The organism is Micromonospora xinjiangensis (assembly GCF_056150165.1).
Map to the genome: position 1 here is coordinate 509,503 of NZ_JAXCFO010000002.1, position 458,090 is coordinate 967,592.

A 458,090-nucleotide genomic window follows, 5' to 3' on the forward strand; every position below is an offset into this window, starting at 1 on the left:
GAGGCGAAGCGCTACATGGACGCCGGTGAGCTGGTGCCGGACGAGGTCACCATCAACATGGTGCGGGATCGGCTCGCCGAGCCGGACGCCAGCGAGGGCTTCCTCCTCGACGGCTTCCCGCGCACCACTCCGCAGGCCGCCGCCCTGGACAAGCTCCTCGCCGACCTGGGCACCGCGCTGGACGTGGTGCTGGAGCTGGTCGTCGACGACGACGAGGTGATCCGCCGGCTCTCCGGCCGGCGGACCTGCCGCGGCTGCGGCAAGATCTGGCACGTCGAGTTCGACGCGCCGAGCCGCGAGGGCATCTGCGACCGGTGCGGCGCCGAGCTGTTCCAGCGCGACGACGACAAGCCGGAGACCATCGCCACCCGGCTGCGGGAGTACGCCGAGAAGACCGCGCCGCTGGTCGACTACTACGGCGCCCAGGGCAAGCTCGTCGGCATCGACGCCACGGGCCCGGTGGAGGACGTCACGGTCCGCGCCATCGACGCCCTGCGGTCGTACGGCGGCTGACAACCCGCCGGCTTCCGGCGGATAGAGTGCGCCACAGCGGGGTACGCCCAGCGTGCCCCGCTGTGTGTGTCGGCAACGAAAGGTAACCGCTCCATGCGTCGTCCCCAGCTGGACATCCAGCTGAAGACCCCCGAGCAGATCGAGAAGATGCGTGCCGCCGGTCTGGTGGTCGCCGAGGCGCTGCGCCGGATGCGGGCCGCGGTGGCTCCGGGGGTCAGCACGGCGGACCTGGACGCCATCGCCGAGTCGACGATCCGTGAGGCGGGCGCCGTGCCCTCGTTCAAGGGCTACCACGGCTATCCGGCCTCGATCTGCTCGTCCGTCAACGAGCAGGTGGTGCACGCGATCCCGGCGCCCACGCAGGTGCTCCGCGACGGCGACCTGATCTCGATCGACTGCGGTGCGGTCCTCGACGGGTGGCACGGGGACGCGGCGATCACGGTCGGGGTCGGCGACGTCGACCCGGCGCTGCTGAAGATGGCGGCGGTGGCCGAGGACGCGATGTGGGCCGGGATCGCCGCGGCGGCCCGGGGGGCGGCCAGCGGTCGGGGCCGGCTCACCGACATCTCCCACGCGGTGGAGGACGCCGTCCGCCGTGGCGGCCGCTACGGCATCGTCGACGGCTACGGCGGGCACGGCATCGGCACGGAGATGCACCAGGACCCGCACGTGCTCAACCACGGCCGCCCGGGCAAGGGCCCCCGTCTGGTGCCGGGGATGGCCCTGGCGATCGAGCCGATGATCACCATGGGTTCGCCCCGCACGGTCGAGCTGGCCGACGGGTGGACGGTCGTGACCCGGGACGGGTCGATGGCCGCGCACGTCGAGCACTCGATGGCGCTCCTGCCCGACGGGGTGTGGGTGCTGACCGCGGAGGACGGCGGGCGGGCCCGCCTCGGCGACCTGGTGACGAGCCGCCAGCCCGCCGACACACCGGCCTCCTGAGCCCGGCCCGTTGCGCACCACCGGCACCGTCCGTCACGGCCCCGAGGCGGGCCCGGCCGCGTCGGGCCGGCGGCCTGCCAGCCGGGCGCCCGGGTGCCGATAGGCGCACGTGGAGCGCCCCGACTCAGGGGGCTCGTGGGCCTGGCGGGCCGCCGACGAGCGGCCGGCTTTCATCCGTACGCGGAATCCGCTGGTGGTCGGTTTGGCGGCGACGCGTGGGCGGGCGTACACTTTCAGATCGGCGCACAGCGTCCACTCCTGCATGCCCACCCGCGCTTCGGTGGGTGCGGGAGCCGCGGCTGGCGCGGGCCACCTGATCTCGATCAGTCGACCCGTGTAAGACGTTGTGGGCCGTCCGGAGCAACCGACGTCAGGACAGCGGAGGACATGCCGAAAAAAGACGGAGCCATCGAGATCGAAGGTCGGGTCATCGAGCCCCTGCCGAACGCCATGTTCCGCGTGGAGCTCGCGAACGGCCACAAGGTGCTGGCTCACATCAGCGGCAAGATGCGGCAGCACTACATCCGCATCCTGCCGGAGGACCGGGTCGTCGTCGAACTCTCGCCGTACGACCTGACCCGCGGGCGCATCGTCTACCGCTACAAGTAAGCCTGACGACGGCCGGGACGTCCCCGTGTCCGTCTTCGACGTCCGAGGTCGCGCCTTGCGCGTCACCGGGCCTGATGGGAAGTAAGGCAACCGTGAAGGTCAAGCCGAGCGTCAAGAGGATCTGCAACAAGTGCCGGGTGATCCGCCGGCACGGCCGGGTCATGGTCATTTGCAGCGACCCGCGCCACAAGCAGCGCCAGGGCTGAGCCTCTTCGCCGTCCGCGACAGCGGTCGGTGAGGACCGGTCCCGGGCCGCAGATCCGGACAACACACAAACCACACATGCTCGTCCCAGCCGCGAGCGGTACGCACCAGACGTACTCCCTCGTGGCCGACCCCCGGTCGGAGGCCGGGGCCCGCTCGGGCAGCGGCCGTCTCCCGGTCGTCGGCGCGGATCGCGCCGGAGGCAGGAGAGGGCCGGAGCGGGGTGGGGCGGGCCAGACCTCCGCCAACATCACGAGGAGCACGCCCGCACATGGCACGTCTAGTCGGCGTCGACCTCCCCCGCGAGAAGCGGATGGAGATCGCGCTCACCTACATCTTCGGCGTGGGTCGCACCCGCGCTCTGGAGACGCTCGCCGCCACCGGCATCTCGCCGGACAAGCGCGCCCGGGACCTCACGGACGAGGAGCTCGTGCAGCTCCGGGACCACATCGAGGCCAACTACAAGGTTGAAGGCGACCTGCGCCGCGAGGTCGCCGCGGACATCCGCCGCAAGGTCGAGATCGGCTGCTACGCCGGTATCCGGCACCGCCGGGGCCTGCCCGTGCGTGGCCAGCGGACGCGTACCAACGCCCGCACCCGCAAGGGCCCGAAGCGGACCGTCGCCGGCAAGAAGAAGCCCGGCAAGAAGTAGTTCCCCACGGAGGTCCGGTCCGTCGCCGCCGAGCAGAGGCGGGGACCTGACCCGGGTCCAGACCCGGGGGACCGGCACCCGATCGAGAACCGACACAGGAGCGCACAAGACTTATGCCACCGAAGGCTCGTGCCGGAGCCGCTGTCAAGAAGGTCCGGCGCAAGGAACGCAAGAACGTCGCCCACGGGCAGGCGCACATCAAGAGCACCTTCAACAACACCATCGTGTCCATCACGGACCCGACCGGTGCGGTCATCTCCTGGGCCTCCGCGGGCCAGGTGGGCTTCAAGGGCTCCCGCAAGTCGACCCCGTTCGCCGCGCAGCTCGCCGCCGAGGCGGCCGCGCGCCGGGCGATGGAGCACGGCATGCGCAAGGTCGACGTCTTCGTCAAGGGCCCCGGCTCCGGCCGGGAGACCGCCATCCGTTCGCTGCAGGCCGTGGGCCTGGAGGTCGGTCAGATCTCCGACGTCACGCCGCAGCCGCACAACGGGTGCCGTCCGCCGAAGCGTCGCCGGGTCTGAGAGGTAGAGAGAGATGGCTCGTTACACCGGTGCTGACTGCCGCCGTTGCCGGCGGGAGAAGATGAAGCTGTTCCTCAAGGGCAGCAAGTGCGATGGTCCGAAGTGCCCGTTCGAGTCCCGGCCGTTCCCGCCCGGGCAGCACGGCCGCGGCCGCACGAAGGAGACGGAGTACCTGCTCCAGCTCCGCGAGAAGCAGAAGGCCCGCCGCGTCTACGGCGTGCTGGAGAAGCAGTTCCGCGGCTACTACGAGGAGGCCGTGGCCAAGCAGGCCAAGACCGGTGAGGTCCTCCTGCAGATCCTCGAGTCGCGGCTGGACAACGTGGTCTACCGGGCCGGCTACGCCGGTTCCCGGGACATGGCCCGTCAGCTGGTCAAGCACGGTCACTTCACCGTGAACGGCAAGAAGGTCGACATCCCGTCGTACCGCGTCAAGGAGCACGACATCATCGAGGTCCGGGCCAAGAGCAAGCAGCTCACCCCGTTCCTGGTGGCGCAGGCTCAGGCCGGTTCGCGGTCGGTTCCGGCGTGGCTGGAGGCCATCCCGAGCCAGATGAAGATCCTCGTGCACTCGCTCCCGAGCCGCCAGGTGATCGACACCCAGGTCCAGGAGCAGCTGATCGTCGAGCTCTACTCCAAGTAAGGGCTCGTTGCGGTGGCCCGCCCGTTCCGGGCGGGCCACCGGAACAGTTTGTGTCGTGGGCGTCATATGGCGGGCGCCCCGGAAGAGAAGAGAAGACATTGCTCATCAGCCAGCGACCGACCCTCTCCGAAGAGTCGATCAACGAGACCCGGTCCCGGTTCACCATCGAGCCGCTGGAGCCGGGCTTCGGCTACACCCTCGGCAACTCCCTGCGGCGCACGCTGTTGTCGTCGATCCCGGGTGCGGCCGTGACCTCGATCAAGATCGACGGTGTGCTGCACGAGTTCACCACGATCCCCGGGGTCAAGGAGGACGTGGTCGAGCTCGTCATGAACATCAAGGAGCTCTGCGTCAGCTCCGAGCACGACGAGCCGGTCAGCATGTACCTGCGCAAGCAGGGCCCGGGCGACGTCACCGCCGGTGACATCCAGCCGCCGGCCGGCGTCTCGGTGCACAACCCGGACCTGAAGCTCGCGACCCTCAACGGCAAGGGCCGGCTCGACATGGAGCTGACCGTCGAGCGTGGCCGCGGCTACGTCACGGCGGCGCAGAACAAGCAGGCCGGCGCCGAGATCGGCCGGATCCCGGTCGACTCGATCTACTCGCCGGTGCTCAAGGTCACCTACCGCGTCGAGGCGACCCGTGTCGAGCAGCGGACCGACTTCGACCGGCTGATCATCGACGTCGAGACCAAGCCGTCGATGGGCCCGCGTACCGCGCTGGCCTCCGCCGGGTCGACGCTGGTGGAGCTCTTCGGCCTCGCCCGCGAGCTGGACGAGACCGCCGAGGGCATCGACATCGGCCCGTCGCCGCAGGACGCCCAGCTGGCGGCCGACCTGGCTCTGCCGATCGAGGAGCTGGACCTGACCGTCCGCTCCTACAACTGCCTCAAGCGCGAGGGCATCAACACCGTTGGTGAGCTCATCGGGCGTACCGAGGCCGACCTCCTCGACATCCGCAACTTCGGTCAGAAGTCGATCGACGAGGTCAAGATGAAGCTCGCCGGGATGGGTCTGGGGCTGAAGGACTCCGCCCCGAACTTCGACCCGGCGCACGTCGTGGACGCCTTCGGCGAGGCCGACTACGACACCGACGACTACCGCGAGACCGAGCAGCTCTAGACCGCGCTGCCGCCACTTCTGAGGAGCACCGAGAATGCCCACGCCCACCAAGGGTCCCCGCCTCGGCGGCAGCCCGGCGCACGAGCGGCTGATGCTGGCCAACCTGGCCACGTCGCTGTTCCAGCACGGCAAGATCCAGACCACCGAGACCAAGGCTCGGCGGCTGCGCCCGCTCGCGGAGCAGCTGATCACCAAGGCGAAGCGCGGTGACCTGGCCTCCCGGCGTCGGGTGCTCGCCGTCGTCAAGGACAAGGACGTGGTCTACGCCCTGTTCGACCAGATCGCGCCGCGGTACGCCAACCGCAACGGCGGCTACACCCGGATCGTGAAGACCGGTCCGCGCAAGGGCGACGCCGCGCCGATGGCGATCATCGAGCTGGTCGAGGAGCTGCAGGTCGCCGAGCCGAAGGCGAACAAGAAGACCGCCGCCCGCAAGGCCGCCCAGCAGGACAAGGTCGAGGCGCTCGCGCCCGAGGAGGAGACTCCGCGGACCGAGTCGGCCGACCAGGACTCCGAGCCGCCGGTCTCGGCGTCCGGCGACACCGCCGAGGCGCGCGAGGACAGCGACCTCGCGACCGAGGAGAACAACGAGAACAAGGCCTGATCACAGGCTTTGGTCGGGCCCGACACCCTGCGGGGTGTCGGGCCCGACCCGTAACGGGAGGTACGTGGTGGACGAGCGCATCCGGCTCCGGCTGGACGTGGCGTACGACGGGACGGACTTCTCCGGCTGGGCCGTCCAGCCGGACCGGCGTACGGTCGCCGGTGTTCTCGGTGAGGCGCTCGACCTCCTGCTCGGGGCGGGCACCGCGACGGGGCTGACGGTCGCCGGCCGCACCGACGCCGGCGTGCACGCCACCGGGCAGGTCTGCCACGTCGACCTCCCGGCACCGCTCTGGCGGGAGCGGCAGGCGACCCTGTTGCGCCGGCTCGCCCGGCTGCTCCCCGGCGACGTGCGGGTGCGTGCGATCACCGAGGTGCCGGCCGCGTTCGACGCGCGGTTCTCGGCGACCTTCCGGCGGTACGAGTACCGGGTGACCGACGCCCCGTACGGCGCCGAGCCGCTGCGCCGCCACATGACCCTGGCCTGGCAGCGGCCGCTCGACCTCGATGCGCTCAACGCCGCCGCGGCCGGGCTGGTGGGCGAGCACGACTTCGCGGCGTACTGCCGGCGCAAGGAGAACGCCACCACGCTGCGCGAGGTGACCCGGCTGGACTGGCGGCGCGAGCCGGACGGCCTGCTGGTCGCCACCGTGCAGGCGGACGCCTTCTGCCAGGCGATGGTCCGCAGCCTGGTGGGTGCCATGCTCGTGGTGGGCGACGGCCGGCGGCCGGCCGAGTGGCCGGCCGGTCTGCTCCGCCGCCGCGAGCGGTCGGGAGAGGTGACCGTCGCGCCGGCACACGGGCTGACCCTGGTCGCCGTCGGCTACCCGGAGGACCCGGCCGAGTACGCCCGCCGGGCGGACCTCACCCGCCGCCTGCGGGTGCCCGCCGAGGCCTGACAGCACTCCACACCCGGCCCGGACCGTCGCCGGCCGGAGCGGGCCGGGGTCGCTACGACTGCGGGTGCGCGACCAGATGGCCACGCACCCGCGTCCGCTGCGGCTCGCCGGGTCAGTCTCCCGGCAGCTCGCTCTCGCCGTCCTGGCTGCCGGTGGTGCCCGACGGACCGGGGGTGGGCTGGCCGGCGGTGCCGCCGTCGGCGCGCCGCTCCAGCACACCCCGGTTCAGGTGCAGCTCGATCATGTCGAAGAGGATCTCCCGTACCGCCGGGTCGCCGGACTTGATGGTCTCGCCGTCGGCGCGGACGACCACGGCGTACGCCAGGTAGTGGCCGCGGACCTGCCACCCCACCCGTGCCGGTGCGGTCGCGATCGCCTCGGTGTCCTCGCCGGCCGCCATGCCGCGGAACCGTCCCTGCCGCTCGTCGAGGACCTGGCGGATCCGGTCCCGGGCGCGCTCGGCGCTGGCCCGGTCGGTCAGGTTGAACAGGCCGGTGGTCACCAGGTGGTCGCCGTCGGGGGTGCGGAGCGTGCCCCGGACCACCTGGTTGCAGCCGAGCCGGACGAGCAGGTCGGCGACCTCGTCGGTCGCGGCGACCGCGCAGCTGCCGCTGGACTGCGTCTTGAGCACCTTGTAGGCCGGCTCGCCGTCCTCGACCACGACCTCCTTGCCGGCGAAGACCTCCTTCGCGGTCAGTGGCGCCTGGTCGGTGTCCCGGGAGTCGAGGTGCTCCTCCTCCTGCTGCGGGGCCTGGCTGGGGTCGGCGCCCGCCTGGTAGCTCGGGGTCGCCTGCGGTGTGGGGGTGCGGTCGGCGAGCAGGGCCGCCGCGCCGAGGCCGCAGAGCGCGAGCAGCACGAGCACCGCCGCGCCGCCGATCAGCACCTGCCAGAGCCGCCCACCGCCACCGCCCTCGGCGCGGGCGGCGGGCACCGCCGGCGGATCGGGAGGCTCGGGCGGTTCCACGGCGGGCCGCGCCGAGACGTGCACCTGGGCCGGGGGCGGTGGAGCCGGGACCTGCACGTGCGCCGGCGGCGGTGGGATCTCGGCCGGCGGCGGCGCGGCCGGCGCGGGTGTGTTCTCGATCGCGGGCAGTGCCGTCCGCGTCGTGCGGGGCAGCGACGGGGTGGGGAAGCGGGACGGGGAGGGCCCGGCCGGCGGTGGCGGACCGGCGCCGAGCATGGACAGGTCCGACCCCGGCTCCGGGTCATCCACGAAAGCGTCCTCATCGAACTCGTACCGATACACCATGTCGCCCAGAGTAGGAGTCATTGTCCCTTTAGGTGGGAATAACGGAAAATCGCGGCACGAGTGCCGCCGTGTCGTGCAGGTACCCCCGGCCGGCGCGACAGGGCCCTCGCCGGCCGGGGGCCGCGCCGGTGCGAGAATTGCCGCGTGACCGGGGACCACTACTTCACGGCCGAGCCCACGACCGCCGCCCGCGGCCGGGAGGTCGAATTCAGCGTCGCCGGCCGCGACTACACGCTCGCCTCGGCGAGCGGGGTGTTCTCCGCCGATCGGCTCGACCCGGGCACCGCCGTGCTGCTGCGCAAGGCCGAGCTGCCCACCGCCGGCACCACCGGCCCGCTGCTCGACCTCGGTTGCGGCTTCGGACCGATCAGCTGCGTGCTGGCCGACACCGCGCCGTCGGCCACCGTCTGGGCCGTCGACGTGAACGAGCGCGCCCGGGAACTCGCCACCGCCAACGCCGTGCGGATCGGTGCGGCGGACCGGATCCGGGTCGCGGCGCCCGACGACGTGCCGGCCGACATCCGCTTCGCGCAGCTCTGGTCCAACCCGCCCATCCGGATCGGCAAGGACGAGCTGCACGAGCTGCTGCGGCGCTGGCTGCCAAGGCTCGCCCCGGACGGCGTCGCCTGGCTGGTCGTCGCCCGTCACCTGGGCGGCGACTCGCTGCACCGCTGGCTCGTCGACGAGGGCTGGCGGGTCGAGCGGCACGCCAGCCAGAAGGGCTACCGGGTGCTGCGCGTCGGCCGGTAAATGGATGTACCGCCGGCCGGGAGGTGCGGCAGGATCCCGGCGTGGGTTACGTGGATGTGGCAGGCGTCGGGCACATCCTGCCCGACGGCCGGGAACTCTTCGCCGACGTGTCGTTCCGGGTCGGTGAGGGCGCCAAGGTCTCACTGGTCGGGCCGAACGGCGCGGGCAAGACCACCCTGCTCCGGATGGTCGCCGGCGACCTGCCGGTGAAGACCGGAAGCATCGCCCGCACCGGCGGCCTCGGCGTGATGCGGCAGTTCATCGGCATGATCGGGGACGAGTCGACCCTCGCCGACCTGGCGCTCTCGCTCGCCCCGCCCACGCTGCGCGCCGCCGGCCACCGGCTCGCCGAGACCGAGGCGGCGATGCGGGCGGCCGAGGTGCGCGGCAAGTACAGCACCGCGGCGGCCAAGGCGCAGCTGGCGTACGCGGACGCGCTCGCCGCCTGGGGGGAGGTGGGCGGGTACGACGCGGAGGTGCTCTTCGACACGGTCGCCACCATCGTGCTCGACGTGCCCTGGGAGACCGCCCGGGAGCGTCCGGTCCGGACCCTCTCCGGTGGGCAGCAGAAACGTTTCGCGCTCGAGCTGCTGCTCCGCGGCCCGGACGAGGTGCTGCTCCTCGACGAGCCGGACAACTTCCTCGACGTGCCCGGCAAGCGGTGGCTGGAGGGGCGGCTGCGGGAGTCGGCGAAGTCGGTGCTCTACGTCTCGCACGACCGCGAGCTGCTGGCCCGTACGGCCGACCGGGTCGTCGCCGTGGAGGGCGGCAGCGCCTGGGTGCACCCCGGTGGCTTCGCGAGCTGGCACGAGGCGCGGGTGGCCCGGCACGCGCGCCTCGACGAGCTGCGCCGACGCTGGGACGAGGAGCACCAGAAGCTGCGCGAGCTGGTGCTGATGTACAAGCAGAAGGCCGCGTACAACGACGGGATGGCGTCGCGCTACCAGGCGGCGCAGACCCGGCTGCGCAAGTTCGAGGAGGCCGGGCCGCCGCCCGTACCCCCGAAGGACCAGGACATCCGGATGCGACTGACCGGCGGGCGGACCGGCAAGCGCTCGGTGATCTGTGAACAGCTGGAGCTCGACGGCCTGACCTACCCCTTCGACCTGGAGGTCTGGTACGGCGACCGGGTCGCCGTGCTCGGCGCGAACGGCACCGGCAAGTCGCACTTCCTGCGACTGCTGGCCCGCGGCGGCACCGACCCGGACCCGGCGAACGGGCCGGTCGACGGCGGTCTGGCGCTGGCGCCGGTGGCGCACGACGGGGTCGCCCGGCTCGGTGCCCGGGTCCGGCCGGGGCACTTCTCGCAGACCCACGATCGACCGGAGCTGATGGAGAAGAGCCTCGTCGAGATCCTGTGGCGCGGTGACGAGCACCGGGCCGGGATGGACCGCCACGCGGCGATGGCGGCGCTGTCCCGCTACGAGCTGGCCGGTCAGGGCGACCAGCGGTTCGGCACCCTCTCCGGCGGCCAGCAGGCCCGGTTCCTGGTGCTGCTGCTGGAGCTCTCCGGGGCCACGCTGCTGCTGCTCGACGAGCCCACCGACAACCTCGACCTGGCCAGCGCCGAGGCGCTGGAGGCCGGCCTGAACGCGTTCGAGGGGACGGTGATCGCGGTGACCCACGACCGGTGGTTCACGCGCACCTTCGACCGGTTCGTGCTGTTCCGCGGCGACGGCGAGGTGGTGGAGACGCCCGAACCGGTGTGGGACGTGGCATGACCGTGGTGGAGCTGGCCGCGAGGCTGCCCGCCGTCCCGGGCGTGGTGGCCGTCGCGTTGGGCGGCAGCCGGGCCCGTGGTGAGCACCGGCCGGACTCCGACTGGGACCTGGGCCTGTACTACCGGGGTGAGCTGGACGTGCCGGCGCTGGAGAGGATCGCCGCGTCGATCGCCGACGGGCCGGTCGAGCTGACCGCGCCGGGGGGTGGGGGCCGTGGGTGGACGGCGGCGGCTGGCTGCGCGTCGGTGGCGTGGCCGTCGACTGGATCTACCGCGACCTGGACCGGGTCCGCCGGGTCTGGGCGGACTGCCGGGCCGGCCGGTACGAGGTGGGTGCGCAGGCCGGGCACCCCCTCGGTTTCTACTCCCACGCGTACGCCGGTGAGGGGCGCTGTGCCGGGTGCTCGCGGACCCGACCGGCGAGCTGACCGCGCTGAGGGAGGAGACCGCGGCGTACCCGCCCGCGCTGGCGCAGGCCCTGGTGCGGGCCGGTTGGGAGGCGCGGTTCCTGCTCACCGGCGCCGCGAAGGTCGTGCCGGCCGGCGACAGCGGCTACGTGGCCGGCTGCCTGTTCCGGATGGTCGGGGTGCTCGTGCAGGTGCTGCACGCCCGGGCAGGGCGGTGGCTGGTGAACGAGAAGGGCATGATCGCGTCGGCCGGGCGGCTGCCCGGCGCGCCGCCGGACTTCGCGTCCCGGGCGCAGGCGTTGCTCGCCGGCGTCGGGCGCTCCCCGGCGGACCTGGCCGCCACGCTGGCCGCCGCCGAGCGGCTCCGCGCCGAGGTGCTCGACTGAGCCGCGGATCACCCGTCGGGTACCGGGTACCCGGGCGGCGACCCGTGCCACGGACATAGGGTTGATCTCGTGACTGAGATGACCTACCGCCGGTTGGGCGACTCCGGGCTCGTGGTGTCCGTGGTCGGCATCGGCTGCAACAACTTCGGCCGCAAGCTCGACCTCGACGGCACCCGGGCGGTCGTCGACGCCGCGCTGGACGCCGGGATCAACTTCTTCGACACCGCGGACATCTACGGGGAGCCGCAGGGCAGCTCCGAGGAGCTGCTCGGGCAGGCCCTCAAGGGCCGCCGGGACGACGTGGTGGTGGCCACGAAGTTCGGCATGGACATGCACGGCCTGAACGGCCCCGACTTCGGCGCACGGGGGGCGCGGCGCTACATCGCGCGCGCCGTCGAGGCGTCGCTGCGGCGGCTCGGCACCGACCACATCGACCTGTACCAGATGCACGAGCCCGATCCGGGCACCCCGATCGACGAGACCCTCGCCGCCCTGGACGACCTGGTCCGCGCCGGCAAGGTCCGCTACCTGGGCAACTCCAACTTCGCCGGCTGGCAGATCGCCGACGCCGACTGGGTGGCCTCGTCCAACGGCCGGGCCCGGTTCATCAGCGCCCAGAACCACTACAACCTGGTGGAGCGGTCGGTGGAGGCCGAGGTGGTGCCGGCCTGCGAGCGCTTCGGCCTCGGGCTGCTGCCGTTCTTCCCGCTGGCCAACGGCCTGCTGACCGGCAAGTACAAGCGGAACGAGGCCCCGCCGGCGGGCAGCCGCCTGGCCGGCGGCGGCCGGTACGCCGCGCGGCTCGCCGCGGCGGACTGGGACACCATCGAGGCCATCGGCCGGTACGCGGACGAGCGCGGGCTGAGCATGCTCCAGGTGGCCATCGGCGGCCTGGCCGCCCAGCCGGCGGTGACCTCGGTGATCGCCGGTGCGACCACGCCGGAGCAGGTGCGCGCCAACGCCGAGGCTGGCGCCTGGCAGCCCAGCGACGAGGACCTGGACGCCCTGCGCGCGGTTCTCTGATCCGACGGGCGGCGTCCCCACCGCTCTCGCCCCGGTGAACCGTGGACCCGCACGGCACCGGGCCCGGGCCGCCTCCCGGCGGCCCGGGCCCGGTTGTCAGGTGCGCCCGCGCCGGACGGTCAGCCGGGTCGACGCCGGCTCGACAGCATCGCCACCGCCACCGCCGCGGCGGCCAGCAGCAGGCCGCCCAGGGCGGCCGGCCACCACCCCGCGCCGGGGCCGGCGGCACGGGGCTGCGGCGCGGTCACCGCGACCGGCGCGACGGCCGGTGGCGACTGGGCGCGGCGCGCCTGCACCGCAGCGGTGGCCTCGCCCCGGTGCGGTGCGGGGGCGCTGACGGTCACCTGCCAGCGGCCGGGGGAGAGGACCGGGCCGGTGGCGTAGAAGCCCTGGCCCTCGGGGGCTGGTTCCAGTTGCCGCGGGCCGATCCGCTGCCCGTCCGGGCCGGTGGCGGTGAGGACCAGCCGCACCAGCTTGTCGAGCCGGTGCCCGTCGGCGTACGTGGCCTGCACGGTTATGCCGTCCGCACCGTCGCCGGCCACGGTGAGCTTGAGCCTGTCGTCGTGCGCCGCGGCGGGGGCCGCGGCCAGGAGGGCCAGGACCACCCCGGTGAGCAGGGCGGCGAGCGCCTTCCAGATGCGGGTCACGGATGTCTCCTCACTGCGGATCGGGGCGGCCCCTCCCGACAGCGAGCGCCGGGAGGGGCCGCCGTCGGATCAGAGCCCGCGACCGGGTGCCAGCCGGGTGGGGTCGCCCCCGAGCCGACCGGCGCCGGTGACCGGATCACCGTCGTTGGCCCGTACGCCGGCCTTGCTCGCCGCGCCGCCGAGCCGGACGATCATGGCGTCGGCGTCCCGGACCAGGACGTCCCGGATCTCGGCCTCGGCCACCAGCGTGGCGTTGGCGGCGAGATCCCGGAAGGCGGTCAACTGCTTGATCGCCTTGTTGTCGTTGCCGGCCGCCTCCGCCTTGCGGGCGGCGTCGAGCTTGGCGGTCAGCTGCTTGTGCGCGTTGGCCGAGAGCCGCCCGGTCGCCTTGAACCGGTCCAGCAGGTTCTGCATGTCCCGGAACGAGGTGGTGACGAAGAAGCGGACCTCCGAGGTGGTCTCGTTGCCCGCCTTGTCGGTCGCGGTGACGGTCAGCTCGTGCAGGCCGAGCGGCAGTTCGTACATGGCCTGCAGGGTGCCGCTCACGTACGGCCGGCCGTCCAGCTCGCCGACCACGCTCGCGATGCCCGAGGTCGGGTCCACCGCCTGCCAGGACACCCGGACGTCCTGGCTGTCGCCGTAGAGCTGGCCGTCGGCGATCCCGGAGACCAGCAGCGTCGGCTTCGTGCCGTCGATGCGCAGCACCGCCGACTTGAGCGTCTCCGCGTTGCCCGCCTTGTCGGTGGCGCGGAACAGCAGCTCGTGCTCGCCGTCACCGGTCACCGCGACCGGCTCCGAGTACGGCGTCCACGCGCCACCGTCCAGCGACCACTCGACGGCCTTCACCCCGGAGCCGGCGTCGGTCGAGGCCAGCACGACCGGGACCGTCCCGTCGTGCCAGCCCTCGTCGTTGGCCGGGGCGAAGGTGGCCGTGGTGACCGGCGCCGTGGCGTCGATCCGCACGGTCACGGTCTTCGTCGACTCGACGTTGCCCGCCTTGTCGGTGGAGCGGAACCGCAGCTCGTGCTCGCCGTCCCCGCTGACCGCGACGGGCCCGGCGTACGCGGTCCAGGTGGCGGCCCCGTCCAGCTGGTACTCGGTGCCGGCCAGCCCGCTGCCGCCCGCCTCGTCGGTGGCGGCCAGCGTGACGGTCACCGGGCCGGTGTGCCAGCCCTCGGTCGGGGTGCCGGACACGGTCGCCGTGGTCACCGGCGCCGTCCCGTCGGCCACCGCCGTGGTGAGCCGGAAGTAGTCGAACGCGGCGGTCTTCGAGGCGGTCTGGTTGGCGCCGAGGGTGAACAGACCCACCTTCGGGGTGGCCCCGACCGCGCTGTTGGTCAGCGCCGTCAACGCCGTCCAGGTCGTCCCGTCCGCCGAGTACGACGCGGTGAACGTGTCACCGGTGCGGGCCAGCCGCAGGTACCACACCGACCCGGTGAGGTTCCCCGCCTCCGGTTGCGGGTTCTGCACGGCCCCGCCGATCTCGCTGCGGAACTCGATCCGCCGCGTCACCGGCTGCCCGGGCTGGTTGTCCACGATGTAGTCGAACTTCAGGTAGTTGTCGTCGTCGGCGTGCACGATGAGGCCGGCCTGCTGGTACTGCTCGTTCAGCTGGCTGCCGTCGACCTTCGTCTCCAGCGTCCAGTCGCCGGACGGCGCGGTCTGGAGGATGAAGTTCGCCGGCCCGGTGTTGCCGGAGCCGTAGATGTCGCCGTTCGGCACGTCGATCCGCAGCGCGCCGCCGGTCACCCGGTAGCCCGTCGCGTTCTCCCGCAGGATCGCGTCCCACCGGCACTTGTCCAGCGCGTCACCGCTGAACTCGTCCGACGGGTCGACCGGCCCGGCCGGCTCGTCCGGCGAGACCTGGAACCAGTCGAACGCCGCCTCCACCACCGGCGCGTCGGTGCCGCCGTTGAGTGCGAAGAGCCCGATGCGCGGGTTGCTGATGCCGGCGAGCGCGGCGGCCCGGCCGACCGGGGTGAAGGACTGCCCGTCGGCCGAGACGGCCGCCGTCAGGTTCGTCCCGTCGCTGGTGAGCCGCAGGTACAGGGTGTCGCCGGCCGGGGCGGCGATGCTGTCGGCGGCCTCGTTGCGGGGCGTGCCGGCGGTCTCCCGGATGAACTCCACCCGCCGGCTGCCCGAGTAGAGCAGGTCCAGCTTGGCGTAGTTCTCGTCGTCGCCGTACACCAGCAGGCCGGCCTGCTGGTAGTTGGCCGTCACGGGGAGGGTGACCCGGGTGGTCGCCTGCCACGCGCCGGCCGGCGCCGGCTGGAGCACCAGGTTGGTGGCGTCGTTACGGCCGCCGTAGAGGTCACCCACCGCGGTGGGCAGTCGCAGCGCGCCCCCGGAGACCGTGAGGAGCTGGTTCTCGCGGACGACGCTGGCCCAGCGCTCCCGGTCGAGGCTGGTGCCGCCGAAGTCGTCCGAGCGGGCCCCGAAGCAGGACGTGTTGGGCGCCTCGACCCGCACCGGCACGGTCGTGTACGACCGGGCGCCCCGGCTGTCGGTGACCGTCAGGGTGGCGGTGAAGGTGCCCGGGCCGGTGTAGGTGTGGCTGGCGTCCAGGGTGGTCGCCGAGCCCCCGTCACCGAAGTCCCAGGCGTACGCCAGCGGCGTGTCCCCCTCCGCGTCGGTGGCCGTGCCGTCGAAGGCGACGGTCAGCGGCGCGGTGCCGGTGGTCGGGGTGGCGGTGGCGGTGACCACCGGCGGCGCGTTCTCGGTGACGCCCCGACCGACGAAGTCCATCCAGTTGACGTTGAGCAGCGAGCCCGCGCCGCCACCCGGGTCCTTCGCGATGAAGTAGAGCGTGCCCGTGGCCGGGCCGGTGACCGGCGCGGTCACGTCCGTGTACGTCTGCCAGGCCCCGGTGCCGGGCACGGTGGCCTGGGCGACGAGCGGGCCGTCGACCGCGCCGGCCCGGACGTCGATCCGGCCGCCGGTGGTCGCCGACGCCGCCCGGAAGCGGATCGACGTGATGTTGGTGAGGTCCGCCGGGGAGAGCGACCACCAGTCGCCGTCCTCGATGAACCCGATGTTCTGGCCGCCGCCGGCGGTGTCACCGGTGGTCTCCCGCTGCACGCCCGGGTCCCCGCCGCCGGTGCTGCCCGGCGCGCGACCGGTGGCCGTGAAGTACTCGGCCTGCTTGCGCTTCGGCTGGAGCTGCTCGATGGCCCGGCCGGTGAGCGGCCCGGCGCCCGCGGCGCCGCCGAGGTCCGTGTACGTCGCCTCGAAGACGGCGAAGACGTTCGCCTCGGCGCCGTGCCCGGAGGCGAGCGACGTCTGGACCACCCCGGTGCAGCCGGTGTGCTGCTCCAGCGGGTGGGCGTGCTCGTCGTGACCGAGCAGCACCTGGAGCTGGACCCGGTCGCAGTCGATCTCACCGTCCTCGGGGTCGGTGACCTTCACCGTGTAGCGGACCTGGTCGCCCCAGTCGAAGAAGCCGCCGTCCGGCGGGAACTCGATCTTCACGGTCGGGGCGGTGTTGCCCACGGTGACCGGCACGTTCGCCACCGCCGTCCGCCCCTTCGGGTTGGTGACGGTGAGCTGCGCGGTGTACGTCCCGGCCTCGGCGTACGTGTGCGTCGGGTTCGCCTCGGTGGAGGTCTGCCCGTCGCCGAACGCCCACGCGTACGTGAGCGTTCCGCCGTCCGGGTCACGGGAACCGGCGCTGGAGAACGCCACGGTCAGCGGCGCCGGGCCGGAGGTCGGCTCGCCGCTCGCCACCGCGATCGGCGCCCGGTCGCCGGCGATGTAGTCGATCCGGTAGACACCGGAGTTGTCGTTGTTGCCGCCGAAGCCGCTGCCCCACTCGATGAGGTAGAGCGCGCCGTCCGGACCGAACTCGAAGTCCATCGGCCGGAGCATCGTCATCCCGGTGAGGATCTGGTTGATGTCGACCAGCGACTTGCCGTCGTCGGTCACCTGCATCGTGTACATCTTCGACTGGTTCCACTCGCCGAAGAGCGCCTTGCCGTCGTAGTAGGCCGGCCACTTCCGGTCGGAGTCCAGGTCGGCGTCGTACCGGTAGACCGGGCCGCCCATCGGCGCGCCACCGCCCCCGATCTCGGGGAAGCGCGGGTTGCCGCTGTAGTCGTAGTCGACGGTGGCCGGGATCGCCGGCGGCAGCTGGGTGAGGCCGGTGTTGTTGGGGGAGTCGTTCACCGGCGCCGCGCAGTTGAACTTCGCGCCGCTCGGGCCGGACGGGAACTGGTAGTCGTTGTAGGCGTAGTTCGCCCCGGTGCAGTACGGCCAGCCGTAGTTGCCGGGGGCGCCCACGATGTTCCACTCCACCGTGCCCTCGGGCCCCCGGTCCGGGTTGGCGGCGCTGGCGTCGGGGCCGTAGTCGGCGACGTAGAGCGTGTCCGTGGCCGGGTCGATGCCGATCCGGAACGGGTTGCGGAAGCCCATCGCGTAGATCTCCGGCCGGGTCTTCTCCGTGCCGGGCGGGAAGAGGTTGCCGCTCGGCACCGTGTAGGTCCCGTCGTCCTCCGGGTGGATCCGGATGACCTTGCCACGCAGGTCGTTGGTGTTGCCGGAGGTGCGCTGGGCGTCGAAGTCCGCGCGCCCCGGCCGCTCGTCGATCGGGGTGAACGCGTTCGACTCGAACGGGTTGGTGTTGTCCCCGGTGGCCAGGTAGAGGTTGCCGGCCGAGTCGAAGACCATGCTCCCGCCCGCGTGGCAGCACGTGTTGCGCTGCGTGTCGACCCGCAGGACCTGCTTCTCGCTGGCCGGGTCGATGGTGTCGCCGGTCACGGTGAACCGGGACAGCAGGTTGCGGGCGATGCCGTCGTTCGGGGCGTAGTAGAGGTAGACCCAGTTGTTCGTGGCGAAGTCCGGGTCGAGCCGGATGCCGATGAGGCCGTCCTCGTTGCCGGTGAAGACGTCCAGGTCGACGGCGGTGACCGTGTTGCCGGTGTCCGGCTTCACGATCTGCACCCGCCCGTCGCGCTCGACGTAGAAGACCCGCCCGTCGGGGGCGACGTCCAGCTCCATCGGGTTGCTCGTGTTGCTGTCGAGCGTGACCTTCTCGAAGCTGGCGGTCAGCGAGGCGCCGCAGTCCGCGCCCGCCACGCCGGCCGCGGTCCGGATGCCACCCAGCAGGTGGGTGAGGAACTCCGGCTCCGCGTACGACTCGCGGGTGTGGCCGCCGCCCGTGTACCAGGAACGGCCGCCGTCGAAGTCCTGGCACCAGGCGATCGGGTGATCGGCGCCCATCGCGCCCGCGCCCGGCGAGTAGCTGGTCTCGTCGAGGCTGGCCAGCACGTGCACGTCGGGACGCGGGTTGGTCTGGTAGTTGTACCACTCGTCGAACCGCGACCACCGCGCCGGCAGCTCGGCGGTCGACGGGTGGGCGTGGTCCTCGACCTTGACCGTCGCCTGCTGGTTGGCCGGGTGGCTGGCGAAGTACGCGCCGACCAGGTCGCCGTACCAGGACCAGCTGTACTCGGTGTCCGACGCGGCGTGGACGCCCACGTAGCCGCCGCCGGCCTGGATGTAGCGCTCGAACGCCGCCTGCTGGTCGCCGTCGAGCACGTCGCCGGTGGTGGAGAGCCAGATGACCGCCTGGTACCTCGCCAGGTTCGCGTCGGTGAAGGCCCCGCCGTCCTCGGTGGTGTCCACCGTGAACCCGTGCTGCGCGCCGAGCTGCTGGATGGCGGCGATGCCGGTGGGGATGGAGTCGTGGCGGAACCCGGCCGTCTTGGAGAAGACCAGGACCGAGAAGGGCTCGTCGGCGGCGGGCGCCGCCTGGGGCAGGGCCTGCGTCACCGGCGTGGGCGCGGTCGCGGTGGCCGGCGTGAGGGCCGTCGCCGCGGCGGCTCGTGCGGTGGCCGGTGCGGCGGCCGGGGCCGCCTGCGCGGCCGGTGCGCCGAGCAGGGCCGTGGCGGTGACGGCGAGGGAGAGCAGGGTCGCGGTGAGCGGTATTCGGGCACGACGAGTGCGGGACACTCCGCCTCCTATGTCGCGGTGGACAGGGGATCGCGGGGGTCGGCTCGCCGAAGACCGTCCCGGGTGGACTCGGCGCGGGCACCGGGCCAGGGTGTCCGCACCATGATTTATGTCGAATCGCTGAACAAATTAATCCGGGTTGATGCGTGTCCGGCAAGATGCCGGATGGTAACGGTTTCGCAACACGGGGCGACAATCCGAACAGGACCACATGAAGTGCCCGCCCGATCTCATCGGGTGAGGTTGTCGCCCGGCTCACCTTGGCAGGGCCACCGGGTCTGTCGTACGGTGACCGGGCACGTGACCCACGGGAGCCCGGTGCACCGGGCTGAGAGGGGGGCTGGTAGCCCCCGACCGTCGAACCTGATCCGGGTAATGCCGGCGCAGGGAGGAGTGTTGCCATGCCGTCCCTGGGGCGACTGCATCTCATCACCGACACCCGACCCGGGCGTGATCCGCTCACCGTCGTCCGGGCCGCTCTGACGGCGGCCCGCGAGGAGCTGGTCGTGCAGGTCCGGGTCGAGGACTCCGCCACCGACCGCGAGGCGTACGACCTGGCCCAGCGGGTGATCGCGCTCTGCGCCCCGTACGGGGCGACCTGCCTGGTCAACGACCGCCTGCACGTGGCGCTGGCGGTCGGTGCCGCCGGCGGGCACGTCGGCGCGGACGACCTGCCCGTCGCCGCCGCCCGCCGGGTGCTCGGCCCGATGGCCGTGCTCGGCGCCACCGCCCGCGAACCGGTCACCGGCGCCGACGCGGTCGCCGCCGGCGCCGGCTACCTGGGCGTCGGTCCCTGTCATCCCACGGCCACCAAGGAGGGCCTGCCACCGCCGATCGGCGCGGCGGGCGTCCGGGCCGTCGCCGAGGCGGTCCCCGTCCCCGTGATCGCCATCGGCGGCGTGACCGCGGCGAGCGTGCCGGCGTTGCGCGCGGCCGGGGCGTACGGGGTGGCCGTGGTCGGGGCCGTCTCCGGCGCCGCCGATCCGGCCCGCGCCACCACCGAGCTGATCGCGGCGCTGACGTGCTGAGCGCCCGGTCCACGTCGACCCCTGACGACGACGTGGCCCGGGCGGACGTGGCGGTGGTGGGTGCGGGGCCGATCGGCCTCGCCGTCGCCTGGCGCTGCGCCGCCCGTGGACTGCGGGTGACCGTGCACGACCCCGCCCCGGGCTCGGGGGCGTCGGCGGTCGCCGCCGGCATGCTCGCCCCGGTCGCCGAGGCGTACTTCGGCGAGCGGGAACTCACCGGGCTGCTGCTGGAGTCGGCCGCCCGCTGGCCGGCGTTCGCCGCCGACCTGGCCGAGGCGGCCGGCGTGCCCCTCGGCTACCGCACCGACGGCACCCTCCTGGTCGGGCTGACCGCCGACGACCTCGCCGAGGCGCGGCGGCTCTGGGCCTACCAGAGTGATCTCGGGCTGCCGGTGACCCCGCTGCGCGCCTCCGAGCTGCGCGACCGGGAGCCGGCGCTGGCCCCGCGGGTGCGCGGCGGCGCGCTGGCGGCCACCGATCACCAGGTCGACCCGCGGCTGCTGCTCCCCGCGCTGCGCACCGCCGCCGAGCGGGCCGGCGCGGTGCTCGTGCCCGCACCCGTCGCACGCCTGGCCGATGTGGACGCCACGGTCACGGTGGTGGCGGCCGGCTGCGGTGCGGCCGCCCTCACCGGGCTTCCGGTCCGACCCGTGAAGGGGCAGGTGCTCCGGCTGCGCGCGCCCGGCGGCGCCGCGCCGTGCTTCCGGCACGTGATCCGGGGGTACGCCGACGGCGAGCCGGTCTACCTGGTGCCCCGGGACGGCGGCGAGGTCGTGGTCGGCGCCACCGTCGAGGAGCGCCGCGACACCGACGTCTCCGCCGGGGCGGTGCTGCGGCTGCTCCGCGCCGCCGTGGACCTGGTGCCGGAGCTGGCCGAGTACGACCTCGTCGAGACGGCCGCCGGCCTGCGGCCCGGCACACCCGACAACGGCCCGATCATCGGCCCGCTGCCCGGCCGGCCCGACGTGCTGGTGGCCACCGGGCACCACCGGCACGGCATCGTGCTCACCCCGCTCACCGCCGATCTCGTCGCCGACCTGGTGACCGGAGGGCCGCCCGATCCGCTGCTCACCCCGTTCATGCCGGACCGGTTCACCGACCGGCCCGCCTCGCGGTCGGCCGGCCCGGTGTCGGCACGCTCCGCGCCGGTCGGCTCGGCCGGGCCGGCACCGGGCGGGCCGGCGGGTTCCGGGCCGACCGGTTCGGCGGAGTCCGTGTCAAGCGGGCCGTCCGGGCCGGTGCCGGGCGGGCCGGTGGGGACCGTGTCGGGCGGGTCGGCGCGGGCCGGCACCGCGGCCGGTGGCGGCGGTGGACGTGACGAGACGGAGGAGGGGAACCCGTGGAACTGACGGTGAACGGCGCCGGGCGGACGCTGCCCGGCGGTGCGACGGTGGCCGACCTGGTCCGCGAGGTCACCCCGCAGCAGCGCGGGGTGGCGGTCGCGGTCAACGGTGAGGTCGTGCCACGGACCGGGTGGCCGGCGACGGTGCTGCGCGACGGTGACCGGGTCGAGGTGCTCAGCGCCGCCCAGGGCGGGTGAGCGACATGGGCTTCCAGCTCGGCGGGGTCACCCTCGCCTCGCGGCTCATCCTCGGCACCGGCGGCGCGGCCAACCTGCGCGTGCTGGAGGAGGCCATCCGCGCGTCCGGCACCGAGCTGGTCACGCTGGCCCTGCGCCGGGTGGACACCGCGCCCGGTATGGGCGGCGGGCTGCTGGACCTGTTGGACCGGTGCGGCGTACGGCTGCTGCCCAACACGGCGGGCTGCTACACGGCCGTCGAGGCCGTCAAGGTCGCCCGGCTGGCCCGGGACGCGTTCGACACCGACTGGATCAAACTGGAGGTGATCGGCGACGAGCGAACCCTGCTCCCGGACGGCGTGGAGCTGCTGCGCGCCGCCGAGGAGCTGGCCGCCGACGGGTTCACCGTGCTGGCGTACACCAGTGACGACCCGGTGCTCGCCCGGCGCCTCGCGGACGTGGGCTGCGCCGCCGTCATGCCCGCGGGAGCGCCGATCGGGTCGGGGCTCGGCGTGACCAACCCGCACCACATCCGGCTCATCCGGCAGAGCGTCGACGTGTCGGTGATCCTGGACGCCGGCGTCGGCACCGCGTCCGACGCGGCCCTCGCCATGGAGCTGGGCTGCGACGCGGTGATGCTGGCCAGCGCGGTGACGAGGGCCGCCGATCCGGTGGCGATGGCCACCGCCATGCGGTACGCCGTCGAGGCCGGGCGGCTGGCCGCCGGCGCCGGTCGGATCCCCCGCCGGCACCACGCCCTCGCCTCCACACCGGACGAGGGCAGGCCGGAGCTGTGAACGCCTCATCGGATCTCGGTGCGGGAGGGCCGCTGGAAGGGCGCCTTCTCACCACGATCTCGACGGTGCCGTCCGGGATTGTCCTGCTCACCGATCGGTGGCAGGCCCGGGGGGCGGTGACGGAGGTGGTCGCGGCGGCGGTGGCCGGGGGCGTGCGCTGGGTCGTGCTGCGCGAGAAGGACCTGCCTCGGGCCGAGCGCGCCGCCCTCGCCGCCGACCTTCGCCCGATCCTCGCCGGAGCGGGCGGCAGGCTGATCGTCGCCGGCCCCGACCCGCTCGGCGGCGACGCCGTCCACCTCCCCGCCGCCGGCCCCTATCCGCCCCCGCGCCTGGGTCTGGTCGGCCGCTCCTGCCACGACGAGACGGAGCTGGGCCGGCTGTCCACCGAGGACTACGCCACCCTCTCGCCCGTCTACCCCACGCGGACCAAACCCGGCCACGGCCCGCCCCTGCACCCGGACGGGCTCGCCGCGCTGATCGCGCGGTGCCCCGTCCCGGCCCTGGCCCTCGGCGGGGTGGAGACCCCCGGGCAGGTGCGGCGGTGCGTGGGGGCCGGCGCCGTCGGGGTGGCCGTACTCGGCGCGATCATGCGCGCCGAAGACCCGGCGACGACAGCCCGCAGGTTGACCGCCGCCTTCGACGCGGCCCCGCGCCCGGCGGCACCGAGCCGGCACGACCGGACGGCGGGCCGCCCGCTGGGGTCACCGCCGACCGCGCCCACCGAGGGATCGCGGCCGAGCGTGCCCGCGGCGGAGTTTCGCCCGACCGTCCGGAGCGGGCCCGACCGGCCATGGCCCTCGCACGGGAGCATCGGAGGAGACACGTGACCCCACCGACCGTCCTCACCATCGCCGGGTCCGACTCCGGTGGGGGAGCGGGCATCCAGGCCGACCTCAAGGTCTTCGCGGCACTCGGGGCGTACGGCACGAGCGTCGTCACCGCGGTGACCGCGCAGAACACGCGGGGCGTCGACGCGGTCCTGCCGCTGCCGCCGGCCACCGTCACCGACCAGGTGGAGAGCGTGCTAGCCGATTTCGCCGTACGCGCGGTGAAGACCGGGATGCTCGGCTCACCGGCCGTCGCCGACGCGGTCGCCGCCGTGGCCCGGGACGGGCGGCTGCCGCACCTCGTCGTCGATCCGGTGCTGGTCGCCACCAGCGGGCACACACTCGGCGTCGTCGCCGCCGTCGAGCGGCTGCTGCCGTACGCCCGCGTGGCGACACCGAACTGCGCGGAGGCCGCGGCCATCACCGGACGCCAGGTGACCACGGTCGAGGAGATGGCCCGGGCCGCCGAGGCACTGGCCGCCGGTGGCCCGGCGCACGTGGTGGTCACCGGCGGCGACCTCGACGGCGGCGAGGCGGTCGACGTGCTGCACGGCGACGGGAGCACCACCGTGCTGCGCGCACCCCGGGTCGACACCCGGCACACCCACGGCACCGGCTGCTCGTTCTCGGCGGCGGTCGCCGTGCGGCTGGCGCTGGGCGACCCGGTGCCGGCCGCGGTCGCCGCCGCCAAGGAGTACGTGACCCGCGCGCTGACCGGCGCGCGGCGCTGGGAGTTGGGCGCGGGACGCGGCCCGCTGGACCACTTCGGCTGGTCCGCTTGATCACCAGGGAGGGTGTCATGCAGGCACGACGCAAGGTGTACGTGGAAGGGTCCCGGCCCGACGTCCGGGTGCCGTTCGCCGAGGTGACCCTCACCGGGGACAACCCACCGGTACGCCTCTACGACACGTCCGGGCCGGGCTCGGACCCGCGGGTCGGGCTTCCGCCGCTGCGCGGACCGTGGATCGCCGAGCGGGGCGACGTGGCCCCGGTACGCGGCGCCGGCACCCCGCTCGCCGGTCTCGACGGGCGACGCCCGACGCAGCTCGCGTACGCCCGGGCGGGCGTCGTGACGCCGGAGATGGAGTTCGTGGCGATCCGCGAGGGCGTGGCGCCCGAGTTCGTCCGCGACGAGATCGCCGCCGGCCGGGCGGTGCTGCCCCTCAACGTGAACCACCCGGAGTGCGAGCCGGCCATCATCGGCAAGGCGTTCCTGGTCAAGGTCAACGCCAACATCGGCACCTCGGCGGTCAGCTCCTCGGTCGAGGAGGAGGTGGAGAAGCTGACCTGGGCGACCCGGTGGGGCGCGGACACCGTCATGGACCTCTCCACCGGCAAGCGGATTCACGAGACCCGGGAGGCGATCGTCCGCAACTCGGCGGTGCCCATCGGCACCGTGCCTATCTACCAGGCGTTGGAGAAGGTCGGCGGCGACCCGGTGAAGCTCAGCTGGGAGGTGTTCCGGGACACCGTCGTCGAGCAGGCGGAGCAGGGCGTCGACTACATGACCGTGCACGCCGGCGTGCTGCTCCCGTACGTGCCCCTGGCCGTCGACCGGGTGACCGGGATCGTGTCGCGGGGCGGCTCGATCATGGCGGCCTGGTGCCTCGCGCACCACGAGGAGAACTTCCTCTACACGAACTTCGCGGAACTCTGCGAGATCCTCGCCCGCTACGACGTGACCTTCTCCCTCGGCGACGGGCTGCGTCCCGGCTCGATCGCGGACGCCAACGACGAGGCGCAGTTCGCCGAGCTGAGGACGCTCGGCGAGCTGACGAAGATCGCCTGGTCGTACGACGTGCAGGTCATGATCGAGGGCCCCGGGCACGTGCCGATGCACAAGATCAAGGAGAACGTCGACCTCCAGCAGGAGTGGTGCCACGAGGCGCCCTTCTACACGCTCGGGCCGCTGACCACCGACATCGCGCCCGCGTACGACCACATCACCTCGGCCATCGGCGCCGCGATGATCGGCATGTTCGGCACGGCGATGCTCTGCTACGTGACCCCGAAGGAGCACCTGGGGCTGCCGGACCGGGACGACGTGAAGGCCGGCGTGATCGCGTACAAGATCGCGGCACACGCCGCCGACCTGGCCAAGGGGCACCCGGGCGCGCAGGCCTGGGACGACGCGCTCTCGAAGGCCCGGTTCGAGTTTCGCTGGGAGGACCAGTTCAACCTGGCGCTGGACCCGGAGACCGCCCGGTCGTACCACGACGCGACGCTGCCCGCCGAGCCGGCGAAGACGGCACACTTCTGCTCGATGTGTGGGCCGAAATTCTGCTCCATGAAGATCACGCAGGATCTCAAGGAGTACGCCGCCCGCGGCATGCGGGACAAGTCGGAGGAGTTCCTCTCCTCGGGCGGCCGGGTGTACCTGCCGCTCGCCTGAGCGGCCCGCTCGCCGTTGGGGCAGGACGGCGCGGGTCGGACCGGCCTCGACACGGACGGCGCGGGTCGGAGCGGCCTCGAGACGGACGGCGCGCGTCGGACCGGCCTCGAGACGGACGGCGCGGGTCGGAGCGGCCTCGAGACGGACGGCGCCCGGGGAGGCTTCCTCACCCGGGCGTCGTCCTCTCGGTAACTCAGTCGCGGTGGTGGCGGCCGGTCGAGCGCAGGGAGCGGCGACCGCTCTCCTGTTCGGGCTCGTTGTCCGCCACCGGCCGGCCCAGCCCGGCCACCCAGTCGACGTACTCCTCGTCCTGCGCCGCCAGGGGCTCCGGCTCGGGGGTGCTTCCCGTGACGTCCCGCGAACGGTTCCGCCGGAACAGCCCGAGCCGGCCACGACTGCGGCCCGTGGGCTGATCCGTGCCGACCGTCTCGTCGGCGGGCGCCTCGGCCGGCTCGTCGGCCCCGGTCGCCTCCGGCGTCTCCGCCTCAGAGGTGTGGCGGGGACTGGTCGACTGCGGTCCGGCGCGCCGGGCGGTGGCCAGGGCCTCCCAGCTCGCCGCCCGCTGCAGGTCGGGCATCGGTGCCCGGTGCCGGGCGCGGGTCGCCGGCTCGGTCGACTCGTCCCCGGCGGGGGACGCCGCCTCGGCCGACGGGTCCCAGGCCGCCTGGTCGGGCGCGGGCCGGGCTGGCTGGCCGGCGGGCGCGGGCCGGGGCGGCACCGGCCAGGCCGGGGCGACCGGCCAGAACGACCGGGTCTGCGACGTGTCCTGCGCGGGGGCGTCCGGCGTCGCCGCGCCGGCCGGTGCCGTCGTGCCGGTCGCGTCGCCGCCGGCCGGAGCCGGGCCGGCGGCCGGTGGGGTCGGGGCCGCGCTCGGTCGGGTGGGCGCCACGCCGTCCTGGCCCCGCGAGCCCGGCGCCGCGGATTCGTCGCTCGTGCTCTCCGCCGTGACGCGCGGGGCCGTCTCCGCCGCGTCGGCGTCCGTGCCGACAGCGCCCCGGCTGGCGGCGTCCGTGTCGGGGACGCCCCTGCCGGCGACGGCCGTGCCGGCGTCGGTCGCGGTGCCGGCGTCCGCGCTGGTGTCGCTCGCGGTGCGGCCGTCCGGCGTGGCACCGACCCCCGTGTCCGGCGTGTCGCCCGTCGAGTCGGGGGCCGGCTTCGGCGCGGACCGGGGCTTGCGTACCCGACGGGGCTTCGGCGCGGGCGTCTCCGGTACGCCGGCCGCCTCCGGTGCCTCCGCTGTGGCGGGCTCCGGTGTCCGCGGCGTGGCCGCCGAGCGCGGCGCGGGTGGTGCCCCGGCCGTCGACGACGTCCCCGGGGTGGACGCCGTCGCGGCCGGGTTGGTGCCGCGGCGGCTCGACTTCGCGGTCTTCGCGGTGTCCGTCGCCGCGGGGCCGGGCGCGACGGCGTCGGCGGCTCCGCCGACGGAGGTGGTTGCGGCGTCCCGGGCGGGCGCGACGTCGGGCGCGGACGACCCGGTGGGCGCGGTCTCGGCACTCGCCGGGACCGGATCGGCCGGTGCCGCGGAGCCAGTGGACGAGGTGGCGGCCTCCGCGCCGGTGGGAACGACCGCCTCGGCGGGCGTGGTCGCGGCGGTGGCCGTCGCGCCAGTGGGGAATGAGCCGGTGGGCGTGGTCGCGTCGGTGGGCCCGGCCGTGGCAGCGGTTCCGGTGTGCCCCACGGGCCGGCCCACCGTCGACTCGACGGTCAGCGGCGGGGTGGGCTGGTGGTCGGTGCCGGGCCGGTGGGCGGGACCGGCGGCCGACCGGTGCGGCGCCGGGGCGCCGGCCTCCGGCCACTCCCAGTGCGCCGGGGCCGCCGGAGTGGCCGAGGTGGCGGTGCCGCTGGTCCGGGCGGAGCCGGTGGCGGGCACCGTCCCGGCGGCTCGGGCGGCGAGGCCCGCGCCGGCCGGTTCCGCCTGGTCGCCGCCGCCGTGGTCGTCGTCGCCGCGGTCACCGCCGGCGCGGTCGCCGGCGGGCGCCCCGGGGGAGGGCAGTGCCGGGCCCGCGGGCAGCGGGCGCAGGATGGCGCTCGGCTCGATGGCGTGGGCCCCGGCGCTGCGCGCGCCGGCCGGCCAGCGGAGCAGCGCGGCGGCCGCCGCACCCAGGCCGCCGGCGACGACGGCGATCAGCGCCCCGTAGTAGGGCGTGGTCTGGTAGCGGTCCACGGCGTCACCGGGACCGGCTGTCAGGTAGCCGAACGCGACCAGCACCGGACCGGCCAGCCCCGTCGCGCCGCTGACCAGGGGGACGCAGCCCTGCCGCCGCGCCAGCCCGGCGCTCACCGCGCCGGCGAGCAGCGCCACGATCGGCAGCAGGAACAGCGACAGTCGCTGGGCGGCGTCCGCGTCCAGCCAGGTCGGCTCCAGCACGCCGAGCCGGACGGTGCGCAGGGCGCCGTCCGCGCCGAGCGACGGGAGCGCGGAGACCAGCGCGAGCAGCCAGAGCGCGCCCGCCACCATCGCGAGGTTCCAGCCCAGTGGCGGATTGAGCAGTACGGCGATCGCCGCACCGGCGCCCACGACCGCACCGAGCACGGCGCAGATGCCGACCGCGAACACCGGGTCGACCGAGACCAGCTCGGCGGTGCGCGCGGGTTGCATGCACAGTGGCGCGACGGTGAAGGCGCCCAGCGCGGCCACCGCGCCGACGGCCAGTTGCCGGCCGGTGGTGTGCAGCGGCGAGTCGCGGCGGGCGAGGCGCTCGGTGAGCACCGCGCCGGCCACCGCGGCGTTGGCGGCGAACCAGCCGACCCAGACGAGCTGGGCCGGCCACTGGTTGACGGTCGCGCCGGTGAAGGCGCCGGTGAGCCGGACGATGCCGAAGCCGTACGCGATGCCCAGCTGACCGGCCCCGGCCAGCACGCTCACCCCGAGCGCCGTGAGCAGCAGTCTGCCCCAGGTCCGAAAGGCCATGTCCGGCACGTTACGCACCAGGTGCGCAGGATCGCCACCGGCACGCCGCGCGGCGCGGCGACGCCCGAGCGGTCGGTCTACTTGAGTTCGACCAGCCGGGCCAGGTACGTCGTGTTTCCGACGTTGGTCAGCATGTGCACCGCACCGGGATCCCGATAGACGACGCCGCCGGTCGGCTCGTCCGCGTCGATGCGGGTGCCGTCGATCGTCTGCACGACGTTCGTGGCGCCCTGTACCGCCACCACCAGGTACGGGTGGTCGTGCCGGTGCAACGGCTGCGACTCGCCCGGCTCCAGCCGGATGTGCCAGACCCGGACCCGGTCGTTCTCGTACACGATCTCCTGGCCCACCGGCCCGAGTTCGAGGTCTTCGGTGATGTCGGTCATCCGTCCGCTCCGTTCAGCTGCGGGAGCACGTCGCTCGCGATCAGCTCCAGGTGGTCGAGGTCGGAAAGCTCGATGAGGCGCAGGTGCACGCGGGTCGCGCCGATCTCGGCGAACCGGCCGATCCGGTCCACCAACTGGGCGGGGGAGCCGACCACCGGATCCTCCGGCGGCAGGGCGCTCGCCACGTGCAGGGGCGCGGCCCGTCGCTCCGCCTCGTCGTCGGTCCGCCCGATCGCGACGACGATCCCGGCGGAGAGCACCAGCGGCGCGCGCCCGGACTCCGCGCGGCCGAGGCGGTCGGAGGCCTCGCGTACCCGCTCGTACGCCTCGGCGGTCTCCTCGACGGACTTGAACGGCATGTTGAACTCGTCGCCGTAGCGGGCGGCCAGCTCCGGTGTGCGCTTGGGGCCGCGGCCGCCGACGATGACCGGAGGGCCGGGCACCTGCACCGGCTTGGGCAGCGCGGGAGCGTCCACCAGCCGGTAGTGGTCACCGTGGAAGCTGTACGAGCCGCCCAGCGGGGTCCGCCACAGCCCGGTGATCACCTCGAGCTGCTCGGCCAGCCGGTCGAACCGCTCGCCGACCGGAGGGAACGGGATGCCGTAGGCCCGGTGCTCCCGTTCGTACCATCCGGCGCCGATGCCCAGCTCGACCCGGCCGCCGCTCATCTGGTCCACCTGGGCGACCATCACCGCGAGCGGCCCGGGCAGCCGGAAGGTGGCCGAGGTGACCAGCGTGCCGAGGCGGATCCTGGTGGTCTCGCGGGCCAGCGCGGCCAGGGTCAGCCACGCGTCGGTCGGGCCGGGCAGCCCGGGGTCGGCGCCCATCGCCTGGTAGTGGTCGGCGCGGAGGAGACCCTCGAACCCGCAGGCCTCGACCGCGTGGGCGAAGCGCAGCTGGTCGTCGTAGGTGGCGCCGCGGTGGGGCTCGATGAAGACCGACACCCGCATGGTCATCGTCCTTCCGCGCCGGTGGCCACCGGCTCGTCCCGTTCCATGAGCAACTCGTGCAGGTCCGCGCTGACGCGGGCGACATCCGCCAGGTGGGCGTTGCGGCCCAGCGTGCGCGGCCGGGGGATGTCCACGTCGACGACCTTGCGAATCCGTCCGGGGCGGGGACTGAGCACCACGACCCGGTCGGCGAGCAGCACCGCCTCGTCGATGGAGTGGGTGACGAAGACGATGGTGGCGGCGTTCTCCATGTGCACCCGCTGGAGCTCGCCCGACAGCTCCTCGCGCGTCAGCGCGTCCAGCGCGGAGAACGGCTCGTCCATGAGCATCACCCGGGGGTCGCCGATCAGCGACCGGCACAGCGACACCCGCTGCTGCATGCCGCCGGAGAGTTCGTGCGGCAGCCGCTTCTCGAAGCCGGCGAGCCCGGCCATGTCGAGCAGCTGCCGGGCGCGGTCGCGGTACTTGGCGCGGCTCCAGCCGAAGATCTCGACCGGCAGCAGCACGTTGTCGAGCACCGTACGCCAGGGGAGCAGGGCGGGCTTCTGGAACAGCATCGCGATGTCGCGCCGGGGCTTGCTGACCGGTGCGCCGGCGACGGAGATCTCCCCGGAGGTCACGGGGAGCAGCCCGGCGATCAGTCGGAGCAGCGTCGACTTGCCGCAGCCGGAGCGGCCGAGGACGGCCACGAACTCGCCCTCGGCGACGTCGAGGTCGATCTCCCGCAACGCCTCGACGCGGCCGGAGCGGCCGTCGAACGTACGGGACACCCTGGACAACCGAATCACCGGCGGGCCTCCCCTGAGTGGGCAATCAGGAATCCGGCAAAGGCTAGCCGGTCCAGGTGTCCATTGAGGTGTCCGGGGTGGACGAAGTTTGTATCCGTTCCGCAACCCGACACGCCTGGCGGGGCAAAGGTGGGTTTCTCGTACGCTGTGGCCGCGAAGAGTCCCCTCACGACGGTGGTGCCGGTCTGCCCCCCTTTCGCCGGCCCCCCGCGACAACCCCCTCCGGTGGCCGCCGGCCTCCGGTCGGAAAGGACATGGTGCACTGATGAGAAGGCTGACCCGTACGGTCGCCGCGGCCGCGCTGGCCACCGCCCTCGCCCTCGTCGCCGGCTGCTCCGGTGACTCGGACTCGTCCGACGACGCCAAGGGCGGCAACGGCGGATCCCTGGAGAAGGTGACCTACCTCACCTCCTTCGGCAACTTCGGTCGTGACTCCTACGCCTGGGTGGCGAAGGAGAAGGGCTTCTTCAAGGAGGCCGGCTTCGACGTCGAGATCAAGCCCGGCCAGGGCACCGGCGCCGTGATCCAGACCATCGTCGCCGGTCAGGCCGACTTCGGTCCGATCGACCTGACCGGTGGACTGCTCCAGCTCGGCAACGGCCAGGCCAAGGACTTCATCGCCGTGGCCGCCATCCAGCAGCGCACCATGGCCGGCATCGCCACGCTCGAGGGCAAGGGCATCGCCACCCCCAAGGACCTGGAGGGCAAGCGGCTGGCCGACACGCCCGGCTCCGTCGTCCGCAACCTCTTCCCGACGTACGCCCGGATGGCGGGCGTGGACGCCAGCAAGGTGACCTGGGTCAACGGTGAGGCGCAGAACCTGATCGGCACCCTCGCCTCGGGCCAGGTGGACGGGATCGGCCAGTTCGTCGTCGGCCAGCCGACCATCGAGGCGGCGGCCAAGGGCAAGAAGGCCGTCATGCTGCCGTACAGCAACGTGATGCAGGACCTCTACGGCAACGTGCTCATCACCTCGGCGAAGATCGCCAAGGAGAAGCCGGACATGGTCAAGCGGTTCACGGCGGCCCTCATGAAGGGCCTGGAGTACAGCCTGACCAACCCGCAGGAGGCGGCGGAGCTGCTGAAGAAGAACGTCGACGCGACGAACGTCGCCTCGGCCGCCGCCGAGCTCCAGCTGATGGCCGGGTACGTCCGCTCCAGCAACTCCGGCACCACGCTGGGCACGCTGGACAGCGGCCGGGTGGCCAAGAGCATCGCCATCCTCCAGGGCGCGGGCACGCTGAAGAACAGCATCACGCCCGAGCAGATCATCGACTTCGACCTCACGCCGAAGGCCTGATCACCGCAGCGAACTGGGGTGCGTACCGCCGGGGCCCGGCGGTACGCACCCCGTCCGGTGTTCCGGCCCGTGCCGGACGACCCGAAGGAGGAGACCATGACCGAGGTCCGGTCGGCCGAGCCGGTGACCGAACTTACGACCCCGGAGAGTGGGCCGGCGACGAAGGCGCGACGGGGGATCGGCGTACGAGCCGCCGGGGCGGGCAACGCCCTGCTGCCCCCGGTCGGTCTGCTGATCGCCCTCGCGGCGTGGTGGCTGGTCGCCCGGCTGGAGCTGGTCCACCCGGCGGCGTTGCCGCCCCCGTGGGCGGTGGTGCGGGCGTTCGTCGACAAGCCCGCCCTGATGCTGGAGTACACCTGGGACACGACACTGGAGATCCTGATCGGGTTCGGGCTCTCGGTGGTGGCGGGCGTCCTGCTCGGGCTGGCGCTGGCGTCGTCCCGGGCGGTGGAGCGGATGTTCACCCCGCTGCTCGTGGCGGTGAACGCGGTGCCCAAGATCACCTTGGGGCCGCTGCTGGTGGTGGCGCTCGGCTGGGGCCAGAAGCCGATCCTCACCATGGTCTTCCTGTTGTGCTTCTTCCCGATCGTGCTCTCCACCGCGACCGGCCTGACCACCACGCCGGCGGACCTCGCCGAGCTGGTCCGCTCCTGGAACGCCTCCCGGTGGCAGGCGTTCCGCAAGGTCCGGTTCCCGGCCGCGCTGCCGCAGATCTTCGTCGGTCTCAAGGTCGGCATGCCGCTCGCCGCGATCGGTGCGGTGATCGGTGAGTTCCAGGCCGGCGAGGGCGGGCTCGGCTACGCCATCCAGCAGTACGCCGGCATCGGCGACTCGGACACGGCGTGGGCGGCGATCATGCTGGTGGCGCTGGTCAGCATCCTGCTCTACACCGCCCTCGTGGTGGTCGAGCGGATCGCCCTGCCCTGGGTGCGCGAGACCACCAGCAGCCGCTGAACCGGCGACGTTCGCCCACACGCACGTCGGGCCGGCCTCCCGTGTCGGGGAGGCCGGCCCGTGCGCGCCGGTGCGGTGCCGGGGCGGCCCGCCGCGGACGCGGCGGGCCGTCGTCGGTCAGCCGGCCAGGCGCCAGCGGCCGTTGCGGGCGACGAGGGTCGTGAGCGCCTGCGGCATCAGCCCGGAGTGGTTGTCCGGGGTCATCCGGATGGGACCGGAGAGGCCGTCCAGCTGGGAGGTCTCCAGCACGTCCCGGATGCCGTCGCGGTTGATCCGGTCGGCCGGGCCGCCGGCACGCTGCTGGGCCTCCGCGATGAGCTGCACCGCGTCGGCGGCGAAGGAGGAGGCGCCGTTGTACCCGCCGAACCGGGCCGTGTAGTCCTGGAACCACTGCCGGCGGGCGGCCTTGGCCGGCGTCGTGGCGATCACGTCGTCGATCGCCATGGTCTGGGTGAAGATGAGGGTCGCTCGCTCGGTGGCCCGGGCGGACTCGCCGAGGAACAGGTCACCGGCCGCACCCGCGTCGAGGTAGAGCGAGCCGGCGAAGCGGGCCTGCTGCGCCGCGGTGGCCGCCAGCATGGCCTGCTCCGGCGGCGTCCAGATGATCAGAGCCTGGGGCCGGCGCGCGGCGAGCGTCTGCACCTGCTGGCTGACGTCGGTGTCGGTGATCCGCGCCGTCGCCTCGCGCAGGAGCTTGATGTTCGCCTTGTCGAACTCGCCCTGGAGGGCCTTCGCCCCCTCGGCGCCGTAGTCGTCGTCGCTGCGCAGTAGCGCGACCTTGGTGACGCCCCGGCGGACCAGCTCGGAGACGAGGGCGGAGGCGCTGTCCGCGGCGTTCGGCGCGAGCTTGAACACGTACCGCCGGTCGGCCACCGGGTTGGCCACGGCGCCGGACGTGGCGAGGGCGATGGTGGGGATCTTCTTCTCGTTGATGGTCCGCACGGCGCCGACCGCGCACTCGTTGCAGCCACCCATGATGATCGCGCTGACCTGCGGGTCGTTGCTGAAGTCGCCGATGTTGCGCAGCGACTCGCTGGCGTCGGACCGGTTGTCCTTGACGCGCAGCTCGATCCGCCGGCCGTTGAGGGCGCCCGAGGAGTTCATCTGTTCGACCTTCAGTTCCAGCGCGCGCTGGTACGCCTTGCCGACGGGGGCGGCGGCGCCGGATAGTTCGAGGTCCGCGGCGATCACGATCGGGCTCGCCGTCGCCTCCTCCGCGCCGAACTGGCACCCGGTCAGTGTGCCGGCCAGCACGACGGATGCGAGAGCCGCGATTGTCGTGGAGCGGATGGGGCTCAAGTCGTCCTCCAGGTGCGGGCGCGGGGCGCGGCCCGGTCACCGCAGCTAATCCGTCCTCAGTGGAGAGACGGGAAGGGTTTGCCGTACGGTGTGCGAGAAGCCTGCAAAACCTTGCCAACGGCGGGCGCTGTGGTCAAGCGCGGAGGGCTTCGGCCGTTTCGGGACGGCCATCCCACATGTTGGGGTCACACGATGTTTGCAAACGGTCACGTTCCATACGCGTGTGACCACTCTGGAGTTACATGCCCTGTTCACGGGCTTGCGGAAATGAAGGTAGCAGTTGACCGGAACACGGGGTGCGCGCGGTCCGACCGTTTCCTGCCCGCACGCGGCTTCCCAAACAGGAGCGTCTCTGATGAAATCGCGGCCGTGCCGCGCGTGCCGCCGCCCATCGCGCCCGGCACGGTTCGGCGGTTCAGGCGTTGACGAAGCGACGGAGGCCATGTCGTGAGCACCGGACCGACGACCCTGCCCCAGAGCCGTGCGAATGCTCGGCCGGCCCGTCGTCGACTGCCCCGGCTGCGCGATGCCCGGATCAGGTCGAAGCTGGCGCTGATCCTGGTGGTGCCGGTCGCCGCGGTCATCGCACTGGCCACCGTCCGGCTCGTCTCGGTCGGGCAGGGCGCGCTCGAGGCCACCGAGGCCCGCGCGCTCACCCGGCTCGGCATCGAGGTCTCCGCGCTCAGCCAGGACCTGCACCTCGAACGGATGGCCGCGGCCGCCTACCTGGCCTCGCCGCAGGACAAGGCCGACGCGTACAACCTGCGGGTACGCCAGACGCAGCAGCGGATCGACGCGTACCGCGCGGAGCGCGAGCGCGTCGACGACGTGCCGACCGCGTTCCGGGACCGGCTGGCCGCCATCGACGGCCACCTGAACACGCTGGACAGCACCCGCCAGGAGGTCTCGGCCCGCCGGCAGATGGCCGTCGCCGAGGCGATGCTCCGCTACGGCGTGATCCTCGACGACCTGGTCTCCTACGGCGACAGCCTCGCCCAGTTGTCGGGCGGCGAGCGCCTCTCCGACAGCCGTCGCGCGGTGGCCGCGTTCGCCCGGGCCAAGGCGTCGGTGGCCGAGGAGCAGGCCGTCGCCTTCAGCGCGCTCAGCGCCGGCCAGCTCGACGAGGAGCAGTTCTCCTCCTTCGTGGCCACCCTGACCAGTCAGCAGGAGTCGCTGCTCGCCTTCTCGCTCGCCGCCGACCCGGCGCAGCGGGCCCTGGTGAACAGCACCGTCTCCGGTGACGCGGTCGGTCTCGCCGACCGCGTCGCGTCCGACATCACCCGGTCGGTCGGTCAGCGTCCGCTGGTCTCCGCGCAGGACGCGACCGCCGCCATCGGCGCGGTGAACGACCTGATGCGCTGGGCCGAGATCCAGTTGCAGAACTCGCTCCTCGCGCAGACCGACCAGGTCCGCTCGGACGTCATCCAGCAGGCGGTGCTCGAGTCGGCGCTGGTGCTGTTGACCCTGCTCATCGCGGTGACGCTCGCGGTCGTGCTGGCCCGGTCGCTCAACGACTCGCTGCGCCGGCTCCGCGAGGGCGCCCTCTCCGTGGCGAACCACGACCTGCCCGAGGCGGTGCAGCGCCTGCAGACCATGGGCAGCGTCGGCGAGGGCGGCGTGGACGAGATCGTCCGCCAGGTCCGCGACCCGATCAACCTGACCAACCGCGACGAGGTCGGGCAGGTGGCCTCCGCCTTCAACGTCGTGCACCGGGAGGCGGTGCGTGTCGCCGCCGAGCAGGCCGCGCTGCGGACCAGCGTCTCGGCGATGTTCCTCAACCTGGCCCGGCGCAGTCAGACGCTGGTCGACCGGATGATCGGCGAGCTGGACGCGATCGAGCGCGGCGAGGAGGACCCGAAGCGCCTGGCCCAGCTCTTCGAGCTGGACCACCTGGCCACCCGGATGCGCCGCAACGACGAGAACCTGCTGGTCCTGGCCGGTGCCGACTCGGCCGTGCCGCGCCGTGACGACGCCCTCCTGGTGGACGTGCTGCGCGCGGCCCAGTCCGAGGTCGAGCTCTACAACCGCATCGAGTTCGGCACCGTCGACACCGACATCTCCGTCGCCGCGCACGCCGTCAACGACGTCGTCCGGCTCGTGGCCGAGCTGCTCGACAACGCGACCCGGTTCTCGCCGCCGACCACGATCGTCGTCGCGGACGGGCGGCGCATCCGCGACTACGTCCTGATCCAGATCGAGGATCGCGGGCTCGGCCTGACCGACGAGCAGCTCGACTCGCTGAACCGCCGCCTCGCCGCGCCGCCGACGGTGGACGTCGCCGCGTTCCGGCTGATGGGTCTCGCGGTGGTGAGCCGGCTGGCGTCCCGCTACGGCATCCGGGTCGAGCTGCGCCGCAACGTCGAGGGCGGCACCGTCGCGCAGGTGACGCTGCCCGCCGCGACCGTCGTGCTGCCGAGTAGCCGGGGCCGGGAACAGGCGCTCACCCCACCGCGGCCGCGCCAGCCGATGGCGGTCGAGACGGCGCCGCACGCGCCGGTCGCCGTGGCCGAACCGCGCACCGGTCTCACCTCGGCGGCCACGCTCACCGACCAGTGGCGCACCAGCAGCCCCGCACCGGCGCCCTGGCCGTCCCCGCTGGACGCCCAGGAGACCGCGCCGACGGTGTCGGTCGGTGGCCTGGCCGCACCGTCGCCCGCCGCACCTCCGCTGCCGCCGGCCCAGCCCGCGTACGGGGGTGGGTTCGGCGGTGACAGCCCGACGGCGGCCCACCCGACCCTCACGCCGCTGCCCCGCCGCGCGCCGGGCGCCGGGGCCGCCGACCTGTCGACCGCGCCGGGGCACCCGCTCGGGGCGGCCACCGCGCCGACGCCCCCGCCCGCCCCGCCCGTGCTGCCGCCACCCGCCCCGCCCGTGATGCCGGCGGCCGTGCCGCCCGTGCCGGTCGCGGCCCGCCCCGAACCGGTGGCCGAGGCTCCCATCTTCCGCGAGATGGAGGCGGTCTGGTTCCGGTCCCACGGCGACGACGCCACCGCCATCTTCGCCCGGCCGCAGTTCGACGAGCCCCCGGCCGCGGCTCCGGCCGCCGCGCCGGCCGCCAAGCTGCCCACCCGCACGCCGGGCGTCAACGCCACCACCACCCCGGCGCAGCAGCCACCGCCGCCGTCGTACACCCCGCCGGCGGGCGCGCCGCGGGCGACACCCACCACCGCCGCGGCGCCCACCGCCGCGGCGACGCCCACCGACCCGCCGCCGGCCGACCCGGACGCGTGGCGGACGGCGGCCGACGAGGGCTGGTCCCGCGCCAGCCGGGCGGCCGAGCCGACCAACGGTGGGACGACCCGCTCCGGGCTGCCCAAGCGCGTACCGCAGGCGCAGCTCGTGCCGGGCGGCATCGAGCCGCGCGGCGGCCGGGAGCGCACTCGGCGCACCCCGGATGACGTACGTGGTCTGTTGTCGGCCTACCACCGCGGCGTGCAGCGCGGCCGGTCGGTCGGAACGGACGAGACCCGCACCTCGACCAAGGAGACCCGATGAACAGGCCAGCGGCCATGCAGGACATGGGTTGGCTGCTCACCAACTTCGCCGACAGCGTGGCGGGCATCGCCCACGTGGTGGCGGTGTCCGCCGACGGGCTGCTGCTCGCCTCCTCCCGGGACCTCCCCGCGGACCGGGCGGACCAGCTCGCCGCGATCACGTCCGGTGTGGTGAGCCTGACCGAGGGCGCGGCCCGGATGTTCAGCGCCGGCGGTGTTCTCCAGACCGTCATCGAGATGGACAGCGGCTACCTGTTCCTCATGTCGATCAGCGACGGCTCGTCGATGGCGGTGCTGGCCGCCCGTAGCTGCGACGTGGGCCAGGTCGGCTACGAGATGGCACTGCTGGTCGAGCGGGTCGGCGCCGCGCTGGTGCCGCTGCCACGGGACGCGGTGCGCTCCTGACGCGGGACGGTGTGCTCCCGGACGGGGGCGCACCGACCAGTACAGGGAAGGGACCGGGCCCGACGGGGGCACCGGAACGGAGAGGAGGTGATCGCGGATGGAACCCCGGCGGGACCCACGTGGTGCGCTCGTGCGACCGTACGCGGTCACCCGTGGCCGGACCGAGCCCCGTCAGGACATCGCCCTGGAGGCGGTCCTGATGGCCACGCCCACCCAGGTCGCCGAGTCCCGGTTCGCCGGCCACGACAAGCACCGCATCGCCACCGTCTGCGAGGGCCGGGCGCAGTCGCTGGCGGAGATCGCCGCGTACACCCGGATGCCGCTCGGCGTCGCCCGGGTGCTGGTCGCCGACATGGTGGCCGAGAGCCTGCTGACGCTACACACTGCTGCTCCCGCCGAGGGGTTCGAGGAGCGAATGGAACTGCTGGGAAGGGTGCTAAGTGGACTTCGCAGGCTATGACCCCGCGAGGGGGCAGCAGAGCCGCGGGATCGTATCCGCCAAGATCGTCGTCGCCGGTGGGTTCGGCGTGGGCAAGACCACGCTCGTCGGCGCGATCTCCGAGATCACGCCGCTGACCACCGAGGCGGTGATGACCGCGGCCGGCGTCGGGATCGACGATCCGTCCAAGGTGCCGGGCAAGGAGACCACCACGGTCGCCATGGACTTCGGCCGGATCACCATGGCCCAGGACCTCATCCTGTACCTGTTCGGCACCCCGGGCCAGACGCGCTTCTGGTTCATGTGGGACGAGATCATCAGGGGCGCGGTGGGTGCCGCGGTGCTGGTGGACACCCGCCGGATCACCGATGCCTTCGCGCCACTGGACTACTTCGAGAACCGGCAACTGCCGTACGTGGTCGCGCTGAACTGTTTCGACGGCGCGCCCCGGTACGAACTGGAGGAGATCCGCGAGGCGCTGGCGATCTCGCCACAGGTGCCGCTGATCATGACGGACGCCCGACGGCGTGATTCGGTGAAGCACGTGCTGGTCACCGTTGTCGAGCACGCCATGGCACGGCTGGAGGCCGAGCACGGCCGGGGCTTCGCGACACCGGTCGGTTGACGAGGACGCCAGCGGGTCCCGCGCGGGCCCGCCGGCGCAGGTGCCGGGCGGGCGCCCGGCCGGTTCAGTCGACCCGGAGGCGGTACCCGCGCTTCACGACGGTCTGCACCACGCGGGGGGCGCGCAGGCCGGCGCGGAGCCGGGCGACCGCCATCTCCACGGCGTGCTCGTCGGCGCCGCGGGGCAGCGTCCGCAGCAGCGCCGTCCGGGACAGCACCCGGCCGGGTTGCCGCGCGAGCGCCCGTAGCACGGCCATCGGGGCCGGCGCGAGCGGGCGCAGGTCACCGTCGATCAGCGCGGCGTGCCCGCGGAGGGTGAGCAGGTGCCCGGCCGCCTTGCAGGACACGGTGCGCCGGGGCAGCTCGTCCGCGATGGTCTCGACCAGCGCGTCCGGCCGGGCCCGGTCCGGCGTGTGGACGGGCACGCCCCGGCGCCGCAGGGGTTCCGCGGTCACCGCGCCCACGCAGGCGGCCAACACGTCGGCGCGGAACGCCCCCAGCACCACGTCGGCCCGGTCCCCGGCTGCCCGCAGCAGCGCCTCCACGGCCGGCGCGGCGGTGAAGGCCACCGCGTCGACGAGTCGCCCCGCGATCAGGTCGACGAGGCGGTGCAGCGGAGCCGGATCGGTCGGCGGTGCCCAGCGGTAGACGGGCACCTCGATCACCGTGGCGCCCGCCGCCTCGAGGGCCCGGGTGCACTCCGGCTGCCGCTCGCCGTGGAGCTGCACCGCGACCACCTGACCACCCACCCCGCGCCGGCGCAGGTGGTCGACGACCTCCTCCCAGCGTTCCGACGCCGGAGTCCACCGGTCGGGGAGGTCGGCTGCCCGGAGGGCGTCGCGCGCCCGGCCGCCGAGGGCCACCACGTACGCCTCGGCGAGCACCGAACGTAACGGCTCCGCGAGCCCCCATCCCTCGGCCGCCTCCAGCCAGCCGCGCATCCCGATGCCCGTGCTGGCCAGCAGGACGTCCGGCGGCCGGCTCAGGCAGGCGCGGGTCGCCTCCCGCAACTCGGTGTCGTCGGCCAGGGGCACGATCCGCAGCGCCGGCGCGAGCACGATCCGGGCCCCTCGGCGTTGCAGCAGCCCGGCGAGCTCGTCGCGCCGGCCGTCGACCGTCACGCCGATGGTGAAGCCGGCAAGCTCCTCACGCATCACCCCTCCTGTCGCAGCGGCACCTCGGAGTCCTCGTCCCGGCGGCGAAGCCGGGCGGACCGGGCCCGGCGGCCGGGAGGTCGACGCGGTCCCGGCCGGCGCCGCGTGCCCGGCTCCTCCCGGACCGACGGGGAGCCACGGCGCGGGCCGCCGCGCCGTGCGCGTGGTCGGCCGTGCACCGTGTGTCATGTCGGCCAAGCGTGCCGTCGGGCCGTTTCCGGTCCGGGTCCGGCCTGTTTCGGCCCTGTCAAGAGCGCCTCACACCGCTCCACGGTGGAGGACCACCTGGCGATGCTTAGAATGTGGGAGCACTGTCTTGGATAATGGGAGGAGCGCCGATGGCCGTCGCGGATGCCTTCAACGCCGTGGCCGGAAGCTACGACGCGTCGCGTCGCCGGTTGGTGCCCTGCTTCGACGCCTTCTACGGCACGGCGGTCGAGGTGGCCGCGCCGCCGCTGCGGGCCGCGCTGGCCGCCGGACGTACGCCGGAGGTGCTGGATCTCGGCGCCGGCACCGGGCTGCTCTCGCTGCTGCTGGCCGCGGCCGTCCCCGGGGTGCGGCTCACCCTGGTCGACGCCGCCCCGGCGATGCTGGCGGTCGCCACCGACCAGCTGCGCGCGCGTGGCGTGCCGCACCGGACGGTGCGCGCCGACCTGACCGGCCCGCTGCCCGCCGGCCGGTACGACGCGGTGGTCTCCGCCCTGGCCATCCACCATCTCGACGACGACGGCAAACGGTCGCTCTACGGTCGGTCGGCCGACGCGCTGCTGCCGGGCGGCGTGTTCGTCAACGCCGAGCAGGTGGCGGGCCCGACCCCCGCGCTGGACCGGCGCTACGACGAGGTGTGGACGGCCCGGATCACCGAACTCGGCTCGGACCCCGACGAGATCGCGGCGGCCCGGGAGCGGATGCGGCACGACCGGCCGGCGCCGGTCGCCGACCAGTGTCTCTGGCTCACCGAGGTCGGGCTCGCCGACGTGGACTGCTTCTTCAAGGAGTGGCGGTTCGCCGTGTTCGGTGGCCGACGCCCCTGACGGACTGCTCCGGATCGCGGCCCGGCCGTGGCTGTCCGGTTTGCCGGCGGGCGCGTCCGCGGATGACTGACGGTCACACCGCCGGGTAATCTCACCGGCATGACCGCCAAGGTGACACTGTCGTTCTCCGACGAGACGATCGAGGAGGCGCGCCGGTTCGCCAAGCGCGAGGGCCTGTCGCTCTCGGCCTGGATGGACCAGGCCGCCCGGGAGAAGGCCCTCCGGGAGGTCTTCGCCGCGCACGCCGCCGCCGTGGGTCGCGCCGGAATGGATCTCGAGTCGGCCGCCCTCGCCGACGCCCGCGAGGTGGGCATGGTCGACGACCTGCTCTTCGGCGGGCGTCCGCGTGCTGCGTAGAGGCGAGATCTGGCGCATCGAGGGTGCGCGTGAACGGCTGGGGCTGGTCATCAGCTCCGACGTCTACAACTCCACCGACGTGCCGATCGTGATCGTGGCCGAGGTGGTCGAGCAGGCGCTGCTGCGCGACTCGCCGCTCGCCGTGCAGATGGGCGGGTACGTGGTGATGCCCGACCGGCTCTCCTCTCCCATGAAGAAGTGGTTCACCGAGTGCGTGGACGTCGCCGACGCCGACACGATGCACCGGGTCGGCCGGGCGCTGCGGATCCTGCAGCAGCTCTGAGCCGGGCAGGGGTCCGGGCGCCGCCCGGAGGTGGGCCGGTGACGTGCCCCGCCGGTCCGGTGGCTCCGGTCGCCCCGGGTGTGACCTCGGCCACGGCCCGCGACGCGGGCGCGCCGGGTGGGACCCCGTTTTGACCAGCCGACGGGGCGCCGGGTATCGTTGCCTGCTGTTGTACGACATCCAGAGGCGTGCCATATCAGGTACGCTTGGTCGTTCGTGCGCGCCTGGTGACCTCGGCGCGCGACCCCAGACCGACGACGAGACAAGGTAGACCTGTGCGTACGTACAGCCCGAAGCCGGGTGAGATCGAGCGTCAGTGGCACGTCATCGACGCTTCTGATGTCGTGCTGGGCCGCCTGGCCACCCACGCCGCCACGTTGCTGCGTGGCAAGCACAAGCCGACCTTCGCGCCGCACGTCGACACGGGCGACTTCGTCGTCATCGTGAACGCGGGCAAGGTGGCGCTGACCGGCAACAAGCGTCAGCAGAAGATCGCTTACCGCCACTCCGGTTACCCGGGTGGTCTGAAGCAGGTCGGCTACGACGAGCTGCTGACCAAGCGTCCCGAGCGGGCCATCGAGCTGGCTGTCAAGGGGATGCTCCCGCACAACAAGCTCGGCCGTAAGCTCATCAAGAAGCTGAAGGTCTACGCCGGTGCCGAGCACCCGCACGGCGCCCAGTCGCCGGTGCCGTTCGAGATCAAGCAGATCGCGCAGTGAGCGCGGGCGAAGGAATCAGCATGACCGACATCACCGCCACCGAGGTCGCCCCCGAGGCCACCGAGGCGCCGGCGCCCGTCGCCCGCGCGCCTCGTGGTGACCGGCCGATCCAGACCGTGGGTCGCCGCAAGGAGGCCATCGTCCGGGTCCGCATCGTGCCGGGCAGCGGCAAGATCACCTGCAACGGCCGTGACCTCGAGGCTTACTTCCCGAGCAAGGTGCACCAGCAGCTGATCAAGGACCCGCTGGTGACCGCCGAGAAGGCCGAGACGTTCGACGTCATCGCCAACCTGCGTGGTGGCGGCATCACCGGTCAGGCCGGCGCGCTCCGGCTCGCCATCGCCCGGGCTCTGATCGTCAACGAGCCCGACGACCGCCCGGCCCTGAAGAAGGCCGGCTTCCTGACCCGGGACGCCCGGGTCAAGGAGAGCAAGAAGTACGGCCTCAAGAAGGCCCGCAAGGCTCCCCAGTACTCGAAGCGCTGATCTTCACCAGCGCGTTGTACGTCTGACGGACGGCCGGTCCGCCTCCCCTCGTCGGGAGGTGGGCCGGCCGTTCCGCTTTCTCCACTTATCGGCCGTGTCATCGGAGGTTGGCGGGTATGGGTCGGTTGTTCGGCACGGACGGCGTCCGCGGGCGGGCGAACGTGGATCTCACCCCGGAGCTCGCGCTCGCGGTGGCGGTCGCCGCGGCGCACACACTCGCGGAGACGGACCGGAGTCACCCGCCCGTCGCGGTGGTGGGCCGGGACACCCGGGCCAGCGGCGAGATGCTGGAGGCGGCTGTCGTGGCCGGGCTGACCAGCGCGGGCGCCACGGTGATCCGGGTCGGCGTGCTGCCCACCCCGGCGGTGGCGTTCCTGACCGCGGAGGCCAAGGCGGACCTGGGCGTCATGCTCTCCGCCTCGCACAACCCGATGCCGGACAACGGGATCAAGCTCTTCGCCGCCGGGGGGCACAAGCTTCCCGACGAGATCGAGATGAAGATCGAGGCGGCGGTCGAGGCGAACGCCACCACGGCGTGGGAGCGCCCCGTGGGTGCCGGCGTGGGGCGCGTGCACGACCTGCTCGACGGCGCGGACCACTACGTACAGCACCTGGTCGGGACGGTGCCGCACCGCCTCGACGGGATCAAGGTCGTCGTCGACTGCGCCAACGGCGCGGCGGCGGAGGTCGCCCCGGTGGCGTACCGGGAGGCCGGCGCCGAGGTGATCGCCATCCACGCCGAGCCGGACGGGCTCAACATCAACGACGACTGCGGCTCCAACCACATCGACGCGCTGCGTGCCGCCGTGGTGGAGCACGGCGCGCACCTGGGCATCGCCCACGACGGTGACGCCGACCGCTGCGTGGCGGTCACCGCCGACGGCGACGAGGTGGACGGCGACCAGGTCATGGCGATCCTCGCGCTGGCCATGCGCGAGGCGGGCACGCTCACCCAGGACACGCTCGTGGCGACCGTGATGAGCAACCTCGGCCTCCGGCTGGCGATGTCCGCCGAGGGCATCCGGCTGATCGAGACGAAGGTCGGGGACCGTTACGTGCTGGAGGAGCTGCGGGCGTCCGGCCTGGCGCTCGGTGGCGAGCAGAGCGGGCACATCGTGATGCCGGCCTACGCCACCACCGGCGACGGCGTGCTGACCGGCCTGCACCTGATGTCCCGCATGGCGGCCACCGGTCGCAGCCTCGCCGACCTGGCCGCAGTGGTGACCAAGCTGCCGCAGGTGCTGATCAACGTGCCCGTCGCGGACCGCACCGTCGGCGCCGCCGCGCCGGCCGTACGCGCCGAGGTGGAGCGGGCCGAGGCGGAGCTGGGCGGCACCGGGCGGGTGCTGCTGCGCCCCTCGGGCACCGAACCGCTGGTGCGGGTGATGGTCGAGGCCGCCACCGAGACGGCGGCCCGATCCGTTGCCGAGCGGATCGCCGACCAGGTCCGCACCGCGAGCCCGGTCGCATCCTGATCCGACCGGCGCCCGACGCGCGTCGGCTGCTCGTCACCCCTCGGCGAGCAGCCGCGCGGTCGGGAGCCGGCGCGGCCTGCGGCGGGCGTGGTCAGGCCGGGGCGAGCCGACGCAGGCGGGCGACCGCCTCGGTGAGCACCTCCGGGCGCTTGCAGAACGCGAAGCGGACCAGGCGCCGCCCGGCCTCGGCGTCGTCGTAGAACACCTGGGTCGGCACGGCGACCACCCCGCACCGCTGGGGCAGCGAGCGGCAGAACTCCACCCCGTCGCGACCGCCGAGGGCGGTGACGTCGGCGGTGACGAAGTAGGTGCCCTCCGGTGGGATCACCTCGAAGCCGGCGGTGGTCAGGCCGTCGACCAGCTGGTCCCGTCGGGCCTGCATCCCGGCTCGGAACCCGACGAAGTAGTCGTCCGGTAGGGCCAGCGCCACCGCCACCGCGGGTTGCAGCGGGGCGGCGTTGACGAACGTGAGGAACTGCTTCACCCGCAGCAGGGCGGAGACCAGCCGGGCGGGCCCGCTCGCCCAGCCGACCTTCCAGCCCGTGCAGGAGAACGTCTTGCCGCACGAGGAGATCCGCAGGGTGCGCTCCCGCATGCCGGGCAGGGTGGCCAGGGGCACGTGGGGCGCGGACGCGTCGGTGAAGACCAGGTGCTCGTACACCTCGTCGGTCACCGCGTACACGTCGTGCTCCTGGCACAGCTCGGCGACGAGCGCCAGTTCGGCCGGGGTGAAGACCTTGCCGGTGGGGTTGTGCGGCGAGTTCAGGAGCACCAGCCGGGTGCGGGGGCCGAACGCGGCGCGCAGCGCGGCCGGGTCGAAGGCGTACCGGCCGTCGCCCGCCGGGCGCAGCGTGACGGGCCGGCGGACCGCGCCGGCCAGGGCGATCGAGGCGGCGTACGAGTCGTAGTACGGCTCGAAGCACACCACCTCGTCGCCCGGCTCGCAGAGGGCGAGGATCGCGGCGGCGATCGCCTCGGTGGCGCCGGCGGTCACGACGACCTCGGCGTCCGGGTCGTAGTCGAGCCCCCAGAACCGGCGCTGGTGGCCGGCCACCGCCGCGCGCAGGGCGGGGACACCCGGACCCGGCGGGTACTGGTTCTGCCCCGAGCGCAGCGCCTCGGCCGCGGCCGCGAGCATCTCCGGCGGGCCGTCCGTGTCCGGAAAGCCCTGGCCCAGGTTGACCGCTGCGGTGCGGACGGCGAGCGCGGACATCTCGGCGAAGATGGTCGTGCCGAACGGCCGCATCCGGGCCACCAGCGGATCGACATCGGTGGTCGTCGTCACGTCCGCCAGCCTACGGCCCCGCGCCGAACCCTCAACCCACGGCGGTGCCGAAGCAGCTGGACCCGAAGTCCTCGTCCGCCTGGTGGTCGACCGTCCTCCCGCCCACCGTGATGCGGCAGCTGCTCTCCATCCGCCCGTCCGGGTGGTGGGCCAGCACCATGAGCCGGCCGCCGTCGCGCGCCGAGAAGCTGAGCCGCCAGGGCAGGCGCACCCGCGGCTCCTGGACGAAGTCGCCGTTCGCGTCGTAGTACTCCAGGTCGAAGCGCCCCTCGCCGGTCACCTCGTAGACGACGCGTACGTCGCCGGGTCCGTCGTTGGGGGTCAGTGCGGGCTCGTCGGCCCACGGCTCGGCCTCGTCCTCGTACCCCTCCTCCCCGCCCTGGTAGCCGCCCGGATAGGGCTGCTGGGCGATCGGGGCGTGCGGGCTCGGCCGGTCGGCGTGCCGCAGCAGGGCCGTGCCGCCGAGCACGCCGCAGAGCGCGAGCACGACGACGACGGTGACCGCGATGGCGGGGCCGGGTGACCGCCCGCCCGTGCGGGGCGGCACGGGCGCCGCGCCGTACGGCCAGGGGTGGCCGTACGGCGGCCGCGGACCGGAGGGGCCCGGGCCGTACCGGCTCCACGCGGTGGGCGGTGGGGCGCCGGCGGCCGGAACGGGCGGTGGGTCGTAGCCGGGAGCGCCGGACCACACGCCGGGGTCGGGAGGCGCCCAGGGGCGCGGGTCCGGCCCGGGCGTGGGGTTCGGTTCGGCGGAGGGTGACGCCTCGGACATCAGGGCTGCTCCGGGTACGGACGCGGCAGGGGCCGCGGGCAGAGGGGGTGCCGGCCGACGAGGTGATCGCCTGCCCGCCGGTTGCGGCCCTCAATGTACGGGTAGGCGGGGCCTGGTGAGCGTCCGTGTCGTGGCACGTCGGGGCGGGGTACCGCCCCGGCGGCACCCCGGTTCGGCCGTTCGCTCAAAGTCAGTGATCGTTTACGGTGCTTTCGCGCACGCGCGATGAGCGAAACTGGGTTAGGCTGCGGACCATGTGTGGAATCGTGGGTTACGCCGGCGCGCGGCCGGCGCTCGGCATCGTGCTGGACGGGCTGCGGCGGCTGGAGTACCGCGGCTACGACTCGGCGGGTGTCGCCGTCGTGTGCGACGGGGAACTGCTGACGGAGAAGAAGGCCGGCAAGCTGGCCAACCTGGAGAAGGTGCTCTCCGAACGCGCCGCCGAGGACCCGACGTCCTGCGCGGCGAGCCCCATCGGCATCGGTGACGGCACCACCGGCATCGGGCACACCCGCTGGGCCACCCACGGTGGCCCCACCGACCGCAACGCCCACCCGCACGTCTCGCCCGACGGCCGGGTAGCGGTGATCCACAACGGCATCATCGAGAACTTCGCGAAGCTCCGCACCGAGCTGGAGGCCGACGGCGTCCAGTTCACCAGCGACACCGACACCGAGTGCGCCGCCCACCTGCTCGCCGCCGCGCTGTCCGACCTGCGCGCCGCCGGCCACCCGGAGGGCCCGCAGCTGCTCGCCGCCGCCATGCGGGTGGTCTGCCAGCGGCTGGAGGGGGCGTTCACCCTGCTCGCCGTCGACGCCGCCGTGCCCGGCGCGGTGGTCGGCGCCCGGCGCAACTCGCCGCTCGTCGTGGGCCGGGGCCAGGGCGAGAACTACCTCGCCTCGGACGTCGCCGCGTTCATCGAGCACACCCGCGACGCGGTCGAGCTGGGCCAGGACCAGATCGTGCTGATCACCGGCGACACCATCGAGATCACCGACTTCGACGGCCAGCCCGCCCAGGGCAAGGACTTCCACATCGACTGGGACTCGTCCGCCGCCGAGAAGGGTGGTTACGACTGGTTCATGCTCAAGGAGATCGAGGAGCAGCCGCAGGCCGTCGCCGACACGCTGCTCGGCCGGCTCACCGAGTCGGGCGAGATCGCCCTGGACGAGGTGCGCCTCAGCGACCAGGACCTGCGCGACGTCGACAAGATCTTCATCGTGGCCTGCGGCACCGCCTACCACTCCGGACTCGTCGCCAAGTACGCCATCGAGCACTGGACCCGGATCCCCTGCGAGGTGGAGCTGGCCAGCGAGTTCCGCTACCGCGACCCGGTGCTCGACCGGTCCACGCTCATCGTGGTGATCTCCCAGTCCGGCGAGACGATGGACACCCTGATGGCGCTGCGCCACGCCAAGGAGCAGAAGGCCCGGGTGCTCGCCATCTGCAACACCAACGGCTCCACCATTCCGCGCGAGTCGGACGCGGTGCTCTACACCCACGGCGGTCCGGAGATCGCCGTCGCCTCCACCAAGGCGTTCCTCACCCAGCTGGTCGCCTGCTACCTGATCGGCCTGCACCTGGCCCAGGTGCGCGGTATCAAGTTCGCCGACGAGGTCGCCGCCGTGGTCGCCCAGCTCCAGGAGGTCCCGGCCAAGCTGCGCGAGCTGCTGGACCGGATCGAGCCGGTGCGCGAGCTGGCCCGGGACCTGAAGTCGGAGCCGACCGTCCTGTTCATCGGCCGGCACGTGGGCTACCCGGTGGCACTCGAGGGCGCGCTGAAGCTCAAGGAGCTGGCCTACATGCACGCCGAGGGCTTCGCCGCCGGCGAGCTGAAGCACGGGCCGATCGCGCTGATCGACAAGGGCACGCCGGTGGTCTGCGTGGTGCCGTCGCCGGCGGGCCGGGGCGTGCTGCACGACAAGGTGGTCTCCAACATCCAGGAGGTGCGGGCGCGGGGCGCCCGGACCATCGTGATCGCGGAGGAGGGCGACGAGGCGGTCGTCCGCTACGCCGACCACCTGATCTACGTGCCCCGTACGCCCACCCTGCTCTCCCCGCTGCTCACCACCGTGCCGCTCCAGGTCCTCGCGGCCGAGATCGCCGCCGCCCGCGGCCACGACGTCGACCAGCCGCGCAACCTCGCCAAGTCGGTCACCGTCGAGTAACCGGGAACGAACCTCCGGGTCCCGGTCGCCGCCCGCGGCCGGGACCCGCGTCGTCCGGAGCGTGCTCGGGACGTGCCGGCGCGTGCGGGGTGCACCACTCCGTCGGTCCGGCCGTGCGTCGCGCCCGCACCGTGCCGCCCGGAAGCGGTGCCCGCGCACGGGCGGTCAGCGGCCGAGCACGATGCGGGCCATGCCGTCCAGCGCCGGGTTCTCCGCGTTCCAGTAGCCGGCGTGCCCGTGCCGGCCACTGGGGAAGACGCGCCCGCCGAAGCCGGGGTCGGCCGGATCCCGACCGAACCAGAGCTCGCGCCCGCTCGACCCGGGCCACCCGACCGCCGCGGCCAGCGGCGCGGTGTTCTCCAGGACGCGCCGGGCCACCTCGTCCGGCGGCCGGGCCAGGCGGATCACGTCGTCGGGGGCGCTGCTCGCCCAGACCTCGCCGGAGGGCACCCGCAGCTCGGCGGCGTGCGCGACCCCGACCCCGGGGGACCCGACGAAGACCAGGGCGTCGGCGGCCAGGCCGTGGTCCCGCGCGGCCGTGCCCACCACGACCGATCCGTAGCTGTGCCCGAGCACCGTCTGCCGGGCCGGCGGCCCGTCGTCGTGGGTGACGCGCAGCCCCTCCTGGAAGCGGTGCAGCGCCGCGCCCGCGTCCCGGGCCGGGCCCTCCGTCACCGCCTCGTGCAGGAAGTCCGGGGCGTCGTAGTCGAGCCACAGCACCGCCGCGCCGCGCTCGCCGGGAGCCAGCTCCGCGCAGCGGCCCAGCACCCTCGCGGCCCGGCCCAACTCGCCCGGGGCGTCGTCGAGGCCGGCGGTCATGCCCGGCACGTACGTCACCACCCGGTCGGAGTGGTCCGGGTCGCCGAGCGCGACCACCACCCGCCCCTCACCGGCCGTGTCGAGCCCGAGCAGGTACGCCCGTGGCCCGGTCGCCGCGGCCAGCCGGTCGGTGAGGGCGTCGAGGCCGGCCACCCGGTCGTCGAGCCAGCGCAGCCGCGCCGCCTCGACCAGCCCCGGCGGAACCCGGGTCGGCAGATCCCGCCGCTGCGCCAGCAGCTCCGCGCGGCGGGCCGCGAGCAACAGCCGGTTCGCCTGGTCGCGGGCCGCCACCGGCACCCCGTCCAGGCGGCCGACCAGCGCCGGCTCGTGCGCCACCAGCCAGCGGCGCTGGGCCGGCGTCAGCCCGGCCCACCAGGCGCGCACCCGCGCCGGTTCGGCGCCCGGCCCCGGCCGGCCCGGTGGCGGCGCCTCCTGCCAGCCCGTCGCCGACGCCGCGGCGAGCTCGGTCAGGCGGGCCGTCGCCACCCGGTCGGCGGCGGCGGCGAGATCGAGCGCGTCCCGCAGCGCCGCCGTCACCCGGGCCGCGGCGGGGCCGTCCCGCTCGCTCGGCCGGACCCGGGCCGGATCGGCGCTCACCCGGCCCTCCCGATCGACCGACAGCCCGGACGAGTCGGCGAGCGCCACCGCCGCGGCCATTCGCCCCTTCGCCGCGGCGAGGCGGGCCGCGAACTCGGCGAGCGCCTGGTCCGCCTCGATCAGTGCGGGTGGCAGCGAGGCCAGATCGGCCGTCAGCCGGGCGAACCGGGCGCCCGCCGCCGTGGCCGCGGCACCCGACCACCCGGAGCCCAGCGCCGCGGCCCGCTCGTCCAGGGCGGCGGCCCGCCGCCCGACCAGGGCCGTCAACCCGCCCCAGGCCGCGCCGGCGGCCCGCCACGCGCCGGGGTCGGCCGCCCAGAGCCGGGCGTACGCGACGGAGGTCATCGGGGCAGGACCGACAGCCGCGCGGCGGCCCGCTCGTCGACCGTCCGGTACGCCTCCACCGCCGCGCGGACCGCCCCGCTCGTCTCGGCCACCCGGCCGCCCAGCCGGCCGAGCCAGCCGTGCACCGCCGACTCCAGCCCGGTCAACGCCGCCGCGGCCGACCAGTCGGGCGCGACCACCGTCAGCCCCGACTCACCGGCCAGGCCGTGCGCCAACCGGTAGGCGTCGTCGGCCAACGCCCGCGCCACCCCGCGCAGCGTCTCCGGCCGGACGGTGAACGGCTCCTCGGACATCTCACACCCCCGCGTGACATCGGCACCGACAGCGCGACGCTAGGCGGCCGGTCACCCGCCGCGGGCGCCCTGTGGACGGCGGGCGGTGGAGGTACCCGAGGGTTGTCCACAGGCGTTGCGCCGCGCGGAGCCGGCCCCTAATCTGGCGATCCGCCCGCCGGTAGGGTGGGCTGGTGATCGTCGCTGTCGGCATCGACGTCGTTCTCGTCGACCGGTTCACCCGGGCGCTCTCGCGGACGCCGCTGCTCGCCGAGCGGCTCTTCACCGACGCCGAGCGGTTCACCCGCTCCGGCAACCCGCGCTCGCCCGAGTCGCTCGCCGCGCGGTTCGCCGCGAAGGAGGCGGTGGCCAAGGCGCTCGGCGCGCCGGCCGGGCTGAGCTGGCACGACTGCGAGATCGTGCCGGACCCGGACGGCCGCCCCTGGTTGACCGTCTCCGGCACCGTGGCCGCGGCCGCGGTCGAGCGCGGCATCAACCGCTGGCATCTCTCGTTGTCGCACGACGGCGGGATCGCGTCGGCGATGGTGGTCGCGGAACGGTGAGATCGGTCGGGCCGCCGGCGGGCGTGCCCGGTAGCTGAGGACGGGAGCGGCGGCATGAGACCGGTGTGGCGGGTGGCGGACGTACGCGCGGCGGAGGCCGGCCTGATGGCGACGCTCCCGCCCGGGACGCTCATGCACCGCGCGGCCGCCGGGCTGGCCCGACGCTGCGCGCTGCTCCTCGCCGACCGGGGCGGGGTGTACGGCTCCCGGGTGCTGCTGCTGGTCGGGTCCGGCGACAACGGCGGTGACGCGCTCTACGCGGGTGCCCACCTGGCCCGTCGCGGCGCCGCGGTCTGCGCCCTGCTCCTCACTCCCGGCCGGGCGCACGCCCACGGGCTGGCCGCGCTGCGCGCCGCGGGCGGGCGGGTGGTCGACCGCCCACCGGCGGTGCTCGATCTGGTGCTCGACGGCATCGTCGGGATCGGGGGCAGCGGCGGCCTGCGGGAGACCGCCGAGCAGCTGGCCGGGAGCCTGGCCGGGCGCTGCGGGCGGGACGGCGTACGGGCCACCGTGGTGGCGGTGGACGTGCCCAGCGGTGTGGTGGTCGACACCGGCCATGTGCCGGTGACCGCGTCCGGACGCCCGAACGCCGTCCGGGCGGACGTGACGGTGACCTTCGGGGCGTTGAAGCCGGCCCTGGTGGTGGGCCCGGCCGCGCCGCTCGCCGGTGAGGTCGAGGTGGTCGACATCGGCCTGGAGCCGTGGCTGCGGGGCTCGCCGGCGCTGCGCGTGACCGAGTGGTCGGACGTCGTGCGGTGGTGGCCGACCCTCGGCCCGGCCTCGGAGAAGTACACCCGGGGAGTGGTGGGCGTGGCCACCGGCTCGGCCACGTATCCCGGCGCGGCGGTGCTCTCCGTCGGCGGCGCGCTGGCCGGGCCGACCGGGATGGTGCGCTACGCGGGCGGGGCCCGCGCCGAGGTGCTGCACCAGCACCCGTCGGTGATCGCCACGGGGCGGGTCTCCGACGCCGGCCGTGTACAGGCGTGGGTGTGCGGCTCGGGGATCGGCACCGGCGCCGAGGCCGCCGCCGAGCTGCGCGCGGTGCTCGCCGCTCCGGTGCCGGTGGTGCTCGACGCCGACGCGCTGACCCTGCTGGTCGACGGCTCCCTCGCCGACCAGCTGCGCAAGCGGGACGCGCCGATCGTGGTCACCCCGCACGACCGGGAGTTCGCCCGGCTCTGCGGCGAGGAGCCCGGCGCGGACCGGGTCGCCGCCACGCTGCGGCTCGCCGCCTGGATGAACGCCGTGGTGCTGCTCAAGGGGGACCGCACGATCATCGGCACACCCGACGGCCGGGCGTACGTCAACCCGACCGGCAGCCCCGTACTGGCCACCGGTGGCACCGGGGACGTGCTGGCCGGGCTGCTCGGCTCGCTGCTCGCCGGCGGCGTGCCGGCGGAGCGCGCCGCCGCAGCGGCGGCGTACGTGCACGGGCTCGCCGGCCGGGAGGCGGCCCGCGGCGGACCGGTGACCGCGCCGGACGTGGCGACCGCGCTCCGCCCGGTCGTCGCCCGGCTGGGCTGAACGTCCCGCGCACGGGCCGGACGCCCGATCCGGCTGCCAGCGGCCCCGCTGCCGGCGGCGTGGTCGCCGCGTCGGCCCGCGCCGTGATCACGGCGGAAAGTACGCTGGGCGCATGTGGCAGGCCGAGGTGCGCGTCGATCTTGATGCGATCCGTGAGAACGTGAGCCGGCTCCGCTCCGGCACCAGCGCCGAGGTGATGGCGGTGGTGAAGGGCGACGGGTACGGGCACGGCATGATCCCGGCCGCCCGCGCGGCGCTGGACGCCGGGGCGTCCTGGCTCGGTGTCTGCACCCTCGACGAGGCGCTCACGTTGCGCCGGGCCGGCATCACCGTGCCCGTGCTGGCCTGGCTGCTCGCGCCGGGGCTGCCACTGCACGAGGGGGTCGCCGCCGGCGTCGACCTGGCCGCCGCGAGCCTGTCGCAGCTCGACGAGATGATCGAGGCGGGCCGCCGGGCCGAGCGGCCGGCCCGGCTGCACCTGAAGATCGACACGGGGCTCTCCCGGGGCGGGGCGACCGTCGCGGACTGGCCGGCCCTGCTCGACGCGGCGGCCAAGGCACAGGCCGACGGGCTCGTCGAGGTCGTCGGGGTCTGGAGCCACTTCGTCTACGCCGACATGCCCGGCCACCCCACCACCGACCGGCAGCTGGCCATCTTCCACGAGGGGCTGTCGATGGCCGAGCAGGCCGGGTTGCGGCCGCGCTACCGGCACCTGGCGAACTCCGCGGCAACCCTCACCCGCCCCGACACCCACTTCGACCTGGTCCGGCCCGGGCTGGCCGTCTACGGCCTGTCCCCGGTGGCGGGGGAGACCTTCGGGCTGCGCCCGGCCATGACGGCCCGCGCCCGGGTGATGCTCACCAAGCGGGTGCCGGCTGGCACCGGCGTGTCGTACGGGCACACCTACACCACCCAGCGGGACACGAACCTGGCCGTGGTGCCGCTCGGCTACGCCGACGGGGTGCCCCGGCACGCCTCCAACAGCGGCCCGGTGCAGCTCGGCGGTGCGCGGCGGACCATCTCCGGCCGGGTCTGCATGGACCAGTTCGTGCTCGACTGCGGCGACGACCCGGTGGCCGCCGGCGACGTGGTGACGCTCTTCGGCAGCGGCGCGGACGGCGAGCCGACCGCCGACGACTGGGCCGAGGCGGTGGGCACCATCAACTACGAGATCGTCACCCGGTTCGGCAGCACCCGGGTGCCACGGGTCTACGACGGTGAAACGCCGTGAGCGCGAGGAGCGAGCCGGGGCCGCGAGCCCCGCGGTCGCGAACCGAGGAAGCGCCGTGAGCCCGTACCGCATCCCCCGGCCCCGGACGGCGGCCGGCCGGGTCGCCGGCGTCGTCGGCGCGGCGGTCGGTGTCGCGGCGGCCGGCCTGGCCGCCGGCGTCGCCACCGAGCGGGCCCTGGTCCGCCGGCTGAAGGCGAATCCGGCCGACCCGTACGCGCACGAGCCGTTCGGCCAGCAGCCCTACGACGAGGCGTTCGAGCTGGAGCTGCCCGACGGCACCGACATCCACGTCGAGGTCGTCGAGCCGAGACGGCCGACGCCGGGCAAGCCGACCGTGGTGCTGGTGCACGGCTTCTGCCTGGACATGGGGACCTTCCACTTCCAGCGCAAGATGCTCACCGAGCGGGGTGAGCACCGGGTGGTCGCGTACGACCAGCCCGGGCACGGTCGGTCCGGCCGGCTGGAGACCGGCGAGTACGACCTCACGGTGCTGGGCCGTACCCTGCGCCGGGTGATCGACCGGACGGCTCCGGAAGGGCCGCTGGTGCTGGTCGGCCACTCGATGGGCGGCATGACCATCATGGCCTTCGCCGAACTGTTCCCCGAGATGTTCGGGGACCGGGTGGTCGGCACCGTGCTGATGGCCACCTCGGGCGGCCTGCTCGCCGAGACCAAGCTGGTGGCGCCCGCGCTGCTCGGCCGGGTCGGCGGGCCGGTGCTGTCCATGATGAGCAACGCCACCCGCTACGGCGGCACGGTCATCGACAGGGCCCGCAAGTCGACGTCGAACGTGGCCTGGCTGCTCACCCGCAGGTACGGGTTCGGCGGCCGCAACCCGAGCCCCGCGCTCGTGTCGTACGTGGAGACGATGAACTCCCGCACCTCGGCGGAGACCGTCACGCGCTACCTGCGTACGCTGGCGACGCACTCCCGGTTTCCGGCGTTGGCCGCGCTGGCCGACACGCCGGTGCTGGTGGTGGTCGGCGACAAGGACATGATCACACCGGTGACCCACTCGGAGGAGATCGTCCGGCGGCTGCCGCACGCCGAGTTCATCAAGATCTCCGACAGTGGGCACGTGGTGATGCTGGAGCACGCGGACGAGGTCAACGCCGCACTGGCGAGGTTCCTGGAGGAGTGGTGAATCAGGTCGTGGTGAAGCTGCCCACCGTGGCGGACACGCAGGAGTTCGGCCGACGGCTGGCCGGTGTGCTGCGCGCCGGGGACCTGGTGCTGCTGACGGGCCCGCTCGGCGCCGGGAAGACCGCCCTGACCCAGGGCATCGGCGCCGGGCTCGGGGTGCTCGGCGACATCACCTCGCCGACCTTCGTGATCGCCCGGGTGCACCGGCCCGATCCGGCGCGCGACGGACGGGTGGCGTTGGTGCACGCCGACGCGTACCGGCTGGGCGACGCCGCCGACCCGCGCGCGGAGATCGACGACCTGGACCTGGACGCCTCGGTGGACGAGTCGGTGACCGTGGTCGAGTGGGGCGAGGGGATGGTCGAGCAGCTCGCCGACGCGCACCTGCGCGTCCGCATCGACCGCCGCGACGACGACACCCGGATCGTCGAGCTGGAGCCGGTCGGCGGCGACTGGGCCCAGCGCGTGAGCGGCCTCGCCTGACGGCCCCGCCGGACGTCGCAGCCCCCGGGGCCGGCGGCGCGGGCGACCCGGGGGTCTCCTCAGCGGACGCCGTCGGGCAGCACGCCGGGCGGCACGGCGGCGCGACCGGCGGGTGCCGTCGGGCTGTCGGTGGCGGCTGGTAGGAAGAGGGCCGACCGACGAAAGGTTGCCGATGGCTGACGTCCCCACCCTCGACCTGCTGGCGCTGCTGCCGGAGGAGTGGCGTGCCGTGCTCACCCCCCACCTCGACCCGGCCCGCACCGCGGCGCTGGCCGACTTCGTCGCCCGGGAGTACGCCACCCAGACCGTCTTCCCGCCGCTGGAGGATCTCTTCTCCGCCTACCGGCTCTGCTCCCCGCAGGCCTGTCGGGTGCTGATCCTCGGGCAGGACCCCTACCACCGGGCCGGGCAGGCGCACGGGCTCAGCTTCAGCGTTCGGGAGGGGGTGGCCGTCCCGCCGTCGCTGCGCAACGTCTTCAAGGAGCTCGGCGACGACCTCGGCGTGCCGAAGCCGCCCAACGGCAACCTCGCCGGGTGGGCCGCCCAGGGGGTGCTGCTGCTCAACTCCGTCCTGACCGTGCGGCAGGCCACCCCGGGCTCGCACGCCAACCAGGGCTGGGAGGAGTTCACCGACGCCACCATCCGGGCCCTCGACGCGCTGCCCGAGCGGGTGGTCTTCCTGCTCTGGGGCGGCTACGCCCGCAAGAAGGCGGCGCTGGTCCGCAACCCGCGGCACGTGGTGCTGGAGGCGGGCCACCCCAGCCCGATGAACCCGCGCGGCTTCCTCGGCAGCCGCCCGTTCAGCGCGGCCAACAAGGCCCTCGCCGACGCCGGCCGGCCGACCGTCGACTGGGAGCGGTCGGCCGGCTGACGGCGAGCGCGACCGCGAGGCGGCGGGGGAGCGCGACGCGAGACGGCGGAGGGCGTGACCGGGGCGGCGGAGGGCCGTGCCGGGCCGGGTGGCCACGGGGGCGGGGCGTCACCGGGCGTGACGGCAGGGGCGGCTAGGCTGGCATACCGTGCTCGTACTCGTGGTGGACAGCTCGACCCCTGCCGTGACCGCGGCGCTGGTGGAGGTCTCGGCGGCCGGCGTCGCGCTGCGGGCGCACCGGTGCACGGTCGATGCCCGGGCGCACGGTGAACTGCTCGCTCCCGAGGTGGACGCGGTCCTGGCCGAGGCCGGTGCCCGCGTGGGCGACCTGGGGGCGATCGTCGCCGGGCTCGGCCCGGGGCCGTTCACCGGGTTGCGGGTGGGTCTGGTCACCGCCGCCACGATGGGCCAGGTGCTGGGCATCCCGACGTACGGCGTCTGCTCGCTCGACGGCATCGGCCACCCGGCGGCCGCCGGCGAGCCGGTCCTCGCGGCGAGCGACGCGCGGCGCAAGGAGATCTACTGGGCGGTCTACGACGGCGCCGGTCAGCGCATCGCCGGCCCGGAGGTGGACGGCCCCGCCGTCGCCGCCGGGCGGGCCCGGGACCTCGCGGTCACCGTCGCGGTCGGCGACGGCGCGCACCGCTACGCCGACGTGCTGGGCCTGCCGGTCCGCGCCGAGCCGCGCTACCCGGACCCGGTCGCGCTGGCCCGCCTCGCCGGTGAGCGGATCCGCGCCGGCGCGCCCGGCGAGCGGCTCACCCCGCTCTACCTGCGTCGCCCCGACGCGGTCGCGGCGACCGCCCGCAAGCCGGTGCTCCCGTGAGCGTGCCGGGTGGGGCGGCTCCGCGAGGCCGAACCGAGGTGCTGCCGTGAGCGGTGTCCGGCTCGACCGGTTCCGCTGGTGGCACATCGACGAGGTGCTGCCGATCGAGGCGGACCTGTTCGGCGCGGAGCAGTGGTCGGCGGCCATGTTCTGGAACGAGCTGGCCAACGGGCACTACTACCGGATCGCCACCGACGACGACGGTGCCGTGCTCGGCTACGCCGGGCTCACCCTCGCCCCGCCCGACGAGGCCTGGGTGCAGAACGTCGCGGTGCGGCGGGACGCCCAGCGCCGGGGCATCGGCCGGCTCCTGCTGGAGGAGCTGCTCGCCGAGGCGGCCCGGCGCGGTGCCCGGCGGATCCTGCTGGAGGTGGCGGCCGACAACGCCCCCGCGCAGCGGCTCTACGCGACGTACGGTTTCGAGCCGATCGGCATCCGACGCGGCTACTACCAACCGAGCAACACCGACGCGCTGATCATGCAGCGGAACGAGGAATGACCCATGGCTGACGAACCGCTCATCCTCGGCATCGAGACCTCCTGCGACGAGACGGGGGTCGGGATCGTCCGCGGGCACACCCTGCTCGCCGACGCGCTCGCCTCCAGCGTCGAGGAGCACGCCCGCTTCGGCGGGGTCGTGCCCGAGGTGGCCAGCCGCGCCCACCTGGAGGCGATCGTGCCGACCATGGACCGGGCGCTGGCCGAGGCGGGGGTGACCATCGCCGACATCGACGCGATCGCCGTCACCTCCGGGCCGGGGCTGGCCGGCGCGCTGCTGGTCGGCGTCGCCGCCGCCAAGGGGTACGCGGTCGCTGCCGAGAAGCCGGTCTACGGGGTGAACCACCTCGCCGCGCACGTCGCGGTGGACACGCTGGAGCACGGGCCGCTGCCCGAGCCGGCGGTGGCGCTGCTGGTCTCCGGCGGGCACTCCTCGCTGCTGCTCGTCGACGACCTGGCCCGCGGCGTCACCCCGCTCGGCGCCACCATCGACGACGCCGCCGGTGAGGCGTTCGACAAGGTGGCCCGGCTGCTCGGTCTGCCCTTCCCCGGCGGCCCGCCGATCGACCGGGAGGCCCGGTCGGGCGACCCGGAGGCCATCGCCTTCCCGCGTGGGCTCACCGCCGCCAAGGACCTCGCCACCCACCGCTACGACTTCTCGTTCTCCGGCCTGAAGACCGCCGTCGCGCGCTGGGTCGAGGCCCGGCAGCGGGCCGGCGAGCCGGTACCGGTCGCCGACGTGGCCGCCTCCTTCCAGGACGCGGTCTGCGACGTGCTCACCGCCAAGGCGCTGGACGCCTGCCGCACGCACGGCATCGACACGCTGGTGATCGGCGGGGGAGTCGCCGCCAACTCCCGGCTGCGGGCGATGGCGGAGCAGCGGGCGGAGAAGCACGGCATCCGGGTCCGCGTGCCCCGGCCCCGGCTGTGCACCGACAACGGGGCGATGGTGGCGGCGCTCGGGTCCCACCTGGTCGCCTCCGGGGTGGCGCCCAGCCGCCTGGACCTGCCAGCCGACTCGGCCATGCCCCTGACCCTGGTGAGCGTTCCCGGGGACGCGGCGTGATCGTCCGGATGTGGGAGGTCCGTGCCGAGCCCTACGGCCTCGCCGACCTGGTCACCTGGGTCTGCGACACGGCCCTGCCGGAGTTCGACCACGATCCGCGCCACCTCTCCAGCGAGGTCTTCTCCTCCACCGACCACCGGGTGGTGGTCATCTCCAAGTGGCGCAGCGACCCCCGCCCGCTGCCCGACCCGCCACCGATGCTGGTCGCCCGTGCTCCCCACTCCTGGGACTTCACGCAGGTCGATCGCTGACCCGTCGGGCGGGGGAAGCCCTGCTCACCGCCCGGAAATTGGTTCGCGCGCACGGCCCCCGGCCACCTAGCGTCGAGGGTCGTGCGCTTCTCACCGGCCGGCGACACCGGCGTACCCGATGACCGGTCGGCGACCCGCTACCTGATCTGGCTGGCCGGCCGACACAAGATCCTCTTCACCGCGGGCATCCTGCTCGGCGTCGTCTGGATGCTCGCGCAGGCGCTGATGCCGGCCGCCGTCGGCCGGGCCGTGGACGGGCTCAGCCGCCGGGACGAGGGGGCGTTGCTCACCTGGGGTCTCGTGCTGTTCGGGCTGGGTGTGCTCCAGGCGGTCGCCGGCATCCTGCGACACCAGTGCGCCGTGCGCAACTGGCTCGCCGCCGCGTACCGGACCGTGCGGCTCACCGTGGCCGCCGCGAACCGGCTCGGCGCGGCCCTGCCCAAGCGGGTGGCCCGCGGCGAGGTGGTGAGTATCGGCACGTCCGACATCGACCAGATCGGCCACGCCGTCGACATCACCGCCCGGGGCACCGGCGCCGTGGTCGCGATCGTGACCGTGGCGGTGATCCTGCTCGACGCGTCGATGCCGCTCGGGCTCGTCGTGGTGCTCGGCGTACCGGTGCTGATGGCGGTGGTCGGGTTGCTGATCCGGCCGCTGCACCGGCAGCAGCACGCGTACCGGGACGCCGAGGGGGCGCTGACCACCCGGGCCGGCGACATCGTGTCGGGGCTGCGGGTGCTGCGCGGGGTCGGCGGGGAACCCGTGCTCTCCGCCCGCTACCGCGCCGAGTCCCAGGCCCTGCGCGGGCACGGCCTGCGGGTGGCGCGGGTCCAGTCGCTGCTGGAGGCGGCGCAGGTGCTGCTGCCCGGCGCGTTCCTGGTCCTCGTCACCTGGCTCGCCGCCCGGTTCGCGCTGACCGGTCGGATCAGCCCCGGCCAGCTCGTCGCCTTCTACGGCTACACGGCGTTCCTGGTCAGCCCACTGCGGCAACTCACCGAGGCGGTGGAGAAGCTGACCCGCGGCCACGTGGCGGCCCGGCGGGTCGTCCGGCTGCTGCGGCTCACTCCCGAACTGGCCGATCCGCCCCGGCCCACGCCCCTGCCGGAGGGGCCGGGCGAGCTGGTCGACCCCGAGTCCGGGGTACGGGTGCCGCCGGGGCGGCTCACCGTGCTCGCGGCCACCGCACCCGAGGACGCGGCGTCGATCGTCGACCGGCTCGGCCGGTACGTCGACTCGGACGCCACGCTGCACGACGTACCGCTGCGGGAGCTGACGGTCGCGACGGTGCGGGAGCGGATCCTGGTGGCCGACAACGACGCCCACCTGTTCACCGGCCTGCTCCGCGCCGAGCTGGACCCGCACGACCGGGCCGACCCGGCCGCGCTCGACGCCGCACTGCGGGCGGCGAGCGCCGCCGACATCGTCGAGGCGCTGCCGGACGGGCTGGACAGCCGGGTCGCGGAGCGGGGCCGGGAGTTCTCCGGTGGCCAGCAGCAGCGGCTCCGGCTGGCCCGGGCACTGGTCGCCGATCCGGAGACGCTGCTGCTGGTCGAGCCGACCAGCGCCGTCGACGCGCACACCGAGGCGCGGATCGCCGCCGGGCTCGCCGCCGCCCGGACCGGCCGGACCACCCTGGTCTGCAGCACGAGCCCACTGCTGCTCGGGCAGGCCGACCACGTCATCTTCGTGGAGGACGGCAAGGTGGTCGCCGAAGGGCGCCACGCCGACCTGTACGGCAGCGAGCCGCGCTACCGGGCCACGGTCAGCCGGGGGGAGAACTGATGGCCACGATGCTGCCCGTCGCCGACGCGGCGCAGGTCCGCCGCTACGCCCGGGCGCTCGTCCGCCGGCATCCACGTGCCCTCGCCGCGGCGCTCGGCCTGCACGCGCTGGCCGCCGCGGCCGGCCTGGTCGCGCCGCGCCTGCTCGGCGACCTCGTCGAGGGGATCTCCCGGGGCGCCTCCCGGGTGACGGTGGACCGGATCGCCCTGCTGATCGCCGGCTTCGTGGTGGTGCAGGCGGTGCTGGTCCGCTTCGCGCACCTGGCCTCGGCGCGCCTCGGCGAGGGGGTGCTGGCCGAGCTGCGTGAGGAGTTCGTCGACCGGGTGCTGGCCCTGCCGCTGGCCACCGTGGAGCGGGCGGGCACCGGCGACCTGCTCACCCGCACCTCACGGGACGTCTCCGCGCTGTCCCGGACGGTCCGCCTCGCGGTGCCCGAGACGCTCATCGCGATCGTCACCATCGGCTTCGTCATCGGCGCGTTGATCCTCGTCGGCCCGCTGCTCGCACTCCCCTGCCTGATCGCGGTCCCCGTGCTCGGGGCGGGCACCCGCTGGTACCTGCGCCGGGCGCCGGCGGCCTACCTGCGGGAGAACGCCGCCTACTCGGACATCACCGACGGGATCAGCGAGACGGTCGAGGGGTCGCGGACCACCGAGGCGCTGCGCCAGCAGGCGCGCCGCCGGGCCCGCACCGACGGCGACATCACCCGGTCGTACGCGGCCGAGCGGTACACGCTCTTCCTGCGGACCGTCTTCTTCCCGGTGGCCGAGATCGGCTACGTGGTGCCGGTGGTGGCGACCCTGCTCATCGGCGGCTGGTTCTACCTGAAGGGGTGGGTGAGCCTCGGGCAGGTCACCGCCGCCACGCTCTACGTGCAGCAGATCATCGATCCGGTGGACCGGCTCCTCTCGTGGCTGGACGAGCTGCAGGTCGGCGGGGCGTCGATGGCGCGACTGCTCGGGGTGGCCGAGCCGCGCACCGCCCCGGCACCGCCCGTGACCGCCGCGGGCGGGGCCGTGGCGGTCGCCGGTGCCGTCGCGGTCGCGGGTGCCGGGCCGGCGGGCGGCGCCGACGAGGACCGGCGGCTGGCGGCCCGGGACGTGCGGTACGCGTACCGGGAGGGGCGGGACGTGCTGCACGGGGTGACCCTGGTGCCCGAGCCGGGGGAGAAGCTCGCCGTGGTCGGCCCGTCCGGCGCCGGCAAGTCGACGCTCGGCCGGCTGCTCGCCGGGGTGCACGCGCCGCACGCGGGCTCGGTCACCGTGGCCGGCCGGCGGCTGGACGCGCTGCCGCTGGCCGAGCTGCGCTCCCATGTCGCGCTGGTCACCCAGGAGCACCACGTCTTCATCGGCACGCTGCGCGAGAACGTGGCGATGGTCCGGCCCACGGCGACCGCGGCAGACGTGCGGGCGGCACTCGCGGCGGTGGCCGCGCTGGACTGGGCGCAGGCGCTGCCGGAAGGGCTGGACACCCGCGTCGGCTCCGGCGGCCATCCACTGTCCCCGGCACAGGCGCAGCAGGTGGCGCTGGCCCGGCTGGTGCTGGCCGACCCGCACACACTGGTGCTGGACGAGGCCACCTCGCTGATCGACCCGCGCGCCGCACGGGAGCTGGAGCGGTCCCTCGCCGCCGTGCTGAAGGGACGGACGGTCATCGCCATCGCCCACCGGCTCTTCTCGGCCCACGACGCGGACCGGGTGGCGGTGGTCGAGGACGGCCGCATCACCGAGCTGGGCTCGCACGACGAACTGGTGGCCGCCGACGGCTCGTACGCCGCCCTCTGGCGCTCCTGGCACGGCCCCACCCCCTGACCGCGCCGCCCCCGCAGGCCGGGGGCGGCGCAGGGCGGGGGTCAGGTGCGGCGGAGCAGGCGGTAGGTGGCCAGGCCGCCGGTCGCGAGGGCGGCGAGGAAGACCAGCCACACCACCGTGCTGCTCACGCCGACCCCCGGGCCGGTGTTCGCGGACGCGGCGGCGAGCAGCCCGTCGCTGCCAGGGGCGGGCAGCGCCGCGGGCGGCAGCTCGGGCCAGCGGACGAGGTCGGTGCTCTCCAGCATCTGCATGTGGTGCAGCACGAACCGGTTGGCGTCGTCGCAGAGCTTGCGGACGGTGGCGTCCCGGGTGCTGGCGCGGACCGCGGCGATCACCGGGAAGATCTTGCCGTGCGCCACCCGCAGCCGGGTCACGAAGATCTGGTCGAACCGGGCGCCGGAGGCCTTCTGCATCTCCGCCAGCCAGCCCTTCTGCTCGTCCGTGGGCTCGGACGGGATGGTGGTGCGCAGCTTGTTGGCCGCGTCCACGACGAGCTGGTCGAGCTCCTGGTGCTCGCTGGCGATGCCGGCGCCGATCTCCCGCACCTTGGCGGACTGGCCCTTCTCCGCGGCCATCTGCCCCGCCGGCATCTCCCACAGGCCCGCCAACCGCACACCGTTGAGCAGCGTCATGTCGGCGGCGTTGAGCTGCTGCCCGCCGGCGGGTGCGGCGACGCCCGCGCCGGGCAGTACGCCGATCCCCGCCACGATCGCGACGAGCAGCACCGCCGCCCGGCGCAGGCGGTGACCCTGGCGGCTACGGGCGGATCTGAGCGGTGCCATGTCTGCGGTGCCTCCTCGGTGCCGGCCGGTCACGGTGATCCGGCGGCCGCCCCGTCGGCCGCCGGACGCCCACTGGTACGGACGGGCCGCCCGATCAGTTCAGCCGTATCGGCACCGCCCCCACCCAAATCCACACGGGACGGCGGGGCGGCCGGTCAGCCGACGTCGAGCGGGTCGGCCAGCAGCCGTTCGAAGGCCAGCTCGGCGGCGCCGATCAGGGCGGCGTCGTCGCCGAGCTTCGGCGTGCGCAGCCGGACGTGCTCCAGGCAGGCCGGCAGCGCGTTGGCGTTGAGCCGGCTGCGGATCTGGGCGGCGGCGGCGAGGTAGAGGTCGCGCATGGTCCCGCCGAAGATGACCATCTCCGGGTTGAAGATGTTGACCAGGTTCGCCACGCCGAAGCCGAGCCAGTCGCCGGCCTGGCGTACCGCCGCGGCGGCCCTCGCGTCGCCGCGGTCGGCGGCGTCGAAGACGGCCAGCAGCGCGTCCCGACCCCGCGCGTCGGAACGCCCCGCGTTGCGCAGCAGCCCGTGCTCGCCGATCTGGGTCTCCCAGCAGCCCCGCGCGCCGCACTCGCAGCGTTCGCCGTCGCGGACCACCTTCATGTGTCCGACCTCGCCGCTGTATCCACCGTGGCCGGTCACGCGCCGGCCACCGGCGATGATGCCGGCACCCACGCCGACGTCGCCGTACAGGTAGATGACGTTGTCGCAGCCCGCGGCGACGCCGCGCGCGTGCTCCGCGAAGGCGGCCACCTCGGCCACGTTGCCCACCGTGACGGGCGCGTCGATGCCCAGCTCGGCGCCGAGTGCCGCGCCGATCGGCTCGTCCACCCAGCCGGTGGTGGGCGCGAGCCGGACGAGACCGTCGTGGCGACGGACCATGCCGCACACGGCGACCCCGGTGCCGACGCAGACCGCGTCGGCGGGCACCGCCTGCTGCATCTCCTTGACCGCGCCGGCGAGCAGCGGCGCGGCGTCGGCGGCGACCAGACCACGTGGCCGGTCCAGCTCCCGGCGGTCGAGCACCACGCCGCCGAGACCGATGCGCGCGGCCCGCAGCCGGTCCACCTCGATGCTGTACGCGTACGCGTAGATGCGGGCCGACTCGGGCCGGACGACCAGGGACGGTCGTCCGGCCCGGCCGGTCTCCTTCGGCGTTCCCTCGCTGACGAGGCCGGCGCCGGCCAGTTCGGCGGTGAGCGCGCCGATGGTGCTGCGGTTGAGCCCGAGGGCGCTGGTCAGCTCCGCACGGGAGGTCGCCCCGTGGACGTGGACGTGACGCAGCAGGGCACCGAGGTTCTGTCGACGGATCTCGTCCTGGCTCGGTCCTGGGCGCATGGGGTCTCCGGTGGGCGGGGTCAGCGGGTGCCGGTCGCCGCCGAGCGGCGGCGGGAGACGGCGTCCACGGTCGCGGCCAGCAGCAGCACCACGCCGGTGAGCACGTACTTGACGCCCGAGCTGTATCCCATGAGGCCCATGCCGTTGTCGATCACGGCGATCACCGCGCCGCCCAGCACGGCGTCGAGCACCCGGCCCTTGCCGCCGAAGAGGCTCGTGCCGCCGATGACCGCCGCGCCCACGGCGTAGAGCAGGACGCTGCTGCCGCCGGTGTTCGGGTCGACGGAGTTGGCCCGGCTGGCCGCCACGATGCCGCCGACGGCCGCCATCGAGGAGCAGATGACGAAGACCGAGATGCGGATGCGGTCCACGTTGATGCCGGCCCGCCGGGCGGCCTCCCGGTTGCCGCCGACGGCGTAGACGTGCCGGCCGTAGCGGGTGCGCTGGAGGACGAAGGTCCAGAGGATCAGCAGCACCGCGACGACGGGCACCACGATCGGCACGCCCTTGAGCGAGCTGAACAGGAGGGGGTTGCGGCTGCGCTCCAGGTTGAGGATGAACACCGCCACGCCGAGGAGGAGCGCGAGCCCGCCGACCCGGGCGAACACCACGGCGAGGGGGTCGGTGACCAGCCCGCGGGCGGCGCGGCTGCGGTGCCGCAGCAGTTGGGCGGCGCCGTATCCGAGGACCGCCGCGGCGGCGAGCAGCCAGCCGAGCAGCGGGGGCAGGTTGCGGTTGGCGATGGCCAGCAGCACCTCGTCGCGGACGGCGATGTTGGTGCCCTCCTCCATGAGCATGAGCGCGATGCCCTGGAAGCCGAGGAACGCGGCGAGGGTGACCACGAAGGACGGAATGCCGATCTTGGCGACCAGGAATCCGAGCAGGGTCCCGATGACCACGCCGGTGACGATCGCGGCGAGCACCGCCACGTACCAGGGGTAGCCGAGCACCGTGACCACGTTGGCCAGCACGGCAGCGCAGACGCCGCTGGCGAAGCCCGCGGACAGGTCGATCTCGCCGAGCAGGAGGACGAAGACCAGCCCCATCGCGATCAGCGTGACGGCCGCGCCCTGCGTGAACAGATTGGCGAAGTTGCCGGCGGTGAGGAACGACGGCCGGGCGATCGAGAAGACCGTGCAGAGCACGATCAGCCCGAGGACGGCCGGCAGCGCGCCGATGTCGCCGCCGCGTACGCGGCTCCAGTAGTTGCGCGCGTGGCTGGCGACGGTCGGCGCGGGTGTGACGGCGGCGGGGCCCTCCGTCTGCACGGCTGTCGTGGTCATCGGTCGCCTCCTGTGGTCGAGTCGGCCGGCTGCGCGCCGTTGCCGGTGCCGTTCGTGCCCTGGCCCGCGTCGGCGGCGAGACCCAGGCTGCCGGAGCGGCCGGCGGTGATCAACTCGACGACCTGGGCGTGGGTGATGTCGGTGGTCTTCACCTGGGCGACCATCTGGCCTAGGTAGAGGGCGGCGATCCGGTCGGAGACGGCGAAGACGTCGTTCATGTTGTGTGAGATGAGCACCACGGCGAGGCCGTTGTCGGCGAGCCGGCGGACCAGTTCGAGGACCTGCGCGGTCTGCGCCACGCCGAGGGCGGCGGTCGGCTCGTCGAGGATGACGAGCCGGCTGTTCCAGAGCACGGCCTTGGCGATCGCCACCGTCTGGCGCTGGCCGCCGGAGAGGCTGGAGACGTGTTGCCGCAGCGACTTCACGGTGCGGACGGAGAGGCCGGCCAGCGTCTCCGCGGCCATCTGCTCCATGGTCGGCTCGTCGAGGACGAGACCGTTGAGCCGCTCCCGGCCGAGGAACATGTTCTGCACGATGTCGAGGTTGTCGCAGAGCGCGAGATCCTGGTAGACCACCTCGATGCCGAGGGCGGAGGCGTCCCGCGGGCTGTGGATGGTGACCGGGTTGCCGTCGAAGACGAACTCGCCGGCGTCGGTCGGGTAGATGCCGCTGATGCACTTGACCAGGGTCGACTTCCCGGCGCCGTTGTCGCCGACGAGCGCCGTCACCTCGCCGGCGTGGGCGGCGAAGGCGACGTCGCGCAGGACCTGGACGGGACCGAAGCTCTTGTCGATCCCACGTAGCTCCAGCAGGGGTGTTGCGGACACGGGGTGTCTCCTTCGGACGGAGGGCGGATCTCGGGCCGGACCGGCGAGCGCCGCCCGGCACGGGAGGGGGGATCCCGTGCCGGGCGGCGGGTCGCGCCCCGGCGGGTGCGACGTCAGGTCAGCTGATGCCGGCGTCGGCGCAGAGCGTGGCGAAGGCTCCCTCGCAGACCTCCTCCTTGGTGACGTAGCCGTCGGCGATGACGTCCTTGACGTTCTCCTTGTAGATCGCCTTCGGGGTCAGGAGCACGGACGGCACGTCCCGTCCGCCCTCGGGGTCCTTGACCGTCTGGCCGGTCTCCTTGCGCTCGCCCTTGGCGAGCCCGATCGCCAGGTCGGAGGCGGCCTTCGCCTCCTCCTTGACCGCCTTGTAGACGGTCATGCACTGGTCGCCCGCGAGGATGTTCTGCAGGCCCTCCGGGGTGGCGTCCTGGCCGGTGACCGGGACCTTCCCGTTGAGCTTGTTCTTCTTCAGGATCGAGATGGCCGCGTTGCCCAGGCCGTCGTTCGCGGCGAGCACGCCGTCGATCTTGCCGCCGGCCTTGGTGAGCTGCTGCTCGAAGATCGTGGCGGCCTGCGCGTTGTCCCAGGCCGGCACCGAGTCGTCCGCGACCTTGGTGTACTCCTTGGCGTCGAACTTCGGCTTGAGCACCGAGTCGTACCCGTTCTTGAAGAGCGTCGCGTTGTTGTCGGTCGGCGAGCCGTTCAGGTACGCGATCGCCGGGTTCTTGACGCCCTTGTCGGTCAGGCACTTGGCGAGGCCCTCGCCCTGGAGTTTGCCGACGGCCTCGTTGTCGAAGCTGACGTAGTACTCCGCCGAGCCGCCGAGGGTGAGCCGGTCGTAGTCGATGGTCGCCACGCCCTGGGACTTCGCCTTGTCGAGCACCGCCTTGCCGGTGCCCGAGTCGAGGTTGACGATCATCAGGACGGTGACGCCGTTGGTGATCATCTGGTCGGCGATGGTCTGGAACTGCGTCTTGTCGCCCTGGGCGTTCTGGATGTCGTACTGGACGCCGGCCGCCTTGAAGGCCTCTTCCAGGAACTTGCGGTCCGCGCCCTCCCAGCGGGCGGAGGACTTGCTGTCCGGCAGGATCACGCCGATCTTGGCGGTCTGGCCGGAGCCGGCCTCGCCGCTCCCGCCGGAGTCGTCGCCGCAGGCGGCCATGCTGCCCGTCGCCAGCAGGCCCACCGTGGCGAAGGTGAGGAGCCCCTTACGCATGTGCAGGGTCCTTTCGGGTGGGGGAAGGTGTTCTTTTGTTGTGCCCGGCAACGTATTCCGCTGTGAAGCGCGACACAAGAGCGCGTACGGACCGAGTTTGTTGGGGGCAGTAACAATTCAGCAACGCGGCCGTCACCCCGAGGCCACCGGCGCGAGAGCGCTCCCGAGGGCGGGCCCGGGCGAGCCCGGCCGGCCCGGCTCAGCGGGCGGCGAGGGGCGCGGTGCGGGCGTCGGTCAGCGCGACCAGGTCGGCGGGGGCGAGTTCGAGCTGGAGGCCGCGGCGCCCGGCCGAGACGTAGATGGTCGGAAGGTCCAGCGCGGAGGCGTCGAGCACGGTGGGCAGCCGCTTCCGCTGGCCGAGCGGGCTGATCCCGCCCCGCACGTAGCCGGTGGCGCGCTCGGCGGCCGCCCGCTCGGCGAGGGTGGCCCGCTTGCCCCCGACCGCCGCGGCGAGCGCCTTGAGGTCCAGCTCCCCGGTGACCGGCACCACCGCCACGGTGAGCGCCCCGTCGACCTCCGCGACCAACGTCTTGAAGACCCGCTCCGGCGGTACGCCGAGCGCCGCCGCGACCAGGGCGCCGTAGTTCGGTGCGTCCGGGCTCACGTCGTACGGGTGGGTGCGGTGGGTGACCTTCCGCTTCGCCAGCAGCGCCGTCGCCGGTGTGCCCTGTCCTGCCACGATCGACAACCTAACCGTGCGTCGGCTGGCACACCAGCACGGTCGGGGCCCCGGCGACGCGCGTGAGCACGAGGCTGGCGCTCGCCCCACCGGAGAGGCGCAGGTCCCGACGCAACTGCTCCGGAGTCAGCGCCGAGCCGCGCTTGAGAATCTCCACCCGGCCCACGCCCCGCTCCCGGAGCAGCGCGCGCAGCCGCTTCAGCGAGAACGGCAGTACGTCGGTCACCTCCAGGCAGCGGGTGTACGGGCTCGGAGCCGGGGTGTCCGCGTACAGGTAGGCGATGGCGGGGTCGGCCAGGGTGGCGTCGAGCGCGTCCGCCAGCTCGGCGACGAGGTGCGCGCGGACCACGGCCGGGTCGGGGTCGTGCAGGAACCCTCGTACCGGCCCGACGGCCGCCTCGGCCCCGCCGGAGCCGGTGAGCTGGTGGACGGTGGACGGCGGCCGCTCCCGTAGCACCGTGGCGCGGCGGGGGACCTCGGCGAGCCGGCCGCACCAGAGCGCCGCCTCGACCAGGTCCCCGTCGACGCTCACCCACTCGGCCTCCGCGCCGGCCGGGATCAGGCCGTGGTCGATGCCGGGTGCGACCTTCACCACCGTGCGCGGCAGCCGCTCGGCCAGCGCCGTCACGAAGCCCCAGGGAGGCGAGTAGGCGCTCGGGTCGAAGATCCGCCGGCCGGTGCCGGCCGTGCGCCGGGCCGGGTCGCAGAAGACCGCCTCCACCCGGTCGACGTCGAAGGCGGTCGCGTCGCCGCACTCCACCGTCAGCAGGTCGGCCACGCCGGCCGCCTCCGCGTTGGCGGCGGCCATCGCCGCGGTGAGCGGGTCGGCCTCCACCGCGTACACCCGGATGCCGGCGCGGGCCGCGGCGATGGCGTCCGCGCCCAGACCGCAACCCAGGTCGGCCAGGCTGCGGACGCCCGCGGCCCGCAGCCGCTCGGCGCGCCGCGCCGCGACCACGCCCCGGGTCGCCTGTTCCAGGCCGGTCCGGGTGAAGAACATCCCGGCCGCCGCGGGCCCGAACTTGGGCGCCGCCCGCCGCCGCAGCTCGGCCTGGGTCAGCGCCGCCGCCGCGAGCCCGGCCGGCACCCCCGCCGCGCGGAGGGCGGACGCCGCGGCCAGCGGCTCGCCGTCGGCCACCCGCTCGGCCGCCGCGAGCGCGGCAGCCCCCTCGGGGGTACGCAGGGCGGCGAGCTGGTCGAGATCCACCCGGACATTGTGGTGGCCGACCCCGACGCGCCACCCGGCGGGTTGGCACTCTCCTTGACGGAGTGCTAGCCGAGGAATAACCTGCGATTAGCACTCTCACCCTGAGGGTGCCAGCGTCCGGGTCTTCCGATCCGGGTGCTGAACGCCAGGCGGACCGGCACCCGCGACGACGGCCCCGCCCGGTGGCATGTGGCAGATTGACGCTGGTCGGCCCGGCCGACCAGCACAGAAACCAGTACCCCAGGAGGGTATGCCCGTGACTACCGCGACCAAGGTTGCGATCAAGCCGCTCGAGGACCGGATCCTGGTCCAGGCGAACGAGGCTGAGACCACCACGGCGTCGGGCATCGTGATCCCCGACACCGCCAAGGAGAAGCCGCAGGAGGGCACCGTCCTCGCTGTCGGCCCGGGCCGGATCGACGACAAGGGCAACCGGATCCCGGTTGACGTCAAGGTCGGCGACACCGTCATCTACTCGAAGTACGGCGGCACCGAGGTCAAGTACGCCGGCGAGGAGTACCTGGTGCTCTCCGCCCGCGACGTCCTCGCGGTCATCGAGAAGTAAGCAACCGATCAGTGTCGTTGCCCCGGTCCGGCTCGCCGGGCCGGGGCACCGCCGCTTGAAGGGACATTCATGGCGAAGATCCTGAGCTTCTCGGACGACGCGCGGCACCTGCTCGAGCACGGTGTCAACGCCCTCGCGGACGCGGTGAAGGTCACCCTCGGCCCGCGCGGGCGCAACGTCGTCCTGGACAAGAAGTTTGGTGCGCCGACGATCACCAACGATGGCGTGACCATCGCCAAGGAGATCGAGCTCACCAACCCCTACGAGAACCTCGGCGCGCAGCTGGTCAAGGAGGTGGCGACCAAGACCAACGACGTCGCCGGCGACGGGACCACGACCGCGACCGTGCTGGCCCAGGCGATGGTCCGTGAGGGCCTGCGCAACGTGGCCGCCGGGGCCAACCCGACCGGCCTCAAGCGGGGCATCGACGCGGCGGCCGCCAAGGTCTCCGAGGCGCTGCTCGGCCGGGCCGTCGAGGTCGCCGGCAAGGAGTCGATCGCGCACGTCGCGACGGTCTCCGCGCAGGACGCCAACATCGGCGAGATGATCGCCGAGGCGATGGAGAAGGTCGGCCGCGACGGTGTGATCACCGTCGAGGAGGGCTCCACCCTCGCCACCGAGGTGGACGTCACCGAGGGTCTCCAGTTCGACAAGGGCTTCATCTCGCCCAACTTCGTCACCGACGTGGAGGCGCAGGAGGCGGTCCTGGAGGACCCGTACATCCTGATCACCACGCAGAAGATCTCGGCCATCGAGGAGCTGCTGCCGCTGCTGGAGAAGGTCCTCCAGAACAGCAAGCCGCTGCTGATCATCGCCGAGGACGTCGAGGGCCAGGCGCTGTCGACCCTGGTGGTCAACTCGCTTCGCAAGACCCTGAAGGTCTGCGCCGTGAAGGCCCCGGGCTTCGGTGACCGCCGCAAGGCGATGCTCCAGGACATGGCGATCCTCACGGGCGCCGAGCTGATCGCTCCGGAGCTGGGCTACAAGCTCGACCAGGTCGGCCTGGAGGTGCTGGGCTCGGCCCGCCGGGTCGTGGTCGACAAGGACAACACCACGATCGTCGACGGCGGTGGGCAGTCCGCCGACGTCGCCGACCGGGTGGCCCAGATCCGCAAGGAGATCGAGGCCTCGGATTCCGAGTGGGACCGGGAGAAGCTCTCCGAGCGGCTGGCGAAGCTCTCCGGCGGTGTCGCCGTGATCAAGGTGGGTGCGGCGACCGAGGTCGAGATGAAGGAGCGCAAGCACCGCATCGAGGACGCCATCGCCGCGACGAAGGCCGCCGTCGAGGAGGGCACGGTGCCCGGTGGTGGCGCCGCGCTGGCGCAGATCCTGCCGGTGCTCGACGACGACCTCGGCTTCACCGGTGACGAGAAGGTGGGCGTCTCGATCGTGCGCAAGGCGCTCGTCGAGCCGCTGCGCTGGATCGCCCAGAACGCCGGCCACGACGGCTACGTGGTGGTGCAGAAGGTCGTCGGCGCCGACTGGGGCACCGGCCTGAACGCCGCCACCGGCGAGTACGTCGACCTGGCCAAGTCCGGCATCCTGGACCCGGTGAAGGTGACCCGCAACGCGGTCACCAACGCCGCGTCCATCGCCGGCCTGCTGCTCACCACGGAGAGCCTCGTGGTGGAGAAGCCGGCCGAGCCGGAGCCGGCCGCGGCCGGTGGCCACGGCCACTCGCACGGCCACGGTCACGGCCACCAGCACGGCCCGGGCTTCTGACCCGCGTCTTACGCCCGGTCGGGGCACACCGTCGTCCGGCGGTGTGCCCCGACGCGTCTGTCCGGTCCTTACGGACCCGTGACGTCACTACCGAGCGGCCCGGCCGATCGGAAACACTGGGCCGGTGAGCACCACCACGACACCCCGGTACGCCGCCCTGGCCGGGATCACCGCAGCCGCCGTGGCGATCGGCGCCGCCGAACTGGTGGCCGTGCTGACCGGCGCCCGCTCCGCGCCGCTGGTCGCGGTCGGGGGCGTGGTCGTCGACACCGTGCCGGAGCCGCTCAAGCAGTTCGCCATCGACCTCTTCGGGCGGTATGACAAGCTCGCCCTGCTGGTCGGCACCGCCGTGCTGCTCGCGGGCTTCGCGGCGCTGCTCGGCGTGCTCGCCGTACGCCGGCTGGCGGTCGGCCTCGCCGGGATCGCCTGCTTCGCCGCCATCGGCGTGGCCGCCGCCCTGACCCGCGCCGGCGCGGACGCCTTCGACGCGCTGCCCTCGCTGGTCGGCGCCGGGCTCGGTGCGCTGGTGCTCTGGGCGTTCATCGCCGGTCCACTGGAACTCGACCCCTGGCCCTGGACCCCGCCGGCCCCGCTCCCCGACGGACCGGTCGCCCCGCGCCGGGACGGTCCGGTCCCACCGCCACGGGACGGTTCGGCTGCCCCGGCCCCGGCCGGGTCGGTTTCCGGGTCCCCGGGCGGGTCGGTCCCCGGGACCTCCGGCGGATCGGTGCCCCGGAGTCCGGGCGGTTCCGCCCCTCCGACGCCGGGCGCCTCCGTTCCCTCGCCGCCCGAGGCGCTGCTGACCTCCGACTCCTGTCGAGCCGCCCCAGAAATGGGGCGCCCCATTTCTGGGGCAGCTCGACAGCGTCCGACGGACACCCATGCGGGTGGTGACGGCGGTGGTGGCCACGGTGGTCACCCCGTGGCGGGGTCACCGCCTCCGGCCACCACGGGACCCGCCCGGGGAGGAACCGGTTCCCAGTCGGGCCGGGGCCTCCCGGCCGGGTCGGGTGGCGTCGCTCCGGAGTCCCGCCGGCGCTTCCTGACCGGCGCCGGCGCGCTGGTCGGCGCGGCGGCGGTCGCCGGGCTCGGCGGGCACTGGCTGGCTGGTCGGCGGGGCGTGTCGGTGGCCCGCGAGGCCGTGGTGCTGCCCGCCCCGGTGTCGCCCGCCCCGGCGGTGCCGGCCGGGGCCGACCTGTCCGTGACGCGGCTCGCGCCCTACGTCACCCCCAACCGGGGGTTCTACCGGATCGACACCGCCCTCGTGGTGCCGCAGGTCGACCCGGGGACCTGGCGGTTGCGTATCCACGGCCGGGTCCGCAACCCGGTCACGCTCAGCTTCGCCGACCTGCTCGCCCGGCCGATGGTCGAGCGGTACGTGACCCTCGCCTGCGTCTCCAACGAGGTCGGCGGAGACCTGGTCGGTAACGCCCGGTGGCTCGGCGTACCCGTGCGGGACCTGCTGGACGAGATCGAACCCGAGGACGGCGCGGACCAGGTGGTCAGCCGCTCGGTCGACGGCTGGACCTGTGGCACCCCGACGGCCGCGCTGCGCGACGGGCGGGACGCGCTGCTGGCGGTGGGGATGAACGGGGAGCCGCTGCCGCTCGAGCACGGGTTCCCGGTCCGGATGGTGGTGCCGGGCCTCTACGGCTACGTGTCGGCCTGCAAGTGGGTGACCGAGCTGGAGCTGACCAGCTTCGCGGACTTCGACGCGTACTGGGTGCCGCGGGGCTGGTCGGCGCAGGGGCCGATCAAGACCCAGTCACGGATCGACACGCCCGGGCGCGGCCGGCTGACGGCCGGGCCGGTCATGGTGGCCGGGGTGGCCTGGGCGCAGCACCGCGGCATCCGCCGCGTCGAGGTACGCGTCGACGACGGCCCCTGGCAGGAGGCGGAACTCGCCCCGACGGTCTCGGTGGACACCTGGGTGCAGTGGTCGTGGCGGTGGCAGGCCACACCGGGGGAGCACCGGCTCCAGGTGCGGGCCACCGACGCCACCGGCGAGACGCAGACCGAGCGCCGGCAGGGCGTGGCCCCGGACGGCGCCACCGGCTGGCACACCGTGGCGGTGACCGTCCGCTGACGGGGGGACACGCGAAACCGCGCCCCTGCCTCGGGGCGCGGTTTCGCGGGATGACTGTGGTGGCGGAATCAGGCGACGTTGCGCTCGGCCGGCACGGTCGACTTGTGCGGGCGGCCCAGCCGGGCCTCGAGCCGCGCCACGTCGACGCGGGTCTGCCGGCGGTCGGCCAGGTCCTCCCAGCCCACGGCGAGCAGCCGCAGCCGCTCGGACTCGCTGAACCCACCCCAGACGCCGTACGGCTCGCGTACGGAGAGCGCGTGCGCGGCGCACTCGGCGCGAACCGGGCAGGTGCGGCAGACCGCCTTCGCCCCGGACTCCCGGCGCAGCCGCGAGGAGCCCCGCTCCCCGTCCGGGTGGAAGAACTGGGCGCTGTCCCGGCCCCTGCAGGCGCCGAGGCGCTGCCAGTCCCAGAGATCGACGATGGGTCCGGGCAGTCTACGTACGTTCGACATCAGCACCCCTCCTCCCGCGCGGCACCGCGAGATACTCATGGCCGGCCTCCGGGCGGCGGGCCGCACAGGCGCACCGATCCCGGCCTGGCACACCGGTACCCGCCCGCCTCACCACTCACACGTGTGTGATCCAAAACGCCCGACAAGTCGCGGCATATGCCCCATCTGTCGGAAAAGTTCGGAGGATTGCCGGGAACCTCCTCCCCGACGGACCCCGCCGTGGTCTGCTCGTTGGCGGAGAGGAGACCCCACAGTGCGTACCGTTCTTGTGTGCGTCCGGACACCGCTTGCGGCGCAACATCTCACCTCTGCGGCTGCCCGGCTCGGACTGTCCGCGGTCGTCCGTACCGCTGTCTCCGATCCCGAGGTGATGCTGCGGCTGGCGGAGCGACAGCCGGACGTCGTGCTCGCCGACACGGCGCTCACCCGCCCGGACAGCGCCGGCTTCGTCCGCCGCGTCCTGGCCCGCGCGCCGCAGGCGGCCGTGCTGCTGTTCGGCGCCGAGGAGTCCGAGGCGGCCGCCGCGACGATCAGCGCCGGCGCCCGCGGCCTGATCCAGGGCACCGACCACGACCTGACCAGCGCGGTGGCGAAGGCGCTGCTGCTGCTCTCCGCCCCGGGACGGGCGGCCCGCCACCGGGTCACCGACCCCGCGCGGGACACCGCGGCGGTCGGTGGGCCGGCTCGCTCCGCGGCCCCCGGGCGCAGCGCCGGCGACCCCGGGCCCGGCTGGTCGGCCGGCCCGGCGGAGGGCCCCGGTGGCGCCCCGACGGTGGTGCCGGTGCAGCGCGGCGACGACGGGCCGGAGGGCAACGGTGGCGAGTCGGAGGGCACGCCGCCCGACGGCCAGCGGCCGGCGCCGAACGTCCGGGCAGCCCGCGCCTCCATCGGGCTCACCGAGCGCGAGCTCCAGGTGCTGCTCGGCATGGCGGAGGGCAAGAGCAACGCCGAGATCGGCCGTGAGCTGTTCGTCTCGGAGGACACGGTCAAGACGCACGCCCGCCGGCTCTTCCGCAAGCTGGGCGCGCGGGACCGGGCGCACGCGGTGGCCGCGGGCTTCCGCGCCGGCCTGGTGGCCTGAGCCGCCATCCGGTGGGCGCTGACCTCCCGGCGGAGGACTCCGTGCGCGCACGGCCCCGGTGAGCGGCGCACGGTCAGGAAGCGATCCGCTGCCGCCTCAGGGGCGGCCGGGCTCCTCGCCCCGTGGCTCCTCGTCGGTGGCCTCGGTCAGCGTGTCGTGCACGCCGTCGGCGTAGCCGCGGGCGTACTCCCAGGTGACGTAGTGGTCCGGGTCGGGGTCGTAGGCCGGCTCGTGCACCCGGGGGCGGCCCGAGCTGAGCAGGTGCCGCAGGTTGCCCCGGAGGAGGTCCCAGTCGAAGTAGTGCGGCTCGCGGCAGTCCTCGCACTCGATGACCAGCCCGCGCACCCCGACCGGGGAGAGCAGGGCCTGGTAGATCTCCAGGTCGGCGAGATCCTCCAGCACGTCCTGCCGCTCGACGTCGGTCAACGGGTCCAGCGGCGCGTCGTCGCCCGGATCGTGCAGCCCGGCGGCCGGATCGGTCGGGTCGCCGTTGAACGGGTCGATGGGCTCGTCGTGCACCCCCTCACCGTAGACCCAACGCCGCGGCCATGCCCGCCCCGCACGTGCGCCGGCCGGCCCGGCGCGACGAGGGCCTGGTCAGCCGCATGGGTACGATGGGGTGATGCGCCGCGTGCGGCGTCCTTCCGGTGCCCGTCGCGCCACCTCGCTGAAGCCCGTTCGAGCAGCTCAGGGGAGCAATCGTGGAATTTTCGCCCAGCACCGATCTTCCGGCCGGCGCCGACCACGGCGAGCTGGGCGGCCACCTGCCGGAGCTGCCCGCCGGCTCGGCCCGGGTGGTGCCGCTCGGCCTCACCTTCGACGACGTGCTGCTCCAGCCCGGCGAGTCGGACGTGGTGCCCAGCCGAGTGAACACGGTCACCCGGATGACCCGCAACGTCACCCTCTCCGTGCCGCTGCTCTCCAGCGCCATGGACACCGTGACCGAGGCGCGGATGGCGATCGCGATGGCGCGCATGGGCGGCATCGGCGTGCTGCACCGCAACCTCTCCGTGGAGGACCAGGCGCTCCAGGTCGACCTGGTGAAGCGCTCCGAGTCCGGCATGATCACCAACCCGGTCACCGCGAGCCCGGACGACACGCTGCGCGACGTCGACGCGCTCTGCGGCCGCTACCGGATCTCCGGCGTCCCGGTGGTCGACGGCGACGGCGCGCTGGTGGGCATCGTGACCAACCGCGACATGCGCTTCGTCTCCGACCCGGACACCCCGGTCCGCGAGATCATGACGCGCACCCCGCTGATCACCGCCCAGGTCGGGGTCAGCAAGGACGAGGCGCTGACCCTGCTGCGGCGGCACAAGGTGGAGAAGCTCCCGATCGTGGACGACTCCGGCCGGCTGCGCGGGCTGATCACCGTGAAGGACTTCACCAAGAGCGAGCAGTACCCGAACGCCACCAAGGACGACGCGGGCCGGCTCCGGGTCGCCGCCGCCATCGGCGTGGGCGAGGACGCGTACAAGCGGGCCCGGACGCTTGTCGACGCGGGCGTGGACGTGCTGATCGTGGACACCGCCCACGGCCACCAGCGGGCCGTGCTGGACATGGTCCGCCGCCTGAAGAAGGACGTGACCGTCGACGTGGTCGGCGGCAACATCGCCACGTACGCGGGCGCGAAGGCCCTCGTCGAGGCGGGCGCGGACGGCGTCAAGGTCGGTGTCGGCCCCGGCGCGATCTGCACCACCCGGATCGTGGCCGGCGTGGGCGTCCCGCAGATCACCGCGATCATGGAGGCCGCCCGGGCCGCCCGTCCGGCCGGCGTTCCGGTGATCGGTGACGGCGGGATCCAGTACTCCGGGGACATCGCCAAGGCGCTGGTCGCCGGCGCGGACACGGTGATGCTCGGCAGCCTGCTGGCGGGCTGCGAGGAGAGCCCCGGCGAGCTGATCTTCGTGAACGGCAAGCAGTTCAAGGCGTACCGGGGGATGGGCTCCCTCGGCGCGATGCAGTCCCGCGGGCAGGCCAAGTCGTACTCCAAGGACCGCTACTTCCAGCAGGACGTGACCAGCGACGAGAAGCTGGTCCCGGAGGGCGTGGAGGGCCAGGTGCCCTACCGGGGGCCGCTCTCCCGCGTCGCTCACCAGCTGGTCGGCGGGCTGCGCCTGGCGATGGGCTACGCCGGTGCGGAGAGCATCCCCGAGCTGCACCAGCGCGGCCAGCTGATCCGGATCACCGCGGCCGGACTCAAGGAGAGCCACCCGCACGACATCCAGATGACCGTCGAGGCGCCCAACTACCACACCCGCTGATTCCCCCACCACCCCCGACAAACATCTGGAGTGAGCCATGCGTGACGTGGTCGAGATCGGGTTGGGCAAGACCGCGCAGCGCGGTTACCACCTGGACGACATCGCGATCGTGCCGAGCCGCCGCACCCGGGACGTCGACGACGTCTCCACCGCGTGGCAGCTCGACGCCTACCAGTTCGGCATCCCCTGCGTCGGGCACCCCTCCGACGCCACGATGAGCCCCGCCTCGGCGGTCCGCCTCGGCGAGCTCGGCGGTCTCGGCGTGCTCAACGTCGAAGGGCTCTGGACCCGCTACGAGAACCCGACCAAGGTGCTGGAGGAGCTGGCCGGGCTGGGCGAGGACGCCCGCGCCACGAAGCGCCTCCAGGAGGTCTACGCGGAGCCGATCCGTCCCGACCTCATCGCCGAGCGCGTCCGCGAGCTGCGGGCGGGGGGCGGCACGGTGGCGGTGCGGGTCTCCCCGCAGCACACCCTGGCGCTCGCGCCGGTGATCCTCGACGCGGGCGTCGACATCCTGGTCATCCAGGGCACGATCGTCTCCGCCGAGCACGTGTCGACCACCGACGAGCCGCTGAACCTCAAGGAGTTCATCGCCGACCTCGACCTGCCGGTGATCGTGGGCGGCTGCACCGACTACAAGACGGCGCTGCACCTCATGCGTACGGGGGCGGCCGGTGTGATCGTCGGGATCGGCGGCGACGACTGGTCGACCACCGAGTCGGTGCTCGGCATCCGGGTGCCGATGGCCACCGCCATCGCCGACGCGGCGGCGGCCCGGCGCGACTACCTGGACGAGACCGGCGGCCGGTACGTGCACCTGATCGCCGACGGCGACATGCAGACCTCCGGTGACATCGCGAAGGCCCTCGGCTGCGGCGCGGACGCGGTGATGCTCGGCGAGCCGCTGTCGCGCTGCGTCGAAGCCCCGGCCAGCGGCGCCTGGTGGCACTCGGCCGCCAGCCACCCGTCGCTGCCCCGCGGGGCGTTCGAGGTCGCCAGCGACCCGATCGGCTCCATGGAGCAGGTCCTCTTCGGCCCGGCCGACGAGCCGGACGGTCAGCTCAACCTCTTCGGCGGCCTGCGCCGGGCGATGGCCAAGTGCGGCTACCGGGATCTCAAGGAGTTCCAGAAGGTCGGCCTGGTCCTCGACCGCTGACCTGGGCGAACCTCCCCGTGTCGCACCGGCCGCGCCGTTAGGCTCGGCCGGTGCGACGTATCTCCCCCCGGACCGTGCTCGCCGCCGCGCTGGCGGTGGTGCTCGCGGCCGCCGGCTGCACCGGGTCCGCCGAGGACGGCGGGTTCCGGCCCGGCAGCGCGGACGCCGGTGACCCGTACGTCCCGGGGCGCGGCAACGGCGGCTACGACGTCGCCCACTACGCCCTCGACGTGCGCTACGACCCGTCGACTGACCGGCTGACCGGCCGGGCGGTGCTCACCGCCACCGCCACCCAGGGGCTCTCGCGGTTCAACCTGGACCTCGTCGGCCTCGACGTCGAGCGGGTGGACGTGGACGGCGCCACCGCCGAGCACGAGCGCGCGGGCGACGAGCTGGTGGTCACACCGCCCCGCGGGCTGGACCGCGGCACCCGGTTCACCGTGGAGGTGGCGTACGCCGGGGTGCCCACCGCCGCCGCCGACGGCGCGCTGGGCACCGGCGGCTTCCTGCACACCGCCGACGGCGCGATCGCCCTCGGGCAGCCCGAGTCGGCGGCCACCTGGTTCCCGGTCAACGACCACCCGTCGGACAAGGCCACGTACGACATCACCGTGACCGTTCCGGACGGGCTCGCGGCGTTGAGCAACGGGGTGCCCGGGCCGAAGCGCAGCGCCGACGGCTGGACCACCTGGCGGTGGAGCGAACGGGCGCCGATGGCCAGCTACCTCACGACGCTGGTGATCGGCGACTACCGCGTGAGCACCGGGACCCACGCCGGCCGCCCGCTGGTCACCGCGGTGCCGGCGGGCGAGCCCCCGGGTGGCCCGGCGGCCACCTCGCTGGCGCGCACCGGCGAGATCGCCGACTTCCTGGCCAGCCGGTTCGGGCCGTACCCGTTCGAGTCGTACGGCGGGATCGTGGTGGCCGACGAGCGTATCGGCTACGCGCTGGAGACCCAGTCCCGGCCGGTGTACGGGCCGGCCTTCTTCTCCCCGGGAGAGCCGAACCCCGGCGTGGTGGCCCACGAGCTGGCCCACCAGTGGTTCGGGGACAGCGTCTCGCTGAGCCGGTGGAGCGACATCTGGCTCAACGAGGGCTTCGCGACGTACGCCGAGTGGCTCTGGGCGGAGCACGACGGCGGCCGGAGCGTGCAGCGTGCGTTCGAGGCCCGGTACGCGACCACCGACTGGTCGCAGCCCTCGGTGGATCCCGGCCGCGAGGCGATGTTCGGCAACGCCGTCTACCAGCGTGGCGCGCTGGCCGTGCACGCGCTGCGCCGGACCGTGGGGGACGACGCCTTCTTCCGCGTCCTGCGAGAGTGGACGGCCGAGCGTCGGGACGGCAACGCCACCACGGCGGACCTGGTCGCCCTCGCCGAGCGGGTCTCGGGCCGACAGCTGCGGTCGCTTCTGGACGCCTGGCTGATCGGCGGCAGCGCGCCCGCCCTGCCGTGACGACCCTGTGATGATCGCTCGATAGGCTCTGCGGACGGACCGGACCGGGCGCCGGCCGCGTCCCGTGCGTGGCGGGGGAGTGGCCGGTTCGTCGACGACCGGCGCCAGGACGGGCGCGGGAGCCCGCCGGCACATCGGGAGGACGAGCGATGAGGCAGCCACGGCGGTCTCTGCGGACGGGTGTCGGCCTGCTGCTGGCCGGAGCGCTGCTGGCCGCGTGCGGCTCGACACCGGACGAGGCTGCGCCGTCGACGGCGAGCACCTCCGCTTCGCCCGCCGCGCGGCAGTTCAAGCCCGGCGCGGCCGGCGCGGGGGATCCGTACTTTCCCAGCTACGGCAACGGCGGCTACGACGTCGACCGGTACCGCGTCGCGGTGCGTTACGACCCGGAGAAGGACCGGCTCACCGGCACCGCCACCGTGCACGCCGCCGCGACCAGCGACCTGTCCGCGTTCAACCTGGATTTGGCCGGGCTGGCCGTGCGGTCGGTGACGGTCGACGGCGCTCCGGCGAAGCACTCCCGCAAGGACGACGAGCTGGTGGTCACCCCGGCCAAGGGGCTGATCGCCGGCAACGGCTTCGTCGCCGAGATCACGTACGAGGGCGAGCCGGAGCCGCTGGAAAACGAGGCGCTCGGCGAGGGCGGCTTCATCCACACGGAGGACGGGGCGATCGCGCTCGGCCAGCCGGAGTCGGCGAGCACCTGGTTCCCGGTCAACGACCACCCTTCGGACAAGGCGACCTACGACTTCGAGATCACTGTCCCCGACGGACTGACCGCGGTCAGCAACGGGGTGCCGGCCGGCAAGTCGAGCAGCGGCGGCTGGACCACGTGGAAGTGGGCCGAGCGCGCGCCGATGGCCAGCTACCTGAGCTTCGTGGTGATCGGCAAGCTCCGGGTGAGCACCGGGGAGCACAAGGGCCGGCCGGTCTACCACGCGATCGACACGGACGTGCCCGAGGGTGCGGCCGACGAGTCGATCAAGGACACGGTCGAGGTGGCCGACTACCTGGAGACCGTCTTCGGGCCGTACCCGTTCGAGGCGTACGGCGGGGTGGTGGTCTCCGACCCCCGGATCCGGTACGCGTTGGAGACGCAGTCCCGCCCGGTCTACTCCTCCGGGTTCTTCCGGCAGGGCGTGAACACCGAGGTGGTCGCGCACGAGCTCGCCCACCAGTGGTACGGCGACAGCGTGGCACTGACCCGGTGGCAGGACATCTGGCTCAACGAGGGGCTCGCCACGTACGCCGAGTGGCTCTGGACCGAGCACCGTGGCGGCCGGAAAGCCGCGGAGGCGTTCGCGTCGCGCTACACCGGCTCGTCCGCCCAGCTCTGGCGTACCCCGCCCGGCAAGCCGGGTGTCGAGAACCTGTTCAGCGAGTCGGTCTACCAGCGTGGGGGGATGACGGTGCACGCCCTGCGCGTGGCGGTCGGCGACGACCGGTTCTTCGAGATCGTGAAGACCTGGGCGGCGGAGAAGCGCAACGGCAACGGCACCACCAAGGAGTTCGTCGCGCTCGCCGAACGCGTCTCGGGCAAGAAGCTCGACAAGCTCTTCGACGCCTGGCTCTACGGCACCGAGCGCCCCGCGGAGCCGAAACCCCTGTAGTGCACCGCCCGCGCTCCGCGCGGGAGGTCAGGACTTCACACGCAGCCCGGGGTGCTCGGCGAGGTAGGCGTCGGCTCGGCCGGCGCGGAGCTCGGTCAGGAAGCGGCGGCCGACGGCGGTGAGCTGCTCACCCCGGTAGCCGCTGCCGGACCCGACCGACGCGCCGGGCAGGCCGACCAGCACGAGGCGGTCGGCCGGCAGGCCGCCGAGGGCGTACGCGAACTCGACCAACCGCCGCCCGCCCGCGTAGACCAGGGTGTCGCCGAGCGCGTCGACCACCTGTTGCAGCTGGTCCGGGTCGCGGGCCAGCCCCCGGTCGAGGATCTTGCCCACCAGGGCCCGGATCAGCTGCTGCTGGTGGCGCTGCCGGCTGTAGTCGCCACCCGGGATGTAGCGCTGCCGCGCGTAGTCCAACGCCTGCCAGCCGGTCAGGTGGCGGCGGCCCTTCTCGTACACCATCTGCGGGCCCGTGTAGCCGCCCGGTGCGGCCTCCCGGTGCCGGCCGTCGGGCTGCCGGTGCCGGGACACCACCCGCTGGTCGACGTAGAGGTCGACGCCGCCGAGGCTGTCGACCAGCCGGTCGAAACCGCTGAACGTGACCACGGCTCCGGCGTCGATGCGCAGCCCGGTGTAGCCGCTCACGGTGCTGCGCAGCAGCTCGTACCCCTGGGCGGTGTTCGGCTGCTTCGGGCGGCCCGGCACCCGGCTGCCGTAGCTCATGGCGTGGGTCAGCTTGGTCCGGCCACCGCGGTAGCCCGCCTTGGGGAAGGCCGGGATGTCGACGACCAGGTCGCGCGGGAGGGAGAAGAGGTACGCCCGCCGCAGCCCGCGCGGCACGTGCAGGACCAGCACCGCGTCCGCGTGCGGTTCCCAGCCCGGGACGCTGATCCGGGTGTCGACGCCGACCAGCAGCAGGTTGAGGGGGCCGGTGATGTCGGCGCCCGGCGGCGGCGGGGGAGGGCTGGGCGTGCCGGTCGGGGAGCCGGCGGTGGACGGGCTCGCCGTGCCCGCCGGGGCGGCGCCGCGCTCCGGGCCCCGCTCGCCGAGGAGCCGGACGGCCGCCACCCCGCCCGCCGTCAGCAGCAGGACCGCGGCGAGCAGCAGGACCAGCAGCAGCCGGCGGCGAGGCGCCGTGCCGGATCCGAGGCTCATGTGCCCACCCCTTCCACCCGTGGGGAACAACGGCCCGACGGGTGTCCCGGGATGCGGGTCGGGCACCGGTGCGGCCCGGTGCCGTGCATGATCGCGCGAAACTGACCCCTGGCGCGACAGCTACCGACCGGTAATGATGCGGGCATGCGGTACGACGTGCTCGTCATCGGGTCCGGGTTCGGCGGCTCCGTCACCGCGCTCCGGCTCGCCGAGAAGGGTTACCGCGTCGGCGTCCTGGAGGCCGGACGGCGCTTCGCGGACGACGAGTTCCCCCGGACGTCGTGGCAGGCCCGGCGCTTCCTCTGGGCGCCCCGACTGGGCTGCTACGGCATCCAGCGGATCACTCTCCTGCGGGCGGCCGACCGGCGGGCGGGCGGCGGGGTGCTGGTGCTCTCCGGGGCCGGGGTGGGTGGGGGCTCCCTGGTGTACGCGAACACCCTCTACGAACCGTTGCCCGCCTTCTACGACGATCCCCAGTGGCGCGACATCACCGACTGGCGCGACGAGCTGGCCCGCCACTACGACCAGGCGAAGCGGATGCTCGGCGTCACCACGTACCCGACGGACACCGCGGCGGACCGGGTGATGCGGGCGGTGGCCGAGCGGATGGGCGTCGGGCACACCTTCCACGCCACCCCGGTCGGGGTGCACATCGGCCGCCCCGGCGAGCGGGTCGCCGACCCGTACTTCGGCGGGGCGGGCCCCGAACGCACCGGCTGCACCCACTGCGGCTCGTGCATGACCGGCTGCCGGCACGGGGCCAAGAACACCCTGGTCAAGAACTACCTGTGGCTCGCCGAGCGGCTCGGCGCCCAGGTGCACCCGCTCACCACCGCGACGGCCGTACGCCCGCACCCCGACGGCGGGTACGAGGTGCACACCGTCCGCACCGGTGCCTGGCTGCGCCGGCGGCGTCGGGTGTTCCGGGCCGACCAGGTCGTCTTCGCCGCGGGGGCGCTCGGCACCCAGCGGCTGCTGCACGAGATGCGGGCCACCGGGGCGCTGCCGGCGCTCTCGCCCCGGCTCGGCGAGCTGACCCGCACCAACTCCGAGGCGATCCTCGGCGCGGCGGTGCCCCGCCGGCAGGCCCGGGCGGCCGGCCTCGACTTCACCGAGGGCGTGGCCATCACCAGCTCGTTCCACCCCGACCCGCAGACCCACATCGAGCCGGTCCGGTACGGGAAGGGCTCCAACGCGATGGGCCTGCTCCAGTCGCTGCTGGTGGAGGGCGGCCCGCACCGCGTCCGGCGCTGGTTCGGCACCCTGCTGCGCGCGCCCCGCACCGCGGCCCAGCTGATCTCCGTACGCGGCTGGTCCGAGCGGACGGTGATCGCCCTGGTGATGCAGTCGGCCGACAACTCGCTGACCACGCGATGGCACCGCGGGCGGTTCGGCCGGCGGCTGGCCAGCGGCCCGGGGCACGGCACGCCGAACCCGACCTGGATCCCCGCCGGCCATACCGCCACCCGGATGTTGGCCGAGGAGATCGGCGGTACGCCGGGCGGCGCGCTGACCGAGCCGTTCGACATCCCGATGACCGCGCACATCCTCGGCGGGGCGGTGATCGGCGCCACTGCGGCCGACGGGGTGATCGACCCGTACCACCGGGTCTTCGGCCACCCGGGGCTGCACGTGGTGGACGGGGCGGCGGTGTCGGCGAACCTCGGGGTGAACCCGTCGCTGACCATCACCGCCCAGGCGGAGCGGGCCATGTCCCTCTGGCCGAACAAGGGCGAGGAGGACCCCCGGCCGCCACTGGGCGCCCCCTACGTGCGTCTCGACCCGGTCCGACCCCGCAATCCCGCGGTCCCGCCGACCGCCCCCGCGGCCCTGCGCCCCTGACCGCCTCCGTGCCCCGGCCCCTGGCCGGCCGCTGCTCACCGGTGCGCGCCGGCGGCTCGGGCCCGGGCGCGATCGCGCGGTGGCGGGGCCGGACCGGCGGGGCGTGGCGGGCGCCCGGGTGACTGTGGGTAGGCTTTCTGCACATGAGCACGCCTCGCCCCGTCCTCGTCGTGGACTTCGGAGCCCAGTACGCCCAGCTCATCGCGCGCCGGGTACGCGAGGCGAGGGTCTACTCAGAGATCGTTCCGCACACCATGCCGGTCGCCGAGATGCTGGCGAAGGACCCGGCCGCGATCATCCTCTCCGGCGGCCCCGCCAGCGTCTACGCGCCGGGCGCCCCCCAGGTCGACGCCGGCATGTTCACCGCCGGGGTGCCGGTCTTCGGCATCTGCTACGGCTTCCAGGCGATGGCGCAGGCGCTCGGCGGCACGGTGGCGCACACCGGCAACCGCGAGTACGGCGGCACCCCGCTGCGCGCCCGCCCGGAGGCCGGCGTGCTGCTGCGGGACCTCCCGGCGGACCTGCCGGTCTGGATGAGCCACGGCGACTGCGTCACCGAGGCCCCGGAGGGCTTCACGGTCACCGCCGAGTCGGCCGGTGCTCCGGTCGCCGCCTTCGAGGACCGGGTCGGCCGGCGGGCGGGGGTGCAGTTCCACCCGGAGGTGGGGCACACGGCGCACGGGCAGGAGATGCTCACCCGCTTCCTCTACGACATCGCCGGCATCGAGCCCACCTGGACGCCGGAGAACATCATCGACGACCAGGTGGCCCGGATCCGCGAGCAGGTCGGCGACAAGGAGGTCATCTGCGCCCTGAGCGGGGGGGTGGACTCCGCGGTCGCCGCCGCGCTCGTGCACAAGGCCATCGGCGACCAGCTGACCTGCGTCTTCGTCGACCACGGCCTGCTGCGCGCCGGCGAGGCCGAGCAGGTGGAGAAGGACTACGTGGCGGCCACCGGCATCAAGCTCAAGGTGGTCGACGCCCGGGAGCGGTTCCTGGGCGCGCTCGCCGGGGTGACCGACCCCGAGCAGAAGCGCAAGATCATCGGCCGGGAGTTCATCCGGGTCTTCGAGGCCGCGGCCCGCGAGATCGCCGCGCACGGCGACGTCGAGTTCCTGGTGCAGGGCACCCTCTACCCGGACGTCGTGGAGTCGGGTGGCGGCACCGGCACGGCCAACATCAAGAGCCACCACAACGTCGGCGGGCTGCCGGAGGACCTGAGGTTCGCGCTCGTCGAGCCGCTGCGCACGCTCTTCAAGGACGAGGTCCGCGCGCTCGGCCTGGAGCTGGGGCTGCCCGAGGCGATGGTCTGGCGGCACCCGTTCCCCGGCCCGGGCCTGGCGATCCGGATCATCGGCGCGGTGGACGAGGAGCGGCTCGCCGTGCTCCGCAAGGCCGACCTCATCGCCCGGCAGGAGCTGAGCGCCGCCGGCCTGGACCGGGACGTGTGGCAGTTCCCGGTGGTGCTCCTGGCCGACGTGCGCAGCGTCGGTGTGCAGGGCGACGGGCGCAGCTACGGGCATCCCGTGGTGCTGCGCCCGGTCTCGAGCGAGGACGCGATGACCGCGGACTGGTCCCGGCTGCCCTACGACCTGATCGCGCGGATCTCCACCCGGATCACCAACGAGGTCGCCGAGGTCAACCGTGTGGTGCTGGACGTGACCAGCAAGCCGCCGGGCACCATCGAGTGGGAGTGAGCCCGGCTCACGCGGCGGGCGGTATCGGTCCGCTGGGCGCCGGGCCGCCCGGCGGCGCCGTCGGGTAGGGCGGCGTCGGGGCGTACCCGGGGGGCGTCCCCTGCGGGGCGGCGGTCGCGTGCGGCCAGGCGGGCGCGCCGGCCGGCTCCTCGGGCATCAGGAACCACATGATCGGGTACGCGATCAGCGCCAGCCCGCCGGTGAGCAGGCCGGTGACCGCGAAGATCACACGGACCAGGGTGGGGTCGACGTCGAAGTAGCGGCCGAGGCCGCTGGCGACACCGGCCACCATGCGGTCGGTGGTCGGTCGCCGGAGCTGCTTGTACGGGGCCTGGGGAGGAGTGGTGGGCGTCATGTGTCCACCTTCCGCGCCCGCGGTCCCGGCGACCTCGGTGAGCGCCCGGATCCCTACCCTGACCGCCCCCTGAGCCGCGAGCCAAGAGTCAGGAATCTGACTCTTTTCGATGCCGGTAACCGGGGCGGGGGAGAATTTTTCCCCGTGACCACCACGCTCACGCCGCTGCGCAGGATCGCGGCATACGCAGTTTGTGCTGATTCGGCTGATCGGGTGTTGCTGGTGCGCGCGTCGGAGCGCTCCGGCACTCCCGGCGCGTGGTCGCTGCCCGGTGGGGCGGTCGACCACGGCGAGGACCCGAACCACACAGTCGTGCGGGAGACCGCGGCCGAGACCGGGTTGTCGGTCGCCGTGACCGGTCTCCAGGACGTGTTGGCGGACATGCGTGCGCTGCCCGAGCGGGGGATCACGATCCACACCGACCGGCTCGTCTACCGGGCCTCGGTCCGCGGCGGGAAGCTCACCGACCGGGTCGACCGGCCGACCGACCTGGCCCGGTGGTTCACCCGCGAGGAGGCCGCCGAGCTGCCGCTGCGGTCGTTCACCGCGCGCGCTCTCGACCTGCCCGCGTCCTCGGCCGACGTGGTCCCCGACGAGCCGCCCGAGTTCCCCTCCTTCTACGCGGTGCCCGGCCCGGACGGCCTGCACCGGGCCCAGCGCTTCGCCGCGTACGCGGTCTGCACCGATCCGGACGGCCGGGTGCTGCTCACCCGGGTCGCCGACGGTTACCCCGGCGCCGGCTGCTGGCACCTGCCCGGCGGCGGCACCGACTACGGCGAGCAGCCCGGCGCCGCGCTGATCCGGGAGCTGGTCGAGGAGACCGGGCAGACCGGTCGTCTCGTCGAGTTGCTCGGCGTGGCCAGCCACCGGGACGCGGCCTCGCTCGGCCCCGAGGGCTACCCGATCGACTGGCACGGCGTACGCGCGTTCTACCGGGTGGTGGTCGACAAGCCGGCCCCGCCCCGGGTCGCCGACGTCGGCGGTTCCACCTCGGAGGCGCGCTGGTTCGCCCCCGCCGAGCTGGGCGCCCTTCCCACCGAACGCCTCACCGAGGTGACGGCCGAAGCGGTGCAGGCCGCCAGGCTGGCCTGACCCCTCCACCCCGACCTCGCCCGTCCGGGCGCCCCGCCCAGCGATCATGAAGTTATCGTCAGGAGACGCCGGAACGGCCGGCGACGACTCGTGATCGACGGGACCGGACGACACGGCGGGGGCGGGGGCCACGGGATGCGGCAGCTGCGGCGGGTGGGCGCGTACGGGATCTGCCGGCGGGACGGGCGGGTGCTGCTGACGCGTGGCTCGGCCTCGGGCCCCTTCCCCGGGGTCTGGCAGCTTCCCGGCGGTGGCGTGGCGCACGCCGAGCACCCGGCGCACGCGGTGGTCCGCGCGTTCGCCGAGGAGACGGCCCTGACCGTCGAGGTGACCGGGCTGACCGCCGTGCTGGCCGACGTGACGACCTTCCGTGCCCCGGACGTCTCGATGCACACCGACCGGGTGCTGTTCGACGTCGTGGCCCGGCCCGGCGAGCCGCGGGCGCAGCCCTCCGGTGGCAGCGACGAGGTGGCGTGGTTCACGCCCGACGAGGCGCGGGAGGTGCCGCTGATGCCGTTCACCGCCGAACTGCTCGGCCTTCCCGTCACGCCCCTGCCGCCGGGGCTGCCCCGGCCGCTGCCGGCGGACCAGGTCGCCCCCGCGGACCCCGACCGCCGGCTCCGCTTCGGGGCGTACGGGCTGGTCACCGACCCCGGCGGCCGGGTGCTGCTCACGATGATCGCCGACGGGTACCCGGGCGCGGGGCTGTGGCACCTGCCCGGGGGCGGTACGGACCACGGCGAGCAGCCGGTGACCGCGCTGCTGCGTGAACTGGTCGAGGAGTCCGGGCAGCTGGGCCGGGTGACGGAGCTCATCGGCTTGGACAACCTGCACAACCCCGCCGCGTTCGGCCCCGAGGGGCGTCCGCTGGACTGGCACGGGGTCCGGGTGGTCTACCGGGTGGTCGTCGAGGCCCCCACCGAGCCGCGGGTGACCGAGCTGGCCGGCGGTTCGACCGCCCGCGCGGCCTGGTTCACCCCGGAGCAGGTCACCGACCTGCGGCTGAGCGACATCGCCAGGAAGGCAACCGGACGGCAGGGTCGATAGCGCCCACCCATCGAGCCGTATCGGCGCGCCTCGGCTACAGTCGAGGGAGGGAATGATGGAAAACGGGCGATGAGGCCCGGGTTGCGAATCCGAGAGCCGTTCGGGCGGTATATGGAGATATAAAGCCCCCGGCAGCTATCGCCAAGCGCCGTTCCCTGTGCAATGGTGTACTCCGCACAAGGGCTGCCGGACCCGCAGGGGTCCGACACGAGACAGCCGGAGGCCCGCCCGCGAGGCGGTGAGCGATCCGGTGATGGAGGAAGCGTGCCGAGAGCCCCCTGGCGCCGGCGTCGTACGACTGACAGTCCGCGCCCCGCAGGGCGTCGCTGGGCCGGCCAGCTGCGCCGCAGCGGCGCGTTCGCCCGCCAGGTGCTCCTGGTCCGGGTGGGCCGCCGCGACGGCGACCTGACCGGCGGCGTCGACGCCGCGCTGGTCGAGCCCCGCTACACCGACCGGAGCCGCCGCCGCTACGGCCTCACCCGGTTCAGCCGGGCGGAGGCCGTCCGCCGGGCCGAGGTCGAGGCCGTCATGCCGGTCAGCCCGGCCCTGGCGCCGGTCGTCGAGGCCGACGACGCGGGCCGGTCGATCCCGCTGCTCCCCGGTGAGCGCACCGCCACCCGGCGGATGAAGTTCGCCCTGGTCAACGCCTGCACACTGAGCAGCCTGACGCTGGGTGTGCTGGCCATCTTCCTGGCCATGCAGGGCGAGGTGCGCGTGGCGGCCCTCTGCCTCATCGCCTGCGTCGCGTTCGACGGCCTCGACGGCGCGCTGGCCCGCAAGCTCGGCGTCGCCAGCCCGTTCGGCGCCCAGATGGACTCGCTGGCCGACATGTGCTCCTTCGGCCTCGCCGCGCCGGTGGTGGTCTACGCCTCGCTCGCCGGTTCCGTCCCGACGGCCGCCGCGGCCGTGGCGTGCGCGTTCGTCGCGGCCTGCGCCGCGATCCGGCTCGCCCGGTTCAACGTCTCGCCGAAGGACGGTCGCTTCTTCTGCGGGGTGCCCACCACCATGGCCGCCGCCGTGCTCGCGATGACCGTGGCGATCGGCGTCCCCGTGCCCGGGCCGGTGCTGCTGGCCGGCGTCGCGCTGCTCGCCTTCGCCATGGTGTCGAGCTTCCCGTACGCCAAGCTCGCCCGGCTCGTGAAGCTGCCGCCGTGGCTCTGGCTGGCCCCGGTGGTCGGCGCGCTGGTCGACGTCCGGCTCACCTTCGCCCTGATCGTGGTCGGTTACCTGGCCAGCGGCCCCGTGCTCTGGCTGCGCCAACGCCGGGCCGCCTGACTCCCCCGCGAAGAAGGGGTGCCGCGACGCTCGCGGCACCCCTTCTTCGTGTCGGCGCTCAGCGCCAGCGGGCGATCACCGTGGCGCCGCCGACCACCTTGTCGCCGGGACCGACCAGCGGTTCCGCCGCGTCGGCCGGCAGGTAGACGTCGGTGCGCGAGCCGAACCGGATCAGCCCGAACCGCTCACCCTTGGCCAGCAGCGTGCCGATCGGCGCCCGCTGCACGATCCGGCGGGCGATCAGGCCGGTCCGCTGCGCGACGACCACCGTGCCGTGGTCCGTGTCGAGCACCGTGTACGCGGCGACGTTGTGCTCGGCGTCCGGCTTCATGGCGTTGACGAAGCCGCCGTCGGCGACGAAGTAGTCCACCACCTTGCCGGCCACCGGAGCGCGGTTGACGTGCACGTCCAGCACCGACAGGAAGACGGCGACCCGGAGCCACTCACCCTCGCCGAACCGCTCGTCGTGCAGCCGTTGCACGGACAGCACCTGGCCGTCGGCGGCGGCCACCACGGCGGACGGGTCTTCGGGCACGTCCCGCTGCGGGTCCCGGAAGAACGCGGCGACCGGGGCGGCGGCGAGCGCGGGCAGCAGCCAGAGCCGCGACTTCGGTCGGGTCAGCCGGGCCAGTGCGGCCAGACCGAGGGTGATGCCGGCGGCGGCCACACCGTTGGAGTCGATGTGCATGGTCCGGGTCAGCGGCACGCTGGACGGCCGGTGCGCGGGGGCGAGCCGGGCCGCCACGGCGGGGTTGGCCGGCGTGAACCGGAGCCGGTACAGCCGCAGCGGAGGCGAGTTGCGCAGCACCAGGTCGGTGCCCACACCGTGCAGGGCGCCCTGCCGTTCGAGCTCGCCGGCCGCGCCGGCGGTGCGGCCCGGGGTGGCGACGGTCGCCACGCTGAGCACCCCGCCGTCGCCGAGGTACTTGGTGAGGGTCCCGATGGTCGTACGGGCCTCGTCGGCCGTGCCGACGAGCGGCTCGGCGCCGATCACGACCTCGGCGGGATCGGCCTCGGCGAGGGAGTCGACCACGCGCACCCGGTCGGCGACCCACCGCCCCTGGGCGGTCACGTGCTCGCGCAGCGCGGTGGCGGACCCGCCCTCGGCGGGCACCACGGTGAGCCGGTCACCGGGCAGCAACGACTCGATCGCCGCGGCCAGCACCGCGGACTGCGGGCCGGCGCCGACCAGCAACGCGGCCTTGGGATCGTTGAGCCGGGCGAGCTCGGTGACGAGGGTACGGGCGGCTCGCTCGCCGATGCGGACCGGACCGGGCCGGCCGGGGGTACGCACGGCGGGGGACTGGGTCATGTCGGACGGGCTCCTGACGGGGTAGACACGGCAAGCGCGACGGGCCGCCGCAGCGTGGCGGAACCGGCCCTCGGAGGCGGAAACTCCATCGGCCAGCATAGGCGTCCACGCGCGCCGTCCGCACCGGCGCGGGCGTCCACGCGCGCCGTCCGCACCGGCGCGGGCGGCCGGGTCGGCCGCCCGCGCCGCCCCCGTCGGTCAGCGCCGGGCTGTCCCCTCGTCGCCCGGTGTCGCCGGCCACGGATCGGCCCCACCGCCCGGGCCGCTGCCAGGCCGGTCCTCGACCGCCTCGCGCCCGGTGTCGGTGACCGCCTCGGTGGCGCGCTCGTCGGCTTCGCCGGGGTCCGTCGCGTACGGGTTGTCGGGACGGTCCGCCGTCGCGCTCTCCTCGACAGGCTCGTGTGCCTGCCACGCCGGGTGGATCCGGCCGGTCGGCTGGCCCGACTCGCCCCCGGCGGCGGTGGCACCGGAGGTGGGGCGGTCCGCCTCCCAGCCGGGAAGGACGCCCCCCGACGTGGGGTGGTCCCCCTCCCAGCCGGGGAGGATGCCCCCGGACGTGGGACGGTCCGCCTCCCAGCCCGGGTGCGTGCCGCCGGAGACGGGCCGGTCGACTCCCGTGGCTCCGCCCGCCGGTGCCCCCGGCCAGGGCGCCGTGGAGCCCTCCGGGGCTGCGGTCGTGCCGTCGGCGGGAGCCGGCCCGCCGGTCGCGGTCGCGTTCCGGTCGGGATGCCGGCCGGAGCGCAGGGCGCCGACCAGGCCGAGCACCCCGATGAGGACCAGCGCGACGGCGAGGAACCAGCCGACCGGCGGCAGGGCGAGCCCGATGATCTGGGCCGAGAGCCACCAGACGGCGAGCGCCAGGAAGAGCAGCCCGAAGGCGAACGAGACGAGGTCCGTACGGTGAGCCTTCACCGAGTCACCACCAGGTTTCCGGCGTTGATGTGGACGAAGAGGCGCAGGGTGCCGCCGCCGGCGCCGTCCGGACCGAGGTCGCTGATCTCCCGTGACCGCCCGGCCGGCCCGGGCTGGCGCTGGCCGAAGATGGTCGCGCTGCCCGCGTTGACGTCGGCCACCGTCGTCACGTCGACGTTCGGCGGTAGGACGACCGTGCCCTCGCCGAAGTTGACCGACACGGTGATCTCCGTGGTCTGCCCGGCGAAGTCGACCCCGCGCAGGTCCAGGACGGCGTCGCCGAAGCTGTTCTCGTAGCGGGTGGCCAGGTCCTGGTAGCTGGTCGGCGCCCAGGTCACCGCCCCGTCCACGCCCCGGAACCGGTCGTACGACTCGGCGACCGTCGCCACCGTCAGCGCGGCGGCAGTCACCAGGCCGAGCGCGATGAGCCAGCGGGCCCGGCCGAACCAGGTGCCGACGAGCAGCCCGACCCCGATGGTGGCCAGCGCCGCGGCGAAGTAGGCCGAGGCGCCCACGTCGAAGACGTTCAGCAGGTCGAGGATGGCGACCACGCCGAGGGCCAGGAAGATCAGCGAGAACGTCACCGCGCCGAGCGGCGAGCGCTCCTTCGGCCGCTTCGGGGGCTTGGCGCGCTTCGGCGGCTTCGGGGGCGGATATCCGCCCGCGGACTGCGACGCGTACGGGCCGTGCGGGGCGAACGGGGCCCGGTAGCCGGCCGGGGGGAGGGGCGCGGGCGGCGCGTACCCGGTGCCGGAGACGGCCGCCGGATGACCGGATCCGGCCGGCGTGGCCGGCCACTGCGGCATCGACGCCGCGGGCCAGGTGGGCAGTTCGGCGGTGCGCTCGGCGGGCGGCCCGGGGAGACCCGCGCCGCCAACCGGGGTGGTGCCGCCGGCCGGGAGCGGGGCGTCGGCGTGCGGGACGCCTCCGGCCTGCGGGGCGGTCACCGCCGGCCCGCTCGGCTGCCCGGTCGCGGGCGGCCACGGACCGAACCCGGGCGCCGGCGCGCCGGCCGTGGCGGTCAGGTCGACGGTGGGCGGGGCGGCGTACGGGTCCGGCGCCGGGTAGCTGACGGGTGGCACGGGGCCGGGCGGGGCGCCCGGCGCGGGAGCGGCGGTGGCGGCCCGGCCGGTCGCCCGGTGCTCCCGGTTCAACAGCAGTGCGCCACCGATCAGGATGGCCGCGCCGAGGAGGACCGCCCGGAAGGCGTCGGTGACGATGTAGCCGAAGCCGACCGCCGCCACGATGCTGAGCACGATCACGGTCACCGGCGACATGCTGGAGCGACCCCGCCCCAGCATCGACTCGATCGGCGACGCCGTGTCGCCCTCACCGGGGATGATCAGCCACGCGGCGACGTACACCAGGATCCCCACCCCGCCGAAGAACCCGAGGACCGCGAGCAGCACCCGCCACAGCACCGGATCGGTGTTGGTGGCGCGGCCGATGGCCGCGCAGACCCCGGCCAGGTAGCGCCCGTCGCGGGGTCGGACCAGCCCGTACCGCGAGGTGAAGCCGGCCGCGCCGGGCGGCGGCCCGCCCGCCGCGCCGGCCGGTCCGCCGGCCGGCGGCGTACCACCGCCGCCACCGCCGCCACCGCCGCCACCGCCGCCGCCGCCCGGGCCGTAGCCGGCGGCCCCCGCTCCGAACGCGGCGCCCGCCGTGCCGAAGCCGCCGGTGGCGTCCGCGCCGAAGCCGGCGGCGGGCGCCGCGGAGGGGCCCCCCGTCGGCGTGGTGCCGCCCGGCACGGAGCCGGGGGTGGCGGCCTCGGGACCCGGCCCGTAGCCGGCCGGACCCGAGCCGGGGTCGGTCGGGGGCCGGTGCGGTGCACCGGCCGCCGACGCCGGCCCGGCCCCCTCCGGCCCGGCGGTGCGCGGGTCGAGCGGCGGCGGGTCGAACGTGGCGGGCCCGGCCGGTCCGGCGGGCGCGGGCGGGCGCGGTGCTCCGTCCGGCGCCGCCTCGGGGCGTGGCGACTGGGCAGCTTCCTCGTTCATGCCTCGATCCTGCTGCGTCACCCGCCCGAGCGACCTCAGGAGCCGACCCTGACCCCACCCTGAGATCGTGGCGCCGGAATGTCGGGGGCGTCCCCGTGGTCGCCGCCGCCGGGACGTGTGACGATCGAACCCGTCCCGCCACGACGCGCCGGCCCGGCCCGGCGACCACCGCGACCAGGGAGTCTCCGATCACCACCGCCACCCCGCCACCCCGCCTCTACCGGGCCCCGGAACACCGGATGGCCGCCGGGGTGGCCGCCGGTATCGCCGACCACCTCGGCATCTCGGTGCTGCGGGTACGGGTCGCCTTCATGGTCCTGCTCGGGCTGAGCGGGCTCGGCCTCCTGCTCTACGCGGCGTTCTGGGCCGTGGTGCCGCTGCGCCCCGGTGACACCGGGACGCCGCCTCGGCGTGACCTGGCCCAGCTGCTGCCGTTCGTGGCGATCGGGCTCGGCGTCCTGCTCGTGCAGGTGATGGTCTTCGACTCGATCGGCGCGGCCGGCACCGCCGGCTGGCTCGTCGCGATCATCGCGGTGGGCGCCGGCGTGATCTGGCACCAGTCGGCCCCCGAGCGGCGGCGGCAGTGGGGTGAGGCCCTGCCGGTGCCGTGGCTCGGCGCGGTGGTCGAGGAGAGCGACCGCCGCGCGTTCGTGCTCCGGTTCATCGGCGGCGGGGTGCTGGTCGCGGTCGGGATCATCGGCGTCGCCGCGGTCTACTCGCCGGCCCAGAACTTCGACGCGGTGATCAACGGCGTCATCTTCGCGCTCGTCGGCCTCGCCGGGGTGGGCGTGGTCGCCGCGCCGGTGCTGTGGCGGACGTACAACCAGCTCCGGTCCGAGCGTGAGGGGCGCATCCGCGAGCAGGAGCGGGCGGAGCTGGCCGCCATGGTCCACGACCAGGTGCTGCACACCCTCGCCCTGATCCAACGCAACGCCAGCGACGTGAAGACCGTCCAGCGCCTGGCCCGCGGGCAGGAGCGCTCGCTGCGCAACTGGCTCTACAAGCCCACGGCATCGCCGGCGGAGCGGTTCGCGGCCGCGCTGGAGCAGGCCGCGGCCGAGGTCGAGGACACGTTCGCGATCACCGTCGAGACGGTGGTGGTGGGCGACCGGGAGACCGACGAGCGGGTTGGTGCGCTGGTCGCGGCCGCCCGGGAGGCGCTCGTGAACGCCGCCCGGCACGCGGGGGTGCAGACCGTCTCGCTCTATGCCGAGGTGGAGCCCGAACAGGTCAGCGTCTTCGTCCGTGACCGGGGCAAGGGATTCGACCCGGATACCGTGGAGGACCACCGGCACGGTGTCCGTGGTTCGATCATCGGGCGGATGAAGCGGCACGGCGGTCGGGCCGAGATCCGGTCCACGCCGGGGGAGGGGACCGAGATCCGGCTGATCCTGCCGATCCCCCGCGATTCGTCCACGGCGGAAAGGGACAGATGACGATGGCCGACCAGTCGATGGAGCCGACCGAGGCGGGTGCCCGGGCCGAGCGGCTGCGGGTGTTCCTCGTGGACGACCACGCCATGTTCCGCGCGGGCGTACGCGCCGAGCTCGGCGCGCACGTCGAGGTGGTGGGCGAGGCGAGCACGGTGACCGAGGCGGTCAGCCGGATCGCCGCGACGCTGCCGGACGTCGTCCTGCTCGACGTGCACATGCCGGACGGCGGTGGCCGTGCGGTGCTGGAGGCGATGCGGCGTACCCACCCGCAGGTCAGGTTCCTGGCGCTGAGCGTCTCGGACGCGGCGGAGGACGTGATCGGGCTGATCCGGGCCGGGGCCCGCGGCTACGTCACCAAGACCATCTCCCCGGACGAGCTGACCGCCGCGATCCGCCGGGTCGCCGACGGCGACGCCGTGTTCAGCCCTCGGCTGGCCGGGTTCGTGCTGGACGCCTTCGCGGCGCGGCCGGACGCGCCGGTGGCCGATCCGGAGCTGGACCAGCTCACCAACCGGGAGCGCGAGGTGCTCCGGCTGCTCGCCCGGGGGTACGCGTACAAGGAGATCGCGAAGGAGCTGTACATCTCGATCAAGACGGTCGAGACCCACGTCTCCAACGTGCTGCGCAAGCTCCAGATGTCCAACCGGTACGAGTTGTCGCGGTGGGCCGCCGACCGGCGGCTGGTGTAGCCCGGCCTACTCGGTGCGCAGCACCGTGAACGCCTCGGCCAGCCGGCCGGGCGGCAGGCCGGCGTTGTCGGCGACCGTGGTGAGCCGGTCCCGGATCCAGGGCTCCACGTCGAAGTGCCCCGTCTGGGAACGGTGCGCGCGCATCGCCGCGACCTTGCGGTCGAACCGCTCGGTGATGTCGACGGCGTGGTCCGGCGCGGGTCCGCCGAAGTACCAGACCTCCCGGACCACCCACGGCTCCAGTCCCTCGGCGAGGAGTGCGGGGTGGGCGAAGGGGTTGCGCGCGTCGGGGTAGATGGCGCAGGTGGTGGCCTCGCCGATGGCCAGGTGGTCGGGGTGGCTGGGCCCGGAGAGCTGTTCCCAGCGACGCAACGGCGAGCTGGTCAGCACGCGGTCGGGCCGGAACCGGCGGATCGCCGCGGTGATGTCGCGGCGCAGCGTCATGGTCGGCGCGAGCGCGCCGTCGGGATACCCGTCGAGGAAGTCGACCCGCGTGACGCCCAGCGCCGCGGCGGCGGCCCGTTGCTCCGCCTCCCGCAGCCGGGGTATCTCGGCCCGTTCGGTGTCGTCGAAGCCGCCGGACTCCCCCCGGGTGGCGATGAGGTAGGCGACTTCGATACCCTCATCCACCCAGCTGGCGATCGTGCCCGCACAGCCAAAATCGACATCGTCCGGATGGGCGAGAACGGCCAGCACGCGACGGACGTCGGCGAGCACCGGAGCCGAGGCGGGGAAGCTCACAGCGCCCGAGCGTACGCTTCGCCGCTTCCGTTGGTGGGACAAGGTCTTACCTGGTCACAGCGGTGTGAGCAGGTCATTTCATGATCTTTTCTCAAGTATCGGCAACGTGGCGGGCGCCTAACGTCTTGATAACGGCACCTTCACGGAAGCGTCCGGTGAGTGTCACAGTGGCAAGCACCTCGCCACCCGTGTGAGGCACTCCGTACGGCCTGACGACCACGCCCCGCCGCCCCTCGGCTGCGGTCCGTGGAAGCGACGCCTGCGCGGTGTCGATCCGGACCGGGCGGGGTGGCCCGGCGGATCGGCGCACCAGGGGGTGTTCCGACTTCCCAGTGGTGTTCGGCGGTCCGTGTCACCGGGTCGCCGTTGGCGTCACCCCCCAGACGTGCGTGATACCCACGACGGAACCAGGTTAGAAAGAGGAGGCCCCTCGGAATGAGAGTCTCGAAGCGGACGAGCAGCGCGGTCGCGCTGGGCGCGGCGGTCGCGCTCATCGCGTCCGGGTGCTCGGGCAGCGACGACGGCGGCGACGCCGGCAACAGCACGGACGGCGCCATCGTCATCGACGGCACCCAGCCGGAGGTTCCCCTGGTCCCGGCGAACACCACCGAGACCGGTGGTGGCGCGATCATCGACTACCTGTGGACCGGCCTCGTCGAGTACCCGAACAACGGTGGCGCCCCGCAGAACGCCGTCGCGGAGTCGATTGAGACCCAGGACTCCAAGGTCTACACGATCAAGATCAAGAAGGGCCTGAAGTTCCACGACGGCACCGAGGTGAAGGCCGCGAACTTCACCAAGGCCTGGAACTGGGCGGCCTACTCGCCGAACGGCGCGCAGAACTCGAGCTTCTTCGCCGACATCCAGGGCTTCGCCGACGTGCAGTCCGAGGACCCGGACGGTGAGGGCCCGCAGAAGGCGCCGGAGCCGAAGGCCAAGGAGATGTCCGGCCTGAAGGTCGTCGACGACTACACCTTCGAGGTCACCCTCGGCGCCCCGACCGCGGTGTTCCCCACCAAGCTCGGTTACAGCGCGTTCGTTCCGCTGCCGGACGTGTTCTTCACCCAGACGCCGGAGGAGTTCGGCAAGAAGCCGGTCGGCAACGGCCCGGTGAAGTTCGTGTCGTGGGAAGACGACGTCATGATCAAGCTGACGCGCTTCGACGACTACTCGCTGCGCGACAAGATGAAGATCAAGGACGTCGACGTCAAGCTCTACCAGGAGGACACGGCGGCCTACAACGACCTGCTCGCTGGCAACCTCGACTTCCAGCAGCAGGTTCCGGTCTCCGCGCTCGCCGGTGACAAGTGGAAGTCGGACCTGGGCGACAAGGCCATCCAGTCGACCACGCCGTCGACGGGCATCATCGCCTTCCCGATCTACGACCCGAAGTACAAGGACCCGAAGCTGCGCAAGGCCGTCTCGCTGGCGATCAACCGGCAGGAGATCACCGACAAGATCTTCTTCGGTAACCGCACCCCGGCCGACAGCTGGGCCAACCCGCTGACCCCGGGTGCCAAGGAAGGCAACTGCACCGCCTGCCAGTTCAACCCGGACGAGGCCAAGCGGCTGCTCGCCGAGGCCGGTGGCTTCCAGGGCGAGATGGTCTTCTACTACAACGCCGACGCCAGCCACAAGGAGTGGATGGAGGCCGTCGCGCAGAGCGTGAAGAACGTGCTGAACATCAACGCGCGGGCCGAGGGCATCCCGACCTTCGCGGTCTTCCGTCAGCAGATCAACGCTCACAAGATGACCGGCCCGTACCGTGCCGGTTGGCAGCAGGACTACCCGGACGTGGAGAACTGGGTCAACCCGCTCTACGTGACCGGTGGCTCCTCGAACGACGGTCTGTACAGCAACAAGCAGGTCGACGCGCTGGCCAAGGAGGCCAGCGGCGCGCCGAACCTGGACGCTGCGCACGCCAAGTTCGCCGAGGCCGTCGCCCTCATCGACCAGGACGTCCCGTCGATCCCGGTCTACTTCCAGGGCCAGCAGTCCGGCCACTCGGACAAGATCAAGAAGGTGGAGCTGACCAACGTCGGCGAGATCGACATCACCTCCGTCGAGCTCTGATCCGTACGGTCTGACCCAGGTCGGGCTCACCGCACCAGGTGAGCCCGACCTGGGGCCGTTCCGCGAGGGGTGCAAAATACCCCTCGACACGTCGTCACGCGTGTCGGTCGCCGACGCGCCCCCTGTCTGGAGGACCACCCCATGGGCCGTTATCTCTTGAGACGGCTGCTCCAACTCGTCCCGGTCTTCATCGGAACGACATTCCTGATCTACTGGCTCGTCTGGGCTGTGCCCGGCGACCCCTTCGCCGGCAAGTGCGGCGAGCGGCCGTGCCCGCCGGGATTCGTCGCGATGATGACCGAGAAGTTCCAGCTGGACCAGCCTCTCTACGTGCAGTACGCCACGTACATGAAGAACCTCTTCCAGGGGGACTTCGGCACGACGTTCGGCGGCCGTTCGATCAACGACATCATCGTCACGGCCTACCCGAACACCCTCAAGCTGGCCGTGGTGGCCCTGGCGATCGAGGCCATCATCGGCCTCACCGCCGGCGTGGTGACCGGCCTGCGGCGTAACGGCTTCCTGGACAACCTGGTCCTGATCTCCACGCTCTTCCTCATCGCGCTGCCGATCTTCGTCATCGGCTTCGTGCTGCAGTGGGTGCTCGGCGTGCAGTTTGCGATCATCAACCCCACCGTGTCCAGCGAAATGCGGCTCTCCGAGTTGATCGTTCCCGGCTTCGTGCTGGGCAGCATCTCGATGGCCTACATCGCTCGTGTGGCGCGCACCAGCATCTCCGAGAACCGCCGCTCCGACTACGTCCGCACGGCCATCGCCAAGGGCCTGCCGATGCGTCGGGTCGTCGGCGTGCACCTGCTGCGCAACTCCCTGATCCCGGTGGTCACCCTGCTCGGCACCGACCTCGGTGCCCTGATGGGCGGCGCCATCGTCACCGAGGGCATCTTCCAGATCAACGGCATCGGCCGCATCGTCTACCGGTCGATCGTCACCAAGGAGAGCGCCACCGTGGTCTCCATCGTGGTGATCCTGGTGCTCGTCTATCTCCTGATGAACCTGCTGGTGGACCTGCTCTACGCCGCCCTGGACCCGAGGATCCGCTATGAGTGAGCGCAGCGAACGAATCATCAACGCGGTGTGCCCGGTCACTCAGGCCGGCGCCGAGCGGAGCGAGGTGGCGGCATGAGTGACCCGAGCGCTGCGTCGATCGTCTCCCCACCGCCGTCGCACCAGCCCACCGAGATCGGTGGCCCGACGAACGCGGGCCTGCCCGACAGCGCGAAGCAGGACAAGCCCCGCGGCCTCCTCGGCGACGCCTGGCGCGACCTGCGGCGCAAGCCGCTCTTCTGGATCTCCGCGGCCTTCATCCTGCTCTTCGTGGTGATGGCGGCCTTCCCGTCGCTCTTCACCTCGGCCGACCCGACCGCCGGTGAGCTGAGCCGCAGCCTGGAGAAGCCGTCCGGCCACGCGTGGTTCGGCTACGACATCCAGGGCCGGGACGTCTTCGCCCGCACGATCTACGGGGCCAACGCCTCGATCGTCGTGGCGCTGCTCTCGGTGCTCGGCACGCTGCTGATCGGCGGCACCATGGGCATGATCGCCGGCTTCCGCGGCGGCTGGGTGGACGCCCTGCTCTCCCGGATCGCCGACGTCTTCTTCGGCCTGCCGTTCGTGCTCGGCGCGATCGTCATCCTGACCACCTTCAACGGGTCGGGCACCAGCAACAGCGAGTGGGAGGTCAAGTTCCTCGTCATCGCGTCGCTGGTCGTGCTGAGCTGGCCGGTCGTCATGCGACTCATGCGCTCCTCGGTGCTGGCCACCAAGGAGGCCGACTACATCGTGGCGGCCCGGGCGCTGGGAGCCGGCAACGGCCGGATCATCCTCAAGCACCTGCTGCCGAACTGCCTGGCCCCGATCCTGGTGTACGGCACGATCATGGTCGGCTCGTTCATCGGCGCCGAGGCGACGCTCTCCTTCCTGGGCGTCGGCCTGAAGTCGCCGGTGGTCTCGTGGGGCATCATCATCAACGAGGCGCAGGACCTGATCCGGGTGGCCCCGTACCTGCTCTTCTTCCCCGCCGCGTTCCTCGTCGCCGCCGTGCTGAGCTTCGTGATGCTCGGTGAGGCGGTCCGCGAGGCCCTCGACCCGAAACTCCGCTAGGGGAGATCCAGTTGTCCGACATTCTCGTGTCCGAGCAGTCCGCCGCGGGCGCCTCAGGGCGCCCCACCGGCCGGCTGCTCGAGGTCGACGACCTCCGCGTGGAGTTCCGCACCCGCGACGGCGTCGCCAAGGTCATCAACGGGGTCACGTACCACGTCGACGCGGGGGAGACCCTCGCCGTGCTCGGCGAGTCCGGCTCCGGCAAGAGCGTCACGGCGCAGACCATCATGGGCATCCTCGACAGCCCTCCCGGTCACGTCACCGGCGGGCAGGTGCGCTTCCACGGCAAGGACATGCTCAAGATGTCCTTCGAGGAGCGTCGCCGCATCCGCGGCGAGGGCATCGCGATGATCTTCCAGGACGCGCTCTCCGCGCTGAACCCGGTCTTCACCGTCGGGTTCCAGATCGCCGAGCAGTTCCGCGTCCGGCGCGGCATGAGCCGCTCCGACGCCAAGAAGCGCGCGATCGAGATGCTCGACCAGGTCAAGATCCCGAACGCCAAGGGCCGGTTCAGCAACTACCCGCACCAGTTCTCCGGCGGTATGCGGCAGCGGGCGATGATCGCCATGTCGCTGGCGCTCGACCCGGAGGTGCTGATCGCGGACGAGCCCACCACGGCGCTCGACGTGACCGTCCAGGCCCAGATCATGGACCTGCTGGCCGAGTTGCAGCGTGAGCGGCAGATGGGCATGATCCTGATCACCCACGACCTCGGCGTGGTCGCCGACGTCGCGGACCGGATCGCGGTCATGTACGCGGGCCGGATCGTCGAGGAAGCCAACGTGTACGACCTGTACGCCAAGCCGGCGCACCCGTACACCCTCGGCCTGCTCAACTCGATCCCGCGCCTGGACGAGAAGGGGCAGCAGCTCCGGACCATCAAGGGCCTCCCGCCGAACCTGATGAACATCCCGCCGGGCTGCCCGTTCAACCCGCGCTGCCCCATGGCGCAGCCGGTCTGCCGCGAGAAGGTGCCGCCGCTGCTGCAGATCGGTGCCGGCCGCGCCAGCGCCTGCCACTTCGCCGAGGAGCTGGTGAACCGTGACTGAGAACATCCTCGAGGTCCGTGACCTGGTCAAGCACTACCCGGTCACCCGTGGCGTGGTCTTCAAGAAGACCGTCGGTCACGTGAAGGCGGTGGACGGGGTCAGCTTCGACCTGCGTCAGGGCGAGACCCTCGGCGTGGTGGGCGAGTCCGGCTGCGGCAAGTCGACGCTCGCCCGGGTGCTCATGAACCTGGAGAAGCCGACCGGTGGCTCGGTCCACTACAAGGGGCAGGACATCTCCAAGCTCTCCGGTGGGGCGCTGCGGCGGCTCCGCCGGCAGATCCAGCTGGTGATGCAGGACCCGTACACCTCGCTGAACCCGCGGATGACGGTCGGCGACATCATCGGCGAGCCGTTCGAGATCCACCCTGACGCCGCGCCGAGGGGCAGCCGGCGCCGGAAGGTGCAGGAGCTGCTCGACCTCGTGGGCCTCAACCCGGAGCACATCAACCGGTACCCGCACCAGTTCTCCGGTGGTCAGCGGCAGCGCATCGGCATCGCCCGCGCGCTCGCGCTGCGTCCGGAGATCATCGTCTGCGACGAGCCGGTGTCGGCGCTGGACGTGTCGATCCAGGCGCAGGTCATGAACCTGCTGGAGCAGCTCCAGCAGGAGTTCGGCCTGGCGTACGTCTTCATCGCGCACGACCTGTCGGTGGTGCGGCACCTCAGCGACCGGGTCGCGGTGATGTACCTCGGCAAGATCGTCGAGATCGGCACCGAGGACGAGATCTACGAGCGGCCGACCCACCCGTACACGCAGGCGCTGCTCTCCGCCGTGCCGGTGCCCGACCCGACGGTCCGGGAGCACAAGGCGATCATCCGCCTGACCGGTGACGTCCCGTCGCCGGCCGACCCGCCGTCGGGCTGCCGGTTCCGTACCCGGTGCTGGAAGGCGCAGGACGTCTGCGCCCAGGAGGTGCCGCTGCTGCAGATCCGGAGGGGCTCGGACCACCCGAGCGCCTGCCACTTCGCCGAGAAGCGGGAGATCGTGGCCACCCACGAGGCGGCCTGACCCACCCCGTGAACCGCCTGCCGGCGTCGCGAGACGCCGGCAGGCGGTTCGCCGTTTCCGGTGACCCGCGGTGGCCGCCCCACCCGGGCCGGGCGGCCTCCGGGCCCTCGTCAGAGCGGGCCGCGGCCCGCGCGGAGCAGGAGCAGCGCGACCTGGGTGCCGTCCGCGCCGAGCGCCGCCCGGAAGCGCTCCAGGATCTCGCGCTCCCGGGAGAGCACGAGCCGGGTGCCGCCGGAGGCCATCCGCGTCGCGCCGACCTCCTGGGAGAGGCTCGCGCGCTCCAGCCAGAGGTCGATGATCGCCTGGTCGATCTGGTCGATGCGCTGACGGATCTCCCGGATGCGGGCCGCCGCCATCGGCTCCTGCGTGCCGGCGTCCAGCACCGGCGACCCGCCCGCCGGCCCGGTGGTGGCGTCCGCGCCCGTCGCGCCGCCCGCCGCGGGGGCTGCCCGGCCCGGGTCGTCGGCCGCCGCGGCGGCGTCGGGCACCGGCGCGGCACCCGTCCCGCCGTCCGCCGCGGGACGCTCCGCCGACGCGCCGTCGGGCTCCCCACCGCCGCGCCGCGCCGGGCCGCCGTTCTGCTGCACCACGTCTGTCATCATCGCCGTACCCCTCGGCCGTCGTGCCCCGGTGCCCGGAACCCGGGAACGAGAAAGCCCCGGGCTCCAGGAGCCCGGGGCTTCTCGCAGGTCTGTTGATCAGGCGCGACCCACGGCTGCCGGACTCCCGGTGCCGTAGTAAAAGTAGTAGCGCTGACCGAACACGCCGTCGAGTATGCCCACGCCGAGCCCCGGCGCGCAAGGAATCCCACCAACCGGGCCCGCCGGCCGGCGCCGGGCCGCGGTCGCCGTTGCCGGCGGCGTACGCGTCGCGGGCCGCCGTGCCCGCGGGCGTGCTGCGGTCGGGGAGTGTCCGGGGGGCGGCATAGACTCGCCGTGCGATGCATCCTCTCTTCGACATCCCCGCGTCCCCGCCCGCGCCCGAGCCCGCCCGCCCGAAGCGGCCCGGCCACGCGGGCAGCCGCCTCGACCCGCAGGAACTGCTCACCGGGCTCAACGGGCCGCAGCGTGACGCCGTCACCCACGCCGGCTCGCCCCTGCTGATCGTGGCGGGTGCCGGCTCCGGCAAGACCCGGGTGCTGACCCACCGGATCGCCTACCTGCTCGCCGCCCGGGACGTGCACCCCGGGGAGATCATCGCGATCACCTTCACCAACAAGGCGGCCGGTGAGATGAAGGAGCGGGTGGCCGCGCTGGTCGGGCCACGGGCACGCCTCATGTGGGTGTCGACGTTCCACTCCGCCTGCGTCCGGATCCTGCGCGCCGAGCACGAGCACGCCGGGCTGAAGTCGACCTTCTCCATCTACGACGCGGACGACTCGCGCCGGCTCATGCAGATGGTCGCCCGGGAGCTGGATCTCGACCCCAAGCGCTACCCGGCGCGGGGGCTCGCCGCCCAGGTCTCCAACCTGAAGAACGAGCTGGTCGACCCGGACGAGTTCGCCGCCCGCGCGAAGGGCCCCAACGAGCGGGCGCTCGCCGAGGCCTACGCGCTCTACCAGCGCCGGCTGCGCGAGGCACACGCGCTGGACTTCGACGATCTGATCATGACGACGGTGCATCTGCTCCAGTCGCACCCGCATGTCGCGGAGACCTACCGCCGGCGCTTCCGCCACGTGCTGGTCGACGAGTACCAGGACACCAACCACGCCCAGTACGTCCTCATCAAGGAGCTGGTCTCGGGCACCGAGGGGCTGGCGCCGGCCGAGCTCTGCGTGGTGGGCGACGCGGACCAGTCGATCTACGCGTTTCGGGGCGCGACGATCCGCAACATCCTGGAGTTCGAGCGGGACTTCACCGACGCCCGGACGATCCTGCTGGAGCAGAACTACCGCTCCACCCAGACGATCCTCAACGCGGCCAACGCCGTGATCGACCGCAACACCGCCCGCAAGCCGAAGCGGCTGTGGAGTGACGCGGGCCCCGGCGAGCAGATCGTGGGCTACGTGGCCGACACCGAGCACGCCGAGGCGGACTGGGTGGCCCGCGAGATCGACCAGCTGGTCGACGCCGGCGACACCCGGCCGGGCGACGTGGCGGTCTTCTACCGCACCAACGCCCAGTCCCGAGTGTTCGAGGAGGTCTTCATCCGGGTCGGCCTGCCCTACAAGGTCGTCGGCGGCGTGCGCTTCTACGAGCGCAAGGAGGTCCGCGACGCCCTGGCCTACCTGCGTGCCGTGGTCAACGACGACGACACGGTGAGCCTGCGGCGCATCCTCAACACGCCGCGCCGGGGGATCGGCGAGCGGGCGGAGGCGTGCGTGGAGGCGCTCTCCAGCCGGGAGCGGATCTCGTTCGGCGCGGCCCTGCGCCGCGCCCAGGAGGCGCCCGGCATCTCCACCCGCGCGGCGAACAGCATCGCCGATTTCGTGGCGCTGCTCGACGGTGCCCGGGAGGTCGCGGAGACCGGCACTCCCGAGGAGGTGCTGGAGGCTCTGCTCACCCGGTCGGGCTACCTGAGCGAGCTGGAGGAGAGCATCGATCCGCAGGACGCCGGCCGGGTCGACAACCTCCAGGAGCTCGTGAGCGTCGCCCGGGAGTACACCGAGCGGGTCGAGGCGACCGGGGCCGAGGGCGAGCGGGCCACCCTGGCCGGCTTCCTGGAACAGGTCGCCCTGGTCGCCGACGCCGACCAGGTGCCCACGGACGACCCGGACCACCAGGGCGTCGTCACGCTGATGACCCTGCACACCGCGAAGGGCCTGGAGTTCCCGGTGGTCTTCCTGACCGGCCTGGAGGACGGCGTCTTCCCGCACCTGCGGTCGCTCGGCGACACCCGCGAGCTGGAGGAGGAGCGGCGACTGGCGTACGTGGGGATCACCCGCGCCCGGCAGCGCCTCTACCTCTCCCGCGCGGTGACCCGCTCGGCGTGGGGGCAGCCGGCCTACAACCCGCCGTCGCGATTCCTCGAGGAGCTGCCGCCGGAGCTGGTGCGCTGGGAGCGCACCGAGGGGTCGTACACCTCGTGGGCCGGCGGTGGCGGCGGCGTGGGGGGCCGTGCGGACCGCGCGCCCGGCGGGCGTGGCGGCTTCACCGGTGGCACGCCGAAGGCGGCGCAGCTGGCGCGGCGGCTCGGCGTGGACGGCAGCCGGCTGACCACGGCCAGCGAGCTGCCGCAGGCGCCGAAGGTGGCCGCCGGTGACCGGGTCAACCACCAGCGCTACGGCCTGGGCCGCGTGATCGTGGTGGAGGGGCACGGCCCGGGGGCCCGGGCACAGATCGACTTCGGTGACCAGACCCTCTGGCTGGTGCTGCGGCACGCCCCGATCGACAAGCTCTGAGGCGTCGACGCCCGGCCCGGCACTGCCGGGCCCGGGCGTCGCGTCCCGGCGCGCTCCTCGCGCGGTCAGGTCGCGGTGACGGGCGCGGGGGAGCCCTCCCGGTGCCCGGCCTGCCGCTGGGCCGGCTGGCGCAGCAGGAGGTACGCGGCGATGGCCGCGGTGGCGAGGAGCCCGGCGCCGGCGGCGAAGGCGGACCGGTAGCCGCCGGTGAGCGCCTCGGCCTGGTGCTGGCCGCCCGCGAGCAGGTCGTCGGTGCGGGACGCCGCGAGTGTGGACAGCACGGCGACACCGACGGCCATGCCGATCTGCTGCGTGGTGTTGAACAGCCCTGAGGTGAGGCCGGCCTCGTCGGGCCGCGCGCCGGACATGGCGAGCGTGGTCAGCGCGGGCAGTGCCAGCCCGAACCCGGACGCGAGCAGCATGACCGGGAGCAGGTCGGTGAGATAGTTCGCGTGTACGGGGACGCGGGTGAGCAGTCCGAGCATGACGACGAGGAGCGCCAGCCCGGTCAACAGGACCCGGCGTTCGCCGTAGCGGGCGTTGAGCCGGGCGGAGACGCCCAGCGAGACCGCGCCGATGGCGACGGCCGCCGGGAGCATCGCGAGGCCGGTCCGGGTGGCGTCGTATCCGAGGACCTGCTGGAGGTAGAGCGCGACGAGGACCTGGAAGGCGAAGCACGCGGCGACCGTCAGGACCTGGACCACGTTGGCGCCGGACACGGCACGGGACCGGAGGATCCCCAACGGCATGAGCGGGTTGGTGGCGGTGGCCTGCCGGACGACGAACGCGACGAGCAGGGCGACGGCGAGCGCGCCGGTGCCGAGCGTGTGGAGCGACGCCCACCCGTGCTCCTCGACCTTCACCGCGGTGTAGATGGCGAGCACCAGCCCGGCGGTGGCCAGGAGAGCGCCGACGGCGTCGGCGCCCGCGGCGAGACCGAGTCCACGAGCGGAGGGCAGTGTCCGCCCGGCGAGCGCGAGCGTGGCGAGCCCGATCGGCAGGTTGATGAGGAAGATCCAGTGCCAGCCGAGGGCGTCGGTCAGCAGGCCGCCGAGCACCTGACCGATGGCGGCGCCGGCGGCGCCGGTGAAGCTGAAGACGGCGATCGCCCGGGAGCGTTCACCGGGGTCGGCGAAGAGCGTCACCAGGATGCCGAGGCTGACGGCGGTGGCCATGGCGCTTCCGACGCCCTGCGCGAACCTGGCGGCGATCAGCATCGCGGGAGAGGTCGCCGCGCCGGCCAGCACCGAGGCGGCGGTGAAGAGGGCGGTGCCGGCCAGGAACAGCCGCTTCCGGCCGAGCAGGTCGCCGAGCCGTCCGGCGAGCAGCAGCAGGCTGCCGAACGCGATCAGGTAGGCGTTGACGATCCAGCTGAGATCCACCGGCGAGAAGCCCAGGTCGTCCTGGATGGCGGGCATCGCCACGGTGACGATGCTGCCGTCGAGGATGGTCATGAGCGATCCGGTGGCGAGCACGCCGAGGGCGAGCCAGCGGGAACCGGGGGAGGAAGAGGTCGAGCGGGCGAGCATGGAGTGCCTCCTGTGCAGTGGCGACAGGAGGGACCATAGCGGATAGTTTTGTTAGAGACAATCTGCTTGGGATCTAGCTACTCTGTTGGCGTGCCCGGCGCACCGGGCGCGGGCTCTCCACCGGTGCCGCGAGATGTCCCTTCACCAGGCGGTTCATGGCGCGCAGGAACACCTCCCGCTCGTCCGCGGGCAGTGCCGCCAACGCCTCCCCGTGCACGCGGTCGACGATCTCCTGACTCCGGCGGGCCACCCGGGCGCCCTCCTCCGTCACCGCGACGATCCGGGCCCGCCGGTCGGTGCTGGAGGGGCGTCGTTCGGCGAGGCCGGCCTTCTCCAGGGCGTCCACCGTCACCACCATGGTGGTCTTGTCCATGTCGCCGATCTCGGCGAGCTGGATCTGGGTGCGCTCCTCCTCGAGGGCGTGGACGAGGACACAGTGCATGCGGGCGGTGAGCCCGATCTCGTCGAGCGCGGCCGCCATCCGGGTCCGCAGGACGTGACCGGTGTGGTCGAGCAGGAATGACAGGTCGGGCGTGGTGCGACGCGGCGCCAGTGCGGTCATGGTGACCAGCGTACCGACTTGATCCGTGACAGATTATCCGCAAAGGGCCAGCCATGCGCGGGGCGGACCGGCTTCAGCAGCCGACGCTGATGCCCCGGGCGCGCAGGAACGGTGCCGGGTCGATCTGGTTCCACATCTGGCCCTGGTGCACCTCGAAGTGCAGGTGCGGGCCGGTGGCGTCGCCGGTCGCGCCCTCGTAGCCGATGACCTGGCCGGTGGTGACCTTGTCCCCGACGCTGACGACGAGACGGCTCTGGTGGGCGTAGTGGGTCAGGTAGCCGTTGCCGTGGTCGATGAAGACGGAGTTGCCGTACCCGTCACCGGCGTCTCCCGCCTTGACGACCGTGCCGCCGAAGGCGGCGTGGATCGGCGTGCCGGCCGGCATGGCGAAGTCGATGCCCTGGTGCTGCGTGCCCCAACGGGGACCGAAGCAGGAGGTGATCGTCGCGCCCTTCATCGGGATGACCCAGCCCGGCTTCGGCTTGGGCTTCGCCGTCTTCTTCGGCTTCGGCTTGCTGGTGGCGGGCTTGGCCGTGGGGGACGGGCTGGCGCTGGTCGTGCTCGGCGAGGGGCTGGCCGTAGGGGTGCTCGTCGGGCTGGCCGGGGTGTTCGACTCGCGGGCCGAACGATCGGCACGCGCGGCGGCCTCGGCGCGCGCCCGGGCGTCGAGCGAGACGGGGGCCGGCCTCGGGTCGTCTCCGGTCGCGGCGATCGCGGCGCCGGCGACGCCGAGGCCCACCAGGGCGACCGCCCCGACCGCGAGGAGTCGGACGCGGCCGACGGGCCGGCGGTGCCGGGTGACCCCGGCGTCGACGCGCTGCTCGTTCTGGGTGGTGCTGTCTTCCTGCACGGGTGGACCTTCACGTCGAGGGGTGTCGGACCCGGACGATCCTGGCCAGCCCGCACCGCGTCCGGCCGAGGGGGCGCGACCCCGTCGCCGTCGCGATGTCGCTCGCTGCCGGGGTACGTCCCGGCCTGGGCGGTTTCGCCACCCAAACGATCATGGGCATCGATGGTGCCTGTCACACTCCGCGCTGTGGCGCAGGTCACTTCCGTGCACACGAAACCGCCCGGATCGGCTGATCCGGGCGGTCAACGGTCGATGCGCAGCGTCAGGACGCGGCTACGTCGTTGTAGTACGTCTCGACTTGTAGCTCGATGTCCACTCCGCGTTCCTGGAGCCACGGCTTCGGGTCGATCGGCTCGCCCTTGACATGCAGCTCGAGGTGCAGGTGGGAGCCGTAGGAGTGGCCGGTGTTGCCCACCAGCCCGAGCTGGTCGCCGGCCTTGACCTGCTGGCCCTCCTTCACGCTCAACACGGAGGAGTGGCCGTAGATCGCCTCGCTGCCGTCCGGGTGCTGCACGATGACGGCGTAGCCGTAGCCGCCGAACCAGCCGGCCTTGGTGACGGTGCCGTCGTGGATGGCCACGTAGGGGGTGCCCTCCGGGACGACCATGTCGACACCGGTGTGCAGCTTTCCCCAGCGCTCGCCGTACGACGACTTCAGGTCGTAGCCCTGCAGGGGGAGCATCCAGACGTCGCCCTCGGCCGCCTCCTTGCCCCGGGAGCTGTCACGGGATGCGCGATCGGCGGAGTCGGCGCGGGCGGCCGCGTCCTCGCTGGCGATGGAGGCCTGGCGGACCTCGTCGAGGGCCGCCGGGTTGACGGTCTTGGCGTCGGGCAGCGCGTTCGCGCCGAGCGCGACGATGCCGGCGCCGACGAAGGCGGTCGTGACGACTGCGGCGTAGCGGCTCCGCGGTGGGGTGGGTACGCGGCGGCGACCGCGATATCTATCGGGCTCAGACGACAGGCGCTGGCGCACGCACACCCTCCGTTGTCGGGGTTCCGAGGTGGCCGGCGGACGGTCGGTGACGCTGTCGTGAACGTCTGCTGGCCACGTCGTCACCCGTCCGTGGACCTGATGACAACCGTGGACACGTTAGCCAACAGCAACACGAGTCACAAGCCAGAGCGCCGAATTGGCGTGTCGATCTGTCCGTTTGCGTCCGTGATTGTCACGCCTCGCGCCGCCATTCGGTGCCCTGCTTACTGTCTGTTCGTCGCTGACCGTGACCGCTTCGGCGGACTCGTCCGGCTTGACGCGACGCCCCGCCGGCGCCTGACCGCGGAGGCGGTGCTCGACCGTCGGGTCTGTGACCAGGAGCGACGCGCGAAGGGGTCCGGGGCGCGCGCGTCGGCCCGGTGGCGGGTCGCCAGGGCGGCGAGACCGCCGCGCCCGTGTTCCCCGGGCCCGGCGGGTCTGCCGGCCCCGATTTCCCGGCCCCCTCCCGCCGGGTTACCGTTCGTTCAGGTGAATGGCCGCGGAGCCGGTGAAAGGTGTGCGCTGATGAGCTCTCGTATTCGGGTCGTCGTCGCCAAGCCAGGCCTGGACGGCCACGACCGAGGCGCGAAGGTGGTCGCCCGCGCGCTGCGGGACGCCGGCATGGAGGTCATCTACACCGGCCTGCACCAGACGCCGGAGCAGATCGTCGAGACGGCCATCCAGGAGGACGCGGACGCCGTTGGGCTGTCGGTGCTCTCCGGGGCGCACATGACCCTCTTCCGCCGGGTGCTCGAGCTGCTCGCCGAGCGCGACGCGCGGGACATCGTGGTCTTCGGCGGCGGCATCATCCCGGACGCCGACATCCCCGAGCTGGAGCGGCTGGGCGTCGCCAAGATCTTCACGCCGGGCGCCACCACCACCGCGATCGTGGACTGGGTGCGGCAGAACGTCGCGCAGCCGGTGAGCTGACCCGGTCGGCGTCTCGAAGCTCACCCGTTCCCGGGGCGGCCGGGCCCGACCGGCGGCAGACACGGGGGAGGGGCCGGACGCACCCCTCACACGTCCGGCCCCTCTATGCACGATGCCCCGCCGCCACCCCTCGACCGACAGGGCATCGGCCGTCTCCCGTCGTCGCGCATCAGCGCTCCGACACCTGACTCAACGACGCCCCGACGGAGGGGTTACGCACCGCCCCCAACATCCCCCGGACGGCTGACCCGGCATCGCGCGACGGCCGTGCGACGACCTCTACGTACCGGTGCCTGTGCATTACCGCACACCGCGCACCCGCTCGGTTGCCCCCGGTGGCGACCTCGCTAGGCTGCGGCCAATGGCCTGTTTCAACTGATGACAGGCGTCAAACTGTTTTCCAAACGCTGGTGGCGGCGCGACGGCGCGCCGCGGAGACGGGACGGGACGCGCAATCGTGGACCTGTACGAGTACCAGGGGCGGGACCTGTTCGAGCGGCACGGGTTGCCCGTGCTGGCCGGCGGCGTCGCCACTACCCCGGAGGAGGCCCGCGCGATCGCCGAACGCCTCGGCGGCCGGGTGGTCGTCAAGGCGCAGGTGAAGGTCGGCGGCCGGGGCAAGGCCGGCGGCGTCAAGCTGGCCGAGGGCGCGGAGGAGACGGTGGCCCGGGCCACCGACATCCTCGGCATGGACATCAAGGGGCACACCGTCCACAAGGTCATGATCACGGTGACCGCGGACGTGGCCGAGGAGTACTACTTCTCCTACCTGCTCGACCGGGCGAACCGCACCTTCCTCTGCATCGCCAGCGTGGCCGGTGGCATGGACATCGAGCAGGTCGCCGCCGAGACTCCGGAGAAGGTCGTCAAGGCCCCGATCGACGCGGTCAAGGGCGTGGACGAGGCGAAGGCGCGGGAGATCGTCACCGCCGCCAACTTCCCGGCCGAGGTCGCCGACCAGGTCGTCGAGGTCGCCGTCGGCCTGTGGAAGGCGTTCGTCGCCGAGGACGCCACCCTCGTCGAGGTGAACCCGCTGGCCAAGACCGGCGAGGGCAAGCTGCTGCTCCTCGACGCCAAGGTGAGCCTGGACGAGAACGCCGCGTTCCGCCACCCGGACCACGAGGCGCTGGTCGACCAGGCCGCCGTGGACCCGCTGGAGCAGGCCGCCAAGGAGAAGGACCTCAACTACGTCAAGCTCGACGGCGAGGTCGGCATCATCGGCAACGGCGCGGGTCTGGTCATGTCGACCCTCGACGTGGTCGCGTACGCCGGTGAGCGGCACGGCGGCGTCAAGCCGGCGAACTTCCTCGACATCGGCGGCGGCGCGAGCGCCGCGGTGATGGCGAACGGGCTGGAGATCGTCCTCTCCGACCCCTCGGTGAAGAGCGTCTTCGTCAACGTCTTCGGCGGCATCACCGCCTGTGACGCCGTCGCCAACGGCATCGTGCAGGCGCTCGCCCTGCTGGAGCAGCGCGGCGAGAAGGTCACCAAGCCGCTCGTCGTCCGGCTCGACGGCAACAACGCCGAGGCCGGCCGGGCGATCCTCGACGGCGCGAACAACCCGCTCATCGAGCGGGTCGACACCATGGATGGCGCGGCCGAGCGGGCCGCCGAGCTGGCCGCTGCGGGGGTCTGAACATGGCAATCTGGCTGACCAAGGACTCGAAGGTCATCGTTCAGGGGATGACCGGCTCCGAGGGTTCCAAGCACACCCGGCGGATGCTCGCCGCCGGCACCAACGTCGTCGGCGGCGTCAACCCGCGCAAGGCGGGCCAGACGGTCGACTTCGACGGCACCGAGCTGCCCGTCTTCGCCACCGTGGCGGACGCCATGAAGGAGACCGGGGCCGACGTCACGGTCATCTTCGTGCCGCCGCAGTTCACCAAGGCCGCGGCGATCGAGGCGATCGACGCCGGCATCGACCTGGCCGTGGTGATCACCGAGGGCGTGCCGGTGCACGACACCGCCGCGCTCTGGGCGTACAACGTGGCCAAGGGCGAGCGGACCCGGATCATCGGGCCCAACTGCCCCGGCATCGCCTCCCCGGGCGCCTCGAACGCCGGCATCATCCCGGCCGACATCACCGGCTCCGGCCGGATCGGCCTGGTCAGCAAGAGCGGCACCCTGACCTACCAGATGATGTACGAGCTGCGGGACATCGGCTTCTCGACCTGCGTCGGCATCGGCGGTGACCCGATCATCGGCACCACCCACATCGACGCCCTCGCCGCCTTCGAGGCCGACCCGGACACCGACGCGATCGTGATGATCGGTGAGATCGGTGGTGACGCCGAGGAGCGGGCCGCGGAGTTCATCAAGGCCAACGTGACCAAGCCGGTGGTCGGCTACATCGCCGGCTTCACCGCGCCGCCCGGCAAGACCATGGGCCACGCCGGCGCGATCATCTCCGGCTCGGCCGGCACCGCCGACGCGAAGAAGGCGGCGCTGGAGGCGGTCGGCGTCAAGGTCGGCAAGACGCCGACCGAGACCGCCCGCCTCATGCGGGAGATCATGTCCGCCGGTTGAGCGGATCGTTCCCGGTGAGGGGGTCGACCCGAGCGGTCGGCCCCCTCAGCCTTTCCCGCGTTCCCGCGACCGCCCGCACTGCCGTCGATGCCGGACGCTCCCGTCTCCGCCGCGTTTCTCCGCGCCGCTTCTGGATCACGGCGCTCCGCGACCCGGCGGTGGCGCCGTTTCACGCAACTCGCGGTCGCGCCGCGTCGGTATCGGACTGCCGTCGCGCACGCGACGTGCCAGAGTAGACCTTGATGTCCCCCGACACCCCTGATCACACCCGCCGTTCCGGCGCGGTCACCGCCGACGACCGGCCGGCCGACCGCGCCGTCACCGGCAGGCGGGTGCCGGCCCCGCGCACCGGCGAGCCGCGGCGGGCCCGGGCGCCGCTGGCGGTGGCCGCCGCGGTGGCCGCCGTCGGGGCCGCGCTCACGTCGTACCTGCCCGTCGCGGTCGTGCTCGGTCTGGCCCAGCTCAGCGAGGACGCCGGGTCGGTCACCGGTGCGCTGCGCGCCGGGCTGGCCGGCTGGCTGCTCGGTCACGGCGTGCCGCTGGGCACCGACGCGGGGCCGCTCGGGCTCGCCCCGCTGGCCCTCACCGCCCTCGTGGTCTGGCGGTTGAGCCGGGCCGGGGTGCACGTGAGCCGGGCGATGGGCGCCCGTGGCGGGCGGTCGCCGCGCCAGGCGCTCACCGCCGCGGCGGCGGTCGGCGTCGGCTACGCGCTGCTCGGCGTGCTCGCCGCGGTGCTGGTCGGTCTGGGCGGCTCGGGCACCTCACCGGTTCGCGCCGGGCTGACCTTCGTCCTGCTCGGCACACTCGCCGCCCTGGCCGGTGCCGCACGCGTCACGGCGGTGTCCGGACTGCTCGCCGAGCGGGCGCCGACCGTGCTCCGCGACGGGATCCGCACCGGCCTCGTCGCCGGCCTGCTCCTGCTCGCCGCCGGTGCCGGCGCGGCGGGCCTGGCCGTGGCGACCGGCGGTGGCGACGCCGCCGACATGATCGGCGCGTACCGGACGGGGGTCGCGGGCCAGGCCGGAATCATCCTGATCAGCCTCGCGTACGCGCCCAACGCCGCGATCTGGTCGACCAGTTACCTGCTCGGTCCCGGCTTCGCCGTCGGCACCGACACGGCCGTACGCACCAGCGAGGTCTCCGTCGGCGCGCTGCCGGCCGTACCGCTGCTCGCCGGGCTGCCCCGCGGCCCCATCGACGGGCTCGGCGCCGGGCTGCTCGCCGTGCCGGTGCTGGCCGGGATGACCGCCGGTTGGCTGCTCGCCCGCCGGCTGGTCCGCCTCGCCGCGGACGAGCGGGCGTCGCTCGCCTGGAAGCCGCTGCTCGCGCCGGCGGCGATCGCCGGGCCGGTGGCCGGCGTCCTGCTCGGTGCGGCCGCCGCCGCCTCCGGCGGACCGCTCGGCGGCGGCCGGCTCGCCGACATGGGCCCGGTCGCCTGGCAGGTGGCCGCGGTGACGACCGCCGTGGTCACGGCCGGAGCGCTGCTCGGCGCCGCCGCCGTCCGCGCGTTCACCCGCACCGCCGTCCGCTGACCGCCCGCCGCCGTCGACGGCCCCCGCCGGGCGGACGACCGGCCGCGCCGCCGTGCGCGGTGGCCACACCCGCCCGGCCGGAACACGCGGGAGGGGCGCCCCGCTCGCCGCGCGACGCCCCTCCCGCTCGACCGACGATCAGGGCTCGGTCGGCAGGTTCACCTGGAGGACGACGCTCAGGATGATGGACAGGATGCCCAGGCCGACGCCGACCGCGCCGCAGATCAGACCGGCCTTGGCCTGGCCGCCGTTGCTGGCCTGGCCCTGGTCGGCCTTCTGCTTGCCCAGGTAGCCGGTGATGATGCCGGCGATGCCCACCGGGATGCCCAGGTAGAAGCAGCACACCAGCGGGATCGACGCGATGCCGAGGATCATCGACACCAGGCCGAGGGTGTTGTTCTGGCCGCTGGCCTGCGGGTAGCCCGCGTTCGGGTACGTGGGGGCCGAGCCGTACGGCTGCTGCTGTCCGTACGGGTCCTGCGGCTGCCCGTACGGCTGCTGCTGCCCGTACTGGGGCTGCTGGCCGTAGGGCGGCTGCTGGCCCTGGGGCTGCCCGTAGGGCTGGCCGGACGTGGGCTGCTGACCGTACGGGGCGGCCGGCGGCGGGGCGTACGGGTCGTGGTGCGGCTGGGAGGTCGGGTCCTGGTTCGGCTGCTGGCCGTACGGGTCCTGACCGGGGTTACCGGGCTGCATGCGACGAGGCTCCTTGGCTGTGTCCGTCAGTACGTGTTGGTGTTGTTACTCATGATCGCGCCCGGGCGGCCCGGTCGCAGCACCGCAACACGACGTCGTCGTCGAGCGGCGGCCCGGGCCGGCCCGGTTTGCATGGGTGCTCCCTGTCGTCGATTCGGCGGATGCGGCCCCGCTCGGCGGCGGGACCGGGCACGCGGCGGCCCGAACGAGTCGAGCCGCAGCGTACCGGTCCGCTGCCAGTCCGCCGCCGGACGCGGCCGCGCCGCCCAGACGTCGGTCACTCCGACCTGCCCGATAGGGTTGCCGCGTGTCGTCCGAGCCCGTCTCCGCCGCCCGCCTCGTCGTCCTCGTCTCCGGGTCCGGGAGCAACCTCCAGGCGCTGTTGGACGCGGCCGACGATCCCGCCTACGGCGCCCGGGTGGTCGCGGGCGGCGCCGACCGCGACGGGATCGCCGGTCTGGACCGTGCCGCCGCGGCGGGGGTGCCGAGCTTCGTGGTGCCGCTGAAGGCGTACGACTCCCGTGAGGACTGGGACCGCGCCCTCACCGCGCAGGTCGCCGCGCACCGCCCCGACCTGGTCATCTCGGCCGGGTTCCTGAAGCTGGTCGGGCCGCACTTCCTCTCCGCCTTCGGCGACCGCTACCTCAACACGCACAACACCCTGCTGCCCGCGTTCCCCGGCATCCACGGCCCGCGCGACGCCCTCGCCTACGGCGTGAAGATCACCGGGGCCACCCTCTTCTTCGTCGACGCCGGCATGGACACCGGCCCGATCGTCGCCCAGGTCGCCGTGCCGGTGCTCGACGACGACGACGAGGACACGCTCACCGAACGCATCAAGTCGGCCGAGCGCCGCCAGCTCGTCGAGCAGGTCGGCCGCCTCGTCCGCAACGGCTGGACGATCACCGGAAGAAAGGTCACGATCCCGTGAGCTCCACTCAGGACGAGCGCCGCCCGATCAGGCGGGCCCTGGTCAGCGTGTACGACAAGACCGGTCTGGTCGAGCTGGCCCGGGCGCTGCACGAGGCCGGCGTCGAGATCGTGTCGACCGGCAGTACGGCGGCGACGATCGCCGGGGCCGGGGTGCCGGTCACCGCGGTGGAGACGCTCACCGGTTTCCCCGAGGTGCTCGACGGGCGCGTCAAGACGCTGCACCCGAAGGTGCACGCCGGCCTCCTGGCCGACCTGCGCAAGCAGTCCCACGCCGATCAGCTCGACGAGCTGGGCGTCGCGCCGTTCGACCTGCTGGTGAGCAACCTCTACCCGTTCCAGGCGACCGTCGCCTCCGGCGCGAGCCTCGACGAGTGCGTCGAGCAGATCGACATCGGCGGTCCGGCGATGGTCCGCGCCGCCGCCAAGAACCACGCCTCGGTGGCCGTGGTGACCGACCCGTCGGCGTACCCGGCCCTGCGCACGGCGCTCGACGCCGGGGGCTTCACGCTGGCCCAGCGCCGCGCCCTGGCCGCGCGGGCCTTCGCCGACATCGCCGAGTACGACGTGGCGGTGGCGAACTGGTGCGCGGTGCAGCTCGGCGGCGAGCCGGAGTGGCCCGCCTTCGCCGGGCTGGCGCTGCGGGCGGACCGGGCGCTGCGCTACGGCGAGAACCCGCACCAGGCGGCGGCGCTCTACACCGACCCGGACGCGCCGGTCGGGCTGGCCCAGGCCGAGCAGCTGCACGGCAAGGAGATGTCCTACAACAACTACGTCGACGCGGACGCCGCGTGGCGGGCCGCGAACGACTTCGCCGACCAGCCCGCGGTGGCGATCATCAAGCACGCCAACCCGTGCGGCATCGCGGTCGGGGCGGACGTCGCCGAGGCGCACCGCAAGGCGCACGCCTGTGACCCGGTCTCCGCGTACGGTGGGGTGATCGCGGTCAACCGGCCGGTCACGGTCGAGCTGGCCCGGCAGGTGGCCGACATCTTCACCGAGGTCGTGGTGGCGCCGGAGTTCGAGGCGGGCGCCGTCGAGGTGCTCCAGGGCAAGAAGAACATCCGCCTGCTGCGCGCCCCGGCCTGGAACCCGCCGCCCGCGGAGTGGCGGCAGGTCAGCGGCGGCGTGCTGGTGCAGATGGCGGACCGGATCGACGCGCCCGGCGACGACCCGGCCAGTTGGCGGCTCGCGGCCGGCGACCCGGCCGACGAGGAGACGCTGGCGGACCTCGCCTTCGCCTGGCGGGCCGTCCGCGCGGTCAAGAGCAACGCGATCCTGCTCGCCCGGGACGGCGCGACCGTCGGAGTCGGCATGGGTCAGGTGAACCGGGTCGACTCGGCCCAGCTCGCGGTGCGCCGGGCCGGCGCCGACCGGGCGCGCGGCTCGGTCTGCGCGTCGGACGCGTTCTTCCCGTTCGCCGACGGCCCGAAGATCCTCATCGAGGCCGGCGTCCGGGCCATCGTGCAGCCGGGTGGCTCGATCCGCGACGAGGAGGTCATCGCGGCCGCCAAGGAGGCCGGCGTGACCATGTATCTCACCGGCACCCGCCACTTCTTCCACTGACCCACCCACCCCGACCCCCGCACGGGCGACGAACGCCCACGGCCCCGGAAGCCCGCGCGGGGCGGCGGTAGCCCGGGCGCCCCGGGCGCCCGCGTGCCCCGCGGCGGGGGCGGGGTCGCGGGGTCAGGCTGCGGTGGGGCGGGTCTCCGCGAAGTGGCAGGCCGAGGGGTGCGGGTCGGCGGCGCGCGGGACGGTCGCCGGGTCCTCCTTGGCGCAGATCTCCTGCGCCTTCCAGCACCGCGTCCGGAACCGGCAGCCCGAGGGCGGGTCCGCGGGCGAGGGCACGTCGCCGGTCAGGCGGATGATGTTCCGCTCGTGACGTACCTCCGGGTCCGGCACGGGCACGGCGGAGAGCAGCGCCTGGGTGTACGGGTGGGTGGCCCGCTCGTAGATCTCGTCCTCGGTGCCGATCTCCACGATCCTGCCGAGGTACATGACGGCGACCCGGTCGGAGATGTGGCGGACCACGGACAGGTCGTGCGCGATGAAGATGTAGGAGAGCCCGAACTCGTCCTGGAGCTGCTCCAACAGGTTGATCACCTGTGCCTGGATGGAGACGTCCAGCGCCGACACCGGCTCGTCGCAGACGATGATCTCCGGACGCAGCGCGAGCGCGCGGGCGATGCCGATGCGCTGCCGCTGGCCGCCGGAGAACTGGTGCGGGTACCGGTTGATGTGCTCGGGGTTCAGGCCGACCACGTCCAGCAGCTCCTGCACCCGCCGGCGCTTGCTGCCCTTGGGGGCGGCGTCCGGGTGGATCTCGAACGGCTCGCCGATGATGTCGCCGACCGTCATCCGCGGGTTCAGCGAGGTGTACGGGTCCTGCATCACCATCTGCATGTTGCGCCGCAGCCGGCGCAGTTCGGAGCCGGAGGCCTTGAACAGGTCCCGCCCCTCCAGGGTCGCCGAGCCGGAGGTCGGGGTCTCCAGCCGCATGAGCAGCCGGGCCAGCGTCGACTTGCCGCAGCCGGACTCGCCCACCACCCCGAGGGTCTCGCCCCGGCGCAGCTCGAAGCTGACCCCGTCCACGGCCTTGACCGCGCCGACCTGCTTCTTGAACAGCACGCCCTGGGTGATCGGGAAGTGCTTGACGACGTTGTCGACGGAGAGGATGGTCTCGCCCCGGACCTTGGTGGGGCTAGCGGGCGCTGTCATCACGCACCTCCTGCGCGAAGTGGCATGCGCTGGTCCGGCCGTCGCCGAGGACCAGGTCGTGCGGCACCACGTCGACGCAGACCTGCTGCACGTACGGGCACCGGGGGTGGAACGGGCAGCCGGAGGGGATGCGCATCAGGTTCGGCGGCAACCCCTTGATCGTCGACAGCTCCTGGCCGCGGACGTCCAGGCGCGGGATCGACTCCAGCAGCCCCTTGGTGTACGGGTGTGCCGGCGCCCGGTAGAGCGAGCGCACGTCGGCGTGCTCGACGATGCGGCCGGCGTACATCACGGCGATCCGGTCCGCGACGCCGGCGACCACGCCCAGGTCGTGGGTGATCAGGATCATCGCCATGCCGAGGTCGCGGCGCAGGTCGGCGAGGAGGTCCATGATCTGGGCCTGGACGGTCACGTCCAGCGCCGTGGTCGGCTCGTCGGCGATCAGCACCTTCGGGTTGAGCGCCAGCGCCATGGCGATCATGACGCGCTGCCGCATGCCGCCCGAGAACTGGTGCGGGTAGTCGCCGACCCGCCGCGCGGCGGCCGGGATCTTCACGAGGTCCATCAGCTCGACGGCCCGGCGCCGGGCGTCCGCCCGGGACATGCCCTCGCGCTGGCGCAGCGTCTCGCCGATCTGCCAGCCGACCGGGAAGACCGGGTTCAGCGCGGAGAGCGCGTCCTGGAAGATCATTGCGATCTCCTTGCCGCGCACCTGCCGCCGCTGCTCCTCGGACTGCGCGAGCAGGTCGCGGCCCTGGTAGAGGATCTGACCGGAGCGGATGTGCGCGGGCGGGGTGTCCAGGATGCCCATGATCGCTTGAGCGGTCACCGACTTGCCGGACCCGGATTCGCCGAGCACGGCGAGCGTCTCTCCGGCGTCGAGGTGGTACGACACCCCGTTGATCACCTTGGCCACGCCCTCGTTGGTGCGGAACTCGACGTGCAGGTCCCGTACCTCGAGCAGGTGGCCGCCCTCGGGGGTCGCGGAGGCGGGGGTGGGTTGGACGGTGGAATCTGTCATCGGAGGCTCACCGCAGCTTCGGGTCGAAGGCGTCACGGATCGCGTCGCCGAGCATGATGAAGGCCAGCACGGTCAGCGCGAGGAAGGCCGACGGAACGATCAGCGGGGTCGAGGACTCCCGCATGTGGATCCGGCCGGTGTCGATGTCCTGGCCCCAGGAGATGGTCGGGGCCTTCAGGCCGATGCCCAGGAACGAGAGCGTCGCCTCGGCGGCGATGAACGAACCGAGCGCGATGGTCAGCACCACGATGGCCGGGGCCAGCGAGTTCGGCAGGATGTGGCGCAGCATGATCCGGCCGTGGCCGGCGCCGAGCATCCGGGCGGCGGCGACGTAGTCCTGCTCCTTGGCGGTGATCACCGAGGAGCGGACGACGCGGGCCGCCGTGGTCCAGCCGAGGATCGCCAGCACGAAGATGACCGCCGTGATCCGGGCGTTCGGGCTGTCGCTGCCGACCCGCTTGAGCAGGACGATCGCGGCCAGCAGCAGCGGGATGCCGAGCACGATGTCGATCACCCGGGACAGCACCGCGTCCACCCAGCGGCCGAAGTAGCCGGCGAGCATGCCGATGACCAGGGCGATCACGCCGGTGAACAGGGCGGACAGCGCCCCCACCAGCAAGGAGGCCCGGGAGCCGTAGACCGCGCGGGCGTACGTGTCGCAGCCCTGGAAGTCGTACCCGAAGATCGCCCCGCCGGACGGCCCGGCGTTCTGCCGGGAGAGCAGGCAGTCCTGGGGGTCGTTGGCGGTGAACAGGCCGGGGACGATCGCCATCAGGGTGACGGCCGCGACCAGGACCAGCGAGATCCAGAAGATCGGGTTGCGGCGCAGGTCGCGCCAGGCGTCCCCGGCGAGGCTGCGCGTCTTCTGCGCGCCCACCTGGTTCGGCGTGCCGGGCTCACCCGAGGGGCCACGTCGGGCGGCCTGGTTCTCGCTGGCCGCCACGGTTTCAAAGTCACTCATGCCGTCACCTCGCTCCGCTCGGTGCCGACACGAGCAACCAAGCACGCTGCGTTGATCATTCGTCCGCCGCGCTGGCGCGGCGCTCCCCGCACCGGGCCGCGACTGCGCTCACTCATAGCGGATCCTCGGGTCGAGTACGGCGTACAGGACGTCCACCAGGAGGTTCGAGACCAGGTAGACCACGACGAGCACGCTGACGAAGCCCACGACCAGGGGACCGTCCTCCGTGCGGATGCCCCGGAAGAGGTTGAAGCCCACGCCGGGGATGTTGAAGACGCCCTCCGTGATGATCGCGCCGCTCATCAGGTTGCCCAGCTCGACGCCGAGGAAGGTCACCACCGGGATGAGCGAGTTGCGCAGCACGTGGACGCTGACGATGCGCCGCTTGACCAGGCCCTTCGACCGTGCCGTGCGGACGTAGTCGGCGCGCAGGTTCTCCGCGACCGAGGTGCGGGTGAGCCGCAGCGCGGTGGCCAGCGACAGCGAGCCGAGCACGATGCCGGGCAGCAGGAGCGCGTAGAAGCTCGGCTCCGCTCCGGCGGTGGGCGGGAAGACCTGCCACTTGACGCCGAGGAAGTACTGGGCGAGCGGCGCCAGCACGATGGTCGGGATGCCGAGCACCAGCAGCGTCAGCACCAGCGTCGAGTTGTCGAAGATGCCGGCGCGCCGGATGCCGGCGATCACACCGGCGGTCACCCCGAAGATCACGGCGACCGCGAGCGCGATCAGCGCGAGCTTCACGGTGACGGGCCAGGCCTGCTGGAGGATGTCACCGATGTTCCGGCCGGTCAGGGACTGGCCGAGGTCGCCCTGGAGCAGGCTCCGGACGTAGTCGAAGTAGCGGTAGAAGAAGCCACCGACACCCGTCTGGTCGAGGTGGTACTTCTCCGTCAGGTATGCCCGCTGAGCGGCGGTCACCGGCCGCTCACCCGCGAGGGCCTGGATCGGGTCGCTCTGCCCGGCGAACATCAGCGCGTAGACGATCAGAGTGGTCCCGAAGAACGCCAGGACCATCTGCAGAAGGCGCCGCAGGATGAAGCGGAACATACTTTCCAGTCTCTCCGGAAAAATGCGAAGGGGTCGCAAGACGACGTCTCTGGTCGTACCGGAAATATCCGCGACCCGGTCCTCGGCCCCTGGTCAGGGCCGGCGCCGGATCCGGCCGCGACGGTGAGCGCCGGGGCCGGTTCGGGCGTGGGCAGGCCACCCGGGGACCGGCCCCGGGTGGCCCACGCCGCGGTCAGCTCAGCTGGCCGCTTCGATCTTGACCAGGTTGACGCGCTGGAACAGGTCCATCTCGACGTTCTTGACCTTGGACGAGTGCCCGAACACGTTCTCGCCGAAGCGGAGCGGGATCACCGGCATGTCCTTGGCCAGGATGTCCTCGGCCTGCTGGTACTTCTTGATCGCCTCTTCCTGGGTCGGAGCGGCAGCGCCCTCCTTGACCAGCTTGTCGAACTCCGGGTTGCTGTAGCCGTAGTAGTTCGACGAGCCGTTGGTGCTGTACAGCGGGCCCAGGTAGTCCTCCATGGACGGGTAGTCCATGACCCAGCCGAGCCGGAACAGACCCACCGGCTGCTTCTTCTCGACCTTGTTCAGCAGGTCGGAGAACTTCGGCTCGGCGACGCCGACGGCGTCCACACCCAGGTTGGTCTTGAGCTGGTTGATGGTCGCGTCGACCCAGTCCTTGTGACCACCGTCGCCGTTGTAGGAGATGGTGATCTTCGACGGGCCGCCGGCGGCCTGGTACAGCTTCTTGGCCTCGGTCGGGTTGAACTCGCCCGCGGCGCCCGTGGTGTTCTCCCGGTAGCCCGGCAGGACCGGCGAGACGAACGAGCGGGCCGGCTGCTGCGAGTTCTTGAAGATCGACTTGGTGATCTCGTCCCGGTCGATCGCCATCGAGATCGCCTTGCGCACGTCCGCGTTCGCGAAGTCCTTGTCGAACGTCGGGAACGCCAGGAACTGGAACGACGACATCGGGCTGGTCTGGTACCGGTCACCCAGGTCGGTCGGCGCGGTGCTGAGGTTCTCGGTCGGGATCGTCGGCAGCACGTCGAGGTTGTCCGCCAGCAGGTCGGCGTACGCCGCGTTGAGCTGCTGGTAGATCCGGAACTCGACGTCCTTGACCTTCGGCTTCTCGCCCGGGAAGGCGTCGTAGCGCTCCACCTCGATCTTGCTGTCGTGCTGCCAGGTGCCCTTCATCTTGAACGGACCCTGGCCGATCGGCGCCTGCTCGTAGTTCTCCTTGAGCACGCCCGGGGCGGAGAACGCGGCGTCCGGCAGCGGGTAGAACGCGTTGTAGCCGAGCATCGTCTTGAAGTCGATGTACGGGGACGACAGCGTCACCTGGAAGGACAGGTCGTCCAGCTTCTTGAGGCCGGACATGGTCTTGGCCTTCGGCGCGTCGCCCTGCAGGTCCTGGTAGCCCGCGATCTTCTCGAAGAAGTAGCTGGCACCCTGACCGTTGGGCGCGTAGGCGCCGTAGTTCCAGGCGTTGATGTAGTCGTCGGACGTGACCTTCTCGCCGTTGTGGAAGGTGAAGCCGTCCTTGAGCTTGATCGTCCAGACCTTGTTGTCGGTCGACGTCACCGACTCGGCCGCGACCTCGACCGGCTTGTTCTGGGCGTCGTAGTCCACGAGCGGGCTGAACAGGCCGGCGAGGACCTGCGAACCGGACGTCTCGGTGGTGTTGGTCGGAACCAGGTGCTGCGGCTCGCCGATCTGGATGCTGACCGCATCGGAGCCGCTGCCGCCGGACCCACCGTCGCCGCCGCTGCCGCAGGCCGCGAGGCCCAGCGTCACCGCGAGCGGGAGGGCGGTCCAGGCGGCGAGCCTACGAACTCGCATTGAGCCTCCTCATCTCCTCACACTGCGCAGTCAAGCCCGGCGCTGGGTAACGCTGCGCAACGATCGGCAACGGTAGGTCGGGAACCGACTTTCGGCAACGACTCGGTTTCAGCCCCGTAACGGAGTGGTCCGGCGGCCTTTGCCCCGGGGTCACCCGCCTGCTAGTGACCCAGGCGGTAAATTCGGCCCTGGCGAGGGATTTGGCTCGTGGACTGCCGTCCTTCTCGGTGCCCCGGTGGGTGCGGCGGTGCCTGCCTGTCCGAGTTGTCGTCGCCCTCCCGTGGCATCCCTTCCGCCGGTGACCAAAAGCACGGCGGCAACTCAGAGTGACCAAAGTCATGTCACACACCGTCACGTACGCGCGAGGCCGTGGGCTCCGGCAGGGAGCCGGGGCGTCACCGGGTCGTCGCGACCCGCGGGCCCCGCACGTGAGACGATCTGCACGTGACGGCGACGCTTCTGGACGGCAAGGCGACCGCGGCGGAGATCAAGGACGAGCTGCGGGCCCGGGTGAAGGCCCTGGCCGAACGGGGCATCACCCCGGGTCTCGGCACGGTGCTGGTGGGGTCCGACCCCGGCTCCCAGGCGTACGTCAACGGCAAGCACCGGGACTGCGCCGAGGTGGGCATCGCCTCGATCCGCCGGGAGCTGCCGGCCGACGCGACCCAGGACCAGGTCGAGCAGGTGCTCGCCGAGCTCAACGCCGACCCGGCGTGCCACGGCTACATCGTCCAGCTGCCGCTCCCGGCCCACCTCGACACCCAGCGCGTGCTGGAGCTGATCGACCCGGCGAAGGACGCCGACGGACTGCACCCGGTCAACCTCGGTCGGCTGGTGCTCGGCTACCCGGGCCCGTTGCCCTGCACACCGCGCGGCATCGTCGAGCTGCTCCGCCGCCACGACGTGGGGCTCAGCGGCGCGAAGGTCGCGGTCGTCGGCCGCGGGAACACGGTGGGCCGCCCGCTCGGCCTGCTGCTGACCCGGCGCAGTGAGAACGCCACCGTGACGCTCTGCCACACCGGCACCCTCGACCTGGCCTCGCACACGCGGGCCGCCGACATCGTCATCGTGGCCGCCGGTGTGCCGGGCCTGCTCACCGCCGACATGATCACCCCGGGCGCGGTGGTGGTCGACGTGGGCATCACGCGGGTCGTCGGGCCGGACGGCAAGGGCCGCTACACCGGCGACGTGCACCCCGAGGTGGTCGAGGTGGCCGGGGCGCTCGTGCCGATGCCGGGCGGCGTCGGGCCGATGACCCGGGCCATGCTGCTCACCAACGTGGTCGAGCGGGCCGAGCAGGGCTGAGCAACGGTAATCGAGGCGATCGGTGGCGGAAGGGCACCTTCCCCACCGGTCGCGCCATAACCGTCCGCCCCTGGCCGGTTCGGTGCCAGGATGGCTGATACGGTCCGGAAAACCGACTGGTATCAGGGAGTGGGACGACCATGGGTAAGAAGGTCACTGTCGTCGGGGCCGGCTTCTACGGCTCCACCACCGCACAGCGCCTGGCCGAGTACGACGTCTTCGACACCGTCGTGATCACCGACATCGTCGAGGGCAAGCCCGCCGGCATCGCACTGGACCTGAACCAGTCGCGGTCGATCGAGGGCTTCGAGACCAAGGTCGTGGGTGTGACCACCGGCCCGAACGGTGAGGGCTACGAGGCCATCGAGGGCTCGGACGTCGTCGTGATCACCGCCGGTCTGCCCCGCAAGCCGGGCATGAGCCGGATGGACCTGCTGGAGACGAACGCCAAGATCGTCCGTCAGGTGTCCGAGAACGTGGCCAAGTACGCCCCGAACGCCGTGGTCATCGTGGTCTCCAACCCGCTCGACGAGATGACGGCGCTGGCCCAGCTCGCCACCCAGTTCCCGCGCAACCGGGTGCTCGGCCAGGCCGGCATGCTCGACACCGCCCGGTTCACCAACTTCGTGGCCGAGGCGCTGAACGTCCCGGTCAAGTCGGTCCGGACGCTCACGCTCGGCTCGCACGGTGACACCATGGTGCCGGTGCCGTCGAAGAGCACCGTCAACGGCAAGCCGCTGCGCGACGTGATGCCCGCCGAGCAGATCGAGGACCTGGTCGTCCGCACCCGCAACGGTGGCGCCGAGGTGGTCGCGCTGCTGAAGACCGGCTCGGCCTACTACGCGCCCTCGGCCGCCGCCGCGCGGATGGCGAAGGCGGTCGCCGAGGACTCCGGCGAGGTCATGCCGGTCTGCGCCTGGGTCGACGGCCAGTACGGCATCTCCGGCGTCTACCTGGGCGTCGAGGCCGAGATCGGCGCCGAGGGCGTCAAGCGGGTCGTCGAGACCGACCTGGACGCCGACGAGCTGGCCAGCCTGAAGGAGGCCGCCGAGGCCGTCCGCGCCAAGCAGGGCGACGTCGCCAACATGTGACCCACGCACACCAGCCGGAGGGGGCACGCCGAATCGGCGTGCCCCCTTCGTCGTACCTGCCACCCCGCCCGGGGAGGGCGGGAGGGGTCAGAGGGGAGTGAAGGGGGTGCTCAGGTGGGGGGTGGCCAGGAGGGTTCGGCCCTGTTCGGCGAGCGCGCGGAGCAGGGTCACCCGGGAGGCACGCGCCGCCACCGGGTCCGCCTCGTGGGCGTACGCCAGCTCCGGGTCTACCAGCTGCACGGCGTGCACCAGCAGGTCGCCGGTGAGCAGCAGCCGCTCGTCCCCGCCGTCGAGCAGCACCGACTGGTGGCCGGGGGTGTGCCCGGGCGTCGGCAGCAGACGTACACCCGGGGTGACGACGACCTCGCCGTCGACCTCCCGGAGCTGGCCGGCGGCGCGCAACGGCCCCAGCAGCCGGGCCGGCAGGTCCGGGTGGAACAGCTCCAGCGCGCCCAGTTCGGCCCGCTGCACCAGGTACTCCGCGTTCGGGAAGAGCGGGCCGGCCCAGCCGACGTGATCGGTGTGCAGGTGGGTGAGCACGACCCGCCGGACGTCCGCCGGGTCGATGCCGGCGTCGGCCAGTTCCCGCGGCAGCCGGCCCGGCACGGGCGCCCAGCTCGCGGCGGGTGAGTCGGCCGGCCCGATGCCGGCGTCCACCAGGGTGACCGGTCCGTCGCCGGCCCGCAGCGCGAAGCACCGGAATCTCAGCCACCACCGGCCGTCCGTGGTCACGGACGCCGGGTCGCGCCGGTCCGCCTCCCGCCAGTGCTCGGCCGTCGCGGTGGGAAACGCCGCCGTCCGGGGCTCGAAGAACGGTCCCTCCCCGTCCGTGAGCGCGGTGACCGTGATAGACCCGAGGATGCGACTGGGCGGCATCCGGCGATGATGCCAGCGCCCGTCGTGGTCGGGCATCCCCATTTCCAACCGTCCGCGTACGGGCAGCTCAACGGTCCGACGGAGGCCGGGTGGGGAACGCCGGCCGGTTCCAGTACGCTCGTACTGCTTGAGCACGTGTCCCCCGAGAGGAGCGCCGGCCGATGGCGAAGATCAAGGTAAACAACCCGGTCGTGGAGCTCGACGGCGACGAGATGACCCGGATCATCTGGAAGCAGATCCGGGAGCAGCTGATCCTGCCCTACCTCGACGTCGACCTGCACTACTACGACCTGTCGATCCAGCACCGCGACGAGACCGACGACCAGGTCACCGTCGACGCGGCCAACGCCATCAAGGAGCACGGCGTCGGCGTCAAGTGCGCGACGATCACCCCGGACGAGGCCCGGGTCGAGGAGTTCGGCCTCAAGAAGATGTGGCGGTCGCCGAACGGCACCATCCGCAACATCCTCGGTGGCGTCGTCTTCCGCGAGCCGATCATCATGTCGAACGTGCCGCGGCTGGTGCCGGGCTGGACCAAGCCGATCATCATCGGCCGGCACGCCCACGGCGACCAGTACAAGGCCACCGACTTCGTCGTCCCCGGCCCGGGCACGGTGACCATCACCTACACCCCGGCCGACGGGTCCGCCCCGGTGGAGATGGAGGTCGCCAACTTCCCCGGCGGCGGCATCGCCATGGGCATGTACAACTTCGACGAGTCGATCCGGGACTTCGCCCGGGCGTCGTTCCGGTACGGCCTGGACCGCAACTACCCGGTCTACCTGTCGACCAAGAACACGATCCTCAAGGCCTACGACGGCCGGTTCAAGGACCTCTTCGCCGAGGTCTTCGAGAACGAGTTCAAGGCCGAGTTCGAGGCCGCCGGCATCACCTACGAGCACCGGCTCATCGACGACATGGTCGCCGCGGCGCTCAAGTGGGAGGGTGGCTTCGTCTGGGCCGCCAAGAACTACGACGGTGACGTGCAGTCCGACACCGTGGCCCAGGGCTTCGGCTCGCTCGGCCTGATGACCTCGGTCCTCATGACCCCGGACGGCCGTACGGTCGAGGCCGAGGCCGCGCACGGCACGGTCACCCGGCACTACCGGCAGTGGCAGAGGGGCGAGAAGACCTCGACCAACCCGATTGCGTCGATCTACGCCTGGACCCGGGGCCTCGCCCACCGGGGCAAGCTGGACGGCACCCCGGCGGTCACCGAGTTCGCCAACACCCTGGAGCGGGTCATCGTCGACACCGTCGAGGGCGGCCAGATGACCAAGGACCTGGCGCTGCTCATCGGCCGGGACGCGCCGTGGCTGACCACCGACGAGTTCATGAACGCGCTCGACGAGAACCTGGCGCGCAAGCTCGCCGCCTGATCCTCGCCAGCACACGACAGGGCCCGCCGGCACCCCGCCGGCGGGCCCTGTCGCGCCCGTGGGAGCGGTTTCCGTCACCTGTGTCGGCGCGCCTCGTTGACCAGGGTGGACGAGATGCCAGTCGCGTCCTGGAAGGTTGACCGCGGTAGCCCGCGCGGCCCGAGGCCGATCAGCCTTCCCGGCTGTCGTTCACAGCCAGCCGTCCCTTCCCTGCGGGGGGCCCTGTCCCGGGCCCCCCGCGCCCTGTTTCCAGGGCTTCGGCCGGTCAGGCGGCGCGCAGCAGCTCGGCGGCGCGTTCCGGGGCGATGTCGTTGATGAAGACGCCCATGCCGGACTCGGAGCCGGCCAGGTACTTCAGCTTGTCCTTCGCCCGCCGGATGCTGAACAGCTGCAGGTGCAGGTGGCTGAGTTCGCGATCGACGCGGACCGGTGCCTGGTGCCACGCCGCGATGTAGGGCATGGGCATGTCGAACAGCCCGTCGAAGCGGCGCAGCAGGTCCAGGTAGAGCGGCGCGAAGGCGTCCCGCTCCGCGTCGTCCAGGGCCGGGATGTCCGGCACCGGCCGGTTGGGCGCGACGTGCACCTCGAAGGGCCAACGGGCGGCCGCCGGGACGTACGCCGTCCAGTGCTCGTTGCTCAGGACGACCCGCTCGCCGGAGGCCCGCTCGGCGGCGAGCACATCGGCGTAGAGGTTGCCGCCGAGGGTGCGCTGGGCGTGCCGTCGGGCGGCGTCGAGCATCGACCGCGTGCGGGGCGTGATGAAGGGGTACGCGTAGATCTGGCCGTGCGGGTGGTGCAGGGTCACCCCGATCTCCACGCCCCGGTTCTCGAAGCAGAACACCTGCTCCACTCCGGGCAGCTCGCCGAGCGCCACCGTCCGGTCGGCGAGCGCGTCGATCACGGTGCGGACCCGGCCGGGGGAGAGGCTGGCGAACGACGCGTCGTGGTCGGAGGTGAAGCAGACGACCTCGCACCGGCCGACGCCGGGTCGCAGCGGCGTGAACGGCGTGATCTCCCCGGGCTCGTCGGCCACCCGGCCGCTCAACGACGGGAAGCGGTTCTCGAAGACCACCACGTCGTAGTCGGGCGCCGGGATCTCGGTGAGCCGGTCACCCACCGACGGGTCGAGGGGGCACTCGTTCGCCGGCGGGAGGAAGGTGCGGGTCTGCCGGTGCACGGCGACCGCCACCCACTCGTCGGTCAGTGGGTCGTAGCGCAGCTGGGACGCGGGCGGCAGGGACGGCAGCTCCCGACGGTCCGGCTGGTCGCGCACGGCGTCGTCCCGCTCGTCGAAGTAGATCAGTTCCCGGCCGTCGGCCAGCCGGATCGCGGTGCGCTTCATTCAGCACGCCCCTCCACTCGTCGGCGTGCCCGACGCCGTCACCATCACCAGTTCGCCCACGCGCTCGACGAGTACCCGCCGTGCCTCGTCCGGCAACCCGTCGTCGCTGATCAGTACGTGGGCCGCCGTCAGCTCGACGATCGAGGAGATCCCCACCGTGCCCCACTTCGTGTGGTCGGCGAGCACCACGAGGCGGTCCGCCGCCGCGACCAGCGCCCGGTCGGTCTCGGCCTCCATGAGGTTGGGTGTGGTGAACCCGGCCCGCTCGGTGATCCCGTGGACGCCGAGGAACAGCAGGTCCAGGTGCAGCGACCGGATCGCGCCGACGGCCAGCGGGCCGACCAGAGCGTCGGACGGCGTCCGCACCCCGCCGGTGAGCACCACCGTCTGGTCCGGCCGGCCCCCGGCGTGCAGGATCTCGGCCACCGGCAGCGAGTTGGTCACCACGGTCAGGCCGGGCACCTCCACCAGCCGGCGGGCCAGCTCGGCGGTGGTGGTGCCGGCGGAGAGGGCGATCGCCGCCCCGGGCCGGACCAGCTCCGCCGCCCGGGCGGCGATCGCGGCCTTCTCGCCCGGCTGGCGCACCGACTTCGCCCGGAACCCGGGTTCGTCGGTGGAGCCGGGGCCGGCGACGGTGGCGCCGCCGTGCACCTTGGCCAGCAGGCCGCGCTCGTGCAGCGACTCCAGGTCGCGCCGGATGGTCATGTCCGAGACGCCGAACTCGGCGGCCAGCTCGGTGACGCGGACCCCGCCCGTCGCGCGGACCCGCTCCAGGATGGCCGCCTGCCGCTGCTGTGCCAGCATCCCGCCGTACCTCCCGGCCCGATATCCGTACTCTCACGTGGTCAAACGTGTTCCAACAAGAATGAACATTAGCGCGTGTGCGGAGGCGGCGGAAGAATCGGGGGTGGGCGCGCCCGACCGGCCGGCCGCGCGCGGCGGGCCGACCGGTCGGCGCGGGATCTCAGAGGGTCGGGAGCTTGGGCTCGACCCAGCCGGTCTCGGTCAGATGGTGCAGGACGGCCTGGACGGCCTCCTCCACGGTGAGGTGGCTGGTGTCCACCACCAGGTCGGCGTCGGTGGGCTCCTCGTACGGGTCGTCGATGCCGGTCATCCCGGTGAGCAGGCCGGCGCGCGCCCGCGCGTACAGGCCCTTGCGGTCGCGCCGCTCGCAGACCTCCAGCGGGGTGGCGACGTGCACCAGCAGGAAGCCCGCCCCGGCGGCGAACGCCATCTGCCGGGCGGTGGCCCGCGCCGCCGCGTACGGGGCGATGGGGCAGCAGATCGCGACACCACGGTGGCGGGCGATCTCGGCGGCCACCCAGCCGATCCGGCGCACGTTCAGGTCCCGGTCGGCCTTGCTGAAGCCGAGCCCGGCGGAGAGCTCCCGGCGCACCACGTCCCCGTCGAGCAGGGTCACCGTCCGGTCGCCGCTCTCGCGCAGCGCGTCGGACAGCCCCCGGGCGATGGTCGACTTGCCCGACCCGGAGAGCCCGGTCAGGAAGACGACCAGGCCGCGGTGCCGGCGCGGCGGCCGGGCGCGGGCCAGCTCCTTGGCCACGGCGGGCGGGGTGTGCCACTCGGGCAGCGGGAAGCCCCGGTCCAGCAGGTCGTCGATCTCCTCCTGGGTCAGCGCGAGGCGCCGGTTGCGCGGCGGGATGTCCTCCCGCCACCGCCACTGCCCGTCTCGGTTGTCGTAGGCCAGCTCCCGCGGCACCAGCACCCGTAGCCCGGCACCGGAGAGCATCTCGCCGGTGGAGAGGAGGTGGGTGACGCCGTACGCGGCCGACACCCGGGCCCGCAGCAGTGCGTCGCTGATCTCGTCGGGCCGCCGGGACAGCGGCACGGCGACCAGGGTCGCGGGCGGCATCCGGTCCCGTGCGGCGAACACGGCGCGCACCAGCGACTCGGGCGGCAACTCACCGTTGCCGTCCTCACCGACGGGGATCAGGACCAGCAGGTGGGCGCCGAGGGTGCGCACGGCGTGCGCGATCTGGGCGAGCTGCGGCCGGTGCAGCGGTCGGTCGGCGATCACCCCGAGCACCCGGCCCGGTGGCAGCAGGGCACGGACCTCCTCGGGGTCGCGGCGCAGCCGCTGGAACGGCCCGTGGGTGCCGTCGCCCAGCCGGTGCACGGCGCCGCCGACGCCCGCCACCCCGTCGCGGACCGGCCACGCGTCGGCCACGTCCAGTGCGGCCATCGGGGCGCCCTCGCCGTCGGTGAGCACCAGCGTGCGGCGGGCCGGGTCGCGCGGGTCGAGCCCGTTGGCGAGTGCCACCGGCACCTGGAGGGTCACCGGGACCTGCCACGGGGCGCCGTCGGCGAGCCGGCCACGACGGCTGACCGAGACCAGGTCGGCCCGGGTCATGAAGCCGGTCAGCGGGGTGTAGGCCCCGGTCAGCAGCAACTCCAGGTCGGCCAGCTCCCCGGGGCGCGGCGTGTACGCCGGTGCGTCACGGAGTATCTCGTCGGGCAGTGTCCACCCGTTGTTCATCACACCCCCACTCGCTGGCCGGCACACAGTTTCGCAGTAGACCGGCGATCGGTCGAGGGCGCCACTCCACTACCGAGACCCGACGGGAGCGGTGATCGTCGAATTTCGGGTTGCCCGGCGCGACGCCGAGCGCGGCGGGGAAGCGCGGACCTTAGGGGACGGGTCCGGCGGAGTTCAGGGGCGCGCCCGGGGCGCGGCAGGTCCCGCGACACGCCCGGACTGCCTACGCTGGGCGCGTGACACTGATCGCGACCGAGTCGCTGACCAAGACGTACGGGGGTGGGGTCACGGCGCTGGCCGACCTCACCGTCGCGGTCGAGCCGGGGATCATCGGGTTGGTCGGCGCGAACGGCGCCGGCAAGTCGACCCTGATCAAGATCCTGCTCGGCCTGCTCGCACCCACCAGTGGCCGGGTCCGGGTGCTGGGCCTCGACCCGACCACCGACTCGGCCGCCGTCCGCGCCCGGGTCGGCTACATGCCCGAACACGATGCCCTTCCGCCCGACCTGAGCGCCGCCGAGCTGGTCACCCACCTCGGGCGGATCAGCGGGCTGCCGCGGACGGTCGCCCGGGAGCGGGCCTCCGAGGCGCTGCGGCACGTCGGGCTCTACGAGGAGCGCTACCGCCCGGTGGGCGGCTACTCCACCGGCATGAAGCAGCGCGTGAAGCTCGCCCAGGCGCTGGTGCACGACCCCGACCTGCTGCTGCTCGACGAGCCGACCAACGGCCTCGACCCGGCCGGCCGCGACGCGATGCTGGCCCTGGTGCACCGCATCGGCACCGAGTTCGGCATCTCGGTGCTGGTCTGCTCGCACCTGCTCGGCGAGGTGGAACGGATCTGCGACACCCTGGTCGCCATCGACGGCGGCCGGCTGCTGCGGGCCGACCACATCTCGGCCATGACGTCGGCCACCGACGTGCTCGCCGTCGAGGTGAGCGAGGGCACCGAGGAGCTGGCCGCCCGTCTCGCCGCGCTCCAGCTTCCCGTCCGGCGCGACGGGCGGCTGCTGCTCGTCGAGCTGGCCGACGACGCCACCTACGACCTGATCCTCGGCGCGGTCGCCGAGCTGGACCTGCCGCTGCACCGGTTGGACCAGCGCCGGCACCGGGTGGCCGAGCTGTTCGCCACGAGGGAGCCCAGCCATGTCTGAGCCGACCGGCGTCATCCACGACATCGGCTACCAGCGCTACACCGGCCCCCGGCTGGGGCGCCGGGCGGTGTTCGGGGCGCTCTACCTGCACGGCCTGCGGACCGCGTTCGGGTTCGGTCGCAGCGCCAAGGCCAAGATCTTCCCCTGGCTGGTGGTCGGCATCGTCACCATCGTTGCCGCCGGCGCCACGGCCGTCCGTAGCCAGATCGGCGAGGTCGTGCTGACCTACGCCCAGTTCGCCGACAACATGAGCTGGCTGGTCATCTTCTTCGTGGCGGTGGTCGCGCCCGAGCTGGTCTCCCGGGACCTGCGCAGCGGGGTGCTCCCGCTCTACTTCTCCCGCCCGCTGCCCCGCTCCGACTACCCGATGGCCAAGCTGCTGGCCATGATGACCGCGCTCTGGCTGCTGCTCGGCGGGCCACAGCTGGTGATGTTCCTGGGTGCCGCGTTCACCACCGACGAGGGGATGCGCGGGGTGTGGAACGAGGTGTTCGACCTGTTGCCGGGCCTGCTCTACGCCGGGCTCTGGGCGGTGGTGTTCGCCTCGGTCGGCCTGCTGGTCGCGTCCCTCACCGGCAAGCGGGCGTTCGCGGCCGGCGGGATCGTGGCGGTGTTCCTCATGACCACCCCGATCGTCGGCACGCTGTCGATCATGCCGTCCCGGACGCTGAACGAGCTGGCCGGGCTCGCCTCGCCGTCCACGCTGGTGCAGGGCGTCGGGGTGTGGTCCCTCGGCGACCTGCTGGTCACCGAGGGCGGCGCCGCCGCCCACTCGCTGATCGGCGGCTTCGGCCCGGTCTACGCGGTCGCCGCCGTGCTGCTGGTGGCCGCCTGCGTCGCCCTGCTGCTGCTGCGATACCGGAAGGTGGCCGCCCGATGACCACGACGAGCGTCGAGAACACCGCGGTGGCCGGCGCCGCCGCGACCAGCACCCTGGACCTGGCCGGCGTCTCCCGCTGGTACGGCAACGTGGTCGCGGTCAACGACGTGAGCATGAGCCTCGGCCCGGGTGTCACCGGGTTGCTCGGCCCGAACGGCGCGGGCAAGACCACCCTGCTGCACATGATGGCCGGCTTCCTCGCCCCGTCGCGCGGCACGGTGACCCTCGACGGCGCCCCGACCTGGCGCAACCCCGACGTCTACCGGCGACTCGGCCTGGTCAGCGAACGGGAGGCGGTGCACACCTTCCTGAGCGCGTACGAGTTCGTGCTGGCCAGCGCGAAGCTGCACCGGCTGCCCGACCCGCAGGAGGCGGCCCGCCGGGCCATCGCCCTCGTGGAGATGGAGAGCGCGCAGGACCGGCGGATCGGCACCTACTCCAAGGGCATGCGGCAGCGGGCCCGGGTGGCCGCGGCGCTGGTGCACGACCCGCAGGTGCTGCTGCTCGACGAGCCGTTCAACGGCATGGATCCGCGCCAGCGGCTGCACATGATGGAACTGCTGCACCGCCTCGGTGACGCGGGCCGGACGATCCTGTTCAGCTCGCACATCCTCGAGGAGGTCGAGCAGGTCTCCGGCACGGTCCAGGTGATGGTCGCCGGCCGGCTGGCCGCGTCCGGCGACTTCCGTACGATCCGCCGGCTGATGACCAACCGGCCGCACGTGTTCGCGGTGCGCTCCACCGACGACCGGGCGTTGGCCGTCGCACTGATGGCGGAGCCCTCGGTGACCGGTGTGGAGTTGGGTCGCGGCGGTCTGACGGTGCGGGCCGGCGACTACGGCGCCTTCACCCGGGCGCTGCCCCGGATCGCGCTGACGAAGGGCATCCGGGTCCGGCAGCTGGTGCCCGAGGACGAATCCCTGGAGAGTGTCTTCTCCTACCTGGTGGAGGCTTGAGGCTGAGATGTCTACCGTTTCCTGGATCACCGCGCGGGGACTCTTCGGCCGCCGCCGCTTCCTGATCCTCTTCCCGCTTCCCGTGGTGCTGGTGCTGCTCGCCGTGCTCTCCCGTGGCCTCGGTGTGGATCCCGGCGAGTGGGGGCCGCCGGTCCTGGTCGGGCTCGGGCTGGCCGTGGTGCTCCCGGTGGTCGCGCTGATCGTCGGCACCGGCGTGCTCGGCGCGGAGATCGACGACGGCACGGTGGTGCACATCCTCACCAAGCCGCTGCCGCGCTGGCAGATCGTGCTGCCGAAGCTCGCGGTGGCGACCGGGGTCACCGCGGTCACCGTCGCCGTGCCCATCTACGTCGCGGGCGTGCTGGCCCATTCGGTACGTCTCGGTCTGGGGCTCGCCGCCGCCGCGTGCGTCGGCGCGCTGGCGTACTCGGCGCTGTTCCTGGCGCTCAGCCTGCTCACCCGGCGACCGGTGCTGCTCGGGCTCGTCTACGTGCTGATCTGGGAGGGCCTGCTCGGCAACTTCGTGAGCGGCACCAAGGTGCTCTCCGTCCAGCAGTACGTCATCGCCCTCGCCGACCGGATCGCCCCGAGCGGGCTGTTGGAGGCCGACGTCTCGGTGCCGGTGGCGGCGGTGATGAGCGTCCTGATCAGCGTCGGCTTCACCGTGCTGGCGATCGACCGGCTGCGCTCGTTCAGCGTCGCCGGCGAGACGAGCTGACGCCCGTCCGACCAGAGGAGGCCCCCGCCGACCGGACGCGTCGGCGGGGGCCTCCTGCTGGCGGGGAACTCCCGCTGGCCGGAACGCTGGCGGGAACTCCTGCTGACCGGCCCTGCGAAGGTAGGGCTGGCCGGATGGACCGGGCCGGCGCGGTCGGCGAGGCTGGACACGTGAGTGCGGAAGTGGGACAGATCATGGCGGGACGGGCGTCGTACCCGGGTGCCGGGCGGCACTGGCTGGTCAGCCTGGCGGTGGCCGGGCTGGCCGCCGCGGCGGTCACCACGATCGCCCGCAGCAGCGGGCACTTCCACTGGTGGGCCGGGTTCGTGCTGATCCCCGGCGCGCTGATCGCGGCCAGCGGCGGCCCGCTGCTGGCCCGCGGCGGTGGCCGGGCGTTCGCCGGATACGTGGTCGCGTGCGCCGGCACCCTGGTCTTCACCACCGGCGCGCTGCTCATGTTCGGCGTGATGGGGCGCGGTTGGCCCGCCATGATCATGGTCCCGTGCCTGGCGGTCGCCGGCACCTACGTGTGGCGACCGGCGCACCCGCTGGCCCGGGGGCTGCACCGGGCGGTGGCGCTGCTCGGGCTGGCCGGCGTGCTGCTCGGCGCGACGTTCCAACTGATCGTCCTCGACGTGGTGGACTTCGGTGACGTCGGCTGGTGGGGTGCCTTCCTGATGCTGGCCGGGGTGATCGTGCTCGGCAACGCGGTCGAGCTGACCCGCCACCGGATGCCGTACCGGCTCCAGGCGATCACCCTGCTCGTGGGGCCGGCCGTGGTCGCCTTCCTGCTGGGCCTGCGCTTCCTGCGCGGCTGGTGACCGCCGGACCACCCCGGGCCCGCACCACAGGGATGTGCCGCCTCGCGCGATGTCGAGGCGGCACAGTCCCTGAGCGCGTCCGGAGCCCGTCTCCGGGCGTCGCACGCGGGCCGGTCCGTCAGAACGCGGACGCGATCACCAGTTCCGTGGTGCGGTCGGGGAGCATGTCCAGCTTGCCGATCCGGCCGGCGGCCCGCAGGTCGTCGGAGACGAGCGTGAGCTTCTCCAGCAGCGCCGCCGGGCCGAGCGCCTCGGCGAGCGGCACCTCCGCCCGCATCGAGAGCTTCCGCTCGGACTTGGCCCGTCGCACCTGGCTGAGCGCGTCACCGGCGATCCGGAGCAGCTCCGGGTCACCCTCGCCCTCGATCGCCCGGCCCACCTCGTGGGTGGTCGGCCACGGCGCACGGTGCACCGAGCCGTACCGCCACCAGGACCAGACCTCCTCGGTGACGAACGGCAGCACCGGGGCGAAGAGCCGCAACTGCACCGAGAGGGCGCTGGCCAGCGCGGCGCGGGCCGAGGCGGCCCCCGGCCCGGTGCCGTACGCGCGTTCCTTGACCAGCTCGATGTAGTCGTCGCAGAACCGCCAGAAGAACGCCTCCGTGGCCAGGAGCGCGGCGGTGTGGTCGTACGCCTCCAGTGCGGTCGTCGCGGCGGTGACCACGGCGGAGAGCTCCGCGAGCATGGCCCGGTCCAGCGGCTCGCCCGCGGCGGTGCGCAACGAGTCGGCGGCACCCAGCCCGAGGACGAACTTCGACGCGTTGAGCACCTTGGTGGCGAGCCGCCGGCCGACCTTGATCTGAGCCGGGTCGTAGGCCAGGTCCATGCCGGGCTTGCCGTTCGCCGCCCAGTACCGCACGGCGTCGGAGCCGTTCTGCTCCAGCAGCGCCATCGGGGTGACCACGTTCCCCTTGGACTTGGACATCTTCTTCCGGTCCGGGTCGAGGATCCAGCCGGACAGCTCCGCGTCCCGCCAGGGGAGCACGCCGTGCTCCAGGTGCGACCGGACGACCGTGGAGAAGAGCCAGGTGCGGATGATGTCGTGCCCCTGCGGGCGCAGGTCCATGGGGAAGACCAGGGCGAACAGCTCCGGGTCGGTCTCCCACCCGCCCACGATCTGCGGGGTCAGCGACGAGGTGGCCCAGGTGTCCAGCACGTCCGGGTCGCCCACGAAGCCGCCGGGCTGGCCGCGCTGGGACTCGTCGTAGCCCGGGGGCGCGTCGGTGGACGGGTCGATGGGCAGCGCGGACTCGTCCGGCGTGAGAGGGTGGGTCCAGTCCGGCTCGCCAGCGTCGTCGAGCCGGTACCACACCGGCACCGGCACGCCGAAGAAGCGCTGCCGGCTGACCAGCCAGTCACCGGTGAGCCCGCCCACCCAGTGCTCGTAGCGGTGCCGCATGTGCTCCGGCACCCAGCGCAGCTCCCGGCCACGGGCCAGCAGCTCCTCCCGCAGCCGCGGGTCGCGCCCGCCGTTGCGCAGATACCACTGCCGGGTGGAGACGATCTCCAGCGGCCGGTCGCCCCGCTCGTAGAACTTCACCGGGTGCGTGATCGGCCGCGGCTCGCCGACCAGGTCACCCGCGTCGGCGAGCATGCCGACGATCTCCCGGCGGGCGCCGTTGACGGTCTGCCCGGCCAGCGCCGCGTACGGCTCGGCCGGCACGCCGCTCGGGGCCTCGGGCAGCAGCCGGCCGTCCCGGCCGATCACCACCCGCGTCTCCAGCCGCAGCTCCCGCCACCAGGTCACGTCGTTGAGGTCGCCGAACGTGCAGACCATGACGATCCCCGTGCCCTTGCCGGGGTCGGCGAGCGGGTGCGCGTGCACCGGCACCTCCACCCCGAACAGCGGGCTGCGGACGGTGCCGCCCACGAGGTCGGCGTACCGCTCGTCGTCCGGGTGGCAGACCAGCGCCACGCAGGCCGGCAGCAGCTCCGGGCGGGTGGTGTCGATGAGCACCTGGCGCCGGCCCGGCCCGGTGAAGCGCAGCCGGTGGTAGGCGCCCGGGCGTTCCCGGTCCTCCAGCTCGGCCTGCGCCACGGCGGTGGCGAAGCCGACGTCCCAGAGCGTCGGCGCCTCCGCCTGGTACGCCTCGCCGCGGGCCAGGTTGCGCAGGAACGCCCGCTGGCTGGTGGCCCGGGCCACCCGGCCGATCGTCGTGTAGGTCAGCGACCAGTCCACCGACAGGCCGAGCCGCCGCCAGAGCGCCTCGAAGACCTGCTCGTCGGCGACGGTGAGCCGCTCGCAGAGCTCGATGAAGTTGCGGCGGGAGATCGGGGTCGGGTTCTTCCGGGCCTCGTCGCCGACGGGGGTGGCCGGTGGCCGCCAGGCCGCGTCGTAGGGCAGCTCCGGGTCACAGCGCACCCCGTAGACGTTCTGCACCCGCCGCTCGGTCGGGAGGCCGTTGTCGTCCCAGCCCATGGGGTAGAAGACCGTCCGCCCCCGCATGCGCTGGAACCGGGCGACGATGTCGGTGTGCGTGTACGAGAACACGTGCCCCATGTGCAGCTCGCCCGACACGGTCGGCGGCGGGGTGTCGATGGAGTAGACGTCCTCCCGGCGGCCGCCGCGGCCCGGCGCGCGCGTCGCCGCGCCAGGGGCGGGTACGGCCGGCCTCGGCCGGTCGAACGCGTACGTGCCCTCCTCCTGCCAGCGGCGCGCCCAGGTCTCCTCGATGCCGTCCAGGGTCGGACGCTCGGGGACGCCGGCGCGGGCCGTCCTCGCCGTATCGGTCATCCTGCGATGGTAGGCAGCCGCCAACGGCCGGACCACGGCATAACGCCGTGCCACGATGGAATTCGTGCCGACGCTTCCGCTCCACCCCGACGAGCTGCTCACCACCACCCGTACGGTCCGCCGGCGGCTGGACCTGACCCGGCCGGTGCCGATGGAGCTGGTCCGCGAGTGTCTGGAGATCGCGCTCCAGGCGCCCACCGGCTCGAACCGCCAGGGGTGGCACTTCGTGGTGGTGACCGACCCGATGCTGCGGGCCGAGATCGGCCTGCTCTACCAGCGGGCGGTGCACGCCTACCTGGCGTCGGAGGCGTCGGCCGCCAAGCTCTTCCCGGGCGACCCGGCCCGGGCGGCCGTGCAGCGCCGGGTGGGTGAGAGCGTGGCGTGGCTCGGGGACCGGATGGGTCAGGTGCCGGTGCTGCTGGTGCCCTGCCTTCGCCTCGACGGCGGCGGTGAGCTGGCCTCCGGCAACCAGGCCGGGCTGTGGGGGTCGCTGCTGCCGGCGGTGTGGAGCTACATGCTCGCCGCGCGGGCGCGCGGTCTCGGCACCGCCTGGACGAGCCTGCACCTGGTGTACGAGGCGGAGGTCGCCGAGCTGCTCGGCCTCCCCGAGGAGGTGCGCCAGGCGGCGCTGGTCCCCACCGCGTGGTACACGGGGGACGGCTTCCGGCCGGCGACGCGCCAGCCGCTCGACGAGGTGCTGCACGTCGACCGCTGGTGAGCCGACTCAGCGCAGGGACTCCCGCCACTGGCGGTGCAGCGCCGCGTACCGGCCACCGGCGCGCGCGAGCCGGTCGGGTGCGCCGTCCTCCACGATCCGCCCGCCGTCGAGCACCAGCACCCGGTCGGCGATCTCCACGGTGGAGAGGCGGTGGGCGATGACCAGCGCCGTGCGGTCCCGCAGGATGGTGCCGAGCGCCCGCTGCACGAGCCGCTCCGTCGGCACGTCCAGCGACGAGGTCGCCTCGTCGAGCACCAGCACCGTCGGGTCGGCGAGGAACGCCCGCGCGAACGCGACCAGCTGGCGCTGCCCCGCGGACAGCCGCCCGCCGCGCCGGTGCACCTGGGTGGCGTACCCGTCGGGGAGGGCCGCGATGAACTCGTGGGCGCCCACCGCCCGCGCGGCCGCCCGCACCGCGCCGTCGTCGGCGTCCGGGCGGCCGAACCGGATGTTCTCCTCGACGGTGCCGGTGAACAGGTGGTTCTCCTGCGTCACCAGCACCACCGCGCGGCGCAGGTCGGCGTCGGCCAGGTCGCGCAGGTCGACGCCGCCCAGGCTGACCGTTCCGGCGTCCGGGTCGTGGAACCGGGCCACGAGCTTCGCGATGGTCGACTTGCCGGCGCCGGTCGGCCCGATCAGCGCCACGGTCTGCCCGGCCGGCACGGCCAGCTCCAGGTCGGCGAGGATCGGCGTTCCCGGGCGGTAGCCGAAGGAGACCGCGCGGAACCGCAGCTCCCCGCGGCCCGGGCCGCCCGGCAGCGGCACGGCCCGGGCCGGCTCGGCCACCGCCGGCCGCTCGTCGAGCACGCCGGCGAGCTTCTCCAGCGCCGCGGTGGCCGACTGCAACGAGTTGTAGAACTGGCTCAGCTCCTGCATCGGTTCGAAGAACCGGCGCAGGTAGAGCAGGAACGCGGCGAGCACGCCGATCTGGGTCTGCCCGCCGAGCACCCGCCAACCGCCGTAGCAGAGCACGGCGGCCACCGTCACGTTGCCGATCACCTTGATGCCGGGCGAGTAGGTGGCGATCAGCCGGAACGCGTGCAGGCTGGCACGGCGGTAGTCGTCGCTGAGCGCCTCGAAGATGCGCTGGTTACGCGGCTCCCGCCGGTACGCCTGCACCGCCCGGATGCCGCGCATGGACTCCACGAAGTGGACGATCACGAGGGCCACCGCCTCGCGGGTGCGCCGGTACGCCCCCGCCGACGCCCGCGCGAACCAGCGGGAGAGCCAGAACAGGAACGGGAAGGCGAGCAGGGTCACCCCGGCCAGGGGCGGGTCCAGCCAGAGCAGGACGGCGGCCACCGAGACGATGGAGATCACGGCGAGCACGAGGTTGTCGATGCCGCCGTCGACGAGTTCGGCGATCGAGTCGACGTCGCTGGTGAGCCGGGAGACCACCCGGCCGGACGTGTACCGCTCGTGGAAGGCGACCGAGAGGCGCAGGAAGTGCGCGTACACCCGGCGGCGGAGGTCGAGCAGGACGGCCTGGCCGATCCGCGCGGAGAGCGTGAGGAAGCCGCGGCGGGCGACGTACTCGGCCAGCGCCGCCGCCCCGAACGCCCCGGCCACGGCGATCAGCGGGCCGGGGTCGCCCGCCCGCAGCGGTGCGATGCCCCGGTCGATGCCGAGCATGACCAGGTACGGGCCGGCCATCGCGGCACCGTTCTGGGCGAGCAGCAGCGCGACCACCCCGGCGAGCCGCCGGCGGTGGGGGCGCAGCAGGTCGCCCAGGAGCGCCCGGCTGCGGGCGCGCAGCCGGGCGACCGCCTCCGGCGTGGCCTCCTCGGCGTGACTGCGGTCCGCCTCCGGGTCGGTGGCCTGCCCCCGCCACCGGTCGAGCTCCGCCTCGCCGCCGCCGGCCGCGGGCCGTGGGCGGGGCACCCTGGCCGTCACGACCGCACCAGCCCCTGCCCGTCCGGCGCCGCGCCGGAGGCCGGCCCGGTCCCGGCGTCCGTCGCCGGCGCGGCCGGCGCCGCGGGCGGGCGCGGCGGTTCGGCGCTGAGCAGCTCCCGGTACGCCGGAACGGTGGCGAGCAGGTCGGAGTGGCGGCCGACGGCGACGATCCGCCCGTGTTCGAGCAGCGCCACCCGATCGGCGAGCGCGATGGTCGACGGCCGGTGCACGACGAGCAACGCGGTGATTTCCCGCAGCACCCGCTTCAGCGCCGCCTCCACCAGCGCCTCGGTCTGCACGTCGAGGGCGGAGAGCGGGTCGTCGAGGACGAGTAGCGCGGGCCGGCCGAGCACCGCGCGGGCCAGCGCGAGCCGCTGCCGCTGCCCGCCGGAGAGCGAGAGTCCTTGCTCTCCCACCCGCGTCCCGAGCCCCCACGGCAGGTCGTACGCGAAGTCGGCCTGCGCGAGCGCGAGTGCGGCCCGCACCTCGTCCTCGCCCGCGTCGGGGCGGCCCAGCGTGAGGTTCTCCCGCACGGACATGGAGAAGAGGGTGGGCTCCTCGAACGCCACGCCGACGAGCCGGCGCAGCGAGTCCAGCCGCAGCGCGCGCAGGTCGTGCCCGTCCAGGGTGATCCGGCCGCCGGTCACGTCGTGCAACCGGGGCACCAGCGAGAGCAGCGTGCTCTTGCCGCAGCCCGTCGCGCCGACCAACGCCAGCGTCTCACCCGGTTCGACGGTCAGGTCCACCTCCCGCAGCACCGGTTCCGCGGTGCCCGGGTAGGCGAACGACACCCGCTCGAACCGCAGCCGCCCCCGCACCGCCGGGCGGGACAGGGCGATCGCGCCCGGGGCGTCGACGATCCGCGGCGGAGTGTCCAGCACCTCCTGGACCCGGTCCGCGGCGGTCGCCGCCTCCTGCCCGTTCGCGATGATCCAGCCCAGTGACTGCACCGGCCAGGTCAGCATGAGCTGGAGGCTCACGAAGGCGACCAGCTCGCCGAGGGTGAGGACGCCCTGCGCGACGGCGGCCGCCCCGGCGACCAGCACCGCCGCCAGCGTCAGGTTCGGCACCAGGTCGAGCAGGGCGGAGGTGCGGGCCAGCAGGCGGCCCTTGCCCACGCCGGTGTCGTGCAGCGCGCTCGTGGCGCCGCCGAACCGGGCCACCAGTTGCGGCCCCCGCCCGTACGCCCGCATCGTGCGCAGCCCCTGCGCGGTCTCCTCGACCAGCGTCGCCACGTCGCCCTGCTGGTCCTGCATCCGGCGGGACGCGGCGTGGTAGCGCCGCGCGAACCGGCGCGTGATCAGGAACAGGGGCACGGCGCTCGCGGCCACCAGCAGCCCGAGCGCCGGGTGCAGCCGGATGAGCAGCACCACCACGACCGCGTAGGTCAACAGGTTGAGGACGAGGAACAGCAGGCCGAACGAGAGGAACCGGCGGATCACCGACAGGTCGCCCGTGATCCGGGAGAGCAGCTGGCCGGACTGCCACCGGTCGTGGAAGCTCGCCGGCAGCCGTTGCAGGTGGGCGTAGATGTCGGCGCGCAGCGCGGCCTCCATGCCCACCGCGGACGAGGACTGCACCCACCGGCGGAGGAAGATCAGCACCGCCTCGGCGAGCCCCAGCAGCAGCGCCACTCCGCCGAGCTGGAGCAGGCCGACCGGGTCGTGCCGGGCCACCGGCCCGTCCACGACCCGTTGCACGACCAGCGGTACGGCGATGCCCGCCCCGGTGGCGGCCAGCGAGGCGGGCAGCAGCCAGGCGAACTCGACGGCGTACGGGCGCAGGTAGCGGCGCAGCCGCCAGAGGTTGTGCAGCGGGTGGGGGCCCGCGGCGACCCGGACGGCCGGGTCGCCCTCGCTCTCCGCAGGCACTACCCGACGGTAGCGTCAACTGCCGCCCCCACCGCTGTCAGCTTGCCGTCAGCTGTCGCTCATGACCGAGAAGCCACTTCTTCACGTCGAGGCCCCAGCGGTAGCCGCCCAACGTCCCGTCCGTGCGCAGCACCCGGTGGCAGGGCACGAAGAGGGCGGCCGCGTTGCGGGCACAGGCCGCCGCGGCGGCGCGGACCGCGAGGGGGCGGCCGGCGAGCCCCGCGAACGCGGTGTAGGTGACCGGGTCACCGGGCTTCACCTCGCGCAGCACCTGCCAGGCGTGCGCCATGAACTCGCCGCCGGTGTGCTGGACGACGGGCACCGGGTCGATCGCCGTGAGGTCACCGTCGAGGTAGGACCGTACGGCCCCGGTCACCGGGCCCAGGTCGGCGCGCTGTCGCAGCGACCCGCGCAGCGTCGGGTGCACCAGCGGCAGGAGGACCTCCGGGTCGGCGGTGAAGCCGGCGGCGCGGACGTCCCCGTCCGGCCCGGTCAGGATGCTCAGCGGGCCGGCCGGGGTGGCCAGCACCGCACTGTCGATCGTGGTCATGCCGCTCTCCAGAGTCGGATCACCGCGTACGACCGCCAGGGGCGCCAGCGGTCGGCGTACGCGTCGAGGGTCTTCGGGTCGTCGGGCAGGCCGAGCGCGGCCGCGCCGCGCCGGACCGCCAGGTCGGTGGGGAGCAGGACGTCCGGGTCGCCGAGCGCGCGCATCGCGACGTACCCGGCGGTCCAGGCGCCGATGCCGGGCAGCGCGACGAGCCGCCGGACGGTCTCCTCGCGGTCGCCGCCCGGTTCGAGGTCGAGGTCGCCGGCGGCCACCGCCCGGGCCAGCGACCGGATCGTCTCCCGCCGCCCGGCGGGCATGCGGAACGCCGAGTCCGGCAGCCCGGCGACCTCATCGGCGGACGGGAACGCGCGCAACACACCCGGCGCCGACCCGCCGCCCGCCAGGTCGTGCGGCTGCCCGGCCGGGCCGTCGTCGGAGCCGGCGTCCCGATCCGCTGGGCTCGGCGGCGCGGGGGTCAGCAGGCGGGTCAGGGTCGTGCGCGCGGCGGAGACCGAGACCTGTTGGCCGACGATCGCGCGTACCGCCATCTCGAAACCGTCCACCGAGCGGGGCAGCCGGATGCCCGGTTCGGCCGCGACCGCGGCGGCGAACGCAGGGTCGGCGGCGAGCGTGCCGTCGACGGCCTCCGGGTCCGCGTCGAGGTCGAGCAGGCGGCGGCCACGGGCCACCGCGGGGGCCAGGTCACGCATGTCGGTCAGCCGCAGGACCGCGGACACGTGCCCGTCCGCCGGGGTCAGCGTGATCTCGCCGGTGCCGTGCGGCAACCGCACCCCCCGGCGGTACGTGCCGTCGCGGACCTCCTCCATCCCGGGCAGCGCGCGCAACGCGAGGAAGTCCAGCAGCGCGGTGGCGTGCAGCGGCGGACGGTACGCGAGCCGGAGCGCGATCGTTCCCGCCCCGCCGGCCTCCCGGCGCCGGCCGCGTGCCTGGCGCAGCTCGGTCGGCGGTACGCCGTACACCTCCCGGACCGTGTCGTTGAACTGGCGTACGCTGCCGAACCCGGCGGCGAACGCGATCTCCGCCATGCCGAGGCCGGTCGTCTCGATCAGGATCCGGGCGGTCTGCGCCCGCTGGGCCCGGGCCAGCGAGAGCGGTCCGGCGCCCACCTCCGCGCGCAGCATCCGGTGCAGGTGTCGTTCCGTGTAGCCGAGCCGGGCCGCCAGTCCGGGCACGCCCTCCCGGTCGACCACACCGTCCGCGATCAGCCGCATCGCGCGGCCGACCACGTCGGCGCGGACGTCCCACTGGGGCGAGCCCGGCGCGGCGTCCGGCCGGCAGCGGCGGCAGGCGCGCAGCCCGGCGCGCTGCGCCGCCGCGGCGGACGGGAAGAACCGCACGTTCTGCCGCTTCGGGGTGGTCGCCGGGCAGGACGGCCGGCAGTAGATCCGCGTCGACGTCACGCCCGTGTAGAACCACCCGTCGAACCGCTGGTCACGGCTGTCGACCGCCCGATAACACCGTTCGAAGTCCAACTCCACGCCACCGATGATGCCCGCACGTCAGGGGCATCGGCTGGCGGGATTCGGACGCGGCCGTGCGGGGGCCCGCCCGGGCCCCGCGCGCGGCCGGACGGGTTCCTACCGGCCCCGCCGTCCGCCGAGCAGCGCCGGGCGGAACACGCCCTCCGGGTCGTACCGCTGCCACAGCTCGGCGACCCGCCTGCCGGTCTCGCCCGGATAGATCCGGTCGAAGGCCGCCCGGTCCGGCCGGCTCTCGAAGTTGACGTAGGCACCGTCGGCCCGGGCCGCGACGTTGCGGAACGCGCTGTCCAGCGCCGCCCCGCCGTGGGGCGGGAAGACCGTGCCGACGGCCAGGGTGTCCTGGTGCCGGTGCGGGTACGCGGTGGCGGCCGGGTCGACGTCGTTGACCGCGCCGCCGACCGACCGCAGCTGGACCAGGGTCTGGTGCGGGCCGGTGACCGCCCGCATGATCGCCCGGGCGGCGCCGTCGTCCATCGTCAGCAGGCCGTTCGTGGTGGTGCTCTGCTGCTGCCCGACGTTCGGGTGCAGGTGCGCCACCGGCACGAGGGCCGGGTAGGGGACGAGGTCGATCCGGTGGTCGAGCAGCTTGCCGATGGCGAGCAGCGGCTCGACGAGCGGCCGGGCCCGGCGCAGGCTCTCGGCGGCGGCCACCGCGGTGATCTGCATGACGGCCGACCGCCCGTACGGGAAGAGCACGGCCGCCGTGCTCAGCTCCCGGGGAGCCCGGGCCAGGTACTCGCCCCACGCCCGCACCGTGGCACCGTCCGGGCTCGCCTGGACGGCGAGCTGCGCCAGCCCGACGTTGCGCACCTCCATGGCCTCGATCTCGAACGCCACCACGATGCCGACGCCGGCACCGGCGCCGCGCACCACCCAGAACAGCTCGGGCTCGTGCTCGGCGTCGGCGCGCACCAGGCTGCCGTCCGCCAGCACCACCTCGACGGCCCGGACGTGGTCGATGGTCAGGCCGTAGCGGCGGACCAGCCAGCCGATGCCGCCCCCGGTGGCCAGGCCGCCCGCGCCCACGTTGCCGTGGTCGCCGGAGCTGATGGCCAGCCCGTACGGGGCCAGTGTCTTCGCGACCACGGCCCAGCGGGCGCCCGCCTCGACCCGGACCAGCCGGGACCGCTCGTCGAGCACCTCCACCCGGTTCAGGGCGGAGAGGTCGATGACCAGGCCGCCGTCGTTGGACGAGGTGCCGGCGAGGCCGTGGCCGCCGCTGCGGACGGCGATCGGCAGCCCGCGTTCGCGGGCGTACCGGACCGCGTCGACCACCTGCCGGGTGGTCTCGGGCAGCAGGACGCCGGCCGGGGAGTGCCGGGTGGTGTACGTGGAGCGCAGCATCGCGTACCGGCGGTCGCCGGGCGTGACGAGCTTGCCGCGCAGGGACTCGGGAAGGGTCAGTTCGTCGGTCATCGTTGCTCCCTGATCTCGCGCACCTGCTCGCGGACGGCCGGGACGACCCGGTCGGTGAACGCCCGCAGCTGGGAGCGGGGCGAGGTGATCGGCCAGAAGATGAACGTGTCGAAGCCGAGGTCGACCGCCCAGTGGGTCAGCGTGTCGACCCAGAGCTGGACGTCGCCGACCAGCCCGGTTCCGCCACCGCGCGGGCCGATCGCGCCGATGACGTTGTAGATCCGGCGTACGTCCGCCGGGTCGCGTCCCGCCTTCCGGGCCGCGTCGTCGATGATCTGCTGCCGCTGCGGCACCTCGGCGGGCGGCACGTAGATGTTGAGCGGTGAGATCCAGCCGTCGGCGTACCGGCCGGCGACGCTCAGCATGCGTGGCCGCTGGCCGCCCAGCCAGAGCGGCACCGGCGCCGGTGGCACGGGCCCACCCTGGTAGCCCTCGACGGTGTGCTGCTCGCCGACGTACCGGACGGCGTCACCGGCCAGGGCGCGGCGCATGATCTGCAAGCCTTCCGCCGTGTACGTGATGGTCTCCGCGCCGCTGCGACGCGGGCCGCCCATGGCGGCCACGGCGTCCGCGCTCGGGCCGCCGCCGACACCGAGGACGACGCGACCGCCGGTGAGCACGCTGAGCGACGCTCCGGCCTTGGCGAGCATGGTCGGCGGACGCAGTTGCAGGTCGGCCACGTCGGTCAGGAACGAGATCCGTTCGGTCTCGGCCGAGAGGTGGCTGATCAGCGTCCAGGTGTCCAGATGACCGGGTTGGTAGACGTGGTCCTGGATGGCGAGGTAGTCCAGGCCGCTCTCGGCGGCGGCCCGGGCCAGATGTCGCGTCTCGACCAGTTTCTCGGCGGACGGATCGAGGCTCAGACCGAAGGTGATGGGGTGCTGGTAGTCAGTCATGGCTCCAAGGGTGGGCACCGCAGCCGGAGTGGGCAAACCCGAGGTTAGCTACTAACATTTGGTAAGTGATGAGAGCGCAGATTGCCGCATTGCGGCACTTTCAGGACATCGACGACACGGGCTGCCGGGTCTTCCAGGACTCGCTGGAGCTGGTCGGCCGGCGGTGGACGGGCGCGATCCTCCTGGCCGGCGTGCGGGGAGCGCGTCGCTTCGGTGAATACCGCGGCGCCGTGCCCGGCATCTCCGACCGGCTGCTGGCCCAGCGCCTGAAGGAGCTGGAGTCCGACGGGCTGGTCGAGCGGACGGTGATCCCGTCCTCGCCGGTCCAGATCCGCTACGCCCCGACGGCCGACGGCCGCGAGCTGATGTCGCTCCTCCAGCCGCTGATCGACTGGAGCCACCGCCGGCGGGGCGGGCCCGTTCCGGCGCCCGGCGACGAGAGGGCCGACAGGTGACCCGCCGGGGCGCGGCCGACGGCTGATCCGCACCGGAGACGGCCGCCGTCCCGTGGCCGGTGGGTGACGTCCGTGCCGGTCCGGGCGGTTGCCACCCGTGCGGCCCGAAAGTGTCGGTAGTGGAGGGTACGGTCCGGCCACCAACTCAAGAAGGGGTGCGGCGATGGCGAGCGTGGCGGGTCGGCAACCGACGCGGAGCGAGCACCCTCCGCTGGACCGGGCCGTCCTCCAGGGCTTCTACCGGCGGATGCGGGCCGTGGCTCCGGCCGCCGTCGGCGCCATCGACCGCGACCGCGCCGGTGATCCCGGCTGCCCCTTCGCCGACACCGCCTGCGGCCGCCTCGTCCGTTCCCTCGACGACGCGGGGCTGCGGGCGCTCGGCATGTGGGCGCACCACTGGTGCATGCGGTTCTACGACGACGACACCCGCCCCGGCCTGCGCCTGGTCCGGGAGATCGCCAGCCGGCCCGGGCTCGGCTGGACGGCCGACGAGGTGCGCTGGATGCTCCGCGAGTCACGCGCGGCCGGCGCGGCGGCGGAAGACCGGTTCACCCTTCCGCACGCCGCGGCCCGCGAGCTTCCCCCGGGCGAGCTGTCACCCGACGAGCTGCCCCCCGTCCCGCTGGTGCCCCGCCAACGCCGCGGCTGACCGCACGGCGCGCGGCCGGAGGCGCCCCGGTCCGGCGGTGCCCCGGTCGGGCAGGATGGGCGACGGCTGTCACCGACGGAAGGACGAGCATGCCCGCCAGCGAACCGACCATCCTCGCCACCAGCATGGGTTTCTTCAGCCGCCGCCGCGGGCCGTACGACCTGCGGCCCGGGCCGGTCTTCGAGCTCGGCGCGGAGCTGGCGCAGGCGGGCCCGCAGCCCCGGATCTGCTTCCTCGGGCAGGCCGGTGGTGACCAGCCCACCACGTTGACCGCCCTCTACGGCGCGTTCGCCGACACCCGGTTCCGGATGTCGCACCTGGCGCTCTTCCCCATGCCGAACGTCGACGACATCCGCGCCCACCTGCTCGCCCAGGACGTGATCTGGGTGGGGGGCGGCAGCGTGGCCAACCTGGTGGCGGTCTGGCGGGTGCACGGGCTCGGGGAGATCCTGCACGAGTGCTGGCAGGCGGGGGTGGTGTTGGGCGGCGTCTCGGCCGGCTCGATCTGCTGGCACACGGGCGGGGCCACCGACAGCTACGGGCCGCGGCTGCGCGCGTTCACCGACGGGCTCGGCTGGCTGCCGTACGGCAACGGCGTGCACTACGACAGCGAGGAGCAGCGCCGGCCGCTCATCCACCGGCTGGTCGGTGAGGGCACCCTGCCCGTCTCGCACTGCACCGACGACGGCGTCGGGCTGGTCTACCGGGGCGACCGGCTGGTCGAGGCGGTCGCGGACCGGGAGGGCGTCTCGGCGTACGAGGTCCGCCGCACCGAGGACGGCACCGTGCGGGAGACGGTGATCACGCCGCGCCGGTTGCCGGACTGATCCCCGCGACACCGCACCACGTTCCCGGCGGCGGACGCCACCGGCGTAAGCTGGCTCGTCGTGAGTCTCACCATCGGCATCGTCGGCCTGCCCAACGTCGGCAAGAGCACCCTGTTCAACGCGCTGACCAAGAACGACGTGCTCGCGGCGAACTACCCGTTCGCCACCATCGAGCCCAACGTCGGCGTTGTCGGGCTGCCCGACGAGCGGCTGCACAGGCTCGCCGAGATCTTCAGCTCGCAGAAGGTGCTGCCCGCGCCGGTGTCGTTCGTCGACATCGCCGGCCTGGTGCGGGGAGCCTCGAAGGGGCAGGGCCGCGGCAACGCGTTCCTCGCGAACATCCGGGACGCCTCGGCGATCTGCCAGGTGGTCCGCGCCTTCTCCGACCCCAACGTGGTGCACGTCGACGGCAAGGTCTCGCCGGCCGACGACATCGAGACGATCAACACCGAGCTGATCCTGGCCGACCTCCAGACCCTGGAGAAGGCCGTCCCGCGGCTGGAGAAGGAGGCCAAGCTCCGCAAGGACCGGGCGGCCGCCCTGACCGCCGCGAAGCAGGCCGTCGAGCTGCTCGACACCGGCGTGACGCTCTACGCGGGCGCCAAGGACGCCGGCATCGAGCTGGAGCACCTGCGTGAGCTGCACCTGCTCACCACCAAGCCGTTCCTCTACGTCTTCAACGTCGACGAGGCCGAGCTGAACAACGCCGAGTTCCTCGACGAGATGCGCGCCCTGGTCGCCCCCGCCGAGGCGATCTTCATGGACGCCAAGATCGAGTCGGAGCTGGTGGACCTGCCCGAGGAGGAGGCCCGCGAGCTGCTCGAGTCGATCGGGCAGAACGAGCCGGGTCTGGACCAGCTGGTCCGGGTGGGCTTCCGCACGCTCGGGCTCCAGACGTACCTCACGGCCGGCCCCAAGGAGGCGCGGGCCTGGACGATCCCGATCGGCGCGACCGCGCCGGAGGCCGCCGGGGTGATCCACTCCGACTTCCAGCGCGGCTTCATCAAGGCCGAGGTGGTCTCCTACGACGACCTGGTCGCGGCCGGCAGCATGTCCGCCGCCAAGGCGGCCGGCAAGGTCCGGATCGAGGGCAAGGAGTACGTCATGCAGGACGGCGACGTCGTGGAGTTCCGCTTCAACGTCTGAATCGCGCTCGTTCCCGCAGGTCAGGAGGTTGCGCCTTGGCCCTGGGGCACATCGGGGGCACAACCCCACGCCTCGTCGACGGCCCGGCGGGTGCGCTCCTCCGAGTCCGGCATCAGATGCCCGTACGTCGACAGAACCAGGGTCGCGTTCCGTGCCCCAGCCGTTCGGCGACCACGATGACCGACTCGCCCCGCATCAGCCGGACCGGCCCACGGTCAAGGCTTGGTTGGTACCTACCAAGGGCGAACACACTGCGCGACGCCATCCAGCGAGGCGAGTTCTCGCCCGGAGAGCGGCTGCCCCAGAGCGGGACTTGGCCGACGGGTTCAATGCCTCGCGTACGACGGTGCGTCTCGCGCTTTTCCGCTCTGAAATCGCAGGGACTTGTCGGGTCGGGTCGGGTCAGGGGCAGGGCACCTACGTGCGGAAGACCCGACCGCCTCGCGTTCTGGCCATGGATCAGGACCGACGCGCTCGCCGCGCCGAGAACCGTGCGGCGACGTTCAACGCCGAGGTGGCCCCGCAGGGCCGGATCGGGTGTCAAAACATCATTGACGTCGGAGCCACGTCGGCCACGGCGGAGGTCGCCCGGTGGCTGGCGCTGCCCGAAGGGGCACCAGTTCTAGTCCGGCGACGCATCATGGTCTGACCGCCAGCGCCTACCTGCGGCCGTGTTGGCGAGACGTCCGCTCATGTCGATGTCAGGACGGGGAGCTTGGCGAACAGGACGCGCCGGCGAGATCCTTGCGGTAGCCGAGGAAGGTCTCTGAAGAACCGTTGGGCGCGTCTGCCTGTCCCGTGTGGTCAAAGCCGCAGTGTTCCAGCACGCGACGCGAGGCCAGGTTTGCGGTGGACACGCGTGCCTTCACCGCCTTAACCCCTCGTGTGGCCGCGATGTCGAGTGCGGTGATCACGCCTTGAGTCGCGATGCCTCGACCTTGGGCATGCTCTGCGACCCGGAAACCGAGCTCAGTTAGCTCAGGTTGGTCGATGTCGCTGATGTTCACCCGCCCCAGGATCTCACCGTCCCCGTCGACGATGACGAAGAACAACGATGCACCTTCCCGGTTCTCGTCTACGCGAGCGGCGAGCCGGTCGTCGAAGTGCTCGAAGAAGTCGTCTCCACGGTCACCAACTCGTGCAGCGAAGAAGGCGCGGTTGGCCCGCTCGAACCGTTCCAAGGGCCGGGCGTGATCGGGTGTGAGGAGCTCGAGCCGTACGTTGGTGGTCACCCCGGGACCCAACCACAGCGTGGCGCTCTATTCACCTGGATTTCTGGGCCGAAGAGCCTTGAGCGCATGCACACATCTGCCGCGAGTCGCGCGGTTGCCGCCTCGCGAGCCTGTTCAGCGCCGTCCGAGGCCACGACGTCAAGCATCATCCGGCGCAGGGCAGCCGGCCGGCTGCCGGCGGAGTGGACGCTCTTATTTCCGTCAAGCGGTGGGGGTGAAGCGATCCTCCGTGGGCGAGTAGATGAGTAGGGGATGCTCCGGACCGTTCTCCGGCGTCAGGCGCACTGGCTTCCCGAGCTGGTGTCCAAGGCTGCGCATGAAGCGGCAGAGGACATCCAGCTGGTGCTGGCCCTGTAGCTCCGTGCGGTCGAAGTCGAACTCGACCTCGTCATCACTGAAGAAGTGCGTGTTGACCAGCATGTTGGGCGCTGGCCAGATGTGCATGGTGACAGTCGCCTCGGCGCGGCGGAGAGCGAAAATGTCGGCGGCCTGCTGCGGTAGTGGCCGGGACTGCCCTTCGACCGTGTAGTCGAACCGCCACCCCTGGGATCTCACGAGGTCGATCACCCGCTGCCAGTCGGTCTCGTTGGCGTCGACAACGTAGGCGTCCAGCAACGAGCCGTCGGGCTCGAACCAACCGGCGACATCATCCCAGGCCACATCGTGCACCCGGACATGATGGCCCTTGCTGGGGCTTCAGGCACGCTCAATCCGAGGGAGCAGGTGCGAGCAGTCGGTAGGCGTCTCGGGCGATGTAGCGCTTGAGGCATCGCATGATCTCGGTTTTGGTCTTGCCCTCTGCCGCGCGGCGGGTGACGTAGTCCTTGGTGGGCTGGTGGCAGCGCATGCGGACCAGGGTGATGCGCCAGAGGGCGCAGTTGGCTTCACGGTCGCCGCCGCGGTGCAGGCGGTGGCGGTCGGTTCGTCCCGAGATGGCCGGGATGGGGGCGACGCCGCAGAGCCGGGCGAAAGCCGCTTCGGAGTGCAGGCGATGAGGGTTGTCGCCGGCGGTGACGAGGAGTTGCCCAGCGGTGTCGACGCCGATACCAGGCAGCGCGATCAAATCCGGGGCGGCGGCGGTGACGAGGACGGCCAGGTGACTGTCGAGGTCGTCGATCTCGGCCTGCAGGGCGAGCCAGCGTCTGGCGAGGCTGCGCAGCGCCACTTTGGTGGCGGTCGCCGGGTCAGACACCGTGCCGGGCCTGAGAGCGGCGCAGACGCGGATGCGTTTCTTGCCGGCCAGTCCGCGCACCAGTTCTCACGGGTTCCGGGGCCGAGACGATGAGCGACTCGACTTGGCCACCGGCTTGAATTCGAGCCTTCATCGCTCCGCGGCGGGCGACGCGCAGAGCCCGGATCATCTCGACCTGTGCGTCGCGGGTCTTCGGGGTGCCGGTGGCGCGGCCGGACAGGACCGCCCGGGCGGCGGACTCGGCGTCGATGGTGTCGGTCTTGCCGATCCGGCGGCGGGTGGATCGGGTCCGGGCGGTCGACCTCAACCACCGTCAGGCCGTAGTCCGTCAGGAACCGCAGCAACCCGGCGCCGTAGCTGCCGCTACCTTCCAGACCAACCTTCGCTACCGTGCCGAGGGACTCGGCCCATGTGGCGAGCTGCGCGTAGCGGCGCATCGTCGCCGGAAAGCTCCTGGTGGCCAACACCCGACGTCGAAGGAGGCCGGCGGGGTGGCGGACCGACCGCCGTAGCTCCGCGCCGACGTCTCGATGCGGGGCATATCGGGCTTTCGCCCGGGTACCTGCCGGGCGTGACCTTCTCGATCGCCGCGCGGTGTCCGCGCACCGGCCAGCTCGGCGTGGGAGCCCTCACGGCCAGACCCGCGGTCGGCAAGCTCGTCGCACACGTGCACCCCGAGGGTGGTGCCGTGGCGACCCAGGCCACCCCCAACCCGTTCCTGGCCTACGACGGCCTGCCGCTGCTCGCCGAGGGCCGCTCACCGCGGGACGTCGTGACCGAGCTGCTGGCCCGCGACCCGGGCCGGGAGGTACGGCAGGTCGGCATGGTCGACCGTCAGGGCCGGTCGTACGCCTTCACCGGGTCCCAGGCCGTGGAGTGGGCGGGGCACGGCACCGGGCCGGGCTACGCGGTGCAGGGCAACCGTCTGGTGGGCCCGGAGACCCTCGCGGAGATCCTCCGGGTGTTCGAGGAGAGCCGGGACCTCGACCTGGCGGAGCGGCTCGTGCTGGCGATCGAGGCCGGCGAGGAGGCCGGCGGCGACCGGCAGGGCGCTCGCTCCGCGACCGTGACGGTCGTCTGCGATCAGCCGTACCCGCTCTGGGACGTGCGGGTCGACGACGCCGAGCATCCGGCGCGGGAACTGCGCCGGCTGCACGGCGTCTTCCGGGAGGAGGTGCTCCCGACCATCCACCGGCTGCCCACCCGCGACGACCCGATGGGCGAGGCCGCCCGGCGGGCGCTCGCGTAGCCCGCGGGCGGGACGCTGGACCGGCCACTGGCCGGACGTGAGGCGCAGGTCCGCGTTGATCAGTTGGTTGAGCCGTTCGCGCATGTGCCCGAGCAGCGACGGCTCCGGCAGAGGTTCCTCCAGCAGGAGGATCCATCGCAGGTGGGTTCCCCCGTCGCGTCGCCCGGCGGGTCGAAACGCACCGTGCCAGAATGCTGGCCGTGTCGGGGCGCGCGTTGAGCTTCGGAGCGGTGGCCCAGGCCTACGAACGGTACCGGCCGGGGTATCCCGCGGAGCTTCGTGACCTGGTGATGGCGTACGCGGGCCGGCCGGTGCGGACCGCCCTCGAGATCGGGGCGGGGACCGGCAAGGCCACCCGCCTGTTCGCCCGACCCGGGATCACGGTCACCGCCACCGACCCGGACGGGAGCATGCTGGCCGAGTTGCGATCGCACGTGCCGGCGGACGTCCGGACCGTGCGGGCCGCGCTCGAGGACCTGCGACCGGGCGAGCGCCACGACCTGGTGTACGCGGCGGCCGCGCTGCACTGGACGGAGCCGGAGGGGCGGTGGTCGCGCGTCGCCGCGCTGCTGGAGCCGGGTGGCGTGTTCGCCTCGTTCGGTGGCCCGATCCGGCTGGCCGACCCGGTGGTGCAGGAGGCGGTCCGCGCGGCGCGGGCGGCGTTCCTGGAGAGCGACGAGGTCCCGCCTCCGGACGGGACGCCTCCCGGACACGACACGCAGTGGCCGGGGACGGAGCTTCGACGCTCCGAGTGGTTCACCGACGTCCAGCAGCGCGTCATCGAGCGCCGGTTGACGATGAGCGCGCATGACTACGTCGGCCTCCTCTCGACCGTCTCGGCCTACCTCGAACTGCCGGCAGCCACCCGCGGGCAGGCCCTCGGCCGGGTCACCGCGGTCCTGCCCGCGACGGTCGAGGTGGTCGCCGACATCACCGTCCACCTGGCCCGCCGGCGCGGCGAGCAGTAGTCGTCCGCCGCGGTGCTGTCGACACCCCGCGTCGCGGGATATCGGGTTGCCGCTCGCGCCCGGCTACGGGAGCCTCACCGCGTGATCGACACACGGGTGCTCGGCGAGGACGACTGGAAGATGTGGCGGGAGCTGCGGCTCGCCGCGCTGTCGGAGGCCGGGTACGCCTTCGGCTCCCAACTGGCGGACTGGCAGGGTGACGGCGACCGCGAGGACCGCTGGCGGGCCCGACTGGCCGCCCCCGGCTCGCACAACGTGCTGGCCGTGCTCGACGGGCGAGCCGTGGGGATGGCCAGCGGCGTCCCGACCGGCGACGGCGGGGTCGTCGAGCTCATCTCGATGTACGTGGCGCCGGCGGGGCGTGGGCGGGGCGTGGGCGACCACCTCGTGCGCGCGGTCGAGCGGTGGGCGCGCCAGGCGGGGGCGCGGACGCTGCGCCTGACCGTGGTGGAGGGCAACGAGCACGCCCGGGAGCTCTACCGGCGGCACGGCTTCCGGGACACGGGTGAACTCGGTGGCCTCATGCCCGACGGCGTGCGCCGCGAGCACGTCATGGTGAAGAGCCTCGCCGGGTAGCGGTCGACCGCCCCGGACTCGCCGCGCGCGCCGCTCAGCGGTAGCCGGTCGCGTCCGCGGGTCTGCCCGGGTCCTGCACCTCGACCAGGTAGCGCCAGCAGTCCGGCTGCGAGCCGTCCACGTCGGTGAAGCCGTAATCGCGGGCGAGCTGCCCGCTGGACACCGACTGACCGCTCCAGCGCAGCACCTCCGGGTCGGCCGCCAGCGCCGCCACCGCCCGGCCGACGTACCGGGGGCTCTCGGAGATCACGAAGTGCGGCTCGCGGACGGTGGCGTCACGCCAGTTCTCCTCCCGCACGCCGAACAGGTCCAGCATGAGCTCCGACCGCAGCCAGCCCGGGGTCAACGTCACCGCCGCGCAGCCGTACGGCCGCAGCTCGTGCGCCTGCGCGAAACCCAGCCGGATCACCGCGCTCTTGGCCTGGTCGTAGAAGAACGAGACGCGGTAGTTGGCGTCGTTGTACTCCTTGGTGCCGTCGGTCATCTCCACCACGAGGCCGCCCGGCCGCTTGATCAGCAGCGGTAGCGCGTAGTGGCTCGTGATGACGTGGGTGTCGACGGCCAGGCGCAGCAGCCGCAGGCCGGCGTCGAGGTCGTGCTCCCACAGGGGCGTGTCCCACTGGGCCAGCAGCTCTCCGCCCCAGATGTCGTTGACCAGCACGTCGAGCCGGCCGTGGTCGCGTTCGATCCGTTCGACGAGCGCGCGCACCTGGTCGCGTTCCAGGTGGTCGACCTGGACGGCGATGCCCTCGCCGCCGGCCTCCGTCACCAGCGAGGCCGTCTCCTCGATGGTCTCGGGTCGTCCGTACTCGGAGCGGCTCTTCCGGGTGGTCCGGCCGGTCACGTACACCGTCGCCCCGGCCGCGCCCAGCTCGATCGCGATGCCGCGTCCGGCGCCCCGCGTGCCGCCGGCCACCAGGGCCACCTTCCCCTTCAGCGTGTCTTCCATGTGCCGGACGGTATCGGCGATACCCGACAACCACTGTCATCTTTTGTGCGGGTCCTCCGCGTGTCGGTGCGGGCGCTACTGTGCCGAGCGTGATCGAGGGCTTCGTGTACGCCAGCGACGAGCAGCCCGGCCCGATGGCGGGCGCGAGGGCGGGCGAGCGCGTCAGCATCCCGTCCTGGGGTCCGCCGTGGATCGTGGTCGACCACCGGATCGAGTCGGTCCTGGTGGCGCGCTGGCCGGGCCGGCTGTTCCGGGTACGGAGCGTCCCGCCCCGCGACGACGCGGAGCGGAACGCCCTGACCCGGGCCGCCGAGGGGCTGTCCGCCCGGGCCGGCTACACCCGGATGACTACCGTCGACGTCCTGGCCGAACTGCCGCCCGGGATCCTGTTCGGTGCGCACGGCACCGCCGTGGTCGAGGTCCTGGAGTGCGCCCGGCTGCTCACCGGACCCGTCGCGCACGGGCTGGCCGCCGCCCGCGACCCCGCCGCCGACGAGGCGTACAGCCGGGCGTGGCGGCGGTGGCTCGGCACCCAACCCGGGGGCGGGGCGTACCAGGACGACGATCACCGGAATGTGCTGGCGGTGCCCGGAGCCGGACCTGTCGCCTCGCCGGTCGGTCACGGCCTCACCCTCGTGTGGCGGTGCGTGACCGACAGCGCCCGGCGGTGGGCGGGCCCGGCGGCTTTCACCGTCGACGCGGAGGACGACGAGGCCGGGGAGGTGCTCCTCGACCCGTGGACGACGGCGGCCGCGGCTCTGCTGGACGCGGCCATCGCCCTCGGCGCACCCGACCTCGTCGGCTCCGCGGACGCGGCCCTGCTCACCCGGCCGTGGCGAGCCGTGACCGGGGCGTGAACGGCGCCGCTACCGCGTGGTTCAGGGGCTCGGGGCGCGGGCGATGACGAGGACCTCACCGTCACCCGCGCCGACCGGTTCGCGACGCCAGCCACCAAAGACGCCCTCGACGGCGAACCCGGCGGCCCGCAACGAGTCCCGCAGCTGACGTTCGGTCCGGAAGCGCAGGGTGGCCGAGCTGAGCAGTTCCTCGCCATCGGGGAAGACGTAGTGGTGCACGAAGCTGACCAGGTCGTCCACGACCTCCGTCACCTCGGTCCACGCGCCGATCTCCCGGCCGTCCGGCAGGAGGACCCGCCGTCGTGAGTCGACTGGGTTCCACCGCTCCCACCGCCGCGCCGTCGGGTCGCGGGAGTCGAACGCCAGCCGGCCCCCGGGCCGCAGCGCTCGGCGCAGGTCGGCGAGCGTCGCCGACCAGTCGGCGTCGGTGAGGAAGATCTGCGCCACGTGGCTCGTGAGCACCGCCACGTCGAACGCCGCCGTGGGGAGCGCCGCCGAGGTGCCCTCGACCCAGGTGACCCGGTCGGCGCCCGGCTTGCCCGCCGCGGCCGTGAGGGAGGCGCGGGCCGGATCGACGCCGGTGACGGGGTGGCCGGCCGCCGCGAGGGCAATGGTCAACCGACCGGTCCCGCAACCGAGGTCGAGCACCCGCGCGCCCGGCGTCTCGCCGGCCACCGCGAGGAAGAAGTCGTCGTCCCGGCCCCAGCGGCATTCGGCGTCGTAGACCGGCACCAGCCGGGGATCCTCGAACTCGCCGTGCCTCACCGGCTCGGACCCCGACCTGTCACTCCGCCGTCCTTTCCCGCCCCGGCGCGCGTCGGGACGGGCGCTCAGGAGATGTAGTGCAGGATCACATTGTGGACGTGGTGGCTCTTCTGCGCGCCCCGGAACTCCACCTCGTAGGTGTGCGTGCCGACGTGGATGGCGATCGCGCCGGTGGAGAAGAACGAGCCGCCCCACGACTTGTTGCTGACCACGCTCACGCTGGTGATCTTCGAGTACGGGATGCTGGTGATGGCGTACCGCTTCCCGACGAACGAGCGGTCCTGGATGATGACGCGCCGGTCGGTGAGGCCGATGAACCCGGTGCCGGTGCCGACGGCGTCGTAGACGGCGATGATCTGCTCACCGTCGAGCAGCCCGCTCTGGATCTGCTGGAACTGCTCCTTGCGGTCGTACGTCGCGTTCGCCATGCGCCCCACGGTAGGCAGCGCACGCCAACCGTTCCGGAGCGGCGGATCAGCGTACGACCGAGTCGGCCGCGGCCCGGACGAACTCGCGCACCCGCGCCGTGTCGTTGCTCTCCAGCCAGACCGGGCCGCGCCGGATGGGCGGGGCGTCGTGGATCGGCACGTACCTGACGTCGGGGCGCGGGTAGTAGCGGCGGGTGTGCTCGCCGACCGGCAGCACGCCGCGGCCCAGCGCCACCAGCGACAGCATCTCCGAGAACGTGTTGCCCGCCGGCCCCTTCGGCACGGGTCGGCCCGACGGGGTGTGGTCGGGGGTGCGGTCCCGCTTGAAGCCGGCCGAGGTCACCGCCGGGTACTGCACCACCGGGTGCTCGGCCAGCACCTCGATGCTCACCGACGGCTCGGCGGCCAGCGGGTGCCCGACCGGCACGGCGAGGGCGCGCTCCTCGGTGAGCAGCACCGGGCCGGTCGCCATGCCGTCGAAGGGGTACGCCGCGATGAGCACGTCGACCGAACCGTCGAGCAGGCTGGGCCGGGAGTCGAACAGCTGCACCTCGCGTACCTCGACCGCGCAGTCGGGGTGCCGCTCGCTGAACAGGGCCACGGCCTTGAGCAGCACGGGCGCCGTCCACTCGCCGAGGAACGCGACCCGCAGCGTCCCGGTGACACCGCGGCCGGCGTCGACGGCCCGGGCGACCGCCTCCTCGATGCCGGCCACCAGCGGTCGCAGGTCGTCGGCGAGCCGCTGCCCGATCGGGGTGAGCCGCACGACCCGGCTGGTCCGCGCGAACAGCGGCGCGCCGATCCGGCGTTCCAGCCGCTTGATCACATGGCTGACCCGGCCGGTGGTCACCCGCAGCCGCTCCGCGGTGCGGCCGAAGTGCAGCTCGTCGGCGAGGGTCAGGAACGTCTCGACCTCGTACCGCTCCAGCATCGCCATCCCATCGTTGATTCCGGGTCAACGATCGTAGTCCGATCGCGTCTTGGTGCCGGCCGCCGGGAAGCGGATCGTGGAGCCGTTCCCGAGAGGAAGGCACCACGATGAGCATCGACGGCTACCTGGCCGAACTGGACCCGCCGTTGCGGGAGATCGGCGAGCGGCTCCGGCCCGTCATCGACGCGGCGCTACCGGACGCCACCGGCACGATCTGGCACGGCCACCCGGTCTGGGGCCTGGGGGAGAAGCCGGGTCAGCGACCGGTCTGCCTGGTCAAGGCGTACGGCTCGTACGTCACCTTCGGTCTGTGGCGCGGGCAGGAGGTCGACGACCCGTCCGGGCGGCTGGCGCCGGGCGCCCGCCGGATGGCGTCGGTGAAGCTGCGTACGGCCGACGACGTCGACCCGGCCCTGTTCGCCGGTTGGCTGGGCCGGGCGCGCGAGCTGGAGGAGAGGTGAGCGGCATGCGGGTCATCGGGTTCGACCACCTCGTGCTGAACGTGGCCGACGTCGAGCGGTCACTCGACTTCTACTGCGGCCGCCTCGGGCTGGAGCCGGTGCGCGTCGAGCAGTGGCGCGCCGGCCGCGTCCCGTTCCCCTCGGTGCGGGTCAGCGCGGAGACCATCATCGACCTGGTCCACGGTGAGCGCGGGGAGTCGAACGTCGACCACTTCTGCCTGGTGGTGGCGCCGCTGGACTGGGTGGAGGTGATCGACGCCGGGGCGTTCACGGTGCTGGAGGGGCCGGTGGGGCGGTTCGGGGCACGGGGCTCGGCCACCTCGATCTACGTCCGTGACCCGGACGGCAACTCGGTGGAACTCCGCTGGTATCCGCAGGACGCGGGTCAGGACTCGGTGACGGCGCGGTAGGCGTCCTCGATGCGGGCCGCGAGCAGCACCTCGCCCTCGGTCAGCGGGGTGTTGCCGTGCCCGACCCGGATCTGCGTCTGGTCCGCCCGGCGGCTGATCTCGGGCCGCAGGTGCAGTGCGTCCGCGACCACCTTCACGCGCTCCGTCAGGGCGGCGTGCTGGCTGTCGTCGATGACGAGGGTGCGTCGGATCTGCTCGCCCTCCCGCGTCCACCCGGAGAGCAGGGTGAGCGCGTCGGAGAGGTAGTCCTGCTTCGCTCGGCCGTTGAACAGCGCGCGCATCACCGCACCTCCCAGGCGCCGTTGCCGGCTTGTGGCCAAATCGTCGCCGTCCCGTGTCTTGTCGGTGGCTTCTAGTCTTGTCGCCCTACGGTGCGTGTGTCCACGCCCACACTTCCGGGTCTTCCTGACCTAGCGGCCGGTTACGGTACCCAAACCGCCGATTGATCTGGCACGCTGGACGGCCGTGCAGACCGAACGGGCGAGTGGCGGCGGGCAGGCCGCGCGGCGGGAGCTGAAGGTGATCGTGGGTGCCGCGATCATTCGGGACGGGCGGGTGCTCGCCTGTGCGCGCTCGGCGCCGCCGGAGGTGGCCGGCATGTGGGAGTTCCCCGGCGGCAAGGTGGAGCCGGGGGAGTCCGAGACCGAGGCGCTCGTCCGCGAGTGCGCCGAGGAGCTGGCCGTCCGCGTGGAGATCGGCGACCGGGTCGGCCGCAACGTCAGGATGGCCCACGGCCGCTCGGTGCTCAAGGTGTACGCCGCGCGGCTGCTCGGCGACGCCCAGCCCCAGCCGCTGGAGCACTCGGCGCTGCGCTGGCTCTCCGCCGCCGAGCTGGACTCGGTGACGTGGCTGCCGGCCGACGCCCCCATCGTGGCGGCGCTGCGTCCCCTCCTCACGACCGGCTGACGCGCCGCCGGGGAAGCGGACACCCGGGGGGAAACGGGACGGGGGCCGGCGGCAAGTGCCGCGGCCCCCGTCGTCGTCATGGGCGTGCTCAGTGCTTGTCCTGCTCCGGGTGGGCGAAGTTGAGGTGCTCCGGAGGCAGCGGGAAGGTGACGTCGTCGCCGAACGGCGACGGCGCGGCCGCCCGGTCGAAGGTGAGCTCCGTGAGCGGCAGCTTGCCCCGCTCGTCCACCGCCGGCGCGGTCGGGTGGGGCACCTCGCGGTGCCAGTTGACCCCGCTCTGCGCCTGGGCCTCGGCCTGCGGGTCGTGCGAGCCACCCGCGTGCGAGTGCACCCCGCCCCGGCTGGTGCTCGGCGTCGCCGGGCCGGCCGCGCGGGCGCTGGTCACGCTGCTCTGGGGCGTCTCACCCCGACGGAAGATCTTGCTACCAAGCCACACAAGGGGATCGTACCTGCGGTCTACGACCCGCTCCTTCATGGGGATGATCCCGTTGTCAGTGATCTTGATGTGCTCGGGGCAGACCTCGGTGCAGCACTTGGTGATGTTGCAGTAGCCCAGGCCCATCTCCGCCTGCGCGTACTCCTTGCGGTCGCTGCGCGCGTCGAGCGGGTGCATGTCCAGCTCGGCGGCGCGGATGAAGAACCGCGGCCCGGAGAAGGCCGGCTTGTTCTCCTCGTGGTCACGAATCACGTGACAGACGTTCTGGCACAGGAAGCACTCGATGCACTTGCGGAACTCCTGCGAGCGCTCCACGTCGACCTGCTGCATCCGGTAGTCACCGGGTGCCACGTCCTCCGGCGGCGCGAAGGCGGGGGTCTCCCGGGCCTTCTCGTAATTGAACGAGACGTCGGTGACCAGGTCCCGGATGACCGGGAAGGTGCGCAGCGGGGTGACCGAGACGGTCTCCTCCGGCTCGAAGGTCGACATCCGCGTCATGCACGCCAGCCGCGGCTTGCCGTTGATCTCCATCGAGCACGAGCCGCACTTGCCCGCCTTGCAGTTCCAGCGGCAGGCCAGGTCGGGCGCGTCGGTGGCCTGGAGCCGGTGGATGACGTCGAGGACGACCTCGCCCTCGTTCACCTCGACCATGTAGTCCTGCAGGTCGCCGCCGCTATCGTCGCCCCGCCAGATGCGAAATTGACGCTTGCTTGCCATCAGTTGCCCGCCTCCTCAGCGAGGGCGTCGAACTCCGCGAGTTCCTCGTCCGTCAGGTACTTGGCCAGCTCGGCACGGTCGAACAGCGTGATCAGCTCCGGGCGCATCTTCGGCAGCGGCTTGCGCTCCAGCCGCACCGTGTCGCCCTCCAGCGAGCAGACCAGGTTGACCCGGCGCCACTGCGGATCCATCGCCGGGTGGTCCTCCCGGGTGTGCCCGCCCCGGGACTCGCGCCGCTCCAGCGCGGCCTTGGCGGTGCACTCCGAGACCAGGAGCATGTTGCGCAGGTCGAGGGCCAGGTGCCAGCCCGGGTTGTAGCGCCGCCCGCCGGCCGCGCTCACCTTGGCCACCCGCTCGCGCAGCTCGGCGAGGCGGACCAGGGCGTCCGCCAGCTCACCCTCGCGCCGGATGATGCCGACCAGGTCACCCATCACGGCCTGAAGGTCCTGCTGGAGGGTGTACGGGCTCTCGCCCGTGTCCCGCTGCAGCGGCGCGAGCGCGGTCTCCACCGCGGCCTCGACCGCCTGCACGGCCACCTGGGGACGCGAGGCCAGGCTGTCGGCGTACGAGGCGGCGTGCCCGCCCGCCCGCTTGCCGAAGACCAGCAGGTCCGACAGCGAGTTGCCGCCGAGCCGGTTCGAGCCGTGCATGCCGCCGGAGACCTCACCGGCGGCGAAGAGACCGCGTACGTGGCCGACGGCCGCACCGCTGTCGGGCTCGACCTCGACGCCGCCCATCACGTAGTGGCAGGTCGGGCCGACCTCCATCGGCTCCTTGGTGATGTCGACGTCGGCCAGCTCCTTGAACTGGTGGTACATCGAGGGCAGTCGACGCCGGATCTCGTCCGCGGGCAGCCGGCTGGCGATGTCGAGGAAGACGCCGCCGGCGGGGGTGCCCCGGCCCGCCTTGACCTCGCTGTTGATGGCCCGGGCCACCTCGTCGCGCGGCAGCAGCTCCGGCGGCCGGCGGTTGTTGTCCGGGTCGGTGTACCAGCGGTCCGCCTCCTCCTCGGTCTCCGCGTACTGCTTGCGGAAGACGTCGGGGACGTAGTCGAACATGAACCGCTTGCCCTCGGAGTTCCGGAGCACGCCACCGTCGCCGCGGACCGACTCGGTGACCAGGATGCCCTTGACCGACGGCGGCCAGACCATGCCGGTCGGGTGGAACTGGAGGAACTCCATGTTGATCAGGTTGGCGCCGGCCCGCAGCGCCAGCGCGTGACCGTCCCCCGTGTACTCCCACGAGTTCGAGGTGACCTTGTAGGAGCGGCCCACCCCGCCGGTGGCGAGCACCACGGCGGGCGTCTCGAAGAGGACGAACTCGCCGGACTCGCGGTAGTAGCCGAACGCCCCGGCGACCCGGTCGCCGTCGAGCAGCAGCTCGGTGATGGTGGTCTCGGCGAAGACCCGGATCCGCGCGTCGTACGAGCCGAACTCGCGCTTGTCCTCCTGCTGGAGCGAGACGATCTTCTGCTGGAGGGTGCGGATCAGCTCCAGGCCGGTCCGGTCGCCGACGTGCGCCAGGCGCGGGTACTCGTGACCGCCGAAGTTGCGCTGGGAGATCTTGCCGTCCTTGGTGCGGTCGAAGAGCGCACCGTACGTCTCCAGCTCCCAGATCCGCTGCGGGGACTCCTTGGCGTGCAGCTCGGCCATGCGGAAGTTGTTGAGGAACTTGCCGCCCCGCATGGTGTCGCGGAAGTGCACCTGCCAGTTGTCGCGCGAGTTCACGTTGCCCATCGCGGCGGCCGCGCCGCCCTCGGCCATGACCGTGTGCGCCTTGCCGAAGAGCGACTTCGAGATGATGGCGGTCTTCTTGCCGGCGAGCCGGGCCTCGATCGCCGCGCGCAGACCGGCGCCGCCGGCCCCGATCACGACGACGTCGTAGTGGTGTCGTTCGATGCGAGTGGTAGTGGTCATGTCCAGGCCCTCTAGTTGATGAACCGCAGGTCGGGGATCCATTCGGCCGCGACCGCCATGACGTAGAAGTCGGTCAGCGCCAGGGTGCCGAGCGTGATCCAGGCGAGCTGCATGTGCCGGACGTTGAGCCAGGACACGCCGGTCCAGGCCCGGTAGCGCAGCGGGTGCTTGGAGAAGTGCTTGAGCCGCCCGCCGATGATGTGCCGGCAGGAGTGGCAGGAGATCGTGTACGCCCAGAGCATGACCACGTTGCCGATCAGGATGAGGTTGCCCAGCCCGAACCCGAAGCCCTTCGGCGAGTGGAAGGCGAGGATCGCGTCCCAGGTGTTGATCAGCGAGATGATCGCGGCCGCGTAGAAGAAGTAGCGGTGCAGGTTCTGCCCGAGCAGCGGGAAGCGGGTCTCACCGCTGTAGGTCTTGTGCCCGTCCGGCACCGCGCAGGCCGGCGGCGAGAGCCAGAACGACCGGTAGTAGGCCTTGCGGTAGTAGTAGCAGGTGAGCCGGAACAGCAGCAGGAACGGCAGGGTGAACGCCGCCTCCGGGATGATCCACCAGTCGGGGAGGACCCGGCCGAAGTGCGCGGACCCCTCGACGCACCGGTCGGTGATGCAGGGGGAGTAGAACGGGGTGAGGTAGTGGAAGTCCTCGACCCAGTACCACTTGTGCATGTAGACCCGGACGGTCGCGTACACGACCCAGGCGCTGAGCCCGACGACGGTGATCAGTGGGGCGAACCACCAGCGGTCCGTGCGCAACGTCTTCGCCGCGATGGCGGCGCGCGCCCGCGCTCCCCGCGGCCTCGTTGCCGTTGATGTCATTCGAGTCGTCTCCTCGACGGGGCCCGCACCCGCGGGCGGAACTTCCTCCGGTCGGCACGCGGACCGGCGAAACCGCACCCGCTTGCCACGTCATGCGAACACCAACGACCACGCCGGCACCGGCGTGGCTAAGTGACACACGTTACGCCGATCTTCGCGAGCCGTCCGGTCAAGCCGGCGTCCCGTGTGTCCCGCCCGCCGGAAGGCTCCCGGCACGATGATCGATAGACCGATGTTATGAAGTTCACTGTCCCGACCTGACAGCGGGGTGCCCGAGCAGTGTCGACGGGTCGAGCGACCGTCGACCCGGGGCCCCGTCGGCGGGTCGCCCGGTCAGCCGGACGCGCCACCGGTGAAGTGCCAGGAGGCGAGCCGCAGCGGCGGGGCGGACCACCAGGGACCGTCCACCCGGTCCGGTTGGCGGACCGGGTGGTGGCCGAGGCCGAGCACCATGCCCGGCGCGAGCGCACGGGGGTAGGACTCGGTGAAGCGGAAGTCGCGGACGGGGCTCGCGATCGTGCCATCCTCGATCAGCCAGACCCCGTTGCGGGTCAGGCCGGTGACCACGAGGCTCTTCGGGTCGAGCACCCGGGTGTACCAGAGGTCGCTGACCAGCAGGCCGCGCTCCACCCGGGCGACCAGGGCCGCGGTGTCCGGGTCGGCGACGGCGCCGGCGTGAGCGTCGGCTGTCGGGGCCGGGCCGGGCCGCCCGGGAGCCCCGGCGGCGCCGAGTAGCCGCAGGTTGCGGGCCAGCGGACCGAAGCTCGCACCCCCGACCACACCGTGCCCCGTGGACTCCGTGCCCGCCTCGGCGGCCGTCCGCCGGTCATGCGCCACCGTGCGGGTGACGCCCGCCTCGACCATGGTCACGCTCCGGCGGGCGGTGCCCTCCACGTCGAACGGCAGGCCGGAGGCGCCCAGCGGGTCGTCGACGAGGGTGACCGCCGGGTCGAACTGCGCGACGCCCGGCTCGGCGAAGGACTGGCGCTCCACGTGACGCTTGCCGTTGAACCCGAACCAGGAGAGGTTCTGGAGCAGGTCCGCCACGGCGGCCGGCTCGAACACCACCTCGTAGTGCCCCGGCGGCAGCTCCACCGGGGCGGTGGCCGCGCGTGCCTTGGCGGCCGCCCGCGCGCCCAGCGCGGCACCGTCGACTTCGGCCAGCCGGTCGGCGCAGAGCCGGGCCACCCCGTCCGCGCCGCCCGCCCGGGCGATGCCGTCCATGGCCGCCTCGGCCGAGCGGCCGTACGCGGAGTGCCCCGCGCTGTTGGCGAACGCCGACGAGCGGTGCGCCGTACGGCAGTAGCCGGCCGCCTCCAGCCCCTCGGCCGCGGCCACGAACGCGCGTACCCGCTCGGCGCGCTCGTCCGGCTCGGCGTACGCGGTGGCCTCGTCGACCGGCACCGTTTCGGGAGTCGCGGTGGGCGGGGTGAGCCCGGGCCAGGCCGGGTCGGGTGGGCAGAGCCTGGCCGCGGCCAGCGTCCGCTCGACGAGCGCGCGCAGCCCGTCGGGCCCGGTCACGCTGCCGCTGCCCGCCGCGGTGCGTCCGTCGACGTGCACCCGCAACCGGACGCCGATGCTCGACTCGGCGACGTTCTGGTGGATGAAGGAGTTGGCGAACCGGGTCAACGCCAGGTCGGACCGGGTCACCACGGCCTCGGCCTGCGCCGCCGGCCCGCCGAGGCGACCGACCAGCTCGACGACCCGGCCGGCGACGTCCAGCTCGGAGGTCATGCGCGCACCCCCACCCGGACGCCGCGGAACCGGGCCGGCGCGGCCGGGTGACCGGTGTGCCCCACCTGACCCGGCTGCCCCTTGCCGCAGTTGGGTGTGCCCCAGGCGACGGTCTCCGACGAGAGCATGTCCATCGACCGCCAGAAGAGCGGCCCGATGCCGGTGTAGGTGGGGTTGCGCAGCATCCGCCCCCGGCGGCCCTTCTTCACCTCCCAGCCGATCTCGCAGCCGAACTGGAAGTTCAGCCGTTTGTCGTCGATGGACCAGGACCGGTTGACGTCCATGAGCACGCCGTCGTCGGTGGCCGCGATGATCTCCTCCAGGGTGTGCGGGCCGGGCTCCAGGCCGACGTTGGTCATCCGCACCATCGGCAGCCGGGCCCAGCCGTCGGCCCGTACGCTCCCGCCGTGGTCCAGGCCGGCCACGGCCGCCGAGTCACGGCCGGCGAGCACCCCCACCCACCGCCCGTCGCGGACGGCGTCGCGTTTCACCGCCGGGGAGCCCTCGTCGTCGAAGCCGAAGCTGCCGAGCGCGCCGGGGATCGTCGGATCGATGGTGATGGTCATCAGGTCGGAGCCGTAGCGCAGCGAGCCGAGCTGCGCGAGGTCGAGCCACGACGTGCCGGCGAACGCGGCCTCCCAGCCGAGGATCCGGTCCAGCTCGATGGCGTGCCCGACCGACTCGTGGATCTGGAGCGCGAGCTGCTCGCCGCCCAGGATCAGGTCGGTCTCGCCGGCGGGGCAGAGCGGCGCGGTGAGCAGCGCCCGCGACTCGTCGGCGGTGCGGGCCGCGTGGGCGGCCAGGTCCAGCGACTCGACCAGCTCCCAGCCGGTGGTGCCGTACTGACCGCGGTAGCTCGGGTAGGACCGGCGCTGGGTCTCGCCGTCGCCGATGGAGGTGGCGGAGATGCCGCCGCCGCACTCGCGGATGCGCTGGTCGATCCGGTGCCCCTCGCTGGAGACGAACCACTTGGCGGTGTCCCAGATCTGGTAGAGCCCCTCGGCGACGTCGGCGCCGTGCGCGGCCATGGTCGCGGTCGCGTCGACGAGCAGGTCACCCTTCGCGGAGAGCGGCACGGCGAGCGGGTCGACCCGGCACTCCGAGGCCCAGGTCGCGGTGACCGGCTCCGACGGCACCAGGTCGACGGGTGGGCCCGGGACGCGGGCGCTAGCGGCCGCGATCCGCGCCGCGCGCCGCCCGGCGTCGCGGGCCGCGGCGTCGGACAGGTCGGGTACGGCGTGGAAGCCCCAGCTCGACCCGACCAGCGCCCGGACGCCCAGGCCGAGGCTCTCGTCCTGGGTCAGCTCCTCGATCTCGCCGTTGCGCGCCGACATCGACTCGTAGCGCCGGTGCATCACCCGGGCGTCGGCGTAGCGGGCTCCGGCGTCGAGAGCGGCCTGGACGGCGGCGGTCGCCGCGTCGAACTCGCTCATGACGCGACCCCGCCGCGCTGCGTGCCGCCGCAAGGCGTCAGGCCGTCTGGTCGATCTGCTCGCCGGCGCTCGCTCATGGGACCGACCCTAGGCGAGCCGCCCGACATCCGTCAGGGCGGCGACTCCTCGGGACGGATCGTCGCTCGGCCGGGGTCGGTCAGGTGCCCGACCGGGCCGGGCTCCGGCACGCAGACCTCCCGGTGGCGCCGGCCCTGCCGCCGCCACGGGTGCCGGGTGCCGCCGTGGTGGATATCGAGTTGCGGACGTGAATCTCCTGCTGAGGGCTGGTCAACCCCGAAACGCACTCGTTACGCTCAGGCCGCTGACAGCCCGCGCCTTGTAGCTTATTTTCGCCTCCAGAACTTTGTTGTAAGTTCTCTTCGTCGCGCAGGGGGAGGCGGTCGTGGGCAGGTCGGAGTCAGTGCCGTCCGGGCAGACGGGCGACCGTCCCGGGGTGCCGCGGCAGCGCGCCGCCGAGGGGCCGTACGTGCGGGTGAACGACCTGCGGGTGCGCTTCGACACCGAGGACGGCGTGGTGCGCGCGGTCGACGGGGTGTCCTTCGCGGTGGAACGCGGCCGCACGCTCGGCATCGTCGGTGAGTCGGGCTCCGGCAAGAGCGTCACCTCACTGGCCATCCTCGGCCTGCACAACGCCAGGCGGACGACGATCAGCGGGGAGATCTTCGTCGGCGGCCGCCAGCTGGTCGGCCTGCCCGAGGAGGAGGTACGCCGGCTGCGCGGGCGCGACATGGCGATGATCTTCCAGGACCCGCTCTCCGCGCTGCATCCCTACTACACGGTCGGCCGGCAGATCGCCGAGGCGTACCGGGTGCACCATCCGGGGGCCGGCAAGCGGGAGGCCCGGCAGCGGGCCGTCGACATGCTCGGCCGGGTCGGCATCCCGCAGCCGGCGCGCCGCTTCGACCAGTACCCGCACGAGTTCTCCGGCGGCATGCGGCAGCGGGCGATGATCGCCATGGCGCTCGTCAACGACCCGGACCTGCTGATCGCCGACGAGCCGACGACCGCGCTCGACGTCACCGTGCAGGCGCAGATCCTGGACCTGCTCGCCGACCTCCAGGCCGAGTTCCACTCCGCGATCATCATGATCACCCACGACCTGGGCGTGGTGAGCCAGGTGGCCGACGACGTGCTCGTGATGTACGGCGGGCGGGCGGTCGAGCGCGGCAGCGTCGAGCAGGTGCTGCGCCGGCCGCAGCACCCGTACACCTGGGGCCTGCTCTCCAGCGTGCCGTCGCTGCACGGTGACGCGGACGCTGACCTCGTGCCGATCCGGGGCAACCCGCCGAGCCTGATCAACCTCCCCTCCGGCTGCGCGTTCCACCCGCGCTGCCGCTACGCCGACCGCAACGGCGACCGGTCGCGCACGGAGGTGCCCGAGCTGCGCCCGGCCGGCGAGGACGGCCACCTGGTCGCCTGCCACCTGGGCGCCGAGGACCGGACCCGGCTCTACCGGGAGGACATCGCACACGTGGGGGTCGCCCGGTGAGCGCGAACGACGCGGCGCAGGCGCGGCCGGCCGAGGCCGAGCCGCTGCTGCGGGTACGAGGGCTGACGAAGCACTTCCCGGTGCGTACCGGTTTCCGCAGCAGCAGCCTGGTGCGGGCGGTCGACGGGCTGGACTTCGACGTGCGCCCCGGCGAGACGCTCGGCCTGGTCGGCGAGTCGGGCTGCGGCAAGACCACGACCGGGCGGATGCTGGTCCGGCTGCTGGAGCCGACCTCGGGCACCATCGAGTTCGAGGGGCGGGACATCACCCACGCCGGCCGGCGTGAGCTGCGCCCGCTGCGCCAGGACCTCCAGATCATCTTCCAGGACCCGTACGCGTCGTTGAACCCGCGCCACACGGTCGGCCGGATCGTCGCGATGCCCCTGCAGGTCAACGGGATCGAGCCGCCGGGTGGCATCAGGGCCCGGGTGCAGGAGCTGCTGGAGATCGTCGGTCTCAACCCGGAGCACTACAACCGGTATCCGCACGAGTTCTCCGGCGGGCAGCGCCAGCGGATCGGCATCGCGCGGGCGCTGGCGCTGGAGCCGAAGCTGATCGTCGCCGACGAGCCGGTCTCGGCGCTGGACGTCTCGATCCAGGCCCAGGTCGTGAACCTGCTCCGCGACCTGCAACGCGACCTCGGGCTGGCCTTCGTCTTCATCGCCCACGACCTGGCCGTGGTGCGGCACTTCTGCCAGCGGGTCGCGGTGATGTACCTCGGCAAGATCGTGGAGATCGGCGACCGGGCGGACATCTACGAGCGGCCGCAGCACCCGTACACCCGGGCGCTGCTCTCGGCGATCCCGGACGTCACGAAGCTCGGCCCGGGCGGCCGGATCCGGCTCTCCGGCGACGTGCCGACCCCGCTCGACCCGCCGTCCGGTTGCCGGTTCCGCACCCGCTGCTGGAAGGCGCGGGAGATCTGCGCGACGGAGGAGCCGGCGCTGGTGCCGCGCGACGGCGGCACGCAGGCGACCGCCTGCCACTTCCCGGAGTCCGGGCCGGTGGCGACGGAGTCCGGGCCGGCGGTCGCGGAGACCGGCGCAACGGGCGGCGCGACCGCCGAGGAGGTGTCGAAGTGAGCCTGTCCCCGGTCGAGGGTGTGGCGCTGGCCGAGATCGAGTCCGGCGGCGACCCGGAGGAGTCGGCGCGCCGGGCCGTCGTCGGCCGTTCACCCGGCCAGCTCGCCTGGATCCGGCTGCGCCGCGACCGCACGGCGATGGTGAGCGGCGGCATGCTGGTCTTCTTCATGCTGCTGGCGCTCGCCGCCCCGCTCATCGAGATGGCGTACGGGATCAGCCCGAAGGAGCAGTTCCAGAGCCTGCTCGACGGCTTCGGCATGCCGCTGGGCTACGCCGGGGGCGTCAGCGGCGAGCACTGGTTCGGGCTGGAGCCCGGGCTCGGCCGGGACATCTTCATCCGGCTGATCTACGGCCTGCGTACGTCGCTGTTCATCGCGTTCGCCGCGGCGGTGGTCACCGCGACCATCGGCATCGTGCTCGGCACGCTCGCCGGTTACCTCGGCGGCTGGCTGGACGCGGTGATCAACTGGATCACGGACCTGACGCTCGCCATGCCGTTCCTGGTCATCGCGCTGGCGCTCACGCCCACGCTGGTGCTGCGCTTCTACGGCGAGCGGGAGGCGGTCGACCCGGCCTTCGGGGTGGCGGTGCTCATCGGCATCTTCGCGATCTTCGGCTGGACGGGCACGGCCCGACTGGTGCGCGGCCAGGTGATCGCCCTGCGGGAGCGGGAGTTCGTCGAGGCCGCGCGGGCCAGCGGGGCGGGGCTGGGGCACATGCTCTTCCGGCAGCTGCTGCCGAACATCTGGGCGCCGATCCTGGTGTCGTTCTCCCTGGCGGTGCCGCAGTTCATCACCAGCGAGGCCGCGCTCTCCTTCATCGGCGTCGGGCTCAGCGACGAGACCCCGAGCTTCGGCCGGATGATCTACCGCAGCCTGGACTACCTCCAGACCGACCCCGCGTACGTGTTCTTCCCGGGCATCACGATCTTCGGGCTCGTGTTCGCCTTCAACCTCTTCGGCGACGCGCTGCGTGACGCGCTCGACCCGAAGTCGTCCCGGTAGGGGTGTCCATGGCGCGATTCCTGATCAAGCGGCTGTTCTCCGCCACGCTGACCCTCTTCGCGGTGAGCGTGCTGACCTTCCTCATGTTCTTCGCCCTGCCCCGTGACCCGGTCACCGGCATGTGCCCGAAGAACTGCAACCCGGAGCGGCTGGAGCGGGTCCGCGAGGAGCTGGGCCTGAACGACCCGCTGGTCGTGCAGTACGCCGGCTACATGAAGGGCATCTTCACCGGCCGCGACCTGGGCAGCGCCCAGGGCGGGCGCTGCGACGCGCCCTGCCTGGGCTGGTCGTACGTCACCAACGAGGCGGTCTCGGACACCATCGCCCGGGTGCTGCCGGTGACGCTGAGCATCGTCATCCCGGCGGCCGTCCTCTGGCTGCTGCTCGGGGTCGGGCTCGGCATGGTCTCCGCGCTGCGCCGCGGCACGTGGCTGGACCGGCTCGCCATCGGCTTCTCGCTCACCGGCGCGTCGCTGCAGCTCTACTTCGTGGGCGCGGTGCTGCTGCTCGTCTTCGTCTACAACCTGCGGCTGCTGCCGGTGCCCAGCTACACGTCGATCTTCGACAATCCGTTGAAGTGGGCGAGCGGGCTCGTGCTGGCCTGGGTCTCGCTGGCCTTCCTCTTCTCCGCCATCTACGCCCGACTGTCGCGGGCGCAGATGCTGGAGACGCTGTCGGAGGACTTCGTTCGCACCGCACGGGCCAAGGGCCTGGCCAAACCCAAGGTGTACGGGCGGCACGCGCTGCGCGCGGCGATCACCCCCGTGGTGACGATCGCCGGCCTCGACGTCGGTGGGGCGCTCGGCGGCACGGTGATCACCGAGACGACCTTCGGCATCCAGGGCCTCGGCCGCACGGCCGTGGACGCCGTGCGCTCCGGCGACCTGCCCACCATCATGGCCACCGTGCTGATCGCCGCGGTCTTCGTGGTGCTGGCGAACATGCTGGTCGACCTGCTGTACGCGGCCATCGACCCCCGGGTGCGGCTGCGCTGAGCGGTCCGCGGCCCGACCTGCGTGACCAGCGGGCGGGCGGCGGTGAAATTTATCGACAACTGTTACACAACTCGTAGGTTTTCTTCTTTACGATCCTCGGGACGTCGGCGGTTCCACCTCCGGCGGACCGCACGGCAGATGGGTGGAGGAGGTAGGAGATGCGACCACGCGTGGCGGCCGCCGCAGGCGGCGCGATCGCACTGGTTGTGGCGTTGGGTGCCTGCTCGAAGAACACGGGCGAGGGCACCACCGTGGACACCAACCGTACGCAGACCGGGGTCATCGCGACCGACCCGAAGGACTCGCAGGGCCCGGCCCCGGAGGTGCCCGGGGCGCAGAAGGGCGGCACCTTCACCATCATCCGGGAGTCGCCGATCTCCCACCTGGACCCGCAGCGGACGTACTCGTTCGCCGGCCTGATGGCGAACCCGCTCTTCGCCCGCTACCTGACGACGTGGAAGGACGACGGCAAGGGCGGCCTCGTCCTCGTCGGCGACCTGGCCGAGACGCCGGGCACCAACGTCAACAACGACTGCAAGGTCTGGGAATTCAAGATCAAGGACGGGGTGAAGTTCGAGGACGGCCGGCCGATCACCGCCAAGGAGATCGCGTACGGCATCGCCCGCTCCTTCGACCCGGACCTCACGAGCGGCCCGACCTACATCCAGGAGTGGCTGGCCGACACCCCGCAGTTCGACACCAAGTGGGACTTCAAGAAGAACAAGGGGTCGCTGCCGCCCGGACTGACCACCCCGGACGACAAGACGCTGCGCTTCGAGTTCGCCAAGCCCCGCTGTGACCTGCCGTTCGCCGTCTCGCTGCCGACCACCGCGCCGCTGCCGCCCGACAAGGACACCGGCGTCAACCTCGACACCCGGCCCTTCTCCTCCGGGCCGTACAAGATCGCCGAGAACCAGGTCGGCGTGAAGCTGACCCTGGACCGCAACCCGAACTGGGACCCGAACACCGACCCGGTGCGCCACCAGTACCCGGACCAGTTCGTCTGGACCTTCGGCCCCACCGCGGACGCCGCCAACAACCGGGTGATCGCCGACAACGGCGCCGACCAGAGCGCGGTGGCGTTCAACTTCGTCCCGGCCTCGCTGGTGGCGAAGGTGGCCGGGGACGCGGCGCTGAAGTCGCGCAGCATCCTCTCGCCGACCCCGAGCGCCAACCAGCTCGTGATCAACAACCAGCGGGTCACCGACCTGAAGATCCGCCAGGCGCTCAACTACGCGATCGACCGGGAGGGCCTGATCAAGGCGCTCGGCGGGCAGACCGTCGCCGCGCCGCTGACCACGCTCATGCCGCCGTCGACCATCGGCTACCAGGCGTACGACGCGTACCCGGCCGGGGCGACCGGCAACATGGAGAAGGCCAAGGAGCTGCTCGGCGGCCAGACCCCGGAGCTGGTCCTGGGCGTCGCCGACAACACGACCGAGCAGCAGATCGGCACGCAGCTCAAGGCCAACCTGGAGCGGGCCGGCTTCAAGATCACGCTGCGGAACATCCCGGACGACGCGAAGCTCGACGAGATCAAGAAGAAGGACAACCCCTGGGACCTGTACATCGGTAACTGGGCGGCGGACTGGCCGAGCGGCGCGTCGATCCTGCCGGTGCTCTACGACGGGCGCACCATCAAGCCCGAGGGCAACAGCAACCAGTCCTACTTCAACGACTCGACGATCAACGCCGAGTTCGACCGGATCCTGGCCATGCCGCCGGCCGAGCAGGGCCCCGAGTGGGGCAAGCTCGACGAGCGGATCATGAAGGAGCACGCCCCCGTGGTGCCGCTCTTCGTCGACGTGGCCTACGTGGTGCACGGCTCGAAGGCCGGCGGAGTCTTCATCTCCAGCGTCTTCGGCTACCCGTCCTTCGTGAACGCGTACGTCACGAAGTAGTCACCGCCGCACGGACTGGCCCCCGGTCGACAGCGTCGTCGGCCGGGGGCCGCGGTGTCCGCGGCAGCACCCCTCACGCCGTATGGGCGCGGACGAAGTCCAGCTCCAGCCTGAGCAGCCGTTCGGCGGTGCCACCGGCGGCCATGTGCGTGGCGCCGGTCAGCGGCAGCACCGAGTGCGGCCGGCCGGACGAGAGCAGCGCCGCCGACAGACGCATGGTGTGCGCGGCCACCACGTTGTCGTCGGCCATCCCGTGCACCAGCAGCAACGGCCGGGCCTGCGCCGGGTCGGTGACCGGCTCGGCGGCCAGGTCGACCAGCGAGTGGTGCGCGTAGACGTCCACCCCGTCGTCCGGCATCCCCAGGTAGCGCTCGGTGTACGCGGTGTCGTAGAGGGCCCAGTCGGTGACCGGGGCCCCGGCGACGCCGCAGCGGAACAGCTCCGGGTGGCGCAGCACCGCGAGCCCGGCCAGCCAGCCGCCGAACGACCACCCGCGCACCGCCACCCGGCCCAGGTCGAGATCCGGGTGCTTGTCCGCCAGCGCGGTCAACGCGTCCATCTGGTCGAGCAGGATGACGTCGGCCACCCGACGGTGGATCGCCTTCTCGAACGAGGGCGCCACCCCGGGCGTACCGCGGTTGTCGACGACCACGACCGCGAACCCGGCATCGGCCCACCACTGCCGCTCCAGCCAGGCCGCCCGCGCGGCGACCACCTCCTGGTGGCCCGGGCCGCCGTAGACGTCCAGCAGCACGGGCAGGCGGCGGCCCGTCACGTAGCTGTTGGGGTAGAGCACCGCGCTGGGCAGCCGCCGGTCGGTCACCCGCTCCAGCAGCGGCAGCGGGGAGTACGGCGGGGCGGCGGCGTGCGAGGTGAGCGCCGCCACCTCCTCGTCGCCCCGCCACACCGTCCACTGCGTGCCCGCGTGGTCCAGCGAGGCCATCCCCACTACGAGCACGTCCCCGCCGACGGCGGCGGTGTGCCAGCCCGAGTCGGTGGTCAACCGGCGGGCGTCCACGCCGCCGCCGATCGTCGTCCGCACCCGGAACAGGTGCCGCTCGCTCGGCTCGCCGTCGCTCGCCTCCACCAGCAGGTCGCCCGCGCCGCCGTTCGCCGCGGGCAGTCGCCCGACCACCCGCCGCACGTAGAGCGAGGGCGGGGTCAGCAGCGTGCCGTCCGCGAAGAGGCAGCGGGCGTCGTACCCGTCGTGCGCCAACTCGCCCCCGACCAGCACCCGACCGTCGGGCAGGTGGGCCGGGGTGCCGTCGATCGGCTCCACCCAGCGCGGATCCGCCAGCTCGGCGTGCACCTGGGTCTCCCCGGTGCGCGGGTCCACGGCGAGCACCAGGCCGTGCTGCTGCGAGCGGCGCAGCACCGTGATCAGGGGACCGCCGTCGGCCCAGCTCACCGCGGTCAGGTACGGGTAGGTCTCCCGGTCCCAGTGCACGTCGACCCAGCCGCCGTCCAGGTCGAGCAGGTGCAGGCTGACCTCCGCGTTCGGCCCGCCCGCCCGGGGGTACGCGACGCTGGTCGGCGGGCTGGCCGGGTGGGCCGGGTCGTGCAGGTGCCAGCGCTCCAGCCGCGACTCGTCGACCCGCGTGGCCAGCACCGACCGCCCGTCCGGCGCCCACCAGTAGCCGCGGAACCGGCCGAACTCCTCGGCCGCGATGTGCTCGGCCAGCCCCCACGTCACCCCGGAGTCCTCGCCCGCGAGCAGGTTGTCCGTACCGTCCGCCTCGACCACCCGCAGCTCACCCCGGCGCACGCCCTCGGCGGCGTCGGTGACGTAGGCGAGGCGCTCGCCGGTCGGGTCGGGTCGCGGGTCGATGACCGGCCCGACCGAGGCCACCTCGACGACGTCGCCGTGCACCAGGTCGGCGCGGAAGAGCCGGCCGGCGAGCGGGAAGACGGCGATGCGGCCGGCGGCGTCCAGCGCGTACGAGCCGATGCCGGCGGCGCTGAGTCGCAGGCGCTCGCGCAGCGCGCGCTCGCCCGGGGAGAGCGCGGCCGGGTCGGCGTCCGCGCCGAGCAGCACCGCGGGGTCGGCGACGAGCCGCTCCTCGCCGGTGGCGACGTCCAGGAGCCACAGCGCGTCGGCCGGGTCCTCGGGACCGGACGAGCGCAGGAAGATCACCCGGGAGCCGTCGTCGGCCACGGAGACGGCACGCGGTGCGCCGTGGCTGAACCGGCGGGTACGGGCGGCCAGCTCCGGATAGTCCACGGCCAGATCGTAAGTCGGCCGCGGAGGTGATGTGGCCGACCTGGCTGGACGCGTCGAGGTCGCCCGGCCGGAACCGCCGGTTAGAGTGACGGGCGTGACGACGCTGCCCGACCGCCGCCTGCTGCTGGTCCACGCGCATCCGGACGACGAGTCCATCGGCACCGGCTCGACCATGGCGCACTACGCCGCCTCCGGCGCCCACGTGACGCTCGTGACGTGCACGCTGGGCGAGGAGGGCGAGATCCACGTGCCGGCCCTGGCGCAGCTCGCCGCCGACCAGGCCGACCAGCTCGGCGGCTACCGGATCGCCGAGCTGGACGCGGCCTGCGCCGCCCTCGGCGTCACCGACCACCGCTTCCTCGGCGGCGCCGGCTGCTACCGCGACTCCGGGATGATGGGGCTCGCCACGAACGACCACCCCCGGGCGTTCTGGCGGGCCGACCTGGACGAGGCCGCCGGCCACCTGCTGGAGGTCATCCGCGAGGTCCGCCCGCAGGTCATGATCACGTACGACGAGAACGGCTTCTACGGCCACCCCGACCACATCCAGGCGCACCGGGTGGCGATGCGGGCCCACGAGCTCGCCGACGCCGAGGGCATCGCCCCGGCCAAGGTCTACTGGACGGCCATGCCGCTCAGCGTCCTCAAGGCCGGCATGGACCAGTTCGTCGAGTCGTCCGACAACCCGTTCGCGGGCATCGACGACGTCTCCGAGCTGCCCTTCGGCACGCCCGACGAGCAGATCGCCGCCCGCGTCGACGGCACGGACCAGCACGCCGCGAAGCAGGCCGCGCTGCGCGCCCACGCCACCCAGATCCCGTCGACCTCCTGGCTCTACACGATCGCGGGCAGCTTCGGCGGCGAGTTCATGGGCATGGAGTACTACACCCTGGCGAAGGGGGAGAAGGGGCCGGGCAGCGGCCCGTACGGCTGGGAGGACGACCTCTTCGCCGGGATCGCCGACCTCGGCCCGGACCGGGTCCCGGCCGCGGCGGCCGGTCTGCGGTGACACTGCCCGCCGCGCCGATGACGGTCGCCCCGGACGACACCAGCCCGCCGCCGGCGGGCCCGCCGCCGCGCCTGGTCGACCTCGGGCTGCGGGTGGCCGGCGGCCTGGTGGCCGTCGTGGCCGGCGTGGTGACCGGGGTGCTGGAGCTGCTGCTGGCCACGCTCCGGGTGGCCGGGCAGCTGATCGGGGTGTCGGTGCTGGTGGCGATCGCCGCGAACGTCGCGCTGAGCTGGTTCGCCCACCGGACGGTCGGCCGGCGCTGGTCGGTGGCGTTGCCCGCCGTCCCGTGGTTCGCACTGATGGCGGTCGCCGCGATCCGCACCGACGAGGGCGACCTGCTCCTGGCCGGCGACAACTGGGTCGGCCTGCTCATGATCGTCGCCGGCGCCATGACCTTCGCCGTGATGGGTTTCCGGCAGATCCTCGCCGCTGCGCCGGCCCCGCGCGGGTGATGACGCCACACAGGTACGGGTGGTAGATATTCCTGCCAGGAACCGCCCCGAGGGTGGGCGGTGGGGCGGGAGGTCGTGCGATGAACAAGCGCTGGCGCGACATCGGTGTGCTCGCCGGGGCGCTCTTCGCGGTCAACGTGGTCGCCCGGTTGATCATCCACTTCGGCTTCGACGGTGACGACACCGCCGCCGACCGGGTGTCGCTGGGTATGTTCGCGCTGATCGGGCTGACCCTGGCCGTGGTCGCGTTCCTGTGGGGCCGGCGTCGCCCGCTGGGCGACTGGGTGGCCGACGTGGCGGGTGCGGTCCTGGTCGCCATGGTGCTGACCGTGCTGGTCGGCCCGCTGCTCGTCGGTGACAACCCGTTCGGCGGCGGTGCGGGCACCTTCTTCGCGCAGATCTGGCTCTACCTGGGCGCGACCGCCGCGGGCACGCTGATCGGCTACCTGGTGCTCACCGCGCTCGGCCTGGATCACCGTTCGCAGGGCCTCAAGCGGTACGCCGAGCTGAAGGCCGCGAAGCCGCGCAAGGTCGTCCGCCGCTGACCCCGTCGGGCGCGGGGGCGAGTCCGGCGCCCGCCGGTCCCGGATCCCGCGCCGGCGGCTCGGGCCGCGCTCAGTGCGGGGCGACGCGGGTCAGGTAGGTGTGGTGGGTGGTGAAGCCCAGCCGCTGGTAGAGGGCCACCGCGCCGGTGTTGCCCTGCTCCACCTGGAGGAAGGCGTGCGTGGCGCCCGATTCCGCGCCCCACTCGGCGAGCGCACCGATGAGCCGGCCGGCCAACCCCTGCCGGCGTGCCCGTGGCAGCACCTCGATGAGGCTCAACCCGAGCCAGCGCCGCTGCCCGGTCACCGTGCCCCGGCCGATCCCCACCAGCGCGCCGTCGACGTACGCGTGGGCGAAGCGGACCTCGTCCACGGCGGTGAGCACGTGCCGGGCGGCCGCCGGGAACCCGCCCTTGCGCTCGCCCGCGACCGCCAGCCATTCGGGCGTCGGCGCGGCCGCCACCTCGACCACCGCTCGCGGGCCGAGCCCCGGCACCGGGGCCGCCGCGGCCGAGGTCGGCGGAGGCGCCGGCTGGAACCCGCCGTCCGGGACGGGCCGAGCGATGCTGTCGACCGGCCGAGCGGCGCCGTCGACGGCCGGGGCCGCGGTGCCGAGGGGCGGCAGGGGGAGCGGGGCGGTCTGCACCAGCACCGGCGGTCGGGTGGTCCATCCCCGGGCGTCCAGCTCGGCGCCGACCGGCGAGGCGAGCGGCAGCGGCGTGTTGACCATCGGGGTCAGGCCGCGCGCGGCGTACCAGCGCTCGACGGCGTCGAGCGCCGCCGGGAGCGGCCGGTCCGGGTCGCCGACCGGAAGGGCCGAGTTGGCCCGGCCGGTCCATCCGTCGGCGGCCCGCAGCAGCCAGCCGCCCAGCCGCTCGTGGGTGGGCGCCGGCCACGCCTCGTCGGCGGCCAGCTCCAGCTCGACGACGGCCGCGGCGGTCGGGCGGCGTGCGGGTGGCACCCGCTTGGCGCGGTGCACCTCGTCCCGGGCGACCCGCAGCGGGCCCCGGGCGGTGGCCAGCGTGAGATGGGTCTCGCTCAGCTCGACCAGCTCGCCGAGCGCGTCCGAGAAGAGGGGCCGGCCTTCGCGAATACCCACAATCCGGCGGACCACGATCCGGTGTCCTACATCCTGCTGACCCAGCACGATCGACCCCCTCCCCGGCGAGATACTAGGCTCTTACCGTCGCGGGAGATCGCGGCGCGTCTTGCGGAGGAGAAGACCGGTGACCTACATCATCGCCGAGCCGTGCGTGGATGTGCTCGACAAGGCATGCATCGAGGAGTGCCCGGTCGACTGCATTTACGAGGGCAACCGGATGCTCTACATCCACCCCGACGAGTGCGTCGACTGTGGTGCCTGTGAGCCTGTCTGCCCCGTCGAGGCGATCTTCTACGAGGACGACGTCCCCGAGCAGTGGAAGGACTACACCGGCGCCAACTACGAGTTCTTCGAGGACCTCGGTTCGCCCGGTGGCGCCTCGAAGATCGGCAAGGTGGAGAAGGACGCGGCGTTCGTCGCCGCCCAGCCGCCGCGCGGTGAGGGCCACTGAACCGGCCCACGCCGGTCTCGGCACGGCTGCCCGAGTTCACCTGGGACACCCTGGACGCCGCGGCCGCCCTGGCCGCGGCGCACCCGGGTGGCCTGATCAACCTCTCGATGGGTACCCCGGTCGACCCGGTGCCCCAGGTGATCCGGCAGGCGCTGGCTGACGCGTCCGACGCCCCCGGCTACCCGCTGACCGCCGGCACCCCCGCGCTGCGGGCGGCGATCAGCGCCTGGGTCGCGCGGGCCTGCGGCGCTGGGGTGGACGGTCTCGGCGTGCTGCCGAGCATCGGCTCGAAGGAGCTGGTGGCCTGGCTGCCGACCCTGCTCGGGATCGGGCCGGACGACGTCGTGGTGGTGCCGTCGATCTGCTACCCCACCTACGAGGACGGCGCCCGACTGGCCGGCGCCACGGTGGTCCGTACCGACTCGTTGACCTCGGTCGGTCCGACCTCGCGGGTCCGGCTGGTCTGGGTCAACTCGCCCGGCAACCCCACGGGTCGGGTGCTGCCCGCGGCGCACCTGCGCAAGGTGGTCGACTGGGCTCGCGAGCGCGGCGCCGTCGTCGCCAGCGACGAGTGCTACCTGCCCCTGGGCTGGTCCGCCGAGCCGGTCTCGGTGCTCTCGCCCGAGGTGTGCGGCGGCTCGTACGACAACGTGCTGGCGCTGCACTCGCTCTCCAAGCGCTCCAACCTCGCGGGCTACCGGGCCGGGTTCGTGGCCGGGGACGCGGCGCTCGTGGCCGAGCTGCTGAAGGTGCGCAAGCACGCCGGCATGATCGTGCCGGCGCCGGTGCAGGCGGCCATGGTGGCGGCGCTCCAGGACGAGCGGCACGCCGAGGAGCAGCGGGAGCGCTACCGCGCCCGGCGCGAGACGCTGTACCGGGCGTTCACCGAGGCCGGCTTCACCGTCGAGCACTCGGAGGCGGGCCTCTACCTGTGGATGACCCGGGGCGAGGACTGCTGGCAGACCGTGGACTGGCTGGCCCGCCGCGGCATCCTGGTCGCCGCGGGCGTCTTCTACGGCCCGGCCGGCGGGCGGCACGTCCGGGTGGCGCTGACCGAGACCGACGAGCACGTGGCGGCGGTCGCCGGTCGGCTCGCCGAGGCCTGACGCGGCGCCGCCGTCCGGCGATGACCCGACCGAGCCGCCGAGGTGTGTGATGGTGGACAGCTTCGCTGGGCAGCCGCGGGTCGCCGTGGTCGGCACCGGTCTCGTGGGCGGCTCCATCCTGCTCCGCCTGCGCGAGGCGTACCGGGACGTCGCCGGGTGGGACCCGGACCCGGCCACCCGGGCGCAGGGCCGCGCGCGCGGGGTGCGCTTCCCCGACGAGCTGGCCGAGGCGGTCGGGGACCGGGACGTCGTGTTCCTCGCCGGGCCGCTGCGCAGCCTGCCGGACACCCTGCGGAGCGTGGCCGCCCACGTCGGCGAGCACTGCGTGATCACCGACGTGGGCAGCACGAAGCGGTCCGTCGCCGACTTCGCCGCCGCGCACGGGCTGACCGACCGGTTCGTCCCCGGGCACCCGATGGCGGGCGCCGAGCGGTCCGGGCTGACCGCCGCCGAGCCGGGGCTGTTCGCGGGGGCGGCCTGGGTCCTCTGTCCCACGCCCGCGGGCATCGGGCCGTTCCGGACGCTGGTGGGCCTCCTCGCCGAGGTCTTCTCGGCCCGCGTGGTGCCGATGTCGCCGGCGGTGCACGACTCGGTGGTCGCGCTCTCGTCCCACATCCCCCACCTGCTGGCGGGCAGCCTCGCCGGCGCGGTGGCCGGCTCCGACCTCCGGGACGCCGTGCTCGGCCTGGCCGCCGGGAGCTTCCGCGACGGCACCCGGGTCGCCGGCACGCCCGCGCAGCGGACCGCCGACATGCTCTTCGAGAACCGCGCGCAGGTCGCGCGTCAGCTGGAGCAGGTCCGCGGCGTCCTCGACGAGCTGGCCGACGCCCTGCGCCGGGACGACCTGGAGACGCTCGTCGCGCGCTACCGGTACGCGCAGGAACTGCGTCACGCGCTGCTCGACCGCCCGCTGGCGGAGGGCCGGCGGGAGTTCCCCACCGGCGGTGACCACGGCGCCGAGCTGGCGTACCTCCTGGAGCTGGGGTCCGCCGGCGGCTACCTGACCGGGTGCCGGGTCGAGGCCGACGTGGTGACGTACGCCGGCCGGCGGCCGCCCGGCCCCGGCGCGCTCTGAGCGCTCGGCCCGCCGGGTCGGCCCGGCGCGACTAGGGTGAGGGCATGGTGGACGGGCCCGTGGTGACGGTACGCGGCGAGGCGTACCGGGAGGTGGCTCCGGAGCTGGCCCGGTTCGTGGTCACCGTGACGGCTCGCGACCGCGACCGGGAGACCACCCTCACCCGGCTGGCCGAGCGCGCCGCCGCGGTGCGGGTGCTGCTCGACGGCGAGGAGCCGACCATCGACCGCCGGGAGACCGGTGACCTGCGGGTCTGGCCGGAGACGAGGCGTTCCACCGAGCGTGTCGTGGCCTGGCACGGCACCGTCGCCACCACCGTCACCGTCACCGACTTCACGACCCTCGGCGAGCTCATGCTCCGCCTCGCCGACCAGGACCAGGTCGAGGTGGCCGGGCCCTGGTGGTCGCTCCGCCCGGACAGCCCCGCCCACCGCGAGGTGCGCCACGCCGCGATCGCGGACGCGCTGGCCCGCGGCCGGGAGTACGCCGAGGCGCTGGGCGCCCGCGTCACCGCGCTCCTCGAGCTCGCTGACATCGGGGTGGAGCGGCCGATGATGGCCCGGATGGCGTACGCCGCCGGGCCGGAGGCGGGCGGCCGTCCGGAGCTGGACCTCGATCCGCAGCCGCAGCCGGTGCAGGCCGCCGTGCAGGCGCGGTTCGCCATGAGCGAGCCGGTCCTCGGCTGATGGCGCAGGCGCGGGTGCTCCCCGTCGCGGAGCTGGTGAAGCGGGCGCGGTCGCTGGCCGAGGCGGGCCCACGGCAGCTGCTCGGCATCGCCGGCGCGCCGGGAGCGGGCAAGTCCACCCTCGCCGAGCGGATAGTCGCCGAGGTCGGGCCGGCCGCCCGCCTGGTGCCGATGGACGGTTTCCACCTCGCCCAGTCCGAACTGGAGCGGCTCGGCCGCGCCGACCGCAAGGGTGCCGCCGACACCTTCGACGCCAACGGCTACGTCTCCCTGCTGCGCCGCCTGCACCGGCTCGAGCCGACCCCCGTCTACGCCCCCGCGTTCCGGCGCGACCTGGAGGAGCCGATCGCCGGTGCCATCGAGGTGCCGGCGGAGGTGCGTCTCGTGGTGACCGAGGGCAACTACCTGCTGATGCCGCTGACCCCGTGGGACGAGGTGCGGTCGCTGCTGCACGAGGCGTGGTTCCTCGACCTGGACGCGGAGCTGCGGTTGCGCCGGCTCACCGCCCGGCACGAGTCGTACGGGCGGTCGCCGGCGCAGGCGCGGGCGTGGGCGATGGGCAGCGACGAGCGCAACGCCGCGCTGGTGGTCGGGACCGCCGCCCGGGCGGACCTGGTGGTGCGGCTAGCCGAGGCTCCGCCGGGGTGACGGCACGCCACGTCGCAGCAGCCGGGCCACGTGGGCCCGCTCCTGCTGGAACTCGGGCGAGTCGGGGTAGGCGCTGTGGTTGCGGATCGGCGGGTCGGCCACCTCGCCGTCGGTGGGGTGCAGCCCCTCGGGGTCCTGGACGGCCAGGTCCCGTTCGCCGGCGTTGACCGGCCAGCCGAGCGGGTCGGTGTCGCGCCAGAAGTTGGTCCAGCCGGTCCAGCCGGGCGGGGTGGTCAGCGCCTCGCTCAGCGCGGGCAGCCGGTCCGGTCCGAAGTACGCCGGGAAGACCCGCCCGTAGAGGCGGGTGAGCTGGCAGCCGTAGGAGAAGAACCAGATCCGCCACCGCCAGCGGGCGGGCAGCTGGAGGATCACGGCGGCGCAGATCACCGTGCCCTGGCTGTGCCCGGAGAGGATGATGCCGTCCACCCGGCGCGGGTCGTGCTCGGGCAGGGCCAGCAGCCCGGCGATCCGGGTCTGCAGCTCGGGCACGGCGCGCTCGGCGTAGCTCGGTGGGGCGAGCGGGTGGGCGGCCCGGGGCCAGAAGGTGCCCACGTCCCAGATCACACCGACCGTGCGGCGCACGGTGTCGTTGCGGTAGACCAGGGCGCCGATCGTGGCGACCAGCAGCGGGAGCCATCCGAGCATTGAGTCGCCGGCGTCGGCGACGACCTTCACGACGGCCGCGGCATCGGTGGCCTCCACCGGGTGGGGCCGCGCGTGCGAGAGCGCGGCCGCGCAGCTCACGGTGGTCAGCACGGTGGCGACGACCGCGTAGCAACCGACCAGCCGGATGGCGTGCTCGCCGACCAACCGGTGCAGCGCACGGAAGGCGCTGACGTCGCGGCAGCGCCGCAGGTCGTGCAGGGAGAGGTGGTCCCCGGTCGAGACCAGCTCGGCGTACGCCTGGCGGCGCAGCCGCTGGAAGAGCAGGCCGGCCCGCGCCACGGTGACGGCGAGGGCGAGGAGCGCGACGGCGAAGGCGAGCCCGCTCCACATCACGGGTATCGGGGGGATGACTGTGGACCGCCCGCTCGGGGTCCCCCCGTTGTTGAGCCGGTCGGTCGTCCAGTAGAGCAGCCCGGCGCAGTTGGCGATGCAGAGCAGCCAGCCGAAACCCGCGATCACGGCCGGCCCCCGTCCACCCCAGGCGACGTCGCTGTGGGGCGGCAGCGGCTGGACGTCGACGGCCGCGGGGGTGCGGGGGAGCACCACCCCGACCGCGGCGAGCCCGACGGCCGGTACGGCGAGCATCCACACCTCCAGCCGCCCCGGCGCGTCCGGCACCAGCGGTAGCCAGCCGTCGACCCAGGACACGCCGATTACGAGCAGCAGCCCGGCGGCGGCGGGCGGCACCAGTGCCCGGCGGCCGGAGCGGGACACCGCCCCGATGGCGATCAGCAGCAGCAGTTGGCCCAGGCCCAGCCAGGCGACGATCCAGTCGTACCCCGGCAGGGACCGGTCGGTCAGACAGCCCGGGGTGCCGGGGTCGCGGGTGCAGCCGTCCGGGGGCCGCAGCTCGGCCAGCGGCGTGCCGCCCGGTCCCTCGGGGAGCAGCAGGAGCGTCACGGTGCCCGCCACGGTCAGGGCGGTGAGGACGGCGACCGTGGCACTCCACGGGCCGAGCGGGGTGGCGCCGGCCCGCCGGGTCAGGTACGGCCGGCCGAGTGCCACGACCGCGATCAGCAGTACGCTGCCGCCGGTCACGATGGTCGGCCAGGCGACGGCCGCGCGTGTCCCGTGGGGTGGGTCCATGGCCAGGACGGTGCCGAGCGGCACCCCGGCGGCGACGACGGCGCCGGTGCACAGGTGCAGCACGGCCGCGCGGCGCAGCTGCCCCTCCCCGCACCAGAACGTGCGGTCCTGGAGGGGGCTGGTCGGGTCCGGCGGCGGGGGGTCGGCGTCCGGGGGCGGCTGCTGCGGTGGCTGGTCCACCACGGGCGGGGTGTCCTCGACGGGTGCGCTGACCCCGCGTGATCTGCGCCGAGGACGGGGGAAGAGGGTGGTGCCGGGGCCGGTGGGCATCTCGGCCTCGTACTGGTAGGTGCGCCACGAGAGCAGGCCGAGGAGCGCGAGCAGCCCGATCGGGGCGAGCAGCCCGACGGCGAGCGCGCGGGCGCCCTCGCTCCACCAGCCGGCGCCGAGGAACTCCCAGGGCCCGGGGATCCGGCCCAGGCAGTCGTCGTCGACGCACTGCCATCCGACGAGGTCGACGCCGATCCCGGTCACCGTCAGGACGACCGTGCAGGTCAGGCTCAGGCAGAAGAGCCGGATCAGCCAGGCCGACAGGCCGGAGCGGCTGGCCCACCGCTCCTGGTCGGGGTCGGGGGGTATCCCGGGCCGGGCGTGCAGCGCGACGTTGGCGAGGGTGAACGGCAACAGCAGCGTCCACAGCGCGCGCTCCACGTCCCGCGCGGTCCGCCCGCCCGAGGTCAACTGCCCCCAGCTGTACGCCTCGACGACGAGCGGGTCGTCCGGCGTGGTGCCGGGGGTGCGGTAGAAGCCCGTCACGGCTCCACCGGCGACCCGCTCCGGCTGGGGCGACTCACCCTGCGGGCCGGGGCGCATGCCGAGGGTCTGGGCCGGGGGCGTGTTGGACACACCGTGCACGCGAAGTTCGAGGATCCGATCGCTCATCCCGCCTCCCGGTGAGGGCGTCACTACCCACAGTGCCGGGTGACGGGCTCGACCGCAATCGGTCGAAGGAGCCGTTCTTGCAGGTGGCAGCCTTGATCGTGCTATTCGACCGCGCGTACGGGGCGTGCCGGGTTGCCGAGAGCGACCACGTTCGGTGGCAGATCCCGGGTCACCACGGCGCCCGCGCCGACGACGGTGTTCGCGCCGACGTCGACACCGCCGAGCACGATGGCGCCGCCGCCGAGCCAGACGTTGTCGCCGATGGTGACCGGGCGGGCGGCCTCCCACTTCGCCCGGCGGGGCTCGGGCTCGACGGGATGGGTCGGGGTGAGCACCTGCACGTTCGGTCCGACCTGGACGTCGGCGCCGAGGGTGATCGGGGCGACGTCCAGGAACACCGCGTTGTAGTTGACGAAGCAGCGCGGGCCGAGCCGGATACGTGAGCCGTAGTCGCAGTGGAACGGTGGGCGGACCCAGCTCTCCTCGCCCACCTCGCCGAGCAGGTCGCGCAGGGCGGCGAGGCGGGCCTGCGGATCGTCGGCGGGGCTGGTGTTGAAGCGTTCCATCAGCCGGGCGGCCCGGGCCAGCTCGGCCACGATCTCCGGATCGTCGGCCTGGTAGAGCTCGCCCGCGAGCATGCGCTCCCTCATCGACGTCACCGCCCGATCATCCCGACCGGACGGACGGCCCGCGGGCAGATCAGTCAACTTTCCGACCCACGATTGCATACCGAGTATGTAATACTGACGCCCGTCAATGTCTTACCTCGGTTACGACGCTCCACCAGGGAGGATCGGTTGCACCGAACCAGGAAATTGACCGCATCTGTACTCGGGCTCGCCCTCGTGCTCGCGGCGCCGGGGATCGCCGTGGCGGCGCCACCGGCCGCTGCGGGCGCGGCGACCGGCGCAGGCCGTGCCGCCACGACCGCTCACCCGACCACCGTCACCCTGCTCACGGGGGACGAGGTCACCGTCACCGCGACCGGGGGCGCCAGCGTGCGGCCCGGCCCCGGGCGCGAGCACGTACGCTTCCTGACTCGGCGGGATCGAGGCCAGCTCTCGGTCGTGCCGCACGACGCGCTGCCGTTGATCCGCGCGGGTCGCGTCGACCCGCGCCTCTTCGACGTCACCGCCCTCGTCGCGGCCGGCTACGACGACGCACGGCGGGCCGACCTTCCGGTGCTCCTGCGCCGGACGGCGGGGGCCGACCGGCGGGCCTCGGCGCCGCCGGGCGTCACGGTCACCCGCGACCTGCCCGCGATCGGCGGAGTGGCCGGCACGGCGGCCAAGCAACGCGCCGGCGAGATCTGGGCGGCGGTCACCGGCCGGCCCGGCGCCCGGATCGACGCGGCGGGGGGCGTCGACCGGATCTGGCTCGACGGCCGGCGGCGGATCACCCTCGACCACAGCGTGCCGCAGATCGGTGCGCCCGCCGCCCACCAGGCCGGCTACACCGGCCAGGGAGTCCGCGTCGCGGTGCTCGACACCGGCGTGGACACCGCCCACCCGGATCTGGCCGGCCGGGTGGCCGAGGCGCGGAACTTCACCGAGGAGCCCGCTCCGGGCGACACGGTGGGGCACGGCACCCACGTCGCCTCGATCATCGCGGGCAGCGGCGCCGCCTCCGGAGGCCGTTACCGTGGCGTCGCGCCGGACGCCACCCTGCTCTCCGGCAAGGTCTGCGAGACCAGCTTCTGCACCGAGTCGGCGATCCTCGCCGGCATGCAGTGGGCCGCCGTCGACCAGTCCGCGGATGTGGTGAACATGAGCCTCACGGGCGGGGACACACCGGAGACCGACCCGCTGGAGGAGGCCATCACCCGGCTCACCGCCGAGACCGGGGCGCTCTTCGTGGTGTCCGCCGGCAACGACGGCGGCTTCGCCCCGGTCGGCTCGCCCGGCACCGCCGACGCCGCGCTCTCCGTGGGCGCGGTGGACCGTGAGGACGAGCTCGCGGACTTCTCCAGCCGGGGGCCCCGGGTGGGTGACGACGCCATCAAGCCGGACCTCACGGCGCCCGGCGTGGACATCGTCGCCGCCCGCGCCGCGGACGGCTCCATCGGTGACCCGGTCGGCGAGGGTTACGTCGCGCTCTCCGGCACCTCGATGGCCGCGCCGCACGTCACCGGTGCGGTGGCGCTCCTCGCCCAGCAGCACAGCGGCTGGACGGCCGGCCAGCTCAAGGCGACGCTGATGGCCTCGGCGAAGCCACACCCGCAGCGGACCGCGTACGAGCAGGGTGCCGGGCGGGTCGACGTGGCCCGGGCCATCGGGCAGACGGTCACCAGCGACCCGGCGAGCGTCTCGTTCGGACGGGCGCTCTGGCCGCACCACGACGACACCCCGATCAGCCGGCAGGTGACCTGGCGCAACGACGGCGAGTCGCCGCTCACCCTCGACCTCACGCTCGACGTCACGGGTCCGGACGGCGCACCCGCGCCGAGCGGGATGTTCACCCTGAGCGCCGGCCAGGCGACCGTGCCGGCCGGCGGTACGGCATCCGTCACGGTCACCGTCGACACCCGGGTCGGCGACACCGACGGGCACTACACCGGGCGGATCGTCGCCCGCGCCGGCGACACGGTCGCGGTCACCCCGGTGGCCGTGCACCGGGAGGTGGAGAGCTACACGCTGACCGTCCGGCACCTGGACGACACGGGTGCGGCGTCGGCCAGCCACAGCACCACGCTCGTCAGCCTGGCGGACACCAGCAGCCACAGCCTGTACGACCCGGACGGCACCGCCCAGCTCCGGGTGCCGAAGGGGCGCTACGCCCTGGTCAGCTACCTGTTCAGCGGCGGCGAGCAGGATTCCCGTGCCGCGCTGCTCGCCCGCCCCGAACTGGTGCTCGACCGGGACACGGAGCTCACCGTCGACGCCCGGCGGGGGAAGCCGGTGAGCACCACGGTGCCGGACCGGAAGGCCACCCCACAGTTGGTCGACATCGCGGCGAACGTCCTCGCCGTCGACGGCAGTTCGTACGGCTTCGGCCTCCTCGGGTTCGACTTCACCGGGCTCGCCAGCGGCCAGATCGGCCCGGACGGGGCGGCGGAGCGCTTCTTCGGCACGGTGAGCAGCCAGTGGGCGGACGGCGAGGCGGCCAGCAGCCCCTACCTCTACGCGCTCAGCGAGGGGTTCCCCGGCCGGATGCCGACCGGCTTCGACCGGCACTACCGCGCCCGCGACCTGGTCACCGTCACCCAGCGGTTCCGCGGCGGCTACCCGGGGCTCGACGCGGAGCGGGCGGTCTTCTCGGAGGTCGGGCCGGGTGTGGGCGGCTGGGCCGTGGTGCTGCCGACGGCGGTGCCGGGGCAGCGCGTCGAGCACTACAACACCCGAGGCGTGCGGTGGACCTCGGAGCTGACCTTCGGTGTGCGCGGCGAGGACGGCTGGCTCGAACCGCGGGCCGTGCTGTCCAGCGACCCCCGGTCCTACCGGGCCGGGCAGCACCTGCGGGAGGACTGGAACACGGCGCCGTACGGGCCGTCCTTCCCGGCGCCGCGCTGGCCGGGCCAGGGCGTCACCCGTCAGGGCGACGTGATCCAGGTCGACGTGCCGCTGCACAGCGACGCCAACGCTCACGCCGGCGGGTCGCTCCCGGACAGCGCCCGGACCGCCCTCTACCGCGACGGCAGGCTGGTGGGGGAGAGCGCCGACCCGGGCTTCGGCCAGTTCGAGGTGCCGGCGGGCGCCGCGGGCTACCGGCTGGAGACGGTGACGAGGCGGAGCTTCACCGACCTGAGCACCGAGGTCGGCGCGGCCTGGACGTTCCGCTCCCGGCACGTCCCCGGCGACGGGTTCGCCCCGCTGCCCGCCATGGCCGTCCGCTTCGCGCCACCGCTGGACGCCACCAACACCGCGCCGGCCGGGCGGAGCTTCGCCGTCCCGGTCATGGTCGAGCGGCAGCCGGGGGCACCCTCGGCCCGGGTCGCGGCGCTCACCGTCGAGATCTCCTACGACGCCGGGAAGACCTGGCAGCGGGCCCGGGTCACCAGGGCGCACGACGGCTGGACGGCGCTCGTCCGGCACCCCGCCGGCTCCGGCCACGCGTCGCTGCGGGCGACCGCGCGGGACACCGCCGGCAACACGGTGACCCAGCACATCATCCAGGCGTACCGGCTGCGCTGAGGTGACGCTCCTCCGGGTCCGCGGCCGGCGGACCCGGAGGAGCGGCCGCCTCAGTCGTTCGCGTGCAGCGCGGCGTTCAGCTCGATGCCCCGGCCGGAGCGCTGCTTCGCCTCAAGCGCGCCGGTGACCGAGTTGCGCCAGAAGAGCAGGCCGTTCACGCCGGAGAGCTCACGGGCCTTGACGACCCGGCCGTCCGGCAGCGTGATCTTCGACGCGGCCGTGATGTAGCAGCCGGCCTCGACCACGCAGTCGTCGCCGAGCGAGATGCCGACACCGGCGTTCGCGCCGATGAGGCTCCGCTCACCGATGCGGACCTTCTCGGTGCCGCCGCCCGACAGGGTGCCCATGATGGAGGCGCCGCCGCCGATGTCGGAGCCGTCACCGACCACGACGCCCTGCACGATCCGCCCCTCGACCATCGAGGTGCCGAGCGTGCCGGCGTTGAAGTTCACGAAGCCCTCGTGCATCACCGTCGTCCCGGAGGCCAGGTGCGCGCCGAGGCGGACCCGGTCGGCGTCGGCGAGGCGTACGCCGGAGGGGACCACGTAGTCGGTCATCCGGGGGAACTTGTCCACCCCGTACACCGAGAGGTGCCGCCCCGCGGCCCGCTCGATGACCCGCAGCTCGTCCACCCGCTCCGGCGGGCACGGCCCGGCCGAGGTCCAGGCCACGTTCGCCAGCTTGCCGAAGATGCCGTCGAGGTTGACCTCGTTGGGCCGCACCAGGCGGTGGGAGAGCAGGTGTAGCCGGAGGTACGCGTCCGGAGCGTCCTTGATCGGGTCGTCGAGCGAGCCGATCACGGTGACCACCTCGACCGTACGCAGACCGGGCAGCGCCCGCTCGCCGACCGCCGACGGCGGCAGGTCGAGCACGTCCGCCTTCTCCTCGCCGGGCACCAGCGGAAGCTCGCCGAGCCCCAGCTTCCCGGTCGGGTACCAGGTGTCGAGCACCTGGTCGTCGGCGGTGACCGTGGCCAGGCCGATACCCCAGGCGGATTGCGCGGACGTCACTGATTCACCTCTCGTTCGCCGGTCGCGGGGGGTGCAAGCTCGCTGGACGCCCGCACCGGCTCTGACGGTACCGTGCGATTCATGGAGAACCCGCTGACCCCCGAGGTCCTCGCCGATCCGGTGGCGTTGACCCGCGCCCTCGTCGACATCGAGTCCGTCTCCCTCAACGAGAAGGCGATCGCCGACTGCGTCGAGGAGGTGCTGCGGGGTGTGCCGCACCTGACCACCCACCGGTACGGCAACACGGTGATGGCGCGTACCGACCTGGGGCGGGCACAGCGGGTGGTGCTCGCCGGCCACCTCGACACGGTGCCGCTGAACAACAACTTCCCGTCGACGATGCGCGGCGACCTCATGTACGGCTGCGGCACCTCGGACATGAAGTCCGGTGTCGCGTTCGCACTGCACCTGGCGGTGACCCTGCCCGACCCGCGCTACGACGTCACGTACTTCTTCTACGAGGCGGAGGAGATCGAGTCGAAGTACAACGGGCTGCACCTGATCGGCGAGGCGCACCCGGAGTGGCTCCAGGCGGACTTCGCGGTGCTGCTGGAGCCGACGTACGGGATCGTCGAGGCCGGCTGCCAGGGCACGATGCGGGCGATCGTCACCACCCACGGCGAGCGCGCCCACGCGGCCCGGTCCTGGCACGGGGTGAACGCCATCCACGGGGCCGCCGAGGTGCTGCGCCGCCTCACCACGTACGAGGCGCGCCGGGTGACGATCGACGGCTGCGACTTCCGGGAGGGGCTGAACGCCGTCCGTATCGTCGGCGGGGTGGCCGGCAACGTGATCCCGGACCGCTGCGAGATCGAAATCAACTACCGGTACGCCCCGGACCGTGACCCGGCGGCGGCCGAGGCGCACCTGCGGGAGGTCTTCGCCGGCTTCGACCTGGTGGTGACCGACGCGGCGGCCGGCGCCCTGCCCGGGCTGGAGGCGCCCGCGGCGAGGGAGTTCGTGGCGGCGGTCGGCGCCGCGCCGATCGGCAAGCTGGGCTGGACGGACGTGGCCCGGTTCGCGGCGCTCGGCATCCCGGCGCTCAACTTCGGCCCCGGTGACCCGAACCTGGCCCACCACAAGGACGAGCACGTCGAGATCAGCAAGATCCGCGACGGGGCGGCCACCCTGCACCGTTGGCTGGCCCCCGCCTGAGCCCGTACGCGATCAGGAGGCTCGCGCGGCGCGAGCCTCCTGATCGGTCCCGGCCACGGCCGGGTGGCTCAGAGCGGGGCGGTGAGGGACGGGTCCGTGCTCTGCCGGCTCTCGGCGGCGTCGACGGTCGACTCGCCGCCGACCGGCTCCATCTGGCGGGCGCGGCGGCGCTCGGCCACCACGTCGCGGATCCGCCGCTGCATCTGACGACGGATCCGGATCATCTCGCTGTTGCTGATCACGCTGGCTCCTCCCCCGAAGGCGCGCGCCGGGGCATACCCGGTATGTGAATAGTAAGACGCGCGGGCGACAGAATTAGTTGCCCAAGATCTCGAACTAATTCGCCGCGTTCTCGCCCCGCGCACCGGGCCGGTGCTGCTCCACTACGGTTGCTTGCATGAGTCAGAGCAACGGGCGGGAGGCGGGCCGGCGGTCCGGGCAGGAGCGGCACCGGGGCGCGGTGACCCTGCGTCGCCAGGCGATCCCGAGCAGCACGGCCGACCAGCGGTTGCTCGACTCCCGGGGGCGTGACGACTGGAAGACCAAGGACGCCTGGCGGGCGCTGCGGATCCTCTCGGAGTTCGTCGAGGGGTTCGACACGCTCGCCGACCTGCCCCCGGCGGTCAGCGTCTTCGGCTCCGCCCGCAGCGTGCCGGACAGCGTCGAGTGCCGGATGGCCGAGGAGCTGGGCGGCGCCCTCGCCCGCGCCGGCTACGCCGTGATCACCGGAGGCGGTCCCGGCGTGATGGAGGCCGCCAACCGGGGCGCCAGCGAGGCCGGTGGCCTGTCCGTGGGGCTCGGCATCGAGCTCCCGTTCGAGCAGGGCATCAACGACTGGGTCGACCTCGCCATCGATTTCCGCTACTTCTTCGCCCGCAAGACCATGTTCGTCAAGTACGCGCAGGCGTTCGTGGTGCTTCCCGGCGGTTTCGGCACCATGGACGAGTTGTTCGAGGCGCTCACGCTGGTGCAGACCGGCAAGGTCACCCGGTTCCCGGTGGTGCTCATGGGCACGGACTACTGGCGCGGGCTGATCGACTGGCTGCGCGACACGATGGCCGCCGGCGGAAAGATCGGGCCGGTCGACCTGGACCTGATCTGCCTCACCGACGACGTCGGGGCGGCCGTCCGGCACATCGTCGAGGCCGAGGCGGCGCTCTCCGCCGAGCAGGAGGCGGTCCGCGAGGAGGCGCTCGCCCGGACGGCGTCGGACCAGCGGGAAGCCGCCGAGGCCGCCGACCAGCGGGACGCCGGCACCGGCGAGGAGGACTGACCGGTGGCGGCCATCTGCGTCTTCTGCGCCTCCTCCCGCACCCTCGATCAGCGCTGGCTCGACCTGGCGGCCGAGACCGGCGCGGAGATCGCCCGGCGCGGTCACACGCTCGTCAGCGGGGGCGGCTGCGTCGGGATGATGGGCGCGCTCGCCGACGGCGCCCGGGCGGCCGGCGGCCCGACGGTGGGGGTGATCCCCCAGGCGCTGGTCGACCTGGAGGTCGCCGACCTCAGCTCGGACGAGTTGCTGATCACCGACTCGATGGCCAGCCGAAAGACGCTGATGATCGACAAGTCGGACGCGTTCCTCACCCTGCCCGGCGGGCTCGGCACGTTGGACGAGCTCTTCGAGGTCTGGACGACCGCGACCCTCGCCCTGCACGCCAAGCCGATGGTGCTCGTGGACTCCGACGGCTTCTACCGGCCGCTGCTGGACTGGCTGACCGCGCTCACCGACCAGCACTTCCTCAAGCCGGCCGGCCTCGGCCTGCTCACCGTGGTCGACTCCGTACCGGCCGCCCTGGACGCCCTGGAGTCCCACCTGACCTGACCACCCGCCCCTGCCACCCCGTCTTGGCTCACGAAGGGGGTCGCCGTCGACGCCGGCGTGTCGCGCTGACAAGCCGATGACCGACGGAGTAGAGGCAGGTGGGGTGGGCCGGGGCTGGTGTCGTACGGGCGTGGTGGGATGAGCTGATGCACGCGTACCGGTTGGTGCGTCGGCCCGCAGGGCCGACCCAGGGGTCCGGGCGGCCCGTGGGGCCGACCCAGGGGTCCGGGCGGCCCGTGGGGCCGACCCAGGGGTCCGGGCGGCCCGTGGGGCCGACCCAGGGGCCCGGGTGGCCCGTGGGGCCGACCGGCGGGCGCGGCCGTCCGGTGGCCGACGGTTCTGCGCGGCCCGAGGAGTCGTCCGACGCGCCCGGGCGCGGCACGGAGCCCGCCCGCGAGGCGGATTTGCCCGCGGCGGCGGCCGGCGGGAGCGGCACCGACCACTGGCGGGTCGACCCCGTGCAGGCCGAGGTGATCGGGCACACCGACGGGCCGATGCTGGTCCTGGGCGGCCCGGGCACCGGCAAGACCAGCACCCTCGTCGAGGCGGTCGCCGCGCGGGTGGCCGAGGGGGTCGACCCGGAGCGGGTGCTGGTGCTCACCTTCAGCCGCCGGGGCGCCACCGCACTGCGCCACCGGATCGAGGCCCGGGTGGCCCGCGACGGGCACCGGGTGCTCCGTGAGCCGCTGGTCCGCACCTTCCCGGCGTACGCCTTCGGGCTGCTCCGCCGGGCCGCCGCCGAGCGGGGTGAGCCGTCGCCCCGGCTGCTCACCGGTCCGGAGCAGGATCTGATCATCCGTGAGCTGCTGGACGTGGTCGGCGAGGAGCCGGAGGACGACCCGGTCGGCTGGCCGGAGGACCTGCGGCCCGCGCTGCGCACCCGGGCCTTCGCCGCCCAGCTGCGAGACCTGTTGATGCGTGCCGCCGAGCGCGGGGTGGGCCCGGTCGAGCTGGCCCGCCTCGGCGAGAAGCTGGGCCGGGCCGACTGGCCGGCCGCCGCGCGCTTCCTCTGGGAGTACGTGGCGGTCCTGGCGCTGCGCGACGTGAGCAACCGGGGCTCGATCGCGTACGACCCGGCCGAGCTGGTCCGGGCCGCCACCGGGCTGCTGCGCGACGACGAGGACCTGCTCGCCGCCGAGCGGCGCCGGCTGGCCTACGTCTACGTCGACGAGCTGGCCGACACCGACCCGGCGCAGCTCGACCTGCTGTCGGTGGTGGCCGGTGGCGGCAAGTCCCTGATCGCCTTCGCCGACCCGGATTCCTCCACGTACGCCTTCCGCGGCGCCGACCCGGCCGGGGTGACCACCTTCCCGCACCGGTTCCGCACGGCCTCCGGCGCTCCGGCCGCGCAGGTCCTCCTCACCACCTCCTACCGGGCCGGTCCACGCCTGCTCGCCGCGACCGGACGGGTGGCCCGGCGGCTGCGCGGCCCCGCGGCGCATCGGCGGCTGCGGCCGTTGCCCGACGCGCCGCCCGGGGCCGTGGAGGTGCACACCTTCCGGTCGGCGACCAGCGAGGCGGCGTGGCTCGCGCACACGCTGCGCGCGGCGCACCTGCTCGACGGGGTGCCCTGGTCGCGGATGGCGGTGCTGCTCCGGTCGACCGCACTCCAACTGCCCACCCTGCAACGGGCGCTGCACGCGGCCGGGGTGCCGACCGTGGTGCACGGCGAGGACCTGCCGCTGCACCTGCAACCGGCGGTCGCGCCGCTGCTCCTGCTGCTGCGCTGCGCCCTGGAGCCGGAGCGGCTCGACGAGGAGGCGGCCGTGGCGCTGCTGCACTCGCCGCTCGGCGGCGCCGACCCGCTGGCCGAGCGGCGACTGCGGCAGGGGCTGCGGGCACTGGCCCTCGCGGCCGGTGACCGTCGTCCCTCCGGTGAGCTGCTCGTCGAGGCACTGCGCGACCCGGCCGAGCTGGCGGCCATCGACCGGCGCTGGGCGGAGCCCGCCCAGACGGTGGCCCGGTTGCTGGCCACCGCCCGCGAGGCGGCGGCCCGGCCCGCAGCGACGGCCGAAACCGTGCTGTGGGCCGTCTGGCAGGCCAGCGGCCTCGCCGAGCGCTGGGCCGGGGCGACCACCCGCGGCCGGGCGGTGGCCGGCGAGGGCGACGTGGCGCGGCGTCGCCGGGCCGGGGCCGCCGACCGCGACCTCGACGCGGTGATGGTGCTGTTCGACGCGGCGGCCCGGTTCACCGACCGGCTGCCCGGCGCCCGCACCGAGGTCTTCCTCGACCACGTGCTCGGGCAGGAGCTGCCGGCCGACACCCTCGCGCCGACCGCCGACCGCGGCGACGCCGTCCGGCTGTTGACGGCGCACGCCGCCAAGGGCCTGGAGTGGGACCTGGTCGCGGTGGCCGGGGTGCAGGAGGGCGTCTGGCCCGACCTGCGGCTGCGCGGCAGCCTGCTCGGCTCCGAACGGCTGGTCGACGTGCTCGCCGGCCGGGCCGTCGACGGCAGCGCGGTGGCCACCGTGGTCGGGCAGACCTCGGCCCTGCTCGACGAGGAACGCCGACTGTTCCACGTCGCCGTGACCCGGGCCCGGCACCGGCTGCTCGTCAGCGCCGTCGCCTCGTCGGCGGTGGGCGGCGACGACCACGAGGAGCAGCCGAGCCGGTTCCTGCACGAGCTCGGCCCCACCGACGCGGTCGGCGACGACCCGGCCCCACCCGGCCCGCGTCCCGCCCCACCCGACGGCCCGGACGGCGGTCCGGTCGACGGCGGTCCCGCCGACGGCGGACTCACCGACGGCGGACTCACCGACGGCGGTCCCGCCGACGGCAGCGCCCGTGACGGCGGGCCCGATGGTGGCCCCGACGGCGGCCGGCCCGACGGTGGTGCGGGCGGGCACGCCGGGGCCGGGCCGGCGCGTACCACCGTGCTGCCGCTCACCCGGCCGCCCCGGGCGCTCACCCTCCCGGCGCTCGTCGCGGAGCTGCGGACCGCGGTGGTCGACCCGGCCGTCCCGTACGCCCGCCGGCGCGCCGCGGCGGCCGAGCTGGCCCGGCTGGCCGCGGCGGGCGTCTCCGGCGCGCACCCGGACGAGTGGTGGGGCCTGCGCGGGCTCTCCGACGACCGACCGCTGGTCGACGAGGGGGAGCCCGTCCGGGTGACTCCCTCGGCCATGGAGAGCGCGCTGCGGTGCAGCCTGCGCTGGCTGCTGGAGCGGCACGGCGGAAGCGCGCCGGCCAGCACCGCCCAGGGGGTGGGCAACCTGGTGCACGCCGCCGCGATGCTCGCCGAGGACGCCAGCGCCGACCGGGGAGCGCTGCTCGACTACGTGGCCGCCCGGTTCGACGCGATCGAGCTGGCGGCCCGCTGGATGGCCGGCCCGGAACGGACGCGCGCCGAGGCGATGGTGGACAAGCTGCTGCGCTGGCTGGCGAGCAACCCGCGCCGACTGCTCGCCATCGAGCACGAGTTCGCCGTACGCCTGGACGACCCGCACCGCCCGGTGGAGCTGGTCGGTCGGGTGGACCGGTTGGAGGTCGACGCCGAGGGGCGGCTCGTGGTGGTCGACCTGAAGACCGGCAAGTCCACGGCGGTGACCGGCAGCGACCTGGCCGAGCATCCGCAGCTCGGCGCCTACCAGGCGGCCGTCGAGGCGGGAGCGTTCGCCGAGTTCGGCGAGGAGTCCGGCGGCGCCGCCCTGGTGCAGCTCGGCACCAGCGCCAAGGACGCGAAGGAGCAGGGCCAGGCGCCGCCCGGGGAGGGGCCGGAGGCCGGTTGGGCGACCGCCCTGGTGCGACGCACCGCCGATACGATGGCCGCCGCCACCTTCGCCGCGGTCGCCAACTCGAAGTGCCGGGTCTGTCCGGTGCGGACCAGCTGCCCGGTCTCCGGGCAGGGCCGCCAGGTCGTCGAGCCGCCGGCCGTCCGCCGCGAGGGCCGACCGGGAGGCGAGAAGTGAGCGCGGCGAACTGAGGTGACAGCGTGACCCAACCCGCCCTGTTCGGCGCCGCGGCGCCGGCGCCCCGGGTGGCCGACGCCGGGCCGCGGTACACCCCGTTCGAGCTGGCCCGGCTGCTCCGGCTCCCGGCGCCCACCCGGGAGCAGGCCGAGATCATCGCCGCGCCGGTGGAGCCGCTGCTGGTCGTCGCGGGCGCCGGCTCCGGCAAGACCGAGACGATGGCCGCCCGGGTGGTCTGGCTGGTGGCCAACTCGTACGTGCGCCCCGAGCAGGTGCTCGGGCTCACCTTCACCCGCAAGGCCGCCGGTGAGCTGGCGCACCGCGTACGCACCCGGCTCGACCAGCTCATCCGCCGGCTGGGCCGGCGGGAGCGGGACCCGCTCGACGACCCCCTCGCCGGTGAGCCGACGATCGCCACCTACCACTCGTACGCGGGGCGGATCGTCACCGAGCACGGCCTGCGGGCCGGCTACGAGCCGTCCACCCGGCTGCTCACCGAGGCGTCCCGTTGGCAGCTGGTCGACCTGCTGGTCCGCAACTACGACGGCGACATGTCCGCGGTGGACCGGATGCCGAGCACGGTCACCGACGCGGTGCTGGCGCTCGCCGGCGAGCTGGACGAGCACCTCGTCGACCCCGACGAGCTGGCCGCCTGGACGGGCCGGTTCTTCGCGGAGGTGCAGACGCACCCCGGCCGGGTCTACGCCGACGTGCGCAAGGCCCTCCAGCTCCAGCAGATCCGACTGAAGCTGCTGCCGCTGGTCCGCGCGTACGCCCGGCGCAAGGAGGACTTCGAGGCGATGGACTTCGCCGACCAGCTGGCCCGGGCCGCCCGCGTCGCCCGGGACCACCCAGGGGTCGGCGAGATCGAGCGGGACCGCTACCGGGTGGTGCTGCTCGACGAGTACCAGGACACGAGCCACGCCCAGGTGGTGCTGCTCACCGCGCTCTTCGGCGGCGGGCACCCGGTGACGGCGGTCGGTGACCCCTGCCAGTCGATCTACGGCTGGCGGGGCGCGTCGGCGGGCACGCTGGACCGTTTCCCCGGGGAGTTCGCCCGCCGCGACGGGACGCCGGCCCCCGCGCTCAGCCTCACCACCAGCTGGCGCAACCGCCCGGAGATCCTGGGGGTGGCGAACGCGCTGGCCACCCCGTTGCGGGCGGCGGGCGCCCGGGTGCCGGAGCTGCACGCCGCGCTCAGCGTGCGCGATCCGATCCCGCACCGGAGCCCGAGCGGTGCCGCGGGCGGCACCGTGCACTGTGCGCTGCTGGAGACGTACGCCGACGAGGCGGCGTGGATCGCGGAGAGCGTGCTGTCGGCGTGGCGTGGCGTGGCGCGGATGCCCGACGCGCTGCCCGAGCACATCCCGGTGGCGCAGCGACCGACGACGGCGGTGCTGGTCCGCGTCCGCAGTCAGATCCCGGCCATCGAGTCGGCGTTGCGCGAGCGGGGCCTGCCGGTCGAGGTGGTGGGCCTGGGCGGCCTGCTGGACACGCCGGAGGTGCGGGACGTGGTCTGCACCCTTCGCGTGCTGGCCGACCCGACCGACGGCGCGGCGCTGCTGCGGCTGCTCACCGGCGCGCGCTGGCGGATCGGGCCCCGCGACCTGGTGGCGCTGCACCGCCGCGCGAGGGCCATCGCGGCGGGTCGCCGCCAACTCGCGGGGGATGGCGGGCCGGAGATCGTTCCGGACCAGTTGGACGAGGCGACGCTCGTCGAGGCGCTGGCCGACCTGGGGCCGGCGCAGGCGTACTCGGCCGAGGGGTACGCCCGGCTGCGCGCGTACGGCCGCGAGCTGGCCCTGCTCCGCTACCGCCTGGACCAGTCGCTCCCCGACCTGATCGCGGACGTCGAGCGGACCATCGGCCTGGACGTGGAGGTGGCGGTGCGCGCCGGCCGGGACGGCGCGGGCGACGCGGGGCTGGCCCGCGGTCACCTGGACGCGCTCGGTGATGTCGCGGCCCGGTTCAGCGGGGAGACGCCGGGGGCCACGCTCTCGGCGTTCCTGGCCTACCTCGCGGCCGCGGAGGACGAGGAGCGCGGGCTCACCCCCGGCGAGGTCGAGGTGGTGGAGGGCGCGGTGCAGGTGCTCACCGCGCACGCCGCGAAGGGCCTGGAGTGGGACGTGGTGGCGGTCGCCGGCCTCAGCCGGGGTGTCTGGCCGGGCCCGGTCCGCAACTCCGACCACTGGCTCGGCGGGTTGGGTGTGCTGCCGTTCCCGCTGCGCGGTGACGCCGACGGTCTTCCTCGGCTGGACCTCACGGAGGTGACCGACCAGCGGGGGGTGGCCCGGGCCTTGACCGACTTCACCGACGAGTGGCGGGCGCACGACGAGCGGGAGGAGCGGCGGTTGGCGTACGTCGCCGTCACCCGCCCGCGCCGGCTGCTGCTCTGCTCCGGTTACTGGTGGGGCGAGGGGACGAAGCGGCCACGCGGGCCGTCGGTGTTCCTTCAGGAGGTGCAGGACGCCTGCCTGGACGGCGGGCCGGGGCACCTGGTCGACGCCTGGACTCCCGAACCGGCGCCCGACGCGGTCAACCCGACCACGGAGGTCGTGCTCCGGGCCGAGTGGCCGGCGGACCCGCTCGGCCCGCGCCGGCCGGCGCTGGCCGAGGCCGCCGCGCTGGTCCGCCGGTTCCTCACCGAGGGACCGGCCGCCTCCTCGGAGGTGCCGGAGGGCGCGGGGGACGAGCCGCGCGAGGGGCGGGACGGGCCGGATCCGCTGGCGGACGATCCGGAGGTGGCGCGGTGGCGGCGGGAGGCCGACCTGCTGCTGGCCGAGCGGGCCGAGCTGACCCGTGCGTCCGGGCTGGTCGAGGTGCCGCTGCCCGGCCAGCTGACGGTCACCCAGTTGGTGGCGTTGCGGCGCGACCCGGCCGCGTTGGCCCGTACGCTGCGCCGGCCGATGCCCAGCGAGCCCAACCCGTACGCCCGCCGGGGCACCGCGTTCCACACCTGGCTGGAGCAGCGGTTCGGCGCCGACCGGCTGCTCGACCTCGACGAGCTGCCCGGCGCGGCCGACGCGGACGCCGCACCGGACGAGGCCCTCGCCGAGTTGCAGGAGCGCTTCCTCGCCAGCGAGTGGGCCGACCGGGTGCCGATCGAGGTGGAGGTGCCGTTCGCCACGGTCATCGCCGGCGTGGTGGTGCGGGGCCGGATGGACGCCGTCTTCAGCCGCCCGGGCGGGCGGTTCGACGTGGTGGACTGGAAGACCGGGGCGCAGCCGACGGGCGCGGCGGCGGAGGCGGCCGCGGTGCAGCTCGCCGTCTACCGGCTGGCCTGGGCGGAGCTGGCCGGGGTGCCGGTCGAGCGGGTGGGCGCGGCGTTCCACTACGTGCGCGACGGCGCGACGGTGCGGCCGGCGGACCTGCTCGATGTGGCCGGCCTGACCGCGCTGATAACCGCCGTGCCGGTCGGCGCGTGACGACGCGCGCCGTACGGCGATCCGTGATACCTTCGTTTCGTTGCAGTTTTGGTTACCAGAGACTCTGTGTGCGCCTGGTGGATCGTTGCCCCAGGCGCACTTTGTTGTGTCCGGAGTTCTCCGGGCGGGGCGACCAGCAGCGACAGGTGCTCGACGCGTTCCGGCGTGGAGCACTCCTTTCGGCCCGCAGCAGGTGCGGTCCGACGTTCCGTCAAGGAGACGAACAATGGCAATTGGCACGGTCAAGTGGTTCAACGCTGACAAGGGCTTCGGCTTCATCACCCCGGACGACGGCGGCGCTGACGTCTTCGCCCACTTCTCGGCGATCCAGAGCTCCGGCTACCGGTCCCTGGACGAGAACCAGCGGGTCGAGTTCGAGGTGACCCAGGGCCAGAAGGGCCCGCAGGCGGCCAACATCCGCCCGCTCTGAGCAATCGGTAACACCGCACCATCCACGGCGCCCGCCGGGCTGCTGTGACGGTGGCCGGCTCGTCGCGTCACGCGGCGGGCCGGCCCCCGTACCCCATTCGGTTCGTGCTTGCGATCACGGGCGGCTCCGCCGCGCCGGTGACAGCGCCACCCGGCGCCCTCCTCGACACGTTCCGCCTCGTGGAGGGCTTCCTTTGACCACCGTCGTTCCGTCGTTCGCCGCCACCGGCCTCGCTTCCGCTCTGGTCGCGGCCCTGTCGGCACAGGGCATCACCGAGCCGTTCCCCATCCAGTCCGCCACGCTCGCCGACTCGCTCGCCGGGCGCGACGTGCTCGGTCGGGGTCGCACCGGTTCCGGCAAGACCCTCGCGTTCGCGCTTCCGTTGCTGCACCGCACCGCCGGTCAGCGGGCCCGCCCGGGCCGCCCGCTGGCGCTGGTGCTGGCGCCCACCCGTGAGCTGGCTCAGCAGATCACCACCGCACTCGCGCCGTACGCCCGGGCGGTGGGGCTGCGGGCCGCCGCCGTGGTGGGGGGCCTGTCGTTGCAGCGGCAGGCCGACGCGCTGCGCTCCGGGGTCGAGGTGCTCGTGGCGACGCCCGGCCGCCTGCACGACCTGATCAACCGCGGTGACGTCCGGCTCGACCAGGTGCGGACGACCGTACTCGACGAGGCCGACCAGATGGCAGACATGGGTTTCCTGCCGCAGGTCACGAAGCTGTTGGAGCAGGTCGCCCCGGGCGGGCAGCGGATGCTCTTCTCCGCCACGCTGGATGGCGGCGTGGATCGGCTGGTCCGTCGGTTCCTGAGCGACCCGGTGTCGCACTCGGTCGACCCGGGCACCGCCACCGTCACCGCGATGACCCATCACGTGCTGCACGTCGACCCGGCCGACAAGCCGGCCGCACTCGTCCGGATCGCCGCCCGCGAGGGGCGCACCATCCTGTTCCTCGGCACCAAGCACCGGGCCGACCGGATCGCCCGCCAGCTGCTGGCCCGGGGCATCCGTGCCGCCGCTCTGCACGGCGGCAAGTCGCAGCCCCAGCGCACCCGGATCCTGGAGCAGTTCCGCACCGGGCAGGTGACGGCGCTGGTCGCCACCGACGTCGCTGCCCGCGGCATCCACGTCGACGGGCTCGACCTGGTGGTGAACGTCGACCCACCCGCCGAGGCGAAGGACTACCTGCACCGCGGCGGCCGTACCGCCCGCGCCGGTCAGCCCGGCCGGGTGGTCACCCTGGTCCTGCCCGAGCAGCGCCGGGACGTCTCCCGCCTGATGGCCGCGGCCGGCATCCGTCCCCAGGCCGTCGAGGTACGCACCGACGACGCGGCACTGGTCCGGCTGACCGGTGCACGGGAGCCGTCCGGCGTGCCGGTGACGCTCGCGCCGGCGGCGGCGACGGGCCGACCAGGCTCCGGCCGTAACGGCGTCGCGGCGACCGGCCGGAGGCAGGGGGGCGGCCCGTCGCATCCGACCTCCGGCCGGCCCCGCCGCCCGCGCCGTCCGCGGCAGGCCTGACCCGTCCCTCCCTCGCGGCGGGCCGGTAGCCGCCCCCGTCCGGGGGCCGATGCCGCGGCGGGCCCCGCGCGAGGGGCGCGCGCTCGGCACCGTGCCGCGGTCGACCGGCGGCGCGGACCGGGCTGAGTCGGCAATCAGCAGCCGATGCGTCGGGTGGCCGACTGCGCCGCGCTGCCGGCGTGACGAAGCTCCTCCTCAGGGGGACGGCGCCGGGCGGGGGGCCCGGCGCGGGAGGAGTGACCATGGTGGGCGGTGCGGGCGCGAGCGCGCGCCGCGAGCTGCTCCTGGTGCTCGCGGTCGCGGGCGTCGGGCTCCTGCTCGCCACGATCGCGGCCTTCACGCCCTGGCACGCCACCGCCGGATCCGCTCCCGCCGGCCTGGTGGAGCTGCGCGTCCCGGACGATCCGGGTTCCGCCCAGGACGGCTCGCCGGCCGGCTGACCGGTCACGGGCCGCCGTACGGGATCCCATGAGGGGTGGGCCCGCACGGGGGGCGGCGCGCGGCGTGGTCGGGCCGGCGGGGCACCGGCCCGACCACGCTCGCGGTGGCCCGCGTCGAGCGCCGCCGGGGGCACCGCGCTGGTGGGCAAGTACGCGGAGGTCGCGGCCCGCATCGACGAGTACGCCGCGCTCGGCGTCGACGAGTTCGTGCTCACCGGGTGGCCGCACCGGGAGGAGGCCGAGCGGGTCGGCGCCGCGGTGCTGCCCCTGGTGGACCCCACCGTCGCGGTGGCTGCGCCCGGGTCGGCGGTGGCGGAGGTGCCGACGCGCTAGGGTCGATCCCGTGGCGGCGCGGAGATCGAGAATTCCAGCGACGAGATATCCGGTCGAGCGGTTCACCCTCGACAACGGCCTGCGGGTGGTCCTCACGCCCGACCGCAGCGCCCCGGTCATCGGGGTGGCGGTGGTCTACGACGTCGGCATCCGCTCCGAACCGGAGGGGCGCACGGGCTTCGCCCACCTCTTCGAGCACCTCATGTTCCAGGGCTCGGAGAACCTGGAGAAGCTGGCCCACTTCCGGCACGTGCAGGGCGCGGGTGGCACCTTCAACGGCTCGACCCACCTCGACTACACCGACTACTTCGAGACGTTGCCGGCCAACGCGCTGGAGCGCGCGCTCTTCCTGGAGGCCGACCGGATGCGCGGCCCTCGGCTGACCGAGGAGAACCTGCGTAACCAGGTGGACGTGGTCAAGGAGGAGATCCGGGTCAACGTGCTCAACCGGCCGTACGGCGGCTTCCCCTGGCTGACCCTGCCGCCGGTCATGTTCGACACGTTCCCCAACGCGCACGACGGCTACGGCTCCTTCGACGACCTGGAGTCGGCCACCGTCGCCGACGCGGCCGACTTCTTCCGGCGCTACTACGCGAGCGGCAACGCGGTGCTGGCGGTGAGTGGCGACATCGACGTGGCCGAGGCGACGGCTCTGATCGAGCGGCACTTCGGCGACGTGCCGGCCCGGCCCGCGCCCGAGCGCCCCGACTTCACCGAGCCCGACCTGGCCGCCGAGCGGCGCACCTCGTACACCGACAAGCTGGCCCCGCTGCCGGCCGTCGCCAGCGCCTGGCGGGTGCCCGACCCGATCACCGACTTCACCGGCTACCTGCCGTACGTCGTGCTGGCCGAGGTGCTCACCGACGGGGACGCCTCGCGCCTGGTGGAGCGGCTGGTGCAGCGCGACCGGTCGGTCACCAGCGTGGGCGGCTACCTGGGCTTCATGGGCGACCCGTTCGACGTCCGCGACCCCACGGCGCTGCTGCTCCAGGCCCACCTGCCGCCCGGAGGCGACGTGGACAAGGTGCTGCGCACCGTGGACGAGGAGCTCGACCGGCTGGCCACCGACGGGTTGGGCGAGGGCGAACTGGCCCGCACCCAGGCCCGCATGGCCACCCACCTGCTGCGCGACACCGACGCGGTCCTCGGTCGCGCGCTGCGGATGGCGGTGCTGGAACAGCAACGCGGCGAGCCGGGCCTGCTCAACGACCTGCCCCGGTTGGTGGGCGAGGTCACCGACGAGCAGGTGCGGGCCGCCGCCGCCACCCTGCGGCCCGAGCGCCGCGCCACCATCGAGGTCATCGCGGGAGGTGCCCGGTGAGCACGAGCAGTGAACCGCTGGCCCCGCAGGCGCGCACCCTGCCGCCGCTCGGCCCGACCCGCAAGCTCAAGCTGCCGAAGCAGGCCGAGCGCACGCTGGGCAACGGCCTCACCGTGATCGCCGTACGCCGGCCCGCCGTGCCCCTGGTCGAGCTGCGGCTGTGGGTGCCGTTCGGGCGTACGCACCTGGCCCGCGGGGCGCTGCTGTCGCAGACCATCCTCTCCGGCACGGAGACCCACACCGCCACCCAGATCGCGGCCGAGCTGCAGAAGGTGGGTGGCGGGCTCTCCGCCGGAGTCGACCCGGACCGGCTCATGGTGTCCGGCGCGAGCCTCGTCACCGGTCTGGGCCGGATGCTGGAGCTGCTCGCCGACGTGCTCACCGGAGCCACCTACCCGGGTGACTGGGTGGAGACCGAGCGGGACCGCCTCGTCGACCGGATCCAGGTCGCCCAGAGCCAGCCCGCCCACCTGGCCCGTACGGCGCTGCTCAAGCGGATCTACGGCAAGCACCCGTACGCGGTGCAGACACCGGAACCCGACCAGGTCCGGGCGGTCCGGCCGCCGGTGCTGCGCCGCCTGCACGCCGAGCGGGTGCATCCGGCCGGCGCGGTCCTGGTCCTGGTGGGCGACGTCCACCCCGACCGCGCGCTGGACGCCGCCGAGGAGGCGCTGAGCGGCTGGAAGGGCGACGGGCACGTGGCGGAGCTGCCGCCGGCGCCACCGCTGGAGCCGGGCCCGCTGCTGCTGGTCGACCGGCCGGGGTCGGTGCAGTCGTCGCTGCGCGTCGCCCTGCCGGCGGTGCCGCGCACCCACCCCGACCACGCGGCGCTGCAACTGGCCAACCTGGTCTTCGGCGGCTACTTCTCCTCCCGGTGGGTGGAGAACATCCGCGAGGACAAGGGCTACACCTACGGCCCGCACTCCTTGATCGAGCACTCGGTGGCCGGGTCGGTGCTGGTCGCCGCCGCCGAGGTGGCGACCGAGGTGACCGGGCCGGCGCTGCTGGAGACGACGTACGAGCTGGGCCGGCTGGCGTCGCTCCCGCCGAAGGAGGAGGAGCTGGAACAGGCCCGCCAGTACGCGCTCGGCACGCTCCAGCTCGGCATGTCCACCCAGGCCGGCCTGGCCGCGCTGGTGAGCGCGTACGCCGGCAACGGCCTGCGGCTGGACTTCCTGGCCGAGCACGCGGCCCGGCTCGCGAAGGCCACCGTTGCGGACGTCGCCGAGGCGGCCGCCCGCTACCTCGCCCCGGCGAAGGCGGTCACCGTGGTGCTCGGCGACGCCGAGCGGATCGCCCCGTCGCTGGCCGCCCTCACCTCCGTCGAGACGGCATGAGCGAGCGCGACGGGCGAGCCGGCGCCGACCGGTGGGAGGCGGGCGCATGAGCGGGGAGCTCGCCCCACCACTGGCCCGTTCCACCCTGGACCGGGCGGCGCACCGCCGCACCGATCCCGCCTGGCTGGCCGAGGCGTGGCTCCGGGGCCGGGTGTTGGTACTCGACTCGACGGCGGACGGGCGCACCCTGGTGCGTACCGACGCGAACCCCCCGAAGCTGGTCCTTCTCGGCGCGGGTGACCTGCCGGCGGGCAGCGAGGCGGGCGCCATGTTCCTCGGTGTCGACGAGGACGACGTGCCGGTCTTCGCGGTGGACATCCCCCTGCCGGCGCTGCCCGGCACGCGGGCGGTCGGCCTGCGGGACGTGGGCCACCTGCTCGGCGACCGGGACGCCGGGCTGTTCACCACCGCGCTGGCGCTGCTGAACTGGCACGTGCGGCACCTCTACTCGTCGGCCACGGGCGCGCCGACGGAGATGGACGAGGCGGGCTGGTCCCGGATCGACCGCAACGGTGACCGGGTCTGGCCGCGCACCGACCCGGCGATGATCGTGCTGGTGCACGACGGGGTGGACGGTCAGGACGGGCGGTGCCTGCTGGGCAACAACGCCGCCTGGCCAAGCAGCCCAGGGCAGCGGCGCTTCTCCTGCCTCGCCGGCTACGTCGAGCCGGGGGAGTCGGCCGAGGCCGCCGTGCTGCGCGAGGTGCGCGAGGAGGTCGGCGTCGGCGTCGAGAAGATCACGTACGTGGGCAGCCAGGCCTGGCCGTTCCCGGGTTCGCTGATGCTGGGCTTCCTCGCCACCGCCGATCCCGAGGACCCGGTGCGGATCGACCCCACCGAGATCGCGTACGCCCGCTGGTTCACCCGCGCCGAGATCGGCGCGGCGCTGGCCGGGCGTGCGGTGGACGTGGGCGGGGGCGCCCGGTTGATGCTGCCGCCGCCCGCGTCGATCGCGTTGTTCCTCATCCACCGCTGGCTCGACGGCTGGGTGGACGTTCCGCGCTGAGCGGTGGACGGGCCACGCCGGTGCGGCCACGGAAGGCACCCCGGACACGGTCCCGGCCCGTGACCGTCGTTGCCGCGGCGGTCACGGGCCGGGAACACGGCCGTCGTGGTCGGTGGGCGAGGAACACGGCGGGGGAGCCGGTCCGGCCACGACGGACATCTCAGGTGACGCCCGGTCGGCGTCGTCGTGCGATGTCCGGCTCGCTGAGTGGCAGTACCTTCACCCGTTGCCGGCCGGCGCGGACCGCTCCCACCGAGGCCAGGGCTCGCGCCAGCAGCAGCGCGGCGTCCCGGTCCTCGGCGTGGACGACCTGCCGGCGTGGCTCGGGGGCGGTCGTCTCGTCCCGCAGCCGGTGGCCGCCGGCCCAGGCCGCGGCGATGTCGCCGTCGGCGACGGCGCGGATGTCGGTGCGAACGATCAGGAACCGCATGGGCGTCTCCGGATGAACCGCGACTGTGAGCCGGTGTGGAAGTTCCACGGCACTCAGTCGTCATGTTACGCCCGGTGTTCGTCACAGCAAGTGAAACTCGCCTATCGTTCCGGAGCCTCGTCCGATCAGGGGATGCCTGGTCAGTGGCGGGTTGAGATCAATACGCGACGGGGCCGCCGGCATCACACCGGCGGCCCCGTTGTGTTCAGCGGATCAGTTCAGGTCGAACTGGCCCTTCTTCGCGCCCGCGATGAAGCCGAGCCAGCCGGCCCGGTTGAACAGCAGCACCGGACCGTCCGGGTCCTTGCTGTCCCGCAGAGCCACCGTCGCGGCCTCGCCCAGCGGGGCGACCTCGACGCAGTTCGAGGTCTGGCTGCGGGTGCTCTTGCGCCACGGGGCGTCCGCCAGGTTCAGGGCGGTGGACGGGTTGTTGCGGATCTCGTTCATGGTTCTGCTCCATTCGAACCGCTCCAGTGGGACGAGTGGTGCCGCACGTCCCGACGGAGGGTCCCCCGTGGATCACCGTTCCGTCAGCCGCCCCGGTTGCCGGCGGCGTTGGGTCGGCGCCGTTGCCGACCCGTACGCCACAGTGGACGGGGATGCCGTCCCGGTCAGCCGTCCCGTCGCCTCGATCAGCCAGGAGAGGGTGTCCGAGGCGGGAAGTGCCGCCGTGCATAGCCACTCGAACACCACTTTATAGCGATTTAGGGTTTTTGCCTCGGTCGACATGACGTCGGTGAAGCCACCTTCGATGGCCACCGTCTCCGGATCGAGCGGGTCGGCGAACCGGTAGAGGGAGAACGCTGTCGGCGGGAGGTACCAGTCGCCGACCCGCGTGTCGCGGGGGAGCACGTGCAGGGTGACGTTCGGCAGCAGGGCCAGCTCGCAGAGCTGGACCAGCTGCTCGTGGAGCACCTCGGGCGGGCCGGCGCGCTGGCCGAGCGCCGCCTCCTCGATCACCGCCGTGTAACGGGGCGCGTCGGGCTCCCGGGTGAGCAGCGTCTGGCGGGCCAGCCGCGCCTGCACCTCGGTCTCCGGCTCGTCGGTGGGCTCCGGGTCGCCCGCCCGTTCGGCGACCTGCCGGGCCGAGACGATGCGGACGTGGGCGTAGCCGGCCGTCTGCAACAGGCCGGGCACGAGCACGGGGTTGTACTCCGAGATCTCGACGCAGCCCGCCTCCAACTCGGCGAAGCTGCGCTGCTGCTGCGTCATCACCGGGAAGTTCTTCAGCCAGCCCCGCATGTCGCCGGCCTCCTGGGTGATGCCGAGCAGCTCCTTGCGCAGCGGCTCGTCGGCCCCGTAGAGGTCGAGCAGGGTCCGGACGTCCTCCGGGTCGGGCCGGCTGCGACCGTTCTCCAGGCGGGACAGTTTGGACGCGGATGCCCAGCCGATCCGCTCGATGACCTGGTCGCCGGTGAGGCCGGCGGTCTCGCGCAGTCGGCGCAGCTCAGTGCCCAACCTGCGGCGACGCAGGATCGGGCTGGGTGAGGCAGGAGGCAAGGGTGCCCTCTTTCCCATCGACCGCCGCGGACGCGACGGTAACTGTATGAAGTTCGCCCCCCACAGTCAGTATGGACGGCGCGACCGGCGTCGGAGGTTCCGGTAGGGGCGTGTCTCGCAGAAAAGAGGACCGTGGAACGTACGAGCGCGCGACGACGCCGCCGGACCGGCCAACACACCTCTCCAGACTGTGCCCGCCGCGGCGCGTCCCGTCCAGCCGGAGGTTCCATGCGCACCGTCCTGCGCCGCCCCGAGTTCCGTCTGCTCTTCTGCGGGCTGCTGGCCAGCATGAGCGCCGAGTCGATCCTGCTGCTGGCGCTCGCCATCTGGGTCAAGGACCTCACCGGGTCCGACGGGCTGGCCGGCGCCACCATCTTCGCGGTCATCGCGCCGATGACGCTGGCACCGCTGGTCGGGTGGTTCGTCGACCGCTACCCGCGCCGGCCGTTCTTCGTGGTGGCGAACCTGGTGACCGCCGTGCTGCTCGGCCCGCTCTTCCTGGTGCGGGACCGGTCCGACGTATGGGTCGTCTACGCGGTGGCCGCCCTCTACGGGCTCTCCTACCTCGCGCTCAGCGCGGCGTTGAGCGGGCTGATCCGGCAACTGGTGCCGGTCGAACTGCTGGCCGAGGCGAACGGTGTGCTCCAGACCGTACGCCAGGGGCTGCGGTTGGTCGGCCCGCTCGCCGGCGCCGGTCTCTACGCGGCGATCGGCGGCGCGGCGCTGGCCGGGATCGGCGTGCTCGGGTTCGTGACCGCGGCCGTCGTGGTGGCCATGCTGCCCACCACGGAGGCGCCGCCGGCCGGACCGCGGACGCGCTGGCCGGCCGGGATCGGCGCCGGCCTGCGGCACCTGGCCGGCGAGGCCGCGCTGCGCCGGGCACTGCTCGGCTACGGGCTCGGCTCGCTCGTGATGGGCTTCACCGAGTCACTGATCTTCGCGTACGTCGACCAGGGCCTCGGCCGGGACGCCGCGTTCGTCGGGGTGCTGGTCACCATCCAGGGAATCGGCGGGCTGGTCGGCGGGCTCTGCTCGCCGGGTGCCGTGCGACGCCTCGGCGAGGTGGGCACGCTCGCCGCGGGGCTGGGCTTCTTCGGGCCGGCCGCGCTGGCGCTGGCCTACCCCGACCTCCGGCTCGGCGTGGTCGCGGTGCTCCTGGCCGGCGTCTCGCTCCCGCTCACCATGGTCGGGTTGAACACGCTCATCCAGCGCCGCACGCCGCCGCGGCTGCTCGGCCGGGTCACGGCCGCCTCGGAGGCGGTGGTCAGCGGACCGCAGGCGGCATCGATCGGCGCCGGGGCGCTGCTGGTGGGCGCGCTCGACTACCGGCTGCTCTTCCTGTCGACCGGCGTGGTCACCCTGCTCGCCGGCGCCTACCTCTGGCGGGCGCGGCACCTGAGCCCCCCGGTGCCGGCCCGGCCCCGGCGGATCCCCTCCCCGCGCCGCCCGGCCGACTCCGTGGATCACGAGGTCGTCGGCGCGACACGCCGCCGGCGCGGCCGTTGAGGTCGAGGCCGACCCCGAGCGGGGCGGTCCGGGGACGGCGAAAGGGTGGCCGTCCGGCGGGACGGCCACCCTTTCGAGGCGTACGGGTCAGGCGGCGGCGATCGACGCGAGGTGCTGCTTGACCTGGACGACGGACGGGTTGGTGAGCGCGCTGCCGTCCTCGAAGCGCAGCGTCGGCACGGTCTGGTTACCGCCGTTGACGCTCATCACGAACTCCGCGGCCGCCGGGTCCTGCTCGATGTCGACCACCTCGTACTTGATGCCCTCCCGGTCCAGCTGTGACTTCAGCCGGTGGCAGTAGCCGCACCACGAGGTGGAATACATCGTCAGCATGGTCAGATCCTCCAACTGCTCCGCTCGGCGGCTTGCCGAATCAAGCCGAGGCTAGTCGCTGCAACATCCTGAACGGCTGCGAGAATTCCCTGCTGTGGTGGTTCACTCAGCGGCGGAACGGGTGCTCGCCGGGCTGGATCCCGAGCAGCGCGGGGCGGTGACCGCGCCGGCCGGGCCGGTCTGCATCCTCGCCGGCGCCGGCACCGGCAAGACCCGGGCCATCACCTCGCGGATCGCTCACCGCGCGCTGACCGGCGAGATCGCCGCCCGGCACGTGCTCGCGGTCACGTTCACGGCGCGGGCCGCCGCCGAGATGCGACACCGGCTCACCCAGCTCGGGGTGGCGGGGGTGCAGGCACGCACCTTCCACGCGGCGGCGCTGCGTCAGGTGCGCTACTTCGCGCCCCGGCTGCTCGACGGGCGCGCCATGCCCGAGCTGCTGGACAGCAAGGTCCGGCTCGTGACGCTCGCCGCCGCCCGGGTCGGTCTGCGCACCGACCGGGCCGCCGCCCGGGACCTGGCCGGCGAGATCGAGTGGGCGAAGTCGTCCCTGGTCGAGCCGGCCGAGTACGTGGTGGCGGCCGCCAAGGCGCTGCGCGACACCCCGCACGAGTCGGCGAAGGTGGCGGAGGTCTTCGCGGCGTACGAGAAGATCAAACGCGCCAACGGCGTGATCGACTTCGAGGACATGCTGCGCGCCGCGGTCTGGGGCATCGAGGAGCACGCCGACGTCGCCGAGCAGGTACGCGCGCAGTACCGGCACTTCGTGGTCGACGAGTACCAGGACGTCAACCCGCTCCAGCAGCGGCTGCTGGAGGCCTGGCTGGGTGGCCGGGACGACCTGACCGTCGTCGGCGACGCCAGCCAGACGATCTACTCCTTCACCGGGGCCACCTCGTCGTACCTCGTCGACTTCCCCCGGCACCACCGCAACGCCGTGGTGGTCCGACTGGTCCGGGACTACCGGTCCACCCCACAGGTCGTCGGGTTGGCCAACGCGGTGATCTCCCAGGCTCGCGGCGCCGAGGCCCGGCTGCGGCTGGAGCTGCGGGGGCAGCGCCCGCCCGGCCCCGAGCCGGAGTTGCGGATCTTCACGGACGAGCCGGCCGAGGCGAACGCCGTGGCCGCCCGGGCCCGGGCACTCATCGACGCCGGCACCCCGGCCCGGGAGATCGCCGTGCTGTTCCGCACCAACGCCCAGTCGGAGGCGTACGAGAAGGCGCTCACCGAGGCCGAGGTGCCGTACGTGGTGCAGGGCGCGGAGCGGTTCTTCGAACGGGCCGAGGTGCGGCAGGCGATGGTCGCCTTGCGGGCCGCCACCCGCTCGATCCCGGGGGAGACCCCGCTCACGGCGGCTGTCATCGAGGCGCTCGCCGCGGTCGGCTGGGCCCCGGACGCGCCGCCGGCCGGTGGCGCCGCCCGGGAACGCTGGGAGGCGCTCGCCGCCCTGGTCCAGCTCGCCGAGGAGTACGCCGCCACGCCCCCGGTGCTGCCCATCGGCGAGGCGGCGAGCGTGGAGCGCCCGGTCACCCTGGCCGCCTTCACCGACGAGCTGCACCACCGGGCCAGCCAGCAGCACGTGCCCACGCTCGACGGGGTGACCCTGGCCTCGCTGCACTCCGCGAAGGGGCTGGAGTGGGACGCGGTCTTCCTCGTCGGCCTCTCCGAGGGCACCCTTCCCACCACGTACGCGAAGACGCTCGACCAGATCGAGGAGGAGCGCCGGCTGCTCTACGTGGGGATCACCCGTGCCCGGGAGTGGCTGTGGCTGTCGTACGCCGTGGCCCGCTCGCCGGGTGGGCGGGCGCGACGCCCGTCGCGCTTCCTTCCGCAGCTCGACCGCTCCGGTGGCGGCGGTGAGCGGGCCCGCGGCACCGGCCCCGCGGCCCGGCCGGAGCGGCGCCGGACGCAGATCGTCTCCTGCCGGATCTGCGGCGCGACGCTGCTCGCCGGCCCGGACCGCAAGCTGGGTCGCTGCGCGACCTGCCCGTCCGACATCGACGAGGAGCTGCACGAGCGGTTGCGGGAGTGGCGGCGGCGGGTGGCCGCGGAGCAGCGGGTCCCGGCGTACGTGGTCTTCACCGACGCCACGCTGACGGCGCTGGCCGAGCGGCGGCCCGCCCGCCCCGAGGAGCTGATCGCCATCGCCGGGATCGGCCCCCGCAAACTGGGCCTCTACGGCGAATCGGTACTGGCGTTGGTGGGGGGCGCGTCGGTCGACGAAATCTGCCCCGAGAAAACTTTGGAAATCGAGCCGTAATTCGTTTGCCCTCCCCCCAGGGGGAGGCATAGCCTCAGGACACACCTCGCGAGCGGCGTCATTCGCGCTGCTCACGAGGGTCGAGACCGAGTCGGCACGAGGCACGTGAGGGAGGTGGCACCCGTGGAGATCTTCATCTATGAGCGTCCGGCGGCGATGCCAGCTGCCCACGCTCCGCTGTCGGCTGTCCGGGTGGCTCTGGCGGCCACGCGACCGTCGGTTCCGCAGGTGCACCAGGTCGAGGCTCAGGCCGAGCTGATCCTCGCCGCCGCGCCGAACGGGCTCCGGGGGACCAGTGGCTTCACGGGCATGGGTGTCGATGGCGCCAAGAAGCGCATGGACGTCCGCGGCGTTCCACCTCGAGGTAGACCGGTCTGATCACCAGACCGACCGGCTCACCTCGAGGCCGCGGAACCCGCATACCGGGATCCGCGGCCTCAGTTTTTTGTCCCGCCCACGTAGTCGGAAACGCGATCCACGAGATCGAAGTGAGAGAGAGGTGACCGGGCGATGAGTCTGGCGTTGGCCTCGCTCGACGTGAACGTCGAGATCGAGGCGAACCTGCCCTGCCGGAAGTTCGACCCTGACCTGTGGTTCTCTGACTCGCCCACCGAGCTGGAGCTGGCCAAGTCGCTCTGCGGGGACTGCCCGCTGCGCGTCGAGTGCCTCGCCGGCGCGGTCGAGCGGGCCGAGCCCTGGGGCGTCTGGGGTGGCGAGATCTTCGAGCGTGGCGCGGTCGTCCCGCGTAAGCGGCCCCGCGGCCGTCCGCGCAAGGAGGACGTCGCCCGCGACGCCGCGCTGCGGGTCGAGGCCGAGGCGCGACTGGCGGCCAGTGGGCTGTCCCAGGGGCGCAACGCGGTCCGGTTGGCGGCCTGACATGAACCCGATCCGTCCCAACTACTCCGGTGCCACGCCGGTGACGAGTGAGACCACGATGCTGCACGTACCCAACGGAGTCGAGATGCAACTACTTCACGAAGCGTTGTCCCGGGCCCGAATGCGCCGGCCTCAGGCCGGTCGCACCACCACGAGCACTGAGGCAACCCGATCCGCCCTGACCGTCGCGATGAAGGGCCGCCAGCAGGCGGCCCGCGACCTGGGTCTCTACTGACACGCACCGATCCGAGGGGCGGGTGGCCGGAGCACCGGCCGCCCGCCCCTCGGGCGTTACGACGAGTTCGCGGGGCGGGTGGCCGGGGAGGACGGCGGGCGGCTCAGGCGACCGGCGCGAAACCGGGCAGCCACCGCTCCAGGATGCTCCGGTACGGCGCCTTGGCCTCCAACTGGCAGAGCACCCCGATGGACCCGAGGGTGACCCGGTGGATGAGCAGGTACGACGGGGGAAGGTTGAGCTTGCGGCTCAGCTGGTAGGTGGGGGAACGAGGGCTGGCCAGCCGGGCGGCCTCGGACCGCAGCCAGGCCCGGGTGAACCGGAACCCGTCGGCGGCGATGGGCTCCAGCATCGGACGGAGGAACTCCAGCACCCCCTCGGCGTCGATCTCCTCGGTCGCCCCGATGAAGCCCTCCGCCCGCAGCCCCGCCACCACCTCGTCCGCGTCGTCCTGCAGGGCGAGCGCGGCGATGCGGCCGATGGGCTCCGGCGTGCCCTCCGGCATCCGGGCCACCGCCCCGAAATCGATCACCCCGAGCCGGCCGTCCGGCAGCAGCCGGAAGTTGCCCGGGTGCGGGTCGGCGTGCAGCAGCCCGGCCCGCATCGGCGCGGAGAGGTGCAGGGTGGCCATCAGCCGGCCGGCCTCGTTCCGCTGCTCCTCGGTGCCCTCCCGGATGATGTCGGCCAGCGGCGTCCCCTCGACCCACTCGGTGACCAGCACCCGGGGTGCGGAGGAGACGACGGCCGGGATGTAGATCTCCGGGTCGTCGGCGTACGCGGCCGCGAACGCGCGCTGGGATTCGGCCTCCAGCTCGTAGTCCAGCTCCTCGGTGATCCGCTCCCGCAGCTCCACGAGGAGGGGCTTCACGTCCAGCCCCGGCTGGATGGCCCGGAACATCCCGCCGAGCCGGGAGAGCTGCTTGAGGTCGGCGAGCAGGGCGTCCCCGGCGCCCGGGTACTGGATCTTGACGGCCACGTCCCGGTGCTGCGGCGCGCCCGACGGCCCGTAACCCGGGTCACGCCAGACCGCCCGGTGCACCTGGCCGATGCTCGCCGCGGCGGCGGGGGTGTCGTCGAACTCGACGAACCGGTCCCGCCAGTCGGGCCCGAGCTGTTCGGCCAGGACCTTGTGCACACTGGCGACCGGCAGCGGTGGCGCGGCCTCCTGGAGCTTGGTCAACGCCTGCCGGTAGGGGGCCGCGATCTCCTCGGGCAGCGCCGCCTCGAACACCGACAGCGCCTGGCCGAACTTCATCGCCCCGCCCTTGAGCTGGCCGAGGACGCTGAAGAGCTGCTCCGCCGTGCGCTGCTGGATCTCCGCGCTGATCACGTCGGAGGCGAGCCCGGTGACGCGCTTTCCCATGCCGAGGACGGTCCGCCCGGCGAAGCCGAGCGGCAGTGAGGCGAGCTTGGCGGTCCGGGACACGGCCCGGCGCGGGATGTCGGTCACCCGGTCATTGTTACCGACTGAGCGGGTCCGCGGCTGCTGAGCGCCTTCGGCACCCGCCGTTCGGTCCGGACGACGGGCGGGAGATCGGACACGGGGGGACAGGAGTCGACCCATCGTGACCTGAGCGCTGCGGGTCGTGCCCGCGGATCAGCGGCTCCGGCGGGTGCAGCGACAGGACGGATGCGGCGACCAGCCGCGGCGCCGGAACCGACCCGGCTCGCTCACCTCCACCGCCCCGCCGATCGTCTCCGGGGTGCCGCCGTCGAGTTGTGCCAGCACCTCCGCGGCGGCGAACCCGGCCGCCACGAGAAGGCTGGCGGTGGCGCCCGCCGGGGCGGGCTCCTCGCCGGCGAGCTGGGCGGCGAGGCGGGGCCAGGCCGGGTCGCGGTCGGCGCGGTGCAGGTCGACGCAGTTCAGGCAGGGCCCGGCCGGTGGGCGCACCATCGGCCCGATCACCGGCACGCCCTCCCGGACCGTGACCAGCAGGTGCGGCTGGCGGCGCTGCGCGTGCGCGGCGGCGAGCAGGGCCGCCGGGCGGTCGATGCCGAGCTGCACCACCAGGTCGGCTCGGCCGCGCCGGCCGGGCGGCGAGCCGGTGCCCGGGGCCGTGCGCGCGACGGCCGCCCGCACGGCGGGGGCGAGCGGGCGGCCGAGGTCGGCGGCGGGGATGCCGGTGCCGATGAGGTCGACCGGGCGCACCGGACCGACGAGATCCGCGGTGACCTGCCCGACGCCGGCCTGGGCGAGCGCCACGCAGACGGCCGCGCCGAGCCCACCGGCGCCGGTCACCAGCACCCGCGCGGCACGGCGGCGGCGCAGCACCTGGGCGGGTGTCGCGGGCAGGCGGGCGGCGGCGAGTGCGAGCGCGCGGGCCTCGGCGCCGAGCCGGGCCCGGGTCGGGCCGGCCAGGTCGCGGGGGAGCAGGGTGTGTCCGGGCACCAGCAACCCGGCGGTATGCAGGGCGTCGAGCAGGGTGCGGGCCTGTTCGGCGCCGATCTCGGCGGCGACCGGGTGGGCCAGCACGCCGCGTTCGCTGCGACTTCCGTCGAGCAGGTCCAGCAGGCGGGCCGTGCGGGGATCGGCGATCTCCATGAGCACGGCCCGCTCCGGGTCGACTCCGAGCTGGAGTGTGTGCCGGTCGCGCCAGAGCCGGGTCAGGCCGGGCAGCAGCGTGGGACGGGGCAGGGTGGCGCGACTCATGACAACGAATAGTGACCGCGTCCGTGCGCTACGTCGATCGTTGTCCACAGGTGTGGAGCGCCCTGTCCTGCGCTGTCCACAGGAAATCGCGGGTTATCCACAGCCCTCGAGCGGTGGTGTCGGGCAGCCGACACGCTCGCTCCGTGACGACGAGGGGGAGGGGGTGCCCTTGCGGGCCTCCCCTCCCCCGTCGACGCACTCGGGTCAGACCTTGGCCTTGCCCAGGATGCGGTTCACTGTTGTGCCGCACACCGGACACTTGCCCTTGGCCATGTTCATCCCGGTCTTCGAGACCTCGATGTGCCCCTCGAAGTCCCGCTTCTCCTTGCACTTCACGCAGTAACCGTTGTAGGTCTGGGCCTGGTCGGCCACGGTGCCCTCCTCGTCTCGTCCGCCGGTCGATGTCCGTCCCGGCGGGGTTCCCTGCGGCGGGCCACGGGGGGCGCCGGCGCCGGGTCTAACTCCTGCGGCCACCCGCGTGGCCGCTGGTCCGCGGACCCTACCCAGGGCTGGGCAGTTCCATGTCAGCTGTGCGGCGACACTGTGAGGAAGCCGACCACGAGAGTGTGCACGGCGAACAAGGTCGGATAAGTCAGTTTGGCGGGGACACGCCGACCGAACCGTCACAGATGCCCCCCGCGAGCACCCCGGGCGACGCCCCGGCCGGTTGATCACCTACGGTGGAGGAGTCGAGCCGCTGTCCCAGGTGGCGGCCGTTCGGGTCGCCACGAAGCGTGACGATGGCCATCGCGGGCGTGCCGGCAAGAAAATTTTCAGGACTCCTGGCGACCAATCACCATCTTCCGGGCGCGTGTCGCCGGGTTGACCCTTGCGTACCCCTGGTCACTAGGCAGTAGCTTTCCCTCGTGGCAGCAAACCGAGGCTGCGCGGGTCTGTGATGGCAGGGGCGCGTAAGCCGGTCGTCGAGGTACGGCGCAGCCAGCGCCGGCGGCGCACGGTGTCCGCGTACCGCGACGGTGAGCGGGTCGTCGTCCTGATCCCCGACCAGTTCTCCCGGGCCGAGGAGAGCGAATGGGTCGACCGCATGCTGGCCCGGCTGGCCGCCCGCGAGGGGCGGCTGGCCCGCTCCGACGGCGAGCTGCTCGCCCGCGCCAACCGGCTGCTGCACACCTACCTCGCCGACCACGGCAGCCAGGCCGTCCCGGCCAGCGTCCGCTGGGTCACCAACCAGAACGGCCGGTGGGGCTCCTGCACACCCGCGGACCGGACCATTCGGATCTCCCACCGGGTGCAGGAGATGCCGGACTGGGTGATCGACTACGTGCTGCTGCACGAGTTGGCCCACCTCATCGTGCCGAGCCACAACGCCGAGTTCTGGGCGCTGGTCGCCCGCTACCCGAAGTCCGAGCGGGCCCGCGGCTACCTGGAGGGCGTCGCCGCCGCCGCGGCGGTCCCGGCCCTCACGGAGTGACCGGCCCTCGCGCGGCCGCGGTGGGCGCCGCCGGGGTGTGGCGTTAGGGTCGGGGAATGGTACGGCGGGTGGTGGTGGCCCTGCTCGGGCCCGTGACGTGGGCGCCGCCGGGCGTCGACCCGGTGCGGTGGCGCACAGCGCTCGCCGAGGACACCGTCGACCTGCTCGCCATGCTGACCGAGGTGGACACCGCCGTGGCGGTCACCCCCGCCGACCGGGCGGTCGCCGAGGCGGTGACGTGGCCGGACATGGCCGTGTACGAGGTGGCGGAGCCGACGCCGAGCGCCGTGTTCGCGGCGCTGTCCGGGTACGACCAGGCGGCCGTGATCGCCGCCGACGCCCCCGACCTGCCCGGGCTGACCATCGGAAAGCTGCTGCGCCCGCTGACCGGCCGCCCGGTCGCGGTCGCGCCCGCCGAGGGCGGCCGTGGTCTGCTCGGGGTCGCCGCGCGGCTGCCCGTACCCTCGTGGCTGCCACCCGTGGACCTGGACGAGACGCTGCCGGCAGCCGTGCGCGCCGCCGCGCCCCGGCCGGGCGACCTCGCGGTGACACCGGCCTGGCGCCGGCAGCGCGGACCCGCCGACCTGGCCGCGCTCGATCCGGCCGTCGAGGGCTGGGAAGCCACTCGCGCCCTGCTCTCCGGCGCCGCCCGCGCCGGCTGACCGCCGGCCGCCCGTCCCAGCGGGCCGAGGGAGCCCGGTCGATCAAGAGCTTGGCGTCACCGGGCGGCCTCCGGACGACGCAAACCTCTCGATCACCCGGTGGTCTTCCGACGCGGCCGGCGCTGGGACGAGCGGACGCCACCGGCTGACGGGACGATCAGGAACGGCCGTCGTCCTCGTCGCCCTCCGGCCGCTGCTCCGGTTCGCCCGGCGACTGCTCGTGCGGGCCGCCCGGGGCGCTGAAGTCGAAGTTCTCCAGCTCGCCCATGATGTCGACGTCGGCCATCGCGAACGCCACCGGGTCGGCGAAATCGTCCTCGGAGGGGAGCAGGTCCGGGTGCCCCCAGAGCGCGTCCCGGCCCGAGATGCCACGGTGCTCGGTGAGCGCCGCCCAGAGCGCGGCGGCCTCGCGCAGCCGGCGCGGGCGCAGCTCCAGGCCCACCAGGGCGGCGAAGGTCTGCTCGGCGGGACCGCCCGCCGCGCGGCGGCGCCGGAACGCCTCGGCGAGCCGCACCACGTTGGGCAGCCGGCCGCCGGCCGAGCTGTCCACCACGTGGCACACCCACCCCTCGACCAGGGCCAGCGCCGTCTCGAGCCGGGCCAGCGACGCCTTCTGCGCCGGGCTGTCCTCCGGAGTGAAGATGCCCTCCAGCGCGATCGCCTGCATCGACTCCGGGTCGGTCGGGTCGACCCGGCCCATCGCCTCCTCGATCGCCTCCCGGTTGACGCGGATGCCCGCCGCGTAGGTCTCGACGGCGTTGAGCACGTGCCCGCGCAGCCACGGGACGTGCTGGAAGAGCCGCTGGTGGGCGGCCTCCCGCAGGGCCACGTAGAGGCGTACCTCGTCCTCGGGGAGCTCCAGGCCCTCGCCGTACGCCTTGATGTTGGCCGGGATGAGCGCGGCCGTGCCGGCCGGGCCGAGCGGCAGCCCGATGTCGCCGGCCGAGAGCACCTCGGCGGCGAGCGAGCCGAGCGCCTGGCCCAGCTGCCCGCCGAAGAGGGCGCCGCCGAGGGTGGCGACCATCGACTGCATCGGGCCGAGCTGCGCGCGGGCCTCCGGCGGCACCAGGTCGCCCATCGCGCCGACCATGCGGCTCGCCACCGGGTCGCAGAGCTTCCGCCACACGTCCAGCGTCTTGTAGATCCACTCGTTGCGGTTCCAGGCCACGGAGGTCTGGATGCCGGAGGGCAGGGCCGAGGCGGGCTCGAGCCAGAGGTCGGCCAGGCGCAGCGCCTCCTCCACGGCGTTGCGCTCGTACGGCGACACCGCCGGGTCACCCGCGGCGGCGAGCTGGCTGGCGGCCACCTGCCGGGCGAGGTCCCAGTTGACCGGCCCGCTGCCCGGCGCGGAGAGCAGGTGCTGCAACTGCGACATGAACTGCTGCATCTGCGCGGGGTCGTTGGGGTCTGGTGGTTGCCCACCCGGTAGCGCGAAACCGAACGGAATATCAGGCACGACGTCTACGGTACGCGCGCCGCACCCCTGGTCGGGTCGCTGGCGTTGCGCTGAGGGCGAAGTCCTGCGCGCACCGCAGGACCGACGGGGACCAATCGGTACGCTCTGCCGCATGAGACGTCGCGGCCTGACCGTCCTGCTGGGTGCCCTGTTCACCGCCCTGCTCAGCATCGGGGTGCTCGGCGCGCCGATCCCGTACGTGGTGCTCGGTCCAGGGCCGACCGTCAACACCCTCGGCACGGAGGACGGGAAGGAGGTCATCCAGGTCTCCGGCCGGGCGACCTCCACGTCGGCGGGGCAGTTACGGCTGACCACGGTCGGCGTCCAGCCCTCGGTGAAGCTCCGCTCGGCGATCGCCGGCTGGTTCTCCAGGGACGAGGCGGTCGTGCCGCGGGAGCTGGTCTACCCGCCGGGGGAGTCTCGGCAGCAGGTCGAGCAGCGCAACGCGGAGGACTTCCAGGCCTCGCAGACCAGCGCCGAGACCGCCGCGCTGCGCGAACTGGGCTTCCCGGTGCAGGTGGTGGTGAAGTCGGTGACCGGGGACGGGCCGTCCGCCGGGGTGCTGAGGGCCGGCGACGTGCTGACCTCCGTCGACGGCCAGCCCGTGCCGGTCGCCACCCGGCTCACCGAGCTGATCCGGGCCAAGCCGGCGGGCAGCGCGCTGACCATCGGCTACACCCGTGACGGCGCGCCGGCCACCGCCCAGGTCACCAGCCGGGACCAGAACGGCGCCCCGCGGATCGGCGTCGAGATCGAGCAGAAGCAGCCGCACCCGTTCAGCCTCAGCATCGACCTGGAGGACATCGGCGGCCCGAGCGCCGGGCTCATGTTCGCCCTGGGCATCGTGGACAAGCTGACCCCCGAGGACCTCACCGGCGGCATGGTGATCGCCGGCACCGGCACCATCGACGACGAGGGGAAGGTCGGCCCGATCGGCGGGATCGCCCAGAAGCTGGTCGGCGCGAAGCACGCCGGTGCGAAGGTCTTCCTGGTGCCCGCCGACAACTGCGCCGAGGCGGTCCGCAACCCACAGCCCGACCTGCCCCTGATCCGGGTGGGCTCGCTCGACGAGGCGCTCGACGCCCTGGCGACGCTGCGCTCCGGCGGTCAGCCGACCCGCTGCTGACCCGGGCCCGCACCTCCACTCTCCGCCACGCCCCGTGATGGCACCGTGACGCGGAGCGGTGCCGGATCCGGCCACCGGATCGTCCGTCCGCGCCGCGTGCGTGGTTTCCGGACGCGAACCGACGTCGCCCGATCGACGCGGCGCGACCACGGGGCGCCACGTTCAGGAACACCCCGTACTCTGGGTGCCTGGTCGGAGCCGATCAATCGAGCGTGCGGAGCCAACTGTGGTCATGCGAAGCAGCAGCCCCCTGCCGAGGATGAGTCGGCGCGGACGCGTCACGATCGCCGTGCTGGTCGGGGTGTTCGCGCTCTTCACCCTGCTCGGCTGGGGTGTGCAGGCCTGGACGGACTGGCTGTGGTTCGACGAGGTGGACTACACCGAGGTCTTCACCGGTGTGCTCGTCACCCGGCTGTTGCTCTTCCTGGTGATCGGCCTGGCGATGGCGGTGATCGTCGGCGGCAACCTCTGGCTCGGCTACCGGCTGCGTCCACGGCTGCGCCCGCACTCCATCGAGCAGGCCACCCTGGAGCGCTACCGGATGGCGCTCACCCCGCGCCTCGGCGTCTGGATCGCGGTCGTCTCGGTGGTCGTCGGCCTCTTCGCCGGCCTCTCGGCGCAGAGCCGCTGGAACCAGTGGCTGCTCTTCCGCAACGGGGGCGACTTCGGGATCAAGGACCCGGAGTTCGGGATCGACGTCGGCTTCTACGTCTTCCAGCTGCCGTTCTGGCGCTACCTGCTCGGCGTGGGCTTCACCGCGGTGGTGCTCTCCGTGGTCGGCGCGCTCGCCATGCACTACATCTTCGGCGGCGTGCGGCTGCAGGGCGTCGGCGACCGGATGACCAACGCGGCCCGGGCGCACCTGAGCACCCTGGTGGCGGTCTTCGTCGCACTCAAGGCCATCGCGTACGTGCTGGACCGCCGGGCGATGCTGCTGGAGTACAACGAGGGCGCGAAGCTCTTCGGCGCCGGCTACGCCGACGTCAACGCGTTGCTGCCGGCGAAGGAGATCCTCGCCTACATCTCCGTCGTCGTGGCGGTCGCGATCATCATCTTCTCCAACGCCTGGATGCGGAACCTGGTCTGGCCGGGCATCTCGCTCGCCCTCCTCGGCGTCTCCGCGGTGGCGATCGGCGGCATCTACCCGTGGGCGGTGCAGACCTTCGAGGTGAAGCCGAGCGCCAAGGAGAAGGAGGCGCCGTACATCGCGCGCAGCATCGAGGCGACCCGGGCGGCGTTCGACCTGGGGGACACGAAGACCACGGCGTACGCGGCGAACAACCTCACCCCACCGGCCAACCTGGCCACCGACACCTCGGTGGTGCCGAACGTCCGGCTGCTCGACCCGCAGCTGGTCAGCGAGACGTACACCCAGCTCCAGCAGGTGCGCGGCTTCTACGACTTCGGCCCGAAGCTGGACATCGACCGGTACGGGGTCAACGGCAAGATCTCCGACTACGTGGTCGGCGTCCGGGAGATCAACTACGGCGAGCTGACCGACCAGCAGAACACCTGGATCAACCGGCACACCGTCTACACCCACGGCTACGGCCTGGTGGCCGCACCGGCCAACCAGGTGTGCAGCGGGCAGCCCTTCTTCGTCTCCGGCTTCCTCGGCGACAAGGCCGGCGAGGGCTGCTCCTCGCAGACCGAGCAGATCCCCGCCGACCAGCCGCGGATCTACTACGGCGAGCGGATGGGCGACGACGACTACGCGATCGTCGGCCAGACCGACCCGAACAAGAAGGCCGAGTTCGACCGCCCGGTCGGCGAGGGCGGCGGCGACTTCTACACCTACACCGGCTCCGGTGGCGTCGAGATCGGCTCGTTCACCCGCCGCCTGCTCTACGCGATCAAGGAGCAGGAGTCGAACTTCCTGCTCTCCGGTGCGGTCAACGACAACTCGAAGCTGCTCTACGTGCGCAACCCGCGGGACCGGGTGGAGAAGGTCGCCCCGTTCCTGACCCTCGACGGCGACCCGTACCCGGCCGTGGTCGGTGGCCGGGTGCAGTGGATCGTCGACGGCTACACGACCGCGGCCACCTACCCGTACGCCGAGCGGATCAACCTGCGCGAGGAGACCACCGACGAGCTGACCGGCCGCGGCACGTTCCAGCTGGCCCGGGAGAACGTCAACTACATCCGCAACTCGGTCAAGGCGACGGTCGACGCGTACGACGGCACGGTCCGGCTCTACGAGTTCGACGAGAACGACCCGGTGCTCAAGGCCTGGAACAAGGCGTTCGGCGGCGACCTGGTGCTGCCGAAGGCGGAGATCCCCGCGGATCTGGCCGAGCACTTCCGCTACCCGGCCGACCTGTTCAAGGTGCAGCGGAACCTGCTCACCAAGTTCCACGTGACCAACCCCGGCGACTTCTACTCGGCCCAGGACTTCTGGCAGGTGCCGAACGTGCCGGACGCCCCGGACAGCGGGCAGACGCAGCCGCCGTACTACCTCTTCACCCAGTTCCCGGGGCAGGACGGCCCGCGGTTCCAGCTCACCTCGGCGGTCACCCCGAACGGGCGGCAGAACCTCGCCGCGCTGATCTCCGGGTCGTACGTCAACGGTGAGCCGCAGCTGGAGGTGCTGGAGCTGCCCGACCAGACCCGGATCTCCGGGCCGGTGCAGGTGCACCAGCAGATGACCAACAACGGCGACATCCGGCAGCAGCTCAACCTGCTCGCCGCGTCCGGTCAGGCCCAGGTGCAGTACGGCAACCTGCTCTCGCTGCCGTTCGGCAACGGCATGCTCTACGTCGAGCCGGTGTACGTGAAGAGCAACAGCCAGGACGCGTTCCCGCAGCTCCAGCGGGTCCTCGTCTCCTACGGTGACGGCAGCTCGTTCGTGGCGTTGGCCAACAACCTCTCCGACGGCATCAAGCAGCTCGTCGAGCAGGGCAAGCGGGCCGCGGAGAACGCGCCCCCGCCGCCCACCGACGACAACCCGCCGAACACCGGCAACAACCCACCGCCGCCCACCGGGGACAATCCGCCGCTCACCGGCGAGCTGGCCGACGCCGCGGAGCGGGTGCAGTCGGCCATCGCCGAGGTCCGCGCCGCCCAGACGTCCGGTGACTTCGAGCGGTACGGGCGGGCGCTCAAGGCGCTGGACGAGGCGATCACCGCCTTCCAGCAGGCCCAGGGGCGGGCGACCACCCCGACCTCCGGCGGCGGCAGTCCCAGCCCGACCCCGAGCGGCAGCCCGACGGCGTCCCCGAGCGGCAGCCCACCCGCGGGCACGGGCGGCTGACCGCCCGACGACGCGGAGCCCCCGGCACCGTGGACCGATCCGGTCCCGGCGCCGGGGGCTCTGTCGTCTCTCCGACCCGTCACCGACCGCAACCAACCACGCCGTCCGTCCGTCCTGTCTGAAAACGGGCGACGAGGTGCGAAGAGCGTGGTGATGACATGAGGGACGCGGGCAGTTTCGACGAGTTCTACCGGAGCACGTCGCGGCGGATGCTCCGGTACGGCTACGCGGTCGTCGGCGACTACACCGAGGCGCAGGACCTGGTGCAGGAGGCGTACGCCCGGGCCTGGCGGCAGTGGGGCCGCATGTCCGCGCACCCGGCACCCGAGGCGTGGCTGCGGTTGGTCGTCGCCCGGCTCGCCACGGACCGCTGGCGGCGGCTGACCGCCTGGCGCTCCGTGCTCACCCGCAGCGGTCCACCGGACGCGGTGCCGCCGCCCAGCGAGGACGGCGTCCTGCTGCTCGCCGCGCTGCGCCGACTGCCGGCGGCGCAGCGGCAGGCGCTCGCCCTGCGCTACCTCTTCGACCTGTCGGTGGAGGACGTCGCGGGGGAGATGGGGGTGCCGACGGGCACCGTGAAGTCCTGGTTGTCCCGGGGGCGCACGCGGCTGGCCGCGCTGCTGCCCGGCGTGACGGCCCCGGAGTTGGAGGCCAACGATGTCGCGTGATCTGTCCGATTTCTACCGCTCGCTCGCCCGCGACGCCGACGGTCGGCCGCTGGACGGGCCGGATGTGCTGCGCCAGCGGGCGGACCGCCGGGCCCGGGTACGCGTGGTCGGGGCGACGCTGGTGGTGGCCCTGCTGGTCGCGGGTACCGCGACCGGCACCCGGCTGGTGCTGGCGGCCGACAACGGCTCCCTCGCGCCGCCCGCCGGTACGCCCACCCCGACGGTGACCGGCTCCCCGTCGGCGCCACCGCCCACGTCGGTCAGCCCGTCGCCGGCCGCGGCGACGCCGTCCGGCACGCCGCCGGCAGCCCCCACGACGAGCGGTACGCGGCCACCGCGTACGCCCGAGTCCATCCCGGATCGGGCCTTCTTCGCCCCGCCGGCGGCGACGGTCGCGGCCCCGCCGTACTTCACCGAGGGGGAGATCCTGCCGGACCTCTGTGGCGCCGACCTCGCCGACCGGGTGGTGCAGCAGCGCACGCGTCTGCTCACCTACCACCTGACCGCGGACCGTCCGGAGGCCGCCGTGCCGTACGGCAGCTACCGGCACACCATCACCATCCATCGCCCCGGACGCGCCGACGACTGGATGGGCGAGCTGCGCCGGGCGGTGCGGAGCTGCCCGGAGCGGGAGACCGACCCGGGGCGCGTCGACCGGTACCGGCTGCTCCCCGGCGGTGACTACGGCGACGATTCGCTGCTCATCGAGGTCCGCTCGCCGGGCTGGGCCGAGGCGGAGCCGCCGGAGACGGCGACGGTCCGGCTGATCCGGGTGATCCGCATCGGCGACGTGGTCACGGTGCTCTGGGAGATGGGCTGGGAGGGCACGTCGAGCCAGCGGGGCCAGGTGGACGACTACAGCCGCCGAGCCGCCCAGGCGATCTCGAGGTGGCTGGGTTGAGTCGCGGGGGATCTTGGTGGGAAGCGGCCCCTCCAGGGGAACGTTCCCACCAAGATCTCTTCCGTCGTCGCGGCAACCGTTTTGCGGCGTACGGGAGTGGTGCGCTACGGTGGACGGACCGACGCGGGGTGGAGCAGCTCGGTAGCTCGCTGGGCTCATAACCCAGAGGTCGCAGGTTCAAATCCTGTCCCCGCTACGAGAGAACCATCAGGTCGAGCCCGCCCCCGTCTCCGGGGGCGGGCTCGACCGTTTCCACCGGGCCGATTCCAGGCGTGCCGAAGCCCCCGCCGCCTTCCGCTTGCGAGTGCCCGCCGCCCGCCGCTCTCCGCTTGGCGGCTGGGACGACCTCATCAGGCTCGGCGCGATGTGCCTGCTCCCTCCGCGGCCGGGACTGTAGGGCGGTCACTGATGTAATTCAATACTTGAAGAAGTTAAATATTTGCCTAGGCTTTCGGGCATGTTTCCTGTCCGGGACACGGGCTCCCCCACGGGAGCGCCGGCCGCGACCGCCGTGTTCACGGCGGTGCTGACCGGGGGGCCGACGAGCCGGGTCACGCTCGCGCGCCGGCTCGGGCTCTCCTCGGCCGCCGTCACCAAGGCCGCCCGTCCGCTCATCGACCTGGGCTACCTGCACGAACTGGCCGCGACCGAGCGGACCGGCCCGGGCGCCGGGCGCCCGGCCAGCCCGCTGGCGGTGCGGGCCGAGCGCGAGTTCTTCGTCGGTGTGAAGATCACCGGCGACGAGCTGATCGGCGTGGTGTGCGACCTGTGCGCACAGGTGCGGGCCAGCGCCCGCCGCCCACTCGCGGCCCCCGACGTCGAGACCGTGCTCACCGAGGTCGGTCTCCTCGTCGACGACCTGCTCGACACCGAGCCCGGCTACCGCCCCCGCACCCGTCGTCTCGGGCTCGCGCTCTCCGGCGACGTGGACCGCACCACCGGACTGGTCCGCTACTCGCCGTTCCTGCACTGGCGTGACGTGCCGCTGCGCGAACGGGTCGCCGGGCACACCGGGCTGACCGTGACGGTGGAGAACGACGTGAAGGCACTCACCGCCGCCGAGCACTGGTTCGGCGAGGGCGTGGGCGCGGACTCGTTCGCCCTCGTCACCGTGGGCACCGGCATCGGCTGCGGCCTGGTCGTCAACGGCCGCCTGGTGTCCGGGTCGTACGGCGTCGCGGGGGAGATCGGTCACATCGCCGTCGACGCCACCGGGCCCGAGTGCCACTGCGGTGGTCGTGGCTGCGTCGAGTCGATCGCCGGCACCGACGCGATCGTGGCGCGGTCCCGAGACCGCACGGGCCACCCGGATCTCACCTTCGAGGAGGCCGTGGCTCTCGCCCGCGGTGGCCACGACGGGGTACGCGACGTCTTCGCGCGCGCCGGCCACGCCATCGGCTGCGGCATCGCGGCCGTCGCCAACCTGGTCGGCCCGACCCGGATCGTCGTGTCCGGCGAAGGGCTGGCCGCGTACGACCTCTTCGACACGTCCATCAGGACGAGTTTCGCGCGCCAGGCCTTCGGCGCCGCCTCGCGGTGCCCCCTCAGCATCCGCCCGCTGCCCTTCGAGGAGTGGGCCCGCGGCGCAGCCGCCGTGAGCATCCAGTCCCTCGTCCTTCCCTGACCCGACCCGCCGGCCACCGACGGGTCGGTTCGACCGGCACCACCCCCGCCACCAGGAGGTTGATGATGAGAACCAGCAGACGCGCCGGGCGCCGCGGCGGCGTCCCGGTCGTGGCCGCGGCGCTGGCCCTGACGCTCGGGGCGGGCGCCGTCCCGGCCCAGGCGGCGCCCACACCGGCGACGCCCGGGGCGGCGAGCACGACGGCGACCCAGGTCTCCGGCGGCCTCGCTGCCCGCCCCTACATGGGCTGGACGAGTTGGAGCATGCAGTCCTCCCGGTACCCGGGTCTGAACCCGGACGGCGACTACAGCTACCTCACCGAGGCGAACGTCCTGAAGCAGGCGGACGCCCTCGCCAGCAAGCTGAAGCCGTACGGCTACGAGTACCTCAACATCGACGCCGGCTGGTGGCGCGACTTCACCTGGAAGCCGAGGTTCGACGAGTACGCCCGCCAGACCCCCGACCCGACCCGGTTCCCCCGCGGCATGAAGGCGGTCGCCGACGACCTGCACGCCAAGGGGCTGAAGGCCGGCATCTACCTGCCCGTCGGTCTGGAGAAGGAGGCGTACGCCGAGGGCGCCGCGCCGATCTGGAACGCTCCCGGCTGCACCACCGCCGACATCGTCTACCCGGACCTGCGCACCACCAACGGCTGGGACAGCGCCTACAAGCTGAACTTCGACGACCCGTGCGCCCAGCGGTACATCGACTCGCAGGCGCAGATGTTCGCCGACTGGGGATACGACTTCCTCAAGCTCGACGGCGTCGGGCCGGGCTCGTTCAAGTCCGGTGACAACTACAACAACGTGGCCGACGTGGCGGCCTGGCAGAAGGCCATCGCCGCGGCGGGCCGCCCGATCCACCTCGAACTGAGCTGGTCGCTGGACATCAACCACGCGGCCGACTGGAAGCGGTACTCGAACGGCTGGCGGATCGACACCGACGTCGAGTGCTACTGCAACACGCTGGTTACCTGGGAGAACTCGGTCGACGACCGGTTCGACGACGCGCCGGCCTGGAGCCGCAAGGCGGGCCCCGGCGGCTGGAACGACCTCGACTCCCTCAACGTGGGCAACGGGGAGATGGACGGCCTCACGAAGGCCGAGCGGCAGACGTACATGACGCTGTGGGCCATCTCGAAGTCGCCGCTGTACACCGGCGACGACCTCACCCGGCTGGACGCGTACGGGCTGTCGCTGCTCACCAACCGCGAGGTCATCGCGGTAGACCAGAACGACACCCCGCCGGCACGGCCGCTCACCCCCGCCGGTGACCAGCAGGTCTGGGGTGCGAGGAACGCGGACGGCAGCTGGACGGTCGCCCTGTTCAACCTCGCGGACGCGCCGGCCGCCGTCACCGCCCACTGGGCGTCCCTCGGGTTCGTCGGCAACGCCTCCGTCCGGGACCTGTGGAACCGGAAGAACCTCGGGACCCACAAGGGCCGGATCACCGCGACCCTGCCGGCGCACGGCTCCCGGCTGTTCACCGTCCGCCCCGGCGGCGCCCCGCTGGTGACGACCGCCTACGAGGCGGAGGCCCCGACGAACACCCTGAGCGGCAACGCCTCCGTGGCCGGATGCGACGCCTGCTCGGGCGGGCAGAAGATCGGCAACCTCTACCTCGGCGGCAAGGTCCAGATCAACGACGTCACCGTGAAGAAGGACGGGATCTACACCGTGCGGGTGGCGTACGTCAGCGGCGACGCGCGCTCGGTGACCGTGCGCGCCAACGGCGGCAACGGCACCAGCCTGAAGTTCCCCTCCACCGGTGACTGGGGCACGGTCGAGAGCGTCAGCGTGCAACTGGCGCTGAAGGCCGGCGCCAACACCGTCACCTTCGACAGCGCCGACTGGTACGCCCCGGACATCGACCGGATCGACGTACCGCAGACCCCCTGAGCAACGCGGGGCCCGGCCACCCGGCCGGGCCCCGCACTCCGTCGGGGCCTGTCCCCGGCACCGGCCGCCCGGGAGCGCTCGGCCGGGCGGCCGAGAATCCACCCGCCGCCCTCTCCTGGAGCACTGACATGGACAACCGGAACAGCCCCCGCGACATCCGCCCGAGCCGCCGCGGCCTGCTCGCGCTCGCCGCCGCCTCGGGCCTGGTCGCCGCCGCCGGCGGCCTGCCGGCCTTCGCCGCCTCGGCGGCACCCCGACGCCCCGACGAATCGCCCCTGCTCCCGCCGGACGAGGCCGCCAGGAACCAGCTCTGGTGGCGGGCGCCCGCCGCCGCCGGCTCCATGATCGAGCAGGGGCTGCCGGTCGGGAACGGGCGCCTCGGCGCGCTCGTGAGCAACGACCCCGCGAGCGAACTCCTGACGATCACCGACGCCACCCTGTGGACGGGCGGCCTCAACGACACGCTCCAGAGCGACGGCCAGTTCCCGTACGGTCGCGAGGACTTCGGCTCCCTCACCCTGCTGGCGGCGCTCACCGTCGACATCCCCGCCCACGACCTCGGCGTCGTCGACGACTACCGGCGTGTGCTCGACCTGGCCCAGGGGCTCGTCACCACCACGTACGACGTCGGCGGCGCGACCTACCGGCGGCAGATCTTCGCGAGCCGCCCCGACGACGTCATCGTCCTGCACTTCACCCTGGCCGGCCGCGGTGGCTACACGGGCACCGTCTCGTTGGCGGGCACCCACGGCGAGTCCACGACCGCCGACGGCGCCGGCCGGTACGCGTCGTTCGGCGGTACCTTCGCCAACGGGCTGGGGTACGGCGCCGCCGTCGCCGTTCGCAGCAGCGGTGGAAAGGTCACGGTCAGGGGCACGTCGATCGCCTTCACCGACTGCCGGGACCTCACGGTGATCGTGAGCGGCGGCACCGACTACGCGCCGGACGCCGCCACCGGGTTCCGGAACCCGGCCGTGGACCCGGAGCGCCTCGCCCGCACCAAGGTCCTGGCCGCGGCCCGCGAGTCCGTCCGCGACCTGCTGTTCACGCACGTCGCCGACGTCCGCCCGCTCTTCGGGCGGTTCGACCTCGACCTCGGCACGTCGGCGCCCTGGCAGCGCGAGCTGGACACCTGGGCGCGGCTGCAGGCCCGCTGGCGGGACGACGTCCCCGACCCGGAGCTGGAGGCGGCGTACGTCCAGTTCGGCCGCTACCTCACCATCGCCGGGTCGCGGGGCAGCCTGCCCATGGGCCTCCAGGGGCCGTGGCTGGACGGCAACGACCCGGACTGGATGGGCGACTACCACACCGACGTCAACATCCAGATGAACTACTGGCTGGCCGACCGGGCCGGCCTGTCGGACTGCTTCGACGCCCTCGCCGACTACTGCCTCGCGCAGCTGCCCGCCTGGACGGAGGTCACGCGGCGGCTCTTCAACAGCCCGAGCAACCGGTACCGGAACTCCTCGGGAGAGGTCGCCGGCTGGACGGTGGCCATCTCGACCAACCCGTACGGCGGGGGCGGCTGGTGGTGGCACCCGGCCGGCAACGCCTGGCTCTGCCAGAACCTCTTCGAGCACTACGAGTACGTCCAGGACCGGGCCTACCTCGCGAAGATCTACCCGCTGCTCAAGGGCGCCGTGGAGTTCTGGGAGGCGCGGCTGCTCACCACGACCGTCACCGACGCGTCCGGTGGTACCCGCGAGGTGCTGATCGCCGACAGCGACTGGTCGCCTGAGCACGGCCCGCTCGACGCCAAGGGCATCACGTACGCCCAGGAGCTGGTGTGGAACCTCTTCGAGAACTACGGCACCGCGGCGCGGGTGCTCGGCCGCGACGCCGGCCACGCCGAGACCGCCGACCGGCTCCGCCAGCGTCTGTACCTGCCGGAGGTCAGCCCCACGACGGGTTGGCTCCAGGAGTGGATGTCGCCGGACAACCTCGGTGAGACGACGCACCGGCACCTCTCCCCACTGGTCGGCCTCTTCCCCGGTGACCGGATCCGCCCGGACGGCTCCACGCCGGCGGCGATCGTGGCGGGCGCCACGGCCCTGCTCACCGCGCGCGGCATGAACAGCTTCGGCTGGGCCAACGCCTGGCGGAGTCTGTGCTGGGCCCGGTTGCGGGACGCGGAGAAGGCGTACCAGCTCGTGGTCACGAACCTGAAGCCGTCGACGAACGGCAGCAACGGCACCGCCCCGAACCTGTTCGACATCTACGAGACGAACCCGGGCCGTGGGATCTTCCAGATCGACGCCAACCTCGGCACGCCCGCCGCGGTCGTCGAGATGTTGGTCTACTCGCGGCCGGGCCACGTCGAGCTGCTGCCCGCGCTCCCCGCCGCCTGGGCCGCGTCCGGCGCGGTCACCGGCGTGGGCGTCCGCGGCGGTTTCGTCGTCGACCTTCGCTGGCGCAACGGCACGGTCACCGAGGCGACGCTGAAGAGCGTCGGCGGCCGCACCACGACCCTGGTGGTCGGCGGCAGGTCACGTGTCGTCACCCTCGAACCCGGCCGGTCCGTCACGCTGAGGGGCTTCTGATGCGGGCGGGCGGGGACCGGCGCGGCGTGTTCACGGTCGCCGTGGCGGTGGGCACCGCGGTCTGCCTGTCGCTGGCCACCGCCGCGGCGGCGCAGGCCGCGCCGACGACCCGGCTCGTGGGCTCGACGCGGGCCGGGGCGGTGGCCTCGGAGCCGAGCGGGCCGGTCGCCGCCGGCAGCCGGCACCCGGTGGTCACGTGGGGGGCGAGCGCCGACCGGCAGGGCGCCGGGCCCGCCGATCGCAGCTACCGGCTGGTGGTACGGACCAGCGTCGGCGGGACCAACCCGCGCATCCGCCTGTCCAACGCCTTCGGCGAGCACCCGGTCACCTTCGCCAGCGCCTACGCGGGGCTCCAGCGGCAGGGCGCGGAGCTGGTCCGGGGCAGCAACCGGCGGCTGACGTTCGGTGGGGACGGCTCGGTGACGGTGCCGGCGGGCGGAACGGTGTACAGCGATCCGCTGCCCGGCCGGCTGGCCCCCGAGGCCGACCTGGTCGTGAGCCTCTACGTCACGGGTGCCGAGGGGCCGACGACCGGCCACGGGATGGCCATGCAGACGTCGTACGCGGCCGCGGGCGACCACGCCGCGGAGGAGGCGGCGGCCAACTGGACCGACCGGATCAGCTCCTGGTACTGGCTGGACGCCGTGACGGTCGAGACGTCCACCGAGATCAGCGCGGTGGCGTTCCTGGGCGACTCCATCACCGACGGCTGGGCTTCCACCCAGGACGAGAACCGCCGCTGGCCCGACTACCTCTCCCGGCGGCTCCAGGCGGCACCCGGCAGCACGGCGAAGGGAGTGGCCAACGAGGGGATCTCGGGCAACAAGGTCCTCGCGGACGGCGCCGGGGAGGCGGCACTGCGCCGGTTGGACCGGGACGTGCTCTCGCACCCCGGCGTGGGCACCGTCTTCGTCTTCGAGGGCATCAACGACATCAAGGCACACACGGGGGTCACGGCCGGCGACCTGATCGCCGGCTACCGGGAGATCATCGAGCGCGTACACGCGGCGGGCCGGTGCGTCGTCGGCGCGACGGTGCTGCCGTTCAAGGGCTGGGGGGAGTACGACGAGGCCGGGGAGGCGGTCCGCCAGGCCGTCAACGACTGGATCCGGCACGGTGGCGGGTTCGACGCCGTGGTGGACTTCGACCGGATCACCCGCAGCCCGTACGACCCGCAACGCCTCTCGCCGTTCCTGGACGGCGGGGACCACCTGCACCCGAACGACAAGGGCATGCAGGCGATGGCCGACGCCGTCGACCTGGCCGCGCTGGAGTGCCACCGCTGAGCGGGGCGAGCCCGCCGCGGACGCCCCCGAGCCGCCCGGCTCGGGGGCGTCCGCGCAGGTCGGGCGGCCTTCGAGTCGACCTGCCGGTGGATCGCCGGGCCCCCGGAACACGGTCGGGAAGGATCGGGTAGAGTAGTGAGAGCCGACGCGGGGTGGAGCAGCTCGGTAGCTCGCTGGGCTCATAACCCAGAGGTCGCAGGTTCAAATCCTGTCCCCGCTACGAAACGAGAACCCGGTGTCCCCGCGAGGGGCGCCGGGTTCTTCCGTTCCGTCACCTGCGCGCCCGGCCGGGCGACTGGTGTGCGGGCGACCTCCTCCGCGCGACGACACACACTTCCTGCCGCCGTGCCCTGCCAGGGTTGCGGTTCTCGGCGAGGATGTCAGCATGTCTTCCTTCGGCAAGTGGTGGGGCCGGCTCGGCGCGGTCCTGAGCGCGGTCGCGCTCTCGGTGTTCGTACCGGTGGCGGCGTGGGCGTCGACCGGTAGCGGTGAGTTGGTCGTCGAGGCGGCGCGGCGCCGGTCCCGGGGTGGCTTCGGCTTCCTCGGCCTGCTCTGCTGCCTCGTGATCGTCGTGGTGATCGTCCTCCTGCTGCTGCGCCTCATGCGCAACCGCCGGGGCGGCCCGCCGCGCTGACGGCCCGCCGCCCACGCCGGGCCGGTCGCCTCCGCCCGCGTCCTGCCGCCGGTCCGGCCGGCGGCGGCCCGATGACCGGGCCCACCGTCCGTCGTGACCGGCCGGCCGCCAGCCCGACGACCCGCGGTGACCCGCCCGGTCAGCCCGCCAGGGCGGCGTCGGCCTGGGCCAGGAAGCGGCTCACCGCCGCCCGGGTGGTCGTACGGCCCGCGCGGACGCTCTCCGCGGCCGCGACGAGCAGGGAACGGACCTGGGCGTGCCCTCGCGGGGGCGGGGCGGGCGCGTCGCCCGCCGTCGCGCCCAGGAGGTCACCGAGGGCGGCGACCCGGCGCTGCGCGGGATCGGTGACGCTGCCCTCGATGGCACGGCGCACGGCCTGGTTCGGCGTGAGCCCCCGCTCGTGCCCGAGGGCGGCACCCGCCGCGACGTCGGTGGTCAAGAAGTTGATCACGTCGATCGCCGCCTCCGGGTCGCGGCTGCCCCGGAAGACGGCCCAGTACATCGACGCGCGCGGCCACTGGCTGGCGGCCGGGCCGGGGAACGGCGCCAGCCCCAGCTCGGCCCGGCTGAGGCGTTGCAGCTCGGGCAGCTGGTGCGACCAGGCGAACGACGCGGCGGTCAGCCCCGACACGACGAGCTGCCGGGCCGGTTCGGCGCTGCCGGCCAGCTCCACCAGCGCCGCGCTGGGTGTGGCCCGCCGGGCGCGCGCCCGCCGCCACAGCTCGAACCACCCGACCAGGTCGTCGGCGCCGAAGGCGAGCTGGTGACCCCGGTAGAACTCGCCACCCCGGCCACGCAGCCAGAGCCAGAGCGCCCGGTAGTCGCCGGACGGGTCCATGGTGCCGGCGACCCGGCCCCGGCTGGCCCGCGTCACCTGCTCCGCCCAGCCGATGTAGTCGTCCCAGGTCAGGCCGGCGCGGGGCTCGGGCACCCGCAGGTCGCGCAGCAGGTCGCGGTTGAACACCACGGCCGCGGCCGTCTGCCCGGCGGCCACCGCCATCGTGCGCCCCTCCACCTGGCCGTAACGCGCCAGGCCGACCGGGAGGCCGCGCAGGTCGAGCCGGTTGTCCGCCACGTGGTCGGTGAGGTCGAGGACGATCTCGCGCTGCGCGTACTCGGTGAGGACGCTGTCGTCCACCTGGATCAGGTCGGGCACGTTCCCGCCGGCGGCCTGCGTGGCCAGCCGCCCGTAGTAGCCGTCCAAGCCCTGCCAGGTCACCCGGAAGCTGACCCGCGGATTGCGCTCCGTGTAGAGGCGCAGCGCCCGCTCGGTCAGCACCGCGCGCTCCGGCTCCCCCCACCAGAACACCGACAGCTCCACCGGGCCCGTGCGGGCCGGGGCAGTGGCCGGTCCGGAGGTGCAGCCGGTCAGACCGCCCGCGGCGAGGACGGGTGCCCCCAGCAGCGCGGCGAGCACCCGGCGCCGGCCGGGGTCGACACCGGGGAACGGCGGTCGGGAAACGGGCACGGGGGACTCCCGGGACGCGGGGAAGGGGACGGCCGGCTCATTCACGCAGGGACCGCCCGAGAGTGTCAACGTCCGTCCGGCCACAGCCGGACCCCGCCACGGGCGTACGCGTCGATGCGCTCGGCCACCGTGGCCGTCGCCCGCCGGCCACGTGGTGTACTAGGCCGCGTGGAACTTCTGCACTCTGGCAAGGTCCGGGACGTCTACGCCGACGGCGACGACCTGATCCTGGTCGCCTCCGACCGGATCTCGATCTACGACGTGGTGCTGCCGACGCCGATCCCGGACAAGGGCAAGCTGCTCACGGCGCTCTCGCTCTGGTGGTTCGAGCAGCTGTCCGACCTGGTGCCGAACCACGTCATCTCGGCGACCGACGTGCCGGCCGAGTTCGCCGGCAGGGCGATCCGTTGCCGCCGGCTGGAGATGGTGCCGGTCGAGTGCGTCGCCCGCGGCTACCTCACCGGCGGAGGGCTGAAGGAGTACGAGCGCACCGGCTCGGTCTCCGGCGTACCACTGCCCCGGGGCCTGGTGGAGGCGTCGATCCTGCCCGAGCCGATCTTCACCCCGTCCACCAAGGCGCCGGTCGGCGAGCACGACGAGCCGATCACGTACGCCGACGTGGTGGCCAAGGTCGGTGAGTCGACCGCCGAGCGGCTGCGCCAGATCACGATCGACGTCTACCGGCGCGGTGCCGAGATCGCGGCGGAGCGGGGCATCCTCGTGGCCGACACGAAGCTGGAGCTGGGCTGGGCGCCCGACGGCACGCTCGTCCTCGGCGACGAGCTGCTGACCTCGGACTCCTCGCGGTTCTGGCCCGCCGAGTCGTACCAGCCGGGCCGGGTCCAGTTCTCCTACGACAAGCAGTACGTGCGCGACTGGGCCACGAGCAGCGGCTGGAACAAGCAGGCGCCCGCGCCGGACGTGCCGGCCGACGTGATCGAGGCGACCCGCGCCCGCTACGTCGACGTCTACGAGACCCTCACCGGCAACCGCTGGGACTGACCGCGCGCGAGGGCGGGCGGGGGTGTCGCCCCGCGCCCGCCCGTACGGTCACTGCCCGACCTTGACCCCCGGCTCGCCGGCCACGAACTGGATGACCTGGCGGGGCTCCTGACCCGGCCGGTTCGGCGCGCGGCGCTTGCCCATCGGCAGGATCACCCGGCGGTACGCGGACTCCAGCATCATGGCCGTGGCGGTGTACCACGCCACCAACGCCGCGACGATGAAGAAGTACGCGCCGAGGGTCCGCCAGCCGGACACGTCAGCGAGCTGGCCGATCGCCTGACAGGTGGCGCCCGCGGCGAGCGCGGCCAGGACGAGCGCGACGCTGATGTTCTCCGCGAACGCGGCCGCCGCCCCGGACCAGGTGATCGCGGCGAGCGCGAGGAACCAGTAGCCGAGCGCCACGAAGGGGGTCGGCGGGGTCAGCACCCCGACGGCGACGAGGAGGAAGAGCACCCCGTAGGCGAGCCAGAACGCCCCCCAGATCCCGTGCATGGCGGTGGCCAGCCCGTCGCGGGCCCGGAAGGCCCACATCCCGGCCAGGAACTGCGCGAGACCGCCGGTGAACGCGGCGAACGGGAACAGGAAGTTCGGTGCGGACGCGTCGCCCCACCATCCCGCCAGGTTCGACGCCACGACGAACGTGGCGGCCGCGAAGCCGAACAGGCCGAGAATCGACGGCGCGGCGACCGGTTGCAACGAGATCTGTGCGTGGTTTCGCCAGAATTCGAACTCGCCGTCATGGGACGGCGCCTGGGCCATACGTGACATCCGAGCCTCCTCCCCCCACCGCGGCCCGCGGGGCCGGCGAGCGGTCGGAGGCGTCTACCCGGTGCGCGAGGTCCCACACGCCCACCCGTTCCCGGCCACTCCGCCGGGCGCGGCGGCCGGGCCCGGTCAGCGGGCGGCCGCCGCGGTGCTTCGGCGGTCAGGGGAGTCGCTCAGTCCACCCAGTCGAGGGTCCGCCGCACGGCCTTGCGCCAGTTGCGCAGCTCGCGGTCGCGGTGCGCCGGGTCCATCCGGGGCGTCCACTCGGCGTCCGCGCGCCACTGGGCGCGCAGGGTCGCCAGGTCCGGCCAGAAGCCGACCGCCAGGCCGGCCGCGTAGGCGGCGCCGAGGCAGGTGGTCTCGGTGATCCGGGAGCGGACCACGGGGACGTCGAGCACGTCGGCCAGGAACTGCATGAGCAGCCCGTTGGCCGTCATGCCGCCGTCCACCCGCAGTCGGCGCAGGGCCACGTCGGAGTCGGCGTTCATCGCGTCGACGACCTCGCGGGTCTGCCAGGCCGACGCCTCCAGCACGGCGCGGGCCAGGTGCCCCTTCGTGATGTAGCCGGTGAGCCCCGCGATCACGCCGCGCGCGTCGCTGCGCCAGTGCGGGGCGAAGAGCCCGGAGAACGCCGGCACCACGTAGCAGCCGCCGTTGTCGTCGACCGTGCGGGCAAGCTCCTCCACCTCCGGCGCGGTCGAGATCAGACCGAGGTTGTCCCGCAGCCACTGGACGAGCGAGCCGGTGACCGCGATGGCACCCTCCAGGGCGTACGCGGCCGGCTGCCCCGCGATCCGGTAGGCGACCGTCGTGAGCAGGCCGTGCGACGACGCGACGGCGCTGGCCCCGGTGTGCAGCAGCAGGAAGCTGCCGGTGCCGTAGGTGCACTTCGCCTCGCCCGGCTGGAAGCAGGTCTGGCCGAAGAGGGCGGCCTGCTGGTCGCCGAGCGCGCTGGCCACCGGCACCCCGGCGAGGACGCCGGTGGCCGTGCCGAAGACCTCGGCGGAGCAGCGGATCTCCGGCAGCATCGCGGCGGGCACGCCCATCGCGTCGAGCAGCTCCGCGTCCCACTCCAGTGTCGACAGGTCCATCAGCATCGTGCGACTGGCGTTGGTCACGTCGGTGACGTGCCGGCCGGTGAGCTTCCAGATCAGCCAACTGTCCATCGTGCCGAACAGCACCTCGCCGGCCTCGGCGCGCGCCCGGAGCCCGTCGACGTTGTCGAGCAGCCAGCGCAGCTTCGGCCCGGCGAAGTAGGTCGCCAGCGGCAGGCCCGTACGCTGCCGGAACAGCTCCTCGCCGTGCGTCTTGTCGAGGTCGCGCAGCAGCTGCCCCGTCCGGGTGTCCTGCCAGACGATCGCGTTCGCCACCGGCCGACCGGTGGCCCGGTCCCAGACGACGGTGGTCTCCCGCTGGTTGGTGATGCCGACGGCGGCCAGGCCGGCCGCGTCCGTGCCCGCCCCGAGCAGCGCCTCCCGGACCACGTGCTCGACGTTGGCCCAGATCTCCTCGGCGTCGTGCTCGACCCAACCGGGGCGCGGGAAGATCTGCCGGTGCTCGCGCTGCGCCACGGAGACGATCTCCCCGGCCCGGTCGAAGACGATGCACCGTGAGGAGGTGGTGCCCTGATCGATGGCGGCGACGTACTCTCCGGTCACGGCAGCACCGTACCCGCAGCGGCGGCGTCCCGCCGACCTCCACGGCGCCGCCCGCCGGTCGCGGCCCGGCGCATCGATCGGCCGGCACCCGTCCGTACGATGTGCAGACGTGCGTGACATCGCCGTCTTCAGCGGAACCGCCCACCCCGACCTCGCCGCCGAGATCTGTGCCCACCTGGGCGTGCCGCTGCATCCCGTGCGGGTGTCCCGGTTCGCCAACGACTGCCTCGAGGTGCAGTTGCAGGCCAACTGCCGGGAGCGGGACGTCTTCCTGATCCAGCCCCTGGTGCCGCCCGTGCAGGAAAACCTCGTCGAGCTGCTGCTGATGATCGACGCGGCCCGGGGCGCCTCGGCCGGCCGGATAACCGTGGTGCTGCCGCACTACGCGTACGCCCGCTCGGACAAGAAGGACGCGCCGCGGATCTCGATCGGGGGCCGGCTCGTCGCCGACCTGCTGACGTCGGCCGGGGCGGACCGGGTGCTCGCGATGACGCTGCACTCGCCGCAGGTGCACGGCTTCTTCAGCGTCCCGGTCGACCACCTGCACGCGCTGCGCGAACTGGCCGGCCACTTCACGCGGTACGACTTGTCGAACACGGTGGTCGTCTCACCGGACCTGGGCAACGCCAAGCAGGCGGCGGCGTTCGCCCGGCGGCTCGGCACCCCGGTCGCCGCCGGCGCGAAGCAGCGGTTCAGCGACGACAAGGTCAGCATCAGCGCGGTGATCGGCGACGTGGCCGACCGGGACGTCATCGTGCTGGACGACGAGATCGCCAAGGGCAGCACGATGATCGAGCTGATGGAGCACCTGCGCGAGCTGAACGTGCGGTCGATCCGGCTGGCCTGCACGCACGGCCTCTTCTCCGGCGGCTCGCTGGCCCGGCTCGCCGAGCAGCCCGGCGTGCTGGAGATCGTCTGCACCAACACCGTGCCGATCGCCGCCGAGAAGCGGGTGCCGAAGCTCGAGGTGCTCTCGGTGGCGCCGGCGCTGGCCGAGGCGATGCGTCGCATCCACAACGGCGAGTCGGTGAGCGCCCTCTTCGGCTGAGCCGGGGTGGCGCGGCGGCCGTCAGTCGGGCTGAGGCGCGGGGGCCGGTGCGGGGATAGCGGTGGTGATCCGGACGAGCGTGCCGGTCTCGCCGCTCACCACGTCCATGCTGTCGCTGAGCTGCCGGGCGAGCCAGAGACCCCAGCCGCCGGCGGTGTCCGGCGCCGGACGGCTCCGGTCGTCCAGGCGGTGCGCGCTGATGCCGAGCCCCTGATCGGCGACCTCGCAGATCAGCTGCGCGTCGTGCCGCCACAGCCGCAGGGAGCCGGTCCCGCCGCCGTGGCGCACCGCGTTCGTGATCAGCTCGTTGACCGCGAGCACGAAGTCGTCGAGGCGCTGGGCGGCCAGGCCCGCGGCGTGTGCGCAGGAGGTGACCGAGTGACGCAGCTCGGTCACCCGGGCACGGTCGAAGGCCGTGGCGATGAGGAGGACAGGTTCGATGGGCACAACCGTACGTGGTGCGTCAGGGTTGGCGTTCGTCATGGCCCGTCCCGGCGGCGGTTCTCGAAGTCGTTCGCGGCATTTCCACCGTACGTCAGGGTTTGCCGGCGTGCATCCGCCGCCCCACCCGCCGCCGGGCCGCTGTGGCATGGTGGCGCCCATGCCGTCGTCGCCGGGTGGGTTCGAGGTGCCGCTCTGGCGCGCTGTCGCGGTCTTCCGGGTGGCCTCCCTGGCGTACGTCTGCGTGCTGGCGCTGCGCGACGCCGACCGGTACGCCCACCCCCTCGCCGCCGGCGGCCTGGTGGTCGTGATGGCGGTCTGGACCGGTCTGACCGCCTTCTGCTACGCCCACCCGGCCTGGCGCCGCTGGCCGTTGCTCCTGGCCGACCTGGGCGTCGTGTTGTCGATCATGTTCGCCACCCCGTGGGTGATCGGCCGGTCGGCGTTGCAGCACGGGGTGCCGACCCTCGTGGTGGCCTGGCTCGCCGGCCCGGTGCTGGCCTGGGCGGTCTCCGGTGGGCGACGCCGGGGCATCGTGGCCGCCCTGGTCATCGGCGGTGCCGACCTCGCCACCCGGGAGCGGATCAGCCAGTCCTCGATCACCGGAGTCATCCTGCTGCTGCTCGCCGGGGCGGTCGTCGGGCACGTCGCACGACTCGCGGTCACCGCCGAGGAGCGGTTGCAGCGGGCCGTGGAGCTGGAGTCGGCCACGCGCGAGCGGGAGCGGCTGGCGCGGGGGATCCACGACTCGGTGCTCCAGGTGCTCGCGCTCGTGCAGCGGCGCGGCGCGCACCTGCCGGGCGAGGCCGGCGAGCTGGCCCGCCTCGCGGGAGAGCAGGAGGCGGCGCTACGGGCGCTGATCGGGGGCGCCGCCCTGCCGCCCGGCCCCGACAACGACGCCCCGGTCGACCTGCGCGCGCTCCTCGGCGCGTACGCGGCCACGACCGTCTCGGTCTCCGCGCCAGCCACGCCGGTGCCCCTGCCGGCCCCGGTGGCCCGGGAGCTGGCGGCCGCGACGGGGGCGGCCCTGGACAACGTGGAGCGGCACGCCGGCGGGCGGGCCTGGGTGCTGATCGAGGACGAGGAGGCGACGGTGACCGTGTCGGTACGCGACGAGGGCCCCGGGATACCGGAGGGCCGGCTGGACGAGGCGGCGGCCCAGGGCCGGCTCGGGGTGGCGCAGTCCATCCGGGGCCGGATCGCCGAGCTGGGCGGGACGGTGCGGATCGTGTCCACGCCCGGGGCCGGCACGGAGGTCGAGCTGGTCGTGCCGAGGAGGGGCCGGTGACCGGGCCGGACCGGGCAGCGCACGCCGCCGCTCCGGCGGACGAGGGCACCGGTGACGCCGCGCCGGTCCGGGTGATGGTGGTGGACGACCACCCGATGTGGCGGGAGGGCGTGGCGCGCGACCTGACCGAGGCCGGGCACCTGGTGGTGGCCACCAGCGGCGAGGGTCGGCAGGCGATCCGGTTGGCCCCCGCCGCCCGGCCCGACGTGGTGGTGCTCGACCTGCAACTCCCGGACATCTCCGGGGTCGAGGTGATCCGTGGTCTGCGCGCGGCGCTGCCCCAGGTGCGGGTGCTGATGCTCTCGGCCAGCGGGGAGCAGCAGAGCGTGCTGGACGCGGTCAAGGCCGGCGCGACCGGCTACCTCGTGAAGTCGGCGGCGCCGGCCGAGTTCCTGGCCGCGGTGCGGCGCACGGCGGCGGGGGAGCCGGTCTTCACGCCCGGGCTGGCCGGCCTGGTCCTCGGCGAGTACCGGAGGCTCGCGGCCGCGCCGGCCGGGCCGGAGGGCGGATCGGCGGCCGGGGCGACGCCGCGGTTGACCGAGCGGGAGACCGAGGTGCTCCGCCTGGTGGCCAAGGGGATGTCCTACAAACAGATAGCCCAGCGCCTGGGGCTCTCCCACCGGACGGTGCAGAACCACGTGCAGAACACGCTCGGCAAGCTCCAGCTGCACAACCGGGTCGAGCTGACCCGGTACGCGATCGAGCAGGGCCTGGACGACTGATCCGGCGCCCGCGGGAGGCGGACGCCGGATCGGTCGGAACGTGGAGTGGCCGCGCGACGCGGTCGGCTGGGGTCGCGGGGTGCGTGGTCAGACCGAGTGCGGCGGCCGGGTCTCGTGGACGGCGAGCTCCTCGGCGGTCGCCCCGCCACCGGCCGAGCCCGCGTCGTACGCCACGTTGTCGGTCTCCTGGTCGGTGTGCGCCCCCTCGTCCGGTTCGACGATCCGGCCCACCTGCGCGTCGGCGACCGTGCCGAGCTGGCCGTGGTCGTAGAGCGAGACCGGCGAGTTCGGGTCCGAGGTCGGGCCCGCGTCGATCACGTCGGCGTCCAGCTGGGCCTGTGCCGCGGCCTCCTCGCTGTCCGCCTCCGCCGCGATGTCCGGGTCGACGGGGCCGGCCAGCGGGTCGTCGGCGGGGCGCTCGTACTGCTCGCGCTGGAGCTTGTAGTCCAGCGACTCGCCGTCGAGCTGCTCGTCGGCGGTGGTCCCGAAGCGGTCCACCGCGACCGGGGTCCGGTCGGCGGGGAGCTGGGCCGGGTCCGGCCCGTCCGCCTCGCGACCGGTCAGCACGTCGTCGTTCGCGGTCGAGTCGTCGTCGGCGGTCCCCGGCAGGCCGTTCGCCTCGGGGTCGGACACGGGGGTCGGGTACTCGTCGTCGCGCATGACGGATCTCTACCCACTCGATCCGTCGATCATGCAGTGGTGGTGCCCCGCGAAAGCCGCGGAAGCGCACGTACCGCCCACCCCAACCGCATGATCGGCCAGCCGGGCGGACTGGTCACCGCGGAGGGAGGACGCACCAGACGAGCTTGCCGTCGGGCAGGACGCTGGTGCCCCACCGCTCGGCGAGGGCGTCGACCAGCAGCAGGCCGCGGCCACCGACGGACGTCGGCGCCGCCGGCCCCACGAAGGCGGGTTGCCGGGTCGAGTGGTCACGTACGGCCAGGTGCAGCGTCTCGCCCTCGGGGGCGATCCGGACCGCCATCGGCGTACGGGCGTGGGCGACCACGTTGTTGACCATCTCGGTGACGGCGATGCTGCCCGCCTCGGCGAGCTCCGGCAGCCGCCACCGCGCACAGCCCTCGGTGACCAGCTCCCGCGCCCGCCGGGCGGCGCCGACCACCGGGGGAAGCTCGACGCTCAGGACCGCCGCCATCGGCGAGAGCGCCAGCTCGGCCATCGCCGCGTCCAGCGTGGGCAGCACCGGCACCCCGGCGAGGGTCGGGTCGGGCCGGCCGGACGCCGCGAGCGGGTCGCAGACCAGCAGGCCCGCCGCCGGCCAGTCGGCCACCTCCCGCTGCACCTCCGAGAAGACGGCGCGGGTGCCGGGCGCGCTGACCCGCAGGTCGGTCAGGTCGGCCACCACCGGTCCGGGACGGTCGCTGAGCCGGGTGAGCAGCGCGTCGCGGACGCCGGGAACGCCGTCGGGGTCGAGCGTCCCGGTGAGCCGGACCACGGCCGAGTCCTCCTCCACCGCCACGGTGCAGCGTCCCGTCGCGCCGGCCGCCACCACGTCGCGCCCCCCGGTCACGGCGCGGGTGCGTGGCGGCTCGCTCGTCGTCACGAGCGCTCCGCGCGGGCGCGACGTGTCCGGGCGGCGATCGTGCCGACGGCCGTGCCGGCGGCGGCGAGACCGAAGGCGGCCGTCATCCGCACCAGCTGCCGGCGTCGGCCCTGCCAGCCGCCGTCGCGCCGGCCGTCCGCGTCGGCGCGGAACACGTTCCCCGAACTCTCCGCGCGGGCCCCCGGGCCGAACTGGGTGCGCCGCGTGTACCAGCCGAGGGTGCGTTCGGCGAGCGCCGGAGCGAGCCGCCACTGGAGGCCGATCAGCCGCGCGGCGCCACCGGCGTACGCCTCGCGGCGCGGCCGGCGCAGCAGCCGGACGATGGTCGCCGCCACCATCTCGGGCGGGTAGACCGGGGGCGGCGGCAGCACCTCCCGGCCGCTGTGGTTGGCGGCGTGCCGGAAGAACGGGGTGTCGATGGTGGCCGGCAGCACCGTGCAGATCGAGATGTTGCCCCGACCGGTGACCCGCAGCTCCTGGCGGACGGTGTCGGCCAGGCCGCGGAGCCCGTGCTTCGTGGCGTTGTACGGCGACTGGTACGGCATCGCCACCTCCGCCAGCACCGAGGCGTTGTTGACCACCACACCGCCACCGGCGGCGGCGAGGTGGGGCAGGGCGGCCCGGATGCCGTGCACGGCGCCGAGCAGGTTCACCTCGAGCACCCGGCGGAACTCGGCCACCGGGATCTCGTCGAAGAGCCCGACGGCGCTCACCGCCGCGTTGTTGATCCACGCGTCGAGGTGGCCGAACTCGGCCGCCGCCCGGTCGGCCAGCCGGTCGACCGACGCCGCGTCGGTCACGTCGGTCGGTACGACCAGCGCCTGGCCGCCGAGTTCCCGGCAGCGCTGGGCTACCCGGGTGAGGGCCGACTCGCTGCGCGCTGCCAGCACGACCGCCGCGCCCCGCCGGGCGAGCGCGTACGCGGTGGCCGTGCCGATCCCGCTGGAAGCGCCGGTGATCACGACGGTGGCGTCGTCGAGGCTGCGGGTGAGAGGCATTTCTCGCCCGTACCCCCGGCCGGGGGCGGTCATGCCCTCCGAAGCTGTCGGATCACCACGGAACGTGATCACGCAGGGGTGGGGCGGGACGGCTGGTGATTGTCGTGGCGGAAGTGTCCGGGCGACTCGTCGGAGTCTTCCTGATCTGCCAGGTTTCAGCTTCTGACGCCTTGGTTAATGGGACCCTCTGACCGGGAGGACCACCGCTGAAGATCGCATGGAGGTGACCCATGCGCGTCGGCCTCGTCTGCGCGCACGCCGGCCCGTCCAGGACGACCGACGGTCCCGCCGTCGGCACCCACCAACACATCGCACGGGTCGCTGCCGAGCTGGCGAGGAGAGGCCACGACGTCCGGGTCTACGAACGCCGGGACGATCCCGGGTTGCCGGAGACGGTGGACGCCGACGGCTACCGCGTCGAGCGGGTCCCGGTCGGCCCCGCCGCGCCGCTGCCCACGGCCGAGCTGGTGCCGTACGTGGCGGAGTTCGGCGGCTGGCTGACCGACCGCTGGACCGGCGAGTGGCGTCCGGAGGTGGTGCACGGGCACTACTGGGTCGGTGGCCTGGCCGCGGCGCACGCGGTGCGGGAGACCGACATCCCGGTCGTGCAGACCTTCCACTCGCTCGGCATCGAGCAGCTGCGCCACCTGGGGCGGGCGTACGACGGGCCGGGGGAGCGGATCCCGCTGGAGCGGGCGCTGACCCGGGCCGTGGACGTCGCGGTGGCCCAGTGCAACGACGAGGTCGACGAGCTGACGCGGATGGGGCTGCAACGCAGCTCGGTGGCGATGGTGCCCACCGGGGTGGACGTCGAGCACTTCCACCCCGACGGCGAGGCGGCGCCCCGGGACCAGCGGGCCCGGATCCTCTCGGTGGGCGGGCTCGCCCCCGGCCACGGCCAGGACGACCTGATCCAGGCCATGCGGCTGGTCGGCGACGCGGAGCTGGTGATCGCCGGTGGGCCGCCCGCCGAGGAGCTGGACAACCACGCCGAGGCGCGCCGGCTGCGCGAGCTGGCCGACCTGAACGGCGTCGGCGAGCAGGTTCACCTCGTGGGGGCCGTACCCCACGACCAGATGGCCACCTGGTACCGGTCGGCGGACGTGGTCGCCTGCACCCCGCACTACTCCTCCGCCGGTCGGGTGTCGCTGGAGGCGATGGCCTGCGGTGTGCCGGTGGTCGGCTACGCGATGGGCGGGATCGCCGACGCGGTGGTGGACGAGGTGACCGGGCGGCTGGTGCCGCCGGGCGACGTGCGCGCCCTCGGGGTGACGCTGCGCCGGCTGCTGGCCGACAACGCCGGGCGGTTCGCGTACGGGCACGCGGCGGTGGACCGGGTGCGGTGCAGCTACACCTGGGAACGCACCGCCGGTGCCCTGGAGCGCCTGTACGAGCGGGTGGTGGGCCGGCGCAAGCCGGTCGAGGCCTGAGTCACCGGCCCGAGCACGCCCGGTCGGCCGGGTCGACCAGGTCGGCCGGCAGCCCTCGCGCCGGCTCAGTGCGGACGGGCGGCGCCGACCATGGCCCGGTCGTGGCCGCGGGGCACCGCGGCGTGCTGCTGCGGCTGGGCGTAGCGGGTCAGTCCGATCACCGCGGCCAGCGTGATCAGGAACCCGGCGGCGGCCAGCCACTCCCGGCCCGGCCAGATCTTGTCGTTGAGCAGCAGCAGGCCGACGATGGCCGCCGGCACGGCGCCGGCCGCGTCCATGGCCGCCACCGCGGCCGTGGTGGAGCCGCGCTGCATGGCCAGGCCGAGCAGCAGCTGCCCGACGATCGAGTGCGCGACCAGGAGGTAGAGCAGCGGGTTGCGGGCGAACGCCTCCGCCGACGGCGTCGACGCGAGCGGGCGGGCGGCGACCGCGGCGGCGGAGAACGCCAGCCCGGCCAGCGAACCGAGTGCCACCGAGCCGGGCGCGCCGTGCAGCCGGACCGCGAAGAAGCCGACCACGGCGATGACGACCAGCACCAGCAGCAGGCCGACGAGGCCGGCCGACCCGAGCTGCCGCGACGGCGCCGGCCGGGCGGCCAGCACGAGCGCGCTGATCCCGGCGAAGAGCATCGCGAGCAGCACCACCTCGGCGACCGGTAGTCGCCACTTGAGCACCAGCACGCCGAGGATCGCCGTCACCCCCAGGCCCGCCGCGACGCTCGACTGCACGAGGAAGAGCGGGAGGTCGCGTCGGGCCAGGAAGGCCAGCAGGAAACCACCGACCTGGCAGGCCACACCGACCAGGTAGGTGCGGTGCCCGGCGAGCCGCAGCAGCAGCCCGGGATCGAAGGTGTGGTGCACCGTCGTGCGCGCGGCGGCCACCGACTGGAGCAGGTTGGCGACGCCGTACGCGACGATCATGGCCGCGAGGAAGCACCAGCCGGAGGAGACCACCTGGCGAGGATAGAGGCTGCCGGAGGTCAGCGCGCGGCTGGCTGACCGAGCCGGGCGAGGATGTCGGCGTGCAGGGCGCCGTTGCTGGCCACGGCGCTGTGGTCGATGTCCGGGCCGCCCGCCGGGGCGGGGTTGCCGGCCAGGTCGGTGACGACGCCGCCCGCCTCGGTCACGATCGGCACCAGCGCCGCGACGTCCCAGAGCGACAGCTCCGGCTCCACCATCACGTCCAGTGCCCCCTCGGCGAGCAGCATGTAGCCGTAGAAGTCGCCGTACGCCCGGCTGCGCCAGCAGTCGCGCATCAGGTCGAGCATCGCGTCGAGCCGCCCGGCCGCCTCCCACCCGCTGAGGGAGGAGTAGCAGAAGCTGGCGTCGCCGAGCTTCCCCACCCCCGAGACCCGGATGGGCTCGCCCCGCTCCCGGTCGGGGCCGGCCCACGCGCCCGCACCGGCCGCGGCCCACCAGCGACGCCCCAGTGCCGGCGCGGAGACCAGCCCGAGCACCGGCCGGTCGCCCTCCAGCAGCGCGATCAGGGTGGCCCAGACCGGCACCCCCCGGACGAAGTTCTTGGTGCCGTCGATCGGGTCGACCACCCAGCGCCGTCCGCCCGGTCCGGTGGCCGGCTGCGCGCCGTACTCCTCGCCCAGCAGCCCGTCGGCGGGGCGGTGCTCCGCGAGCAGGGCCCGGATCCGCCGCTCGACCGCGGTGTCCGCGTCGGAGACCGGGGTCAGGTCGGGCTTCGACTCCACCCGCAGGTCCAGGGCCCGGAAGCGGGCCGTGGAGACGCTGTCGGCGGCGTCGGCGAGGGCGTGCGCGAGGGCGAGGTCGTCGGCGTACCCGGTCATGCAGGCAACCTAGCCGACGCGGCCCGGGTCAGCCGAGCGCGGGCGGCTCGCCGCGCTGCTCCGGCTCGCCCCGCGGGTCGCTCTCCCCGGCGCGGGAGGCCAGCAGCCGGCGGTACGACGCGAGCCGTCGCGGGTCGGCCTTGCCGGCGGCGACCCAGGCGTCCAGCCCGCAGTCCGGCTCGTCGGCGGTGTGCGGGCAGTTGACCGGGCAGTCGACGGTGCCCTCGACGAGGTCGGGGAAGCCGTGCAGCAGGCTGTCCGCGGAGACGTGCGCCAGCCCGAAGCTGCGTACGCCGGGGGTGTCGATGATCCAGCCGGCCGCCTCGTCGTCCCCGCCGGGCGCGGGCGGCAACCGCAGTGCCACGGCGCTGGTGGAGGTGTGCCGGCCACGGCCGATCGCGCTGACCGTGCCGACCGCCCGGGCGGCCTCCGGCACCAGCCGGTTGACAAGCGTCGACTTGCCGACCCCGGAGTGCCCCACGAGCACGGAGATCCGCCCGGCGAGCAGGGCCCGTAGCGCGTCCAGCTCCGACTCCGGCCGGATCAGCACGTACGGCAGCTCCAGCTCGGCGTAGTAGTCGAGCACCGCCTCCGGGCCGGCGAGGTCGGCCTTGGTGAGGCACAGCAACGGCTCGATGTCCGCGTCGTACGCGGCCACGAGGCAGCGGTCGATGAACCCGGTGCGCGGCGGGGGGTCGGCCAGCGCGCTGACGATCACCAGTTGGTCGGCGTTGGCGACCACCACCCGCTCCAGCCGCCCCTCGGCGGTCGTGGCGTCGTCCTCCGCCGTGCGGCGCAGCACCGACGAGCGTTCGGCGATCCGGACGATCCGGGCCAGGGCACCGGCGGCCCCGGAGGTGTCACCGACCAGGCCCACCCGGTCGCCCACCACGACCGACTTGCGGCCCAGCTCCCGGGCGCGCATGGCGGTGATCGTGGGGTCGTCCGGCGTGGCGTCGGGCAGGACGCAGGTGTAGCGACCCCGGTCGACGGCGACGACGAAGCCGTCCACCGCGTCGGCGTGCCGAGGGCGGGTGCGGGTACGCGGGCGCGAGGACCTGCCGGGTCTGACCCGGACGTCGTCCTCGTCGTACTCCCGCCGTCTGGTCGCCAGGACCGCCCCTCCGTCGCGTCAGCTCTTGCCGGTCACCATCGCTGACCATAGTGCCGGGAACTCGGGCATGGTCTTCGAGGTACAGGCGACATCGTCGAGGTCGACACCCGGCACGGCGAGCCCGGCCACCGCGGCGGCGTGGGCCATGCGGTGGTCCGCGTACGTGCGGAACGTGCCGCCGCGCAGCGGGCGGGGCCGGATCTCGAGCCCGTCCGCGGACTCGGTGAGGTCGGCGCCGAGCGCGGTGAACTCCCGGGCCAGCGCGGCGATCCGGTCGGTCTCGTGGCCGCGGATGTGGCCCACGCCGGTGAACCGGGACGGGGAGTCGGCCAGCATCGCGAGCGCGGTCAGCGCGGGGGTCAGCTCGCTGACGTCGGAGAGGTCGGCCTCCAGACCGTGCACCGCGCCGGTGCCCCGGACGGTGAGCCCGGCGGTGGAGAGCGTCACCTCGCCGCCCATCCGCTGCAGCAGCTCCCGCAACCGCTCCACCGGCTGGGCGCTGCTGCGCGGCCAGCCCTGGAGGGTCACCTCGCCGCCGGTGACCAGGGCCGCGGCGAAGAACGGCACGGCGCCGGACAGGTCCGGCTCGATCTCCCAGCCGCGCCCGGCGAGCGGGCCGGGCTCGACGGCCCAGACGTCGGGGACGGTGTCGTCGACGGCGGCGCCCGCGGCGCGCAGCATCTGCACGGTCATCCGCAGGTGCGGCGCGGACGGGACGGGCGGGCCGACGTGCCGGACGACCACGCCCCGCTGGAAGTGGGGCGCGGCGAGCAGCAGGCCCGAGACGAGCTGGCTGGAGGCGGAGGCGTCGATCACGACCTCACCGCCGGTGACCCGGCCGGTGCCGTGCACGGTCAGCGGCAGGCTGTCGGAGCCGGCGACGTCGATGCGGACGCCGAGCGAGCGCAGCGCGCCGATCAGCGGGCCGAGCGGTCGGGTGCGGGCCTGCGGGTCGCCGTCGAAGGTGATCCGCCCGTCGGCGAGCCCGGCCACGGGCGGGAGGAAGCGCATCACGGTGCCGGCGAGGCCGACGTCGACGTGCGCCGGGCCGACCAGCCGGTGCGGCCGGACCAGCCAGCGCTCGTCGTCGCTGATCGACACGTGCGCGCCCATGCCGCGCAGGGCTCCGGCCATGAGTTCGGTGTCCCGCGCGCGCAGCGGCCCGGCCAGCGTCGACGGCCCGCTGCCGAGCGCGCTGAGCACGAGCGCCCGGGCGGTCATCGACTTGGACCCGGGCAGGCGCAGTGTGGCCACGACCGGGTCGGAGGCGGTCGGTGCGGTCCACGGCTGCGGCGGCCGGGTCGCGGTCAGATTCCCCACGGTTACATTCTGCCGTGCCCGCCTGCCGGGCACGCCGGCCGCCCGGCTGTCGGGACAGCCGGTGGGGGCCGCGCGCGCTAGCGTGTGCGACATGTGCGGGAGGTACGCGACGACCCGGAGTGCGGGCGATCTGAGCGCCCTCTTCGAGTCGTCCGACGACACCGGGGGTGAGTTGGTCCCCGACCACAACGTGGCGCCCACCGACCGGGTCCCGCTGGTCCGGCTGAGCCCGGAGGGCCATCGCAGCCTCTGTGTGGGCCGTTGGGGCTTCCTGCCGCACTGGGCCCGCAGCGCCGCCGGGGCGGCGCGGATGATCAACGCCCGGGCGGAGACGGTCGCCACCAGCCGGGCGTACGCGGGAGCCTTCGCCCGGCGCCGGTGCCTGGTGCCGGCCGACGGGTGGTACGAGTGGGTGCGCTCGCCCGAGGGCCGGCAGGCCTACTACATGACCCCGAGGGACGGGTCGGTGCTCGCCTTCGCGGGCATCTGGTCGGCCTGGGGAAACGGCGACGAGGCGCGGCTCACGTTCAGCGTCCTCACGACGGCGGCCCTCGGCGAGCTGGCCGAGGTGCACGACCGGATGCCGGTGCTGCTGCCACCCGACCGCTGGGCGGCCTGGCTGGGCCGGGCGGATGACCCGGCCGAGCTGCTCGGCGCGCCGCCGTCGGCGTGGCTCGCCGCCCTGGAGGTCCGCCCGGTCGGCCCGGCCGTCGGCGACGTCCGCAACGACGGCCCGCACCTCACCGCGCGGGTGCCGCTCGCCCGGCCGGCCGGTGCGGACGAGTTGACCCTGTTTTGATCTTGACTGGGCGCATTGTCGTGTGACGATTTGCCAGTGTTCCGGGCGAAACGTCTCCTGACCGTTCAGCCATCTTCCCGGCTGCCCCTTGTGACCTCCTCGGAAAGTGCGGTAGAACACAGCGCCGGTGGTGGGTGTCGATCCGCACGGGGTGGACGACGCCCATCGGACTTGCCGGTCCCACGGGGGAGGTGGGTTGATGACCCGGGCGCGTATGCCCCGCCCGCACGAGGTGGCCGCCGCACGACGAGATCCTCGGTTGCTCCGCGCGTTGCGCGAGCGGCGTCAGGACGAGGCGTGGCGGACCAGAGGAACCTGCCAGACGGTCGATCCGGAGACGTTCTTTCCGGCGCCCAACGAGCCTGCCGACGCGGCGGTCGCGCTCTGTCGCAGCTGTGACGTGCAGGGGTCCTGCCTGGCCTGGGCGCTGGAGGTCGGTGACTGCCACGGTGTGTGGGGCGGCACCACCCCCCGCGAGCGCCGGGCCATGCTGGTCGCCTGGCGCAGCGAGGTCCAACCGGATCCCGACGCCGCCGAGGAGGCCGGCCCTCCGGTCCGCGACCGGCTGTTGACGCTCGTTCCACTCAGCTGACGTCCGACCTCGTCCCGCTCCACCGGGCCGGCCGGGCGGCCGATCACGGCGGTTCCGGGCGGGGAGAGGGTGACGTCCGCCGGCAGGCCCGAGAATGGGCCGGTGACGCAGCACGACGAGATCCCCACCCCGCGCGGTCCGGCCCGGGTCGACACCGACTCGCCGGCCGGCCCGGCTGCCGCCCTCCTGGTGCTCGGGCACGGCGCGGGCGGCGGGGTCGACGCGCCGGACCTGCTCGCACTCCGCGACGGGGCGGTGGCCGCCGGGCTCGTGGTGGCCCGGGTCACCCAGCCCTACCGCGTCGCGGGTCGGCGGGCGCCCGCGCCCGCCGGGCACCTGGACGAGGCGTGGACGGCGGTGCTCGCCGTGCTACGGGACCGGCACCCGGGTGTGCCGGTGCTCGTGGGTGGCCGTTCCAGCGGCGCGCGGGTGGCCTGCCGCACCGCCAACGCCCTCGGCGTGGCGGGGATCGTGGCCCTGGCCTTCCCGCTGCACCCACCCGGTCGGCCGGAGCGTTCCCGGGCCGCGGAGCTGGTCACCGGCCTGCCGACCCTCGTGGTCAACGGCGACCGGGACCCGTTCGGGGTGCCCGCGGCGGGCCCCGACGTGACCGTGGTGACGCGGCCGGGTGAGGGGCACGACCTGCGGAAGGACCCGGCTGGCACGGCCGAGGTGGTGCTGGCGTGGCTGCGCGGGCGGGGCTGGGCGCAGGGCTGACCACGCCCGCCGACGCGCTCCCGCGGCGCTCAGCGCCCGTTTCCGGGGGCGGCGGAGGGTCGTTGCATCGGTTGGTGCCGTCGCCCGGTTCGGGCGGCGGAACCATCCTCCCAGGCCCTTCCTGGTCCCAGCGCCGGTCATCGTCGACGCCGGGACCAGGAAAGGGGCGGGTGATGGCGCCGGAATGCGGTGCCCCTGGCGCGTGTTGTGCCCCCCGGGACGACTTTCTTCGCGAAGGGGGACCGGGTGCCGATCGAGACACGGAGCCGGGAGCGGGACGACCGGGACGCGCAGCAGCTGCGTCAGCTGCTCGCCGCGCCCGAGTGGCCCGCCGTGGCGGCCGGGGCGGCCGCGGTGAGCACGAGCACACCGGCCGGAAGTGAATCTGCGGGCAGGTCCGTACGCGTATCCTCGGCGGGAAAGCATCCGACGCGAGGGGATGTGCGGTTGACCACCGAAAAGACGGACGAGCGCAGGGCCCGCTTCGAGCGGGACGCGATGCCCTTCGTCGATCAGCTCTACGCTGCCGGGCTGCGGATGACGCGCAACCCGGCGGATGCGGAGGACCTGGTCCAGGAGACCTACCTGAAGGCGTACGCCGCCTTCCACCAGTTCGAGCAGGGCACCAACCTGAAGGCCTGGCTCTACCGGATCCTGACCAACACCTACATCAACTCGTACCGGCGGCGCCAGCGCCAGCCGGTGCAGGCGCCGACCGACGAGATCACCGACTGGCAGCTCGCCGAGGCGGAGTCGCACACCTCCAGCGGGCTGCGCTCGGCCGAGACCGAGGCGCTGGACCGGCTGCCGGACAGCGATGTCAAGGAGGCCCTCCAGCAGCTGCCGGAGGAGTTCCGCCTCGCGGTCTACCTGACGGATGTCGAGGGCTTCTCCTACAAGGAGGTCGCCGACATCATGGGTACGCCGATCGGCACGGTGATGTCGCGACTGCACCGTGGCCGGCGTAATCTGCGCAAGCTGCTGGAGCAGTACGCCAAGGAGCGGGGGTTCACCGCCACCGCCAAGGGCTCGACGGCTTCCGCCGGCCGGGAGGTGTGACGTGAGCTGTGGAGAGCCGCACGAGACGGACTGCCGTGAGGTGCTCGCGGAGGTCTACCTCTACCTGGACCTGGAGTGCGCCGAGGAGCGCCGGACGCTGATCCGGCACCACCTCGACGACTGCGGGCCGTGCCTGCGCGAGTACGGCATCGAGCAGGAGGTGAGGGCGCTCGTGGCGCGTTGCTGCGGCAACGAGACCGCCCCGGAGCAGCTGCGTGAGCGGCTCCGCGTCAAGCTCACCGAGCTGGTCGTCTTCGAGAGCAGCGAGTCACGCGAGCTGGCCGACTGAGTCGGCCGGTCTGAACATCACCGGTGGCCCGGGTCGATCGTCGACCCGGGCCACCGGCGTTCCGGCCACCCGGCCGGGGGAGTTGACTGGTCGTGGCGGGCCCGCCCGCCACGAGGTCAGGAGTTGGGGCGCTTGCCGTGGTTGGCAGCGCTCTTCTTGCGGGCCTTCTTCTTACGGGCCTTCTTCGCCATGGTGACCTCCTCGTGATTGCCGGATCCGGTCGACGACCTCGGCGCCGGTGCACCCACCGGCCGCCCGGCACCGGGTCCGACCCGCTGATGCTAGTGCGGCGGCCGGTGCGCACCCCGCCCGAGGGGGTTAACCGGGGCGGCCGCGTCCCCGCCCGCACCCGGTGGCCGGCCGGTGGGCCCGTGCCCCGCGCACCGGGCGCTCCTCGCCCACGCCTCGCGGCCGCATGATTGGATACGTCGGCAGGTAACCGCGAGAGGGAGGGCCGTGGAGATGGCCGAGGAGATCCGCGCCGAGATGGTGGCGAACGTCTGGAAGGTCGTCGCGTCGCAGGGCGACACGGTGTCCGAGGGGGACACCCTGGTGATTCTCGAGTCGATGAAGATGGAGATCCCGGTCGTCGCCGAGTCCGACGGGGTGGTGCAGCAGCTCGCGGTCAACGAGGGCGACGTGGTGCAGGACGGCGATCTGATCGCGGTCATCGGTTGACCGGGCTGCGCGTCCGACCCGCGACGCCGGCCGACTTCCCGGCGATCGCCCGGCTGACCGTGGCCGCGTACGAGGCGGACGGGCAGCTCAAGGGGGAACACGGCTACGGCACGGTGCTGGCCGACGTCGCGACCCGCGCGGAGAACGGCGCGGTGCTGGTCGCCGAGGACGAGGCCGGCACCGTGCTCGGCTCGGTCACGTTCGTGCTGCCCGGCACCCGGTACGCCGAGCTCTGCGCCGCCGGCGAGGCGGAGTTCCGCATGCTGGCCGTCGACCCGGCCGCACAGGGTCGGGGCGCCGGGGCGGCGCTCGCCCGGGCCTGCCTCGACCGCGCCGCCGAGCTGGGTTGCTCGGCGGTGGTCATCTGCGTACGCCGGGGGATGGCCGAGACCGCGCAGCGGCTCTACGAGCGGCTGGGCTTCGTCCGTACCCCGGAGAAGGACTGGTCGCCCGTGCCCGGGGTCGAGCTGCTGGCGCTGCGGCTGGAGCTGGCCCGCGGCTGACCCGGCCGGCGCGGCGGTTCAGCTCCGCCCGGTGTCGTCCGGCCCGCCGATCGGCGCCAGCAGCTCGTCGGCCACCTCGAGAGCGATCTTCCGGCGTTCCGCGTCGGTGATGTGCGGTGTCCGTACGGCGAACCAGCTGGTGTGCACGGCGAAGAGCGAGAGCGCGGCCCGCAGTTGCGCCTGCGGGGAGTCGTCGCCCCGGCAGAGGGCACTGGCCAGCTGCATCATCCGGCCACGCATCTGCTGGCCGGCTTCCAGGCTCTTGAGCACCGTCTGGTTCTGCTCGAAGAAGCGCATCACCGAGGGGTGGTCGCCGGCGAACATCGCGTCGGCGTACCGCGCGATCAGCTCGCGGCGCGTCTCGGGGCTGGCGGGCTGCGACTCCGCCCAGGTCACGAGCGCGTCGATCTGGTCCAGCCGGTCCACCACGAAGCTCGTGACGATCTCGTCCTTGCTCTTGAAGTGGTAGTAGAGCGCGGCCTTCGTGACGTTGAGCCGCTCGGCGATCTCGCGGAGCGAGGTCTTCTCGTACCCCTGCTCGGTGAAGAGCTCCAGCGCCACGGCCTTGATCCTCTCCCGCGTGCCGCCTGTGCTTCCCCTCACCCGTACCACCCAATTCGCTTGACCCGGTCCGCCAACAAGCTTACCGTCCGGCTAGTAAGAAGCTAGCCGGTCGGCAAGTAAGTAACGCCACGCGCTTCCGGGGGGAGCTTACCGATGAGTCAACAAAGCCAGGTCGCGGTGCGACCCAACGTACGGGTCGTCCTCTTCGGCCTGATGATCGCGATGATGCTCGCGATGCTCGACAACATGATCGTCAGCACCGCGCTACCGCGGATCGTCGACGAGTTCGGGGGTCTCGACCACTTCACCTGGGTGGTCACCGCGTACGTGCTCGGCACCACCGTCTCCACGCCCATCTGGGGCAAGCTCGGCGACCTCTACGGGCGCAAGTCGGTCTTCCTCACCTCGGTCGCCATCTTCCTGGTCGGCTCGGCGCTCTGCGGCATGTCCGGCTCGGGCTTCCTCGGCGGACCCGGCGACGGCATGGTCCAGTTGATCGCCTTCCGGGCCGTGCAGGGCCTGGGCGCCGGCGGCCTGATGGTCGGCGTGATGGCGATCATCGGGGACCTCGTCCCGCCCCGCGAGCGGGGTCGCTACCAGGGCATGATCGCCGGGATCATGGCGATCGCCATGGTGGCCGGTCCGCTGGTCGGCGGCTTCATCACCGACCACCTCTCCTGGCGCTGGGCGTTCTACGTGAACCTGCCGCTCGGCGGCGTCGCGCTGGCCCTGCTCATCACGACCATGCACCTGCCGAAGTACCGTACCGAGCACCGCATCGACTGGCTGGGCGCCGCGCTGCTCTCCGTCGGCATCACCGCCATCGTGCTGGTCACCACGTGGGGTGGCAACCAGTACGACTGGGGCTCCGGGCAGATCCTCGGCCTGGTCGCGCTCGCCGTGGTGACGCTGGTCGCCTTCGGCTTCGTCGAGCGGCGGGCGCCCGAGCCGATTCTGCCCCTGGGTCTCTTCGCGAACCGGAACTTCGCGCTGATCTCGGTGATCGGGTTCCTGCTCGGTTTCGCGATGTTCGGCGCCATGAACTTCCTGCCGCTCTACCAGCAGACGGTGCAGGGCGCCTCCGCCACGAACAGTGGCCTGCTGCTGCTCCCGCTCATGTTCGGCATGCTGGTGGTCTCGCTGGTCATCGGCCGGGCGATCACCCGTACCGGGCGCTACCGCGCGTACCCGATCATCGGCGGCGTGGTGATGACCGCCGGCATGGGCCTGCTCACCATGCTGGACGTGGGCACCAGCAAGGTGGAGTCCTCGCTGTTCATGGTCGTGCTCGGCGTCGGCATGGGCTTCCTCATGCAGACCTCGATGCTCATCGCCCAGAACAGCGTGGCCCAGAAGGACCTGGGGGCCGCGAGCGGCGCCGCCACGTTCTTCCGGTCCATCGGCGGCTCGTTCGGCATCTCGCTGTTCGGCGCCATCTTCGCCAACCGGCTCGCCGGGTCGGCCGCGGGGACGGCCTTCGGCGGCGGTGGCGGCGAGAGTGGCGGACGGATGGACCTCGAACAGCTGAGGGAGCTGCCCGCCCAGGCGCGTGAGCTGGTGCTCGCCGGCCTCGCCGACGCCATCTCGCACGTCTTCTGGTGGGCGGTGCTGTTCACCGTCGCCGTGCCGGTGCTCGCCTGGTTCATCAAGGAGGTCCCGCTGCGTACGGGCAACGAGACCCCGCCGGCGCGGACGACCCCGGAGGAGGACGCCGAGGCCGCCCTGGGCCGCGCCCCCGTGGCCTGACGCGCCGCGCGCGTCGACCGTGACGTCGTCGCCGCCCGCACTGGCGGGTCCGGCGCCGACGTCACGGTCGGGGCGGTCCGGGTCAGGGGCGGCGGGGGGCGATCAGCCGCCGCCAGAGGCGGGCCAGCGGGTTGCGTGCGCGGGGGACGCGGGCGCCCGTACCGAGCAGGGCGGTGGCGACCCGGCGCGTCTCCTCGTCCAGGCCGGGCGTGGTGAGCGCCAGGTGCGCCAGCGATCCGGCGATCGGCACCGGCCGCGTCCGCGCCACGGCCGCCACGTCGGCGAGCCGCTCGGCGACCACCCGGGCCACGTCGGGGCGTACCGCCGGGTCGATCCAGGCGGCGGTGACCAGCGCGAACATCGCCGCCTCGGTGATCCAGTCCTCCACGTCCCAGACCAGGTCGAGCAGGACCCGGCGCCGGATCGAGTCGTCCCAGGGTTCGTCGGTGCGGTGGTGCAGCAGCCCGAGGCAGGCCCAGACCTGCACGCAGCGCACCCAGAGGGTCGGGTCCTGCCCGGCCAGCACCCGACCGACGGCCGTGGCCGGCGGTTCGGGTGGGTGCACCAGCAGCCCGACCAGGTCCGCGAGGTCGAGGGTGGCGAGGCCCACCGCCGCGTCGTAGGCGGCCGGCGGGTGCGGCCAGGCGGGGTGCGCGAGCTGGCGGAGACGGTCGGCGGCCACCGGGGAGGGCGTGGGAACCGCGGGCACCGGGGTGGTGCCGTCGAAGCGCCAGAGTGGGCGGGTGACGGCCCGCCGGGGCTGGCGCGCGTCCGGCTCGGCCGTCCCGGTCACCTCGACCCGCATCCCGGGCACCGCGCCCGCCACCGTCCGCAGCGCGCTCGGCGGTGGCGGCGCCGGCAGGCGTACGGCGACGCCGAGGCCACCCCGGTCCTCGGCGACCGCTCCGCGCAGCGCGTCGACCACGGGCCCGGCGGCCGGGGTCACCTGCCCGAGCCACGGTCGCCCACGGCAGCACTCCGCCAGGTCGCCGTGCTCGTGCGTGTCGTCCGGATGGTCACGGGCGAAGTCGGCGAGCGCCACCAGGTGCGCCACGTCGCCGTCGCGCAGGTAGCGCAGCCGGTGGGCGGTGTGCACCGCGCAGTCGAACGTCGGATCCCGCCTGAGGGCGCGGTCGATCCAGTCCAGCGCCTCGTCGAGCCGGCCCGCGTCGGCCAGCGTGCCGGCGATGTCGGCGTAGACGGCCAGGTCGTCGGGGTCGCGCTCGACCGCCCGACCGAGCGCCGCGAGCGCCTCCCGCGTCTGGCCGGCGCTGCGGTACGCGTACCCGAGCCAGACCTCGCCGAGCTTCGTGGACTCGGCGCGTACGCCCCGGGCGGCCCACTGGATCGCGACCGTGACCTCACCGACCCGCCGGGCCAGCGCGGACGCCGCGCCGAGCAGCAGGGCGTGCTCGGGGTGCACGGTGATCGCGTTGCGGGCCAGCGTGAGGTACGCGGCCAGCGCCGGCCGGCCGGCCCTCGGCACCGGGTCGGGAACGGCCGCGCAGACCTGCATGAGGATCCGGGCGACGTGGTCGGGCGGGACCCGCCCGGCCAGCTCGGGTGCGGTCACCCAGGGCACTCCCGCCCAGTCGACCTGCGGCGCGTAGCCGGTCGCCGCGGCGAGCAGGTCCAGCCCGTCGCCGGGCTGGCCGGCGGCGGCGAGCAGGTGGGCGCGGGCGACCGCGGCGCCGACGAAGGTGTGGTGGTCGAGCGGGAAGAGGTGGACGCCGCCACCGCTGGCCGCGGCGAGCCGGGCCAGCGCCTCGTGCACCTCGGGCAGGGTCGGGGCCTGTGCCAACGCGCCGGCCAGGTGCGCCGCCGCGTGCTCCAGGTCGCCTTCCTCCAGCGCCAGCCGGGCCAGGGCGAGCTCCTCCGCGGCGGAGAGCGCGGGGTCGTCCTCGGGCACGTCGTCCTCTCGTCGTCCGGTGGCGGGTCGAGCCGGGCCAGCCTAGGTGATGTTGGGCCTACCTGTGGGCCTTCTGCGCACTCCTGCTCGTTCAATTGCTCTCGCCAGATCAAACGTGCAAGACTGAGCAGGAAACGCGCGGCAATCGCGCAGTGGGAGGAGTTTCCGTGACGCGTGCAGGGGCCGGGATGGCGGCCGACATCGACGAGCAGCCGGCCGGCTACGAGCGGCTGCTCTCCGCCGAGCACAGCGCGGCGATCGCCCGGGTGGCCGCGGTGATCGCCGAGCGCCGGCCGAGGCACGTGGTCTTCACCGCCCGGGGCACCTCCGACCACGCCGCGCTCTACGGGGCCTACCTCACCGAGATCCGGCTCGGCCTGCCCGCCGGGCTCGCCTCGCCCAGCGTCGTCACCCTCTACGGCGGCCAGCCGGACCTCTCCGACGCGCTGGTCGTCGGGGTGAGCCAGAGCGGCGGCTCGCCGGACCTCACCGAGGTGCTCCGGGTCGCCCGCGCCTCCGGCGCGCTCACCCTCGCCGTCACCAACGCACCCGACTCGCCGCTGGTCGAGGCCGCCGAGCTGAGCGTGGACATCGCGGCCGGGCACGAGCGGGCCGTGGCCGCCACCAAGACCTACACGGCCGAGCTGCTCACCCTGCTCCTGCTCGTCGAGGGGATCCGCGCGGGTGACGGCGCCCTGCCGGCGCAGGAGCGCGCGGCGCTCGCGGCGCTGCCGGAGCTGGCGGCGCGCACGCTCGCCGACCCCACCCCGGCGCAGCTCGCTCCGCGCTACCGGTTCGCCGCGCAGCTGGTCACCACCGGCCGCGGCTACGCGTACCCGACGGCCCGGGAGGCCGCGCTCAAGCTGATGGAGACGTCCTACCTGCCGGCCCTCGCCTTCTCCGGCGCCGACCTGTTGCACGGCCCGCTCGCCATGACCGACCCGGACGTGCCGGTGCTCGCCGTCGTCGGCTCCGGCCCCGGCGGGCGCTCGATGGGTGAGGTGCTGCCGCGGCTCGGCGAACGCCGCGCCGACGTGGTGGTGGTGGGGTCGGCCGACGTGCGGGGGGCGACGCGGATCGCCGTCCCCGAGGTCGACGAGCGCTACGCCCCGCTGCTGGACATCCTGCCGTTGCAGCGGCTCGCGCTCGCGCTCGCCCTGGCCCGCGGCGAGGATCCCGACGCCCCGCGCGGCCTCAAGAAGGTCACCGCGACGAGGTGAGCCGGCGCGTGGCACGCTGGTCTGCGTGTCCACGCTGCGCGACCTCGCCGAGGAGCACACCCAGCTCCGTCCGGCGGACATCGACCACCTGCACCGGATCGCCGGAGACTGGCAGCTGCTCTCCGACATGTCCTTCGCGGACCTGCTGCTCTGGGTGCCGGTCGACGCCGAGGGCACGTTCCTCTGCGTCGCCCAGGTCCGCCCGACGACCGCGCCCACCGCGTACCAGGACGACCAGGTGGGCCGGATCGTCGGCGGGCCGGAGGTGGCGCACCTCGAGGTCGCGTACCGGCAGGGCCGGATCTGGCGGGAGGGCGATCCCGTCTGGTACGGCGACGTGCCGGCGCGGCACGAGGCCATCCCGGTCCGGCTGCGCACCGCCGACGGCGAGGCCGGCGAGGTGGTGGCGGTGGTCGGCCGGGACACCAACCTCTCCACCGCACGGACGCCCAGCCAGCTGGAGCTGAACTACCTGACCACGGCCGACGACCTGGCCCAGATGATCGCGGACGGCACCTTCCCGCCGCCCCGGCACCCGGGGGAGACGACGTCGGCTCCCCGCGTCGGCGACGGTCTGGTCCGGCTCGACGCGAACGGCAAGGTGACGTACGCGAGCCCCAACGCGCAGTCCGCGTACCGGCGGCTCGGCTACGCCTCCCACCTCGTGGGGGAGGACCTGGCGGCCCTGCACCGGCGGCTCGCCAACGACCCGCTGGAGGGGACCGACGCGGCGAACGCGGTGCTGGCCGCGCTGCGCGGCGACGCGCCCCCACGTCGGGAGATCGACGCGCGCGGCGCCACGGTGCTGACCCGGGCGCTGCCGCTCATGCCGGCCGGCGTGCCGATCGGCGCGCTGGTGCTGGTCCGGGACATCACCGAGGTGCGCCGCCGGGACCGCGCCCTCATCACCAAGGACGCGACCATCCGGGAGATCCACCACCGGGTGAAGAACAACCTCCAGACGGTCGCCGCGCTGCTGCGGTTGCAGGCCCGTCGGGTCGCCATGCCGGAGGCCCGGGTCGCGCTGGAGGACTCGGTACGCCGGGTCGCGTCCATCGCACTCGTGCACGAGACGCTCTCGATGTCCAGCGACGAGGCGGTCGAGTTCGACACCATCGTCGACCGGGTGGCCAGCGCGGCCACGGAGGTGGCGGCGACCGAGGTGCGGGTCGGCATGCGCCGCACCGGCAGCTTCGGGGTGCTGCCCGCCGAGATCGCCACGTCGATGGTGATGGTCCTCAACGAGCTGCTGCTCAACGCCGTCGAGCACGGCTTCCCGCCGGCCGACGGGAACGACGAGGAGGAGGCGCAGGCCGCCGCGGGCGCGATCGTGCCGGTCGCGCCGGACGGCGCCGAGGCGGCGGAGGCGCCCGAGGTGGTGGTCTCGGCGCACCGGTTCCGCAAGCAGTTGCACGTCACGGTGACCGACAACGGCCGGGGCCTGCCCGCCGGCTTCGACGCCGACCGCGGCGGCAACCTCGGGTTGCAGATCGTGCGGGCGCTGGTCACCGGCGAGCTGCGCGGCAGCATCGAACTGCGCGACGCGGCCGGCGGTGGCACGGAGGCCGTGCTGGTGGTCCCGCTGGCCCGTAACACCGTCGACGGACGCTCGCCCGCCTGACCCGGGTCGCGTGCGCTTCCGTCGCGCCGCCGCGGCGGGGCTCACCGCGAGCGTGACGGGTCCCCGCGACACGGCCGGGAGACCGGCTCGTCAGCGGGTGAGCAGCGCGAGCGTGAGCCCCGGGCGCTGCCAGACCTGGGCGACGGTGAAGCCGTCCCGCAGCGCCGCGCCCTTGGCGCCGGACACCGTCGCCACCGGATCGGCGTGCCGACCGGCGACCACGAGCCAGACCCGTGGCGCCCCGGCCAGGCACTCGGCCGGCCGGGCGCACTCGGCCGCCCACAGGTCCCCGCGCCGGGCCGGGTCCTCCACGAGGAGCGCGTCCCGGGGGCGCCGGTCGCGCAGCTGGTAGTCGACGCCGAGGTCGAGGAAGAGCCAGCTGCGCCGAGGGGAGTAGACGATCGCGTCACCGGGCCGCTGCCCGCTGGCGACGATCTCGGCCACCCCCCGGTAGTCCACCTGCGCGCTGCGCGGCCACTCGTGCGTGCGGCGCAGCGCCGCCTGGTCAGGCAGGCCGAGCAACCCGGCCACGACCAGCACGACCAGCCCGCCGGGCAGCGGCACCGCCGCCAGCGCCGCGCCGGCCAGCAGACACCCGAACGGCACGACGAAGACCAGGTAGCGGGGCACCCACAGGGGCACGAGCAGGCCGGCGGCGAAGAGCAGCAGCACCGGCAGCAGCACGGCGCACCCGGGCAGCACCGCGCGCCGGCCGAGCCGGGCGGCGCCGAGCGCGGCGAGGCCCACCAGGAGCCCGCCTACCAGGCTGCTCTGCGCCACCCCGGTCGGCAGCGAGGTCAGATCGGTCGGCCGGACCAGGTCCACCCACTGCAACTGGCGTCCGCGCTGCTCGCGCCCGGCGATCACCAGCGGGGCCGCCAGCAGCACCGCGGGCAGGACGGCCGGCACCCACCGCCAGCGCCGACGGTTCCGTTCGTTCTCCCCGTCCCGGCTGATGCCGGCCGGCCCGGCGGCGAGCACGGCCACGGCGTGGGCGGCGAGCAGGGTGAGCGCGATCAGGTGGGTCAGCCCGAGCGCGGCGAGGGCCACCGCGTACGCGGCCCAGCGGCCCCAGCCCGGCCGGCGCAGCGCCTCGACCAGGAGCAGCGTGGCGAGCACGGCGAGCAGGGTGGCCAGCGCGTACGGGCGGGCCTCCTGGGCGTACCGGGACGTGCCGGGCAGGATCGCGAAGAGCAGGCCGGCGAGCAACCCGGCCCGGGCGCCGGCCAGCCGTCGGCCGAGCACCGCGGTCAGCGCCGCCGCCACCGTCATGGCGAGCACCGACGGCAGCCGCAGGGCGGCGACCGAGTCTCCGGCCAGCGCCACCCAGCCGTGCACGAGCAGGTAGTACGGACCGGTCGCCGCGTCGATGGTGCCCGCCAGCCGGAACAGGTCCGGCACCGAGCGGGTGGCCGCGCTCCAGGTGGCCAGCTCGTCCCGCCACAGCTGGGCGCTCGTCAGGCCGGTGGCGGTCACCGCGAGGGTCAGCAGCGCCGGCGCCAGCCAGACCGCCGCCTCCCGCAGGCGGTGCGGTGCCGAGGGCGGCGCCGTGGCGCTGCCGACCCGGGCTGCCTTATGCCGCCTGTCGGACTTTTCGCCCACGGGTCGAGCGTCGCACAACCGTCCCGCCCGCTGGGGCGAACACCGGACGGGCGCCGTCCCGCCGCCGCGCGGGCCCCACCCACCGCCGTCGACGCACGACGCCCGTGATGTGGGATCAGGCACGTGCTCATTGGCCGGCCCCCGCCCGGTGTGGCAGCATGACGGACATGACCGCCGCCGTCGTACGTCGCTTCGTGGCCCGTCGCCACGTCGACTACGGCCGCGTGCGCAGCGCCATCTGTCCGGCCCACTGACGACGCCCGACTTCTCGCACTCGGGCGCGCACCGCGCCGGCTCCCCGACATCGTCGTCTGCTCGCCCGTTCCTGACGGGCCGCCGCCGCGTACGCGCTCGACGAGGCCCAGCAGACAACGGAGGACGCCTCGATGGCGGTCAGCAGCATCTCCACCCGGCCCGAGGACCCGACGGCACGTCCGGCGCGCACCGCACGCCGCCCACGCGGTGAGGGGCAGTGGGCGCTCGGGCACCGTGAGCCGCTCAACGCCAACGAGCGGATCAAGAAGGACGACGACCCGCTGAACGTCCGCGCGCGGATCGAGAACATCTACGCCCACCGGGGCTTCGGGTCCATCGACCCGGCGGACCTGCGCGGCCGGTTCCGCTGGTGGGGCCTCTACACCCAGCGCAAGCCGGGCATCGACGGCGGGCGTACGGCCGTGCTCGAACCGCACGAGCTCGAGGACGAGTACTTCATGCTCCGGGTGCGGATCGACGGCGGGCAGCTCTTCCTGGCCCAGCTGCGGACGATCGCCACCATCTCGCAGGAGTTCGCGCGGGACACCGCCGACATCACCGACCGGCAGAACGTCCAGTTCCACTGGATCCGCATCGAGGACGTGCCGGAGATCTGGCGGCGGCTGGAGGCGGTCGGCCTGCAGACCACCGAGGCGTGCGGCGACTGCCCGCGGATCGTGCTCGGCAGCCCCGTGGCGGGCGTGGCCGAGGCCGAGGTGATCGACCCGACGCCGGCGCTCGACGAGATCGTCCGCCGGTACGTGGGCAACCCCGAGTTCTCCAACCTGCCGCGCAAGTTCAAGTCGTCGATCTCCTGGCTGGTCGACACCCCGTACGAGGCCAACGACATCGCCTTCCTCGGCGTCGAGCACCCCGACCAGGGCCCGGGCTTCGACCTCTGGGTCGGCGGGGGCCTCTCCACCAACCCGATGCTGGCCCAGCGGCTGGGCGTGTGGGTGCCGCTGGCCGAGGTGCCCGACGTCTGGGCCGGCGTGGTCGGCATCTTCCGCGACTACGGCTACCGCCGGCTGCGCAACCGGGCCCGGCTGAAGTTCCTGGTGGCCGACTGGGGCGTGGAGCGGTTCCGGGAGGTGCTGGAGAAGGAGTACCTCGGCCGGTCGCTGCTGGACGGTCCCGCCTCGGAGCTGCCCACCAAGCCCGTCGACCACATCGGCGTGCACCGCCAGCGGGACGGCCGCAACTACGTGGGCGCCGCCCCGGTCGTCGGTCGGGTCTCCGGCGGGCAGCTCGCGCGGCTCGCCGAGGTGGTCGCGGCGCACGGCAGCGACCGGGTGCGGCTGACCCCGTACCAGAAGCTGCTGGTGCTGGACGTGCCGCCGGAGCGGACGGAGTCCCTGGTGGACGCGCTGCGCGGCATCGGTCTGGACGCCCGGCCGTCGGCCTGGCGGCGCGGCACGATGGCCTGCACCGGCATCGAGTTCTGCAAGCTGGCGATCGTCGAGACCAAGGCCCGCGGCGAGGAGCTGGTGGCGCGGCTCGAACAGCGGCTGCGTGACTTCGACGCGGACATCTCCATCCACCTCAACGGCTGCCCGAACGCCTGCGCGCGCACCCAGGTCGCGGACATCGGTCTGAAGGGCCAGCTGGTCGTGGGCCCGGACGGCCGTCAGGTGGAGGGCTTCCAGGTGCACCTCGGTGGTGGTCTCGGCATGGCCGCCGGGCAGACCGCCGGCTTCGGCCGCAAGCTGCGCGGCCTGAAGACCACCGCCGAGGAGCTTCCGGCGTACGTGGAACGGCTGGCCCGCCGCTATCTGGCCGGCCGGCACGAGGGCGAGACGTTCGCCCGCTGGGTGATCAGAGTCGACGAGGAGGAACTGCGATGAGCAGCGAGAACCGAGCGGCACCTCTGTACTGCCCGTACTGCGGCGAGGAGGACCTGCGGCCCCACGAGGCGAGCCACGGCGCCTGGGAGTGCCACGCCTGCGCCCGGGTCTTCACCGTCCGGTTCACCGGCCTGCTGAGCCGGGCGGTGGCCCGGTGAACGCCGGCGCGCCGGCCGCGGCCGGGAGGGGGCGGCGATGAGTCTGTCGTCGGCGGCGAAGCTCGGCCTGGTGGGCGTCGGTGGTCCGGCGCCCGTGGACCCGGCCCGGCGCGACCCGGAGGAGCTGCGCGCGCTGGCCGAGGAGGCCGCCCGGGAGCTGGAGGGCGCGCCGGCCCTGGAGATCGCCCGGTGGGCCGCCGAGACGTTCGGCGAGCGGTTCTGCGTGACCAGCTCGATGGCGGACGCGGTGCTGGCGCACCTGGTGTCCCGGGCCGCGCCCGGTGTCGACGTGGTCTTCCTCGACACGGGCCTGCACTTCCCCGAGACGCTGCGCGTGCGCGACGAGGTGGCCCGGACGCTGCCGGTGAACGTCCGCTCGATCCGGCCCCGGCTCACTGTGGGCCAGCAGGACGGCCAGTACGGTCCCCGCCTGTTCAACAGGTCGCCCGACGACTGCTGCCAGCTGCGGAAGGTGGAGCCGTTGGAGCGGGCGCTCGCCGGGTACGACGCGTGGGCCGCAGGGCTGCGCCGGGACGAGTCGCCCACACGGGCGAACACGCCCGTGGTCGGCTTCGACGCCCGCCGCGGCAAGGTGAAGGTCAATCCGATCGCCGCCTGGACGCAGGCGGACGTGGACGGCTACATCGCGCGGTGGAACGTGCCGGTCAACGAGTTGTTCAAGCAGGGGTACGGGTCGATCGGCTGCTGGCCGTGCACCCGGCGGACCCGGGCGGGGGAGGATCCCCGCGCCGGCCGGTGGGCGATGTTCGAGAAGACCGAATGCGGACTGCACACCTGATCCGGCCGGTGGGGCCCGCCCTCGCGGGGGCGGCCCCGACCGATCCGGTCGTCCTGGTCGCGCACGGCAGTCGCGATCCGCGGGCTGCCGCGGCGACCCGGGCGCTGGTCCGGGCGGTGTCGGCCGCCCGGCCCGGCACCCCGGTCTCGGCGAGCTGGCTCGACCACACCGAGCCCGCTCCGGCCGACGCGCTGCGGGCGCTGGCGCTCGCCGGCCACCGGCGAGCGGTGCTGGTCCCGCTGCTGTTGACCGCCGCCTACCACCGCCGGGTGGACATCCCGGCGGCGGTGGCCGCGGCCCGGTCCGACGCGCCGGGGCTGGCCGTACGCGTGACCGACGTGCTCGGGCCGACGGGCGCCGACGTGGACGACGCGCTCCTGGCCGGCCTGCGGCGACGGCTGGCCGAGGCGGATCCGGGCCGCTTCGACGCGCTGGTGCTGGCGGCCGCGGGCACCCGGGACGCGCGGGCGCGTGGCTCGGTGGGGCGCGTCGCCGCCGCACTGGGGGCGACCCTGGGCGTGCCCGTCCGGGTGTCGTACGCCTCGGCGGCGGCGCCGACGGTGGACACGGCGGTCGCCCGGCTGCGCGCGGACGGGGCGCGGCGGGTGGCGGTGTCCGCGTACTTCCTGGCGCCCGGCCTCTTCCACGACGCGGTGACGGCCGCGGCGCGGGCGGCCGGAGCGGTGGCCGTCTCCGCACCGCTCGCCGACGCGCCGGAGCTGGCCGGCCTCGTGCTGCGCCGGGTCGACGCGTCGACGGGCCCGACCGTCACGCCCCGTGAGATCAGTGGGGCGCCGGTCGTCACACTGCGTGCCGTCGATCCCGCGTCCGTCGTCACACCGCGTGCGCTGCCGCCCGGCCCGGCCGGGCGGGTCGACGCCGTATCCGTCGCGCTTGTCGCGGCTGCCTCGACCCGGCGGTGAAAAGCAGAACGCCCCGCGGGAATCATCCCAGCGGGGCGTGCGGCTGTGTCGGTGATCAGGCGGAGTGAGCGCGCAGCACCCGGAGGCCGCCGCGACGCTTGAGAGCGCGCCGCTCCTCCTCGCTCATCCCGCCCCAGACGCCGGCGTCCTGACCCGACTCGAGCGCCCACTGCAGGCACTGGTCGGTCACGGAGCAGCGCCGGCAGACGGCCTTGGCCTGCTCGACCTGCAGGAGAGCCGGACCGGACGTCCCGATCGGGAAGAACAGCTCCGGGTCCTCGTCGCGGCAGACAGCATGGTGACGCCAGTCCATGGCGGCAACACTCCTCATTCTGGATGGGTGGCAGATCGTGCTTTGGTGCTTTTCCTATATGCGTCCGCAGCGCCGGTCGTGACGGTTCGCGTCCGACTATTCGGCAATGCGTGAGCAGGCTGTTGGCCCCGGGGACCTGCTGGAACAGCTCAACCTGCCGAGCTTATCCAAGCGGCGTCCCGGTAACTCAAGTTCGCTTGTGAATACTTTCACGAACTCACACAATGTCAAGGGTGACGCTCAGAAAAACTCCGCGCGGTGAGCAAGCCCACAACCCATTTGTCCGGATTCCAGAGCGCTCTGGTTACCCGGCGTACCACAGTCGAGGATCAATATAGTACGGGCGGCGTGACAATGTTGACATTTCCGGCACCTTCCCCTCGTGTCGCGGCCGTCCCGTCCGTGCGGTCCGGCGCTCAAGCTAGGGCGGTACCCGAGAGCTAGCAGATTACTCTCAGTGCGGCCGGGACGGATGTGAATCGGACTTTCTCCCGCTCACCCAGGTAGTCGCCGTCCAGCTGGAAGGCCTGCGGGCGATGGGACAGCAGCGTGAACTCCGCCACGTCGTGCAGTCGCAGCGCCTGCCGTCCGTCCCGGGGGTCGGGGCGGGCCGAGAAGAACTGGGTCACTGTGCGTGCCGTGCTGGGCACCCGGAGTTGTCGGAAGGCGAGCACGTCCAGGCCGAGGTCGAAGGACGCGTCCGGGTTCGGATTGATCTCCCGGTCGCCCAGGTACGTCCACGGCGCGGTGTTCTGGATGATCGCGCTGGCCAGCCCGCTCTCCACCGGTTCGCCGGGCCGCTCGAGACTCATCGCCGGATGCCGCCGGTCGGACGCGAGGAAGTACTGGCTCAACGTCGCCCGCAGGTAGAGCCCGGGGCTGGAGACCCGCCCCCGTCGGCGTGCCTGCTCGACGCGGTGGATCACGGCCGCGTCGAGCCCGAAGCCCGCGCAGAACGTGAAGTAGCGGTCGTCCGCCCGGCCCAACCCGATGGTCCGGTAGCGGCCCAGCCGCAGCCCTTCGAGGATCATGCTGGTCCCCTCCGCCCACTCGCGGGGCAGGCCCAGCGCACGGGCGAAGACGTTCGTCGACCCACCCGGGACGGTCGCCAGCGCGGGCAGCCGCTCGGCGGGCGGCAGCGCGTCGGGCACCGTCGGCGGGTGCGCGGTCATGAGGCCGTTGACCACCTCGTTGACCGTGCCGTCGCCACCGAGGGTGACGACGACGTCGACCCCCTCCTCGGCCGCCTCCCGCGCCAGCGCGGTCGCGTGTCCACGTCGGCGGGTGTAGCGCACGGTGAGGTCGACTTCGCTGCGCAGCGCACGGACCAGGACGTCCCGGCTGCGTTCGCTGGTGGTGGTGGCCTTCGGATTGACCACCAGGACGGCCCGCATGGGCGGCACTGTACCCCTCGGTAGCCCGGGTATCGTGGCGCCCGTGACCACCGACTCCGACCCGATTCCCGTCACGCTCCGCTGGGCGGTCCGGCTGCTTCGCGGCGAGGCGGTCGCCGTGGGCCTGATCGCCGTCTGGCTGATCTGGGCCGACCTGACCGCCGAGACCACCGTCGGCCTCACCTCGGCGCTGCTGGTGACGGCCTTCGCCGTCGGGGGAGCGGTCGGGCTGTGGGCGCTCGGCGGGGCGCTGGCCCGCTGCCGGGCCGGTGCGCGCGCCCCGGCGATCGTGTTGCAGCTCATGCTGCTGCCCGTCGGCTGGTACATGATCCAGGGCGGGATGGGCTGGCTGGGCGTACCGCTGATGGCGCTCGGTCTCGCGGTGAGCGCGCTGCTGGTGAGCCCGGCCACCAACCGGGCGCTCGGCTTCTCCTGACCTGCCGCCGACCCGCGGCTCAGTAGCCGGTGGACCGGCGGGTGAGCAGCCCGATGGTCGCCCGCCCGTCGCTGGCCGTGGCGGACGCCGAGGTGGTCAGCGCGGTGAGCACCTTCCACGCGAAGGAGGACTCCGCGGGCAGCTTCGCGCCGCGGACGGTGGGCACGGTCACCTCGACGGTCAGCGCGTCATCCGTCACGGAGAAGCGGCACTCCAGCTCGGCGTCGGAGGTCGCGATCGCCAGCAGCATCGCGCAGGCCTCGTCGACCGCGATCCGCAGATCCTCGATCTCGTCGAGGGCGAACTGCAGCCGGGCCGCGAGGCCCGCCGTGGCGGTGCGCAGGACGCCCAGATAGCCGCCGTCGGCGGGCACGGTGAGGTGCACGACATCGTCGCCGATGGCCGCCTGGCCGGTCAGTTGAGTCACGACTCATCCCCCCGGTCGGGGACTCTACCCGCTCAGGGGGTCGGGTGGGTGGGGGCGGGCACCTGGCGGGCGAGCCGGTGCAGCGCGTCGCCGCTGAGCCGGTACGGAACCCACTCGGGTATCTGCTCCGCACCGATCGCGGCGTAGAACCCGGCCGCCGGGTTCCAGTCGATCATCGACCACTCGAGCCGGCGGTAGCCGCGCTCGACGCAGATCGCGGCGAGGGTGGCGAGCAGCAGCCGGCCCGCGCCGGTGCCCCGGGCGGCCGGCCGGACGTAGAGGTCCTTCAGGTGGATGCCGTGCACGCCGGCCCAGGTGGAGAAGTTGAGGAACCAGAGCGCGAACCCGACCGGCTCGTCGCGGTCGTCCACGGCCACGTGGCCGTAGAGCGCCGGCGACGGGCCGAACAGGGCGGCCGCCAGCTGCTCCTCGGTGAGGTGGCACTGGTCGGGAGCGCGCTCGTACGTCGCGAGTTCGTGCACCATCGCGACGACGGCCGGCACGTCCTCGGGACGTGCCGGCCGGATCGTGGGTGCGGTGGCCCCGGGGGTCACGCCTTCTTGGTCTCCCAGAAGATCTTGGCGATCTCGTCGATCTTCTGGAGCAGCTGGTCGGCGGTCGCCGGGTCGAGGCTGCCCTTCACACCGCCGGAACCCGCGAGCTTCGTGGCCTCGTTGAACAGCTGGTGCAGCTGCGGGTACTTCTCGAAGTGGGTGGCCTTGAAGTAGTCCGTCCAGAGCACCCAGAGGTGGTGCTTGACCAGCTCGGCGCGCTGCTCCTTGATGATGATCGCGCGGGTGCGGAACTCCGGGTCGGTGTTCGCCTGGTACTTCTCGCAGATCATTTTCACGGACTCGGCCTCGATGCGGGCCTGCGCCGGGTCGTAGACGCCGCAGGGCAGGTCGCAGTGGGCGCTCGCCGAGACACGGGGCGTAAGGATGCGTGGAAGTCGCATCGGGATCCTCCATGGGAAGTTTGCGATGATCCAAGACGACATTACTCCTGGACCGGCTCCCCGACCGGGTGGAGGTGAAACCATGCCGCCGCGTCACCCGGCCGGGCCGCCCCGGCTGCGCTGGCCGTTGACGGCCGTCCTGGTGACCGGCCCGTCCATGGCGCCGACGCTGCGGCACGGCGACGCGATCCTGGTGCGCCGCGGTGGCCGCCGCGTCCGGCCCGGGGACGTGGTGGTCGCCGTCTTCCGCAGCCGCCCCGACCTGCTGGTGGTCAAGCGCGCCGTACGCGAACAGGACGGCGGCTGGTGGCTGCACGGCGACAACGACCTGATCACGGACGACTCCCGGGCCTACGGGGTGGCCGATGTGCACGGTCGGGTGCTTGCCCGCTACTGGCCCCGGCCCGGCCGGGTACGACCACATCGGTTATGACCCTGCTCACATCCGAGGGGCACCTGCGACACTATGCTCGGAAAGTGCCCGGGTGACCCCCCGCACCGCGTGCCACCGCTCGCCGCCCACCTCGCGCCCCGAGCCGGCCGCTTCGTCTGCTCGACAGAGTCCTGGAGTCACCAATGCCTTCGTCCACCGTGGACCCCGCTGATCCCGTCTTCCGGCTGCACCGGGGCGGCAAGATGGCCGTCGCCTCGACGGTGCCGCTCACCAGCCGGGAGGACCTCTCCCTCGCGTACACCCCCGGTGTGGCGCGGGTGTGCGAGGCGATCGCCGCCGACCCGGCCCTGGCCGCCGACTACACGTGGGCCTCGCACACCGTCGCGGTGGTCACCGACGGCTCGGCGGTGCTCGGGCTGGGCAACATCGGCCCTCGGGCGGCCCTGCCGGTGATGGAGGGCAAGGCGGTGCTGTTCAAGCAGTTCGCCGGCGTGGACGCGGTCCCGGTGTGCCTGGACACCCAGGACGTGGACGAGATCGTGGCGACGGTGCGCGCGCTGGCGCCCTCGTTCGGCGGGATCAACCTGGAGGACATCAGCGCGCCGAGGTGCTTCGAGGTGGAGCGGCGGCTCGACGAGGCGCTCGACATCCCCGTCTTCCACGACGACCAGCACGGCACGGCGATCGTGGTGCTCGCCGCGTTGCGCAACGCCGCGGCGCTGCTCACCCGCAAGCTCGGTGACCTGCGGGTGGCGGTCAGTGGCGCGGGTGCGGCCGGTGTCGCGGTCACCCGGATGCTGATCGCCGGCGGCGTGAACCCCGACCAGGTGGTGGTCTGCGACTCCAAGGGCATCATCGGCCGGCACCGCACCGACCTGACCGGCACGAAGGCCGAGCTGGCCGCGACGACAAACGCCGACGGCCGCGTGGGCGACATCGGTGAGGCGCTGCGCGGCGCGGACGTGCTGATCGGTGTCTCCGGTGGGCAGATCCCGGAGTCCGCGGTGGCCGGTATGGCGGCGGGCGGCATCGTCTTCGCGCTGGCCAACCCCACGCCGGAGGTGCATCCGGAGGTGGCCGCCCGGCACGTCGCCGTCGTCGCCACCGGGCGCAGCGACTACCCGAACCAGATCAACAACGTGCTCGCGTTCCCCGGTGTGTTCCGGGGCGCGCTGGACGCCCGGGCCACCCGGATCACCGACGGGATGAAGGTCGCCGCCGCCGACGCCATCGCCGGCGTGGTGGCCGAGACGCTCACCGCCGAGGCCGTCGTGCCGTCGCCGTTGGATCCGCGGGTGGCCCCCGCGGTGGCCGAGGCGGTGGCCGAGGCGGCCCGCCGCGACGGCGTCGCCCGCGTCTGAGCGCGACGGCGGCCGCCGCGTCCACCCGAGGTGGAAGGCCCCGTGCTGAGGCGTTTCGCACAGGCGGGGCCCTTCTTAACGGACGCTCAGCTTGTTACGGTGCCGACCATGCGTGCCGCCTTCGCCTCCCGCTTCGACGACGTCAACCCGCTCGCCGCGCTCACGGTGGGGGAGCGGCCGGAGCCGGCCCACCCCGCCGACGACTGGGTGACCGTGCAGGTGCGGGCCAGTTCGCTCAACCACCACGACCTCTGGTCGTTGCGCGGGGTCGGCCTCACCGAGGCGCAGCTGCCGATGATCCTCGGCTGTGACGCCGCCGGTCTGGACCCGGACGGGAACGAGGTTGTCGTCTACCCGGTCGTCCCCACCCCGGGCGACCCGCGGGGAATGTCGATCCTCTCCGAGCACTTCCCGGGCACTCTCGCCGAGCGGGTGGCCGTGCCGCGGGCGAACCTCGTGCCGCTGCCGGAGGGGCTGTCGCTCGCCGACGCGGCCTGCCTGCCGACCGCCTGGCTGACCGCCTGGCGGATGCTGACCACGAAGGGCCGGGTGGAGGAGGGCGACTCGGTGCTCGTGCAGGGCGCGGGCGGCGGGGTGGCCACGGCGGCCGTCGCGCTCGCCGTCGCCATGGGCAAGCGGGTCTACGCCACCAGCCGGGACGCCGGGAAGCGGGAGCGGATCGCCGCGCTGGGCGCGACGGCCGTGGAGCCCGGCGCGCGGCTGCCGGAGCGGGTGGACGTGGTGGTCGAGACGGTGGGCGCCGCCACCTTCGACCACTCGATGAAGTCGGCCGCGCCGGGTGCCCGGATCGTGGTCTCCGGGGCGACCGCGGGGCACGAGCCGAAGGTCAACCTGCGCCGGGTCTTCGCCATGCAGCTGGAGATCCTGGGCACCTCGATGGGCACCCCGGGCGAGCTGTACGAGCTGCTGACGTTCTGCGCCGAGCGGCAGGTCCGCCCGGTGGTCGACAGCGTCGTGCCGTTCAGCAAGGTCGAGGAGGCGTTCGCCCGCCTGCACGGTGGCGAGGTGTTCGGCAAGGTCGTCGTCGACCACACCGCCTGAGGCCCACGCGCCTGAGGCCCGCCGGCCGGCGTTCCCGCGCGTCGGCGGCGCCGCGGCCGGTGGCCCTCGCGGCGGTGGCCCTGCGCGGCCGGCGGTCCCGGGCGGCCGGCAGTCCGGCTGGCGGTGCGACGTACGCCTGGGCGAGCTACAGGCGGTTGTCCAGGGTGGCGAGGCCGTCGCGGGCCGCGTCGGTGGGGATGCGCGCCTTGGCGGCCGCGTCGCCGTAGAGCGACCAGCGGAGGAACTCCACAGTGGTGTCCGAGACCACCCGCAGCGCGGCGCCGTCGGAGAGCAGCGCCCGCCCGTGGTCGCCCTTGGTGAGGCTGAGCATCGCCTTCGGCCAGGGCACCGCGTCGTAGACCGCCTTGCCGGCCGCGTAGTCGATCACCTCGTCCAGCTCCCCGTGCACGAAGAGCTGGGGGGCGGTGGCGCCGGCGAACGCCGTACCCACGCCGAGCGACGAGCCGGCGAAGACCACCCCCGCGTCCAGCCGCTCGTCGCGCCCGCCCGTGAAGAGCCCGATGGTGGTCACCCCACCGGCGGAGTGCCCGGCCGCCGCCACCCGGTCGGTGGCGATCCGCCCGCGCAGCGGGTCACCCGCCCGGCCGTCGAGGGCGAGCACCTCGGTCAGCGCGTACGACACGTCGGCGGGCTGGTTGAGCACGTCGAGCACGTTCCCGTCGGTGCCCCGCGAGGTGTGCGGGAAGGTGGGCGCGGCGACCACGAAGCCGGCCGCCGCCCAGCGGCTGAGCAGGAGCTCGTAGTCGTCCGGCCGGCCGGTCAGGCCGTGGCTGAACATCACCACCGGGAACCGCCCCTCCGCCGCCGCGGCGGAGCGCTCCGGCTCGCCGCCCGCCGACCCGGCCGCCGGGTACCAGACGGTCACCGGCAACGGCCGGCCGTCGCGGTCGAGCTTCAGCTGTCGTACGCCGACCGCGAAGCTCCTCTCCGGTGCCCTGCCGGGGGGCACCAGCGGGGTAGGCGTGGCGGACGCCGAGGGCTCGGCCGGGCCGTTCCACCGCTGGGCGGTTGGGGCGTTCCCGGAGCAGCCGGCCAGGCCGGCCGCGACCAGGGCGGCGGTGAGCAGGGCGGCGAAACGGCGACGGGGCATGAATCCGATTGTGCCCGGCGCGCCCGGCCGCGAGGCCGGTAACCCGGGCCGTGATCGGGGCCGTCCCCGGTCAGGTGGGCAGGCGGGACTCGTAGCGGGTCAGGGTGGGGGAGCTCGCGTCGGCCGGGAGCCGGCGGCGGGCGCCCCGGTCGCCGTAGAGGGTCCAGCGGAGGAAGTCCGTGGTGGTGGCGAGGACCTGGGCGAAGCCCGGCCGGCCCGGAGTCAGGTACTCGCCGTGGCCCTGGCCGAGCACGCTGAGGAACGCGGCCGGCCCGGGGGCCCGCTGGTACCCGGCCCGACCCACCGACAGCGGCACCACCGGGTCGGCGGTGCCGTGCACGAAGAGCAGCGGAGCGGACGGGCCCGCGAGGCCCCCCGCGATCCCGCCACCGGCGATGATGATCCCGCTGCGGAGCCGCGTCGAGTGGCCCGAGGTGAACATCCCGGCGGTGGTGAACCCACCGGCCGAATGACCGGCCGCGGCGAACCGGGTCACCTCCAGGTGCCCGGCGAGCGGGTCGCCCCGGCGGGTGTCGAGCCGGACGAGGTGCCGGATCAGTCGCCAGCCGTCGGCCGGCTGGTGGCGTACGTCCGCCCGGGTGAAACGGGCCGCGCCGCGCCGCGTGTGCGGGAAGGCCGGCGCGGCCACCACGAACCCGGCGGCCGCCCACCGGCTGGTCAGCTCGGCGTGCAGCTCGGGCAGGCTGTGCAGGCCGTGGCTGTAGATCACCACCGGGAAGCGCCCCGAGGCCACCGCGCCGTCCTGTGCCGGGTACCAGACGGTGACGGGCAGGGGACGCGCCGAACCCGGGTCGAGGGTGAACGTGCGCACGCCGACGGCGTACGTCCCCTCGGGCGCCCGGCGCGTCGGCGCCGGCGCCCCGGTCACGGCGCCGGCCGGCGCGCACCCGGCGAGCAACGCCGCCACCAGCACGGCCGCCAGCCGCCTCGCCCCCACGACTCCACGGTAGGGGTCGGGCGACGGTGATCCGCCCACCTTCCGGCTCCTGCCGCCTCCACCCTGCGGTCGGAACCGCTCCACCGCGTGGTCCCGGGCTGTGGTGACGGCCCGTAGCGGGGCCGCCCGGTTGGACGGGCTTCGCTAGGGTCACCCGCATGCCTGAGAACTACACCGACCCGAGCGGCAACACCGAGGCGTTCCGCGCCTTCGCCCACAGCCCCGAGGGTGAGGCGCCGGCGGCGGCCGCCAACCGGCTGCCGGTGATCATCGCCCTGGCCGTGGCCGCCGTCGTGGTGCTGGCGCTGGTCGTCTGGCTCGCGGTCGACTGACAACCGGGCGCGTAGCGCCGCGAGCGGCGGCGGAGGTCGACGGTCAGTCGGTGGCGGCGAGCACCTGGCGGGCCGCGCGGGCGATCTCGCGCTCCTCGTCGGTGCCGACGACGCAGACCGCGACCTCGGCTCCGTCCGGCGAGATGATCCGGTCGCCGTCGCCACCGTTGCGCCCCGGGTCCACCGCGACGCCGAGCCGGCCGAGACCGGCCAGAGCCCTCTCCCGCACCGGGGCCGCGTGCTCGCCGACACCGGCCGTGAAGGTCACCGCGTCCACCCGGCCGAGCAGGGCGTAGTACGCCCCCACGTAGCCGGTGATCCGCCGGCAGTAGACGTCGAAGGCGAGCTCCGCCGCCCGGTCGCCGGCCGCCCGGCGGGCGAGCACCTCCCGCATGTCGTTGGCGCCGGTCAGCCCGAGCAGGCCGCTGCGGTGGTTGAGCAGGTCGTCGATGTCGTCCACGGAGAGCCCGCCCTCGCGGCGCAGGTGGAAGATGACCGTGGGGTCGAGGTCGCCGCTGCGGGTGCCCATGACCAGGCCCTCCAACGGCGACATGCCCATCGAGGTGGCCACGCTCCGCCCGCCGGCGACCGCGCAGGCGCTGGCCCCGTTCCCCAGGTGCAGCGTGATCGTGTTCAGCTCCTCGTAGGGGCGGCCGAGCAGTTCGGCGGTGCGCCGGGACACGTACGCGTGCGAGGTGCCGTGGAAGCCGTAGCGGCGGATTCCGTACCGGTCGGCGATGTCCCGGTCGATCGCGTACGTCGCGGCCGCCTCGGGGAGGGTGCGGTGGAACGCGGTGTCGAAGACCGCGACCTGGGGCACGTCCGGCAGCGCCTGCCGGGCCACCTCGATGCCGGCGAGGTTCGGCGGGTTGTGCAGCGGCGCGAGCGGGACCAGGTCGCGGATGGCGGCCAGCACCTGCTCGTCGATGAGCACCGGCTCGCCGAACCGTTTGCCGCCGTGCACGACCCGGTGGCCCACCGCGGTGAGCCCGGCCAGGTCCAGCCCCGCGAGGATCGCCTGGACGGCGCTCTCGTGGTCGGCCGGCCCGCCGCCCGGCTCGCCGACCCGCTCGACGGTGCCCTTGTCCCGCACCTCGTCGCCGTCGTAGAGCCGGTACTTCACCGACGAGGACCCGCAGTTGAGCACCAGGACGCGGCTCATTCGGCCTCCTCGGTCGGCGCGGCGGCCTGGATCGCGGTGATCGCCACCGTGTTGACGATGTCCGGCACGGTGGCGCCCCGGGACAGGTCGTTGACCGGACGGCGCAGGCCCTGCATGACCGGCCCGACCGCCACCGCGCCCGCGGAGCGCTGCACCGCCTTGTACGTGTTGTTGCCGGTGTTCAGGTCCGGGAAGATGAACACCGTCGCCCGGCCGGCCACCGGGCTGCCCGGCAGCTTCGTGGCGGCGACGGCCGGGTCGATCGCCGCGTCGTACTGGATCGGGCCCTCCACGAGCAGGTCCGGCCGGCGTTCACGGACCAGCGCGGTGGCGGCGGCCACCTTCTCCACGTCCGCGCCCGCGCCGGAGCTGCCCGTCGAGTACGACAGCATCGCCACGCGCGGCTCGATCCCGAACCGCGCCGCCGTGTCCGCCGACGAGATCGCGATGTCGGCGAGCTGGGGCGCGTCCGGATCGCGGTTCACGGCGCAGTCGCCGTACACCAGCACCCGGTCGGCGAGCAGCATGAAGAACACGCTGGAGGCGACCGAGACGCCCGGCACGGTCCGGATGATCTCGAAGGCGGGGCGGATCGTGGCGGCCGTCGTGTGGGTCGCCCCGGAGACCATGCCGTCGGCGTACCCGGCACGGACCATGAGCGTGCCGAAGTAGTTGGGCTGGGCGGCGATGTCGTGCGCCAACTCCGCGGTGACACCGCGGTGGGCGCGCAGCCGGGCGTACTCCTCGGCGAACTCGTCGCGCCACTCGCTGGTGACCGGGTCGACGACGTGCGCGTCCGCGATGTCCAGGCCCAGCTCCCGGGCGCGCCGGCCGATCTCGTCGGGACGGCCGAGCACGGTCAGCTCGGCGACGCCCCGGCGCAACAGGATCTCGGCCGCGCGCAGGATCCGCTCCTCGCCGCCCTCCGGCAGCACCAGGTGACGCCGTCGCGTGCGGGCGCGGTCGATCAGGTCGTTCTCGAACATCAGCGGGGTGACCCGCGCGGATCGGCTGACCCGCAGCCGGCGGGCCAGGTCCACGGTGTCGACGTTCGCCTCGAACGCGCCGAGCGCGGCCTCGACCTTGCGCGGGTTGTCGGCGCTGGGCCGCCCCTCGATCCGGCTGGACGCGGCGACGGTGTCGTAGCTGTCGGTGCGGACGGAGAGCACGGCGAGCCCGGTGTTGAGCTTCTCCACGAGCCGCATCGCCCGCGGGTCCGGCAGCTCGCCGAGGGTGAGCACCAGGCCGGCCAGCGGGACCTGCCCGGACACGTGCGCGGCACTCGCCGCGACCAGCAGGTCGGCCCGGTCGCCAGGTGTGATCACCAGCGCCCCGGGGGTCAGGTGGTCGAGCAGGGTGGGCACGTGCGCCGCGCCGACCACGAAGTCGAGCACGTCCCGACCCAACGCCGCGTCGTCACCGCTCAGCAGGGTGGCGTCCAGCGCCGTGGCGACCTCGGCCACCGTCGGCGCCGACACGCTCGGTACCTCCGGGATGGCGTACGCGGGGACGGGCAGCTCCGGCAACGTCATCGGCTCGGGCACCCGGTTGGCCACCACGGCGAGCACGGTGGCGCCCAGGTCCGCGAGGTCGTGGTACGCGCCGCGGGCGGCTGCCGCGATGGCGGCGGGTTCCTGCCCGAAGCCGTCGACCACGGGCACCACGACGCTGCTGAACTCGGTGGCCAGCCGGGCGTTGAACGCCAGCTCGCGCGGGCGGGCCGGATCCCCGGTGTCGTCGAAGTCGCTGCCCACGACCACCACGGCCGGGCAGTGCCGCTCGATGGCGCGGTACCGCTCGACGATGCGGGAGATCAGCTCCTCGCGGCGACCGTCGGCGACCAGGGCGGTGGCCTCGGGGTACGTCGCTCCGGCCAGGTCGGCCAGCGGCGCGTCGATGCGGTAGCGCTCGCTCAGCAGCGCCAGGATCGGGTCCGGGCCGTTGCCGGAGATCAGGGGCCGGAACACGCCGATGCGCCCGACCTGGCGGGAGAGCAACTCGGCGAGCCCGAGCGCGATGGTGGACTTCCCGCCGCCCGACCCCACGCTGGTGAGATACACGCTCCGCGCCACGCTCCCACCCTAGAAGATCGCGAAGCGCCCCGCCGCGTCCCGGGCCACACCTGAACCCCGCGCCCGCTCGCCGGAGGCCGGGGTGGGGCTACTCGTCGTCTTCGTCGTCCAGGCGGGCCAGGTAGGTCGCCAGGCGTTCCACCGGGGTCTCGAACTCCGGGTTCAGGTCGACGAAGTCGCGCAGCCGCTCGGCGAGCCACTCGATGCTGATCTGCTCGTCGCCCCGGCGCTCGACCAGTTCCTCGATGCCGCGGTCGGTGAAGTACATGCGTACGTCCTCTTCCTGGGCCCGGCGCACGCCGGGCGGGTCTGCCCGACGCAGCCGGGGCAGGGCCGTCCGACGACGGTCCTGCCCCGGCTGGCGACGGTGCGGTCAGGTCACGGGCGGGGGAGAGCCGCCTCGATCAGCGCGGTCTGCTCGACCTCGTGCATCTTGGCCGAGCCGACCGCCGGGGCGGCCGCCGCCGGGCGGGAGATCCGGCGCAGTCGCACGTCGGCGAGGTGCTCCAGCAGGTTGAGCGCCACGAACGACCACGCGCCCTGGTTGGCCGGCTCCTCCTGCACCCAGGCGAAGTCCTCCGCGTTCGGGTACTGCGCGAGCGCCGCCCGGACCTCCTCCACCGGCATCGGGTAGAGCTGCTCCAGCCGGATGATCGCGGTGTCGGTGATGCCGCGCTCCTGGCGGGCCTGGAACAGGTCGTAGTAGACCTTGCCCGAGCAGAGCAGCACCCGCTTCACCGCCTCCGGCGCCGGCGGGGCCGAGTCGGGCAGCACCGGCTGGAAGGTGCCGGTGGTGAAGTCCTCGACGCCCGAGATGCAGAGCCGGTGCCGCAGCAGCGACTTCGGCGTGAACACCACCAGCGGCTTGCGCTTCGGCGACAGGGCCTGGCGGCGCAGCAGGTGGAAGTAGTTCGCCGGGGTGGTCGGGATGGCCACCCGCATGTTGTCCTCGGCGCAGAGCTGGAGGAACCGCTCCGGGCGGCCGGAGGTGTGGTCCGGGCCCTGGCCCTCGTGGCCGTGCGGGAGCAGCAGGGTCACCGAGGAGCGCTGGCCCCACTTCACCTCGCCGGAGCTGATGAACTCGTCGATCACCGACTGGGCGCCGTTGACGAAGTCACCGAACTGGGCCTCCCAGCAGACCAGCGCGTTGACGTTCTCCACCGAGTAGCCGTACTCGAAGCCCATCGCCGCGTACTCGCTGAGCAGCGAGTCGTGCACGAAGAACCGGGACCGCTCGCCGTCGCCGGTCAGCGACTGCAGCGGGAGGTAGTCGTTGCCGGTCCGCGCGTCCACGATCGAGGCGTGCCGCTGGACGAAGGTGCCGCGGCGGGAGTCCTGCCCGGCCAGCCGGACGGTGACCCCGTCGTGCAGCAGCGAGCCGAACGCGATGATCTCGCCGAAGCCCCAGTCGATGTTGCCCTCGACGGACATCTTGGCCCGCCGGTCGAGCAGCTGCTGGATCCGCTTGTGCGGGGTGAAGCCCTCGGGCAGGTTGACGTGCGCGTCGCCGACGGCCCGCACGACCGAGGCGTCGATGGCGGTGTCCACCTGGGGCTCCGGCTCCTCCTCGCGGCGCGGCCGGCTGAGCTGTCGCGGCGTCGTGGCGGCGTCGCGGGTCGCCTTGAAGACCCGTTCGAGCTGCGACTGGTAGTCCCGCAGCAGCTCCTCCGCGTCCTCGACGGTGATGTCGCCGCGGCCGATCAGCTCCTCGGTGTAGAGCTTCCGCACCGAGCGCTTCGAGTCGATGATCTTGTACATCTGAGGGTTGGTCATCGACGGGTCGTCACCCTCGTTGTGGCCGCGCCGGCGGTAGCAGACCATGTCGATCACGACGTCCTTGTTGAACGCCTGCCGGTACTCGAAGGCCAGCCGGGCCACCCGGACCACGGCCTCCGGGTCGTCGCCGTTGACGTGGAAGATCGGCGCCTGGATCATCCGGGCCACGTCGGTGCTATAGAGGCTGGACCGGGAGTACTCCGGCGCGGTGGTGAAGCCGACCTGGTTGTTGACGACCACGTGCACCGTGCCGCCGGTGCGGTAGCCGCGCAGCTGGGACAGGTTGAGCGTCTCGGCCACCACGCCCTGGCCGGCGAAGGCCGCGTCACCGTGCACCGCGAGCGGGAGCACGGTGTAGCCCTCCAGCTTGAGGTCGATCCGGTCCTGCTTGGCCCGGACGATGCCCTCCAGCACCGGGTCGACGGCCTCCAGGTGCGACGGGTTAGCCACGACCGAGACCTTCACCGAGTTGGCGCCGTCCGGGGTGGTGAATTTGCCGTTCTGGCCGAGGTGGTACTTCACGTCGCCCGAGCCCTGCGTGGAGCGCGGGTCCAGGTGACCCTCGAACTCCGAGAAGATCTTCTCGTAGGGCTTGCCGACGATGTTGGCCAGCACGTTGAGCCGGCCGCGGTGGGCCATGCCGATGACGACCTCGTCGAGGCCACCCTCGGCGGCGGCCTCCAGCACCTCGCCGAGCAGCGGGATCAGCGACTCGCCGCCCTCCAGCGAGAACCGCTTCTGGCCGACGTACTTGGTCTGGAGGAAGGTCTCGAACGCCTCCGCGGCGTTGAGCCGGTTGAGCACGTGCTTCTGCTCGTCCGGGGTGGGCTTCTCGTACTTGCGCTCGATCCGCTCCTGGATCCAGCGCCGCTCCTCCGGGTCCTGGATGTGCATGTACTCGATGCCGACGCGGCGGCAGTACGAGTCGCGCAGCACGCCGAGGATCTCGCGCAGCTTCATCCGCTGCTTGCCGGCGAAGCCGTTGACCGGGAACTCGCGGTCGAGGTCCCACAGCGTCAGCCCGTGCTGGAGCACGTCCAGGTCCGGGTGCTTGCGGATCTTGAACTCGAGCGGGTCGGTGTCGGCCATCAGGTGACCGCGCACCCGGTAGGCGTGGATCAGCTCGTGCACCCGCGCGGTCTTGTTGATCTGCCCCTCGGAGTTGACCGCGACGTCGCGCATCCAGCGCACCGGCTCGTACGGGATGCGCAGCGAGGTGAAGACCTCGTCGTAGAAGCCGTGCTCGCCCAGGATCAGCTCGTGCATGACCTTGAGGAACTCGCCGGACTGCGCGCCCTGGATGACCCGGTGGTCGTACGTGCTGGTCAGCGTGATGACCTTGCTGACCGCCAGTTCGGCGAGGGTGGCCTCGGACATGCCCTGGTAGGGCGCCGGGTACTCCATCGCGCCGACACCGATGATCGCGCTCTGCCCCTGCATGAGCCGCGGCATCGAGTGGACGGTGCCGATGCCGCCCGGGTTGGTCAGGGAGATCGTGGTGCCGCCGTAGTCCTCCATCGTCAGCTCGTTGCGGCGGGCCCGCCGGACGACGTCCTCGTACGCCTGCCAGAACTGCCGGAAGTCCATCTGCTCGCACGCCTTGATGGAGGGGACCACCAGGGTGCGGGTGCCGTCGGGGCGGGCCAGGTCGATGGCGATGCCGAGGTTGACGTGCTCGGGGCGGACCAGCGCCGGCTTGCCGTCGACCTCGGCGTACGAGTTGTTCATCTCCGGGTGCTGGACCAGCGCCCGGACCATCGCGTAGCCGATGAGGTGGGTGAAGCTGACCTTGCCACCACGACCGCGGGCGAGGTGGTTGTTGATCACGATGCGGTTGTCGACGAGCAGTTTGGCCGGGACGGCGCGCACGCTGGTCGCGGTCGGGACGCTCAGCGAGGCGTCCATGTTCTGCACGATCTTCGCCGCGACGCCGCGCAGCGGGGTGGTCTGCGGGCCGGTGGCCTTGGGCGCGGTGGCGGCGGGCTTCGCCGCCGGCTTCGCGGGGGCGGCGGGCTTGGCGGCGGCCGGCTTCGCGGCGGCGGGGGCGGCGGCCTTGGCGGGCTCGGCCGGCGCCGGGGCCGGCTTGGCCTCGGCGGGCTTCGGGGCGGCGGGCTGGGCGACGGCCGCCACCGGCTCCTGCTGCTCGGCCGGCTCGGGCGTGGTGGCGGGCGCGGGCTTGGCGTCGGGCCGCGGGGTGGCGGCGCCCGGCCCCGGGCGGTAGTCGGCGAAGAAGTCGTGCCAGGCTGAGTCGACGCTCTTGGGGTCGGCGAGATACCGCTGGTACATCTCCTCGACGATCCACTCGTTCGGGCCGAAACCCGCCAGTGGGTTCTCCTGCGAAGTCTGCTGGGTCGACACGGCCGGTAATCGCCTCTTTCACGCAAATGTGGTGTGGCACGCGGTGCCCGCCGGGCCCATATCACGGGCGCGGACGGAACGCTCCAAGGCTACGCCGTACAGATCCCTCAGGCATTTCCGCCTCCGTCGGGTGGTCCGTTTCACAGAAGATGCCAGAAGTTCAGTAAGCGCTGCGTGTCCCATTGACTCCTGCTATGGACGACGGCCCCGGGCCGGTGGCGTCGAGCCACCAACCCGGGGCCGCTCCGAGAAGCCCGGACGCGCAGGTCAGGCGATGTCGCGCCGGCGGGTGATCAGGACGCCGGCGACGCCGCTGACGACCGCGTAACCCATCAGTACCAGGGCACCGACCCACCAGGCGGGCACGAATTCGGACTGACCCTCGGTGATCATGACCTGGGATGCCACCGCCGGCCAGATCACCTGCCACTTGAGCACCGCCTGGCTGTCGAGCAGGTTCGACAGCAGCAGGAAGAGCAGCCCGACCACCTGGGTGCCGACCAGGTAGAGCACCGCCGCGGTGATCACCGCGCCGAGCTGGTTGGTGATCAACGTGCCGATGCCCACCCCGAGGATCGTCCAGATCGCGTAGGCGAGCAGGTTGAACAGCAGCGCGCGCTGCACCGGCCACTCACCCAGCTGCGCGCCGTGGTCGTTGAGGGTCAGGAACACCCCGCCCGCGATGAGGTCGATCACGGTGGTGGCCAGCCAGAAGCCGAACCCGAGCAGGCTGGCGGCCACGAGCTTGCCGAGGATCACCGACGTCCGGCGCGGGGTGGCGAGGAACGTCGTGGTCGCGGTCTGGTGGAAGAACTCGTTGGTGACCATCAGGATGCCGATGAGCATCACGAACATCAGGCCGAGGTACTGGCCCGAGGTGTAGATGTTCGCCGCCTGCGCGGCCGGGGTCGCCTGCTCCGGGCTCACACCGAGGGTGTCGGCGTCGCCGCCGAGCACCGTGCTGGCGTACCAGGCGTTGAACGCGAAGGCCAGGACGATCGACACGAACGCGCCGATGGCCAGCCACCACCAGGTGCTGGTGGTGCGGATCTTGAGCAGCTCGGCTCGGACGAGGTTCATCGGATGCCCGCCTTTCCGGCCGTCAGCTCCAGGAAGACCCCTTCCAGGTCGGGCCGTTCCGTGGTGAGTTCGTGCAGCTCGACGCCGGCGGCCAGGGCCGTGCGGCCGACCGTGGGCGCGTCCACGCCGCTGACCAGCAGGGCGCCCTGTCCGTCGGCGTCGACCGTGGCGTTCTGGCCCTTGAGGGCGGTGGTGAGCGCCTCGCTCTGCGGGGTGCGGACGCGGACCCGTACGCCCTGCGTCATCGACCCGATCACCTGCTCGACCGGCCCCTGCCGCACCAGCTGGCCGGCCGCGATGATCACCACGTCGTCGGCCAGCAGCTGCATCTCCGACAGGAGGTGGCTGGAGACGAGCACGGTGCGCCCCTCGTGGGCCAGGCCCTTGAGGAAGCCGCGCATCCACCGGATCCCCTCCGGGTCGAGGCCGTTGGCCGGCTCGTCGAGGATCAGCACCCGTGGGTCGCCGAGCATGGCGGCGGCGATGCCGAGCCGCTGCTTCATGCCGAGCGAGTAGCCCTTGAACTTCCGCTTCGCCGCCGGGGTCAGGCCGACCAGGGCGAGCGCCTCGTCGGCGCGCTGCCTCGGCAGCCCCGCCGCCGCGCAGATCACCCGCAGGTGGTTGATGCCGGTGCGGCCCTTGTGCGCGCTGGAGGCCTCCAGCACCGCGCCCACGTGCCGCAGCGGCGCGGTCAGGTCCGCGTACCGGCGGCCACCGATCGTCGCCGTGCCGCTGGTCGGCGTGACCAGGTTCAGCAGCATGCGCAAGGTGGTGGTCTTCCCCGCGCCGTTCGGGCCGAGGAAGCCGGTCACCCGACCTGGCTCGACGGTGAAGGACAGATTGTTGACCGCCCTGACGTTGCGGTACTGCTTCGTCAGGCCGGACACCACGATCTGCCCGTCACTGGTGGGGCTTCGCTGCCCGTCAGACATCGCTCTCCTCCCGTGCGGGTGGCGTCGAGGTACGCCGTTGCACAGCGTGGCGGTCGGGCGCAACAAGGTCAATCAGGCTGCGTCCCTACCTTCGCCTCCGTCTCAGGCAGGAGCAGGGTCATCCTCAGGGACTACCGCGACGGCGGGCATCGATCAGGCGGTGGCGGCGGGCAGCGCGATCCAGGTCGCGCGGGCACTCGCCAGCAACGCGCCGTCCGCGCCGTAGAGACTGGTGTGCACCCGCGCCTTGCGCCCCTCGACGTCGACCGTCACGCCGGTCACCACGCACTCGTCGCCCGGTTGCGGCAGCGCCTCGACCAGGGCGGCGATCCGGCCCAGGACGTACGGCCGGCCCGGAGCGATCACCGACCAGCCGCCCGGGCAGTCCAGCGCCGCCCAGACGGTCGCCGCGGTGACCCGCTCCGGGGCGCGGAACGGGGCGGCGGTCCGGCCGTCCGGCAGCCGGCCCGGGAAGATCCGCAGCCCGTCGGCCCGCTCCGGGCCGCAGACGTAGCAGCGCGGGAAGGGGTGGTCGACCAGGCCGGGGTACGCGGCCGAGGCGGCGACCGCGGTGGCGTGGTCCACGGGCGGCACCACGGCGTCGAAGGAGGGCGTCGCGCGCACCTCGGCGACCACCAGCCCGGCCGGGTCCCGCACCTCGCCGCCGACGAGGGCCAGCGGCGTCTGGAGCGGTGGTGGCCGTCGCAGCGTCACCTCGACCGGCCCCGGACCGGCCTCGGCGGCGAAGAGCCCGGCGCTCCAGCCGCCGTTGCCGGAGCCGGGCGGCCCGTTGTAGCGGGACTCGATGAGCATGGCCGACCTCCGGGGCGGACGTGACCCGGCGGTCGCGCCGGGTTCCGCCCGGCAGCGTCGCACGGCGGGTGGACCCCGCGCACACGGGTGGCCGGCCGCCGTTCACCGGATCGACACTCCTCGCCACCCGGGCCGGCAACCCGGGGCACCTACACAGATGCCATGGCCGTTCTGCACGCCGCTGGTGCACCCCTGACGACCAGCGGTTACACCCTGCTGATCGCCGACGACCCGACCCAGGTCGCGGCCGCGCAACGCCTGCGCCACGAGGTGTTCGCCACCGAACTCGGCGCCACGCTCCTCCCCGGCTCGGCCGGGCTCGACGTGGATCCGTTCGACCCGTACTGCGACCACCTGATCGTCCGGCAGGAGAGCACCGGAGCGGTGGTCGGCACCTACCGGCTGCTGCCGCCCGGCCGGACCGACCGTCGCTACGCCGAGGAGGAGTTCGACCTCGCCGCGCTCGCCCCGCTCGGGCACGAGCTGGTCGAGGCGGGTCGGTCCTGTGTGCACCCGGACCACCGCACCGGCGCGGTGATCAACCTGATGTGGGCGGGCATCGCCCGCTACCTGCACCTGCGCGGCTCCCGCTGGCTCGGCGGCTGCGCGTCCGTCCCGGTGACCGACGGCGGTCGGGCGGTGGCGCAGGTCTGGGAGCAGGCCCGGGCCCGGCACCTGGCGCCGCCGCCGCTGCGGGTGAGCCCCAGACGTCCCTGGTTCGCCGAGGCGCCGGCCGTGCCGGCCGGGCCGGTCGACGGCCCGAATCTGGTGCCGCCGCTGCTGCGCGGCTATCTGCGGCTCGGTGCGTGGGTGTGCGGCGAGCCGTCGTACGACCCGGACTTCGGGGTCGCGGACTTCTACGTGCTCCTGTCCATGGACCGGATGAACCCGCGCTACCTGCGGCACTTCCTCGGCGGGGTGGCGGCGTGACCACCGCGACGTACGACCTGTGGCGCCCCACGTCGGGGTGCGACGACCGGTGCCTGCCCGCGCCGGGGGAGGTGCCGGACGTGCCGGTGGCCCGGCGCGCGGGGCGCCTGTTCGCCGCGGCCGGGATGCTGCTGCTCGGTGCCGGGCTGGCCGTGCTGCTGCCGCTGCTCCCGGCGCCCGACGGGCAGGCGGCGGTGCGGGCCTGGGCGCGGGGGACCGCGCGGGCGTTCGGGGTGCGGCTGGTGGTGCGCGGCCGGCTGCCCCGCCGGCGGGCCCTGCTCGTCGCCAACCACATGTCCTGGCTGGACATCCTGGTCGTGCTGGCGGTCGCACCGGCCCGGATGGTGGCGAAGCGGGAGGTCCGCGCCTGGCCGCTGGTCGGGCTGCTGGCGGCCGCGGCGGGCACGGTCTTCATGGACCGGTCGCGGCCGCGGCAGCTTCCGGCGACGGTGCGCCGGATCGCGGACGACCTGCGTGCCGGCCGGTCGGTCGCGATCTTTCCGGAGGGTACGACCTGGTGCGCGGGCGACGGCGCGATCGGCTGCCGCCCCGGCGGGGGTTTCCGGCCGGCCCTGTTCCAGGCGGCCGTGGACGCCGGTGCGCCCGTCGTGCCGGTGCGGATCAGCTACCGGTCCGGGGCGACCGGCGCGGGCACCACGACCGCCGCGTTCCTCGGCGAGGAGACCCTGCTGCGCTCGGTGCGCCGGGTGGTCGCCGCCCGGAACCTGGAGGTGGTGGTGACGGTCGCCGCGGCGCTGCACCCGAGCGGGGACGCGGACCGGCGACTGCTCGCCCGGGCCGCCGAGTCCGCCGTGCACCTCGTTCCCGCGGTGGCCGCCCCGGTGCGTCCGGCCGCCGCCGTGGCGCCGTCCCCGGTCCGGGAGCCGGAGAGCCCGGTCCGGACGGGTGCCCGGGGGCTCGACCTGGCGGCCTGAGTCGCGACAGTCTTGTGCAGTCGCGATGTATCGCGTTACTGTTCCCCCGTCGGGTGCGCCGCCGGCGTGCCGCGAGGGGAGGACGCGATGACCGGTTGGACGGTCGACAGCCCACAGCGGCTGAGCCTGGACGGGCCGGTCACCCGGCTGGACGTGCGCCTGTTCAGCGGCCGGCTCAACGTGGTCGCCACCGACGGCCCGGCGCGGGTCGACATCAGCCGGGTCGGCAGCCGGCCGCTCCTGGTCGAGCACCAGGACGGGCGGCTGAGCGTCCGGCAGGAGCGCAACTGGAGCTGGTTCTGGCCGTTCGGCTTCCGTCGGCGGGTCGATGTGTCGATCGCGGTCCCCGCCGACGTGTCGGCCACCCTGCGCCTGGTCGACGGTTCGCTGGTCGTCTCGGGGCTGCGCCGGCAGACGCGGGTCGACGTCACCTCCGGCCAGATCACGCTGATGGGGCTCCGGGGCAGCACCCAGGCGAAAATCGTCTCGGGGCCGGTCGAGGCGCTCGGGGTGGCCGGCGACCTCTCCATGGAGACCGTCTCCGGCGAGGTGATCCTGGCCGACAGCGCCGCCAGGCAGGTCCGGGCGCAGACCGTCTCCGGGGCTATCACCTGCGACCTCGACAACCCGCGCAGCAGCGAGATCCGGCTGCACGCCATCTCGGGCAGCATCACGGTCCGGGTGCGGGAGGACAGCGACCTCGCCGTCCGGCTGCACACGACCTCCGGCCGGATCACCTGCGGCTTTCCTCAACTGCGCAGGGAATCGACCGTCGGCGCGGTGTCCACCAGCGAGGGGGTGCTCGGCTCCGGCGACGGTAAGCTCTGGGCGTCCGCCACGTCCGGCAGCATCGCGCTGCTGGCTCGCCCGGTGGACGACGACGAGGAGGATGAGCTGCCGTGACGGCCGTTTTCAGTCACGGGCGGCTCCGGCTCTACCTGCTCAAGCTCCTCGACGACGGCCCGAAGCACGGCTACGAGCTGATCCGCCTGCTGGAGGACCGCTTCCTCGGCCTCTACGCGCCCAGCGCCGGCACCATCTACCCGCGTCTGCAACGACTGGAGACGGAGGGGTTGGTGAGCCACACCGCCGCCGGCGGCCGCAAGACGTACGAGATCACCGAGGCCGGCCGTGCCGAGCTGCGCCAGCGGGCCGACGAACTCGATGCCCTGGAGTCCGACATCGCGGCCTCGGTCGAGGACCTCTCCGCGCTGGCGGGAGAGATCCAGAGCGAGGTACGCGGCTCGGTGCGGGACCTCAAGCGGGAGCTGCGGGAGGCCGCGCGGCAGACCCGGCAGAGCCGGCGCCTGCGCTGGGAGCCCCCGTCGTTCGCGCCCGACCCGCAGTCCTTCCCACCACCGGCGCCGGAGCCCGCCCCCGGCCTGCTGGCCGAGTTCGACCAGCGGCTGGCCGCCTTCACCGCGGAGGTGGGCCGGCTGGTCCGGGCCCGCCGGTTCAGCGACTCCCAGCTGCGGACGGCGATCCGGCTGCTCGACGGGGCGCTGGACGGGCTGCGCCGGCTGCTCCGCTGAGACCGTCGGGGCAGCGCGCCGGGGGCCGTGCCCGTATCGTTCGCTGACCGTGGTCGCCACCGCGCACGGGGTGCGGATCCTCACAGGCTTTTTGCAGGAAGCGTCCAGCGCGGGCGCAGTGTGGGCGCGGATGATGGGGCTCATGCCCGCTACCCAGACCGAGGCGCGACTGCTTGTCGTCGAGGACGACCCCAACATCCTCGAACTGCTCTCCGCGAGCCTGCGCTTCGCGGGCTTCGACGTGGCCACCGCGACGAGCGGCAGCGCGGCGCTGACCGCCGCCAAGGACCACCGGCCCGATCTGGTCGTACTGGACGTGATGCTGCCCGACCTGGACGGCTTCGAGGTCATCCGGATGCTCCGCGAGGGGGGCACGCGCACCCCGGTCGTCTTCCTGACCGCCCGGGACGCCACCGACGACAAGATCCGTGGCCTTACCCTGGGCGGCGACGACTACGTGACCAAGCCGTTCAGCCTGGAGGAGCTGACCGCGCGCATCCGTGCGGTGCTGCGGCGGACGACCAGCGGCGAGCAGCCGCCGTCCCGGTTGACCTTCGCCGACCTGGAGCTGGACGAGGAGACCCACGAGGTCTACCGGGCCGGCCAGCGGGTGCAGCTCTCGCCGACCGAGTTCAAGCTGCTGCGCTACCTGATGCTGAACGCCAACCGGGTGCTCTCGAAGGCGCAGATCCTCGACCACGTCTGGAACTACGACTTCCGCGGTGACGACAACATCGTCGAGTCGTACATCTCCTACCTGCGCCGCAAGGTGGACAACACCCAGCCCCGACTCATCCACACGCTCCGCGGCGTCGGGTACGTGCTGCGCAAGCCGGCGGCGTGAACGCGGTCGAAGAGGTTAAGGGACGGCTGCGCAGCATCCCGCTGCGCGTCAAGCTCGTCACCGCCGTCCTCACCCTGGTCGCGCTCGCCCTCCTGGTGATCAGTTCGCTGACGACGTTCTTCCTCCGCAGCTACCTCGTGGGCCAGGTGGACGCCGAGATAAAGGGCTCCGTCCGCAACATCGAGAGTGCTTTGATCTTGGAGCAGCCGGCGAAGATCGGCATTCCCACCGACTACCTGGTGGTGGTGACGGACCGGGACACCGGGAGAGTCATCGGCGCCCGCTTCGACAGCCAGCGGTTCGACTCGGACGACCTGCCGCGCTGGCCCGCCGACGCCGCCGGGTTCGAGCGGTTGTCCGGTGACCCGTTCACCGTCCGGGCACAGGCCAGTCCCATCCGCTGGAGGATCCTTTACACCGAGCTGCCGAACGGGCAGTGGGCAGCCATCGGCCAGAATCTCACCGATGTCGACCAGGCGGTGCAGCGCCTGGTCTGGATCGACCTCCTGGTGGGCGGGGCGGTGCTGATCCTGCTGGCGTCGATCGGCGCGGCGATCGTGCGTACCAGCCTCAAACCGCTTATCGAGATCGAGCGGACCGCGGCGGCCATCGCCGGTGGTGACCTGAGCCGGCGCGTGCCCGACCCGGAGGAGGGGCAGGAGTGCGCCACCTCCGAGCTGGGCCGGCTCTCGCGGGCGCTCAACGCGATGCTCAGCCAGATCGAGGCCGCCTTCACCGCCCGCGCCGCCTCGGAGAGTGCCGCCCGCTACGCCGAGGCCGCCGCGCGGGACGCCGCCGTGTCCGCGCAGGCATCCGAGGCGCGTGCCCGGCGCTCGGAGGAGCGGATGCGGCAGTTCGTGGCGGACGCCTCGCACGAGCTGCGGACGCCGCTGACCACGATCCGCGGATTCGCCGAGCTGTACCGCCAGGGGGCGGCCCGGGATCCGGAGCAGACGGCCGGCCTGCTGCGCCGGATCGAGGACGAGGCGGCCCGCATGGGCCTGCTCGTGGAGGACCTGCTGCTGCTCGCGCGGCTCGACCGGGAACGGCCGATCTCCCTGGCTCCGGTGGAGCTACCGGTGCTCGCCGGCGACGCGGTGCAGGCCGCCCGGGCGGTCGCCCCGGACCGGCGCATCGAGTTGGAGATCGAGCCCGGCTCCGGCCCGCTGGTCGTCCTCGGTGACGACGCGCGGCTGCGGCAGGTGATCGGCAACCTCATGACCAACTCGCTCACCCACACGCCGCCCGACGCCTCGGTGACCCTGCGGCTGCGGACCGAGCCGGGGAACCTGGCGGTGGTGGAGGTGGCCGACACCGGCCCCGGGTTGACCCCGGAGCAGGCGGAGCGGGTCTTCGAGCGCTTCTACCGCGTCGACGCGGCCCGCACCCGCCGGGCCGGCGGCCACACGGGCACGGGCCTCGGGCTGGCCATCGTGGCGGCCCTGGTCGCCGCCCACCACGGCAGCGTCGAGGTGACCGAGACCCCGGGTGGCGGTGCCACCTTCCGGGTGCGGCTGCCGCTGGTGCCGCAGGGCGACGGGGACGGCGAGTGACTTTCAGCGAACTTCCAGGCCCGTTCCAGGCGGGTCGCAGAGGCGCGGGAGAAGGTGGTGACATGACCGAGTACGAGTCCGACCCGCAGCACCGGCCGGCCCCCGCCGACGCCGAGCCGTCGCACCCCACCGCCGAGCTGCCGCGCGTGGAGCGCGCGCAGTCCGACTCCCCGACCACCGACCGGGCCGCCGGCCCGGTCGACCGGGACACCGCCCCGACCGCCGGCCCCGCCACCCCGGAGCCCCGCGTCGGCGGCTCCACCGAGAACGACACCGCCCGGGACGCCGACGCGACCGTGCCGGTGGCGACGACCACCCCCGCGGACGCCGAGCCCACCGTCCCGGTGGCTCGGACGTCCGGCGCGGACGCCGACGTGACCGCCCCGGTGGCGACGACCGCCCACGCCGGCTACCAGCCGCCCGCGGCCGCCCCGAACCACCCCGGCCACCAGGTCCCCGGCCAGACCGGCCACCCGGCGCCCGGCCAGACCGGCTACCCGGCGCCCGGCCACCACACGGGCCAGCCGGGCTATCCGCAGCAGGCCGGCTACCAGGGCGGGCACTGGTACCCGAACGCGCACTCCGGCTGGGCCGGCGGGGGCCAGCCGGGCGCCGGAACGCAGCCGTACGGGCACCAGCCGCAGCACGCCGGTCAGCCGGTGCCGCCGTGGGCGCCGGCCGGCCACCCCGGCCCGCACCCGGGCGCTCCGCGCCCGAGCCGGGTCGCCAAGTTCGCCGGTGCCGGCGTGGCGGTGCTCGCGCTGATGCTCGGCTCCGGTGTCGCCGGTGGGGCGCTCGCGCTCGCGCTGGACGGCGACGGCGGCGGGGTCACCCGCACCTACTCGGCCGCGCCGGTCATCAACAGCGCCGACCTGCCGAAGATCGCCGCCTCCGTCCAGGACAGCGTGGTCTCCATCGCCACCGACAACGGCGAGGGCTCCGGCGTGATCCTCACCGCCGACGGCTTCGTCCTCACGAACAACCACGTGGTCGCCTCGGCGAGCGGGGACACCGTCCGGGTGATCTTCGCCGACGGCACGAACGCCGAGGCCAGGATCGTGGGCACCGACCCGAAGACCGACCTCGCCGTGGTGAAGGCCAACGGGGTTCGCGACCTGAAGGCCGCCACGTTCGGCGACAGCGACGCGATGCAGGTCGGCGACCAGGTGCTCGCCCTGGGCAGCCCGCTGGGCCTGCAGGGCTCGGTGACGGCCGGCATCCTGAGCGCCCGGGACCGCACGATCCAGGCCGGTGACGGCCAGCCGCAGGATCCGCGCCAGGCCGCCTCCTCCATCGCCGGGCTGCTCCAGACCGACGCGCCGATCAACCCGGGCAACTCGGGCGGCGCGCTGGTCAACACCCGGGGCGAGGTGATCGGCATCAACACCGCGATCGCCACGTCCGGCCAGAGCACCGGCAACATCGGCGTCGGCTTCGCCATCCCGAGCAACAAGGCCAAGGACGTCGCGAGCAAGCTCCAGCGCGGCGAGAAGGTCAGCCACCCGTCCCTCGGGGTCAGCGTGAACATGGCCGAGGGCGGCGGTGCCCTGGTCGCCGCCGTCACGCCCGGCAGCGCCGCCGAGAAGGCCGGCCTCCAGCGCGGCGACGTCATCACCCGGTTCGGCGACACGGTGATCAACGACTCGGACGACCTGGTCGGCGCGGTCCAGGCCGGCAAGGTGGGCGACCGGGTCGAGGTGCACTACAAGCGCAACGGCGCCGAGGCGACGGCGACGGTCACGCTCGCCGAGACGCAGTAACCGGCACACGAACCTGCCTCCTCCCTCCAGGCGGCGGGTGACGGAGCCAAGGGGGTTGGCTCCGTCACCCGCCGCCGCCCCTCTCGACGGCGGTTCACCCCACCCGGGTGAACCGCCGTCACCCGTCACGGGGGCAGTCTCGGCAGGACCGGCTAGGGAGGGACGCGCATGAGCACGGCAGCCGCCGCCCGCGAGGACCAGCGGATCCAGCAGGACGTCCTGGCCGAGCTGGCCTGGGACGCCGAGGTGCAGCCGAACGAGATCGGGGTGAGCGTCGAGCAGGGCGTGGTGACCCTGACCGGCTGGGTGGACAGCTCCGCCCGCCGCTGGGCCGCGACCCGCTGCGCCCAGCGCGTACGGGGGGTGCGGGCGGTCGCCGACGACATCGAGGTGCGCCTGCCGGGCAGCCCCGGGGTCACCGACTCCGACATCGCCATCGCCGCCAGCCGGGCGCTGGAGTGGGACAGCTTCGTGCCCGCCGAACGGATCGACGTCACCGTGGCCAACGGGTGGGTGATGCTCCGCGGCGCGGTGGAGTTCGGCTGGCAGCGGCGCAGCGCGGAGCGCGAGGTGCGCCGGCTGCGGGGCGTACGCGGCATCACCAACCTCGTCGAGGTCGTCCCGCCCGCTCCCACCGACACCGACCGGATGCTCCGGGACGTGCGGCGGGCGCTGGGTCGCGCGCTCGGCGCGGAGCGGGTCCAGGTGGCGGTGGACGGGGACACGCTGGTCCTCAGCGGCGTCGTGCGCTCCTGGTGGGAACGGGACCAGGCGGAGCGGGTGGCCTGGTCGGCGCCGGGGGTGCGGGCGGTGGACGCCCAACTCCTCGTCGGCGAGTGACCGACGAGGAAAACACCCCTGTTGTCCGGTTTATCCGAGCGGGCGGCGGGAAACCGGGGTCTACCACGCGCACCGGCACGGGCGGACGACGCACGCCGGGGACCAATGGGAGGACTCGTGGCCGTGACCCATCCGACCGCGGATCGGGCGGCCGACCGGCCGCTGCGGATCGCGATGGTGGTTCCGCCATGGCTCTCCGTGCCGCCGCCCGGTTACGGCGGTCTGGAGCAGGTGGTGACCGGCCTCGTGGACGCGCTCGTGCGGCACGGCCACACGGTGACCCTGTTCGGTGCCGGCGAGTGGCACGGCACGGCCGCGCAGAACTTCGTCTCCACCGGTGCGGACCTGCAGTTCCCGCGGCTCGGCGAGTCCCTGCCCGAGCTGGCGCACCTGGCCCGGGTGCGGCAGCTCATCGACGCCGCGGACTTCGACGTCATCCACGACCACACGACGATCGGCCCCCTGGTCGCCAACCGGCGGGCGGTGCCCACCGTAGCCACCGTGCACGGCAACCCGGTCGGTGAGTACGGGACCGTGCTCAGCGACACCGACCACGGCGTCGGGCTGGTCGCCATCTCGCACGCCCAGCGTCGCCTGAATCCCGGGCTGCCCTGGGTGGGCACCGTGCACAACGCCCTCGACCTGTGCGACATCCCGCACAAGACCGCGCCCGCTCCGGGCCCGGTGCTCTGGCTGGCCCGGTTCAGCCCGGACAAGGGCCCCGACGTCGCGATCCGCGCCTGCCGGGCGGCGGGCCTGCCGCTGCTGCTCGCCGGCAAGTGCAACGAGCCCGCCGAGCGTCGCCACTTCGACGAGGTGGTGACGCCGCTGCTGGGGGACGACGTCGAGGTGGTGCTCAACGCCGACCGGGAGGCCACCCTGCGGATGCTGCTCGACGCCCGCTGCCTGATCATGCCGATCCAGTGGGAGGAGCCGTTCGGGATGGTGATGGTCGAGGCGATGGCCACCGGCACGCCCGTGGTCGCGCTCGACCGGGGCGCGGTGCCGGAGCTGGTCAAGTCGGGCGTCACCGGCCTGGTCTGCACCGGGCCAGCGGAGCTGCCGGCCGCGCTGCGGGCCGTCGACCGACTCGACCCCGCCGACTGCGTGACCCACGTCGCGGAGAGCTTCTCCACCGACCGGATGGCCGAGGGCTACGAAGCGGTCTACCGGCGGGTCGCCGCCTCCGTCCGGGAACCGGCCTGGCTCACCCTGCGGTGATCCGGCTCAGGCGGAGGCCGTACCGAGCGCGGCGATCGCGGCGTCGAGCCGGTCCGCGTACGCCGGGCTGATCCCGCCCTCCCGGAGCCGGACCGCGACCTTCTCGCGGAGCCGGGCCACCGGCGGCGCGAGGTCGTCGTGGCCGCCGCCCGCCGACGCGCGCAGGTTGCGCAGCTCGTTGCGGAGGTCCAGGCCCACGTCGGAGCGGATCTCCCCGGCGCTCAACCCGTCACCGATCAGGCCCTCGACCCGGTGGGCCGCCTCCCCGAGCGGTGTCGGCGCGGCCGGCGACGGCACCACCGTGGACGGCTCCACTGTGGGCGCCGCCGCCGCGGTCGGCCGCGGATCGGAGACGCCGTCCGGGGCGGGGGACGCGGACGGCGCGGGCGACCCCGCCGGGGGAGGGGCGGACCGCTCCGGCAGCAGCAGCGGGGCGGCGAGCGCCACCGCGACCGCGAGCCCGGCCGGGAGCAGCGCCGCGCGCGGCGACCGCCGTCGGGATCCGCGGGCGGCCGGCCGATCCGCCTCCACCGGAGGCCGGGTGGCCTCCACGGTGGCCCCACCGGCCCCGGCGGGCGCGCCGGGCTCCGCGCGCCGGCCGGTCGGGGACGGCGCCGCGGTGAGCAACCGCTCCCGGAGGACGGCCGCCACCTGGTCGGCGGTGGGGCGGGCCGCCGGGTCGCGGACCAGGCAGTCCCGTACGGTCCGGGCCACCTCGACCGGCAGCCCCGGCACACCGGCCAGCGGCGGCGGCTCACCCGCCGCCAGCGCGCCGCTCAACTGCTCCCAGGTGTCCGCCGGGTAGGGCACCCGCCCGCTGAGTGCCGCGTACAGCAGCACCCCGAGGGAGTACACGTCGGTCGCCGGCTGGGCGGGCGTGCCGTCCAGCCGCTCCGGCGCGACGTACGCCGGGGTGCCGAAGGTGGTGCCGTCCTCGTCGTCGTCCGGAGCGCCGACCCGGGCGGCGATCCCGAAGTCGAGCACCTTGGCGCCCGCCGGGGTCATCATCACGTTGGCCGGGGTGATGTCGCGGTGCACGATGCCGAGGCGGTGGGCGGCGGCGAGGGCGTCCGCCACCTGGACGCCGATCTCGACGGCCTCGGCCCAGGGCAGGGGCCCGGCGGTCAGCCGCAGCTCCAACTCCTCGCCGGTGAGCAACTCCATGACCACGAACGAGGTGATCGTGCCGTCGGGGCAGACGGTCTCGCCGTAGTCGTGGACCGCCGTGACGTGGGGGTGCACGAGCTGCGCGGCGGCCCGGGCCTCCGCGTGCACCAGGTCGCGGAAGCGCGCGTCGGCGGCCAGCGACGGGGCGAGCACCTTGAGCGCGACCAACCGGTCCAGCACCTCGTCGTGGGTCCGCCAGATCACCGACATGCCGCCGGCGCCGAGCTGGTCGAGGAGCCGGTACCTGCGGACCAGCAACCGACCGGGCTGGAGCACTGCCGTCACGGTTCGCACCTGCCTCGGGGTGGGAGCGGTATCAGGGTGCGCGCCGGTGTTCGGGCTGTCAACGGGTGGTCACGGCGTCGACCATGATCGATGAATGGGCGCCGGCGGTCGGGAGGCGAGGCGCCGGGGTGCCGGGCCGGGCGGCCCCCCGGGGCGGCGGCGTGGCCGCGCCGTCGTGCCAGGATGAACGGTATGGCGGGGGGACCGGTGGCGTTCGTGCTCGGCGGCGGCGGCGTGCTCGGCGCGGTCGAGGTGGGCATGCTGCGCGCGTTGTTCCGTGCCGGCATCCGACCGGACATGGTGCTCGGCACGTCGATCGGCGCGGTCAACGGCGCGCTGGTCGCCGCGGACCCGACCGAGGCGGTCACCGACCGGCTGGTCCGGCTCTGGGCCTCCCCCGAGGCGAGCGAGGTGTACGGCGACTCCGTCGCCCGGCAGCTTCGCCGGTTCGCCGCCCGGACCCACCTGCACTCGCCCCGCCCGCTGCGCCGGCTGCTCGAATCCGAACTGGGGGCCGACACCACCTTCGCGGACCTCCGGGTGCCCTTCCGCTGCTGCGCGGCCCACATCGAGCGGGCCGCCGAGCACTGGTTCGACAACGGTCCCGTGGTGCCGGCGGTGCTCGCGTCGGCGTCCGTTCCCGGATTGCTGCCGCCCACGGAGATCGACGGCGCGCACTACGTGGACGGTGGCATCGTCAACTCGATCCCGATCGGCGAGGCGGTGACCGCCGGCGCCACCCGGATCTTCGTGCTCCAGGTGGGGCGGATCGAACGGGAACTCACCCCGCCCCGCCGGCCCTGGGAGATCGCCCAGGTCGCCTTCGAGATCGCCCGGCGGCACCGGTTCTTCCGGGAGATGGCCGCTCTCCCGGAGGGGGTGGAGGTGCACGTGCTGCCGACCGGCGGGCTGAACCCACGCGACGACACGCCGTGGGCGTACCGGGACATGGCGGCGGTGGGGCGGCGGATCAGCCGCGCCTACACGGCCTCCCGGCGGTACCTGGCCAACCTGGAGCGCTGATGCCGCTGCCCCCGCGGTGGGTACGCCGGGTGCTGCTGGCGCCCGCCGTGGTGCTGCTCGCCGTCGCCGTGGTCACCACGCTGCCGGTCTGGGCGCTGCTCGCGGCGGCCCTGTCGCCGCTGGTGCCCGGCCGGTTGCGCCCGCTGCGGCTGCTCTGGATCGGCTGCGTCTACCTGGTCTGGGACGCGGCGGCCCTGCTCGCGCTCTTCGGGCTCTGGATCGGCGCCGGCTTCGGCGCCCGCGTCCGCTCCCCCGGCTTCCAACGCGCCCACTACGTGCTCGCCGGCTGGTTCCTGAAGGTGCTCTTCTGGCAGGCCCGGTGGACGCTCCGACTGCGGATCGACGTGGTCGGGTCCGATCCCGACACCGCCCTGCCCGGCCGGCCCGAGCTGGTGCTCTGCCGGCACGCCGGGCCCGGTGACTCGTTCATCCTCATCCACGCACTGGTCAACTGGTTCAAGCGCGAGCCGCGCATCGTGCTCAAGGACACCCTCCAGTGGGACCCGGCCATCGACGTCCTGCTCAACCGGCTGCCGAACCGCTTCATCGCGCCCTCGCCCGACCACGACCGGGGTGAGGTGGTGCTCCGCCAGATCGGGCACCTGGCCACGGGACTGGACGACGACGACGCCTTTGTGATCTTTCCGGAGGGCGGCAACTTCACCCCCCGGCGGCGCATCCGGGCGATCGCCCGGCTCCGGGCACGCGGGCTGGAGCGGATGGCCCTGCGTGCCGAGCGGCTGCGGCACGTGCTCGCGCCGCAGCCCGGTGGGCTGCTCGCCGCGCTGGACGCGGCCCCCGAGGCGGGAGTCATCTTCGTGGCGCACACCGGGCTGGACCGCATGGTCACCGTCGCCGACGTCTGGCGCGAGCTGCCCATGGACAAGCGGATCGTGATGCGCTTCTGGTCGGTGCCGCCGGAGGAGGTGCCGGCCGGCCGGCAGGATCGCATCGACTGGCTCTTCGACTGGTGGGCCCGGATCGACGAGTGGATCGCGGCGAACCGGGACGGCGTGGCCGCGAGCCACCCCGACCGCGCCACGTAGGGTGCGGTCGTGGACCAGATCAGCGTGGTGACGACCGTGGTGGACGCGCGTTCGGTCGCGGACGTGCTCGCCGCGGCGGCGGTGGCGGGCCGACTCGCCGCCTGCGCACAGGTCGGCGGGCAGGTGGACAGCACGTACTGGTGGCGCTCCGGTGTGGAGACCAGCTCCGAGTGGTCGGTGCAGTTCAAGACCGCTCCGGACCGGGTCACCGCGTTGGTCGAGCAGATCCGCGCCAGCCACCCGTACGAGGTGCCGGAGATCCTGGTGACCCGGGTGGACAGTGGCGACCCGGCGTACGCGGCCTGGGTGTACGAGCACACCCGTCCCTGAGTACCCGCACTCTGGTGCGGGTGGCCCGGGGGAGCCGAGGATGACGCGGTGGACGACACCGCCTACCCGTGCCCCGCGTGCCGCGCGCCGGCCGACCTGACCACCGGCTGCTCCCACTGCCGGCGGCCACCCGACCCGGAGGCCGCCGAGGTGATCCGGCTCGACCGGCAGATCGTGCTGCTGGCCGGGGAGGTGGAGCGGGCCCGGGTCGCGTACGCCGAGGTCGCGCAGCGGCTCCAGCACACCCGCGGGCGACGGGCGGAGCTGGCCGCCCGGGTGCGGGCCCGCGTCGCGCCGGTCGCACCGGTGCCCGTCCGGTGGCAGCAGCCGCCCGTGCCGGGGCGTCCACCGGCCCCCGGCCGACCGGAGGCCTCCACCCGGACCGTGCAGGGGCTCCTCTTCGTCCTGGGTGGACTGCTCCTCGGCACGGCCGCCGTGGTCTTCACGGCGGTGGCGTGGGCGTCGGTCGGCGTCGCCGGTCGCGCGCTGATCCTGGCCGCGGTCACCGCGCTCGCCCTGACCGTGCCGATGCTCGTGGTGCGGCGGGGGTTGCGCGGCACCGCGGAGACCGTGGCGGCGGTGGGTCTGCTGCTCGTCGTGCTCGACGGGTACGCCGCCTGGTCGGTCGACCTGGCCGGGGTGTCCTCCTGGCCGGGGACCCGCTACGCCGCGCTGGTCGGGGGGGCCAGCGCGGCGCTGGCGTGCGCGTACGCCCGGCTCAGCCGGCTCAGCGGGCCGTGGTTCGCGGCGTTCGCGGCCGTCCAGCCGGTGCTGCCACTGCTCGCCGCGGAGGCCCGGCCGTCGGCGGCCGGCTGGTCGGTGGTGCTGGTCGGGGTGGCGCTGCTGAATCTGGGGGTGCTGGTCGCGCTGGCCCGGCTGGCCACCGGCGGGGGCGCCGTCGGCGTGGCGTCGGGAGCCGACGGGCGGGGGTCGGGCACGGGGCCGCGCCAGCCGTCCGGCCGCGACGTCGCACCACGGCCGGCCGCGACGCTGCTCGCGGGTCGGGTGGTGACCTGGACGGCGTTCGGCGGCGCGCTGCTGGGGGCCGCGGGGTACGCGCTGGTGCCGCTCGTGGCCGGGCGCGCGGCCGGCACGCCGCTGCTGGCCGGGGCGCCGCTGCTGCTGGTGGCGGCCACGCTGGCCGGCGCGGCGCTGCTCGCCGGCGTTCCGGCGCTGCGGCCGGCGGCCACCGGGCTCCTCGTGCCGGTGCTCGCCTCCGCTCTGCTGCGGCCGGTGGCGGAGCTGCGTCCGTCACTGCTCCTGCTCGCCACAGCGCTGGTCGTCGTCACGCTGGCCGGTGCCGTGACCGCGCTGCCGGCTCGCTGGCGGCGCGGGCCACACGTCGCGGCGCGGGTGGTGGCGCTCGGCGTGGCGGCCCTCACCGCCCTGCTCACCACCGTGCTCGCGCTCGACGCGGCGGCCGGGTCGCTGCCACCGTGGCAGGGTGCCGGGCCGGGGCCCGACCTGGACTGGGGCTGGCAGCTCCCGGTCGCCGTGGTGCTCGCCGTCGGCGCGGTCACGCTGCTGCTCGCGGGTGCCGTCCGCGCCTTCGCCGTCCCGGTCGGCCTGGCCCCGGCCGCCCTCGCGCTGCCGGCGAGCCGGCCGTTCGACTGGCCGGTGGTGGTCGCCGTGGACCTGGTGGGGGCGGTGCTGCTCGTGGCCCTGCTGCTCCGCCGCGCCCGTCCGGCCCCGGACCCGGTCGGTGCGCGGCCGGTCGTCACCTGCACCGCGGGCCTGGCGGCGGGCCTGCTCGGGCACGCGCTGGTGGTGGGTCTGGCCGCGCCGGCCGGTGCGCTCGCCGCTCTGGGGGCGGCCCTGGTCCTCGGCGTGGCGCTGGCCGGGCTCGGCCGCCGCGCACCGGTGGTGCCGCGCGAGGTGACCGGGAGCGCTCTCGCCATCGCGCTGCTCGCCCTGCCCGCGATCGGCGCCGTCGCGCTGCTCGCCGCCGACGTGCCCGCCCGGTGGCAGGCCCGCGCGGCGCTGGGCGCCGTCGGGCTCGTGCTCGTGGGTCTCCTCGCGGTCCGCCGCCACTGGCCCGCACTGCGCGGGTACGCCGCCACGGCCCTCGCCGTCGCGGCGACCGTGGCCGGGGTGGCACCCGTGCTGCCGTGGGTCGACGAGCCCGTGGCCCCGTACGCGGCCCTGGCCGCGCTGCTGGTCGCCGCGGGCCTGCGCCCGGTGCCGGCGGTCCCTTCCACCACATCCGAGCCGGTCCGGCCGGCCGCGCGGCGGGGCGACGAGGTGGCGCTCCGGCTCGCCGGGTTCACGTTGCTGACCGTGGCCGTGGCCGCCGCCGCGCCGGCGGTGCTGAGGGCGTTGCTGCGCCCGTACGGCCGGGCGGTGCCGGTCTGGTCCGGTGCGCCGGACGTGGCACCGGTGCCGTCGGCGCTGCCGTCCGGCGTCGCCCTGGCCGTCCTCGCCGTCGCGGTCCTGGTGGCCGGCCGCGCGGCCGGGGCTCCCCGCTCGACGGTGCTGCTCACCGCCCTACCCTTCGCCGCCGCCGTGCCGCCGGTGCTGCTGGTGGCGGCCGGCGCGCCCTGGCCGGCCGGCCCGGCGGTCACCCTGCTCACCGGCGTGGCGGCGCTGTCGGCGGCCGCGCTGCTCGCGCCGCGACCGCTGCTCGCCCGGGTCGCCGCCCCGGTCGGGCTGGTGCTGGCCGGGGCCGGGACGGCCACGCTCACCGCGACGCGGGGCGGCACCCTGGCCGGCCTCGGCGTGCTGCTGGTCGCCGCGGTGGTCGTCGGCACCGCCGGGCGCCGCGTCGAGGCGCGCGTCCTGGGCTGCCTCTCGGCGGTGGCGGCCGGCACCGCCCTCGCGGTGACGGCACCACTCGCCGGTGGGCTGCCGCTGCGCGACGCGGCGTTCGCGGTGCTGGCGGTGGCGGCCCTGACGCTCGCCGTCGCGGCACTCACCCCGACCGCCGCACCGTCGCACGCGTCCCCCGTGCCGGCCGGGCCGGCGCTGCCCGCCACGCCCGCCGTGCCGCCCGCCGTGCCGCCCGCCGAGCGGCCCGCCGCTCCGGCCGGGCTCGCCGTGGCCGGCGGGCTGGTGCGGCAGGTGCTGGACGGCGCCGCCCAGGCGGTGGCGCTGCTCGCGCTGCTGCTCACCCTCGACGAACTCCGCCCGGCCGCGGCGGTCTGCGCCCTCTGGGGTGCCGCCGTCGGCCTGCGCCTGCTTCGACGCGACGAGCCGGTCGGCCGGCGGTGGGTGTTCGCGGGCATCGCCGGTGGCAGCGAGCTGCTGGGCGCCTGGCTGCTGCTCGCCTCCGGTGGGGTCGTGCTGCTGGAGGCGTACACCGTGCCGGCGGCGGTGCTCGCGCTCGCGGCCGGTCTCGTGGCGCTGCGGAGCCGTCCGGGGCTGACGAGCTGGCTCGCGCTGGGCCCGGGGCTGGGCGCGGCGCTGGCGCCCAGCCTGGTCTCCGTGCTGGTGGCCGGGGAACCGCAGCCGTGGCGGCGGTTGCTGCTCGGTGCCGCCGCACTCGCCGTGGTGCTCGCCGGTGCGGTCCGTCGCTGGCAGGCTCCGGTGGTGCTCGGCGGTGCGGCCCTCACGCTGCTCGCCCTGCACGAGCTGGCGCGCGGCTGGGACCTGCTGCCCCGGTGGATCTTCCTGGCGGTGGGTGGGCTCGCGCTGATCGGGCTGGCGGCCACCTACGAGCGCCGGCGCCGGGACCTGCACCGGCTCCGTGCGGCGGTGGGGCGGATGAGCTGAGGTAGGGCGGTCCCTACCTCGGATCCGGGGGTTGTCAGGGTTACTCAGCGCAACCAATCTCGCGAGACTTGACAGCGGGGGTCGAGCCGTACGGCCGGCCGTACGTCGAGGACGGGAGCGCAGCATGGTGCTGGCAGCGGTGGCGGATCCGCCGGTACGGCGGGGGAGTGACTACGCACAGTTGTCCCGGCGAATCAGTCAGGCCGGCCTGCTGAAGCGACGCCCCGGCTGGTACGCCGCCCGGGTGGTGCTCACCCTGGCCGCCTTCGCGGCCGGCTGGGTGGCGGTCCTCGCGGTCGGCGACTCGTGGTGGCAGTTGCTGCTCGCGGTCGGCCTCGCGGTGGCCACGACGCAGGTGGCGTTCCTCGGCCACGACGCGGGGCACCGGCAGATGTTCCGCCGGCGTGGCCCGAGCGAGCTGGTGGGCCTGCTGGCGGGCAACCTCGCGGTGGGGCTCAGCTACGGCTGGTGGGTCGACAAGCACAACCGGCACCACGCCAACCCCAACCACGAGGACGAGGACCCGGACGTCGGCGCCGGAGCGCTGGTGTGGACGTACGAGCAGGCGCTCGACACGCGCGGGTTCGGGCGCTGGTTGGCCCGCCGGCAGGCCTGGCTGTTCTTCCCCATGCTGCTCCTGGAGGGCCTGAACCTCCACGTGGCCAGCATCCGCGCGATCGTCGGCCGCGAGTCGGACGGCCGGTTCAGCACGCCGATGCGCCACCGCGGTGTCGAGGTGCTGCTGCTGGGCCTGCACACCGCCGGCTACCTGGGCGTGCTCCTGCTCGCCATGTCACCGGGGAAGGCGCTGCTGTTCGCGGCCGTCCACCAGGGGCTGTTCGGGCTCTACATGGGGTGCTCGTTCGCCCCCAACCACAAGGGCATGCCGATGCCGACGGCGGAGGACGAGCTGGACTACCTGCGCAAGCAGGTGCTCACCTCGCGCAACGTGCGGGGCGGCTGGTTCGTGGACCAGGCGCTCGGGGGCCTGAACTACCAGATCGAGCACCACCTCTTCCCCAACATGCCGAGGGCGAACCTGCGCCGGGCACAGCCGATCGTGCGGGCGTACTGCGCCGAGCACGGCATCCCGTACGCGGAGACGGGGCTCGTCGACTCGTACCGTCAGGCGCTCGCCCACCTGCACGAGGTCGGGCGTCCGCTCCGGGGCTGAGCCGGGCGGGCCGGCGGGAGCGGGGGGCGGCGCACACGCGCCGCCCCCCGCTGCGCGTCCACCGCGTGAGCGCACCGTCGGCCGCGCGCCGGGCGCGGGCAGCCGTCGCTACCGCTCCCCGCCCCGGTAGGGTCGGCCCATGGCAGACGTGCTCACCGCGGAGGCGGTGGAACAGGAGCTGAGCGGGCTGGCCGGGTGGTCGGGGGACCCGTCCGGGATCAGCCGCACCGTGGAGCTGGCCAGCTTCCCGGCCGCCATCGCGGTGGTGGACCGGGTCGCCGTGATCGCCGAGGAGCTGGACCACCATCCCGACATCGACATCCGGTGGCGGACGCTGACGTTCCGGTGCGTCACCCACTCGGCCGGCGGTGTCACCCACCGCGACGTCACGTTGGCCCGTCGGATCGACGAGATCGTGGGGAGCGCCCGATGAGATTCGAGATCAGCAAGGTGCTGGACGCCATCGAGGGGCGGGTCTGCACCGACCCCTCACTGGCCCGGGCCGTCCTCGACCTGGCCGAGGTGATCCGGTACCAGGACATCGACGGCGGCCGTCCCGCGAGCCTGCTCCGGCTCGGTATGGTGATCGACGCGCTCTCCCGGCAGCTGGAGGAGGACAGCGTCCAGGTCTACGCCGTGGTGCACCGCGCGCTGCTCTCCGACGCCGACCTGACCTCCAACGAGCGCATGGTGGTGCGTCGGTGGGCCGACGACGGCCTCGTCGAGGTGCTCGACAAGCCCGGGGACCGGGTGCTGGAGGTGGCCGACCTGCTCGGCCTCCCGGTGGTCAGCCGCGCCCGGTTCGACGGGCTGCGGGGGCGCTTCCCGTGGGTCACGGACGAGCCCGGTCGGGTGCTGGCCCCCGTGCCCGGCGCGGGGGGTCCCGTCCTCCGGGCCCAGGTCGGCGGCGGCGACAAGCCGGCGAGCGGCCCGCGCTCGCCGGCCGGCGTGAAGCTGTTGGCCCGCCAGTGGCGGTGCCCGGAGCCGGGGTGCGCGCTCTTCGGCGGCGGCGGTGGCGGAGGGGCCTTCGCCGACCTGGCCCGGGTGCAGAGCAGCCCCGCCGGGCAGGCGCCGCCCACGCTGCGCGGCGGCGTACCCACCTGCCCCCGGCACGGCACCCGGCTCGGCGACGCCGGGCCGCGGCCGCGTACGGAGGTGCTCGCGGTGCGGATCGGTGGCCTGGTGCGGCGTCGGTTCGTGCTCAGCGAGGAGCAGCCGGTGCTCGTCGGCCGGGCGCCCGAGGGCGACGGCGGGATCGTGCTCGGGCAGTGGCTCAACGACGAGGCGCGCCGCTGGATCAGCCGCAACCACCTGCGGCTCGAACTGCGCGTCGGCGAGGTGATCGTGACCGACGTCAGCACCAACGGCTCGGGCATCCGTCCGGGCGGCTCGATGACCGAGACGGAACGAATCCCGCTCGCGCCCCGGCAGTCCCGGGTGCTGGCCGAGAACGACATGGTCGAGCTCTACCCGGGTGTGCAGGTGGGCCGCGCCGAGGAGCTGCCGACCGGCGCGGCGTACACCCCCACCTCGGTGATGGCCGAGGCCCCCACCATGGCGATGCGCCTGCCGCGCGCCTGACGCCCACCCCGCCCGGCGCCCGGCCGGGCGGGCCGGCCGGGCGCGGGTGGGTCAGGCGGACAGGACGGCGGCCAGCTGGGCCACCGCGTGGTCGATCTCCTCCTCGGTGACCACCAGCGGCGGCGCGAGGCGGATCGTCGAGCCGTGGGTGTCCTTGGCGAGGATCCCGCGCTCGGCGAGCCGCTCGCACGCCTCGCGGCCGGTCATCAGCGCCGGGTCGATGTCCAGTCCGGCCCAGAGGCCCTGGCCCCGGACGGCGATCAGGCCCTTCCCGACCAGCCCCTGGAGCCCGGCGTGCAGCCGCTCGCCCAGCTCCGCGGAGCGCCGCTGGAACTCGCCGGTGGCCAGCAGCCGGACCACCTCGACGGCCACCGCGCAGGCGAGCGGGTTGCCACCGAAGGTGGAGCCGTGCTGGCCCGGCTTGAGCACGCCGAGCACGTCGGCGTTCGCGGCCACGGCCGAGACGGGCACGATGCCGCCGCCCAGCGCCTTGCCGAGCAGGTACATGTCGGGCGTGACGCCCTCGTGGTCGCAGGCGAAGGTCGCCCCGGTGCGACCGAGGCCGGACTGGATCTCGTCGGCGATGAAGAGCACGCCGCGTTCGGTGCAGACCCGTCGGACGCCCGGCAGGTAGCCCTCGGGCGGCACCACCACGCCCTGCTCGCCCTGGATCGGTTCGAGCAGCACGGCGACGGTGTTCTCGTCGATCGCGGCGGTCAGCGCGTCCAGGTCGCCGTAGGGGACGACCGTGAAGCCCGGGGTGTACGGCCCGAAGTCGGCGCGGGCGTCCTCGTCCGTGGAGAAGCTGACGATGGTGGTCGTACGCCCGTGGAAGTTGCCCTCGGCGACCACGATGTTGGCCTGACCGGCCGGCACGCCCTTGACCTGGTAGCCCCACTTGCGGGCCACCTTGATCCCGGTCTCCACCGCCTCGGCGCCCGTGTTCATGGGCAGCACCATGTCCTTGCCGCACAGCTCGGCCAGCTCCCGGCAGAAGGCGGCGAACTGGTCGTGGATGAACGCGCGGCTGGTGAGGGTGAGCCGGTCGAGCTGCGCGTGGGCCGCCTCGACGAGCCGGGGGTGGCGGTGACCGAAGTTGAGCGCCGAGTAGCCGGCCAGGAAGTCGAGGTAGCGGCGGCCGTCCACGTCGGTCAGCCAGGCCCCCTCGGCGGAGGTGATCACCACCGGCAGCGGGTGGTAGTTGTGCGCGGTCCAGCGTTCCGCGTCCCGGACGGCGCCCGGCGTCCGCAGCATGTCGTCGATCACTTGCTCGCCTTTCCCTGTCGGAGTCGCAACGTGCAGCACTTCGGTCCGCCGCCGGCCTTACGCAGCTCGGACAGGTCGACACCGATGGTCTCGTAGCCCCGGTCGCGCAGCTTTGCGGCCAGGTCGGTGGCCTGCGCCGGCAGCACCACGTGCCGGCCGTCGCTCACCGCGTTGAGGCCGAGCACCTCGGCGTCGGCCATCGTGGCGTGCACCGCGTCGGGGAAGAGGCGCCGCAGCACGGCCTGGCTGCCGGGCGAGAACGCCTCCGGCAGGTAGGCGACCGTCCGCTCGTCGAGCACGGTCAGCGCGGTGTCCAGGTGGTAGAAGCGCGGGTCGACCAGCTGCATGGTGATCACCGGGTAACCGAAGACCTCCTGCAACTGGGCGTGGGAGGCGTGCGCGGTGCGGAACCCGGTGCCGGCGAGCAGCAGGTCGCCGACCAGCAGGATGTCGCCCTCACCCTCGTTGACGTGCTTGGGGTCGTACATCTCGAAGCCGGCGGCCTCGAACCAGGCCCGGTAGGCCGGGGCCTCGTCGGCGCGCTGCGGGTCGCGGAACTGCACCGCCATCGCCTTGCCGTCGATCACCGTGCCGCCGTTGGCGGCGAAGACCATGTCGGGCAGGCCGGGCACCGGAGCGATCTCCTCGACGGTGTGGCCCAGGTCGCGGTAGACCTGCCGCAGCTGCTCCCACTGCCGGATCGCCAGGTCGGCGTCGACGGGCGCGGTCGGGTCCATCCACGGGTTGATCGCGTAGTCCACGGCGAAGTACGTCGGCCGGCACATCAGAAAGCGCTGGCGGGTGGCGTCCATCGTCATTGTCCTGCTCCCAGGGGTCGGGCGCGCCCGGCCACCGTCGGCCCACGGGCTGGCGCCGTTGTTCAACGGTATTCGGCCTTGCCCGGAAGGATCCACCGCAGGAAGTTGCACGGGGCGACGGATCGTTGCGTGTAGAAGCTAGGGAGCGGCGAATCATTGTGCCGCAGCGGGAATGGGGCGGAAACACTTCAGGGGCGGCGAACCGCCGCCCCTGAACCTGTGTCGCCCGGCCGGTGAACCACCGGAACTGATCGGGCTGGCCGGTGCACCACCGGCGCTGTCACCGGCGCACCGCCGGCGAGCCGGACAGTGCCCGTCAGAACCGGTCCACAAACTGTGAATCAAGCCACTCCCGGAACCGCGGCACCCAGTCGCCGTCGGTGGTCGGCCAGTCGAACAGGCCGGTCATCGCCAGCACGCCGATGACCACGGCGGAGAGGCCGAGACCGATGCCCAGCAGGGCGTCGGTCTTGCCGGCGATGTGCCGACGCCGCGTCGCCACCAGGCCCAGCACGGAGAGCACCGCGCCGACCGCGCCGAGGCCGATGCCGTAGCCGGCCAGCGTGCCGGTCAGCACGAACAGCGCACCGCCGACGCCGAGCACCAGGCCGAGGGTGGCGAGCAGGCTGGCGCGCGGCTTCGGCCCGGGGACGAGCCGCCGCTCCGGCTCGATCCGCTCCGCGTCCGGGTCGAGTGGGCGGTTCCGCTCGGGGCGCACGACCCGGTCGCGCTCCGGCTCGGCGGCGCGTGCGACCGGACGGTCCGGGGTGGAGCCGGTGGTGGCCGGCCCCGGCCGGGTGTCGGTGACCGCGGCGGGCCGGGTGCCGGCGTCGACCGGCCGGGCCGTGGCGGCGCGGGCGGCGGCGCCCCGCTCCGCGGCCCGGTCGCGGGTGTCGACCGTCGTGTCGTCCGATCTCACGCCGCTGACGGCGTCGCGGCCGTCGACGCGGCCGTCGAGGTTCTCGTCGCGCGCCGGCTGGCGCGACAGCGAAGGAATCCTGACCACAACTCACCTCCTGGGTAGGGCGGGTGGCCGTGGCACGCGCGGCACCCGCGTCACCAGCAAGTACCCGAATGACCGTTTTCCGACACCGGCAACGGGTGAGCGACCCCGGCTACGCTTGCTGGTCGTGCCAGAGGGACACACCATCCACCGCCTGGCGGCCCGCCACGCCGCGCTCTTCGCCGGCGACAAGGTGCACGCCACCAGCCCGCAGGGCCGCTTCGCCGAGGGCGCCGCCCTCCTCGGCGGCACCGTCCTCGAGGCCACCGAGGCGTACGGCAAGCACCTGCTGCACCACCACGCCGGCGAGCTGACCCTGCACGTCCACCTCGGGCTCTACGGCAAGGTCACCGACGGCGACGGCGAGCCGCCCGAGCCGGTGGGCCAGATCCGCCTGCGCCTCACCAGCGACCGGCACTGGCTCGACCTGCGCGGCCCGACTGCCTGCGAGGTGCTCACCCCGCCCGAGGTGGCGGCGCTGCGCGCCCGGCTCGGCCCCGACCCGCTGCGCGCCGACGCCGAGCCGGACCGGGCGTACGCGCGGATCTCCCGCAGCTCCACGCCCCTGGCCGCGCTCCTGCTCGACCAGTCGGTGGTGGCCGGCACCGGGCTGATCTTCGTGACGGAGGCGCTGTTCCGGGCCGGGCTGCCGCCGACCCTGCCCGGCCGCGCGCTGGACCGTGCCGGTTGGGACCGGATCTGGGCGGACCTGGTCGACCTCATGACCGTCGCCGTCGGCCGGGGGCGCATCGACACCGTCCGCGACGAGCACCTGCCGGAGGCGATGGGTCGCGCGCCGCGGGTCGACCGGCACGGCGGCGAGGTGTACGTCTACCGCCGCCCCGGCGCGCCCTGCCACGTGTGCGGCACGGCGGTCAGCCGCGGCGAGCTGGCCGGCCGCAACCTCTACTGGTGCGCGACCTGCCAGGCCGGCTGACACCGGTCGGCACGCCCTCCGGGCATGCGTCGGGGGACCTCGGCCGGCGTCCGGCGTGCTCGGGGACCTCGGCCGGCGCCCGGCGGCGTGCTCGGGGGCGTCAGCCGGCGCCCGGCGGTGTGCTCGGCGGGCGTCAGCCGACGGCTCGGAGGACGCCGCGCTGGTGCCGGAGCCGCTCGACGGCCTGCGCGGTCGCCTCGTCGGCGGGCAGGAAGACCACGATCTCCTGCGCGTCGGTGCTGGGCAGCTCCAGCCGCTCCCGGTGCCAGCGCAGCTCGCGCGCGCTCGGGTGGTGCAGCCGGAGCGGGACCTGCGGTGGGGGCAGGTGACGGTGCAGCCGCCGGGTGAACTCCTGCCCGGCGACGGGCGCCAGCTCGGCCTTGAACCACTCGGACACCTCCGCGGAGGGCCCGAGCCACAGGTCGAAGGCCTGTTCGTCGGCGACCTGGTGCCAGTCGGGGAAGGTCGCCCGGGCGCGCGGGTCGGTGAACACGTAGCGCGTCAGGTTCGGCGCCGGGGAGTCGAGCAGCCCCGTCCCGCGCATCACCAGCTCGAACGCCGTCGTGTGCGCGAGCACGTCGCCCAGGCGGTTGGTGACCATCGCGACACCGGGCTCGAGCAGCCGGAGCATCTCCCGCACGGTGGGCCGGACGTGGCGGTTGGGCGGTGACGGGGGACGGTGCCCCGGACACTCGCCACCGGTGATCTTGGCGAGGTAGCGGATGTGGTCGCGCTCGGTCGCGTCCAGGCTCAGGGCGTCCGCGAGCGCCTTCACCACGGACAGCGACGGGTTGCGGTCCCGCCCCTGCTCGATGCGGGTGAGGTACTCCACACTGATGCCGGCCCGCGCGGCCAGGTCCGAGCGCCGCAGCCCGGGGGAGCGGCGCCGGTCGCGCTCCGGCAGCCCGAAGGACTCCGGCTGGATGCTGTCGCGCTTGGCGCGGACGAAGTCGCCCAACGGCGTACCCATGCGTGGAAGTCTAGGCAGCTCGGCCGGGCGTAGCGTGGCCCCACGAGGGCCAGCCTGAGCCCGGTCTGGCTGCCGTCGCCCCGACGGCGGACGGTGGAGCGCATGAGCGAGAAGCACACCTTGGTCATCGTGGTCGGAAGCGTCCGCGAGGGGCGGTTCGGGCCGGTCGTCGCCTCCTGGGTCGCCGAGCAGGCGCGTGAACACGGCGGGTTCGACGTCGAGGTCGTCGACCTCGCCGACGTCGAGATCCCCCTGTCGCTGCCGGCGGCCCCGCCGAAGTTCGCCGGTGACGCGTACCCGCGCCCGGCTTCGATGGCGTCCCTCACGTCGCGCCTCGCGGAGGCAGACGCGTTCATCCTGGTCACGCCGGAGTACAACCACAGCTACCCCGCCTCGCTGAAGGCGGCGATCGACTGGCACTTCACCCAGTGGACGGCCAAGCCCGTGGCCTTCGTGAGCTACGGGGGAGCGGGCGGCGGCCGGCACGCCGTCCTCCACCTGGAGAACGTCCTCACCGAACTGCACGCCGTCACGATCCGCGACAGCCTGGCCTTCCCGAACTACTTCGCCACGTGGCGGGACGGCCGACCGCTGGACCCGGAGGCGCCCGGGTACGCCAAGACCCTCCTGGACCAGCTCACCTGGTGGGCCGCCGCGCTGAGCGCCACGCGCACCGCGGCTCCCTATCCGGCCTGAGCGGGTTCCCTCGGCACGCCCACCCGGCACGGGCGGGAAACGTGCCCGGCCCGGGCGGGATGCCTGCCCGGGCCGGTCAGCGCCCGTCGAGCAGCCAGCGGACCACCTCGACGTGGTTCGCCAGGACCTGCCCGTCCGCGACGCCCCACGCCAACGTCTGCGCGATCGTCCAGCCCCGCACCCGCTCCCGGTCGAGGCCCAGCTCGGCGCTGAGGCGGTCCAGCCGGTGGCGGGCCGCCTCCGGGGAGTGCCCCAGCTCCGCACCGCGCACCATCGCCACCACGCCGAACTCCCGCTCACCCGCCAGCGGCTTCGGGTCGATGACGAGCCAGGGCTCCCGGGCCGCCCGTAGCACGTTCCCGGCGTGCAGGTCCTGGTTGACCAGCACCTGCTCGCCCTGGCTGGGCACCAGGTCGGCGAGCAGCCCGAGCGCGGCGTCCAGCAGCCGCCGCTCGTACGGCCGGTTCGCCCGCTCCCACGTGACCGGCATCCGCTCGACCCAGCCGGCCGCCTCCTCGGCGAGGGAGGTGAACGGCGGGCCGGCCGGCACGAGGAGCCGAGGGAGCAGCGCCACGACCGCGTCCAGGGCGGCATCGGCCGGCACGCCGTGCAGCGGCGTTCCCGGCTCGCAGCGCTCGACCAGCAGCGCGCGCCGCTGCGGGTCGTGCCCGAGCAGCCGGACCGCCCCCGCGCCCGCCCACCGCGCCAGGGCCGTGGCCTCGTGGGCGCTCTCGGCGTCCGGGTACTGGAGCTTGAGCACCGCGCGGGTGCCGTCGGGCAGCTCGGCGGGCATCGCCAGCGAGGCGAAGGCGTACGGGAAGGGCGGGCCGACCCGCAGCGACCAGCGCGCGACGCAGGCGGCGAGCCGGTCCGGCAGCTCGGCCAACCAGTCCCTGCCGGCGGAGGTCCGCCGTACCCAGCCCAGCCCCTCCGGGACGCGCAACTCGTCGGTCACCGGTCCATCCTCGACCCTGCCGGGCCGAGCCGTACCACCGGTTCGGCCCGGTGGAGCGTCCGGCCGGCGGCCGGGGTCAGCGCAGCCGGCGGATGTCGCCGTACGCGCGGTAGAAGCCGCCCCGCCCGGACTCCCGGACCTCGGTGACCAGGTAGCGGGCGCCCGGCTCGCGGATGCCCTTGGGGAACTGCACCGACCAGTCCGGCCGGTAGCCGGCCGAGAGCACGTGCACCCGCAGCCTCCCGTGCTCCTCCACGCACTGCACCACCACACCGCCGGCCACGTCGCTGGTCACCTCGACCGTGGACCAGGCTGCCGGCTCGGGCAGCCGGGACGGCGCCTTCACGTCGACGACCTCCGGAACCGTGCCGGCCTCGGCCGCCCGGATCGCCGGCTCGCTCGCGTCGATGCAGGCGAGGTAGCCACCCGTGGTCACCACGTACAGCCGCTCCTCGTGGTACTGCATCGAGTAGGCCGAGCCGCAGCCGGTGCCGAGCTTCCAGAGCCGGTTGCCGGCCGCGTCGAAGCAGTAGACGGAGGACTGGCTGTCGCCGGCGAAGACGTACCGGCCGCCCTCGGCGGTCGCGCAGGAGAAGACCGGGGCGTCGCAGTGGTACGTCCGCTCGCCGCGCCCGTCCTTCGCCAGCCGCACCACCTCCCGGCTGGCCGTGCCGGCGAAGACCGCGGACCGCTCCTGCCAGCCGAAGAGGACCGAGCCGGTGGGGGTGTGCCAGAGCTCCCGACCGGTGCGCCAGTCGTAGCCGGTGACCCCCCGCGAGTGGCCGTGGTAGAGCCCGTCGGCGTCGCAGCGCACCATCCACGCCGCCCGGCCGCGACCGCGGCGGCGCCAGAGGAACTCGTCCTCGTGGTCGATCGCGGCGATCCCGCCGTCGGCGTCGGAGACGCCGAGCACGCCGTCGTGGATGTCGAGCCAGTAGATGTCGATGTCGGGGGCGATGGCGTACGCCACCCGGGGCACCTTGCCGGAGAGGTCGTAGACGTTGCCGTCGTCGCAGCCGGCGTAGACCCACGCGTCGTCGGCCACGATGCACTTCACCCCGTCGGGGAGGCGGACCTGCCCCAGCACGCGGGCGTCGTGGCCGAGGGTGGTGATCACCCCGCGCTCGTTGCCCACCATGCAGCTCTGACCGTCGACGAAGATGCCGAACGCGGGCGCGCCCGAGTCGTAGCGCCACAGGACGGGGGCGGTGCGCGCGGTCGAACGGGTGCTGACGATCTGCCGGCGGGAGACCGCCCGCTTCTGCCGGACGCCGGGCACCGCCGGGGCGTATCCCTTGCGTATCTTCTCGCCGATCTTCTTCGCGGCCGCGGCCCGGGCGCGGGCGTTGTCGGGATAGGTGCTGGTCTTGACCTGCCCCTGGTCGCCGATGCGGCCGTAGCGGACCGTCATGGCGGTGTCGTCGACCACCACCTCGTAGAACTTGTGGGCGCTACCGTCCACTTCGGACAGTTCGAGGTAGGTCGTCTCCTGAGCCATGGGGGATGCCTCCGGTGGGGGGTGGGCGAGCGGCGGATCGCCGGCGCGACAACGCGAGCAAACTAACCGCCGCCTCCGACAGAATCCCCGGGCGCGTCACCGCCGGCCGGCGGTCACCGGCTGCCGTGGTCCAGGGCGTCGACGGCCTTGCGGGCGGCGATCAGCACCGGGTCCCAGACCGGCGCGTACGGCGGGGCGTAGCCGAGGTCGAGCGCCGTCATCTCGTCCACCGTCATGCCGTTCCAGAGCGCCACGGCGAGCGCGTCGATCCGCTTCGCCGCCTCGGACCAGCCGACGATCTGCGCCCCCAGCAGCCGCCCGCTGGGCCGCTCGGCGATGAGCTTGACCGTCATGGGCCGGGTGCCCGGGTAGTAACCCGCCCGGCTGGTGGACTCGGCGATCACCGAGACGAACTCGAACCCGGCGGCCACGGCTTCCTTCTCCCGCAGCCCGGTGCGCCCCACCTCCAGATCACAGACCTTCGTCACCGCCGTGCCGATCACCCCGGTGAAGGTCGCGTACCCGCCGCCGATGTTGATGCCGGCGACCCGGCCCTGCTTGTTGGCGTGGGTGCCGAGCGGCACGTGCACCGGCATGCCGCTGACCCGGTGCAGGCACTCCACGCAGTCCCCGGCGGCCCACACCCCGGGCAAGCCCGGCACCCGCATCCGCCGGTCCACCCGGATCGCACCGGAGGGCCCGAGCGGCAGACCGGCGGCGGTGGCGAGCGCGGTGTTGGGGCGTACGCCCAGGCCCAGCACCACGACGTCGGTGGGGATCGGCCCCTCTTCGGTGACCACCGCGCTGACCCGCCCGTCCCGCTCCTCGACCCCGGTGACGGCGAGCCCGGTGCGGACGTGGATGCCGAGGTTGGTCATCGCCTCGACGACCAGCTCCGCCATGTCGCTGTCCACGGTCGTCATCGGTTGCTCGGCCTGCTCGACCAGGGTCACCGCGAGGCCGCGGCGCAGCAGCGCCTCGGCGATCTCCACTCCGATGTAGCCGCCGCCGACGACGACGGCCCGGCGCGGTTCCGGCTCGCTCTGCAGCCAGTCCCGCAGCGCCGCGCCGTCGTCCAGCGTCTGCATGCCGAACAGGCCGGCGGCGTCGGTCTCGGCCCAGGCCGGCTTGAACGGCACCGCGCCGGCGGCGTACACCAGCTCGTCGAAGTGCTCGCGGACCTCACCGCCGCCGGCCAGGTCCCGGGCGATCACCTCGCGCCGGTCCAGGTCGATCGCGACGACCTCGTGCCGCATCCGTACGTCGATCTCGAACGACCGGCGGAACGTCTCCGGATCCCGCGCTACCAGCTCCTCGGCCTCGGACACCAGGCCGCTGATCCAGTAGGGAATGCCGCAGGACGAGTAGGAGGTGAAGTTGCCCCGCTCGAAGGCGACGATCTCCAGATCGGCCCGGTCGCGGCGCCGCCGGGCCTGGGACGCCGCCGCCATGCCGGCGGCGTTCCCGCCCACGACCACCAAGCGCTGCGCCACGAGGTCATCCTGTCACGGGACGCGGGCCCCGCGGGTCTGTCGCGCCACGTCCCGCACCACATCGGCGAGCTGACCGGTCCGGGCGAACACGGCCCGCTGCCGCGCGGCGCCGGTGCCGTGTCGGCGGAGCGCACCCAGCAGGTCGCTCACCTCGGCCCAGTCGCCGTGCCCCTCCAGCGCCGGCCGGACCCGCGCCACGAACCGGTCCAGCAGCTCCCACGCCGGCCGGAGCTCGCCGGTGGTCACGTCGACGCCGTCACCCTCCAGCCCGTCGTGCGCGGCCCGCCAGTGCGCGCCGACGAGCAGGTGGTGGTCGGTGCGGATCGGTGGCCGCCCGGCGGCGATGTCGTCGATCGCGGTCGCCACCATCGCGCGCACGAGCGCGGCGACCAGGACGCTGTCGTCCACCGAGGGGCAGACGTCGCCGATGCGGATCTCCACGGTCGGGTACTTCGCCGACAGCCGCGCGTACCAGTAGAGCATCCCCTCGTCGAGCATCACGCCGCTGGCGATCAACTGCCGGATCAGTCGCTGGTAGTGCTCGTGCGAGTCCAGGTAGGGCGTCGGCGCCACCGACGGCCAGCGCTCCCACTCCACCGAGCGCCAACTCGCGTAGCCGGTGTCCTCACCCCGGGCGAACGGCGAGTTCGTGGTGACCGCGTGCAGTGTCGGCAACCAGGGCCGGACGTGGTTGAGCACCTGGACGCCGATCTCCGGATCGGGCACCCCGACGTGCACGTGCATGCCGTTGTTGCCCGGCCCGGGGACGAGCAGGCGGAACCGCTCGATCATCCGGTCGAACCGGGGCTTGTCGACCACCGGCGGGACGGGGCCGTCGACCGGCCCGGTGCCGATGGCCAGCAGCCGTACGCCGGCCCGCTCGGCCGCGTCCGCCAACGCCGCCCGCAGCACCCCGAGCGAGTGCCGGATCGAGTGCAGGTCCAGCCCCGGCGGGCTGCCGATCTCGATCTGGCTGGTCTGGAACTCCCGCTCCACCTGCCCGTGCAGCTCCGGCGGCACCTGCTCCAGCACGAGGTCGACGGCGGGCACCGCGGCGCCGGTGTGCGGGTCGACGAGGAGGAACTCCTCCTCGACACCCACCGTGAGCAGATCGGTTCCGTCCACCGGCCGACCCGGCGCCTCCGCCAACTGACCCGTCATCCTGCACCACCGTCCGTTCTGCCGATCGCGGTCCGTCCGCCCCGGGTCGCCCCGGTGGTTACCCAGGGTGGTCGTGAGCGGAAACGCCGTACCGGCGTGGCGGCGGTGTGTCGCGCCGGGAGCGGGCTCCGGCGCCCGGCCCCGCCGGCTTGCGAGCCGGTCCTAGGGTGGCGCCGTGCTGTTCTGGCCGGGCTGGGGATCGGGCGTGTGGGCGTACGCCTGCGCCCAGCTGGCCCTGCTCGCGGACCAGCCGGCCGGCGTGCTCGCCGGCGCCGCGCTGGGCGTGGCGCTGCTGCTCGCCACCCTGCTTGCGGCCCGTGCCGTCGGGTTCGGCGGCGCGCCCCGCGGCGACGCCCGGGCGGGCGGCCTGCGGGCCCGCTCCCGTCACCGGCGGGTGCCCCGCCAGGTGGACCCGGACGCGCCCGGGCGGCCGCGCCCCCGCGCACCGGGCGTCCACCCCTCGGCCGCGTAGCGTCGCCGGGCCGCCGGCCCGGCCGGGGAAGCCCCGGACGCGTCGCCGCGCGTGCCGATTCCGTCGTCATCCACCCCGCGGGCCGTCCGTTGCCCGCGGGGCCACCGGAATCGCACCCGAGGGACCCACCATGTACGCCTTCGCACCACTGCACGGCGCGGTCGGCGCCGCCGCGAATCTGCTCGCCCAGCTCACGACCCTGCTCGAACCGGTCGCCGGTGGCGCGGCCACGGCCGCCGCGATCGTCCTCTTCACCGTCGCCGTCCGCCTGCTCATCTCGCCGCTCACCGTCGCACAGGCGCGCGGCGAGCGGCGTCGCGCGGCGCTCGCCCCCCGGGTCCGCGACCTCCAGCGACGCCACGCGGACGACCCGGCCCGGTTGCAGCGCGAGCTCCTCGCCCTCTACCGCTCGGCCGGCGCCAACCCGGTCGCCGGCTGCCTGCCGATGCTGCTCCAGGCCCCGTTCCTGCTGGTGATGTACCGGCTCTTCAGCACCGGCGAGGGCGGCACCGGGCTGCTCGACGAGCGGCTGGCCGGGGTGCCGCTGGGCCACCACCTGGGCGACGGGTCGGCCGGCGCGGCGGTGCCGCTCTTCGCCGTGCTGCTGACCGCCCTGGCCGCGCTGGCCTGGTGGTCGTCGCGCCGGATGCGCCGCGCGGCGGCGATCGGCGGCTCGGCCGGCCGGCTGCTGCCGCTGTTGCCGTACACGACCGTGCTGGTGGCGCTCGTCCTGCCACTGGCGGCGGTGCTCTACCTGGTCACCACGACGGCCTGGTCGGCGCTGGAACAGGCCGTGCTGCGCCGGCACCGGGAGCATCCCGTACCGGCCGAGATTGATCGACGTTGACAACTGTCCGGGGAGCCCGTACAACCGTGAGAGAGCGCTCTCTCGACCCCGTCCCCGCAGAGAGGCACGTCCATGAAAGCTGCCCCGGCGGCGCCTGCCGCCCTGCCCCCACGACGCCGGCGACGCCTGGCGACAGCCCTGGTCGCCGCCGCCACCACCGCACTGGCCGGCGTCACCGTCACCGCGCACGCCGCCGTGCCCCCACCGCCGTCCGGCTGGAGCCTGGTGTGGAGCGACGACTTCACCGGCGCCGCCGGCACCCTGCCGTCCTCGGCGAACTGGATCATCGACACCGGCACCAGCTACCCCGGCGGCCCGCCCAACTGGGGCACCGGCGAGATCCAGCGATACACGAACAGCACCGCCAACGTCAGCCACGACGGCGCGGGCAACCTGCGCATCACGCCGCTGCGGGACGCCTCGGGCGGCTGGACCTCCGCCCGGATCGAGACCGTCCGGAGCAACTTCAAGGCGCCCTCGGGCGGGGTGCTCCGCATCGAGGGCCGGGTCCAGATGCCCAACGTGACCGGCAACGCGGCCCTCGGCTACTGGCCGGCGTTCTGGGCGCTCGGCTCGCCCTACCGCGGCAACTACCAGAACTGGCCGAGCATCGGTGAGTTCGACGTGATGGAGAACGTCAACGGCCTCAACTCGGTCTGGGGAGTGCTGCACTGCGGCGTCGCGCCCGGCGGGCCGTGCAACGAGTTCAACGGCCTCGGCGCGTCCCGGGCCTGCCCGGGCAGCACCTGTCAGTCGGCGTTCCACACCTACCGGTTCGAGTGGGACGCCTCGGTCAGCCCCCAGCAACTGCGCTGGTACGTCGACGGGCAGCTCTACCACACCGTGACGCAGAGCCAGGTCGGCGAGCCGTACTGGACCCAGATGACCGGGCACGCGGGCTACTTCCTGCTGCTCAACGTGGCGATGGGCGGAGGCTTCCCGAACGGGGTCGCCGGCTTCACCACGCCGACCGCCGCCACCGTCCCGGGCCACCCCATGGTGGTCGACTACGTCGCCGTCTACACCCGTGGCGGCACCCCACCGACCGACCCACCGCCCACCGACCCGCCGCCGGGCGGTGTGCGGGACGCGTACGCGACGATCCAGGCCGAGTCCTTCAACGCGCAGAACGGCGTGATCGTCGAGGCGTGCAGCGAGGGCGGCCAGAACATCGGCGCGCTGCGCAACGGCGACTGGGTCCGCTTCGACAACGTCGAGTTCGGCGCCAGCGGGCCCCGGGACTTCGTGGCCCGCGTCGCGTCCGGCGCCGGTGGCGGCGTCAGCGGGCTGGTCGAGGTGCGGTTGGACAGCCCGACGAGCCCTCCGATCGGCAGCTTCGCGATCGCCAACACCGGCGGGTGGCAGAGCTGGCGGTCGGTGCCCGGCAACGTCGGCGCCGCCACCGGCCGGCGCACCGTCTACCTGACCTTCAGCAGCGGCCAGCCGAACGACTTCGTCAACGTCAACTGGTTCACCTTCCGTCGCTGAGGCGCGGGGAGGGACCCCCGGGCAACCGGGGGTCCCTCCCCGACGGCGAGGCGGCTAGCGGCCGGCGGGCACCCTCGGCCGGTCACCGTGGCGGCTTCGGCGGCGGCGCACCTTCTTCACCACCCAGAGCGCGACCATGAGGACGAAGAACGCCAGGATGCCGTAGTCGAACCAGGTGCTGTAGCGCTCGAGCTGCTGCCAGCGGGAGCCGAGCGCGTAGCCGCCGCCGACGAAGATCGTGTTCCAGAGGGCACTGCCGAGCGTGGTGAGCGCGACGAACTGCACCAGCGGCATCCGGTTGGCCCCGGCGGGCACGGAGACGAGGCTGCGGACCACCGGCATCATCCGCCCGAAGAAGACCGCCCACCGGCCGTACCGCTCGAACCAGCGGTCCGCGCGTTCCAGGTCGTCCAGGTCGACCAGCGGGAGCCGGTCGAGCCACCGCTTGAGCCGGTCCTCGCCGAGGACGGCACCCACCCAGTAGAGGACCAGCGCCCCCGCCAGCGACCCGACGGTGGCGGCGACCGCCACCAGGACCACGTGGAACCGGCCCTCACCGGCCAGGTAGCCGGCCATCGCCAGGACGATCTCGCTGGGGATCGGCGGGACGATGCTCTCCAGCGCGACCAGCAGCGCGACGCCGACCATCCCGGTCGCGTCGATCACCCCCGCCACCCAGCCGGTCAGCCCGCCGAGCTGGGTCGGGTCGACGTCCTGAGCGAGTGCCATGGCGATCCTTTCCGCGCGGAGGGGATCGCACTCCTGTACCCCGGGGCCGGCCCGTCACACCTCGCGTACCGGTCGTCACCGTGCGGTCGGAACCGCCCTCCGGGCCCGGCGGGCCGGCAGCGAGCACGGCCGCGGTGACGGCACGGTCGTCGCCGTCGCGGCTCTACTCCGCCGGGTGCAGCGACTCGTCCGCCGGCCCGCGACGCCAGCCGGTGAACCGGACCACCAGACCGCCGCGGCTCGGCGAGCAGCAGAACGGCCCGGCGCTCGCCTCGGCGTCCGGCGCGAGCGGGGCGAGCCGGACCAGACGCCACGGCTCCCCGGCGACCCGGGCGCGGACGGTGAGCGCGTCACCGGCGCGGCTGGCCCGTACGGTGACCTCCCGCCCGGTCCAGTCCGGCACCGGGGCGACCGACCAGTCCGAGAACTCCCGGGTCACCACCGCGCCGAGCTGCGGCTGGCCGTCGCTGAACTCCACCCCGGCCTTGACCCACTGCCGCTCGTCCACCCGGACCAGCACGCCGGCCTGGTCGAACTGCCCGGTCCACTCCAGCCGGAAGCTCACCTCCATCGCGGTGCCGGCGGGCAGCGGGGCGAGCAGCGCCGGAGCGTCGTCGTGGACGAATCCGTAACTGGTGTGTCGCCAGAGGTCGCTCTCGGCGGCGGGCTCCACCATCAGCTCGCCGTGGGCGGTGCGGTCGGCCCGGAGCGGCGGGCGCAGCCAGTGCCCGGCGGACCAGTCGACCGGCTCGGTGGGGGGTGTCTCGTGCATGACCGGGACGCTACCGGCGCGGTCGCCGATCCCGTACGCCCGGGCCGCGCTCGGGGGACAACCCCTGTTTGCCCGGGCGGCGAATCGGAGAAGAGGAACGGGCATGGGCGACAGGTGGTACTCGGAGGCGGTCGTCTACTGCCTCGACATCGACACGTTCGCGGACTCGAACGGCGACGGCGTGGGCGACATCCCCGGCCTGATCGGCCGGCTGGACTACCTCGCCCGGCTCGGGGTGACCTGCCTCTGGCTGCACCCGATCCACCCGTCACCGAACCGCGACGACGGCTACGACGTCACGGACTTCTACAACGTGGACCCGCGTTTCGGCACCCTCGGCGACTTCGCCGAGCTGCTGCACGCGGCCCGCAACAGGGGCATCCGGGTGATCATCGACCTGGTCGTCAACCACACCTCCGACGAACACCCGTGGTTCCAGTCCGCCCGCTCCTCGCCGGACTCCCCGTACCGCGACTGGTACGTCTGGTCGACCGAGGAGCCCCCGGACCGCCGGCAGGGCATGGTCTTCCCCGGTGAGCAGAGGGAGACCTGGAGCTACGACCGGACCGCGAAGGCCTGGTACTACCACCGCTTCTACCGGTTCCAGCCCGACCTCAACATGGCCAACCCGGCGGTCCGCGCCGAGGTCAAGAAGATCATGTCGTTCTGGCTCCAGCTCGGCGTCTCCGGGTTCCGGATGGACGCCGTGCCCTTCATCATCGAGCTGACCGAGCCGGGCAACGCGAACTCGCCGAAGGACCTGGACTTCCTCACCGAGCTGCGGCAGCACGTCCAGTGGCGCCGGGGTGACGCGATCCTGCTCGCGGAGGCCAACGTCGAGCCCGACCAGCTGCCGGTCTACTTCGGCGACGGCGGCGGCTCGGCGAACCGGCTGCACATGCTCTTCGACTTCATGCTCAACGGCCGCCTGATGCTCGCCCTGGCGCGGCGAGACCCGGAGCCGGTGATCGAGGCGCTGCGGGACACGCCCGCCTTGCCGGCGGGTGGGCAGTGGGCCACGTTCCTGCGCAACCACGACGAGATCGACCTGTCCCGGCTCACCGCCGAGCAGCGCAACCAGGTGTTCGCGCAGTTCGGCCCGGACGAGGACATGCGCCTCTACGGCCGGGGCATCCGCCGCCGCCTCGCGCCCATGCTCGACAACGACCGCCGGTGGATCGAGCTGGCGTACGCGTTGCAGTTCTCGCTGCGCGGCACGCCGGTGCTGCGCTACGGCGAGGAGATCGGGATGGGGGAGGACCTCTCGCTCCCCGGCCGTCAGTCGATCCGTACGCCGATGCAGTGGTCGTACAAGGAGAACGCCGGCTTCTCCACGGCGGAGCCCGACAAGCTGGTCCGGCCGGTGATCGACAAGGGCGAGTACGGCTACCAGAACGTCAACGTCACCGCGCAACGCCGGGACCCGAGGTCGCTGCTCGCGTGGTTCGAGCGGATGATCCGTACGCTCCGGGAGGCGCCCGAGATCGGCTCCGGCTCGACCACCCACATCGACGTGCCCATGCCGCCCGGTGTGCTCGCGCATCGCGCCGACGGGTCGACGGGCACGATGGTCTTCCTGCACAACCTCGGCACCGAGGACGTCGAGGTGGACCTCAGCCTGCTCCAACCCGAGGCGGACCTGCCGATCGACGTGCTCGCCGACCGTGGCTACGGCGAGGTGGGAAAGCTGGAGCGGCTCCAGCTCGCCGGCCACGGCTACCGGTGGATCCGGCTGCGTCGCGGCCACTGAGCCGGTCGGACGCCGGGCCACCGCGGCGATACCTCGGGCTGACGCTTCCGGCCGAGCCGGGGTTAAGCTCCTTCGATCGAGCCCAAGTTACCGGGAGGTAATCATGTCGGAGGAGCCCCGCGTCGCCATCGTCACCGGAGCCGCGCGCGGCATCGGCGCGGCCACCGCGCGCCGCCTCGCCGCCGACGGCATGGCCGTCGGGGTGGTCGACATCGAGGAGTCGGCGACGAAGGAGACCGTCGACGCCATCGCGGCCGCCGGTGGTCGTGCGATCGGCGTCGGCGCCGACGTGGCGGAGCGGGGCCAGGTGGAGGCGGCCGTGGAGCGGGTCGCCGCGGAACTGGGCGCGCCGACCGTGCTGGTCAACAACGCGGGCGTGCTCCGGGACAACCTGCTGTTCAAGATGACCGACGCCGACTGGGACACCGTGATGGGTGTGCACCTGCGCGGCGCCTTCCTGTTCAGCCAGGCCGCGCAGAGGCACATGGTCGAGCGGAAGTGGGGCCGGATCGTCAACCTCTCCAGCACCTCCGCGCTGGGCAACCGCGGCCAGGCCAACTACGCGGCGGCGAAGGCGGGGCTGCAGGGCTTCACCAAGACCCTCGCGATCGAGCTGGGCCCGTTCGGCGTCACCGTGAACGCGGTCGCGCCGGGGTTCATCGTCACCGACATGACCGCGGCGACCGCGGCGCGGATGAAGGTGGACTTCGCGGAGCTGCAGAAGCACGCCGTCGCCGAGATCCCGGTGCGCCGGGTGGGCCGCCCGGAGGACGTCGCCCACACCATCTCGTTCCTGGTCAGCGACGGCGCGTCCTTCGTCTCCGGCCAGGTGGTCTACGTGGCCGGCGGGCCGAAGGCCTGACCGCTGGGTCGTGCGGGACGGCCGCCGGGCGGCCGTCCCGCACGCGGCGGGGCCACGACGCGATCAGTGCGACGCGTCGCGGGTGCGCCAGAGCCAGAGGAGGCCGAGCAGGGGGAGGACCAGCGGGATGTACCCGTAGCCGCTGCCGAACTGCGACCAGACCGTCTCGTCGGGGAAGAGCGCCCTGTCGACCACGCTGAGGACGCCGACCACGACCACCCCGACCAGCTCCACCGAGCAGCAGAGCAGCGCGAGCCGTCGCCCGGCGTGACCGGCCCGGGCCAGCCCGACCGCGGCCACGATGTAGATCAGCGCGGCCACCGCGGAGAGCGCGTACGCCACCGGGGCCTCGTCGAACTTCGTGGCGATCTGGAGCGCGGCCCGGGAACTCGCCGCGATCGCGAAGAGGATGTAGACCGCGATCAGCAGCCGTCCGGGACCGCGGTTGGTGGTGCGCCGCGGCGTCGCCGTCTCAACCACCGAGCACCTCCCAGGTCTGCTGGAGCCGGACCACGACGACCGGGGTCACGAGGCAGACCGCGCAGACGATGCCCGAGCCCCAGCGGGTCGGCTCCATGCGGGCGAGCACGGCGGCCAGCGGCGGCAGGCAGACCAGCGTCACCAGGTAGCCGAAGAAGGCGCCCGGCTCGCCGGGGCGGTCGCCGCCCGCGACGGCGACCACGGCCAGCACCGCCAGCGCGAGCAACGCCAGCTCCAGCACACCCAACCCGATCAGCTGCCACCGGTCCGGCGGCCGGTTGCGCGCCGCCGACACCAGGCTCCACAGCGCGAGTACGAGCGACAGCACGATCGACGCGGTGGCGAGGAAGCCGTCCACCGGCGATCCCGCCGCGGCGGCGCCCGTCATCGGGGCCACCCGGTCCTAGGCTCGGTCACCGGCACAGCCTACTAACCGTCGTAGTAACCGCCGTCCGGCCCCGCCCCGACCTGCCCCCGCGCCCGCGCCGGCCGGCCCGGGCGACTAGCGTGGATCACGACCGCGGCGTCGTCGCGGGGAGCGACGAAGGCGGGGGTTCTCGTGCGGTTCGGTTTGTTCGGCACCGGTCACTGGGCGATGGAGACGCACGGGGCGGCACTCGACGCGCACCCGCGCGCCGAGTTGGCCGGCGTGTGGGGGCGGAACCCGGAGCGCGCCGCGGCCCTGGCCGACCGCTACGGCGTGCCCGCCTTCGACGACGTCGACGCGCTGATCGACGCGTCCGACGCGGTGGCCGTCGCCCTCCCGCCCGACATCCAGGCGGACATCGCGGCCCGGGCGGCCACCGCCGGGCGGCACCTGCTGCTGGACAAGCCGCTGGCGTTGAGCCTCGCCGACGCCGACCGGGTGGTCGACGCCGCGCAGGCGTCCGGGGTCGCCTCGGTGGTCTTCTTCACCCAGCGGTTCCAGCCGAACGTGACCGCCTTCCTCGCCGCCACGGCGGCGGCCGGCGGCTGGCAGCACGCCAAGGCCATGCTCTTCTCCTCGATTTACCAGCCGGACAGCCCGTACGCCTCGTCCCAGTGGCGGCGGGACCACGGCGCGCTGTGGGACGTCGGCCCGCACGCCCTCTCGATCCTCCTGCCCGTGATGGGTCGGGTCGAGAAGGTGACCGCCGTGGACGGCCCGAGCGGCCTCGTGCACCTGCTGCTCACCCACGCGGGTGGCGCCACGAGCAGCATCTCGCTGACGCTGGACGCCCCCACCGAGGCGATGACCCGCGAGCTGGCCTTCTACGGCGAGAACGGCATCGAGGACGTGCCGAACGGCGAGTACGAGCCGAAGGTGGCCTTCGGCGTGGCGATCGACCAGCTGCTCGAGGAGATCGACGCGGGCACCCGGGACCACCGCTGCGACGTGCGCTTCGGTCGCGAGGTCGTCGCCGTGCTGGCCGCCGCCGAGACCGCGCGCGCCGAGTCCCGCAGCGTGACCGTCCCCGCCTGACCCGCCCCGGCGCCCGTCGTCGCGGTGGCGACCCCCTGGTCGAGGGGGTGGAAAACCGGTGGCGGGCCCCGCCGGGGGCGGGTTAGCGTGCCGGCATGTTCACGCACGCCCTGATCCAGGTGGTCGGCACGCCGGCCGCCCGGGGCCCACTGCTGGCGTCCCGTCCGCGAGTCCGGCGTCCGGCCCTGGTCGGCCGGGACGCGACCCGCGACTGACACGCAGAGCGCACTCCCGCGCCACGTCCCAGGGCCGTCCGAGTCCCCATCCACTCGGACAGGCCCCGCTCCGGGCTGCCTGTCCGCCGTCGCCGCCGAGGCGACAGACAGGACGACGACACGTGGCGCCCCGCCGTATCCGACCAACCGAACGCGACCGGTCCCGTCGCGTACTCTCCCAGAACTTCCTCGCGGACCCGGCCGCGATCGCCCGGGTCGTCCGGGCGGCCGAGCCTGACCCGGGTGGGCTCGTGCTGGAGGTCGGCGCCGGCCGTGGTCAGCTGACCCGACCGCTCGCCGCCCGCTGCGGCCGCCTGGTGGCGTACGAGGTCGACCCCGTGGCCGCCGCCGAGCTGGCCGCGGTCTGCGCCGAGCTGCCGCACGTCCGGCACCGCCAGGCCGACTTCCTCACCGCCGAACCGCCGGGCGAACCGTTCGCGGTGGTCGGCAACATCCCCTGGTCACTCACGTCGGCCGTGGTGCGGTGGTGCCTCGCCGCGCCGCGGTTGCGCGCCGCGACGCTGCTCACCCAGTTGGAGTACGCGCGCCGCCGCAGCGGCGACTACGGCCGCTGGTCGCGGCTCACGGTGCTGACCTGGCCCGAGTTCTCCTGGCGGCTCGCCGGGCGGGTGCCCCGTACGGCGTTCCGCCCGGTGCCCCGCGTCGACGCGGGCGTCCTGCGGATCGACCGGCGCCCCGAGCCGCTGCTGTCCCCGGCCGCGCTGCCCGCGTACCACCGGATGGTGGAGCTGGGCTTCGGTGGGGCCGGCGGCTCGCTCGCGGCCTCGCTGCGACGGCGGTACCCGGCGGCGCGGCTGGCCGCGGCGCTGCGGGCGACCCGGCTGGACCCGGACACCCCGGTCGGGTACGTGTGGCCCGAGCAGTGGCTGGTCCTGTTCCGGCTGTTATACGCCCGCTGACCGGCCGTAGCGTCGCGGGGCCCGGTCCGCCGGGGCCGCGACGGCCACCCGCGGCGGTCCGGGCCGTGCGGGGTCCCGGCCGGCTCCGGTCCAGGCTCACACGGTCCCGGCCGCGCGGTGGTCGCCCTCCACCCCTCCCGGTGCCCGCTCAGGCGAGCGTGCCGAGGGCCTCGTGCAGCTCGGCGGGCGAGTCGAACTGCTCGGCCGGCAGGGCGTGCAACATCTGCAACATCTCCGTGCTGGCCCCGTTCTCCTGCCCCCAGCGGACCAGGTCCTCGCGGGAGACCGGGTAGTCGAGCCCGGCCAGGAACTCCTGCCACTGCACCCCGGTGACGGTCATGCCGGCGGCTACCCGTTCCGCGGGCCCGCACACCGGCCGCGCCGACCTGCCGGGGCGGCGTGTCGGGCCCGGCGCGCCGACGGTTTGCCCGCCGGACCGCCGGGTAGCCGCTGGCATGCTGGTTCAGCGGCTCGGCGCGCCGAGCGACTTCGACCCCCTGCTGGAGCGCGTCCGGGACGCCCGTGTCGTGATGATCGGCGAAGCGACCCACGGCACCTACGACTTCTACCGGCTACGCGAGCAGCTGACGCGGCGGCTCATCGCCGAGTGCGGGTTCTCGTTCGTGGCGGTGGAGGGCGACTGGCCGGACTGCGACCGGGTGCACCGTTCGGTCACCGCCGCCCCGGGTGGCGCGGTGGAGCCGCTCGCCGCGCTGGAACGGTTCGAGCGCTGGCCGACGTGGATGTGGGCCAACGCCGAGGTGGCGCGCTTCTCCCGCTGGCTGCGGGCCTGGAACGCGGACCGACCGGAGGGGGAGCGGGCCGGGTTCCACGGCCTGGACGTCTACAGCCTGTGGGAGTCGATGCAGGCCATCTTCGACTACCTCGGGGAGGAGGACCCGGCGTCGCTGGAGGCGGCGCAGGACGCGTACCGGTGTTTCGAGCCGTACGGCAAGCGGCCCGAGGAGTACGCGGTGGCGAGCCGCTTCGTCTCCGCCCGGTGTGAGGAGGAGGTCGTCCGACTCCTGGCCCGTACCCGGGAACAGGCGCTCGGCGACGGGGCGAACCGCTTCTCGGCCTGGCAGAACGCCGAGGTGGTGGCCGGCGCCGAGCGGTACTACCGGGCGATGGTCGGCGGGGGTCCGGAGTCCTGGAACATCCGGGACATCCACATGCAGGACACGCTGGACCGGCTGCTCGACCGGTACGGCCCGAAGGCGCGGGGCGTGGTGTGGGCGCACAACACGCACGTGGGCGACGCGCGGGCCACCGACATGACCGCCGACGGGATGGTCAACATCGGCCAGCTGGCCCGGGAGCGGTACGGCGCCGGCAGCGTGGCGCTCGTCGGTTTCGGCTGCTACCGGGGCACCGTGATCGCGGCGCCGCGCTGGGGCTCGCCGTCCGAGGCGATGGTTGTGCCACCGGCCCGGTCCGGCTCGATCGAGCACCGGTTGCACGAGCTGATGCCGGAGCGGGCGGTGCTCGTCTTCGGCGGGGACGACCAGCCGGGGTGGGCCACCGACACGATCGACCACCGCGCCATCGGAGTGGTGTACGACCCGACCTTCGAGTCCTGGGGCAACTACGTGCCGACGCGGCTGGCGGAGCGCTACGACGCGTTCATCTGGTGCGACGACACGACGGCCCTGCACCCCCTGCCGGCGGTCAGCACCCCCGGCGAGATGGAGACCTACCCCGCGGGGGTGTGAGCCGCCGCGCCTCGTTCGTGGATCATGCAGTTGTGGTGCCCAAATCTGCCGGCTTCGCCGGTTTGGTCGGACACCACAACCGCATGATCGTCCCGGTCAGACCGGGGTCGGGGTCCGGTCGGCGAGGTGGGCGCGCAGGCCCTCGCCCTCGATGTCGACGTTCGGCAGGGCCTTCGCGAGCCACTTCGGCAGCCACCAGGCTCGGTGGCCGAGCAGGGACATCACGGCCGGCACGATGGTCATCCGGACCACGAAGGCGTCGATGGCCACGCCGACGGCGAGCGCGAAGCCGATCGACTTGATCACCGGGTCGTCGAGGAAGAAGACGAAGCCGCCGAAGACCGAGATCATGATCAGCGCGGCGGCGGTGACCACCCGGGCGCCGTGGCCCATGCCGTTGATGGTCGCCTGCTGCGCGGTGTCGCCGTGCACGAAGTCCTCCCGCATCCGGGAGACCAGGAAGACCTCGTAGTCCATGGCCAGGCCGAACAGGATGCCGATCAGCAGGATCGGCAGGAAGCTGATCAGCGGACCGGGCGTCTCCAGGCCGACCAGGTCGGCGAGGTGACCCTGCTGGAACACGGCGACCGTGATGCCGAACGTCGCCGCCACGGTGAGCAGGAAGCCCAGCGCGGCCTTGACCGGCACCAGCAGCGAACGGAAGACCAGCATCAGCAGCAGCACCGACAGCCCGACCACGAGCAGCAGGTAGATCGGGAGCGCGTCGGCGAGCTTCTCCGACACGTCGATGCCGATCGCGGTGGCGCCCGTCAGCAGCACGTCGGCGCCCTGGATGCCGCCGACCGAGTCACGGATGTCGTGCACCAGCGTCTCGGTGGCCTCGTCGGTCGGCCCGGTCTTCGGCACCACGCCGAGCAGGGCGGTCCGCCCGTCCGGGCTGAGCTGCGGCGGCGCCACGGCCAGTACGTTGTCGGTGCGCTGGACCAGGGCGGTGACCTGAGGTACGGCCGCGGCGGTGGCCTGCGGCGTGTCGCCGGCCACCACCACCGCGAGCCGCCCCGTGAAGCCCGGCCCGAAACCCTCGGTGATCAGGTCGTTCGACTCCCGGGCGGGGGAGCCGACGGGTGCGGTGGCGGCGTCGGGCAGCGCGAGGCGCATGTCCGGCGTCGGGAGCGCGAGCAGCCCCAGGCCGATCAACCCGACCAGGATGACCGGTACGCGGAGCCGGGTGACCAGCCGCGCCCAGCGGAAGCCGAACCCGGACCGGTCCTCGGCCGGGGCGGGGTGCGCCGCGTCCCCGCGGTGGACCGCGTCGTCGCCCCCGGCGGGAGCGGGGGCCGCCGAGCGCAGGCGGCGGGGGAGCACCTTGCGGCCGGCGAAGCCGAGCAGCGCGGGTTGCAGGGTGATGGCGACCAGCACCGCGACGGTGACGGTGCCCGCCGCGGCCAGACCCATGACGGTCAGGAACGGGATGTCGACCACGGCCAGCCCGGCGAGCGCGATGACCACGGTCGCCCCGGCGAAGACGACGGCGGAGCCCGCCGTGCCCACGGCGCGGCCGACCGCCTCGTCCGGCGGCAACCCTTCGAGCAGGTTCTGCCGGTGCCGGGAGGTGATGAACAGCGAGTAGTCGATGCCGACCGCGAGGCCGAGCATCAGCGCGAGGATCGGCGCGGTGCTGGTCAGCTCCACGGTGCTGCTGAGCGCGAACAGGCCGGCCATGCCGACGGCCACACCGATCAGGGCGTTGAGCATGGTCATGCCGGCCGCCACCAGCGAGCCGAACGTGATGACGAGGACGACCGCCGCCACCACCACGCCGATCGCCTCCGTCGAGCCGACCTCCGGCTCGGCGTTGAGCACCTCGCCGCCGGGCGCCACCTGCCAGCCCTGCGCCTCGGCCGCCGCGCCGACCCGCTGGTACGCCTCGCGCTCCGCGTGGTCCACCTCGTCGGCGCCGGTGGCGAACTGCACCTGGATCAGCGCGTACCGGCCGTCCGGGGAGACCGCGCCCACGCTGAGCGGGTCGACCGCGCCGACCACCCCGGGGACGGTGGCGGCCTCCTGGATGAGCTCCTTCACCACGGTCTGGCCCTCCGGTGTGGCCAACTGGCCGTCCGCCGGCGCCTTCACGGCGATCGTCCCGGTCGCGCCGCTCGCCGCCGGGAACTGCTCGGCGAGCAGGTCGAGCGCACGCTGCGATTCGGTGCCGGGCATCGTGAAGTTGCTCGCCGTCGGGCCGCGCAGGAACGCGGCGCCCAGTCCGAGAGCGACGAGTACGACGAGCCAGATCGCGACGACGAGTCCTCGTCGGCGCAACGAGCCCCGGCCGAGCCGGTAGAGCAGGGTCGCCATCAGGTTTCCTTGTCCTCAGTCGTGGTTGGGTCGGGTACGGGTTCGAGGGCCCGCCGGACGAGGGCGAGCAGTGCGGGGCGCAGTTCGTCGTCGGGCACGTCGACGAACTCGGCGCACCCCTCGGAGATGCCGGCGAGCAGCACCAGCGCCGCGATCCGGGCGGCGGGCCGGTCGCTGTGCCCGGCCAGGGCGTCCAACAGCCGCTCGGAGATCTGCTGGACGTGGGCGAACGCGGGCTGCTGCAACAGCTCGGGGAACTCACCGCGGAGCAGGGCGATCTCCCGCCGGAACCGGACCGCGAGGTCGACGAAGCCCTCGGCCGCGACCTGCTGCGCCGTGGCGCCGGTCAGACCGGCGAGCCGCTCGTCGAGCGCCCGGAGGACGGCGATCGCCGGGGCCATCAGCTCGGTGAGCAGGGCCTCCTTGTTGGCGAAGTGGTAGAGCACGGTGGCCTTCGAACAGCCCACCTCGGTGGCGATGTCCTGCAACGACGTGCCCCGGTAGCCGGTCACCGAGAACCTCCGTGCCGCCGCCGCGAGGATCTCGCCGCGGGTCTCCGGCTCCGCCCGTCGCATGCCGCTCACCTCCACGAACCAGCATGCCTGACCGATCGGTCAGACCCTGACCGATCGGTCAGAAGAAAACGGTGGCGTTCGCCACAGGGTCCCGCGGGTTTGGCATTCGTACCCGGGGGACGTCCGCGTCGGCGCGTCCCACCGCGTGCGGTTGACCACCGGCCCCGCGGCCGGGAAGGTGGGCTGATGGCTGGGGCGGAGGAAACCCGCGACGGGGTGTCACTGACCAATCTCGACCAGGCGCTCTTCGAGGGCGCCGGGGCGAGCAAGCGCGACCTGGTCGACTATCTCGACGCCGTCCGGGACCGGATCCTGCCCCAGTTGCGGGAGCGGCCGCTGTCGGTGATCCGCGCGCTGCGGGGCCAGGCGCCGTTCATGCAGAAGAACCTGCCGAAGTACACGCCGGAGTGGGTCCGCCGGGTGCCGGTCTGGGCCGAGGCATCGCACCGCGAGGTGTCGTACGCCCTCTGCGACGACCGGCGGACGCTGCTCTGGTTCGCGAACCAGCGGGCCATCGAGTTCCATCCGACCCTGGCCCGAGCCGACGACCTCCACCGCCCCACCCACCTGGTGCTCGACCTGGACCCACCGGAGGGGGACTCGTTCCCCGCCGCGGTGGCCGCCGCGCTGCTGGTGCGGCAGGCGCTCGCCGACTCCGGCCTGGCCGGCGCGGTGAAGACCAGCGGCGCCAAGGGGGTGCACGTCTTCGTGCCGGTCGCCGCCGGCGCCGACGCGGAGGAGATGGCCGCCGCCACCCGGGCGCTCGCCGCCCGCGCCGAGCGGCTCGACCCGGCGCTGGCCACCACCGCGTTCATCCGGGAGGACCGCGGCGGGCGGGTCTTCGTCGACTCCACCCGGGCCGGCGGGGCGACGGTCGTGGCCGCGTACAGCCCGCGGTTGCGGCCCGGTCTGCCGGTCTCCTTCCCGGTCGACTGGGCCGACCTGGAGGCCGTGACGCCGGCCGACTTCACCGTGCGCACCGTCCCGGGCCTGGTCGCCGAACGGGATCCGTGGCTCGATTCGATGCCGGCGCCGCAGCCCCTCCCGGCCGACCTGGTCGAGGAGGGCCGCGCCATCCCGATCGCCCGGGTGCAGGCGATGCACGAGGGGAAGCGTCGGGCCCGCGCACGCCGCCAGGCCGGCTGACGACGCTCGCTCCCGTCCCGCCCGCGCGGGCCACCGGTGCCCCTGCTCGTGCCGCCCCGCTCCGCGTTCCCGCGCGTCCGTGTAACGCCCCGCCCGTGCCGGACCAATGAAGGGGTGCAGGGCCACGCAGGAGAGGACGGCCTATGACTGTCTCCAGCCCGGACGGGGACGACCTCGTCTCGATCAGCACAGATCCCGAAGCCTTCGAGGCCTTCTACCGCCGACACGTGGAGAGCGTCGGCAGGTTCGTCGCCCGCCGAGTCGACGACCCGCACACGGCAGCCGACCTCACCGCGGACGTGTTCCTGGCGGTGATCGACTCCGCCTCCGGGTACCGCCCGGACCGCGGCTCCGAGCGGGCCTGGCTCTTCGGCGTGGCGCGTCACGTCATCGCCTCCGAACAGCGCCGGGCCGTCCGGCACCGGCGGGCGAGCGCCCTCGTGGCCGGGCGGCGGCTCCTCGACGCGGACGACGTCGCGCGGATCGAGGAGCGCATCGCCGCCGAGACGGTGGCCCGCCGCACCTACCGGGCCCTCAGCGGCCTGCCGGAGCGGACGCGTGCGCTGCTGGAACTCGTCGCCGTGGACGGTCTGCCCATGGCCGACGCGGCCGCCGCGCTCGGGATGTCCCCGGTCGCGGCCCGGGTCCGCCTGCATCGAGCCCGCCGCGCCGTCCGCCTGGCGCTCGCTCGTCCCGATTCCGCACTCGTCTGACGGAGGAGAGGTCATGACGACAGGCAACAAGACGCCGTTGGGCACCTTCGAGGAGCGGCTCCTCAGCGAGCTGAAGCAACACGTCACCGACCGTGCCGTGGACGTGCCGGCGAGCCGGGGCGCCCTCCGCTCGGGCCCGGGCCGGTGGCGGAGTGCCCGGGCGTGGCGACTCGCCGGCGCGGGCGGGCTGATCGCCGTGGTGGCCGTCGGCGCCCTGGTGGTGCAGACGCTGGGCGGTCAACCGCGGACCGCCAGCGCGGCGGAGATCCTGACCGGGGCCGCGGAGGCGGCCCGGCAGCAGCCCGACCTGGTGGCTCGCCCGGACCAGTTCCTCTTCATCGAGCAACGGGTCACGCAGCGGGAACTCCCGGATTCCGGGCCGTACGTCGACGAGCGGATCCAGCGGTGGGTGCCGGTCGGCGACCAGCCGACCTGGCAGCAGCGCCGCCGGCTGGAGAGCCGGCCGGACGAATGGCGGGCCGACAAGGTGGCGGACCTGCCTCGACCCGCCGGCTACCTCGCGGATCTGCCCACCGACACGGAGCAGATGCTCCGTCACCTGCGGGAGATGCCGTTCCCGCTCCCGCTGCCCGCCGGCGCCGACCTGGAGGCCATCAGGAACGACCCGCACACGGCCTTCGCCAACGGGATGTGGCTGCTCGACGGCTACGTCCCGCCCCAGTCGCTCGGCGCGCTGTTCGGGGCGATGGCCCGGGTCCCCGGAGCCACCGTGGTGCCCGGCGAGGTGCGGGACGCCGCCGGACGCCGGGGCGTGGCCCTGCGGACGCCCGGCGTGGTGGGGGGACACCTCGACCTGCTCTTCGACCCGACGACCCACGTCTATCTCGGCACCCGGAACGTCCTCGTCCGCGACGGCAAGGAGTCGCTCTTCACGAGCGCCGCCGTGGTCCGGATGGCGATCGTCGACCGGTCGGGGCAGGTGCCCTGACCCGCCGACCCCGCGACGCACGATGAAGGCCCCTGACCGGGTTTCCTGGTCAGGGGCCTCTGGCTGCTGTTTCTCGATGGTGCCCCCGGCAGGATTCGAACCTGCGCTCCCGCCTCCGGAGGGCGGTGCTCTATCCCCTGAGCTACGGGGGCTCAGCGACTGGAGAAGACTAGCAAACGTCCTCCGGGAACGCCGAATCGGTATCCGTGCCGCGCGGCGTCCCGCCAGCCCCGCCCATCCCGCGCTGGCGCCCGGCCCGTTGTCGTGAGGGCGACGTGGCCCTCACGATCAACCGGTCGATCGGCCTGGCGGTCCCGGCCTGGCGGTCCCGGCCTGGCGGTCCCGGCCTGGCGGTCCCGGCCTGGCGGACACGGCTGGCCAGCGCGGCCCGGCCGGCGCGGGCACGGGTCAGGCGGCTACGGCCCGGCCGCAGCTCGGCAGCGGGTGCAGCACGATCCGGCGGGGCAGCCGGCGCGGCCACTCGTTGCGCGCCCACGAGCCGTCGACGATGAGGTGCACCGTGCGCTGCTCCTCGCCGCTGAGCCGCAGGACGAACTCCCGGGGCAGGGGCGGGTCGACGTTCGGGGTGGTGATCATGAACCGGACACGTCCGCGCGACGAGACGGCGGAGACGACGTCCGCCGCCGGCATGGTGCCGCGCAGCCGGACCCGACCGATCCAATACACCTCGGCGAGGTGCTCCTGAGCCGCCCGGGTGATCGCGGGGTACTCGCTGCGTACCCAGCGCTCGACCGCGCCCACGCAGAGGCCGCAGGCGCGCTCGCGGGGTTCCCGCGGACCCAACCCCCAGGCCCGCAGGTACGCCCCGACCGCGCCGGCGTCCATCGACAGGTCGAAGCGGCTCTGGATGAGCGCGGTGAGGCTCTGCCGCGTCCACAGCTCCTCATCCAGGCCGAACTGGTCCGGGTGGACGCCCCGCAGGGTGTCGATCAGTTCGAGTTCCTGTTCGCGGCTGAGCAACCCGGACTCGCCCTGCCGCTGTCCGCGACGGACGGCTGCCACCGCCCCGTCACCACCGATGGTGTGGCGCCGGCACCAGCTGGTGACGGAGCGCCGTGCGTCTCTGAGTGCAACCCCCACGTCCTGCGCAACGAGCCCGAATCGCATCTGGTCACGATATGTGTGGAGAAAACTCCCCAAGCCACACAATCGGACACACCACCCAAACCTCACCTCTGGCCCTCGCCCTCCCCACCGCCACCCAGAAACGATCAAGAGGTCTGCGCCAGCCGGCGGACCGGTGGTGACGCAAACCTCTTGATCAGCGGGAGCGCGCGCCGGGGTGGCGCGAGGAGCGGGTGGGAGGGGTCAGCCGCCCAGGCGTTTCTGGGCGTTCTGCAGGTTGGTGAGGTCGGTCTGCTGGGTGTTCTTCATGGTCTGCGCCATCCGGACCACGTCCGTCTCGTCGGTGGCGTCGAGCACCCCGTCGATCATGTGGATGCCACCCAGGTGATGGTTGATCATCAGCTTGAGGAAGAGCAGGTCGAACTCCCGGCCCTGCGCGTTGCGCAGCTGCTCCATCTCCTGGGGCGTGGCCATGCCCGGCATCAGCCCGTCCTTGACCGCCGCGGCCCCGTCGGGCATCCACGCCATCCGCGGCTGCGACCCCGTCGGGTCGAGACCCCACTCGCGGAGCCAGGTCTGCATGGCGCCGATCTCACCCTGCTGGTTGGTGGCGATGTCGCCGCCGATGCCGCGTACCTCCGGGTCCGTGGCCCGTTGAAACGCCATGAGGCCCATCTCCACCGCCTGGGCGTGGTGGGCGGTCATGTCCCGGGCGAAGCCGGCCTCGACCGAGTCGTCCCCGGGACGGGTGAGCCGGGGGGTCAACAGACCGCCGGCGTACCCGAGGAGCAGGGCGACCACGACGGCGATCGCCACCAGGCCGACGCGTCGGCCGGAGCCCCGGCCGCCGTCGGCGGCCGGGGTCTCGGGCGTGCTGTCCAGGGTGGCGGGAGCCGTCATCGGAGTCCTTACTGGGTCGGCATCTGCGGCTGGAGGTCGTCACGCGGCGTGGTGCCGGTGGCGGTGATGCCCTGGTTGCAGAGTGCGGTGGGGCCCTCGATCGAGGCGTTCACCCGCAGCGTCCGGATGAACTCGTCGATCCGGCTGTCGTCCGCGTTGTCGACCTTGAGCTGGTAGCCCCAGGCCTGCAGCGAGATGGGCTTGTCGAGCCCCTCGAACGGGCTCATGAGCATCTTCTCGTTGCCGCGCACCTTGTCGGCCAGCTTGCTCACCTGGTCGGCGGGCAGGTCGGGGCGGTAGGTGATCCAGACGGCCCCGTGCTCCAGGCTGTGCACCGCGTGCTCGTTGGCGATCGGGGCGTCGTAGACGTCGCCCATGCAGTTCTGCCAGGCCTGGTTGTGCGGCCCGGCGACCGGCGGGGTGACCGTGTACTGGATCGAGCCGGGCTTGTGGTTGCTGCCCTTGACCAGCTCCGGGTCCTTCTCGCGGTAGTTCACGATGCCGCTGATCGCGTCGGCCCGGTCCTCCCACGGCTTCGAGCCCTGGAAGGCGGCCCAGGCGCCGTAGCCGATGATCGCCACGGCGAGCACGCCGACGGCGACGAAGAGGGCGATGGGCCCCATCGAACGGCCCTGGCTGACCTTGACCGGGGCCACCGGCTTGCGGGGGCCCTTACCACCGCCACGAGCGGCGGTCGGCTTGCCGGATCCGGCCTTGGCGCCGGACGCCGGCCGACCTGCGGCCGGCTTCTTGCCGGTGCTGACCACGGTCGGACGGCGCTGCTCGCCGCCCGGGGTGCTGATGCTCATCGTGCCTCGTCAGGTCGGTCGGTCGGGGGAGCCGGCGGGTCGGGTGCAGACAACGGGTCGCCGCCGCGGGCACCGAGTCTACCCCCGATAACATGGATCGGTGACTCCCGCAGAACTCGCCGAGGTCGTCCTCGCCGCAGCCCACGCCGTCTTCACCCGACGGGGTCTCGACCCCTCCGCGCTGCCCGGGCAGACCACGGTCGAGCGACCCCGCAACCCGGAGCACGGCGACTACGCCTCGACGCTGGCGCTGCAGCTGAGCAAGAAGGTCGGCCTGCCGCCGCGGGAGCTGGCCGGCGCGCTCGCCGAGGAGCTGGGCCGGGCCGCCGGGGTCAAGTCCGTCGAGATCGCCGGGCCGGGCTTCCTCAACATCCGCCTCGACGCGGCCGCCGCGGGGCAGCTCGCCCGGGTGATCGTCGAGGCCGGCGCGGAGTACGGCCGCAGCGAGCGGCTCGCCGGGCAGCGGATCAACCTCGAGTTCGTCTCCGCCAACCCGACCGGCCCGGTGCACATCGGCGGGGTTCGCTGGGCGGCGGTCGGTGACGCCCTGAGCCGGCTGCTCCGGGCCACCGGCGCCGACGTCGGCACCGAGTACTACTTCAACGACGCGGGCTCCCAGATCGACCGGTTCGCCCGGTCCCTGCTCGCCGCCGCGAAGGGTCAGCCGGTGCCGGAGGACGGCTACGGCGGGGCGTACATCGCGGAGATCGCCGCGGAGGTCCAGGCCCGGCGCCCGGACGTGCTCTCGCTCGACGACGCCGCGGCCCAGGAGGTCTTCCGGGTCGAGGGCGTGGCGCTGATGTTCGACGAGATCCGCTCCTCGCTGCGTGACTTCGGCGTCGAGTTCGACACCTACTTCAACGAGAAGGACCTGCACGACCGGGGCGAGCTCGACCTGGCCCTGGCCCGCCTGCGGGAGCAGGGGCACGTCTTCGAGGCCGAGGGCGCGACCTGGCTGCGCACCACCGAGTTCGGCGACGACAAGGACCGGGTGCTGCGCAAGTCCAACGGCGAGTGGACCTACTTCGCCGCCGACTGCGCCTACTACCTCGACAAGCGCGAGCGCGGCTTCGAGCGCGTCGTGATCATGCTGGGCGCCGACCACCACGGCTACATCGGCCGGATGAAGGCGATGGCCGCGTGCTTCGGCGACGACCCGGAGCGCAACCTGGAGATCCTCATCGGCCAGCTGGTCAACCTGGTGCGCGACGGTGCCCCGGTGCGGATGAGCAAGCGGGCCGGCACGGTGGTGACCCTGGAGGACCTGGTCGACGCCATCGGGGTGGACGCGGCCCGCTACGCGCTGGCCCGCTACTCCAGCGACTCGCCCATCGACATCGACGTGGAGCTGTGGACCCGCGCGACCCGCGACAACCCGGTCTACTACGTCCAGTACGTCGCGGCGCGCACGGCGGGCGTCGCCCGCAACGCCGCCGAGGTCGGCCTCACCCGGGGCGACGCCGACGCGTTCCGCCCGGAGCTGCTCGGCCACGAGAAGGAGAACGAGCTGCTCAAGGCGCTGGCCGAGTTCCCCTCCGTGGTGGCCACCGCCGCCGAGCTGCGCGAGCCGCACCGGGTCGCCCGCTACCTGGAGGAGAGCGTCTCCCAGGCGTACCACCGGTTCTACGACAACTGCCGGATCCTGCCGCAGGGCGACGAGGAGATCAGCGACCTGCACCGGGCCCGGCTCTGGCTCAACGACGCCACCCGCACCGTGATCGCCAACGGCCTGCACCTGCTCGGCGTCTCCGCTCCCGAAAGGATGTAACCCGATGCGGGCTCACGAGGCCGGTGCGCTGCACGGCGAGATCGGCAGCCGCGGGCCGGCCTGGCTGCGTACGCCGGTGGACGTCAACGCGCTGGTGCCGGCGCTCTGGCCGCGCAACGTCGAGCGCGCCGCCGACGGCGCGCTCAGCGTCGCCGGCCTCAGCGTGCGCGACCTCGCGGCCGAGTTCGGCACCCCGGTGTACGTGCTCGACGAGGACGACCTGCGCTCACGCTGCCGTGACTTCCGGGCCGCCTTCACCGGCATGGACGTCTACTACGCCGGCAAAGCGTTCCTCTGCCGAGCGGTGGTCCGCATGATCGACGAGGAGGGGATGCACCTCGACGTGTGCAGCGGCGGCGAGCTGGCCACCGCGCTCGCTGCCGGAATGCCCCCCGAGCGCATCGGCTTCCACGGCAACAACAAGTCGGTCGCCGAGCTGACCCGCGCGCTGGACGCCGGGGTGGGCCGGATCATCGTCGACTCGTTCCTGGAGATCGACCGGCTGACGGCGCTCGCCCGGGAGCGGGGCGTACGCCCGCGCGTGCTGGTCCGGGTCACCGTCGGCGTCGAGGCGCACACCCACGAGTTCATCGCCACCGCGCACGAGGACCAGAAGTTCGGGTTCTCCCTGGCCGGCGGAGCGGCCGCGGCGGCCGCCTTCAAGATCCTCGACGAGGACGTGCTGGAGCTGCGCGGGCTGCACTCGCACATCGGGTCGCAGATCTTCGACACGAGCGGTTTCGAGGTGGCCGCCCGTCGGGTGCTCGCCCTCCAGGCCCAGGTCCGCGACGCGCGCGGGGTGGAGCTGCCGGAGCTGGACCTCGGCGGCGGCTTCGGCATCGCGTACACCACCCAGGACGACCCGGCCGCGCCGCACGACCTGGCCAAGCGCCTGCGCAAGATCGTCGACGCCGAGTGCGAGGCCGAGCGCCTCGCGGTGCCGCGCCTGTCCATCGAGCCCGGCCGGGCGATCGTCGGCCCGGCCGTGTTCACCCTCTACGAGGTGGGCACGGTCAAGGACGTCGACGGCATCCGCACGTACGTCAGCGTCGACGGCGGGATGAGCGACAACATCCGCACGGCGCTCTACGACGCCTCGTACTCCGCCACCGTGGCCTCCCGGGCGTCGGCCGCCGAGCCGATGCTCGCCCGCGTGGTGGGAAAGCACTGTGAGTCCGGGGACATCGTGGTGAAGGATGAATTCCTGCCCGCCGACGTGCAGCCCGGAGATCTTGTCGCGGTGCCCGGCACCGGCGCCTACTGCCGGAGCATGGCCAGCAACTACAACCACGTGCCGCGCCCCCCGGTGGTCGCGGTGCGCGCCGGCCAGGCGCGTCTGATCGTCCGGCGGGAGACCGAAGAGGACCTGCTCGCATTGGATGTTGGATGACGTCACCTGTGCGCCTGGCGCTGCTCGGCTGCGGCACCGTCGGCGGGGAGGTGGTCCGGCTGCTGCACGAGCAGTCGGCCGACCTCGCCGCCCGGATCGGCGCCCCGCTGGAGATCGCCGGCATCGCCGTACGCCGGCTCAACCGGGACCGCGGCGACCTGCCGGTCGACCCGACGCTCTTCACCACGGACGCCCTCGGCCTGATCAAGCGGGACGACGTGGACGTGGTGGTGGAGGTCGTCGGCGGCATCGAGCCGGCGCGCGGCTGGCTGGTGGAGGCGCTGCGCGCCGGCAAGAGCGTGGTGACCGCCAACAAGGCGCTGCTCGCCGAGGACGGCGGGGCGCTGCACGACGCCGCCGCCGAGGGCGGCGCCGACCTCTACTACGAGGCCGCGGTGGCCGGGGCGATCCCGCTGCTGCGCCCGCTGCGCGAGTCGCTGCACGGCGACCGGATCAACCGGGTGACCGGCATCGTCAACGGCACCACCAACTTCATCCTCTCCGCGATGGACGCCACGGGCGCCGGCTTCGCCGAGGCGCTGGAGGAGGCGACCGAGCTGGGGTACGCCGAGGCCGACCCGACCGCCGACGTGGAGGGCTTCGACGCGGCGGCGAAGGCCGCGATCCTCGCCTCGCTGGCGTTCCACACCCGGGTGCGCGCGGCAGACGTGCACCGGGAGGGCATCACCGAGGTGACCGCCGCCGACGTGGCCAGCGCCAAGGCGATGGGGTGCACCATCAAGCTGCTCTGCATCGCCGCGCGGGGCGCGGACGCCGCGGGCCGGGAGACCGTCAACGTCCGGGTCCATCCGGCGATGATCCCGTTGACCCACCCGTTGGCCAGCGTCGGCGACGCGTTCAACGCGGTCTTCGTCGAGGCGGAGGCGGCCGGTCAGCTGATGTTCTACGGCCGTGGCGCGGGCGGCGCGCCGACCGCGAGCGCCGTGCTCGGCGACGTGGTGGCGGTGGCCCGCAACCGGCTCGCCGGGGTGCGCGCGGCCAGCGAGAGCGCGTACGCGGACCTCCCCGTACGGCCCATGGGCGAGGCGCTCACCCGCTATCACGTGAGCCTCGACGTGAGCGACCGTCCCGGTGTGCTGGCGGCGGTGGCCGGCGTCTTCGCCCGCCACGACGTCTCGATCGCCACCGTGCGGCAGGGCTCGGCGGACGGGGCCGCCGGAGCGCCGGGCCGCGGCGCCGACGCCGAGCTGGTCATCGTCACCCACGTCGCGCCGGACGCCGCGCTCGCCGCCACCGTCGCCGAGCTGCGCGGCCTGGAGATCGTGCGGTCGGTCACGAGCGTGCTCCGGGTCGAGGGCGGGCTCTGAGTCGTTGGGTCCGGTGAGCGCTGCTCCGGGTCCGGCGTGACCGGGGGGCCGCGACGGTCCGGAGCGGGCCCCGAGTGCCGGGGGCGTGGCTCGGTCGCCCGGCGGGTGTCCCGCCAGATGGGTAACGGGGGGTTGGTTTCGGGCCGGTCGGGCAGGCTGGTCCACGCTTGACGTGTCCCCAGCTCACGGGGCGGAAGAGGCGAGGAGAAGCGAGATGTGGCGCGGTCTGATCGAGGCGTACCGGGACCGGCTCCCCGTCACCGGCGCCACGCCCGTGGTCACGCTGCACGAGGGGAACACGCCGCTGCTGCCGGCGCCGGTGCTCTCGGCTCGCCTCGGCTGCGACGTCCACCTCAAGGTGGAGGGGGCCAACCCGACCGGCTCGTTCAAGGACCGCGGGATGACCGTCGCGGTCTCGAAGGCCGTCGAGGCCGGCAACAAGGCGATCATCTGCGCCTCCACCGGCAACACCAGCGCCTCCGCCGCCGCGTACGCGGCCCGCGCGGGTCTGACCTGCGCCGTCCTCGTGCCCCAGGGCAAGATCGCGCTGGGCAAGCTGGCCCAGGCGCTGGTGCACGGTGCGAAGCTGCTCCAGGTCAACGGCAACTTCGACGACTGCCTGGCGCTGGCCGCCAAGCTCGCCCAGGACTACCCGGTGGCGCTGGTCAACTCGGTCAACATCGACCGGTTGCACGGCCAGAAGACCGCCGCGTTCGAGATCGTCGAGGCGCTCGGCGACGCGCCGGACATCCACTGCCTGCCGGTCGGCAACGCCGGCAACATCTCCGCCTACTGGATGGGCTACTCGGAGGAGCTGTCCGACGGTCACGCGACCCGGGCGCCGAAGATGTTCGGCTTCCAGGCCTCCGGCGCGGCGCCGTTGGTCACCGGTGAGGTGGTGCGCGAGCCGTCCACCATCGCCACCGCCATCCGGATCGGCAACCCGGCGAGCTGGACGCGGGCGATCGACGCCCGGGACGCGTCCGGTGGCCTGATCGCGGCGGTGACCGACCGGGAGATCCTCTCGGCGTACCGGTTGCTCGCCCGGGAGGTCGGGATCTTCGTCGAACTGGGCAGCGCGGCCAGCGTGGCGGGGCTGTTGCAGCAGGCCGCGGCGGGGCGCGTCCCGGCCGGTTCCACCGTCGTCTGCACGGTGACGGGGCACGGGCTCAAGGACCCGGAGTGGGCCATCTCCACCGCGCCGGCCCCGATCACCATCGCCAACGACCCCCTGGCCGCCGCCCGCTCCCTCGACCTGGCCTGACCCCGCCCCTGCACCCGGACGGGTTCGCCGGTGATCAAAAGCTGCGCGTCACGTTCGATCTCCTCGATGACGCGAACCTCTTGATCAACGCGATCCGGGCGGGCGGCGCACCGGCGCTGGCGGGGTGGGGTGTACCGGTCAGTACCCGGCGCGGGTCTGGTTGATCGGGTCGGGCACACTTTGCGTGCCCCGCAGACTTTTCTAGGAGTGAGCCAGGCCGATGTCGCTGCTCGCCAGATTCAGCCTCGCCAACCGAGGGCTCGTCGCCCTCATCGCGGTGGTGGCCACGGTGTTCGGACTGTTCGCCGTGCCGTCGCTGAAGCAGCAACTGCTGCCGTCGCTGGAGTTCCCGGCCGCCTTCGTGGTGGCCCCGTACCCCGGTGCCACACCGGAGATCGTCGAATCGCAGGTCGTCGAGCCGATCGAGAACAGCCTCCAGGGCATCCCCGGGCTGGAGAAGGTCACCTCGACCTCCCGTGAGGGCATGGCCACCGTCCAGGTGCAGTACGAGTTCGGCACCGACCTGGACGACGTGGTCAACAAGATGCAGACCGCGCTCAACCGGATCGAGGCGCAGCTGCCGCAGGACGTCGACCCACAGGTCATCGCGGGCAGCACCGACGACCTGCCCGCGGTGGTCATCGCCGCGACCGGCGGCGGCGACGAGCGCGCTCTCGCCGAGAAGCTGCGCACCGGCGTCCTGCCGGAGCTGGAGGCGATCGACGGGGTCCGCACCGTCGAGCTGACCGGCACCCGCGACGACATCGTGGTCATCAAGCCGGACCTCGCGAAGCTGGCCGCCGCGAAGCTCCCGCCGACCCAGATCGGGACGGCGCTGAAGGCCAACGGCGTGGCGATCCCGGCCGGCACGGTGACCGACGGCAGCCAGTCCCTGCCGGTGCAGGTCGGCACCCCGGTGGCCACCCTCGACGACCTGCGCGGCATCGTCCTCGCCCCCGGGCCGAACCCGGTCCGGCTCGCCGACGTGGCGAGCGTCGAGGAGACGCTGGCCCCGGCCACCGCGATCACCCGCACCAACGGCGAGGAGAGCCTCGGCATCGCGGTCACCGCGTCCCCGGACGGCAACGCCGTCGAGATCTCGCACGAGATCCGGGACCGGCTCGACGCGCTCTCCGACGCGTCCGGCGCGGGGCTGACCGTGGTCTTCGACCAGGCGCCCTTCGTCGAGAAGTCGATCGAGAGCCTGACCACCGAGGGCCTGCTGGGCCTCGTGATGGCGGTCATCGTCATCCTGGTCTTCCTGCTGTCGGTCCGCTCGACCCTGGTCACCGCGGTCTCGATCCCGCTGTCGGTGCTGGTGGCGCTGATCGCGCTCTGGATCGGTGACTACTCGCTCAACCTGCTCACCCTCGGCGCGCTGACGATCGCGGTCGGCCGGGTGGTCGACGACTCGATCGTGGTGCTGGAGAACATCAAACGGCACCTGGAGTACGGCGAGCCCAAGCGCGACGCGATCCTCAACGCCGTCCGCGAGGTGGCCGGCGCGGTGACCGCGTCCACGCTCACCACGGTCGCCGTGTTCGCGCCCATCGCGCTGGTCGGCGGCTTCGTCGGGCAGCTCTTCGCGCCGTTCGCGATCACCGTGACCGTGGCGCTGCTCGCCTCGCTGCTGGTGGCCCTCACGGTCATCCCGGTGCTCGCGTACTGGTTCCTGAAGCCACCGAGCGGGACGCCGGAGAGCGCCGCGCTGCGCCGGGCCGCCGAGGAGAAGGAGCTGCGCAGCCCGTTGCAGCGGGCGTACCTGCCGGTGATCGGGTTCGCCACCCGCACCCGCCGCACCCGTTGGATCACCCTCGGGCTGGGCGTGCTGGTGCTCTTCGGCACGTTCGGGCTCGCCAGCCGCCTGGAGACGAACTTCCTCGACGACTCCGGCCAGGACACGCTGAGCATCCGGCAGGAGCTGCCGGCCGGCACCGCCCTGGCGGCCACCGACGAGGCGGCGCGCAAGGTCGAGGCGGTGCTGAAGCAGGCCGACGGCATCGAGACGTACCAGGTCACGGCCGGCGGCGGGGACATGGCGTTCCTCGGCGGCGGCCGCAACAACGTCGCCACCTGGTCCCTGGCGCTCGGCGGCGACACCGACGCCAAGCAGATGCGCGAGGAGCTGCGCGAGAAGTTCGACGACCTGGGCCCGTCCGCCGGCGAGTTCACCTTCGGCGGTGGGCAGGAGGCCTCCACCAGCCAGCTGGAGGTGGTCGTCCAGGCCGGCGACCCCGAGGTCCTCGACCGGGCCGCGAAGGCGGCGCAGGAGGCGATGGCCGGTACGCCGGACGTCGCCGACGTCACCACCAGCCTCGCCGACAGCGTGCCGCGGGTCGACGTGGCCGTGGACCGGGTGAAGGCCGCTCGGGCCGGGCTCACCGAGGCCGCCGTCGGTCAGCTCGTGGCGCAGGCGTTCCGGGGTGCCCCGCTCGGTCAGGTCACCCTCGACGGCGGGCAGCAGGACGTCGTGCTGCGCCTGTCGGACAGCGCGCCCCTCGGCATCGACCAGCTGCGGGCGCTGCCGATCGGCCCCGTCAAGCTGGGTGACATCGCCACCGTCGAGCGTGCCGAGGGCCCGCAGCAGGTGAGCCGGATCGACGGGGAGCGCAGCGTCACCGTGACCGGTACGGCCACCGGCTCGAACCTCGGCGCCACCTCCCAGGAGCTGCAGAAGCGGCTGGACGCGATCGACGTGCCGGGGGCGACGTTCGTCATCGGCGGCGTCAGCGCCGACCAGGCGGACGCCTTCGCCGACCTGGGGCTGGCGGTGCTCGCGGCCATCGCGATCGTCTTCCTGATCATGGTGGCCACGTTCGGCAGCCTGACCCAGGCGCTGATCCTGCTGATCTCGATCCCGTTCGCGGCGACCGGCGCGATCGGTTTGCTGCTGGCCACCGGGACTCCGCTCGGGGTGCCGGCGCTCATCGGTGTGCTCATGCTGGTCGGCATCGTGGTGACCAACGCGATCGTCCTGCTCGACCTCATCAACCAGTACCGGTCGCAGGGGCTGGGCGTGCGGGAGGCGGTCGTCGAGGGCGGCCGGCACCGGCTGCGGCCGATCCTGATGACCGCCGTCGCGACCATCTTCGCGCTGCTGCCGATGGCGTTCGGGCTCACCGGCGAGGGCGGGTTCATCTCGCAGCCGCTGGCGGTAGTGGTGATCGGTGGTCTGCTCAGCTCGACGCTGCTGACGCTGATCCTGGTGCCGACGCTCTACAGCATGGTGGAGAACACCAAGGAGTCGCTGCGGGAGCGGCGCGGGCGGCGCAAGGGCGGCCCGTCCGCCGCCCCGGCGGCGTCCGAAGGTGGCCCGGAGCCAGCCGCCCCGGCGGCTCCCGAGCCGGCGCTGACCGGTGCCCGCGCTGGCGGCGTCCAGCCGGCCGACGCGGCGCCACGGCCCGCTCCCTCGGCCGCGCTGGTCGACGGCACGGACCAGTTCGAGGTGCTCCGGCTGCCGAAGAGCCGTACCTCGCCGCTGCCGCCCACCGAGTAGGCGGCGAAGCACCAGCGAACGCCCCCGGCGGGTTCCGGCCCGCCGGGGGCGTTCGCGTCCGGCCGACGGGCGTACGACCGCAGGGCGTACGGCTGCGGAGTAGGGTCCTGCTCCGTGGCGTCCACCCTGTCGGTCCTCACCCGGAACCGGAACTTCCGCAACCTCTTCCTCGCCGAGCTGGTGGTCTTCGGGGCCGACTGGTTCGTCATGGTTCCGCTCCTGGTGCTGTTGCCGCAGCTCACCGGGAGCGGCGTGTGGGGGGCGCTGGTGCTGGCCGTGGACACCGGAGTCGTGGCGCTGCTGCTGCCGTTCACCGGCACGATCGCGGACCGGTTCGACCGGCGGAAGATCATGATGGTGGCGAACGTGGCGGCGCTCGTCGGGGTGCTGCTCCTGCTCGGCGTCCGTAGCGCGGACACCGCCTGGCTCGCGATGGTGGGGATCGCGGTGATCGCGGTCGCCAAGGGCTTCTACTCGCCGGCCGCCCAGGCCGCGCTGCCCAACGTGCTCGACCCCGACGAGCTGGCCGCGGGCAACGCCATCGCCGGCTCCGCCTGGGGCACGATGACGGTCGTCGGCGCCTCGCTCGGCGGTGTGCTCAGTGACCGTGTCGGGCCGTACGCCTGCTTCTGGACCGCCGCCGTCGGCCTGGCGCTCGCCGCGGCCCTGGCCGCGACGATCCGCCGGCCGTTGCAGGCGCCCCGGGAGCCCGACCTGGCGCCGCAGCGGGCGTGGGCGGCGGTGGGCGAGGCGCTCCGCTACATCGGGCACCGCCCGCGGGTGCTGGCACTGGTGACGGTGAAGTCAGCGGTCGGCCTGGGTAACGGGGTGCTGACGGTGTTCCCCCTGCTGGCCGCGGTGTACGGGGCCGGACCCGCCGGCACCGGGCTGCTCTTCGCCGTACGCGGGGCGGGCGCGCTGGTGGGGCCGATCCTGATGCGCCGGGTGCTCACCAACCGGTCCTGGCTCCTGCCCGGCCTGGCCGTGTCAATGTCCCTCTACGGGCTGGCCTACCTCGGCATCTCCGTCGTGAGCTGGTTCCCGCTGGTGCTGGTGCTGGTGTTCGTCGCCCACTTCGCCGGCGGCAGCAACTGGGTGATGTCCAACTTCGCGCTCCAGGGCGAGGTGCCGGACCGGCTGCGCGGCCGGGTCTTCGCCACCGACATGATGCTGGCGACGCTCGCCATCTCGATCAGTCAGCTCGTGGTCGCCGCGGTCGTGGACACGGTGGACGAACGGGTGGTGCTCGCCGGCTGCGGCCTGGTCACCCTGGTGTACGCCGTCGGCTGGCGGGTCGCCACCCGCCGGCTCTCCCTCACCGAGCCGGTGCCCGAGCCGGTCCGGTAGCCCGCCGAGCCGGTCCGGTAGTCGAGGGACCCGGTGAACGGGCGGTCCGGTGGCCCGGCCGGCCCGGAGCGGGGGGTCTCCGGGCCGGCCCTGCGGCGGGTCTCCGGGCCGGCCCTGCGGCGGGTCTCCGGGCCGGCCCTGCGGCGGGTCTCCGGGCTCCCGGCGGTCGAAGGGTCTCACGGGGCGGGCGGATCCGGGAGGATGTCGGTGCGGGGCCCTAGCATGAGCCGGTGCCGTTGACATTCGAAACCGGGCCGTTCCGGGTCCGGGTGCCCGCCACGAGCGCCAACCTGGGGCCGGGCTTCGACGCGCTGGGGCTCGCCCTCGGGCTCCACGACGACGTGTCCGCCGAGATCGCGTCGGAGGGTGTCCGGGTGACGGTGTCCGGGCAGGGCGCGGGGGAGCTGCCCGACGACGACGGGCACCTCCTCGTCCGGGCCATGCGCGCCGCGTTCGCGCGGCTCGGCGCGCAGCCGCCCGGGCTCGCCGTCGAGTGCGTCAACCGCATCCCGCAGGCCCGGGGGCTGGGGTCGTCGTCCGCGGCGATCGTCGCCGGGGTGCTGCTGGCCAGGGCGCTCGTGACCGGCGGCGAGCGCCACCTCGACGACGAGGCGGTGCTCCGGCTCGCCGCCGAGCTGGAGGGGCACCCCGACAACGTGGCGCCCTGTCTGCTGGGCGGTTTCACCCTGGCCTGGACGGAGCCGGCCGGCGCCCGCGCGGTCACCCGCCCGGTCGCCGAGGGCGTACGCCCCACCGTCTTCGTGCCCGCCGAGCGGGGGCTGACGGCCACCGCGCGGGCGGCGCTGCCGGCCACCGTCCCGCACGCCGACGCGGCGCTGACGGCCGGGCGGGCGGCCCTGCTCGTGCACGCGCTCACCGCCGACCCGGCGCTGCTGCTCCCGGCGACCGTCGACCGGCTGCACCAGGACTACCGCGCCGAGGGGATGCCGGCGACGGCCGCGCTGGTCAACGAGCTGCGTGCGGCGGGTGTGCCGGCTGTGGTCAGTGGGGCGGGGCCGACGGTCCTGGCCTTCCAGGAGCCGCCCGAGGGCTTCGACGCGGGAAGAGATTGGCAGGTCTGGCGGTTACCGATAGATGTCAGCGGTGCCCGGGTCGCCCGGGGTAGACTTGGACACGCCGAGCGGGACCCTGTTGCCGCAGGTCGGAAGAGTTGATTACGCTCTAGACTTAGCACAGCCGCGAAGCATGCGATCTTCCTGCGGGTCGGCGCACCCCCGAAGCTCTCGGCGGTAAGCCCGTCACCCCTGCCAAGGCCCACGCCGCACCGCAGTTTCCACAGGTCGCCGCAGACGGCGAGACCTGCTCACCGATGGTGGTGAGTTGGGAAACCGACCGGCTGCTGTGTCACAGACTCCCGCGACGCGTTCATGCGAGGCGGGTGCACCGAGGCCGCCCGGCCACCTGCTTGTCGACTCCGGGCAGTCCCGGCCTATCGAGGGAAGGAATCCATTGAGCGACACCACCGACGTGACGTCGGATGTTTCCAACGTCGCTGGCGAAGGCACCACCGCCGCGCCCGCCCGTCGTCGGCGTAGCGGCACCGGTCTGTCGGCGATGCTGCTGCCAGAGCTTCAGAGCCTGGCCGCGTCGCTCGGCATCTCCGGCACGGCTCGCATGCGCAAGGGCGAGCTGATCAGCGCGATCACCGAGCGGCAGGGCGGCGCCGCCGCCGGTACCCCTCGACCGCGGGCCGAGGTCGCGGCCGCGGCCGCTCCCGCTCGCGAAGAGGTGCACGCCGAGGTCCGGGAGACCGCGGAGCGGCCCGAGGCCGAGCGGCGCACCGCCGAGCAGGCGCCCGCCGAGCAGGCCAAGACCGAGACCGAGGGTCGCGGCCGGACGAGGCGTCGGAGTGCCGCCGAGGCGCGTGCCACCGAGACGCGCACCGAGGAGGCCGAGGCCGGCGAGCGCGCCGAGCGCGGCGAGAGCCGCGGTGGGCGTGACCGCACCGAGCGCGCTGACCGTGGTGAGCGGGCCGAGCGCGGCGCCGAGCGCGGTGAGCGTGCTGACCGTGGCGCAGAGCGCGGTGAGCGTGCCGAGCGCGGTGAGCGTGGCGCTGAGCGCGGTGAGCGTGGCGGCGAGCGTGCCGAGCGCGGTGACCGTGCCGAGCGCGGCGACCGCAACGAGCGGGCCGAGCGTGGCGAGCGCGGCGACCGTAACGAGCGTGGCGAGCGAGCCGAGCGCGGCGACCGCAACGACCGGGGCCAGCGTGCCGAGCGGGACGCCGAGGGCGAGGACGACGGCGAGGGCGGCGGCCGGCGCGGCCGGCGCAGCCGTTTCCGGGACCGTCGCCGTGGTCGCGGCGAGCGTTCCGAGGGCGACGGCGGCCGCGAGCCGCAGGTCGGCGAGGACGACGTGCTCGTGCCGGTGGCCGGCATCATCGACGTGCTCGACAACTACGCCTTCGTCCGGACCACCGGTTACCTCGCCGGCCCGAACGACGTGTACGTGTCCATGTCGCAGATCAAGAAGTACGGCCTGCGCCGCGGTGACGCGATCACCGGCGCCGTCCGGGCTGCCCGCGAGGGTGAGCAGCGGCGGGACAAGTACAACCCGCTGGTCCGCCTGGACACCATCAACGGGATGGAGCCCGAGGAGGCCAAGCGCCGGCCGGAGTTCTACAAGCTCACGCCGCTCTACCCGCAGGAGCGGCTGCGACTGGAGACCGAGCCGCACATCCTCACCACCCGGGTGATCGACCTGGTGATGCCGATCGGCAAGGGCCAGCGGGCGCTCATCGTGTCGCCGCCGAAGGCGGGTAAGACGATGGTGCTGCAGGCGATCGCCAACGCCATCACGCACAACAACCCGGAGTGCCACCTGATGGTGGTGCTGGTGGACGAGCGGCCCGAAGAGGTCACCGACATGCAGCGCTCGGTGAAGGGCGAGGTCATCGCGGCCACGTTCGACCGTCCGCCGCAGGACCACACGACGGTCGCGGAGCTCGCCATCGAGCGGGCGAAGCGCCTGGTCGAGCTGGGGCACGACGTGGTCGTGCTGCTCGACTCGGTGACCCGGCTCGGCCGGTCGTACAACCTGGCGGCACCGGCGAGCGGCCGGATCATGTCGGGTGGTATCGACTCCACCGCGCTCTACCCGCCGAAGCGGTTCCTCGGCGCGGCCCGCAACATCGAGAACGGCGGGTCGCTGACCATCCTCGCCACCGCGCTGGTCGAGACCGGCTCGATGGCCGACACGGTCATCTTCGAGGAGTTCAAGGGCACCGGTAACGCGGAGCTGAAGCTGGACCGGAAGATCGCCGACAAGCGCACCTTCCCGGCCATCGACATCCACCCGTCCGGCACGCGCAAGGAGGAGATCCTGCTCGCGCCGGAGGAGCTGGCCATCATCCACAAGCTCCGCAAGGTCCTGCACTCGCTGGACTCGCAGGCGGCGCTGGACCTGCTGCTCGACCGGTTGAAGCAGTCCCGCACCAACATCGAGTTCCTGATGCAGATCGCGAAGTCCACGCCGGGGGAGTGACCTCGCCCGGTTGAGGATCCACGAAGGGCACGGCCGAACGGCCGTGCCCTTCGTCGTGCCGTCCTGGAAGCGGTGGGATGGTTCCTCGGTGGACGGTCGCTCTCAGTAGTGGTGAGGGCGGGTCTCGGGCCGGCGGCGGGTGGAGTTTTCCTTCACGTCATGCGATGGGTATTGAAACTTCTGTTCATCGTCGGTTGACTGTCGTCCATGCGTACCCGCAGACGATCCGCCCACCTCGCCGGCGTCCTGCTGCTGACGCCGCTGATCACCCTCGCCGGTTCGCCGCCGGCCGTCGCCGCACCGAGAACCGCCGCACCGAGAACCGCCGCACCGGTCGCCGGTGGCGGCGGCACCGTCGCCGAGGACGGTCCGCGCGCCTCGTCGCTGGCCGCGGAGCCGGTCACCCTCGCCGCGCGCGCCTCCTCCGGCGTACGGACCGCGTCGGGCGTCGAGCCCGCCGGCGGCCTGGAGACCGCCAAGTCGACCCGACCGGTCGCGCCGGGAGTGCAGCTCACCTCGTTCGACCGGTACGACGCCGACGGCTGGCTGCGCGCCGACGCGCTCACCGCCGACCTGAGCGGCGGGGTCACCGTCGACTACGTCAACTCGGGCGCGGTGAGCCGCGCCGAGCCGCTGCGCGCCGCGGTGGACCGCACCCGCGCGGTCGCCGCCGTCAACGGCGACTTCTTCGACATCAACAACTCGGGCGCCGCGCAGGGCGTCGGCGTCCGCAGCGGTGAACTGATCCAGTCGGCGGTCAGCGGGCACCGCAACGCGGTGGCGGTCACGACCGAGGGCATCGGCCGCGTGGTCGAGGTGAACTTCGACGGCACGGCGACCCTGCCCACCGGCCCGGTCACGCTCACCCAGTTCAACAACATGATCCAGACGGGCGGCATCGGCGTGTTCACCGCGCTCTGGGGGACGTACACCCGGGAACGTGCGGTCGCGGGTGCGACCCGCGTCACGGAGGTCGTCGTGGTCGACGGCCGCGTGGCGAGCGTGAGCCCGGCGGCCGGCACCGGGCCGATTCCCGCCGGCACCACCATCATGCTCGGCCGGGAGGCCGGCGCCGACGCGCTCGCCGCGCTGCGGCCCGGTGACCCGGTCGAGGTCGCCTGGCAGCCCAAGCCGGCCGACGGCAAGACGCTGCACGCCGCCGTCGGCGGCGGCAACGTGCTGGTCCGCGACGGCGTCGTGCAGACCATCTCCGACACCTCGCTGGCCCCGCGCACGGCCGTCGGCTTCAGCGCCGACGGTCGTAAAATGATCATGCTGACCGTGGACGGGCGGCAGCTCGACAGTCGGGGCGTGACCCAGACCGAGATGGGCCGCATGATGGCCGAGCTGGGCGCGCACACGGCGCTGAACCTCGACGGCGGCGGCTCGTCCACGCTGCTCGCCCGCGAGCCGGGCGCAACCGCCGTCCAGGTGGAGAACAGCCCGTCGGACGGCGCCGAGCGGGCCGTCCCGAACGGTCTCGCGCTCTACGCCCCGCAGGGCAGCGGGCGACTGACCGGCTACTGGGTGGAGACGGCCAGTGACCCCACCGCCGCACCGGGCGTCTCCCCGGTCCGCGGTGGCCGTCCGGACCGGGTCTTCCCCGGGCTCACCCGCCGGCTCACCGCCGCCGGCTACGACGAGACGTACGGCCCGGCGGCTGGCACGCCGACCTGGCGGGCGACCCCGGCGGTGCACGGCCTGGTGGACCGCGACGGCGTGTTCCGCGCCCTGGTCCCCGGCACCTCGACCGTCACCGCCCACCGTGGCGGCGCCACCGGCACCATCGACCTCACCGTGGTCGGGCCGCTCGACCGGATCGACTCGACGGTGGAGCGGGTCGGCCTCACCGGTCGGGACGGCGGCGCGGTGTTCGGCGTGGTGGGCTACGACGCCGAGGGGAACACCGCCCCCATCGAGCCGGCCGACCTCAGGCTGGAGTACGACCACGACCTGCTGCGGGTAGCCCCGGCGGCCGACGGCACCCTCGCGGTGACCGCAATGCGCGACTCCGGCGCCGGCCTCATCACCGTCCATGTCGGACGGAAGAGCGTCAGCGTCCCGGTCACCGTCGGCCTGACCGACCAGCCGGTGGCCGACTTCGAGGACGCCTCGGCGTGGAAGTTCAGCCAGGCACGGGCGAGCGGCTCGGTCGCCCCGGCGCCCGGGCACACCGGCACGGGCCTGAAGCTGTCGTACGACTTCAGCCAGTCGACCGGCACGCGGGCCGCGTACGCGGACCCACCGGCCTGGATCGAGGTGCCCGGCCAGCCGCAGGCGTTCGGTATGTGGATCCACGGCAACGGTAAGGGCGAGTGGCCGAGCCTGCACCTGCACGACGCCCAGGACACCCAGCACGTGCTCCGCGGCCCCTACATCACCTGGACCGGGTGGCGGTACGTCGAGTTCGCCGTTCCGGCCGGCGTGCAGTACCCGGTGCGGGTGCGACGCTTCTACGTGGCGGAGACCAACGCCGCCGCCCAGTACACCAGCGAGATCGTCATCGACGACCTCGTGGCCAAGGTGCCGCCGTCGGTCGACGTGCCCGCCGAGGCTCCCCGCACCGATCGGGTGGTGGTCTCCGACGGCACGGTCGACGGCGCGCCCTGGCGCTTCGCGGTGATGTCCGACGCCCAGTTCGTCGCCGCCGACCCGGACAGCGACCTGGTCGCCCAGGCCCGCCGTACGCTGCGCGAGATCAAGGCCGCCCGGCCGGACTTCCTGGTCATCAACGGCGACCTGGTGGACACCGCGTACCCGGCGGACTTCGCGCTCGCGAGGCGGCTGCTGGACGAGGAGTTGGGTGACGCGCTGCCCTGGTACTACGTGCCGGGCAACCACGAGATCATGGGCGCGCCCATCAGCAACTTCCAGGCCGTGTTCGGCGACACCCACCGGGCTTTCGACCACAAGGGCACCCGGTTCGTCACCCTGAACACGTCCACCGGCTCGCTGCGCGGCGGCGGGTTCGACCAGGTGCGGATGCTGCGCGAGGCGCTCGACTCCGCGGCCGGCGATCCGGCGGTCGGGTCGGTCGTCGTCCTGCACCACCACCCGCCCCGCGACCCGAGCCCGGCCAAGGCGAGCCAGCTCGGCGACCGGAAGGAGGCGGCGCTGCTGGAGCAGTGGCTGGCCGATTTCCAGCACCGCACCGGCAAGGGCGCCCTCTTCGTGGGCGGGCACGTCGGCACGTTCCACGCCGAGCGGGTGGACGGGGTGCCGTACGTCATCAACGGCAACTCCGGCAAGACACCGTCCACTCCCGCCGACCGGGGCGGCTTCACGGGCTGGACGGAGTTCGGTGTCGACCCGGTCAGCCGGCAGGAGGCCGAGCAGGCCCGCCGGAGTCCGCTGGCCGAGGGGCCGCGCTGGGTCGAGGCCGAGGTCCACGCGCACACCGACCGGCTCGCGGTCGGCGCTCCGGCCCGCGTCGCGGTCGGTACCCCGGTGACCGTCACCGCCACGCTCACCCAGCCGGGCGGGCGGGCCGTGCCGGTGGCCGCCCCGGTGAGCGCCGACTGGTCGGCCTCGCCGAACGTGCACGTCGGCCCGGTGACCGGGCTGCGTCCGTGGCACGTGGCCTGGTTCGACCCGGCCACCGGTCGGCTCGCCGCGCTGCGTTCCGGCGCCTCGCTGGTGCTCGCGGTGACCGTCAACGGCGTGCGCGCCGAGGCGGCCCTCACCACCGCGGCGCGCGCCGCGGCCTGACCGGGCGGAAGGGCCCCCGGTCGGTGGGGGCCCTTCCGCTCCGCTCAGAAGTCGCCCTCGGCCACCTGGAAGACGGTCAGGCCCAGGGAGCGCCACATCCGGACGACCTGGACCCGGTCGTCGAAGACGCCGACCACCCGGTAGCGGTCGCGCACCTCCCGCTCGTATATCTCCCGTTTGACCACCGCGTCCTTCCGGGAGTCGCCGACGGCCCGCAGATGCAGCGCGAGGTACGGCACCCGGACGTGTCGCTCCAGCCACGCCACCGTGTCGTCCCGTGCCGAGGCGTCCCGGCCGGAGCAGAAGACCACGCCGTACCCGGCGGCGTGCATCGCCCGGACCGCGGCGATCACCGCCTCGTTCGGCCGGTCCTCGCCGACCCGGGTCATGTCGTACGGGCTGCGGGAGACGTTCAGGGCCACGGTGCCGTCGATGTCCACGAGGACGATCTCCGCCGGCTCGGTGACGGCGGCCCGCACCCGTTTCGGGTGGCCGGCGCGGGCCTGTGGCACGGGCAGGGGGAGGGGGCGGCCCGCCAGGTAACGCTCGTGCAGCCGGCGGATCGCGGCCTCACCGACCCGGTCGCCCTCCGGCCGCTCGGCGTCGCGGCGCAGGCACTCCTCCAACGGCACGTCCGTGAAGTCGTGCACCTCGAACTCGGCGCCGTACCGGGCGGCCAGCTCCGCCCAGTCCCGCAGCGTCCGCGCGCGCAGGTTGGTGTCGTCCACGCAGACGTCGGCCCGGGCGCGCAGCAGCGCCTCCACCTGGGCCCGCTGGGCCGTGGTCACCTGCGCCTCCGCCCACTGCGTGAAGAGCCGCTCGCCGTGCAGCATCCGGCGCAGGTCGTCCCGGTTCACCCGCACCACCGACGGCTGGAGCGTACGGGCGAAGCTGGTCTTCCCCGAGGCGGGCAGCCCGCGGGTCGCGATCAGGCGGGGCATCCCGCGTCACCTCCGTGTTCGTTCGGCTGTGGTGGTCATTGCACGACACCGGGCGCGGTTCGGGTACGTCGGGGCGTACCCCGGTCGGGACACGTGCCCGCCGTGCCGCCTGTCGGTGAATGCCCGGCCGACCGGCGGGAATTCCGCGAGGGTGCCGGGCGTTGTCGATGCCGGACCGCTGTGCCGCCCGGTGACGGGCCTCGCGCCCGCCCGATGACGGGTCCGGCGCGCGCCCATGGCACACTGGTCAATCGGCCACCGGTTCCGGTTCACGCCCGAGCTCGTCGCACCTGCGGCGGGCGGCGACGGCGACCCGGCGACCACCGACGAAAGGACCGAGGCGACATGAAGCCCAACATCCACCCGGAGTACGTGACCACCGAGGTCCGCTGCTCCTGCGGCAACACGTTCACGACCCGCAGCACCGCCAAGGGCGGCTCGATCAACGTCGAGACCTGCAGCGCGTGCCACCCGTTCTACACCGGTAAGCAGCGCGTGCTGGACACCGCCGGCCGGGTCGCCAAGTTCCAGCAGAAGTACGCCAAGGTTCAGGCCAAGAAGGCCAAGTAACTCCTCGTTCGGCGCCCGCGTCCGGTTTCGTCCGGACGCGGGCGCCGTCCGTATGTCCGCCGGTTTCCGGCCGTACCGTCCGTCCCGCGTCGAAGGAGCATCCGCAGCATGAGCAGCGAGCGTCTGGCCGCCCTCCTCGACGAGTACGCGGACCTGGAGAAGCGGCTGGCCGACCCGGCCATCCACGCCGACCAGGCCACCGCGCGCCGGGTCGGCCGGCGGTACGCCGAGCTGGTGCCGCTGCACAAGGCCGCAGGTGAGCTGGCGCAGGCCCGTGCCGACCTGGCCGCGGCCCGCGAGCTGGCCGCCGAGGACCCCTCCTTCGCCGCCGAGGCCGACTCGATCGCGGCGACCCTGCCGGCGCTCGAGGAGCGCCTCGCGGAGCTGCTGATCCCGCGCGACCCGCACGACGCCAAGGACGTGATCGTCGAGATCAAAGCCGGCGAGGGCGGTGAGGAGTCGGCGCTCTTCGCGGGCGACCTGCTGCGGATGTACACCCGGTACGCGGAGCGCCGGGGCTGGCTGGTCGAGGTGATCGACGCGCAGGACTCGGACCTGGGCGGCGTGAAGGACGTCTCGCTGGCGATCAAGACCAAGGGCGTGCCGGAGGGCGGCAACGGCGTCTGGTCCCGCCTCAAGTGGGAGGGCGGGGTGCACCGGGTGCAGCGCGTTCCGGTCACCGAGTCGCAGGGCCGGATCCACACCAGCGCGGCCGGCGTCCTGGTGCTGCCCGAGGCCGAGGAGGTCGACGTCACGATCGACCCGAACGAGCTGCGGATCGACGTGTTCCGCTCGTCCGGCCCGGGTGGGCAGTCGGTGAACACCACCGACTCGGCAGTGCGGATCACCCACCTGCCGACGGGCATCGTGGTCTCCTGCCAGAACGAGAAATCGCAGTTGCAGAACCGCGAGCAGGCGATGCGGATCCTGCGGGCCCGGCTGCTCGCCGCCGCCCAGGAGCAGGCCGACGCGGCCGCCTCGGACGCGCGCAAGGCGCAGGTGCGTACCGTCGACCGCTCGGAGCGGATCCGCACGTACAACTTCCCGCAGAACCGGATCACCGACCACCGGATCGGCTACACGGCGTACAACCTGGACCTGGCCCTCGCCGGTGACCTGGACGGCGTGCTGGACGCGTTGGCCGACGCCGACCGCGCCGCCCGCCTGGCCGGCGCCCCCGACCTGACCCGCCGCTGACCACGGGCGGAGGGGTCAGGAGGCGCGGGGGCGGGTCTTGGCGCGGAGCATCTCGCGGTCGGCGATCTCGAACGCGGTGCGGAGGGCGTCGCGCAGCGCCGGCCCGCTGCCGGAGACCTCGGCGAAGCCGATGCTCACCCCGACCGGGGTGCCCGGGACCAGTGACTCCCAGTCCTCGCTGGCCACCGCCGCGCCGATCCGGCGGGCCACCTCGGCGGCCTCGCTCATGCCGGCGCCGGGGAGCACCACCACGAACTCGTCGCCGCCGTAGCGGGCCACGAAGTCGCCCCGGCGCATCACCCGGTTGATCACCCCGGCGATGCGCTGGAGCACCAGGTCGCCCGAGTGGTGCCCGTGCCGGGTGTTGACGGCCTTGAAACCGTCCAGGTCACAGACCCCGATGACCACCTGCTCGCCACGCGCCACCACGCTCGCGATGTAGCGCTCCAGCCGGCGGCGGTTGGGCAGCCCGGTCAGCGGGTCGGTCAGCGCCTCGCCCTCGTAGCGGGCCGCCTCCCGGCGCATCTCCTCGTGGTCGATGCGGGCGGCGATGCCGTCGATGTAGACGTCGCGCAGCCGGTCGTTGCGCTGTGCCGCCAGCCGGAACGCCAGCCGGTCCGCCCGGTGCGCCGCCGCGTGGTCGCCGGCCCGTGCCAGCGCGATGCTGCGCAGCCGGGCGGGCTCGGCCGCGCCGAGCGTCTCACTGGAGACGCGGACGGTGTCCAGCCGGGTCACCGCCTCGATCGGCCGGCCGGCGGCGATGGCGAGGCAGACGTGACCGAGATCGCGCATGTCCCGCGCCCGGGCGCTGTCCCCGCCGTGCGCCAGCAGTCGGGCCGGATCGGCGTCGCCGCCGCGGTCGATCTCGTCACCGAGCGCGGCCCGGCGGGCCGCGGCGTAGCCGTACGCGGCGAGGCTGCTCGGTCGCAGCCGAGCGGCCCGCCCGCCGTGCAGGAAGCGGGCGAGGTCGCCCGCCACGTCGCGCAGCACGCGCAGGCAGCCGTCGCTGTCGCCGTTGTGGTCCAGCGCGACGGCGTTGCGCAGGCGGATGCCCGGGGCGGCGAAGGTCTCCTCGGGGATCCCGGCGGCCAGGCCGAGTTGCCGGGCCCGCTCGATGGCCCCGAGGGCGTAGCCGTGGAAGCTCAGGTAGGAGTAGGCCATGGCGAGGTCGTGCCAGCCCCAGGCGGTGTCCCGGTCCGGGTCCTCGACGGCGCCCAGCGCGCGGGCGGCCTTCACGAGATGGGTCACGCAGCGGTCGAGTGCGCCCTGGTGGTGGGCGGCGAGCGCCGCCAGCGCGTTGAGGTGCCCGTGCAGGTAGGGCTCGGCGAGGTCGCGCACGGCCGCGGACGCCTCCTCGATGGCCCGCGTGAACTCCGCCGTGCGACCGAGATTGATCAGGGCGCAGAGGCGCTGCACGAGCGCGTCGGCCCGGGCGCGCGGGTCGGTCGTGGTGCGCAGGACGGTGTCGAGCACGGTGTACGCCTCGGCGGACCGGCTGGCCTCCTGCAACGCCCGTGACTGCGTCAGCGCGTCAACCTGGTCTTCGACCCGGTCGAGCCAACCCACCGGCGACCTCCTGTCGGCGTGCGTCTGTACGCACCCGCTCGTGACGTGACCGCGACGCTTCATGATTATGTCGTGACCACCGAGCCGCAACACCCCTCCGAAGGGACGAACCGGATCCGGCCATCGACCGCCGTCGCCCGGGCGGCCCGGCTCCTCGCCGACGCCGGCGTCGAGGCGGCCCGCACCGAGGCGGAGCTGCTCGCCGCGTACGTGCTGGAGGTGCCGCGCGGCCGGCTCGCGCTCGCCGACGGGTTCGACGACGCCGCGCTCGCCGCCTTCGACGCGCTGGTGGCCCGGCGGGCCGACCGTGAGCCGTTGCAGCACCTCACCGGCAATGCCGCGTTCCGGCGGCTGGAGCTCGCGGTCGGGCCGGGCGTCTTCGTGCCCCGGCCGGAGACCGAGCTGCTCGCCGGGTGGGGGATCGAGCGGGGACGGGAGCGGGACGCGCCGCTGGTGGTGGACCTGTGCAGCGGTTCCGGGGCGATCGCCCTCGCGGTGGCCCAGGAGCTGCCCGCCGCCCGGGTCGTCGCCGTCGAGCGGTCCCCGGGCGCGCTGCGCTGGCTGCGCCGCAACGCGGCGGACCGCGCCGCGGCCGGGGACCGGCCCATCGAGGTGGTGGCGGCGGACGTCACCGCCCCGGACCTGCTCGACGACCTCGTCGGGCGGGTCGACGTGCTGCTCTGCAACCCCCCGTACGTGCCCTCGGACACCGTCGTGGCCCCGGAGGTGGCGGGTCACGACCCGGCCGAGGCGGTCTTCGGCGGTGTGGACGGGCTGGCGGTGATCCGCCCGGTGGTCGCCCGCGCGGCGGCGCTGCTGCGGGACGGTGGCGTGCTCGGGATCGAGCACGACGACACGCACGGGGCGGACGTGCCGGCGCTGCTCGTCGCGGACGGCCGGTTCACCGCGGTCACCGACCACCGGGACCTCACCGGCCGCCCCCGGTTCGCCACCGCGTCCCGACGTGCGGACGGCCGTCGCTCCGACGTGCGCCCGGCGTGGCAGACTGGCTCCTCGTGATGCTCTACGACTGCCGGTCGCCCGCCGACCGGGACCGCGGCATCGCCGCGGCCATCGAGGCCGTCAAGAACGGCGAACTGGTCGTCCTGCCGACGGACACCGTCTACGGCATCGGCGCGGACGCGTTCACCCCGTACGCCGTCAAGGCACTGCTGGACGCCAAGGGCCGGGGACGGCAGATGCCGCCGCCGGTGCTGATCGGGTCCCGGCACACGCTCGACGGCCTGGTCCTCTCGCTGCCCCGGGCGGCCCGCGACCTGGTCGAGGCGTTCTGGCCGGGGGCGCTGACCATCGTGGTCGAGCACGCGCCGAGCCTGCAGTGGGACCTCGGTGACAAGACGGGCACGGTCGCGGTGCGGATGCCGCTGCACCCGGTCGCGCTGGAGGTGCTGCGCGAGACCGGGCCGATGGCCGTGTCCTCGGCGAACAAGACCGGCCAGCCGGCCGCGGTCACCGCCGAGGAGGCGCGCGACCAGCTCGGCTACTCGGTCCGCGCCTACCTGGAGGCGGGCCCCTGCCCGGACCCGGTGCCGAGCACGATCGTCGACCTCACCGGTGAGGTGCCGCAGGTCCTGCGTCAGGGGGCCATCCCGCTGGAGAAGCTGCGCGACGTGGTGCCGGACATCGTCGAGGGGGTCTAGGTGCCACCGTTCACCGTGCTGCACGTCTGCATGGGAAACATCTGCCGCTCGCCGATGGCGGAGCGGCTGCTCGCCCTGGCGGTGCGGGAGCGGCTGGCCCGGCGTGGGCTCGACCCGGCGGGCGCGGACGGGCTGGTGCACAGCCACAGCGCCGGCACGGGCGGGTGGCACGCCGGTGAGGAGATGAACCCGCCGGCGGCACGGCAGGTCACGTCCCGGGGTGGTGACGTCGAGGGGTTCGCGGCCCGCAAGCTGCGCTCGGAGCACATCGACGCCGCCGATCTGGTGCTGACCGCGACGGCCGACCAGCAGGAGTACGTGGTGGCACTGCGCCCCGACGCGGCCGCGCGCACGTTCGTGCTGGGGGAGTTCGGCCGGCTGCTCGGCGCCGTGCCGGCGGCCGGGCTGCCGCCGGTCGAGGAGGCGACCCCGGACGCCGTGCACGCGCGGGGGGTGGCGCTGGTGGCGGCGGCGCACGAGGCCCGCCAGGGTGCGGGCCCGCTGAGCACGGACGACCTGGACGATCCGTGGGGCCGGGGCGACCAGTGCTTCAGCCGGGTGGCCGACGAGATCGAGGAGACGGTGCAGCCGCTCGCCGCGGCCCTCGTCCCCTGACATCCCTCCTCGCGAATTTCCTCCGGGTTTGGGGCAAACAAACCGCATTACGGTGCATTCGGGGTCATTCTGAACGGGTCCTAGCGTGACCGGCTCCTGCGGGGAGAGCTGATGATCCGGGCCCATCTCGACAAAGTGCTGACCGTACTGATCGCCGGCGTGCTCGCCGGTCTGGTGTTGGCGGGAGCGGCGCTGCCGGTCGCGCTGGTGTTCGGGATCGGGTTCAGCGCGCTCTCCACGCCCTACTCGGAGCTGCCCAACACGCTCCGGACGCCGCCCACCGCCCAGCGCTCCAACCTCTACGCCAACGACGGCACCACCCTGATCACGTCCTTCTACCAGGAGGACCGGGTGGACGTGCCGCTGCGGGAGGTGGCCCCGGTGATGCGGCAGGCGATCGTCGCCGCCGAGGACGTCCGGTTCTACCAGCACCGCGGGGTCGACCTGCGCGGGGTGGCGCGGGCCTTCACCGTCAACCAACGCGACGGCGAGACCCGGCAGGGCGCCTCGACGCTGACCATGCAGTACGTCCGCAACGTGCTGAGCACCGACCCCCGCCTCTCCGAGGAGCAGCGCCGGGCGGCCACCGAGGTGACCAGCGCCCGCAAGGTCCAGGAGATGCGGTACGCCCTCGCCCTGGAACGGGAGCTGGACAAGGAGGAGATCCTCACCCGGTACCTGAACATCGCGTACTTCGGGGCGGGGGCCTACGGGATCGCGGCGGCGAGCAAGCGGTTCTTCTCGAAGGCGCCGGCGGACCTCACCCTTCCCGAGGCGGCCCTGTTGGCCGGGCTGGTGCGCTCACCCCACACCGACGAGCCGATCAACGGCGACGCCGACGCCGCCCTCGGCCGCCGGGCGTACGTGCTGGACCGGATGGTGGAGACCGGCCACGTCCCGCCGGACCAGGCGGCACGGGCCAAGGCGGCGCCGCTGGACCTGCGCCCCAGCGAGACCCCGAACGACTGCACGGCCGTCCCGGCGGAGCACAACGACTGGGGCTACTTCTGCGACTGGTTCACCCGGTGGTGGAGCGCCCAGCCCGCGTTCGGGGCCACGACCGACGAGCGGCAGCGTGCCCTGCGGCGGGGCGGGTTCTCGATCGTGTCCTCGCTCGACCCGGCCGTGCAGCGCGCCACGGTCGAGCAGGTGCTGAAGGTCTATCCGCGTACCGACCGGCGGGCCGCGCCGACCGCCGTGGTCCAGCCCGGCACCGGCCGGGTGCTGGCCATGGCCGTGAACCGCACGTACAGCGTCGACGACAACCCGGCCGGGCAGAAGAACCACCCGAACACGGTCAACCAGCTGGTGGCCGGGGGCGGGGCGATCGAGGGCTACCAGGGCGGGTCGACGTTCAAGCTCTTCACCATGCTCGCCGCGCTGGAGTCCGGCCTGCCGCTGCGCACCGAGTACGACGCGCCCGGCCGGCTGGTCACCCGCTATCCGGTCACCGGTGGGGCGAGCTGCGACGGGCGCTGGTGCCCCGAGAACTCCTCCGTGGCGGTCGACGGCCGGCACGACATGTGGACCGCCTTCGGCAACTCGGTCAACACCTACTTCGCCTGGCTCATCGAGCGCGTCGGCGCGGACCGGGTGGTCGAGATGGCGCAGCGGCTCGGCATCGTCTTCCGCGCCCCGAACGACGCCCAGCTCGCGCGGACCGGCGCGAAGGACTGGGGGCCCTTCACCCTCGGCGTCTCCGCCACGACGCCGCTCGACCTGGCCGGGGCGTACGCCACGGTGGCGGCCGAGGGCACGTGGTGCGCGCCGCTGCCCGTGGTGTCGATAACCGACTCGGACGGCCGGCCGGTGGCCGCCGCCCAGCCGGACTGCCGACAGGTGATCGACACGGACGTGGCCCGCGCGGCCGCGGACGCCGCCCGCTGCCCGGTCGGCGACCAGTCCATGTACCACTCGTGCGCCGGCGGCACGGCGGAGGACCTGCACCGGCGGCTGGGCCGGCCGGTGGGCGGAAAGACGGGCAGCTCCGAGCGGTACGAGACGGAGACGGTGGTCGCCTTCACCCCGCAGCTCGCGGTTGCCGCGATGGCCGCGAACCCGGACGACCCCCGGGACGCGGTCGGCCGGGCCGTGCAGTCCCAGCTGGTGGCGGCGGTCGGCGAGGTGCTCTCGTTCGGCCTGCGCGACGAGCCGGTACGCGACTTCGTGCCACCGAGCGAGCGGACCGCCTTCGACGTCACCGGTCCCCGGGACGGGAACTGACGTCGCCGTCCCGCTCCGCGCCGCGGGCGATGTTGCGGGCCATCCCCCCGAAGATCACCGTGTGGAAGGGCGTCACCGCGCCCCAGTAGGCGTGCCCGGCCAGCCCCCGGGGCAGGAAGACCGCGCGCTGCTGGTAGCGGCTGCGCCCACCCTCGGCCGGCAGCGCCCGCATCTCCAGCCAGGCCCGGCCGGGCAGCCGCATCTCCGCGCGCAGCCGCAGCAGCTTCCCCGGCTCGATCTCCTCGACCCGCCAGAAGTCCAACGCCTCGCCGAGCTGGAGCCGGTGCGGGTCGCGTCGCCCCCGGCGCAGCCCCACGCCACCGGCCAGCCGGTCCAGCCAGCCCCGCACCGACCAGGCCAGCGGGAACGAGTACCAGCCGTGCTCGCCGCCGACCCCCTCGATGATCCGCCAGAGGGCCTCCGGTGGCGCGTCGACCACCCGCTCCCGCATGTCGGTGTAGGCGGTGCCGCCGGACCAGGCCGGGTCGCTGGGCAGCGGCTCGGCCGGGGCGTCCGGCCCGCTCGCGGTCGACCAGCGGGTCTCCACCTGGGCGTCGCGCACCCGCGCCAGGGCCAGCTCGATCGACCGGTCGAAGCCGGTCAGCCCCTCGGGCGGGTCGGGGACGTACGCGGCGATGTCGTGCTCGTGCGCGACCGCCTCGTGGATGAGGCTCTCGATGAGGGGCCGGGCGATCGCGTTCGGCACCGGGGTGACCATCCCCACCCAGTACGACGACAGGGTGGGGGTGAGCGGCCGGACCGGCACGATGACCCTCCGGCGCAGCCCGGCGACCCGGGCGTAGCGCTGGATCATCTCCCCGAAGGTCAGCACGTCCGGCCCGCCGATGTCGAAGGCGCGGTTGACCTCGGGCGGCAGGTCGGCGCAGCCGACCAGGTAGCGCAGCACGTCCCGGACCGCGATCGGCTGGATCCGGTTGCCCACCCAGCGCGGCGTCACCATCGCCGGCAGCCGCTCGGTGAGGTACCGCAGCATCTCGAAGGAGGCCGAGCCGGACCCCATGATCACCGCTGCCCGGAGCACCGCCGTCGGCACTCCGCTGGCCAGCAGGATCCGCCCGACCTCGGCCCGGGAGCGCAGGTGGGCGGAGGCGGCCCCGCCGCCGTCCGGTGGCCGCGGCCCGCCGAGGTAGACGATCCGGCGTACCCCCGCCGCGCGGGCCGCCGCCGCGAAGGCCTCCGCCGCCTCCCGGTCGGCCGACTCGAACCCGGCCTGGCCGAGCGAGTGCACCAGGTAGTAGGCGACCTCCACGTCCGCGAACGCGGCCGGCAGCGTCTCGGGGCGACGCAGGTCGCCCTCGGCGATCTCTGCGTCGGCGGCCCACGGCACGTCGCGCAGCCGACCGGCGTGGCGGGCCAGGCAGCGCACCTCATGGCCCTCAGCGAGCAGGCGTGGGGCCAACCGTCCGCCGATGTAACCGGTCGCGCCGGTGACCAGGCATCTCACGATGTTCAGTCTGCGGCCTCCTAGACTGCTTCGTCGTGGACACCGTGACGGGCACCTTCTGGGGGCCGGATTTCGACCAGCTCCGCGCCACCGATCCGGAGATCGCGGGCGTGGTGCTCGGCGAGCTGGACCGGCTGCGCGGCGGGTTGCAGCTCATCGCCAGCGAGAACCTCACCTCGCCCGCGGTGCTCGCCGCGCTCGGTTCGACGCTGACCAACAAGTACGCCGAGGGGTACCCCGGGCGGCGCTACTACGGCGGCTGCGCCGAGGTGGACCGGGCCGAGGAGATCGGCAACGCCCGGGCACGGGAGCTGTTCGGCGCCGACCACGCCAACCTGCAGCCGCACTCCGGCGCCAGCGCCAACCTGGCGGCGTACGCGGCGTTGGTGCAGCCGGGCGACACCGTCCTGGCGATGGACCTGCCGCACGGCGGCCACCTCACCCACGGCAGCCGGGTCAACTTCTCCGGCAAGTGGTTCGCCACCGTCGGCTACACGGTCCGGCGGGACACCGAGCTGATCGACTACGACGAGGTGCGGGACCTGGCCCGGGCGCACCGACCCAAGATGATCATCTGCGGTGCCACGGCGTACCCGCGGCTGATCGACTTCGCCCGGTTCCGGGAGATCGCCGACGAGGTCGACGCCTACCTCGTGGTGGACGCCGCGCACTTCATCGGCCTGGTCGCCGGCAGGGCGATCCCGTCGCCGGTGCCGTACGCCGACGTGGTCACCTGCACCACCCACAAGGTGCTCCGCGGCCCGCGCGGCGGGATGATCCTCTGCCGCGAGTCGCTGGCCCAGCGGATCGACAAGGCGGTCTTCCCGTTCACCCAGGGCGGCCCGCTGATGCACGCGGTGGCGGCCAAGGCGGTGGCGCTGCGCGAGGCCGCGCAGCCCGAGTTCCGGGCGTACGCCGCCCAGGTGGTCCGCAACGCGCAGACGCTCGCCGCCGGGCTGGCCGACGAGGGCATGCGTCCCGTCTCCGGCGGCACCGACACGCACCTGGCCCTGATCGATCTCCGCCAGAGCGGGGTGACCGGCGCGGAGGCGGAGGCGCGCTGCGACGCCGCCGCGATCACGCTGAACAAGAACGCGATCCCGTACGACCCGCAGAAGCCGATGGTCGCCTCCGGAATCCGGGTGGGCACGCCGAGCGTGACCACCCAGGGCATGCGGGAGCCCGAGATGCGGCAGATCGCGGCCCTGATCGCGCGGGCGGTCCGGACCGATCCGGCCGCCGCCGGGGGCACCGACGAGCTGGCCCGGATCGGCGCCGAGGTGGCCGACCTGGTGGCGACGTTCCCGGCGTACCCCCGTGGCTGAGCCGGTGGCCCGCGCGGAGCGGGCGGCCGAGGACCGGGGCTGGCGGCTGCGGCACCTGCCGGTGCTGTTGATCGCGTCGGTGCTGCTGGGCGGCGTCGCGGCGGTGGTCGGCGGGGTGACCGGCGGTGCGGACGCGGCGCTCGGCGCCGCCGCCGGGGTGGCCGTCACGGTGATCAGTTACACCCTCACCACCGTGGTGCTGGCGTGGGCCGACGCCCGCAACCCGCAGCTGGTGCTGCCGTTCGGCCTCGGCCTCTACGTCGCCAAGTTCTCGCTGCTCGGCGCGGTCATGATCGGGGTGGCCTCGACCGGCTGGCCGGGCCTGATCCCGCTCTGCCTGGGCATCGCCGCCGGCGTCGTGGTCTGGACCGGTGTGCACATCTGGTGGCTGACCACCGTCCACGCCCGACGGGAGCGTCGCTGACCGGCGCGCCGTCCCACCTTCCGGACGGCGCGCCGAAGTGTCCCCGATCGGTCATTCTCTCGCTCGCCGGAGGGGAGTAGCGTGCATTGCGACGACTTCGCCCACCCGTGTCCCACACAACCAGGTTGTGCGGGGGGTGAGGCACAGCCTTCTCTCCTCGACTGATATCGTTCGCCCCGTCATGGCCGGTGACCAGAAACCCCCCAACACTGGCGGCCCGGGCGACGTTCCGTCCGGTGCCGGTCAGGGTTGGACCGCGCTCAGCTACCTGATCGCGGGCATGCTCGTGTGGGGCTTCATCGGCTGGCTGGTTGACGGATGGCTGGACACCGGGGGCATCGCCACCGGCATCGGGATCGTGCTCGGCATGGCCGGGGGCGTCATCCTGGTCATCCGCAACCTCGGCACGCCTAAATAGGAAGGGACGCGGTGTTCGGACAGTCGAACGTCCTGGCACAGGGCGAGGTTAATTTCCCACCCAGCGTGGAGGACTTCTACCTGCCCAGCATCGCCCCGTGGGGCGCGCACAACAGCTACTGGTTCACCAAGATCACGTTCATGGTGTGGCTGGCGGTCGGGATCCTGATCCTGTTCTTCCTGCTCACCTACCGCAAGCCGCAGCTGGTGCCGACCAAGAAGCAGTGGATCGCCGAGTCGATCTACGGCTTCGTGCGGAACAACATCGCGGTCGACATGATCGGGCACCAGGGCGTGCGGTTCGCGCCCTACTTCACGACGCTCTTCTGCTTCGTGCTGCTCACGAACTTCTTCGCGATCGTGCCGTTCTTCCAGATCTCGCCGAACTCGCACATCGCCTTCCCGGCCTTCCTCGCCGCGATCAGCTACGTGCTCTTCAACTGGGTCGGCATCAAGAAGCACGGCTTCGGCAAGTACTTCAAGCACGCCCTCATCCCGCCGGCGCCCTGGTACATCCTGCCGCTGCTGATCCCGATCGAGGCGTTCTCGACGTTCCTCGTCCGGCCCTTCTCGCTCGCCGTCCGTCTCTTCGCGAACATGTTCGCCGGCCACATGCTCCTGCTGGTCTTCACGCTCGGCGGCTTCGCGATGCTCAACGCCAACGCCCTGCTGGCGCCGATCTCGGTGCTGTCCTGGGTGATGACCGTGGCGCTCACCTTCCTCGAGTTCCTGGTCATCGTCCTGCAGGCCTACGTCTTCACCGTGCTGACCGCCAGCTACGTGCAGGGCGCGCTCGCCGACGAACACTGATCCACTCGCACCAACCGTTGTCGTCCCGCGTGAGAGTCACGCGTGATAACCAGGAGGAACCACACCAATGGACGCTAGCGTTCTCGCCGCGGTAGAGGGCAGCACCGCCGCCATCGGCTACGGCCTCGCCGCCATCGGCCCGGGTATCGGCGTCGGCCTGGTCTTCGCCGCCTACATCCAGTCGACCGCCCGCCAGCCGGAGTCGTCGCGGATGACCCTGCCGTACGTCTGGATCGGCTTCGCCGTCATCGAGGCGCTCGCCCTGCTGGGTGTCGCATTCGGCTTCGTGTGGCAGGGCCAGCTCTAATCCCGCCCTTCGACCGGGAGGTCTTCCATGTACTTCCTCGCCGCAGAAGGCGGTGAAGCGCACAACCCGATCCTTCCGCTCTGGCAGGAGATCGTGGTCGGTGGCATCGCCTTCATCATTCTCTGCTTCGTGCTGATGAAGTTCGTCTTCCCCCGCATGGAGCAGACGTTCCAGGCGCGCGTCGACGCGATCGAGGGCGGCATCAAGCGCGCCGAGGCCGCGCAGGCCGAGGCGAACCAGCTGCTCGAGCAGTACCGCGCGCAGCTCGCCGAGGCGCGCACCGACGCTGCCAAGATCCGGGACGACGCCCGGGCCGACGCCGAGGGCATCCGGCAGGACATCCTCGCCAAGGCGCGGGAGGAGGCCGACCGGGTCATCCAGGCCGGTAAGGACCAGCTCGCCGCCGAGCGGGCCACCATCGTGCGCGAGCTGCGCGCCGAGGTCGGCACGATCGCGGTCGACCTGGCCAGCAAGATCGTTGGTGAGTCGCTCGCCGACGAGGCGCGTCGCAAGGGCACCGTCGACCGGTTCCTGAGCAGCCTCGAGAGCACGGGGGCCCGCTGATGCAGGCCGCCAGCCGGGAGTCGTACAAGGTCGCGGCCGAGCGCCTCGACGCGTACGCCCGCGGCGCGGAGCCGTCGGCGGTGGCCACCACCGCCGACGACATCCTCTCCGTCGCCGCCCTGCTGCGGCGGGAGCCGCGGCTGCGCCGGGCGCTCTCCGACCCGGCCCGGTCCGGCGAGGACCGGTCGGGGCTGCTCGAGGGCATGCTCCGCGGCAAGATCGGCGCGGACGCGCTCGCGCTCCTCGGCGCCCTGGTCTCGGGTCGCTGGTCGGCGCCGTCGGAGCTGCTCGACGCCACCGAGCGCCTGGGCGTGGAGGCGCTGCTCGCCAGCGCCGACTCGGCCGGCGAGCTGGGCGAGGTGGAGGACGAGCTGTTCCGGTTCGGGCAGGTGGTGTCCGGCTCCCCGGAGCTGTCCAGCGCCCTCTCCGACCCGATGATCCCGTCCGAGCAGCGGGGCACCCTCGTCGACGAGCTGCTCGTCGGCAAGGCCCGTCCGGTCACCGGCTACCTCGTCGGGGTCGCGCTCGGGGGCTTCGGTGGCCGCTCCTTCATCGGGGCGCTCACCCGGCTGGTCGAGCTCGCCGCCGAGCGGCGGGACCGGCAGGTCGCGTACGTGACCGTCGCCGCCCCGTTGAGTGACGAGGAGGAGCAGCGGCTGGGCGCTCGCCTCTCCGCGATATACGGTCGGGAAGTATCCGTCCGACAGACGGTGAACCCCGACGTGCTGGGTGGCGTGAGCGTGCGGGTCGGCTCCGACCTGTACGACGGCACTGTCCTGCGCCGCCTCAACGAGACCCGCAACGCGCTCGCGAAGCGCTGACCGGCTCAGCCGCACAGCGCCCTGAACGACAGACGCCACTCGGACCGGTCGGTACTAGGTATCCCGGGCCCCTGATACATAAGGAAGCAGAGGATGGCCGAGCTGACCATCTCGACGGAGGAGATCCGCGGCGCCCTGGAGCGCTTCGTCTCCTCCTACTCGACCGACGTCTCCCGTGAGGAGGTCGGCACCGTCGCCGACGCCGGCGACGGCATTGCCCACGTCGAGGGCCTGCCCTCGACCATGACCAACGAGCTCCTGGAGTTCGAGGACGGCACGCTCGGCGTGGCGCTGAACCTCGACGTCCGGGACATCGGTGTCGTCGTCCTCGGTGACTACAGCGGTATCGAGGAGGGGCAGCGCGTCAAGCGCACGGAGCGCGTGCTCTCCGTGCCGGTCGGCGACGCCTTCCTCGGCCGCGTGGTCAACGCGCTCGGCCAGCCGATCGACGGCCTCGGCGACATCACGAACGAGGGCTACCGCGAGCTCGAACTCCAGGCCCCGAACGTGATGTCCCGGCAGTCGGTGTTCGAGCCGCTGCAGACCGGCATCAAGGCCATCGACGCCATGACCCCGATCGGCCGCGGCCAGCGCCAGCTGATCATCGGTGACCGGAAGACCGGCAAGACCACGGTCGCCCTGGACGCGATCCTCAACCAGCGGGACAACTGGCGCTCCGGCGACCCGAAGAAGCAGGTCCGCTGCATCTACGTCGCGATCGGCCAGAAGGCCTCCACCATCGCCTCCATCAAGGGGACGCTGGAGGAGGCGGGCGCGATGGAGTACACGACCATCGTGGCCTCCCCGGCCTCCGACCCGGCCGGCTTCAAGTACCTCGCCCCCTACACCGGCTCGTCCATCGGGCAGCACTGGATGTACGGCGGCAAGCACGTCCTGATCGTCTTCGACGACCTGAGCAAGCAGGCCGAGGCGTACCGCGCCGTGTCGCTGCTGCTGCGCCGCCCGCCGGGCCGCGAGGCGTACCCGGGTGACGTCTTCTACCTGCACTCCCGCCTGCTGGAGCGCTGCGCCAAGCTCTCCGACGAGCTGGGCGGCGGCTCGATGACCGGCCTGCCGATCATCGAGACGAAGGCCAACGACATCTCGGCGTTCATCCCGACCAACGTGATCTCGATCACCGACGGTCAGATCTTCCTCGAGACGGACCTGTTCAACCAGGGCGTCCGGCCGGCCATCAACGTCGGCACCTCGGTCTCCCGGGTCGGCGGCGCCGCCCAGGTGAAGCCGATGCGGAAGGTCGCCGGCTCGCTCCGGCTCAACCTGGCCCAGTACCGCGAGCTGGAGGCGTTCGCCGCCTTCGCCTCCGACCTGGACAAGGCTTCCCGCGCCCAGCTGGAGCGTGGCGCCCGCCTGGTCGAGCTGCTCAAGCAGCCGAACTACTCGCCGTACCCGGTGCAGGAGCAGGTCGTCTCCGTCTGGGCCGGCACCGAGGGCAAGCTGGACGACGTCCCGGTGGGCGAGATCCGCCGCTTCGAGTCCGAGTTCCTCCAGTACCTGCGGCACAAGCACGCGGGCGTCCTGGCCGGGATCGCGGACAACCAGTGGGACGACGAGATCATCGGCTCCCTGGACGCGGCCATCACCGAGTTCAAGCAGGTCTTCCTCGGCAAGGAGGACGAGCGCCAGGTCAACGAGGCGCCGGCCGCTCCCCTGGAGGGCGAGGAGAACCGCGAGACCGTGACCCGGTACCGCGACAGCGCGGCCGACCGGCCGGCGGAGTAGGGCTGACACATGGCGGCCCAGGTACGCGTTCTTCGTCAACGGATCCGCTCGGCGAAGTCGATGAAGAAGATCACCAAGGCGATGGAGCTCGTGGCGACGAGCCGGATCGCCAAGGCCCAGGCCCGGGTCGAGGCGTCCCTGCCGTACGCCCAGGCCATCACCGGCGTGCTCACGGCGCTGGCGTCCAACGCGCGGATCGACCACCCGCTGCTCACCCCGCGCGAGCGGGTGCGGCGGGCGGGCGTCCTGCTCATCACCGCCGACCGGGGTCTGGCCGGCGGTTACAGCACCAACGCGATCCGGACGGCGGAGTCGCTGCTCGCCCGGCTGCGGGCCGACGGCAAGGAGCCCGTGCTCTACGTCGTCGGCCGCAAGGGCGTGACGTACTACCGGTTCCGCAACCGGCCGATCGAGGCGAACTGGACCGGCTTCTCGGAGCAGCCCGCGTTCTCGGACGCCCGCACGGTGGGCGAGACGCTGATCAAGGCGTTCTCGGCCGGTGCGGACGACGTCGACGGCGGCGCCGGGGCGGACGGGGTGCTCGGGATCGACGAGCTGCACATCGTCTACACCGAGTTCAAGTCCCTGATGACCCAGACCCCGGTCGCGAAGATCATCGGCCCGATGCAGGTGGAGGACCGTCCGCGGTCCGAGGGCCTGCTGCCGGCGTACGAGTTCGAGCCGGAGGCGGAGGCGCTGCTCGACGCGCTGCTGCCGAAGTACATCAACACGCGGATCTACGCGGCGTTGATCGAATCGGCGGCCAGCGAGTCGGCGGCCCGGCGACGGGCCATGAAGAGCGCCACCGACAACGCCGAAGAGATGATCGAGAAGTACACGCGCGAGATGAACTCGGCCCGCCAGGCCGGGATCACCCAGGAGATCAGTGAGATCGTCGGCGGCGCGAACGCGCTGGCCGCGTCGGGAAGTGAAGTGTGATGACTGCCCCAGTAGAGACCAAGACGGCCACGGGTCGCGTGGTCCGGGTCATCGGCCCGGTCGTCGACGCCGAGTTCCCGCGCGACGCCATGCCGGACCTGTTCAACGCCCTGCACGTCGACGTGACGCTCTCCGGCGGCGAGAAGACGCTGACCCTCGAGGTCGCCCAGCACCTGGGCGACAACGTGGTCCGCGCCATCTCCATGCAGCCGACCGACGGCCTGGTCCGCGGCTCGGTGGTGCGTGACACCGGCTCGCCGATCAAGGTGCCGGTCGGTGACGCGATCAAGGGCCACGTCTTCAACGCGATCGGCGAGGTCCTCAACCTCACCGAGGGCGAGACCCTCCAGGCGGACGACTACTGGCAGATCCACCGCAAGGCCCCGGCCTTCGCGGACCTGGAGCCGAAGACCGAGATGCTGGAGACCGGCATCAAGGTCATCGACCTGCTGGCCCCGTACGTCAAGGGTGGCAAGATCGGCCTGTTCGGCGGCGCCGGCGTGGGCAAGACGGTGCTCATCCAGGAGATGATCACCCGGGTGGCCCGCAACTTCGGCGGTACGTCGGTCTTCGCCGGTGTGGGTGAGCGGACCCGTGAGGGCAACGACCTCATCGCCGAGATGACCGAGTCCGGCGTCATCGACAAGACCGCGCTGGTCTACGGCCAGATGGACGAGCCGCCGGGCACCCGGCTGCGGGTCGCGCTCTCCGCGCTCACCATGGCGGAGTACTTCCGCGACGTGCAGAAGCAGGAGGTGCTGCTCTTCATCGACAACATCTTCCGCTTCACCCAGGCCGGTTCGGAGGTTTCGACGCTGCTCGGTCGGATGCCGAGCGCCGTGGGTTACCAGCCGACCCTGGCCGACGAGATGGGTGAGCTCCAGGAGCGGATCACCTCCGTCCGGGGCCAGGCCATCACCTCGATGCAGGCGATCTACGTGCCGGCGGACGACTACACCGACCCCGCTCCGGCCACCACGTTCGCCCACCTCGACGCGACCACCAACCTGGAGCGGTCGATCTCCGACAAGGGCATCTACCCGGCCGTGGACCCGCTGGCGTCCTCGTCCCGGATCCTGGCGCCGGAGTTCGTCGGCCAGGAGCACTTCGCGGTGGCGACCGAGGTGAAGCGGATCCTGCAGCGCTACAAGGACCTGCAGGACATCATCGCCATCCTCGGCATCGAGGAGCTCTCCGAGGAGGACAAGGTCACGGTCGGCCGGGCCCGCCGGATCGAGCGCTTCCTGTCCCAGAACACGTACGCGGCGGAGCAGTTCACCGGCGTGCCGGGCTCGACGGTCCCGATCAAGGAGACCATCGAGGCGTTCCGCAAGATCAGCGAGGGCGAGTACGACCACTTCCCCGAGCAGGCCTTCTTCATGTGCGGCGGTCTGGACGACCTGGAGCGCAAGGCAGCGGAGCTGATGAAGGGCTGATCAAGCTCGAAAAAGGCCGCCCCGGCGAACGCCGGGGCGGCTTTTTGTTCACCTCCGGCACGTACGGTGGCCGCTGCGTCGTTTGCACGCTCGGCGATGCCCGGGACGCGAGGTAGCGTTCACCGCGCCCTCACACCTGGTCAACGTGGATCGGTGCAACCTTCTGGAGGCTGCACGCCGTCTTGAGTTCCACAGGCGGCGTGACGAACGGAGACAGTCGTGGCCAAGGCCGGTACGGACGGCCGCAAGCGCTCGTTCTGGCGGAGTGTCCCCCGCTGGGCGCGGGTGTGCACCATCTTCGGCACGGTGCTCATGGTGCTCAGCGGAGCGGTGCTCGTCGGGACCGAGATGCTGACCGCCAGGTACGAGGGCGCCGTCGGCAAGGCCGACCTCTTCGGCGACCAGGCCAAGGGCGCCGAGCCGCGCAAGAGCGACATCAAGGGGCCGCTCAACATCCTGCTGGTCGGCATCGACCCGAGGAAGCCGCAGGACGCCCCGCTGGCCGACTCGATCATGATCCTCCACGTGCCCGCCACGATGGATCGGGCGTACCTCTTCTCGCTGCCCCGGGACCTCTACGTCGACATCCCCGCCTTCTCGAAGGCGAACTTCGACGGCGAGACCACGAAGCTGAACGCCGCGATGTCCTTCGGTAGCCGGGTGCCGGGCGGGAACCCGGACGCCGCCCGCGGCTTCGAGCTGCTGGCGAACACAGTGCAGGAGATCACCGGCATCAAGCGGTTCGACGCCGGGGCGATCGTCAACTTCACCGGCTTCAAGAACATCGTCGACGCCATGGGTGGCGTCGACATGTACATCGAGCGGGAGGTGAAGTCGGAGCACCGGCAGCCGGACGGCACGATGCGTGAGCTGAGGCCGGGCGGTGGCGGCTACCTCGGTCCGCAGGCGGTCTACCCGAAGGGCAACCACCACCTGAAGGGCTGGCAGGCGCTGGACTACGTCCGGCAGCGCTACCCGAAGAACGGCGTCCCGGACGCGGACTACGGCCGGCAGCGCCACCAGCAGCAGTTCATCAAGGCGATGGTCGGGCAGGCGTTCAGCGCCGACGTGGTGACCAACCCGATCAAGCTGGACCGCGTGATCCGCGCGGCCGGTCACTCCTTGATCTTCAACGGCCGGGGCAACAGCGTGCTGGACTTCGCCCTCGCGCTGAAGGACCTGCGTCCGGACACGATCCAGATGGTCAAGCTCTCCGGCGGCCCGGTCTACGACGGCAAGACCTACCTGGGGGAGAAGTTCCAGCCCGGGGTGGCGGACTTCTTCACGGCCCTGCACGACGAACAGCTGGACGCCTTCCTGCTCGAACATCCGGACTTCCAGAACAAGACCAGGTAGTCCCGACCTCTCTCGCCACCCGCGTGGGTGATGCCGTGGCGACGGGACTAGAATTTGCCCATTCCGCCGCCGCAGCAAGGAGACAGCGTGGCACAGCAGCTTCACGTCGAGCTCGTAGCCGTTGAGGAGAAGGTCTGGTCCGGCGAGGCCGAGATGGTCGTCGCCCGGACGACCGAGGGCGAGCTGGGTGTGCTGCCCGGCCACGCGCCGCTGCTCGGCCAGCTCGCCGAGCCCGGCCAGGTACGCATCAAGCTCGCCGGCGGCGAGCAGGTCTCCTACGAGGTGGCCGGTGGCTTCCTCTCGGTGAGCGCCGAGGGCGTCACGGTCCTCGCCGAGAGCGCCACCCCCGTTTCCGGCGCGCAGAGCCGCTGAGTCCGCCCCGCTGATGGAGATCGTCGAAGGGATCGGAATCGGCATCGCCGCCGTCCTCGGCGCGCTCCTGATCCTCTTCGTGCGGCGGGCACTGTTCACCCGCAGCGGTGGCACCATCCGGCTCAGCGTCCGGGTCTCCACCCTGCTGGACGGGCGTGGCTGGTCACCCGGCTTCGGGCGGTTCGTCGGCGACGAGCTGCGCTGGTACCGGCTGTTCAGCTTCGCGCTGCGACCCAAGCGGGTGCTCTACCGCAAGGGGCTCGCGGTCGAGCGGCGGCGCCTGCCCGAGGGTCAGGAGCGCCTCTCCATGCCCGCCGACTGGGTCATCCTCCGATGCACCAGTCACCACGCTCCGGTGGAGATCGCCATGGCGCGGTCCACCGTGACCGGTTTCCTCTCCTGGCTCGAGGCCGCCCCACCCGGGGCGGCCTCGCCGCGTATGGCGTCCCAGGACTGGCCGGCGGCCTGAGCCCCGCCACCGGGCACGCCACGCCCGCACCCGGACGACGCGTGCGGGCCGGGCGGCCGCCCGGGGTGGGCCGGCGGGCGTGCCGCCGTGCGCCGCCCTGTCGCTCCTGCTCCGGCCCGACCGTGCCGACTCACTCCGACGCGACGAGTTCGACCTCGTACCCCTGCCCGTCGGCGAGGTAGCCCGCGTAGGTTCCCGGGCCGCCGGCGTGCGGATGCCGGTCCGGGAAGAGCAGCGTCCAGCCGTACGCGGGCGCCTCCGCGACGAGCCGGTCCACGGCGGCCGGCGGCCCCGCGTGGAACGCGAGGTGGTTCAGGCCGGGCGCGAGCCGGTCGTGCCGTAGCCCGTTCAGCGCGGGGGACCGCTCCAGCACGAGGTACGTCGGACCGAGCTTCCAGGAGCGGCCCGCGGGCCACTCCTGGAAGGGCTCCCAGCCCAGCTCGCCGAGAAGCCAGCCCCAACCATGTTCAGCGGCGGCCAGATCGGGGACCCAGACCTCGATGTGGTGCAGACCGCCGGTCAGCGCTGTCCGCCCGGGACCCATAGCACATCTCCGGCCGGATTTGCCGTTCTTGACAGGATAAAGAGCAAATCGGAGAGCCGGTTGAGATACTTCGCGGGGAGAGTGCTGGTCCGCTCCGGGTCGTGGTCGACCAGCGCCCATGCCGCACGCTCGGCGCGCCGGGCGGTCGTCCGTGCCACGTGCAGCAGCGCCGCGCCTGCGGTGCCGCCGGGGAGGATGAAGGAGTCGAGCTTGCTCAGGCGCGCGTTGAACTCGTCGCACCAGCCCTCGAGGCGCTCGACGTACCCCTCGGTGACACGCAGCGGCGGATACTTCGGCTCCGGCTCGACGGGGGTGGCGAGGTCGGCGCCCACGTCGAAGAGGTCGTTCTGGATCGACCCGAGCACCGCCCGCACCTCGTCGTCGAGCTGCCCGAGGGCGAGCGCCACGCCGATCGCCGCGTTGCACTCGTCCACGTCGGCGTACGCGACGATCCGCGGATCGGTCTTCGGCACCTGCTCGTTGTTGTTCAGCCTGGTCGTGCCGGCGTCGCCGGCCCTGGTGTAGATGCGCGTGAGGTGGACGGCCATGACGCACAGCCTACGGATACCGGACCTGACGATCCCGGTGCGGCCGGACGCCGCCCCGGGCTGGCCGGCCACGGTCGGCCCCGCCGACGCGGGCGACACGGCGGTCAACGACGTCGACGTCATCCGCGTCCGCGGAGGCGCTCGGCTCGCCGGGACGGTGCACGTCGTCGGCGCGAAGAACTCGGCGCTGAAGCTGATGGCCGCGGCCCTGCTCGCCCCGGGCCGTAGCGTGATCACCAACGTCCCGCGCATCACCGACATCGCCATCATGGGGGAGGTGCTGCGGCGACTCGGCTGTGACGTGCGGTTCGACGCGGACGACCCGGTGGATCCGATGGTGGCCCGGGGTGGAGTGGCCCGGTCCCGGTCGGTGAGCATCGACGTGCCCGAGCGGCCGGGCACCGACGCGGACTACGACCTCGTCCGGCGGCTCCGCGCCTCGATCTGCGTGCTCGGCCCGCTGCTCGCCCGTCTCGGGTACGTGCGGGTGGCGCACCCCGGCGGTGACGCCATCGGCTCGCGGGGTCTCGACATGCACATCTCCGGGCTCACCCGGATGGGCGCGGAGATCTCCGGCGAGCACGGCTTCGTCATCGCCTCGGCGCCGCACGGCCTGCACGGCGCCGAGATCACGCTGGACTTCCCGAGCGTGGGCGCCACGGAGAACCTGGTGATGGCGGCCGTGCTGGCCCGCGGCGCCACGGTGATCGACAACGCGGCCCGCGAGCCGGAGATCGTCGACATCTGCACGATGCTCCGGCAGATGGGCGCGCAGATCTCCGGTGCGGGCACGTCGACCCTGCACATCGAGGGTGTGCCGGAGCTGCGGCCGGTGCGGCACGCGACGGTCGGCGACCGGATTGTCGCCGGCACCTGGGCCTTCGGCGCCGCCATGACCCGCGGCGACGTGACGGTGACCGGGGTGGACCCGGCCTTCCTGGAGGTCGCGCTCGACAAGCTGGTCGCCGCGGGCGGGCTGGTGGAGACGCGGGACGACGCGTTCCGGATCCGGATGGACGACCGGCCGGTCGCGGTGGACGTCGTCACCCTGCCCTTTCCCGGCTTCGCCACCGACCTGCTGCCGATGGCGATCGGGCTGGCCGCGGTGAGCAAGGGCGGCTCCCTGATCACCGAGAACATCTTCGACGGCCGCTTCATGTTCGCCAACGAGATGATGCGGCTCGGCGCGGACATCAAGACCGACGGGCACCACGCCCTCGTCTGCGGCCGCGACCGCCTCTCCGGCGCGCCGGTGCAGGCCACCGACATCCGCGCCGGGGCCGGCCTGATCATCGCGGGGCTCTGCGCGGACGGGGTCACCGAGGTCTCCCACGTGCACCACGTCGACCGCGGCTATCCCGACTTCGTGGCCGACCTGCGGGCGCTGGGGGTCGAGGTCGAGCGCGGCACCGCGCCGGAGGAGCCCGACCTGACCATCTGACGCCGATCCGGCTTAGCCATCGTTCAGCCTTGCCGACTAGGGTGCTGGCAGACACTCAATCAGGCGGAGGAGAGAGCAGATGGCGGGTCGACTCGCGGTCGTCGGGGCCGGGCTGATGGGCTCCGGCATCGCCCAGGTGGCGGCGCAGGCGGGCTGGCAGGTGACCCTGCGGGACCTGGACGACGCGGCCACCGAGCGGGGCGTCGGCGGCATCCGGCGGTCGCTGGAGAAGTTCGCCGAGAAGGGCAAGATCGAGGCGTCGGAGGTCGAGGCGACGCTGGCCCGGATCACCCCGACCACCGATCTTGAGGCGGCCGCCGAGGCGGACATCGTGGTCGAGGCGGTGTTCGAACGGCTGGAGGTCAAGCAGGAGGTCTTCCGGGCGCTGGACAAGATCTGCAAGTCCGACGCCGTCCTGGCCACCAACACCTCGGCCATCCCGGTCACCCAGATCGCGGCCGTCACCGAGCGCCCCGAGGCCGTGGTCGGCACGCACTTCTTCTCGCCGGTGCCGATGATGAAGCTCTGCGAGCTGGTGCGGGGCTACAAGACCAGCGACGCCACCCTGGCCACCGTGCGGGCGTTCGCCGAGGAGATCGGCAAGACGGTCGTCGTGGTCAACCGGGACATCGCCGGTTTCGTCACCACCCGGCTGATCGCCGCCCTCGTGGTGGAGGCGGTCAAGCTCGTGGAGTCCGGCGTGATCTCGGCGGAGGACCTGGACACCGCCTGCAAGCTGGGCTTCGGCCACGCCATGGGCCCGCTCGCCACCACCGACCTGACCGGCGTCGACGTGCTGCTGCACGCGGCGAAGAACATCTACACCGACACCGCCGACGAGAAGTTCTTCCCGCCGGAGCTGCTCCAGCGGATGGTCACCGCGGGCGACCTGGGCCGCAAGACCGGCAAGGGCTTCTACACGTACTGAGCCGACGTCGGTGGAGGCACCGATGGCCCCGGGGGAGCGGGTGACCAGCGGTGCCTCCGTCGTTCACGGGGTCGTCGCGGCCGGATCGGACCTGCTCCGGTCGCCGGCGACCCGGGCACCCGGGCCGGGGCACGCTCGTCGCCGGCTGCTGACCGTCCGCGGTCGGGCGCCGGCCGATCAGCCGTCGCGCCTCGTGGTCCACCGGAACGTGCCGAGGCAGAGCACGAGGCCGACCACGCACCAGGCGGCGAGGACCAGGGCGACCCGGCCCAGCTCGAACGAGCCGCCGGCCTCCTGCGCCCCGAAGCTCTCCGGCAGGAAGACCGCCCGCAGGCCCTGGCACATCCACTTGAGCGGGAAGATCGCGGCCACCTGCTGCATCCAGGCGGGCAGCTCGGTGAAGACGAAGAAGACCCCGGAGATGAACTGGAGGACCAGGGCCACGGGGGTCACCACCGCGGAGCCGCTGCGCGCGGTGCGGGCCAGCGACGAGATGGCGATGCCGCACAGCGTGCACGCGGTGACGCCGAGCACCGCGACCCAGCCGAAGGTGAGCCAGCGCCCGGCGGTCGCCGGCAGGTCGAGGTCGAAGAAGGCGGCCGAGACGGCGAGCAGCAGCACGGTCTCCACCACGCCGATCACCACCACCATGATCACCTTGCCGGCGAAGTACACCCACTTCGGCATCGGCGTGCCCCGGTAGCGCTTCAGCACGCCGCGGTCCCGCTCGATGGGGATCCAGATGCCGAGGTTCTGGAAGCTGACGGTCATGAGGCCGGTGGCGATCATGCCGGTGATGAAGTACTGGGTGTAGCTGACTTCCGGAGCGATCTCGTCGTTGAAGATCGCCGCGAAGATCAGGATCATGATGATCGGGAAGCCCATCGTGAAGACGACGGACTCCCGGCTGCGCAGGAACTGGGTGATCTCCAGCCGGCCCTGCCGCAGCCCGAGCGCGACCGGGCCCACCCGCCGGGCCGGGGTGGCGGCGACCGGGGCCGCCGGCTTCGTGGTGGTGGTCATCGGTGTCCGATCATCGTGAGGTAGACGTCTTCCAGGGTCGGCCGCGTCACGGTCAGGCCCGGCACCTCGCCGCCGAACCGCTCGGCCAGCTCCGCGACCAGCGCCGTCGGGGTCGCGCTCTGCGCGCTCTCCACGGCCCCCTCGGGCGTACGCCAGGAGACGGTCGCCAGGGCGGCCTGCCGGTCACCGAGTTGGTCCGGCGTGGCCACCGCCACCAGCCGACCGCCGGCGATCACGCCGACCCGGTCGGCCAACGCCTCGGCCTCGTCGAGGTAGTGGGTGGTGAGCACGATCGTGGTGCCCGCGGCGGCCAGGTCCCGGATCAGCTCCCAGAACTCCCGGCGCGCCTCCGGGTCGAAGCCGGTGGTCGGCTCGTCGAGGAAGAGCAGCTCGGGCCGGCCGATGATGCCGAGCGCCACGTCGAGCCGGCGCTTCTGCCCGCCGGAGAGGCTGTGCGTCCGAGCCCGTGCCTTCCCGGTCAGCCCGACCCGGGCGATGACCTTCTCCGGGTCGTCGGCGTCCGGGTAGAAGCCGGCGAAGTGCCGCACCACCTCGGCCACCGTCAACTCGTCGAACTCACCGGTGCCCTGGAACACGATGCCCACCCGCGAGCGCCAGTCGGCGGCCGGCGCGGCCGGGTCGCTCCCGAGCACGCGGACGTCGCCCGCGTCCCGCCGGCGGTAACCCTCCAGGATCTCCACCGTCGTGGTCTTGCCCGCCCCGTTCGGGCCGAGCAGCGCGAACACCTCGCCCCGGCGGACGTCGAGGTCCAGGCCGGCCACCGCGACGTTGTCGCCGTACGCCTTGCGCAGCCCCCGTACGGAGATCGCCAGCTCGTCATCCATGCCGTCAAGTGTGCGACCTGGTGACGGCCGGTGGCCGCGCGGGGTGTGGCGATCGGAGCCATGTCACGCGGTCCGTGCCCGGGCGTCCCCTCCATGGACGTGTGTGGTTTTCCACAGCCCGTTTTACTGAACGGTAACTTAGACTCCCGCCATGGACGAGAAGGGTCTCCCGGGCCGGTTGCCGGAGCGCGACCGCCCGTGGGTGATGCGTACCTACGCCGGGCACAGCTCGGCCGCCGCGACCAACGCCCTCTTCCGCCGCAACCTGGCCAAGGGGCAGACCGGCCTCTCGGTCGCCTTCGACCTGCCCACCCAGACCGGGTACGACCCGGACCACGAGCTCGCGGCCGGCGAGGTGGGCCGGGTCGGCGTGCCGGTCGCCCACCTCGGCGACATGCGGGCGCTCTTCGACGGCATCCCGCTCGCGGAGATGAACACGTCGATGACCATCAACGCGCCCGCCATGTGGCTGCTCGCCCTCTACGCCACGGTCGGCGCCGAGCAGGGCGCGGAGCCGGCCCGGTTCGCGGGCACCACGCAGAACGACATCATCAAGGAGTACCTGTCCCGGGGGACGTACATCTTCCCGCCCGCGGCCTCACTGCGGCTCACCGCCGACGTCATCGCCTACACGCTGCGGGAGATGCCCCGCTGGAACCCGGTGAACATCTGCTCGTACCACCTGCAGGAGGCCGGTGCGACGCCGGTGCAGGAGGTCGGTTTCGCGCTGGCCACCGCCGTCGCGGTGCTGGACGCCGTCCGTGACTGCGGGCAGGTGCCGGCCGAGCGGATGGGCGAGGTGGTGCAGCGGGTCTCGTTCTTCGTCAACGCCGGCGTGCGCTTCGTCGAGGAGATCGCGAAGATGCGTGCCTTCGGCGCGCTCTGGGACGAGATCACCCGCGAGCGGTACGGCGTGACCGACCCGAAGCAGCGCCGGTTCCGCTACGGCGTGCAGGTCAACTCGCTGGGTCTCACCGAGGCGCAACCGGAGAACAACATCCAGCGGATCGTGCTGGAGATGCTCGGCGTCACGCTCTCCCGGGACGCCCGGGCGCGCGCCGTGCAGCTGCCCGCCTGGAACGAGGCGCTCGGCCTGCCCCGCCCGTGGGACCAGCAGTGGTCGCTGCGGATGCAGCAGGTGCTCGCGTACGAGTCGGACCTGCTCGAGTACCCGGACCTCTTCGCCGGCTCGCACGTGATGACCGCGCTGGTCGAGGAGATCGTCACCGGGGCGCGGGTCGAGCTGGAGAAGGTGCTGGAGATGGGCGGCGTGGTCGCCGCGGTGGAGACCGGCTACCTGAAGAGCGCCCTGGTCAGCTCCCTCGCGCAGCGCCGGCGCCGGATGGAGTCCGGTGCCGACGTCGTGGTCGGGGTCAACCGCTTCACCGAGACCGAGCCGTCGCCACTCACCGCGGCTGGCGCCGAGGCGATCGAGCAGGTCGACCCGGCCGTGGAGACCGAGGCGGCCACCGCCGTACGCCGGTGGCGGGCCGACCGGGACGCGGCGGCCGTGGACGCGGCGCTGGCCCGGCTCCGCGCGGACGCGGCGACCACGGCGAACCTGATGCCGGCGACCCTGGAATGCGTGCGGGCCGGGGTCACCACCGGCGAGTGGGCGGGCGCGCTGCGCCAGGTCTTCGGCGAGTACCGGGCGCCTACCGGGCTGGCCGGCGGTGCCGGCGCCGGTGCGGACGGGCGGCTCGCCGCGGTCCGGGAGCGCGTCGCCGCGACCGCGCGCGAGCTGGGCAGCGGCCGGCTGCGGCTGCTGGTCGGCAAGCCCGGCCTGGACGGGCACTCCAACGGCGCCGAGCAGATCGCCGTACGCGCCCGCGACGCCGGCTTCGAAGTCGTCTACCAGGGCATCCGGCTGACCGCCGGGCAGATCGTCGCGGCCGCCGTGGAGGAGGACGTGGACCTCGTCGGGCTCTCCGTCCTCTCCGGCTCACACCTCGCGGCCGTGCCGGCCGTGCTGGACGGCCTGCGCGCGGCCGGGCGGGACGACCTGCCGGTGGTGGTCGGCGGGATCATCCCGGCGGGAGACGCCGAGCGGCTGCGGGCCGCCGGAGTGGCCCGGGTCTTCACGCCGAGGGACTTTGCGCTCACCGACATCATCGACGAGCTGGTCACGGTCGTGCGGGAGGCGAACGGCCTGCCCTGACCTCAGCGCTCGTCGTAGGTTATGCAGTCGGCCATGTCGTTGTCCGGGCCGACCCGGATGGCCGGTGCGCGGCACTCCAACTGCTCGTTGTGCCGGCAGTCGGCCCGCTGGCAGGCGCCAACCTGGGCGATCATGTCGGCCACGCCGGCGCGCAGCGGCAACTCGACGAAGGTGTGGCAGTGCGCGTGGTCGGGGCTGCCGATCGTGATGGCGTACGCGTGGCAGTCGCCCGTGTGGTTGTAGGCGCAGGCCGCGACCACACACTCCTCGACGCGGGGCATCTCCATGGCTGCGGTCATGCCGACCTCCTCTGGAGCCGTTACCCGATTTTAGGCTTTTGGGCAGCTTGTTTGGGCGGGAACCGACCGTTCGCGGCCGCTCCGGCGGTCGCAGAACAGGTCTGTTGAAGTCGCTCGCGGCCCAAGATCCGCGCAACTATCGGGAAGTTGTGGCCTCACCACCCGCCCGAGGCCACACCATCCCGGAAGTAGCGCGATCTTGTGGTCTGCGGCGTGTGTCCGGTTCGGGATCGGGCAGCCGATACCCGGGTGGCCCGGTCTGGGCGGTTCGGGGTGTGACCGGCGGCATGCGGGGGGTGGAATCGGTGGCGGGGTGGGGGCGTTGAACACCCCTGACGATCGAGGTAGCAGCCCCCAACGGCCGGCCAGCGAGGTCGGCGCAACGGGTTGACGGGCTCCGGAATGATGCCGGGCCCCCGGTCGTTGCACACCAACCCCGGCGCGGTCCCGGGCCATCGAGCCTGACGGCCGGACCACCCCGGGAATGACGGCCGGCCCCCGGTCGTTGCACACCATCCCGGCGCGGTGACCCCCCCTTCCCCGCCGAACCCCGGGCAGACGCGAACACTCCCCGATTCGCGCACCCAACACCCCGAGTCTTTGAGCGCCTGATGAGGTGCCGCATCCGTCACGCCACCCCCTCTTGTGGTGTGTGGGTGCCTGACCCCCAAGGAGCTTTCCCATGAACACGATCATGCGTAAGAGCGTCCTCGGTATCGCTGGTCTCGCCTTCGCCGGTGGCATCGTCGGCGGCCCGGTCGCCGCCCACGCCGCCACCCCCACCCCCGAGGTGAAGCCCGTCGCGGTGGTGCAGGCCGACAAGCCGGGCGTGGACACCAGCAAGCTGATCCCCCACGGCACCCAGGGCGCGCAGTCGCACATCGACCTGGACGACGAGCAGATCGCGAACGTCAAGGCGATCATCGCGGCGACGAAGAAGTCCGGCCTGGACGAGCGGGCCGCGGTCATCTCCATCGCCACCAGCCTGCAGGAGTCGAAGCTGGAGAACCTCGGCCACCTCGGTGACCGCAACGACCACGACTCGCTGGGCCTGTTCCAGCAGCGCCCGTCCTCGGGTTGGGGCACGCCGGAGCAGATCACCGATCCGGAGTACTCCACGATGGCGTTCCTGAAGGGCCTCAAGCAGGTCGACGGATGGCAGGACATGCCGCTGACCGACGCCGCGCAGACGGTGCAGGTGTCGGCGTACCCGGACGCCTACGCCCAGTGGGAGCAGCAGGCCGCCGACCTCGTCGCCCAGTACTGGAACAGCTGACAACCCGCACAACCACAACCGCAACCGCAACCGCAGAAGCACTGACACTGCTGGCCGGCACCCGAACCCGGGTGCCGGCCAGCGGCGCATCCGGCGTCCCATGCCGAGCCCCCGGGGTCACACGGCCGGCGCCGAACCCGGCAGCCGTCACCGGCGGCCGGCTGACCCGCAAGCCCACCGCCCGGCCGCCGGCGTCGGACGCGAAGCCGTCGCCGGGCCGGGTCAGACGCGGAAGCCCGCCGCCCGGGCCGCCGCGCGTTCGCGGCGGCGGTCGGCGCGACGGCGCCGGAACCAGAACACGAAGGCGACCAGCCCCACCAGGAACACCAGCACGAGCACGGGAAGCAGGAGCGCCGCCACCGACACGAGCACGCTGGTCGCGTCCTCTGCGGTGCTGGCCACCGGTGCGCCGACGCCGGCGGTGGTCGCGTTGATGACCGGACGCGCCGCGGACTTCAGCAGGTGGACGCCGAGCGCGATGAGCACGCCGGTCACCACCGGGACCCACTCGTGGGACGAGAAGAAGCTGCCCGGGTCGCTGACCGTGACCGTCTCGGCCGTCGAGCCCGCGCCGAACGCCAGACCGCCCGCGGTCGGCCGGACGACCGTCTGCACCACGTCGTTGACGTGGTCGAGCACCGGCACCTTGTCGGCCACCACCTCGACGGCGAGCAGCGCCGCCAGGATCACGATGACCCAACCGTTGCCCAGCCAGGTCCAGCCGCTGGGGAGGTCGACCAGGTCGGTGTACCGGGCCAGCAGACCCATGGTGAGCAGAGGGATGTAGGCGTTCAGCCCCGCCGAGGCGGCGAGGCCGGTGCCGGTGAGGAGTTCGAACACCGTCTCAGCATCCCACCGGCGCGCCAGAGCCGCTCGGCGGCGATCGCCGCTGTCTCCGCTACCCTCGTCGGGTGCGGTTGGTGATTGCGAAGTGCTCGGTGGACTACGTCGGACGGCTCTCGGCCCACCTGCCGCCGGCCACCCGGCTGCTCATGGTGAAGGCGGACGGCTCGGTCTCCATCCACGCCGACGACCGGGCGTACAAGCCGCTGAACTGGATGAGCCCGCCCTGCCGTCTGGAGGAGGCTCCGGGCGTGTGGCGGGTCGTCAACAAGGCCGGCGAGGAGCTGCGGATCACCCTGGAGGAGATCTTCCAGGACACCTCGTACGACCTGGGTGTCGACCCCGGCCTGCGCAAGGACGGCGTGGAGGCGCACCTCCAGGAGCTGCTGGCCGCGAACCCGGAGACCCTCGGTGAGGGGTTCACCCTCGTCCGGCGTGAGTACATGACCGCCATCGGGCCGGTGGACCTGCTCTGCCGGGACGCCGACTCCCGGGCGGTCGCCGTCGAGGTGAAGCGGCGCGGTGAGATCGACGGCGTGGAGCAGCTCACCCGCTACCTCGAACTGATGAACCGCGACCCACTGCTGGCCCCGGTCACCGGCGTCTTCGCCGCCCAGGAGATCAAGCCGCAGGCCCGGGTGCTCGCCACCGACCGGGGCATCCGCTGCGTGGTGGTCGACTACGACAAGCTGCGCGGCATCGAGCGCGACGAGCTGACGCTCTTCTAGACCCCACCGGCTCTAGACCCCACCGGCCGCTGAGCGTCGGTCACCGCGCGCCGGCCGCCGAGAGCTGAGCACTCAGCGGCCGTACATCATCTTGATGACCTTCACGAGCCGGGCCACGTCGGCCGGGGTGCGTTCGAAGGTCATCGACGGCAGCAGCGAACGGGCGCGGCGTCGGGTGATCGCCTTGGCCCGGCCGAACTCACGCAGCCCGTCCTCCCCGTGGATCCGCCCGAAGCCGGAGTCGCCGACGCCGCCGAAGGGCAGTGTGGACATGCCGGCGAAGGTCAGCGTGGAGTTGACCGACGCCATGCCGGAGCGCAGCCGGCGGGCGATGGCCACCGCGCGGCGACGGCCGAAGACCGAGCCGCCCAGACCGTACGGGAGGGCGTTCGCCCGCGCGACCGCCTCGTCGGCGTCTCGGACCCGGTTGATGGTCAGCGTCGGCCCGAACGTCTCCTCCCGCACGGCGGCCGAGTCCTCGGGGACGTCCACCAGCACGGTCGGGCGCACGTACGGCGGCTGCACCGCGTCCGTGCCGCCCAGCACGGCCCGGCCGCCCCGGGCGAGGGCGTCGTCGATGTGCCGGCGGATGACGTCCAGCTGGGCGGGCATGGTGATCGGGCCGATGTCCGCACCGTCGGGCCCGACGGTCAGCCGCCCGGCGCGGGCCACCACCTTCTCGACGAAGGCGTCGAAGACCGGCTCGACCGCGTAGACCCGCTCGATGCCGATGCACGTCTGCCCGGCGTTGGTCAGCGCGCCCCAGACGCACGCCTCGGCGGCCGCGTCCAGGTCGGCGTCACCGTCGACGATCATCGCGTCCTTGCCGCCCGCCTCCACGAGCACCGGGGTCAGGGTCTCTGCGCAGGCGGCCATCACCTTCCGCGCGGTGGCCGTCGAGCCGGTGAAGGCCAGCTTGCCCACGCCCGAGCGGCAGAGGGCGGCGCCCACGTCGCCGAGCCCGTGCACCGCGGTGAGGACGGGCTGCTCCGGAACCACCTCGGCGAAGGTGTCCGCCAGCCACTGCCCGACGGCGGGCGTGTACTCGCTCGGCTTGAAGACCACCGCGTTGCCGGCGGCCAGCGCGTACGCCATGGAGCCGATGGGGGTGAAGACCGGATAGTTCCAGGGGCCGATCACGCCGATCACGCCGTACGGCTGGTACTCCAGGTGACCGGAGAACTCGGCGAGGATCAGCCGGGACCGGACCTTGCGCGGGCCGAGCACCCGGCGGGCGTTGCGGGCGGCCCAGTCGATGTGTTCCACAGCCGTCACGATCTCGACGACCGCGTCCGCGACCGGCTTGCCGCCCTCCCGGTGCACCAGGTCGGCGAGCTGCTCGATCCGCTGGGCGAGCAGCGCGCGCCAGCGCAGCAGCCGTACCCGCCGGCCGTCGAAGCCCAGCCCGGCCCACCACCCCCCCGCGTCGCGCGCCCGTTCGACCGCCGCCGCCACCTCCGCGGCGGTGGCGACCGGGAACCGCCCGGCCTCGGCGCCGTCGGCCGGGCTGGTGGAGATCAGCAGGCCGTCTTCGATGACCGGGGCGCCGGGGACATGCACAGCCGTCATGGCGGAAGTCTAGACCTGAGCATTACTCGCCGGTAGGCCGTCGCCGCCCCCGGCGCCGGCGCCGCGCTCCGCAGGTCCGGGTCGAGCCGGGGCCCACCGCCACCGCCGGGGCCACCCGGCCCGCTCACCATGGCGGCGACTTCCGGCGCGTCCCCACTCGCCGCGGCGGCTCCGGCGGCACGATGGACACCGGGCCGCCCCGATGCCCGATACGGGGAACGGAAGGTGTACACCCGGAGGCGCAGACGTGTACGGGCGGCGGTGGAGCGCGACTACCGTCTGATGGCACGCTGACGCGGGGAGTGACGGTGTGGGGTGGAGGGCTGACTGTCCATGGAGGAACTTCCAGAACTGCTGCCGTTGTTGACGGTCGCCGCTGGGCCGATGCGGGGGGCGAGTTTCCGGCTGCGTCACGAACCTCAGATGATCGGCCGGGCCCCCACGGCCGACGTCGTCGTGCCGGATCCGCACCTGAGTAGGCGACACGCCGAGATCTGGCTGACGACCGAGGGTGCCTGCCTGCGTGACGTCGGCTCGACCAACGGCACCTGGCTCAACGACCGTCGCATCGCCGGCGTGGAGCAGCTCACCGACGGCGACGTGATCCGGCTCGGCCGCACCGAGTTGCGCTTCTTCGACCCGGGCGTCGCGCGCACCGACCCGGTCGGTATCCGCTTCGGCCCGGCCCGGCGGGACCACCGGCCGACGCTGCCGCTGCCGGTGGCGACGCCGCCGGCCCTGCTCTGAGACGGTCGGCGCACCACGGCGACGGCGAAGCCGCCGGCCCCGCCGCACGGCGGTCGGCCACACCGCCCGGCGGGCCCGAATGGCGTCGGGCCACATGGACCGGCGCCCGGCGGGGTGGCAGCATGCCGCGGATGGAGAGCGAGCAGCGCGTCGTCACGGCCAACGGCATCACCCAGGCGGTACGGGTGGCCGGGCCGCCGGACGGCGTGCCCGTGCTCCTCGTGCACGGCAACTGCTCCTCGTCCGCGTTCTGGGAGCCGCTGATCCGCCGCCTGCCGCACACGCTCCGGGTCGTCGCGCCCGACCTGCGCGGCTACGGCGACACGCAGACAGCGCCGGTGAACGCCGTCCGCGGGCTGCGCGACTTCGCCGACGACGTGGCCGCCCTGCTGGACGAGCCGGGCCTCTTCGAGGCCGCGGACGCCCGCCCGGTGGTGGTCGGCCACTCGCTCGGCGGGGGAGTGGCGATGAGTCTGCTGGTCGACCATCCCGACCGGGTCGGCGGGCTGCTGCTCGCCGCCCCCGTCTCCCCGTACGGCTTCGGCGGCACCCGCGACCTGGCCGGCACCCCGACGACCCCGGACTTCGCGGGCACCGGCGCGGGCACCGCCAACCCGGACTTCGTGGCCCGGCTCGCGGCGAAGGACCGGGGCGACGAGGCGGCGACCAGCCCGCGCAACGTGCTGCGAGCCACCTACGTGGCCGACCCGGCCTCGCTCGGGGCGGACGAGGAGCTGCTGCTGGACAGCATCCTCTCCACAGCGACCGGTGCGGACAACTACCCGGGCACGTCGGTCCCGTCCGCCAACTGGCCGGGCATCTCGCCCGGCGACCGGGGCGTGCTCAACGCGCTCGCCCCCACCCACTTCCGGCTCGCCGACGAGCTGGTCGCCGTCGCGGCGAAGCCGCCCGTCACCTGGGTACGCGGCGACTCCGACGTGATCGTCTCGGACACGTCCCTCTTCGACCTCGCGTACCTCGGCTCGCTCGGCGCCGTTCCCGGGTGGCCGGGAGAGGTGGCGTGCCCGCCGCAGCCGATGGTGGGCCAGACGCGGGCGGTGCTGGAGCGGTACGCCGCGGCCGGTGGTGCCTACCGCGAGGTGGTGCTCCCCGGGTGTGGACACAGCCCGCACCTGGAGCGCCCGTCCGAGTTCGTCGCCGAGCTGCTGGCCCTGACCGCCGTCCCGGCCGCCTGAGCGACCGCGTCCCATCCCCGGCGCCGGGGCCACCGCGTAGTCCCGGCCCTCCGCACGCGCGCCATGCGGCGAGGCGACGGGAACCGCTCGCGCGACGGCGAGGCGTGGGTGAAATATGCCACGGCGTCTCGACAACGGAGCGTCGCGTGGCAGACTCGCGCGCATAACCTTAGCGGCCGTTCATGCGGCCGTGCGGAGCGTACTGGGGAGGCCGGTCATGGCGCGCGAGTTCAGCAGCGTGGGCGTTGTCGGGCTGGGCACCATGGGTGCCGGCATCGTCGAGGTCTTCGCGCGCAACGGCATCAACGTGGTGGCCGTCGAGATCTCCGAGGCGGCGCTGGAGCGCGGCCGGGTCACCCTCACCCGCTCCACCGACCGGGCGGTCGCCAAGGGCAAGCTCGACCCCACCGACCGGGACGCGCTGCTCGGCCGCGTCACCTTCGCCGTCGGCCTCGACGCGCTGCACTCGGTCGACCTGGTCATCGAGGCGGTCCCCGAGCACCTCGACCTGAAGCAGCGGATCTTCGCCGAGCTGGACCGCGTCTGCAAGCCCGAGGCGATCCTCGCCACCAACACCTCGTCGCTGAGCGTTACCGAGATCTCCGTGGCCACCACCCGCCCCAACCAGGTCATCGGCATCCACTTCTTCAACCCGGCGCCCGTCATGAAGCTGGTCGAGGTGGTCCGGACGGTGGTCACCTCGGCCGACGTCGTCGCCGACGTCGAGGCCCTCTGCGCCCGGCTCGGCAAGGTCGACGTCACCATCAACGACCGCGCCGGGTTCATCGCCAACGCGCTGCTCTTCGGCTACCTGAACCACGCCGTGGCGATGTTCGAGTCGCACTACGCCAGCCGCGAGGACATCGACGCCGCCATGAAGCTCGGCTGCGGCCTGCCGATGGGCCCGCTCGCACTCATGGACCTGATCGGCCTGGACACCGCGTACGAGATCCTGGACACCATGTACCGGCGCGGCGGGCGGGACCGCCGGCACGCCCCGGTGCCGCTGATCAAGCAGATGGTCACCGCGGGTCTGCTCGGCCGCAAGTCCGGCCGGGGCTTCTACACCTACGAGCGGCCGGGTTCCCCGGTCGTCGTACCCGACGAGGCGACGCCGGTCGCCGACGGCGCGGCGCTCGCCGACGGCGCGCGAGCCATCACGAAGGTCGGCGTGGTCGGCTCCGGCACCATGGCCACGGGGATCATCGAGGTCTTCGCGAAGGCCGGCTACGAGGTGGTCTCCGTGACCCGGGGGGCCGAGAAGTCCGCCACGGTCTGCGAGGCGGTGAAGACCTCCCTCAACAAGGGCGTGGTGCGCGGCAAGCTCAGCGAGCAGGACCGGGACGCCACGCTCGGCCGGGTCACCTGGTCGGCCTCGCTCGACCACCTCGCCGACGTCGACCTGGTGGTCGAGGCCGTGGTCGAGGAGCTGAGCGTCAAGAAGGCCCTCTTCGCGAGCCTGGACGAGATCTGCAAGCCGGGCGTCGTGCTCGCCACGACCACCTCGTCGCTGCCGGTGATCGAGGTGGCGATGGCCACCCAGCGGCCGGCCGACGTGGTCGGGCTGCACTTCTTCAACCCGGCCCCGATCATGCAGCTCGTCGAGGTCGTGCGCACCATCCGCACCTCGCCGGAGACCGTCGCCACCGCCCGCGCGGTCTGCGCCGCGCTCGGCAAGACCGCAGTGGTGTGCGGCGACCGCTCCGGGTTCATCGTGAACGCGCTGCTCTTCCCGTACCTGAACGACGCGGTGAAGATGCTGGAGGCGAGCTACTCGACGGCGGACGACATCGACCACGCCATGAAGCTCGGCTGCGGCTACCCGATGGGCCCGTTCGAGCTGCTCGACGTGGTCGGGCTGGACGTGTCGCTGGCCATCCAGCGGGAGCTCTACCTGGAGCTGCGCGAGCCCGGCTTCGCGCCCGCGCCGCTGCTGGAGCACCTGGTCACGGCGGGCTACCTGGGCCGCAAGACGGGCCGCGGCTTCCGCGACCACACCCATCGCTGACCGGGTCAACGGGCGGCGCCGCTGAGCGCGTCTGAAGGGTGTGACCTTCGAGGAGTACGTCGGCAGCCGTGGCCCGGCGCTCATGCGCCTCGCCCGCCTGCTCGCCGACGACCTCACCCGGCCGGAGCGCTGGACCTGATCGACCCGGGGCGCGAGGTGTGCCGCCGGACGGCCGTACGCTTGACGACGTGAGTCCCCGTCGCAACCGTCCCCGCCGGGACGAGGCCGCGCACCTGGACACCGACCGGGCGCGGCAGGGCGTCGCCTCCGTGCAGCAGTGGCGTGACGGCGAGTGGCAGGTGCGCGGCATCAGCGGCGGCGCCTCGGTGAAGACGTACCGCTGCCCCGGCTGTGACCAGGAGATCCCTCCGGGCGTGGCACACGTGGTGGCCTGGCCGGCGGACGGCCGGGGTGACCTGAGTGACCGCCGGCACTGGCACAGCGGCTGCTGGCGGGCGCGGGACCGGCGGGGCCCGGTGGTCCAGCGCGGCCGTAGCGCCCCCCGCTACGGCTGAGCGATCTGGATCACGCTGTTTCCTCCCCGGGCGGGCGGGTCGGGCCGCTTCGCGACAGACTTGACCGGTGAGCACAGCGATCCGCGCGTCGTCCATCCTTCCCGGCCACCGGGAGGACATCGAGCTGCACACCGCCGACGGGCTCCGCCTCGTCGGTGAGCTGGCCCGCCCGGTCGACCGGGAGCCGGTCGCGACCCTGGTATGCCTGCACCCGCTGCCGACGCACGGCGGGATGATGGACAGCCACGTGTTCCGCAAGGCCGCCTGGCGCCTGCCCGCCCTGGCCGACGTCGCGGTGCTGCGGTTCAACACCCGGGGCACGAGCAGCGTCCGCGGCACCAGCGAGGGCGCCTTCGACAACGCGGTGGGCGAGCGCTACGACGTGGCCGCCGCGATCGAGTACGCCGAGTTCGCCGAGCTGCCGAACATCTGGCTGGTGGGTTGGTCGTTCGGCACCGACCTGGCCCTGAAGTACGGCTGCGACCCGGCCGTCTCCGGCGCGATCCTGCTGTCTCCGCCGCTGCGCTACTCGGCGCCCGAGGATCTGGCGAACTGGGCGCGCTCCGGCCGGCCGCTGGTGGCGCTGGTCCCCGAGTTCGACGACTACCTGCGGCCCGACGAGGCGCGCAAGCGCTTCGCGGCGGTGCCGCAGGCCGAGGTGATCGGGGTGCCGGGGGCGAAGCACCTCTGGGTCGGTGACGCCGAGCGGGTGCTCGACGAGGTGGTCCGCCGGGTCAACCCGGCCGCGACCGTGCCGCTGCCCACGACCTGGGACGGCCCGATGGAGACCGGCGACGTCAGCGCGTACGCCGACCGGACGGTGGCGTCGTTCGCCGACCGGCCCGTGCCGGGCCCGCCGCAGTCGCACGCCGGCTGAGCGCCGTCAGCGCGACTGCTGCCGGGGCTGCACCACCTCGCGCAGGATGAGCTGGATGGCGGCGACCGTCGGGATGGCGATGAGCGCGCCCACCACGCCGATCAGCCCGACCCCGAGCAGCGCGGCGAGCAGGGCGGCCACCTCGTTCACGTGCACCGAGCGGCGCATCACCTTCGGGTAGATGAGGTAGTTCTCCACCTGCTGGTAGACCAGGAAGAAGACCACGCAGGCGATACCCGCGGTGAGGTCGGTGGCGAAGCCGACGAGGCTCACGATCACGGCGCCCAGCGTCGCCCCGATCTGCGGGATCAGGTCGGTCACGGCGACGACCACGGCGAGCGCCATGGGGTACGCCAACCCGACGATCAGGGCGAAGATGAACGTGCTGAAGCCGGCCAGCACCGCGATGCACAGCGCGCCCACCATGTACGCCCCGACCCGGGTCAGGATCTCGTCGCCGATCAGCTGCACGCGCTCCCGGCGGGACGCGGGCACCAGGGAGTACCCGAGCGTCCGCAGCCGGTTGAAGTACGCCAGGAAGTAGATCGTCAGCACCAGCACGGTCAGCGCCTTGAAGATCGTGCCGAAGACCAGCTGGGCACCGCCGAGCACACCGCCGAGCGCCCGGCCCACGGTGTCCGCGTTGACGGCGCTCTGCACCCGCTGCATCAGGTCGTACCGCTCGATCAGCTCGTTGACCGTCTCGCTGCGCCGCAGCTGCTCGATGTAGGTCGGCAGCTGGTCCACGAACTGGCCCGACTGGGTGATGATCGGCGGCACCAGCGCGAACACCCCACCGCAGAGCAGCAGCAGCACGGCCAACGCGACCAGCGCCACGGACAGGCCGTGCGGCAGCCCCCAGCGCCGCAGCCGGGCCACCGCCGGGTGCAGGCCGATCGCGAGGAAGAGCGCGATCATCACCAGGACCAGGATGCCGGCGGCGTTGCGCAGCCCCAGATAGAACGTGTACGCCAGCAGCACGCCGAGGCCGCCGGTGAAACCCACCAGGAAGCTGTTGCGCCGCAGGGGCCGCCCCGGCGGGCCGAACCGCCCCGAGCCGGTGGCCGTCGGCGGGTCGGCGGGATCATCCGGCGACGACGGGCTCGCCTCCTTGGGGCGGGGCGGCTCCACACCCACCGGATCGGGGGTGCGCCGGCGCCCCGGGCTCCGCTCCCTCGCGGCCCCCGTGGAGTCGGTCCCGTCCCGGCCCGGCCCGTCGGCCGTCGGCCCGTCCTGCGTCACCAGTCCTCCGGTCAGGTCCGGCGGCTGCGCCGCCTCGTCCGCACGACCGGCGCGCTCCGGCCGCTGTCGCCGACGACCACGTGGCAGCCGTGACGGCATGCCCGGAGACTACTGGCCGCCCGCGTCCCGTATCACGCCGTCCGTGCCGGTGCCGCGGGGTGGCCGCCGTCCCGCCCGCTCGTCGGGCCGCCGTGCGGCCGGCGGGGCAGGAGGCCGGGCGTCACTCCTTCTCGATCGAGACGGTGTTGGGCTTGGCGGCCCGCTCGTCGGTGGTCGGCTTACTGGGCCGCTTCCCGTTCTCACCCGTACTGGTGATCTTCGTGGGGGTGGCTCCCCGGCCACCCGACCCGGGCACCGCGGCGACCGTCGGCTCGCCGTCCACGGCCGCGCCGGCGGCACCGTCGTCGACCGTGGTGACCGGCTCGGCCGCCGGCCGGCTCTTCGGCTGCGCGGCCCCCTCCGGCTCGCCCTCGCCGGGCGCCGACTCCGGCTTCGCGCCGCTCGCGCCGGCCGGCCCCGGCTTCGTGCCGGCCGGTTCCTTCGCACCGGTCGCGCCCGCGGGCTGGGGCTTCGTGCCGACCGGCTCGGGCGTCTTGGCGGCCCCCTGGTCGCGGGCGCCCGCCGGCTGCGCCGTCGCGGTGACCGGCTGGGCACCCGCGGGCCGCTCCTTCGCGCCGCCCGGTTCGCCCTTCGTGCCCGGCCGGGACGGATCCGCCGGCTTCGCCGTCGGGCTGGCGCCGGTGTTCCGACCGGCGTCGACGGGCCGCGCCGCCACGGCCGGTCCAGCGGCCGACGCGGGGGCGACCGTACCGGCCGGCGGGGGCGAGGTGGGCCCGTCGGAGCCCGTCGGCGCGGTGGCGATCTGCACCCGAAGCTCGGCCAGCTGTCGCTGGAGCTCGTCCGACTCCTGTCGGGACCGCCAGGTCTCCTGGCGCAGGTCGGCGAGCTGCTGCTGGGCCTGGGCGATCTCCAGCATCACCTGGGCGAGCTGCTGCCGGCCCGCCGCGACCTCCTGCTGCGTCGCCGCGAGGTGCTGCTGGGTGGTGGCCAGCGCCTGCTGGGTCGTGGCCGCGTACTCCTCGAACTGCCGCCGCGACGCCGAGACGTGCTCATCTGCCGCGCGGCGCTTCTCGGTGGCCTCGGTCTCGGCGCGTCGCAGCAGTTCCGTGGCCTGCTCCTCGGCCTGCTGGCGCAGGGTGGCCGCGTCCCGCTCGGCGGCCTGCCGGATGCGGTCGGCGCCCTGCTCGATCTCGTTCTTGCGAGCCGTGTACTCGGCCTCCAGCTGATCGCGCCGGGCGGTGAACTCGGCCTCCAGCTCCTGCTGCCGGCGGGTGAAGCCGGTCTCCAGTTCCTGCTGCCGGGACCTGTGCCGCGTCTCCAGCTCCTGCTGGCGTGCCTTGTGCTGCTTGTCCAGCTCGTCGCGGCGCTTGGCGAACTCCTGCTCGGCGGAGGCCCGGCGCTGGGCGAGCTCGCGGTCGGCGGCTTCCCGGCGGGAGTTCACCTCCTTCTCCACACCCGCCCGCCAGGCGCCCAGCTCCTGCTGGGTCTGCGCGCGGGTCTGCTGCACGTACGCCTCGGTCTCGCCGCGCATCCGCTGCACGTACGCCTCGGTCTCGGCGCGGCTGCGCTTGGCCGCCTCGGCGGCCTGTGTGGTCAGGCGCTCCGCCTCCTGCTGGGCCTTGGCGCGGGTCGCGCGCCCGGCCATCGAGGCGTCGTCGATAATCTGCTTGGCCTCCCGCTGGGCCTTCGCGTGGGTGGCCCGTCCGGCCTCGGTCGCCTGGTCGACGAGGCGCTTGGCCTCCTGCTGGGCCTTGGCGTGCACCTCCTTGGCGGCGTCCCGCAGCTCGGTGGCCTCCTGCTGGGCCTTGGCCAGCGTCTCCCGCGCCGCCTCGCGCAGCTTGGTGGACTCCTGCTGGGCGCGAGCGTGGATCTCCTTCGCCGTCTCCCGCAGCTGGGCCGACTCCTGCTGCGCCTTGGCCAGCTCGTCCTGCGCGTTGCGCCGCAGCTTCGTGGCCTCCTCCTTGGCGGCGCGCAGCGCGGCCTCCGACTCGGCCTTCCGCGCGGCGGCCTGACGCTCCTCCTCCGCCCGCCGGGCGGCCAGCGCGATCTCGAAGTCCTTCAGCGCCTTCTCGGCCTGCTCGCGGGCGTCGTCGACGATGTGCTGGGCCGCCGCCCGGCGTGACTCGATCTCCTCGTTGGCGGCGCGGAGGATCTCCTCCGCCTGCTCCTCCGCGAGGCCGAGGATCTGCTCGACGCGGGGGCCGAGGTGCCGGAACGAGGCCCGGTCCACCACGCCGACCTGCTTACGCACCTGGGCGAGGTCCCGCTGGAGCACCTCCACCTGGCCGGCGAGCTTGTGGATCTGTGTGTAGGCCTGCTCCCGCTCGGCCGTCAGGGTCGCGATCTCGTGCTCCGCACGCGCGACGTACCGGTCGACCTGCTTCTTCTCGTACCCCCGCAGAGCGGACTCGAAGCTTGGCTCCGTGGCCACGTCCCCGCCGAGAGCGAACAGTTCCTCGCCGTGCGACATGCCCTCATCCTCACACGCAACCGGCCCTCCTGGGGCGATACGGACGCCCCTCTTGGACCTACTTCACTCGGGTCGTACCGGTGGATAACAGCGGGTGGCGGAACGCATGCGGCGCGGGGCGCCACCGGTCACCCGGTGCCGCCCCGCGCCGCGTCATGCCCCGACCTGGCGGTGCGTCAGCTGGCCGACTCCGCGGCCACCTTGTCGCCGCCGGCCTTGTCGCCCTCCGGCTTGGCGGTCGCGCCGGCGGCCTGCGAGTTGGGCACACCCGGCACGATGCCGGCGAGCCCGGAGAGCATCTGGCCGAGCTGCGCGGTGACCGCGTCCTTCTGCCGGGTGAGGTCCTCGACCTCGCGGCGGGCCGCCTGCGTGGTCAGCTCCGCCTCCGTCCGCGCCTCGCTGAGCAGGCGCTGCGACTCGGCCCGCGCCTCGTTGAGCGTCTTCTCGGCGAGTGCCTTGGCCTTGTCGACCGTCTCGGCGGCGGTGCGCTCGGACTCGACCCGGCGCGCCTCCGCGCGCTGCTCGATCTCCTTGGCCCGCTCCTGGGCGGCCCGGGCCCGCTGCTCGGCCTCGCTGACCAGCTTCTGGGTCTGCGCCACCTGGGCGGCGTGCCGCTCGGACTCCTCGCGCTCGGCCTTCTCGCGACGCTCGGCGAGCTGGAGCTCGAGGGCCTGCAGGTCCTTGTCGCGCTTGTCCCGCGCGTCGGTGAGCAGCTTGGTCGCCTCGGCGCGCTTCTCCTCGGCCTCCCGTGCGGCCTTCGCCCGCTGTTGGGTGATCTCCCGCTCGGCGGTGGCGCGGAGGGTCGCCACCTCCCGCTCGACGGTGGACTTCAGCTCGGCCACCTCGTGCGCGGTCACCGTGCGCAGCTGCTTGGTCTCGCGCTCCGCGTCGGCGCGCAGCGTGTCGGCCTCGCGGCGGGCCTGCACCCGGACCTCGGCGGCCTCCCGCTCGGCGGCGGTGCGGACGTTGCCGGCCTCGCGCTCGGCGGTGGCCTTCATCGCGGCGGCCTCGGCGCGGGCCTTGTCGGTGATCTCACGCGCCTCGAGGCGGGCGGCGGAGAGGATGCCCTCCGACTCGCGCTTGGCCTCGTTGCGGTGGTCGTTGGCCTGCTCCTCCGCCAGCCGCAGGATCTGCTCGACGCGGGTGCCCAGGCCGGAGAGGGTCGGCCGGCTGTTCTCCTCGAGCTGCTTGTTGGTCTCCGTGAGCTTCTGCTCCAGCGCGGCCATGCGCTGCTCGGCCTGGCGGAGCCGGCGCTGGGCGTCGTTCATCCGCTGCTCGGCCTCGGCGCGAGCCTGCTCCGACTGGGTCAGCGCCGCGGTCATCCGACCGATGAAGTCGTCGACCTGGTGGGTGTTGTATCCGCGCAGGCCAACCGTGAAATCTGGCTGGGAGTTCGCGTTATCGAAGAACGCGAGAGGGGAGGATTGCTGCTGGGGCATTGGGACATACTGGCAGACGCCCCAGGGTGCTCCGCAAGAGCGGTACGAACCTTTCGAGTCCTCTTTACATGGTCAACTCTCGGCCGTCACGGGACCACGGCGGGCCGACGATCTTGGCAGCTCCGGGTGGGTCCGGTGACGCGGGGTGGAACGGGGAAAAGCGCTCGCCACTGTCGCGGCGGAGCCCTTTGTCCGATGCCCGCGCCGCACGCGAATGAGTCGCCGGACGACGGTGGGAAAGGCACGCGTCCCCGCAATGGCGGACGCGTCATCCCCCGGACGGGTCGTCCCGCTCCGGCCGCAGGGACGGGCGGCCGGAGCGGGACGCGACACCGGCGCGGTCAGTGACCGCGGAACCGGTTGATGGCGTCCTCGTGCCGGGCGCGCAGCTCCGGGTCGCGGACGCCCAGCCCGTCGTGCGGCGCGAGGCAGCGGACGCCGACCTTGCCCTGGTGGGCGTTGCGGTGCACCTCGTACGCGGCCTGGCCGGTCTGCTCCATCGGGTAGGTCTTCGAGACCGTCGGGTGCACCCGGCCCAGGGCCACCAGGCGGTTGGCCTGCCAGGCCTCCTGGTAGTTGGCGAAGTGGCTGCCGATGATCCGCTTGAGGTGCATCCACAGGTAGCGGTTGTCGTACTGGTGCTGGTAGCCGCTGGTCGACGCGCAGGTGACGACGGTCCCGCCCCGCTTGGCCACGTAGACGCTGGCGCCGAAGGTCTCCCGGCCCGGGTGCTCGAACACGATGTCCGGGTCCTCGCCCCCGGTCAGCTCGCGGATCCGCTCGCCGAAGCGGCGCCACTCGTCCGGGTCCTGGGTCTGCTCGTCACGCCAGAACCGGAAACCCTCGGCCGCGCGGTCGATGACCAGCTCGGCGCCCATCCGCCGGCACAGCTCCGCCTTCTCCGGCGACGAGACCACGCAGACCGGGATCGCGCCGCCGTTGAGGGCCATCTGCGTGGCGTAGCTGCCCAGGCCGCCGGACGCGCCCCAGATCAGCACCACGTCGCCCTGCTTCATGTTGGCGCCGTGGTGCGAGACCAGCTGCCGGTAGGCGGTCGAGTTGACCAGCCCCGGGCTGGCGGCCTCCTCCCAGCTGAGGTGCCGCGGCTTCGGCATCAGCTGGTTGGCCTTGACCACGGCGAGTTCGGCGAGCCCGCCAAAGTTCGTCTCGAAGCCCCAGATCCGCTGCTGCGGGTCGAGCATGGTGTCGTCGTGCCCGGCGGCGTCCTCCAGCTCCACCGAGAGGCAGTGCGCCACCACCTCGTCGCCCGGCCGCCACCGCGTCACCCCGGGGCCGGTGCGCAGCACCACCCCGGCGGCGTCCGAGCCCACCACGTGGTACGGCAGGTCGTGCCGGCGCGCCAGGTCGGAGATCCGCCCGTAGCGCCGGAGGAACGTGAAGGTGGACAGCGGCTCGAAGATGCTCGTCCAGACGGTGTTGTAGTTGATGGCGCTGGCCATCACGGCGACGAGCGCCTCGCCGGGGGCCAGCTCCGGCGTCGGCACCTCCTGGACGTGCAGCGCCTTGCGCGGATCCTTGTCCCGGGTGGCCATCCCGTCGAACATCCGGGTCTCGTCCGCTCGCACCACCACGCCCCGGTAGCTCTCCGGCACCGGCAGCCCGGCGATCCCGGCGAGTTCCCGTTCCGGCCGGCTGGAGCCCTCCGCCGCCATGATCGCCTCGAGGATGTCCTGCACGGTGACCTCCCGTTCGTCCGCACCCCGCGTGCGCGGGACTGGGTGCTGCCATCGTCGGCACCGGGGCGAGCGGCCACCATGTCGTCGTCCGACACATCGCGAGCGGTCGCGCTCCGGTTGGGGGCGGACGTTACTGAACGGTAGCTAGGCCGGGAAGTCCTGTGTGAACAATTGCATCGGCCGATGCGTGAAGGTGTCCGGGGCGCGGCCGAACCGCGCACCACCGGGCGCGGGAGGCTCCCGCGCGGGTCGCTTCCGGCAGGTGGATCACGAGGTCCGCGGCGCCCCGCGGACCTCGTGACCGACGCGCCCGCCGGGCGGCTGCTCAGTGCGCGGCCGGCTCGACCAGCTCCACCAGCACGCCGCCGGCGTCCTTCGGGTGCACGAAGTTGATCCGGGAGTTCGCGGTGCCGCGCCGCGGCGTGTCGTACAGCAGGCGCATTCCGCGCTCGCGCAGCGCCGCGCAGGCCGCGTCGATGTCCACGACGGTGTACGCGACCTGCTGCACGCCCGGACCGTTGCGGTCGAGGAACTTCGCGATGGTGGACTCGGGGGTGAGCGGGGCGAGCAGTTGCACGCAACCCCCCTCGGTGCCCGGGCCGACGGCCAGCATCGCCTCGCGTACGCCCTGCTCGGTGTTGGTCTCGGTGTGCACGCAGCGCATCCCGAACGTCCGCTGGTAGAAGTCGATCGCGGCGTCCAGGTCGGCCACGGCGATCCCGACGTGGTCGATTCGGCGCAGCCCGATGTCTGTGACGTAGTCCGCAGCGGGCTCGACGGGGGAGTTCTCTGCCATGGCGCTAGTCTGGCCGAACAATCGTTAAGGCGTACAGGTCGGCACCCCCCTCGGAGGCAGGTATGGCTTCGGTGATCGTCAGCGGCGCGCGGACCCCGATGGGGCGCCTGCTGGGCAACCTCAAGGACCTCCCGGCCACGAAGCTCGGCGGGATCGCGATCAAGGCGGCCCTGGAGCGGAGCGGCGTCAGCCCCGACCAGGTGCAGTACGTGATCATGGGGCAGGTGCTCCAGGCGGGCGCGGGCCAGATCCCGGCGCGGCAGGCGGCCGTGGAGGCGGGCATCCCGATGTCCGTGCCGGCGCTGACCATCAACAAGGTGTGCCTCTCCGGCCTCGACGCCATCGCCCTGGCCGACCAGCTCATCCGGGCCGGCGAGTTCGACATCGTCGTCGCCGGCGGCATGGAGTCGATGACCAACGCCCCGCACCTGCTGATGGGCCAGCGGTCCGGCTACAAGTACGGCGACGTGGTGGTCAAGGACCACATGGCGCTCGACGGGCTCACCGACGCGTGGGACTGCTGCTCGATGGGGGAGTCCACCGAGCGGCTCGGCACCAGGCACGGCATCAGCCGGGAGGAGCAGGACGCCTTCGCCGCGGCGAGCCACCAGAAGGCCGCCGCCGCGCAGAAGAACGGCCACTTCGCCGACGAGATCACCCCGGTGGTCATCCCGCAGCGCAAGGGCGACCCGGTGGTGATCAGCGAGGACGAGGGGATCCGGCCGGACACCACGGTCGAGACGCTGGCGAAGCTGCGTCCGGCGTTCACCAAGGACGGCACCATCACCGCCGGCAGCTCCTCGCCGATCTCCGACGGCGCGGCCGCCGTCGTGGTGATGAGCAAGGCCAAGGCGAAGGAGCTGGGGCTGACCTGGATCGCGGAGGTGGGCGCGCACGGCAACGTCGCGGGCCCGGACAACTCCCTGCACTCCCAGCCGTCGAACGCCATCCAGCACGCGCTGCGCAAGGCCGGGCTGACCGTCGCCGACCTCGACCTCATCGAGATCAACGAGGCGTTCGCCCAGGTCGGGATCCAGTCCGTCCGGGACCTCGGCATCTCCCCGGCCAAGGTCAACGTGAACGGCGGGGCCATCGCGCTGGGCCACCCGATCGGCATGTCCGGTGCCCGGCTGGTGCTCACCCTCGCCCTGGAGCTGCGGCGGCGCGGTGGGGGCACGGGCGCGGCGGCCCTCTGCGGCGGCGGCGGGCAGGGCGACGCCCTGATCATCCACGTCCCGGCGCCGGGCGAGAACGGTCAGTGACCGGGGTTGTGTGAGCTGGCTCAGTGAGCGGAACGATCGAGAACGTCCCGGCGGCGGCCACCGGATCGGTGCGCCGCAGCCGGGACGTGCCCATGCTGGTCGCGCGGGCCCGCGCCGGTGACCACCGCGCGGTGGCCCGCCTCATCACCCTGGTCGAGAACGGCGACGAGCTGCTGCGCGACATCGCCGCGGCCCTCGCGCCGTACGCCGGCCAGGCCCAGGTGGTGGGGTTGACCGGCTCGCCCGGTGTGGGCAAGTCCACCACCACGAACGAGCTGGTCCGGGCGCTGCGGGCGCGCGGGCACCGGGTCGGCGTCCTGGCGGTCGACCCGTCCAGCCCGTTCACGGGCGGGGCGATCCTCGGCGACCGGGTCCGGATGCAGGACCACGCGACCGATCCGGGCGTCTACATCCGCTCGATGTCCAGCCGCGGTCACCTCGGCGGCCTGGCCGCCGCCACGCCGCAGGCGGTGCGGGTGCTGGAGGGCGCCGGCTGCGACGTGGTGCTGGTGGAGACGGTCGGCGTCGGGCAGGCCGAGGTCGAGGTCGCCTCGCTGGCCGACACCACGCTGGTGCTGCTCGCCCCCGGTATGGGCGACGCGATCCAGGCGGTTAAGGCCGGCATCCTGGAGATCGCCGACGTCTTCGTGGTCAACAAGGCCGACCGGGACGGCGCCGACGCCACCTACCGCGACATCCAGGGCATGATCGCCCTCGGCGAGCGCGGTCCGGGGCAGTGGCGGCCGCAGGTGGTGCGGGCGATCGCCGCGCGCGGCGAGGGCATCGACGACATCGCCGCCGGTATCGACAAGCACCGCGACTGGCTGGTCGAGCACGGTGAGCTGCGCCGCCGGCAGGAGGCGCGGGCCGCCGCCGAGATCGAGGCGATCGCGCTCGGCGTGCTCCGCGACCGGATCGGTTCGCTGCGCGACGGTACGGAGCTGCCGTCGCTCGCCGCGAAGGTGGCCGAGGGCGCGATCGACCCGTACGCGGCCGCCGACGAACTGTTGGCACAGCTCGGAGCCTGACCGGTCCACTGCGGACCGCCTTCTCTTAGTACGCTCGCACCGCCCCCGGGACCCCGGAGGGCGGTGCGACGTTTTGGGGAGATCATGACTGACGAGGCGACGCAGGAGCAGTCGGTGACGCCGGTCCCGGCGACCGCCGGCACGACGTCCATCGACGACGACGTGCTGGAGAAGATCGCGGTGGCCGCCGCCCGTGCGGTGCCCGGCGTGACCGACCTGGGCGGGGACGCGGCCCGGTTCTTCAACTCGGTGCTCGACCGGATCGGCCTCGACAACGTCGGCGACGCCACCCGGGGCGCCTCGGCGAAGGTGGTGAACGGCGGCGCCGTGATCGACCTGTTCATCGTGATCGAGGCCGGCCGGACGGTGCCGGAGGTGACCGAGGCGGTCCGGGCGAAGGTGACCGGGGCGGTCGAGGCGTACGGGCTGCGGGTCGACGCGGTCAACATCCGCGTGGACGACGTCGCGCTCGGGGAGCCGCCGGCGCCGCCGGCCTGACGGCGCCCGCCCGGAGGCTCCGGGCAGGTCAGGTTACCCGTCGGTACGACTTTCCTTAGCGATCGTTCAGGCGAGGGCTCTACACTCGACGTGCAGTCGAGCTCGAGGAGGAGCCCCGCCCATGAACGCCGACGAGATCGCCGCCGGACGGGCCCGCTGGCAGGCCCGCTACGACGCCGCACGCAAGCGGGACGCCGACTTCACCACGCTCTCCGGCATGGCCGTGGAGCCGGTGTACGGGCCGCCGGAGGGCGTCGCGTACCCGGGCTTCGAGCGGATCGGCTGGCCGGGTGAGTACCCGTACACCCGGGGGCTGTACCCGACCGGCTACCGGGGGCGGACCTGGACCATCCGGCAGTTCGCCGGCTTCGGTAACGCCCGGCAGACCAACGAGCGCTACAAGATGATCCTCGGCGCCGGCGGCGGCGGGCTCTCGGTGGCCTTCGACATGCCCACCCTCATGGGGCGCGACTCGGACGACCCCCAGGCGCTGGGCGAGGTGGGGCACTGCGGCGTCGCCATCGACAGCGCCGCCGACATGGAGGTCCTCTTCGACGGCATCGACCTGGCCGGCGTCACCACCTCGATGACCATCTCCGGCCCGGCCGTCCCGGTCTTCTGCATGTACCTGGTCGCGGCCGAGCGTCAGGGCGCCGACCTGTCCACCCTGGACGGCACGCTCCAGACCGACATCTTCAAGGAGTACATCGCCCAGAAGGAGTGGCTCTTCGACCCGGAGCCGCACCTGCGCCTCATCGGCGACCTGATGGAGTACTGCGCCCGGGAGATCCCCCGCTACAAGCCGCTGTCGGTCTCCGGCTACCACATCCGCGAGGCCGGGTCGACCGCCGCACAGGAGCTGGCGTACACCCTCGCCGACGGCTTCGGCTACGTCGAGCTGGGCCTCTCGCGCGGGCTCGACGTGAACGTCTTCGCGCCCGGCCTGAGCTTCTTCTTCGACTCGCACGTCGACTTCTTCGAGGAGATCGCCAAGTTCCGGGCCGCCCGCCGGATCTGGGCCCGCTGGCTGCGCGACGTCTACGGCGCCACCAGCGAGAAGGCCCTGTGGCTGCGGTTCCACACCCAGACCGCCGGGGTGTCGCTCACGGCCCAGCAGCCGGTGAACAACGTCGTACGCACCGCCGTCGAGGCGCTCGCCGCGGTGCTCGGCGGCACCAACTCGCTGCACACCAACGCGCTGGACGAGACCCTCGCGCTGCCCACCGACGAGTCCGCCGAGATCGCCCTGCGTACCCAGCAGGTGCTCATGGAGGAGACCGGCGTCACCAACGTGGCCGACCCGCTCGGCGGCTCCTGGTACGTCGAGGCACTCACCGACAAGATCGAGGCCGAGGCGGAGGAGATCTTCGCCCGGATCCGTCAGCTCGGTGGCGAGGGCCCGCACCAGATCGGGCCGATGACCTCCGGCATCCTGCGCGGCATCGAGGACGGCTGGTTCACCAGCCAGATCGCGGAGGCGGCCTTCACCTACCAGCAGGCGCTGGAGAAGGGCGACAAGAAGATCGTGGGGGTCAACTGCCACACGAACACCGTCGCCAAGGACCTGGAGATCCTGCGCATCTCGCACGAGGTCGAGCTGGAGCAGCGCCGGGTGCTGGCCGACCGGAAGGCGGGCCGCGACGACGCGGCGGTCAAGGCCGCGGTGACCCGGATGGTCGAGGTGAGCAGGACCGGCGAGAACATGATCCCGGCGATGCTCGACGCCGTGCGGGCCGAGGCCACGCTCGGCGAGATCTGCGACGCCCTGCGGGCGGAGTGGGGCACCTACCGGGAGCCGGCCCGCTTCTGACGCCGTCCCCGACCCTCCCGCCCCACGATCGCGCACCGGCTGCCCCGACAAAGGCCACATACGCCGCAAGTCGCGGGGCCGGGGCGGCGCGGTCGTGGCGGTGGGGTGGCCGGGGCCCGGGCGCGCGGGGGCGGGGGCGGTGAGCAGGGTGAGAACTGCAACTGTCGCCGTCGCGGTTGATCTGAGTTCGGCCGCGTCCGTGCGAAACTAGGTAACCATGAGCGACCCACGGATCACCTCGTCGATCTTCACTCGCGGCGCGGTCGACCTCAGCGCCCTTCGCGCCCCCGCCCCCACCTCCGCGCCCGTCCAGTCCGGTCCGCCCGCCGGTGCGCCCGGCGGCGCCGTCGGCGGCGTCACCGTCATCGACGTGACCGAGGCGACCTTCCAGTCCGAGGTGCTGGAGCGCTCGCTCAACACACCAGTGGTCATCGACTTCTGGGCCGAGTGGTGCGAGCCGTGCAAGCAGCTCTCGCCGGTGCTGGAGCGCCTGGCGGTCGAGGGCGCGGGCGCCTGGGTGCTTGCCAAGATCGACGTGGACGCCAACCCCCGTCTCGCCCAGATGTTCCGGGTGCAGGGCATCCCGATGGTCTACGCCGTCGTCGGCGGCCAGCCGGTCGACGCCTTCTCCGGCGTGGTGCCCGAGGCGCAGCTGCGGCAGTGGATCCAGGCGGTGCTCAAGGCCGGTGGCGTGGCCGTCACCGAGCCGACCGATCCGCGCCTCGACGAGGCCGACGACGCGCTGATGAGCGGCAACCTCGACGCCGCCGAGCAGGCGTACCGCAAGATCCTGGCCGACTCCCCGGCGGACGCGGCGGCCGAGGCCGGCCTGGCCCAGGTGGGCCTGGCCCGCCGGGTGGCCGGAGCCGACCCGCGGAGTGCGCTCGCCGCGGCGGAGGCCAACCCCGACGACGTCGACGCGCAGCTGCTCGCCGCCGACATCGAGGTGCTCAGCGGCCTCGCCGAACAGGCATACAAGCGGCTGGTGGACACCGTCCGCCGCACCGCGGGCGACGACCGGGAGAAGGTACGCCAGCACCTCGTCGGCCTGTTCACCATCGCCGGCCCCGACGACCCGGCGGTCGCCTCGGCCCGCCGGGCCCTGGCCAGCGCCCTGTTCTAGAGCGACGAGACGGTTCACGAGCACGTAGCACGCCAGCGCGGGCCGGCGCACCGGCCGGCCCGCCCGACGACCGAGGACGGGAGCCCATGATGCGCCGGATCGCCGTCCTCGACGCGCCGACAAACCTCGGGCTGCGCCCACCTACCCCCAGCTCCGTCCCCGGTTGCGCCAAGGCGCCGGGCGCGCTGCGCGACCAGGGCCTGCTGGCCCGGCTGCGGGCACGCGACGCCGGGTGCCTGACGCCGCCGCGTTACGACCCGGGTGACTGGCGCCCCGGCGACGGTGTCTGCCACGCGCCGGAGATCTCCGCGTACTCGGTGGCGCTGGCCGACCGCATCGGCGCGATCATCGACCGCAGTGAGTTCCCCCTGGTGCTGGGCGGGGACTGCTCGGTGCTGCTCGGCTCGGCGCTCGCCATGCACCGGCTCGGCGAGGCGGTGGGCGGCCGGATCGGCCTGGTCTTCGTGGACGGGCACTCCGACTTCCGCCACCCCGGCAACGCGTCGTACGTCGGCGCGGCCGCCGGCGAGGACCTCGCCCTGGTCACCGGGCGGGGGCAGGCCGACCTGGCGGCCATCGAGGGGCGGCGGCCGTACTTCCGGGACATCGACGTCGTGGTGCTGGGCATCCGCGCCCAGGACGAGTACCGGCTCGACCTCCAGGCCGCCGGCATCCTGACCCGGCCGGTGCCGGCGCTGCGCGCGGAGGGCGCCGCCCGCACCGCCCAGTGGGCCCACGAGCAGCTCGCCGACTGCGCCGGCTACTGGGTGCACATCGACGTGGACGTGCTCGACCCGGCGGTGATGCCGGCGGTCGACGCGCCCGACCCGGGCGGCATCGCCTTCGCCGAGCTGGAGATCCTGCTCGCCGGCCTCGTGGACACCCCGCACTGCCTCGGCGTGGAGCTGACCGTCTTCGACCCCGACTACGACCCGGACGGCGCGTACGCCGCCGAGATCGTCAACACGGTGGTGGCCGGGCTGACCCCGGTGACCTCGCCCGGTGCGGTGCCGCCCCGGCTGCTCCCCGGCCCCGCGGCCCCGGCGGCACCCGCCCCGCGTCGCGGCAACGGCCGTCCCTCCGTGGCCGGCACGAGCACGCCCGTTCCGGCCGTGGGTCCGGGCTCCGCGGTGTCGCCGGGCCGCGCGGTGCCGTCCGGCGCGGCGGTCCTGGGCTCCGCCGAGTCGTCCGGCTCCGTGCGGGAGGCCGCTGGTCCCGCCCCGCTGGCCGGCTCGGCCGCGCCGGCCTCCGACCCGGCGTCCTCGCCCGTCTCGGCCCGGACGCCGGACCCCGCCGACCCGTCCGGTCGGGGGCCGCTGGGCCCGATGGCGGCGGCGCTCGGGCTGGAGCCCGTCGGACCGCCCGCCTCGGCCGGCCCCGGGCGGCTCCGCCGGCCCGGGCCGACGGCCGACGAGGCCGCGGAGAGCGCGGCGGAGACGCCCGACGACGAGGGCCCCCGCTCGGCTGCCCGGTTCGCCTGACCGGCCGGCTCGCCGGCGAGGGCCGGCGAGCCGGGTGAACGGGTCAGCGGGGCAGGGCGCGGAGGAAGCGTTCGGCGATCGGTACGGCCGAGGCGGTGCTGGACCCGCCCTGCTCGACGAAGACGGCGAACGCCACGTCCCCCTGCCAGCCCACGAACCAGGCGTGGGTGTGTGCCGGGTTGTTGTCGTACTCGGCGGTGCCCGTCTTGCCGTGCACCGGCCCGCCCGGCACGTCCTTGAGGGCGGTGCCGGTGCCGGCCGTCACCACCTCGCGCATCATGGCGCGTACGGCGTCGACCGACTCGGCCTTGAGCTGTGGACCGGCGGCGGCCGGCTTCCCGGGAGCGGGATCCAGCAGGAGCTTGGGCTGCTCGAACCGGCCTCGCGCGACGGCGGCGGTCGCGGCCGCCATGGCCAGTGGGCTGACCACCGTGGTGCCCTGCCCGAACGCGGCGGCCGCCTGCTCGGCCGGTGACCCGTTCACCGAGACCTTGCCGCTGAACGCGTCCGCGCCCAGGTCCCACTGCCCCTCCAGGCCCAGTGAGCGGCCGGCGGCGGCCAGGCCGTCGGCGCCCAACTTCGGCGCGAGCGCCGCGAAGGCCGTGTTGCAGGACTTGGCGAAGTCGGTGCGGAACGGCACCGAGCCCAGCGCGAAGTTGTCGGAGTTCTTGAACGACCGGCCGTCCACGGTGAAGGTCTTCGGGCAGTCGACAGGCGTGTCCGGGGTGACCGCACCCCGGTCGAGCAGCCCCAGCGCGCTGACCATCTTGAACGTGGAGCCGGGCGGCACCTGGGCGTTGAAGGCGAGATTCTCCCCGGCCGGGCCGGGGCCGTTCGCCACGGCGAGCACGGCGCTGTCACTGACCCGGACGGCCACCAGGGCCGCGCGCCGCTTCTCGGCGCGCAACGCGGCGTCGGCCGCGTTCTGGGTGGGCACGTCGATCGTGGTCTTCAGCGGTTGCCCCGGCTGCGGCTCGTGCCGGAACACCTCGGTGCCGGTTGGCTCCAGCGTTCCGCCGTCGCCGGGGCGCTCGATGATCACGGTGAGGCCGGTCCGCCCGCGCAGCCGGTCGTCGTAGCGGCCCTGGAGGCCGCCGTGGCCGACGAGGTCGCCGGCGACGTACTTGTCAGGGTGGGCGGTCAGGTCGTCGGCCTGGGCCGGGTCCACGGAGCCGAGCAGCGCGCGGGCGAACTCCCGGGTCGGCGCGAGGTCCAGCTTGTCGGACTGGAACTTGGTGCCGGGCAGGTCGTATATCCGCGACTTGATCTGCCGGTACGCGTCGTCGCGGAGGGTCACCACCTCGACGAACGCGCCGGGGTCGGCCTCGGCGAGGCGCTTGGGCAGGTCCGACAGGTCGACGGCCGGCACGAGCGCCGGCCGGATCGCCCGGAACGCGGCGTCGAGCTTGCCGACCAGCCCCTTGACGTCGCTGACCTGGTTGGGTTGCACGCCGACGCGCACCACGGGTCGGGGTGCCACGATCGGCTGGCCGGCGCTGTCCAGCACACCGGCGCGGGGAGCGCTGTCCCGGCGAAGCCCCAGCCGGTCACCCTTGGTGAGATTCTCCTGCACCACCTGCGGCTCCCAGATCACCTGCCACTGGTCGTCGTCGCCGTGGGTCAGCCGCACCGGCCGGTCGTAGGCCCAGCGGGTGTCGCCCGGCAGCGTCCACTCGACGCGGACGGTCGCGGTGGCCGTGTCGGCCGTGATCCTGGCATCGCCCTGCCGGCGGAGCGTGGGCGGGGTGGCGGCCAGCTCGCCGGAGAGCTCCTTGAGCTCCTTGCTCACCTCGGCCGCCGGGATCTTGGCGCCGGTCGGGTCCACGAAGCCGACCGCCTGGAGGTCGCCCGAGCGCCAGCCGGCCAGGAAGGCGTCGACGCTGCGTTCCGGGCCGTCCCCGCCCGAGCACGCGACGAGCGTGCCGGCGGCGACGAGCGCCGCCACGGCAGCGGCCGGCGCGCGGCGGGTGCGACGAGTGCTACGTGGGTAGGACAGGCGCATGAAGCAGTTCCCTCCGATCTCGGGCTGCCTAACCGTAGTACGCGCCGCCCGTCCCGCACGTCCCCGGATGAGTCCTGACGTGCCGAAAGACGGACCGCGGCAGTGTGATGAACATCGCCCGACCGGGTACACGGCGAGCGGCCGACCTCGTACTCGCAAGGGGCGAAAGGACAGAGTCCCGATCCGGACGTCCGGCCCGAGGTCCGCCGGCAAAGGGTCAGAGCGGTAGGGCCTAGGCTGGGCGGGAGAGTGACCCACAATGCGGTGGGTCGAGGGGAGTGGCACCGATGGACCGGCGTCCGGCGATCAAACCGGAACCCGACCTCCGGCTGGATGACACCGGCCGGGACGACGACAGCTTCGATTCGGCGACCGACGGGGACGGCTACGGCCGGCTCGACACGGGCGTGACCGGGTTGACCGGGTCGAGCATCGACACCATCTACGAACTCGGCCTGCCCGCGGAGGCGCTGGCCGAGGACGTGGAGGACAGCGAGCTCGACGACCTCGTACCCAACGCCGAGCGCCTGGTGGCCCAGGCGGTCGCGCTCGCCGGGGACGACCAGGACGCGGCGACACTGGTCAGCCGGTTCTGGCGGTTCGCCCCGGACGAGGAGCTGATCGGCTTCACCGCCGAGGAGATGCTCGACGCGGCCCGCGCGCACCGCGACCTGGCGCAGCAGCGGGTGCCGGGTGAGCTGAAGCTGCGGATCCACGAGCCGGACGCCGAGCAGCACCACAGCGTCATCGAGATCGTCACGGACGACATGCCGTTCCTGGTCGACTCGGTGACGGCGCTGCTCAACTCGCACCACCTCGACGTGCACCTGCTCGTCCACCCGCTGGTGGTGGTGCGCCGCGAGCCGCTCGGCCGGCTGACCGAGGTGGCCGCGGACGTCGAGCCGGACGACGCGATCGCCGGTGACCTGGTGGAGAGCTGGATGCGGATCGAGATCGATCCGGTCCGCGACGCCGCCGAGCGGGACCGCCTCCGCCGGGAACTCCAGCGGGTCCTCACCGACGTGCGCGAGGCGGTGGAGGACTGGCCGAAGATGCGCCAGCGCGCCCTTGCCCTCGCCGACGAGCTGGCCGCCGCCCGCACCAGCGACAACCGGCCCCCGGTGCCGGAGAAGGACATCACCGACTCGGTCGAGCTGCTGCGCTGGCTCGCCCAGGACCACTTCACGTTCCTCGGCTACCGGGAGTACCGGCTGGTCGACATGCCGCAGGGCGGGCAGGCCCTGGAGGCGGTGCTGGGCACGGGTCTGGGCATCCTGCGGCAGGACTCGACGGAGGCCCGGGCGCTGTCGTCGATGACGCCCGAGGCGCACGAGAAGGTGCTGGAGAAGCGCCTGCTCATCATCACCAAGGCCAACTCCCGGGCCACCGTGCACCGGTCGGCGTACCTGGACTACATCGGTTTCAAGGTGTTCGACGAGGCCGGCGAGGTGGTCGGGGAGCGGCGCTTCCTGGGTCTCTTCTCCACCGCCGCCTACCGCACCAGCGTGCGGGAGCTGCCGGTGGTGCGCCGCAAGGTCGCCGAGGTGCTGGAGCGTTCCGGCCTGAGCCAACGCAGCCACTCCGGCAAGGACCTGCTCCAGATCCTGGAGACGTACCCGCGCGACGAGCTCTTCCAGATCAAGACGGACGACCTCTACCACGCGGTGATCGGCGTCCTGCGGATGGCCGGCCGCCGGCAGCTGCGGGTCTTCCTGCGCAAGGACGCGTACGGACGCTTCATCTCCTGCCTGATCTACCTGCCGCGGGACCGGTTCACCACCCAGAACCGCCTGCGCATGCAGGACATCCTGCTGCGTGAGCTGAACGGTGTGGGGGTGGACTACACGACCCGGGTCACCGAGTCGATGCTCGCCCGGGTGCACTTCATCGTCCGGACCGATCCGACCAACCCGCCCGGCGACATCGACGCCGACCTGCTCGCCGAGGAGCTGGCCGACGCCACCCGGCTCTGGGACGACGACTACCGGCTGGTGCTCGAGCGCAAGCTCGGCGACGAGCAGGCCAAGCACCTCTTCGCCCGGTACGCGGACGCGTTCCCGGAGGGCTACAAGGACGGGCACACGCCGTACGAGGCGATGAAGGACCTGGCCAAGCTGGAGCTGCTGGAGGAGCCCGGCCAGCTGGAGATGCACCTGTTCCGCAAGCAGGTCGCCCCCCGGGCGGGCGCGCGGGTGCCGGGCGACCTGGACGAGACGCTGGACGTCCGGTTCAAGGTCTACCGGTACGGCGAGCCGATGATGCTCTCCGCGGTGCTGCCGGTGCTGCACTCGCTCGGCGTGCGGGTCGTCGACGAGCACCCGTACGAGGTGGACCGGATCGACGGCCGCATCTGGCTCTACGACTTCGGGCTCCACCTGCCCGAGGGGCACCAGGAGCTGGCCGAGGTGCGCCCGCACGTGGAGAACGCCTTCGCGGCGGCGTGGCGGGGCGAGGCCGAGGTGGACCGCTTCAACGAGCTGGTGCTGCGGGCCGGGTTGACCTGGCGGCAGGTGGTCGTGCTCCGGGCGTACGCGAAGTACCTGCGGCAGGCCGGGACGGTCTTCTCGCAGGACTACATGGAGCAGACCTTCATCGCCTACCCGCGCATCGCCGAGCTGCTCGTCGAGCTGTTCGAGACGCGTTTCGCCCCCGGTGCCACCGGGGCCGACGAGCGGCAGCGGCGCAGCACCGAGCTGGTGGAGACGATCCGCACCGCGCTGGACGAGGTGGCGAGCCTCGACCAGGACCGGATCCTGCGGGCGTACCTGACGTTGATCCAGGCCACCCTGCGGACCAGCTTCTACCAGCGGCGCTCCGACGGGCGACCCAAGTCGTACGTGGCGTTCAAGCTCGACCCGCAGGCCATCCCGGACCTGCCGGCGCCGCGGCCGAAGTTCGAGATCTTCGTGTACTCACCGCGGTTCGAGGGTGTCCACCTGCGGTTCGGCCCGGTGGCCCGCGGTGGACTGCGCTGGTCGGACCGGCGGGAGGACTTCCGCACCGAGGTGCTGGGCCTGGTCAAGGCGCAGATGGTGAAGAACACCGTCATCGTGCCGGTCGGCGCCAAGGGTGGCTTCGTGCTCAAGCAGAAGCCGGGGGACCGGGACGAGGCGGTCGCCTGCTACAAGGAGTTCGTCTCCGGGCTGCTCGACGTGACCGACAACATCGTGGCCGGGCAGATCGTGCCGCCGGAGGACGTCGTCCGGCACGACGGCGACGACCCGTACATGGTGGTCGCCGCGGACAAGGGCACGGCGACGTTCTCCGACATCGCCAACGAGATCTCCGTCGCCCACAACTTCTGGCTCGGCGACGCGTTCGCCTCCGGTGGCTCCGCCGGCTACGACCACAAGAAGATGGGCATCACGGCGCGGGGCGCCTGGGAGTCGGTCAAGCGGCACTTCCGGGAGCTGGGACACGACACCCAGACGCAGGACTTCACGGTCGTCGGCGTCGGCGACATGTCCGGTGACGTCTTCGGCAACGGGATGCTGCTCTCCGAGCACATCCGGCTGGTGGCCGCCTTCGACCACCGGCACATCTTCCTGGACCCGGATCCGGACGCGGCCACCTCGTACGCCGAGCGGCGGCGCCTGTTCGAGATGCCGCGCTCGTCGTGGGAGGACTACAACGCCGAACTGATCTCGGCCGGTGGCGGCGTGTTCCCGCGTACCGCCAAGTCGATCCCGATCTCGCCGCAGGTTCGGGCGCGGCTCGGGCTGGACGACGACGTGGACCAGCTCTCGCCGCAGGAGCTGATGCGGGCCATCCTGACCGCGCCGGTGGACCTGTTCTGGAACGGCGGTATCGGCACCTACGTCAAGGCGTCCAGCCAGACGAACGCCGAGGTGGGCGACAAGTCCAACGACGCGATCCGGGTGGACGGGCGCAGCCTGCGCTGCCGGGTCGTCGGTGAGGGCGGCAACCTGGGCTTCACCCAGCTCGGCCGGATCGAGTACGCCTCGACCGGTGGCCGGATCTACACCGACTTCATCGACAACGCGGCCGGTGTGGACACCAGCGACCACGAGGTCAACATCAAGATCCTGCTCAACACCGCGGTCGCCGACGGCGAACTGACGAACCAGGCGCGGGACGAGCTGCTGGCCGAGATGACCGACGAGGTCGCCGAGCTGGTGCTGCGTGACAACTACGACCAGGCCCGGGCGATCAACAACGCCCAGGCGCAGGCCGCGTCGCTGCTCCCGGTGCACCGCCGGATGATCAACGAGCTGGAGCGCTCCGGCGCGTTGGACCGGTCGTTGGAGGCGCTGCCGGCGGACGAGGAGCTGGCCGTCCGGGTCGAGTCCGGGCTCACCGCTCCGGAGTTCGCCGTGCTGCTCGCGTACGTCAAGATCGTCCTGGAGCGGGACATCCTCGCCGACGGGCTGGCCGACGAGGAGTGGACCAGCGACGTGCTGGTCAACTACTTCCCGACGCCGATGCGTGAGCGCTTCGCCGACCGGATGTCCCGGCACCGGCTGCGCCGGGAGATCGTCACCACGGTGCTGGTGAACGAGGCGATCAACCGGGGCGGCATCTCGTTCGTGTACCGGGTGGTGGAGGAGACCGCCGCCTCCCCGGCGGACGTGATCCGGGCGTACGTGGTGGTCCGCGAGGTGTTCGGGCTGCGCGAGCTGTGGGACGCCGTCGAGGCGCTGGACAACCGGGTCTCGCCGGAGTTGCAGACCGCCGTCTATCTGGACACCCGCCGGCTGCTCGACCGGGCGGTGCGGTGGCTGGTCACCAACCGGCGCTCGCCCATCGACGTGCCGGCGGAGATCAGCCGCCTCCGCGACGGTGTGGCCCGGCTGCTTCCGGGGCTGGAGAACCTGTTCTACGGCAGCGAGCGGGAGGCCATCGCGGCCCACATCGACTCGATGACCGAGCGGGGTCTGCCGCGCGAGCTGGCCGAGCAGGCGACGCGGCTGATGTACAGCTTCGGCCTGCTCGACGTGGTGGAGACCGCCGCTACCCGGGGTCGGGACGTGGGCGAGGTGGCTCCGGTCTACTTCGTGCTCTCCGACCTGTTCCGGGTGGACGCGTTGCTGTCGAAGATCTCCCTCCTGCCGCGCGAGGACCGGTGGCAGACGCTGGCCCGGATGGCGCTGCGCTACGACCTGTACGCCGCCCTGGCCGCGCTCACGGCGGAGGTGCTCGACTCCACGCCCGAGAACCTGTCGCCGCAGGAGCGGGTGCAGCAGTGGGAGCAGTCGAACGCCACCTCCATCCATCGGACCCGTCGGGCCATGGGTGAGTTCGACGAGTCCCGGGCGGACCTCGCCGCGCTGTCGGTGCTGCTGCGTCAGATCCGCACCCTGGTGCGGACCTCCGCCGCCGCCTGACCGACGCCGAGAAGCGGTCCGGCCGGGCGAGGATCTCCTCGACCGGCCGGACCGCTCCCGCGTCTTCAGCCGACCATGCTGGCGAAGACGATCACGTTGTTGAGGTAGCTGCGCGCCGTCTCGTCGAACTGGCCGCCGCAGGTGACCACCCGCAGGCTCGGCCGGTTGCTCGGCCCGTACACCAGCTCGGTGGGGAAGGCGTCCTTCGGGTACGACTGCACCGAGTCCACGCGGAAGGTCGCCGCCCGGCCGTCGGACCGGTTGACGGTGACGGTGTCGCCGGGTTGCAGGGCGCCCAACTCGAAGAAGACCGCGGGGCCGATCTTGGCAGAGTCCACGTGGCCGACGATGACGGCGTTGCCGACCTCGCCCGGGCTGGGCCCCGGCTCGTACCAGCCCGCGCGCTCAGCCTGGTCGAGCGGGGGCACCTGGACGGTCCCGTCCGGGTTGGTCCCGAGCGACATGATCTCCGCGTCTACGCCGATCCGGGGGATCGTGATGGTGGTGGGTGTCGCGCGGGGGAGCCCGGTGGGAGTCGGTTCCCCCTCACCCGGCTGGTCCGCCTCGACGGGCCGGTTGTCCTCCGGAGCGCTCTGGGACAGGGGTTGGGGCGGGCGGGGCGCCGGGGTGTCCTTCAGCGAGAGGCCGATCATCCCGGCGCCGGCCAGGGCGAGCAGGACGACGACGGCGGTGCCGGCGGCACGCCACGGTCTCCCGTGACGGCCGCCGGCACTCGTCGCCGTCGCGTCAGGCGACCGACTCATCGGTCCGCCGGCGACGCATCAGCACGATCCCGCCCAGCGCGGCGGCGCCGAGCAGGCTGGCCCCACCCGCGGCCAGGTTCATGTCGGTGCCGCCGGCGACGCCGCCGTCACCACCGTCGACCCCGCCACGCGGGAGGACGACCAGCTCGCCCTCGCCGCAGGAGCCCTTCAGCTCGTAGCGGCCGGGCTTGGCGTCCTTGTCGACCTTGGCCTCGCCGTAGTAGACGAAGTCACGCTTGTGCTCCCACTTGTCCTCGCCGCGGCCGTACTCGTCGGAGCCGTGCTCGCGGCCCTTGTCCTCCCACGAGCCGTTCTCGTCCGAGCCGTACTCGTCGGAGCCGTACTCGCGGCCCTTGTCCTCCCAGGAGCCGTTCTCCTCGGAGCCGTACTCGCCGCCCTTGTCCTCCCACGAGCCGTTCTCGTCCGAGCCGTACTCGTCGGAGCCGTTCTCACGGCCCTTGTCGTCCCACGAGCCGTTCTCCTCGTGGTCCTTCTTGTCGCCGTGCTCGCCGCGACCCTCGGCGTCCTGGCCGTGCTCGTAGCCGTTCCAGTCCTTGCCGTCCTCGTGCTTGCGGTCGTCGTGCTTGCGGTCCTCGTCCTTGCGGTCGTCGTGCTTGCGGTCGTCCGCAGCGGCGTCCGCCGCCCCGCCGCCCTGGCCGCCCGGCTGGGCGTCGTTGGCCGGGGGCTGCTCGCCGTTGTCGTAGCCGTTGTCGCGGCCCTCGTGGTCCTTGCCCTTGTCGTCCTTGCCGTGCTCGTCCTTGCCCTTGTCGTCCTTGCCGTGCTCGTCCTTGCCCTTGTCGTCCTTGCCGTTGTGGTCCTTGCCGTGCTCGTCCTTGCCGTTGTGGTCCTTGCCGTTGTCGTCCTTGCCGTGCTCGTCCTTGCCACCGCGGTCGGATTCCTCGCCGTTCCAGTCGCCGTGGTCGCCGCCGCGGTCGTCCTTCACCGGCTTGAGGTCGACCTTGCCGGTCACCTTCGACCACACGAAGGCGTGCTCCTGGCGTTCGGAGCAGATCTCGAGGAGCTTGACCTCCTCGCCGGCCTTCACGACGTGCGGCTTGGCCAGAACCTTTCCGTCGTGGTCCTTGCCGTCGTGGTGCCCGTCCGCGAACGCGGCGCCGGGGGCGAACACCAGGAGGGACGCCCCACCGAGGGCGGCACCCGCGACGACCTTCCCGAGCATCTTCTTAGCCATGACCTGCGTCACTCCATCCCTGTTGTCCTGAAACTCGGCCACCCGAGCTAACGCCGACGTTAGACCGTTTCACGAGCTATGAAGGGAAAGATTCGCGTTTGTAGGTCTTCAGGGGGTAAGGCCTTTCAGAGTGGTAGTTCACATTCGCGGCACCCGCCGACCCGTAACGGGTCCCGCGCGCCGTCCGGTCCCTGCGGCGTGGTCGCTGCCGGCCTGGTGCGCCCGGCCGTGATCGTCCGGGACGGTGCCGGAACCGCGTGATTGGTCGTCTCTGCCCGCTCCCGCCCCGGGCTGGCCGGGCCCGCCGGCCGGCCAGGGACACGTGGGCTCACGGCATCGAGGCATTGCTATGGAAGCGCTCCCATGCAAGAATCGCTGCACGCGGTTTCGGGGAGCCACACCGCGTACGGCAGGGAGTCGAGGGCAGCCGGTCCGCCGGGAACGACCTCCCGCCCTCCGACCGGCCCTGACGCCGGTCCGCGCACCACCACCATCGCCCGTCCGGGTCGGGCACCCCCCCAGGAATCCCGATGGCGCCGGCGGCCGTCCGCACCGGAGGCCCCGTCCGCCCCGCCGGGCCGCCGTAACGGGCCCGGTCTCGCCAAGGAGTTCAGTGACATGAACGTGTGGAGAAGACAGTCCGCCCCACGCCGCGCTCTCGCGCTGGCCGGCGCGGGCGCGCTGGTCGCCGGCGGGCTGGTGGCCGTCCCGGTCACCGTGGCGCACGCGGCGACCCAGTGCGACGTGGCCTACTCGACCAACGACTGGCCGGGTGGCTTCACCGCCAGCATCACCATCCGGAACCTCGGCGACCCGATCAACGGCTGGACGCTCGGCTGGACGTTCCCGGACTCGGGCCAGCGGGTGCAGCAGGGCTGGTCCGCCGAGTTCACCCAGTCCGGGAGCCAGGTCACGGCGCGCAGCCTGTCGTACAACGGCAGCCTCGCCACCGGCGCGTCGACCAGCATCGGCTTCAACGGCGCCTGGAGCGGCAGCAACCCGAAGCCGGCGTCGTTCACGCTCAACGGGGTGGCCTGCACCGGGGGCACCACCCCGCCGACCACGCCGCCGCCCACCACGCCCCCGCCGACCACGCCGCCGCCGGGCGGCAAGGTGGACAACCCGTACGCCGGGGTGCGGGGCTACGTGAACCCCGAGTGGAAGGCGAAGGCGGACGCCGAGCCCGGCGGCAGCCGGGTCTCGAACAACCCGACGGCGGTCTGGCTGGACCGCATCGCCGCCATCAACGGCACCCCCGACAGCAGCTCGAACGGGGCCTTCGGAGTGCGTGACCACCTGGACGAGGCGTTGCGACAGGGTGCGGGCTACATCCAGTTCGTGATCTACAACCTGCCCGGCCGGGACTGCGCCGCGCTCGCCTCCAACGGCGAGCTGGGGCCCGACGAACTGCCCCGCTACAAGGCGGAGTACATCGACCCCATCGCGGCGATCCAGGCGGACCCGAAGTACGCGTCCCTGCGCATCATCAACATCATCGAGATCGACTCGTTGCCTAACCTGGTCACCAACACCTCCGGCCAGCCGGGCGGCACGGCGATGTGCGACACGGTGAAGGCCAACGGCGCGTACGTCAACGGGGTCGGCTACGCCCTGGCCAAGCTCGGCGCCATCGGCAACGTCTACAACTACATCGACGCCGCCCACCACGGCTGGATCGGCTGGGACAGCAACTTCGGCCCGACCGCCGAGATGCTCAAGACCGCGGCCACCGCCTCCGGCAGCACGGTCCAGCACGTGCACGGGTTCATCGTCAACACCGCCAACTACTCGGCCCTGCGGGAGCCGTACGTGAGGATCACCGACACGGTGAACGGCCAGACCGTGCGGCAGTCCCGGTGGCTCGACTGGAACCAGTACGTCGACGAGCTGTCGTTCGCGCAGGCGTTCCGGCAGAAGCTGGTGTCCATCGGCTTCGACCCCGGGATCGGCATGCTGATCGACACCTCCCGCAACGGGTGGGGCGGCCCGGCCCGGCCCACCGGCCCGGGCGCGACGACAAGCGTCGACACCTACGTCGACGGTGGGCGGATCGACCGCCGGATCCACGCCGGCAACTGGTGCAACCAGTCCGGCGCGGGCCTCGGGGAGCGGCCGAAGGCCGCACCCGAGCCGGGCATCGACGCGTACGTGTGGGCGAAGCCTCCGGGCGAGTCGGACGGCTCCAGCCGGCTCATCGAGAACGACGAGGGCAAGGGCTTCGACCGGATGTGCGACCCCACGTACGGCGGCAACCCGCGCAACGGCAACAACCCGACCGGCGCACTGCCGGACGCGCCGATCTCCGGGGCCTGGTTCTCCGCCCAGTTCCAGGAGCTGATGCGCAACGCCTACCCGCCGCTGTGACGGCATGACGAGCCGGCCGTCGACGGTAGGTGAGGCGCCGCGACGGCCGGCCCCCCGGGTCCCTGCGGGTCAGGGCACCGTCCGCTCCACCGCGGCCTGCCCCAGCTCCTCGAGGTCCCGACGGGCCCGTTCGAGGTTCTCCGGAGTGAGATCCTGCCCCCGGGCCATCACCAGGTCCTCCGGGTCCCAGGGCTGCTCGCCCCCGGTGCGGATGTTGTCACCGCCCGCGCCGGTGCCGGTCCCGGTGGCGCCGGTCCCCGCCGCGTACGGGTCGGCGATCACCGGGTCGGTGGGCGCGCCCAGGTCGGTACGGCTGCCGGGCTCGGTGAAGGCCGGGTTGTCCCGGTCCGGGCCGCCTCCGGTCCGGAGCTGCGGGACGGTGCTGTCGTCGTCCACCGCCGCGGCCATCTCCTGGCTCTCCTCCAGCGGTGACTGGCGGTCGCGATCGGTCATGCTGCTGCCCTCCTGTCCCGAGGCGCTTCCCTCATCCCGTCGCGTACCCCGTGGGCGGCCCGTCATGCCGGGGTCGGGGGCGGTGTCCCGGCGCGGGCGTGGGCCGGCACGACCGGCGGGCGGGGCGTCAGTGGGCGGACCCCCGGTCGTCGGGCGGACCGATGACACCACGCTCCTCGGGGGCGGCGGGGGGCTCGGCCGGGCGCAGCCACTGCCAGAGCAGCATCAGCAGGCCGAAGCCGAGCATCGCGAGGCCCGCCCACAGGTTGATCCGGACGCCCTGCGCCTTGTCGATCTCGGCCTGGCTGTCGAACACCCCCATGAGGGTGACGATGATGCCGTAGACGGCGAAGAGACCACCGATGACCCGGCGGATGTCGAACAGACGTGCGGCCGCCGAGCGCCGCTGTTCCGACTCGGCGCCGCTGACCAGCGGATCGCGGGCCGGTTCGCTGCGGTTGTCCATCGCGCCAGTACCTTTCCTAGAAGACCGGGATGTAGAGGACGACGGCGAGCGCCAGGGCGATCGCGCCGAGCAGGACGGGAGAGCGGTACCAGGCGGTGTCCCCGGCCAGCACGTCCGCCTTGAGGTCGATGCCGCCCGTGCCGTAGACGAGGCCGCGCAGGTCCTCGACGCGCTTCGGGGTGGTGAGCGGGGTGAGGATCGCCGCGACCACGGCCACCGTGGCGAAGGCGAGCCCGGCGCCCCAGAAGCTCTCCTCCAGGTCGGAGTTGAAGTGGATCACCCCGACCCGGTAGAGCAGGTACGTCCCGACCGCCACCACGGTGCCCGACAGCAGGGACCAGAACCCCGCGAGCGGGGTCATCCGCTTCCAGAACATGCCGATGATGAAGGTGCCGAAGAGCGGAGCGTTGAACACCGAGAACAGGGCCTGGATGTAGTTCATGATGTTGCTGAACCCGGCCGCGATGAACGCCGTGCCGATGCCGATCACGACGGCCGCGATGGTCGCGTACCGGCCGATCCGGATGTAGTAGTCGTCCGGCCGGTCGCGGCGGACGTACGCCTGCCAGATGTCGTACGTGAAGACGGTGTTGAAGCCGCTCACGTTGGCCGCCATGCCGGCCATGAACGAGGCCACCAGGCCGGTGACCGCGACGCCGAGGACCCCGTTGGGCAGCAGGTCGCGCATGAGCAGGGGGATGGCGTTGTTGTAGACCAGGTCGCCCTGGTCGGCGCCGAGCCCCTTCACGGTGATCAGGGCGACCAGACCGGGGATCACGGTCACCGCCGGGATCAGCAGCTTGGGGTACGCGGCGATGATCGGCGTACGCCGGGCCGCGCTCATGTTCTTGGCCGAGAGGGCGCGCTGCACCTCGGCGAAGTTCGTCGTCCAGTAGCCGAAGGAGAGGACGAAGCCGAGGCCGAAGACGATGCCGAACCAGTGCGCCCCGAGCGGGTTGGCCGTGCTGCCCGTGTCCTGCCAGGCGTGCAGCCCCGCCTCGCCGAGCCGCGACTCGCGGACCGCGTCCATCAGCCCGGAGACCCCGCCGACCTTCACCAGGCCGATGACGGTGATCGGCACGAGGCCGGCGAGGATGACGAAGAACTGGAGCACCTCGTTGTAGATCGCGCCGGAGAGACCGCCGATGGTGATGTAGACCAGCACGATCGCCGCGCCGACGATGATCGCGACCCAGAGCGGCCAGCCGAGCAGCGCCTGCATGATCAGCGCGAGCGCGTACAGGTTGACCCCGGCGATCAGCACCTGGGCGACCGCGAAGCTGATCGCGTTCAACAGGTGGGTGGGGCGGTTGAACCGCAGGCGCAGGTACTCGGGCACGCTGCGGACCTTCGAGCCGTAGTAGAAGGGCATCATGACGATGCCGAGGAAGACCATGGCCGGCACCGCGCCGATCCAGTAGTAGTGGACCGTCATGATGCCGTACTGGGCGCCGTTGGCGGCCATCCCGATGATCTCCAGGGCGCCGAGGTTGGCCGAGACGAAGGCCAGACCGGTCACCCAGGCGGGCAGCGAGCGGCCGGAGAGGAAGAAGTCGACGCTGGTGCGGATCGCCCGCCGGGCGGCGAAGCCCACCCCGAGCACCGTGACGAAGTAGAGCGCCAGGAGGACGTAGTCCAGGGCGTTCATGTTGAGCCGAAGTCCGCCGCCGTCCATCCGCGTCACCTTTCGCCCGACGGTCGCTCTTGCGGGCGGCGTATTACCCCTGCCGTCAAATTCCACGCCTGTCCCGGATGTCCCCTTCCTGCCGGCCCGCACACGAGGGCGCCCCGGCCGGTACCGGCCGGGGCGCCCGACGGCGGAGGCGGGAAGGGTCAGCGACCGAGCACCCGGTCCAGGAAGTCCCGGTACCGGCGTACCGCCATCCGCAGCTCCTCCGTGTCCGCGGAGCCGCCCTGCTGCCACCCGCCGAGGGTGCGCCGCTGCGCCTCCAGCGCGGCGGCCAGCGCCTCGATGGCCTCCTCGACGAGGGCCTCGGCCTCACCGGCCGCCGCCCGCGGGTCGTCGACGAAGCGCAGCTGGACGTCCCGCCAGCGGTCCCGGAATCCCTGCGCCGTCACCGAGTCGAAGAGGCTCGCCGGCTCGGCGGCCACGGTCGAGCCGGCCGGCCGGGCCGTCCCGGCCGTCGCGAGGGAACCGGACGTCGCGGTGGCGGAGGACGACACGCTCGCCGCCCCGCGCGTGCCGGCTACGGCCGGATCGGCGTCCGGGGAGACCGCGTCCGGGTCGACCATCCGTGGTGCCGGGCTGCCGTAGCCGGCGGTGTCGGCCAGGCCCGCGTCGGGATCGCCACCGGACCGGGTCAGGTCCGCCCGGCGCTGGTCGCCGCCCTCGGTCACCCCGGGCGGCACGACGGTACGCGTCGTCGACTCGTCCGTCGACGTGGGCGCGGACCCGGCGGCCGCGGCGGTGACCGAGGTGCCCCGGCCGTGCAGCTCGGCTGTCGGATCGGCCCGCAGGCCCTCACGCTCGCCCTCCTCGGCGCCGTCGCCGGGGCGGGCCGTTCCCTCGTCCCGGGCGTCCGGCTCGTCCTCCGGCCTCGGGCTGGCGAGGGCGGACGCCGCGACGGCGCTGCCCACCGAGGGAGCGCCCAGCGCGGTCGGCAGCGGCGCCGGCTCGTGGAAACCCCCCTCGTCGGCGTCGCGCTGCGCCGCTCGGGCGACCCGGGTGTCGTCGTCGACGTCGCGCCGCCGGCTGTCGTCGACGACGGGGTCGTCGAAGGTGCCCCGGTCGTCCAGCGCGTCCTCCGGCACCTCCGTCCGACCGCTGCGGTCCCCGGCGGGAGGCACCGGCACCGGGTCGGACCGGACGGCCTCGGGGTGGTCGTTGCTCACCTGCTGCTTCTCCTGGCGCATCGGGTGCCTCCTCAGCGGTTGGTGGCGTCGTGGGACTGCCGACGGTGGTCCGGGTGCTCGTGCTCCGGCTCGTCCTGCGCCGGGTGCCGGTCCTGCTCGGGCCGTCGCTGGGCGGGCGGCCGTGGCGCCACCGGCTCCGCGCCGAGCAGGTCGGCGAAGAGCGCCCGGTAGTGCACGACCGCCTGTCGCAGCTCCTCCGTACCGGCCTCACCGCGCTCGTTGCGGAGGTGGATCTCGTGCGCGTCCCGGTAGTGGGTCAGGGTGCGCGCGTGCTCGACGGAGAGGTGGGCCATCTGGTCGGAGACGTCACCGGTGGGGTAGCCACGCTCGGCGACCAGTCGGGTGACCAGTTCGTGCGCGTCCGTGACGGCCCCGGCGGGGGAGTCGACGAAGCGCACCTGGAGTTCCTCCCAGGCGGCGGCGTACCGGGCCCGGGACTTGGGGTCGAGGGGGGTCAGGGTCAGTTCGGCGTGGCGGCGTTCCCGGTCCCGCAGCTCCCGCTCCGCGGCGGCGCGACTGTCGTGCTCGGCGACCACCCGGTCGTACTCGGGGCCGAACCGGTCCCGCAGCGAGCGGCGGCGGGCCAGCGTCCAGGCGGCGGCGGCCAGCGCGACGACCACCAGCACCGCGACGACGATGACGACTATCTGCGTGGGCGACATGGCTCCTCCTTCGTCACCCGCTATTTCCTCGACTCACTGATCGCCAATCCCGATTCGTGGCACTTTCCTGGGCGATCGCCCCCGGCCCGGGCGGTTCGACGCGTACGCGCGACCGTCGGCCTCCCGCCGCGCTGCCGGGCCGCCCTCTCCCCGGGCGCTCCGCGTCCGGTCCGGCCCACCTCCGCGTGGTTCCGCCCGGGCCGTCGCCGCCGGCCCCGTCCGGGCGATTCCGCCCGCCCCTCGGCCACGGTCGCGGGACACCGTCCCCGGAAACTTGACGCGTTCCAGACAACGTGCTCGGGTGGGGTGGTGCCGACCGACTCCGTGGCCCACCGAACGGCGCCAGCCCGGCTCCACATCGGAGCGTCGTGGTGACCGCAACGGGCGGTAGTGCATCGGGCGGGGATTACGTATCCTGCCCAAGGCGCCCGTGCCGGTGCCCGGCGCCAGGTGCCGGGAGGCTGCCCGGTGGGAGCGCTGCCCGGCCGTCGCCGGCGCCCCTCCTGTCACACCCTCCGGGCGAGGTCCGATGAACACGCGCGACTGGCCGATCCGCTCGAAGCTGACGGCGCTGGTCGTCGTGCCGGTGACGGCGCTGCTGGCTCTCTGGATCTTCGCGACCACGCTCACCTTCGGACCGGCCCTCGACCTGTTGGCCGCCCGCACCTTCCTCTACGACCTCGGCCGCCCCGGCGAGGCGGTCGTCGCCGAGTTGCAGCGGGAGCGCCGCCTGACCGTCGTGCAGCTCGCCGGCACCGCCCCGCTGCCCGCCCTCGCCGACCAGCGGCAGCGGACCGACCAGGCGATCGCCGAGCTGCGCCGTCGGGTCTCGGGCGAGGAGCTGCGCGACGCGGCCGACGCCTCGCTACGAGCGCGGATCGACCAACTCGTCACCGCGCTGGAGGCGTTGCCCGCCGGCCGCGGATTCATCGACCAGCGGAAGCTGGACCGGGCGGGCGCCCTCGGCCTCTACAACGGAATGATCGGCTCGTCGTTCCAGGCCTTCACCGCCATGGCGGCGCTGCCCGAGCCGGACCTCAACCGGGAGGCCCGTGCGCTGACCGCGCTCGGCCGGTCCCGGGAGCTGCTGGGGCAGGCGGACGCCCTGCTGGCCGGTGCGGTGACCAGCGGGCGCTTCGCCGCCGGGGAGCACGCCCGGTTCGTGCAGATCATCGGCAACCAGCGGTTCCTCGTCGAGGACGCGGTGGCCGAGCTGCCACCGGGTGACCGCGCCGCATACCAGCGGCTGACCGAGCAGGCGGCGTTCACGCGGCTGCGCGTGATGCAGGACGACCTGGTCGCCGCGGACGGTCGGCGGCAGCCGCCGGTGGACCCCGCGGCCTGGCAGGCCGACTACGACGAGGTCCAGCGGCAGCTGCGCGACTTCGAGCTGGCGGCGGCCGACGGGCTCGCCGACCGGTCGGTGCCGACCGCCGTGCGGATCCTCGTCCGGCTCGCCGCCGCCGGTGTGCTCGGGCTGGTCGCCGTGGTCGTGTCCGTGCTGGTCGCGGTGCGGGTGGGCCGTACCCTGGCCGTCCGGCTCAGCGGCGTACGGACCGCCGCCCTGGAACTCGCCGAGCAGCGGCTGCCCGACGTGGTGGCCCGGCTGCGCCGTGGGGAGCAGGTCGACGTGGCCCGGGAGGCGCCGCCCCTGGAGTACGGCGACGACGAGATCGGCCAGGTGGGGCGCGCGTTCAACGAGGTGCAGCGGACGGCGGTCCAGGCAGCGGTGGACGAGGTCACCCTGCGGCGGGGCCTCAACGAGGTCTTCCTGAACATCGCCCGGCGCAGCCAGGGCCTCGTGCACCGGCAGCTCGCCCTGCTCGACCGGATGGAGCGGGGCACCGAGGACCCGGACGAGTTGGCCGAGCTGTTCCAGGTGGACCACCTGGCCACCCGGCTGCGTCGGCACGCCGAGGACCTGGTGATCCTGGCCGGCGCGGCTCCCGGCCGCGGTTGGCGCAACCCCGTGGCGATCGTCGACCTGATCCGTGGCGCGATCTCCGAGGTCGAGGCGTACGACCGCGTGCACATCGGCGACGTGCAACCGGCCGGCGTGCTCGGGCGGGCTGTCGGTGACGTGATCCACCTGCTCGCGGAGCTGATCGAGAACGCCACCGCGTTCTCTCCGCCGGCGACCCGGGTGACCATCGTCGGGCAGCGGGTCGCCAACGGGTACGCGGTGGAGGTGACCGACCGCGGCCTGGGCATGTCCGACGCGGCCCTGGAGGACGCCAACCGGCGGCTCTCCCGGTCACCCGAGTTCGACCCCGCCGAGAGCGCCCGGCTCGGCCTGTTCGTGGTGGCCCGGCTCGCCGCACGGCACGCGGTCCGGGTGAGCCTGCGGCGGTCCGAGGCGGGCGGGATCACCGCCGTGGTGCTCGTACCGTCTGATCTGATCACCGACGAGCCGGCGCCGGCCCTCGGCGACCTCGTCGGGCGCGGCCCGGGGCGGCCCGCGCGGCGCGTCACCGCCGAGGCCCGGCGGGCGTCGGTGCCGCGGCCCCGGGTCGCGGCCAACCACCGCACCGCGACGGACGGTCCCGCGACACCCGCCCGGCCCGCGCCGACCGCCCCGCCCGCCGGGCAACGGGCCCCGTCGGTTCCGTCCGACCCGGCGGCCCCCGTCGCCGCGGGGGACCTCGACGGCCTGCCCCGGCGGGTACGCCGGTCCACGCCGTCCGCCCGCACCCGGCACGCGGTGGACGACACGCCGACCCCGCGCGCCCCCGAGGAGGTGCGCCGGCTGATGTCGGCGCTCCAGGCCGGCACGGCCCGGGGACGGCGTGCCGCCGAGGAGGCGCGCACGACGGCCGCCGACTCCCCGTCGGCCGACGCCCGGGAGGCACGCCCCGCGCCGACCGACTCCTCGCCGGCCGACGCCCGAGAAGCGCTCCCCGCGCTCGGCGACGCCGCGCCGCACCCCGGGACGGCCGGCCCGGGGCAGGTACGCAGGCCGCCGTCCACCGACGCCGACCGGGCCGGCCCCACCGGTGCGACCGGCGTCGACCCGGCTCCGCCGTCCGACGCCCCGGCGGCCGATCGACCGACCGAGACTGAGAGGGACGCCTAGTGCAGCAATCGACGAAGCAGAGCGCCGATCTCGACTGGCTGCTCGACGAACTGGTGCAACGCGTGCCGGCCGCCCGTCAGGCGGTGGTGCTGTCGGCGGACGGGCTGCTGCTCGGGGCCTCCGCCGACCTCGACCGGTCGGACGCCGAGCACCTGTGCGCGCTGGCCGCCGGCTTCGCCAGCCTGGCCCGCGGCGCGAGCCGGCACGTCGACGGCGGGCCGGTGCGGCAGACCGTGGTGGAGATGGAGTCGGCGTACCTCTTCGTCACGGCGGCCGGCCAGGGCGCCTGCCTCGCCGTGGTGAGCGAGGCGGACGCGGACATCGGCCTGGTGGCGTACGAGATGGCGATGCTGGTCATCCGGGTCGGCGACTACCTGACCGCGCCGGCCCGGCCGACGGCGGGTGCGGTCGATGCCGAGTGAAGCGCCGGGCCCTCGACACGAGTGGCTGGACGACGACGCGGGCCCCGTCGTCCGCCCGTACACCCTGACCGGCGGTCGGGTGCGTTCCGCAGCCGACGGGTTCGACCTGGTGGCGTTCGTGCTGGCCGGTCCGGAGGCGGACGCCAGCGACCCCCGCCTCGCGCCGGAGCACCGCCGCCTGGTCGAGCTGACCCATCGGCCGGTCCCGGTGGCCGAGCTCGCCGCCGAGCTGGACCTCGCGGTCGGCGTCGTCCGGGTGTTGCTCGGCGACCTGCTCACGCGCGGCCTGGTCGCGGTGCACGAGCCGCCGGCCGCCGCGTCCCTTCCCGACGACGACATCCTCAAGGCGGTGGTCAGTGGACTCCGTGCGCTATGACCGGACCGGCCCCGGCACCCGGGTCCCGCTGGCTCTGAAGATCCTCATCGCGGGCGGTTTCGGCGCCGGCAAGACGACCCTGGTCAGCGCGTTGAGCGAGGTCCGGCCGTTGCAGACCGAGGAGATCCTGACCGGCGCGGGAGTCGACACCGACGACCTCTCCGGCGTGGAGGGCAAGTCCACCACCACCGTCGCGATGGACTTCGGCCGGATCACCATCAACGACGACCTCCAGCTCTACCTCTTCGGCACGCCCGGGCAGGACCGCTTCTGGTTCCTCTGGGACGAGCTGGCCTTCGGGGCGCTCGGCGCCGTGGTCCTCGCCGACACCCGGCGGCTCGCGGGCTGCTTCCCCTCGATCGACTACTTCGAGCAGCGGGGCATCCCGTTCGTGGTGGGCGTCAACTGCTTCGACGGCGCTCGTCGCTTCGATCTGGAGACGGTACGCCGAGCGCTCGACCTCGACCCGGAGGTGCCGCTGGTGCTCTGTGACGCGCGGGACCGGCAGTCCGGGAAGCTGGCGCTGATCGCCCTGGTGGAGCACGTGGCCCGGCAGCGGGGCGAACCGGTCCCGGCGGCCTGACCGCCGCCCGCCTCGCGGCGGGAAATCCCATCCGGGTGGCGGCGGGAGACGCCTCTGGTTGGATCTGTCGGAGGAACCGGCGAAGGGTGGGAAGCGTGAACGGGCACGTCGAGGTCGTCCACATCGGGTGCTACACGGCGGAGAGCGGCGGACGCGGGACGGGCATCCTCGCCGCGCGACGCGACCCGTCGTCCGGGGCGTTGACGGTGCTGGGCGGCGTCGCGCCCACCGCCTCGCCGTCCTTCCTCGCGCGGCATCCGAGGTTGCCCGTGCTCTACGCGGTCAACGAGCTGCCGGACGGGGAGGTGAGCGCCTGGCGCACCGGGCCCGACGGTGAGCTGACGCCCCTCGCCACCCGAGCCACCGGCGGCGGCGAGCCGTGTCACCTGGCCGTCCTCCCCGGCGGCGCGCACCTCGTCGCCGCCAACTACGGCACCGGCAGCGTGGCGGTGTTCCCGCTCGACTCCCGCGGCGTGCCCGGTGAGCGCAGCGACCTGGTGGCGCACGAGGGGCACGGTCCGGACCGGGAGCGCCAGGAGCGGGCACACGCGCACATGGTCTCCCCGGACCCGGCGGGCGGCCCGCTGCTCGCGGTCGACCTCGGTACCGACTCGGTCTACCGGTACGACCTCGACGCCGCCACGGGTCGGCTGGTTCCCCGCGCCCCGCGGGTGCGCACGCACGCCGGGACGGGCCCCCGCCACCTGGCCCGGCACCCGGACGGGCGGCGGTGCTACCTGGTGGGCGAGCTGGACGCGACCGTCACCGCGTACGAGCTGACCGACGGGGCGCTGCACGAACGCGCCCGGGTCGAGGCGAGCGGGCGCCCGGGCCACGTCCAGCCGTCGGAGGTCGCGGTGCGCCCGGACGGACGCTTCCTCTACGTCGCCAACCGGGGCATCGGCACGCTCGCCGTCTTCGACCTGCGCGAGGAGCGGCCGGACCTGGTCGCCGAGGTGGACACCGGAGGTGAGTGGCCCCGACACTTCGCGCTGATCGGCGAGCACCTCTACGTCGCCGACGAGCGGGCCGACATGATCCGGGTCTTCCAGGTCGACCGGTCCACCGGTGTGCCCTCGGCGGTCGGCGAGCCGGTGCCGGTGTCGAGCCCGACCTGCGTGATTCCCTGAACGATCCCTCATTTCCAGCCACGCCACGGGGCCGTATCGTCACTCTCCGTCTCTAAACGACGATCAACTGTTTCTCCTCCGTAACTTTCGTCCGAACGGTTATGGCAGTCCCGTGAACGGGTACGCAAGATGGTCTTCGTGTCTGCAGGCCGCCATCGCATGCGTTCGAAGATTCCCGGAGCTGCCGCCGCCGCATCGGCGACGGCGCTCGTCGTCGTGGCGGCGGGCGCCTGGTTCGGTTACCGAGAGTTGATCGAGCCGTCCTGTTCGGGTCAGATCCAGCTCTCCGTGGCAGTGGCCCCGGAACTCGCCCCCGCGGTGGACGCGTCCGCCTCCCAGTGGGTCAAGGACGGCGCGGCCGTCGGCGGCACCTGCATCGCGGTCAACGTCAGCGCCACCGACCCCATGGACGTGGCGGCCGTGGTCGCCGCCAAGCACGGCGCGGTCCTGGCCGGTGTGGGGCAGGCCAGCGGCACGGCCGTCGCGCCCGACGTCTGGATCCCCGACTCGTCCACCTGGCTGCTGCGGCTGAAGAAGGAGGCGACGGCGTTCGCGCCCGCCAACGGCGCGTCGATCGCGCGCAGCCCGGTGGTCGTCGCGGCACCCGAGCCGATCGCCACCCGTCTCGGCTGGCCGAACGCGAAGCTCACCTGGGGTGACCTGCTCAAGCAGGTGAACAGCAGCAAGCCGCTGCGTACCGGCATCGTCGAGCCCACCCGCGACGCCGCGGGCCTCTCCGGGCTGCTGTCGCTGACCACCGCGGCGAGCGCGGCGGGCGGTGGCGCCCAGGCGCAGACCGTCGGGGCGCTGCGGGCGCTCGCGACCGGCCGCTCCGCCCTGCGCAACGACCTGCTCGCCCGCTTCCCGACCTCGAAGGACCCGACCGCGATCGCGAGCGGCCTCGGTGCGGCGGCGCTGTCCGAAGAGGACGTGATCGAGTACAACAACAAGAAGCCGCCGGTCCCGCTGGCCGCCCTCTACCTGACCGACCCGGAGCCGGTGGCGCTGGACTACCCGTTCGCGGTGCTGCCGGGCATCGAGCCGGACAAGGCCGCCGCGGCGGGTGTGCTCTACGAACTGCTCACCACCCCGGGCTTCCGCGACCGGCTCGCGGCCCAGGCGCTCCGCGCGCCCGACGGAAACTGGGGCGACGGGTTCAAGGCGCCGCAGGGCGCGCCCAGCCCGGCCGGCGGGCCGTCGAACCCACCGAGCGGCGGCGGTACGGCGGCCGGTGGCCTCGACGCGGACGCCATCGACCGGGTCGTCTCCAGCTGGTCCATCGCCACCCAGACGGGTCGGATGCTCGCCGTCATCGACGTCTCCGGTTCGATGAAGGAAGAGGTGCCCGCCGCGAACAACCGCACCCGCGAGGAGGTCACGGTCGAGGCGGCCCGCCGCGGCCTCGGTCTCTTCGACGACACGTGGTCGATCGGCCTCTGGACCTTCTCCACCAACCTCGTCGGCAGCCGTGACTACCGGGAGCTCGTCGCCATCGGCCCGCTCTCCAGCAACCGCGGCAAGCTCGAGTCGGCGCTCAGCGGGATCCGCCCGTCGAACGGCAACACCGGCCTCTACGACACCATCCTCGCGGCGTACCAGACGGTGCAGGACGAGTGGCAGCAGGGCCGGGTCAACTCGGTGGTGCTCTTCACCGACGGTGAGAACGAGGACGCTAACGGCATCAGCCAGGCGAAGCTGCTGTCGGAGCTGAAGCGGGTCGCGGACCCGGAGCGGCCGGTGCAGGTCATCCTGATCGGTATCGGTGACAAGGTCAGCGAGGCGGAGCTGAAGTCGATCACGGCGGTGACCGGCGGTGGCAGCTTCGTCGCCAAGAACCCGACCGAGATCGGTGGCATCTTCCTGAAGGCCATCGCGCTGCGGCCCCCGGCGCCGCGCTGACCGACCGGACAGTCGGTGGGGCCCGCCGTGCCACGGCATCCGGTACGACGGGCCCCTTCCCCGCACGCGGGCCGTCGGGAAAAGTGACGGCAATACGTCGCAAGTAAATCGGTGGCCATAGTTGTCGGGCAGGATGTCGAGGTGCCCCGCATCGTCGGCCGCCGCCCGGCCGATGTGGACCGGGGCCGTCCTGAGCGAGGTGGGAGGGCTGGTGACCTCGGCTACGCTGTTGACCCCCGCCAGGACGTCGTCGACGCCGGAGGGCGCCCGGTCCGGGGCTTTGGGCCGCACCGACGAGCGGGCCTACATCCGCGTTCTCGTCGTACTGGACAGCGTCGTCCTGACCGTGGCGCTGCTCGTGGGTTACCTCGCCCGCTTCGGCGACGAGGTGCCGAGTGGCTCGAAGATCCCGTACGTGCTCGTGGCCCCGGGGCTGGTGCTGGCCTGGCTGGTGTCGCTCAAGGCGCTCGGCTGCTACGACGACCGGGTCATCGGCTACGGCGCGGACGAGTACCGCCGGGTGAGCAGCGCGTGCCTGCGCCTGGCCGGCGGCATCGCCATCGTCGGCTACGTGGCCGACGTGGGCGTCTCCCGTGGCTTCCTCGCCATCTCCTTCGCGGTCGGCACGCTCGGTCTCGAGGTGGCGCGGTTCGCCGCCCGCAAGCGGCTGCACCGCGCCCGTTCGCGGGGCGGCGGGTGGTCCCGCAAGGTGCTCGTGGTCGGCGACACGGCTCACGTGCTGGAGCTGGTGCAGACCCTGCGCCGCGAGCCGTACGCCGGCTACCACGTGGTCGGGGCGTGCATCCCGGACGCGCTGCTCGCCCCCGTGCCGCAGCGGTTGGGCGACGTACCCGTGGTCGGGTCGTTCCGCGGCATCCCGGAGGCGGCCAGCGCCATCGGCGCCGACACCGTGGCCGTCACCGCCTCGGGCGAGTTGACCGCGGCGCGGCTGCGCCGGCTCGGTTGGCAGCTGGAGGGCAGCGGGGTCGACCTCGTCGTCGCGCCGGCGCTGACCGACGTCGCCGGCCCCCGCATCCACACCCGTCCGGTCGCCGGCCTGCCGCTGATCCACGTGGAGGCACCCGAGTTCCGGGGCACCCGCAAGCTGGTGAAGGGCCTGGTCGACCGCTCCGCCGCCGTGATCGCGCTGACGCTGCTGCTGCCGGTGCTGGCGGTCATCGCGCTGGCCATCCGGTTGGACAGTCGGGGCCCGGTGCTGTTCCGCCAGGTGCGGGTCGGCCAGGGCGGGCGCGAGTTCGGGGTGTGGAAGTTCCGCACGATGGTGGTCAACGCCGACGCGCTCCTGGCCGAGCTGGCCGCCCGCAACGAGACCGACGGCCTGATGTTCAAGATGCGCGACGACCCGCGGGTGACCCGGATCGGGCGGCTGCTGCGCAAATGGTCGCTGGACGAGCTGCCGCAGCTGGTGAACGTGCTGCTCGGGCAGATGAGCCTGGTCGGCCCGCGCCCGCCGCTGCCCTCCGAGGTCGCCCGCTACGACGGCGACGTGGCCCGGCGGCTGCTCGTCAAGCCCGGCATGACCGGGCTGTGGCAGGTCAGCGGCCGGTCCGACCTGAGCTGGGAGGACGGCATCCGGCTCGACCTCTACTACGTGGAGAACTGGTCGCTCGCCGCCGATCTCACCATCCTCTGGAAGACCTTCGGCGCGGTGGTCAACGGCCGCGGGGCGTACTGAGCGGTCGGGCTACGGCTGCGGGCCCGTCCAGTCCAGGCAGACCACGACGGCGTCGTCGACCAGGTCGCCGGAGACGAACGCGCGCAGGTCGCCGAGGAGCGACCGGACGGCGTCCAGCGGCTCCATCGGGCCGGTGCGGCGCAGGAAGCGGTCCAGGGCCGTCTCGCCGTACCGCGCCTGTCTCCCCGCCGCCTCGATCACGCCGTCACTGACCACGAAGAGCCGCTCACCGCGGTGCAGCTGGAACCGCTGCTCGTGGTAGTCGGTCGCCTCGAACATGCCGAGCGGGAACTGCGCCTCCAGCCGCTGCTCGGTGACCTGGCCGTCGCGCACCCGAACCAGCCGCGGGGAGCCGGCGTCGACGGCGGTCATCACCCCACTGGCGAGGTCCAGCTCCATCAGCAGGGCGGAGAGGTGGCGTTCGCCCCGGTGCAGGTCGTAGATCGCCTGGTCGGCGAGCGCGGCCTGGTCGGCCAGGGAGAGTCCGGCACGGCGGGCGTTGCGCAGGGCGCTGGTGGCCAGCGCGGTGAGCATCGACGCCGAGACGCCCTCACCCATGCCGTTGACGGTCGAGAGCCAGACCCGATCCCCGTCGTCGGACCAGTCGAAGCTGTCGCCGCGCACGGCGTACGCCGGCTCCAACTGCCCGGCCAGGCTGAAGGCGGGGCGGGTGCGGCTGCGGCCCGGCAGCAGCTCCCACTGCATCTCGGCGGCCAGGGTCAGCCGCCGGCTGCGCCGGGCGGCCCGGTAGACGTCGGTGCCGGCGGCGACCGCCGCCAGCTCGTGGGCCAGCGCGGTCGCGATCGCCGTCAGCTCGTCGCGCACGGCCGGGTCGTCCGGCACCGGGGTCAGGCGGAGGACGCCTCGCCGCTCGCCGCGCATGCTCACCGGGACGTAGGCCGTGGCACCGTCCTGCACCGGCTCCTGGTGGTCGAAGCAGCGCCAGGCCGGGTGGCCGGGAGCGGTGACCCCCTCGCCCTCGCCGAGCGGCAGCAGGACCGCCAGCCGGTAGTCGACCTGGAGGAGCTCGGTGGCCCGCACCCCGTACGCCTCGGTCACGACGTCGGCGACCGCGTCGACGAGCCGGTCGGCGGGAGTGCCGACGAGGGCGGCTCGTGCCCGGTTGACCGGTTCGCTCATCCCGCTCCTCACTCAACGCCTCGACCTACCGCTTTCGCGGAGTACTCTCGGGCCACCATGGCCGAACTGCACGGTCCGTCGGACCCCGAGACGAGTATCGCCGCCGCCCTCGACGCGGCGGCGGGTGCCCTGCTCACCGTGTGGGAGGCGGCGCGGGAGCGGACGACCAGCCGGGTCTCCGGCGCCCAGTTGCGCGCCGTGATGGTGGTCGAGCAGCACGACGGCATCAACCTGCGCCGGCTGGCCAGCCGGCTCGACATGCTGCTCAGCTCGGCCAGCCGGCTCTGCGACCGACTCGTGGCGGCCGGCATGCTGGAGCGCGAGCCGGGCCGCCTCGACCGGCGGGAGATCTCGCTGCACCTCACGCCGGAGGCTCGTGGGCTCCTCGCCGAGCTGCGCGAGGACCGGCGGGCGAAGCTCGCCCACATCCTCTCCGGGATGACCGCGGAGGGGCGGGAGGCGCTGTTGCGCGGTATGCGCGAGTTCGACGAGACCGCCCGGCGCCAGGAGGCCGAGTCCGCACCGGTGGAGCCGGTGCCGGTCCGTGCCGAGGAGCTGGGCGCGACGCTGCCCGCCACGCGGGACTGGTCGGACGGGCAGGTGGCCCGCACGGCCTGATCCGCCGCCGCGACCGCTCGACCCGCACGGCCGCGACGCGCCCCGACCGCTCGGCCCGGTCCGTCCCGTCGGCCCCGACCGCTCGGCCTGGTCCGTCGGCCGCGATCGGTCAGCCCGCGCGGGCGAGCCAGCCGGCCGGCCAGCCGATGATCCGCCGGACCACCGAGCCCGCCGCACCGACGGCGGCGGCGTCCGCGCCGAGCGTCGCCGACCGTACGGTGACCGGGGACCAGGCCGCCGTGAGCACCCGGTCGGAGATCTCCGCGAGCACCGGTGGTCGTAGCCAGGGCGTGAGCGGGGCGTAGCCGCCACCGAGCACCACGGTGTCCAGGTCGAGCAGGTTCACCACGGCCGCGACGGCCACGCCGAGGGCGCGGCCGGCCTCCTCCAGCGCGCGCAGCGCCGCCGTCGAGCCGGCCTCGGCCAGTTCGGCCAGCCGGGTGGCGGCGGTGTCCGCCGGCAGGTCGGCCCCGGCCAGGCCGGCGGCGGCCAGGATGGCCTCCTGGCCGGCGTACTGCTCCAGGCAGCCGTGGCCGCCGCAGCGGCACGGACGCCCCTCCGCACGGACGGGGATGTGGCCGATCTCGCCGCTCCATCCGCGCGCGCCCCGGAAGAGGGCGCCGTCCAGCACGATGCCCGCGCCGATGCCCACCTCGCCGGAGATGTGCAGGAAGCTGGCCGGCCCGCCGGGGCCGGCGTGCAGTTCGCCGAGCGCGGCCAGGTTGGCCTCGTTGTCGACCACGATCGGGGGTACGCCGTCGACCCGCTCGGTCAGTGGCGGGTGGCCGGCCAACAGCGCCGGCACCGCGACGTCCCGCCAGCCCAGGTTGGGCGCCAGCCGTACGGTCCCGGCGTCGTCCACGAGACCGGGTACGCCGAGCGCCGCCCCGGCCAGGGTGAGACCCTGCGCCGCGGCGTCGGCGCGGGCCCGGTCGGCCAGCTCGACGAGCCGGCTCAGCGCGTCCGGGGGAGAGAGCGGCCGCAGGTCGGCCCGGTGCACGGTGTGGTGCCGCACCCGGCCCGCCAGGTCCACCACGCAGGCCGCCAGGTAGTCGACGTTGATCTCCAGACCCAGCCCGGCCGGCCCGTTGCCGGCCAGCACCAACCCACGGGCCGGTCGTCCGGCGCCGGAGCGCGGCGCCGGTTCGGCCTCGGTCACCAGCCGGCCGGTCATCAGATCCTCCACGACCGCCGAGACGGTGGCGCGCGTGAGACCGGTCTCGGCCGCGAGGTCGGCCCGGGACGGCGGGCGGCCGGCGGTGGCGATCCGGCCGAGCACCACGGCGAGGTTGAGCTCCCGCAGGCTGCCCTGGCGGACGGCCCCGACGGGACCGGTGGTAGTCGTCACCCCTTGACGGTGCCACAGGTCAGCCTAATAATTCAATCGCTGAACAAATAGCCGACCCCACCCCCCGGAGGCTGCCATGGCACCCCGTCCCACCCCCGCCGACAAGTTCTCCTTCGGGCTCTGGACCGTGGGCTGGCAGGCCCGGGACCCGTTCGGTGACGCCACCCGACCCGCCCTGGACGCGGTCGAGGCCGTGCACCGGCTCGCCGAGCTGGGCGCGTACGGCATCACGTTCCACGACGACGACCTGATCCCGTTCGGTGCCGACGCCGCCACCCGCGACCAGCACATCGCCCGGTTCCGCAAGGCGCTCGACGAGACCGGCCTGGTGGTGCCGATGGTCACCACCAACCTCTTCACGCACCCCGTCTTCAAGGACGGTGGCTTCACGAGCAACGACCGCGACGTCCGCCGTTACGCGCTGCGCAAGGTGCTGCGCAACGTCGACCTCGCCGCCGAGCTGGGCGCCCGCACCTTCGTGATGTGGGGCGGTCGGGAGGGCTCCGAGTACGACGTGGCCAAGGACGTGCGCGCGGCGCTGGAGCGCTACCGCGAGGCCGTCGACCTGCTCACGCAGTACGTTCTCGACCGCGGCTACGACCTGCGCTTCGCGCTCGAGCCGAAGCCGAACGAGCCGCGCGGCGACATCCTGCTGCCCACGGTCGGGCACGCCCTGGCCTTCATCTCGAGCCTGGAGCACCCGGAGCTGGTGGGCCTGAACCCGGAGGTCGGCCACGAGCAGATGGCCGGGCTCAACTACGCCCACGGCATCGCCCAGGCGCTCTGGCAGGGCAAGCTGTTCCACCTCGACCTCAACGGGCAGCGCGGCATCAAGTACGACCAGGACCTGGTCTTCGGCCACGGCGACCTGCTCAACGCGTTCGCCCTGGTCGACCTGCTGGAGAACGGTGGTCCGGAGGGTGGGCCCGCGTACGACGGCCCCCGGCACTTCGACTACAAGCCCTCCCGCACCGAGGACTTCAGCGGTGTGTGGGCCTCGGCCGAGGCGAACATGCGCACCTACCTGCTGTTGAAGGAGCGGGCCGCGGCGTTCCGCGCCGACCCGGAGGTCGCCGAGGCGCTGGCCGCCAGCAAGGTCGCCGAGCTGGCCGTCCCCACCCTGGGCGACGGGGAGAGCTACGCCGACCTGCTGAACGACCGCTCCGCCTTCGAGGAGTTCGACGTGGACGCGGTGGCGGCGCGGGGCTTCGGCTTCGTCCGGCTCAACCAGCTCGCCGTCGAGCACCTGCTCGGCGCGCGCTGAGGCGGTCGCGATGCCGCTCGTGGCGGGGGTGGACTCGTCCACCCAGTCGTGCAAGGTCGTGATCCGGGACGCGGAGACCGGCGCCCTGGTCCGCCAGGGCCGGGCTCCGCACCCGGACGGCACCGAGGTCGACCCGGCCGCCTGGTGGACGGCGCTTCGGGCGGCGATCGACGCCGCCGGTGGGCTCGCCGACGTGGCGGCCGTGTCGATCGGCGGGCAGCAGCACGGCATGGTCGCTCTGGACGAGGCCGGCCAGGTGGTCCGGCCCGCGCTGCTGTGGAACGACACCCGGTCGGCCGGCGCCGCCGCCGACCTGGTGGCCGAGGCCGGTGGCGGCGAGGCCGGTGGCCGGTTCTGGGCCGACGCCGTGGGGACCGTTCCGGTGGCCAGCCTCACCGTCACCAAGCTGCGGTGGCTGGCCCGGCACGAGCCGGAGCGCGCCGCCCGGGTGGCCGCGGTCTGCCTGCCGCACGACTGGCTCACCTGGCGGCTGGCCGGTGCGCCGGGCCTCGCGGCCCTGCGCACCGACCGCGGCGACGCCAGCGGCACCGGCTACTGGTCGCCGGCGACCGGGGAGTACCGGCTCGACCTCCTGGAGCGGGCCGTCGGGCGCCGCCTGGAGGTGCCCACGGTGCTCGGCCCGGCCGACGTGGCCGGCGAGCTGGACCCGGGCGCCCTGGCGACCGAGGGGGTGTCGCGGGGCGTGCTGCTCGGCCCGGGCACGGGCGACAACGCGGCCGCGGCGCTCGGCGTGGGCGCCGGCCCCGGTGACGTCGTCGTCTCGGTCGGCACGTCCGGCACGGTCTTCAGCGTCGCCGAGCGGCCGTCGGCCGACCCCACCGGCATCGTGGCCGGCTTCGCCGACGCGACGGGCCGGTTCCTGCCGCTGGTCTGCACGCTCAACGCCGCGCGGGTGCTCGACGCCGCCGCGGCGATGCTCCGGGTCGGCCTGGACGAGCTGGCCGACCTGGCGCTCGCCGCGCCGGCCGGGGCGGACGGCCTGGTGATGGTGCCGTACCTGGAGGGGGAGCGGACTCCCAACCTGCCCACCGCCACCGGGTCGGTGCACGGGCTGACCCTGCGCACCTCGACCCCGGCCCACCTGGCCCGGGCGGCCGTGGAGGGCATGCTCTCCGCGCTCGCCGACGGCCTGGACGCCCTCGTCGCCCAGGGCGCCGAGGTCCGCCGGGTGATCCTGGTGGGCGGCGCGGCTCGTTCGGTCGCCGTACGGCGGATCGCGCCACAGGTCTTCGGCTGCCCGGTGGTCGTGCCGCCGCCCGGCGAGTACGTCGCCGACGGGGCGGCCCGCCAGGCCGCCTGGGTGGCGCTGGGTGGCGACGCGCCGCCCGTCTGGAGCCTCGACGGCACCGAGGAGTACACCGCCGAGCCGGTCCCCGCGATCCGGGAGCGGTACGCCGCGGCGCGGGAACGGCACCTCGACCGGATCGACGCGTCCGACGACGCGGACTGACCTCGCGGCCGGGACGGGTGGCGGCGTACCGCGCGCCGTCACCCGCCCGTGACCTTGGGCTGCTTGGCTTCCGCACATGACCTTGCGGGGTGGTACAGCGCGCGCCTGGGGCGGGACGGCGGCGCACCGCGGCTACAGCGTGGTGGTCTTCGTGCTGCTCGCCTCGCTGGACAACGTGGCGATCGGGCTGGTCCCGCCGCTGTACGGCCCGATCGCCGACGCGTTCGACGTCCCGCAGCGCCTGCTCGGGGTGGTCACCGCGGCGAGCTTCCTCGTCAGCGCGGCGGCCGCCGTGGGGTGGGCGTACGTGGGGGACCGGACCGACCGCAAGCGACTGCTCATGGTCGGCACGCTGATCTGGGCGGCCGGTACCGGCGGCAGCGCCGCCGCCGGGAACTACCCGACCTTCCTCGCCGCGCAGGTCGTCGCGGCGATCGGCCTCGGCGCCGTCGGCTCGGTCGGCTTCTCCGTGGTCACCGACCTGATCTCACCCCGTCGTCGCGGTCTGGTGATGAGCTTCTGGGGGCTCTCCCAGGGCGTCGGCACGCTGGCCGGGACGCTGGTCGCCGGCCTGCTGGGCAGCGTCGACTGGCGTCGCCCCTTCCTGGTGCTGGCCGTCGTGGGTCTGGTCGCGACGGTGGCCTACCTGTTCACGTACGACATCCGTCGCGGGCAGAGCGAGCCGGACCTGGCCGACGCGCTCGCGGCGGGCGCGGACTACGACTACCGGATCAGCCGGGCCGACCTGCCGCGGATCCTGGCGCGGCGGACCAACCGGTGGCTGATCCTGCAGGGGCTGACCGCGCAGGCCGCCTTCGGCTCGCTCGTCTGGCTGCCGGTGCTCTTCGCCGAGCGGGCGGAGGACCAGGGCTACTCGACCCCCACCGCGGTGCTGGTGGGCAGCGTCTTCGCCACCCTGTTCCAGCTCGGTGGGGTGTTCTCCATCGTGGGCGGGCTCGTCGGCGACGCGGTGCAGCGGCGTACGCCCCGAGGGCGCGGCCTCGTCGCGGCCGTGGGCATCCTCGCGGCGGTGCCGTTCTACCTGGTGCTCTTCTTCGTGCCGATGCGGATCGACGTGCCGGACGGCGCGGGCTCCGGTGCGGTGGTCGGGGCCGTCCTGGCCAGTGTGGTCACCGAGCCGACCGTCGGGCTCAGCCTGCTGACGGCGCTGTTCGCGCTCGCGTTGACCTCGGCGAACTCGCCGAACTGGTTCGCTCTGATCGCCGACGTCAACCCGCCGGAGCACCGGGGCACGGTCTACAGCCTGGGTAACCTCGTCAACGGTGTGGGCCGGGCGGCCGGCAACGCGCTGGTCGGCGTCGCCTTCCAGGCGTTGCGGGCGGCGTTCCCGCCGCCGCTGAACTACGCGGTCGGGCTGGCAGCCTTCCAGCTCTTCTTCGTCCCGACCGGTGTCATGTACTGGCTCGCGGCGCGCAGCTCCCCGGCCGACATCGCGGCGGTGCGCGGGCTGCTGCACGAGCGTGCGGAGGCGGTACGCGGGCAGGCCCGGTAATGCGGTTGACACCGCGTCGTGCCGCCCTGCAGGATCGATCGGCGCGCACGTCGGCGCGTCCCCTCACCGAAGGAATGAAGGCCATGGTCACGGCGAGCCGAAGCGGCCGCCGGGTGCACGGCGAAGCCTGACCGCGCGGACGGTCGGCCTCGCGCATCGCCCTTCCCGAAGCGGCCCACATCGTGTTTCACCGGCAGCTTCCCCAGAAGGTTGAGTTGATCATGGACAACATCGTCCAGAACTCCGTCGTCGCCCTGCTCACCCGACGCCCCGAGGTCGTCGAGGTCGGTCCGTTCGTCATCGGCTGGGATCCGACGACGGACAACCCGAACATCAACTACGCCACACCGCGGCCCGACGCCGCGATCACCGGCCCGGACGTCGACGCGCTCGTCGCGGCGTTCCGCGACATCGGCCGGACCCCACGCCTGGAGTACGTCACGGCCTGCGCACCCGACCTGGAGGCGCGCCTGCTCGCCGCCGGGTTCACGGTGGAGGCACGCCACGACTACCTCGTCTGCTCGCCCGGCACACTGGTCGTCCCGGCGCCGCCCGACGGGGTCGAACTCGCCGTGCCGGCGACGGACCCCGAGCGCGCGGGGGTCGTCGCCGCGCAGAACGAGGCGTTCGGCGGTGAGGCGGTGGCGACCGCGGCGGAGGTGGCGCGGCTGCGCCGACAACAGGACATGGGTGCGCCGGTGATGCTGGCGCGTACCGCCGACGGCCGGTGCGTCGGGGGCGGGCAGGCGTCGGTGCCCGGCGCGGGGGTGAGCGAGGTCGCCGGCATCGCCGTGCGTCCCGCCCACCGCCGTCGGGGCATCGCGGGCGCGCTGACCGCCGCGATCACCGGGCGGGTCTTCGCCGCCGGCGGCGGGCACGCCTGGCTGGAGGCCTCCGGCCCGGGCTCCTGGCGGGTGTACGAGCGGGTCGGCTACCGCCCGGTGGGCAAGCGGCTCTACATCGGACTCACCTGACACGGTGGGGGCTCCGGCCACGGCCGGAGCCCCCACCGCACCCGTCAGGAGCGGAACCAGACCGTCACGTCGGTCGGTACCGCGCCGTCCTCGGTCAGCGGCTCGCTCGCGTGCAGCACCTCGGCACCCGCCGGCAGCGGCACCGGCGCCTCACCGAAGTTGGTGAGCACGGTCAGCCCGCCGTTGTCGAAGACCAGTGTCGTGTCACCGGACTCCCGCCAGCGCAACGTGCCCTGCCCCAGCCCGTGCTCGCGGCGCAGCCGCAGCGCGGTGCGGTACATCTCGTACGTCGAGCCGGGCACGTCCCGCTGGCGGTCCAGCGCGTACTCGGCCCAGATCTCCGGCTGCGGCAGCCAGCTCGCGTCCGTCGGCCCGAAGCCGTACGACGGGGCGTCGGCCTCCCACGGGATCGGCACCCGGCAGCCGTCACGGCCGCGCTGGGTGTGCCCGCTGCGCTTCCAGGTCGGATCCTGGCGGGCGTCGTCGGGCATCGTGGTGTGCTCGGGCAGGCCCAGCTCCTCACCCTGGTAGAGGTAGGCCGAGCCGGGCAGCGCGAGCATCAGCAGGGTGGCCGCGCGCGCCCGCCGCAGGCCCAGCGCCGCGTCCGGCTGCGGGTCGCCGATGCCGATGCCGTTGGGCCGCGGCGTGCCCACCGGCAGGCCGAGCCGGGAGGCGTGCCGCACCACGTCGTGGTTGGAGAGCACCCAGGTGGTCGGGGCGCCGACCGCGTCGGTCGCCTCCAGCGAGCGGGTGATCACCGCGTACTGGGCGGGCGCGGTCCAGGAGGCGAGGAGGTACTCGAAGTTGAACGCCTGGTGCATCTCGTCCGGCCGCACGTAGCGGGCCAGCCGCTCGGCCGGCTCGACCCACGCCTCCGCGACCAGGACCCGCTCGCCGGGGTAGCCGTCCAGCACCCGGCGCCACTCGCGGTAGATCTCGTGCACGCCGTCCTGGTCCCACATCGGCGGGCGGGGCCGGTCCTCCTCACGCCCGGAGAGGATCTCCTGCGGCTCCTGCCAGTCGGCCAGGTCGGCCTGCTTCACCAGGCCGTGCGCCACGTCGACACGGAAGCCGTCCACGCCCCGGTCCAGCCAGAACCGCAGGACGTCCAGGAACTCGGCCCGCACCTCGGGCAGGTCCCAGTTGAGGTCCGGCTGGCCGGTGTCGAACAGGTGCAGGTACCACTGGCCCGGCCGTCCGTCGGCCTCGACGACGCGCGTCCAGGCCGGCCCGCCGAAGACGCTCTGCCAGTCGTTCGGCGGCTGCTCGCCGTCGGGGCCCCGCCCGTCCCGGAAGATGTACCGGGCCCGCTCGGCGCTGCCGGGGGCGGCGGCGAGTGCCGCGGTGAACCAGGGGTGCGCCGACGAGGTGTGGTTGGGCACCAGGTCGACGATCACCCGTAGACCGCGCGCGTGCGCCTCGGTGATGAGCTTGTCGGCGTCCGACAGCCGGCCGAAGAGCGGGTCGACGTCGCGGTAGTCGGCCACGTCGTAGCCGGCGTCCGCCTGCGGCGAGGGGTAGAAGGGGGAGAGCCAGACCGCGTCGACACCCAGCTCCACGAGGTGGTCGAGGCGGGCGGTGATGCCGGGCAGGTCCCCGATCCCGTCGCCGTCCGAGTCGGCGAACGACCGCGGGTAGATCTGGTAGATGACGGCTTCGGTCCACCAGCCGGTGATCGGGTCGCCGGACCGGTCTTGCTGCGTCACGTTGGTGTTCAGGGCCTTCTCCCGTGTGTCGTGCGTGTGGTGCGGTGCGGGACTCCCGGCGACGGTGGCGGGCGTCCGTTCAGTGTGCCCGCGGCGGCGCGGTCGACTCGCGTACGACCAGCCGAGTGGGCAGGATCACCGGCGAGCTCGGCGTCTCGGGCCGGAAGGGGCCGGTGGACGTGAGCGGCCGGCTGTCGAGCGCGCCGAGGGCGTGGCCGCCGAGCGGGTCCAGTAGGAGGCGGGCGGCGAGCCGCCCCTGCTCGGCGGCCGGCTGGGCCACCGTGCTGAGGCCGAGCACCCCGGCGAGGTCGTGGTCGTCGATGCCGATCACGCTGACGTCGTGCGGCACCCGCAGCCCGGCGTCGCGGAGGGCGGCCATGGCGCCCATCGCCATCTCGTCGCAGGCGGCCACGATGGCGGTCGGTGGTTCGCCCCGGGCCAGCAGCTCGGCGGTGGCGCGGGTGCCACCGTCGATCGTGAACTGCGAATCCACGTCGAGGCTCGGGTCGGGTCGCAGCCCCGCCTCCCGCAGCGCGGCCTGGTAGCCGCGCCGCCGGTCGACGTGGGTGGTGTAGGCGAGCTCGTCGTCCGGGTCGCCGGAGATGTGCGCGATCCGCCGGTGGCCCAGGTCGAGCAGGTGCCGGGTGGCCGTGCGCGCGGCGGCCACGTCGTCGATCCGGACACACGGCCAGTGGGGCACCTTCGTGCCGGAGCTGATCGTCACGCCCGGCAGGTCGAGCGCGGTCAGCGCGGTCAGGTCCCCGGCCAGCAGCGGGGTCGCCACCAGCATGACCCCGTCCACCCGCTTGGGCAGGTTCGCCGTGCGCAGCACCCGCTGGCGGATCTGCTCGCGACCGCCCAGGTTGTAGAGCAGCAGGTCGTAGCCGTGCTGGTGGAGGAACTCCTCGACCGCCTCGACGACGGTGGCGAAGAACCAGCGGGTGATCCTCGGGACCACCACGGCGATGGCACCGGTCCGGCCGCCGGCCAGCCGCGACGCGCTGGGCGAGACGGCGTACTCCAGCTGCTCGGCGGCGGCGAGCACCCGGCGGCGCGTGGCGGGCGAGACCGTCGGGAGGCCGCGCAGCGCCCGGGAGACGGTGGCCGTGGAGACCCCGGCCAGCCGGGCGACATCGTGGATCGTCGTCACGGTTCCCCCCGCGTCGCGTCCGCGACCGCCGCCGCCCGCCGGGCGGGCGGCGGCGGATGCGCGGTCAGCCCTTGACGCTGCCGGCGAGCAGGCCTCGCACGAAGAAGCGCTGCAGGGACAGGAACACGATCAGCGGTACGACGATCGAGACGAACGCGCCCGCGGTGAGCCGCTGCCACTCGTTGCCGCGCGAGCCGGCCATCTCGGCCAGCCGGACGGTGAGCGGGGCGGTCTCGTCCTGGCCTCCGGCGAAGATGAGCGCGACCAGCAGGTCGTTCCAGACCCAGAGGAACTGGAAGATGCCGAACGCGGCCAGCGCCGGGGTGATGAGCGGCAGCACGATGGTGCGGAAGATCTTCGGGTGGCTGGCACCGTCGACCCGGGCCGCCTCCATGAGGTCGCCCGGCAGCTGCGAGATGAAGTTGTGCAGCAGGAACACCGCCAGCGGCAGGGCGAAGCAGGTGTGCGCGAACCACACCTGGGCGAACTTCTGCTCGTCGACGAGGTCCCAGGCCGGCAGCACCTGGACGCCGGCGACGCTGACCCCGGCCGAGAAGAACCGGAGCAGCGGCACCAGGGCCATCTGCAGCGGCACGATCTGCAACGCGAAGATCGCGATGTAGATCCAGTCCCGGCCGCGGAAGTTCATCCAGGCCAGCGCGTACGCGGCCAGCGCCGCGAAGGCGAGCGGGAAGAGCACCGACGGGATCGTGATCGCCAGCGAGTTGATGAAGTAGCTGGCGAGCTGGCCGGAGGAGGACGAGCGCCCGAAGAGCACCTCCTGGTAGTTCTCCAGGGTGAACTGCGGGTTGGTGAAGAACGTCCACCAGCCGGTGGTCTTGATCTCGTCCTCGGGGCGGAACGACGAGACGAAGAGCCCGAACGTCGGGAGCGTCCACACCACTGCGATGACGACCGACACGAGCGAGGCGACCGGGGTGCTCAACCGCCGGCGTACCCGGGCGACCCGGGTCGGGGCGGCGCCGGTGCGCTGGGTCCCGGCGGGGATCGTGGGAGTTGTCGTGGTCATCTCAGCCCTCCCGCTGCTGGCGCAGGTTGCGGATCTGGTAGATCACGATCGGGATCACCAGGATGAAGAGGACGACGGCCAGCGCGGAGCCCTGGCCGTTCTCGCCGTACCGGAACGCCTGGTTGTACATCTCGTTGGCGACCACGCTGGTGTCGTAGTTGCCGTTGGTCGCGGTGCGGACGATGTCGAACACCTTGAGCGTGGCGATGGTGATGGTCACGACCACGACGATCAGCGCCGGTCGGATGCTCGGCAGGGTGATCCGCCAGAACATCTGCCACGCGCTCACCCCGTCGAGCCGGGCGGCCTCCACGATGTCCGCGGGGATGGCCTTGATGGCGGCGGAGAGCACCACCATGGCGAAGCCGGCCTGGATCCAGACCATGATGACGATCAGCAGCAGCGTGTTGAGCGGTGAATCGAGCAGCCACTGCCGCGGTTCACCCCCGAGGCTGACCACGATCTGGTTCAGCAGGCCGATCTGCTCCTGCTCGTCGCCCCGGTAGGCGTAGACGAACTTCCAGATGATGCTGGCGCCGACGAACGAGATGGCCATCGGCATGAAGATCAGTGACTTGGCGATGGCCTCGAACCGGGCCCGGTCCACCATCACCGCGTAGAGCAGGCCGATGGTGGTGGCCGCGAGCGGGACCAGGAGCACCCAGACCAGGGTGTTGATCAGCACCCGGACGATGGAGCCGTCGGAGAACATCCAGCCGTAGTTCTGCAGCCCCACCCATTCGGTGCTGTCCTTGTTCATGAGGGAGAGCAGCGTCGTGCGGATCGCGGGGACGACCAGCCCGACGACGAGCAGCAGCAGCGTCGGCAGCAGGAAGAACAGCGCGAGGAAGCCCTCCCGCTGCCGGCGCCGGGGGAGCGGGGCACCGCTGGCGGAGGCGGCGACGAGCTGCGCCTCCCTGCGGCGGGCGAACCAGGCCGGCACCACGTCGAGGAGCAGGAGCAGCCCGCCCACCACCGCGACGAAAGCGATCAGCCCGTACATCAGCATGAGGAACTTCGGCTGTTCCTCCGCGAAGTCGAACTCCATCGACCCTCCAAGGTCCTTGTGAGCCGGTGGGCCGGTCCGCGTCACGCGGACCGGCCCACCTCCTCAGATCACTTCCAGCTGCCCTCGATGCCCTGGAGCACGGACGCGGTGTCCTTGCCGTTGATCCAGTCGACCATGCCCTTCCAGAACGTTCCGGCGCCGACCGCGGCCGGCATCAGGTCGGAGCCGTCGAAGCGGAAGACGGTGCTCTTGTCCTGGAGGATCTGGACGGAGAGCTTGTCGATCGGGTTCGCGACGTTGGCCAGGTCGAGCTTGTTGTTCGCCGACACCCAGTCGCCGATCTTGGCGCGGCTGTTGGCGTACTCGCCGGAGGCCAGGTAGGTCTGGACGGCCTGCACCTCGGGCCGGTCGGCGAACGCCGCGACGAACTCGCCGCCACCCAGCACCGGCTTGCCCTTGGCCGGGTCGATGGCCGGGAAGTAGAACGCGAAGACGTCGCCGTCCTCGCCCACCTTGGTGCCCTCGGGCCACTGGTTGGCGTAGAAGGACGCCTGGCGGTGCAGGGCGCACTTGCCGGTGGTGATCGGCACGCCGGCCTCCTGGAAGGAGGTGGTGGCGATGCTCTTCACGCCGCCGAAGCCGCCGTTGACGTACTTCTCGTTCTTGAGGATCTGGCCGGCGCGGTCGAGCGCCTCGGCGACCTTCGGGTCGTTGAACGGGATGCCGTGGGTGGTCCACTGGTCGTAGACCTCGGGGGTCTGCGTCCGCAGCATCAGGTCCTCGATCCAGTCGGTGGCCGGCCAACCGGTGGCGTCACCGGACTCGATGCCGGCGCACCACGGCTTGACGCCGCTCGCCGCGATCGTGTCGCTGAGCTTGATGAGGTCGTCCCAGCTGGTCGGGACGGTCCAGCCCTTCTCCTTGAACATCTTCGGCGAGTACCAGACGAACGACTTCACGTTCGAGCCGAGCGGGGCGCCGTACAGGGTCCCGTTGACGGTGCTGTACTTCAGCCAGTCGGGGGAGTAGTTCTGCTCGGCCATCGTCTTGGTGTCGGCGCCGGCCGGCTTGAGCTTGCCCGAGTCGACGAACCGCTTGAGCAGACCGGGCTGGGGGATGAAGGCCAGGTCGGGGGCGTTGCCACCGTCGACCCGGACGGGCAGCTGGGCCTCGAACTCGCCGCTGCCCTCGTGGTCGATGTCGATGCCGGTGCAGTCCTCGAACTGCTTCCACGACTCGTCCAGGCGGTCGGCCTCGATGTCACGGATCGACGAGTAGATCGTGACCTTCTTGCCGTCGTGGCCCTCGTACTTGTCGTATGCCGCGCACTCGGCCGAGCCCGCGTTGCTGCTTCCCTTGTCGTTGCCGGTGCCGCAGGCGGTGGCGCTGAGCGCCAGCCCCAGTACGCCGGCGATCGCGAAGGCCTGGCGTGGTCTGGTGAAGACCGCCATGCCGTCCTCCTTTCTTGCCGGCGCGGTCGTGCAGAACCGGCGCCGGTCCGATGGGCGTCCCAACATGTAAGCGCTTGCATCGGATGCGGTCCACCCCCTGTCAGACACGACCGAGTAACAATCCGGAAACCTCGCCCCGCCCCGTGGGCACGCTCCCGGCCCAGATCCGTCCCTCTTTCGATCGCTGGCGATATCTGTCAGGCTGTACCCAACGGATCGAAGGTTTTCAACATAGGAGGATCTGGATGCGTAACCGGTGGTTCAGCCTGGTGGCGGCCGGTGTGCTGGTCGCGGCCACCCTGGTGCCGGCGGCGCCGGCCATGGCCGCACCCACCTTCAAGGTGCCCTTCCCCTGCGGCCAGGTCTGGTCCGGCCAGACCCGCACCAACCACAGCCCGGCCAACGCGGTCGACTTCAACCGCACCGACGACCTCGGCGACCCGGTGGTCGCCAGCGCGCCCGGCACCGTCGACCGGGTCACCGACCTCGGCGGCACGAGCTACGGAAAGTACGTCCGCATCAGTCACGCGGGTGGCTACCACACGTACTACGCCCACCTGAACGGCTTCAACGTCTCGGTCGGCCAGAGCGTGGGTTACGGAAAGGTGATCGGCTGGGTCGGCAGCACCGGCGGCTCGACCGGCCCGCACCTGCACTACGAGCAGCGCCTCAACGGTAGTGACATCCAGGTGCGGTTCAACGGCGCCCTCGCGCTGTACTGGGGCACGAAGAACTACACCAGCGACAACGGTTGCTCCTCGGGCGGCAGCGGCAGCGGCACGGTCGACACGAGCGGCACCCCCCTGACCGTCCGCTCCGGGCCCGGCACCGGCTACTCCGCGGTGGGCACGGTCGCCGACGGCACCCGGGTCACCATCCAGTGCCAGACGACCGGCACCACGGTCACCGGCACCTACGGCACCAGCAACATCTGGGACCGGATCGGCTCCGGGCGGTTCATCGCCGACGCGTACGTCTACACCGGCTACGACGGGTTCATCCCCAACGTGCCACGGTGCTGATCGGGGCCACACGGCGCCGGGGCCGCCATGTCCGGTGCTCCTGTCGGGAGGACGGAGCGACCGGCCACGACGGCCCCGGCGGGTCCGGTGTCGGTGCGTTGCCTGATCAAGTGTTGAAGATGCTGACGCCGCCCGGGCCCACGAGCAGCCCGACGATGATGAGGACGATGCCCCAGAGGATCTGCCGGCGGAAGAGCGCCAGGATGCCGGCGACCACCAGTACGACTGCGAGAATCCAGAGAATCAGCTCCATGGTCGATCAGGTACCCGAGGCGCTGACGCGGGAAACCTCGCCCTGGTCGAGATGATCACCGAGGTGGAACACGCTGTACGCCTGCTTGATCACCGGGTGCGCGACGTTGCGGACGCGGACGCCGCCCGGGGTCGTGCCCCGCTCGCTGCCGGCGTGGGCGTGCCCGTGCAGGGCGAGCGCCGTCGGCGCCGAGTCGATCGCCTGACCGAGCTGGTACGCCCCGAGGAACGGATAGATCTCCAACGGCTCGCCGGCCAGGGTGTCCGGGACCGGTGAGTAGTGGGTGAGCGCCACCAGCACATCGCAGTCGAGGCCGCGCAGCGCGTCCGCCAGCCGGTCGGCGCTGTCGGTCGTGGTGCGGACGAAGGCCTTCATCTCCGGCTCGCCGAAGTCGCTGGCGCAGCGCCCCGCGAAGCCCCCGCCGAAGCCCTTCACGCCGGCCACGCCGAGCCGGCCGCCCGCGCACTCCAGCACCACGCCGTTGCCCTCCAGGACGGTGATGCCGGCGTCCTGGAGCACCTTGACCACCTGTGGCACCTGGTCGCACTGGTGGTCGTGGTTACCCAGCACGGTCACCACCGGCACGCCCAGCCCGCCGAACTCCTGTGCCACGCAGCGGGCCTCCGCCTCGGTGCCGTGCCGGGTCAGGTCGCCGGCGAGCAGCAGGACGTCGGCGCAGTCGGGCAGCTCTTCCAGGGCCGGCCGGAAACGGCCCACCACGTCCTCGTCGAGATGCACGTCGCCGACGGCCGCGATGCGGATCACCATGGGTACCTCTCTCAGGGCAGTTGCTCGATCTGCGTCGGCGCCTCGGTGCGGATCACCCCGATCTCGCTGGTGATCGGCAGGTCCGGGAACCGGTCGGCGACCCGACGGACGATCTCCTCGCGCCGGTGGGCGCTCTCGACCTCGCCGTACAGCACGAGGCCGGTCTCGCGGCGGACCACGGTGATGCCCTGCTCGGCGACGGCCGGGTCCTCGGCGAGCAGGCGGTGGATCTCCGCCTCGAGGTACTCGTCGGGCGGGCCGATGCCCGCGTCGCGGTGCTGGTTCACGATGTCCCCTTCTCTGCCGGGGTGCCGGGCCGCGGCACCACCTCCAGCCGGTCGAGCAGCACCAGGAACGCCTCGGCGTACGGCGAGTGCTGCGTCTCCTTCCGTACCCGTTCCCAGTCGATCTGCTCCCGCAGCGAGCGGGCCAGCGGCAGGCCGCGGGCGAAGTCGCAGTAGTGCTGGGAGAAGCTGAGCAGCTTGTGCACCATCAGCTGGGTGGCGGAGAGCACCGGCATGTGGATCGCGTCGACGGGCCGTACCACGGTGTCCGCGAACGTCTCCTCCGTCACCGGTGTCTCGATCGGCCGGTGGATGAGGTCCACCATGCGCCCGTCGTCGTAGACCTTCACGAGCCAGTCCTCCGGCGGGCGCTCGGCGGTGAAGCCCGCCTCCACCAGCGCCTCCAGCGCCTGCTCGACGTCCGACTCGCGGATGAGGAAGTCGACGTCGTGCTCGCTGGAGTGGCCTCCGTGGGCGTACACCGCGAAGCTGCCGCCGAGCGCGAACGGGATCTCGGACTGCTTGAGCACGGCGGCGACCTTCTTGAGGGTGTGCAGAAGACTCTCGTCGCCGCGCTCGGCCATCTGGCTCTCCCGTCGGTGATGCAGGCGGTGGATTCCGACTTCCGTACCCGGCAGTCGGCTCGCCCACACCTGCCCGGGTGAGGGTGTGCGACAACCGGGATCAACCAGGACATAACCCCGGGGCGCAGAGCGCGAGTCCGATAGCCTGGGCAAGGTGGTCAGATCACTGCGGGCGCCGCGTCGCCGGCCCCGGCTGCGCACCGTCGCCCTGATCGGCATCGACGGCTCGGGCAAGACCACACAGGCGCACCAACTGGCCGACGCGCTCACGGCGGCCGGCAGCCCCGCGACCTACCACCGCAACGCCGGCGGCCGGCGCTGGCTGAGCCGGATCGCCCAGCGACTCGGCCGACCCGACGCGCAGCGGCTCGTGGGTCGCGACGGGCTGCTGGCGGTGGAGTCGGTGCTGCGCTGGCTCGCCATCGCCGCCGCGCTGCTCAGCTGCCTGGTCACCGGCCGGACGGCCGTGATGGACCGCTACGCGGCCTGCCAGTACGCGAGCATCCGCGCCCACGGCGGGCAGCGCTGGGAGCGACTGGCCCGGGTCGGCTACAAGGTCTTCCCGCAGCCGCAGGTCACCTTCCTGCTCTCCGTGGACCCGGCCGAGGCGTACCGGCGCATCGAGCGGCGCGGCACCGACCACGAGACGCTGGGCTGGCTCAACGCGGCCGACACGGCGTACCGGACGCTGCCGGAGTACCCGACCTTCGTCCTGGTCGACGCCGGCCGGTCGCCCGAGGAGGTGTCCCGCCAGATCCGGCACCACCTGGCGAGCTGGTTCCCGGCGGCGGACCCCGGGCGGGGTGACCCGGCCACGTCCGAGCCCGCGCTCCGGCCCTCGCCGGCCGGCCCGGACCCGGCCGGGGACCGACCGGTACGACCGGCCGAGGCCCGGCCGTGAGCGGCCCGGCCCGGCAGGTTCAGGCCCGGCCGTGAGCGGCCCGCTCAGGCCCGGCCGTAGACCGGCACGGTCGCGCCGCTGGTGGGCGCGGACTCGTCCGAGGCGAGGAACCGGATCACGGGTGCGATCTCGGCCGGGGTGACCCAGCGCGAGTGGTCGGCGTCCGGCTGGGCGGCCCGGTTGGCGGGGGTGTCGATGACGCTCGGCAGGACGGTGTTGC

Annotated in this window: 403 protein-coding genes, 3 tRNA genes, 6 pseudogenes and 1 riboswitch (2 of these 413 only partly in view); of the genes and pseudogenes, 251 read left to right on the plus strand and 161 right to left on the minus strand. The window is 73.4% G+C overall.

Annotated elements, in window-relative coordinates:
• From SM573_RS09260 to truA, 10 genes are all read left to right on the plus strand, one after another.
• On the plus strand, positions 1 to 513 hold the 3' portion of the coding sequence (locus SM573_RS09260) for an adenylate kinase (RefSeq protein WP_474611056.1). The gene continues 141 nt to the left of window position 1, outside the view; the window shows 513 of its 654 coding nt (coding positions 142–654); its start codon lies beyond the left edge, outside the window; it ends in the stop codon at positions 511 to 513.
• A 93-nt stretch (positions 514 to 606) separates the two neighbouring features.
• Positions 607 to 1,458 (plus strand): type I methionyl aminopeptidase, encoded by an 852-nt coding sequence (gene map, locus SM573_RS09265; protein WP_474611055.1) that lies wholly within the window; start codon positions 607 to 609, stop codon positions 1,456 to 1,458.
• 387 nt (positions 1,459 to 1,845) lie between these two features.
• Positions 1,846 to 2,067 (plus strand): translation initiation factor IF-1, encoded by a 222-nt coding sequence (infA, locus tag SM573_RS09270; protein ID WP_007073013.1) that lies wholly within the window; start codon positions 1,846 to 1,848, stop codon positions 2,065 to 2,067.
• A 92-nt stretch (positions 2,068 to 2,159) separates the two neighbouring features.
• A complete protein-coding gene (rpmJ, locus tag SM573_RS09275; RefSeq protein ID WP_043965539.1) occupies positions 2,160 to 2,273 on the plus strand; it encodes a 50S ribosomal protein L36 in 114 nt (37 codons plus the stop codon).
• Positions 2,274 to 2,542: 269 nt separating this feature from the next.
• Positions 2,543 to 2,923, plus strand: a complete 381-nt coding sequence (rpsM, locus tag SM573_RS09280) for a 30S ribosomal protein S13 (RefSeq protein WP_007073012.1) — start codon at positions 2,543 to 2,545, stop codon at positions 2,921 to 2,923.
• A 113-nt stretch (positions 2,924 to 3,036) separates the two neighbouring features.
• Positions 3,037 to 3,444 carry a 30S ribosomal protein S11 gene (gene rpsK / locus SM573_RS09285; RefSeq protein WP_007073011.1) on the plus strand — a complete coding sequence of 136 codons (408 nt, stop codon included), beginning with the start codon at positions 3,037 to 3,039 and terminating at the stop codon, positions 3,442 to 3,444.
• A gap of 13 nt (positions 3,445 to 3,457) precedes the next feature.
• On the plus strand, positions 3,458 to 4,084 hold the full coding sequence (gene rpsD / locus SM573_RS09290; RefSeq protein WP_474611054.1) for a 30S ribosomal protein S4: 627 nt from the start codon (positions 3,458 to 3,460) through the stop codon (positions 4,082 to 4,084).
• A 98-nt stretch (positions 4,085 to 4,182) separates the two neighbouring features.
• Positions 4,183 to 5,205: a DNA-directed RNA polymerase subunit alpha gene (locus tag SM573_RS09295; RefSeq protein ID WP_111134433.1), complete on the plus strand. Its 1,023-nt coding sequence runs from the start codon at positions 4,183 to 4,185 to the stop codon at positions 5,203 to 5,205.
• A gap of 34 nt (positions 5,206 to 5,239) precedes the next feature.
• Positions 5,240 to 5,809: a 50S ribosomal protein L17 gene (gene rplQ / locus SM573_RS09300; RefSeq protein WP_474611053.1), complete on the plus strand. Its 570-nt coding sequence runs from the start codon at positions 5,240 to 5,242 to the stop codon at positions 5,807 to 5,809.
• A gap of 67 nt (positions 5,810 to 5,876) precedes the next feature.
• On the plus strand, positions 5,877 to 6,707 hold the full coding sequence (truA, locus tag SM573_RS09305) for a tRNA pseudouridine(38-40) synthase TruA (RefSeq protein ID WP_474615900.1): 831 nt from the start codon (positions 5,877 to 5,879) through the stop codon (positions 6,705 to 6,707).
• A 112-nt stretch (positions 6,708 to 6,819) separates the two neighbouring features.
• On the opposite strand, the gene SM573_RS09310 is transcribed toward truA, so the two are convergent.
• Positions 6,820 to 7,956, minus strand: a complete 1,137-nt coding sequence (locus tag SM573_RS09310) for a hypothetical protein (RefSeq protein WP_474615901.1) — start codon at positions 7,954 to 7,956, stop codon at positions 6,820 to 6,822.
• Between the two features lie 144 nt (positions 7,957 to 8,100).
• Here SM573_RS09310 and SM573_RS09315 point away from each other — a divergent pair, with 144 nt between their 5' ends.
• The 6 genes and pseudogenes from SM573_RS09315 (at position 8,101) to SM573_RS09340 (ending at position 12,242) form a co-directional block, all read left to right on the plus strand.
• Entirely contained in the window at positions 8,101 to 8,706 is a 606-nt protein-coding gene (locus tag SM573_RS09315) for a class I SAM-dependent methyltransferase (RefSeq protein ID WP_474611050.1), read from the plus strand.
• A gap of 41 nt (positions 8,707 to 8,747) precedes the next feature.
• On the plus strand, positions 8,748 to 10,427 hold the full coding sequence (locus tag SM573_RS09320) for an ABC-F family ATP-binding cassette domain-containing protein (RefSeq protein ID WP_474611049.1): 1,680 nt from the start codon (positions 8,748 to 8,750) through the stop codon (positions 10,425 to 10,427).
• Positions 10,424 to 10,519, plus strand: a pseudogene (locus tag SM573_RS09325) (DNA polymerase subunit beta); the annotation flags it as partial. The gene SM573_RS09320 and the pseudogene SM573_RS09325, both read left to right, overlap by 4 nt.
• 125 nt (positions 10,520 to 10,644) lie before the next feature.
• Positions 10,645 to 10,854, plus strand: a complete 210-nt coding sequence (locus SM573_RS09330) for a hypothetical protein (protein ID WP_474615902.1) — start codon at positions 10,645 to 10,647, stop codon at positions 10,852 to 10,854.
• Entirely contained in the window at positions 10,827 to 11,219 is a 393-nt protein-coding gene (locus tag SM573_RS09335) for a hypothetical protein (RefSeq protein ID WP_474615903.1), read from the plus strand. The genes SM573_RS09330 and SM573_RS09335 overlap by 28 nt, the downstream gene beginning before the upstream one ends.
• Before the next feature lie 78 nt (positions 11,220 to 11,297).
• Complete coding sequence (locus SM573_RS09340; protein ID WP_474616054.1) at positions 11,298 to 12,242, plus strand: aldo/keto reductase; 945 nt, start codon at positions 11,298 to 11,300, stop codon at positions 12,240 to 12,242.
• A gap of 119 nt (positions 12,243 to 12,361) precedes the next feature.
• Here SM573_RS09340 and SM573_RS09345 read toward each other — a convergent pair whose 3' ends face one another.
• On the minus strand, positions 12,362 to 12,889 hold the full coding sequence (locus SM573_RS09345; RefSeq protein WP_474615904.1) for a hypothetical protein: 528 nt from the start codon (positions 12,887 to 12,889) through the stop codon (positions 12,362 to 12,364).
• 69 nt (positions 12,890 to 12,958) lie between these two features.
• Positions 12,959 to 18,835, minus strand: a complete 5,877-nt coding sequence (locus SM573_RS09350) for a ThuA domain-containing protein (protein WP_474611046.1) — start codon at positions 18,833 to 18,835, stop codon at positions 12,959 to 12,961.
• 298 nt (positions 18,836 to 19,133) lie between these two features.
• Positions 19,134 to 19,242, plus strand: a riboswitch (TPP riboswitch).
• On the opposite strand from SM573_RS09350, the gene thiE reads away from it, so the two are divergent.
• From thiE to thiC, 7 genes and pseudogenes are all read left to right on the plus strand, one after another.
• Complete coding sequence (gene thiE / locus SM573_RS09355) at positions 19,237 to 19,863, plus strand: thiamine phosphate synthase (protein WP_474615905.1); 627 nt, start codon at positions 19,237 to 19,239, stop codon at positions 19,861 to 19,863. Its footprint overlaps the riboswitch before it by 6 nt.
• A complete protein-coding gene (gene thiO / locus SM573_RS09360) occupies positions 19,860 to 21,212 on the plus strand; it encodes a glycine oxidase ThiO (RefSeq protein ID WP_474616055.1) in 1,353 nt (450 codons plus the stop codon). The genes thiE and thiO overlap by 4 nt, the downstream gene beginning before the upstream one ends.
• Positions 21,203 to 21,403 carry a sulfur carrier protein ThiS gene (gene thiS / locus SM573_RS09365; protein WP_474611044.1) on the plus strand — a complete coding sequence of 67 codons (201 nt, stop codon included), beginning with the start codon at positions 21,203 to 21,205 and terminating at the stop codon, positions 21,401 to 21,403. Before thiO ends, thiS begins: the two co-directional genes overlap by 10 nt.
• Before the next feature lie 5 nt (positions 21,404 to 21,408).
• Positions 21,409 to 22,179: a thiazole synthase gene (locus SM573_RS09370; RefSeq protein ID WP_474615906.1), complete on the plus strand. Its 771-nt coding sequence runs from the start codon at positions 21,409 to 21,411 to the stop codon at positions 22,177 to 22,179.
• 56 nt (positions 22,180 to 22,235) lie between these two features.
• Positions 22,236 to 22,823: pseudogene (locus SM573_RS09375) on the plus strand (thiamine phosphate synthase); the annotation flags it as partial.
• 179 nt (positions 22,824 to 23,002) lie between these two features.
• Positions 23,003 to 23,788 carry a bifunctional hydroxymethylpyrimidine kinase/phosphomethylpyrimidine kinase gene (gene thiD / locus SM573_RS09380; protein ID WP_474615907.1) on the plus strand — a complete coding sequence of 262 codons (786 nt, stop codon included), beginning with the start codon at positions 23,003 to 23,005 and terminating at the stop codon, positions 23,786 to 23,788.
• Between the two features lie 17 nt (positions 23,789 to 23,805).
• Entirely contained in the window at positions 23,806 to 25,398 is a 1,593-nt protein-coding gene (gene thiC, locus SM573_RS09385) for a phosphomethylpyrimidine synthase ThiC (protein WP_474611041.1), read from the plus strand.
• Between the two features lie 193 nt (positions 25,399 to 25,591).
• Here thiC and SM573_RS09390 read toward each other — a convergent pair whose 3' ends face one another.
• The 4 genes from SM573_RS09390 to SM573_RS09405 form a co-directional block, all read right to left on the minus strand.
• Entirely contained in the window at positions 25,592 to 28,309 is a 2,718-nt protein-coding gene (locus tag SM573_RS09390) for a DNA polymerase III subunit gamma/tau domain-containing protein (RefSeq protein WP_474615908.1), read from the minus strand.
• Positions 28,310 to 28,386: 77 nt separating this feature from the next.
• The gene (locus SM573_RS09395; protein ID WP_474611039.1) at positions 28,387 to 28,695 is read right to left on the minus strand and encodes a cupin domain-containing protein; all 309 of its coding nucleotides are present in this window, start codon (positions 28,693 to 28,695) and stop codon (positions 28,387 to 28,389) included.
• Positions 28,692 to 29,645, minus strand: coding sequence for an LLM class F420-dependent oxidoreductase (locus SM573_RS09400; protein WP_474611484.1), 954 nt, complete (start codon positions 29,643 to 29,645; stop codon positions 28,692 to 28,694). The genes SM573_RS09395 and SM573_RS09400 overlap by 4 nt, the downstream gene beginning before the upstream one ends.
• A 2-nt stretch (positions 29,646 to 29,647) precedes the next feature.
• Complete coding sequence (locus SM573_RS09405) at positions 29,648 to 30,433, minus strand: ABC transporter ATP-binding protein (protein WP_474611038.1); 786 nt, start codon at positions 30,431 to 30,433, stop codon at positions 29,648 to 29,650.
• A gap of 265 nt (positions 30,434 to 30,698) precedes the next feature.
• Between SM573_RS09405 and SM573_RS09410 the strand changes: the two genes are divergently transcribed.
• Together SM573_RS09410 and SM573_RS09415 are read left to right on the plus strand one after the other, a co-directional pair.
• A complete protein-coding gene (locus SM573_RS09410) occupies positions 30,699 to 31,733 on the plus strand; it encodes an ABC transporter substrate-binding protein (protein WP_474611037.1) in 1,035 nt (344 codons plus the stop codon).
• Positions 31,734 to 31,829: 96 nt separating this feature from the next.
• Positions 31,830 to 32,687 carry an ABC transporter permease gene (locus SM573_RS09415; RefSeq protein ID WP_474611036.1) on the plus strand — a complete coding sequence of 286 codons (858 nt, stop codon included), beginning with the start codon at positions 31,830 to 31,832 and terminating at the stop codon, positions 32,685 to 32,687.
• A gap of 117 nt (positions 32,688 to 32,804) precedes the next feature.
• Here the strand turns inward: SM573_RS09415 and SM573_RS09420 are convergent, their stop codons facing one another.
• Positions 32,805 to 33,986 carry an ABC transporter substrate-binding protein gene (locus tag SM573_RS09420; protein WP_474615909.1) on the minus strand — a complete coding sequence of 394 codons (1,182 nt, stop codon included), beginning with the start codon at positions 33,984 to 33,986 and terminating at the stop codon, positions 32,805 to 32,807.
• 447 nt (positions 33,987 to 34,433) lie between these two features.
• Between SM573_RS09420 and SM573_RS09425 the strand changes: the two genes are divergently transcribed.
• The 4 genes from SM573_RS09425 to SM573_RS09440 all read left to right on the plus strand — a co-directional run bounded on the left by SM573_RS09425 (position 34,434) and on the right by SM573_RS09440 (position 38,949).
• Complete coding sequence (locus tag SM573_RS09425) at positions 34,434 to 37,481, plus strand: sensor histidine kinase (RefSeq protein WP_474615910.1); 3,048 nt, start codon at positions 34,434 to 34,436, stop codon at positions 37,479 to 37,481.
• A complete protein-coding gene (locus SM573_RS09430) occupies positions 37,478 to 37,885 on the plus strand; it encodes a roadblock/LC7 domain-containing protein (RefSeq protein WP_030329975.1) in 408 nt (135 codons plus the stop codon). Before SM573_RS09425 ends, SM573_RS09430 begins: the two co-directional genes overlap by 4 nt.
• Before the next feature lie 97 nt (positions 37,886 to 37,982).
• Positions 37,983 to 38,345 (plus strand): DUF742 domain-containing protein, encoded by a 363-nt coding sequence (locus SM573_RS09435; RefSeq protein ID WP_474611033.1) that lies wholly within the window; start codon positions 37,983 to 37,985, stop codon positions 38,343 to 38,345.
• Entirely contained in the window at positions 38,326 to 38,949 is a 624-nt protein-coding gene (locus SM573_RS09440; RefSeq protein WP_474615911.1) for a GTP-binding protein, read from the plus strand. Before SM573_RS09435 ends, SM573_RS09440 begins: the two co-directional genes overlap by 20 nt.
• A 64-nt stretch (positions 38,950 to 39,013) precedes the next feature.
• Here the strand turns inward: SM573_RS09440 and SM573_RS09445 are convergent, their stop codons facing one another.
• Positions 39,014 to 40,102 carry a uroporphyrinogen-III synthase gene (locus SM573_RS09445; protein WP_474615912.1) on the minus strand — a complete coding sequence of 363 codons (1,089 nt, stop codon included), beginning with the start codon at positions 40,100 to 40,102 and terminating at the stop codon, positions 39,014 to 39,016.
• A gap of 338 nt (positions 40,103 to 40,440) precedes the next feature.
• Between SM573_RS09445 and SM573_RS09450 the strand changes: the two genes are divergently transcribed.
• The 6 genes from SM573_RS09450 to glmM all read left to right on the plus strand — a co-directional run bounded on the left by SM573_RS09450 (position 40,441) and on the right by glmM (position 44,455).
• Positions 40,441 to 41,136 (plus strand): class I SAM-dependent methyltransferase, encoded by a 696-nt coding sequence (locus SM573_RS09450; protein ID WP_474615913.1) that lies wholly within the window; start codon positions 40,441 to 40,443, stop codon positions 41,134 to 41,136.
• Between the two features lie 99 nt (positions 41,137 to 41,235).
• On the plus strand, positions 41,236 to 41,493 hold the full coding sequence (locus tag SM573_RS09455; protein ID WP_474611029.1) for a DUF6364 family protein: 258 nt from the start codon (positions 41,236 to 41,238) through the stop codon (positions 41,491 to 41,493).
• The gene (locus SM573_RS09460; RefSeq protein WP_474611028.1) at positions 41,483 to 41,776 is read left to right on the plus strand and encodes a type II toxin-antitoxin system PemK/MazF family toxin; all 294 of its coding nucleotides are present in this window, start codon (positions 41,483 to 41,485) and stop codon (positions 41,774 to 41,776) included. Before SM573_RS09455 ends, SM573_RS09460 begins: the two co-directional genes overlap by 11 nt.
• A gap of 275 nt (positions 41,777 to 42,051) precedes the next feature.
• Complete coding sequence (gene rplM / locus SM573_RS09465) at positions 42,052 to 42,495, plus strand: 50S ribosomal protein L13 (RefSeq protein WP_091102704.1); 444 nt, start codon at positions 42,052 to 42,054, stop codon at positions 42,493 to 42,495.
• Between the two features lie 20 nt (positions 42,496 to 42,515).
• A complete protein-coding gene (gene rpsI, locus SM573_RS09470; RefSeq protein ID WP_474611027.1) occupies positions 42,516 to 42,980 on the plus strand; it encodes a 30S ribosomal protein S9 in 465 nt (154 codons plus the stop codon).
• A 116-nt stretch (positions 42,981 to 43,096) separates the two neighbouring features.
• Complete coding sequence (gene glmM, locus SM573_RS09475; RefSeq protein WP_474611026.1) at positions 43,097 to 44,455, plus strand: phosphoglucosamine mutase; 1,359 nt, start codon at positions 43,097 to 43,099, stop codon at positions 44,453 to 44,455.
• 91 nt (positions 44,456 to 44,546) lie between these two features.
• On the opposite strand, the gene SM573_RS09480 is transcribed toward glmM, so the two are convergent.
• Positions 44,547 to 45,740, minus strand: coding sequence for a pyridoxal phosphate-dependent aminotransferase (locus SM573_RS09480; RefSeq protein ID WP_474615914.1), 1,194 nt, complete (start codon positions 45,738 to 45,740; stop codon positions 44,547 to 44,549).
• A 31-nt stretch (positions 45,741 to 45,771) separates the two neighbouring features.
• The gene (locus tag SM573_RS09485) at positions 45,772 to 46,512 is read right to left on the minus strand and encodes an MmpS family transport accessory protein (RefSeq protein ID WP_474615915.1); all 741 of its coding nucleotides are present in this window, start codon (positions 46,510 to 46,512) and stop codon (positions 45,772 to 45,774) included.
• A gap of 254 nt (positions 46,513 to 46,766) precedes the next feature.
• Here SM573_RS09485 and glmS point away from each other — a divergent pair, with 254 nt between their 5' ends.
• The gene (gene glmS, locus SM573_RS09490) at positions 46,767 to 48,680 is read left to right on the plus strand and encodes a glutamine--fructose-6-phosphate transaminase (isomerizing) (RefSeq protein ID WP_474611023.1); all 1,914 of its coding nucleotides are present in this window, start codon (positions 46,767 to 46,769) and stop codon (positions 48,678 to 48,680) included.
• A 165-nt stretch (positions 48,681 to 48,845) separates the two neighbouring features.
• Here the strand turns inward: glmS and SM573_RS09495 are convergent, their stop codons facing one another.
• Complete coding sequence (locus SM573_RS09495; RefSeq protein ID WP_474615916.1) at positions 48,846 to 50,441, minus strand: alpha/beta hydrolase; 1,596 nt, start codon at positions 50,439 to 50,441, stop codon at positions 48,846 to 48,848.
• Entirely contained in the window at positions 50,438 to 50,734 is a 297-nt protein-coding gene (locus tag SM573_RS09500) for a hypothetical protein (RefSeq protein ID WP_474611021.1), read from the minus strand. Before SM573_RS09500 ends, SM573_RS09495 begins: the two co-directional genes overlap by 4 nt.
• A 173-nt stretch (positions 50,735 to 50,907) precedes the next feature.
• Between SM573_RS09500 and SM573_RS09505 the strand changes: the two genes are divergently transcribed.
• The 12 genes from SM573_RS09505 to SM573_RS09560 all read left to right on the plus strand — a co-directional run bounded on the left by SM573_RS09505 (position 50,908) and on the right by SM573_RS09560 (position 62,762).
• A complete protein-coding gene (locus SM573_RS09505) occupies positions 50,908 to 51,276 on the plus strand; it encodes a holo-ACP synthase (protein WP_474611020.1) in 369 nt (122 codons plus the stop codon).
• A 54-nt stretch (positions 51,277 to 51,330) separates the two neighbouring features.
• Positions 51,331 to 52,800: an NAD(P)H-hydrate dehydratase gene (locus tag SM573_RS09510; protein WP_474611019.1), complete on the plus strand. Its 1,470-nt coding sequence runs from the start codon at positions 51,331 to 51,333 to the stop codon at positions 52,798 to 52,800.
• A gap of 112 nt (positions 52,801 to 52,912) precedes the next feature.
• Positions 52,913 to 54,031, plus strand: coding sequence for an alanine racemase (gene alr, locus SM573_RS09515; protein WP_474611018.1), 1,119 nt, complete (start codon positions 52,913 to 52,915; stop codon positions 54,029 to 54,031).
• 55 nt (positions 54,032 to 54,086) lie between these two features.
• On the plus strand, positions 54,087 to 55,175 hold the full coding sequence (locus SM573_RS09520) for an alpha/beta fold hydrolase (protein ID WP_474611017.1): 1,089 nt from the start codon (positions 54,087 to 54,089) through the stop codon (positions 55,173 to 55,175).
• Positions 55,169 to 55,657 (plus strand): tRNA (adenosine(37)-N6)-threonylcarbamoyltransferase complex ATPase subunit type 1 TsaE, encoded by a 489-nt coding sequence (tsaE, locus tag SM573_RS09525; RefSeq protein ID WP_474611016.1) that lies wholly within the window; start codon positions 55,169 to 55,171, stop codon positions 55,655 to 55,657. The genes SM573_RS09520 and tsaE overlap by 7 nt, the downstream gene beginning before the upstream one ends.
• A 172-nt stretch (positions 55,658 to 55,829) precedes the next feature.
• Positions 55,830 to 56,528 carry a uracil-DNA glycosylase gene (gene ung / locus SM573_RS09530; RefSeq protein WP_474611015.1) on the plus strand — a complete coding sequence of 233 codons (699 nt, stop codon included), beginning with the start codon at positions 55,830 to 55,832 and terminating at the stop codon, positions 56,526 to 56,528.
• Positions 56,529 to 56,676: 148 nt separating this feature from the next.
• Positions 56,677 to 57,354: a tRNA (adenosine(37)-N6)-threonylcarbamoyltransferase complex dimerization subunit type 1 TsaB gene (gene tsaB / locus SM573_RS09535; protein WP_474615917.1), complete on the plus strand. Its 678-nt coding sequence runs from the start codon at positions 56,677 to 56,679 to the stop codon at positions 57,352 to 57,354.
• A 46-nt stretch (positions 57,355 to 57,400) separates the two neighbouring features.
• Positions 57,401 to 57,853, plus strand: coding sequence for a ribosomal protein S18-alanine N-acetyltransferase (gene rimI, locus SM573_RS09540; RefSeq protein ID WP_474611013.1), 453 nt, complete (start codon positions 57,401 to 57,403; stop codon positions 57,851 to 57,853).
• Positions 57,854 to 57,856: 3 nt separating this feature from the next.
• Positions 57,857 to 58,918 carry a tRNA (adenosine(37)-N6)-threonylcarbamoyltransferase complex transferase subunit TsaD gene (tsaD, locus tag SM573_RS09545; RefSeq protein WP_474611012.1) on the plus strand — a complete coding sequence of 354 codons (1,062 nt, stop codon included), beginning with the start codon at positions 57,857 to 57,859 and terminating at the stop codon, positions 58,916 to 58,918.
• On the plus strand, positions 58,915 to 59,169 hold the full coding sequence (locus SM573_RS09550) for a hypothetical protein (protein WP_474611011.1): 255 nt from the start codon (positions 58,915 to 58,917) through the stop codon (positions 59,167 to 59,169). The genes tsaD and SM573_RS09550 overlap by 4 nt, the downstream gene beginning before the upstream one ends.
• Positions 59,170 to 59,250: 81 nt before the next feature.
• Positions 59,251 to 60,951: an ABC transporter transmembrane domain-containing protein gene (locus SM573_RS09555; RefSeq protein ID WP_474615918.1), complete on the plus strand. Its 1,701-nt coding sequence runs from the start codon at positions 59,251 to 59,253 to the stop codon at positions 60,949 to 60,951.
• On the plus strand, positions 60,951 to 62,762 hold the full coding sequence (locus SM573_RS09560; protein WP_474615919.1) for an ABC transporter ATP-binding protein: 1,812 nt from the start codon (positions 60,951 to 60,953) through the stop codon (positions 62,760 to 62,762). The genes SM573_RS09555 and SM573_RS09560 overlap by 1 nt, the downstream gene beginning before the upstream one ends.
• Positions 62,763 to 62,803: 41 nt before the next feature.
• On the opposite strand, the gene SM573_RS09565 is transcribed toward SM573_RS09560, so the two are convergent.
• The 7 genes from SM573_RS09565 to SM573_RS09595 form a co-directional block, all read right to left on the minus strand.
• Positions 62,804 to 63,544 (minus strand): DUF4142 domain-containing protein, encoded by a 741-nt coding sequence (locus SM573_RS09565; RefSeq protein ID WP_474611008.1) that lies wholly within the window; start codon positions 63,542 to 63,544, stop codon positions 62,804 to 62,806.
• Between the two features lie 155 nt (positions 63,545 to 63,699).
• Positions 63,700 to 64,881 carry an ROK family protein gene (locus SM573_RS09570; RefSeq protein WP_474611007.1) on the minus strand — a complete coding sequence of 394 codons (1,182 nt, stop codon included), beginning with the start codon at positions 64,879 to 64,881 and terminating at the stop codon, positions 63,700 to 63,702.
• Between the two features lie 20 nt (positions 64,882 to 64,901).
• Positions 64,902 to 66,164, minus strand: coding sequence for a sugar ABC transporter permease (locus SM573_RS09575; RefSeq protein ID WP_474615920.1), 1,263 nt, complete (start codon positions 66,162 to 66,164; stop codon positions 64,902 to 64,904).
• Positions 66,161 to 66,991, minus strand: a complete 831-nt coding sequence (locus SM573_RS09580) for an ATP-binding cassette domain-containing protein (protein WP_474611005.1) — start codon at positions 66,989 to 66,991, stop codon at positions 66,161 to 66,163. Before SM573_RS09580 ends, SM573_RS09575 begins: the two co-directional genes overlap by 4 nt.
• A 118-nt stretch (positions 66,992 to 67,109) precedes the next feature.
• Positions 67,110 to 68,207: a sugar ABC transporter substrate-binding protein gene (locus SM573_RS09585; RefSeq protein WP_474611004.1), complete on the minus strand. Its 1,098-nt coding sequence runs from the start codon at positions 68,205 to 68,207 to the stop codon at positions 67,110 to 67,112.
• Positions 68,208 to 68,406: 199 nt separating this feature from the next.
• On the minus strand, positions 68,407 to 68,886 hold the full coding sequence (gene ybaK, locus SM573_RS09590; RefSeq protein WP_474611003.1) for a Cys-tRNA(Pro) deacylase: 480 nt from the start codon (positions 68,884 to 68,886) through the stop codon (positions 68,407 to 68,409).
• Positions 68,887 to 68,896: 10 nt separating this feature from the next.
• Positions 68,897 to 70,093 carry a THUMP-like domain-containing protein gene (locus tag SM573_RS09595; protein ID WP_474611002.1) on the minus strand — a complete coding sequence of 399 codons (1,197 nt, stop codon included), beginning with the start codon at positions 70,091 to 70,093 and terminating at the stop codon, positions 68,897 to 68,899.
• A 250-nt stretch (positions 70,094 to 70,343) separates the two neighbouring features.
• Between SM573_RS09595 and groES the strand changes: the two genes are divergently transcribed.
• The 3 genes from groES to SM573_RS09610 all read left to right on the plus strand — a co-directional run bounded on the left by groES (position 70,344) and on the right by SM573_RS09610 (position 74,466).
• Entirely contained in the window at positions 70,344 to 70,658 is a 315-nt protein-coding gene (gene groES / locus SM573_RS09600; protein ID WP_109802944.1) for a co-chaperone GroES, read from the plus strand.
• A gap of 69 nt (positions 70,659 to 70,727) precedes the next feature.
• Complete coding sequence (gene groL / locus SM573_RS09605; RefSeq protein ID WP_474611001.1) at positions 70,728 to 72,380, plus strand: chaperonin GroEL; 1,653 nt, start codon at positions 70,728 to 70,730, stop codon at positions 72,378 to 72,380.
• Positions 72,381 to 72,504: 124 nt separating this feature from the next.
• Positions 72,505 to 74,466, plus strand: coding sequence for a molybdopterin-dependent oxidoreductase (locus SM573_RS09610; RefSeq protein WP_474615921.1), 1,962 nt, complete (start codon positions 72,505 to 72,507; stop codon positions 74,464 to 74,466).
• A 68-nt stretch (positions 74,467 to 74,534) separates the two neighbouring features.
• On the opposite strand, the gene SM573_RS09615 is transcribed toward SM573_RS09610, so the two are convergent.
• Positions 74,535 to 74,918 carry a WhiB family transcriptional regulator gene (locus tag SM573_RS09615; protein WP_474611000.1) on the minus strand — a complete coding sequence of 128 codons (384 nt, stop codon included), beginning with the start codon at positions 74,916 to 74,918 and terminating at the stop codon, positions 74,535 to 74,537.
• 253 nt (positions 74,919 to 75,171) lie between these two features.
• On the opposite strand from SM573_RS09615, the gene SM573_RS09620 reads away from it, so the two are divergent.
• Positions 75,172 to 75,999: a helix-turn-helix transcriptional regulator gene (locus SM573_RS09620; protein WP_474610999.1), complete on the plus strand. Its 828-nt coding sequence runs from the start codon at positions 75,172 to 75,174 to the stop codon at positions 75,997 to 75,999.
• A gap of 96 nt (positions 76,000 to 76,095) precedes the next feature.
• Here SM573_RS09620 and SM573_RS09625 read toward each other — a convergent pair whose 3' ends face one another.
• A complete protein-coding gene (locus tag SM573_RS09625) occupies positions 76,096 to 76,518 on the minus strand; it encodes a DUF5319 domain-containing protein (protein ID WP_474610998.1) in 423 nt (140 codons plus the stop codon).
• 182 nt (positions 76,519 to 76,700) lie between these two features.
• Between SM573_RS09625 and guaB the strand changes: the two genes are divergently transcribed.
• The 4 genes from guaB to SM573_RS09645 all read left to right on the plus strand — a co-directional run bounded on the left by guaB (position 76,701) and on the right by SM573_RS09645 (position 82,483).
• On the plus strand, positions 76,701 to 78,263 hold the full coding sequence (guaB, locus tag SM573_RS09630) for an IMP dehydrogenase (RefSeq protein WP_474610997.1): 1,563 nt from the start codon (positions 76,701 to 76,703) through the stop codon (positions 78,261 to 78,263).
• Positions 78,264 to 78,300: 37 nt separating this feature from the next.
• The gene (locus tag SM573_RS09635) at positions 78,301 to 79,419 is read left to right on the plus strand and encodes a GuaB3 family IMP dehydrogenase-related protein (RefSeq protein WP_474610996.1); all 1,119 of its coding nucleotides are present in this window, start codon (positions 78,301 to 78,303) and stop codon (positions 79,417 to 79,419) included.
• A gap of 74 nt (positions 79,420 to 79,493) precedes the next feature.
• A complete protein-coding gene (locus SM573_RS09640; protein WP_474616056.1) occupies positions 79,494 to 80,873 on the plus strand; it encodes a M1 family metallopeptidase in 1,380 nt (459 codons plus the stop codon).
• 149 nt (positions 80,874 to 81,022) lie between these two features.
• Positions 81,023 to 82,483 carry a M1 family metallopeptidase gene (locus SM573_RS09645; protein ID WP_474615922.1) on the plus strand — a complete coding sequence of 487 codons (1,461 nt, stop codon included), beginning with the start codon at positions 81,023 to 81,025 and terminating at the stop codon, positions 82,481 to 82,483.
• Between the two features lie 27 nt (positions 82,484 to 82,510).
• On the opposite strand, the gene SM573_RS09650 is transcribed toward SM573_RS09645, so the two are convergent.
• Positions 82,511 to 83,635 carry an LCP family protein gene (locus tag SM573_RS09650; protein ID WP_474610994.1) on the minus strand — a complete coding sequence of 375 codons (1,125 nt, stop codon included), beginning with the start codon at positions 83,633 to 83,635 and terminating at the stop codon, positions 82,511 to 82,513.
• A gap of 144 nt (positions 83,636 to 83,779) precedes the next feature.
• On the opposite strand from SM573_RS09650, the gene SM573_RS09655 reads away from it, so the two are divergent.
• On the plus strand, positions 83,780 to 85,477 hold the full coding sequence (locus SM573_RS09655) for an FAD-dependent oxidoreductase (RefSeq protein WP_474610993.1): 1,698 nt from the start codon (positions 83,780 to 83,782) through the stop codon (positions 85,475 to 85,477).
• A gap of 143 nt (positions 85,478 to 85,620) precedes the next feature.
• Positions 85,621 to 87,174 carry a glutamine-hydrolyzing GMP synthase gene (gene guaA, locus SM573_RS09660; protein ID WP_474610992.1) on the plus strand — a complete coding sequence of 518 codons (1,554 nt, stop codon included), beginning with the start codon at positions 85,621 to 85,623 and terminating at the stop codon, positions 87,172 to 87,174.
• A gap of 7 nt (positions 87,175 to 87,181) precedes the next feature.
• Here the strand turns inward: guaA and SM573_RS09665 are convergent, their stop codons facing one another.
• On the minus strand, positions 87,182 to 87,529 hold the full coding sequence (locus SM573_RS09665; RefSeq protein WP_474610991.1) for a PspC domain-containing protein: 348 nt from the start codon (positions 87,527 to 87,529) through the stop codon (positions 87,182 to 87,184).
• Positions 87,530 to 87,673: 144 nt separating this feature from the next.
• On the opposite strand from SM573_RS09665, the gene SM573_RS09670 reads away from it, so the two are divergent.
• From SM573_RS09670 to SM573_RS09680, 3 genes are all read left to right on the plus strand, one after another.
• The gene (locus SM573_RS09670; RefSeq protein ID WP_474610990.1) at positions 87,674 to 88,621 is read left to right on the plus strand and encodes an NUDIX domain-containing protein; all 948 of its coding nucleotides are present in this window, start codon (positions 87,674 to 87,676) and stop codon (positions 88,619 to 88,621) included.
• Between the two features lie 135 nt (positions 88,622 to 88,756).
• Positions 88,757 to 89,668: an NUDIX domain-containing protein gene (locus SM573_RS09675; RefSeq protein ID WP_474610989.1), complete on the plus strand. Its 912-nt coding sequence runs from the start codon at positions 88,757 to 88,759 to the stop codon at positions 89,666 to 89,668.
• 339 nt (positions 89,669 to 90,007) lie between these two features.
• Positions 90,008 to 90,943: a CDP-alcohol phosphatidyltransferase family protein gene (locus tag SM573_RS09680; RefSeq protein ID WP_474611482.1), complete on the plus strand. Its 936-nt coding sequence runs from the start codon at positions 90,008 to 90,010 to the stop codon at positions 90,941 to 90,943.
• 58 nt (positions 90,944 to 91,001) lie between these two features.
• Here the strand turns inward: SM573_RS09680 and SM573_RS09685 are convergent, their stop codons facing one another.
• From SM573_RS09685 to SM573_RS09695, 3 genes and pseudogenes are all read right to left on the minus strand, one after another.
• Positions 91,002 to 92,255: a phosphatidylserine decarboxylase gene (locus tag SM573_RS09685; RefSeq protein ID WP_474610988.1), complete on the minus strand. Its 1,254-nt coding sequence runs from the start codon at positions 92,253 to 92,255 to the stop codon at positions 91,002 to 91,004.
• Positions 92,256 to 92,894: 639 nt separating this feature from the next.
• A pseudogene (locus SM573_RS09690) lies at positions 92,895 to 93,167 on the minus strand (hypothetical protein); the annotation flags it as partial.
• On the minus strand, positions 93,164 to 95,161 hold the full coding sequence (locus SM573_RS09695) for a PspC domain-containing protein (RefSeq protein ID WP_474615923.1): 1,998 nt from the start codon (positions 95,159 to 95,161) through the stop codon (positions 93,164 to 93,166). The gene SM573_RS09695 and the pseudogene SM573_RS09690, both read right to left, overlap by 4 nt.
• Positions 95,162 to 95,349: 188 nt before the next feature.
• Between SM573_RS09695 and SM573_RS09700 the strand changes: the two genes are divergently transcribed.
• Positions 95,350 to 96,597 carry a PspC domain-containing protein gene (locus SM573_RS09700; RefSeq protein ID WP_474613815.1) on the plus strand — a complete coding sequence of 416 codons (1,248 nt, stop codon included), beginning with the start codon at positions 95,350 to 95,352 and terminating at the stop codon, positions 96,595 to 96,597.
• Positions 96,598 to 96,599: 2 nt separating this feature from the next.
• Positions 96,600 to 97,283 carry a response regulator gene (locus SM573_RS09705; protein ID WP_474613816.1) on the plus strand — a complete coding sequence of 228 codons (684 nt, stop codon included), beginning with the start codon at positions 96,600 to 96,602 and terminating at the stop codon, positions 97,281 to 97,283.
• 6 nt (positions 97,284 to 97,289) lie between these two features.
• On the opposite strand, the gene SM573_RS09710 is transcribed toward SM573_RS09705, so the two are convergent.
• Complete coding sequence (locus tag SM573_RS09710) at positions 97,290 to 98,024, minus strand: PIG-L deacetylase family protein (protein WP_474615924.1); 735 nt, start codon at positions 98,022 to 98,024, stop codon at positions 97,290 to 97,292.
• Between the two features lie 435 nt (positions 98,025 to 98,459).
• Between SM573_RS09710 and SM573_RS09715 the strand changes: the two genes are divergently transcribed.
• The 5 genes from SM573_RS09715 (at position 98,460) to SM573_RS09735 (ending at position 104,273) form a co-directional block, all read left to right on the plus strand.
• Positions 98,460 to 100,097, plus strand: coding sequence for a peptide ABC transporter substrate-binding protein (locus tag SM573_RS09715; RefSeq protein ID WP_474613580.1), 1,638 nt, complete (start codon positions 98,460 to 98,462; stop codon positions 100,095 to 100,097).
• Between the two features lie 141 nt (positions 100,098 to 100,238).
• Positions 100,239 to 101,165 (plus strand): ABC transporter permease, encoded by a 927-nt coding sequence (locus tag SM573_RS09720; RefSeq protein WP_474613581.1) that lies wholly within the window; start codon positions 100,239 to 100,241, stop codon positions 101,163 to 101,165.
• A 72-nt stretch (positions 101,166 to 101,237) separates the two neighbouring features.
• Positions 101,238 to 102,215: an ABC transporter permease gene (locus SM573_RS09725; RefSeq protein WP_474613582.1), complete on the plus strand. Its 978-nt coding sequence runs from the start codon at positions 101,238 to 101,240 to the stop codon at positions 102,213 to 102,215.
• A gap of 26 nt (positions 102,216 to 102,241) precedes the next feature.
• Complete coding sequence (locus tag SM573_RS09730; RefSeq protein WP_474613817.1) at positions 102,242 to 103,264, plus strand: ABC transporter ATP-binding protein; 1,023 nt, start codon at positions 102,242 to 102,244, stop codon at positions 103,262 to 103,264.
• Complete coding sequence (locus tag SM573_RS09735) at positions 103,257 to 104,273, plus strand: ABC transporter ATP-binding protein (RefSeq protein ID WP_474613583.1); 1,017 nt, start codon at positions 103,257 to 103,259, stop codon at positions 104,271 to 104,273. Before SM573_RS09730 ends, SM573_RS09735 begins: the two co-directional genes overlap by 8 nt.
• 110 nt (positions 104,274 to 104,383) lie before the next feature.
• Here the strand turns inward: SM573_RS09735 and SM573_RS09740 are convergent, their stop codons facing one another.
• On the minus strand, positions 104,384 to 104,656 hold the full coding sequence (locus SM573_RS09740; RefSeq protein WP_474613818.1) for a chorismate mutase: 273 nt from the start codon (positions 104,654 to 104,656) through the stop codon (positions 104,384 to 104,386).
• 557 nt (positions 104,657 to 105,213) lie between these two features.
• Between SM573_RS09740 and pcrA the strand changes: the two genes are divergently transcribed.
• On the plus strand, positions 105,214 to 107,613 hold the full coding sequence (pcrA, locus tag SM573_RS09745; protein WP_474613584.1) for a DNA helicase PcrA: 2,400 nt from the start codon (positions 105,214 to 105,216) through the stop codon (positions 107,611 to 107,613).
• A gap of 65 nt (positions 107,614 to 107,678) precedes the next feature.
• Here pcrA and SM573_RS09750 read toward each other — a convergent pair whose 3' ends face one another.
• The 4 genes from SM573_RS09750 to SM573_RS09765 all read right to left on the minus strand — a co-directional run bounded on the left by SM573_RS09750 (position 107,679) and on the right by SM573_RS09765 (position 111,527).
• Positions 107,679 to 109,142 carry a DHA2 family efflux MFS transporter permease subunit gene (locus SM573_RS09750; RefSeq protein ID WP_474613585.1) on the minus strand — a complete coding sequence of 488 codons (1,464 nt, stop codon included), beginning with the start codon at positions 109,140 to 109,142 and terminating at the stop codon, positions 107,679 to 107,681.
• Positions 109,143 to 109,215: 73 nt separating this feature from the next.
• Positions 109,216 to 109,704 (minus strand): MarR family winged helix-turn-helix transcriptional regulator, encoded by a 489-nt coding sequence (locus SM573_RS09755; RefSeq protein WP_474615925.1) that lies wholly within the window; start codon positions 109,702 to 109,704, stop codon positions 109,216 to 109,218.
• A gap of 73 nt (positions 109,705 to 109,777) precedes the next feature.
• Positions 109,778 to 110,554 (minus strand): M23 family metallopeptidase, encoded by a 777-nt coding sequence (locus SM573_RS09760; protein ID WP_474615926.1) that lies wholly within the window; start codon positions 110,552 to 110,554, stop codon positions 109,778 to 109,780.
• 262 nt (positions 110,555 to 110,816) lie between these two features.
• Positions 110,817 to 111,527: a M23 family metallopeptidase gene (locus SM573_RS09765; RefSeq protein WP_474613588.1), complete on the minus strand. Its 711-nt coding sequence runs from the start codon at positions 111,525 to 111,527 to the stop codon at positions 110,817 to 110,819.
• A gap of 525 nt (positions 111,528 to 112,052) precedes the next feature.
• Here SM573_RS09765 and SM573_RS09770 point away from each other — a divergent pair.
• The 4 genes from SM573_RS09770 to SM573_RS09785 all read left to right on the plus strand — a co-directional run bounded on the left by SM573_RS09770 (position 112,053) and on the right by SM573_RS09785 (position 116,515).
• Positions 112,053 to 112,457, plus strand: a complete 405-nt coding sequence (locus tag SM573_RS09770) for a cobalamin B12-binding domain-containing protein (RefSeq protein WP_474613589.1) — start codon at positions 112,053 to 112,055, stop codon at positions 112,455 to 112,457.
• A gap of 457 nt (positions 112,458 to 112,914) precedes the next feature.
• The gene (gene sucC / locus SM573_RS09775; RefSeq protein WP_474613590.1) at positions 112,915 to 114,093 is read left to right on the plus strand and encodes an ADP-forming succinate--CoA ligase subunit beta; all 1,179 of its coding nucleotides are present in this window, start codon (positions 112,915 to 112,917) and stop codon (positions 114,091 to 114,093) included.
• Between the two features lie 2 nt (positions 114,094 to 114,095).
• Complete coding sequence (gene sucD / locus SM573_RS09780) at positions 114,096 to 114,983, plus strand: succinate--CoA ligase subunit alpha (protein WP_474613591.1); 888 nt, start codon at positions 114,096 to 114,098, stop codon at positions 114,981 to 114,983.
• A gap of 242 nt (positions 114,984 to 115,225) precedes the next feature.
• A complete protein-coding gene (locus tag SM573_RS09785; RefSeq protein ID WP_474615927.1) occupies positions 115,226 to 116,515 on the plus strand; it encodes a cell division protein PerM in 1,290 nt (429 codons plus the stop codon).
• Positions 116,516 to 116,653: 138 nt separating this feature from the next.
• Here SM573_RS09785 and SM573_RS09790 read toward each other — a convergent pair whose 3' ends face one another.
• Positions 116,654 to 117,208, minus strand: a complete 555-nt coding sequence (locus SM573_RS09790; protein WP_474613593.1) for a DUF4190 domain-containing protein — start codon at positions 117,206 to 117,208, stop codon at positions 116,654 to 116,656.
• Positions 117,209 to 117,515: 307 nt separating this feature from the next.
• Here SM573_RS09790 and purN point away from each other — a divergent pair, with 307 nt between their 5' ends.
• Positions 117,516 to 118,139, plus strand: a complete 624-nt coding sequence (purN, locus tag SM573_RS09795; RefSeq protein WP_474615928.1) for a phosphoribosylglycinamide formyltransferase — start codon at positions 117,516 to 117,518, stop codon at positions 118,137 to 118,139.
• The gene (gene purH / locus SM573_RS09800; RefSeq protein ID WP_474613595.1) at positions 118,136 to 119,704 is read left to right on the plus strand and encodes a bifunctional phosphoribosylaminoimidazolecarboxamide formyltransferase/IMP cyclohydrolase; all 1,569 of its coding nucleotides are present in this window, start codon (positions 118,136 to 118,138) and stop codon (positions 119,702 to 119,704) included. The genes purN and purH overlap by 4 nt, the downstream gene beginning before the upstream one ends.
• Positions 119,705 to 119,827: 123 nt before the next feature.
• Here the strand turns inward: purH and SM573_RS09805 are convergent, their stop codons facing one another.
• From SM573_RS09805 to SM573_RS09825, 5 genes are all read right to left on the minus strand, one after another.
• The gene (locus SM573_RS09805) at positions 119,828 to 120,859 is read right to left on the minus strand and encodes an ABC transporter ATP-binding protein (protein ID WP_474613596.1); all 1,032 of its coding nucleotides are present in this window, start codon (positions 120,857 to 120,859) and stop codon (positions 119,828 to 119,830) included.
• Positions 120,843 to 121,880: an ABC transporter ATP-binding protein gene (locus SM573_RS09810; protein ID WP_474613597.1), complete on the minus strand. Its 1,038-nt coding sequence runs from the start codon at positions 121,878 to 121,880 to the stop codon at positions 120,843 to 120,845. The genes SM573_RS09805 and SM573_RS09810 overlap by 17 nt, the downstream gene beginning before the upstream one ends.
• A 7-nt stretch (positions 121,881 to 121,887) precedes the next feature.
• Entirely contained in the window at positions 121,888 to 122,841 is a 954-nt protein-coding gene (locus SM573_RS09815) for an ABC transporter permease (protein WP_474613598.1), read from the minus strand.
• 108 nt (positions 122,842 to 122,949) lie between these two features.
• Positions 122,950 to 123,888 carry an ABC transporter permease gene (locus tag SM573_RS09820; protein ID WP_474613599.1) on the minus strand — a complete coding sequence of 313 codons (939 nt, stop codon included), beginning with the start codon at positions 123,886 to 123,888 and terminating at the stop codon, positions 122,950 to 122,952.
• Positions 123,889 to 124,086: 198 nt separating this feature from the next.
• Positions 124,087 to 125,688 carry a peptide ABC transporter substrate-binding protein gene (locus SM573_RS09825; RefSeq protein ID WP_474613600.1) on the minus strand — a complete coding sequence of 534 codons (1,602 nt, stop codon included), beginning with the start codon at positions 125,686 to 125,688 and terminating at the stop codon, positions 124,087 to 124,089.
• Positions 125,689 to 126,132: 444 nt separating this feature from the next.
• On the opposite strand from SM573_RS09825, the gene SM573_RS09830 reads away from it, so the two are divergent.
• Positions 126,133 to 126,993, plus strand: a complete 861-nt coding sequence (locus SM573_RS09830) for a bifunctional methylenetetrahydrofolate dehydrogenase/methenyltetrahydrofolate cyclohydrolase (RefSeq protein WP_474613601.1) — start codon at positions 126,133 to 126,135, stop codon at positions 126,991 to 126,993.
• A 140-nt stretch (positions 126,994 to 127,133) separates the two neighbouring features.
• Entirely contained in the window at positions 127,134 to 128,084 is a 951-nt protein-coding gene (mdh, locus tag SM573_RS09835; RefSeq protein ID WP_474613602.1) for a malate dehydrogenase, read from the plus strand.
• Between the two features lie 87 nt (positions 128,085 to 128,171).
• On the opposite strand, the gene SM573_RS09840 is transcribed toward mdh, so the two are convergent.
• Positions 128,172 to 128,960, minus strand: a complete 789-nt coding sequence (locus tag SM573_RS09840; RefSeq protein ID WP_474613603.1) for an MBL fold metallo-hydrolase — start codon at positions 128,958 to 128,960, stop codon at positions 128,172 to 128,174.
• A 161-nt stretch (positions 128,961 to 129,121) separates the two neighbouring features.
• Between SM573_RS09840 and SM573_RS09845 the strand changes: the two genes are divergently transcribed.
• Positions 129,122 to 130,339: an NADP-dependent isocitrate dehydrogenase gene (locus tag SM573_RS09845; protein ID WP_474615929.1), complete on the plus strand. Its 1,218-nt coding sequence runs from the start codon at positions 129,122 to 129,124 to the stop codon at positions 130,337 to 130,339.
• A gap of 265 nt (positions 130,340 to 130,604) precedes the next feature.
• On the opposite strand, the gene galT is transcribed toward SM573_RS09845, so the two are convergent.
• The 3 genes from galT to cysC all read right to left on the minus strand — a co-directional run bounded on the left by galT (position 130,605) and on the right by cysC (position 134,175).
• Positions 130,605 to 131,681 (minus strand): galactose-1-phosphate uridylyltransferase, encoded by a 1,077-nt coding sequence (gene galT, locus SM573_RS09850; protein ID WP_474613605.1) that lies wholly within the window; start codon positions 131,679 to 131,681, stop codon positions 130,605 to 130,607.
• The gene (locus SM573_RS09855; RefSeq protein WP_474613606.1) at positions 131,682 to 132,485 is read right to left on the minus strand and encodes a DeoR/GlpR family DNA-binding transcription regulator; all 804 of its coding nucleotides are present in this window, start codon (positions 132,483 to 132,485) and stop codon (positions 131,682 to 131,684) included.
• Between the two features lie 160 nt (positions 132,486 to 132,645).
• The gene (gene cysC / locus SM573_RS09860; protein WP_474615930.1) at positions 132,646 to 134,175 is read right to left on the minus strand and encodes an adenylyl-sulfate kinase; all 1,530 of its coding nucleotides are present in this window, start codon (positions 134,173 to 134,175) and stop codon (positions 132,646 to 132,648) included.
• Between the two features lie 236 nt (positions 134,176 to 134,411).
• On the opposite strand from cysC, the gene SM573_RS09865 reads away from it, so the two are divergent.
• From SM573_RS09865 to SM573_RS09885, 5 genes are all read left to right on the plus strand, one after another.
• Entirely contained in the window at positions 134,412 to 135,326 is a 915-nt protein-coding gene (locus SM573_RS09865) for an ABC transporter ATP-binding protein (RefSeq protein WP_474613608.1), read from the plus strand.
• Positions 135,319 to 136,206, plus strand: a complete 888-nt coding sequence (locus SM573_RS09870; RefSeq protein ID WP_474613609.1) for an ABC transporter permease — start codon at positions 135,319 to 135,321, stop codon at positions 136,204 to 136,206. The genes SM573_RS09865 and SM573_RS09870 overlap by 8 nt, the downstream gene beginning before the upstream one ends.
• Positions 136,203 to 137,162 carry an ABC transporter ATP-binding protein gene (locus SM573_RS09875; protein WP_474613610.1) on the plus strand — a complete coding sequence of 320 codons (960 nt, stop codon included), beginning with the start codon at positions 136,203 to 136,205 and terminating at the stop codon, positions 137,160 to 137,162. The genes SM573_RS09870 and SM573_RS09875 overlap by 4 nt, the downstream gene beginning before the upstream one ends.
• A gap of 7 nt (positions 137,163 to 137,169) precedes the next feature.
• Complete coding sequence (locus SM573_RS09880) at positions 137,170 to 137,880, plus strand: ABC transporter permease (protein WP_474613611.1); 711 nt, start codon at positions 137,170 to 137,172, stop codon at positions 137,878 to 137,880.
• Positions 137,881 to 138,050: 170 nt separating this feature from the next.
• Positions 138,051 to 138,701 (plus strand): hypothetical protein, encoded by a 651-nt coding sequence (locus SM573_RS09885; RefSeq protein WP_474613612.1) that lies wholly within the window; start codon positions 138,051 to 138,053, stop codon positions 138,699 to 138,701.
• Positions 138,702 to 138,819: 118 nt separating this feature from the next.
• Here SM573_RS09885 and valS read toward each other — a convergent pair whose 3' ends face one another.
• Complete coding sequence (gene valS, locus SM573_RS09890; RefSeq protein ID WP_474615931.1) at positions 138,820 to 141,435, minus strand: valine--tRNA ligase; 2,616 nt, start codon at positions 141,433 to 141,435, stop codon at positions 138,820 to 138,822.
• A 64-nt stretch (positions 141,436 to 141,499) separates the two neighbouring features.
• Between valS and SM573_RS09895 the strand changes: the two genes are divergently transcribed.
• Complete coding sequence (locus SM573_RS09895; protein WP_474613614.1) at positions 141,500 to 142,153, plus strand: nitroreductase family protein; 654 nt, start codon at positions 141,500 to 141,502, stop codon at positions 142,151 to 142,153.
• 6 nt (positions 142,154 to 142,159) lie between these two features.
• On the opposite strand, the gene SM573_RS09900 is transcribed toward SM573_RS09895, so the two are convergent.
• From SM573_RS09900 to SM573_RS09925, 6 genes are all read right to left on the minus strand, one after another.
• A complete protein-coding gene (locus tag SM573_RS09900) occupies positions 142,160 to 144,046 on the minus strand; it encodes an ABC transporter ATP-binding protein (RefSeq protein WP_474615932.1) in 1,887 nt (628 codons plus the stop codon).
• Positions 144,043 to 145,917 carry an ABC transporter ATP-binding protein gene (locus SM573_RS09905; protein WP_474615933.1) on the minus strand — a complete coding sequence of 625 codons (1,875 nt, stop codon included), beginning with the start codon at positions 145,915 to 145,917 and terminating at the stop codon, positions 144,043 to 144,045. The genes SM573_RS09900 and SM573_RS09905 overlap by 4 nt, the downstream gene beginning before the upstream one ends.
• 37 nt (positions 145,918 to 145,954) lie before the next feature.
• Complete coding sequence (locus tag SM573_RS09910; protein ID WP_474613617.1) at positions 145,955 to 146,467, minus strand: methylated-DNA--[protein]-cysteine S-methyltransferase; 513 nt, start codon at positions 146,465 to 146,467, stop codon at positions 145,955 to 145,957.
• Positions 146,464 to 147,966 carry a DNA-3-methyladenine glycosylase 2 family protein gene (locus SM573_RS09915; RefSeq protein ID WP_474613618.1) on the minus strand — a complete coding sequence of 501 codons (1,503 nt, stop codon included), beginning with the start codon at positions 147,964 to 147,966 and terminating at the stop codon, positions 146,464 to 146,466. Before SM573_RS09915 ends, SM573_RS09910 begins: the two co-directional genes overlap by 4 nt.
• A gap of 99 nt (positions 147,967 to 148,065) precedes the next feature.
• A complete protein-coding gene (locus SM573_RS09920; protein WP_474615934.1) occupies positions 148,066 to 149,385 on the minus strand; it encodes an FAD-binding oxidoreductase in 1,320 nt (439 codons plus the stop codon).
• A complete protein-coding gene (locus SM573_RS09925; RefSeq protein ID WP_474613620.1) occupies positions 149,382 to 150,281 on the minus strand; it encodes an LLM class flavin-dependent oxidoreductase in 900 nt (299 codons plus the stop codon). The genes SM573_RS09920 and SM573_RS09925 overlap by 4 nt, the downstream gene beginning before the upstream one ends.
• A gap of 68 nt (positions 150,282 to 150,349) precedes the next feature.
• On the opposite strand from SM573_RS09925, the gene SM573_RS09930 reads away from it, so the two are divergent.
• The 4 genes from SM573_RS09930 (at position 150,350) to ychF (ending at position 153,358) form a co-directional block, all read left to right on the plus strand.
• A complete protein-coding gene (locus SM573_RS09930; RefSeq protein WP_474613621.1) occupies positions 150,350 to 150,736 on the plus strand; it encodes a winged helix-turn-helix transcriptional regulator in 387 nt (128 codons plus the stop codon).
• Between the two features lie 163 nt (positions 150,737 to 150,899).
• Positions 150,900 to 151,385, plus strand: coding sequence for a hypothetical protein (locus SM573_RS09935; protein ID WP_474613622.1), 486 nt, complete (start codon positions 150,900 to 150,902; stop codon positions 151,383 to 151,385).
• Positions 151,386 to 151,474: 89 nt separating this feature from the next.
• Complete coding sequence (locus SM573_RS09940; RefSeq protein ID WP_474615935.1) at positions 151,475 to 152,212, plus strand: Type 1 glutamine amidotransferase-like domain-containing protein; 738 nt, start codon at positions 151,475 to 151,477, stop codon at positions 152,210 to 152,212.
• A gap of 60 nt (positions 152,213 to 152,272) precedes the next feature.
• Positions 152,273 to 153,358, plus strand: a complete 1,086-nt coding sequence (gene ychF / locus SM573_RS09945) for a redox-regulated ATPase YchF (RefSeq protein ID WP_474613624.1) — start codon at positions 152,273 to 152,275, stop codon at positions 153,356 to 153,358.
• A 701-nt stretch (positions 153,359 to 154,059) separates the two neighbouring features.
• On the opposite strand, the gene SM573_RS09950 is transcribed toward ychF, so the two are convergent.
• From SM573_RS09950 to SM573_RS09960, 3 genes are all read right to left on the minus strand, one after another.
• On the minus strand, positions 154,060 to 154,590 hold the full coding sequence (locus SM573_RS09950; protein WP_474615936.1) for a GNAT family N-acetyltransferase: 531 nt from the start codon (positions 154,588 to 154,590) through the stop codon (positions 154,060 to 154,062).
• Positions 154,591 to 154,791: 201 nt separating this feature from the next.
• A complete protein-coding gene (locus SM573_RS09955; protein ID WP_474615937.1) occupies positions 154,792 to 155,259 on the minus strand; it encodes a hypothetical protein in 468 nt (155 codons plus the stop codon).
• Positions 155,260 to 155,296: 37 nt separating this feature from the next.
• Positions 155,297 to 155,842 carry a transposase gene (locus SM573_RS09960; RefSeq protein ID WP_474615938.1) on the minus strand — a complete coding sequence of 182 codons (546 nt, stop codon included), beginning with the start codon at positions 155,840 to 155,842 and terminating at the stop codon, positions 155,297 to 155,299.
• A gap of 511 nt (positions 155,843 to 156,353) precedes the next feature.
• On the opposite strand from SM573_RS09960, the gene SM573_RS09965 reads away from it, so the two are divergent.
• The 3 genes from SM573_RS09965 (at position 156,354) to SM573_RS09975 (ending at position 158,575) form a co-directional block, all read left to right on the plus strand.
• Positions 156,354 to 157,031, plus strand: coding sequence for a DUF1028 domain-containing protein (locus SM573_RS09965; RefSeq protein ID WP_474613626.1), 678 nt, complete (start codon positions 156,354 to 156,356; stop codon positions 157,029 to 157,031).
• A gap of 191 nt (positions 157,032 to 157,222) precedes the next feature.
• The gene (locus SM573_RS09970; RefSeq protein ID WP_474615939.1) at positions 157,223 to 157,999 is read left to right on the plus strand and encodes a class I SAM-dependent methyltransferase; all 777 of its coding nucleotides are present in this window, start codon (positions 157,223 to 157,225) and stop codon (positions 157,997 to 157,999) included.
• Between the two features lie 81 nt (positions 158,000 to 158,080).
• Positions 158,081 to 158,575, plus strand: coding sequence for an N-acetyltransferase family protein (locus tag SM573_RS09975; RefSeq protein WP_474613628.1), 495 nt, complete (start codon positions 158,081 to 158,083; stop codon positions 158,573 to 158,575).
• Between the two features lie 34 nt (positions 158,576 to 158,609).
• Here SM573_RS09975 and SM573_RS09980 read toward each other — a convergent pair whose 3' ends face one another.
• The gene (locus SM573_RS09980; protein WP_474615940.1) at positions 158,610 to 159,524 is read right to left on the minus strand and encodes an SDR family oxidoreductase; all 915 of its coding nucleotides are present in this window, start codon (positions 159,522 to 159,524) and stop codon (positions 158,610 to 158,612) included.
• Between the two features lie 89 nt (positions 159,525 to 159,613).
• Here SM573_RS09980 and SM573_RS09985 point away from each other — a divergent pair, with 89 nt between their 5' ends.
• A complete protein-coding gene (locus SM573_RS09985; RefSeq protein ID WP_474615941.1) occupies positions 159,614 to 160,381 on the plus strand; it encodes a hypothetical protein in 768 nt (255 codons plus the stop codon).
• A gap of 21 nt (positions 160,382 to 160,402) precedes the next feature.
• Here the strand turns inward: SM573_RS09985 and SM573_RS09990 are convergent, their stop codons facing one another.
• The 3 genes from SM573_RS09990 to SM573_RS10000 form a co-directional block, all read right to left on the minus strand.
• Entirely contained in the window at positions 160,403 to 161,146 is a 744-nt protein-coding gene (locus tag SM573_RS09990) for a class I SAM-dependent methyltransferase (RefSeq protein ID WP_474613631.1), read from the minus strand.
• A gap of 65 nt (positions 161,147 to 161,211) precedes the next feature.
• Positions 161,212 to 161,574 (minus strand): PH domain-containing protein, encoded by a 363-nt coding sequence (locus SM573_RS09995; protein ID WP_334449238.1) that lies wholly within the window; start codon positions 161,572 to 161,574, stop codon positions 161,212 to 161,214.
• Positions 161,575 to 161,620: 46 nt separating this feature from the next.
• Entirely contained in the window at positions 161,621 to 162,505 is an 885-nt protein-coding gene (locus SM573_RS10000; protein ID WP_474616057.1) for a LysR family transcriptional regulator, read from the minus strand.
• A 107-nt stretch (positions 162,506 to 162,612) separates the two neighbouring features.
• On the opposite strand from SM573_RS10000, the gene SM573_RS10005 reads away from it, so the two are divergent.
• Both SM573_RS10005 and SM573_RS10010 read left to right on the plus strand, forming a co-directional pair.
• The gene (locus SM573_RS10005; protein ID WP_474613632.1) at positions 162,613 to 162,966 is read left to right on the plus strand and encodes a DUF1801 domain-containing protein; all 354 of its coding nucleotides are present in this window, start codon (positions 162,613 to 162,615) and stop codon (positions 162,964 to 162,966) included.
• A gap of 5 nt (positions 162,967 to 162,971) precedes the next feature.
• Complete coding sequence (locus SM573_RS10010; RefSeq protein WP_474613633.1) at positions 162,972 to 163,376, plus strand: VOC family protein; 405 nt, start codon at positions 162,972 to 162,974, stop codon at positions 163,374 to 163,376.
• Here the strand turns inward: SM573_RS10010 and SM573_RS10015 are convergent.
• A complete protein-coding gene (locus SM573_RS10015) occupies positions 163,352 to 163,657 on the minus strand; it encodes a 4a-hydroxytetrahydrobiopterin dehydratase (protein ID WP_474613634.1) in 306 nt (101 codons plus the stop codon). The genes SM573_RS10010 and SM573_RS10015 overlap by 25 nt on opposite strands.
• Positions 163,658 to 163,841: 184 nt before the next feature.
• Here SM573_RS10015 and SM573_RS10020 point away from each other — a divergent pair, with 184 nt between their 5' ends.
• Positions 163,842 to 164,282 (plus strand): (deoxy)nucleoside triphosphate pyrophosphohydrolase, encoded by a 441-nt coding sequence (locus tag SM573_RS10020; protein WP_474613635.1) that lies wholly within the window; start codon positions 163,842 to 163,844, stop codon positions 164,280 to 164,282.
• 88 nt (positions 164,283 to 164,370) lie between these two features.
• On the opposite strand, the gene SM573_RS10025 is transcribed toward SM573_RS10020, so the two are convergent.
• From SM573_RS10025 to SM573_RS10045, 5 genes are all read right to left on the minus strand, one after another.
• A complete protein-coding gene (locus SM573_RS10025) occupies positions 164,371 to 165,435 on the minus strand; it encodes a succinate dehydrogenase/fumarate reductase iron-sulfur subunit (protein WP_474615942.1) in 1,065 nt (354 codons plus the stop codon).
• Positions 165,435 to 167,351 (minus strand): fumarate reductase/succinate dehydrogenase flavoprotein subunit, encoded by a 1,917-nt coding sequence (locus SM573_RS10030; RefSeq protein ID WP_474613637.1) that lies wholly within the window; start codon positions 167,349 to 167,351, stop codon positions 165,435 to 165,437. The genes SM573_RS10025 and SM573_RS10030 overlap by 1 nt, the downstream gene beginning before the upstream one ends.
• An 11-nt stretch (positions 167,352 to 167,362) precedes the next feature.
• Positions 167,363 to 168,169, minus strand: coding sequence for a hypothetical protein (locus tag SM573_RS10035; protein WP_474613638.1), 807 nt, complete (start codon positions 168,167 to 168,169; stop codon positions 167,363 to 167,365).
• Between the two features lie 333 nt (positions 168,170 to 168,502).
• Positions 168,503 to 169,903: a TldD/PmbA family protein gene (locus SM573_RS10040; RefSeq protein WP_474613639.1), complete on the minus strand. Its 1,401-nt coding sequence runs from the start codon at positions 169,901 to 169,903 to the stop codon at positions 168,503 to 168,505.
• The gene (locus SM573_RS10045) at positions 169,900 to 171,336 is read right to left on the minus strand and encodes a TldD/PmbA family protein (protein WP_474613640.1); all 1,437 of its coding nucleotides are present in this window, start codon (positions 171,334 to 171,336) and stop codon (positions 169,900 to 169,902) included. Before SM573_RS10045 ends, SM573_RS10040 begins: the two co-directional genes overlap by 4 nt.
• Before the next feature lie 403 nt (positions 171,337 to 171,739).
• On the opposite strand from SM573_RS10045, the gene SM573_RS10050 reads away from it, so the two are divergent.
• The 5 genes from SM573_RS10050 (at position 171,740) to SM573_RS10070 (ending at position 177,828) form a co-directional block, all read left to right on the plus strand.
• Positions 171,740 to 172,846 carry an ABC transporter ATP-binding protein gene (locus SM573_RS10050; protein WP_474615943.1) on the plus strand — a complete coding sequence of 369 codons (1,107 nt, stop codon included), beginning with the start codon at positions 171,740 to 171,742 and terminating at the stop codon, positions 172,844 to 172,846.
• Complete coding sequence (locus SM573_RS10055; protein ID WP_474615944.1) at positions 172,843 to 173,928, plus strand: ABC transporter ATP-binding protein; 1,086 nt, start codon at positions 172,843 to 172,845, stop codon at positions 173,926 to 173,928. Before SM573_RS10050 ends, SM573_RS10055 begins: the two co-directional genes overlap by 4 nt.
• Entirely contained in the window at positions 173,925 to 174,932 is a 1,008-nt protein-coding gene (locus SM573_RS10060; RefSeq protein ID WP_474613643.1) for an ABC transporter permease, read from the plus strand. Before SM573_RS10055 ends, SM573_RS10060 begins: the two co-directional genes overlap by 4 nt.
• 8 nt (positions 174,933 to 174,940) lie before the next feature.
• Complete coding sequence (locus tag SM573_RS10065) at positions 174,941 to 175,927, plus strand: ABC transporter permease (protein WP_474613644.1); 987 nt, start codon at positions 174,941 to 174,943, stop codon at positions 175,925 to 175,927.
• Positions 175,928 to 176,085: 158 nt separating this feature from the next.
• Complete coding sequence (locus SM573_RS10070) at positions 176,086 to 177,828, plus strand: ABC transporter substrate-binding protein (protein WP_474613645.1); 1,743 nt, start codon at positions 176,086 to 176,088, stop codon at positions 177,826 to 177,828.
• Between the two features lie 73 nt (positions 177,829 to 177,901).
• Here SM573_RS10070 and SM573_RS10075 read toward each other — a convergent pair whose 3' ends face one another.
• Positions 177,902 to 180,049: a S9 family peptidase gene (locus tag SM573_RS10075; protein ID WP_474613646.1), complete on the minus strand. Its 2,148-nt coding sequence runs from the start codon at positions 180,047 to 180,049 to the stop codon at positions 177,902 to 177,904.
• A gap of 85 nt (positions 180,050 to 180,134) precedes the next feature.
• On the opposite strand from SM573_RS10075, the gene mshB reads away from it, so the two are divergent.
• From mshB to SM573_RS10090, 3 genes are all read left to right on the plus strand, one after another.
• Positions 180,135 to 181,058: an N-acetyl-1-D-myo-inositol-2-amino-2-deoxy-alpha-D-glucopyranoside deacetylase gene (gene mshB / locus SM573_RS10080; RefSeq protein WP_474616058.1), complete on the plus strand. Its 924-nt coding sequence runs from the start codon at positions 180,135 to 180,137 to the stop codon at positions 181,056 to 181,058.
• A gap of 17 nt (positions 181,059 to 181,075) precedes the next feature.
• Positions 181,076 to 181,510, plus strand: coding sequence for a hypothetical protein (locus SM573_RS10085; RefSeq protein WP_474613647.1), 435 nt, complete (start codon positions 181,076 to 181,078; stop codon positions 181,508 to 181,510).
• Between the two features lie 80 nt (positions 181,511 to 181,590).
• A complete protein-coding gene (locus SM573_RS10090) occupies positions 181,591 to 182,055 on the plus strand; it encodes a hypothetical protein (protein WP_474613648.1) in 465 nt (154 codons plus the stop codon).
• Positions 182,056 to 182,125: 70 nt separating this feature from the next.
• Here SM573_RS10090 and SM573_RS10095 read toward each other — a convergent pair whose 3' ends face one another.
• Complete coding sequence (locus SM573_RS10095; protein WP_474615945.1) at positions 182,126 to 183,199, minus strand: GNAT family N-acetyltransferase; 1,074 nt, start codon at positions 183,197 to 183,199, stop codon at positions 182,126 to 182,128.
• 79 nt (positions 183,200 to 183,278) lie between these two features.
• On the opposite strand from SM573_RS10095, the gene fdxA reads away from it, so the two are divergent.
• From fdxA to SM573_RS10120, 5 genes are read left to right on the plus strand one after another with little or no spacing between them, the layout of a single operon-like run.
• Positions 183,279 to 183,605, plus strand: a complete 327-nt coding sequence (gene fdxA, locus SM573_RS10100; protein ID WP_076466513.1) for a ferredoxin — start codon at positions 183,279 to 183,281, stop codon at positions 183,603 to 183,605.
• Positions 183,602 to 184,711 carry a succinyldiaminopimelate transaminase gene (gene dapC / locus SM573_RS10105; protein ID WP_474613821.1) on the plus strand — a complete coding sequence of 370 codons (1,110 nt, stop codon included), beginning with the start codon at positions 183,602 to 183,604 and terminating at the stop codon, positions 184,709 to 184,711. The genes fdxA and dapC overlap by 4 nt, the downstream gene beginning before the upstream one ends.
• A 49-nt stretch (positions 184,712 to 184,760) precedes the next feature.
• The gene (locus tag SM573_RS10110) at positions 184,761 to 185,786 is read left to right on the plus strand and encodes a prephenate dehydrogenase (RefSeq protein ID WP_474615946.1); all 1,026 of its coding nucleotides are present in this window, start codon (positions 184,761 to 184,763) and stop codon (positions 185,784 to 185,786) included.
• A 44-nt stretch (positions 185,787 to 185,830) separates the two neighbouring features.
• On the plus strand, positions 185,831 to 186,472 hold the full coding sequence (locus SM573_RS10115) for an SIMPL domain-containing protein (protein WP_474613651.1): 642 nt from the start codon (positions 185,831 to 185,833) through the stop codon (positions 186,470 to 186,472).
• A complete protein-coding gene (locus SM573_RS10120) occupies positions 186,472 to 187,119 on the plus strand; it encodes a nucleoside/nucleotide kinase family protein (RefSeq protein WP_474615947.1) in 648 nt (215 codons plus the stop codon). Before SM573_RS10115 ends, SM573_RS10120 begins: the two co-directional genes overlap by 1 nt.
• Here SM573_RS10120 and SM573_RS10125 read toward each other — a convergent pair.
• Entirely contained in the window at positions 187,096 to 189,753 is a 2,658-nt protein-coding gene (locus tag SM573_RS10125; protein WP_474615948.1) for a hypothetical protein, read from the minus strand. The two genes, SM573_RS10120 and SM573_RS10125, sit on opposite strands and share 24 nt — an antisense overlap.
• Before the next feature lie 101 nt (positions 189,754 to 189,854).
• Positions 189,855 to 190,403 (minus strand): sugar O-acetyltransferase, encoded by a 549-nt coding sequence (locus tag SM573_RS10130; RefSeq protein WP_474615949.1) that lies wholly within the window; start codon positions 190,401 to 190,403, stop codon positions 189,855 to 189,857.
• 165 nt (positions 190,404 to 190,568) lie between these two features.
• On the opposite strand from SM573_RS10130, the gene SM573_RS10135 reads away from it, so the two are divergent.
• On the plus strand, positions 190,569 to 193,883 hold the full coding sequence (locus tag SM573_RS10135; protein ID WP_474615950.1) for a S8 family serine peptidase: 3,315 nt from the start codon (positions 190,569 to 190,571) through the stop codon (positions 193,881 to 193,883).
• 50 nt (positions 193,884 to 193,933) lie between these two features.
• Here SM573_RS10135 and dapD read toward each other — a convergent pair whose 3' ends face one another.
• A complete protein-coding gene (gene dapD, locus SM573_RS10140; protein WP_474613656.1) occupies positions 193,934 to 194,893 on the minus strand; it encodes a 2,3,4,5-tetrahydropyridine-2,6-dicarboxylate N-succinyltransferase in 960 nt (319 codons plus the stop codon).
• Positions 194,894 to 194,974: 81 nt separating this feature from the next.
• On the opposite strand from dapD, the gene dapE reads away from it, so the two are divergent.
• On the plus strand, positions 194,975 to 196,048 hold the full coding sequence (gene dapE / locus SM573_RS10145) for a succinyl-diaminopimelate desuccinylase (RefSeq protein ID WP_474615951.1): 1,074 nt from the start codon (positions 194,975 to 194,977) through the stop codon (positions 196,046 to 196,048).
• A 68-nt stretch (positions 196,049 to 196,116) separates the two neighbouring features.
• On the opposite strand, the gene SM573_RS10150 is transcribed toward dapE, so the two are convergent.
• On the minus strand, positions 196,117 to 196,290 hold the full coding sequence (locus SM573_RS10150) for a hypothetical protein (protein ID WP_474613658.1): 174 nt from the start codon (positions 196,288 to 196,290) through the stop codon (positions 196,117 to 196,119).
• Between the two features lie 155 nt (positions 196,291 to 196,445).
• Between SM573_RS10150 and SM573_RS10155 the strand changes: the two genes are divergently transcribed.
• The 11 genes from SM573_RS10155 (at position 196,446) to nudC (ending at position 211,583) form a co-directional block, all read left to right on the plus strand.
• A complete protein-coding gene (locus SM573_RS10155) occupies positions 196,446 to 197,321 on the plus strand; it encodes an LOG family protein (protein ID WP_474615952.1) in 876 nt (291 codons plus the stop codon).
• Positions 197,322 to 197,324: 3 nt separating this feature from the next.
• Positions 197,325 to 197,870, plus strand: coding sequence for an LOG family protein (locus SM573_RS10160; protein WP_474613660.1), 546 nt, complete (start codon positions 197,325 to 197,327; stop codon positions 197,868 to 197,870).
• Between the two features lie 494 nt (positions 197,871 to 198,364).
• Entirely contained in the window at positions 198,365 to 201,775 is a 3,411-nt protein-coding gene (locus SM573_RS10165) for an ATP-dependent helicase (RefSeq protein WP_474616059.1), read from the plus strand.
• 23 nt (positions 201,776 to 201,798) lie between these two features.
• Positions 201,799 to 205,200, plus strand: a complete 3,402-nt coding sequence (locus SM573_RS10170) for an ATP-dependent helicase (RefSeq protein ID WP_474615953.1) — start codon at positions 201,799 to 201,801, stop codon at positions 205,198 to 205,200.
• A 226-nt stretch (positions 205,201 to 205,426) separates the two neighbouring features.
• Positions 205,427 to 205,630, plus strand: a complete 204-nt coding sequence (gene cspE, locus SM573_RS10175) for a transcription antiterminator/RNA stability regulator CspE (protein WP_076466503.1) — start codon at positions 205,427 to 205,429, stop codon at positions 205,628 to 205,630.
• A gap of 193 nt (positions 205,631 to 205,823) precedes the next feature.
• Positions 205,824 to 207,146, plus strand: a complete 1,323-nt coding sequence (locus SM573_RS10180; protein ID WP_474613663.1) for a DEAD/DEAH box helicase — start codon at positions 205,824 to 205,826, stop codon at positions 207,144 to 207,146.
• Between the two features lie 242 nt (positions 207,147 to 207,388).
• Positions 207,389 to 207,586, plus strand: a complete 198-nt coding sequence (locus SM573_RS10185; protein ID WP_474613664.1) for a hypothetical protein — start codon at positions 207,389 to 207,391, stop codon at positions 207,584 to 207,586.
• A gap of 141 nt (positions 207,587 to 207,727) precedes the next feature.
• Positions 207,728 to 207,919, plus strand: coding sequence for a hypothetical protein (locus tag SM573_RS10190; RefSeq protein ID WP_474613665.1), 192 nt, complete (start codon positions 207,728 to 207,730; stop codon positions 207,917 to 207,919).
• Between the two features lie 10 nt (positions 207,920 to 207,929).
• Positions 207,930 to 209,240, plus strand: coding sequence for a M16 family metallopeptidase (locus SM573_RS10195; RefSeq protein ID WP_474613666.1), 1,311 nt, complete (start codon positions 207,930 to 207,932; stop codon positions 209,238 to 209,240).
• A gap of 17 nt (positions 209,241 to 209,257) precedes the next feature.
• Entirely contained in the window at positions 209,258 to 210,577 is a 1,320-nt protein-coding gene (locus SM573_RS10200; RefSeq protein ID WP_474613822.1) for a M16 family metallopeptidase, read from the plus strand.
• A 46-nt stretch (positions 210,578 to 210,623) separates the two neighbouring features.
• On the plus strand, positions 210,624 to 211,583 hold the full coding sequence (gene nudC, locus SM573_RS10205; RefSeq protein WP_474613667.1) for an NAD(+) diphosphatase: 960 nt from the start codon (positions 210,624 to 210,626) through the stop codon (positions 211,581 to 211,583).
• A 160-nt stretch (positions 211,584 to 211,743) separates the two neighbouring features.
• Here the strand turns inward: nudC and SM573_RS10210 are convergent, their stop codons facing one another.
• The 3 genes from SM573_RS10210 to SM573_RS10220 form a co-directional block, all read right to left on the minus strand.
• Complete coding sequence (locus SM573_RS10210) at positions 211,744 to 212,013, minus strand: hypothetical protein (protein ID WP_474613668.1); 270 nt, start codon at positions 212,011 to 212,013, stop codon at positions 211,744 to 211,746.
• 213 nt (positions 212,014 to 212,226) lie between these two features.
• Complete coding sequence (locus SM573_RS10215; RefSeq protein ID WP_474613669.1) at positions 212,227 to 212,460, minus strand: DUF397 domain-containing protein; 234 nt, start codon at positions 212,458 to 212,460, stop codon at positions 212,227 to 212,229.
• A gap of 72 nt (positions 212,461 to 212,532) precedes the next feature.
• Positions 212,533 to 213,513: a helix-turn-helix domain-containing protein gene (locus tag SM573_RS10220; protein WP_474613670.1), complete on the minus strand. Its 981-nt coding sequence runs from the start codon at positions 213,511 to 213,513 to the stop codon at positions 212,533 to 212,535.
• Between the two features lie 228 nt (positions 213,514 to 213,741).
• Here SM573_RS10220 and SM573_RS10225 point away from each other — a divergent pair, with 228 nt between their 5' ends.
• Entirely contained in the window at positions 213,742 to 215,019 is a 1,278-nt protein-coding gene (locus SM573_RS10225; protein ID WP_474613671.1) for an MFS transporter, read from the plus strand.
• Positions 215,020 to 215,106: 87 nt separating this feature from the next.
• Here SM573_RS10225 and SM573_RS10230 read toward each other — a convergent pair whose 3' ends face one another.
• The gene (locus SM573_RS10230; protein WP_474613672.1) at positions 215,107 to 215,352 is read right to left on the minus strand and encodes a mycoredoxin; all 246 of its coding nucleotides are present in this window, start codon (positions 215,350 to 215,352) and stop codon (positions 215,107 to 215,109) included.
• Positions 215,353 to 215,446: 94 nt separating this feature from the next.
• Between SM573_RS10230 and SM573_RS10235 the strand changes: the two genes are divergently transcribed.
• The 3 genes from SM573_RS10235 to SM573_RS10245 all read left to right on the plus strand — a co-directional run bounded on the left by SM573_RS10235 (position 215,447) and on the right by SM573_RS10245 (position 218,488).
• Positions 215,447 to 217,612, plus strand: a complete 2,166-nt coding sequence (locus SM573_RS10235) for an ATP-dependent DNA helicase UvrD2 (protein WP_474615954.1) — start codon at positions 215,447 to 215,449, stop codon at positions 217,610 to 217,612.
• A gap of 156 nt (positions 217,613 to 217,768) precedes the next feature.
• A complete protein-coding gene (locus SM573_RS10240) occupies positions 217,769 to 217,990 on the plus strand; it encodes a hypothetical protein (protein ID WP_474613823.1) in 222 nt (73 codons plus the stop codon).
• A gap of 132 nt (positions 217,991 to 218,122) precedes the next feature.
• Complete coding sequence (locus tag SM573_RS10245) at positions 218,123 to 218,488, plus strand: WhiB family transcriptional regulator (protein ID WP_474613674.1); 366 nt, start codon at positions 218,123 to 218,125, stop codon at positions 218,486 to 218,488.
• A gap of 338 nt (positions 218,489 to 218,826) precedes the next feature.
• On the opposite strand, the gene SM573_RS10250 is transcribed toward SM573_RS10245, so the two are convergent.
• From SM573_RS10250 to SM573_RS10260, 3 genes are all read right to left on the minus strand, one after another.
• A complete protein-coding gene (locus tag SM573_RS10250; RefSeq protein WP_474613675.1) occupies positions 218,827 to 220,173 on the minus strand; it encodes an ABC1 kinase family protein in 1,347 nt (448 codons plus the stop codon).
• A 147-nt stretch (positions 220,174 to 220,320) separates the two neighbouring features.
• Positions 220,321 to 221,373 carry a TOMM precursor leader peptide-binding protein gene (locus SM573_RS10255; protein ID WP_474613676.1) on the minus strand — a complete coding sequence of 351 codons (1,053 nt, stop codon included), beginning with the start codon at positions 221,371 to 221,373 and terminating at the stop codon, positions 220,321 to 220,323.
• A gap of 204 nt (positions 221,374 to 221,577) precedes the next feature.
• Complete coding sequence (locus SM573_RS10260) at positions 221,578 to 221,745, minus strand: DUF5679 domain-containing protein (RefSeq protein ID WP_007072829.1); 168 nt, start codon at positions 221,743 to 221,745, stop codon at positions 221,578 to 221,580.
• Positions 221,746 to 222,271: 526 nt separating this feature from the next.
• On the opposite strand from SM573_RS10260, the gene SM573_RS10265 reads away from it, so the two are divergent.
• Both SM573_RS10265 and SM573_RS10270 read left to right on the plus strand, forming a co-directional pair.
• Positions 222,272 to 222,805, plus strand: coding sequence for a M48 metallopeptidase family protein (locus SM573_RS10265; RefSeq protein WP_474613677.1), 534 nt, complete (start codon positions 222,272 to 222,274; stop codon positions 222,803 to 222,805).
• A 56-nt stretch (positions 222,806 to 222,861) separates the two neighbouring features.
• Positions 222,862 to 223,467, plus strand: a complete 606-nt coding sequence (locus SM573_RS10270) for a hypothetical protein (protein WP_474613678.1) — start codon at positions 222,862 to 222,864, stop codon at positions 223,465 to 223,467.
• Between the two features lie 157 nt (positions 223,468 to 223,624).
• Here the strand turns inward: SM573_RS10270 and SM573_RS10275 are convergent, their stop codons facing one another.
• A complete protein-coding gene (locus SM573_RS10275; RefSeq protein ID WP_474613679.1) occupies positions 223,625 to 224,923 on the minus strand; it encodes a zinc-dependent metalloprotease in 1,299 nt (432 codons plus the stop codon).
• Between the two features lie 112 nt (positions 224,924 to 225,035).
• Here SM573_RS10275 and SM573_RS10280 point away from each other — a divergent pair, with 112 nt between their 5' ends.
• From SM573_RS10280 to SM573_RS10330, 11 genes are all read left to right on the plus strand, one after another.
• Entirely contained in the window at positions 225,036 to 226,049 is a 1,014-nt protein-coding gene (locus SM573_RS10280; protein ID WP_474613680.1) for a YlbL family protein, read from the plus strand.
• A 232-nt stretch (positions 226,050 to 226,281) separates the two neighbouring features.
• Positions 226,282 to 229,299, plus strand: a complete 3,018-nt coding sequence (locus SM573_RS10285) for a UPF0182 family membrane protein (RefSeq protein WP_474615955.1) — start codon at positions 226,282 to 226,284, stop codon at positions 229,297 to 229,299.
• Positions 229,300 to 229,457: 158 nt separating this feature from the next.
• Positions 229,458 to 229,967 (plus strand): SigE family RNA polymerase sigma factor, encoded by a 510-nt coding sequence (locus SM573_RS10290; protein ID WP_474613682.1) that lies wholly within the window; start codon positions 229,458 to 229,460, stop codon positions 229,965 to 229,967.
• Entirely contained in the window at positions 229,957 to 230,868 is a 912-nt protein-coding gene (locus SM573_RS10295; RefSeq protein ID WP_474615956.1) for a hypothetical protein, read from the plus strand. Before SM573_RS10290 ends, SM573_RS10295 begins: the two co-directional genes overlap by 11 nt.
• Positions 230,869 to 230,990: 122 nt before the next feature.
• Positions 230,991 to 231,064 (plus strand) — tRNA-Met (locus SM573_RS10300).
• A gap of 261 nt (positions 231,065 to 231,325) precedes the next feature.
• Entirely contained in the window at positions 231,326 to 232,492 is a 1,167-nt protein-coding gene (locus tag SM573_RS10305; RefSeq protein ID WP_474613684.1) for an ROK family protein, read from the plus strand.
• Positions 232,493 to 232,557: 65 nt separating this feature from the next.
• Positions 232,558 to 234,390, plus strand: a complete 1,833-nt coding sequence (locus tag SM573_RS10310; RefSeq protein ID WP_474615957.1) for an alpha-galactosidase D — start codon at positions 232,558 to 232,560, stop codon at positions 234,388 to 234,390.
• A 128-nt stretch (positions 234,391 to 234,518) separates the two neighbouring features.
• Entirely contained in the window at positions 234,519 to 236,930 is a 2,412-nt protein-coding gene (locus tag SM573_RS10315) for a glycosyl hydrolase family 95 catalytic domain-containing protein (RefSeq protein WP_474615958.1), read from the plus strand.
• Positions 236,930 to 238,216, plus strand: coding sequence for an SGNH/GDSL hydrolase family protein (locus SM573_RS10320; RefSeq protein ID WP_474613687.1), 1,287 nt, complete (start codon positions 236,930 to 236,932; stop codon positions 238,214 to 238,216). Before SM573_RS10315 ends, SM573_RS10320 begins: the two co-directional genes overlap by 1 nt.
• A gap of 146 nt (positions 238,217 to 238,362) precedes the next feature.
• Positions 238,363 to 238,436, plus strand: a tRNA-Met gene (locus SM573_RS10325).
• A 165-nt stretch (positions 238,437 to 238,601) separates the two neighbouring features.
• The gene (locus SM573_RS10330; protein ID WP_474613688.1) at positions 238,602 to 238,850 is read left to right on the plus strand and encodes a hypothetical protein; all 249 of its coding nucleotides are present in this window, start codon (positions 238,602 to 238,604) and stop codon (positions 238,848 to 238,850) included.
• Positions 238,851 to 238,989: 139 nt separating this feature from the next.
• Here SM573_RS10330 and SM573_RS10335 read toward each other — a convergent pair whose 3' ends face one another.
• Entirely contained in the window at positions 238,990 to 240,318 is a 1,329-nt protein-coding gene (locus SM573_RS10335; RefSeq protein ID WP_474615959.1) for an ABC transporter substrate-binding protein, read from the minus strand.
• 168 nt (positions 240,319 to 240,486) lie between these two features.
• On the opposite strand from SM573_RS10335, the gene SM573_RS10340 reads away from it, so the two are divergent.
• Positions 240,487 to 241,320, plus strand: a complete 834-nt coding sequence (locus tag SM573_RS10340; RefSeq protein WP_474613690.1) for a phosphoribosylaminoimidazolesuccinocarboxamide synthase — start codon at positions 240,487 to 240,489, stop codon at positions 241,318 to 241,320.
• 48 nt (positions 241,321 to 241,368) lie between these two features.
• Here SM573_RS10340 and SM573_RS10345 read toward each other — a convergent pair whose 3' ends face one another.
• Positions 241,369 to 242,091: an acetate uptake transporter family protein gene (locus SM573_RS10345; protein ID WP_474613691.1), complete on the minus strand. Its 723-nt coding sequence runs from the start codon at positions 242,089 to 242,091 to the stop codon at positions 241,369 to 241,371.
• A 170-nt stretch (positions 242,092 to 242,261) separates the two neighbouring features.
• A complete protein-coding gene (gene glpK, locus SM573_RS10350) occupies positions 242,262 to 243,746 on the minus strand; it encodes a glycerol kinase GlpK (protein ID WP_474615960.1) in 1,485 nt (494 codons plus the stop codon).
• Positions 243,747 to 243,855: 109 nt separating this feature from the next.
• Between glpK and SM573_RS10355 the strand changes: the two genes are divergently transcribed.
• A complete protein-coding gene (locus tag SM573_RS10355) occupies positions 243,856 to 244,794 on the plus strand; it encodes a ribose-phosphate diphosphokinase (RefSeq protein ID WP_474613693.1) in 939 nt (312 codons plus the stop codon).
• A gap of 21 nt (positions 244,795 to 244,815) precedes the next feature.
• Here the strand turns inward: SM573_RS10355 and SM573_RS10360 are convergent, their stop codons facing one another.
• Positions 244,816 to 245,277 carry an ATP-binding protein gene (locus tag SM573_RS10360; RefSeq protein WP_474613694.1) on the minus strand — a complete coding sequence of 154 codons (462 nt, stop codon included), beginning with the start codon at positions 245,275 to 245,277 and terminating at the stop codon, positions 244,816 to 244,818.
• Positions 245,278 to 245,395: 118 nt separating this feature from the next.
• Here SM573_RS10360 and macS point away from each other — a divergent pair, with 118 nt between their 5' ends.
• Complete coding sequence (gene macS, locus SM573_RS10365) at positions 245,396 to 246,523, plus strand: MacS family sensor histidine kinase (protein ID WP_474613695.1); 1,128 nt, start codon at positions 245,396 to 245,398, stop codon at positions 246,521 to 246,523.
• Between the two features lie 74 nt (positions 246,524 to 246,597).
• On the plus strand, positions 246,598 to 247,245 hold the full coding sequence (locus SM573_RS10370) for a response regulator (protein ID WP_474613824.1): 648 nt from the start codon (positions 246,598 to 246,600) through the stop codon (positions 247,243 to 247,245).
• A gap of 87 nt (positions 247,246 to 247,332) precedes the next feature.
• Here SM573_RS10370 and SM573_RS10375 read toward each other — a convergent pair whose 3' ends face one another.
• The 3 genes from SM573_RS10375 to SM573_RS10385 all read right to left on the minus strand — a co-directional run bounded on the left by SM573_RS10375 (position 247,333) and on the right by SM573_RS10385 (position 249,804).
• Positions 247,333 to 247,905: a DUF5709 domain-containing protein gene (locus SM573_RS10375; protein WP_474613696.1), complete on the minus strand. Its 573-nt coding sequence runs from the start codon at positions 247,903 to 247,905 to the stop codon at positions 247,333 to 247,335.
• A 115-nt stretch (positions 247,906 to 248,020) separates the two neighbouring features.
• Positions 248,021 to 248,806 (minus strand): ATP-binding protein, encoded by a 786-nt coding sequence (locus SM573_RS10380; protein WP_474613697.1) that lies wholly within the window; start codon positions 248,804 to 248,806, stop codon positions 248,021 to 248,023.
• Positions 248,803 to 249,804: an SDR family oxidoreductase gene (locus SM573_RS10385; protein WP_474613698.1), complete on the minus strand. Its 1,002-nt coding sequence runs from the start codon at positions 249,802 to 249,804 to the stop codon at positions 248,803 to 248,805. Before SM573_RS10385 ends, SM573_RS10380 begins: the two co-directional genes overlap by 4 nt.
• 230 nt (positions 249,805 to 250,034) lie before the next feature.
• Here SM573_RS10385 and SM573_RS10390 point away from each other — a divergent pair, with 230 nt between their 5' ends.
• Positions 250,035 to 251,234, plus strand: coding sequence for a glycosyltransferase (locus SM573_RS10390; protein ID WP_474613699.1), 1,200 nt, complete (start codon positions 250,035 to 250,037; stop codon positions 251,232 to 251,234).
• A gap of 65 nt (positions 251,235 to 251,299) precedes the next feature.
• Here the strand turns inward: SM573_RS10390 and SM573_RS10395 are convergent, their stop codons facing one another.
• The 4 genes from SM573_RS10395 to aroA all read right to left on the minus strand — a co-directional run bounded on the left by SM573_RS10395 (position 251,300) and on the right by aroA (position 255,466).
• Complete coding sequence (locus tag SM573_RS10395) at positions 251,300 to 252,154, minus strand: hypothetical protein (protein WP_474613825.1); 855 nt, start codon at positions 252,152 to 252,154, stop codon at positions 251,300 to 251,302.
• A 59-nt stretch (positions 252,155 to 252,213) separates the two neighbouring features.
• On the minus strand, positions 252,214 to 253,032 hold the full coding sequence (gene hisN, locus SM573_RS10400; RefSeq protein ID WP_474613700.1) for a histidinol-phosphatase: 819 nt from the start codon (positions 253,030 to 253,032) through the stop codon (positions 252,214 to 252,216).
• Between the two features lie 28 nt (positions 253,033 to 253,060).
• Positions 253,061 to 254,044 carry a ribosome small subunit-dependent GTPase A gene (rsgA, locus tag SM573_RS10405; RefSeq protein ID WP_474613701.1) on the minus strand — a complete coding sequence of 328 codons (984 nt, stop codon included), beginning with the start codon at positions 254,042 to 254,044 and terminating at the stop codon, positions 253,061 to 253,063.
• A gap of 120 nt (positions 254,045 to 254,164) precedes the next feature.
• Entirely contained in the window at positions 254,165 to 255,466 is a 1,302-nt protein-coding gene (aroA, locus tag SM573_RS10410; protein ID WP_474613702.1) for a 3-phosphoshikimate 1-carboxyvinyltransferase, read from the minus strand.
• Positions 255,467 to 255,557: 91 nt separating this feature from the next.
• Between aroA and SM573_RS10415 the strand changes: the two genes are divergently transcribed.
• The 5 genes from SM573_RS10415 (at position 255,558) to rsrA (ending at position 258,922) form a co-directional block, all read left to right on the plus strand.
• Positions 255,558 to 256,265: an SOS response-associated peptidase gene (locus tag SM573_RS10415; protein WP_474615961.1), complete on the plus strand. Its 708-nt coding sequence runs from the start codon at positions 255,558 to 255,560 to the stop codon at positions 256,263 to 256,265.
• Positions 256,266 to 256,464: 199 nt separating this feature from the next.
• Positions 256,465 to 256,857, plus strand: a complete 393-nt coding sequence (locus SM573_RS10420) for a WhiB family transcriptional regulator (RefSeq protein ID WP_474613704.1) — start codon at positions 256,465 to 256,467, stop codon at positions 256,855 to 256,857.
• A 102-nt stretch (positions 256,858 to 256,959) separates the two neighbouring features.
• Positions 256,960 to 257,574, plus strand: coding sequence for an alpha/beta hydrolase family protein (locus tag SM573_RS10425; protein WP_474615962.1), 615 nt, complete (start codon positions 256,960 to 256,962; stop codon positions 257,572 to 257,574).
• A gap of 246 nt (positions 257,575 to 257,820) precedes the next feature.
• Positions 257,821 to 258,633 carry a sigma-70 family RNA polymerase sigma factor gene (locus SM573_RS10430; RefSeq protein WP_474613706.1) on the plus strand — a complete coding sequence of 271 codons (813 nt, stop codon included), beginning with the start codon at positions 257,821 to 257,823 and terminating at the stop codon, positions 258,631 to 258,633.
• Position 258,634: 1 nt separating this feature from the next.
• On the plus strand, positions 258,635 to 258,922 hold the full coding sequence (gene rsrA / locus SM573_RS10435) for a mycothiol system anti-sigma-R factor (protein WP_474613707.1): 288 nt from the start codon (positions 258,635 to 258,637) through the stop codon (positions 258,920 to 258,922).
• Between the two features lie 116 nt (positions 258,923 to 259,038).
• On the opposite strand, the gene SM573_RS10440 is transcribed toward rsrA, so the two are convergent.
• The gene (locus SM573_RS10440; RefSeq protein ID WP_370461611.1) at positions 259,039 to 259,113 is read right to left on the minus strand and encodes a 50S ribosomal protein bL37; all 75 of its coding nucleotides are present in this window, start codon (positions 259,111 to 259,113) and stop codon (positions 259,039 to 259,041) included.
• A 265-nt stretch (positions 259,114 to 259,378) separates the two neighbouring features.
• Here SM573_RS10440 and SM573_RS10445 point away from each other — a divergent pair, with 265 nt between their 5' ends.
• Positions 259,379 to 259,600 carry a biotin/lipoyl-binding carrier protein gene (locus tag SM573_RS10445; RefSeq protein ID WP_474613708.1) on the plus strand — a complete coding sequence of 74 codons (222 nt, stop codon included), beginning with the start codon at positions 259,379 to 259,381 and terminating at the stop codon, positions 259,598 to 259,600.
• A complete protein-coding gene (locus SM573_RS10450) occupies positions 259,597 to 260,103 on the plus strand; it encodes a GNAT family N-acetyltransferase (protein ID WP_474613709.1) in 507 nt (168 codons plus the stop codon). Before SM573_RS10445 ends, SM573_RS10450 begins: the two co-directional genes overlap by 4 nt.
• 18 nt (positions 260,104 to 260,121) lie before the next feature.
• Here SM573_RS10450 and SM573_RS10455 read toward each other — a convergent pair whose 3' ends face one another.
• Positions 260,122 to 260,706: a TetR/AcrR family transcriptional regulator gene (locus tag SM573_RS10455; RefSeq protein ID WP_474613710.1), complete on the minus strand. Its 585-nt coding sequence runs from the start codon at positions 260,704 to 260,706 to the stop codon at positions 260,122 to 260,124.
• Positions 260,707 to 260,820: 114 nt separating this feature from the next.
• Here SM573_RS10455 and SM573_RS10460 point away from each other — a divergent pair, with 114 nt between their 5' ends.
• Entirely contained in the window at positions 260,821 to 262,413 is a 1,593-nt protein-coding gene (locus tag SM573_RS10460; RefSeq protein ID WP_474613711.1) for an MDR family MFS transporter, read from the plus strand.
• An 82-nt stretch (positions 262,414 to 262,495) separates the two neighbouring features.
• On the opposite strand, the gene SM573_RS10465 is transcribed toward SM573_RS10460, so the two are convergent.
• Positions 262,496 to 264,322 carry a tetratricopeptide repeat protein gene (locus SM573_RS10465; protein ID WP_474615963.1) on the minus strand — a complete coding sequence of 609 codons (1,827 nt, stop codon included), beginning with the start codon at positions 264,320 to 264,322 and terminating at the stop codon, positions 262,496 to 262,498.
• Between the two features lie 188 nt (positions 264,323 to 264,510).
• On the opposite strand from SM573_RS10465, the gene SM573_RS10470 reads away from it, so the two are divergent.
• Entirely contained in the window at positions 264,511 to 265,542 is a 1,032-nt protein-coding gene (locus SM573_RS10470) for an SIS domain-containing protein (protein ID WP_474616060.1), read from the plus strand.
• A gap of 25 nt (positions 265,543 to 265,567) precedes the next feature.
• On the plus strand, positions 265,568 to 267,163 hold the full coding sequence (locus SM573_RS10475; protein WP_474613713.1) for a histidine kinase N-terminal domain-containing protein: 1,596 nt from the start codon (positions 265,568 to 265,570) through the stop codon (positions 267,161 to 267,163).
• A gap of 90 nt (positions 267,164 to 267,253) precedes the next feature.
• On the opposite strand, the gene SM573_RS10480 is transcribed toward SM573_RS10475, so the two are convergent.
• Positions 267,254 to 268,687, minus strand: coding sequence for a glycosyltransferase family 39 protein (locus tag SM573_RS10480; protein WP_474613827.1), 1,434 nt, complete (start codon positions 268,685 to 268,687; stop codon positions 267,254 to 267,256).
• Positions 268,688 to 269,151: 464 nt separating this feature from the next.
• Here SM573_RS10480 and SM573_RS10485 point away from each other — a divergent pair, with 464 nt between their 5' ends.
• The 4 genes and pseudogenes from SM573_RS10485 to SM573_RS10500 form a co-directional block, all read left to right on the plus strand.
• Positions 269,152 to 270,864 (plus strand): nitrite/sulfite reductase, encoded by a 1,713-nt coding sequence (locus SM573_RS10485; protein WP_474615964.1) that lies wholly within the window; start codon positions 269,152 to 269,154, stop codon positions 270,862 to 270,864.
• Positions 270,861 to 271,022 carry a hypothetical protein gene (locus tag SM573_RS10490; protein WP_474613715.1) on the plus strand — a complete coding sequence of 54 codons (162 nt, stop codon included), beginning with the start codon at positions 270,861 to 270,863 and terminating at the stop codon, positions 271,020 to 271,022. Before SM573_RS10485 ends, SM573_RS10490 begins: the two co-directional genes overlap by 4 nt.
• 37 nt (positions 271,023 to 271,059) lie before the next feature.
• Entirely contained in the window at positions 271,060 to 271,821 is a 762-nt protein-coding gene (locus SM573_RS10495; protein WP_474613716.1) for a phosphoadenylyl-sulfate reductase, read from the plus strand.
• Positions 271,803 to 272,582 (plus strand): annotated as a pseudogene (locus SM573_RS10500) (sirohydrochlorin chelatase); the annotation flags it as partial. The gene SM573_RS10495 and the pseudogene SM573_RS10500, both read left to right, overlap by 19 nt.
• A 217-nt stretch (positions 272,583 to 272,799) precedes the next feature.
• Here SM573_RS10500 and SM573_RS10505 read toward each other — a convergent pair.
• Together SM573_RS10505 and SM573_RS10510 are read right to left on the minus strand one after the other, a co-directional pair.
• Entirely contained in the window at positions 272,800 to 273,057 is a 258-nt protein-coding gene (locus SM573_RS10505; RefSeq protein ID WP_076472094.1) for a WhiB family transcriptional regulator, read from the minus strand.
• 440 nt (positions 273,058 to 273,497) lie between these two features.
• Complete coding sequence (locus SM573_RS10510; protein ID WP_474613717.1) at positions 273,498 to 274,451, minus strand: diacylglycerol/lipid kinase family protein; 954 nt, start codon at positions 274,449 to 274,451, stop codon at positions 273,498 to 273,500.
• Between SM573_RS10510 and SM573_RS10515 the strand changes: the two genes are divergently transcribed.
• Positions 274,450 to 274,887 (plus strand): hypothetical protein, encoded by a 438-nt coding sequence (locus tag SM573_RS10515; RefSeq protein WP_474613718.1) that lies wholly within the window; start codon positions 274,450 to 274,452, stop codon positions 274,885 to 274,887. The two genes, SM573_RS10510 and SM573_RS10515, sit on opposite strands and share 2 nt — an antisense overlap.
• 19 nt (positions 274,888 to 274,906) lie before the next feature.
• Here the strand turns inward: SM573_RS10515 and SM573_RS10520 are convergent, their stop codons facing one another.
• The 3 genes from SM573_RS10520 to sodN form a co-directional block, all read right to left on the minus strand.
• Entirely contained in the window at positions 274,907 to 275,314 is a 408-nt protein-coding gene (locus tag SM573_RS10520) for an ATP-binding protein (protein ID WP_474613719.1), read from the minus strand.
• Positions 275,315 to 275,346: 32 nt separating this feature from the next.
• Positions 275,347 to 275,799 carry an N-acetyltransferase family protein gene (locus tag SM573_RS10525; protein WP_474616061.1) on the minus strand — a complete coding sequence of 151 codons (453 nt, stop codon included), beginning with the start codon at positions 275,797 to 275,799 and terminating at the stop codon, positions 275,347 to 275,349.
• Between the two features lie 65 nt (positions 275,800 to 275,864).
• Positions 275,865 to 276,269: a superoxide dismutase, Ni gene (gene sodN, locus SM573_RS10530; protein ID WP_474613720.1), complete on the minus strand. Its 405-nt coding sequence runs from the start codon at positions 276,267 to 276,269 to the stop codon at positions 275,865 to 275,867.
• A gap of 25 nt (positions 276,270 to 276,294) precedes the next feature.
• On the opposite strand from sodN, the gene SM573_RS10535 reads away from it, so the two are divergent.
• The 3 genes from SM573_RS10535 (at position 276,295) to SM573_RS10545 (ending at position 279,086) form a co-directional block, all read left to right on the plus strand.
• Positions 276,295 to 276,702 carry a S24/S26 family peptidase gene (locus SM573_RS10535; protein ID WP_474613721.1) on the plus strand — a complete coding sequence of 136 codons (408 nt, stop codon included), beginning with the start codon at positions 276,295 to 276,297 and terminating at the stop codon, positions 276,700 to 276,702.
• 143 nt (positions 276,703 to 276,845) lie between these two features.
• On the plus strand, positions 276,846 to 278,024 hold the full coding sequence (locus tag SM573_RS10540) for an NAD(P)-dependent malic enzyme (protein WP_474613722.1): 1,179 nt from the start codon (positions 276,846 to 276,848) through the stop codon (positions 278,022 to 278,024).
• Between the two features lie 99 nt (positions 278,025 to 278,123).
• Entirely contained in the window at positions 278,124 to 279,086 is a 963-nt protein-coding gene (locus tag SM573_RS10545) for a zinc-binding dehydrogenase (protein ID WP_474615965.1), read from the plus strand.
• Positions 279,087 to 279,231: 145 nt separating this feature from the next.
• Here SM573_RS10545 and SM573_RS10550 read toward each other — a convergent pair whose 3' ends face one another.
• A complete protein-coding gene (locus tag SM573_RS10550; RefSeq protein WP_474613724.1) occupies positions 279,232 to 280,197 on the minus strand; it encodes an alpha/beta hydrolase family protein in 966 nt (321 codons plus the stop codon).
• Between the two features lie 70 nt (positions 280,198 to 280,267).
• Positions 280,268 to 281,155, minus strand: coding sequence for an alpha/beta hydrolase family protein (locus SM573_RS10555; RefSeq protein WP_474613725.1), 888 nt, complete (start codon positions 281,153 to 281,155; stop codon positions 280,268 to 280,270).
• Positions 281,156 to 281,313: 158 nt separating this feature from the next.
• Here SM573_RS10555 and SM573_RS10560 point away from each other — a divergent pair, with 158 nt between their 5' ends.
• Positions 281,314 to 281,487 carry a hypothetical protein gene (locus tag SM573_RS10560; protein ID WP_474615966.1) on the plus strand — a complete coding sequence of 58 codons (174 nt, stop codon included), beginning with the start codon at positions 281,314 to 281,316 and terminating at the stop codon, positions 281,485 to 281,487.
• A gap of 43 nt (positions 281,488 to 281,530) precedes the next feature.
• On the opposite strand, the gene SM573_RS10565 is transcribed toward SM573_RS10560, so the two are convergent.
• The 7 genes from SM573_RS10565 to SM573_RS10595 form a co-directional block, all read right to left on the minus strand.
• Positions 281,531 to 282,649, minus strand: coding sequence for an acetate/propionate family kinase (locus tag SM573_RS10565; protein WP_474615967.1), 1,119 nt, complete (start codon positions 282,647 to 282,649; stop codon positions 281,531 to 281,533).
• Positions 282,646 to 284,721, minus strand: coding sequence for a phosphate acetyltransferase (pta, locus tag SM573_RS10570; RefSeq protein WP_474615968.1), 2,076 nt, complete (start codon positions 284,719 to 284,721; stop codon positions 282,646 to 282,648). Before pta ends, SM573_RS10565 begins: the two co-directional genes overlap by 4 nt.
• An 88-nt stretch (positions 284,722 to 284,809) precedes the next feature.
• The gene (locus SM573_RS10575; protein ID WP_474615969.1) at positions 284,810 to 284,989 is read right to left on the minus strand and encodes a DUF6104 family protein; all 180 of its coding nucleotides are present in this window, start codon (positions 284,987 to 284,989) and stop codon (positions 284,810 to 284,812) included.
• Positions 284,990 to 285,099: 110 nt separating this feature from the next.
• Positions 285,100 to 288,855 (minus strand): multifunctional oxoglutarate decarboxylase/oxoglutarate dehydrogenase thiamine pyrophosphate-binding subunit/dihydrolipoyllysine-residue succinyltransferase subunit, encoded by a 3,756-nt coding sequence (locus tag SM573_RS10580; RefSeq protein ID WP_474615970.1) that lies wholly within the window; start codon positions 288,853 to 288,855, stop codon positions 285,100 to 285,102.
• A 267-nt stretch (positions 288,856 to 289,122) separates the two neighbouring features.
• Positions 289,123 to 289,935: an ABC transporter permease family protein gene (locus SM573_RS10585; protein WP_474613731.1), complete on the minus strand. Its 813-nt coding sequence runs from the start codon at positions 289,933 to 289,935 to the stop codon at positions 289,123 to 289,125.
• Positions 289,932 to 290,867 carry an ABC transporter ATP-binding protein gene (locus SM573_RS10590; protein ID WP_474613732.1) on the minus strand — a complete coding sequence of 312 codons (936 nt, stop codon included), beginning with the start codon at positions 290,865 to 290,867 and terminating at the stop codon, positions 289,932 to 289,934. Before SM573_RS10590 ends, SM573_RS10585 begins: the two co-directional genes overlap by 4 nt.
• A 153-nt stretch (positions 290,868 to 291,020) precedes the next feature.
• On the minus strand, positions 291,021 to 291,680 hold the full coding sequence (locus SM573_RS10595) for a hypothetical protein (protein WP_474613733.1): 660 nt from the start codon (positions 291,678 to 291,680) through the stop codon (positions 291,021 to 291,023).
• Between the two features lie 162 nt (positions 291,681 to 291,842).
• Here SM573_RS10595 and SM573_RS10600 point away from each other — a divergent pair, with 162 nt between their 5' ends.
• The 9 genes from SM573_RS10600 to SM573_RS10640 all read left to right on the plus strand — a co-directional run bounded on the left by SM573_RS10600 (position 291,843) and on the right by SM573_RS10640 (position 301,295).
• Positions 291,843 to 292,610: a GNAT family N-acetyltransferase gene (locus SM573_RS10600; protein ID WP_474615971.1), complete on the plus strand. Its 768-nt coding sequence runs from the start codon at positions 291,843 to 291,845 to the stop codon at positions 292,608 to 292,610.
• Positions 292,607 to 293,545: a lysophospholipid acyltransferase family protein gene (locus SM573_RS10605; protein WP_474613735.1), complete on the plus strand. Its 939-nt coding sequence runs from the start codon at positions 292,607 to 292,609 to the stop codon at positions 293,543 to 293,545. The genes SM573_RS10600 and SM573_RS10605 overlap by 4 nt, the downstream gene beginning before the upstream one ends.
• A gap of 87 nt (positions 293,546 to 293,632) precedes the next feature.
• Complete coding sequence (locus SM573_RS10610; protein ID WP_474613736.1) at positions 293,633 to 294,448, plus strand: DUF4097 family beta strand repeat-containing protein; 816 nt, start codon at positions 293,633 to 293,635, stop codon at positions 294,446 to 294,448.
• Positions 294,445 to 295,077, plus strand: a complete 633-nt coding sequence (locus SM573_RS10615; protein ID WP_474613737.1) for a PadR family transcriptional regulator — start codon at positions 294,445 to 294,447, stop codon at positions 295,075 to 295,077. Before SM573_RS10610 ends, SM573_RS10615 begins: the two co-directional genes overlap by 4 nt.
• Before the next feature lie 142 nt (positions 295,078 to 295,219).
• A complete protein-coding gene (locus SM573_RS10620; protein ID WP_474613738.1) occupies positions 295,220 to 295,921 on the plus strand; it encodes a response regulator transcription factor in 702 nt (233 codons plus the stop codon).
• A complete protein-coding gene (locus SM573_RS10625) occupies positions 295,918 to 297,474 on the plus strand; it encodes a sensor histidine kinase (protein WP_474613739.1) in 1,557 nt (518 codons plus the stop codon). The genes SM573_RS10620 and SM573_RS10625 overlap by 4 nt, the downstream gene beginning before the upstream one ends.
• A gap of 62 nt (positions 297,475 to 297,536) precedes the next feature.
• A complete protein-coding gene (locus SM573_RS10630) occupies positions 297,537 to 299,234 on the plus strand; it encodes a S1C family serine protease (protein ID WP_474615972.1) in 1,698 nt (565 codons plus the stop codon).
• 168 nt (positions 299,235 to 299,402) lie between these two features.
• On the plus strand, positions 299,403 to 300,074 hold the full coding sequence (locus SM573_RS10635) for a BON domain-containing protein (RefSeq protein ID WP_474615973.1): 672 nt from the start codon (positions 299,403 to 299,405) through the stop codon (positions 300,072 to 300,074).
• Between the two features lie 105 nt (positions 300,075 to 300,179).
• Entirely contained in the window at positions 300,180 to 301,295 is a 1,116-nt protein-coding gene (locus tag SM573_RS10640) for a glycosyltransferase family 4 protein (RefSeq protein ID WP_474615974.1), read from the plus strand.
• Between the two features lie 6 nt (positions 301,296 to 301,301).
• Here the strand turns inward: SM573_RS10640 and SM573_RS10645 are convergent, their stop codons facing one another.
• A complete protein-coding gene (locus SM573_RS10645; protein ID WP_474615975.1) occupies positions 301,302 to 302,747 on the minus strand; it encodes a serine/threonine-protein kinase in 1,446 nt (481 codons plus the stop codon).
• Positions 302,748 to 302,939: 192 nt separating this feature from the next.
• Here SM573_RS10645 and SM573_RS10650 point away from each other — a divergent pair, with 192 nt between their 5' ends.
• From SM573_RS10650 to SM573_RS10680, 7 genes are all read left to right on the plus strand, one after another.
• Complete coding sequence (locus tag SM573_RS10650) at positions 302,940 to 303,770, plus strand: patatin-like phospholipase family protein (protein ID WP_474615976.1); 831 nt, start codon at positions 302,940 to 302,942, stop codon at positions 303,768 to 303,770.
• The gene (locus tag SM573_RS10655; protein ID WP_474613745.1) at positions 303,770 to 304,816 is read left to right on the plus strand and encodes a 1-acyl-sn-glycerol-3-phosphate acyltransferase; all 1,047 of its coding nucleotides are present in this window, start codon (positions 303,770 to 303,772) and stop codon (positions 304,814 to 304,816) included. The genes SM573_RS10650 and SM573_RS10655 overlap by 1 nt, the downstream gene beginning before the upstream one ends.
• Positions 304,817 to 304,825: 9 nt before the next feature.
• On the plus strand, positions 304,826 to 305,146 hold the full coding sequence (gene cutA / locus SM573_RS10660; protein WP_474613746.1) for a divalent-cation tolerance protein CutA: 321 nt from the start codon (positions 304,826 to 304,828) through the stop codon (positions 305,144 to 305,146).
• Positions 305,147 to 305,194: 48 nt separating this feature from the next.
• Positions 305,195 to 308,854, plus strand: coding sequence for an SCO7613 C-terminal domain-containing membrane protein (locus SM573_RS10665; protein WP_474615977.1), 3,660 nt, complete (start codon positions 305,195 to 305,197; stop codon positions 308,852 to 308,854).
• Between the two features lie 124 nt (positions 308,855 to 308,978).
• On the plus strand, positions 308,979 to 310,028 hold the full coding sequence (locus SM573_RS10670; protein ID WP_474613748.1) for a fatty acid desaturase family protein: 1,050 nt from the start codon (positions 308,979 to 308,981) through the stop codon (positions 310,026 to 310,028).
• A gap of 139 nt (positions 310,029 to 310,167) precedes the next feature.
• On the plus strand, positions 310,168 to 310,461 hold the full coding sequence (locus SM573_RS10675; RefSeq protein WP_474613749.1) for a 4a-hydroxytetrahydrobiopterin dehydratase: 294 nt from the start codon (positions 310,168 to 310,170) through the stop codon (positions 310,459 to 310,461).
• On the plus strand, positions 310,458 to 311,609 hold the full coding sequence (locus SM573_RS10680) for an FHA domain-containing protein (RefSeq protein ID WP_474613750.1): 1,152 nt from the start codon (positions 310,458 to 310,460) through the stop codon (positions 311,607 to 311,609). Before SM573_RS10675 ends, SM573_RS10680 begins: the two co-directional genes overlap by 4 nt.
• A gap of 51 nt (positions 311,610 to 311,660) precedes the next feature.
• Here the strand turns inward: SM573_RS10680 and rocD are convergent, their stop codons facing one another.
• The 3 genes from rocD to SM573_RS10695 form a co-directional block, all read right to left on the minus strand.
• Complete coding sequence (gene rocD, locus SM573_RS10685; RefSeq protein ID WP_474615978.1) at positions 311,661 to 312,875, minus strand: ornithine--oxo-acid transaminase; 1,215 nt, start codon at positions 312,873 to 312,875, stop codon at positions 311,661 to 311,663.
• Positions 312,872 to 313,687, minus strand: coding sequence for a dimethylargininase (gene ddaH / locus SM573_RS10690; RefSeq protein ID WP_474616062.1), 816 nt, complete (start codon positions 313,685 to 313,687; stop codon positions 312,872 to 312,874). Before ddaH ends, rocD begins: the two co-directional genes overlap by 4 nt.
• Before the next feature lie 322 nt (positions 313,688 to 314,009).
• Positions 314,010 to 314,699 (minus strand): thrombospondin, encoded by a 690-nt coding sequence (locus SM573_RS10695; RefSeq protein WP_474615979.1) that lies wholly within the window; start codon positions 314,697 to 314,699, stop codon positions 314,010 to 314,012.
• A 124-nt stretch (positions 314,700 to 314,823) separates the two neighbouring features.
• Here SM573_RS10695 and SM573_RS10700 point away from each other — a divergent pair, with 124 nt between their 5' ends.
• Positions 314,824 to 315,633 carry an Fpg/Nei family DNA glycosylase gene (locus tag SM573_RS10700; RefSeq protein ID WP_474613753.1) on the plus strand — a complete coding sequence of 270 codons (810 nt, stop codon included), beginning with the start codon at positions 314,824 to 314,826 and terminating at the stop codon, positions 315,631 to 315,633.
• A gap of 133 nt (positions 315,634 to 315,766) precedes the next feature.
• Here the strand turns inward: SM573_RS10700 and SM573_RS10705 are convergent, their stop codons facing one another.
• Entirely contained in the window at positions 315,767 to 316,603 is an 837-nt protein-coding gene (locus tag SM573_RS10705) for a helix-turn-helix domain-containing protein (RefSeq protein WP_474615980.1), read from the minus strand.
• Positions 316,604 to 316,705: 102 nt separating this feature from the next.
• On the opposite strand from SM573_RS10705, the gene SM573_RS10710 reads away from it, so the two are divergent.
• Positions 316,706 to 317,299, plus strand: a complete 594-nt coding sequence (locus tag SM573_RS10710) for an NADPH-dependent FMN reductase (RefSeq protein WP_474615981.1) — start codon at positions 316,706 to 316,708, stop codon at positions 317,297 to 317,299.
• 76 nt (positions 317,300 to 317,375) lie between these two features.
• Here the strand turns inward: SM573_RS10710 and SM573_RS10715 are convergent, their stop codons facing one another.
• The 4 genes from SM573_RS10715 to SM573_RS10730 form a co-directional block, all read right to left on the minus strand.
• Positions 317,376 to 318,254 (minus strand): aminoglycoside phosphotransferase family protein, encoded by an 879-nt coding sequence (locus SM573_RS10715; protein ID WP_474613756.1) that lies wholly within the window; start codon positions 318,252 to 318,254, stop codon positions 317,376 to 317,378.
• Between the two features lie 76 nt (positions 318,255 to 318,330).
• Positions 318,331 to 319,752, minus strand: a complete 1,422-nt coding sequence (locus SM573_RS10720; protein ID WP_474613757.1) for a WGR domain-containing protein — start codon at positions 319,750 to 319,752, stop codon at positions 318,331 to 318,333.
• 113 nt (positions 319,753 to 319,865) lie between these two features.
• Positions 319,866 to 321,245, minus strand: coding sequence for an FAD-dependent oxidoreductase (locus SM573_RS10725; protein ID WP_474615982.1), 1,380 nt, complete (start codon positions 321,243 to 321,245; stop codon positions 319,866 to 319,868).
• A gap of 12 nt (positions 321,246 to 321,257) precedes the next feature.
• Entirely contained in the window at positions 321,258 to 322,406 is a 1,149-nt protein-coding gene (locus SM573_RS10730; protein WP_474613759.1) for a carboxylate-amine ligase, read from the minus strand.
• A 175-nt stretch (positions 322,407 to 322,581) separates the two neighbouring features.
• Between SM573_RS10730 and SM573_RS10735 the strand changes: the two genes are divergently transcribed.
• From SM573_RS10735 to SM573_RS10745, 3 genes are all read left to right on the plus strand, one after another.
• Positions 322,582 to 322,878: a DUF6412 domain-containing protein gene (locus SM573_RS10735; RefSeq protein WP_474613760.1), complete on the plus strand. Its 297-nt coding sequence runs from the start codon at positions 322,582 to 322,584 to the stop codon at positions 322,876 to 322,878.
• 130 nt (positions 322,879 to 323,008) lie between these two features.
• Complete coding sequence (locus SM573_RS10740) at positions 323,009 to 323,725, plus strand: YidC/Oxa1 family membrane protein insertase (protein WP_474615983.1); 717 nt, start codon at positions 323,009 to 323,011, stop codon at positions 323,723 to 323,725.
• A 72-nt stretch (positions 323,726 to 323,797) separates the two neighbouring features.
• Positions 323,798 to 325,213, plus strand: a complete 1,416-nt coding sequence (locus tag SM573_RS10745; protein WP_474613762.1) for a carbohydrate-binding protein — start codon at positions 323,798 to 323,800, stop codon at positions 325,211 to 325,213.
• 54 nt (positions 325,214 to 325,267) lie between these two features.
• Here the strand turns inward: SM573_RS10745 and SM573_RS10750 are convergent, their stop codons facing one another.
• Together SM573_RS10750 and SM573_RS10755 are read right to left on the minus strand one after the other, a co-directional pair.
• The gene (locus tag SM573_RS10750) at positions 325,268 to 325,942 is read right to left on the minus strand and encodes a DedA family protein (RefSeq protein WP_474615984.1); all 675 of its coding nucleotides are present in this window, start codon (positions 325,940 to 325,942) and stop codon (positions 325,268 to 325,270) included.
• A gap of 163 nt (positions 325,943 to 326,105) precedes the next feature.
• Positions 326,106 to 326,714 carry a DUF1349 domain-containing protein gene (locus SM573_RS10755; protein ID WP_474613764.1) on the minus strand — a complete coding sequence of 203 codons (609 nt, stop codon included), beginning with the start codon at positions 326,712 to 326,714 and terminating at the stop codon, positions 326,106 to 326,108.
• A gap of 103 nt (positions 326,715 to 326,817) precedes the next feature.
• Here SM573_RS10755 and SM573_RS10760 point away from each other — a divergent pair, with 103 nt between their 5' ends.
• Both SM573_RS10760 and fabG read left to right on the plus strand, forming a co-directional pair.
• Positions 326,818 to 328,464: an alpha-amylase family protein gene (locus tag SM573_RS10760; RefSeq protein WP_474615985.1), complete on the plus strand. Its 1,647-nt coding sequence runs from the start codon at positions 326,818 to 326,820 to the stop codon at positions 328,462 to 328,464.
• A gap of 103 nt (positions 328,465 to 328,567) precedes the next feature.
• Positions 328,568 to 329,326, plus strand: a complete 759-nt coding sequence (fabG, locus tag SM573_RS10765; RefSeq protein ID WP_474613766.1) for a 3-oxoacyl-ACP reductase FabG — start codon at positions 328,568 to 328,570, stop codon at positions 329,324 to 329,326.
• Here the strand turns inward: fabG and SM573_RS10770 are convergent.
• Positions 329,299 to 329,806 (minus strand): annotated as a pseudogene (locus SM573_RS10770) (hypothetical protein). The gene fabG and the pseudogene SM573_RS10770 sit on opposite strands and share 28 nt — an antisense overlap.
• Positions 329,799 to 330,194 carry a hypothetical protein gene (locus SM573_RS10775; RefSeq protein ID WP_474613767.1) on the minus strand — a complete coding sequence of 132 codons (396 nt, stop codon included), beginning with the start codon at positions 330,192 to 330,194 and terminating at the stop codon, positions 329,799 to 329,801. The pseudogene SM573_RS10770 and the gene SM573_RS10775 overlap by 8 nt, the downstream one beginning before the upstream one ends.
• Before the next feature lie 171 nt (positions 330,195 to 330,365).
• Here SM573_RS10775 and SM573_RS10780 point away from each other — a divergent pair, with 171 nt between their 5' ends.
• The gene (locus SM573_RS10780) at positions 330,366 to 331,268 is read left to right on the plus strand and encodes a Gfo/Idh/MocA family protein (protein WP_474615986.1); all 903 of its coding nucleotides are present in this window, start codon (positions 330,366 to 330,368) and stop codon (positions 331,266 to 331,268) included.
• Positions 331,269 to 331,605: 337 nt separating this feature from the next.
• Positions 331,606 to 332,403: an ErmE/ErmH/ErmO/ErmR family 23S rRNA (adenine(2058)-N(6))-methyltransferase gene (gene erm, locus SM573_RS10785; RefSeq protein WP_474613769.1), complete on the plus strand. Its 798-nt coding sequence runs from the start codon at positions 331,606 to 331,608 to the stop codon at positions 332,401 to 332,403.
• 148 nt (positions 332,404 to 332,551) lie between these two features.
• On the opposite strand, the gene SM573_RS10790 is transcribed toward erm, so the two are convergent.
• On the minus strand, positions 332,552 to 332,743 hold the full coding sequence (locus tag SM573_RS10790; protein WP_474613770.1) for a DUF2795 domain-containing protein: 192 nt from the start codon (positions 332,741 to 332,743) through the stop codon (positions 332,552 to 332,554).
• Between the two features lie 115 nt (positions 332,744 to 332,858).
• Here SM573_RS10790 and SM573_RS10795 point away from each other — a divergent pair, with 115 nt between their 5' ends.
• Positions 332,859 to 334,115 (plus strand): erythromycin esterase family protein, encoded by a 1,257-nt coding sequence (locus SM573_RS10795; RefSeq protein ID WP_474613771.1) that lies wholly within the window; start codon positions 332,859 to 332,861, stop codon positions 334,113 to 334,115.
• 96 nt (positions 334,116 to 334,211) lie between these two features.
• On the opposite strand, the gene SM573_RS10800 is transcribed toward SM573_RS10795, so the two are convergent.
• Together SM573_RS10800 and SM573_RS10805 are read right to left on the minus strand one after the other, a co-directional pair.
• Positions 334,212 to 336,431 (minus strand): MMPL family transporter, encoded by a 2,220-nt coding sequence (locus SM573_RS10800; protein WP_474615987.1) that lies wholly within the window; start codon positions 336,429 to 336,431, stop codon positions 334,212 to 334,214.
• A complete protein-coding gene (locus SM573_RS10805; RefSeq protein ID WP_474613773.1) occupies positions 336,431 to 337,006 on the minus strand; it encodes a TetR/AcrR family transcriptional regulator in 576 nt (191 codons plus the stop codon). Before SM573_RS10805 ends, SM573_RS10800 begins: the two co-directional genes overlap by 1 nt.
• A gap of 186 nt (positions 337,007 to 337,192) precedes the next feature.
• Between SM573_RS10805 and ligD the strand changes: the two genes are divergently transcribed.
• The 3 genes from ligD (at position 337,193) to SM573_RS10820 (ending at position 339,814) form a co-directional block, all read left to right on the plus strand.
• The gene (ligD, locus tag SM573_RS10810; protein WP_474615988.1) at positions 337,193 to 338,152 is read left to right on the plus strand and encodes a non-homologous end-joining DNA ligase; all 960 of its coding nucleotides are present in this window, start codon (positions 337,193 to 337,195) and stop codon (positions 338,150 to 338,152) included.
• A gap of 143 nt (positions 338,153 to 338,295) precedes the next feature.
• Entirely contained in the window at positions 338,296 to 338,865 is a 570-nt protein-coding gene (locus tag SM573_RS10815; protein ID WP_474615989.1) for an RNA polymerase sigma factor, read from the plus strand.
• A gap of 13 nt (positions 338,866 to 338,878) precedes the next feature.
• Positions 338,879 to 339,814: a CU044_5270 family protein gene (locus SM573_RS10820; protein ID WP_474613776.1), complete on the plus strand. Its 936-nt coding sequence runs from the start codon at positions 338,879 to 338,881 to the stop codon at positions 339,812 to 339,814.
• A 77-nt stretch (positions 339,815 to 339,891) separates the two neighbouring features.
• On the opposite strand, the gene SM573_RS10825 is transcribed toward SM573_RS10820, so the two are convergent.
• The 4 genes from SM573_RS10825 to SM573_RS10840 all read right to left on the minus strand — a co-directional run bounded on the left by SM573_RS10825 (position 339,892) and on the right by SM573_RS10840 (position 342,609).
• A tRNA-Arg gene (locus SM573_RS10825) sits at positions 339,892 to 339,966 on the minus strand.
• Positions 339,967 to 340,222: 256 nt separating this feature from the next.
• The gene (locus SM573_RS10830; protein ID WP_474613830.1) at positions 340,223 to 340,915 is read right to left on the minus strand and encodes a winged helix-turn-helix domain-containing protein; all 693 of its coding nucleotides are present in this window, start codon (positions 340,913 to 340,915) and stop codon (positions 340,223 to 340,225) included.
• Between the two features lie 228 nt (positions 340,916 to 341,143).
• Positions 341,144 to 341,800, minus strand: a complete 657-nt coding sequence (locus SM573_RS10835) for a DUF305 domain-containing protein (RefSeq protein WP_474613777.1) — start codon at positions 341,798 to 341,800, stop codon at positions 341,144 to 341,146.
• Positions 341,801 to 341,808: 8 nt separating this feature from the next.
• Entirely contained in the window at positions 341,809 to 342,609 is an 801-nt protein-coding gene (locus SM573_RS10840; protein WP_474613778.1) for a DUF3105 domain-containing protein, read from the minus strand.
• 100 nt (positions 342,610 to 342,709) lie between these two features.
• On the opposite strand from SM573_RS10840, the gene argS reads away from it, so the two are divergent.
• The 9 genes from argS (at position 342,710) to SM573_RS10885 (ending at position 360,411) form a co-directional block, all read left to right on the plus strand.
• A complete protein-coding gene (argS, locus tag SM573_RS10845) occupies positions 342,710 to 344,377 on the plus strand; it encodes an arginine--tRNA ligase (protein WP_474613779.1) in 1,668 nt (555 codons plus the stop codon).
• 4 nt (positions 344,378 to 344,381) lie between these two features.
• Positions 344,382 to 345,767 (plus strand): diaminopimelate decarboxylase, encoded by a 1,386-nt coding sequence (gene lysA / locus SM573_RS10850; protein WP_474613780.1) that lies wholly within the window; start codon positions 344,382 to 344,384, stop codon positions 345,765 to 345,767.
• Positions 345,768 to 345,775: 8 nt separating this feature from the next.
• On the plus strand, positions 345,776 to 347,095 hold the full coding sequence (locus tag SM573_RS10855) for a homoserine dehydrogenase (RefSeq protein WP_474613831.1): 1,320 nt from the start codon (positions 345,776 to 345,778) through the stop codon (positions 347,093 to 347,095).
• Between the two features lie 214 nt (positions 347,096 to 347,309).
• Positions 347,310 to 348,359, plus strand: a complete 1,050-nt coding sequence (gene thrC, locus SM573_RS10860) for a threonine synthase (protein WP_474613781.1) — start codon at positions 347,310 to 347,312, stop codon at positions 348,357 to 348,359.
• A 220-nt stretch (positions 348,360 to 348,579) separates the two neighbouring features.
• Positions 348,580 to 351,855: an efflux RND transporter permease subunit gene (locus SM573_RS10865; RefSeq protein ID WP_474613782.1), complete on the plus strand. Its 3,276-nt coding sequence runs from the start codon at positions 348,580 to 348,582 to the stop codon at positions 351,853 to 351,855.
• 114 nt (positions 351,856 to 351,969) lie between these two features.
• A complete protein-coding gene (locus SM573_RS10870; protein ID WP_474613783.1) occupies positions 351,970 to 353,202 on the plus strand; it encodes an MFS transporter in 1,233 nt (410 codons plus the stop codon).
• A gap of 230 nt (positions 353,203 to 353,432) precedes the next feature.
• Complete coding sequence (gene thrB / locus SM573_RS10875) at positions 353,433 to 354,377, plus strand: homoserine kinase (protein WP_474613784.1); 945 nt, start codon at positions 353,433 to 353,435, stop codon at positions 354,375 to 354,377.
• Positions 354,378 to 354,672: 295 nt separating this feature from the next.
• Positions 354,673 to 356,703, plus strand: a complete 2,031-nt coding sequence (gene rho / locus SM573_RS10880; RefSeq protein ID WP_474615990.1) for a transcription termination factor Rho — start codon at positions 354,673 to 354,675, stop codon at positions 356,701 to 356,703.
• A gap of 207 nt (positions 356,704 to 356,910) precedes the next feature.
• Positions 356,911 to 360,411 (plus strand): phosphodiester glycosidase family protein, encoded by a 3,501-nt coding sequence (locus SM573_RS10885; RefSeq protein WP_474615991.1) that lies wholly within the window; start codon positions 356,911 to 356,913, stop codon positions 360,409 to 360,411.
• 44 nt (positions 360,412 to 360,455) lie between these two features.
• Here SM573_RS10885 and SM573_RS10890 read toward each other — a convergent pair whose 3' ends face one another.
• On the minus strand, positions 360,456 to 361,352 hold the full coding sequence (locus SM573_RS10890; protein WP_474615992.1) for a phosphatase domain-containing protein: 897 nt from the start codon (positions 361,350 to 361,352) through the stop codon (positions 360,456 to 360,458).
• A 345-nt stretch (positions 361,353 to 361,697) separates the two neighbouring features.
• On the opposite strand from SM573_RS10890, the gene rpmE reads away from it, so the two are divergent.
• On the plus strand, positions 361,698 to 361,922 hold the full coding sequence (gene rpmE / locus SM573_RS10895) for a 50S ribosomal protein L31 (RefSeq protein ID WP_474613788.1): 225 nt from the start codon (positions 361,698 to 361,700) through the stop codon (positions 361,920 to 361,922).
• A gap of 108 nt (positions 361,923 to 362,030) precedes the next feature.
• Complete coding sequence (gene prfA / locus SM573_RS10900; protein WP_474613789.1) at positions 362,031 to 363,119, plus strand: peptide chain release factor 1; 1,089 nt, start codon at positions 362,031 to 362,033, stop codon at positions 363,117 to 363,119.
• A 15-nt stretch (positions 363,120 to 363,134) separates the two neighbouring features.
• Here prfA and SM573_RS10905 read toward each other — a convergent pair whose 3' ends face one another.
• On the minus strand, positions 363,135 to 364,685 hold the full coding sequence (locus SM573_RS10905; RefSeq protein WP_474613790.1) for a GGDEF domain-containing protein: 1,551 nt from the start codon (positions 364,683 to 364,685) through the stop codon (positions 363,135 to 363,137).
• Between the two features lie 72 nt (positions 364,686 to 364,757).
• Here SM573_RS10905 and prmC point away from each other — a divergent pair, with 72 nt between their 5' ends.
• The 4 genes from prmC to SM573_RS10925 all read left to right on the plus strand — a co-directional run bounded on the left by prmC (position 364,758) and on the right by SM573_RS10925 (position 369,184).
• A complete protein-coding gene (gene prmC, locus SM573_RS10910) occupies positions 364,758 to 365,705 on the plus strand; it encodes a peptide chain release factor N(5)-glutamine methyltransferase (protein WP_474615993.1) in 948 nt (315 codons plus the stop codon).
• Complete coding sequence (locus tag SM573_RS10915) at positions 365,705 to 366,346, plus strand: L-threonylcarbamoyladenylate synthase (protein WP_474613832.1); 642 nt, start codon at positions 365,705 to 365,707, stop codon at positions 366,344 to 366,346. The genes prmC and SM573_RS10915 overlap by 1 nt, the downstream gene beginning before the upstream one ends.
• Positions 366,347 to 366,961 (plus strand): arsenate reductase/protein-tyrosine-phosphatase family protein, encoded by a 615-nt coding sequence (locus SM573_RS10920; RefSeq protein WP_474613792.1) that lies wholly within the window; start codon positions 366,347 to 366,349, stop codon positions 366,959 to 366,961.
• A gap of 111 nt (positions 366,962 to 367,072) precedes the next feature.
• Positions 367,073 to 369,184: a transglycosylase domain-containing protein gene (locus SM573_RS10925; protein WP_474613793.1), complete on the plus strand. Its 2,112-nt coding sequence runs from the start codon at positions 367,073 to 367,075 to the stop codon at positions 369,182 to 369,184.
• On the opposite strand, the gene SM573_RS10930 is transcribed toward SM573_RS10925, so the two are convergent.
• The gene (locus SM573_RS10930; RefSeq protein ID WP_474615994.1) at positions 369,159 to 370,649 is read right to left on the minus strand and encodes an SDR family oxidoreductase; all 1,491 of its coding nucleotides are present in this window, start codon (positions 370,647 to 370,649) and stop codon (positions 369,159 to 369,161) included. The two genes, SM573_RS10925 and SM573_RS10930, sit on opposite strands and share 26 nt — an antisense overlap.
• Positions 370,650 to 370,684: 35 nt before the next feature.
• On the opposite strand from SM573_RS10930, the gene SM573_RS10935 reads away from it, so the two are divergent.
• The 13 genes from SM573_RS10935 to SM573_RS10995 all read left to right on the plus strand — a co-directional run bounded on the left by SM573_RS10935 (position 370,685) and on the right by SM573_RS10995 (position 381,632).
• Positions 370,685 to 371,974: a serine hydroxymethyltransferase gene (locus tag SM573_RS10935; protein ID WP_474615995.1), complete on the plus strand. Its 1,290-nt coding sequence runs from the start codon at positions 370,685 to 370,687 to the stop codon at positions 371,972 to 371,974.
• On the plus strand, positions 371,967 to 372,398 hold the full coding sequence (locus tag SM573_RS10940; protein WP_474613796.1) for a hypothetical protein: 432 nt from the start codon (positions 371,967 to 371,969) through the stop codon (positions 372,396 to 372,398). Before SM573_RS10935 ends, SM573_RS10940 begins: the two co-directional genes overlap by 8 nt.
• A gap of 181 nt (positions 372,399 to 372,579) precedes the next feature.
• Positions 372,580 to 372,816 (plus strand): AtpZ/AtpI family protein, encoded by a 237-nt coding sequence (locus tag SM573_RS10945; protein ID WP_474613797.1) that lies wholly within the window; start codon positions 372,580 to 372,582, stop codon positions 372,814 to 372,816.
• 11 nt (positions 372,817 to 372,827) lie between these two features.
• Positions 372,828 to 373,625, plus strand: a complete 798-nt coding sequence (atpB, locus tag SM573_RS10950) for a F0F1 ATP synthase subunit A (RefSeq protein ID WP_474613798.1) — start codon at positions 372,828 to 372,830, stop codon at positions 373,623 to 373,625.
• Positions 373,626 to 373,692: 67 nt separating this feature from the next.
• On the plus strand, positions 373,693 to 373,932 hold the full coding sequence (locus SM573_RS10955; RefSeq protein WP_120330450.1) for an ATP synthase F0 subunit C: 240 nt from the start codon (positions 373,693 to 373,695) through the stop codon (positions 373,930 to 373,932).
• A 27-nt stretch (positions 373,933 to 373,959) separates the two neighbouring features.
• Complete coding sequence (locus SM573_RS10960) at positions 373,960 to 374,496, plus strand: F0F1 ATP synthase subunit B (RefSeq protein ID WP_474613799.1); 537 nt, start codon at positions 373,960 to 373,962, stop codon at positions 374,494 to 374,496.
• A complete protein-coding gene (locus SM573_RS10965) occupies positions 374,496 to 375,317 on the plus strand; it encodes a F0F1 ATP synthase subunit delta (protein ID WP_474613800.1) in 822 nt (273 codons plus the stop codon). The genes SM573_RS10960 and SM573_RS10965 overlap by 1 nt, the downstream gene beginning before the upstream one ends.
• 93 nt (positions 375,318 to 375,410) lie before the next feature.
• Entirely contained in the window at positions 375,411 to 377,060 is a 1,650-nt protein-coding gene (gene atpA / locus SM573_RS10970; protein ID WP_474613801.1) for a F0F1 ATP synthase subunit alpha, read from the plus strand.
• Between the two features lie 9 nt (positions 377,061 to 377,069).
• The gene (locus SM573_RS10975) at positions 377,070 to 377,999 is read left to right on the plus strand and encodes a F0F1 ATP synthase subunit gamma (RefSeq protein WP_474613802.1); all 930 of its coding nucleotides are present in this window, start codon (positions 377,070 to 377,072) and stop codon (positions 377,997 to 377,999) included.
• Positions 377,999 to 379,435 carry a F0F1 ATP synthase subunit beta gene (atpD, locus tag SM573_RS10980; protein WP_474613803.1) on the plus strand — a complete coding sequence of 479 codons (1,437 nt, stop codon included), beginning with the start codon at positions 377,999 to 378,001 and terminating at the stop codon, positions 379,433 to 379,435. Before SM573_RS10975 ends, atpD begins: the two co-directional genes overlap by 1 nt.
• Before the next feature lie 219 nt (positions 379,436 to 379,654).
• Positions 379,655 to 380,791, plus strand: coding sequence for an LCP family protein (locus SM573_RS10985; RefSeq protein ID WP_474613804.1), 1,137 nt, complete (start codon positions 379,655 to 379,657; stop codon positions 380,789 to 380,791).
• Positions 380,792 to 380,878: 87 nt separating this feature from the next.
• Positions 380,879 to 381,163, plus strand: a complete 285-nt coding sequence (locus SM573_RS10990; protein WP_474613805.1) for a F0F1 ATP synthase subunit epsilon — start codon at positions 380,879 to 380,881, stop codon at positions 381,161 to 381,163.
• Between the two features lie 13 nt (positions 381,164 to 381,176).
• Entirely contained in the window at positions 381,177 to 381,632 is a 456-nt protein-coding gene (locus SM573_RS10995) for a DUF2550 domain-containing protein (RefSeq protein ID WP_474613806.1), read from the plus strand.
• A gap of 130 nt (positions 381,633 to 381,762) precedes the next feature.
• Here SM573_RS10995 and SM573_RS11000 read toward each other — a convergent pair whose 3' ends face one another.
• Together SM573_RS11000 and SM573_RS11005 are read right to left on the minus strand one after the other, a co-directional pair.
• Positions 381,763 to 382,176: a VOC family protein gene (locus tag SM573_RS11000; protein WP_474615996.1), complete on the minus strand. Its 414-nt coding sequence runs from the start codon at positions 382,174 to 382,176 to the stop codon at positions 381,763 to 381,765.
• The gene (locus SM573_RS11005) at positions 382,152 to 382,724 is read right to left on the minus strand and encodes a cob(I)yrinic acid a,c-diamide adenosyltransferase (RefSeq protein WP_474613808.1); all 573 of its coding nucleotides are present in this window, start codon (positions 382,722 to 382,724) and stop codon (positions 382,152 to 382,154) included. Before SM573_RS11005 ends, SM573_RS11000 begins: the two co-directional genes overlap by 25 nt.
• Between SM573_RS11005 and murA the strand changes: the two genes are divergently transcribed.
• A complete protein-coding gene (gene murA, locus SM573_RS11010) occupies positions 382,723 to 384,165 on the plus strand; it encodes a UDP-N-acetylglucosamine 1-carboxyvinyltransferase (protein WP_474613809.1) in 1,443 nt (480 codons plus the stop codon). The genes SM573_RS11005 and murA overlap by 2 nt on opposite strands.
• A gap of 79 nt (positions 384,166 to 384,244) precedes the next feature.
• On the plus strand, positions 384,245 to 385,093 hold the full coding sequence (locus SM573_RS11015; RefSeq protein ID WP_474615997.1) for a 3-hydroxyacyl-CoA dehydrogenase family protein: 849 nt from the start codon (positions 384,245 to 384,247) through the stop codon (positions 385,091 to 385,093).
• Between the two features lie 177 nt (positions 385,094 to 385,270).
• Here SM573_RS11015 and SM573_RS11020 read toward each other — a convergent pair whose 3' ends face one another.
• Both SM573_RS11020 and SM573_RS11025 read right to left on the minus strand, forming a co-directional pair.
• On the minus strand, positions 385,271 to 386,116 hold the full coding sequence (locus SM573_RS11020) for an ABC transporter permease (protein WP_474615998.1): 846 nt from the start codon (positions 386,114 to 386,116) through the stop codon (positions 385,271 to 385,273).
• On the minus strand, positions 386,113 to 386,961 hold the full coding sequence (locus tag SM573_RS11025; protein WP_474613812.1) for an ABC transporter ATP-binding protein: 849 nt from the start codon (positions 386,959 to 386,961) through the stop codon (positions 386,113 to 386,115). The genes SM573_RS11020 and SM573_RS11025 overlap by 4 nt, the downstream gene beginning before the upstream one ends.
• A gap of 151 nt (positions 386,962 to 387,112) precedes the next feature.
• Between SM573_RS11025 and SM573_RS11030 the strand changes: the two genes are divergently transcribed.
• Positions 387,113 to 389,119 carry a protein meaA gene (locus tag SM573_RS11030; RefSeq protein ID WP_474613813.1) on the plus strand — a complete coding sequence of 669 codons (2,007 nt, stop codon included), beginning with the start codon at positions 387,113 to 387,115 and terminating at the stop codon, positions 389,117 to 389,119.
• 2 nt (positions 389,120 to 389,121) lie between these two features.
• On the opposite strand, the gene SM573_RS11035 is transcribed toward SM573_RS11030, so the two are convergent.
• Complete coding sequence (locus tag SM573_RS11035; RefSeq protein ID WP_474613814.1) at positions 389,122 to 389,418, minus strand: DUF1540 domain-containing protein; 297 nt, start codon at positions 389,416 to 389,418, stop codon at positions 389,122 to 389,124.
• A 682-nt stretch (positions 389,419 to 390,100) separates the two neighbouring features.
• On the opposite strand from SM573_RS11035, the gene SM573_RS11040 reads away from it, so the two are divergent.
• Positions 390,101 to 390,694, plus strand: a complete 594-nt coding sequence (locus tag SM573_RS11040; protein WP_474615999.1) for a hypothetical protein — start codon at positions 390,101 to 390,103, stop codon at positions 390,692 to 390,694.
• A gap of 222 nt (positions 390,695 to 390,916) precedes the next feature.
• Here SM573_RS11040 and SM573_RS11045 read toward each other — a convergent pair whose 3' ends face one another.
• Positions 390,917 to 391,534, minus strand: coding sequence for a DUF4126 domain-containing protein (locus tag SM573_RS11045; RefSeq protein WP_474614358.1), 618 nt, complete (start codon positions 391,532 to 391,534; stop codon positions 390,917 to 390,919).
• Positions 391,535 to 391,605: 71 nt separating this feature from the next.
• Here SM573_RS11045 and nucS point away from each other — a divergent pair, with 71 nt between their 5' ends.
• The gene (nucS, locus tag SM573_RS11050) at positions 391,606 to 392,265 is read left to right on the plus strand and encodes an endonuclease NucS (protein WP_474614357.1); all 660 of its coding nucleotides are present in this window, start codon (positions 391,606 to 391,608) and stop codon (positions 392,263 to 392,265) included.
• A 72-nt stretch (positions 392,266 to 392,337) separates the two neighbouring features.
• Here the strand turns inward: nucS and SM573_RS11055 are convergent, their stop codons facing one another.
• A complete protein-coding gene (locus SM573_RS11055) occupies positions 392,338 to 393,834 on the minus strand; it encodes an aldehyde dehydrogenase family protein (protein ID WP_474614356.1) in 1,497 nt (498 codons plus the stop codon).
• 333 nt (positions 393,835 to 394,167) lie between these two features.
• Here SM573_RS11055 and SM573_RS11060 point away from each other — a divergent pair, with 333 nt between their 5' ends.
• From SM573_RS11060 to SM573_RS11080, 5 genes are all read left to right on the plus strand, one after another.
• Complete coding sequence (locus SM573_RS11060) at positions 394,168 to 394,581, plus strand: FHA domain-containing protein (RefSeq protein WP_474614355.1); 414 nt, start codon at positions 394,168 to 394,170, stop codon at positions 394,579 to 394,581.
• A 122-nt stretch (positions 394,582 to 394,703) separates the two neighbouring features.
• A complete protein-coding gene (locus SM573_RS11065) occupies positions 394,704 to 395,777 on the plus strand; it encodes an alpha/beta fold hydrolase (protein WP_474614354.1) in 1,074 nt (357 codons plus the stop codon).
• Between the two features lie 217 nt (positions 395,778 to 395,994).
• Positions 395,995 to 397,785, plus strand: a complete 1,791-nt coding sequence (locus SM573_RS11070) for a 3-hydroxyacyl-CoA dehydrogenase family protein (protein ID WP_474614353.1) — start codon at positions 395,995 to 395,997, stop codon at positions 397,783 to 397,785.
• A gap of 188 nt (positions 397,786 to 397,973) precedes the next feature.
• Positions 397,974 to 398,300: a hypothetical protein gene (locus SM573_RS11075; RefSeq protein WP_474614350.1), complete on the plus strand. Its 327-nt coding sequence runs from the start codon at positions 397,974 to 397,976 to the stop codon at positions 398,298 to 398,300.
• A 67-nt stretch (positions 398,301 to 398,367) separates the two neighbouring features.
• The gene (locus SM573_RS11080; protein WP_474614349.1) at positions 398,368 to 399,177 is read left to right on the plus strand and encodes an alpha/beta hydrolase; all 810 of its coding nucleotides are present in this window, start codon (positions 398,368 to 398,370) and stop codon (positions 399,175 to 399,177) included.
• A gap of 6 nt (positions 399,178 to 399,183) precedes the next feature.
• On the opposite strand, the gene SM573_RS11085 is transcribed toward SM573_RS11080, so the two are convergent.
• From SM573_RS11085 to mce, 5 genes are all read right to left on the minus strand, one after another.
• Complete coding sequence (locus SM573_RS11085) at positions 399,184 to 400,518, minus strand: AI-2E family transporter (protein WP_474614348.1); 1,335 nt, start codon at positions 400,516 to 400,518, stop codon at positions 399,184 to 399,186.
• Positions 400,519 to 400,639: 121 nt separating this feature from the next.
• Positions 400,640 to 402,949, minus strand: coding sequence for a coiled-coil domain-containing protein (locus tag SM573_RS11090; RefSeq protein WP_474616000.1), 2,310 nt, complete (start codon positions 402,947 to 402,949; stop codon positions 400,640 to 400,642).
• Between the two features lie 176 nt (positions 402,950 to 403,125).
• Positions 403,126 to 404,388 (minus strand): coiled-coil domain-containing protein, encoded by a 1,263-nt coding sequence (locus SM573_RS11095; RefSeq protein WP_474614346.1) that lies wholly within the window; start codon positions 404,386 to 404,388, stop codon positions 403,126 to 403,128.
• A 341-nt stretch (positions 404,389 to 404,729) separates the two neighbouring features.
• Complete coding sequence (ccrA, locus tag SM573_RS11100) at positions 404,730 to 406,085, minus strand: crotonyl-CoA carboxylase/reductase (RefSeq protein ID WP_474616001.1); 1,356 nt, start codon at positions 406,083 to 406,085, stop codon at positions 404,730 to 404,732.
• Between the two features lie 325 nt (positions 406,086 to 406,410).
• Complete coding sequence (gene mce / locus SM573_RS11105) at positions 406,411 to 406,881, minus strand: methylmalonyl-CoA epimerase (protein WP_474614344.1); 471 nt, start codon at positions 406,879 to 406,881, stop codon at positions 406,411 to 406,413.
• Between the two features lie 62 nt (positions 406,882 to 406,943).
• On the opposite strand from mce, the gene SM573_RS11110 reads away from it, so the two are divergent.
• The 6 genes and pseudogenes from SM573_RS11110 to SM573_RS11135 all read left to right on the plus strand — a co-directional run.
• Positions 406,944 to 408,143: an acetyl-CoA C-acetyltransferase gene (locus SM573_RS11110; RefSeq protein ID WP_474614343.1), complete on the plus strand. Its 1,200-nt coding sequence runs from the start codon at positions 406,944 to 406,946 to the stop codon at positions 408,141 to 408,143.
• A gap of 92 nt (positions 408,144 to 408,235) precedes the next feature.
• Entirely contained in the window at positions 408,236 to 409,171 is a 936-nt protein-coding gene (meaB, locus tag SM573_RS11115) for a methylmalonyl Co-A mutase-associated GTPase MeaB (RefSeq protein WP_474614371.1), read from the plus strand.
• 84 nt (positions 409,172 to 409,255) lie between these two features.
• On the plus strand, positions 409,256 to 409,669 hold the full coding sequence (locus tag SM573_RS11120) for an Asp23/Gls24 family envelope stress response protein (protein ID WP_474616002.1): 414 nt from the start codon (positions 409,256 to 409,258) through the stop codon (positions 409,667 to 409,669).
• A gap of 121 nt (positions 409,670 to 409,790) precedes the next feature.
• Positions 409,791 to 411,479, plus strand: a complete 1,689-nt coding sequence (locus SM573_RS11125) for an acyl-CoA mutase large subunit family protein (RefSeq protein ID WP_474614341.1) — start codon at positions 409,791 to 409,793, stop codon at positions 411,477 to 411,479.
• A gap of 217 nt (positions 411,480 to 411,696) precedes the next feature.
• Positions 411,697 to 412,602 carry a tetratricopeptide repeat protein gene (locus tag SM573_RS11130; RefSeq protein WP_474616003.1) on the plus strand — a complete coding sequence of 302 codons (906 nt, stop codon included), beginning with the start codon at positions 411,697 to 411,699 and terminating at the stop codon, positions 412,600 to 412,602.
• An 86-nt stretch (positions 412,603 to 412,688) separates the two neighbouring features.
• A pseudogene (locus SM573_RS11135) lies at positions 412,689 to 413,628 on the plus strand (arginase family protein); the annotation flags it as partial.
• Between the two features lie 498 nt (positions 413,629 to 414,126).
• Here SM573_RS11135 and SM573_RS11140 read toward each other — a convergent pair.
• On the minus strand, positions 414,127 to 416,085 hold the full coding sequence (locus SM573_RS11140; protein WP_474614339.1) for a penicillin-binding transpeptidase domain-containing protein: 1,959 nt from the start codon (positions 416,083 to 416,085) through the stop codon (positions 414,127 to 414,129).
• A gap of 287 nt (positions 416,086 to 416,372) precedes the next feature.
• Here SM573_RS11140 and SM573_RS11145 point away from each other — a divergent pair, with 287 nt between their 5' ends.
• The gene (locus SM573_RS11145; protein WP_474616004.1) at positions 416,373 to 421,430 is read left to right on the plus strand and encodes an NAD-glutamate dehydrogenase; all 5,058 of its coding nucleotides are present in this window, start codon (positions 416,373 to 416,375) and stop codon (positions 421,428 to 421,430) included.
• Positions 421,431 to 421,495: 65 nt separating this feature from the next.
• Here the strand turns inward: SM573_RS11145 and SM573_RS11150 are convergent, their stop codons facing one another.
• The gene (locus tag SM573_RS11150; RefSeq protein ID WP_474614337.1) at positions 421,496 to 422,194 is read right to left on the minus strand and encodes a class F sortase; all 699 of its coding nucleotides are present in this window, start codon (positions 422,192 to 422,194) and stop codon (positions 421,496 to 421,498) included.
• Entirely contained in the window at positions 422,178 to 423,386 is a 1,209-nt protein-coding gene (locus SM573_RS11155) for a hypothetical protein (protein ID WP_474616005.1), read from the minus strand. Before SM573_RS11155 ends, SM573_RS11150 begins: the two co-directional genes overlap by 17 nt.
• 618 nt (positions 423,387 to 424,004) lie before the next feature.
• Between SM573_RS11155 and SM573_RS11160 the strand changes: the two genes are divergently transcribed.
• Positions 424,005 to 425,750: a glycoside hydrolase family 6 protein gene (locus SM573_RS11160; RefSeq protein ID WP_474614335.1), complete on the plus strand. Its 1,746-nt coding sequence runs from the start codon at positions 424,005 to 424,007 to the stop codon at positions 425,748 to 425,750.
• A gap of 69 nt (positions 425,751 to 425,819) precedes the next feature.
• Here SM573_RS11160 and SM573_RS11165 read toward each other — a convergent pair whose 3' ends face one another.
• The 5 genes from SM573_RS11165 to SM573_RS11185 all read right to left on the minus strand — a co-directional run bounded on the left by SM573_RS11165 (position 425,820) and on the right by SM573_RS11185 (position 430,205).
• Positions 425,820 to 426,203 carry a hypothetical protein gene (locus tag SM573_RS11165; RefSeq protein WP_474614334.1) on the minus strand — a complete coding sequence of 128 codons (384 nt, stop codon included), beginning with the start codon at positions 426,201 to 426,203 and terminating at the stop codon, positions 425,820 to 425,822.
• A 127-nt stretch (positions 426,204 to 426,330) separates the two neighbouring features.
• Positions 426,331 to 426,669: a hypothetical protein gene (locus SM573_RS11170; RefSeq protein WP_474614333.1), complete on the minus strand. Its 339-nt coding sequence runs from the start codon at positions 426,667 to 426,669 to the stop codon at positions 426,331 to 426,333.
• Between the two features lie 16 nt (positions 426,670 to 426,685).
• The gene (locus SM573_RS11175) at positions 426,686 to 428,344 is read right to left on the minus strand and encodes a sodium:solute symporter family protein (RefSeq protein ID WP_474614332.1); all 1,659 of its coding nucleotides are present in this window, start codon (positions 428,342 to 428,344) and stop codon (positions 426,686 to 426,688) included.
• Positions 428,345 to 428,502: 158 nt separating this feature from the next.
• Positions 428,503 to 429,543, minus strand: a complete 1,041-nt coding sequence (locus SM573_RS11180) for a hypothetical protein (RefSeq protein WP_474614331.1) — start codon at positions 429,541 to 429,543, stop codon at positions 428,503 to 428,505.
• A gap of 11 nt (positions 429,544 to 429,554) precedes the next feature.
• The gene (locus SM573_RS11185) at positions 429,555 to 430,205 is read right to left on the minus strand and encodes a hypothetical protein (protein ID WP_474614330.1); all 651 of its coding nucleotides are present in this window, start codon (positions 430,203 to 430,205) and stop codon (positions 429,555 to 429,557) included.
• Positions 430,206 to 430,734: 529 nt separating this feature from the next.
• Here SM573_RS11185 and SM573_RS11190 point away from each other — a divergent pair.
• From SM573_RS11190 to SM573_RS11220, 7 genes are all read left to right on the plus strand, one after another.
• Positions 430,735 to 433,278, plus strand: a complete 2,544-nt coding sequence (locus SM573_RS11190) for a sensor histidine kinase (RefSeq protein WP_474614329.1) — start codon at positions 430,735 to 430,737, stop codon at positions 433,276 to 433,278.
• The gene (locus tag SM573_RS11195; protein WP_474616006.1) at positions 433,278 to 433,700 is read left to right on the plus strand and encodes a roadblock/LC7 domain-containing protein; all 423 of its coding nucleotides are present in this window, start codon (positions 433,278 to 433,280) and stop codon (positions 433,698 to 433,700) included. Before SM573_RS11190 ends, SM573_RS11195 begins: the two co-directional genes overlap by 1 nt.
• On the plus strand, positions 433,690 to 434,076 hold the full coding sequence (locus SM573_RS11200; RefSeq protein ID WP_474614327.1) for a DUF742 domain-containing protein: 387 nt from the start codon (positions 433,690 to 433,692) through the stop codon (positions 434,074 to 434,076). Before SM573_RS11195 ends, SM573_RS11200 begins: the two co-directional genes overlap by 11 nt.
• Positions 434,057 to 434,659: a GTP-binding protein gene (locus tag SM573_RS11205; protein WP_474614326.1), complete on the plus strand. Its 603-nt coding sequence runs from the start codon at positions 434,057 to 434,059 to the stop codon at positions 434,657 to 434,659. The genes SM573_RS11200 and SM573_RS11205 overlap by 20 nt, the downstream gene beginning before the upstream one ends.
• A gap of 86 nt (positions 434,660 to 434,745) precedes the next feature.
• Positions 434,746 to 435,789 (plus strand): lactonase family protein, encoded by a 1,044-nt coding sequence (locus SM573_RS11210; RefSeq protein WP_474616007.1) that lies wholly within the window; start codon positions 434,746 to 434,748, stop codon positions 435,787 to 435,789.
• A 138-nt stretch (positions 435,790 to 435,927) separates the two neighbouring features.
• On the plus strand, positions 435,928 to 437,688 hold the full coding sequence (locus SM573_RS11215; RefSeq protein WP_474614324.1) for a VWA domain-containing protein: 1,761 nt from the start codon (positions 435,928 to 435,930) through the stop codon (positions 437,686 to 437,688).
• A 211-nt stretch (positions 437,689 to 437,899) separates the two neighbouring features.
• A complete protein-coding gene (locus tag SM573_RS11220) occupies positions 437,900 to 439,384 on the plus strand; it encodes a sugar transferase (RefSeq protein WP_474614323.1) in 1,485 nt (494 codons plus the stop codon).
• Between the two features lie 9 nt (positions 439,385 to 439,393).
• Here SM573_RS11220 and SM573_RS11225 read toward each other — a convergent pair whose 3' ends face one another.
• Positions 439,394 to 440,524, minus strand: coding sequence for a PP2C family protein-serine/threonine phosphatase (locus SM573_RS11225; RefSeq protein ID WP_474614322.1), 1,131 nt, complete (start codon positions 440,522 to 440,524; stop codon positions 439,394 to 439,396).
• A 57-nt stretch (positions 440,525 to 440,581) separates the two neighbouring features.
• Between SM573_RS11225 and SM573_RS11230 the strand changes: the two genes are divergently transcribed.
• Positions 440,582 to 441,142: a MarR family winged helix-turn-helix transcriptional regulator gene (locus SM573_RS11230; protein WP_474614321.1), complete on the plus strand. Its 561-nt coding sequence runs from the start codon at positions 440,582 to 440,584 to the stop codon at positions 441,140 to 441,142.
• A gap of 109 nt (positions 441,143 to 441,251) precedes the next feature.
• On the opposite strand, the gene SM573_RS11235 is transcribed toward SM573_RS11230, so the two are convergent.
• A complete protein-coding gene (locus SM573_RS11235) occupies positions 441,252 to 442,490 on the minus strand; it encodes an ROK family protein (protein WP_474616008.1) in 1,239 nt (412 codons plus the stop codon).
• A gap of 76 nt (positions 442,491 to 442,566) precedes the next feature.
• Here SM573_RS11235 and xylA point away from each other — a divergent pair, with 76 nt between their 5' ends.
• From xylA to SM573_RS11255, 4 genes are all read left to right on the plus strand, one after another.
• Positions 442,567 to 443,754, plus strand: coding sequence for a xylose isomerase (gene xylA / locus SM573_RS11240; RefSeq protein ID WP_474616009.1), 1,188 nt, complete (start codon positions 442,567 to 442,569; stop codon positions 443,752 to 443,754).
• 10 nt (positions 443,755 to 443,764) lie between these two features.
• Complete coding sequence (gene xylB, locus SM573_RS11245) at positions 443,765 to 445,225, plus strand: xylulokinase (RefSeq protein ID WP_474614318.1); 1,461 nt, start codon at positions 443,765 to 443,767, stop codon at positions 445,223 to 445,225.
• A 76-nt stretch (positions 445,226 to 445,301) separates the two neighbouring features.
• Positions 445,302 to 446,738: an MFS transporter gene (locus SM573_RS11250; protein ID WP_474614317.1), complete on the plus strand. Its 1,437-nt coding sequence runs from the start codon at positions 445,302 to 445,304 to the stop codon at positions 446,736 to 446,738.
• Between the two features lie 221 nt (positions 446,739 to 446,959).
• The gene (locus SM573_RS11255) at positions 446,960 to 447,712 is read left to right on the plus strand and encodes a GNAT family N-acetyltransferase (RefSeq protein ID WP_474614316.1); all 753 of its coding nucleotides are present in this window, start codon (positions 446,960 to 446,962) and stop codon (positions 447,710 to 447,712) included.
• 44 nt (positions 447,713 to 447,756) lie between these two features.
• On the opposite strand, the gene SM573_RS11260 is transcribed toward SM573_RS11255, so the two are convergent.
• The 5 genes from SM573_RS11260 to SM573_RS11280 form a co-directional block, all read right to left on the minus strand.
• Entirely contained in the window at positions 447,757 to 449,430 is a 1,674-nt protein-coding gene (locus tag SM573_RS11260) for a glycoside hydrolase family 13 protein (protein WP_474614370.1), read from the minus strand.
• 67 nt (positions 449,431 to 449,497) lie between these two features.
• Entirely contained in the window at positions 449,498 to 450,568 is a 1,071-nt protein-coding gene (locus SM573_RS11265) for a LacI family DNA-binding transcriptional regulator (RefSeq protein ID WP_474616010.1), read from the minus strand.
• 64 nt (positions 450,569 to 450,632) lie between these two features.
• Positions 450,633 to 451,598, minus strand: a complete 966-nt coding sequence (locus SM573_RS11270; RefSeq protein WP_474614314.1) for a carbohydrate ABC transporter permease — start codon at positions 451,596 to 451,598, stop codon at positions 450,633 to 450,635.
• A gap of 1 nt (position 451,599) precedes the next feature.
• Positions 451,600 to 452,646 (minus strand): carbohydrate ABC transporter permease, encoded by a 1,047-nt coding sequence (locus tag SM573_RS11275; RefSeq protein ID WP_474614313.1) that lies wholly within the window; start codon positions 452,644 to 452,646, stop codon positions 451,600 to 451,602.
• Between the two features lie 68 nt (positions 452,647 to 452,714).
• The gene (locus tag SM573_RS11280) at positions 452,715 to 454,058 is read right to left on the minus strand and encodes an ABC transporter substrate-binding protein (RefSeq protein WP_474614312.1); all 1,344 of its coding nucleotides are present in this window, start codon (positions 454,056 to 454,058) and stop codon (positions 452,715 to 452,717) included.
• A gap of 245 nt (positions 454,059 to 454,303) precedes the next feature.
• Between SM573_RS11280 and SM573_RS11285 the strand changes: the two genes are divergently transcribed.
• Positions 454,304 to 455,080, plus strand: coding sequence for a M23 family metallopeptidase (locus tag SM573_RS11285; protein WP_474614311.1), 777 nt, complete (start codon positions 454,304 to 454,306; stop codon positions 455,078 to 455,080).
• Positions 455,081 to 455,186: 106 nt separating this feature from the next.
• Here the strand turns inward: SM573_RS11285 and SM573_RS11290 are convergent, their stop codons facing one another.
• Genes SM573_RS11290 through SM573_RS11305 form a run of 4 tightly spaced genes read right to left on the minus strand, consistent with a single transcriptional unit; the run spans position 455,187 to position 457,188 of the window.
• Complete coding sequence (locus tag SM573_RS11290; RefSeq protein WP_172836512.1) at positions 455,187 to 455,333, minus strand: GPGG-motif small membrane protein; 147 nt, start codon at positions 455,331 to 455,333, stop codon at positions 455,187 to 455,189.
• Positions 455,334 to 455,339: 6 nt separating this feature from the next.
• Positions 455,340 to 456,101, minus strand: coding sequence for a metallophosphoesterase family protein (locus SM573_RS11295; RefSeq protein ID WP_474614310.1), 762 nt, complete (start codon positions 456,099 to 456,101; stop codon positions 455,340 to 455,342).
• 11 nt (positions 456,102 to 456,112) lie between these two features.
• Positions 456,113 to 456,388: a hypothetical protein gene (locus SM573_RS11300; protein ID WP_474614309.1), complete on the minus strand. Its 276-nt coding sequence runs from the start codon at positions 456,386 to 456,388 to the stop codon at positions 456,113 to 456,115.
• A complete protein-coding gene (locus SM573_RS11305; RefSeq protein WP_474614308.1) occupies positions 456,385 to 457,188 on the minus strand; it encodes a nucleotidyltransferase in 804 nt (267 codons plus the stop codon). The genes SM573_RS11300 and SM573_RS11305 overlap by 4 nt, the downstream gene beginning before the upstream one ends.
• Here SM573_RS11305 and SM573_RS11310 point away from each other — a divergent pair.
• Positions 457,124 to 457,870: a dTMP kinase gene (locus SM573_RS11310; protein ID WP_474616011.1), complete on the plus strand. Its 747-nt coding sequence runs from the start codon at positions 457,124 to 457,126 to the stop codon at positions 457,868 to 457,870. The two genes, SM573_RS11305 and SM573_RS11310, sit on opposite strands and share 65 nt — an antisense overlap.
• Positions 457,871 to 457,914: 44 nt before the next feature.
• On the opposite strand, the gene SM573_RS11315 is transcribed toward SM573_RS11310, so the two are convergent.
• Positions 457,915 to 458,090: the final stretch of an SDR family NAD(P)-dependent oxidoreductase gene (locus SM573_RS11315; RefSeq protein WP_474614306.1), read on the minus strand. It continues 517 nt past the right edge of the window; only the last 176 of its 693 coding nucleotides appear in the window; its start codon lies beyond the right edge, outside the window; it ends in the stop codon at positions 457,915 to 457,917.

Excerpts from the sequence above, each read along its gene's own strand:
- map (WP_474611055.1), top strand. The coding sequence starts at position 607 with ATGCGTCGTCCCCAGCTGGACATCCAGCTGAAGACCCCCGAGCAGATC.
- infA (WP_007073013.1), top strand. The coding sequence starts at position 1,846 with ATGCCGAAAAAAGACGGAGCCATCGAGATCGAAGGTCGGGTCATCGAG.
- rpsM (WP_007073012.1), top strand. The coding sequence starts at position 2,543 with ATGGCACGTCTAGTCGGCGTCGACCTCCCCCGCGAGAAGCGGATGGAG.
- rpsK (WP_007073011.1), top strand. The coding sequence starts at position 3,037 with ATGCCACCGAAGGCTCGTGCCGGAGCCGCTGTCAAGAAGGTCCGGCGC.
- rpsD (WP_474611054.1), top strand. The coding sequence starts at position 3,458 with ATGGCTCGTTACACCGGTGCTGACTGCCGCCGTTGCCGGCGGGAGAAG.
- rplQ (WP_474611053.1), top strand. The coding sequence starts at position 5,240 with ATGCCCACGCCCACCAAGGGTCCCCGCCTCGGCGGCAGCCCGGCGCAC.
- SM573_RS09310 (WP_474615901.1), bottom strand. The coding sequence starts at position 7,956 with ATGGTGTATCGGTACGAGTTCGATGAGGACGCTTTCGTGGATGACCCG.
- SM573_RS09340 (WP_474616054.1), top strand. The coding sequence starts at position 11,298 with ATGACCTACCGCCGGTTGGGCGACTCCGGGCTCGTGGTGTCCGTGGTC.
- thiE (WP_474615905.1), top strand. The coding sequence starts at position 19,237 with ATGCCGTCCCTGGGGCGACTGCATCTCATCACCGACACCCGACCCGGG.
- SM573_RS09370 (WP_474615906.1), top strand. The coding sequence starts at position 21,409 with ATGGGCTTCCAGCTCGGCGGGGTCACCCTCGCCTCGCGGCTCATCCTC.
- thiC (WP_474611041.1), top strand. The coding sequence starts at position 23,806 with ATGCAGGCACGACGCAAGGTGTACGTGGAAGGGTCCCGGCCCGACGTC.
- SM573_RS09390 (WP_474615908.1), bottom strand. The coding sequence starts at position 28,309 with ATGGCCTTTCGGACCTGGGGCAGACTGCTGCTCACGGCGCTCGGGGTG.
- SM573_RS09395 (WP_474611039.1), bottom strand. The coding sequence starts at position 28,695 with ATGACCGACATCACCGAAGACCTCGAACTCGGGCCGGTGGGCCAGGAG.
- SM573_RS09400 (WP_474611484.1), bottom strand. The coding sequence starts at position 29,645 with ATGCGGGTGTCGGTCTTCATCGAGCCCCACCGCGGCGCCACCTACGAC.
- SM573_RS09410 (WP_474611037.1), top strand. The coding sequence starts at position 30,699 with ATGAGAAGGCTGACCCGTACGGTCGCCGCGGCCGCGCTGGCCACCGCC.
- SM573_RS09415 (WP_474611036.1), top strand. The coding sequence starts at position 31,830 with ATGACCGAGGTCCGGTCGGCCGAGCCGGTGACCGAACTTACGACCCCG.
- SM573_RS09430 (WP_030329975.1), top strand. The coding sequence starts at position 37,478 with ATGAACAGGCCAGCGGCCATGCAGGACATGGGTTGGCTGCTCACCAAC.
- SM573_RS09435 (WP_474611033.1), top strand. The coding sequence starts at position 37,983 with ATGGAACCCCGGCGGGACCCACGTGGTGCGCTCGTGCGACCGTACGCG.
- SM573_RS09445 (WP_474615912.1), bottom strand. The coding sequence starts at position 40,102 with ATGCGTGAGGAGCTTGCCGGCTTCACCATCGGCGTGACGGTCGACGGC.
- SM573_RS09450 (WP_474615913.1), top strand. The coding sequence starts at position 40,441 with ATGGCCGTCGCGGATGCCTTCAACGCCGTGGCCGGAAGCTACGACGCG.
- SM573_RS09455 (WP_474611029.1), top strand. The coding sequence starts at position 41,236 with ATGACCGCCAAGGTGACACTGTCGTTCTCCGACGAGACGATCGAGGAG.
- rpsI (WP_474611027.1), top strand. The coding sequence starts at position 42,516 with ATGACCGACATCACCGCCACCGAGGTCGCCCCCGAGGCCACCGAGGCG.
- glmM (WP_474611026.1), top strand. The coding sequence starts at position 43,097 with ATGGGTCGGTTGTTCGGCACGGACGGCGTCCGCGGGCGGGCGAACGTG.
- SM573_RS09485 (WP_474615915.1), bottom strand. The coding sequence starts at position 46,512 with ATGTCCGAGGCGTCACCCTCCGCCGAACCGAACCCCACGCCCGGGCCG.
- glmS (WP_474611023.1), top strand. The coding sequence starts at position 46,767 with ATGTGTGGAATCGTGGGTTACGCCGGCGCGCGGCCGGCGCTCGGCATC.
- SM573_RS09495 (WP_474615916.1), bottom strand. The coding sequence starts at position 50,441 with ATGACCTCCGTCGCGTACGCCCGGCTCTGGGCGGCCGACCCCGGCGCG.
- SM573_RS09500 (WP_474611021.1), bottom strand. The coding sequence starts at position 50,734 with ATGTCCGAGGAGCCGTTCACCGTCCGGCCGGAGACGCTGCGCGGGGTG.
- SM573_RS09510 (WP_474611019.1), top strand. The coding sequence starts at position 51,331 with ATGAGACCGGTGTGGCGGGTGGCGGACGTACGCGCGGCGGAGGCCGGC.
- alr (WP_474611018.1), top strand. The coding sequence starts at position 52,913 with ATGTGGCAGGCCGAGGTGCGCGTCGATCTTGATGCGATCCGTGAGAAC.
- ung (WP_474611015.1), top strand. The coding sequence starts at position 55,830 with ATGGCTGACGTCCCCACCCTCGACCTGCTGGCGCTGCTGCCGGAGGAG.
- tsaD (WP_474611012.1), top strand. The coding sequence starts at position 57,857 with ATGGCTGACGAACCGCTCATCCTCGGCATCGAGACCTCCTGCGACGAG.
- SM573_RS09560 (WP_474615919.1), top strand. The coding sequence starts at position 60,951 with ATGGCCACGATGCTGCCCGTCGCCGACGCGGCGCAGGTCCGCCGCTAC.
- SM573_RS09565 (WP_474611008.1), bottom strand. The coding sequence starts at position 63,544 with ATGGCACCGCTCAGATCCGCCCGTAGCCGCCAGGGTCACCGCCTGCGC.
- SM573_RS09570 (WP_474611007.1), bottom strand. The coding sequence starts at position 64,881 with ATGCGCCCAGGACCGAGCCAGGACGAGATCCGTCGACAGAACCTCGGT.
- SM573_RS09575 (WP_474615920.1), bottom strand. The coding sequence starts at position 66,164 with ATGACCACGACAGCCGTGCAGACGGAGGGCCCCGCCGCCGTCACACCC.
- SM573_RS09585 (WP_474611004.1), bottom strand. The coding sequence starts at position 68,207 with ATGCGTAAGGGGCTCCTCACCTTCGCCACGGTGGGCCTGCTGGCGACG.
- groES (WP_109802944.1), top strand. The coding sequence starts at position 70,344 with ATGCCCGTGACTACCGCGACCAAGGTTGCGATCAAGCCGCTCGAGGAC.
- groL (WP_474611001.1), top strand. The coding sequence starts at position 70,728 with ATGGCGAAGATCCTGAGCTTCTCGGACGACGCGCGGCACCTGCTCGAG.
- SM573_RS09615 (WP_474611000.1), bottom strand. The coding sequence starts at position 74,918 with ATGTCGAACGTACGTAGACTGCCCGGACCCATCGTCGATCTCTGGGAC.
- SM573_RS09635 (WP_474610996.1), top strand. The coding sequence starts at position 78,301 with ATGCGTGACGTGGTCGAGATCGGGTTGGGCAAGACCGCGCAGCGCGGT.
- SM573_RS09645 (WP_474615922.1), top strand. The coding sequence starts at position 81,023 with ATGAGGCAGCCACGGCGGTCTCTGCGGACGGGTGTCGGCCTGCTGCTG.
- SM573_RS09650 (WP_474610994.1), bottom strand. The coding sequence starts at position 83,635 with ATGAGCCTCGGATCCGGCACGGCGCCTCGCCGCCGGCTGCTGCTGGTC.
- SM573_RS09655 (WP_474610993.1), top strand. The coding sequence starts at position 83,780 with ATGCGGTACGACGTGCTCGTCATCGGGTCCGGGTTCGGCGGCTCCGTC.
- guaA (WP_474610992.1), top strand. The coding sequence starts at position 85,621 with ATGAGCACGCCTCGCCCCGTCCTCGTCGTGGACTTCGGAGCCCAGTAC.
- SM573_RS09665 (WP_474610991.1), bottom strand. The coding sequence starts at position 87,529 with ATGACGCCCACCACTCCTCCCCAGGCCCCGTACAAGCAGCTCCGGCGA.
- SM573_RS09675 (WP_474610989.1), top strand. The coding sequence starts at position 88,757 with ATGCGGCAGCTGCGGCGGGTGGGCGCGTACGGGATCTGCCGGCGGGAC.
- SM573_RS09685 (WP_474610988.1), bottom strand. The coding sequence starts at position 92,255 with ATGACCCAGTCCCCCGCCGTGCGTACCCCCGGCCGGCCCGGTCCGGTC.
- SM573_RS09695 (WP_474615923.1), bottom strand. The coding sequence starts at position 95,161 with ATGAACGAGGAAGCTGCCCAGTCGCCACGCCCCGAGGCGGCGCCGGAC.
- SM573_RS09705 (WP_474613816.1), top strand. The coding sequence starts at position 96,600 with ATGGCCGACCAGTCGATGGAGCCGACCGAGGCGGGTGCCCGGGCCGAG.
- SM573_RS09715 (WP_474613580.1), top strand. The coding sequence starts at position 98,460 with ATGAGAGTCTCGAAGCGGACGAGCAGCGCGGTCGCGCTGGGCGCGGCG.
- SM573_RS09720 (WP_474613581.1), top strand. The coding sequence starts at position 100,239 with ATGGGCCGTTATCTCTTGAGACGGCTGCTCCAACTCGTCCCGGTCTTC.
- SM573_RS09725 (WP_474613582.1), top strand. The coding sequence starts at position 101,238 with ATGAGTGACCCGAGCGCTGCGTCGATCGTCTCCCCACCGCCGTCGCAC.
- pcrA (WP_474613584.1), top strand. The coding sequence starts at position 105,214 with ATGCATCCTCTCTTCGACATCCCCGCGTCCCCGCCCGCGCCCGAGCCC.
- SM573_RS09750 (WP_474613585.1), bottom strand. The coding sequence starts at position 109,142 with ATGCTCGCCCGCTCGACCTCTTCCTCCCCCGGTTCCCGCTGGCTCGCC.
- SM573_RS09755 (WP_474615925.1), bottom strand. The coding sequence starts at position 109,704 with ATGACCGCACTGGCGCCGCGTCGCACCACGCCCGACCTGTCATTCCTG.
- SM573_RS09770 (WP_474613589.1), top strand. The coding sequence starts at position 112,053 with ATGAGCTCTCGTATTCGGGTCGTCGTCGCCAAGCCAGGCCTGGACGGC.
- sucD (WP_474613591.1), top strand. The coding sequence starts at position 114,096 with ATGGCAATCTGGCTGACCAAGGACTCGAAGGTCATCGTTCAGGGGATG.
- SM573_RS09785 (WP_474615927.1), top strand. The coding sequence starts at position 115,226 with ATGTCCCCCGACACCCCTGATCACACCCGCCGTTCCGGCGCGGTCACC.
- SM573_RS09790 (WP_474613593.1), bottom strand. The coding sequence starts at position 117,208 with ATGCAGCCCGGTAACCCCGGTCAGGACCCGTACGGCCAGCAGCCGAAC.
- SM573_RS09805 (WP_474613596.1), bottom strand. The coding sequence starts at position 120,859 with ATGACAGCGCCCGCTAGCCCCACCAAGGTCCGGGGCGAGACCATCCTC.
- SM573_RS09810 (WP_474613597.1), bottom strand. The coding sequence starts at position 121,880 with ATGACAGATTCCACCGTCCAACCCACCCCCGCCTCCGCGACCCCCGAG.
- SM573_RS09815 (WP_474613598.1), bottom strand. The coding sequence starts at position 122,841 with ATGAGTGACTTTGAAACCGTGGCGGCCAGCGAGAACCAGGCCGCCCGA.
- SM573_RS09820 (WP_474613599.1), bottom strand. The coding sequence starts at position 123,888 with ATGTTCCGCTTCATCCTGCGGCGCCTTCTGCAGATGGTCCTGGCGTTC.
- SM573_RS09825 (WP_474613600.1), bottom strand. The coding sequence starts at position 125,688 with ATGCGAGTTCGTAGGCTCGCCGCCTGGACCGCCCTCCCGCTCGCGGTG.
- mdh (WP_474613602.1), top strand. The coding sequence starts at position 127,134 with ATGGGTAAGAAGGTCACTGTCGTCGGGGCCGGCTTCTACGGCTCCACC.
- SM573_RS09840 (WP_474613603.1), bottom strand. The coding sequence starts at position 128,960 with ATGCCGCCCAGTCGCATCCTCGGGTCTATCACGGTCACCGCGCTCACG.
- SM573_RS09845 (WP_474615929.1), top strand. The coding sequence starts at position 129,122 with ATGGCGAAGATCAAGGTAAACAACCCGGTCGTGGAGCTCGACGGCGAC.
- galT (WP_474613605.1), bottom strand. The coding sequence starts at position 131,681 with ATGAAGCGCACCGCGATCCGGCTGGCCGACGGCCGGGAACTGATCTAC.
- SM573_RS09855 (WP_474613606.1), bottom strand. The coding sequence starts at position 132,485 with ATGCTGGCACAGCAGCGGCAGGCGGCCATCCTGGAGCGGGTCCGCGCG.
- cysC (WP_474615930.1), bottom strand. The coding sequence starts at position 134,175 with ATGAACAACGGGTGGACACTGCCCGACGAGATACTCCGTGACGCACCG.
- SM573_RS09870 (WP_474613609.1), top strand. The coding sequence starts at position 135,319 with ATGTCTGAGCCGACCGGCGTCATCCACGACATCGGCTACCAGCGCTAC.
- SM573_RS09875 (WP_474613610.1), top strand. The coding sequence starts at position 136,203 with ATGACCACGACGAGCGTCGAGAACACCGCGGTGGCCGGCGCCGCCGCG.
- SM573_RS09880 (WP_474613611.1), top strand. The coding sequence starts at position 137,170 with ATGTCTACCGTTTCCTGGATCACCGCGCGGGGACTCTTCGGCCGCCGC.
- valS (WP_474615931.1), bottom strand. The coding sequence starts at position 141,435 with ATGACCGATACGGCGAGGACGGCCCGCGCCGGCGTCCCCGAGCGTCCG.
- SM573_RS09910 (WP_474613617.1), bottom strand. The coding sequence starts at position 146,467 with ATGACCACGATCGACAGTGCGGTGCTGGCCACCCCGGCCGGCCCGCTG.
- SM573_RS09920 (WP_474615934.1), bottom strand. The coding sequence starts at position 149,385 with ATGACCGACGAACTGACCCTTCCCGAGTCCCTGCGCGGCAAGCTCGTC.
- SM573_RS09925 (WP_474613620.1), bottom strand. The coding sequence starts at position 150,281 with ATGACTGACTACCAGCACCCCATCACCTTCGGTCTGAGCCTCGATCCG.
- SM573_RS09930 (WP_474613621.1), top strand. The coding sequence starts at position 150,350 with ATGAGAGCGCAGATTGCCGCATTGCGGCACTTTCAGGACATCGACGAC.
- SM573_RS09935 (WP_474613622.1), top strand. The coding sequence starts at position 150,900 with ATGGCGAGCGTGGCGGGTCGGCAACCGACGCGGAGCGAGCACCCTCCG.
- SM573_RS09940 (WP_474615935.1), top strand. The coding sequence starts at position 151,475 with ATGCCCGCCAGCGAACCGACCATCCTCGCCACCAGCATGGGTTTCTTC.
- SM573_RS09970 (WP_474615939.1), top strand. The coding sequence starts at position 157,223 with ATGCTGGCCGTGTCGGGGCGCGCGTTGAGCTTCGGAGCGGTGGCCCAG.
- SM573_RS09980 (WP_474615940.1), bottom strand. The coding sequence starts at position 159,524 with ATGGAAGACACGCTGAAGGGGAAGGTGGCCCTGGTGGCCGGCGGCACG.
- SM573_RS09995 (WP_334449238.1), bottom strand. The coding sequence starts at position 161,574 with ATGGCGAACGCGACGTACGACCGCAAGGAGCAGTTCCAGCAGATCCAG.
- SM573_RS10000 (WP_474616057.1), bottom strand. The coding sequence starts at position 162,505 with ATGCTGGAGCGGTACGAGGTCGAGACGTTCCTGACCCTCGCCGACGAG.
- SM573_RS10005 (WP_474613632.1), top strand. The coding sequence starts at position 162,613 with ATGAGCATCGACGGCTACCTGGCCGAACTGGACCCGCCGTTGCGGGAG.
- SM573_RS10010 (WP_474613633.1), top strand. The coding sequence starts at position 162,972 with ATGCGGGTCATCGGGTTCGACCACCTCGTGCTGAACGTGGCCGACGTC.
- SM573_RS10015 (WP_474613634.1), bottom strand. The coding sequence starts at position 163,657 with ATGCGCGCGCTGTTCAACGGCCGAGCGAAGCAGGACTACCTCTCCGAC.
- SM573_RS10025 (WP_474615942.1), bottom strand. The coding sequence starts at position 165,435 with ATGGCAAGCAAGCGTCAATTTCGCATCTGGCGGGGCGACGATAGCGGC.
- SM573_RS10030 (WP_474613637.1), bottom strand. The coding sequence starts at position 167,351 with ATGACCACTACCACTCGCATCGAACGACACCACTACGACGTCGTCGTG.
- SM573_RS10035 (WP_474613638.1), bottom strand. The coding sequence starts at position 168,169 with ATGACATCAACGGCAACGAGGCCGCGGGGAGCGCGGGCGCGCGCCGCC.
- SM573_RS10040 (WP_474613639.1), bottom strand. The coding sequence starts at position 169,903 with ATGACCTCCGAGCTGGACGTCGCCGGCCGGGTCGTCGAGCTGGTCGGT.
- SM573_RS10045 (WP_474613640.1), bottom strand. The coding sequence starts at position 171,336 with ATGAGCGAGTTCGACGCGGCGACCGCCGCCGTCCAGGCCGCTCTCGAC.
- SM573_RS10065 (WP_474613644.1), top strand. The coding sequence starts at position 174,941 with ATGGCGCGATTCCTGATCAAGCGGCTGTTCTCCGCCACGCTGACCCTC.
- SM573_RS10070 (WP_474613645.1), top strand. The coding sequence starts at position 176,086 with ATGCGACCACGCGTGGCGGCCGCCGCAGGCGGCGCGATCGCACTGGTT.
- SM573_RS10085 (WP_474613647.1), top strand. The coding sequence starts at position 181,076 with ATGACGGTCGCCCCGGACGACACCAGCCCGCCGCCGGCGGGCCCGCCG.
- SM573_RS10090 (WP_474613648.1), top strand. The coding sequence starts at position 181,591 with ATGAACAAGCGCTGGCGCGACATCGGTGTGCTCGCCGGGGCGCTCTTC.
- SM573_RS10110 (WP_474615946.1), top strand. The coding sequence starts at position 184,761 with ATGGTGGACAGCTTCGCTGGGCAGCCGCGGGTCGCCGTGGTCGGCACC.
- SM573_RS10115 (WP_474613651.1), top strand. The coding sequence starts at position 185,831 with ATGGTGGACGGGCCCGTGGTGACGGTACGCGGCGAGGCGTACCGGGAG.
- SM573_RS10120 (WP_474615947.1), top strand. The coding sequence starts at position 186,472 with ATGGCGCAGGCGCGGGTGCTCCCCGTCGCGGAGCTGGTGAAGCGGGCG.
- SM573_RS10125 (WP_474615948.1), bottom strand. The coding sequence starts at position 189,753 with ATGAGCGATCGGATCCTCGAACTTCGCGTGCACGGTGTGTCCAACACG.
- SM573_RS10130 (WP_474615949.1), bottom strand. The coding sequence starts at position 190,403 with ATGAGGGAGCGCATGCTCGCGGGCGAGCTCTACCAGGCCGACGATCCG.
- dapE (WP_474615951.1), top strand. The coding sequence starts at position 194,975 with ATGGAGAACCCGCTGACCCCCGAGGTCCTCGCCGATCCGGTGGCGTTG.
- SM573_RS10155 (WP_474615952.1), top strand. The coding sequence starts at position 196,446 with ATGAGTCAGAGCAACGGGCGGGAGGCGGGCCGGCGGTCCGGGCAGGAG.
- SM573_RS10165 (WP_474616059.1), top strand. The coding sequence starts at position 198,365 with ATGCTGGTCCTGGGCGGCCCGGGCACCGGCAAGACCAGCACCCTCGTC.
- cspE (WP_076466503.1), top strand. The coding sequence starts at position 205,427 with ATGGCAATTGGCACGGTCAAGTGGTTCAACGCTGACAAGGGCTTCGGC.
- SM573_RS10185 (WP_474613664.1), top strand. The coding sequence starts at position 207,389 with ATGGTGGGCGGTGCGGGCGCGAGCGCGCGCCGCGAGCTGCTCCTGGTG.
- nudC (WP_474613667.1), top strand. The coding sequence starts at position 210,624 with ATGAGCGGGGAGCTCGCCCCACCACTGGCCCGTTCCACCCTGGACCGG.
- SM573_RS10210 (WP_474613668.1), bottom strand. The coding sequence starts at position 212,013 with ATGCGGTTCCTGATCGTTCGCACCGACATCCGCGCCGTCGCCGACGGC.
- SM573_RS10215 (WP_474613669.1), bottom strand. The coding sequence starts at position 212,460 with ATGAACGAGATCCGCAACAACCCGTCCACCGCCCTGAACCTGGCGGAC.
- SM573_RS10225 (WP_474613671.1), top strand. The coding sequence starts at position 213,742 with ATGCGCACCGTCCTGCGCCGCCCCGAGTTCCGTCTGCTCTTCTGCGGG.
- SM573_RS10230 (WP_474613672.1), bottom strand. The coding sequence starts at position 215,352 with ATGCTGACGATGTATTCCACCTCGTGGTGCGGCTACTGCCACCGGCTG.
- SM573_RS10240 (WP_474613823.1), top strand. The coding sequence starts at position 217,769 with ATGCCAGCTGCCCACGCTCCGCTGTCGGCTGTCCGGGTGGCTCTGGCG.
- SM573_RS10245 (WP_474613674.1), top strand. The coding sequence starts at position 218,123 with ATGAGTCTGGCGTTGGCCTCGCTCGACGTGAACGTCGAGATCGAGGCG.
- SM573_RS10255 (WP_474613676.1), bottom strand. The coding sequence starts at position 221,373 with ATGAGTCGCGCCACCCTGCCCCGTCCCACGCTGCTGCCCGGCCTGACC.
- SM573_RS10265 (WP_474613677.1), top strand. The coding sequence starts at position 222,272 with ATGGCAGGGGCGCGTAAGCCGGTCGTCGAGGTACGGCGCAGCCAGCGC.
- SM573_RS10270 (WP_474613678.1), top strand. The coding sequence starts at position 222,862 with ATGGTACGGCGGGTGGTGGTGGCCCTGCTCGGGCCCGTGACGTGGGCG.
- SM573_RS10280 (WP_474613680.1), top strand. The coding sequence starts at position 225,036 with ATGAGACGTCGCGGCCTGACCGTCCTGCTGGGTGCCCTGTTCACCGCC.
- SM573_RS10285 (WP_474615955.1), top strand. The coding sequence starts at position 226,282 with ATGCGAAGCAGCAGCCCCCTGCCGAGGATGAGTCGGCGCGGACGCGTC.
- SM573_RS10290 (WP_474613682.1), top strand. The coding sequence starts at position 229,458 with ATGAGGGACGCGGGCAGTTTCGACGAGTTCTACCGGAGCACGTCGCGG.
- SM573_RS10295 (WP_474615956.1), top strand. The coding sequence starts at position 229,957 with ATGTCGCGTGATCTGTCCGATTTCTACCGCTCGCTCGCCCGCGACGCC.
- SM573_RS10305 (WP_474613684.1), top strand. The coding sequence starts at position 231,326 with ATGTTTCCTGTCCGGGACACGGGCTCCCCCACGGGAGCGCCGGCCGCG.
- SM573_RS10310 (WP_474615957.1), top strand. The coding sequence starts at position 232,558 with ATGAGAACCAGCAGACGCGCCGGGCGCCGCGGCGGCGTCCCGGTCGTG.
- SM573_RS10315 (WP_474615958.1), top strand. The coding sequence starts at position 234,519 with ATGGACAACCGGAACAGCCCCCGCGACATCCGCCCGAGCCGCCGCGGC.
- SM573_RS10320 (WP_474613687.1), top strand. The coding sequence starts at position 236,930 with ATGCGGGCGGGCGGGGACCGGCGCGGCGTGTTCACGGTCGCCGTGGCG.
- SM573_RS10330 (WP_474613688.1), top strand. The coding sequence starts at position 238,602 with ATGTCTTCCTTCGGCAAGTGGTGGGGCCGGCTCGGCGCGGTCCTGAGC.
- SM573_RS10345 (WP_474613691.1), bottom strand. The coding sequence starts at position 242,091 with ATGTCACGTATGGCCCAGGCGCCGTCCCATGACGGCGAGTTCGAATTC.
- SM573_RS10360 (WP_474613694.1), bottom strand. The coding sequence starts at position 245,277 with ATGACGAACGCCAACCCTGACGCACCACGTACGGTTGTGCCCATCGAA.
- macS (WP_474613695.1), top strand. The coding sequence starts at position 245,396 with ATGCCGTCGTCGCCGGGTGGGTTCGAGGTGCCGCTCTGGCGCGCTGTC.
- SM573_RS10370 (WP_474613824.1), top strand. The coding sequence starts at position 246,598 with ATGGTGGTGGACGACCACCCGATGTGGCGGGAGGGCGTGGCGCGCGAC.
- SM573_RS10375 (WP_474613696.1), bottom strand. The coding sequence starts at position 247,905 with ATGCGCGACGACGAGTACCCGACCCCCGTGTCCGACCCCGAGGCGAAC.
- SM573_RS10385 (WP_474613698.1), bottom strand. The coding sequence starts at position 249,804 with ATGCCTCTCACCCGCAGCCTCGACGACGCCACCGTCGTGATCACCGGC.
- SM573_RS10390 (WP_474613699.1), top strand. The coding sequence starts at position 250,035 with ATGCGCGTCGGCCTCGTCTGCGCGCACGCCGGCCCGTCCAGGACGACC.
- SM573_RS10395 (WP_474613825.1), bottom strand. The coding sequence starts at position 252,154 with ATGATCGTCGCGTACGGCGTCGCCAACCTGCTCCAGTCGGTGGCCGCC.
- hisN (WP_474613700.1), bottom strand. The coding sequence starts at position 253,032 with ATGACCGGGTACGCCGACGACCTCGCCCTCGCGCACGCCCTCGCCGAC.
- SM573_RS10415 (WP_474615961.1), top strand. The coding sequence starts at position 255,558 with ATGTGCGGGAGGTACGCGACGACCCGGAGTGCGGGCGATCTGAGCGCC.
- SM573_RS10420 (WP_474613704.1), top strand. The coding sequence starts at position 256,465 with ATGACCCGGGCGCGTATGCCCCGCCCGCACGAGGTGGCCGCCGCACGA.
- SM573_RS10460 (WP_474613711.1), top strand. The coding sequence starts at position 260,821 with ATGAGTCAACAAAGCCAGGTCGCGGTGCGACCCAACGTACGGGTCGTC.
- SM573_RS10470 (WP_474616060.1), top strand. The coding sequence starts at position 264,511 with ATGGCGGCCGACATCGACGAGCAGCCGGCCGGCTACGAGCGGCTGCTC.
- SM573_RS10485 (WP_474615964.1), top strand. The coding sequence starts at position 269,152 with ATGGCGGTCAGCAGCATCTCCACCCGGCCCGAGGACCCGACGGCACGT.
- SM573_RS10490 (WP_474613715.1), top strand. The coding sequence starts at position 270,861 with ATGAGCAGCGAGAACCGAGCGGCACCTCTGTACTGCCCGTACTGCGGC.
- SM573_RS10495 (WP_474613716.1), top strand. The coding sequence starts at position 271,060 with ATGAGTCTGTCGTCGGCGGCGAAGCTCGGCCTGGTGGGCGTCGGTGGT.
- SM573_RS10505 (WP_076472094.1), bottom strand. The coding sequence starts at position 273,057 with ATGGACTGGCGTCACCATGCTGTCTGCCGCGACGAGGACCCGGAGCTG.
- SM573_RS10515 (WP_474613718.1), top strand. The coding sequence starts at position 274,450 with ATGGGCGGCACTGTACCCCTCGGTAGCCCGGGTATCGTGGCGCCCGTG.
- SM573_RS10510 (WP_474613717.1), bottom strand. The coding sequence starts at position 274,451 with ATGCGGGCCGTCCTGGTGGTCAATCCGAAGGCCACCACCACCAGCGAA.
- SM573_RS10525 (WP_474616061.1), bottom strand. The coding sequence starts at position 275,799 with ATGGTGCACGAACTCGCGACGTACGAGCGCGCTCCCGACCAGTGCCAC.
- sodN (WP_474613720.1), bottom strand. The coding sequence starts at position 276,269 with ATGCGACTTCCACGCATCCTTACGCCCCGTGTCTCGGCGAGCGCCCAC.
- SM573_RS10535 (WP_474613721.1), top strand. The coding sequence starts at position 276,295 with ATGATCCAAGACGACATTACTCCTGGACCGGCTCCCCGACCGGGTGGA.
- SM573_RS10540 (WP_474613722.1), top strand. The coding sequence starts at position 276,846 with ATGCCTTCGTCCACCGTGGACCCCGCTGATCCCGTCTTCCGGCTGCAC.
- SM573_RS10550 (WP_474613724.1), bottom strand. The coding sequence starts at position 280,197 with ATGCCCCGTCGCCGTTTCGCCGCCCTGCTCACCGCCGCCCTGGTCGCG.
- SM573_RS10560 (WP_474615966.1), top strand. The coding sequence starts at position 281,314 with ATGCCTGAGAACTACACCGACCCGAGCGGCAACACCGAGGCGTTCCGC.
- SM573_RS10565 (WP_474615967.1), bottom strand. The coding sequence starts at position 282,649 with ATGAGCCGCGTCCTGGTGCTCAACTGCGGGTCCTCGTCGGTGAAGTAC.
- SM573_RS10575 (WP_474615969.1), bottom strand. The coding sequence starts at position 284,989 with ATGTACTTCACCGACCGCGGCATCGAGGAACTGGTCGAGCGCCGGGGC.
- SM573_RS10585 (WP_474613731.1), bottom strand. The coding sequence starts at position 289,935 with ATGAACCTCGTCCGAGCCGAGCTGCTCAAGATCCGCACCACCAGCACC.
- SM573_RS10590 (WP_474613732.1), bottom strand. The coding sequence starts at position 290,867 with ATGTCTGACGGGCAGCGAAGCCCCACCAGTGACGGGCAGATCGTGGTG.
- SM573_RS10595 (WP_474613733.1), bottom strand. The coding sequence starts at position 291,680 with ATGCTCATCGAGTCCCGCTACAACGGGCCGCCCGGCTCCGGCAACGGC.
- SM573_RS10600 (WP_474615971.1), top strand. The coding sequence starts at position 291,843 with ATGGCCGTTCTGCACGCCGCTGGTGCACCCCTGACGACCAGCGGTTAC.
- SM573_RS10610 (WP_474613736.1), top strand. The coding sequence starts at position 293,633 with ATGACCGGTTGGACGGTCGACAGCCCACAGCGGCTGAGCCTGGACGGG.
- SM573_RS10620 (WP_474613738.1), top strand. The coding sequence starts at position 295,220 with ATGCCCGCTACCCAGACCGAGGCGCGACTGCTTGTCGTCGAGGACGAC.
- SM573_RS10630 (WP_474615972.1), top strand. The coding sequence starts at position 297,537 with ATGACCGAGTACGAGTCCGACCCGCAGCACCGGCCGGCCCCCGCCGAC.
- SM573_RS10635 (WP_474615973.1), top strand. The coding sequence starts at position 299,403 with ATGAGCACGGCAGCCGCCGCCCGCGAGGACCAGCGGATCCAGCAGGAC.
- SM573_RS10640 (WP_474615974.1), top strand. The coding sequence starts at position 300,180 with ATGGGAGGACTCGTGGCCGTGACCCATCCGACCGCGGATCGGGCGGCC.
- SM573_RS10650 (WP_474615976.1), top strand. The coding sequence starts at position 302,940 with ATGGCGGGGGGACCGGTGGCGTTCGTGCTCGGCGGCGGCGGCGTGCTC.
- SM573_RS10655 (WP_474613745.1), top strand. The coding sequence starts at position 303,770 with ATGCCGCTGCCCCCGCGGTGGGTACGCCGGGTGCTGCTGGCGCCCGCC.
- SM573_RS10670 (WP_474613748.1), top strand. The coding sequence starts at position 308,979 with ATGGTGCTGGCAGCGGTGGCGGATCCGCCGGTACGGCGGGGGAGTGAC.
- SM573_RS10675 (WP_474613749.1), top strand. The coding sequence starts at position 310,168 with ATGGCAGACGTGCTCACCGCGGAGGCGGTGGAACAGGAGCTGAGCGGG.
- SM573_RS10680 (WP_474613750.1), top strand. The coding sequence starts at position 310,458 with ATGAGATTCGAGATCAGCAAGGTGCTGGACGCCATCGAGGGGCGGGTC.
- ddaH (WP_474616062.1), bottom strand. The coding sequence starts at position 313,687 with ATGGACGCCACCCGCCAGCGCTTTCTGATGTGCCGGCCGACGTACTTC.
- SM573_RS10705 (WP_474615980.1), bottom strand. The coding sequence starts at position 316,603 with ATGGGTACGCCGTTGGGCGACTTCGTCCGCGCCAAGCGCGACAGCATC.
- SM573_RS10710 (WP_474615981.1), top strand. The coding sequence starts at position 316,706 with ATGAGCGAGAAGCACACCTTGGTCATCGTGGTCGGAAGCGTCCGCGAG.
- SM573_RS10720 (WP_474613757.1), bottom strand. The coding sequence starts at position 319,752 with ATGGCTCAGGAGACGACCTACCTCGAACTGTCCGAAGTGGACGGTAGC.
- SM573_RS10730 (WP_474613759.1), bottom strand. The coding sequence starts at position 322,406 with ATGACGGGTCAGTTGGCGGAGGCGCCGGGTCGGCCGGTGGACGGAACC.
- SM573_RS10740 (WP_474615983.1), top strand. The coding sequence starts at position 323,009 with ATGTACGCCTTCGCACCACTGCACGGCGCGGTCGGCGCCGCCGCGAAT.
- SM573_RS10745 (WP_474613762.1), top strand. The coding sequence starts at position 323,798 with ATGAAAGCTGCCCCGGCGGCGCCTGCCGCCCTGCCCCCACGACGCCGG.
- SM573_RS10750 (WP_474615984.1), bottom strand. The coding sequence starts at position 325,942 with ATGGCACTCGCTCAGGACGTCGACCCGACCCAGCTCGGCGGGCTGACC.
- SM573_RS10755 (WP_474613764.1), bottom strand. The coding sequence starts at position 326,714 with ATGCACGAGACACCCCCCACCGAGCCGGTCGACTGGTCCGCCGGGCAC.
- SM573_RS10760 (WP_474615985.1), top strand. The coding sequence starts at position 326,818 with ATGGGCGACAGGTGGTACTCGGAGGCGGTCGTCTACTGCCTCGACATC.
- fabG (WP_474613766.1), top strand. The coding sequence starts at position 328,568 with ATGTCGGAGGAGCCCCGCGTCGCCATCGTCACCGGAGCCGCGCGCGGC.
- SM573_RS10775 (WP_474613767.1), bottom strand. The coding sequence starts at position 330,194 with ATGACGGGCGCCGCCGCGGCGGGATCGCCGGTGGACGGCTTCCTCGCC.
- SM573_RS10790 (WP_474613770.1), bottom strand. The coding sequence starts at position 332,743 with ATGACCGTCACCGGGGTGCAGTGGCAGGAGTTCCTGGCCGGGCTCGAC.
- SM573_RS10795 (WP_474613771.1), top strand. The coding sequence starts at position 332,859 with ATGCTGGTTCAGCGGCTCGGCGCGCCGAGCGACTTCGACCCCCTGCTG.
- SM573_RS10800 (WP_474615987.1), bottom strand. The coding sequence starts at position 336,431 with ATGGCGACCCTGCTCTACCGGCTCGGCCGGGGCTCGTTGCGCCGACGA.
- SM573_RS10805 (WP_474613773.1), bottom strand. The coding sequence starts at position 337,006 with ATGCGACGGGCGGAGCCGGAGACCCGCGGCGAGATCCTCGCGGCGGCG.
- ligD (WP_474615988.1), top strand. The coding sequence starts at position 337,193 with ATGGCTGGGGCGGAGGAAACCCGCGACGGGGTGTCACTGACCAATCTC.
- SM573_RS10815 (WP_474615989.1), top strand. The coding sequence starts at position 338,296 with ATGACTGTCTCCAGCCCGGACGGGGACGACCTCGTCTCGATCAGCACA.
- SM573_RS10820 (WP_474613776.1), top strand. The coding sequence starts at position 338,879 with ATGACGACAGGCAACAAGACGCCGTTGGGCACCTTCGAGGAGCGGCTC.
- SM573_RS10835 (WP_474613777.1), bottom strand. The coding sequence starts at position 341,800 with ATGACGGCTCCCGCCACCCTGGACAGCACGCCCGAGACCCCGGCCGCC.
- SM573_RS10840 (WP_474613778.1), bottom strand. The coding sequence starts at position 342,609 with ATGAGCATCAGCACCCCGGGCGGCGAGCAGCGCCGTCCGACCGTGGTC.
- lysA (WP_474613780.1), top strand. The coding sequence starts at position 344,382 with ATGCGGGCTCACGAGGCCGGTGCGCTGCACGGCGAGATCGGCAGCCGC.
- thrC (WP_474613781.1), top strand. The coding sequence starts at position 347,310 with ATGTGGCGCGGTCTGATCGAGGCGTACCGGGACCGGCTCCCCGTCACC.
- SM573_RS10865 (WP_474613782.1), top strand. The coding sequence starts at position 348,580 with ATGTCGCTGCTCGCCAGATTCAGCCTCGCCAACCGAGGGCTCGTCGCC.
- SM573_RS10885 (WP_474615991.1), top strand. The coding sequence starts at position 356,911 with ATGCGTACCCGCAGACGATCCGCCCACCTCGCCGGCGTCCTGCTGCTG.
- SM573_RS10890 (WP_474615992.1), bottom strand. The coding sequence starts at position 361,352 with ATGCCCCGCCTGATCGCGACCCGCGGGCTGCCCGCCTCGGGGAAGACC.
- rpmE (WP_474613788.1), top strand. The coding sequence starts at position 361,698 with ATGAAGCCCAACATCCACCCGGAGTACGTGACCACCGAGGTCCGCTGC.
- prfA (WP_474613789.1), top strand. The coding sequence starts at position 362,031 with ATGAGCAGCGAGCGTCTGGCCGCCCTCCTCGACGAGTACGCGGACCTG.
- SM573_RS10915 (WP_474613832.1), top strand. The coding sequence starts at position 365,705 with ATGCTCTACGACTGCCGGTCGCCCGCCGACCGGGACCGCGGCATCGCC.
- SM573_RS10925 (WP_474613793.1), top strand. The coding sequence starts at position 367,073 with ATGATCCGGGCCCATCTCGACAAAGTGCTGACCGTACTGATCGCCGGC.
- SM573_RS10945 (WP_474613797.1), top strand. The coding sequence starts at position 372,580 with ATGGCCGGTGACCAGAAACCCCCCAACACTGGCGGCCCGGGCGACGTT.
- SM573_RS10955 (WP_120330450.1), top strand. The coding sequence starts at position 373,693 with ATGGACGCTAGCGTTCTCGCCGCGGTAGAGGGCAGCACCGCCGCCATC.
- SM573_RS10960 (WP_474613799.1), top strand. The coding sequence starts at position 373,960 with ATGTACTTCCTCGCCGCAGAAGGCGGTGAAGCGCACAACCCGATCCTT.
- SM573_RS10965 (WP_474613800.1), top strand. The coding sequence starts at position 374,496 with ATGCAGGCCGCCAGCCGGGAGTCGTACAAGGTCGCGGCCGAGCGCCTC.
- atpA (WP_474613801.1), top strand. The coding sequence starts at position 375,411 with ATGGCCGAGCTGACCATCTCGACGGAGGAGATCCGCGGCGCCCTGGAG.
- SM573_RS10975 (WP_474613802.1), top strand. The coding sequence starts at position 377,070 with ATGGCGGCCCAGGTACGCGTTCTTCGTCAACGGATCCGCTCGGCGAAG.
- atpD (WP_474613803.1), top strand. The coding sequence starts at position 377,999 with ATGACTGCCCCAGTAGAGACCAAGACGGCCACGGGTCGCGTGGTCCGG.
- SM573_RS10995 (WP_474613806.1), top strand. The coding sequence starts at position 381,177 with ATGGAGATCGTCGAAGGGATCGGAATCGGCATCGCCGCCGTCCTCGGC.
- SM573_RS11000 (WP_474615996.1), bottom strand. The coding sequence starts at position 382,176 with ATGGGTCCCGGGCGGACAGCGCTGACCGGCGGTCTGCACCACATCGAG.
- murA (WP_474613809.1), top strand. The coding sequence starts at position 382,723 with ATGACGCACAGCCTACGGATACCGGACCTGACGATCCCGGTGCGGCCG.
- SM573_RS11005 (WP_474613808.1), bottom strand. The coding sequence starts at position 382,724 with ATGGCCGTCCACCTCACGCGCATCTACACCAGGGCCGGCGACGCCGGC.
- SM573_RS11015 (WP_474615997.1), top strand. The coding sequence starts at position 384,245 with ATGGCGGGTCGACTCGCGGTCGTCGGGGCCGGGCTGATGGGCTCCGGC.
- SM573_RS11020 (WP_474615998.1), bottom strand. The coding sequence starts at position 386,116 with ATGACCACCACCACGAAGCCGGCGGCCCCGGTCGCCGCCACCCCGGCC.
- SM573_RS11025 (WP_474613812.1), bottom strand. The coding sequence starts at position 386,961 with ATGGATGACGAGCTGGCGATCTCCGTACGGGGGCTGCGCAAGGCGTAC.
- SM573_RS11030 (WP_474613813.1), top strand. The coding sequence starts at position 387,113 with ATGGACGAGAAGGGTCTCCCGGGCCGGTTGCCGGAGCGCGACCGCCCG.
- SM573_RS11035 (WP_474613814.1), bottom strand. The coding sequence starts at position 389,418 with ATGACCGCAGCCATGGAGATGCCCCGCGTCGAGGAGTGTGTGGTCGCG.
- SM573_RS11040 (WP_474615999.1), top strand. The coding sequence starts at position 390,101 with ATGAACACGATCATGCGTAAGAGCGTCCTCGGTATCGCTGGTCTCGCC.
- SM573_RS11055 (WP_474614356.1), bottom strand. The coding sequence starts at position 393,834 with ATGACGGCTGTGCATGTCCCCGGCGCCCCGGTCATCGAAGACGGCCTG.
- SM573_RS11060 (WP_474614355.1), top strand. The coding sequence starts at position 394,168 with ATGGAGGAACTTCCAGAACTGCTGCCGTTGTTGACGGTCGCCGCTGGG.
- SM573_RS11065 (WP_474614354.1), top strand. The coding sequence starts at position 394,704 with ATGCCGCGGATGGAGAGCGAGCAGCGCGTCGTCACGGCCAACGGCATC.
- SM573_RS11070 (WP_474614353.1), top strand. The coding sequence starts at position 395,995 with ATGGCGCGCGAGTTCAGCAGCGTGGGCGTTGTCGGGCTGGGCACCATG.
- SM573_RS11085 (WP_474614348.1), bottom strand. The coding sequence starts at position 400,518 with ATGCCGTCACGGCTGCCACGTGGTCGTCGGCGACAGCGGCCGGAGCGC.
- SM573_RS11090 (WP_474616000.1), bottom strand. The coding sequence starts at position 402,949 with ATGTCGCACGGCGAGGAACTGTTCGCTCTCGGCGGGGACGTGGCCACG.
- SM573_RS11095 (WP_474614346.1), bottom strand. The coding sequence starts at position 404,388 with ATGCCCCAGCAGCAATCCTCCCCTCTCGCGTTCTTCGATAACGCGAAC.
- mce (WP_474614344.1), bottom strand. The coding sequence starts at position 406,881 with ATGGCAGAGAACTCCCCCGTCGAGCCCGCTGCGGACTACGTCACAGAC.
- SM573_RS11110 (WP_474614343.1), top strand. The coding sequence starts at position 406,944 with ATGGCTTCGGTGATCGTCAGCGGCGCGCGGACCCCGATGGGGCGCCTG.
- meaB (WP_474614371.1), top strand. The coding sequence starts at position 408,236 with ATGCTGGTCGCGCGGGCCCGCGCCGGTGACCACCGCGCGGTGGCCCGC.
- SM573_RS11120 (WP_474616002.1), top strand. The coding sequence starts at position 409,256 with ATGACTGACGAGGCGACGCAGGAGCAGTCGGTGACGCCGGTCCCGGCG.
- SM573_RS11125 (WP_474614341.1), top strand. The coding sequence starts at position 409,791 with ATGAACGCCGACGAGATCGCCGCCGGACGGGCCCGCTGGCAGGCCCGC.
- SM573_RS11130 (WP_474616003.1), top strand. The coding sequence starts at position 411,697 with ATGAGCGACCCACGGATCACCTCGTCGATCTTCACTCGCGGCGCGGTC.
- SM573_RS11140 (WP_474614339.1), bottom strand. The coding sequence starts at position 416,085 with ATGCGCCTGTCCTACCCACGTAGCACTCGTCGCACCCGCCGCGCGCCG.
- SM573_RS11145 (WP_474616004.1), top strand. The coding sequence starts at position 416,373 with ATGGACCGGCGTCCGGCGATCAAACCGGAACCCGACCTCCGGCTGGAT.
- SM573_RS11150 (WP_474614337.1), bottom strand. The coding sequence starts at position 422,194 with ATGAGTCGGTCGCCTGACGCGACGGCGACGAGTGCCGGCGGCCGTCAC.
- SM573_RS11155 (WP_474616005.1), bottom strand. The coding sequence starts at position 423,386 with ATGGCTAAGAAGATGCTCGGGAAGGTCGTCGCGGGTGCCGCCCTCGGT.
- SM573_RS11160 (WP_474614335.1), top strand. The coding sequence starts at position 424,005 with ATGAACGTGTGGAGAAGACAGTCCGCCCCACGCCGCGCTCTCGCGCTG.
- SM573_RS11165 (WP_474614334.1), bottom strand. The coding sequence starts at position 426,203 with ATGACCGATCGCGACCGCCAGTCACCGCTGGAGGAGAGCCAGGAGATG.
- SM573_RS11170 (WP_474614333.1), bottom strand. The coding sequence starts at position 426,669 with ATGGACAACCGCAGCGAACCGGCCCGCGATCCGCTGGTCAGCGGCGCC.
- SM573_RS11175 (WP_474614332.1), bottom strand. The coding sequence starts at position 428,344 with ATGGACGGCGGCGGACTTCGGCTCAACATGAACGCCCTGGACTACGTC.
- SM573_RS11180 (WP_474614331.1), bottom strand. The coding sequence starts at position 429,543 with ATGCGCCAGGAGAAGCAGCAGGTGAGCAACGACCACCCCGAGGCCGTC.
- SM573_RS11185 (WP_474614330.1), bottom strand. The coding sequence starts at position 430,205 with ATGTCGCCCACGCAGATAGTCGTCATCGTCGTCGCGGTGCTGGTGGTC.
- SM573_RS11190 (WP_474614329.1), top strand. The coding sequence starts at position 430,735 with ATGAACACGCGCGACTGGCCGATCCGCTCGAAGCTGACGGCGCTGGTC.
- SM573_RS11200 (WP_474614327.1), top strand. The coding sequence starts at position 433,690 with ATGCCGAGTGAAGCGCCGGGCCCTCGACACGAGTGGCTGGACGACGAC.
- SM573_RS11225 (WP_474614322.1), bottom strand. The coding sequence starts at position 440,524 with ATGAGCGAACCGGTCAACCGGGCACGAGCCGCCCTCGTCGGCACTCCC.
- SM573_RS11230 (WP_474614321.1), top strand. The coding sequence starts at position 440,582 with ATGGCCGAACTGCACGGTCCGTCGGACCCCGAGACGAGTATCGCCGCC.
- xylA (WP_474616009.1), top strand. The coding sequence starts at position 442,567 with ATGGCACCCCGTCCCACCCCCGCCGACAAGTTCTCCTTCGGGCTCTGG.
- xylB (WP_474614318.1), top strand. The coding sequence starts at position 443,765 with ATGCCGCTCGTGGCGGGGGTGGACTCGTCCACCCAGTCGTGCAAGGTC.
- SM573_RS11250 (WP_474614317.1), top strand. The coding sequence starts at position 445,302 with ATGACCTTGCGGGGTGGTACAGCGCGCGCCTGGGGCGGGACGGCGGCG.
- SM573_RS11255 (WP_474614316.1), top strand. The coding sequence starts at position 446,960 with ATGGACAACATCGTCCAGAACTCCGTCGTCGCCCTGCTCACCCGACGC.
- SM573_RS11270 (WP_474614314.1), bottom strand. The coding sequence starts at position 451,598 with ATGACCACGACAACTCCCACGATCCCCGCCGGGACCCAGCGCACCGGC.
- SM573_RS11275 (WP_474614313.1), bottom strand. The coding sequence starts at position 452,646 with ATGGAGTTCGACTTCGCGGAGGAACAGCCGAAGTTCCTCATGCTGATG.
- SM573_RS11280 (WP_474614312.1), bottom strand. The coding sequence starts at position 454,058 with ATGGCGGTCTTCACCAGACCACGCCAGGCCTTCGCGATCGCCGGCGTA.
- SM573_RS11285 (WP_474614311.1), top strand. The coding sequence starts at position 454,304 with ATGCGTAACCGGTGGTTCAGCCTGGTGGCGGCCGGTGTGCTGGTCGCG.
- SM573_RS11290 (WP_172836512.1), bottom strand. The coding sequence starts at position 455,333 with ATGGAGCTGATTCTCTGGATTCTCGCAGTCGTACTGGTGGTCGCCGGC.
- SM573_RS11295 (WP_474614310.1), bottom strand. The coding sequence starts at position 456,101 with ATGGTGATCCGCATCGCGGCCGTCGGCGACGTGCATCTCGACGAGGAC.
- SM573_RS11305 (WP_474614308.1), bottom strand. The coding sequence starts at position 457,188 with ATGCCGATCAGGGCGACGGTGCGCAGCCGGGGCCGGCGACGCGGCGCC.